The sequence below is a fragment of the Nocardia sp. CA-120079 genome, from assembly GCF_050955745.1.
Taxonomy (GTDB): domain Bacteria; phylum Actinomycetota; class Actinomycetes; order Mycobacteriales; family Mycobacteriaceae; genus Nocardia.
The window spans coordinates 4,341,605-4,796,550 of the sequence record NZ_CP192088.1; the positions used below are offsets into that span (position 1 = coordinate 4,341,605).

Sequence of the window (454,946 nt, forward strand, 5' to 3'; positions counted from 1 at the left end):
CGAGGCACAGCTCGAAACGCAATGCGGCGTAGTCGCGTAACACCTTGGCGACCGTCACCAGATGTTCGCGCCGCACGTGCAGGGTGAGTTCACCGCGGAAGACGATCACCTTTTCGATGACGGTCTCCCAGCTCGCGCGGACCGCGCCGAGCGCGGCCTGCAATTCGGCGACGACCTCGTCGAAGTAGCCGCCGTACGGGGCTGGGGTGCTACCGGGCAGTATCACCGGACGGACCAGGCGGCCGTAACCGGAGGTGTCGCCGGAGCCGGTGACACCGAACATGCCGCGACGCATGCCGATCACCTCGGCCGACGGCGAATCCGCTTCCGGCGGTGTGCCTTCCGGGCCCGCGGTGGCCGCGGCGTCGACGAACTCCTGCGGCGTCGTGGATTCGGTATTTTCGGGGGAGTCGAAGGTCATCGCAGCAGACCCTCCATCCGGATGGTCGGCGTGGAGGCCAGCGCCGCCGCTTCGGCGGCACGGATGGCCTCCTCGCGGTTGACGCCCAGTGGCATCTGCTGAATCTTCGCGTGCAGCGTCAGGATTGCGTTCAACAGCATCTCCGGCCGCGGCGGACAGCCGGGCAGATAGATATCGACCGGTACCACATGGTCCACACCCTGCACGATGGCGTAGTTGTTGAACATGCCGCCCGAGGACGCGCAAACGCCCATGGCCAGCACCCATTTCGGTTCGGTCATCTGGTCGTATACCTGACGCAGTACCGGTGCCATCTTCTGGCTGACCCGGCCCGCGACGATCATCAGATCGGCCTGCCGCGGTGAGGCGCGGAACGCCTCCATTCCGAAGCGGGCGATATCGAAACGTCCTGCGCCGGTGGCCATCATCTCGATGGCGCAGCAGGCCAACCCGAAGGTGGCCGGCCACAGCGAGCCCTTGCGCAGATATCCGGCGAAATCTTCTACCGTGCTCAGCAGAAAGCCGCTGGGCAGTTTTTCCTCGAGACCCATGTTCGACTAACTCTCACTTCCACTGTGCGTACGGCCCGACGCGGCGAAATGCCTTGTGGACCAGTGCGTATGGGCGATCAGTCCCAGCTGAGACCGCCGCGGCGCCATTCGTAGGCGTAGGCCACCGAGACGTTGAAGATGAACAGCGCCATCGCGGCGAGACCGAAGAGACCGAGCGCATCGAAGTGGACAGCCCACGGGTACAGGAACACGATCTCGATATCGAAGATGATGAACAGCATGGCGGTGAGGTAGTACTTCACCGGAAATCGTTGTCCGGTAACGTTTCCCGGCCCACCCGCGACGGCGTGCGGTGTCGGTTCGATGCCGCACTCGTAGGCCTCCTGTTTGGCCCGGTTGTAGCGCTTGGGGCCGACCAAGGCCGAGAGAATGACGGAGAACACCGCGAACGCGGCGGCGACCGCGCCGAGGACCAGAGTGGGCATCTCGATATTCACGACTGCACTTCCCCTCCTTGCGAGCTGTAGCTGGCGGTTGGGCGTCATGTCCCCCGACAGCGGCCCGGGGATGTGATGGTCGGCGTCGGAATCATGACGGCAGCTTCCGAGGCGGGCTGACGTCGTTGTCCGCCTCGGTCAGACTCGCCTCATGGCCTGCTCGCACCGCGCGGGGCTGTCATATCGAGGCCCGCGCTCATGTGAGCTACGGCACAGCCTACAACTGACGCGACGGTTCGACCGTTTATTCGATTGGGGTCTTTGATCGAAAACGGGACTGCTATTTATGACTGAATCGGGGGTAATCCGACCCGTCGGATCGCTAAGTGATTGCGCTGTCACGTGACATCGAAGTGCCCGCGTCCTGGGGGCGCGGGCACGATGTGACGGATGGGGAAGATGAGGTCAGGCTGCCGGTCGGTTGTGTAAAACCGCGACGACGGCCTCGGTGAGCCGGATCGGATCGATCGGATGGGCCACGGCGGCCTCGGCGCGCGACCAGTTCGCGAGCCAGGCATCGTCGGGGCGACCGGTGAGCACCAGAACCGGTGGGCACTGGTCGATCTCGTCTTTGAGCTGTTTGGCGATACCGAGCCCACCCGCCGGGGCGGATTCCCCGTCCAGGATGGCCAGATCGATACCGCCCGCATCCATCTGCTCGATGACCACGGGCGCGGTCGCCACCTCGAGGTATTCGAAAGCGGGCAGCTCCGGGTGCGGGTGTCTACCCAGTGCCAGCATTACTTGACGCCGGGTATCGGCGTCGTTGCTGTAGACCAGGACCCGCAGTGGGGTGGAACGAATCGCGTCGGCCACGCAGGGATGGTACGTCGGGGCGGGGGTGCGGCGTGGCAGGTTGGCGCAGATTGCTCAGCGCGTCGTGTTGTCGCCGGTCGGCGGCGTGGAATGCGTGCGGGGGCAAGGTAATCGAAAGCGGTTGCTAAGTTTCGGCCGGTAGCATCCCGAAAATGCGGGGAGATATCACGCGCGAACTCGTCGAAACCGACGTGTGGACCGACGAGATGGTGGGCCGGGCGGGCATTCCGGTGGTGGATGTTCCGTTCGTGACCATCGGCAGCGGGATCGGTTCCTTCGTCACCTACGACACCTTGCGGATCTACGGCGTTGCGGCGGCAGCGATGGCGGTGCTCGGGCCGCAGGAGGTGCCGTGGTCGTCCTATGAGTATCTGACGCGGGTGTCGCAGATTCCGCGCGGGGAGCGATTGCGCAGCGACTCGGCTTCGATGCCGGATAACATCTGGGGCTTTCCGTCCTATGCGGTGCGCGAGGCGGTCGCGGAGAAAACGATCCGACCGCTGTGGAATGTGTTCACCGAGCCGATCTTCAGCAATTACTACACGCCCAGGGCGGGGCAGGCGTTCGTCGCGATGGAACGGGAGTTCCATCGGATCGGATATGCGGGTTCGTTGCACAAAGGGCATGTGCGCATGGTGCGCAAACGCTATGGCGGTGGGTATTTCAGCGTCCTGACTCCGCCCGCCGGTGCGGCCCCGACCAAGCGGATCGCCTTTCGCAGTACATACGTCCATGTGGGCGTGGGTTATCCGGGTCTGAAGTTGTTGCCGGATCTGCAGGAATATCGGGAGAAGTACCGGGATCCGACGCGCGTGGTCAATGCGTATGAACCGCATGAGCACGTCTATCAGGCACTACAGCGCAGGCCGGGGAAGGTGATGATCCGCGGCAGCGGGATCGTGGCCAGTCGGGTGCTGCAACGGCTCATCGATGACCGGGACAAACTGCGGCTGAACACCGAGATCCTGCATTTGTTTCGGCACTATGTGGCCGCCGCGCACGGACCGAATATTTTCAGTCGACGCAAGGGCGGCCACGGATGGTCGTATCAGGGATTCAACTATCCGAAGTCGGTATGGGGCGGCCAGCTCAAGGCGAAAATGCGTACGCTGCAAGGGGAGCAACGCGCGCAGGCCTACCAGGAGATGGGCGGGACCAACACCCCGGTGCGCTCGAATTGGCAGGAGCAGCTGCGGCGCGGGCGTAAGGAGGGGTGGTACCAGGTGATGGCGGGCAGTGCGCGCGATCTGCGGCCTGTGCGGGGGCAGGGCGGGGTGATCACGACGATCGTGCCGGATCCCACTGCGGCGCTGCCGTTTCCGCCGCCTACCCAGCCCTTCGACATCTCGGCCGATTACATAATCGACTGCACCGGGCTGGAGGCCGATGTGCGCGAACATCGGTTGCTGGCGGATCTGCTGGATCATGCCGGTGCCGGTCGTAATCCGGTGGGGCGCATGGATGTGGCGACCACGTTCGAGTTGATCGGCACGCGAAGTGGCAGCGGACGCATCTATGCATCAGGTAGTGCGACGCTGGGTGGACCGTTTCCGGGAGTGGACACCTTCCTGGGATTGCAGATCGCGGCGCAGGAGATCGCGGACGATCTTGCGGCGCTGGGTTTCTGCCGGCGGATGGGGCCGCTGCGGTCGACTCGGCAATGGTGGTTGTGGGCGGCGAACAAGAAGATCTGATCGATGCTGCTTACCTTGAGCGGGCGGATTCAGACCCGCATACTCGTGCTCGGCGTTATCGGTTTGCTGGTCGCGGTGATCCTTACGCCGGTCTTGCCGACCGGATCGCTGTCACTCGGCAATGCCTATCGGGTGACGTTGTCGGTGCTGCTGGCGACCGTGCTCCTCGGCGTATTGTGGGAATTGCTCTACCACTTTCTGCAGCAATTCCGGTGGGAGAAGGACTGGCCCACGCTGCTCGGCTTCTGGACCGTGATCAACGAGGCGGCGCTGATGTGGGTCCTCGTAGACCATACGACCATTGTGCTGCCGCGCGCGTTGCATCCGTCACCGACAGCATTCCTCATCCAGTTCATCGTGACGTGGATCGTGTTCTGGCTCGTCGTGAACGGGCCGATGCGCGTGGTATTCCACCGCTGGCGGTTCCAGGGTGGGCGGTTCTTGTGAGTCCGCAGCTCGAGGTGCTGTCGGGCGGAACGCATCTGATCACGAACAGTGGCGGCGTCGTCTTGGTCGTCGCACACCGGTCGGATGCGGGGGCCGAAGCCGAATCGGCTGCGGCGCAGACGCTAGCCGCCCTGCTCGAGCTGGTGCGCGAGGCAGGCGCGCAGGAGCAACCACGCACTGGACGCAGATTTGCACGACTTGCCACTAACTGGTTGATGGGCCTGGACGAGGAGGACCAGGTCGAATTCGGGGTGATCACACCGAGCACGGCGGGAGTGGCGTTATTTCTGCACGGCGGTGTGACGGCAGTGCTGGAGACCTCGGGTCGCGCGGAAGTACTGCATGGCAGGGATGCGGGATTCACGGTCGACCGTGTGGTGATTCCGGCACCCGCTATCGGCATCGGGCTGTTCGTGGACGAGGACGCGGCGACGGTGTCCGAGTTACCGAGCCGCGGTATCGCCCGACTCGGCGAGGGAACGGTGCCCGGGTCCGGGGCAGTGCTGTGGTTCGGGGCGCACGCGTCAGCTCCTCGTGTATCGGCCGCGCTGCAGCCCGCTGGCATCCGGCCGGCGGGATCAGACATCGGCGGAGTCGGGGTCGGGTCGCCGCAGGACGCGTCATGGACGGAAGCAGTGAGAGTGGTGTCGACGGTCCGGGTCGAGGATGCGGAACAGGGCGAACTCCTGGGGCCGCCGGTTGACCTGGTCGGTCCGGTAGCGAATCGGTCCGAAGGTGAGGTCGCGCCGCAGCCGGACAGTGGTGCGGTGCAGCCGCCGATCGGGGGCGGATCGGCGGGGAAGGCGGCACCCTGGGAGCGTGCGTCCGCGATGGGCGTGGGAAATCTACCGCCGAGGGGGCCGGTTTCGGCTGCCGGGGAGCGGCGGCGAGTCGGGCTCCAGAAAAGATCCGAGATCGGTGTACCGGAGCCCGTTGCACCACTGGAAAATGGGATGGCATCTGGGCCGGGCAGTGGTAGGGCCGTTGTTCGGGGGTTCATGTGTTCGCGGCAGCATTTGAACGATCCGCGGGTGTCGTTCTGCGCGGTGTGTGGGATTCGGATGGATCAGTTGACCTGCGTGTTGACCGAAGGAGTGCGGCCACCGCTTGGGTTGCTCATGCTCGATGACGGTACGTCGTTCGTACTCGACAACGACATCGTCCTCGGGCGGGAACCCGAACTTGCCGAGGCGGTGCGGCGCGGTGCGCGGCCGATCCGGTTGCCGGACAGCTCGGGCGCGATGTCGCGGGCGCATATGGAGGTTCGGCTGGTCGAATGGGATGTAGCCGTAGTCGACCAGGGCTCGGCCAACGGCACCTACATTCGCATGCCCGGCCACCAGGAATGGCTCCGCGCCATGCCGAACCAGCTGACCACCCTGGCCGCCGGTGCCCAGATCCTGCTCGGGGGCCGCATCCTCACTTTCGACTCCCTGCACAGCCAGTTCTGAAACCGCGCGAAACCCTGTGTGTGCTTCGCAGTGCGGCTGCGGGGTCAGCTCCGCCCGTAGTTGTCGGCGGCGATGGTTCGGTGGTGCCGCTGACGATGTCGAGCAGGCGGCTACGCGCATCTCGTCGAACAGATGCACGGTATGCGGTCCCCGCGCGGTCCCCTTCGCGCGCACCACTGCGATGTCGACGCTGCCCTGTGTGACGGCGACCTGTGCTGGATTCCCTGCCCGCGCTGGACAATTCGACGTGCCGCGAACTGCGGTCCAGGAGCTGCACCTGTAACAGGGTTTCCAACTGCGCGACCGTGCGGCTTTGGCCGAGTTGGTCCCAACGTCTTGTACCGGCGTTGCTTCTCCTCTGTGCTGCTTCTGTCTCGCGTGGCCGCCTGCGGTGACCTGTGTCCCTACTGCGGGTTCGTTGGTTGGACCGGGTAGTTCGTTGTGCGAACCGATTGCTTCCTTCGTCGGTCGCCCGGCTGCACGATCGGTCATATCGAATCGCAGCCGATCGGGGTCCACAAGGCGATCACGGTTACCGGTTCGAGGAGCAATGCCTACGGAACTGGGAGGTGATGCGTGGGTAATCCAGTCGACACTATTCTGCTTCGCCTCGCGAATGGTGCAGGGATTCGCGATGTTGTATTCCCGGCGAGTGATACGGGGCGCACTCGAATCAGAACCCTGTTCGCCGCGGTTTATCAATTGCCGTACGCGGTGATTCACGATGTGACGGCAGTAGACGTCGCAACCTTCGAATGCGCGCGTCCGATTTTCCCCGTCGTGCGTCGGACCGGTAATTGGACCCAGACCATGCCCGGCCACATTCGTACCGATGTCGACATCGTCGGCAGCGACGGCGCCGCGCCGAGGTGGATCGACGTCGTCGCGGATCTGTCCGTCACAGTCGTGCTCGAGATCGACCCCGGCGAGCTTGCTTCGTTCCGGATCGGCGAGGTGGGCGAGTTCGCCACGCTCGACGAGTTCAAGGCGAAGTTCCGTTATCTGGATCTGGATGCCTTCATGCGGGAAAACGGCATGACCACTGTCGACGAGCTACGCCGCGCCTTCCACCACCTGCTCGCCGAGGCCGAGCTCGCGCCTGCGCCGGTGTTCGATCCGGCTGATCCGGCGAGCTCGCGACGGTTGCCACTGCGGATCGGCGTCTTGATTCGCGACAGCATCGACCTCACTGCCGCGCTGCGTGAGGTGCGCCAGATGGCGGCCGCGCAGGGACCCGTGGTCGACGAGCGCCACGACCGAGACTTCGCCGAGATCACCTCGGCCATCGCCCCGCTGGTGATCTTCCCCGTGGAAGCCATTGCGGGCAGCGGATTTACGACGGAACAGGTCATCGCATTCTTTGCGAGCCAGCAGGTACTTGCCGTCTTCGCCTGAATGAACGGTCGAAAACATGAAGGAGCAAAAATGACACAAAAGCAAACTCGGGCGGCAGACCTGGAGGACGAGCTGACCGAGCAGCCGCCGGCCGGGCCGTTTCCGCGAATCAGTATGTCGCGCGAGGAAATCGAAGCGTACCGCGAAAAGTTGCGGACCAAATACCACCAGCCGTGACTATCAGCGGACCGTCTGATCCATTCACCTCCCCAACTAGGAGAAGTTCTCCATGGCACTTCACTATGTGCGGGTCTTTCCCGCATTCGACAGTTTTTCACCAGCGGTCCGACCGACCGGGAACATGGTCGTGGTCGGCGACGGGACGGCGGGTACGGCGAATGTCCCGGTCGAGGTGACCTCGCCGGCCCAGGTGAGAAAGGAGTTCAGTGCCGACGCCGCGGCGCCGTCGGCACTGACCAAGTCGCTGATCACCGCGATGGCACAGAGTCCGAGCCCGAGCCGGCTGTGGGGCATCAAGCAGGGGACCGTCGCCGATGCGCTCACCGCTGCCGAAGCGCTCGATGTTCAGTTCGTGGTGCTTGCCAATACGCCACTGACCGCCGATTCCGCCAAGCCCGGCGGAGCCATTGCCGCACTGCGCGACCACGTGGTCACCACATCCGCGTCGGGCGACGGCAAGGCGCGGATGGGGGTCGCGATGCTGACGAAGGGTGTGGCCGCGCCGACGTTGGTGGCAGGAACCTTGGTCGATGACCGCATGGTCTACGTGGCGCACCAGAGCGATGAGGACGCGGCGAGCGCGGTGGCGGGCACCATCGCGGGCTATCCGCCCTACACCTCGATGATTCTCAAACAGGTTGCGATCAACAATGTTCCGTTCAGCAGCGCGCAGATCGACGCGATCAACGGCGGCGAGGACGAGACGAATCCGGCGGTCCCCTCCGGTATCGCGGGCAACGGCGTCGTCTGGTTGACCTCACCTGTGCTGCTCCCTGGCGGGGGCACCTACCTCGGCGAGGGCTACACCGGCAATCGCAACAAACTGAAGTTCATCGATGTGCAGCGCACGCTCGACGACGTCACCTTCCGGCTCGAGGCCCGGCTGATCGGCTCGATCGGCAATCTGCGGATCAGCCGCTCGGGTTTGCGAGCGTTGATCGTCCAGATGGAGGCGGTGCTGAACCCGTTGGTCGCCGGTGGGGTGCTGGAGGGCTACCAGCTCACCGTTCCGGTGTTGCGTCTGCTCGACGCGGACCCGGCGACGCTGACCCCGGCTCAGGTGCAGGCGGTCCACGACGCCCACACCAACCGCGTCGCGCAGGTTCTCGCGAGCGTCGAATACGCGGGCGCGATGCACCGCATCCACATCAACCTGAAATTCAACTAGCGGCTGATCCGCGGATCCGAGGACAGAGCAATGGCCAATTGGAATACCCGACTCGAAGTTCGTCTGGGCAGCACGGTGATCAGTCCGATCTCCCAGTTCACGCCCACCTTCAATGTGCCGCACACGGTGGTGCACAGCGTCGAGGCGGACAACCTCGGCTACGTGCGGCAACCACAGACCTTCACTTTCACGATGACTGTGCAGGCGTTCGCCGCGGTGGTCGCAGAGTTGACCCAGCTTGCTGTGACCGGCAAGGAGTTCGAGGTCGTCGTTGCCGAAAAGACCGGCACCGACTGGTCTTTCAAGGCGTTGAAGTTCGGCAGGTGCATCATCACCTCGGCCAACCCGAGCAATGTCGTCATCGACGGCGTCCCGCAGGCGACCTTCACCTGCATGTGCCTGCAGCCGGGAATCGAGTAACCGTGACCGCCGAACCCGCCGAATGGGCGGATGAGCTGGACGAGCCCGCCTACCACTTTCCGGTCGAGGTGGAGGTCGTCGGTGAATTGGGCGAGCAGCATCTGCGCCAAGTGGCGAAGTACGTGTTCGACCAATTGCACACGACGCTACGCAGCCGCGGCTGAGTCTCGAACAGCTGCCCGGGTCCACGAAAAGGAAAGGAGAACGGTACATGCCACCGAACGAGGAACCATCGAACGCACGGCCGCGACATCAGCTGCCGGTCAAGGTTCGCACCTCGGGTCGGATCGAGATACCGGTCAAGGTACGGATAGTCGGCACTCCTTCCGGTGCGGACCTGGACCAGCTGACCGAGTCGGTCGCCGGGGCGGTCGACAAGCAATTGCGAGCCTCAGCGTCGAGTCGCACTGCCCGCACCCACGACCCGCGGCCGGTCGCGACGTCGCCGATTCACGACCCGAAGTTCGCGCCGCCGAGCGCCGCGCGGATGCGGAAGTTGCTGCCGGACGTCATTGCCAACGAAGCCGACGAACAGCAGCGCACCAAGGGTGACTGGAAACTGTCGCCGCCGCGCAGTACCGCGGAGGTAGGCGAACATGCGGAATGGCTCGCGCAGGACAGGCTGCGTGTTGAAGGGCCGGACACCGTGGTTAATACCAACCCGCGTCACCGGTGGCACGGGTTGGCCGAGGTGATGCGGCAGGTGGCCGCGCATCTCGAGGCGGATCCGGCGACCTTCTCGGCGATGGTCGACGCGGTGGCGAAGCTGTATGTCCTTACACCGGGCGGTAACGGTGCGATCGACGCCCGAATCGACAAGAAGACGTTGCTCGCTTCCGGTTTGGCCGCCGATGACATCGCCGAACTCGATCGGATCTTCACCTCGACCGGCCTGGCCCCGGAGGGAATCGCGGTGCGGGACTGGTACATCCGTGACGACACCGGTCGCGGATTGCACGTCAGGGACAAGACGAGAAGCGAAATCGAGGACATCGAGCAGCGGTTCGCCGCACAGCGGCGCGCGGCTATTCGCGCGCAAGCCGAAGAACTGCTCTGGGGGTTGCTGTTCGCGCTGGGCGGAGCCCGAAAGGGCAGCGCCTCACAAGGTCTCGTCGTGCCGCGGGCAGGTGCCGCGGACGGTCCCGCACGCATCTACACACCCCGGGCGGAGATCGAGGAGGAGGCTGCACCATTCGCGGGTCTGCTGCCGACTCCGCCCGGCGAAGTAGCGAGCAACCGCGGCTTCCAGCGGGAGTACGTGGTCGCGCGGCTCGTCTACGGAACGCTGGCGCGCACTTGGCGGATCGCCGACAACGGTGCGCTGGAGGACCTGAAGCTGCGGTTCCACCGCGGTAACGGTCAATCGGGTGCGGTGGACGTCGATGTCATCGGCGAGCACGGCGAACTGATCCTGGTCGGCGGACCGGCCAAGGGCGGCCCGGGCAAGCAGGGGAGGGACAGGATGGCAAATACGATCCAGCGAGTCGCAGATCTCAAATTGGCGGCTGCCGAGCGCGGGGTCGGTGCGCTCGCCTATTTCACCAGGGATACGCCGAAAGACGTGGTGGACAAGGCCATCAAGCACCTCGGTCCGGCCAATGTCGTGCTCTTCGACGACCCGGTCTACCGCGAGCCGCCCCGATGAGCCCCGATTCGCCTACCCCGCAGGCGATTCCGATCACCTTCACCGGACCGCTGACCCTGGAGAACCAGCGCGGGGTGGAAACGGCGATCTGCCGCGGCGTGCAAGAAGGCGAGCAGCGGTTCCGGCGGGCGCAGGTGCGTCGCGACACCTCGGCGTCCGGCGAGGCACACATCTCACCGCGGCGGCAAGAATTGCGCATCGGCGACGACATCGTCCGGGTCGGACCGACCCCGGTCAGCCCGGTTTTCAGCCTCAGCAGGGACCTACCGCAGTGGGTGCGGGCGGGCGGCCATCTCGAAATCGAGACCGGCAATCCGGTACGCGCGGTGTACTGGGGTCGATACCTGTTCGGCGAGCGCGGTTTCGTCGTACTCGCCAAGCCACACGAGCCGGGGCGCCTGCTCGTCCGGGCCCTCACGACAACGCTGCACGCCAAGGACTTCGGCGATTTCGCTCCCGCGATCAGTCATGAGCCCGGGGGCGAAGGGCGATCGGTGAGCGCACCGGCCTACGGCGCGACCTTCGTCACCGATCCGGAGAACCAGCCCCTCATCATCTCGACGGCCGAGGGTGTCCGGCTCTACCGCAGGAACGTCGCTGCCTCACCGACGGCGTGGGCCGGTGACAATGTCGAGCGTTGGCTCGCCGATCCGAAGGACCAGGGCGCCCTCGACGAATCAACGGCACGAAAGGTGCTGCAGCAGCTGACGTTCGACAATCGGGATGATCTCAGCATCGCGCATTTCCTTGTTGCCCTGGATCGTTCGATGTTCGCGTCGATGAGCGTCTGGGAACGCCGCCGCTACCTGCTGGCCCTGATCAATGTCGCCGAGGCGGTGGGCACCGGCATCGACACCGACCAACTCGACGCGGCGATGGTCGAATTGCTGGCATCGTGTGAATCCAAGTCCGAGCTGGACGATTTGCTCGCACCACTTGCTGTCGACGGCAAGCTGCTGAGGTTGTTCAGCCAGTTCGACAAACCGACCTTCCGCTTGCTGCTCGCTGTCGGTTCGCACCTCGCTGTGACTCCGCTGGAACCGGCGCAGCTGCTGGATATCGTTGTCTACCAACTGAAGAACCCGTTGTCGATGTTCGACATCGGCGAGTTCATCGGAACCACCTACGACTGGTTGCGCAGTACCGTCAGCGGCCTCGCCGATCTGCCGCTGCTGCCGGTCGAGCTGGGCGGAAGTGTGGCGAAGCTGGTCGAGCTCTACGTGCTGGTGGCCAAGGCGCTCGGTGTGCTGCCGATTCCGATTCCCGTCCTTGCGCCGGTGCCGCTGCCGCCCGACCCGGAAGCGATGGCGAAGCTGCGCGCGTTGCTGGCCAGTGCCGGCTCTACCGGACGCATGGCGATGCTCGGCCTGAACCACATCGAAGAACTCGCGGGTGCGGGCGGTGCAGTCACCAGCGCGCTGATGCGGCGCGTGCTGCGCGTGGTGTTGCTGGAGATCCTCGCGGCATTCCTGACCGGTCTGCCGGAGGCCCGGGCCGCCAAGATTGCCGAAAGGGTTGCCGCACAGACTCGATTGTTCGAGGCGCTGGCGACCGCTGTGAAGCTGGCCGACGCGGGCGAGGTCGGCAGGCTGATGTGGCTGCTGCCCAAGTCCTACTCCGACGACGTCGTCCGGCTGCTGAAGAATGCGCCTGTTCGATCGAAGAAGCTGACGCGGTTCATGGCGGTGAGTCCGGAAGCCAAGCAATCAGGTCAGCGGGTCGTGTCCGCGCTGCGGATCGCCGAGGAGGTCGAGCGAGCAGTCGGACTCGCCACCGGACTCGCCGAGGATGTGGTTGCCGGCGTGCACCGGATCCTCGAACTCGTCGGCACCGCACCGAACTGGACCGGCGACGTGGCGCGCGCGTTGTTGAAGGGCATGCCCGGCACCGAGATGTCGGCGCTACTGCGGGTCGCGGGTCGCCTGACGGCCCAGCAGTTGCGCGAGCTCGGACCGGTGACATTCACCAGGGTGGCGCGCGGACGCGGTGCGCTGGAATTCGTCGTGGATGCGGGTGCGCACGCACTCGCGCCGACCGCGCGCGAGTTCGGCTCGACCACGGCAAGGTTCGAGCACTTTCTCGGCCGGGTGGCCGAAGCGAGGAAAACCCTTGGGCCGCAGCAGTATCACGAGCTGCTGATGCAGCTGGCGGCCGGCGAGCTGGCGGGCTTCGCGGACGGTGAACGGTTGTCCGAGGCCGCCGCCGCGGCCGAGCACGCACTGCAGATGAACCCGCGCCAGATCGTCGCGGCCGAATCTCTCGGCAAGCTCGGGATCGCGTCCACCAGGGAGGCTTTCCGCAGCGCGGTGGAGCGAAAGCTGGCCAAGGAGCCGGGCCATCCGCTGCGCTTCCTGCTCGACGAAAACGGCAAGCTCCATTCGAAATACGGAGATTACTTGTACTGGTTCGAACATCCGGAGCAGATCGAAGCCTGGCACACGACGAGCGCGAAGGCGCTCACCGAGACGGGTACTGATCGGTTCGCCGTGTCGTCCACGCATGTGAATCGGTGGGACGCCGGCACGATCGAACACCCGAGCATCGGCGGGTACATGAGTTCGAACCGGGTATTGGAGATCGGCGGCATACCAGTCGAGCCGCGGACGGCGGTCGACTGGGTTTCCAAAGGCTTGCTCGATCCGGACGTGCTCGCGCGGGCTCGGTGGGTCGAGTTCCGGATGGTCGGCGAAGAGATCGTCAGCACTCCGGTGACGAGCGCCGTCACCAGCGTGGCAGGCCCGTCGGAGGCGGCCGAGGACCTCGGACAAGTCACTGAATCGCTACTCCGACAATTGTGGAAGGAGCCGGACGAATGACGGCGCAACCGGTATTGATCGGCCCGGTCCCACTGCTCTACGTGCAGAGCATCTCGATGACCGAGGGCTATCAGATCCAGCGGATCGCGGACAGCACCTTCTCGCAGGCGATCGCGCCGACCAGGAAGGCCATCGCCATCGAAGCGATGCTGCTCGGCCCGGACCGACTGGTGTTGAAGAAGGAGCTGGAGACGCTCGCGCTGACTTCGCGCCTGCTCGTCGCCGCAACCTCACGGCTGCTCGCGGTGACCGGCATCCCGGTCGTGTGCGGGCTGGCGATCAGCCTCGATATGCAGATCACCGATCTGCGCTTCACCCAGAGCGTGCAGAAGCGCGACGCGATCGACGTGTCCATCAGCCTCGAACATGTCCCGCGCAGCAGCGCGACGGCGTTGGCGGGCGAAATCGCCGATCTCGCGCTCGCCGCGGGCTCCGCCCTGTTCGCCGGCGCCGCCGCGCCATCGGCGGTGCCCGCCATTCCCTCGGTGCCGCTGTGAACCGCCGCGCCACGAACCCCATTGTGAGGCAACAGCTATGAGCACAGTGCTGAAGTATCCGTACCTGAGACTGCCGATCGACGCCGACCGGGGGTTTCCGCAAGCCGTGCGCATATCGCTCGGCGAGCGCATCTATGTGCTGTCGATCTATGCCAACGTGACCGACGAAGACCTGCTGGAACAGGATGCGGTGCTGACGCTTCCACAGCAGGGGGCGTTCCTCGTCATGGAGATATCCACCGACGAGGTGGACGGTACTCGAATCCTGTTTCGGCGCAAGCTGGTTCCCGATGTGGAGTACGAGGCGCACGAATTGGCCATGGTGTTCACCGAACTGGCGATACATCCACTGAATCTGAACGCGCCCGGCGCGTACCGCTCGTCCGTGGTGGGAGGGGCGGCGCTGCGATGGGCTTCGTGATCTGGTACCGACTCGAGTTCCGCACCAGCATCGACGCGCCTGGTCTTCTGCGGCTGTCCAACGATGTGTTGCACGGCGATCTGGTGCTCGACGCCGCAGTGCACACCACGGCGACTTTGGGGCCGCATCCGTCGACGTTCGAGATCACCCTGTGGGACCTGCCTCTGGACCATGCCAAGGGCCTGGCCGAACAATCGCGGGCACGCGCCGGGTCGGCGAATCCGCTGCTCGTCGACATCCACCTCGGCTACTTCGACCAGCCATCGACACAGCAGGCGTCGGTGATGGTCGGTGCGGTCACCGAGATCTCCACAGAAGTCGCCGCCGACGGCAGTCTGCTGACTCGGATCAAGGGCATGGAGCGGGCCGGTTATCTGTTGCGGCGGGAACGCTTTCCGTACGACAAGCCGGGTGAGTCGACCTACGCCCAGATCTTCGCCGCCGTCGAGAAACAGACGACGGTGCCCATCCAGCACAGCGGCGTGTCCGGGACCGACAGCGATCTCACCATCGCGGCGGGCACGGCGCTCAGCGTGCTCGGTCAACTCGCGGTCAAGGCAGGCACACTGCTCGCTATCCGCGCGGGCGAGGCGGTGCTCGGCACCGCGACAGCCGCCGCGCCGCCGGTGCGGTTCCGCGCCGCGGACAACATCGTCAGCAAGCGCCGCTGGGACAGTGGGTCCCCGGATCTGCAGGCCGCACCCGGCGCGACAACCCGATTCGAGCTGACGGTGCTCGGCGACCCGGCCTTGCACATCGGGGCGGAAGTCGATCTGGAGGACAGCGGAACCGACGACCTGCGCGTCGAGGCGGTGCAGCATCTGTTCAGCCTGCGCGGCGGATACACCTGTGAGGTCACGGTGCTCGGCGCGAGCGCGGCCAAGCGACCGGAGGCCGTCGACGGCGTGCACGCCGTGGCCGACGACTTCCATGCGCTGACACGTTCGCTGCTGGCCGACCATCCCACCGTCGACGTCGGTGATGTCACCTCCTACAACAAGGCAGGAACGGGCGATAACGGTGGGCACCGCGCGACGCTCGACTACGGACAGCGGCGGGCGGCATCCAGCGTCGACGACCCGGTGAACAACCAACTGCGGCTGCACGACAAACCGGTGTCCTCGGTATTCGCCTGGGACCGAACCGGATTGATGGTTCCGGTATATCCGGGGATGCGAGCGGTGCTGTTGCACAACGGCGGTGAGGTGAACGACGCGATCGCCGCCGGGTTCCTGTGGTCGCGCAACGCGGATCACCAACCACCCCAGAACGAACCGGGCGACTACTGGCTCTGCCTGCCGACCGAGCTATCGGGCGGCCGGCCAGCCGGTAAGGGGGTCAACGACCTCACCGATGCCAATGGCCACCGGGTCATCCAGGCGGTCGGACTCGATATCCAGGTCGGCACGGACATGCTGCCCGACGTCGGCGCGCGCCCGCAGCCGCCGACGGGTCAGGCACTGACAATCAAGCACGGCAAGGGCACAACGATCACGGTCGCCGAGGACGGCTCGGTGGACATCACCACCGATGACAAGAACGTGACGCTCGGCAATGGCAAGGCGTCGATCACCATCAGCGGCGGCGAGATCACCCTGACCGCGGACACCATCAAGCTCGCGGCGTCCGCTGTGGAGGTGGGGTGATGGCGAAAGTGCTTGTCACCAGCGCGCAACTCAGCTGCGGACCGATGCCACCACACAACGTGCTCACGATGAACTCCAGCGCGATCCTCACCGTGCGCGGCGTCGCGGTCTTGCTTGCGCCCGGCTACCGAGACGCGCAGTTGACCTGTGCGATTCCACCCGAGGGCGGCGGGCCGTGCACGAAATTGCTGGCGTTCAGCGCGGGCGTTTCGACGGTGCTGAAAGTCGGCGGACAGCCGGTGGTGCTCGAAACCGCCGCAGCCTCGACCGACGCGACGGCGACCAACGGAGGCAAGTTCACGGTCATCACCCCTGGCCAGACAATCCTCGATGCGAAGTGAAGCAGGGACAACCATGACAACAGCGAACAGTGTCGGAATTCGGCTCGACGACGGCGATCTCGTGCTGGACAAGGGCGGGATCGAGCTCGTTTCCGGCCTGCCGAACCTGGCCCAGGCGTTGCAGATACGTGTGCTGACAGCACTGGGCGAGGACGGCTACGACACCAGGTACGGCTTCGACTACCGCGCCGTTTTCACCGCGCCGGCGAGTGCCCACGAGATGCGAGATCTGCTGCGGCTGAACATCGTTCGGACCCTCGGCACCGACCATCGGGTGCAGGAGATCCGCGACGTCCAGGTCATCGATCCACAACTCGACGCGCACCACCGGCAGTGGGCCGTCGTTGTGTCGATCATCACCAGCGACGGCACTCCCGCGGTACTGAAAGCGAATATAGGAGCGCAGGCATGACGCAATACGGCGTGACGGCAGACGGATTCGTCCTCAAGGGACTCGCCGAAATACTGAAATCCGCCGAGCAGCGAGCGGTCGACGTCTTCGGACCCGATATCGACCTGTCCGCAACCAGCGTGTTGACGAAGCTGCTGCAAGCGACGTCCGACGAGGACGCCATGCTGTGGAAGCGGCTGGAGGACGTCTACTACAGCCAATTCGCCTCCACCGCATCCGGTGCCGACCTGGACCTGCTCGGCAAGGACATCGGGCTCGAACGCAACTACCTGTTCGCGCAGGGGCAGGCGAAGCTGACGATCACCGGTGCGCAGCCGGGCAGGCGCTACGTGCTTCCGGAAGGCACTGTGCTGCTGGACAATCTGCCCGCGCCGCACACGAACACCTTCTACACGACAGCGCCGGTCACGCTCACCGACAACGCGCCGAGCGCGACCGTGCTGGTCCGCGCTTTCGAAGCCGGTGCGCAGGCCGACATCGGTCCTGAGCAACTTACTCGGGTAGACCGCGACTATCTGCTGACGCAACTGCACTTCCCGGAAACCGTTTCGGTCGCCGCGATCAACCCGGCCGCGTTCACCGGCGGCGGCGACACCGAGGACGACACCGCCTATCGGGCAAGGCAACTCGGCTTCCCGCGGGACATGTGGACGCTGCAGAGTGTGCGGGCCGCCGTGCTCCGGGTGCGCGGCGCACTGGATGTGCTGCTTTCGGACGCGCTCGGTGGCGCCGACGTCACCAAGAGCATCTTCGACGAATTCGACTTCGGCGAGCGCACTTTCAGTTCGGAGCGCAAGTTCGGAGAGCCCTACTTCTTCGATGTGGTGGTCGCGCACGAATTCGCGCGGCCGTGGCGCACGACCGGCGCGGTGACCGGCATCTACGAGCAGGTCAAGGCGCAGGTGGACCGGGTGCGGCCGGTCGGCATCTATCCGAACATCATCGAGGCCGACCACATCGAGATCGGACTGCGCGCCACCGTCATCATCGATCCCGGCCAGGACCCGAATTCGCTGCGTGCCGCGCTGCTCGACCGGCTCTCGCGCAGCCTCGGCGTCTTGCGACTCGGCAGTGACGTGCTGTTCTCGCAGGTGATGAGTCTGCTGGTAGAGCAACCCGGCGTCCTCGATATCCGCGATCTGCGGCTGCGCCGCTACCCGCCGACCCTCGGCCGAATCAGTTTCGGAACCGAGCTTTTCCAGGCCGAGCCCATCGAGGTCGGCTTCGGCGAGAACCTCACGCTCGGTCCGACCGAGATCGCGCAGTTCCGGCAGGACAGCCGTCTGATCGACATCCAGGTGGAGGCCCGATGACACACTATCCCGCCGCCGTCGACCGGATGGCAGGCACGCTCACCACACCGTTCGCCGCCGGCGCCGACCACGTCGACTTGGTCTTCGCCAGTGGCGAACCGTCCCGGGACGCGTCCTTCGAGGAGTACGACTTCCGCGAGCACCTGGCACGGTTCGGTACCGACCCGCGAACCAGGTACATCGTCGCTATGCGGCAGGATCTCGCCGACGACATCTCCATGACGGTGCGCTATCAAGCGCGCGGGTCCGGGCGGACCAGCGTGACGTTCGTCATTGCGGCGGGCACCCCGGCAGGTACCTCGGTGTTGGTTCCGCTCGGGTCCGACGCGGTGACCGCGGTGTTGAAGAGCGTTTCAGTCCGTGCACCGCAGGGTGCGCCCGACCTCCGGGTACAGGCGGCGTTCCGATTCACGGCGTTGCTCGGCGATCTCGCCGCGTTGCTGTGGGTGCTCGGCGGTGAACGAGATCACCTCGGCGCCCACCTGAATCGGGTGCGGACCCAGCACACAGCCGAGCACGCCGTCGGGCTTTCGCTCGATCTGATCGGATCGGACCTGAGCATCCCGCGGTTCCCGCCACGGCCGTATGGCTTCTCCCCGAACACGATTGCGCTCTATCACCTGGAGGACAAGGCCGATACCGCGACGGTCGCGGACGCGATGGCGCTCTACACGGGTGCCGGACATCCTGGTACCCGATCCAATGCCACGCCGAGGGTGGACGGCAGGTTCGGCTTCGGCATGGGATTCAGGTACGGCCAGTCCGAGATCACCGTGGCCGACCACGCCGACTTCGCGCTGCCGGCGACGGCGAGCTTCACCGCGGAATGCTTCCTGCGGCCTGCGTCCGGAGATTGGCAGGGCGCGGTGTTGTCCAAGCACACCAACATGATCGAGCAGGCCAAGCCCGGCTGGGGCCTGCACATCGGTCACTTCCGCGGACTCGACCGCAATCTGCGGTTGTTGCTCTCCGACGGCACGACCAAGGTCGAGCTCGCTGCCGATGTCTCGCTCGGCACCGATCGCTTCCATCACGTCGCCGCGGTGCTCGACCGTGATCGCGGGGTGGCCCGGCTGTTCGTCGACGGTGCCCTCGTCGCGAGCACGGTGACGAATATCGGTGCGCTGACCAATAGTTCGCCGCTGCGAATCGGCTTCGCCGACCTGACGGGCGGCGGGTTCAGCAGCGGTTTCTACGGCACAGTCGACGAGGTCAGGATCTCGCGCGGCCCGATAGTGTCGTTCGCTCCGGTGCTCGGCGAAGACGACGAGAGCTATCGGCGACGCCTCACCCTGTTCCGGCGGTGGAACCTCCCGACGCCGACCGATATCGCGGACGCACTGAACGAAATCGTCGGCAAGATCAACGATGTCGCCAACCCGATCACCGTGTCGGACTCGTTCGTTCGGACACCGGTCGGGACGCACACCGTAACGATCCGACCCGCCGCACTGCGACCCGGCGAATCAATCGACGCGCGCGGGCGCAGGCAGACAACAGAAGTCGAGGTCTGCGGCACGGTCGCCGAAGATCTGTTCGATCCGCAGTGGCTGGTCCGGTTCGACAGCCCGACCGTCGCGTTCCCCGCGGGCGACCGTCGGATGCGGATCACGACCCTGCGTCACTTCGAAGCGTTGCTCGATCTGCTCGGCTACGAGATCAACCAAAGACTATCGGTGACCGCCGGATACGACCCCGCCGCAACCGATCTCCGCGCCACCGGCCGCGCCCTCGTGCTGCGCCATCCAACCGAACCCGCCGGTCGAATCGCCGCGCTCGCACATAAGGCCGGCTTCGACTGGGTGCGGTACCGCGCGGCGAGCGGTGATGTCTACGTATCCGTCGCCGACACCTCGGTCATGACGATCCGGGGTTCGGGCTATTGGTTCGGCAAGGACCTCGGTGTCGGCAATCCCGCGACCGATCTGTCCATATATCCGGAACCACCGGCGGACAGCACCTTTCGCTGGTCGCTGTTGGAGTCCGGGCCCGGCCGTGCCGAATTCGTCGGCTCGACCACCGATGCGCACAGTGCGGTACGCGCGCTGCAACCTGGTGAAGTCACCGTGAAACTGGAGGTACGCCGCGGTGGCAAGGGCTTCTCGACGACCCGGCGGTTCACCATCGGGCCGCAGGGCCTGAACGCGGGGACCTCGATCGGCGCGGACGGCACGCTCGGGGTCGCCGAGTCCGTCGCGGGCACGGCCGAAGACGGCGCGTATTCGCCGAACGACCTTGTTACCGTTACCGATCCACTGCTTCGGGTCGAGGTTCCCGGCTCGAACAGGATGCAGGCCGATGTCGCGGTCCGCCTCGGACGGTTGCTCGTCAGCGGTGCCCTCAATACCTACGATCGGCCGCAGCAAGTCCGCATCGTTTCGGGATGGCAGCCGAACGGGACCGGGCTCGACCGGGTCGGCAGAGCACTGACGCTGGCCCCCGCGGACCCGGCGCTCAGCCTGGCGGCGCTCGGCCGCAACGCCCACAGCGCCGGGTTCGACTACGTACTGAACACCGGCACGGTTATCCGCGTCGCGCAGCGCGCCGGTGAGCACCTCGCGGTCACCGGATCGTCGGAAGTGGACGAGGGCGACTCGGTCTCGATCGCGTTGCCATGTCATGAAAGTCCGGTCGGCGCAGTGCTCGCGGGCACCGTACTGTGCACGGCCAATAAGGGCAGTTCGACAGTGTCGTTCCTGGACAGCACGACAGGCACCCTGATCGGCAGCACGAAGGTGGGAGACTCGCCGGTCGCCATCGCGGCCGGCCCGGACGGCAAGACCGTCTACACGGCGAGCTCGACAGAGCGGACGGTCACCGCGATCACGGTGGCGACCATGGCCGTCGCTGCCACCATGTCCGCACTGCCGGAGACGCCGCTCGCTGTTGCCTGCCACCCCGCCAAAGCGCAACTGCTGGTACTTGTTCCGACGAAAGTGGTAGTCGTCGACGCGACCACTATGACCATCGTCGATCAGTGGCCGGTGCCCGACGGCAGCATCGCGAAGTTGCTGGCGCTGAACCCGACCGGCGCCATCGCGTGGGTTGCCTGCGCGGACAAGACGCTGCGTGCGGTCGATATCGGCACCGGTGCGTGGGTGCAAGCGCCCACGCTCCCCGGTATCCCGAGGGCACTAGCGGTGAGTAGGACCAACGTCTACGTAACCACGTCCGCAGAGCAGAAGCTGTGGGTGCTCGACGCGACCACTCGCACGGTGACCGGCACGTTCGACGATATCGACCTCATCCCGTCGCGACTGCACGTCGACGAAACGGCGGGCGTTGTCTACCTGGGGGCGTGGTACTCCAAATACGTCCAGCGCCGAACCCTCTCGGGCGTTGCCGAATACGGCAACTCTGTCGAGGTACCGGGAGTGCCCATAGCCATCGTTCCCGCGGGTGCGGCGGTACTCACTGTCGTACAGGGGGAAATCGGTCTCGGCCAATCCGACGCCGTCGCCGTACTCCGTCCTGACCTGTGGCGTTCGGTCACCGCGCTGTGGCCGTTCGCTTCGGCAGCGGCGATACCGCCGGATCGACCGCTGTCCTGGTCGGTGCGGCCCTTCGATCAGGCCGCCGCGCATCTCGACGGCTCCACCGGCGGGCTGGCGAAGCTGACCGCCGATGGAGCAGGCACCGTACAGGTCCGGGTGCGGGCCAAAGCGATCGGCAATCCGCCGTACACGGTGCAGATCGGACTGGACCAGAGCCTGCTCGACGGCGAGTCGACAGGCACGCCGGTGGTGATCCGGCGGGACCAATACGAGCGAATCATGAACGTGATCAACGAATTACATCCGATCGGCGTCGAATTCGAGACCCGGGTGATCCGCGAGCACGTACTCGAGTTGAAGGCTGGGCAACTCGAGATCTTCCCCGCCTACACCTACCCCACCTACCGCCTGCGCGGGCAGCAGTTCGCGCGGCCGACCCGAAAGGACTGAACCATGGGCCTGTTCACCCGCACCTTCACCCACAAGAAGTGGGTCGATGCCGTCGATCGCGTCACCGCGGGGGGCGACAACGGTTTCAACGTCAGGTTCCAAGCACTCGAGGTCGATCTCGATGCCATCGGCGCCGCACTCGACTCGCTCGCCTCCGGCGTACCGAAGGACCGCACGATCAACCTCGCGCCGCAGCTGACCCAGTCCGGCGTCGACGGTTGGGTGCACGCACTCGGCAGCGCGAGCAAAGGGGCGCAGAAGGGCGGCGCCTACGGCGTCATGGCGGTGGCACTGCCGACCACCGGCACCATCAAGAAGTTTCGTGTCCTCGGCTCCAATACCGGCCAGGGCAGCTTGCAGTTGGAGCTGTTTCGCCAGGAGCTCGGCGGCGCGAATCGGGTTGCGGTGGCACAAATCGCGGGTGTGCACACCGATCCCGGCCGAACGTTCGATCTGTCGATCGGTCCGGCGACCGGCACCGAGGGGCTCGACCCTGCCTATTCCTATTTCATTTCCGCACGTTTGGACGGCGCCGCACCGAGTGACGCCGTCTCGATCACCGGTTTCCAGATCGTCTGCGTTACCGGCTGACCCATCCGGCGCAAGCCTTTCGAGAAAGAAGAAACAATGCCGAATCTCAATCCCAACGGCAGACTCGTTGTGCCCTACCTGGCGGGCGATCAAGGGACGGGCCGTCCCCTTCCGGAGGGCTCGGTAATTTGGGAAAGCCCGAACATTCGCTTGCTCACCTACGAAGAGTCGAAACCGTTCATGACCTCCTCGCACTGGGACACCTCAGAGGCCGGGACCTGGAACGGCAAGGTCTTCGTGGGCGAGCCGTACTACCTGTTGGTTCGCGTGTTCAACCGTGGTGACTTCGCCACCGAGCCGCATGGCCCGCAGGTTCCGTTGGGCCGGATCCGCATGGAAGGGTGGGTTTCCAATTTCGCTGCGGGCGCCATCGGGCCGAGCACGGTCATCAAGACGAGCGCGGACCCGGACAACGATGGCACGCCGGCATTCCAGGGGTTCAATGCAGGAGTAGTCCAGCCGGGCGAGTCGATCGTCGTGCGCAGCAACGGCTTCTGGAAGCCACAGGCCGGTGATATCGGGGATTACAACGATGGCCACGTGTGCGTCGGGGTCAACGTCTATTCCGAAGGCGGCACCATCGGCGGTGCCGGCCTCGACGTCCAGGTGCTCGACGCGGACGCGACCTACGAGGCGGACGGTAAGGCGCTGTTGGATCCGCCGATGAGCGATCGCCTCGACCTGCTCGCCAACACCCACCATGGGCAGCGCAACATCATGATCACGCCGAAACCGCTGCGCGAGACCCTTGTTCGCAAGGTGCTTGTCGAGGTACCGGCGTACGACCGCTGCCCGCTCGAAGCGGAGGTGGCGCTGCGGGCAGTCGAGCTTGCGCAGGGCTCCGCCGAGCTGGCCGGGATCGCTGCCACCGCAGGGCTTTCCCACCACCACTGCCCAACCGATTCGTTGGAGAACGTCAGCATCGACGACTGCGGCGACCCGAGCCACGAGGTCGGCATCTTCCTGAAGCCGGGTGAGCAGAAGTGGCTCACGATCACCGTCGAACCGGGCGAGGACGAAATGCCCGGTGACATCTACGCGTTCGACATCATCACCACCGAAGAGGCGAACAACAAGGTGTACGGTGCTGCCCGGATGTACGTAGTGGTGACCGCGTAGCACTTTCTGTCCTCCCATGCAGATAAAGCAACGAACCGAGCACGTGCGTCTTATCGCTCGTGGTCGGGCAAATGGCACGCCCGGTTCGCTCATCCGACCGATGACTACCGCGGGCGACGGACCGGCTCCACCGATTGGTCCATCGCGCCGAACGGGCGCCGGGCGGTTCCGAATACAGGAGAGAGATCAGATGGTCGACAGCCTTTTTGCCGACGTATCATATTTTCAAGCGCCGGTGGACGATTCCTATCCGTACGGAATTCTGAGTTTCCGGTCGAACGACGGCACTTTCCGTGATCCCAACTTCGCGGTGAACTACGAATGGGCTTGCCGGGCAGTGGATTCGGGTCGGTTGGCGTGTTTCGTCGTCTACTTCTACTGGCGGCCGAACTGGCTCGAGACCGTGTGCACCCACCGGGAGATGGTCGAGCAGGCGCACGGTCCGCATCCGCGGATGATCACTATGATCGACGTCGAATCCGGTGGCAATCCCGACGGCGACCAGTCCGACGGAATCAACCGCGCCTATTGGAATGTCGCCGACTGGCTGGGGGACCGGCGGCGAGTGATCGGTTACGCCAATCACGGCGACTTCCACGGCATGTGGTCCGACCGACCCGACGGGTTGCGGGTGATCGGCGCGGGTTACGGCCGCAACCCGAATCTGCCCGGTCAGATCGCGCATCAATACACCGACGGCCAGGGCTTCGGTGGCGGCCTGCCCGAGGGCTGTCCACCGTTCGGGGACTGCGACATGAACGCCGCCAACGGCATGTCGCCACAGGATTTCGCCGCGGCTTGCGGCGTGGGAATAGAGGAGGAATTCATGTCCGCATTGAACGAGGCCGAGCAGCGGGAGCTACTGGATAAGACTCGCGACATTTGGATCCAGTTGCGCGGGCCGGAGGGCAAGGGCTGGGCCCAGCTCGGCAAGGACGCGCACGGCGCGAACCGCACACCCGTCGACGCGCTGGCCGCGGTCGAGGAGGCGCTCCAGCACCGGCGCGAGTGACCGCTCCCGCTGCTGTGCGTGTCGGCACCAGGCCGTCACCGGCACCTAGTGATATTTCACGGGTTCGTAACAGCGAAACGTGCTGCTGAGCGGCTGTTCGGTCCACAATCAACCCGATGGCGAATTCATCGCCGACAACCTGCGCGATCATTTCGATCGCCAGTCGGGTGGAGTCCGGGTGTCGTGCCCCCCGGGCTCCACCGCCCGGGGTGTGCTAGCCGGGGTGGAAGGCGTGGGCGCCCACTTCGGCTGGATCGAGGATGTGGGCGAGGAAGAGGCGGGTTGTGGGGGTGGGGGTGCGTGTGGTGACGGCGTGCCATGGACGGTCCATGGGCGTGCCGTCGACCGGAAGTACTTGCAGCAGACCTGATTCCAGGTCTTGGGCCAGCGCGTCGGTGTGGATGAGGGTCACGCCCAAACCTTCGCGGGCGGCGGCCAGTACCGCACCGTGGCTGCCCAGGGTGAGGGTGGGCGGGGAGATTTCGAGGCGGTCGATAAGGCTGAGAGTGGCGTCGCGGGTTCCGGAGCCGCGACCGCGTAGCAGCCAGGTGCTGCGCAGCGGATCGGGACAATCGGGCCCCCCGACGACCACGAGCTGACTGGGGCGACGGGCTCGGATCACCAGCCCGGTGTCGCGTGGTGGGCGGCCCGCGATGACGAGATCCGTTTCGTGGTGGTGCAATTCGAGGAACAGCACATCGCGCGGATGCACCGACAGGCTCAGTTCGATATCCGGATAGCGGTTCCGGAATGACGCCAGCGGCCCCAGCAGCACATACTCACCCGCGGTGGCGACCACACCGATCCGCAGCTTGCCGGTTTCGGCCCGGCGCACCGCGGCATTGGCCTCCTTCATCAGGCCGAGGATGGTGCGGCAGTATTCGGAGTAGATGCGCCCGGCCTCGGTGAGCGCGATACCGCGCCCGGCCTTCGCGATGAGCTTCGCCCCGAGCTGCTTTTCGATGTGCGCGACCGCCGCGGAGACGGCGGCCTCGGTGATGTGCAGCTGGGTGGCGGCGCGCCGAATGCTGCCCTGGCGAGCCACGGCCAGGAATGTTTCCATCCTTGCCGCACTCACCATGCCCACAATTCGACGGTATCAAACTCAATGAATCCGTTGACTATTCCGAGGAACAATCAAATTGTTTGTCATCGGCAACGCCGTCATCCTTGAACTCAGTAGGCGTTCACCCCACGTCTCAGGCGCAGCATCCCGCACACCACCCGAGCCGAGGTGTCCTGCTCGATATCCGGGCGCGGGTGCCTCGTGCAACAGTTCCCGAGCGCGGATCACCCGCAAAACCGAGCGGAGCAATGATGACCGACGAAACCGAACCCAACCGCTGGGATCCGGGTGTCCACTCCTACGCCTCGATGGGTTACTACGCCCCGGATTATGTACCCAAAGATACCGATGTCCTCGCCGTCTTCCGGGTGACCCCGCAGAAGGGCGTGGATCCGATCGAAGCCGCGGCCGCCGTGGCGGGCGAATCATCGACTGCCACATGGACTGTCGTATGGACCGACCGTCTCACCGCGCACGACCGCTACCAGGCCAAGTGCTACCGCATCGATGAGGTTCCCGGCCGCCCCGGCGAGTACTTCGCCTATATCGCCTACGATCTCGACCTCTTCGAAGAGGGGTCGATCACCAACCTGACCTCCTCGATCATCGGCAATGTCTTCGGCTTCAAGCCGCTGCTGGCACTGCGCCTGGAGGATATGCGGATTCCGGTGGCCTACGTCAAAACCTTCCAGGGCCCGCCGCACGGCACCGTGATGGAGCGCGAGTACCTGAACAAATACGGCAGGCCGCTGCTCGGTGCGACGGTGAAGCCGAAACTCGGCCTGTCCGCGCGAAATTACGGTCGGGTGATCTACGAGGCGTGCAAGGGTGGCCTGGATTTCACCAAGGACGACGAGAACATCAACTCCCAGCCGTTCATGCGTTGGCGCGACAGGTATCTGTTCGCCATGGAGGGCGTCAACCGCGCCACGGCCGAAACCGGTGAGATCAAAGGCCACTACCTCAATGTCACCGCCGCGACCATGGAGGAGATGTACGAGCGCGCCGAGTTCGCCAAGCAACTGGGCAGTGTCGTGATCATGATGGACCTGACGGTGGGATTCACCGCCATGCAGTCGATGTCGCACTGGGCGCGGCGCAACGGGGTATTGCTGCACCTGCATCGGGCCGGGCACTCCACCTACACGCGGCAGAAGACGCACGGCGTGAGCTTCCGGGTTCTGGCCAAATGGTGCCGGCTGATCGGCGTCGATCACCTGCACGCGGGCACCGTGGTCGGCAAGCTCGAGGGCGATCCGGCGACCACCAGGGGCTTCTACGACACGCTGCGGGAGAACCACATTCCCACCAACCCGGGCAACGGCATCTTCTTCGACCAGTATTGGGCCAGCCTCGGCGGTGTCATGCCGGTCGCCTCCGGCGGCATCCATGCCGGCCAGATGCACCAGTTGCTCGACCTTTTCGGCGATGACGTGGTTTTGCAATTCGGGGGCGGCACCATCGGCCATCCGCTCGGCATCGCCGCTGGGGCGGAGGCGAATCGGGTGGCGTTGGAGGCAGTGGTGAAGGCCCGCAACGAGGGTCGCGATTTGCTGAAGGAAGGTCCGGATGTGCTGCGCAAGGCCGCCGAGATCTGCCGCCCGCTCGATGTCGCGCTCTCGACCTGGGGCGATGTCACCTTCGACTACACCTCCACCGACGCGCCGGATGCCGTGCCGACGGCCAGCCACTGAACGACAGGACTCCGCACATGTATCTGCGCCACGGAACCTTCTCGTATCTGCCCGAACTCACCGACGCCGAGATCGCGGCTCAGGTGCGTTACGCCCTGCTCAACAACTGGCCGGTGTCCATCGAATACACCGATGATCCGCACCCCCGCAACGCCTATTGGGAGATGTGGGGGCTGCCGCTGTTCGATCTCGACGAACCCGACGGTGTGCTCGCCGAGATCGACGCATGCCGCAATACCTTCCCACGACACTACATTCGGGTTCTCGCCTACGACGCCCGCTACGGCAGGCAGACCACCGCATTGAGCTTTCTGGTACAGCGTCCCGTCGACGAGCCCGGATTCGTGTTGACCCGCACCGAGGGACCGGACCGGCGCCAGACCTACGGTCTGCACTCGTATGCCACCGACGAAAGGCCGGGTTCCCGGTATGGCGGCTGAAAGGTCGAGCGCGGCAAACGGTTTCCGATTGCACCGGCCCGGTGTGGACGACAGTAGGCCGGTGCGGGCGGTGCCGGCGGACACACCGCCGGCGGAGCTGCTGGCTGAGGATGCGGTGCTGGATCTGTCCAGCGATATCGCGGGCAATGACGTCGCCGACGTATTGACCAGGCTCGATGCCGAACTCGTCGGTTTGGCGAATGTCAAGCGGCGGGTGCGTGAGATCGCGGCGCTGCTGCTGATCGATCGGGCCAGGCAGCGCTTCGGCCTGCAAGCGTCTCGGCCGACCATGCATATGAGTTTCACCGGCGGCCCCGGCACCGGCAAAACCACCGTCGCCCTGCGGATGGCCGAGATGCTGCATGCGCTCGGCTATATCCGTAAACCCAAGGTGCACACGGTAACTCGTGACGATCTGGTCGGCCAGTTCATCGGACACACCGCACCCAAAACCAAGGAGGCCCTGGCCAAGGCGGCCGGGGGAGTGCTGTTCATCGACGAGGCCTACTACCTGTTCCGCCCGGAGAACGAACGCGATTACGGACAGGAAGTCATCGAAATCCTGCTGCAGGAGATGGAGAGCGAGCGCACCAGCCTGGTGGTGATCTTCGCGGGCTATCCGGACCGGATGGACAAGTTCTTCTCGGCGAATCCGGGACTGTCCTCGCGGGTGGCTCATCATCTGGAATTCAGCGACTACACCCACGACGAGTTGGTGCGCATCGCCGAAATCATGGTGGCACGGGACAACTTCCGGCTCGACGACACCGGATACGCCGCCTTCGGTGAATATCTCACGCTTCGAATGAGCCGCCCCCGATTCTCCAATGCGCGCAGCGTGCGCAATGCCCTGGACCGCTGCCGGTTACGGCAAGCCAAACGGCTGGTCGAGCTGCGGCGACCGCTCACCAAGACCGACCTGATCACACTGACCGACCGAGATGTCTACGGCAGCAGTGTCTTCGGGACAGGACAGCAGCCGGATGGGCCGACCGCGAGGGCGCCCGCGTGACGAGATCGAGAACTCATGCCAGAAGGACTGAAGACCCTCACCCGATACACGATCGAGGAGGAGCACCGGCATCCCGGATCGTCCGGTGAATTCTCCGCTCTGGTGAATGTCGTCGCGACCGCGACGAAAATCATCGCCAACCAGGTGACCAGGGGTGCCATCGTCGGCTCGCTGGGCGCCTCCGAACCCGACAACCTGCCGCCGACGGTGCACCGCAAACTCGACGCCATCGCCAATGACATCATGGTGGCCGAGACCCAATGGACGGGGCATCTGTCGGCGCTGTTGTCGGAGCAGATGACCGATATCCATCCGGTGCCCGACGTGCACCGGCGCGGCAAATATCTGCTCGCCTTCGACCCGTTGGACGGATCCTCGAACATCGATGTAAATCTGCCCGTCGGAACGATTTTCAGTGTGCTGCGAGCACCGGACAACAGTGCGCCGACGACGGCGGACTTCCTGCAGCCGGGGGTGCGGCAGGTGTGCGCGGGATTCACGCTGTACGGGCCGGCGACCATGCTGGTGCTCACCACCGGCAGTGGCGTCGACGGATTCACCCTCGATCGGGAGATCGGTGCTTTCGTATTGACCCACCCGCGGATGCGAATCCCGGAGGATACTTCGGGATTCGCGATCAATGCCGCCAATGAGCGGTTCTGGGAACGGCCGGTGCGGCGGTATGTCCACGAATGTCTCGACGGTGTGGACGGGCCACGGGGGCGTGACTTCAATATGCGCTGGGTCGCGTCATTGGTCGCCGACACCTTCCACATCCTCACCCGCGGCGGGGTCTACCTCTATCCATACGACACCCGGCGGCCGGGGCGGGTGTCGTTGCTGTACGGCGCGAATCCGATCGCCTACATCGTCGAACAGGCAGGGGGCTGGGCGACCACCGGCGGTGATCGAGTGCTGGAGGCCGTGCCGGAGCAGGTGCATCAGCAGGTGCCGCTGATCTTCGGTTCGCGCAATGAGGTCGCGCGGATCGAGCGCTATCACAGCGAGCCCGAGGAAGGGCCCAGCTTCGACAGTTCACTGTTCGGGTCGCGGTCGCTGTTCCGTCCGGCCGGGCGCTGACAATCGAGGAGATGTCATGTCGGTCAAACATCCCGTCGTCGCCATTACCGGCTCATCCGGTGCGGGCACGACCAGTGTCACGCGGACCTTTCAGGAGGTATTCCGCCGCGAAGGCATCAATGCGGCGATCGTGGAGGGGGATTCGTTCCATCGCTACGACCGCAACGAGATGAAGCTCGCGATGGCCGAGGCGGAGCAGAGCCACAATCGCACCTTCTCGCATTTCGGTGAGGACGCGAATCTGTTGAAAGAGCTGGAGACGCTGTTCCGTGACTACGGTGAGACCGGCGTCGGTTCGGTGCGGAAATATCTGCACGACGAGTTGGAAGCCAAACCCTATGGGCAACCCGCAGGCACATTTACGCCATGGGAGGATCTGACGCCGGGCAGCGATCTGCTGTTCTACGAGGGATTACACGGCGCCGCCGTCACCGATTCGGTGAATGTCGCGCAGTACGCCGATCTGCTGGTCGGGGTCGTGCCGATTGTCAACCTCGAATGGATCCAGAAGGTGATCCGGGACAAGACCGAACGCGGCTATTCCAGTGAGGCCGTCATCGATACGATCCTGCGCCGCATGCCCGACTATGTGAAATACATCTGCCCCCAGTTCTCCCACACCTACGTCAACTTCCAGCGCGTCCCGACGGTGGACACCTCGAACCCCTTCATCGCCCGCACCATCCCCACCGCGGACGAAAGTTTCGTCGTCATCCGCTTCGCCGACCCCAAGGTCATCGACTTCCCCTACCTGCTGTCCATGCTGCACGACTCCTTCATGTCCCGCCCCAACTGCATCGTCGTCCCCGGCGGGAAGATGGATCTGGCCATGCAACTCATCTTCACCCCGCTGATCCTGCGGTTGATGGACAAGCGCCCCAAGCGTTCTCGCTGATCGGTGTAGCCGTTCGCGGGTGCGCCCACCGCTTTCCGGAAGGACTTATCGGACAGGGCGTTTCGGCCGAAATCATCACCCAGCGCTGGAAACTGGACCGCGAGACGCTCGACGCCTTCGCCGCCCGCTCGCACCGGTTGGCCGCCGAACGATGGCGGTCCAGCTCACGTTGGCGCTCTTCCTCTTTGGTCACCCCGCCGAACCGGCCTGCATGGAGGATGTACATCAGTCCGGCAGCAGCGGAACCGAGAGGCCTTCGCCGCGACCGATGAGGGCGGCGCGGGTGACGGCGGCCGAACCGAAGCGGCGGCGCAGGTCGTCGAGAGTGGCGTCGAGAGTATTGGTGGCGCGGGGTTCCAACGGCAGGGTGAGTTGGACGGCATCGGCGTTGTCGAGGTTGGTCAGTGCCAGACCGATGAGGGTGAGGCCTCGCTCCTGGATCATGGGCATCGCGGTGCTGAGCAAGGTGCGCGCGGCGTAGAGGATGGTTTCGGTACGATCGGTCGCCTCGGGCAGGGTGTGCGAGCGGGTGGCACGGGTGAAATCGTCGAAACGCATGCGCAGCACCACGGTTCGGGTCACGCGGTCGGCTGCGCGCAATCGGCGGCCGAGGCGGTCGGTGAGGCCGTGCAGGTAGGCCTCGATCTCGTCGGGTGGTCGGTGCCGACGACCGAGTGCGCGTTGCGCGCCGATGGAGCGGCGGCGCACGCCGGTTTCGACGCGACGCGGGTCGCGCGCCCAGGACAATGCGAACAGGTGCCGGGCCGCGGCGGGTCCGAGGATGGCACGCAACGGTGATTCACCGAGTTCGGCGAGCTGTCCGATCCGGGTGATGCCGTGTTCGCGCAGGGTGCGGGAGGTGACCTCGCCGACGCCCCACAGTCGTTCGATCGGCAGCGGATGCAGGAAATCGAGTTCGAGTTCCGGCGGCACCAGGCGCAAACCATCGGGTTTGGCGACCGCGCTGGCCACCTTCGCCAGGAATTTCGTCCGCGCGATACCGACCGAAATCGGCAGCCCGACCTGCTCGCGCACCGCTTCCCGCAACCGCCGCCCGATCTCGACCGGCTCACCCGCGATCCGGCGCAGCCCACCCACATCGAGAAACGCCTCATCGATCGAAATGCCCTCGACCACCGGCGTCGTGTTGTGGAAGACCTCGAAGACGGCCCTGCTCGCTTCGGCGTAGGCCGACATGCGCGGCGGCACCACGATCGCATGCGGGCAAAGCCGCAGCGCCGCGCCACCATTCATCGGGGTACGCACCCCGAACGCCTTCGCCTCATAGCTCGCCGCGAGCACAACGCCGCCCCCGACGATCACCGGCCGCCCCCGCAGCCGCGGACTATCGCGCTGTTCCACCGAGGCATAGAACGAGTCGAGATCCGCGTGCAGGATCGACGCCTCGGCCCGCGCCTCGATCCGCGGCCGTCGAGAACGCGGCGCAATCGTCGGGTGGGCGGACTCGGACACGAACATATGTTCGCATAGATTGCCCTGTAGTGCGTCAAGGTTGCAGCCACCCCGACGACGCGGCGATGCTTGACTCGTTCCAGAAAGCGGACGAGACTCTGGGCGTGTCCACGGCCACGGAATTCCAGCAGATGCTGCGGGGGGTTTCGCTTCGCGTGACCGCTCCGCGTATCGCGGTATTGAGTGCGGTGCACGACCATCCACACGCCGACACGGATTCGATCATCCGCGCCGTGCGATCTCGCCTGTCAGCGGTGTCGCACCAGGCGGTGTACGACTCGTTGCGCGTGCTCACCGCCGCGGGCCTGCTTCGATGCATTCAGCCGTCCGGCTCGGTCGCGCGGTACGAAACACGGGTCGGTGACAATCACCATCACCTGGTATGCCGGGGGTGCGGATCGATCGCCGATGTCGACTGCGCGGTCGGCGAGGCCCCGTGCTTGAGCGCGTCCGACGACCGCGGCTTCGCGATCGACGAGGCCGAGGTCATTTATTGGGGCATGTGTCCCGATTGCGCCGCATCCCACGCCGATTGATCACGCAGCCCGCTTGCCTATTCAGGAAGGAATGTCATGACATCAGACAGCCGCCCAGCCACTCCTGAGACCGGAACTCGAAGCGTAAGCGAGAGCGAAAACCCGGCCATCCCGTCCCCGACTCCGAAGACCGACCATCGTCCTCGCACCAACAAGGACTGGTGGCCCGAGCAGATCGATGTCTCGATGCTGCACGCACATTCGTCCAAGTCCAACCCGCTGGGCGAGGATTTCAATTACGCCGAAGAGTTCGGGAAGCTCGATGTCGACGCGCTGAAGGCCGATGTCGCCGCGGTCATGACCGACTCGCAGGACTGGTGGCCCGCGGACTACGGCAACTACGGTGGCCTGTTCATCCGGATGAGCTGGCATGCGGCGGGCACGTACCGGATAGCCGACGGGCGCGGCGGCGGCGGCCAGGGCGCACAGCGCTTCGCGCCGCTGAACAGCTGGCCGGACAACGCCAGTCTGGACAAGGCACGTCGGCTGCTGTGGCCGGTCAAGCAGAAGTACGGCAACAAGATCTCCTGGGCCGACCTGTTGGTTTTCGCCGGCAATGTCGCTCTGGAATCGATGGGATTCCAGACCTTCGGCTTCGGCTTCGGCCGCCCTGATATCTGGGAGCCGGAAGAGGTGTACTGGGGCCCGGAGGACACCTGGCTCGGCGATGAGCGCTACAGCGGTGACCGAGATCTGGCGAAACCGTTCGGGGCTGTCCAGATGGGTCTGATCTATGTGAATCCGGAAGGGCCCAACGGCCGCCCGGATCCGGTGGCCGCCGCGCGGGACATCCGAGAAACGTTCGGTCGGATGGCGATGAACGACGAGGAGACCGCCGCGCTGATCGTCGGCGGCCACAGTTTCGGCAAGACCCATGGTGCGGGCGATGCCGACCTGGTCGGTCCCGAACCCGAAGCGGCCCCGCTCGAACAGCAGGGCCTGGGCTGGAAGAGTGCGTACGGTTCCGGTAAAGGTAAGGACGCCATCACCAGCGGTCTCGAGGTTGTCTGGACCGCCACTCCGACCAAGTGGGACAACGGCTTCCTACAGAACCTGTACGGCTACGAGTGGGAGCTGACGAAGAGCCCGGCCGGGGCGTGGCAGTACAAGCCGAAGGGTGGTGCGGGCGAGGGTGCCATTCCGGATCCGTTCGGCGGGCCCGCCCGAACCCCGACCATGCTGACTACGGACCTGTCGCTGCGGGAAGATCCGATCTATCGGGAGATCACCCGCCGCTGGCTGGATCACCCGGAGGAACTGGCCGAGGCGTTCGCCAAAGCGTGGTACAAGCTGCTGCACCGTGACATGGGGCCGGTCAGCCGCTACCTCGGGCCATGGGTTCCCGAGCCACAGCTCTGGCAGGATCCGGTTCCGGCCGTCGACCACGAACTGATCGATGACCAGGACATCGCGGCGCTCGAGCGCAACGTCCTCGACTCCGGCCTCTCGGTCGCGCAGCTGGTAAAGACCGCGTGGGCGGCGGCGGCGAACTTCCGCAGCACCGACAAGCGCGGCGGCGCCAACGGCGCCCGGATTCGGCTCGAGCCCCAAAAGGATTGGGAGGTCAACGAACCCGCCGAGTTGGCGAAGGTACTGCCCGTGCTCGAGCAGATCCGGCAGGAGTTCAACGGTTCGGCCGCCGGCGGCAAGAAGGTCTCGCTGGCCGACCTGATCATCCTCGCCGGGTCAGCGGCGGTCGAGAAGGCGGCCAAGGACGCCGGCCACGACATCACGGTGCCGTTCACGCCCGGCCGGACCGACGCCACACAGGAGAACACCGATGTGGAATCGTTCGCGGTGCTCGAACCGCGAGCGGACGGGTTCCGCAACTACGTGCGGTCCGGCGAGAAGGCCCCGCTGGAGCGTCTGCTGCTCGACCGCGCCTACATGCTCGACGTGACCGCTCCGGAGATGACCGTACTGGTCGGCGGCCTGCGCGCCCTGGGCGCGAATTACAGCGGCAGCAAGCACGGTGTGCTCACCGAGCGTCCGGGCCGGTTGACGAATGACTTCTTCGTCAACCTGCTCGACATGCGGACGGAATGGAAGGCGTCGGAGTCCGCGGAGAACGTCTACGAAGGTTTCGACCGGTCCTCCGGTCAGCCCAAGTGGACGGCCACCGCGAACGACCTGATCTTCGGCTCGCACTCGGTGTTGCGCGCGATAGCCGAGGTTTATGCGCAGCAGGACGCCGCGGAGAGGTTCGTGAACGACTTCGTCGCCGCGTGGGTGAAGGTGGTCGAAAACGATCGGTTCGACCTCGCCTGATTTCGACGGAGTCGGCGCGGGCATGGCAGCACCGTGGCGCGTCAGGCCTGTTTCGATGCCAGCTCGATCACGGTGATATCGGAGGGGGCCCCGACGCGCACCGGGGGTCCCCACGCGCCCGCGCCACGGGTGACGTAGAGCTGGGTGTCACCGTAGCGTTCCAGGCTGGCGACGGTCGGATTGGCAAGTGCCGCAAGGAAATTGCCGGGCCATAGCTGACCGCCGTGGGTGTGGCCGGACAGTTGCAGGTCGACGCCGAACTCGACCGCATCGTGGATCTGCACCGGCTGATGCGCCAGCAGTACAGCCGTACGCGCGAGGTCGCGGTCGCCGAGCGCGGCGGCGAAATCCGGGCCCTGCCCGATACGTCCACCCTGAATATCGTTGACACCGGCGAGGTCGAAATACGGCAGCTCGGTGCGGCCGACTGTGGACACTGCCGCCAGCGTCGCCGCAGCGCCCACCGAACGAGATACGAAGAGCCGCCGCGAAACCGGCGTGGGACGGCCTTGCAATTGGGAGCGCGAATACTACGGCGCCAACTGCGAACGGTTACGTCAGGTGAAGGCCCGATACGACCCGCATGAGGTGTTCAGCTTTGAGCAGAGCGTGTCGCTATCGAGGGAATCTACGGTATGACTACGTAGCAATCGGCCGAGCCAGCTACCCTGAGACGTCAGAGATGTCCAGTAGTTGATGAGGGAGACGGCATCGTGCGTGGATTCGGGGATTTGGAGGCGGTGATCATGGACCGCATTTGGGATCGGGACGCGGAGACCACAACGGTCCGCGAAATCTTCGACGAACTGGCCGCCGAGCGCGGTATTGCCTACACCACGGTCATGTCGACCATGGACAATCTGCACCGCAAGGGCTGGTTGGCGCGCGAACGCGCGGGCAAGGCATATCGATATTGGCCGACGCTGACCCGCGAGGAACACAGCGCGCGGCTCATGCTCGAGGCGCTCGGCTCCGGTGGGCGCTCGGATCTGGTGCTCAGCCATTTCGTCGATCGGATCAGTGCGGAGGAGTCGGCCGGACTGCGTGCCGCGCTGCGTCGGCTTACCTCGCGTAAAACCCCAGAGGCGCCGTGAACGTAGCCGTCAGCCTGATGATCTACGGCAGCTTGGTGGCCACCTTCGGCCCGACCGTGCTGCGCAGACTGACCCGGCGCGGTGTCGCGCCCCGGCTCGGGGTGCTCGCCTGGCTGGTCGCCATCGCGGGTGCACTGGGTGCGTGGGTCATCGCGGCCGCCATGCTGATCGTCGAATTCGCCACCTACTGGCATCCCTGCGATACGCTGCGCGACTGCTATAACGCGCTGGCCGCACCGATGCGCCTGCACGGTGGCCTGCTGGTCCAATTGGGCACCCTGACCTGCGCGGCGCTGGTCGCCGTCGCGCTCCTCGGAATCCTGGCACACGCCGCACACGCGATGCTGTACATGCGACGCAAAACCATCGCACACGGACGCGCCGTTCGCATGGTCGGTCGTCGCGTGCCCGGCGTCGGTGCGGTCGTGCTGGATTCGCCGGAGCGCCAAGCCTATTGCGTTGCCGGACGGCCCGACACCATCGTCGTCACCAGCGCGGCCGTCGACGCGCTGACCCAGAAGCAGCTCGCCGCGGTGCTCGCCCACGAGCACGCACATCTGAGCGAGCGGCATGCCGGACTGCTCCGATTCCTGCGCGGCATCGCGATCACGCTGCCCGGAATGCGTCTGGTGACCGACGGGGTGCACGAAATCGGCCGACTACTCGAGATGTGCGCCGACGATACTGCGGCACGCACGCACGGCCGGGAGCCGCTGCTCGGAGGCCTGCTCGCGATCGTCGGCGCGACCGAACCGCTGCCGGTGGGGGCGTTGAGCGCCGCGGCCACCGCCGTGCTGGACCGGGCCGAGCGCTTGGTCGCACCGGTCGGCGCGGTGCGTCGCGCGACGAACCGGACCGCATTGCTTGCCGTCATGGCGGCGACCGTAGTGGGTCTTCTCGAGATCGCGGTCGGAGTACTGTTCTGCAGCACAGTGCTGGGATGAATCCGGTACTGCACCGGACCCGGTAAGGGGTTGGGTCTGGTCGGTCGGCTGAACAGAGGAGGGGCATAGGTGCACGTCACCTGGGATCAGGTTTTCACTTGGCGGCTGCGCAGGCAATTCGTCGCGTCACCCGAGGACGTCGGGGTCGCCCAGGTCGTCGAGCGGCTGTGCGGTGTGCAGGCTCAGGTGACCGCGGCCGCGGATCTCGCGGTGGCGCTGCGGCGCAGTAAACCCGATCCTGGTGCGCTACTACCGGAATTGGCGGCGGGCACGCTGATGAAGACCTGGGCCATGCGCGGGACATTGCACACGCTCGCCCCCGATATGGCGGCCGCAATCCTGTCCTTGATCGGCTCCGCACGGACCTGGGAAAAGCCCGCCTGGCAGCGCACCTTCGGGGCGTCGCCGGCGGAGGTCGCGGCGCTGGCCGATGCGGTGGCGCAGGTGCTCGACGGCGTGGTGCTCAGCCGAGACGAACTGGTCGAAGCGCTGGTCGCCGAACCCGCATTCCATCGGCTCGGCGAGGAATTGCGCTCCGGCTGGGGTGCGCTGCTCAAGCCGCTGGCCTGGCAGGGGGCGCTGTGTCATGGTCCGGCACAAGGTAATCGAGTCACCTTCACCAGCCCAGGCCATCTGATCAACGGTTGGCGCGGCCTACCCGAACCCGATGCCGCCGCGCCCTTGGCCATTGCCGGCTACCTCGGCGCGTACGGCCCGGCGACCCCGGAAACCTTCGACGCCTGGCTCAGCCGCAACAGCCTGAAGAAAACGACGGTGCGCCGGTGGTTCTCCGAACTCGGGGACGCACTCACCGAGGTCGATATCGCGGGCCGACGCGCTTACATACTCACCGAACACGCCGACGAACTTGCCGCCACGCAACCGAACGGCACCTCGGTACACCTGCTGGGTGCCTTCGACCAATACGTCCTCGGACCGGGCACCGGCGACACCGAACTGCTCCGCACCGAACATCGCGCCCGGGTGAGTCGGGCAGCGGGCTGGATCTCTCCCATCCTGGTCATCGACGGCCGCATCGCGGGCACCTGGGAGACCATCGCCGACGATCTGTCGGTCACAACCTTCGACGGCACATTGCCCCCGACTCGCGACCTCAAAGCCGCCGCAGACCATGTCGCCGCAGCCATGGGCCACACCGGATTCAGCGTCCGCGTGGCGTAGAGCGACCACCAGCCCGGCCACCTCACCGACGATGGCGAAGAACTGGAACCGACCTATCTCCTGCGCCGTGACTCCTGGGGTGCGGGTCAATGGGGTGACGAGTGGGCCGCGCCCGACGGGCCACCCATGCAGGCCGTGCACGAACCCTGCGGTAAGACCACGGTGATCGAACCGGTCTGTGCCGAATGCGGCGAGCGGGTACGCGGGCGGGACCTGCGCCCCCGTCGACGGCCCCGGAGCGGCGGGCGCTCCATCCTGCCCGCCGACCTCCAGCACGCCCACTGATCGATACGTCCATTAGGCTGCGGCGGTGGCGGATGGGCGAGTGCGGAAGCTGATCGACACGGTCGCGTGGGTACGCATCGAAGACGGCCGCATCTTGTGCGCGCGCCCGAAGGGCAAGGACATCTTCTACATTCCGGGCGGCAAACGCGAAGGCGCGGAGTCGGATCTGCAGACGCTGCTGCGTGAGATCGAAGAGGAACTGACCGTCGTGCTGCTTCCGGAAACCGTCGCCCACGTCGGCACCTACGAGGCCGCACTGCACGGACCGGCCAGCGATGTGGTCGTCCGGATGAGCTGCTACACCGCCGACTACCGCGGCACCCTCGCGGCAAGCAGTGAGATCGAAGAGGTCGCCTGGTTCTCCTATGCGGATCGCGCGCTGGTACCGCCGGTCGATCAATTGCTGTTCGACGACCTGGTCGATGCGGGCCGATTGGCCTGAGGTGCCCGCGCATGCGCCGCGCGGGATACGGTCGATGGCATGACCACGGTTCGCTCACTGCTGCGTTGGGCCGCATACGCGTTGGTTGCGCCGGTGATCGGTCTCGGCCCCATAGCGAGCCGGTTTCGGGTCCCGCGCCGGTTGCTGGGCATTTTCATCGCGCCGCGAGATTCCCTGGCGGTGCGTGCGGTCGTGCATTCGGTGCTGGCCGGCGTGGTCGGCCTGCTGACCTGGTTTCTCGCCTTCCTGGCAACAATCGCGGCGGTGCGCGGAATCTGCTATCCGCTCATCGCGGACAACGATCTCGAGCACTCGTGGGGCGGTCCGACGCTGGCCGGGGCCTGGGCGGTACACGCACTGCTCGGGGTCGGGCTACTACCCGTGTGGGGCCTCGCGCTGGCCGGACTCGGTGCGGTGCAGGTGCGCCTGACTCGCCGGTTGCTCGGCCGGCACGGTCCCTGGTGGCCGATTCCGGTATCGCTGCTGCTGGCCATCGGTGGCGCGCTGCTCTTCGTCTCGTGGTTGGATCAAGCCTGAATGCGGCACAACTTTAAAACCCTGGAAGGAATGCGCGGGCACCGTAAATCATGTCCGGATCGTGGCGGGGCCGGTGGAGCGTGCGGGGACTTTGCTCGCCACCACTCGAGCTGGCGCTCGGTGAACACACCGAGCGCCAGCTCGTCGGCTGCCTCGATCACTGGAAGGTCGACGGCATCACCAGGCACCACATCAGCACCCGGCTGGAACGGTAGCCGTGATCAGGTGGCGACCGGTGCCCGCCCGGCCCGTTCGATGAGGTGCTGTACCAGGTTCAGCAGCACGTCTTTACAGGAGGCGCGGTCGCGGGCGTCGCACAGCATGACCGGGATGTGGTCGTCGAGATCGAGCGCGTCGCGGACTTCGTCGACGGTGTAGACCGGCGCACCTTCGAAGCAGTTGACCGCGACCAGGAATGCGAGTCCGCGTCGTTCGAAGAAGTCCACGGCGGCAAAGGAATTGCCGAGTCGTCGGGTGTCGGCGATGACGACGGCCCCGAGTGCGCCGCGTGAGAGTTCGTCCCAGAGGAACCAGAATCGGTCTTGGCCGGGGGTGCCGAACAGGTAGAGCACCAGATCGCGGTCGATGGTGATCCGTCCGAAGTCCAGCGCCACTGTCGTGGTGGTCTTTTGTTCGACGCCGGATAGGTCGTCGACCCCGGTACTGACTTCGGTGATCAGCTCCTCGGTGCGCAGCGGCGCGACCTCGCTGATCGACGAAACCATGGTCGTTTTGCCGACGCCGAATCCACCGGCGATGAGAATTTTGACCGAAGCCGCCAGCTGCGGTGTCGCAGCCGACCGGGTCGGATCAAAGCTTTCGGATGCCATCCAGTACCGCTCGCAATATGTTGAGATCGCCGGGACCCGCGTCCGGCTGCACCGGCGCCCGGAAGATCAAGTGGCCCTCGCCGATCAGATCGCCGACGAGAATCTTGGTCACCGCCAAGGGAAGTTTCAGATACGCCGCCACCTCGGCGACCGACTGCGGTGCACGGCACAGTCGTACGATATCCGCGTATTCGGGATCTGTCCGCCGCAGGGTGGGCGGCGGATCGGCCATGACGACCACGGTGAGCATGTCCAGGTCATGGCCTGCCCCCATCACCCGCCCGCGGGTGACCGCATAGGGCCGGACCAGCGGACCGGCCTCGTCGTCGAACCATTGCCCACCGCTGTGTGTCATGGCAAACGCGCTGGGGTGGATAGGTAGGTGCCGACACGTTGGACGGTGACGTTCATTTCGTAGGCCACCATCCCGAGATTGGCCGATTCGGCGGCTTGTAGTGCCAGGCAGGCGTTGTCGCCCGCGGAGGTCACGAACAGCACCGCTCGGTCGAGTTCGATCACGGCCTGGCGGACGCCGCCGCCGTCGAAGCGGCTGCCTGCGCTGCGGGCCAAGCCGTAGAGGGTCGAGGACATCGCGGCGAAATGTTCGGCGTCCTCGCGGCTCATCGTCGTCGAGCGGCCGAGGAGCAGGCCGTCGGTGGAAAGCACCACCGCGTACCGCACGCCGGCCAGTCGGTCGACGAGATCGTCGAGGAGCCAGTTGAGATCACCGGGGCTGGAAGAAGTCACCGTTGCCTTCCTTTTCATCGGAGTGTTTACCGCTCGGTCCCTGATAGGTGCCGAATTGCTCGGCGGCCGCCGCCTCGGGCAGCACGGCATCGGGGACGGTGCGGCGGCCCTGCCTGGTCCCGTTTTCAATGGCGGACATGAGATCTCGGGCCTGCTCCGCCGAGCGCTCCCGCTCCGGCGGCTGCTCCGCTTCGGGCTCGGCCTGGGTCGGCTGCGCCAATTGCGGTGCGATGCTGGCCTGCCGGTTCCGGCGCGGCAGCGCGGGCCTGGTATCCGCGGCCGTCGGCTGCGGCGCATCGAATGAGGGCGGCGGCGCCGGTGCCTCGATGGCAGGTGGTGCCACCGGCGGCGCGGTGAGCACGGCGGATTCGTTTTCCGCACCACCGTAGGGGGAGGAATCGACGAAGGGGACCGGATGCCGTCGCCGGCGCGCAGACTCCAGCGGTTCGGAATCCGTTGTCAGAGCGGGTGCTTCATTGGCCAGCAGGGCCGACGGGATGAGCACTATGGCGCGAATGCCGCCGTAATCGGACTCCGAGAGCCGAATCGAAACCCCGTGCCGTGCGGCCAGCTGCGCGACCACGAACAGTCCGAGCCGGGAGTCCGAGGACAATGCCGCGACACCGAAATCCGGTGGATTGCGCAACATCTCGTTGACCCGGGCGATCTCGGACTCGGTCATGCCCATGCCCTGATCGCTGATCTCGGCGACCACGCCCTTGCCGACCACATTGCCGCTCACCTCCACCCGCGACTGCGGCGGCGAGAACGAGGTCGCATTGTCCACCAGTTCGGCGAGCAGGTGGATCAGGTCGGCCACGACCGCGCCGAGCACATGGGTCTCGGGCAGTCGCGACACGCGCACCCTGGCATAGTCCAGGGTTTCGCCGACCGCACTGCGCACCAGATCGATCAGCGGCACCGGATTGCGCCACTGCCGGCCCGGCTGACCACCGCCGAGAATGATCAGATTCTCGGCGTTGCGGCGTTCACGGGTGGCGAGGTGATCGAGCCGGAACAGGGTGTCCAGCAGGGCTGGATCCTCCTGGCGGTCCTCGGCCTTGTCGAGAATTTCCAACTGCCGGTGCACCACGATCTGGCTGCGGTGCGCGATATTCAAGAAGACCGCCTTCACACCCTCACGGGTGCGGGCTTCGGTCACCGCGCCCGCCACGGCCGCGGCGTGCGCGTGCTGGAATGCCTTGGCCACCTGGCCGATCTCATCGTCACCGTAATTCAGTTCTGCGGATTCGGCCTCCGGATCGATGAGCTCACCCTCGCCGAGCCTGCGCATCAGCTCGGGCAGCCGCTCGTCGGCCAAGGCGAGGGTTTCACCGCGAAGTCGCTTGAGCCGGTTGATGACTCGGTTGGCCAGCACGATCGCGATCAAGAACGCCAGCAGGCTGACCACGACGACACCGCCACCGGCCCACGCGGATCGCGCGGTGGCATCGGCGGCCTTGTCCTCGGCCAACTTCTGTGAGTACTTGTTCTGCGCGATCCACACATCGATCAGCCCGCGGCTCACCTCGGCGGCCGCGCTGTGCCACTCCTGGGTGCTCAACGGCAGGGCGGGCGGCGTCGCCTGTTTGGTGCTGCTGCTCGACGAGCTGGATGAACTCGACGAGCCGGAGGTGGTGCTCGTCGCGGTCGTAGCGCGTTGGGCCAGCGCGTTTTCCATGGCGCTGAGCTGCTGCCAGGCCTGGCTCGCCATCAGCGTGTGCAGGCTCTCCTGCTGCTTCGGGTCAAGTTCGCCGCCCAGATTGGCGGCCTCGGCGTGATAGAAGCCGATCTGGCGCAGGAACTCCTCCATCGGAATGGGGGTCGGCCCGTTCGCATTGACGATCATGCCCGCGAGTGCGGTGCTGCGCGACATCGCTTCGGCCACCAGGAAAATCCGCATACCGTCGGCGATATGCACACCGATCTCGGCGTCCGGCGCGGACTGTTCGGCGAGCTCGGTGCCGAAGGTGATGATGTCGAGCAGTCGGTTGTAGAAGTTGTAGGCGTCGGCGACCGGCAGCGTCCCGGCATCGGTGAGCGTGCGGACCTGGCTCATCGATGTCGACAGTGTCATGAAGTTCGCGGCGTTGTCGCCGATCTTCGAATCGTCCACCGCCCGTAGTCCTGCGGAGGCATCGATTAGGCCCTTCAGTGCGCCGTCGAGGCGCATCCGTGCCACACCGAGCGCGGGGGTGGCCGTATCGTCGCCGGTCAGCGCTGCCACCGTAAGCTGACGTTCGCCCTGGACCGCCTCGAGCAATTCGCGGGTCGAGGGTATCGCCTGCTGATTCTGCGACGCCCAGTTCTTGGCTTTATTTCCCTCGGCAACCAGATATCCCGCCGCGCCCACGCCGACCACGAGCAGAGTCAGGCTCGGCACGAGCGCGATCGCCAGAATCCGCGTTCGGACCCCGAGCCTCGCTCTGAACATCGCCATAACCTAAACCAGTTGTGACCATTTCGTTGCTCTTGTCCCGCTGAGCGGGACTCGAGTTGACAGATCCGTGGCAGTTGCGCTGGCGCGTTGGATGAGCTGCTGAACCAGCGTCAGCAGGGTGTGCTTGCAGGACTCGCGGTCAGAGGCGGAGCGGACGAAAGCCACCGGCTGGCGTCGTCGTCGCGCCGATTCGATGAGCTCGGAAGAAGACATTGTCAACGTGGGGCCGCGCTCTGAACATCGGCGCACAGTAATACATACTGTGACACTCTCGTAATGCCTTCGGTATACCGGACTGGACTGGCAGTTCCTGGTGTACCGAACCGCGGTCACAGCCCCGCGAAGCGGCCGATGGCGACCAGTACGGCGATGATCAGGATCGTCGTGGTGATCGCGATATTGCGCGGTTCGCGCAGCCGGATGTGGGAGCTGATCGCACCGATCATCACCACGGCGAAACCGACCGCCGCCAATGGGGTGAGCACCGGTGCGATCCCGGTCCACCACGGCACGATAATCCCGATGGCACCGAGCAATTCGGCGTAGGCGGTCAGGCGCACGACCGGCTTCGGGAACACCGCGACGCCCGTCTGGCCCATCTCGACCAACTTGTCCTTGGATTGCGTGGCCTTCGCGATCCCGGATGCGGTGAACACGACGGCCAGCACGATCTGTCCGATCCACAGCGCGATATTCATGATTCCTCCCTCGATTGGGTTCAGGTGCCCATGAGACAAATCAGCTCTCGCGAACGTGACAGTTTCGGCCGAAAAGGCATTGTCATCCGCCAAACCCGGGTAGCGGCTGCTATGGCTACCGCAGGCGGCGTATGTTGTGTGTATCCCGGGGTTACTCACAAGTAGGAGGCACCGATGCCCGCGCCGAATGCCGAAGTCTTCGACCGCCTGAGTGCGCTCGCCGCGATCGCTGATCCGGCCGCTGGCGATCGCTTGCGGGTCGCTGGAAAGGGTCAGCCCCGTGCGCGCAAAACCATCGCCGAAACCTTCACCGGCACCGCACTCGGCAGCGTACCCGTGGGCACCGCCGATGATGTGGCCGCCGCACTCGACAAGGCCAAGGCCGCGCAGGCCCGATGGGCCGCGCGCTCGGCCAAGGACCGTGCCGCGGTACTCGAGCGATACCGCGAATTGGTCGTCGAACAGCGCGAATTCCTGATGGACGTGATCCAGGCCGAAACCGGTAAAGCGCGCTGGGCCGCCCAGGAAGAGATCATGGGCCTGATGTTCGCGGCCCGCTACTTCGCCAGGGTCGCACCCGATCTGCTCGACGCGCACCGCGTACCCGGCGCCTTCCCGGTGCTCAACCGGGCGACCGTGCGCCACCACCCGAAGGGCGTCGTCGGTGTGGTCGCGCCGTGGAACTATCCGATGCTGCTGTCCATCGGCGATTCGATCCCGGCGCTGCTCGCGGGCAATGCGGTGATCGTCAAACCCGACAGCCAGACCCCGTTCTCCGCGTTGGCCAGCGCCGAATTGCTCTACCAGGCCGGACTGCCCCGCGACCTGCTCGCCGTCGTTCCCGGACCGGGCACTGTGGTCGGTACCGCGATCGTGGACAACTGCGACTACCTGATGTTCACCGGCTCCTCGGCGACGGGGCGCACCCTGGCCGAACGGTGCGGGCGCAGGCTCATCGGCTTCTCCGCCGAACTCGGCGGCAAGAACCCGATGATCGTCACCCGCGGCGCGAAGCTCGACAAGGCGGCCAAGGCCGCGGTGCGCGCCTGCTTTTCCAATGCGGGTCAGCTGTGTATTTCGATCGAACGGCTGTATGTGGAGAAGGCGGTCGCCGCGGAGTTCACCGAAAAGTTCGTCGCCGCCGTGCAGGCCGCGAAACTCGGTGCGGCCTATGACTATTCGGCCGATATCGGCAGCCTCATCTCCGAAGCGCAGTTGGAGACCGTCGCCAAGCACGTCGCCGACGCGACCTCCAAGGGCGCCCAGGTGCTCGCGGGCGGCAAGGCGCGCCCGGATCTGGGACCGCTGTTCTTCGAACCCACCGTGCTCGCCGATGTCACCGACGAGATGGAATGCGGTCGCAACGAAACCTTCGGCCCGTTGGTCTCGATCTACCCGGTCGACAGCGTCGAGGAGGCGATCGGGCTGGCCAACGACACCGAATACGGCCTGAACGCGAGCGTCTGGGCGGCGAGCAAGGACGCGGGGGAGCGGATCGCCGAGCGGCTGCACGCGGGCACCGTCTGCGTCGACGAGGGTTACGCCCCGGCCTGGGGCACCACCGCCGCCCCGATGGGCGGTATGGGCATCTCCGGTGTCGGGCGCAGGCACGGCCCGGACGGGCTGCTGAAGTTCACCGAACCGCAGACCGTGGTGGTCACGCGCTTCATGAATCTCGATGCGCCGCCGGTGATTTCGCAGGACAAATGGCAGCGGCTGCTGATGACGCTCACCCGCGGCTTCCGTTTCCTGCCCGGCCGGTAGGACACCGGCCCCGCCGTCCCGGTCTGCAGCGGGACGGCGGGGCTTCGTGGTGTCGGCCCAGGGCTGCGGACCCCCGGGCCGATCACCCGATGGCCGCCCGCGGACGCACCCGCGGGCGTGAATCAGGCACCGGCGACAGCTTTTTCGGCAGTCAACTCATCCGATCGGCTCCCGTCCGCGGTGGCGGTCCCGCCGCCAACGCCGTCGTCTCCTCATCGGTCAGCAGTCGCGATCTGATGATGAACCGCACGCCCTCGGGCGCCTCCAGGGAGAATCCGCTGCCGCGCCCGGTCACCACATCCACGGTGAGGTGGGTGTGCTTCCACAGTTCGAATTGGTCGCCGCTGATCCAGAATTCGGTATGCCACGGCAGCCGGCCGAGCAGCACATCCGCGCCGCCGACCCGGAATTCGCGCACCCCGAAACACATCGGTGAACTGCCGTCGCAGCAGCCACCGGATTGGTGGAACAGCACCGGTCCGTGCTGTTCTATCAACCGGCGCAACACTTCTCGCGCCCGCTCGGTGATCGCGACGCGGGCTACTCTGCCATGCATCAGAAAAATCCGAGTTTTGTCGGTGAATAGCTGACCAGCAGATTCTTGGTCTGCTGGTAGTGCTCGAGCATCATTTTGTGGTTTTCCCGGCCGATGCCGGACTTCTTGTACCCGCCGAAGGCGGCGTGTGCGGGGTAGGCGTGGAAACAGTTGGTCCATACTCGCCCTGCCTTGATTGCTCGGCCCATCCGGTACGCCGTGGTGATATCCCTGGTCCACACCCCGGCGCCGAGACCGTAGAGGGTGTCGTTGGCGATCATGGTCGCCTCTTCGACGGTGTCGAACCTGGTGACCGCCACGACGGGGCCGAAGATCTCCTCCTGGAAGATCCGCATCGTATTGGCGCCCTCGAAAATCGTCGGCTGGATGTAGTAGCCGCCCGGCAGTCCGTCCACCTTTCGTGCTTCCCCTCCGGTGAGCACACGGGCTCCCTCCCGCCTGCCGATGTCGATGTAGGACAGGATCTTTTCGAATTGGTCGTTACTGGCTTGGGCTCCGATCATGGTGGTGTCGTCGAGCGGATTACCGCCCCTGATGGCTCGGGTCCGCTCGATGCAGCGGGCCAGGAATTCGTCGTAGATCGACGAATGGATCAGTGCGCGCGAAGGACAGGTGCACACCTCGCCCTGGTTGAGCGCGAACATCACGAAGCCCTCGACGGCCTTGTCCAGGAATTCGTCGTCGGCGGCCATGACATCGGGCAGGAAGATATTGGGGCTCTTACCGCCCAACTCCAGACTGACCGGGATGATGTTCTCGCTCGCGTACTGCATGATGAGCCGTCCGGTGGTGGTCTCACCGGTGAAAGCGACCTTGGCCACGCGCGGACTCGCCGCCAGCGGCTTACCCGCCTCGACGCCGAAACCGTTGACCACGTTGAGGACTCCGGGCGGCAGGAGATCGGCGATGAGCTCGATCACCAGCAGAATCGATGCCGGGGTCTGCTCGGCGGGTTTGAGCACCACACAGTTACCCGCCGCCAAGGCCGGGGCCAGCTTCCACGCGGCCATCAGAATCGGGAAGTTCCACGGGATGATCTGGCCGACCACCCCGAGCGGTTCGTGGAAGTGGTAGGCGATGGTATCGACATCGATTTCAGCGATGCTGCCCTCCTGGGCGCGGATGGCGCCGGCGAAGTAGCGGAAGTGATCGACTGCCAAAGGCAGGTCGGCGGCGAGGGTTTCGCGAACGGGTTTGCCGTTGTCCCAGGTTTCGGCGATAGCGAGGGGTTCGAGGCTGTGCTCGATCCGGTCGGCGATCTTGTTGAGGATATTCGCGCGCTCGGCGGGCGAGGTGGCGGCCCATTTCCCGGCGGCGAGGTGCGCGGCTTCGAGGGCCATATCGATATCGGCCGCCGAGGAGCGCGCCACCGAGCAGAAGGTTTCGCCGTCGACCGGGGATGGGTTCTCGAAGTACCTGCCCTCGATCGGAGCCGCCCAGTCACCACCGATGAAGTTGTCGTAACGACTGGCGTAGGTCACGATGCCGGTGGCGGACCCCGGTTTGGCGTAGATCATCTGTGGGCGCTCCTCGCGAATCTTGCCTGCCGGGCCACTATGTCCGGCGAAGGTTGGTGCGAGGTTGGTGCCGTTGTGACGGGGGTGACTCAGGAGCGCAGCGCGGTATACAACCGGGCGACGACCACGGACCGGCGCACATCGTCGGCGGGCAGCAATCGCAGCGCGTGTTCGTGGACCTCGATATCACCGGGGGCGCGCTCGCCGAAGGCCACGGCGTGATCGGCGCGGTCGCTGGCCAGTACCGCGGTGCGCACCCCGACATCGAGATGGTTACGCCACTGCAGCACACCTGGGGTGTCCGAACCGGGCAGCAGCGGTCCGCGGTAGAGCCAGACCGCCGAGGTGGTGTCGCCGGCCTGGATGGCGGCGAGTAGATCGACCGCATCGCAGGAGACCGGGCCGGTGAGCATGTAGCGGCGGTTGCTGATCTCACCGCCGGTGGTGCGTCGCAGATGTGAGACATCGGCCTTGAGCGTGCTCGACGACACCGGACGATCGCCGTAGACCGCGGCCTGCAGTTGTTCGGGGGTGAACCCGTCGGGCTCCAGCGCGAGCAGCGCCAGGATTTCCAGATGACGCGGCGGCAATGGCACCGGCCTGCCGTCGCGGACCAGCCGTGCGCCGCCCAGACATTCGAGCCGCACACCGCGCGCCGGTGTCGGTGCGGCCGCCCGCAACATCGTTTCGACCGCGGTGACCAGCGCGCGGACCGAGGTCAGCACCATCGGATGCGAACGCTCCCAGGAACTGGACAGATCGAGCACACCGATCTGGCGGCCGTCGGGTGCGTGGATCGGCGCGGAATAGCAGACCCAGCTGTGCAGCGCGGCGACCAGATGTTCGGCGGAGAACACGGTGGTCGGGCGGTCGCTGTGCAGGGCGAGTGACAAACCGTTGGTGCCCATATGGCTTTCGTCCCAGCAGCCGCCCGGCGCGAAGTTCACCGCCTCGGCTTGGCGGCGCAGCGCGCGATCGCCGCACGACCAGAGGATGGTGCCCGCGGCATCGGTGACGACCGCGAGATAGCCGGCGTCCTCGGAGATGTCGCGCAGATCACCGGCCAGCTCGGTAATCGGTTGGCGCAGTGGCGATTCGGTCCAGCGATCGCGGATGTTGTCCAGGCCGGGCGCTTCGGTACAACTCGGATCGACGGTCGTCAGCGACCGCTGCCAGGATTGGAAGACCTCATTACGTAGCGAGGTCGAACCCGCGGGTATGCCGAGAGTGCTACTCGGAGCCGTCGCCCAACGCGCCCATTCTTTTTCCAGTGCGGCCCGTTGTCGGGTGAGGGTGCGGAATTGTGCCACCTCGTCAACCCCATCGTCAGTGTGAGCTCACATTCGCTATCTCATGATGGCGTACGCATTAGCTCGAGTCGAGGGTCCGACGGCAAACCGACCGTCCTCCATTGCAGGTTCGACTCCGATCTGCGATCGCGGTCTACGCTGCTGATATGGCGAGAGTTTCGGGACGAGCCGAGGTGTCCGACGTGCACGAACTGGCCACCGGCATGCCGTTCGTCAACCGGGTGGACGGACCGCACGGCAATGCGGTGTACCAGGTCGGCGGCAAATCCTTCGTCTTCTTCCGCAATCCGCGCCCCGACGCTTTCGACCCGGACACCGGTGAGCGCTATGCCGATGTGATCGTCATCTGGGTGCCCTCGGAGTCGGACAAACTCGCGCTGGTGCAGGATCCGGATTCACCGTTCTTCACCACCCCGCATTTCGACGGGCATCTTTCGGTCCTGGTGCGCGGCAGCCGCATCGGTGAACTCGGTAAGCAGGAGTTGGCCGAGGTCATCCAGGACGCGTGGCTGAGCCGGGCCTCCCGGAAACGGGCGGCCGACTGGCTGGCCGCGCACAATGTCGCGGACTGACCTGCCGTGGCGTGTCCCCGCATTCAGCGCAGCAGTTCGATTACCGGGCCCATCGGTTCCATGCTGCTCTCGAGCACCGTGACGTAGCTGAATCCGAACCGTTCCCGGCGCTGTTCCAACTGCCGCGCCATTTTCTTCGGCGTGCCGATCAGCAATGCGGGCAACTCCTCTGGTCGGTCGGCGACATCGGTGGGCAGATGCGGCCCATACAGTTCCAATGCGGCCGACCGTTCCTCGGGTGGAATTACGCGCTGCAGCAGGATATTCAACTCGACATCCTCGGCCCGTGACCCGAGCAACTCCCGCAGGTACACCATCCGCGCATCGGTGGCGGCGGGTCCGACGAACTGCAGCGGTTCGCCGTTGTACGCCGGAGCCGCACCCGGCAGCGCGACGATATCGGCATATTCGGCCGCGACCCGCAGCAGCCGATCGCCCCAACCTGCGATGACCAGCGGCGGTTGCGCAGCCGTCACCCTTTGTGTCTACCAGGCCGAACCGATCAGCACGGCGCGAGCGCCAGTCCCACCCAAATCATCCCGGCCAAGGTCACCACCGCCGCCAATACCGGACCCGGTCGCCGCAACCTGGCCGACCCGATGATCCGTCGCACCACATTTCGCCATTGCGGCGCATCGGATTTCGTCTCCGGTGTCCGCCTGCCCAACCAGCGTCGCACCAACCCGATGGTGCCGATGATGAGTGTCGCGATCAGCATGGCCCCGCCCTACGCATTCACCGCTGCCCGATGCGACGACACACCGTCAGCCCGAGGCACGACGCCGAATTCGATCAAACTCTCCGCGGTATCCAGAACAGTTTCCCGCACCGGCCGCATCGACCATCCGAGCTCACGCCGCGCCTTCTCGGAGCTGAGCTGCTCGGTACGGCCCAACGTCGGCACCGTCAATCGAATCCCCTTGTCGAACAAGGCAATCGTTCGCACGAGAATATTCGGGATAACCCGCGTCGGTACCCGGTATCCACGAGGCCCGAACTCCTCGGCCAACGTCCGCGCCATATCCGCCATCCAGACATGTTCGCCCGCGCAGATATACCGATTTCCGACCGCTCCGGGAGCCTCCAGCGCCAGTCGATGCGCCACCGCGAGATCGCGCACATCCACCACTGCCCATCCCACGCGCGGTGAACCGGGCGCATCACGAGCGAGCAGGCGGCGCACCGGTTCGTGCGACGTGCTCGTCGCCGCGGATTCCAACGGCCCCAACACCATTCCGGGATTCACCACCACCAGCTCGAGATCCGACTTCGCGGCGAAATCCCATGCCGCCCGTTCGGCCAGCGTCTTGCTCTTCTGATAGGCCGCACTGCGTTCGACCACCGACCAATCGGCCTCGGTGCGCACCGCATCGGTCTCGTGACCATAGGTGATCGCGGCGATCGAGGAGGTGAGCACGACCCGCTCGATGCCGCCGTCGGCACACGCCCGCAAGACCCGCAATGTCCCGTCGACCGCGGTATCGATCAATTCTCGTTCGTCGTCCGGTGGCGTCGCCGGAAACGGTGAGGCCACGTGTAGGACGGAGGTGCAGCTCGAAACGGCCGCCGCCCACCCCGCATCGTCGTCGAGATCCGCCGCGACGAACTCCAACTCGCCGCCGAGCCGATCCGCAAGCGCTACCAGATGTGCGCGTTTATCCGCTTTTCCGAGGTCGCGAACCGTGCCGCGCACGGCATATCCGTGCTCGAGCAGTTCGGCGATGACGTGTCCGGCGACGAATCCTGTTGCGCCGGTGACGAGTACCCGTGAGCTCATATGCTTACCCGCTTCGAAGGAGGGAATGCGGCCAGCCCATCTGAGCGCCGCTCAGATTATCTAAGCACTGCATAGTTAGGCTGTCCAGCAGGCGTCGAATACGCTCGACTGGTGACGCGGACCAGTTACCACCACGGCGCGCTGCGCGACACGCTCCTCGCCGCCTGCCTCCGGCTGATCGAGACCGAGGGCCTCGCCGCGGTGAGCTTGCGACGGGTGGCCCGCGAGGCGGGCGTGAGCACCGGCGCCCCGTACCACCATTTCGCTGATCGCTCGGCCCTGCTCGCCGCCCTGTCGACCCAGGGATTCCGTCAGCTCGGCAGTGACTTGGCCGCCGCGCGCGCCGCCGCCCGGACACCGCTACAAGCGTTGACCGCGCTGGCCGAAACCTATGTGCGGTTCTCTCAGGAAAATCCCGGCTACTTCCGTCTCATGTTCCGCCCGGAACTCTCGCAACCCGATAAGCATCCGGACGCGGGAGCGGCGGGCGACGCGGCCTTCGATGTCCTCGCCGACACCATTGCCGAAGCCGTCGCCGCCGGATTGCTGCCCGCCGATAAGGCCGACACCCTGGCCGTCATGTGGTGGAGCCTGGCGCACGGCATGGCCTCGCTGTGGCTGGATGGTCAGCTCGAAAAGCGCAGCATCCAACTCGGCACCACCGCGCCCACACTGGTCGAGGACATCATGCGCACCTTCACCGCGCTGGTCGGCCCCGGCGCGTGACACGCGCACGAGCGCACCCGACACTAGAGTGAAGCCGAACATTTGCTGTTCGATGCACCCGCACTCTTCGAGAGGGATGTTCCGATGACACAGCAGCTCGATCCAACGGTCCAGGAATTCGTCACCGCGCTCAACGACAGCGATCAGGACCGCTTCTACGCCATCCTCACCGACGACGCGACCATGTCCGATGACGGTGTGGAGCGCAACCTCGTCCAGTGGACCGACTCCGAGATCTTCGGCAGCAATGGGCGCATGAATGTCGAATCGGTCGGCGACAACGGCACCGAACTGGTTGCCGACTACACGAATTCCCGCTGGGGTTCGATGCGCACCGCGTGGCGCTTCATCGTCCGTGACGGCAAAATCAGTCGATTCGAGACCGGCCAAGCCTGAGTAGCCTGAGTTCGTGTTCATCACGCCCCAGTACGGCACGGGCTCCCTGGCTGATCTGTTCCCCTCCATCCTCGCCGGGTTCGGCGTGCCCAGCGAGGTCGACCGGCTCGGCCTCGAGCTCGCCGCCGACCGGATCTGTGTGCTGCTGATCGACGGTCTCGGCGCGGATGCACTCGCCGCGAATTCCGATGCGGCACCGTTCCTGTCGGCGCTGGCGCAGCGCACGCTGACCGCGGGCTTCCCGAGCACGACGACGGTCAGTCTGAGCTCACTCGGCGTCGGTGTCCCGCCCGGCGAACACGGGTTTACCGGATACCTGATACACGTGCCCGGCTACGACCGGCTGGTGAATGCGCTGACCTGGCGACTACACGGCGCGGGACCGAAGATCGACCTGCTGCGAGATCTGGTGCCGGAGCAATTCCAGCCCACCGCCACGGTTTTCGAGCGCGCCGCGGCCGACGGTATCGCGGTGGCCCAGGTCGCGCCGCGACTGCAGGCGGGTTCCGGGCTGACCAGGGCGGTGCTGCGCGGCTGCGAATTCCGCCCCTATGTTTCCGTCGGCGATTTCGTCGACGGCATCGCCACCGCATTGCGCGCGGGCCCGCGCTCGCTGGTCTACGCCTACCACGGCAACCTCGACACTACCGGTCACGTGCGCGGACCATCCTCGGACGCTTGGCTTTTGGAGCTCGCGCACGTCGACCGGCTGGCCGCCACCATCGCCGGACATCTGCCCCCCGATGCCGCGCTCGTCGTAACCGCCGACCACGGCATGGTGGAACTCACTGACCGCGTCGACTTCGACAAGACCGAGATACTGCGCGAGGGTGTACGCCTACTCGGCGGCGAGCCGCGCGCCCGCCATGTCTTCACCGTCGACGGCGCGACCGCCGATGTGGCGGCGACCTGGCAGGAATACCTCGGCGCCGACTTCGATGTCATCTCTCGCGCCGAGGCAATCGACCGCGCCTGGTTCGGCCCCACGGTGGCACTGCATATCGCCGAGCGCATCGGCGATCTCGTGGTCGCGGCCAGTGGTCTGCGCGGCGTCGTACGCACCGGCGCCGAACCGCTGGAATCCATGCTGATCGGCCACCACGGTTCGCTCACGCCCGCGGAGATGAATGTGCCGCTGTGCACGTTCCGACCGTAACCCTCCGTTGCCCTAGGCTGTTGGCGTCGTCGCGGGCACGGTCGCCCGCCGAAGCGCCAGGAGGATCTCTATGAACGCCACGCTCTTACGGACCGGACTCGGGGTCGCGGCCGTCGCGGCACTGCTGGCCGGTTGCAGCGATATCGAGCGTGCGCTCAACCAAGGGGGCGACACCACCTGCCGCGATTACGTCAAACAGGATCAGGACACCAAGCGCACGACGATCACCAAATTCATCAAGCAGCAGACCAACAATGATCACGAGCCCGCGGGCACGGCGGTCGATGCCACGATGATTCAGGTGGACTTGCTGTGCGGTGCGCAGGTCAATCAGGACACCCCGATCAAAAAAGCCGATATCGCAGGCATTTTCCTGAACAAGTAGTCCGAAGACGCGGTACGCGAACGCCGTCCATTCGGAACCTGGTCTGCCGGATACGCAAAGCGGCCCCCAGGATTCTGTGGGCCGCTTTGCTACCTCGTCCTACGTCCGGTCGAACTCGCCGTGGTTCACGCCTGCGGTGAAGGCATCCCACTCGGACGGAGTGAACACCAGCGTTGGACCGGTAGGGTTCTTCGAATCCCGCATACCGACGTAGCTGCCGTCGAGGAAGGCTACCTCGACGCAGTCTTTTCCGGCTTCACTGCGCCGGGACTTGAACCACTGCGCGCCAGTTAGGTCGACGTTCACGGTCGTAACTCCTTGCGGGATGGACACTCCGGGCATGCAGACGGTTCCAGAGAACGAGGGACCGATCTAATACCACGGCCTACGTCAAGTCGAACTCGCCGTCGTTGACGCCAGCGGTGAAGGCGTCCCACGCGGACGGAGTGAACACCAGTGCCGGACCGGTCAGGTTCTTGGAGTCTCGCATGCCGACATGTCCTTCTGCGAGGAACGCAACCTCTACACAGTCGGCCCCTCCCTGGCTGCGGCTCGATTTGAACCACTGCGCGTCGGTTAGGTCGACGTTCACGGTCGTAACTCCTTGCGGGATGGACATTCCGATCTAATACTTCGGCCTATATCCGATCGAACTCCCCGTGGTTCACGCCTGCGGTGAAGGCGTCCCACTCGCTAGGCGTAAAGACCAACGCCGGGCCGGTCGGGCTCTTGGAGTCCCGCACGCCGACCATGCCCCCGTCCAGGTGCGCTACCTCCACGCATTCGCCGCTGGTCCCCGAACTGCGGCTTGATTTGAACCACTTCGCCCCCGTCAGGTCGACTTCAGCGTTCACTGTTATAACTCCTAGCCATCTCTCTCAATAGCGTGCGGCTCGACCGAGCATCCATCGTCGCCCCGATCAGCGTACGGAACGTGTGCCGACAACGTTGCACGTCGTCGCGCTTCTCGAGATACGCATCCCCCGTGTAGCTCTCGGCGTAGATGACCGACGGTTCTACCGGCTTTCCTTGTGCGTCTTTCGGGAAGGTCATCACAATGAACGGGGTGACCAGCCTGCCAATCGGTAAGCCAGCTTCTTGCCTGAGTATGCGTACCTCGATGTTCTCGAGCGTACTCATGTCCGCTGCATGCCTGCATTGATCAGCCATCACCTGTGCGCCACCGATGATGGTCCGCAGCGCGTTCTCGTGGATCACGGCCGTGAGCTTGCACGGGTTCCGGGGCCGCGTGAGCAGATGCTGACGCCGCGCCAGAACCGCTGCCACCCGTTCCAACCCCTCGTCCGGGATTCGCGGCTGCTTGGCTCGGTTCATCGCCTGCGCGTAGTCGTGAGTTTGGAGCAGACCGGGGATGATGAGCGGCTGAAATATAGCCAATTCGCTTGCGGCGGATTCGAGTTCGATGTAGGTGTTGAACTTCGGTTCCAGTAGGTCACTGTAAGTGCGCAGCCAGGACCGGACCGGGGGATGTCCCGCAAGTTCCTTCCATGCCACAAGGTCTTCCGCGTCAACCCCGTACAGCCCGCCCAGGGCATCAAGATCTGTCGCCCTGACCGTTTTGTTGCGGCCGTTCTCCAGTCTGCTAATGGTTGCGTTACCCCAACCGAGTGTCCGCGCGGCCACCTCCAAGCTCATGCCCGCTCCTGTCCGTGCCTCTCGCAGTGAACGGCCCAATTGCCTACGGGGCAGGGTGGTTCCGTCATCTTCTCGCCCCTCGTTGTCTTCGGTCACCCTTGCGATCCCCTTCCGTTTTGTGATGCAGCTTCCTTTCTTGGCGGAAGGAGCATAACTACGTCATCGGAAGAATCGCTGGGCTTTCACGCGAGTTCCGCGAGTTCCGCGTCTGGGCCGCTTGAACATTGGCACTTGACACACCCTTGCCTGATGTCCACGCCGAAACGAGAGCTTCCACAACGAGATCCGTTCATCGGACCACCAGCCGCGTACACCGGCGCACCACCCGATCTGGTCGAGCAGGTCGCACACGCAGTCCGGGAGTGGGCAGGCCCGGCGATAGCTCCATCCGTGCGTCGCCTGCTCGACGACTTCCACAGGGACACACAGCAGAAACTCGACCGCGCTCCCATCGACAGCCGTCCGATCTTCGAGGGTGCGGACGGTTCGCTGATGCCGGTCGACGAGGATGGATGGATCTGCGATTCGGACGCCGATCTCGACCGGGCCGACGCAATCACCATCCAGCCCACCGATGTTCGCGACATCGAGGGATCGTGAGCCCGAAACGGCGAGACCCCGAAGGCGTTTCGCCTCGCCCTTACGAACCGGATGTACACCTCAGCGTGTTCCTGCACGGCGTTCGCCTCGACTACGCCGCCTGCCTTACCGCCGCGTTGACATTCACGCGTGAGCACCAGAGGCGGCACTACACCGATGCGGTCACCATCGATCTCGGCGACACAAGTCGCTATCCGCGCCTTCCGTGCGAACGTCTCTTCCTCGGCTCATGAGATGAGACAGGGGGCGAAATTCAAGAGCGTCAACGGAATCCACCGAGATGTTGGACCTTCACGGCGGAACCGAAGAAAGCGCTGGTCACGGCACATACGGCACGATATGCGCATTTTGCATCAATGTGATCTGCATCACATTCCGCCGGGCATTTTGTCGGTCGCGCATGGCATGGTGGGCGACATGCCTTTTGCCGATTCCGTCGTCGCCACGGATGTCATCCGTGTGCTCGGTGCCCGTGAGCACAATCTGCGCAATGTGTCGTTGGAAATCCCCAAGAACAAGATCACCGTCTTTACCGGCGTCTCCGGGTCGGGCAAATCGTCGATCGTCTTCGACACGATCGCCGTCGAGTCGCAGCGTCAGCTATATGCGACGTTCCCCGCGTTCATTCTCAACTTCCTGCCACGCTATGAGCGGCCGCACGCCGAGGCGATCGAGAACCTGACGGCTCCGGTCATCATCGACCAGCAGCCTGTCGGCGGCGGGCCGCGCTCGACCGTCGGGACGATGACCGATATCTACTCGATGGTGCGGGCGATGTTCGCCCGATTCGGTTCGCCCTCAGCCGGATTCGTCTACAACTACTCGTTCAACGTGCCGCAGGGTATGTGCCCGGACTGCGATGGTCTCGGAGTCACGGTGCGGGCCGATCCGGATCGGTTGGTCGACCGGAGCAAATCGCTGAACGAAGGCGCGATTCTGCTGCCCGGTTACGCGGTGGACAGCGGCGAGTGGCAGATGTACGGCAAATCCGGGCGCTTCGATCCGGATAAGAAACTGGCCGACTACACCGAGGACGAGTTCACCGACCTGCTCTACGGCACCGGCGGCAAGGTGGAACTGACGTTCGCCAAGGGCACCTGGAAGGCGAATTACGAAGGGCTGGCGGCGAAATTCACTCGCACCCGGTTACAACGCGACACCTCCACGCTCAGCGAGAAGACGCGCGAACAGATGCAGAAATTCCTCACCGAAGGTGTCTGTGCTACCTGTCGTGGTGCTCGGCTCAACGAAGCGGCATTGGCGACGAAGATCGGTGGCCGCAATATCGCCGACTGGTCCGGACTGCAGATCACCGATCTGATGGTGGTGCTCGATGAGATCAGCGATCCGGCCGCGCTCGGACTGGCCGCCGCGATCCGGACCGCGCTGCGGCGGGTGATCGATATCGGACTGGGTTATCTGAGCCTGGATCGGCCGACCTCGACGCTGTCCGGCGGTGAGGGGCAGCGGCTCAAGATGATCAAACATCTGTCGAGCACGCTGATCGGGATGACCTATGTTTTCGACGAACCGAGCGTCGGATTGCATCCGCGTGACGTCGGCCGGTTGAACAACCTGCTGAAGGCATTGCGGGACAAAGGCAATACGGTGCTGGTGGTCGAGCACGATCCGGACGTCATCCAGATCGCCGACCATATCGTCGATGTCGGGCCGCGCGCCGGTCTGCACGGCGGGCAGGTGGTGTTCGAGGGCAGCTTCGCCGAACTGCGGACCGCGGATACGCCGACGGGTGCGGGACTGCGCAGGCCGTTCACGGTGAAGGAAACCTTCCGTAAGTCGAACGGAGCGTTGCTGATCGAGCATGCGAATGTGCACAACCTCAAAGATGTGACCGTCGCGGTGCCGACCGGCATTCTCACCTCGATCACCGGCGTCGCCGGTTCCGGTAAGAGCAGCCTCATCCGCGACGTGTTCGTCCGAGAACATCCGGACGCGATCTTCGTCGACCAATCGGCGATCGGGGCATCGTCGCGGTCAACGCCCGCAACGTATCTGGGGCTGATGGATCCGATCAGGAAGCTGTTCGCCAAGGCGACGGGGGAGTCACCCGGCCTGTTCAGTTTCAACTCGACCGGAGCCTGCAAACAGTGTGAGGGTCGCGGCGTGATCATCACCGAAGTCGCCTACATGGACCCGGTGACCACCCACTGCGATGCGTGTGACGGACGACGGTTCTCCGACGAAGTGCTGGCACTGACCTTGCGCGACAAGTCGATTGCCGATGTGCTGGCGATGTCGGCCGAAGAAGCCCTCGGTTTCTTCACCGAAAAGGCACTGTTCACAAAGCTGCGCACGATGAACGAAGTGGGCCTGGACTATCTCAGCCTCGGCCAAGCCATGAGCACCCTGTCCGGCGGTGAACGCCAACGCATCAAACTGGCGACCCAACTCCAGAACACCGGCACCGTCTACGTCCTCGACGAACCCACCACCGGTTTGCACATGTCGGATGTGGACACCCTGCTCGCCCTGATGGACGGCTTGGTCGACCGCGGCAACACGGTGGTGGTGATCGAACACAACCTCGACGTGGTGGCCCACTCCGACTGGGTGATCGATCTCGGCCCCGATGGCGGCAAGGACGGCGGCGAAATCGTCTTCACCGGAACCCCCGCCGAATTACTGACCCACCCCACCTCCCTCACCGGCGAATACCTGCGCGAGTACAAGGCCGCCGGGTAGGACAACGAGCCGGTCAGGGCTGTTTCGTCTGAGAGGTGTAGGCGGGGAGGGCGGCGAGGCTGAAGCGGACGGCTTCGGCGCCGTAGTCGAGCATTTCGCGTTCGTAGTCGTCGACTGCGTCGAGGAGGGTGGGGGTCTGGGTGAGGGTGCGGCGGAGGAGGTCGGCGTCGCGCAGGGCGGTGTTGGCGCCGTTGCCGCCGGTCGGTGAGGTGGCGTGGATGGCGTCGCCGAGCAGGGTGACCGGACCGGGGGTCCAGCGTTGGCCGGGTTCGACTACTCGGATGGAGAGCAGGGTGCTGTTGTCGGGGTCGGACTGCTCGATCAGTGCGCGCAGGTCCGGGTGCCAGCCGGGCATTCTGGACAGCACGGCCTCCTGCGGGGTTTCGGTGCGGACTGAGCCATTCGGGGGCAGGATCATGGCCCAGCGCACGTAGTCGTGGATGTCGGGCAGGGTCACTTCGGGGGCCAGCGCTTCGGCGGCCTCCTTCGGTGGGGTGCGGAAACGCATCGCGCCGAGCAGGAGACTCACTCCGTCTCCGGCGATCTTCGAGCCGAAGGCTCGGGACAGGCTGGTGAACTGGGCGGTCAGCGGAGTGCGGCCGATGACGAACCGGACGCCGGTGTCGGTCGGGGTGGTCTGCGGAGACAGGACGGATCGGACCGCGGAGTTGACGCCGTCGGCGCCGACGAGCAGGTTCGCGGTGGCCGGGTCTCGATCGGCGAACTGGGCTTCGACCTGGCCGTCCGCCAGCAGGTCGTAGCCGGTCAGTGCGGCGCCGGTGTGCACGGTCAGGCCGGTGAGCAGCAGGTGGCGGAGTACGTCGCGGTCGACCACGGTGGCGTGGCGGCCGGGTTCGAGCGCACCGATCTGGTTGAGTTGCGGGTCCAGGATCAGGCGCTCGCCGTAGGCGTCGCCGACGACGGCGTCCAGCAATGGGTGCCAGCGCGGCGGCAGGCAGCCGCGCAGCGCGTCGAAGCCCTCCGGGTTCAGCACCAGCCGGTAGCCCTGGAACCGTGCGGTGATCGCCGGGTCGCGCTCGAACACCTGGGTTTCGATCCCGGCTCCGCGCAGGCCTTGTGCCAGGCACAGGCCGCCGAGACCGGCTCCGATGACGGAAACTCGCATCACGCACCTCCGTACGAACTAAGTTCTATATTCACGAACATTGTTCTACTTGGCGAACTAAGTTCGTGTCAAGCTATAGTGACCGGCATGCCCGCAGCTCCCCGACAGCGCCGAGCCGCTCGTCACGCCCAATCCACCGACGACACCGCGGCATCCTCGCCCCGCAAGGAACCCATCACGGTCACTCGGATCACCGATGCGGCACTGGAGGTCGTCGCCACCGAGGGGTACGACGCGCTGACCATCCGCCGGGTCGCCGCGGTGCTCGGCACCGGGCCTTCATCGCTGTATGCGCACATCGTCAACAAGGACGATATCGACGATCTACTGGTCGGCAGGCTCAGCGCCGAAATCGTGCTGCCCGAACCGGCTCCGGCCGAATGGCGCGGTCAGCTCCTGAACGTGTTCAGCCAGATCCGCGACCAATACCTGAAATACCCCGGGGTCTCGCGCGCCGCACTGGCCATGGTCCCCACCAATCTCGAGGCACTGCGGGTCCGGGAGGGATTGTTCGCGATCGCGCTCGCGGGCGGAATCGAACCCCGCACCGCCGCATGGGCATTGGACGCGATCTCCCTCTATGTCAGCGCCTACGCCCTGGAGCAGTCGCTGGTCCAGCAGCGGCGCAAACACCCGGATCAGGAGTGGGTCGTCAGCCGCGAGGAGCTGGTGCGCCGGTTCACCTCCCTCCCCGCCGACACCTTCCCGCAGACCCGGCGCTATGCCGCCGAGCTCACCTCCGGCACCGGGCGCGACCGCTTCGCATTCACCCTCGCGCTGATCCTGGACAACCTCTGCCCGTCGGCCTGATCGGCCTACTAGTACGGATCCCGAATCAGGCGGAATCGATGAGGGGCCGGACGTGTGCGGCGGCGGTGGCGTCGTCGTGCCATGTGCAGGCCAGGCCGAAGGCGGCTACTCGGCCGGTGCCGAGAACGGCTCGTACGGCGGCCGAGACCTCGGCCATGGTGGGCCCGTCGGGCGCGGGGAAGAGCAGGCCCGGGAGTTCGTCCGGGGTGACCACGTCGAAATCGACATGAAGGTAGAGCGGGCCGTCCGGAAGGTCGCCGATGTCATCGACCGGCCGGTGCCGGATCTGCGCGGTACGCAGGTATTCGACCTCCGGTGGGTCGAGGTCTCGGCCGCCGACCAGGACGGCGCGGTCTTCGGGGATGTCGCGCAAGCCGATTCGGTCGGCTATGAGGTGGCGGCCGTAGCCGACGAGCATGCGCAACGGGAAGCCGCCGAGGTAGCCGGACGCGGAGGTCTCGAGGGTTTGCACGTCACCGTGCCCGTCGAACCAGACGAGCGCGGGATCGAGTCCGGCCCTTTGCAATCCGGCCACCGTGCCGAGCGCGGTCGTGCAATCCCCGGACGCGACGATCGCGCGTTCACCGCGAATCGCGGATCCGGCAACTCGATCCGCCACCGCGTCATAGAGCACGGCCATCCGCGCCCAGGGATCATCGACATCCGGGAGCTCGGCCGTGACCACCGCATCCGGGGTGATCGGAGCATCGATCTCCGGCCGGTATTCATCGAGGTGGTACGGCACGAGCAAGCGCATCTACCGAGCCTATTCGGGGCCGAAGCGCGCAGCCACCGAATTCGGAGTCACTAGCGCCGCGGGACCCCGCGCCCGCCCGGCGCGCAGGGTCCGCTTTCGGTGCCACCCAAAGTGTTCTGACGAACCGGTCAGGCGATGGTCCGCACGTCGCGCGTGTAGCGGCCTGGACGGTCGGGAACGACATTCCAGCCCGTGATCCTGCGCGGATGGATGCGAATCACACCGCCGCGGCTTGCTCAGCCCGCGGTGTTCACCGATACCGACTGATACCCGCCCGACTGCACCGCGCTGGTGATGAGGGCCCGGACATCGCGCGGTGCATTCGGCAGCAGCTCGAGCAAGTCGGTGCCCGATGCTTCGAGGAGTCCGGCACCGAGATTGGCGAACAACGAGAGTGTGTGCGCGATCTGATACGGCTCCAATCCACTGTCCTGCAACATATTCCGCATTTCACCGAGCGAGACGGGCGCGTATCGCACTGGGCGACCGAGGGATTCGCTCAAGATCTCGGCGATATCGGCACCGCCGACCGCGGTGACACCCTCCAGCTCGTACACCTTGCCCGCATGCCTGCTCCGCCGACCCGCGGCCAGATCACGCTCGGTCTCCGCGGCCACCCGCACGGCCACCTCGGCCAGATCCTCGCGCGCCACCACCGAGATCCGGCCGGCGCCGAATGCCGCGGCGAATACCCCTGATTCGGCCGAGGAGACGGCACCGGCGACGGCGAGCCCGACCGGCACCTGCGCATAGAGGCCGTTGCGCAGGACGGTCACGTCGAATGGTGCTGCAGCCAGCCGCTTTTCGGTCCATCGATGCGGCAGGGCAATGGTCATCAGATCGCCGGAACCCGCGAGGCTGGTGTAGATCACGTGCCGGACCCCGGCGGCCGCGGCGGCGTCGAGCACCGCACCGTGTCGGGCCAAGACCACATCGTCTTCGGCGTATCCGGCCGAAATCAGTACCAGGACATCGACATCCCGCAGTCCCGCGAACAGCGTTGCCGGATCGTCGAAATCGATTCGACGCGTGGTGGTGTCGTCACCGGAGCGGCTGCCCGCCGCTACTGTCAGGCCGTCGAGGGTGGACAGGCCGCGGTGGACGAGGCCGCCGAGGGATCCGGAGATGCCGGTTACCAGGATCATCGCAACGCTCCCGATTGTTGTAGTTGCTGAATTCGTCACCAGCATCGGCGGCCGCGGCGCGCGGCATAAGGAGGCACTTTCATGTCGGTCACGAACACGGCGATCACCGCCCAGGTCACGGGCACTATTCCCGATGGGCCCTGTGGCGACGACGACTGCGGCATCCGCGATGTGCTCGACCGGCTGGGGGATCGGTGGACGGTACTGGTGATCGTCGAACTGAGTAAAGGAGTGCGGCGTTTCCGTGAATTGGAGCGGGCGATTCCCGGGATCTCACAGCGGATGCTGACACTGACCACCAAGCGGCTGTGCCGCGACGGCATGGTCGAGCGCATCGCGTATCCGACGATTCCACCGCAGGTCGAATACCAGCTCACCGAGACCGGCCAGAGCCTGGCCGAGGCGATCGGCGCACTCGCCGACTGGTCGCGCGATCACAAGGACCGCATCGCCGACGCTCGCCGACACTGGGATGCCGAGCACGGCGACTGAACACCTGTCGCGCGCGGGCGAACCGCGCTTGAATGGAGGCATTCCCACAGGGAGGCTCCGATGACCCTTACCGCTCGTGACCTGGTCGACGGGATCCAAGCCGAACTGGCCCCGCACGACGCCGACAACCGCATGGTTCCGCTCATCTCGACGGGCAAAGCGCCACGCGCGGTCTTCGCCGCGATCGCCGCCGAGGAACAGCGCATCGTCAGCAGCGACTGGCGCAGCTTCCACACCTTGGCCGCGAAGACGGACGAACCGCATGTCAGAGCGTTCCTCGACGGCCTCCCTCCCGGCGAGCGGCAGGCACTCGCGCTGTTGGACGCGCTCGTGGCGGCGGCGGGACCCGACCAGGGCATGGAGCTACCCAGAGCGGGTTGCCAGGCCTACCCGGCCTATGTCGCGTGGTTGGCGCTGAACGCCGAGCCTTCCGCCGCCGCGGCCGGTATCTACGCGAATGTCGCCGCATTCGGCCGCTACTGCCGGGCCGTCGCCGAAGGCATGCGCGCGCACTACGAGTTCGACGACCCCGCCTGCGCATTCTTCGACTTCTTCGCCGCCGACACCCCCGAAGCCGAACAGCGGGCCCACGCCGCGATCCAGGCCGGAATCGACAGCGGAGGCTTGAATCCGAACGACGCCCACTTGTACGCCAGACTCTTCCAGAACTACGAACTCATGTTCTGGAACACCCTCGCCGACGAGTTCTCCGGATAGCACCGCGACCGGATCAGGCGGGCTGCCATAGTTCGACCCGATCGCCCTCAGGATCGGTGACCCAGCCGAATCGACCGACACCCGCCATGCCCTGCGTCTCGTCGGCCACATCCGCTCCCCAGGCGCGCAATTGCGTGAGCATCGCATCCAGGTCGCGGACCCGGAAGTCGAGCATCGTTTGCTGAGCGCGGGACCCGCAATAGTCGGTCTCGGACTCGAACGTCGCGGACACAGTCGGCCAGTGACTACTTCGTAGCGCTTATCCCTGGTGCGCGATCCTCAAAAACTATGCGGACGAAGGCATTCGGCCGCCTGGACCAACATCGCGCGATCGGCCGCCGGGCGCTATCGCCGCTCGCTCAGCTGCTGCGTCCCCGTAATGCGGAGCAGTTCGAGTGCCGAGGCGGCGGGAGTGTCGGGTGCCGCGGAGTACACGACCACGGCCTGGTCGCTGTCGGGGACGAACAGAGCGTCGCAATCCAGGACCAACCGTCCGACCTCGGGATGATCGATGGTCTTGGTGGCGCTGCGCCAGTTGCCGGTACTCCCTTCGCGCCACATTCGGTCGAATCGCATACTGCGCGAACGTAGTTCGGCGATGAGCCGAGCCAGGTCCGGATCGTCGGGATAGGCCGCCTTCGCACTGCGCAGCGAGCTGACCCAGGATTCGGCGGCCGCCTCGGCCTCGGCGAGGGTGAAGACCACGCGGGAGGGTTCGGTCCCGAGGAAGGACTGCCAGATGATGTTGCGCCGGGCGGGCGACCACGCGGAGAAGTCCCCGAGCAATGCCGCCGCCATCGGATTCCAGGCCAGCACATCGGCTTTCGCGGAGATCACCAGCGCGGGCAGATCCGCCATCCGGTCGAGCAGCCGCAGCACGCTCGGTCGCACCACCATGTTGATGCGGCCTTCCTGCGGTGGCGCGGAACCGGCCAGCCGGAACAGCAGATCGCGTTCGGGATCGGCGAGGCGCAGGGCGCGGGCGAGCGCGCCGAGCACCGCCACCGACGGTCGCGGTCCGCGTCCCTGTTCGAGCCGGACCACATAGTCGACGCTGACACCGGCCAGTTGCGCGACCTCCTCACGCCGCAGTCCGGGCACCTGGCGGCGCGAACCGGTGGGCAGCCCGACATCGCGCGGCCGCACCCGGGCCCGGGCCTGCCGCAGCAGCTTGGCGAGTTCGGCGCGATCCATGCCTCGATGATGCCGCAGGGCACGGACCCCGGGGTGGTACTGCCGGTCCCAGGAGTTGTCAGCCCTGGAGCGAGATTCGGGTGGCGGGCCAAGGTCGAGTCATGACCAACACGACAACAGCCCTGGTGACCGGGGCGAACAAGGGAATCGGCCGCGAAACGGTCCGCCGGCTGGGCGAACTCGGCTGGCGGGTATTCCTCGGTGCCCGCGATGCGGAGCGGGGTAAGACGGCCGCGTTCGAACTCGCCGAACAGGGTTTGGATGTCGAGTTCGTCCAGTTGGATGTGACGTCCGTCGAATCGATCGCGGCCGCCGCTCAGACCATCGCGGGCCGGACGCCGCACCTGGATGTTCTGATCAACAATGCGGGTATCGGCGGTACGCGCGCCACACCCGCCGATACCGTGGCCGCCGATTTCCGAAATGTCTTCGAGACCAACGTTTTCGGGCCCGTGCAGGTGACCCACGCCTTCCTGCCGCTACTGCGCCCGGCCACCAACCCGCGCATCGTGATGGTGTCCAGCGGTATCGGATCGATTGCCATCACCTCCGATCCGAGCCGGATCGAATCGCAGATCCTGGGACTGGTCTACCCCGCCTCCAAGACCGCACTGAACATGATCACCACGCAGTACTCCCGCGAACTGCCGCAGATGCGGGTCAATGCCGCCGATCCCGGTTACACCGCAACGGATTTGAACGGGAATTCGGGGCATCAAACGGTCACCGAGGGCGCCGATGCCATCGTGCACTTGGCGACGATCGGACCCGACGGACCCACCGGCGGATTCTTCAACCGTTTCGGCGCGGTTGCCTGGTGAACGCTGGGCCGGGACCCAGGCGCCTAAGCCTTCAGCGGGCCCCACCATTGACGTACAGCGTCTGGCCGCTGACATAGGACGCCTCATCACTGGCCAGAAACGCGATCACCGCCGCAACCTCTTCGGGCTGTCCCACGCGGCCCAGGGGAGTCCGCTCGGCCACAGCCTTCTGATGGTCTTCGGCTGTGACCCCGACCCGGTTCGCGGTCGCGGCCGTCATCGCGGTGGCGATGTAGCCGGGCGCGACGGCATTGACATTGATGTTGTAGGGCCCGAGCTCGATGGCCAATGTCGCGGTCAGGCCCTGGATGCCGGCCTTCGCGGCGGCATAATTCGCCTGACCACGATTGCCGAGCGCCGAGCGGCTGGACAGCGAGACGATCTTGCCGTACCGCTGGGCGACCATGTACTCCTGGGCCGCCTGGGTGCAGTGGAAAACGCCGGTCAGATTGACCGAGAGCACCGCATTCCAGTCGTCCTCGGAGAGCCGGAAGAACAGATCGTCGCGGGTGATGCCCGCATTGTTGACCAGAATGTGCGGACCGCCGAGATCGGTTGCGATATCGGCGAATACGGATTCCACCGAGGCGCGGTCGGTGACATCGCAGACATAACTGCGGGCCGCGCCGCCCGCCGCGACGATTTGCTCGGCGGTGTCCTCGGGTGCATTGCGGTCGAGCACCGCGACCTGTGCGCCCTGGGCGGCGAGCAGCTGCGCGGTGGCCGCGCCGATACCCTGCGCCGCGCCGGTGACAACGGCGACCCGATCGGTGAATCTGGTCATCGAACGTTCTCCTCGGGAGTTTGATACGGCGGTCATCCGAATGCGCTGACTCCGGTCAGCGCACGACCGATCAGTAGCTTCTGGATCTGGCTCGTGCCTTCGTACAGGGTCATCACCTTGGCATCGCGCAGATATTTGCCGACCGGGAATTCGTCGATATAGCCATAACCGCCGAAGACCTGCAGCGCCCGATCGGCGGCCCGCACCGCGGCCTCACTCGCGAACAATTTGGCCTTCGACGACTCGACGGCGAATTCGGCACCCCGGTCGATCAGATCGGCCACCCGCCACACCAGCAGCCGGGCCGCATCGACATCGAGGGCGATATCGGCGAGCAACTCCTGCACCAGCTGATGCCCGGCGATCGGTTTGCCGAATTGTTCGCGCTCGGTGGCATATCCGACGGCGGCGTCCAAGCAGGCCTGCGCGATGCCGACACAACCGGCGGCCACCGACATCCTGCCCTTGGCGAGCGCCGCCATGGCGACGGTGAAACCCTTGCCCTCATTGTGCAATCGGGCGCAGTCGGGGACCCGGACACCGTCGAGTACGAGTTCCGCGGTGGCCTGACCGCGCAGTCCCAGCTTGCCGTGGATGGTGCGGGCGGTGAAGCCGGGGGAGTCGGTCGGGACCAGGAATGCGGTGATGCCGCGATGCCCTTCGCCGCCGGTGCGGGCAAAAATGAGGGCTACATCGGCCCAGGTGCCGTTGGTGATGAACATCTTGGTCCCGGACAACACCCAGTCGTCGCCGTCGCGGACCGCACGGGTGCGCAATCGCGCCGCATCGGAACCGGTCCCGGGTTCGGTGAGGCCGAAGCAACCGAGCGCGCCACCCGAGGTCAGGCGCGGCAGCCAGGTGCGTTTCTGCTCCTCGGTGCCGTAGTGGTTGATCGACTTGGCGACCAAACCCAAAGAGACCGAGACGATTCCGCGCACTGCGGAGTCGCCGCGCCCGAGTTCCTCGAGTACCAGACAGTAGGTGAGATGATCACCGCCGCTGCCGCCGTATTCCTCGGGAATGGTCAGACCCAGGAAACCGACTTCACCCAGTTCGGCCACGATCGCGGTATCGACGGATTCGGTCCGGTCCCACTCCGTCGCATGCGGCGCAATCTCGCGGTCGACGAATTCGGCGGCGAGGCGCTTGGCGGCGGCCTGTTCATCGGACAGTTCCAGGTTCATCGCGACTCCGGGCAAGAAAACTAACGGCGGAAGTTTCTCGTATGCTAACCACCGATAAACTAGCGATGCAAGTTTGATGTTGTGGGTACCCGCCGGTGTGACACTGGATCGATCGACCAGGAGGTTTTCGTGGGAAGGCCGCGCCACCCCTTGCTCAGCCGCGATCGCATCGTGTCGGCCGCGCTGGATCTGGTGGATGCCGAAGGACTGGAAGCGGTTTCGATGCGTCGACTCGCCGCCGAACTCGGCGTACAGGGCCCATCGCTCTACAACCATGTGGCGACCAAGGACGATCTGCTGGACGCGATGGTCGATGCCGTACTCGGCAAGATCGATCTGTCCATGTTCACCGATATCTCGGATTGGCGGGTGGCACTGCGCGATTGGGCCAGGTCGTATCGGGCGGCCCTGGCGGCGCATCCGAGGGTGGTGCCCGCGTTGCATCAGGGCATGGGCCGACGGCCGAATGCGTTGCGGCAGGCCGATGCGGTCTTCGGTGGTCTGGTGGCGGCGGGCTGGCCGCGCCGCGAGGCCACCCAGGTGGGTGCGCTCATGCGGTTCTTCGTCACCGGGTCGACGCTGGGATCGTTCGCCGGCGGGTTCCCGGAGGACGCGGCGGTCTATCGCGGAAATTATCCGCATCTGGACGAGGCGCATCTGCTGTCGGGGCGGCAACGCGCTATCGATGACGCAGCCTTCGAGACCGGGTTGCGCGCGTTGCTGGACGGGTTGTCGTTGCGGTTCGCGACAGTCGAGGGTGCGGCGGGCGGACGCTAGCGCGCGGCCAGCCAGTCCGGGAACTCGGTCAGCTCGTCGAGGACGAAATCCGCGCCCGCCGTGCGCAATTCGTCGGCATCGCAGGGTCCGGTGGTGACCCCGAGCGCAAAGACGTCCGCCGCCCGCGCCCCGCGCATATCGCCCTCGTGATCGCCGACGAACAGATCCGCGCCGTGCTCGCGCAATGCCGCCGCCTTCCCGTCCGACCACAGATCGCCGACCACCTCATCGATCTGCCAGCCGAGTTCGGCGACGTGCAGCCGGGCCAGCGGTTCGTGCTTACCGGTCACGATGAGCACCCGTCCGCCGCGCGCACGGACGGCATCCAATGCGGCATCGGCACCGGGCATGGCCGGAATGTAGGGCACGATCGACGGATAGATCTCGCGGTAGCGGGTCACGAGTGCCGGAATGAGTTCCTCGGGCGCACCGGCGTCTGCCAGCAGCATCGCCAGTGGCGGCCCGAGCCGGTCGGCCAGTTCGGCAGCACGCAACGGCAGACCGAACTCGGTGGTCAACTGCTCGATCGCCTTGCAAACACCCGGCCGGGAATCGATCAGCGTCATGTCGAGGTCGAAACCGACGGTCCAGGTCATCCCAGGACTCTATCGTCGGCACTCGATCGGCCGCGCGACAGCACCTGTGGCCGATGCAGTTCACCCGCGCCGTACGCGAGGCCACCATGGCGGCGCGGCGAGTGCGGAAACCGGTTGTGAGAGCTACTCGTGGTGAGGTGGGTGCGGTGGCGGGGAGGGGAGGGTGTCGATGCCGGGTGTCGTTGCGGGCCACACCAGCAACACCGGACAGGGGGCGTGGTCCACGACGAAGCGACTGGCGGGGCCGAGGCTGCGCGGCCCCAGGTGGGTGCGGTCGCCGTCGCGGGCAACGATGAGCAGGTCCGCCCCGTCGGCGGCAGCGACAACCTCACGCTCGATGCGCCCGGTCCGCGCGAGCTGGACGCAGGGTCGCCCCAGCCGGTCGGCGGCGGCGGCGAGGAGCCGACGAGCGGAGGCCGCGGCCAGGTTCGCCATACGGGCGCCGGGGTCGCGTTCGGGGTGGCCGCGTCCGAGCAGCCCGGCGAACGCGGCGTGCGCTGTGGCTGCGACTTCGTGGTCGGTGACGTGCAGCAGGACGATCTCGGCGTCGGCGGGGGTGTGGGCGCGGGCGGCATCGACGCAGGCGGGCCAGGTGCCCTCGGCGATCCAGACTACGACGGCCACGACCTCACCCTTCGAAGATGTGTAGCGATGCCCACAGTGCTATCACGGCCAGCGTCATCGCGGCGGGCACAACAAGTAATCCCAGCCGGGTGAATTCGCCCAGACTCACGTCGGTGTCGTGGTCGTGGACGATGCGCCGCCACAGCAGGGTGGCCAGCGATCCGGCGTAGGTGAGGTTGGGGCCGATGTTCACCCCGATCAACACCGCCAGCACCGCACCCGGTCCGGCCGCGGTGGTGAGCGGAAGCAGGACCAGGGTGGCGGGCAGGTTGTTGATGACGTTCGCCAGGACCGCGGCGACCGCCGCGATACCGAACAGGGTCGGCAGTGTCGTGCCGTGCGGGACGAGGTGCGCGAGCGCGGCGGCGAGCCCGTTGTCGACCACCGCGCGCACCACGATGCCCAGCGCCAGCACGAACACCAGAAAGCCCGGTGAGGCCGAGCGCACGATCCCGGCCGGGGTGGTTCGGTGCTGGATCATGGCTCGGACGGCGAGCACCGCGGCCCCGGCCAGTGCCGCCCAAGCCGGGTTCACCCCGAGCGCCGAGGTCGCCACGAACCCGGCGAGCGTGCCGGCGACGGTGGCCACTGCGAACAGCGCCACCCCATCCGGCGCCCCCTCGTCCGGCGCGGCCTGGGCGCCCGCGGCCAGGTCGGTGGCGAAGAACCGGCGCAGCACTACATATTCGACGACGATGGCCGCGAGCCAGGGCAGCGCCATCAGCGTGGCGAACCGGGTGAAGCTCAGCCCGCTGGCCGCGAAGGCGAGCAGGTTGGTGAGGTTGGACACCGGCAGCAGCAGCGAGGCGGTGTTCGACAGGTGGGTGCAGGCGTAGACGTGCGGTTTCGGGCGGGCACCGAGTCGGGCGGCAGTGGCGAACACCACCGGGGTCAGCAGGACCACCGTGGCGTCCAGGCTCAGGACCGCCGTGACCACCGACGCGATCGCGAACACCTGCACCAGCAGCCGCCGCGAGCGTCCCACCGCGCTGCGGGCCATCCAGGCCCCGCACGCCTGGAACAGGCCCTCGTCGGCACACAGCTGAGCCAGCACAAGCACCGCCGCCAGGAAACCGATCACCGGGCCCAGCCGTGCGGCCTCGGCCACCGCGTGACCGGGTGCGATCGCGCCGGTGACGATCACGATGACGGCGGCCGGGACCGCGAGCACCGCTTCCGGCCACCCCCATGGGCGGATCACCGCGCAGGCCAGCACCACCAGCAGCAGACCAGCCGACAGGGCCTCGGCCAACGACGTGTTCAGGGTCCACTCCTCGACGAGAACATCGACAACCGCTTCATCGAATCAGACCAGCGCGGCGGCAGCCCACGGCGGCACATCAACGGTGGCCGCCCAGGGGCGGGTCGGACGGCTGAGCGTGACTTTTCACGTCACTGGAGCTCACGTGCCGTTAACCAAACAGGGCACGGCGAAGATCAAACAGGGGGAACATTTCCGCAGGCGGCGCGAAAGGCAGGTCGCCGAGCTTACAGTTGACCGACAGCGAAGGGCTCCGGTCTGCATCGCGGAGGACGAGATGACGAGCCAGCGCCAGCCACCGACCGTGGGCTCGATATTCGGGCACTACCGGTTGGATCGGCTACTCGGGCGCGGAGGCATGGGCGAGGTCTTCGAGGCCTACGACATGCGCAAGCGCCGCAGTGTGGCGATCAAGGTGCTCCTCGAACGGCTTGCGCAGGACCAGGGGTACCGCGAGCGGTTCCAGCGCGAGGCCGACGCCGCCGCGCGACTGCGCGAACCGCACGTCATCCCGATTCATGATTACGGCGAGATCGACGGCCACCTTTACATCGATATGCGCCTGGTGGACGGTGTCAGCCTGCCGTCGGTGTTGCAGAGCAACGGGCCGATGCCTGCGCAGCAGGCGGTGGCGGTGATCCGCCAGATAGCGTCGGCATTGGATGCCGCGCACGCCGAAGGACTGGTCCATCGTGACGTGAAACCGGACAACATCCTGCTCACGCCGGAGGGTTTCGCCTATCTGGTCGACTTCGGTATCGCGCATTCCGATGCCGATCAGGGGCTGACGACCCACGGTGCGGTGATCGGTTCGTTCAGCTATATGGCGCCGGAACGGTTCCGTGCCGAGCACACCACGCCCGCGGTCGATGTCTACTCGCTGGCGTGCGTGCTCTACGAATGCCTCACCGGCGCACGGCCGTACGCCGGCACCACCGACGCCGAGATCATCAGCGCGCATCTGTTCGGGCCGGTGCCGCGACCGAGCACGAACCGGCCGGACGTGTCGCCGGCACTCGATACCGTCATCGAGCGCGGTATGGCCAAAAACGTGCGCGAGCGTTACCGGGCGGCGGGGGACCTCGCGCATGCGGCGGAGGCGGCGCTGAAGAGTGCAGGTGCGGTCACCGAGGGGCGCACGGCGGTGTCCGCGATCGGGATGCACGAGGAACGGACCTCGAAACATGGAGCCCGACAAGGCGGCTCGCCTGATTCCGCGACCAGTGACGAGCTGTTATCCGTTGCTCGGAAACCCGATACCGAGCAGCCCGGAGCCGAGACACGCGACACGCAGGGTGTCCCGGTGGCCGAACCGGGCCGCCGACGCCGCAGGCTGACCGCGCTCGTCCTGGCACTTGCCGCCGTGATCGCCGCCGGGGCCGGATTCGGAGCCTGGACCTTGCTCGGCGATCGCAAGGGCACCGCGGTCGCCGACGCCACCGCACTGCGCGACGCCGACATCGATCTGCTGAAGATCGTCGCCCAGACCGGCCGCAAACGATCCACCTGCCAGCACGAGCAGGCCGATACCTCCACCACCGTCGCGGTCATCTTCTGCCCGGACCACCCCGCGGCCAGTGAGTCGGCGGCCCGATACATGCGGTTCCGCAATCTCGACGCACTGCGCGACTACTACAACCTTCTGATCCGCACCTTCCAGGCCACCAACTGCCCGGGCGATCCCGCCGGGCCGGACGGCCCGGTGATGTACGAGGGCAAGGAGATCGGCCGCAAGGCGTGCCTCGCCAACCGCGCCGATGACCCCAACGCGCCGAAGCCATCCCTGCTGCTGACCGACGAGCCCCAGCTCGCACTGGCCTTCTTCATCTGGCCGTCGCCCAGCGACCAGCCGCTGCGCGACTACCTGTCCAAGTTCGCCGCCAGCCAGATCCTGACCGCCGAAGCCGCCCGTGACCCGGACTTTTTCACTCCCGAGGACCGCGTCGTCCTCGGGCATCTCGGCGATGCTTTCGGTCCGGCGAACTGTCGGCACTTGCCGCCGCCCGGCGGCACGGTGAACGCCGCCATCGCATGCAGTACCCCGTCCGACTATCCGTCCGCACAGTTCTTCGGATTACCGGACGCCCAGTCGGCAGACGCCTTGTACCGGGCCGACGTCGGGGTGCTCCGTGGACACGCCTGCGGTGGCGGGGGCGCCGACGAGGTATTGCGCAGTGGGGGCAAGGACATCGGCCGATTCTTCTGCTTCCTGGACGACGATCCGGATATCGGCACCCGGACCTGCCTGATCGCTGTGCACTCCGACGCCCACCTGATCGCCCAGTTCTGCACACTGGTGCCGGAAAACCCGCTCCCCGGACCGAAAACCGAAGCCCAACTGCGGGACTGGTTCGACAAGCACATCACCTAGTTGTGCGGCCGGACGCCGAAAGTGAATTCGGTATCGCCGATGCGGATCGTCACACCATCGGTGAGCGCGGCGCCGTCGATGACCCGAACCCCACCGACGAACACACCGTTGGAGGACAACAGATCCTTCAGCACGCACGTCACCCCATTGCTGACGATCACCGCGTGATGGCGGCTGACCTTGCCGTCGTCGAGCACGATGTCGTTATCGGGCAGTCGGCCGATGCGGGTGAACGGACCGGTGATCGGGAACGTCTGTCCGGTCGAATCCCGCAGGTACGCTTGGGATCCGGGCGCTATCAGGTCGACGACGGTGGTAGCGCGCAGTGCCGATGCGACGGCATCGGCGGGCGGGGTGAGCGGTTCCTGGCGCAGCATCTTGGCTTCGAGTTCGCGTATCGAGGCCACTGGATCGATGCCGAGTTCATCGGCGAGGGTCGCCCGCAATCGGCGCAGCGCCTCGAGTGCGTCGCTCTGTCGACCGCTCACGTACAGCGCGGTGATCAGCTGCTCCCACAGCGGTTCGCGCAGCGGATACCTGTCGGCCAGTTCGGCGAGCTCGGCGATCACGCCGTCGGCCCGGCCCTGCGCGATCTCGGCCTGGGCGCGGGCTTCGATGACGCCGATCCGTTCGTCGTCCAGGGCAGTGGCGAAGGCATCTGCGAATCCGAGGCCCTGCAGGTCCGCCAACGCGGTGCCGCGCCACTGAGCGAGGGCGCTGGAAAGTACCTCACCGGCCACCGAGAACCGGCCCGCGGCCATGGCCCGCAATCCGGATTCCTTGCGCGTACGGAACCGCTGGACATCGCAGCTGTCCGCGGGCACGGTGATCCGGTAGCCCGTGCCGGCGCGCGAAAGGATCGTGCGCGCGTCGAGTCCGGCATCCCGCAACGGCTTTCGCAGATTCGACACGATGGTGTGCAGGCTGATCCGGACATCCGGCGGCGGATTCTCCTCCCATACCGCCTGTGCCAGCGCCTCCGTCGACACCGGCCGGTTCGCATTGACCACCAGATACGCCAACACCGCACGCTGTTTGACACCGCCGAGAGGTTGCGCGACTCCATCGATCGTCAACTGCACCGGCCCGAGCACACCGAAACCCGCCCGCATTTCCGACATCCCCCAGTCCTCCCGTTCTCGAAACATCTATCGAGCGCCGCGACCCCGCCGTTTCCATCGTGGCAGCGGGTGCCGCGTTCGGGGACCGTGGAAGAAGTATCAGACGATCACGCATCTCGCGCATCCGACACCGGTAGCGTTGAAGCGGCGCACGGGGAGAGAGGTCGCCAGATGTCAGTCGATCCGGATCAGCACATTCTCGACTCGGTCGCGCGGACCGCGGCCACCGTGCCCGCGTATCGGGCATTTCTGGCCGCGCATGGCATCGACCCGGAGAAGATCACAGACGCCGCGGCCTTCCGACAGCTGCCGTTGACGACCAAGACGAATTACCACCACCGTTATCCGCTACCCGAGCGCTGCCGTGGCGGCGATCTCACCAACTGCGATCTGATCGCGGTGTCATCGGGATCGACCGGTACGCCGACCTTCTGGCCGCGCACCGCCGCGGACGAGGCGGCCTCCACCCGCCGGTTCGCGCAGGTGCTCGTCGACGGCTTCGGTGCCGCGACGACGCGCACCCTCGCGGTGGTGTGCTTCCCGCTGGGTACCTGGGTCGGCGGGCTGTACACGCTCTCCTGCCTGCGGGCATTGGCGGCGCAACTGCCGTTGACGATCGTCGCGCCGGGCAACAACAAGGCCGAGATCCTGCGGGTGATCCCGGAACTGGGCTCGCACGTCGATCAGGTTGTGCTGCTGGGATATCCGCCGTTCCTCAAAGACGTCATCGATACCGGACTGCGCGCGGGAGTCGAGTGGTCGGGTTACTCGGTGAAGCTCGTACTGGCCGGTGAGGTGATCAGTGAGCAGTGGCGCGATCTGATGGCACTGCGGACCGGGCTGGATCCGGTGCGGGATGTGGCCTCGCTGTACGGAACCGCAGACGGGGGAGTGCTCGGCAACGAGACGCCGTTGAGCGTGCGGATCCGGCGGTTTCTCGGCGAACATCGCGCCGGAGAAGAACTGTTCGGGAGTCGGCGATTGCCCACGCTGCTGCAATACGATCCGGCGGATCGGTATTTCGAATCCATCGACGGCACACTGGCATTCACCGCCGATTCCGGGGTACCGCTGATCCGCTATCACATCGCCGACGACGGTGGCGTGGTCGCGCACGCGGATATGCTCGCGTTCTGTGCCGCCCACGGCCTCGATCTCGGTGCTGAAACCGGACCCGAACTGCCATTCGTCTACGTCTTCGGGCGGTCGCTGCACGCGGTATCGATATTCGGGGCGAACGTCATTGCGGAGACGGTGACGGTCGGGCTGGAACAGCCCGGTGTCAGCGAATGGGTGACCGGGAAATTCGTCCTGGAGGTGTGGGAGACCGCCGATCAAGACCGGACACTGCGCGTCACCGTGGAACTGGTCCCCGACGAACCCAATACCCCCGAACGCACCCGACGCGTCGCAGAATCGATTCGTGACGAATTGCTGCGCCGCAATAGCGAATACGCGCATTACGTTCCGCCCGAACGTCAGCTGCCGCACGTCGAGCTGCGCCCCACCGGTGATCCGGACTACTTCCCGATCGGGGTGAAGCACCGCTATACACGCTGAGCGCTATTCCTCGGCGCGGAACTGGGCGCGCTTGTAGTCGCCATACGGTTCGTCGCGTTCGCGGACGGCCGCACGGAAACCGACGGTGGCCGAACGCAGTTGGAAGGCGTAACCCTCGCGCGTGTGCCGGGAGATCCCGTCGAATACCGTGCTGATCATCGCGGAATTCGTCACGCCCTGCGAATGCAGCGCCGAATTCAGCGCCAGTTTGGCCATCATCAGCTGGTTGACCGGCATGCGCGCGATACGTGCCACCAATGCCTCGGCGCGCTCGTCGAGCTCATCGGCCGGACACGATTCGACCGCGAGCCCCCACTCCTCGGCTTGCTTCCCGCTGATGCAGTCACCGGTGAACAGCAGCCGCTTGGCGCGCTGATCGCCCAGGCGATGCGCCCACATGCCCGCCGCCGGAATACCCCATACGCGGGTGGGCGGATAGCCGATTTTGGTGTCGTCGGCGCAGATGATCTGGTCGGAGTAGAGTGCGATATCGGTGCCGCCCGCGATGGCGAAGCCGTGCAGTTTCGCCACGGTCGGCTTATTCGCATTCATCAGGCTGGCGAAACCGCGGTTGAACCGGCTCATCATCGCGTAGTCGATCATCGGATCCCAAGTCCCCCAGGGATTGTGATTGACCGCCTGCACCACCGGATCGGCCACGGTGCCGGTGGTGTCGATAGACCCGTCGACACCGTGGCTGCCCTGTTCGGCGAACATATCCAGGTCGTAGCCGCCGCAGAAACCCTTGCCGCGCCCGGATACCAGGATGACGTGCACCCGCGGATCCAGATCGGCCCGCTCGACCGCGTGCGCGAGATCGATCGGGGTGTCCGGGGTGATCGTATTGCCCTTCTCCGGGCGGTTGAAGGTAATGCGCGCGATACGCCCGTCGCGCTCGTAGCTGAGCGTGCGGTACTCGCGTTCGCCGGCGGGCTCGGGCCGATCCCGCCACGGCGAATCGGGTACCTCCGTCCAGTTCTCGTACCAGGCCGCGGGGCGGGTGCCCGCATGGTTCGAAAAGGCTTCGCTATCAGGCTGATTCACGTGGAACTCCCGGTGCACTCGATGCCGTATTCGCGGCAACGGTGCACCACGCCACCGGCGGTCGCTGCATCGTTGCGCTCGATGCCACCGTAGCGAACCGGCTCGAGCTCAGGCCTCGGGTGCCGCGGTGTCGTCGGGGAAGGAGTGGTGTTCGTGCACCACGACCCAGCGTCCGTACTGCTTGCGCAGGCCGAAGGTGATCCGCAGGCGCTTGGCCGGATCGCGGGCGAACTCCTCCGCGGTGCCGCACAGCAGCAGCGCATGCGCGAATGCCACGTCTGCGCCCGCCTCTACCTCCAGCGAAACGATGTCGAAGGTCGCACCCGATGCCTGCCATTCGAAGAAACCGGGCCAGGTATCCCGATAGGCGTCGATGCCGCGCACACCTTCATTCGGCGGGGGCACATCGAACATCACGATATCGTCGGCATGATCGGTGACGACACCGGCCAGGTCGCCGGTATGCACCGCCGCTGCCCATCGCTCGATCAGTATTCGGATCTGCTTCTCGTCATCGGACATATCGGGTCGTCGTCCTCTCCGGCCCGGCCGCCGGGGTGTGCGCCGTGGCTCTTACCCAGAGAGCGTGCCGAATTCGCCTCTGAGACGCAATGACTCGGAATGCATTCGTGCAAGATCCCAATGGCGAATTTCGCGCCGGTTACCGCTCGGCAGAAACCGTTGAGTTAGTTATGGTCGGCGCGGCGATGGTAGAGCGTTTACGGCCGTAGCCCAGGTAGACCGCACTGCCGCCGAGCACCCAAACCGCGAAACACACCCAGGTCAGCCCGTCCAAAGTGGTTGCCAGCAGTACGCAGCCGATCAACGCGAGAATCGGCACCAGCGGCACCAACGGGGTGCGGAACGGCCGTTCCCGGTTCGGCTCGAGCTTTCGCAGCACCAGCACTCCGACACAAACAACCGCGAAAGCCGACAGCGCGCCGATATTCACCAATTCCACGACGATATCGATCGGCAGCAGACCGGCAATGGTCGAGCAGCGTCAGCCGGACCGGAGTGGCGCGCTTACCGGTTTCGGCGAGACCCCGCGGTAGCAGGCGGTCGCGGCACATCGCGAACATCAGCCGGACCATTGGGCAAGCGACACTTGGACGGTTGATCATCATGCAACGGTCGCGGCAGACGTCGAGAGAGGCCCACCGCCGGCGCATTCTCGAAGGCGGGCGGCTAGACGTTACTTGGGATAACAGGTAATGTGGGGGGGACGGTCGGGCAAGGGTGCTCGGGTGAGAGCAGAACGAAACGGATTACCTCAATGACGCGGCATGTCGACGTACTGATCATCGGCGCGGGCCTGTCCGGCATCGGGATGGCGTGCCATCTCACCCGCGAGCAGACCGGACGCAGCTATACGATCCTGGAACGCCGTACCGCCATCGGCGGGACCTGGGATCTGTTCCGGTACCCGGGCATCCGCTCCGACTCCGATATGTTGACCTTCGGCTTCGGCTTCCGTCCGTGGATCGGCACCAAGGTGCTCGCCGACGGACCGCACATCCGCCAGTACATCGAGGACACGGCCGCGGAATACGGCGTCACCGAGCACATTCGGTTCGGGCGCAAGATGACAAAGGCCAGCTGGTCGAGCGAAGCCGAGCTGTGGACCGTCGAGGCACTCGACGAGCAGACCGGCGAGACCGAGATCTACACCAGCAACTTCCTCGTCGGCTGCACCGGCTACTACGACTACGACAACGGGTACCGCCCGAACTTCCCGGGCGAGGCGGACTTCGGCGGGCAGATCGTGCACCCACAGCACTGGCCGGAAGATCTGGACTACCGCGGCAAACGCGTCGTGGTGATCGGCAGCGGCGCCACCGCGATCACGCTGGTTCCGGCGATGGCCGACGACACCGCGCACATCACCATGCTGCAGCGCTCGCCCACCTACATCACCGCACTGCCCGCCGATGACCCGGTCGCGGTCGGCATGAAGTACGCGCGGGTGCCGGAGAAGATCGCCTATCGGACCGGGAGGGCACGCAATATCGCCTTGCAGCGGGCCAGCTTCCAGCTCTCGCGCACCAATCCCGAGTTGTCGAAGAAGCTGCTGCTCGCCGCGGTGCGGATGCAACTCGGCAAGCAGATCGATATGCGGCATTTCACGCCGTCGTACAACCCGTGGGACCAGCGACTCTGCGTCGTCCCGAACGGTGACCTGTTCAAGGTGCTGCGCAGCGGTAAGGCATCGATCGTCACCGATCACATCGACCGCTTCACCGAAACCGGCGTTCGGCTCGCATCCGGGGAAGAACTACCCGCCGATATCGTCATCAGCGCAACCGGTCTCACCGTGCAGATCCTCGGCGGCGCGGCACTCGATGTGGACGGCGAGCCGGTGTCGACCCGCGAACATGTGGTCTACAAGGGCACCCTGCTCGACGGCATCCCCAACGCAATGCTGGTCCTCGGCTACACGAACGCATCGTGGACGCTGAAGGCGGATCTGGCCGCCGAATACTTCTGCCGCCTCCTCAACCACATGAAGGCCAACGGCTATACCAAGGTCGTCGCCATCGCCGAAGACGCCGACCGCTCCGATCAATCACTGATGGGCGGCGCCCTGACCTCCGGCTACATCCAACGCGGCGACGGCGTCATGCCCCGCCAAGGCGCCCGCGGGCCCTGGCAGGTCATCAACAACTACTTCCGCGATCGCGCGCTACTACGCAAGGCGCCGTTGGAGGACGGGGTACTCACCTTCGACGGCGCAGCAGGTGCCGCCCGGCCCGGCCGCAAGCCGAGAGGCCAGGCGCGCAAGCGGATCGCCTAGGCGCGGCCGGCCGAGGGCCGGTCAGGGGATCAGCACGAGCTTGCCGGGTGCGTGTCCGGCAATGCCGACCTCGTGGGCCTTCGCCGCCTCGGCGAGCGGGAACGTGGTATCGACGATGACGCGTAGCGCGCTGGACCCGGCGCGCTCGACGAGCCCACCGCGCGCGGCGTCGCGGACTTCGGTGCCCGCGTCCTGCCCCGGCCCGTAGCCGAGCAGCTTTATGCCGGCTTCGGCGCGTCGTGGCGACCCGGCGATCGAGGCGATCCGGGTGCGGTCGGCCACCAGCTCCAGCGAGACGTCGAGGGCCTCGTCGGTACCGGCGAAGTCGACTGCGGCGGTGATGCCCTGCGGTGCGGCGGCGCGCACCCGGTCGGCGAGTCCGGGGCCGTAGACAACGGGGATGGCGCCGAGCTCGCGCAACAGTGCGTGGTTGCGCTCGGCGGCGGTGGCGATCACCGTCGCACCCTGAGCGGTGGCCAGCTGCACGCCCAGCAGACCGACCCCGCCGGCTCCGCCGTGGACGAGTACCGTGTCGCCGCCACCCACGCCGGCCGCATGCAGTGCGTGGACGGCGGTGGTGCCGGTCAGCATCAGCGACCCTGCCTGGGCCCACCCGATCTCGGTGGGCTTGGCGAAGATCGAGGTGGCCGGGGCCGTGACGTAGTCGGCGTAGGCGGCCGTCACGGGGTACACGATGACCTCGTCGCCGACCTGCACACCGGTCACATCCGCACCTACCTCGGTGACGACGCCCGCGCACTCCAGGCCGATCGAGGGCATCGAGGCGGCGACCCCGGCGGCATCCTTGTGGTCGTCGTCGACGGCGTGGAAAGCCCCGCTGTAGAGCTTCCAGTCGATCGGGTTGACCCCCGCTGCCCGCACCTCGACGACCACGCCGTCGGCGGCCGCGCACGGAGTAGGCACCTCGGTCACGGCGAGCACATCGGGTGTGCCGTAGGCGGTCGGACGCACGATTCTGGGCATGACTGAGCTCCTGTCCTGGTGGGGTGGTAGTCGGCACTGCCCGGCGAAGGGGCGGCGCGACCGATCGGTCGTCTCGTCGTGAGCGGCACATCCGCTGCCGAGAACTCCTGAGATCAGTATTGATCCGCCAAGGCATGATTTCCAGTGCAATATCAGTAAGGAGTACTTGCGTTGCACGCAAGTGTGGCCATGGCTACGACGGCTTACAAGGAGAGTTCACAAGGACTCTTTGCACCTATCGACACGAGCGGGCGATGACTCGAATCCGGCCGTCGAGCGTTCGGACCGCCGTCCTCGCTGCACCTCGAACCGAACTCGGGCGCGTGGCCGCACTCCGTCAGCCGCGGCGGACGCCGGGTGCGGCCCCCGTGAGCCGACCTGCGCCAGTGAGTTGACCAGCGGCGCCGCCGCACTTGTTGGATTTTCGGCGATTACTACCGGGACCCCATTGCCGTCTAACCTGGTGGCGCGAGTCGATCCATGTGGACCAGGTTGAGCTCCAACGCGTTTCGGTAGCAATTCTCGCAGGGATCGCCGCGAAAGCTGTGGATCCGGCCGGCGGCGACGGCGCATCCGGGTGAATCAGGTTGGGGACAAGAGCGTTTCGGCGACGGTCCGCATGTGGGCCAGGTAGGTGGCGCGGGCGCGTGGGGTGTCATCCGCGCGGGTGAGGGTGCCGCGAGTCAGGGCGTAGCCGATGGTTTCGGCGACGATTCGCGGCGGGACGGTGGGGCAGATGCGGCCTGCGGTGTGCAGGCGTTCGAGGTAGCGGGTAAAGCGGCGGATGGGGCGTTCGGCGATTTCCTGGGCGAGTATGGCGACTCGGTCGTCGACGGCACCGCGTTCATCGATGAGCCGCAGCATGGGTCCGGCATTGCGGACCGCGGCGGCGAAGGAATCGATGGTGGCGGCCAGCATCACTCGGGGATCGCCGGGATCGATATCGGGTTCCTGGGCGTCGAGGAAATCGTCGCGGACCCGGGCGGCGAGGGCGAGGAAGATTTCGTCCTTGGAAGCGAAGTAGACATACATCGTCGCGCGGGAAACGCCTGCGGCGGTGGTGATATCGGCGACGGTGGTCTTGTCGTAGCCGCGCTCGGCGAAGACGTGGGCGGCGGCATCGAGCAGCGCGCGATGGCGGCCGGTATCGGATCGTTCCCGCGCCGCACGCACCGACCAGCCTGCCTGTGTCATGGATTCATCGTCGTTGACATTGACGTCAATGTCAACGCAGACTGTCGGCATGCATGTGGTGGTGGCGAACAGGGGTGAGGTGGCGGTCCGGGTGATCCGGACGGCGCGCGAGCGGAATCACTCCACCCTTGCGCTCTATACCGGTGCAGAGGCGACGGCCCTGCCGGTGCGTTTGGCTGATGACGCGGTCCAACTGCCTGGCATCGGCGCCGCCGCCTATCTCGACATCGCCGCTGTAGTCGCCGCGGCCAAGGGGGCAGGTGCCGATACACTGGTGCATCCCGGCTACGGGTTCCTCAGTGAGAGTGCCGATTTCGCGGCAGCATGCGCGGCCGCCGGTTTGGTATTCGTCGGGCCTTCACCCGAGGTGCTGCGCATTTTCGGCAATAAGCTGTCGGCACGCGAGGCCGCGCGACAGATCGGAGTCGCGGTCCTGCCCGCAACGTCCGTCGGTGCGGACCTGGCCGAAATTTCCGCGTTCTTCGCCGACCACCCGGGCGGTGTGATGCTGAAGGCCACAGCCGGTGGCGGCGGACGTGGCATGCGTGCGGTCCACACTGCGGACACACTCGCCGAATCACTCGAGCGCTGCCGAGCCGAAGCCCGCGCCGGTTTCGGCGATGACACCGTATATGCCGAAGCACTGGCCGCCGACGCGCGCCATATCGAGGTCCAGGTCATCGCGGACGGACGCCGAGCCATCACCCTCGGCGACCGCGACTGCAGCATCCAACGCCGCCACCAGAAACTGGTCGAAATCGCTCCGGCCCCGAATCTGCCTGCCGCCCTTCGAGAACGGCTCCACCGCGACGCCGTCCGCATAGCCGAATCGGTCTCCTGTCGCGGCGTGATCACCGTCGAATTCCTGGTCACCGCGACCGACGCCTGGTTCCTCGAGGTCAACCCGCGCCTCCAGGTCGAACACACCGTCACCGAGGCGGTAACCGGTGTGGACCTGGTAGCAGTCCAACTCGATCTCGCCCGCGGCGCTGCCCTGCACGACCTCGCTCTCGGCGACCTTGTGCCGGACATGACAGGTGGTGAGGTACGAGGGAATGGCATCGTGCGGGGGTTCGCGGTGCAGGCGCGCGTCAATGCCGAGCTGGTCACGGCGGGTGGGGAGGTTCTGCCGAGTACCGGTGTGCTGACGGAATTCGCCGCGCCGACCGGGGTGGGTGTTCGGGTGGATACCGCGGCGTTCACGGGTATGCGGCAGGGGGCCCAGTTCGATTCGTTGCTGGCGAAGGTTGTCGCACAGGGGCCAACGTATTCGGCTGCGGTGCGGCGGTGTTCGGATGCGTTGGCGGAAACCGTGGTTGCCGGTGTCGACACCAATACGAGTTTGCTGCGTGCGGTGTTGGATCAGCTCGCCGATGGGACCAGTGTTTCCACTTCCTGGTTCGAGGACCGTATCGGCGAATTTGCCCGTCGGGCAGGCGATTACACGCCTATTGCGGCCCGGCGCGCGGTCGACTCGGCGACAGCAGATCCTGCCCAGGTGTTCGCCGAGCACCGAAACCCCGCGGCCGCAGCCGATCTCCGGATAGCGCTCGAAGACGATGAGCAGGGTATGCGATCGCCGATGGGCGGTACCGTCGTGAGCTTGGCGGAGGCGGGCAGCATTGTTCCAGCGGGTGCGCAAGTCGTTGTGCTCGAGGCAATGAAGATGCAGCATGTGCTGCGGGCCGAGCAGCCGCTGCGGGTATCGCGCCACCTCGTGACACCGGGTGCGACGGTCGATCCGCATGCACTGCTATTGACCTGGTTCGCGACCGATCATGACGGTCCGGCCGCCGATATCGAGGCGATCGACCTGGATGCCGTGCGAGCCGATCTGGCTGAAGTGCGCGAGCGGCATCGAATCGGACTGGATCCGGGCCGTCCGGCCGCCGTCGGGAAAAGGCATAAGCTGGGCCGCCGTACCGCCCGGGAGAACATCGCCGACCTCGTCGACGAGGAAAGCTTCCTCGAATACGGTGCGCTCGCCGTCGCCGCACAGCGACTGCGCCGCAGCCCCGAAGATCTGATCGCCAACACGCCCGCGGACGGGCTGATCGGCGGCATCGCAACCATCAACGCCGACCGATTCGGCGCGCAAGTGGCGCGCGCACTGGTCATGTCCTACGACTACACCGTGCTGGCCGGCACCCAGGGCATGCGCAATCACGCCAAAACCGATCGCATGCTCGAACTGGCCCACGAACATCGCATACCCGTGGTGTTCTTCACCGAGGGCGGCGGCGGGCGACCGGGGGATACCGACTATTCGGGCATCTCGGGCCTCGACGTGACCACCTTTCGTGCAATGGGCGCACTGTCGGGTCGAGTCCCGTTGGTAGGCATCGCCTCCGGACGCTGCTTCGCGGGCAACGCGGCGCTGCTCGGCATGTGCGATGTGGTCATCGCGACCCCGGATGCCAATATCGGCATGGGCGGGCCGGCAATGATCGAGGGCGGCGGACTCGGGGTCTACGCACCCGAGGACATCGGCCCCATCGACGTCCAACGTCGTAACGGTGTCGTGCACATCGTTACCGCCGACGAGGCCGAGGCGGTCGCTGTGGCCCGTCGTTATCTCTCGTATTTCCAAGGGCCACTAGATGATTGGACCGCACCGGATCCGCGCATCGCCCGTCACGTGGTGCCCGAGAATCGGCTGCGCGCTTTCGATATCCGCGAAGTCATCGCCGCGGTAGCCGACGTCGACTCGGTCCTGGAACTGCGCAGGGACTGGGGCGTCGGTGTGGTCACCGCACTCATTCGCGTCGAAGGCCGTCCCTTCGGTCTCATCGCCAACGACTGCCACCACCTCGGCGGTGCGATCGATGCCTCCGCCGCCGACAAGCTCAGCGCATTCCTGCAACTCTGCGATGCCCACGGCCTGCCGATCGTATCCCTCTGCGACACACCGGGTTTCATGGTCGGTCCGGAGGCGGAGAAGGAAGCGACCGTCACCAAGTTCAGCAAGCTGTTCATCGACTCCGCCGCGCTCACCGTTGCATTGGGCACCGTCGTCATCCGCAAGGGCTATGGTCTCGGCGCACAGGCGATGGCCGCGGGCTCCTTCCGCGCCCCGCGTTTCGTAATCGCCTGGCCCACCGGCGAAATCGGCGGCATGGGCCTGGAGGGTGCGGTCCGCCTCGGCTTCGCCAAGGAACTCGCGGCCATCGAAGACCCCGATAAGCGCCAGGAAGCCTTCGACAACCTCGTACAGCTCGCCTATGCCAACGGCAAGGCTCTGACCGCCGCCACCGTCCTGGAACTCGACGACGTCATCGACCCGGCCGACACCCGGCGTTGGATCCGCACCCTGCGCTGAAGCCCGCGTCGGTCCAGTGCTAGGCGATGGCGTTGGTCACCGCGTCGACCAGACTGCGGGCACGCAGGTCCGGAGCACCTTCGATGATGTAGTTGGTGACGAAGGCGAAAGCGATGCCGGTGTCCGGATCGGCGAAGGCGAGGGAGCCGCCACGGCCCGGATGCCCGAAGGACTGGGGGCCTCCCAGTGCGAAACCTTCAGTGGGGAGCATGTATCCGGAGGCGTAGCGGTCGGGCAACATCATGACGCGGTCGATGCCTGCGGCTTGTTCGCTGGTTGCGGCGGCCAGAGTTTCGGGAGTCAGCAGGCGGGCGCCGTCGACCTCCCCGATGGTTGCCGCGTAGAGCCGGGCGAGGCCGCGCGCGGTTCCGATGCCGTTGCTCGACGGAATCTCGGCGGCATGCACCGCGGGATCGTTGAAATCGATATCGGCCGGATCGGTGACCTCGAAGGCGCGGTTGACCAACGCCTCCGGATCGCGCATCGCGACGACCATCGGCCGGAACTCCTCCGGGACCAACTCGTCCGGAACCGCCGCCAGATCGATCTTGGGCGCGAACACAAGTCGGCTGACGCGATGCCGTTCGGGCTCGGGCAAACCGATGAAGAAGTCGATACCGAACGGTCCGGCGACATCCTCGGCCAGAATCCGCCCGACGGTTCGCCCCGTCGCGCGTCGGATGACCTCACCGACCAGCCAGGCGAAAGTCCGCCCGTGGTATCCGTGCGCGGTGCCGGGCGGCCAGTTCGGGGTCTGCGCGGCGAGCGCCTCCACCATCGGCCCCCAGGCCAGCGCATCCGCCAGGGGTACCGGCTTATCCAGCGCCGCCAGCCCCGCCTGATGGGTCAGCAACCAGCGCACCGGGATATCGCCCTTACCCGCCGCGGCGAATTCCGGCCAGTATTGCGCGACCGGCGCGTCCAGGTCGAGCTCGCCACGCTGGGCGAGCAGATGCGCGACGGTCGCGGTGACGCCCTTGGTCGCCGAGTAGACCAGCTGCAGCGTGTCGCGCTCCCACGCCCGTTCACCCTCCGGATCGGCGAGCCCACCCCACAAATCCACCACCGGCTGCCCGTCCCGATACACCGCGACCGCCGCTCCGACATCCCCCTGCTCGGCGAAATTCGCCGCGAATACCTCGCGCACCGCCTCGAACCCGGATGCGACAACTCCATCGATCACCATGTCCCCCAGCATGTCACGCGCCGCGCTCGCTACGGCGGCCCTAGACCTACCCCCGGCCCCCGCACACCCAACTGCTGCTGTCGGAAGTTTTTTCCGCGGACATGTCCGAGAATGGACAGCGGCTGCGACGTATCTGATGAGCGGCGCCACCAGGAGCCGCCGGAGCGGAGGAGTTGTCGTGAAATACATGATCCTGAGCTACGGCTCGCAACAGGACTACGACGGCATGGTCGGCAAGGACACCGGCAAACCCATGTGGAGTCCCGAGGATTTCGCGGCCATGGCCGAGTTCATGGGCAACCTCAACAAGAAGCTGGCGGAATCCGGGGAACTGGTCGAGACGCGCGGTCTGGTCGAACCGGTGCACACCCGCCGCATCACCACCAAGAACGGCGCGCCGTTCGTGACCGACGGTCCCTACGCCGAGACGCAGGAGGTGCTCGCCGGATACTGGATCGTCGAATGCGAGAGCTTCGACCGCGCCACCGAAATCGCGGCCGAACTCAGCAAATGCCCGGCTCCGCCGCATATCGCCGATACGGCCTACGCCGACGTCCGGCCCATCGCGGAGTCCGCCCCCGAATTCGGCTGAGCCCCTTCCGATGTCGGATTCCGAGGTCGAGGACCTGCTGCGCGCCTGCGCACCGCAGGTCCTCGGCGCGCTGGTTCGGCGCTACGGTCATTTCGACACCGCGGAGGACTCGGTGCAGGAGGCACTGCTCGCCGCCGCGACCCAGTGGCCCGAAGCCGGCATTCCGGACAACCCGCGCGCCTGGCTGATCACCGTCGCCTCACGCCGTCTGACCGACCTGCTCCGCAACGAACAGGCCCGCCGCAGGCGCGAGGACACCGTGGCCCGCTGGGCACTGCCTGAGGACTGGCTCACCCCGCCCGCCGACCGCGACCCCACCGACTTCGACGACACCCTCGTCCTGCTGTTCCTGTGCTGTCACCCGTCGCTCTCACCCACCGCGCAGGTGGCGCTGACGCTGCGCGCGATCGGCGGCTTGACCACCACCGAAATAGCCCGCGCCTTCCTGGTGTCCGAGGCGACCATGACCAAACGCATCGGCCGCGCCAAGAAGATGATCAAGGACAGTGGTATCGGCTTCGCCCCACCCGTCGGCGCCCACCGCGACGCGCGCCTGGCCGCCGTGCTGCACGTGCTGTATCTGATCTTCACCGAGGGCTATGCCAGCACCTCGGGACCGAGCCTGCACCGCGTCGAACTCGCCGCCGAGGCCATCCGCCTGACCCGTCTGGTGCATCGCCTGCTGCCCGACGATGCCGAGGTCACCGGACTGCTCGCGCTGATGCTGCTCACCGATGCCCGCCGACCCGCCCGCACCGGACCCACCGGCGAGCTCGTTCCGATGGAAGACCAGAACCGCGCACTCTGGCACACCGAAGCGATCACCGAGGGCATCGCGCTGATCACCGAGGCGCTCCCCAACGGCGTACCCGGTCCGTATCAGCTGCAAGCCGCCATTGCGGCGCTGCACGATGAGGCGCAGACATACGAGGCCACCGATTGGCCGCAGATCATGTTGCTCTATGAACGACTGCTGGCCTTGGTCGACAATCCGATCATTGCCCTCAACCGCGCCGTGGCCGCAGCCATGGCTCGCGGACCGCTGGCCGGTTTGCGGCTCGTCGACGAGCTGGCCGATGGCGGCAAGTTGGCGGGGGATCACCGCCTGGCAGCGGTCCGTGCCCATCTGTTGGAATCGATGGGGGACCGGGCCGGTGCCCGCGAGGCATATCTGCTTGCCGCACAACAGACGATGAGCATCCCGCAACAGCGCTACCTGCACACCCGCGCCGCCCGCCTCAGCACCGATGAGTAGAAAGGAAGCGATGCTGATCGTCGTCGATGCCGCGAATGTCGTGGGCTCGCGTCCCGATGGCTGGTGGCGCGATCGTGCGGGTGCGGCTCGGCAACTGCTCATGCGGTTGAGCACGCTGGACCTCACACCACCCGCCCAAGTGGTCGTCGTACTCGAGGGTGCGGCGAAGGCCGCGGGATCGGAGGAATTCGAAGGCGTGCGCGTGGTGCTCGCGGACGGTTCGGGAGACGACGCGATCGTCGACGTCGTAGCCGCGGCCACCGCGGAGAACAGGATCACCGTCGTAACCGCCGATCGTGGACTCCGCGAGCGAATCCAAGCCCTCGGCGCCGAGGCGGTCGGCCCGCGCTGGCTGCTGGACCGCATCGACCCCTGACCTGTCGGATCCGACTGGTAGACAAGCAGGACCGTCGCCGAACCCGGAGGTCAACTGTGCCCAATGAACTCGAGGAATTGCCCTACGCGCGCTATCTCACGCCGCTGGAGAGCGATCTCGAACCCGAGGGCGACTACGACTGTGTGCACATCACCGGCGACGACCTCGATGACATCGAGGCAGGCAACTCGCGGTTCTCCGAAACCGTCTTCACCTCGCTCGCGATCAACCGCGGCAGCCTGCGGTTCTCCCGCTTCACCGATGTCTGGCAGCGCAACGTGCGCTGGGTCGGCACCGACCTGTCCGATACCTCCTGGCAGGACGTCGAATTGATCGCCGGTGCGCTATCGGGCGTCGATGCGGGCGGTGCCAACTTGCGTCGAGTGCGCTTCGAGGGCTGCAAATTCGACTCCGTGAACTTCCGCAAGACCAAATTGCGCGAGGTGCAATTCGTCGATTGCGTGCTGCGCCACACCGACTTCGGTGATGCCGAGCTGACCAAGGTCACCTTTCCCGGCACCACCGTGGAAGGCCTGCTGATCAACCGTGCCCGACTGCAACAGGTCGACCTGCGCGGTGCCGCGCACCTCGATGTCGCCGAGGGCCTCGATGCATTGCGCGGGGCAACCATCACCCCGCTGCAACTGATCGATCTGGCCCCCGAATTCGCCAAGGCGATCGGCATTACCGTCCGCGACTAGTGCTGCTTGCGGTGCGGCACGAACTCCAAGGTGAGCAGGGCCGCGGCCGCCAGCAGTACCTCGCGCCAGCGGATCAGCACGAAGCGCTGATCCGACATCGCTTGGAATTTGCGCAGGAATCGGTACAGCGATTCCAGCCGGATCAACGGATCGCCCAGGTGCACGAGCGCATAGATCAGCTTCCCGGTGCGCGTCCGCTCCTTCTCGGCGAACAATTCCGGGAAAGGGGCGAATGCCAGCGAGATCCGTTCGATCCCCTGGGTGCGGGCGTGGTCGACGAGATCGATGATCATCCGCTCGTCCAGCCCGTTCGGGGCATCCTTGCGCCGCCACGGCACATCCAGGCTGAGCTCGCGGCCCCGCCCGGAGACGCCATAGCGCTGGAAGCCCGCCACGCGCCCCTCCTCATCGCGGGCCAGCACCAGCAGCATGCCCGGATTCCGCCCGTCCAGCAGGTGGTCGAGGATCATCGAGAAGCCGCGATTCTGCCGACCGGTACGCCACTCGTCGACGATATCCAGCAGTTCTGCCCGCAACGGTTCGGTCAGGTCGGTCTCGTTGATGACCTCGGTGGTCACCCCGAAATTCCGGGTGCGGCTCACGCCCTGGCGCAGATTGCGGAAGGAACGCCCGACCATGGCGAATGTCGCGACATCGATGATCACATCGCGGCCGACCGGAATCGCACGCAACCCCCGATGCTCGATCGCCCGATGCCGCCACATCTCGGCCATATCCGGACTGGCACCGAGCACTGCGACCCGCCAGCCGTGATTCGCCGCGAATTCGGAGAAGTCCGTGAGCAGTGCCGGATAGTCGAGGCGATCGCCGATCGGATCACCGGCTACCACCGCGATCCCGAAGCGGGCCCGATAGCCGATCGCCGCGGTCGAATTCGCGTTGAAGTAGTAGGACTTCGACGAATGCAGCGCGAAGGCGGCGAGTGGATCGCGGTGGGTTCGGCCGACGAGTTCGGCGACCCGGTACAACTGCTCGGGCTGGGGCCGACTCGACTGCGGCAGCATCAGGATGAATCCGGTCGCGGCCAGGAAGACGAAGCCGAAGCCCGGATGCGAGGCGCGATAGGCGGCATTGGCCGCCGCAAGCACGAAAACCGCGATGGTGAAATGCGGCAGGGTGATCGGGCGGCGCAGATGCAAGCCACGCACCACGAAGAGTCCGGCGATCGACACGGCGACGAACCAGCCGTGGTCTTGCCCGGGGGCGGCGCGCCCGGCCTCGTAGACCAGCGCGACACTCATCAGCAACAGGGCGATGGAGATCACCGGGCGGACGGCCGGTGTGGTGGTGATCGAGGCATCGCGATACCCGGCGAGCGTGGAATTCCGTGCCGTCGTTTCGCGTCCCTCAGCCACGTCTGCCCCCCACTGGGCCGGTGGGTCCGAACAGGTTCCCCATGTGGTCCTCCCGATAATCCTGTACACGCAACAATATTGGGAACATGGGATGAGTGCTCGAACATTCCTGGCGCACCAAGATCGTTGGAGTCCACGAGTGTTCGCCCGGCAACCGCGCAAGGCTGAAGCTGGTGCGTCGGCCTCGATCGGACCGGGGCGAACGCGCCGCTGGCCGCTCCCATCGAGTATGCCACCGCAGTTCACCCGGACAAGGGCCTGTCCGTGGCCACATTCCGGACCATCGGCCCGGGTATCGCCGCCATGACACCGGCTTCATCGCTTGTATCTTCATCGCTTGTGTATCGCCTCCGTGCCGGTCTGTGTGAACGGCAGCGGGTCGCCACGAGCAGGATTCCCGGTCGACAGCTATCGTCCAGCGAGCGGGGTATCAATCGCATCTCGGTATCGGCCGACCAGTGGGTGAAGATGACGTCTGAGACGGACGTCGAGATCTATAGACAACAGTGTTCGTAATTGTCTATCGTTTGGTTCATGACAAAGTTCCACGGTAAGAGCTGCCTGATCACCGGAGCGGCGAGTGGATTGGGGCGCAGTACCGCCCTGGCGGTTGTCGCCAAGGGTGCATCGGTCATCCTGACCGATATCGATGATGCCGGACTGCGGAACACCGCCGATGACGTGCGCGCGCGGGGTGGCGTTGTGCACTTGGCCGCGCCCGCCGATGTCAGCGACTACGACGCTGTGGTGGCGTTGGCCGCGAAGGCGCACGCCGAGGTGGACAGTGTCGACATCGTGATGAATGTGGCAGGCATTGCCACCTGGGGCACCGTCGATCGGCTCACGCACACGCAGTGGCGGCGCACCATCGATATCGATCTGATGGGCCCGATCCATGTGATCGAGGAGTTCGTGCCGCGCATGATCGAGGCCGGGCGAGGTGGACATCTGGTCAATGTGGCCTCGGCCGCGGGCCTCTTCGGACTTCCCTGGCATGCGCCCTACAGTGCGGGCAAGTTCGGATTGCGTGGCGTTTCGGAGGTGCTGCGCTTCGATCTGCGCCGGCACCGGATCGGTGTCAGCCTGGTCTGCCCCGGCGCGATGGCGACGCCGATGGTGGACAGCGTCGATATCGCCGGCGTCGACCGGCAGGGCGCGGCGGTGCAGCAGGCGGTTTCGCTGTTCATGCGGCATGCGGTCACGCCGGAGCAGGCGGCCCGGTCGATCGTGCGCGGGGTCGAGCGCGATAAGTACATGGTCTTCACCTCCCCGGATATCCGAGTCGGCTATCTCGCGCAGCGCTACTTCCCGCCGTCGTACAACCTCGCGATGCGCGGGCTGAACTGGGCGATGAGCCGCTATATCGACAAGGCACCCGGGCCGACCGAGGTGTAAGCGGATACGACCGAGGATTCGGTGAACTGGAACGCTGCATCGTCACGATCGCGCCCAAGGTGCGACCTCGGACGCAGCCTGGGACCGCTGTTCGCGTCGCTCGCCGAATGGTCGGTCGACCTGGACAAGGTCGAACAGGCACGGCTGGACTACGACGCGAAGCAGCGGTAGGGCGATCATTTGCACGACGCGAAGTGCTGTACGTACAGACCTGCCTGGTCGGGGGCGGTGCCGGGTTGGGCGAGGCCATAGACCGCGCCTGGGCCGAGCAACGTCGAGTCTTTGTCGAGGATGTTGGTTCGGTGGGTGTCGGAGTGCATCCAGGCGTCCACGATGGCGCGGGCGGTGGATCGGTTGCCGGTGCCCCAGGCGGTGTTCTCCGCCCAGTGCGCCAAAGTCTTACCGGGGGCGCAGGGTTGGGCGGCAGCGATGCGCTTGCCGATCTGCACCGTGGCCTCCTGATTGTCGTCGGCGGTGGTGCGTGGGGTCTCGGGGTGGATGTGCCATTTCACCGTTTCCTGCTTGGTGCTGCCGACCCACCAGTTGAGGCGGTCGGCTTCGGTGCCGTACTTCTCCGCCGAGTCGACGAGCAGCATGTTCCATTCGAGGGCGGGGATGCCGCGTTGGGTGCGTTCGGCATTGGTCAGGCACAGGACCGCCTTTTCGATCTCGTGGCGGTAGGCGAGGTCGGGGAACAGATCCCGCAGGCGGCTGCGTGAGCCGGAGTTGCCGGATGGTGCCTTGTCCGGTGGGATTACCGGATCATCGGCGTGCGCGCAGTCGGGAGCCGCTGCGGCCGTAGGTAGCTCGGTGAGGGGGAATACTGCGATCGTCAGACCCGCGATGGCGGCCAGCAAGGCTGCGGCGGGGCGGCGGATCGGGTGTTTCGAAGGGCTCATACCCATGAGATTCGCGGCGGCGACCAATGAAACACCAACGGGGAACCAATGTGGTCGGACAATAGCCTCGGACAGTGCTAAACTCCGAAAACTACGACAGCTCAGCGTAATCGGCGAGGGAGAATGCTGAGACCATTGTTGCCGGATGATCCGACGGCTATCGGTACTTTCGTGTTACACGGCCGCCTCGGCGAGGGTGGAATGGGTGTCGTATTCCAGGGATTCGGCCCGGACGGCACTGTGGTCGCGATAAAGATGCCGCATACCCAATTGGCGCGGGATCCCGAGTTCCGGGCCAGATTTCGGCAGGAGGTCACCGCGGCCCAGCGGGTGCACGGACGGCGCATCGCGGAGGTGGTGGACGCCGATATCGAAGCGGAGCGGCCGTGGCTGGCGAATTCCTTCGTATCCGGTGAGTCGATGGCAGAGGCCATTCGGGAACGCGGCGCGATGTCGTCGGCACAGCTCTACGATTTCGCGAGCGGGCTCGCCGAAGCGCTCGAGTGCATACACAGCGCGGATGTCATTCATCGGGATTTGAAGCCGGACAACATCATTCTGACGTGGGACGGCCCGCAGGTCATCGATTTCGGTATCGCCCGGATTGTCGATGCCACCCGCCTCACCGAACCGGGACGCATCATCGGGACACTGGCGTGGATGCCGCCGGAAATGCTCGGCAATCAGGAAGTAGGTCCGCCCGCGGATATCTTCGCCTGGGGCGCGCTGGTCGCCTTCGCGGCGACCGGTCGGCCACCGTTCCACGCCGATACCCAGGCGGCGGTGATAGCGCGGATCATTCGGGACGATCCGGATCTCACCGACGTACCCGGCCGATACCGGCGCATGGTCCTCGCGGCGATGACCAAGGATCCCGATGCCAGGCCGACGGCCCGTGAATTGGTGAATTTCCTTGCGGCACAAGCCAAGGACGAGCGGAGCAACCGGCGCAAACAAACTGTTGCGGAACCGGCCGACGAGGTCACCGCACCGAACGAAGAGGCGCACGCGAGCACCGCGGCCGACGAAGTCACCGCGCGCAGGCATGACAGTGTGCCCGCATCGAATGAGGTCACAGAACTCGTCGCGGCCGAGGAAGGGCTGATGCGGTCCACCGAGCCGCAACGTAGACGCTCCACGTCGCCGCGCAACATTGTGGTTACCCCAGCCGATCGGCCTGTCGTCAACCAGGTGCCGCCGGGTCCGCCGGTCCCCAAACGCGATCCGGATCCCCGAACACCGATGGTCGTGGTCATAACTATTTTGTCGCTCTCAGGATTCGGCCTCGTACTGGGGCCGGTCGCGATTACGCGCGGACTCAGAGAACGAATTCATGCCCGCCGCGCATTCGTCGCACCACCCGCATCGGCCGCACGCTGGATCCGGCTCGGCTGGATCTCCCTCGTGATATCAGCCGTGGCGGTTGTGATCGCATTCCGGCTCAGCACACTACAGTGATGATTCGCCGCACGCGGATCAGTTGTGTAATTCGGTCTCCGAATTGAAGGTGATACTGATCAGCTCGCCGGGCATATATCGCTGGCTCAGATTCGCCACGAAGAATTCACAGACCGAAGACATGCGGCCGGAGCCGGGTTGCACATTCGCGGCACCAGGAAAGATCTGGGTGCCACCGCCTTTCGCGGGCAAAGGCCGGTAAGTCACCGACAACTCCGCACCCTCCTGCGTACCGAATTCCAGGGATGAGATTCCGCTCAGCCATACGGTTTCTCCGGTGCGCAACTCGAATCCGGCCCCATCGGTCGTGCAGTACCGCAGCGAATTCGGTTCGAAGATCACCCGTTGATTCGATCGCAATGTAATGGTCCCGCCCGGAATCCGTCCGGTACGCACCGTCGGCGGACGCGTTCCGCCCGACTCCGGCGACTGCTGGACCTGACGCGGTGCGGCGGACGAGCATCCGGCCACACCGAGACTCACCAGAGCAAACACGCTCAGTAGCAGGCGGATTCGTGATGTCATGCCCAACTCCTATCTCAGGGCCATCAGCTGCTGCCGCAGCACCCGAATGGTCGATGCGGTGGCGACGATCGCGATCATGACCAGCACCGCCGCGGCCGTCGCGACATGATGCAGATCGTGTGTCCAGATCAAATCGGCGAACGGCTTCGGCTGCCCCTGTGGCGGATCGGTCCCATCGGTGAGTCCGATATCGGCACCGATCCCCGCCGCCGCCCACCGCGACGGGGCTGCATAGGCGAAGGTCCGCAATACCGCACCGGGCGTGCCCTCGAACGGCGGTGCGAGCCCGGTCATCACCACTTGTAGCGCCAGCACGCCCATCAGCACGAAAACCGCCTGGCGCAAGGATTTCGAACATGCCGACACCAGCAGTCCGAGTGCCATCGCGGCCAGTGGCAGCGTAATCGCGAACAGCAGCAGTCCGTAGGGCTGCGGCAGCACCGGATTTGCGGGTCCGGACTTGATGCGCAGATATCCGATGGTCGATGCCACACCCAGCAGCACTGCGAGCGGTGTACAGGTGATCGCGCGCGCCAACACCACCGAGGCCGCCGAAATGCCCCAGCGCGCTTCGCGTTCGATGACCACGCGATCGTCGACAATGGCGGCGAAGGATTGCGCCATCGAGAAGAATGTGAGACAGACGATCAAGGCGATCATGACCGAACTGATCGCACGCGGATCACCACCCAGCCCTTTGTCCGAGGCAGCCGCACCTAGCAAGGCGGTCAAGCCGATGCCCGCCGCCGAACCCAGCGCGAGCGTTCGGAATCCATTGCGCTGACGGGCCCATTCCCGGCCGATCAGGCGTGGCAGATGCCGATGCAGGGAACCACGCATCGGTGCGGGCACCGCCCGCTCGGCCGGTTGCGGGGTCGAGGGTGCGGCGGGCTGCCCAGCCTGCCGGTCGGCGCGCAACTGATCCATCACCTCCGCGTAGCTGTCGACGCCGAAGGCGCGCAGCAACTCGCGGGGTGGTCCGAAGAATCCGAGTCGCCCGTGACCGGTCACCGCGAGCACCTTGTCGGCGCAGTCGACGTTGACCATCGAGTGGGTGACGACAACGACCGCGCAACCGGTTTCGGCGACCACCCGCAACCGCTGCATCATGGCGCGGTCCAAACCCTCGTCCAAGCCGGAGGTCGGCTCGTCCAGGACCAGCAACTGTGGATCACTCAGCAATTCCATGGCGGTCGAGACGCGCTTGCGCTGACCGCCCGAGAGCGTGTCGATCCGCTTGCCTACCTCACCCGCCAGCTCCATCTCGGCGATCACGGTGTCGACCCGGGCCGCCCGCTCGGTTCGGGTGGTATCGCTGGCCGTGCGCAGACCCGCAACCCACAGCAGTGCATCGCGCACCGCGAGGTCACCGAACATGGCGGGCTGTTGCGGCACAAAGGAAACCAGATGACTGGCTTGCATGCGGGAGGCGACCAGGTCGACTTGCCCCAGCCGCAACGAGCCCGCTGCCAGTGCGACCTCACCGAGCAGCCCCGCACACATGGTGGACTTCCCGGCCCCGGACGGTCCGATCACGGCCAGGACCTCACCGCGTGAGAGTTCGAAGGTCAGATCGCGCAAGGTGGGTTCGGTGCGACCCCGATACCGCAGGCTCACCCCGTCGAACCGCAGCAGCGGCTCCCGCGCGATCACGGCGGCGGGCACCAGTGTCAGCTGCGCAGGTCCCGATACTTCGAAGATGTGGTGCGCCAACATGAATTGCTCGCCCACCCGCAGCCGAGCGTGTAGCACGGGCTTGCCGTCGACGAACGGACGCGCATTGGTGGCGAGTCCGCGCAACTCCACAGCGCGCCCGGTCCAGCGCACTGTCGCATGCCGATGCGCCAGATCCAGTCCGGGCAGGGCGATTTCCGCGTCACCGCCCTCGCGGCCGATCGCGAGGACCCGCTCACTCGGCACCGACCAGGATCCAGGGCGTCCCGGGGATGGTGGGACGGTTTGTCGCGGGGGAGTCCGATCGACAGCCGGCGGTGATTGCGGCGGCGCATCGATGATCGTCCGGTCGGCGCCATTGACGACGCGCGCTCGCCGAGCAGGCGGCTGCGGTGGCGTGCGTTTCGATTGTGGTGGTCTCGCCGGGGCCGATGGCCGCGGTTCCTGCCCCGCCCGACCGACAACGGTCGGCGGCGTGACTTTCGCAATATCGTCCGCATTCGCCACTACGAGGCGAAATATCCGACCGCGCACCACGATCCGCAGTTCGTGTACCCCAGCACCCTCGATCGCCGTCCAGTTCCGTGGGCCGATCGGCACATCGTCGAGCGTCGCCTCGATCGTCGGATCCACGGCGCGGATGGCCCATCCGTTGATATGCCGGAACCGAAGCCACTGGCCTGCCGGACCGTCATCGCTGACCGAAATATCGGCGCCGGATCCGGAGCCGAGGGAATGGGTACGCCCGGAGATCCGGTGACGGATCGCACCGGTGGTGAGCAGGAGTGCGGGTTCGGACATCGGTTCGTTCCTGATCAGGCGAGCGCGATAACGATGGTGAGCAGCACGATGAACAGCGCGATCCACGCGACGACCACAATGGGTGAAATACCTTGGGACGGTGCACTACCCGTCGGCGCGGGTACGGCGACCCCGGCGAAGTGCGCGGCGCGAGTTTGCTCGTTCCAGGGTTCGCGCAGCGCGAAGTCGGTCCGCCGATACACCCGGCCGTCCGGCCGCACCACCGATTGCCAAGCCAGCGCAAGCGCCCGCAGGTCGGAGGAGGTCAGATCCGGGTGCGGGGTGGTCAGCAGCCGGTCGACCTTCTGGAAATCCCCGCTGGGCAAAAGTTGGGCGTACTGGCGGTAGTCGAGCTGATTCGCGGCCAGATCCTCGGCGAGGCAACGAATCGTCAGCAGTGCGAATTTGAAGAGATCGGTGGTCGCGGTGAACTGCTGCACCGGATACGGCGGCCGCCACGGCAGCGGATCCAGGCGTGGGGTCGCGCCGCGGCCGCCGATGAGGAAGGAATCGCAGTCCAGGAAGTAGTTGTGCGCCGAAACGATACCGTCGACCGGGCGTGCGTCGGTGGTCAGAATGTTGTTGGGCTGTAGATCCCCGACAACGATGTCGTTATCGTGCAGGAACTGCAGATCCACCAGCAACTGCCCGAGCCGTGCGATCTTGTGCGGGAAGTCGAAATAGGTGTGCCGACGCTTCTGCGCATCCGATACCCGCACCGCGACCCGGGTGAAGGCGCGCGGCTGCGGCCCGCTGTGCGATTCGAAGAAGAATTCGCGCGGTGCCAGCGGCATGAGAATGCCTACCACCGTTCGGTCTTCGACGACCACGGCATGTGGCCACGCACACAGCTCCAGCATCCGCTTCCGGTCGTCCTGATCCAGCCGGTGCGGCCAGCCGACCAACTCGCGCAGCACCTCCGGCTCCAACTGGCGCACCGTATCCCGGTCATAGCGCTTGAAGGCGACCGACACCTCATCCGGTGTCGTACACCGCCACACCTGCGCGGAACCGCCCTCACCCAACGGAAAGTCGCCCACGATGCGCAGTTCTTCCACGCGGTACTCGGTACGACCAGCTGCCGACCACCCCGGCATTGTCATTGCCCCCACCTACCGTCTTTCCCGGGCGGGCCCGCGCCCACGTGTCGGCCAGGCCGCGACGATGGTGCGGTCATCGTGCAGGCCGGGCAGGTCGAAGCCGACGAGCTGACCGAAAACATGCTCGGCGGGCCGCGGCCCGGCGACCTGCGGCAGCAGCGTGGCGAATTGTTCGGGCACCAGCCGGATCGCATCGGCCATACCGTCACTGGCCAGCACCACCATCAGATTCGACGGCACGAACGTGAATCCGGTGATCACGCGATCGGCATCGCGCGGCAGCGACGGCGTGACATTGCTGATCATTCCGCGCTTGGTCGCGTGCTGGGTAAGCCATTTGGTGGCGCCGGAATTCAGATCCACCAGCAGCAGATCGCAATCACCGACGGTCGCCCAGGCCAGCGGATAGCCGTCCGCCGAAACCGGACCGAGAGCGGCGAAGGCCAAGGTGCAGGCCGGGATCGAGGTCCGCTTGTTATCGCCTGCGCGGTGCGGGCTGCGGTAATCGAGCTCGGCGGCCAGCCCGTCGACCGATCCCGCGTCCAGTTGGGCGGCCACATTCGCGGTGATCTCCGCGGCGAGCGGCTCCCACGTGGACGGATAGCCGATGCGATCGAGCGAACTCGCGTTCCGGTGTAGCAGCGTCAGGCAGGCGCGGGTGGCGCGCTGGGCGGCAGCATGGGAATTGGCGGCCGAACCGAGCCCGTCGGCGACCGCGAGGTATACCCAGCCGCGATCCGGATCACCGCCGATGGCGTAGGCGTCCTCGCGGGTGTTGCCGTCCTTTGCGTGCGAAAGTCCCACCTGCGTGGCGGCATACACGTCGTAGCGGCCGCTGCGGCCGCGATCGACCGTGAGTCCGCTCACGCCCGAGGTGGTCAGGGCGGGCAGTTCCACCGGACGGGCGGACTCGGTGTGCTCGACATGCTCTCGGCGCATGGTCTCCTCGCCGCGTTCGGAGGCGGGAACATCAGCTCGGGGACCCACCAACAGGACCGCCGCGCCGGTGGACGTGGCGGCAAGGAAACAGATGAGGGCCGCAGGTAGCCACCACCATCCTGACCGCTCGTGCGCGGGTTCGGCGATCGAAACCATCAGCAGATCACCCGCCTTGTCGAGGGGGCGGACGCTGACTTCGTTACCGTCGACATCTCGCACCATCTGCCGTGTCGACGGCGCCTTGAACTCCGGTGGGAATTTGATGGGAGTACCCGAGATCAACGCGCAGGTATCGCCCGATTTGTTTTCCATTTGCGCCCGCACCGGGGAATTCCGCACGGCCACAGCGGTTTGCGGCTCAGCGGCGGCCGGTGGGCAGCCGCCGGTGACTTCGGCTAGGACCCGATCGGCGACCCGATCCGTCGTCCAGCTGTCGCTCCCGCTGTCACCCAGCAGTTGCACAACGATCGACAGCAGCGCACCCAGCAGTGCGATCCCGACCACCAACAGAATGGGTCGGCGGCGAAACGTATCCAGCGTCATGGCTATTCAGTCCAGTTCCCGCATACCGAGGGGCGTGCGGAACAGGAACCTGCCCTGCCCGACACTGCTGCTGATCGAGAACTTGATGCTGTTGATGATGGCGCGCAACAGATCGCCCGGCGCCACACTGCCCTCGGCGACACAGGCGACGCCGACCGGATTGCGGGAGCGCAACTGTCGCACCGTGTCCTCGCGCACATCACCGATGCCGAGGGCGACTACCACCGGGCGGAACGGGTGACTGGGCGCCTCCAGTCCGGCCCGCACCGGCACCCAGACCTCGTCGGGCTGGAACTTGCCGCGCACCTGTGGATTTCCGTCCGTGAGGAAAAAGATCACCGGCGTGTAGGTGTCCAATCGGGCGCTGGCGAAACGCTTGTGGTCGCCGCGCAATTGCCGGTCCAGGTAGCGGAATACGTCCGCGTAGTCGGTCGCGCCCTGGCGTGGCAGCGCGGGAATGGACGGATCGATGCGCAGCGGAGTCAGCGGCAGCACCGCGACGGCGGAATCACCGAAAGCGACGACCGAAAGATGCGCGGTGTCATAGGTGGTCGGATCTTCCTCGAGCACGTTGAGCATATCCGGCAGCGCCTGCTCCACCGTCTCGAGCGGCGTGATCTTCTGGTTGGTCCACGCGGGATCCCACATCGACCGGGAGACATCGCAGACGACATAGAACGGGAACACCCGGCTGGCGCTCACTCCGGCCTGGGTGAGTTGGAAACGAGTATCCTCACGCATTCCTGGCTCCGATTAGTTGGAAATTTCTGCGCGGCAATACACTCCGCGAGCGGTGGCCTGTTGGTCGGCGACGACCTTGCCGTCGACGGTGATCTTGCAGTGGGCCGCGCCGGCGGGATCGGGTGTGCCCTCGACGAAGACGACGAATCCACCGGTCCGGTTGCTGACCAGGGTGTGCGAATAGGGCAGTGTCGTGGCGCCCGCACCGAGATAGCTGCTGGCGCCGTCACTCCAGCTCAGATCGCGGACCTTGCCGTTGCCGGTCAGGTCGAAGACGACGGTGTGCTTCTTGGTCTTGTCCGACGTTCCGGTGGGACCGGTCGGACCCGTGGGACCGGTGGAACCGGAATTGTTGTTTCCGTTCGAATCACCGTTTCCGCCAGCGGATCCGGTGCCTTTGCCGGTGGGCTGATCCTGAATCGAAGTCTGATCCGCCTGCGGTAGGTGAATATCGAGATTCGACCTGCCGACCGCGAAGAAAACCGCGGCCGCCGCGACCACCGCGAGAACGGCGGTGAGTAGGTACTTCACTGGGTTCACTTTCCTGCTCGCCAAGCCCGGTGGACGGGACCTGGAATCAGCGTCCGGCAAATCCGGTGCGGAAACATCCCCGCCGTATCACTGAGTGACACGTTCATCGAAATCGGCTGTGCGTGCATTGATTACGGTCGCCTCGGGCTGCGACGCTTTAGGGTTGGTCAGGGGTGCGTTAGGGGTCGGTACCGAACACGGGTCGGTACGTTTCGGGCCCCCTCAGATTCGCGGCACCGACCAACGAATAACCAACGGCCGTCCAACGAGATGTCGGTTTGACACCCGTGGCGATGCGGTCGCACACTCATCGCGACCGCGCATTTCTCGCGCGGCCGGTTCCCACTTCCCGAGAAGGTCGACATGATGTGTCGCCGCTGTGCTCCGGTCGCCTCGGCGGTGCGATATGCCCGATGACAAAACCGTGGTGGGGCGCGCCGTCGCGATTATCGAGGCGGTCGCCGATGCCCGGGATCCGGTCACGCTGGCCACTTTGACCAAGCGCACCGGCATTCCGAAACCCACCGTCCGCCGCATCGCCAACGATCTGGCCCGGCGCGGCATGCTCGAACTGACCCCGGACGGCTACCGCGCGGGCACGCTGCTGATCTACCACGGTCTGCGCGCGGCCCAGCAGCACGGTTTCGTGCTCACCGCACAGCCCTACATCCAGGACCTGTATCTGCGCACACGCGGCGAAATCGTCTGGTGCGCAAGCCTGTACGGCGGGGAGCTGACCCTCAACGGTTCGGCGTTCGGCCGCAACTACGCCGCGGTGATGAAGCGACAGAACTGGCCGAGCCTGGCATCGTTCGGGCCGAGTATGGTCCTCACCGCGGCGGGACGACTGCAGATCGCCGCACACGACGAACAGGCCGAACAGATCTTCGCGAAGGGCTGGGCACCGCTGACCCAGTATTCGGTCACCGATGCGCGCAAACTGCGGGCATTGCTCGACGAGGCCCGCGATACCGGATTCGTGCACGAGCGCGAGCAAACCCTGGTCGGATGGAGCTGTGTGGCATCGGCCGTGCGCGACGGCTCGGGTGCGTTGATCGGTGCGATCGGGATCACCGGCCGCAGTGCCGTTATCGAACAGCGCAGTCTGCACACCGGTTTGATGCGCTCGGTGGAGTCGCTGCAGCACGAACTGCGCGAGGACAGCTCGGCCGGCGTGCCGCTCGGCAAACCGATGAAGTCCTTCGGGGAGATCTTCACCCAGTACCCGCGCTGGACGCCGAACCTCGCACCGCTGCTCGATGTGACCTCGGATTGACCTCGGATTTCGATGCCCCCGAGGCGATGGGCAGCAAACCCGAATTCCCTCCCGTACTATCGCGATCGGGAACACCGGCCGGGTAGATGAAGGGGGACGGTGTTGGAGATTCGCCTACCGGCGACCATGCGCAACGGGGGTGCGTGGTTACGGCGCTTCGCCGGGACGACTCCGGGTGCCATCGGCGTGGTCGCTGTCGTCACCGTGGTGTTGTGTCTGCTCGCCGCGTTGACCTCGGCCGACCAATTGAGCGGCAAGATCGCTCGGCGCGATACCGTGCTGGAGCACACCGAACCGCTGGCCTACGCCGCCCAGACCCTCTACGTCGCACTGTCGGCCGCAGACGCGTCCGCGGCCACGGCCTTCCTGTCCGGCGGCATCGAATCACCAGAGGTGCGGGGGCAGTATCAGCAGGCGCTCGCCGAAGCGGCGTCCGCACTCGCGGAGGCGACCGCCGGGGCCGCCGATCAGCAGACCAGGAATATCGTCGCCAAGATCGCCGCCGACCTGCCCGCTTACACCGGCCTGGTCGAAACCGCACGGGCGAACAACCGACAGGGCTTCCCCGTCGGTTCGTCGTATCTGCGCGAGGCCTCACTGCTGATGCAGAATTCCTTGCTGCCCAACGCCGAAATGCTGAGCAAGGACCGCATGGCCGCGGTGCGCCAGGATCAGCACGATATCGGCACGCTGCCGTGGACGACCATCGTGCTGCTGATGCTGGTGCTCATCGGTTGTGGCGGTGGCACTTTCGTCCTGCTGCGTCGCACCAATCGCCGGATGAATCTGGGTCTCGCGGTCGCCGCGGGCGCAACCGCCCTCGCGTTGTTCTGGGTGGTCGCCGCGACGATCATCGCCGCGGCCGCACTCGATACCGGCAGATCCGGGGCGACCAGTCGCTTCGAAACCCTGACCCAGGCCAGAATCCTGGCCCAGCAAGCGCGCACCGACGAAACCCTGGAGTTGATCACCCGCGGCGATATCACCACGAGCGAAACCGATTACCGCAAGCACACCACCGAACTTGCGGATCGGTTGGCAACGGTAACCGGAGCCGATTCGGCGGCCTCGCGGGGCGTGCTCGGCTGGACCGCCGGACATGCCAAACAGCGTGAGGCCTACGAGGCGGCGAACTATCCCACCGCCGTGGCGCAGGCCATCGGCACCGGTCCGGACACCTCGGCGACGTTGTTCGCGCATCTCGATCAGCTGTTGCGCGGCAACCTCATCCAGGAACGCGGTGCGTTGCGCGACGGCGTCGACTCGGCGGGTGCGACATTGACGCTCAGCCCCGCGGGGACACTGGTGCTGCTTTTCGGCGCTGCGGCCTCGACCGTCGCCGGCCTGTGGCCACGGCTGAAGGAGTTCCTGTGAGACAGCGAAACCACCTGCGGCAGTATGGCTTCGGATGGATGGCGCTGATCGCGGTGAGTACGCTGGTGACCGCATGCGGGTCCGGCATCCATGCCCCCGCCGCCACGAATGTGGCCGCGGTCAACCCCAAGCCCGATCTCGTCGAGATCACCACGCCACCGCAGACCGAATCCGGCGGCAGTTGCGATCCGGAGGCCACCCTGCGTTCCGGGCCGTTGCCGAGTCCAGGTGCGATGCCGTCGGGTTCGGCCATGGCGGCCATCGTCGCCAATGGCAAACTGCGGGTCGGGGTGGATCAGAACACCTACCTGTTCGGCTTCCGCAATCCCAGCACCGGACAGCTCGAGGGCTTCGACATCGATATCGCTCGCGAGATCGCCCGATCCCTCTTCGGTGATCCGGACCGGATCGAATTGCGTTCGGTCACCGCGGCCGAGCGGATACCCGCCCTGCAGAACAAACAGGTCGACCTGATCGTGCGCACCTTCTCGGCGACCTGTGAGCGGCGCCGCGATGTCGACTTCTCGGGCGTGTATTACCGTGCGACCCAACGCCTTCTGGCCACCCGCAACTCCGGCATCCGGACGGGCGCGGATCTGGGTGGTAAGCGGGTGTGCGTCACCCGTGGCACCACCTCACCGGGCCCGCTGTTCAGCCTGCCGAAGCGGCCCGTCGTCTTGGGCGCCTCGAACTGGACCGACTGTCTGGCCGCGCTGCAACAGGGGCACGTGGACGCGATCAGTGGTGACGATCCGATCCTGGTCGGCCTGGTGGCCCAGGACCGGAATCTGGAGATCGTCGGCGAGGTGATCGGCACCGGGGCGTACGCGGTCGGCATCGCGCAGGGGCATCCGGATCTGGTCCGCTTCGTCAACGGCGTGCTGGAACGCATCCGCAGCGACGGCACCTGGCAGCAGCTCTACAACGCCAGACTCAGCGCCCTCGGCCCGTCGCCGGGTCCACCAGATCTCCGCTACAAAGAGTGAACCATGCAGCTACTCACTCTCGCCGAAATCGACGCTGAATTGACCACCCGCACAATCGAATTCGATGCCATCACGGCCACCCTGCTGGAACTGGACAAACATCCGGGCCACACACTGCTGCAGCGGTATCCGCCGACCGGGGTGACCGAACAGCGCTGGCTGCCGGTCCGCGCCGCACTCGCACTGATGTGGGAGGACTACAGCCGTCTGCAGATCATCCTGGAATCGGCGCGCAAGGTGCGCGGCACTCGGGCTCGCCTCGACGACGCTGAGCGCACCGAACTCACCCGGCTGCTGCGTGGGCGTCCCTACGAGGCCGCGCGCACGCCGATACCGATGGCGCAACGTTCGCTCACCGGACCCGCCGAAGAGGTTCTGTTCGTCGGACTCGCCGATACCGTTGATCGCATGCGGGCCACCTTCCCGGAAATCGCCGAATTCCTCGACGCGATCGATGCGGTGAACACGAGGGTGATGTCGGGCCTTGCGCCACTGCAGGACACCCTGGACAAAGCGGGTGCGGCCGGGGGTGAGACGACACAGTTGCGCGCGATCGGCGACGGCATCGCCGCATTGCTGAGCCGGTCGGCGACGGATCCGCTCGCGTTGACGGTGCCGGAGATCGATGCGCGCATCGCGGAGTTGTCGGGGGAGTTGCGGCAGGTGGCCACCATCCTCGCCGAACTCGATGCGGTCGCTGCGGATTGGGCCGAGGCGGTCGCCGAAACGCGCAGGCGCTTGACGCTGCTGCGAGCCACTCGAGCCCGCGCGGCGCAGGCACGGACGCAGGTCGAGGCGAAGATCCTGGCCGGCCCGCTGCCAGTGTACGAGGACAACACCGCCGCGCTCGAAGCCGCACTCGATGCGTTATCCGCGAAATCGGGTACGGCGGCGGAGTTGGTTCGGTTGCGCACGCGGATCGCGGAAGCGGCCGCGGGAGCGGCCACCGTGGAGGAATTGGCTCAGGGCCTGCTCGATCGGCGGGGCGAATTGCGTGGACGACTGGCCGCCTATCAGGCGAAGGCGGCTCGTCTCGGCGTCAGCGAGGACCGAGATGTCCTGGCCTCCAATCAGATCGCGGCAGGTCTGCTCGCGCGGCGACCGTGCGATCTGGCGGCCGTCACCCGGGCGGTCGCCGACTTCCAGCAGATCATCGGGGAGAAATCGGGGCGGGGCAGATGACCTGTAATGAGCCGGGATGCGACGGCACGATCGAAGACGGATACTGCGTGGTGTGCGGCACCGCACCCGCCGAGGCGACTACGGTCGCCGCGGAAATTCCCATCCCGCATGGGGGTTCGACTGAGAGTCGCGCCTGCGCCGAACCCGGCTGCACCGGAACCGTTGTCGGTGGATATTGCGACACATGCGGTACGGCTCCAGCTGAATCGCAGCAGGCTACCTGTGCCGAGCCGGGCTGTCGCGGAACAGTCGTCGACGGCTACTGCGCTGCTTGCGGCACAGCTCCGGCCGGAAACTCCGGAACTTCCGCACTGTCGGCGCGCTCCGGAAGCACCCGCGCCTCGGGACGTTCGGTTCGCACCGGCCGGTCCTCGTCGAAATCCAGCGCGCGCGGCCGCCTCGGCGCGGGCATGGTGGAAGTGCCGCGGATGCCGCGCATCGACCCGGCCACCGCGGTCCTGGCCGATCCACAGGTCGCCGAGGGAAAGCGCTTCTGCGGCAAATGCGAACGACCGGTCGGCCGCGGCCGTGACGGTACGCCCGGCCGCACCGACGGCTTCTGCCCCAACTGCGGCACCCGGTTCTCGTTCACGCCCAAGCTGCGCAAGGGCGATCTGGTCGGCGGACAGTACGACGTGGTCGGCTGTTTGGCGCACGGCGGGCTCGGCTGGATCTATCTGGCCACCGACCGCAATGTCGCCAACCGCTGGGTGGTGCTGAAAGGTCTGCTCAATTCCGGGGATCTGGACGCGATGGCCGCAGCGGTCGCCGAAAAGCGATTCCTCGCCGAAGTCGAACATCCCAGCATCGTCAAGATCTACAACTTCGTCGAGCACCGCGGCGCCGACGGTGTCGCGGTCGGCTACATCGTCATGGAGTACGTCGGCGGGACGTCGCTCAAACAGATTTTGCGCGCCCGCCGCGATGCCGACGGCAGCTATCTGCCGCCACCGCAGGCCATCGCCTACATTCTGGAGATGCTGCCCGCGCTCGGATATCTGCATTCGCTCGGTCTGGCCTACTGCGATTTCAAACCCGACAATGTGATGCAGACCGATGAACAGCTCAAGCTCATCGATATGGGCGCGGTGATCGCGATGGACGATCAGGACAGCCCCATCTACGGCACCATCGGCTATCAGGCGCCCGAAATCTCCGAAACCGGACCGACCGTCGCCACCGAGGTCTACACCGTCGGCCGCACCCTGGCCGTGTTGCTGATGAATGTGCCGCAGGAGGGCGGACACTTCGGCGCGCTGCCCGATCCGGATGCCGAACCGCTACTGGCGAAATACGATTCGCTGCACCGATTCATCCTGCGCGCCACCGACGCCGATCCGGAGGCACGCTTCTCTTCGATGGAGGAGATGGCCGATCAGCTGACCGGCGTGCTGCGCGAGGTGTTGAGCATCGATGACGGTGTGCCGCGTCCCGGAATGTCGGCCTACTTCGGGCCGGCGCGTGGCGTATTCGGCATACAGGAGGCACCCATGCCGACGAGTATCGTTGCGACACTACCGGTTCCGCTGGTCGATCCGAACGACAGTGGTGCCGCTCTGCTCGCCACCACCGGCGGAACGTCACCCGCCGAACTGGAACCGGCCTTCGAGGCGGGACTGCGCTCGGTGCTCACGACCCGCGGCGCGTCCGTGGAGATTCCATTGCGGCTGGTGCGCGCCGCGTTGGAGGTCGGCGATCCAGCCGACGCGCTGCGCCGACTCGACGAACTCGCCGACACCATGCCCGGTGACTGGCGGCTGGCCTGGTATCGCGGTCAAGCCGAGCTGCTCGCGGGCAATACGGATGCGGCATATGGCGAATTCGATGCGGTGTACGCCGCTTTGCCCGGTGAGGCCGCGCCGAAGGTCGCACAGGCGGCCGTCGCCGAACTCGCGGGCGCGCAGTCGGATCGGCAACAGGCCGCGCGCTACTACGACACGGTCTGGCGCACCGACCACGGCTTCGTCAGCGCCGCCTTCGGACTGGCCCGGCTGCGCAATGCGGACGGCGATCGCGACGGCGCGGTGGCCGTACTCGACCAGGTGGACTCGGCCTCGGCGCTCTACACCGAGGCGCGGCTGACGGCCGTGGAGACCATGCTGGCCGACCGTAGAGCCGACGAACTGTCGGAAACACTGCTGCGCGATGCGGCCGGACGGGTCGAAGCATTGCGGATCGAGTCGAAAAGCCTTGGCGCACAGGTGCGGATGCGCGTGCTGAATGCCGCATTGAACTGGCTGCGCGCGGGTAAAGCACCGACGACACATGGGGCGCTGCTCGGCGCCAACCTCGATCAGGACGGAGTACGAACCGGTTTGGAGCGCTGCTATCGCGACCTCGCCCGCGAAACCGAAGATATGTGGGCTCGATTCGAGCTGGTGGATCGTGCCAATGCGATCCGGCCGAGGACGAACCTATGACCGGACCTGATACCACGGTGCAGCCGCGGTGCCCGGAATGCTCGGCGCGGGTCGGGGTGGCCGACCGGTTCTGTGAGGCCTGTGGCCGCGAACTCGGCGCGCGCAGAATCGCGCTGCCGCGGCCGGATCCGGATGCGGCATCGACGTGTGAGGGCTGTGGCGGCACACGCTACGACGCCGACGGTTACTGCGACGGCTGCGGTCAATTGCGGCCGCAGCCGGATCGATTCGAGGCCGATCTCGGCGCAGTCTATGTCATGACCGATCGCGGTATCGCGCACGCGCGCAACGAGGATGCGGTCGCTGCCGCGGTACTGGAAGACGGGGCCAAGCGCCCGGTCGTCACCGTGATCGCGGTCAGCGACGGCGTTTCCACCTCCGACGATCCGCAGGCGGCCTCGGGCGCGGCGGCGCGTGCGGGCGTCGATGCCTGCCTCACCGCATTGGCCGAAGCCCGCTCGGGCACGGCCGTGGTCATGGCCGGTCTCACGGCCGCGTCGCAGGCCGTCCGCGATATCGCGACGCACGAGGGTCACGCGCCCTCGTGCACCTATGTTTCGGCCATCGTGCGCGGATACGGCGGCGACGGCGTGGAGATCACCGTCGCGAATGTCGGTGACAGCCGGGCATATTGGTTGCAGGGCGTCGGCGTCGAGCCGATCGCGGGCGGGAATCTGCCGTCGACGCGGCTGACCGTGGACGACTCGTGGGCGCAGGCGCTCGTCGATGCCGGCGCCATGGACGAACAGTCCGCGATGCAGGATCCGCGGGCGCATACCTTGCTGCGCTGGCTCGGTGCCGACAGCGAGGACAAAGCGTGGTCGGACCGCTGTGTGAAGACCTTTCACACGACGGGTCCCGGGGTGCTGTTGCTGTGTAGCGACGGACTCTGGAACTACGTGTCGGATCCGACGGCGCTGGCGCGGATGGTCAGCGGGTTACCGCGCGAGGAGGCGGCGCGGGCACTTGTCGAATTTGCACTACGGTCCGGGGGGAGCGACAACATCACCGTTGCGCTGGTGCCGATCGGGCCATCGGTCGACGCAGGAGTAGCACAGTGAGTTCCATTGCGAATAACGGAATTTCGGTAGCGATAGATCAGAACGAATACCTGGCCGAGGGCGCGGACACGGTCGACGCGGTAGTGACCGTGGAGACCGGCGCGGATTTCGTGGCGGCCGGACCGGAGCCGGACCGACTGGAGGTGTTGATCATCGACTGCTCCGGATCAATGGCCACCGGTAAGAAGTTCGAGGGGGCGCGCCGAGCCACCCTTGCCGCACTCGATGTACTGAAGGACGGCACCCGGTTCGCGATCATCGAGGGCACATCGATGGCGCGGCTGACCTATCCGAGCGATAAACCGTCGGTGCCCGTCAACCGCGACACCAGGGCCGCGGCACGGCGTGCCCTGGACAAGTTGCGTCCCAACGGCGGCACCGCGATGGGCACCTGGCTCGGGCTCACCCGGCAACTGGCCAAGAAACATCCGGATGCCATGGTGCACGCCATTCTGCTCACCGACGGCAAGAACGAACACGAGGAACCCGCGGCGCTGGCGGCCGAGATCGAACAGTCCGAGGGGGTCTTCACCTGCGACTGCCGCGGGGTCGGAACCGACTGGCAGGTGGACGAATTGCGCACCATCGCCTCGGCGCTGCACGGCACGGTGGATATCGTCGCGGATCCGGCGAATCTGGCCGCGGACTTCGCCGCCATGACGCAGACGTCGATGGCCAAGGCGATCCCGGAACTGACCCTGCGGGTGTGGACACCGGCGGGCGCCACCGCTCAGTTCGTCAAGCAGGTCGCGCCGACCATCGAGGACCTCACGACGCGACGCACCGATGCCGGACCGCAGCTGGGGGAGTACCCGCTCGGTGCCTGGGGCGCGGAGGACCGCGACTATCACGTGCAGGTGCGGGTCGAGCCGGCCGCACCGGGACGGGAGAAGCTCGCGGCCCGTATCAGTGTGGTCGCGGGCGACGAGGTGGTCGGGCAGGGATTGGTGCGCGCGGTGTGGACCACCGAGACCGAGCTCTCGGCCCGGATCAGCAGGCGGGTTGCGCATTACACCGGACAGGCCGAACTCGCCCAGGTCGTGCAGGAGGGGTTGAGCGCGCGTAAAAACGGTGATGTGGAGACCGCGACGGCGAAACTGCGGCGTGCGGTCGAGCTCGCCGCCGAATCCGGGAACGAGGGCACCGCGAAGCTGTTGCGCGGTGTGGTCGAGGTGGACGAGCGCAATGGCACGGTGCGGTTGCGCGCCAGGGTCGAGGCCGCGGACGAAATGGCTTTGGACGCACGCTCGACCAAGACGGCGCGGGTACGCAAGGAGGGGTGATGGCTATTGCCACCTGTCCGGACGGGCATCAGTCCGTCGCGACAGATTACTGCGATGTCTGCGGTTCACCGATCGGCGCGCCCGCACCGACGATCGCGGCCGCGCTGTGCCCGTCGTGTGGGTCGCCGAGCACCGGCCGCTTCTGTGAAGTCTGCGGCGCTGATTCGGCACTGCCGACGCCGGAGCCGCGTGCGGCCGCGCCGACCGAAATCGTCACCGCCACTGCGGTTTCCGCCGCCGAGGTCGCGAGCGCGGCCGGTGCGGTGACATGGGTCGCCACGATCACCGCCGATCGCGAGTTCTACGACCGCGTGCAGGCCCGCAAGGGCCCCGACGCAGATCAGGTCGAGTTCCCGGCGTTCTATCCCGAGCGCCGAATCACCCTGCGCGGCACCGACATCCTGATCGGCAAACACAGCGTCTCCCAGGGCCTGCAACCCGAGATCGATCTGGGCATCGCCCCCGCCGACGCGGGGGTCTCCCGCGCTCACGCGATCCTCCGGCTCACCGAAAACGGCATAACCATCACCGATCTCGGCTCCACCAACGGCACGAGCCTCAATGGCGGCGAAGACCTGATCCCCGGCAAGGTGCCCGTCCCGCTCCAGAGCGGTGACCGCATTCACCTCGGCGGCTGGACCACAATCATCGTGACCGCGGAAAACCTCTGAGCGAATACTGCACCCCCCATTACAAGCTCACACCCGATAGGGGGTTTTCCGCAGTCATCTCGTCCATCGCGGCGATGACGTGGAACAGGAACCGCCCGGCCGGGGGAGTGGTGTCGATGCCAGCTCGAGCAGTGCACCGATAGCCAGTCGAGTCGGTTGGCGAAAAAGAGTTGGGCAACATGATGTTCGAGCTGATAGCCTCCGGGACACCGTGGCATCAAGCGAGGAGGTGAGACCCATGAACACTGTATCGATGTGGGGGCTCCCTCTCGTCGTCACGGTCGGGCGAACGATGTAGGTGTCGCCGGGAGCGCCTGAGCAACAAGGCAATCCCGAAAGGCGACAACCAATGAATTCTATGAATTTCACTTCGGGTGTAGGTGAGCCCACCGCAGTGATCACACAGGTTGCGGAGACGCAATGGCACGCGGTAGCCGACGACCGAGTGGTCGGCCGCGGCGACGCTCCGCGGCGGCCCGACGGTCGGATCTTCCTCAGCATCGACTCGTGGCACGACACGGTCTTCGAGCAACTCGCTGGTGCGATGCTGCCAGAGCTTTCGAGGCCGCTTTACACGGTGGTCGATGAGGTCGACATGGACCTGAGATCTGCTTGGGAGCGGGCTGGTTTCGCGACCCGCCGCCGTGAGTGGGAATACCTCGTATCCACCGACCCGCACTACACCGGGCTCGATTCGGTGCCGTCGGTCGAGGGCATGACAATACTGCCGGTCGGCGCGGCACAAGAAGTGCCGCTCCTCGAGGCCTACACCAGGATCCGTGCCGAGATCGACGCTACCGTCGGCTGGAACTCCATGCCCGCTGAGATAATTACTTGCCCGGACGGGATCGTCCCGGTCGATCCGGCACAGTATGCGGTCGCAGCCCGGTCCGACGAGTATGTCGGACTGCTCCGAGTCGCATCGCGACGTCGGCACGCACGTATCGAACTCATCGTCGTTCGAGCCGACCAACGCCGCCAAGGTGTCGCCCGAGCCCTGCTCGCCCCGGTACTTGGCTCGCTGCACCAGTCCGGGATCGAAACGGTATCGGCGTATGTGAACGACACCAACACCGCCGCCCTGAAGTTGTTCGACGGCGTCGGCAGCAGCCGCCGCGTGGGCAGCAACCTGGAGTTGGTGCTGCGATGACGACCACGGCGAACAAGGGCAGGGGCATCGAAATCGAAGGTACCGTCGTCGAGTGTCTGCGCAACGCCACTTTCACAGTGGAACTCGCGAACGGGCACAAGGTGCTCGCACATATCAGCGGGAAGATACGGAAGAAATACATCAAGATCTTGCCGCAGGATCGGGTGCTGGTGGAGCTCAGCCCGTATGACCTCACCCGCGGTCGAATCCTGTTCCGGTACAGGACGTAACGGACGACCGCGACACGAGTCGCTGTGGTGACGGCCATGGTATCGGCAACCGGTTCGAAGACGGTCGCCGATACCATCTCAGCCGTTGTCACAGGGGCAGACACCGAACGGGCATCGGCTGCGTGTCAGCCCGAGATGCGGGCTTGGATGCCGTCGAGGAGGAAGTCGAGGCCGGTGCGGAAGGTTTGGTCGGCGTCCAGGTGGGCGCCATCGCGTATGACCGTGGACAGCGCGGGGAATCGGCTAGTTGCGAACGCCCGCTCCAGATAGGGCCCGAAGGCGGCCTGCCACTGCCTCTTGTCCATCCCGGTGGCCCGCTCGGCGCGCTGCTCGGTGATCTCCCGGCGCACCGCGCCGATCACGTACGCATTGACCGCGTCGACCACCGGCATGACGGCGTCCACGTCGACGCCGCCCATCGCGGCCACCACAGCCTCTCCTCTGGCCAGTGCGTTCGGCCCGAGCTGGGGCCGCCCACCGATCAGATCGGCAAGCCATTCGTGCTGGTGAGCGGCCTGCCGGGTGGTTTCGGCAAGGGACCGTAGCACCTCGCGCCAACCGTCTCCGGCCGGCCGGATCTCGGCGTAGACCGCATCGACCATCAGGTCGAGCAACTCCTCCTTGGTGGCGATGTATCCGTACAGCCGCATCGGCCCGACGTCCAGTGCGGCGGCAACCTTACGTAGCGACACCGCCGCCAGCCCGTCCGCGTCCGCCAGCCGGATCGCCGCTCCTACGATCCGCTCCCGGCTCAATGGGGCCGGCACCGGTCGATCCGGCGGCTCCGGCCTCTCCCACACCAACATGCCGCTGACGATACATCGCATGCTGCGATACAGTGTATTGGATCATTCAGTGTATCGAAGGGGCGACTATGACCATCGCGATCATCGGAGCCGGATTGGGCGGCCTGACCCTCGCCAGGGTGTTGCATGTGAACGGTATCGACACCGTCGTGTACGAACGTGAACTCTCGCGCGACGCGCGTGGGCAGGGCGGCATGCTCGACATCCATTCCGGGCAGCGAGCGCTGCGCGAGGCCGGCCTGATCGACCAGTTCCACGCGATCGCCCGCGGCGAAGGACAGGACATGCGCCTTCTGGAGCCGGACGGCACCTTGCTGCTCCAGGAGGACACGCCCGACGACGCCCCGCTCGAACGACCCGAGGTCGACCGCGCCGATCTGCGCAACCTGCTGCTGGATTCCCTGCCCGCAGGCGCGGTGCGCTGGGGGCACGCGTTCAAATCCGCCGACAACGGACTGCTGCACTTCGCCGACGGCAGCGGTGCGGCGTATGACCTGCTGGTCGGCGCGGACGGCGCGCAGTCCCGGGTCCGCGCGCTGCTCACCGACGCCCGCCCGGTGCATATCGGCCAGAACATCGTCGAGGTCGGCATTCCCGACATCGACCGCACGCACCCCGACCTCGCGGCGATGGTCGGGCGCGGCAACTATTGGGTGCTCGGCAACGGACTTTCCCTGGCGGCGCAGCGCAACGGCGACGGCCGCGTTCGCATCGGCCTCAGCTTCTACAACACCGCCGAGGACTGGTTCGCTACCAGCGGGATCCCCTTCGACGACCCGGCCGCCGCCCGGGCGCGGCTGATCGACCTGCTCCCCGGCTGGGACTCACGGTTCACCGCGCTGATCGCGGCCTGCGACGACACGGTCGTGCCGCGGTCGATCAGCACTCTCCCAATCGGCCTGACCTGGCCGTCGACGCCAGGCGTCACGCTGCTCGGCGATGCCGCGCACCTGATGCCGCCGGTGGGAGAGGGCGCCAACATGGCGCTGCTCGACGGCGCCGTGCTCGGTCTCGCGCTGGCCGCGCACCCGGACGACTTTCCCACCGCCGTCAAAGAATACGAGCGCGAGATGTTCGAACGCACCAGCGCTGCCGCCCGGATGTCCGCGGACATGCAGGAAATCCTGACGTCGCCCGACGCCAGCCGGAGGCTGCTCGCATTCTTCCAACCTGGCTGAACCGGACCGAGAAGTTCGAAATATCCGAAAAATGGTCACCACGGCACCGAATGCGGCGTGACTCAGCGCCTGAGGTTCGGCGATGACTCCAACTCCCGCAACACCGCATCGATGCGCCGCATGACATGGGAGCGCCAGCCTGCGTCCATGATCGTGCGGGCCTTCTGCTGGAGCGGATGATCTGGATCGAATCCGGCGTGTTCCAAGAACAATCGGGTGCCCTTGCCCTCGGGCTCGAGCGTCCAGGTGAGCGTCCAGTCGGCGCCGTGTTCGGCATTCGGGTCGACGTCGCGCCAGCCGACGCGCAGCATCCGCTCCGATTCGAAGGCCAGCACCTCGGCCGCGATTACACCGGAAAAGCCGGTCGCCGGAACGGCTTTCGCATCGATGGTGTAACGATGCCCGACCTCGAGCCGGAAGTCGGACGGCATGAACCACCGCGCGAGCAACTCCGGTTCAGTCAACGCGCGCCATACCTTCGCCGGTGGGTGCGCCAGGAATTCGTCCACGTGAATGGTGGTCGGATCATCGGTCATCGTTACTCCTCTTCCATGGTGTCCAGCAGTTCGCGCAGCCCGGCCAACTTCTCGCGCCAGAACTGCTCGAACGGGTGCAACCATTCCTGGATCTCGTACAGCGGGGCCGCCTCGAGCCGATAAAGCCGTTGCCGCCCCACCTTGTTCTCACTGACCAACTCGGCCTCCCGCAGCACCCGCAGATGTTCGGAGAAGCTCGGCCGTGCCATCTCGAAATGCGCGGCCAGATCGGTCACCGGCTGCGGTCCGTCCTCGCGCAGCAGCCGCAATACCTCGCGCCGAACCGGACTGGCCAATGCCGCGAAGACCCGCCCTTCGGTGACGTTCACGATCCCGACTATAGGTAGGAAAAATCCTACGCGTCAAGCCGCAAGCTGCGACCGATCGGTCGGTTACTATGCGCGTAGTATGTGGTCATGGGGTACGAGTGGCCGGACTGGGCGTTCGCGCGCCTGATCGGCATCGGACCCCGGGAGGTACGCCAAGTCCTCGAAGGCGCACGGCGCTGGCCGCGGATCGCCGATGACGGGCACGTGACGGTGTTGTCGGTCTGGGGTCGCACGGGTACCGGGCGGCCGCTGATCGTGGCGACGCGCCAACAGGACCAGTGGACGTGGCTGATCATCGGCGCCCGGGAAATGCGCGCCGACGAACTGAAAATGTTCGAGGAGTGGGAACAGGAGAACCGGTGATGGGTGAAAAGGATTTCCCGTCCACCCCGGACGAAGTGGCGTCGTTCATGGATCGGCTGACCTTCAGCGACGAACCGGTCCCGCCGGAAAAGGCGCCGCCGCCACTCGCCCCCGGTGACGACATCATGGTTACCAGCTCCATTCGCATGCCGCTGGAGCTGCACACCCGGGTCAAGCAACTCGCCGACAGCCGCGGTATCGGCCTGTCGACGCTGATCCGGGAATGGATGGAGGCGGCCATCGCCGAACTCGATGGCGACCAGCTCATTTCGCGCGCCGATGCGGTGCGCGCGCTGTCGCGACTGCATCCGATCCATCGCGCGAGCTGACTCGGGCGAACGGCGGCGGAAATGAGTGGCGCTCGGCTGCGATCATGGCGGATATGGAATCCGCCGTCTATCTGATCACCGGTATCCAGGCCGCCGGAAAGTCCACGGTCGCGCAGGCGTTGGCGGAGCGGTTGCCGCGCTCGGCGCATGTGCGCGGAGATGCGTTCCGGCGCTTCATCATCGGTGGCCGGGCGGACATGAGTCCGGAACCGTCGACCGAGGCACTCGACCAATTGCGGCTGCGACACGCGCTGGCCGCGCATTCCGCCGATACGTACGCCTCGGCCGGATTCACCGCGATCATCCAGGATGTCGTGCTCGGGGAGTTCCTGCCCTACACCCTCGACCGCATCCGGACGCGGCCGCGGTATGTGGTGGTGCTCGCGCCCAAACCGGCCGCGGTCGCCGCACGCGAGGCGGCCCGGGACAAGGTCGCCTACGACGGCTTCACCGTCGACAGTCTGGACGAAGTGCTGCGGGCGCAGACCCCGCGCATCGGATTGTGGTTGGACACTTCCGATCTCACCGTGGAGCAGACCGTCGACGAGATTCTCGAGCAGGCGCGGCCACTCGACAGCGACGTCACTGCGCGGTGAACCGCATCCGATCCAGCGCGTGAGCTGACTCCAGCGCCGTCGCTGCCTGCGGCGCATCGTCGGACGCCGTGGCAATCGCGTGCCGAGTTGCGGCCAGCCGTGCCAGCGCGGACTCGGTGAAGACCGACAACCCGAGGTCGGGGTTGTATCCGTGAATTTCCTTGACATCGAGCTCGGCCAGGAAATACAGGATTTCGGTCGAGATCACCTGACCCGGTACCAACACCGGGAAGCCGGGCGGGTAGGGGACGACGAAGGTGGTGGACACCAGGGTCTTTCCCTTGGCGATCCGTCGCCCGGCGTCGCCGAGCAGGATGTGTTCGCGGTCGGACTCCTCATATCCGGCGTAGAAGGCCGATCGCATGTCGCCGAACACGCTGGTGCCATCGGGACGAAACACGCTGTCGAACTCGCTGAAGTCGGGCAGTGCCGGCAGATCCTTGGTGATCTCGTCGACCCGGCGCTGTTGCAGGGCGTGATCGGCCCTGCCGCCCGCGCCCCGGCTGCGCTCGAAGTCGGTAGCCACCCGACGCAGCACGTCGAGCAGATAGTGCACGCTCGACCAGGTCACGCCGATCGTGAAGATCAAGAGCACACTGTTGATCGAGGTCTTGTTGATCTGGATACCGAACCGGTCCATCAGGATCTTCTCGCGGAAATCGAAGCCGTTCATGCCGGTCTTGCCGATGAACAGGGTGACCCGAGTCGGGTCGAGCACGAACTGATCGGACCGCCACGCCTCGTTCCACTCTGCCAATCCACCCTGCCTGACCTGCCGGTACGAGCTGACTTCAGAGGGCCGGAACTCGTCGGGCACCAGGTCGTCCTCGTCGAGGATGCGGAACCACTTGCCGATCAGCCGGTCTTTGCGAACGCGGTGACGGAAGACCAGCGCCATGTCGTAGACGTTGCGGACCAACTGGAAGCCCTCGATGTCGACCTGCCGACGCGCCAAGTCCAACGACGCCAGCAGTTGCTGATTCGGCGATGTCGAGGTGTGGGTCAAAAACGCCTCACCGAACGACTCTCGGACGAGAGCTTTGAAATCCTGGTCGCGGACATGGATCATCGACGCCTGCCGAAGCGCCGACAGCGACTTGTGCGTGGAATGCGTCGCGTACACGCGTACACGCGCGCGCCCGGGGTCCGGAAGCAGCCGGTGGTTGCGCCACTCGGCGCGATCGACTCCCTGCATGGACGCACGCCACGTGCGGTACTCCGCGGCGTACCCGGGCGAGGACAATATCGATTCGAGTTGCTCGGCGGCAACCATGGCGGTCCGCTGCCGTGCCCAGGGCACCGCGGTGGCGAACGCATACCACGCCTCGTCCCACAGGAAGCAAATGTCCGGCTTGATCGCCAGGACCTCCTCCATCACGCGCCGTGGGTTGTAGACGACACCGTCGAAAGTGCAGTTGGTGAGCAGCAGCATGCGCACTCGGTCCAATTGTCCGGCCGCCTCGAGGTCCAGCAGGGCCTTCTTGATGGTGTGCAGCGACACGGCTCCATAGATCGCGAACGGCTCGAGCGGGTAGGCGTCCAGGTACCTCGGGTACGCCCCGGCGAGCACCAGGCCATAGTGGTGCGACTTATGGCAATTGCGGTCGATCAGAACGATGTCGCCCGGCCGGGTCAGGGCCTGCACGACAATCTTGTTCGCGGTGGAAGTTCCGTTGGTGACGAAGTACGTCTGATTGGCACACCATGTCTTGGCGGCTTTGTCCATCGCCACCCTGATCGTGCCGTGCGGGTCCAGCAGCGAATCCAGGCCGCCGGAGGTGGACGACGTCTCGGCCATGAAGATGTTGCGGCCGTAGAACTCGCCCATATCCTGCAGCGACTTGGAGTTGAAGATGCTGGCGCCACGCGCGACGGGAAGGGCGTGGAATTGGCCGACCGGTGCGGCCGCATAGGCACGCAGGGCGTCGAAAAACGGTGTGGCGAACCGGCTCCGGAAGCCGGCGAGCACCGTGCTGTACAGGTCGGTGACATCGTTGAGCCGATAGAACGTGCGGTCGTAGACGTTCGGCTCGTCTTCGCTCTCCGCGGCGATCGATTCGTCGGTGAGCAGGTACAGATCGATATGAGGCCGCAACTGCCTGATCCACTCGCCACATTCGACCCAGTTCTGGGTGCGCTCGGTCACGACCACGTCGTCGTTGACACCGAGCAATGTGGTCATCAACGGCACCCGGTCGTGTGAACGAAGCGGCAGGTCATGCCGGATGATCGCCGCCTGAATCTCGCCGTTCAACGCGACCGCGGTGATGGCGTCCTCGATGCTCGACACGACAAGCAGCTCGAACTGCACATCGTCGGACGGGTCGCGAAGCGCGCGCACGCTCTGCGCCAGGCTCTCGGGAGCTTCGGGCGGAGAATCGTCGCCGAGTAGGACAGTGAAGAACTGCCGCTGTCTGGCCCGCGCCACGAGTTCCTGATCGGCCAGCGGCACGGACGTGTCGAACACAGTTGCACCGTCGCCGTACTCGGAGAGCAGACGCACCGCCAGCGACACCTCGTCGGTGAGCCGCACAGTCGCGAGATCGGCGAGATATCCGCGAAACGCCGCCAGTCTCGCCGCGCCCGGGTACAGCCAGTACCGCTCGTAGGCACCGAGACGATCGAGGAGGCGCCGCACCCGGGCGGCTTCGTGGGTGGTGTCCAGCCCGGCACGGTTGACATCGGCGAGCCGACGGCACGCGTCGTCGAGCAGATTCCATGTGTCGATTCGCGAGTACGACGGGTTCGCTACCGCCGCCAGCGCGGAGACACTGAGCCCTTTCGGGCGCTCACCGTTTCGGTGCATATCGTCAGTTGTCGCCCCTCAATCGGTAGGCGAAGCGATTTGCCGAAGACCAAAGGCCACCCTGCAACATCCCTGCAAATATTGTGCCCCGCCGTAGATCGAATTCCTAGCCAACCTTCGGGATGCCGTGGCGTAGACCCCAATGGCACGCCATGAAACCGCCGGTCCCGCGATACGGACGGCGGATCGTGACCGCCGGACCAGTCGACGACCCCGGCCTGAATACGGTCACTTTCCGCCGTCCATCACATCTCAGCTATCGAGAGCCGGCTTCGACTCCGTCACACGACCGCGGGACGCCGGGCCGCGTTTTCGGCGATTGCCGTGACGATCTGATCGAACAGCGGCTCGGGCAAGTCGTGGCCCATCGCGTCGAACGGCAGGTAGGTCGAGTTGGGGATCGCTGCGTGGGTGGCCTGGCCGCCGGCGATCTTGATGAGCGTGTCCTCGGCACCGTGAATGACCAGTGCCGGCAACTGCAGCTGCTGGAGGCGATGCCTGCGGTCGGGAGCGATCGTGGCAGCGGTCACCTGCCGGGCCGGGCCGTCGGGGTGCCGTGCGCGGTCGTAGGCCTGGGTCGCGAGCGCGCGGCGGCGCTCACGGTCGGGGTAGGTCTTCGAGCCGATGAGCGTGTACAGGTCGGTGATCTGCTCGATCGCGGCCGCACGATCCGATGGCATCGGTTTCACCAGTTCCTCGAGCACGTTCCCGTCGGCCATGCCGATGAGAAAGTGCGGCGTGCTCATGATCGAGCACAGCGACAGCACCCGCGGGCTGTGCTCGATCGCGAGTAGCTGGGCGACCATCCCGCCCATCGAGGCGCCGACGACGTGCGCCCGCTCGATGCCGAGATGGTCGAGCAGTTCGACAGCGTCTCGGGCGATCGCCCGCAGGTAGTACTGGCTCGGGGTGGTCTTCCACTCGGTCAGACCGCTGTCGCGGTTGTCCGGACGGATCACCCGGTAGCCGCGCTCGCCGAGGAGGTCGACGATTTCCTGGGGCCAGTGGATCAGCTGGGAGCTGAGCCCCATGATCATCAGCAGCGGTTCCCCCGTCGGATCACCCTCGTCGCGGAAGCACATTTTGACCTCGGACAGATCAGCGAACTGGTCGCGCTCATCGTGCATGAGAACCTCCCGAAGTTGTGACCGGATACTGGCAAACGGACAGCAAGCAATGCGGGTCGATGTGAAATCGTCAGTCGATCAGATTGTTCGCCCTCACAGGCTAGATCCGACGGTCCGAATGGCGACAAGAGGCAATCATAGGGCAACACAGAACGCCCACGTCACAACTCACGGGATTCGGGACCGGGGAACGGACCGGAAATCGGCGTCAGCGAGTCGGTTGCCGGACCCTCCAGCAGCGTGCCGTCGGCGGCGAATCGGGAGCCGTGTAGCGGGCAGTCCCAGGATCGCTCTGCATCGTTCCAGCACACGATGCCGTCCAGATGCGGACAAACCGCGGATACCTCGGTGGTGGCGCCGTCGACAGTGCATACGGCGGTCGGTCGCAGCCCGTGGCGTTCGACGCGGCCGCTGCCCTCGGCAGGCGCTGCACTGAGACCGGTGCCGAGCATGCGCAGCCAACCGAAGGAAAGTTGTTGGGCCACAGAGCTATTGGCGAATACGGCGGCAGGTATGGACTTCAGTTCGCTCGGGCGCCAGCTGGCGAAGGTATCGGCCCACCGGGGTGGTTTCCCATTGACCCGGCCGACGAGCGCCAAGGCCGCGGCGATGCCGTTGGTCAAGCCCCATTTAGCGTAGCCGGTGGCGAGCAGGATGCGATTCTGCCCGGGCAGCAGCGGACCGACGTAGGGCAGTTCGTCGACGGGGTGGTAGTCCTGCGCGGACCAGCTCTGCAGCGGTTCGGCGGTGGGGAAACACCGCCGTGTCCAGGCGATCAACTCCTCGACCCGGCGGCTCGCGGAATTCGTACGTCCGACCACGTGGCCGTTGCCGCCGACCAGCAGTAGCTCCGTGCCATCGGGTCCCGGTGTATACCGCAGCGACCGAGTCGGCTCGCCCGCGCTGATGAACATTTCGTGCGGGATCGGCTCGGCGACCCGGAAGGCACTCAGATAGGAGCGCTCGGCGGTGAGCCGGGCGAAGAAGCCGCCGCGGTCGAGTATCGGTGTGCCGGTTGCCAGGATGATCGTGCGCGCGACCAGATCGCCGTGCTCGGTCTCGATGACCAACTGGTCGTGTTCGCCACCGTGCACGCCCTTGGCCCGCGTGGATTCGAAGATCGACGCGCCGCGCGATTCGATATCGGCGGCCAAACTGGCAAGCAGTGCCATCGGATCGAGTTGAGCCTGGTTATCGAGCCGGACCGCACCGTGCGCCGGGAACGGCACGTCCAGGTCCTCGACGAGCGTGGTGGCCAGCCCTGCGGCCCGTGTCGCCTCGTATTCCCTTCGCACAGTGGATATTTCAGATTCGGACTGAGCGTAAGTGAGCGCCGGGACGCGCTGAACGGGCACCGAATGCTCCGCGCAGTAGCGCAACAGCCACTGCTGCCCCTCGCGATTGGCCTCGACATAGTCGTTCACCGCTCGATCGCCGTGGCGACCGCGGATCCGCTGCGCTCGAATCCCTTGCAGCAGACTGACCTTCGCCGTACTGGCACCGGTGGTACCCGCCCCGACTCGCCTACTCTCCAGCACGGCCACGTCGACACCGCTCTCGGCCAGCAGCAGGGCGGTCACCAGGCCGGTGAGCCCGGCGCCGATCACAACGGTGTCGAACCGCAGCCCCGGCATGAGCCGTAGTCGCGCCGGCACCTCGGCATCGTTCAACCACAGGGACCTCATGCTCCGGCGATAACCGCTGCCGCACCACCGAAACATCCCGATATGCGGCAGGAATTCACGGAATCCACGACGAAATTTCGGAATTCGGGTTCAACGGGCAGATCCCGGGTATGCGGCGAATGTCCACCTGAAAACCGATAATTCGGAGGTAGATATCGTGTCCGAGCACAAGAGTGGTCCCCGCGAAGGAGTCGAAGGCGTCGTCGAAGACGCCAAGGGCAAGATCAAGGAGGCCGCCGGCGCAGTCTTCGGAAACGACGACCTGCGGGATGAAGGCAAAGCCCAGCAGGACAAGGCGGAATCACAGCGTGAAGCAGCCAGCAAGGAAGCGGCCGCCGAGAAGCAGCGTGCCGAAGCCAAGCTCGACGAACAGCGCCAGCGCGCTTACCAGCAGGGGCAGTGATTATCGATAATCGCTGTGTATGACAGGTAATGGGTTGCCGGACAATATGTCCGGCAACCCATTACTTTCGGTACCGTGATTACTTCGGCACCAGGATGCCGGTCAAGTCGGCTTTGCGGATAGGGGTGTCCGGATTGGCCTGTGCCCGGCACATCAATTCGATTGCGGCTATCGAGGCGTCGACGGTCTGATCATTGGTCGCCGGCGCATTGCCGTTACGTTCCTGCTCGAGGAATTTGGTCACCGTGATGCGCTGTTTATCCTTGTCCTGCGCGACGAATTCGCTACAGGGCGTGTCACCGCCCTTGTTCACCGCCTTCTGGGCCTCCGCGCAGCCGCTCGCCAAGACCGCCAGCGCGGCCGCGGCAGCCACCGCGGCGATGCGACCTCGGCAGGTTCCGGTATTTCTCATGATGGCTCGCTCCTCCTCGAAACGATGCCGCCGAGCGCATCGGCGTCATCACCGGCATACCCGCCCGTCGAACACCGAATCAGCGGCGCTGCGATCAACGATCGCGGGGTGTATGCCGGCCCGGCGCGGGTACGCCGCCAACACGGAGCGCGAACCCAGGAGCAACCATGGCGACGACATCGAAAGGCGATGACCCAGCCGTGACCAAAGATGATCAGGAATGGGATCGCAAGGCCAGGCACGAGACCGAAACCCAACGGCTGGACCGCAATTGGTCCAATCTTGTGCAGGAACTGCGGGTCGTGCAGACCGGCGTGCAGTTCTTGATCAGCGCGCTGCTGATCCTCCCGTTCCAGGCCGGATTCACCACCTTGTCGCAGCCGATGCGGGTGCTGTATCTGGGTACCGTCTCCGCGGCGATGGGTGCCACGGTGTTCCTGGTCGCGCCGGTGTCGTGGCATCGGATCCTGTTCCGGCGCCATCGGTTGGGCAGTGTCGTGGCGGCGGCCCATCGCTGCGCGATGGCAGGGATCGCGCTGCTCGGCCTCGCGCTGACCGGTGCGACGACGCTGGTGATGGCTGCCGTCGCGGGGACAATCGCCGGTGCGGTGGCGGGTGTGGTGGTCGCGCTGCTATTCGCGGCGGCCTGGGTGGTGGCGCCGTGGCGGTGGCGCGACGGCCGTGACGGTTCCGACAGTTGAATCGGACCGAGCCCACGTGCCAGACTAGGAGCAGGTTGAGACTACAGCCGACCCTGGGTCCGACGTGGCGACAGACTACGCAGGACTCGGCCAGCGGGAGCGCGTAGCGACACCTGACCCAGCGTGGCGACAACCTAAGTGTCCTACCTACTGCCGATACCGCCGCCCTCCCGCCGATCCGATCCTGCCCGTGCAGGACCGGAATCCCCTCTGGGAGGTTTAAATGTCTGCCGTTCTTCAGCACCGTTCAAACGGGCAGCACCCGGCCGGTGAACGACCACGCAACCGGTTCTGGGCGCAACGCGTCGATCGCCGTAAACATTGTGTGGTGGTGCGCGCCGAAGGTGAACTCGATGCGGCCGCACTCTCCGAGTTCCGGGCGATGCTCGAACACGCCGTCACGACCCGATGCCATGCGGTCGTCCTCGATCTGCGCGCCACCAAATTCCTGAGTATTCGGGTCGCGGCCACCATCGGAGCGATCACCCAGCGGGCCGCGCACGGCGGCCCCGATGTGCGCATCGTCTCGGGTCGCCGCGAGATCGACCGGGTGCTCGCCATTACCGGAGTACGCGCCGTGTGTTGTGATTTCCCGACGATGCGCGCCGCGCTCGACACATAATGAGGCCTTAAGTCCCTGGTCGAGCTGATATCCCGGCACCGAGCATGATCGCGCCCCATACTTGCGCTGTGACGGAGAGTGGATCTGTTTCGCCCGAGCAGGCGCAGGTGTTGGGCCGGGTCATCGGCATGGGTAAGGCGCAGAACGTCGGCACGTTCTACTTCTGGTTTGCCGACCAGCGGTGGGAGTGGTCCGACGAGGTCGCGCTGTTGCACGGATACGAGCCGGGAACAGTGACACCGACCACCGAACTGCTGTTATCGCATAAGCACCCCGAGGATCGCGCGCAGGTTGCCGACACCCTGGCCAACACCATCGAAAACTCGCAGCCGTTCTCCAGCCGGCACCGGATCATCGATACGACCGGTCGTGTGCACCACGTGATCGTGGTGGCCGATCAGATGCTCGACGAGGCGGAAACGGTGATCGGGACGTCGGGCTACTACATAGATGTCACCGACGCACTCGAGGAACGCCAGCAGGAGACCCTCGACGACGCACTGCCCGAACTGTATGCGGCCCGCGCGGTGATCGAGCAGGCGAAGGGCGCGTTGATGCTGGTCTACGGCGTCAATGCCGAACAGGCGTTCCGGGTGCTGAGCTGGCGCTCGCAGGAGACCAATATCAAATTGCGGGCGCTGGCCGCCCGGTTGATCGCCGATCTCGGCGAGCTGACCGATTCGATGGCCGAATTGCGCACGCGGTTCGACCATCTGCTGTTGACTGCGCATGAACGGATCGAGGCCGACTGAGTCGAATCCACACCGGTTGCGATGTTTCGATGATGACCGGCCGGGTAAGTCGCGAATGGCCCCCGACTCGAAGGCAGGTTCCGGTCGGCTCGGAGGAAAAGAGGTGGTGATGGGCATGGGGGAGTGGAGTTCCCAGTCCGCGGCGGAGACGACGACGACGATAGGGGTTCGCATCCCCGCCGAGTTGGAGCAGCTGACCATGCTGCGCGCGCTCGCCGAAACAGTCGCGCTCATCGCGGATTTCGCGATCGATGAAGTAGTCGACATCCGGCTCGCGCTCGATGAGGTAGCGACCTCGTTGATCCTGGAGGCGACACCGGGCTCGACCTTGGACTGTGATTTCACCTACAACGATCACGAGATGTTCGTGCGCGTGGCCGCGGTCGCGGTATCGGAGAAGGTGGTCGGCCAAGCCGGATTCGGCTGGCATATCGTCCGCACGCTGACACAGTCGATCTCGGCGGCGCAAGAGCCGTTCGACAGCGTGGTTTCCGGATATCCGACTGTCGTCGACTTCAGCTGGGCACGGAGCGGTGATGGCGGCTGATTCGAGAGCGCACCGCGACAGTTACGACAATATCGAGCCGCTCTTCGAAAAGATCGCCGCCATCGACCCGGCCGATCACCGTCGAGAACTGTTGCGCGAGGAGCTGATCGGCCGGTGCCTGCCACTGGCCGAACACATTGCGCGCAAATTCTCCGGGCGCGGCGAGAACTTCGACGATCTTTTGCAGGTGGCCCGATTGGGTCTGGTGCAGGCCGTCGACCGCTTCGATGTGTCGCGCGGTTCCTCGTTCCTGTCGTTCGCGGTGCCGACGATCATGGGCGAGGTGCGAAGGCATTTCCGGGACAACACCTGGGCGGTGCGGGTGCCCCGGCGCACCAAGGAGATCCAGCTCAGCATCGGTCCGACCATCGAGGCGCTATCGCAGCGGCTGGGCCGGTTGCCCAAGGCGCGCGAGATCGCCGCCGAGTTGGATGTCGATCTGGTCGAGGTCACCCAGGCACTCATCGCGGGCAATGCATATCAGTCGAGTTCGATCGACGCGGTGGCCGGCGACGACATCGAGAATGCGCCGCAACCGCTGCTGGACAGTCTCGGTGAAGACGAGCCCAGCTACCAGTATGTAGAGGACTATCTGGCGGTCCGGCCGCTGATCGAGGAGCTGCCCGACCGGGAACGCGAGGTGCTGGTCATGCGCTTCTTCGAGTCCATGACCCAGTCCCAGATCGCCGAACAGCTCGGCGTTTCGCAGATGCATGTCTCTCGCATACTGTCCAGAACGCTCGGCAAGTTGCGCGACGCCGCGCTACGCGACTGATCGGCGGGTTGAATACATTGTGGCGCAATGGGTTTCATAGTGATCGGATCCACTGTTTGCCCGGCGTCGCACGCGGGTACGCGAAGAGGAACCGGACCATTGATGCCGACGCGCAAGGAGGTCGTCATGAACGATCAGCGACGACCGGCCACCCGAGATCCGTACGCCGGACCGGGGGCTTTCAGGTCGCTGAAAAAACCGCCGGAATCAGTCGTTCGCGGCGAGGGCCCGCAGCAGCCCGGCCGCTTCCTCGTCACCCGCAATCACGAAGTGATCCGGCGGTGGGCCGAGCAGCGCGGTGCGCGCCCGGCCACCATGCCCGGCAGTGAATACGACGGTCGCCTCGGCGTCCTGCGCTTCGATTTCCCGGGGTACGGCGGCGCGGTGCTGCGCGCGGTGGGCTGGGACGAATGGTTCGCCACCTTCGACGCGCGGCGGTTGATGTTCCGCTATCAGGAGCGTAGGGCCGACGGCGGACCGAGCAACTTCAACCGGCTGGAACAGTCCCATCGGGACGAATGGTGACACTGGCCGAAATGTGTCGCATGTCACGTGCAATTTGCACAAATCGGGTCTTCATGCGCAGGGTGGAGTAGCCGGACGCTAACCGACTGCCCGTGACCTGCCGTTTACAAATTGGTCGGTCCGGGTATTCAAGCAGTTGGCAAAGGTGCTCGATGTGCGGACTTTCGCGTCGGTTCTGGGTACGCGAGTCCCCGCGTCGCGTCGCGTCCGCGTGGCTGCAAGGGATGAGGGCTTGACCGCAAACCTGATGATCGTTGACGACGACGAAGTGGTCCGTGGCGCACTGCGCACGGCCATGGAAGACGAGGGTTACGACGTTGCCGAGGCGCATGAGGCCGAGGACGCGCTGACGTATCTGCGCAGCAATGGCGCTCCGGATGTGATGATCGTCGAGCTGATGCTCGGCGATATGGACGGTTTCGATTGCATCAGGGAGATCCGCCGCGAGCACGATGTGCCGATTATCGTGGTCAGCTCGCGCGATGACACCCATGATGTGGTGGCCGCGCTGGAGGCTGGCGCCGACGACTATGTAACCAAGCCGTTCGAGATCAAGGAGATCTCCGCGCGCATGCGGGCGTTGCGTCGTCGCGCGCGCCTGACCATGGAGCGCGAAGCGCCGCGCGAGGCCGTGCTCGACGCCCATCCCGACGGACAACTGGTGCTGGATCGCGACGGTGGGGCGGTACGCCGCGGCGAAGACGAAATCCGGCTCACCATCACCGAATTCAAATTGCTCTGCGAACTCGCGGAATCGCCGGGACGAGTGCTCAGCCGCACCGTTCTGCTCGAAAGAGTATGGGACGACGGCTTTTTCGGCGATGAGCGGATCGTCGATGTCCATATGCGCCGCCTGCGCACCAAAATCGAGCTGGACGCCTCCGAGCCGCGCATCGTGGTCACCGTGCGAGGTCTCGGCTACCGACTCGATCTGCAGCGCTGAGCCTGTGACCAATGCCGCAGTGGCACCGAAGTATGACGCTGCCTGCGGTTGTGATCTTTTCGTAATACAACCGCAAAGAGTTCGACAGGTTCACCTCAAAGTTGCTTCGTAAGCCTGGATAAGTACTGCAGACCCGACCAGGGAGACGTATGTCACTGCACACCTTGTCCACCAAGACGATCGAACCGTCGGTCACCGAATACCCTTCGGCCGTACCGATTTCCGGACCGCACACGCAGCCGGTGCTGCGCCCGCCGAGAGTCGGTGACGCGGCCCAGATCTGGCGTATCGCCAGGGATTCGCAGGTTCTCGACACCAACTCCAGCTACGCCTACCTGCTGTGGTGTCGTGATTTCGCGAGCACCTCGGTGGTTGCCGAAGTCGGTGGCCGGGTTGTCGGATTCGTGATCGGCTACCTGCGTCCGCAGGCGCCGGAGACGGTGTTCGTGTGGCAGGTCGCGGTCGAGCACGAACAGCGGGGGCGAGGCCTCGGCGCGGCGTTGCTGGACACGTTGCTCGACACCGTCGCCGGCGCCGGTGTTTCGGCACTGGAGACCACGATCGCCCCGGACAACCCGGCCTCGATCGCGATGTTCGCCTCGGTGGCGCGTCGCCGGTCGGCCGAGCTGAGCAAACACCCCTTGTTCGATTCCGAACTCTTCCCGGACAGCCACGCTGCCGAAGACCTCTATTTGATCGCCCCCACCGCCCGAAAGCAGGAGGATCGACGATGATTACCGCCGAGACGACCATTTTCGAGGAGCTCGAATCCAATGTCCGTGGCTATTGCCGCGCCTGGCCGACGGTGTTCACCACCGCGTCCGGGAGCTGGTTGCGCGCCGAGGACGGGAAGGACTACCTCGACTTCTTCGCCGGAGCAGGGGCGTTGAATTACGGCCACAACAATCCGGTGCTCAAGCAGCCGCTGCTGGACTACATCGCCGGTGACGGGATCACCCACGGCCTCGATATGTCGACCGTGGCCAAGCGCGGACTGCTGGAAACCTTGCGCGACACCGTCTTCACACCGCGCGGCCTGGATTACAAGGTCCAGTTCCCCGGCCCGACCGGCGCGAATGCCGTCGAGGCCGCGCTGAAGTTGGCCCGCAAGGTCACCGGACGCGAGACGATCATCAGCTTCACCAACGCCTTCCACGGCATGTCGCTGGGTGCGCTGTCGGTGACCGGCAACGCCGCCAAGCGGGCCGGCGCCGGTGTGCCGCTGGTGCATGCCGCGCATATGCCCTATGACGGCTATTTCGACAACACGACTGCCGACTTCCAGTGGATGGAGCGGGTGCTCGACGACACTTCGTCCGGTTTCGACCGGCCCGCGGCGGTGATCGTGGAGACGGTGCAGGGTGAGGGTGGGGTGAATATCGCGCGGCCGGAGTGGTTGCGGCATCTGTCCGAATTGTGCACCGCGCGCGGCATTCTGCTGATCGTCGACGATGTGCAGATGGGCTGTGGCCGGACCGGACCGTTCTTCTCCTTCGAGATCGCCGGTATCACCCCCGATATCGTGACGCTCTCGAAATCCATCGGCGGCTACGGTTTGCCGCTGGCGCTGGTGCTGTTCAAGCCGGAGCACGACGTGTGGGCCCCGGGTGAGCACAACGGCACCTTCCGCGGTAACAACCCGGCCTTCATCACCGCACAGGCCGCGCTCGAGCACTTCTGGTCCGACGGCACCCTGCAGGCCTCGACCGAGGCCAAGGGACAGCGCATCGGTGCGGCCCTGGCCCAAGCGGCCGAGTACTTCCCTGGCATTTCGACGCGCGGTCGCGGACTGGTGCACGGTGTGGTCTTCGACGATCCCTCCCAGGCCGGCAAGGTCTGCCAGGTCGCCTTCGAGCGTGGCCTGCTGGTCGAGACCTCCGGTTCGCTGGACGAAGTGGTGAAGTTGCTGCCGCCATTGACGGTCACCGACGACGAGGTCGAGCATGGTCTGCGAGTGCTGACCGGCGCGATCGGCACCGTTTGCGGACAGGAGCGTTGAGATGATCGTGCGCAGCACCGCGGAGATCACCGGCACCGAACGCGATGTCGCGGGGCAGGGCTGGCGTAGTAAGCGCATCGTGCTCGGTGGCGACGACGTCGGATTCTCCTTCCACGAGACCAGCATCGAAGCCGGCACCGTGCACGAGTTCCACTACCGCCACCACGTGGAGGCGGTGTGGCTCATCGAAGGTGCGGGCACACTGACGGATCTGGACCACGGCGTCAGCTACGAATTGGCGCCGGGCTCGATGTATCTGCTCGACGGACACGAGCGCCACCGTCTCGAGGTACGCACCGATATGCGGATGATGTGCGTGTTCAATCCGCCGGTCACCGGGCAGGAGGTCCACGACAGCGACGGCGTCTACCCGCTCGTCGCGGCCCAGGTAAGCGGATAGGAGGCGCAATGACGTTGGTGCAGACCGACGATCGCTACCCGACTCGACTCGTCACGGCAGGCGAGCACCGGGACCGGACCGATCCCACCGTGTGGGGCACGGTCGATTCCGAAGACCTGGCCTCCTTCGATGCCAATGGTTTCGGGATCGTCGAAGAGCTGTTGACACCCGCCGAGGTCGCGGAGTTCAGTGCCGAGATCGACCGTCTCGCCGGTGATCCGGCGCTGCAGGGCGACGACCGGGTGATCGTGGAGAAGTCCTCGAACCGGGTGCGCTCGGTCTTCGAGGTGCACCGGCTCAGCGGCGCGATCGCCGATCTGGTGCGCGAATCCCGGGTAGCCGGATTGGCCAGGCAGGTGCTCGGCTCGGATGTTTACATCCATCAGAGCCGGGTGAACTACATGCCCGGCTTCCGTGGCACCGGCTTCTACTGGCATTCGGATTTCGAGACCTGGCATGCCGAGGACGGCATGCCAGCACCGCGTGCGGTGAGCCTGTCCATCGCGCTGACCAACAACTATCCGATCAACGGCAGCCTGATGGTGATGCCCGGCTCGCACCGCACCTTCGTGCCGTGCACCGGCAGCACGCCGGCCGAGCACTATCGGGAGTCGTTGCAGGAGCAGGAGATCGGCGTACCGACGCACGCGGATATCAATGCGCTGGCGAACCGGTACGGCATTACCCAGTTCACCGGCAGCGCCGGATCGGCCCTGCTGTTCGATTCGAATATCATGCACGGTTCGTCGAACAACATCACGCCGTTCCCGCGGTCGAATATCTTCCTGGTGTTCAACAGCGTGGAGAACACGCTGGTGGAGCCGTTCGCCGCCCCGGCCCCGCGACCGACGTATATCGCGAGCCGGGACTTCACGCCGGTGTAATCCGCCTGCGATGCAGCCGGTCTCGGATCACCTCACCCGAGACCGGCTGCGCACGTATGCATTTGGCTGCACTGACCGCGAATGTGCACCGGGTGTCAGCCGTAGATGTCCAGTGTGACTGTCAGTGTCGCCAGGCGCGTCGCGAGTCCGAGATCGCGGGCCCTTCCCTGGATATCCGTGCGATCGTCAGCGGCCAACTTGGCCCATAGCTCGCCGAGGCGGGCCTGAGTATCGGCATCAGCCTCGGAGAGGACTCTCAGCAGTGTCGACCACAACCGGCCCTTTGTCGCGATGCCGGGTATCGAGGTCACGGTTGATTCGGGCAATTCCAGTAGCCGGGTACCGACTCGGCGTTGGATCTCGGCATCGGTGCGCTCGACCAGGTCGAGTAGGCCGCGCCAGAGTATCGGATCGCGCTGCCCCGCGAGCGCGGCGACCAGTGCCGCCATCGCCGCCGGATCCGCGGTGATCGGATTGGCCGCCAAGGTGTCCAGCGCCGATGGGCTCAGGTATGCGGCGAACCGGAGCATGTCGTTGATCGCGCCGTGCTCGATGAAGGTGGCGGCGAGTTCGGTAATGGCTTCGGGCGGGCCGATATCGAGCAGGATGTCGCCGAGGGCCTCGATCACGTCCTCGTCGCAGCGGGCGAAGACCGATACCGCCGCCAGACGCAGCTCGGTGGAACCGGCGAGGACGGTGTCGAGGATATGCGGTATCCGGTCCAGCGGCCCGGACAGCAGTTGGCGCACGATCGCGCTGATATTCGGGCCGGAGTAGGCGTAGGCGGCCGAGAGGATCAGGCCCTCGTCGTCAGGGACGCCCGCCTCGATGGCACGGACCAATTGCGTCGTTGCGAAGCCGAGGAACGGACCGGCGGTGACATAGTCCTTGCGGCGCATCAACTCGTTGGCCACCCGCACGACCGGTTCCGGCGGCGCGACCTCGGCGAGTCGGCCGACGGTACGCGGGTCGATATACGGCGCGCAATCGGCGGCATATTTCGGATCCAGCATCCCGAGAGCTTCCGCCGCCTTCTTGGGATGTTCGATGCCGACCGCTCCCGCGGCGCGACCGCCCATCATCGGCGGCACGACTCGCTGCACCAGCGGTATCGAAATGCTCAGCGGAATTATCGGCACCAGCTTGCTGAGCCGTCCGAAGGTCGCGGCGTGGTTGTCGAAAAGGGTGCGCGCCATGCGTTGTTGCAGTTCGTGCAGTTGCTCGGCGCCGAGTTTCTCCAAGTGGGCCAGGCGTTCGGCGGGGACATGCAGAGTGCGGGCCAGCAGAACCAGCTGCGCCCTGGTCACTAGATCGGCCATCAGCCGAGCCGATTCCCGAACATGACCTTCTTCGCCGCGGTGCTCAGCGGCCAGGGCAGTGCACCGAGCAGTCCGTCGACGGCCTGGGTGAGTCCGGCCGTCTCGGCCCTGCGCGCGTCGCGGAACAGGGTCAGCAGTTCGGCGGTTTCCGCCTCGGAGAGTTGATCGAGGGCCGCGACGGCGCCGCCCAGTTCTTGTTCGAGATCTGTTCTGGCGGTCATATTCGCTCCCGGTTCCCCAGTCCTCGCGCAATGACAGGGCACGAAGCACCTCTAGATCACATTGTGCAGCGCCACCTGGCCTGCGGGACTCGGTTCGCTGGTGACGCGCCGCACGACAATCGTCTGGCAATCGCCGGGCTCTTGACCTAACTGTTACCTCTGCGTACCAATGCCTTACAGAGCCGTCTCGCATGCTCATCCAGCCCGGCTGATCAGCGGGTGACAATACGTTCCAGAGCTGCGAGGTCTTGTTCGAGCATCCGGAACAACCAGTAGATGGCGACGAAAGCCAGCGCGCTGCCCACGCACAGCACACGCAGCGGCACGATGACCGCCGGAATATCCTCGGCGGGAATGAACGTCGCGCCCGCGACGCCGAGCAGCGGTACCGCCGCGGCGATGGCGAGGAAGTAGGTGCTGCTGCGGTCGAGCCGGCGCAGTTGGCCGCCGTCGGCGGCGCCGAGTCCGCCGTGCGGCAGGAACATCGGGTAGATGCTGCGCACCGCATAGAAGCTGACCAGGAAATACGGGTAGGCCATGGCGATCGCGCCGCAAACGATCTGGGTGATGAAGAAGTGCACATAGGCCTGGGCGGTGAGGTGGTTGCCCGAGACCTGCACCGACACCGGGACGACGACACCGGCCGATACCCATAATGCGAAGCAGGTCAACACATTTCGGCGACCCAGTTGCAGGGTCTCGCTGCGGGCGCGCGCCAGGGCCTGCGCGTCGTAGGACTTGCCCTTGCGTAGCCCGCGCGAAATGGACCACAGATCGACCACCAGCACATTGGTGACGACGATCCCGATCAGGAAGCAGATGCCGTAGGTGGCCAGCGCGATCTGGTCGAAGCGGAGCTGCGCCTGCTCGTCCAGTTTGGCGATGATGAGCGTGCGATTGTGGTTGTAGCTGTACAGGATTGCCAGCGCATTCGGACCGCCGATGGCCAGCGCCATGATGAGGTGCATGAGCACTCGGGCCCGCAACCGCCAACTGTGCGGCGGCGGGTCGACCAGGTCGCGGGCGCGCGCGTCCAGGCAGACATCGAACTGCTGGGCCATATCCGCCCCGCGTGCCCACCGCTTATCCGGATCCGGGTCGAGGGCGCGGACCAGTGCGCGGCGCAGCGCGGCCGGGCAATCGGCCGGAAGATCCTGATAGGGCAGCGATTGCGGACTGCCCGAGCGGCGCTCCAACATGCCATCGAGTGCGGTGCGATCGCCGCCGTTCGCCTTGTCGTCATCGAAAGGCTTACGGCCGGTGAGCAATTCCCACAGCATGACGGCCAACGCGTAGAGATCGCTGCGGGTATCGAGATCGGCGGCTGTCGTCGTTCTGTCCGGGTGCACAGCGGCCAGCTGCTCCGGTGACATGTAGGCCAGCGAGCCACCGAAGTAGGCGACGGGGCTGTCCCCGGAGACATTGCCGCTGAAACTTATATTGAAATCGGCGAGTTTCGGAATGCCCTCGGCGGTCAGCAGCACATTGGCCGGTTTGATATCGCGGTGCAGCACTCCGCAGCGTCCGGCGTAGTCCAGTGCCTGGGCCAGTCTGCGCCCGAGCCAGGCAATGGTCTCCGGCCAGGACAGTTCGACCAGTTCGGCGCGCACGGGGGATTCGCTCGGGCGGATCTCACCCTTGTCGGCGAGTACGGAGTCGATGACATCGACCAGCAGTGCGCCCGAGCGTTCGGCCGCCGGTGTGTTGCGCACCCGCTCGAGCACCGTGAACAGCGTCCCGCCCGGCACGTACTGCATGTACAGCAGGCGCAGGCGGCGACTCTCCAGCACCCGCTGGTCGAAGACCCGCACGATGTAGTCGTGATCGAGCTGAGCTAAGGTCTGCGGTTCTGCGCTCTTGTCCTGGGAGATCTTCACCGCGACGAGCCGTTGCATGGAGCGCTGTCTGGCCAGGAACACTCGCGCGAACGCGCCACGCCCCAGCCCGGTCATCAGATCGAAGTCGTCGATCTTCTGGCCGACATCGATCTCGTCGAGGTTCACCGGATCGGCGTAAACGGCCAGCAGAGTGCTGCGGTAATCGTCGGTGGCCAACATCTCCGAGAGTTGCTCGGCCTGTTCGGGATAGGCCGCGGTGTATTCCTCGACATCTACCGAACCGCCCGCGCGCCTGCGGACGTGGAACTCCTCGTAGATGAGATCCGGCGGAAGCGGCCAAGTGCGCAATTCCGGCAGGTCCTCGACGTATTCGGCGAGACGCTTCGGCTCGGTGCCGCGCATCCACCGGTTCGCCAAGTCGACCTTGATCAGCTCGATCAGCGACACGCGGCGGATGGCTGGGGAGTCCGGTAGGTAGGCAGGCAGATCCGGGGGCCTATCGGCCACCCGCCAGGCCTGCGCGAATTGCTCGACGACCTCGGCGACCCCGGTGCCGCGCGGACCGCCCGGCGACCGGTCCGGAGCGACCGTCGCCCCCGGAACCGGCGGAGCGGGGTGCGCCATCTGCGCATCGTAGCTCCGCCGATACCCCGATGGCGGCCGAGTTGGGCAACTGATTCGCTAGCTCAATGCCTGGTAGAGGGTGAGCCAGCGGTCCGGGGAGACGAGGGGCGCAGCCCATCGCAGTTCGGTCAGAACTGGAGAAATCGATCAGATCGATCGAGGAACGGGAGCAGCGCAGTGCGTTGGCAGAGGCCGGGCTGCCGCGCGGGGCCGGATGTAGTACGCGGGGACCACGCACGCTCCGTTCAAGCCAGGACTACCTGCCATACGGGCAAACCTAGAGCACGCAGGAGTTGTCCGCGATCGGACCGGCGGCGAAACCTGCTGCCACTCAGGCTGAATTCACCGATTGATCGTGTTCGTCGGTCTTTTCCTCGGCAATGCAGGCGCGCCAGATCTCGGCTTCGGCGTGATTGCCCTGGCGTTCGAGGAGCTCGGCGAGCCCGGTCATAGCGCGTGATTCGCGGCGCTCGGCCGCGGTGCGCCACCAGCGCTCGGCATCGCCGAGCTCACCACGATTGAACAGAACGACGCCGAGGTCATAGGCCGCGCCGGCGTGCCCGGCCGCTGCAGCCTGTGCCCACAGACCGCAGGCTTGTTCCTCCTCGCCGCGGCCGAACATGGCGACGCCGAGGTCGTAGAGGGCGGCGCGATAGCCGCGTTCACCATCCTTCGCGCGCTCCTGCGATTTGGATTGCGCGGGCTGCGGTGGTTCCGGGAGCCCGGCGTGGTCGGTATCCGCTGCCCGTTCCTGCATCACCGGAACCTGCTCGGCTACTGACGGTTCCGGCAACCGGGCGGGCGTCGTTCGCAACGGTGTGGTCTGCTCGGCCGCCGGGAGCTCGGGGCGTGCGGATGTCGTTTGCAGTGGTTCCGGGAACCGCACCAATTCGAGGTCAGGGGGTGTCGGCTGCCGCTCATGGAACCGAGGCTGCTCAGGGGAGACAGAGGCGGCGCGCTGCGGCTGAGTCGGTGGCGTCGGCTGGACGGATCCGTCTGGTGGGAGTTGCGCGGGCTGTGGCGCCTGGGGCGCGGCGGCAGGCGCCGAGGCGGAGACGGCGGGCAGATTCGCGGTTTCCACCTCGACCACCAGGTTGGCGAAATTCGGCGGGCCCTCGCCGACACTGCACCAGAGGATGATGCGGCCGGTCGGTGGTTGTTCGATGAGGATGCCGTAGTTGCCCGACCAGGATTTCTGTGCGCCGAATCCGTCGACCCAGACCGGGGTCAGCGAGAACAGTGCGCCCGGATCGGTCGGGACCAGCTCGAAGGTGACGCCGTCGGCGAGGGCATCACTCCATACGTCGACCCCGGCCAGCCGTCTGCCATCGATGCCGATGTGCCCGTCGACCACCGACAGCCCGATTCCGTGTCCGCGCAGACCCGCCGGCGGTGCCGCGGACAGCAGCTTCATGGTGACCAGGATCGGCGCGGATCCGACCTGTTCGGTGTACATCGGGTAGATCAGGCTGCCGTTCCAGGTGATCGGGTCGGCGGAGTGGTAGCGGGCGGCCAGCGGTAGGTTCTCCGGCGAATTCTGGGCATACCAGTGCGAATACGGTTGATTCATATCGCGCCCCGACCTTTCACCGATGCTTCCTCGCCCCTGTCTACGCGGTCCGGCCGGTAATACCGTACCCGCCCCTGATGTGGTGGCTGCTTCAGTCCCGAGCGGACCGCATGCGATCCACCGCGACCGTGACGCCGAGAAGTTCCTCGCCCGTCCTGTTACCCATTTCGAGTTCGTCGAAAGCCTGCACGAGCCTGCGTTCCTCCCAGTGGAAGTGCGATTCCAGGATGGCGGCCAATCCATCGAGTTCCCGCCGTACGGTATCGGCATTGTCCGGCCCGATCGAGTCGAGCAGTTCGGTCAGTCTGCGCAGGATTTCGGCGACCAGTTGGTGGTCGGTGCGCAGTTCGGCCAATACCTGGGCCAGTTCGGGGAATTGGCCGGCAAGTGCCGGGAACCCTGCGATGTCCTCGCCGGTGTGGTGCCGGGTCAGCGCGGCGCAGAATGCCGTGCAGTGCGCGCGAAGTTGCGTCGGCCGCAGTTCGGAACCTGCCGCATACGCGGTGACATCCGCGCGGATTCGCGTGAGTTCGGTTCGCAGCCAGTCGTGTATCGCCACCAGTTCCTGTCCGAGGGCGCGCGCCCGGCTTGCGTCGAGGTCGGTTGATGCCATGGATCGTCTCTCGTTCGAGAGGAAGACGCACGGGCCGTGCGGCTCCGCGAAGGGGGCTGGAATGCGTGGGGCCTCGATGCCCCGCTCGACCTCAGTGCGAGCGCGAATGTGGACGCACGGCGGACTCCTCGATCATGGTGCCTCCATGCCGATCGCCGTCCACCCGGCGCCGCCACGCGACACGTCCACGATCTTGCACCCGACAGGGCGGCCGATCAACTCGGTGTGTTCGAAGACGTTGCACGCCATGCGAAATTGCAGTTCATGCCCGATCCTGCGATGGTCACACATTTATATGTAACTCACGGTTACATATAAATCAGGTTCTGCGGAATTCGAATGCCAGAGCGGCGATGCGATCATCGTACCCGGTCCCGGACCGCGATGCGACGCGACCGGGAAAGCGGAGGTGTCAGACGCCGACCGCCTCTTCCATTTCCTCCTCGGCCGCGGCGGGCCGCTGTGCACGCACGGCAGCGGCGGGAGCGGGGGAGTTGCGGCGTTCGTGTCGCGCGGCCACCACCAGCAGTACCGCGCCGACGGCCAGCCACACGAACAGGCTAGCGATGCGGCCGGCGAATCCCGCACCTGCGTCGAAGTACAGCAGGCTGCGCGCACCCTCCACGAAACCCGCACCGTTCCAGAAGGCGTGCAGCGAACCGAAGAAGCCGTTCTGCAGTTCGGGGCGGTAGATGCCGCCGGAGGTGGTGAAGTTGAGCATGACGAACAGCACCATCAGCGCCAGCGTGGTCCAGCGCTTCAGGAAGGTATGCAGTCCGATACCGACGGTGATGATGCCCGCCGAGTACAGCAAGCCCATCGCCCAGATCGCCGCGTAATCGTGGTCGACGATATGGAAGACCGGCGCGGCCACCACGATCCCGATGATGCTGACCACCAGCGAGGTCACCAGGCCGATCACCGCGCGCACCCGCATGGACAGTCCGGCACCCGCCGCACCTATCGCGGCGACGCTGCCGTAGGAGCCGATACTCAGGGCGACCAGCAGGAAGAACAGACCCTGTCCGGTGGGGTCACCACTGGCCGTCCGGGTGATATCGGTGACCGTCATCGGCACGCCCTGCGTCCCGGCGACCTGTCGGAACACCAACTCGACCGCCATCGCCGTGGTGTCGGAATTGGCTTTGGCCACAAGCAGTTCGGGATGTTGCGTGTTGGGAATGTACGCCCCGGAGAGCGTGCGATCGCGCAATTGTGCGATGGCGTCGTCGCGGGTGGGCAGCGTGACGACCTCGAGTGCGTCACCGGCCTTGTCCTTCATGGTCTGCGCCAGCACCATGTCCCGCGCAGATGTGCCGACCACGGCCACCTTCAGATGGTTCGGCTCGGGCTGATGAAATGCGCCCAGATATGCCAGTGCCATGCCCAGACACATCAGCATCGGGGTCAGCAGATGTCCGGCGACATGCCGTAGCTGGTGCGAACGCATGAAGGTCAACTCCTAATAGTTGGTAAATACAACCATCATCGTTGTATCATACAACTGATGTATAGTGCAATCATGCCCACCGAACCGCGCACCGCGGCGATCCACGTCATCCAGCGTGAACTGACCGCCTTCGCTCGGCGCGCCCGCGGCCGCGCCTCGGAGTTGCATCCGGAGTTGTCGCTGGTGGCGTCGAGCATTCTGGATCTGGTCATCGAGCGCGACGGCTGTCAGGCGACCGATCTCGCGGACCACTTCGTGCTCGACAAGTCCACGGTCAGTCGGCAGGTTGGCGCACTGGAACGCTTGGGCTACCTGACTCGGGAGATCGATCCGGAGAACCGCCGCAACCACATCCTGCGGCCGACACCGGAGGGTCGGCGGGTCGCGGGGGTGGCCGAGCGGCGTCGCCATCAGGAATTCGCCGAGCGCTTGACGGCGTGGGATGACGCCGACATCGGGCGGTTCGCCGACTATCTGGTCCGCTACAACACCGCGAAATAGCCGTGCGAATTCCCTAGCCCCACTGCGTAATTCCCATAGTCCCAGTCGCCGAACCAAGCGCTTGCTACGCTCACTCGATGATCCCCACGATCGTCTGGGGCACCGGCAATGTCGGCCGCGCGGCCATCCGCGCCGTCGGCGCACACCCGGCGCTGGAACTCACGGGCGTGCTCGTCCACAATCCGGACAAGGTCGGCCGCGATGCGGGGCGGCTCGCGGGACTCGACTACGACCTCGGCGTCCCGGCGACCGCCGATGTCGACGCGGCCCTGGCCGCCGGACCGCGGGCTGTGGTGTACGCGGCCTCCGGTGATATCCGCCCCGACGACGCGCTCGCCGACATCGTCCAGGCCATCGAGTCCGGCGCGGTCGTCGTCACCCCGGCGCTGTACGCGCTCTACGATCCGCGCAGCGCCCCACCCGAAATGCGCGATCCGGTGCTGGCGGCGATCGCGCGGGGCGGCGGGTCATTGTTCGTCTCCGGTGTCGATCCCGGCTGGGGCAATGATGTGCTGCCGTTGCTGATGAGCGGACTCGGCAGCACCGTTGATGTGATCCGCTGTCAGGAGATCTTCGACTACACCACCTACGACCAGCCCGATTCGGTGCGCTATCTGGTCGGTATGGGCCAGCCGATGGACTATCTGCCGCCGATGGTGGCGCCGGGCATCCCGACCATGGTGTGGGGCGGGCAGATTCGGTTGATGGCGCGGGCGCTCGCCGTCGAGCTCGAGGAGATCCGCGAAACCCTGGACCGCCGCGCGCTCGACGCCACCGTGACCACCGAGCGCATGGGTGAGTTCGCGTCGGGTACGCAGGGCGCGTTGCGATTCGAGGTGCAGGGGATCGTCGAGGGCGAGCCGCGCATCGTCATCGAGCACGTCACCCGGATCCACCCGTCCTGCGCCCCCGACTGGCCGACGCCGCCGGACGGCGAGGGCGCGCACCGTGTGCTCATCGAGGGCCACCCGCGCATCGAAATCACCATCGAGGCCGCCGACGAGGACGGAAACCGTTCCGCGGGCGGCAATGCCACCGCGGTCGGCCGATTGGTGAATGCCATCGACTGGCTCGTTGCCGCCGAACCCGGACTCTATGACGCACTCGATATCCCACTGCGTCCCGCAGTCGGCAAGCTCGGAAGGAAGCATCCATGATCATCGACATCCCCGAGGGCAAGGACCCGATCGGTTACGTGTGGGGCGAGATGGTGCCCGGCATCGGCGTGGCCGCCTCGAACTTCTCGCTGTCGGTGTATTCGCATTCGACCCTCGGACTGCGCGAATTCGAGGCGGCACGACTGAAGATCGCCCAGGTCAACGGCTGCATCTTCTGCCTGGATTGGCGCACCGAACGCGACGGTCAGAAGGTGGAGCCGGAGTTCGCGGACGCGGTGACCAACTGGCGCACCACCGAGTTGTTCGACGAACGCACCCGGCTGGCCGCCGAATACGCCGAACGCTACGCCACCGATCACCACAATCTCGATGACGAGTTCTGGGATCGGATGCGCGCGCAGTACAGCCAGTCCGAAATCGTCGAATTGAGTATGAGCATCGGATCGTGGCTGGCCTTCGGTCGGCTCAACCATGTGCTCGGGCTGGACACGGTATGTGTCCTGCCGGGGCATTCGTCGTAGGCGAATGTCTTGTCCCAGAGATAAATAGCTTTCCGGCGTGGCCGCGGTGACCGAATTGCGCCACTACCTTGCGCTCGGGTCGCGATCTCGACCGGACTCTCACGCGCGTGCTGCCGCTCGCGGGCCAACACTGAGCAGACGGCTTGCTCGACGATGTGCTCGAAGTAGCCGATGACACGCAGCTGACCCGCGCGCCCGGTTGGACCATGATCTGTGTGGGTCCCTGTGGCTCGAGTGGCGGCAGGCATGTCCGCGTATCGAATGGATCGTCCGGCAAGCGGCCTTTAGCGCGAATTACCCAGTGGTGCTGCCGGATTCAGTCCAACGCTGCCCAATCGATGCCGTCCAGCCGGCTCCACTCGTCGCAGGCCCAGTCCCAGATGAGTTGGGCGACGGTAGCGCCGTCGGTCATTGTGGCGCGGAGGCGTTGGTCGCGGATCGGGTGGTGGATTTCGAGGGTGTAGTCGATCGGAAAGTTGCGGTGGGCCCGGATGAAACTCTTTGCGTCGTTTCGCTTTTCGGCGATCAGGTACGGGGTGGCGGCCAGCAGATGAAGTTGGCGGATCCAGTCGAAAACCTCGCGCTGGGTGAGTGAGGAAAACTTGCGTTCACCGCCGATATCGATCGAGGCGTAGCGGCGAATTTCGGAGCTGGTCAAGGTGTTGGTCCGCGCATCGTAGATTTCATATGCGAAACCCGCGATGAGGGCTTCGATGAGTTCGCGTACCCGCGGCGCGGCGTAGTCCATCGCGGAGCCGCGAGTCCTGCGGCGATCCACACTGTCGGCGGCGGTCACCCGCACCGAGTCTCCGGCGGCCTCGATCCGCAGCCTGGCATGCCGGGCGGCGGCCGGAATTCGGCTGTTCCAGCCGTGCAGTCCGGCGATGACGGTCTGGTAGAGGTGGTCATCGGCGGGTTGCCCGCGTCTGGATCGAAAATAAGGAAGTACGTCCCCCGGCGATGCCGCCGCGCCCGCGGGCAGCACCACGAACTCATAGCTCATCAACCCAATCTAACTCGGGCCCCGACACATTCGCCCGCCCTGTTTTCCGATCTGAACTCCACTTGATAGGCAAGTGGCTACTTGCCTATAGTGAGGAGTGTGAGCGGCGATGTCTTCAAGGCGCTGGCCGACCCCACACGTCGGGCGATCCTCGACGAACTGGCCGATCGCGACGGCCAGACCTTGTTCGAGCTCTGCACCCGGCTCACCATGGGCCACCAGCTCACATCGAGCAGGCAGGCGATTTCGCAGCATCTGGATGTGCTGGCGGCCGCCGGTCTGGTGACCACGCGCCGGGACGGCCGGTACAAATTCCACCATCTGAACCGAGAACCACTGCGGCGGCTCACCCACCGCTGGCTCCAGGAGGACCGATGATCCGCATCAATATCACCAGCGTTCTGGTCGATGATCAGGACAAAGCATTGCGCTTCTACACCGAGGTGCTCGGCTTCGTGAAGAAGACCGAGATTCCGCTCGGCGAGGCGCGCTGGCTGACGGTCGTGTCGCAACAGGAACCGGACGGCGTCGAACTGCTGTTGGAGCCCGATGGGCATCCGGCGGTCCGGCCGTTCAAGGAGGCGCTGGTCGAGGACGGAATTCCGTTCACGTCGTTCGCGGTGGACGATCTGTACGCCGAGTACGAGCGGTTGCGCGGGCTCGGCGTGCGATTCACTCAGGAACCGCTCGATCAGGGGCCTGTTGTCACCGCGGTACTCGACGACACCTGCGGCAACCTGATTCAGATCGCCCAGATGAAGAGCTGAGGTCAAGCCGTTTGGAGTAGGGCGTCGGCCAGCAGATCCAGCTGGCGGCGGGCCTGCAGTGAGCCGATGCGCAGCACCAGATGCTGCGCACCCGCATCGATGTACCGTCCGAGCCAATGGACGCATTCCTCGGCAGAACCGCCGAAATAGGCTTGGATCGTGGACATTTCGTCCAGGGAGCGGCGGTAGTACCGGCGGACGTAGCCGTCGAGTTCGGTGCGCGCGGCGACGGTGTCCGGGTTGATATTGATGGTGGCGTAGAGGGCGGGGGTGACGCTGCGGGTGGTCTTTTCGCGCAGGGTGTGCAATGCGCGGGCGTAGGCGTCCGGGTCCGGCAGGAACGGCAGCCAGCCGTCGTAGTGCCGGGCCACCCGTTCGAGCACCCGAGGTGTGTCACTGCCCGCCAGCCATAGCGGGGGACCGGCCGGGCTCGCGGCGGGGAGGGTGCGGGTCAGATCGTCGAGTTGCCAGTAGCGGCCGTCGAATTCGGTTCCGCCGGACCAACTCCGACGCCAGATGGCGACCGTTTCGTCGAGACGGCCGACGCGCTGGTCGAAAGGCACCCCGACGGAGACGAATTCGTCCCGACTCTCGGGTAGTGGGAATCCGGCACCCAGGCCGAGAATCAAACGACCGTTGCTGAGTTGGTCGACGGTGGCGGCGGTGTGGGCGCCGAGCAGTGGATGACGCAATGTCGCAGTGAGCGCGGCCGTTCCTAGTTGGACGCGCGTAGTAGTCGCGGCGACGGCGGCGAGCAGTGGCAGCGGATCGACTCGGGTTCGCGCCAGCGGGGAATCACCGATCCACACCGAATCGAACCCGGCATCCTCGGCGGCCCGCGCGAACCGGACCAAGCCGGCGGCATCGTGTTCACCGGTCATCGAGGTTTCGCGGCTGGGGAGCAGCAGGCCGATCTGTGTCATACCGGCGATCTTCGCCCCGGTCGCCGATGCTGGGCAATTACCTCGCGGGTAAGTGACCTACCGCGGTTCGAGTTCTGATTGGACCAGATCGTCAGGGAAGGCGTACCGCCGAAATGCCCAGTACCGGAAAGCCATCGCGAGCAGGACGCCCAGAATCTGGCCGGTGATGAAGTTCGAGACGGCCTGGGTGACCGGACTGACGTCCGGCACCCGGATATCGAGCACATACAGCGCGACCGCCTGCGGCAACAGCGTGACACCGATCCCGAGCGCACTGATCGCGAAGAACAGCGCGGCCTCGTGGTGCCGCTCCCGGCCGCCTCTGGTCCGGAACGACCACTCCCGATTGAGCACATACGACACGATCGTCGCGATCAACACACCGAGCACACGCGCGGTGAGCGGCTTCTCGCCGAGCACCGTCAACTTCAGCGCATAGACGATCCCGGTATCGATGAACCAGGTGATCCCACCTACGACGGCGAACTTGAGCAGCTCACGCCGCTGGATCAGATACGACCGGTACGGCTCCGGAATCCGGTCGAGCGCAAGCTGGACGAAGGACACGCCCCGCACTATATCCAGCAAATCCGTCACCTCACGTTTCCGACCGCCGATGCCGCCCTAACCCAAGCATGCCCTCGCCCGTCACGCCAGGTAAGTCACCCTCCGGTATTTCGGGCGCGCCGCGTCGGTCGGCATGCTCGGGCTGGTCATGGCACTGTGTCTTACCGGACCCATAGTCGCAGGAGGAGCGCTCATGACCGATGCAGGCAATTCCAGTGTTGTGCTGAGCGCCGGGAACGCGCAGGTGAGCATCGCACCGGAGAATGGCGGGCGGCTGACCAGTTTGCGGATCGGTGAGCTGGAACTGTTGCGGCAGGGCGCACGGTACGGCGCGTTTCCGATGGCGCCCTGGTGTGGTCGGATGGGATCGGGTCAGTTCCGGTATGGCGGGGCGTTGCATCAGATGCCGCTCAACGCCGATCCACACGCTATTCACGGCACCGCGCGCGATAGGGCTTGGCACGTCCTCAGCACCACGGCATCCACTGCCGCGCTGAGCTGCGAGCTCACCGACCCGTGGCCGTATCGCGGGCGAGTCACTCAGGAGTTCCAGCTCTCCGAGCACTCGATAACTCTGACCATGCGGGTCGAAACAGCGGGCGAGCCGTTTCCCGCGCAGGTCGGTTGGCATCCGTGGTTCATGCGAAATCTGGGCTCCGGCAAGGACATCGAGCTCGACTTCACCCCGGCCTGGCAGGAGGAACGCGGCCCAGACTACCTCCCGACCGGACACCGCATTGCCCCGCAACCCGGACCCTGGGACGACTGTTTCGGCATGCCCGATGGCTCCACTGTCACACTGACCTGGCCTCACGCCCTGCAGCTGACCATCACCAGTCCCGCCGAATGGGTCGTCGTCTTCGATCAGCAACCCGAAGCCGCCTGTGTAGAGCCGCAATCCGGTCCGCCCAACGGCATCAACACCCACCCGCGGCCGGTCACCGCGAGTGATCCGTTGGAACTGTCCACCACCTGGGCCTGGCGTCTGCTCGACTGAGTTCTATGCGCCGTCTATCGCGGCGGCCACGCCGTCGAGGATCAACTCCAGCGCGAATACGAAGTCCTGGTCGGCGGCATCGGTATCCCCGTCCGGCGGTGATTCGAACAGCGGGCTGGCGAATAGTGCGGCCGCCTCGGGGAAGCGGTCCGGATCGACGAGGACGGCGAGAGTGCGGCGGTAGTTCCGATTGGCCTGCACCTCGTCGAGACCGGTGCTGTGCCGTGCCTCGGTGAGCTGCTGGGTTAGCAGACTCGATTGCCGCACGTGCCCGCTCACCAGCATCAGGATGCCGACCTTGGTGGCCCAGTCGAGTCCGGTGCCGGCGAGTGCGCGCAGCGCGGCATCCACCCAGCCGATCGTGTTCGGACCACGCGGCGGCCCAGAGATCGGTAACTGCGGCATCCACGGATGCTCGGCGAAGACCGCGCGCATCGCATGTGCCCACTGCCGTAGCCCGGCCCGCCACTCGGGGGGCCCGGTGCCGAGATCGGGTGCCGGGCCGGTGGCGAAATCGTCCATCAGCTCGAAGAGTTCGTCCTTGGAACCGACGTGGCGGTACAGCGCCATTTTCGTGAAACCCAGTGTCTGCGCGACCTTCAGCAGCGTGACCGCGCCCAGCCCGGAGTGATCGGCGAGATCCACCGCTGCGCGCACGACCTTGTCGACGTCCAGTTCCGCCGGTCGGCCCAGCCGCGCGGGTGTCGGGAGCCGCCAGAGCCTGCCCAAGTCGGCGGGCACCGCCTCGTTGGCCATGGCCTTACCTCCTCAGAATTGCCGATGCTTTCGGCGGATATTAGCCCGAGAGATAGTTTATCTTGGATAGTATCCCCCAGATACTAAAGATTTGCGGAGAATATGATGACCGATCAGCTGGTCGCCTCCAGATCACGAGTGCACGACGTCGACGCCCTGCGCGGCTTCGCCCTGTTGGGTATCTTCGTCGTCAATATCACCTTCATGGCCTCGGGTTATCCCGGCAACCTGGTGATCGACCCCGACTACACCTCCACGCTCGACGATGTTGTGCGCGGACTGTCCAAGGTGTTCGTCGATATGAAGTTCTATCTGCTGTTCTCATTCCTGTTCGGCTACAGCTTCACCCTGCAGATGGAATCGGCGGCCGCCGCGCGAGCCACCTTCGAACCGCGGATGCTGCGTCGCATCGGAGGTCTGTTCGCCCTCGGTGTGCTGCACATCGTGTTCCTGTACGCGGGCGACGTACTCACCACCTACGCGGTGGCGTGCTTGGTGTTGTTCTGGATGCGGCGGGTCAGCGACCGAACCGCATTGCGCGTCGCGGCGATTCTGTACGGCTTGGTCGTGGCGAGCCTGCTACTCGGCACTGTGTTCGTGAATGCGTCGGCGCTGCTGCCCTCGACTGCGCAGGCGCAGGCCAATGCCGAGCACGCAACCCAGGCCATGCTCGGCGGCTGGGGCGACATTATCGGCGAACACCTCGACGGCCTCGGACTTCTTGTCCTGCAAGCTCTTACACTGCAGGGACCGACCGCACTGGCCATGTTCCTACTCGGCTTGGTCGCGGGCCGCCGCAAACTGCTCGCCCACGTACACGGCGACGAACCCGTTCTGCGCCGAATCCAACTCATCGGCTTCCCCATCGGCCTCGCAGGCAGCATTTTGTTCACCATCGGCGGCGGCACCGGCCACATCCTCGCGGTAGCGATCAGCGTCGCCACCGCCCCATTCCTCACCGCCGCCTATGTCGCAACCCTGCTCCGAGCGATGCACAGCCCCCGCACGTCCTTCATCCGCACAGCCCTGGCCCCCGCCGGCCGCATAGCCCTCACCAACTACCTCGCTCAGTCAGCCATCGGCCTACTGATCTTCACCGGCATAGGGCTGGCCGCCGCCGGCACCTTCTCCCCGCTCGCCACCATGTCCACCGCCCTGCTCGTCTTCACCCTCCAACTAGCCCTGAGCGCACTCTGGCTGCACTGGTTCCGCTACGGCCCCGCCGAATGGACCCTCCGCTGGATCACCAACGCCCACCGTCCGAACTGGCGCAAATCCCCGTCCGAGCCCGCGCCGAACCAACCATGAGGCCAGCAAGAATGTCGGGGTGACGCAACGAGCGAAGGATAAACTCCTGGTGCTGGTCAACGGGCTGCCCGGCTCGGGTAAGTCGACCTTGGCGGCGCCGCTGGCGGGACTATCTCGCTAACGGTGTTTCCGGCGGTTTCTCTCAGTAGGTTTGGGCGTCGGGCCAGCGGTCGGCGAAGGTGATCGCGAACGCGTTGACCGCGGGCTTCCAGCGCATGGTCCATCGTGCCCGACCGGCGCCGGTCGGGTCCAGGGACCGGGTGACCAGATACAGGCATTTCAGGGCGGCTTGCTCGGTGGGGAAATGCCCGCGGGCTTTGATCGCGCGCCGGTAGCGGGCGTTCAACGACTCGATCGCGTTCGTCGAGCAGATCACCCGTCGTATCTCGACGTCATAGTCGAGGAACGGAATGAATTCCTCCCACGCATTCTCCCAAAGCCGCACTATCGCAGCGTATTTCGTGCCCCACTTCTCGGTGAGTTCATCGAGCGCTGCCCGTGCCGCGGCGGCGTTGACGGCGGTGTAGATCGGTTTCACATCACGACGCAACGCGTCCCAATGCTGACGGCCGGCCAGCCGGAAAGTGTTGCGGATCAAATGGATGACACAGGTCTGGACCGTAGCCAGCGGCCACACGTTGCCCACCGCGTCCGGCAAACCTTTCAACCCGTCACAGACCAGGAAGAACACATCTTTGCAGCCGCGGTTACGGATATCGGTCAACACACTCAGCCAGAACTTCGCGCCCTCACCACCGGTGCCGGCCCACAAACCCAGGATGTCCTTCTCACCGTTGACCGTGACACCGATCGCGGCATAGATCGGACGGTTGGCGACCTGACCATCCCGGACCTTCACCACGATCGCGTCGATGAAGATAGCGGCATACACCGCGTCCAAGGGCCGGTTGGCCCAATCGGCCATCTCGGCGATCACCTTGTCGGTGATCCGAGACACCGTCTCCTTCGACACCGACGCCCCATAGATCTCAGCGAAATGCGCCGAAATCTCCCCAGTGGTAAGCCCTTTCGCATACAGCGACAGCACGATCTCATCCACCCCGGTCAACCGGCGCTGGCGTTTCTTGACGATCTGCGGCTCGAAACTACCCTCCCGATCGCGGGGCACCTCGATCTGCACCTGACCCGTCGCCTCGGTCAACACCGTCTTGGCGCGAGTCCCGTTGCGCACGTTGGCCGATTCGCGCTCGGTCGGGGCTTGGCCCTTGTCGAAACCGAGATGCTCGGTCATCTCCTCGTTCAACGCCGTTTCCAGGACGGTCTTAGTGAACTGTTTGAGCAACCCGTTCGGCCCGGTCAGCGATAACCCTTGCTCCTTGGCCATCCGGACCAGCTCCTGGGCGGCGAGCTCCTCGGCCGAAGCCTCCACCGGCTTCTTCTTCCTCGTCACGGCATCAAGTGTCGTCATCACGGCACCTTCCCGCTGAACATCGCTCAGCGAATCAGGCCGGAAACACCCTTAAATCCACAGTCCCCCGCTGGCCCGCGAACTGGATGCGCAACTGCTGTCCAAGGACACGGTGAAAGAAGCCCTGGCGGAATGTATTTCCTGCGCTGGAGAATCAGGCGGTCATGCGGCGGCAGTCGCCGAAAGTTGGTTCAGAGCTTTGAGGGCGGCGGAGGTTGTATCGGGAGTGGCAGCGAGGAGGGGGAGGCGAACGGTGGGGGTGGGGATGCGACCTTGGGCGGCGAGGACGGATTTGATGACCACCGGGTTGGGTTCGGCGAACAGAGCTGCGGAGAGAAGGGTGAGGCGGTGGGTGAGGGTGCGGGCTTCTTGGATGGGGCCGTTGCGCCAGAGGTGGATCAGGCTGGCGAAGGCGGAGGTGGCCAGGTGGGCGCTGGCGAGGATCGCGCCGGGAGCGCCGAGGGCCAGCAGCGGGGCGGCGTGCAGGTCGTCACCGGCCAGTACAGTGACGTCGGGCGGGAGGGTGGCCATGAAAGTGGTTGTGGTGTCGTCGATGCCGCCGACGGCGTGTTTGAAGCCGATGATGTTCGGGATGCGGGCGAGTTCGTGGAGGGTGTCGGGCCCGAGAGTGCGGCCGGTGCGGTACGGGATGTTGTAGACGACGAGGGGGACCGGGCTGGTGTCGGCCAAGTGCCGGAAGTGGGCGAGCACGCCTGCTTCGGAGGGCCGCGTGTAGTAGGGGACAACGGTGAGTGCGGCAGTAACGGTGGGGCCGAGGGCGGCGAGCGCTCGGGCCGAATCCGTCGTGGAGTTCGTGCCCGCCCCGGCGATCAAAGGGGCATTGCGTGCTCGGCAGACGGAGCCGCAGATATCGAGGACGCGGTGGCGTTCTTCGCGGCTCAGCGTGGCGGTTTCGGCGGTGGTTCCTAAAGCGACGATGCCGGTTGCGCCGTCGTCGAGTACCTCGTGGGCCAAGCCCGCCAGTGCGTCGGCGGCCAGTTCACCATTGGCGGCGAATGGCGTGATCAGGGGGACGAAGAGGCCGGTGAGCGTCATGGTTTCCAGACTGACCCGCGGCGATACTTCAGGTCCAGTTCACATTTCTTCCGTTGAGCATAAGCTGAACTGATGCTCGATGTTCGAAAGTTGCGTCTGCTGCGCGAACTGGCCCATCGCAAGACGATCGCGGCGGTCGCCGAAGCGATGCGTTACACGCCGTCGGCGATCTCCCAGCAGTTGACCGCATTGGAGCGGGAGGCAGGCGTACCGCTGCTCGAACGGACCGGGCGACGCGTCACTCTCACCCCCGCCGCACTCACCCTGGTCGAACACGCGGAGACGATCCTCGCGGCCCTCGAGCAGGCCACCGCCGACCTCGCCGCCTCCCGCGCCGCACTCACCGGAACGCTGCGCATCGGCGCGTTCCCGACGGCGGTCGCCACCATCCTGTCCCCGGCATCGGTCGCACTGAGCCGCGACCATCCGCTACTGGAATTGCTTGTGACAGAACTGGATCCGGCCACCGTCCCGGACGCACTGCGCACGGACACCCTGGACATCGCGCTGGTCCAGGAGTACGACTATGTACCCGCCGAACCCGATCCCGCCCTGGACACCGAGCCTCTCCTCGAGGAGACCATCTACCTGGCCGCCCCGAACGCCACACCGCTCGAAGACCACCGCGACGCCGCCTGGATCGTCGGCACCCCAGGCACGCTCTGTCACATCATGGCGATCCGGGCCTGCCAGGCGGCCGGATTCACCCCGCGGGTCCGCCATCACGTCGACGATTTCAGCACCGTCCTCGCACTGGTCGCGGCAGGCCAGGGTGTCGCCCTCGTCCCCGGACTCGGGGCACTCACCCCACCACCCAACGTGGTTCTCACTGCCTTACCCACCCGCCGCAAAACCCACTTGGCCTACCGGCGCGGCACCGGCCGACACCCAGCCGTGGTCGCGGCCCGCGCGGCCCTACGCGCCTCCGCCACAACGATTTCCAGCGCACTCGACAAGTAGGAGCCAGTGGCCGCCTCGCTTCGAGCCCGCCACCAACTCCAACTGATATCCGCTAAGCGACGGACTTGCGAAGCGCCGCCAATTCGTCCCCGTGCGGATCACTCACGACACCTGACTCCGGACTGTCGAAGATCTGCACCCGCCGCGAATCCTCCTCGAAGCGCGCCCACCCCGGATCACCGGACTCGGCGAAAGCCACCCACGCCGAATGGATCTCGTCGGCGAGCGGCTGCGGCGGATTGGGCCCGGTCAAGGTGTGCGCGCCCGCGAGTGCGTCGAAGACGAACGGCACCTCCAGGACGTGACAGGCACCGAGTCCCTCGATGCCGGATGACCACGCGAACTCATAGGCGTAGCTCGGCGCACCCGCGGCGGCGTTCGACTGCGCGATCCGCAGGGTGTCCGAGCGGAAGGCCCGATCGGTAATGATCGCGGCGAAGACATCCGCCGCCGTGGCCCCCGGACGATTCGCGCCATAGATATCCCCGAGCCCGGGATCGAGTCCGTACCGGGTAAGAACGAAAGGCAAAGTGTCCGCTGTGATTCCGGCGGCAATACCAGTCGGAACCGTGAAGAAACGGAACTCCTCGGCGGTGCACCCCGCAATGAGCGGTACCGCCCGCTCCGGTTGCGCGGCGAGCACTTTGACGGGCTGACCTTCGACAACCTCCCCATCGATCACCGGGAGCAGACTCATGATCCCCATCCCGTTGGCGATGATCGACGATCCCCATCGCGCCGGATCCGGATCGTTCATCAGCGCGAGCGCGAGTGCGTCCTGCGCCGCGCGCAACTGATCCGGCCCGAGTTCACCGAAATCCGCCGCAGTGGGGCTGACTCCGATACTCGTGGCCAGTTCTCCGGCGAGTTTGCGCGCATCCTCGACGGCCACCGCGGCGGATCCATTGCCGCTCTGCATGATCGCCTGCCGGAACAACCCGCGCGAAAGCGGCGAGGCCATCAGCGTCGCCACGCTCATTCCGCCCGCCGACTCACCGAATACGGTGACCCGGTTCGGATCCCCACCGAAGGCCGCGATGTTCTCCTGCACCCACCGCAGCGCGAACAGTTGATCGTGTAATCCACGGTTGAGCGGTGCATCCGGCACTGCCGCGAAGCCGGATATGCCGAGCCGGTAGTTGATCGAGACCAGCACGACCCCATCGCGCGCGAACGCCGCACCGTCGTAGATCGCCCTGGCATTGGATCCCCGGGTGAATGCGCCGCCATGAATCCACACCATGACCGGCAGTCCGGAACCGCCCGCATCCGGTGTCCACACATTGACATTCAGGTATTCCTCGCCCGGTATCCCGTCACTGCCGATGAGCGCGTGGATCGGCGGGGGATAGGGGGTCTGCACGCAGGTCGGGCCGTGCGTGAGCGCATCACGAACCCCCTGCCAGTCCGGCACCCGCGTCGGCAGCCGGAAGCGCGCGGGCCCGACCGGCGCCGCCGCGTACGGCACTCCGAGAAATGCGCTGACCCCGGCAGCCGTCCGGCCGCGAATCTTGCCGCCGGTGACGGAAACAATCGGTTCCATGAGTCTCCTTCGCTCGTCTCGATTCTCTACGCAGCACCCGGCCTCGGACCACGGTTTCGAGCACCTCGCAGAACTTCCGGAATAGCCGCGGGTATGCCCTGCGCAGACCGACCACCAGATCGGTGTGGCCGCCAGCAATCAGCTCGACTGACATCGGTGAGTTCCGGCGCGACGCAAGGCGCGTGCAAGGCGACGTAAGTCCGCCGCAATCGCCCATCGGCAGAGTCGAGTTCATGAACGAGACATTCGATGTGATCGTCGCCGGTGCCGGACCGGTCGGGCTCATGCTGGCCTGCGAACTTCGCCTCGGCGGCGCCGAGGTGCTGGTAGTCGAGCGGTTGACCGAACCCGATATGACCATCAAGGCCGGTGGGATCAATGTGCCGACCGCACAGGCGTTCTACCGTCGCGGCATGCTGCCCGACCTGCGCGAACAGCAGAATGCGACGTTGCAGCGCATTCGCGCGGCGGGTCTATTCCCGAATGCCGGAAACCAGCGCCTGCCGATGGCCGGTCATTTCGCGGGCATCGTGCTCCGCACGGACGAAATCGATTTCGGCGATCCGGTTTTCGCCGACCTCGGGCCCAGCGCCGACGTGGTGCTGGTGCCGCAGCAGGCCATCGAGGCGATCCTGGCTCAACGCGCCACTGGCCTCGGCATCGAGGTCCGCCGCGGTGTGGAATTGACCGAATTCGACGATGACGACACCGGTGTCACCGTCCAGCTCGGTGACAACAGCGTCCGCACGGACTGGCTCGTCGGCTGCGACGGCGGCCGCAGCACCGTTCGCAAGCTGGCCGAATTCGATTTTCCGGGGCTGGATCCGGAGATCACCGGCCATCAGGCAGTTGTCGACATGACCGGTGCGGAGGGTTTACGGCCGGGCTGGAACACCACTGAGTCCGGGATCTACACCAATGGCCCGACACCGGGCCGAATCGTCACGATGGAACTCGACGGCCCGCCTTCGGACCGGACAACGCCGGTCACTGCGGCCGAATTGCAGGCCAGCCTGCGCGCGGTGTCGGGTGTGCCGGTCGAGATCACCGCCGTGCACTCGGCAACAAGGTTCACCGATAACACCCGTCAGGTCACCGAATATCGCAAGGGCCGGGTGCTGCTGGCCGGCGACGCCGCCCATGTGCATTCACCGCTCGGCGGGCAGGGCCTCAATCTGGGCATCGGCGATGCGGTCAACCTGGGCTGGAAATTGGCCGCCGTCGTGCGCGGGAATGCAAGCCAAGCGCTGCTCGACACCTACACCGCAGAACGTCATCCGGTCGGCGCATGGGTACTGGAGTGGACCCGCGCACAGGTCGCGCTGATGCGACTCGACCAGCGCAGCAAGGCATTACGCGAAGTTATGACCGATCTGCTCGCCACTCGCGACGGTAGCACCGCGATCTTCAAGAGGATCTCCGGTGTGCTGCATCGCTACGACCTCGGCGGTGGCCACGACCTGATCGGCGCGGTCGCGCCGGATCTCGAACTGTCCGATGGCAGTCGCCTCGGTGCGCACTTCGCCGATGGTCGGGCAATCCTGCTGGATCTGGCCGATTCCGCTGAGCTGAGGACGATCGCCGCACCGTGGTCGGATCAGGTGCGCGTAGTAACCGCGAAACCCGTTGCGCCACGCGATCTTTCCGCGATGCTGATCCGGCCGGACGGCTACGTGGCCTGGGCCGCGGATTCCGGCGAGCGCGATGGACTTGCCGAGGCTCTGCGGCGCTGGTTCGGCGATAAATCCTGATCGGCTGGTGCCGGCCCGGCCACCATCGACCGGGCCGGCGGCATCAGGCCTCTCGGCGATACACCGCGACAACCGGAATCACCCGTGAAGTCTTGGCTTGGTACTCACCGAATCCCGGCATGATCTCGACCATCCGCGCATACAGTTCGTCGCGTTCGGCGCCCGTCACCACCTCGGCCTTCGCCGGAAAGGTCTCGGTGCCCAGTTCCACGGTGAATTCCGGATTCGCGCGCAGGTTGTGGTACCAGGCCGGATGCTTATCGGCACCACCGTTCGAGGCGATGAGCACGATCCGCTCGCCGTCCGGGAGGTAGACTAGCGGGCTGGTGACCTGACGGCCGGATTTGGCGCCCGTCGTCGTGATCAGCACCATCGCCGCACCGTCGAACATCCCGCCGACCTTGCCCGCATTGGCGCGGAACTCATTGATCACCTGCGCATTGAAGTCGTTCACTGCACTCCCATCGGTTGTTTTCCGCACCAACCCACGCGGCGCGCCGGAAATTCCGGCCGCTGCTTGCCGGACCAGCCGATGCGTAATACAGTACGTATGTACGGTTTGGTTAGTCGGCTTGGAGCGGCCGATGTGGGATCCCAAGAAGTATCTGGCCTTCGATGACCACCGCTCGCGTCCATTCTTCGAACTACTCGGTCGAATCGGAGCCGAGGATCCGCGTCGCGTCGTCGATCTCGGCTGCGGCCCAGGACATCTCACCGCGTCGCTGGCCGAGCGGTGGCCGGGAGCGGTTATCGAGGCCTCGGATTCATCGCCTGAAATGGTCGCCGCGGCAAGGAGTCTCGGCATCGACGCTCAGCTCGGCACGGTGCAGGACTGGCAACCGGCGCCGGATACCGATGTCGTGATCAGCAACGCGGTACTGCACTGGGTGCCGACACACACGACGCTGCTGCCTCAATGGGTACATGCGCTACCCGCGGGCGCCTGGCTCGCATTCCAGGTACCCGGCAATTTCGACGCACCGTCACATCTCGCGATTCGCGAACTCGCGGGCCGCGCCGAATGGCGCGACCAGCTCGCACCCGCTGGCATATTGCAGCCGCGCGATGTCCTCGACCCCAGCGGGTATGCCCAGGTGCTCACCCTCGCGGGGTGTGCGGTCGACGCATGGGAAACGACTTACCTGCAACGGCTCTCGGGGGAGGATCCGGTACTCGAATGGGTCACCGGAACCGCGCTGCGTCCTGTCCGCAACACACTCGACGACACCGCCTGGCACGAGTTCACCGCACAGTTGGCGCCACTGTTGCGTGCGGCCTACCCGCGCCAACTCGACGGCACCACCTGGCTGCCGTTCCGACGAGTCTTCGCCGTGGCACACAAGACCGGCTGAGCGCCTGGTTATACTTCCCGGCTATAGCTCAGGCGGCAATCCCTACTTCGGAGAGGTTTGCGATGGTTCCCAGCGTCCTTCCCTGTGCTTGCGGTCCGGACTGTCGGTGCGGTTGTCAGGAGGGCGGCACGTGCTCGTGCGGAGACAAATGCCAGCACGAATGACAATCGAGGCTCCCGAATCCGGGAGCCTCGATTCGTCTTCAGGCGGTGCCCGGCGCGACGAACATGAAGCTCTTCTCCTCTACACGCTGCTTGATGCGCCATCGGCCGTCGACGCGGACGAATGTGTCGTGATACCAGAGCCCGCACAGCATCAGACTCTGCTGACCTTCGCCGGTCGAGACCAGCATCGGGTTGTGACACATGGTGCGCCCGGTGGCGCTGTCACCGTCGACGGTGATGGACGAATTGCTGATCAGATGTTGGAATGCAAGGAAGTTCGGCATCACGGTGGCCAGGAACTTCTTCGTGGATTCGAGATCACCGATCGCGCCGCCCATGGCCGAATAGTCGATATGCGCATCCGCGGTGAAAATCTCGTCGAGCAGATCCCACTGTCGGGTGTCGACCGCATGTGAGTACCGGACCATGAGGTCCTCGATCTCCAGGCGGTCGGAAATCTCCTGCAGGGACAGCATGGCGCCTCCGAATTGCCGACACAGCGTTCCGCCGGGGCGCGGAACTGTGGATCAGGGTAGCGGTTGGCCGCGCGCGGATTCGGCGAACGGAATATCAGTGACGCACGGCGTCGCGCACCCGTCCGTCCGCATCGTGGAGCAGTGCGCGGGCCGCCGACGCGTCTACTCCGGCCAGGCGCATGACGATCGCGGTTTTCACGTGACCATCTGCCGCGTCCAGTAGTGCCGCGGCGGTGGCGGGGTCGGCACCGGTCACCTCGGCGATGATGCGGCATGCGCGGTCGACGAGTTTGGCATTGGTGGGTTTCACATCCACCATCAGATTGCCGTAGACCTTGCCCGACCGCACCATGGCGGCGGTGGAGAGCATATTGCACACCATCTTCTGCGCGGTACCCGCCTTCAACCGGGTGGAGCCGGTCAAAACCTCTGGGCCCGTGTCGATTTCGATGCCGACGTCGGCGTGTGCGCTGGCTTCGGGATTGCGGTTGCACGAAATCGCGACCGTCGCGGCACCGACCGAGCGGCCATACCGCAGCGCACTGACGGCGTACGGGGTTCGGCCACTGGCGGCCAGCGCGACCACCACATCGTCGCCGGTGAGCGCGATGGCGGACAGGTCGGCGACGGCCAGCACGGGATCGTCCTCGGCACCTTCTACAGCCCGCAGGAAGGCGTCCGGTCCGCCCGCGATTATGCCGAGAACCTCGCCGGGATCGGTGCCGAAGGTCGGTGGGCATTCGACCGCGTCGAGCATGCCGAGGCGGCCGCTGGTGCCGGCGCCGATGTAGATCAGTCGACCGCCGCGCCGCCGTGCCGCGACGATCAGCTCGACCGCCCGCGCGATCTCTGGAATCGCCTGTGCCACAGCGGAAGCCACACCCATATCCTCCGCGTTCATGGTGCGAAGCAGCTCGTCGATCGGCATCGAATCCAGGGTGGTGGTGCGTGGATTCGACGCTTCGGTAGTCAGCGAACCGATTTCGGTCACCGCGGCACCGGGTGATTCATTCGGTCTCCTTGGTTCGGCGATCGGCAACGGCCTCGTATGTTCGCCGCAGAGCCCTGGCCGCCGACGGCGTGCGCTGCAGGACGCCGACATACAGTGCGTCGACGATGAGGAGCTGACTCATGCGACTCGCCATGGCCGCAGAACGGAATCCGTCCTCACGTCCGGCCACGAGCACCGTGTGCGCGGCGGCATTCGCGAGTCCGGATCGCGCTCCCGCCGTCACGGCGACCGTGGTCACGCCCGCGTCTGCCGCACGGCGCACGGCCTCGACGACCGCGGCGGTTTCGCCCGAATGCGAGAACGCGACGGTTACATCACCGGCCTGGAGCAGGCTGGCCTGAACCAGCGCGTCATCCTCGGATGTGCATGCGCCGCACCACATTCCGATGCGGGTCAACTTCTGCGCCATATCCATCGCGACGAGTCCGGACGCGCCGATACCCACCAGGTGCACCCGTCGCGCGTCCACCAATGCGTCGACGACGGCCTCCATGGTCGCCGGATCGGCGAGTTCGGCGGTCGCCATCATGCCCTCGGTTTCGAAGGCGGTGAGTTTGTGCAGCACCTTCGACAACGCGTCGTCGGCGTCGATATCGGTGGCGAATACCGGCGAGCCGTCATCACCTCCGACCGCGGCCATTGCGAGTCGCAGCTGCGGATACCCTTCGTAGCCGAGGGTTTTGGCCAGCCGGACGACGGCGGAGGTGCTGGTCGCCGACCGGTCGGCGAGTTGGCTCACGGTGAGCTGTGCGGCGGCGGCCGGGTCGTGCCGGATCACCTGCGCGACGCGCAGTCCGGTCGGGGTGAGTCGTGGCAGTGCCGCCAGCAGGCGAGTGCGTACGTCATCAGCCTCGGGCATGGTTCACCTCGTCACCGTGAGTCGTCGGGGCATGGAAGTCGGCACATTGGGCAGCGCGAATCCGGCCGCACCCGGGGTGATCGAACCGAGCACCGCCGCACGACTCGCTCCAGTACAGGCGGGATGGCTACCCGCCAGAGCATGTGCGGTGAGGAAGCCGAGCACCGCGAATGCGGTTGCCTCCTTCGCCGCCGACGGTAGGCCGAGTTCATCGGACGTGCGCAACTTCGTGACACCGAGATGTGCACCGAGCATTGCCATCAGGGTGGGATTGTGTGTCCCGCCGCCCGACGCGATGACCTCGGTCGGGCACAGTGGTGCGAGGGCATCGGCAATGGTACGGGCGGTCAGCGCGGTCACAGTGGCGACAATATCGTCGGGGGAGGCCGAACGGCCGTCCAACACGCGCTCCAAGTAGGTGCGGTTGAACAGCTCCTTCCCGGTGCTCTTGGGTGCCGGAGCGCGGTAATAAGGTTCCGAGAGAAGGGTTTCCAGCAGATCGGTGTCGATGTCGCCACGGGCGGCCCGCACTCCGGCGCGGTCGAAATGCTCGGCACCGCCGGTGCACAGTTCGACAGCCGCATCGATGAGGGCGTTGCCGGGTCCGGTATCGAAGGCGGCCGGCTTGTCACCGGTGACCGTGACATTCGCGATTCCGCCGATGTTCAGCGCGGCCGCGCGTTCCCGACGTCCCGCCAGCCACAGCAGGTCGAACAGTCCCACCAGCGGTGCACCCTGTCCGCCCGCGGCGATATCGCGCGAACGAAAGTCGCTGACGACCGGCAACCCGGTGCGCTCGGCGATCCACGCAGGCTGCCCCAGCTGCAGCGTGCCTTTCACCGCGCCGTCACTCACCCAGTGGTAGACGGTCTGTCCATGTGAGGCGACGAGATCAGCTGTGCCACCGAAGAACTCGTGGTGTGCCGCATCGGCGGCATCGGCGAAGGCTTGCCCGATCGCGGTATCCAGACCGCACACGGTGGCCATATCCATGGCGCCGGGCGGCAAGGCCGCAATGAGTTCCGAACGCAGTTCATCCGAATACGGTCGGCTGAGCTGTCCGACGAGATGCACCTGAATCGTCGCGTCCTGCAGTGCGATGTCCGCGCCGACGACATCGATCGCATCGTGCGAGGTCCCCGACATCAACCCGATGACGCGCACTACGCCACCGCCGCAACGGGTTCCGGCTCATCCGGTGCGGACGCGGGATGGAACAGGCTTGCGATACCGCCGACGATCAAGGTGACGAGCACGCCGATCGGCACCAACCACTGTGCCGCGATACCCTTTTCCGCCACCTTCCCCGCGACGGTCACATCGATCTTGACCACCCGCACCACAAACGTCATCACGATCACCGTGGTGATGAAGGCGACGATCGCGTCGAACTGGTTGGCGCGCGCGACCAGTCGCCCGAGCAGGAAAGCGCCGAGCAGCGCACCATAGGTGTACCCCGCGATAGTGAGTGCCGTCAGGTACACATTGCCCGTCGTCGCGCTGAAACCCATTGCGAACACCGCCATCAGTGCCGCCCACACCAGTGTCATCACGCGCGCCAGGCGCAGCAGCGTGCGGTCGGCGAGCGTGCGCCGGGAGAAGCTGCGAATGATATCGGCGACCGTCGAATTGGCCATGGAATTCAACGCCGAGGACAGTGAACCCATTGCCGCGCCGAGGATTCCGGCGACCAGCAGTCCGGAGACCACCACCGGCAACCCGTGCAGAATGAAGTTGGGATACAGGCTGTCCGCGCTGGCCAAGCCGAGTTCCTTGGCCGTCTTGCCGCCGTTGTAGGACCACAGCAGCACACCGACCAGGGAGAATGCGGCGAACTGGATGGCCACGAAGATACCCGAACCGATCATCGCCTTCTGGCTGTCGCGCAGCGATCGCGTCGCCAGGATGCGCTGCACGATCAGTTGATCCGAGCCGTGCGAGGCCATCGCGAAGATCGCCCCACCGATAATCGCGGTCGGGAGGGCGAAGGTGCTGGTGAGAACGTGCGCGAGACCGAAATCGGTATCGAAGACACCGAACTTGCCCGCATGCAACGCATCCGACCAGCCGGACGCGCCGACGTGGCCGGTGAGCACGCAGATCGCGATGAGCGCGCCGGTGAGGTAGAGGCCCATCTGTAGTGCATCGGTCCAGATCACCGCCTTGATGCCACCCAGGTAGGTGTACACGACGGTGAGCAGCGTCAGCGCCACGATGATCGCGTCGTAGCCGAAGTCGAGTCCCAATTCGCTGAGCAACAACTTGATCGGAATGGCAGAGGCGAACAGTCGCACGCCCTCGGCGAGCAGCCGGGTGAACACGAAGGTCACCGCGGCCACACCCTGCAGATAGCGACCGAAGCGCAGCTCGAGGTACTGATATGCGCTCACGAACCCACCGCGCTTGTACAGCGGGATCAGCACGATCGCCACGACCGTGCGTCCGATGATGTACCCGATGGCCAGTTCGACATTTCCGAAGGCCTGATCGGTGTACGCTCCGCCCGGAATCGAGATGACGGTGAGCACACTGGTTTCGGTGGCCACCACCGAGAAACACACTGTCCACCACGGCATTCGGCCCTCACCGACGAAATAGTCGCTGCTGGACTTCTGTTTTCCGGACAGCCGCAGGCCGATCCACGCGACGGTGACGAGATAGACGACGATGACGGCGAGATCGAGTGCGTTCAACGCAGCTCCCCGGTGACGCGATGGAGTGAATGCAACTAAGTGTCAGATGCAACGACGACTCTGTCAATAAGTGTCAGAGATTCGAGTGACCAGCACTTCGAGCGCGGTAGTCGGGTCGAGGGCGAGTAGCGCGGCACCGTCGATCGGGTCGCCGAGCGGATCGCGACGGTCGATCGCGTGCACGATCTGGTTGTCGAGCGGCTCGAGAAGTGGTGCGCCGAGCTTGGCCAAGCCGCCGGTGATGACACAGGGGACCGGTGGGCGAATTCCGGATCGTTCGATCACTGCGAGGACGGTGCGGGCGAGCGCACGTGCGGCGGCCACCATGATCGCGGCCGCGGTATCGTCGACGGCAGCGGCAACAATGGGCGCGAATTCGGCGGCGATAAGAGCTGGATTATCGTGTTCGCCAAGGTATTTCGGTAGCGCGTCCAGTTCGATGCCGTAGTGTTCGCGGACCTTCTCGGTCAGGATGGTGCGTGGCCCGCGGCCGTCATGGGCACGCAGTGCGGCACGAAGACCTTCGAGGCCGATCCAGCCACCACTGCCCTCATCGCCGAGTTGCGGCCCCCAGCCGTCGACCCGAGTGAACCGGCCCGCTTCGTCGACGGCCGTCGCAACGGCTCCGGTCCCGATGGCCAGCACCACTCCCGGCGATCCTCCCAGCGCCCCGGCGTGTGCGGTGACGGCGTCGGAAGTCACCGCGACCGCGACCGCGCCGGGGATCTCGGCCAGCCTCCGGGCGAGTGCCGCAGTCGCGTCCGGTGCCGATGCGGCGCCCGCCGCGCCCACCGAGAGCGTGAACGTTGTCGGTAGCGCCGCGATCTGCTCGATCACCGCGTGGATCGCTCGCTCAGCCGCATCGACACCCGCGCTGTCCGCCAGCCCCGGCGCGCCCGGCGCTTTCGCGTATCCCACCTGTCCTCCATCGATACGCAGCGAACCGCGACAGCCGGTCTTGCCGAGATCGATCGCGAGGACATGGCTGGTCATGGGAATATCTTTACCGTCCGTAGACTGGAGTTATGGACGTTCCGTCGAAGCTGTTGCCATGACCGAGCGCAAACCGCTCGGTGTCACCTTCGAATCGTGGATCGACAAACAGGTCCGCGAGGCCACCGAACGCGGCGAATTCGAGAACCTTCGTGGCAGGGGCAAACCGATCCCGAACTCCGTCGACGACGAGAACTGGTGGTTGCAGAACTACTTGCGCCGGGAGGGCGTGCGTGGCGACGGCCTGCTGCCCCCGTCCCTCATATTGCGCCGCGATATCGAGGAACTTCCGGAAACGGTGCGGGATATGACCTCCGAACGCGAGGTCCGCAAAACGGTATCGGAGCTGAACGAGCGCATCGTCGAGTGGTTGCGAATGCCGCATGGGCCGTTTGTGCCGGTCGGACCGGTGAATACCGAGGAGGTCCTCACGCAGTGGCGCGCCGACCACGCAGCCACACGTCGAGTGACTCAGCCCGAGTCGAGCGTGTCGAGTCCTCGGCCCGCGCCTGCCGAACCCCATTGGTGGCACCGGATCATGCGCCGCGGTCAACGCTGAACCTACCTGCAGTGCAAGGTGTTTCAGGATCGGGACAGAAACCGCAAGGTCGAGGGTTCACCGCGATTCAGGGCTGCGGTGTGCTCGGTGAGGTTGAGACCTTCGCTGAGTGTCGACCCGGCATCGAGCAGAGCGACCAGTTCGGCCTCCGCGTCTTTGACCGCTGCCGCCGCATCGAGGAGCCAGTCGATGCGGTCGGGTTCGACAACGATGACGCCCTCCTCGTCGGCGAGGATCAGGTCACCCGGAGATACCTCGACACCACCGCAGGTCACCGGTATCTGCAGCTCGCCGAGCTGTGCGGTGGTGCCCGCCATGGGCGTGACGAAGCGGCTGTACACCGGCAGCGCACACCCTCGGACATAGGCGATATCGCGATACCCGCCGTCGACGATGATGCCGCCGAGCTGGCGCACCAGCGCGCCGCGGGCGAATAGTTCTCCGGCGAGCGCGATTTCGGCACCACCACCATCGACGACAATGACGTCGCCAGGCGCGGCGGTCTCGACGGCGCGCAGCACGGCGAGGAAGTCGCCCCGACAGCGCACGGTGAAGGCGGGGCCGAGGATCCGCAGTTCGGCCGAACGCGGGCGAATGGCGCTGTCCAGCACCCGAATCGACTTATCGGCATCGCAGATCGCCGTCGTATCGACGGCCCGGAATTTCTGGACGAGCTGGTCGGTCGGCATCGATGACGCCCCTTCGTAACTCGAATGACGGGATCAATTCGCATCGTACGGTCGAACAGCGTGCGGACCAATCGCAGCCCATGCGATGAGCGAGGCGGTCGAGGTTGATCTTGCCGGATATCCAGCAAATGATCGGCACACCATCGTATGATGCGTCAAGAATTCGGTTTGCCCTGCTGCGATGGCGTCCAGGAGGTCATGCGCGTGGAAGACAACCGATACCTGGTCGATGACGAAGACGAAACGACGCGCGAAATGCGCCGCAGAATCGCGCTGGCGCTACCCGCACTGGGGCTGGCGCTGCCCGTGGTCTGGAAGGGCTCGAACGGTGCGGCGGCGGAGCCGTCGACCGTCGAATTCCCGGCCGTCCAAGACCGGTCCCCGGGTCCGGGCACAACCATTCACGGCATGGCCGACTTGAACTGGCAGCCCGCTCCCGGCGCACCACCGCAGAGCTTCGAAACCGCCGACGTGCTCGGTTCACATCGAGCCCCCGGCTTCTACGCGAGCTATGCCCGCTGGTACCCCGGCTGGATGAGCGCCCCGCATGCCTACACCTTCGACCGCCACGCGGTCATGCTCTCCGGCATCTGGACCGTCGGCGCGGGACCCACCATCGACCTGACTACCACCCTGCCCATGTACCCGGGCGAATTCGCCACGCGCACAGCGGGTACGCCACACTACGACGGCACTTTGCGCGACAGTCCGGAGCCCGCGGTCTTCATCCTGTTCGGAATCGGCCCTGCCATACCGATACCCGTGGACCCCGCGCGGCCGTTGTTCGTCCGCGTCTAGTCACCGATCAGACGAGAATGGGGCCGTTGCCGATCGTAATGCGGAGGTGCGGTGCGACTGAATGCGAAAGTGGCGCGGGAACGGTTCCTGGCAGAACCGGTAGCCCGACTCGCCACCGTGTCCAACGAACTGCGTCCACACATCGTGCCGATCGTATTCGCGGTCACCGATGACACCATCTACACCGCTGTAGATGCGAAGCCCAAGACGACAACCGCCTTACGCCGCTTGGCGAATATCGCCGCGAACCCCACCGTAGCCGTACTCGCTGACCGCTACAGCGACGACTGGACGCACCTGTGGTGGGCCAGAGCCGACGGCGCCGCACGAATCCTCGACGACTCCGAAGCCCAGCAGGCCCTCGACCTGCTGACCGCACGTTATCCCGTGTACCGCACCCAGCCGCCACCCGGTCCGGTGCTCGCCATCGATGTCACCCGCTGGTCGGGGTGGTCCGCGAGCTGACCCTCGCGGTGTGGCGCGTGGCTGTTGCAACTCCCATTTCGAATGCACGGATGGTACGGATCGTGACAGCATGGGCCGACCAGTCGAAAGGGGATGCGCGTGGGTCAGTTGGAGGGCAGGGTCGCGGTGATCACCGGCGGCGCTCGCGGTCAAGGGCGTTCGCATGCGGTCACTTTGGCGGCCGAAGGCGCCGATATCGTGCTGTGCGATATCAGCGAACCTATCGGCAGCGTGCCGTACCCGCTGAGTTCCGAAGACGATCTCGCCGAGACCGTCAAGCTCGTCGAGGAGACCGGGCGGCGTTGCGTCGCGGTGCAGGCCGATGTGCGCAGCCGCTCGGCGATGGACGGGTTGGCCGAACGAGCCGTCGCCGAGTTCGGACGGATCGACATCCTGCTCGCCAACGCGGGTATCGCCTCGGGCGCGGCGGTCGCCGAGATGGACGAGCAGATGTGGCAGGACATGATCGATGTCAACCTCACCGGCGTCTTCCACAGTTTCCGCGCGGTCTTGCCGCATATGATCGAACGCCGGTGGGGCAGAATCGTTGCCACCTCGTCCATTGTCGGCCGCATGGGAGCGATGAACTCCGGCCACTATGCAGCGGCGAAATGGGGTGTCATCGGTTTGGTGAAATCACTTGCCCACGAAGTAATTCCGCACGGCATCACCGTCAACGCGGTACTACCGGCCGGTGTGCGCACCGATATGATCATGAACCCGGCAATGTATTCGGCGATGGTGCCCGATATCGAGAATCCCACCCTCGAGGATGTCGAGGCGATGTTCGCCGCCGGTCCGCCGAATGGCGATCTGATTGTGCCACAAGAGGTTTCCCAAGCCATCCTGCTTCTGGTCGGCGAATCCGGACGCCACTTCAACGGCGAAGCGATCACCATCTCCGGCGGCATGAGCGCGGGCACCACCTGAGGCTAGAACCCGACGGTGTTGAGAATCGCCAGCACGAAGGGTGCGGCGACAATGAGCACTCCGAATACCACCAGCGCCGCAATCACATTCGCGATACGCCAACCACGCGCGGCGGAATAGCGGCGCGACAGCCGATGTGCATCCGCCGTGGACTGGCGCGCCCAATCCATATGTCGGGCCACGTTCCGATTCGCATTCTGACTCGCCTGCCAAGACGAGAATCCGGGATTTGTCATCGTTGCTGTCCTTCCGACACTTCGAGAACCGATGCCAGCAACACTATTTCCGCACCGCCACAGCCGAATCCGCCGAAGTACTCATCCACCTACTCATCCGCCCACGCGAGTCCAGACGTCGCCGACGCACTCGATCGTGACCCTATGCGGCTTCCCAGTAGGTTGTCCGCATGATGTCCACCATTCGAACCACCGCCGCCACCGATAGCTGGCTGACTGGGGATGAGGACCCGTCGGATGCCACCTCGGCGCAGAATGCGCATCGGCACGACCAGTGGCGTTTGCGCGGGCAAAACCAACCCCTTGCGACGTGGAAGAACATCCGATGAATCGGCGCCCGCACTGCGTAGGATCATTGACATGCGACTATCCACACGTAACCAACTCGATGGAACGGTCGTCTCGGTCACCCGCGGCGAAGCGATGGCCGTCGTGCGCGTCCGGCTGGCCGGCGGCGACGAAATCACGTCCTCCATCACCCGCGACGCCGCCGACGACCTCGAGCTCGGCGACGGCTCCCGAGTCACCGTCCTCATCAAATCAACCGAAGTCGCCCTCGGCGTCGACTGAACCTCACCCCAGTGATACCCGCACTGCGCTGGCCGAGTCAGCGCAGCGACGCCACCAGTCGATCCAGTCCGTAGGCAAACTGGATGTCGCGTGGCGTTTTTCGCGAGGTCTGCAATCCCGCCGCAACCACCACCTGGGTTGGTATCAAGCGCATTTCACGACCGACAACTTTCTCGACCTCGATTACTCGGGACTTCTGCTCAATCGCCCCGGCCGCACAGTCGGCTGCTACAGCGTGCACCAGAACCGCGAGATCGTTGTCGGCCTGTTCCTCGACTCGCCTCCCGTCACCTACGATCGTGCGGACACCGTCGCTCAGCAACAGTGGATGACGCGGGTTTTCGCCGATATGGGCTGGCGAGCCGTGAACGCCGCAAGATCCGCGTTTCAGAAGAGCCCTAGATCCGGGCGACATGCCCCCGCGTGCATCGCGCACCTCGCCACACCCCAGGCCGCGCTCGCCCGCACCTGGCCGCGCCGCTAGCGCTACGGGCTTGCGGTCATCGGCTGGACTCCGCTGGTGATTACGCACGAACGCGACCGCTTCCGAACTCGGCCGCCCTGCCGCCGAACTCGTGACACATCGCGGTCGGCCGCCGTACTCTCTGTACGGAAGGCGTTGATCAGCGAACTTCCCGACATCATGTCCGGGAGAGCACGACCAGTACACGTCGAATCGAATATCCGAGCCCGTCTCCGCGGTATCGCCGGAGCTGGGAGGGCACATCCCAACACGACAGCCGCACCGATCGGCGTTCGCGCGTGAACTCGGCATGAGGTCCGCAGCCCGGAAAACAGGACGAATGGCAAACCGACAGCTCTCGCACCGGAGGTGGATGATGGCCAGGAAGTTCGAGGGGGAGGTCGCGCTGGATATCCGTGATTCAGTCCCCGATTGGGGCCCTTACGCGGAGCCGACGGCCCCACGGGGCGCGCCGAATGTGCTGTACCTGGTGTGGGACGACATCGGGATCGGAACCTGGGACTGCTACGGCGGTCTGGTCGAGATGCCGAACATGAAGCGCATCGCAGATCTCGGTGTGCAGTTCACACAGTTCCACACCACCGCCCTGTGCTCGCCAACTCGTGCCTCCTTGATGACCGGCCGGAATGCGACCTCGGTCGGTATGGCGACCATCGAAGAGTTCACCGATGGTTTCCCGAGTATGTGTGGTCGGATCCCGGCCGAAACCGCGCTGTGCTCGGAGGTTCTCGCCGAGCGCGGGTGGAACACCTACGCGGTCGGCAAATGGCATATGACACCACTGGAAGAGGAGAATCTGGCCGCGTCCAAGCGGCATTGGCCGCTGGGGCGTGGGTTCGAGCGGTTCTACGGCTTCCTCGGCGGCGAGGCCGACCAGTGGTATCCGAATCTGGTGTACGACAATCACCCGATCTCGCAGCCGTACCCACCGGAAGACGGATATCACCTGTCGAAGGATCTGGCCGACAAGGCGATCGAGTTCATCCGTGACTCGAAGGTGGTCGCCCCCGACAAGCCGTGGTTCACCTACCTGTGCCCAGGGGCCGGGCATGCGCCGCACCACGTGCCACGGGAATGGGCCGACAAGTACCGCGGCCGGTTCGACATGGGCTATGAGAAGTATCGCGAGATCGTGCTGGAGAACCAGAAGCGCATGGGGCTGGTGCCGGAGAACACCGAGCTGTCGCCGATGAACCCGTATGCGAATGTCACCAGTGCCGACGGCAAGCCGTGGCCGATGCTGGACACGGTGCGAGCGTGGGATTCGCTGTCGGAGGACGAGAAGCGGCTGTTCCGACGACAGGCGGAGGTTTTCGCCGGGTTCCTGTCCTATACCGACGCCCAGATCGGCCGACTGCTGGACTATCTCGAAGAAAGCGGCCAACTGGACAACACCATCATCGTCGCCTTTTCGGATAACGGTGCCAGCGGCGAGGGTGGCCCGAACGGCACCGCCAACGAGATGAAGTTCTTCAACGGCTACATCGACACGGTCGAGGACAGTCTGGCCAAGCTCGACGAGCTGGGTTCGCCCACCACCTACAGCCACTACAGCATCGGGTGGGCGATGGCGTTCAACACCCCGTACAAGCTGTACAAGCGATATGCCTCGCACGAAGGCGGCATCGCCGACCCGTGCCTCATGGCGTGGCCCGTTGGGGTGGCCGCGCGCGGCGAGGTGCGCCACCAGTACCTCAACGTCTGCGATATCACCCCGACCGTCTACGACCTGCTCGGCATAACACCTCCGGACACGGTCAAAAACGTGCAGCAGCGTCCATTGGAAGGGATCAGTTTCCGTGCGCTGTTCGATGACGCGAACGCGGACGTCGGCAAGCACACGCAGTTCTACTCGATGCTCGGCACGCGCGGAATCTGGCATCGCGGGTGGTTCGCCGACACCATTCACGCGGCATGCCCGTCCGGCTGGGGGCATTTCGACCAAGACCGTTGGGAGCTGTTCCATATCGAGCAGGACCGCAGCCAGATGCACGACCTGGCCGAGGTCCATCCCGAGAAGCTGGAGGAGATGAAGGCGCTGTGGTTCTCGGAGGCCGAGAAGTACAACGGCATGCCGCTCAATGATCTCGACGTCATCTCCATGATGACCCGCCAACGCCCGACGTACGGCTCGCGGCGAGACAGTGCCGTCTACTATCCGGACGTCGCGGAGGTGGGACCCGGTGCGGCGCTGGAGATTCAGGGACGCTCGTTCGCGCTGCTCGCGGAGGCGACGATCGACAGTGCCGATGCCGAGGGGGTGCTGTTCGCCCACGGCGGGCGACTCGGTGGACACACCCTGTACGTCAAGGACGGCCACCTCTGTTACACCTACAACTTCCTCGGTGAGGAAGAGCAGACCATCGTCTCGGATCGGAGGGTACCGCTGGGCGACCACATCCTCGGGATCCGGTACGAACGCCGCGGCACCCGCCCCGACAACTTCACACCCACCGGTGAGGCCGTCCTGTACATCGATGAGAACCCGGTCGGCGCACTGGAGGACATGCGGACCCAGCCCATCGTCTTCTCCGGCGTCGGAGAAGGAATCCGCGTCGGCCGCGACAGCGGCCAGTCCGTATCCGCGAGCTACCGCTCACCGTTCCCGTTCACCGGGGGAACCATGCACCAGGTCATCGAGGACGTGAGCGGAAAGCCCTACCAGGACCTGGAAATGGCGGCGGCTGCGGCATTTTCGCGCGATTGAGGCGGGGGCGGTGACCCCGATCGGTGACGATATCCGGCGAGGCATGGTCCGGATATCCGGCGGCAGCTTCGCGATGGGATCGCCGGACTTCTTCCCCGAGGAGCGTCCAGTGCACCGGGTGCAGGTCGATGGGTTCTGGATCGACCCGCACCCGGTGACCAACGCCGCGTTCCGACGCTTCGTGAACCAGACCGGATACGTCACCGTCGCCGAACGTAGTCCCGCAGCCGAGGACTATCCGGATGCGGAGCCGGCGAACCTGATTCCGGGCGCCCTGGTATTCCGGCCCACCGGGGGACCGGTGCCATTGGACAACTGGCGCCGATGGTGGCGGTATGTGCCGGGCGCGTGCTGGCGCCATCCGCGCGGACCCGGCAGCACACTCGACCGACTCGACCGCCACCCGGTCACCCAGGTCGCTTACGAGGATGCGGCGGCATACGCGGCCTGGGTCGGCAAACAGCTACCGACCGAGGCCGAATGGGAGTACGCCGCCCGCGGCGGACTGGATGGGGCCCCCTACGCCTGGGGAAACGAGTTCGAACCCACCGGCCGTCGTATGGCCAACATCTGGGTCGGCGCGTTTCCGTGGCAATTCCACCCCGGGCGAGGGCAGGCCGGGACACCCGGCACCACAAAGGTCGGCACCTATTCACCGAACGGCTACGGTCTGCACGATATGACCGGCAACGTGTGGGAGTGGACCGTGGACTACTTCCGCGCTCAGCATCCCACACCGACCTGCTGTGCCCCACGCAACCCACGCGTGGCCACCCCCGAACCAACAGCGCCGCAACGTTTTCCACGCCGCGTCATCAAGGGCGGATCATATCTGTGCGCGGCCGACTACTGCCTGAGATACCGGCCCGCTGCCCGACAGGGTCAGACCGAGGACACCGCTACCTGCCACATCGGCTTCCGGTGCGTCGTGCGCGACGCACCGGAAGCCTGAAGCGGTCTCAGATGCACCAGACGACACTACCCAGAGGGAAACATATTGCGACAGATCCGCCTCCGGCCGGAGTGGCCGCGGAAGTCGAGTCGGCAGAAGCTGCGGGAGCTGCGAGGACGAGCAGAGGCAAGGCCATAACAGTCGCGGCAGCGGTCTTTATTTTCTTGGACATTTTGCATCCTTCAACTAAATACTGAATCGAGGAATTGTTCTCGACATCTCCGTAATAGCCCTGTTGGGCTGATGCGTGCCCGCGGTCTGTTAGACGTGGCCACTGGATTCGGTGATGTCGGCCAGGACCGAGCTTTGTGACGTCCGCGTCCTCGGCCACGCTGCCGAGCCGCTGGATTCGCTTGTGAATGTGTCACCTGCCGAATCGGTTGCTGTGACCCGATTCGTTGCTCGGTGAAGCGCGCACGATTTACCCCCGACCGGAGTGCGTATTCCGACTGGCCGACAGCTGCGCCATCGACCGAACCGGACAGGACACCTCCTGGTACCGCTGAAAGGCGTCGAAGACAGCTTACCGCTGGCTATCCGGCAAATCAGTAGGAACGAGAACATTTAGAAGATAACTATCCTGTTAATGGCCGGTCAGGCGAAGCTTCTCACGCCCTCGGCTGTCTCCGGTTCAGCGATCGGCGTTCACGGACACCGCCGGTTCAGCATGTGCGCGCGGTCCGCGACTGGCTGGCGACACGGCAGACAACAGTTCAGCCTTTTTGTGAATACATCAGAATCTGTATCGTCTGCTGCATCGTGAGGCGCTGGCCCGCTTCGGTCATGCGCTGTCCGATCCGACCCGCACCCAGATCCTGTTGAGTCTGCGCACCGGTCCGGCCTATCCGTCGGAGTTGGCTGAGCGGATCGGGGTTTCGCGGCAGATCCTGTCCAACCATCTGGCCTGCCTGCGCGGCTGCGGCCTGGTCGTGGCGGTCCCCGAAGGGCGGCGCAGCCGCTACGAACTTGGCTGATCGCCGCATAGGACACGCCCTCGACGATCTCCTCGGCCTGGCTGCGGATGCTGCTAGGGGAGCACGGGTCGCGCCTGCGGCATCCGTAGTGGTTCCCGCAAGCCCGACAGGCGGTTTCGATCGGGGGATCGAACCGGGTCGGTCGCCGGTTTGACCGCGGTCAGGCACGGGAAGATTGCCCCATTCGAGCGAATTGCCCCGATTCGGGCGTTATCTGGAGGCCGCTAAGTGCTCCCTGAAGTTTTGGACCTCTCCCGCCGCGAACTCGCGGCAAGCAACGCGGATGACTATATCCGCGCCCTCATGCATTGGCATTTCAGCGAAGATACGGGCAGCCCGTTCTGGCTGCGGCGTACGAAGACACTCGATTTCGATCCGCTCTCCGATGTGCGGACATTCACCGATCTGAGCCTCTTTCCCAACGTCGTCAACGAATTCCGCGAGGTGCCCGTCGAGGATATGATTCCGCGCGGGCTGACCGGCGCGGATCGCGTCATCGCCGGGATTTACGAAAGTGGCGGCACCACCGGCGATCCGAAGCGTTTCGTGATGTTCGACCGGTGGATGGACTTCGCGCTGGCCTGGGACGAGCACCACTACACCGGAATCGGCGACGCGAATGTGCTGGCGGTGACGCCGAGTGGGCCGCATATGTTCGGAGAGTTCGCCGAGCGCCGGGCACGCAGGCACAACGGTGTGAAGTTCACTGTCGATCTCGACCCACGGTGGATCAAGCAGATGATCGGCCGGGGCGACACGGCCGGCACCGAACGCTACGCCGATCACATCGTCGACCAGGCAGCCCACCTGCTGGCGACACAATCGATCGGCATCCTCATCACCACACCTCCGATCCTCGAATTCATCGCGCAGCGCGATGAATTGGTCGACCTCGTACGCGAGAAGATCCGGTTCATCTGCTGGAGCGGTGCCCACATGGACGCGGATTCACGGAATATGTTCCGCCACGACATCTTTCCCGGCATTCCACTCAAAGGTCTCTATGGCAGTACCACAATCCTGGGCATGTCGCGCGAACGTGACGAGGAGCGGCCGGACGGGCTGGCGGTATTCGACACACCCAGCCCCTATATCGCGTTCCGTGTCGTCGACGCGGCAACCGGCGCCGAAGTGAACTACGGCGAGCGCGGACAGGTCGTGATGAACCATCTCACCAAATACGCACTACTGCCGAACAACCTGGAACGCGACATCGCATTGAAGGTCGAGCCGCCCGCGGACACACTCGGTTGTTCGGTCGCCGACGTCGGACCGGTACGAACTTTCGACGACGTCGAGGTCATCGAGGGGGTGTACTGATGAGCGAGTTCATCCAGATCGACGCGCTCGGCCCGGACGGCCCCTACCGCGCACACGCCCGCAAGCCGCTGACCACCGTGTCCGGCGACCAGATCGGTGAGATCAGTCAGGTCCCGCCCCTCTACGTGCGGCGCACCATGGCGGCAATGCGCAGAGCATCGATCATGCCCCCAACCGAGCGCTCCCGGGCACTGCTGCGCGCCGCCGACCTCTTCCTGCACGGCGTCATCGACGGTCTGGACCCTGTCGATTACACACGCCTGGTCTCGGTCACCTCCGGTGTGCCGCTGGCCGTGGTGCATCAGGCGGTGCACTGGGTCGCCGACGTGCTGCGCGAGCAGCCCGCAACCGTCGAACTCGCCATGCCCAGAGGAGCCGTGCGCGACTGGCACGATGAACAGACCAATGCGGGCTCGGCCGTCTGGACTCGCAAAGGAGACCTGTTCGCCGTGCACGCTGCGGGCAATACGCCTGCGGTACACGGACTTTGGCCCGAGGCGCTCACGCTCGGATACAAGGTCGCGGTACGACCATCCACGCGTGAACCGTTCACGGCCTTTCGTTTGGTCAGCGCCTTACGTGCGGCCGGGTTCCCGCCGGACGTCGTCACGTTGCTTCCGACCGACTATGCGGCCGCCGACGTCATCTTGGCCGAAGCGGACTTCTCTATCGTCTACGGCGGGGACGATGTGGTCGACAAGTACGGCACCAACCCGCGAGTGCTGACTCAGGGCCCCGGACGATCCAAGATCCTGGTCACCTCGGACGTGGATTGGCGCGACCATGTCGAGTTGATCGCCGACTCGGTGAGCCACCTCGGCGGTACCGCATGCACGTGCACGACCGCGGTGCTCGTCGAAGGCGACCCGGCACCCCTGGCTCGAGCGCTGGCCGAAGTGCTCGACCGGATTCCGAGCTTGCCCGCCGACGATCCGGCCGCGATCCTGACCGTGCAGCCCACCGATGCCGTGATAGCGATCGACGCCTACCTGCACAAGGTGGCGGGCGACGCGCACCCGACCCTCGGCGGTGACACCATCGTCGACGAACTCGATACCGGTGGTGCGGTCCTGCGCCCGTCCGTCCACCTCGTCGCGGACAGCACCGCGCCGCAACTCAATGTCGAACTGCCGTTCCCCTGCGTCTGGGTCGGCCCGTGGTCGGCGTCGGATGGCGTTGCGCCGCTGAAGAACTCACTGGTATTAACCGCGATGACCCAGCGACGGCAGTTGATCGAAGCGCTCCTCGACGAGCCGACGATCACCAACCTGTACCTCGGCGACAATCCGACCACCTGGCTGCGCCCGGGCGTACCCCACGACAGCTACCTCGCCGAATTCCTGATGCGCACGAAAGGAATGATCCGTTCCGGAGTCTGACTGCCGCATCGACCCCGAGCGTTCGGGCTATGTGGGGCTGTTGTTCGGTTGACACCGGTAGGTTTGCGGATAACCTTCGCAGCCGATGATGTATCGATAGGGGCCCAACGCGTGACATCGACCCAGACCGACCCGCGTGTCGAGCCCGACCGGATAGCGGACCGGGGCAGCGACTACGCCAGGCTGTCTCGCCGAGTGCGACAAGCGGGACTACTGAACCGGCGGCTGCGGTACTACGGCTGGCGGATCGCGGTCACGGTGGCGGCGCTGGCTGCGGGATGGACGGCGTTCGTTCTCATCGGCGACTCGTGGTGGCAGCTGGGCACTGCGGTGTTTCTGGCAGTGATCTTCGCTCAGTTCGCTTTCCTCGGCCACGATGCCGGGCATCAGCAGATCTTTCGCACCCGGCGGGCCAACCAGCTGTTCGGCATGATCTGCGGAAATCTCGGCATCGGGTTGAGCATCGGCTGGTGGGTCGGCAATCACAATCGGCACCACGCGAACCCCAACACCGAGGGCGCCGACCCCGACATCATGGGTGTGCTCGCGCATTCCAGTGTGCGGGCGCGGGCCGGCCGTGGTATCCGGCGGTTGATATTCCGATACCAGGGATGGCTGTTTTTCCCGATGCTGTTCCTGGAGGCGGGCAGCCTGCACACCGCTAGTGTTCGAGCCCTTGTGCGGCGGTCGACGCCGTACTGGGGCCGGGAAGCCGCGCTGCTGGGCGCCCACGTGGCCTGGTATCTGCCCGCGGTGTTCCTCGTGTTGTCTCCGGGCAAGGCAATTGTCTTCATCGCGGTGCAGCAAGGCCTGTTCGGGTTCTACATGGGGTGCACCTTCGCACCCAACCACAAGGGGATGGCGGTACTGCCGACGCCCGGTTCAACCGACTTCCTGCGCCGTCAAGTGCTCACGTCCCGCAATGTCCGTGGCGGGTGGCTGACCGATGCCGCCCTCGGTGGCCTGAACTACCAGATCGAGCACCATCTTTTCCCGTCCATGCCCCGGCCCAACCTGCGCCGGGCCCAACCGATGGTCGCCGCATTCTGCGCTGAAATCGGTGTTCCCTATTGCCAGACCAGCCTTCTGGGCTCATACAGCCAAGCGCTGCGTCACCTGCACACGGTCGGTCGGTCCGCAGGCGCGGCCTAATCCTCGTGGTGTTCGACGAACTGACCGGTTCCGGACAGCACAGCAGTCAGCACCCGAACCAGTTCGGCCTGTCGATGCGTGCCGGTCTTCTCGAAGACGCGTTGCAGATGCGTGCGCACGGTATTCGCCGAAACCGCCAGTTCTTCCGCGATCGACCGCAGGCCCTCGCCGCGTAATGCCGCCGCCGCAACGCGCGCTTCGGCTCCGGTCAACCCGTACAGTTGCCGCAAGGCCTTCGGTCCACCCGGAATTTCGTGATCCGGGTCGACGATGACGACGAGGGCCGCCGACGTGTACTCCTCCGGGCACCCGATCTTCGGATCCAGCGGCAACACGAGCAGCGCGTACGAGCTGCGACCGCTGTCCCGGGGAATGAGGGTGCGCCCGCCGACGTAGGGCCCATGCTTGCGGACTGCCGAGTCGATCATCGCACGCATCCCGACTGCTGTTCGGCTGTCCGATGATTCGAGGTGCCCGCGCCGTCCTATACCGAGACCGTCTCGCGACTCCAGGATCGACAGTGCCGCCGGGTTCGCGTAGCTGATTGCGCCGCAACTGGACACGATCACCAGCCCGTTCCGATGCGCGTCGAGCACGGCGATTGCCAAGCCGTATTCGTTGCGCGCGTCTGTCAAACAGGACTGCACGTTCAGCGCGTTCCGCAGATGCGGGAGCAGTAGGCGCATTGTCGATGTCGCCTGTGATCGGTCGAGGTTGCGGCTGCCATCGGGATACACCCCGATCCAGGATGTGCTTGCGCCACTGGTGAGGAGCGTGAGTATCCCGTTGCCCAGCCGGTGCGGCGCCATCCAGTCGCAGAAGAACGGATGTCGGTGCAGGTACTCCGGCCTCAGCAGCTCCTCGCACGTCGTAATCACACCGGCCGGTTGCTGTTCGAGCGCATTCGCGATCGGATCGATACGCCAGTATCGGGTGTTGTAGCTGTGGCGCAGATCGTCTGCGCCGAGTGAACAGGCGGTCATCCGCCGGCTACCCGATGCCGAGACGACCAAGCCGCCGCGGTGCGCGCCCAGTGCCGTGACGATATCGTGCACCGCCTGCGGCCAGTCAGCCGGATGCAGCGCCGCACGGTTGATTCGCGCGACGATCGCGGAGAACCTCTCGACTGTCATCGGCATATGAAATGACCTGCGACACAAGAGAAACGGCAATCATCCTGGGGTGGATCATAGGTCTTCGGGAGGTGCTTCACACGAGTAGTCCGACACTCGATTCTATTGTCTCGGATGTCGTCGACGGGGATCGCTTTTTCATCGGTTTGGATGACGAACCGCGCCACGACCCCTGCTCTACTCGTTTGGGCAACTGCTTCGCAGCCGGTCGGCTACGACTTCTCGGAGGGGAACGACATGACCAGGTACTGGCCCTTGGCGCGTGGCCGCATCATCACTTCCCGATTCGGTCCCCGCGACGACGGCTTCCACTGGGGTGTGGATCTCGGCTGGCCGGGCGGCAGCGGCGGATTACCCGTCTACGCGGTCCAAGCCGGCACGGTGGTATTCGCGGGTCCGGCCTCCGGGTTCGGCGGACCCGACCCGGCGGGCTGGGTCGTCCTGGACCATCCCGCCGAAGACGGCGGCGGCACGACCGTGTACGGACACGTGATTCGCGAAGTCGCGGTCGGTGACCGGGTCGAATCCGGGCAGCGGATCGCCCGTATCAACCCCGACTCCGCATTCAACGGCGGCGTCGCTCCGCACCTGCACCTCGAGTGGCATCGGCATGTCTGGGTGCCACCCGGATCGGACCGGCTCGACCCGCTCCCGCTGCTGGCCGACGCCGCAGATCCGCCACCCTCGACCAATGGAGTTCCTCGCATGTCCACCGCAGTTGATTTCGCCGCGCGTTTCATCGACCCCGACGCCATCAAGGCAGCCGGACACAGTGCCGTCCTGGTTTACGTGTCGCCGAGCAGACCCGGATCCAGTTTCGGCGCCAAGCCGGTGACCAGGGAATATGCCGACAGTGTGCAAGCAGCCGGGCTCGACATCGTTTCGATTTGGCAGTACGGAAAGCCCGGTAATCCGCAGGCGCCTTCGGACTGGACCACCGGCTACGAAGGCGGGCATCGGATGGGCCTTCAGGCCAGGGAAATCCATACCGCCGTCGGCGGGCACGACCGGTGTCCGATCTTCTTCGCAGTGGACGAGGACATTTCGCTGGACCAATGGAACGACGAGGCGGTCAACTTTTTCCGTGGCGTCAACGACGCGATCGGGCGGGAGTGGACCGGAGTCTACGGTTCGTCCAAGGTATGCGCCTGGGCCGTCCAGGACGGTGTACTCGGCCGAACTTCCGAAGGCCGGTTCTGGGCCTGGCAGACGCGCGCGTGGTCCGGCAATCGGCTCGACACACCCGAGGCCGTCCTCTATCAGCGCGTCATCGATACCGCGTCCAATCCCGGCCCCGTCATCGACGGTAGCTCGGTCGACGTCAACGACATCTTGGCCACCGACTTCGGGCAGTGGTCCATCCAACGCACTCAGGCACAAGGAGAACACGCCGTGAACGCCCCCGTATTCACCGAACTAGACAGAATGGGAAACTCCCGGTCGGAGCGCTGGGGGGCTCGCATCACGAACTTCTTGCTGCATACCCAGGAAGGCAACGGCACGGCCGAATCGCTGGCGGCGTATCTCAACAACGCGGCCAACGGCGCCTCGTATCACTACACGCTGCGCAATGGAATCGTCTGCGATGTCGTCGATACGAACTACGCCTCGTGGTCGGTCCTGGATGCCAACGCGCAGACGATCAATCTCTGCTTCGCGGGCAGCCGGGCGGCATGGTCGAGGGACGAATGGCTGGCCATCGACGAAGACCTGCGGATAGCCGCCTGGCTGGCTGTTCAGGACGCGAAGAAGTACGGCTTCGCCACCGATGTAATAGCTCCGCCGTATACGCGACGCGACGGCATCTCCGACCACAAATATGTGACGGAGTGCCTGGGGATCGGCACCCATACCGATGTCGGCCCAAACTTCCCGTGGGACGTCTTCGAAAGCCACGTCCGAGAGTTCTCCGGTGCCGCGCCGGCCGGAGAAATCGATGCGAAGGCGGCGGCTTCACCATGGCTTGGCCCGCGGCTCGGCACCAACGGCGAAACGAAGACAGCGGACGGCATCGGTCGATTCTCTCAATACAAGAATGGATACATCTACTGGCATCCCTCCACGGGAGCACATCCGATCCCGTCGTCATTATTCGACAAGTTTGCCGAAACCGGTTGGGAAGCAGGGCCTTTGGGGTATCCGATCACCGACAACACAGTGCTGCGCGATCCGAAGGACGTGGAATGGGGCGAGGTGGAGGGTTTCCAGAACGGGGCGCTCTACCACCGCAACGGCCGACCGGTGTACTGGGTGCACGGCGAAATCCGTGACCGATGGAATCGGAGCGGATTCGAAAACGGGCCCCTCGGCTGGCCGACATCCGACGAAATCCCCTTCGACACCGGGAGCTACCAGGAATTCGAAAACGGCCGGATCTATTGGACACCGAAACAGACCCTCGCTCTGCGGTCGGTCAACGGAAATGAAGAGCCGTTGCCCGATGGCCCCTGAGACGTCCGGATTCCATCCATCGACCGGACCGGTCATCGCCGAAAGCGATGACCGGTCCGGCCGGGCTCAAAGGGCCGTGAACTTACCGAACCCCGAGGAAATGGTGATGGCGAGGCCGCCTGCGGTGGCGAGTGCGACGATCTGGCCTGCCCCGGTGAACACCGGCACCGGCGCGGGGGCGCAGGCGCAGGGCTGCCGCGCCGTTTCCCGATCCGCCACGTCGACCACACCGACTGCTCCGGTCGTCAGGTTCGACCACTGGATCCGGGCGTGGGAGTCGAGCATGGCGCTACCGCCGAAGGGGCCGGGATTGGCGACACCGAAGCTGGTGACTCCTGGTTGGTCGCCGACGGTTGCCGTCAAGTAGATGCTGAATTGCGTTGGAATACCCCATGATTGGGAAATTTTCACGAGCGGGAGCTGGAACGTGCTCGTCTCCGCGGCGCTGGCGACGGTGTGCTGCCCCAGCACCAGCGCACTCACCATTGCACCGATGAAACCCAGTTCGGCACTTATGCCGGTAGCCCGGCCGTTGTTCGTCACTAGCTCTCCTCACAGTCGATTCCGGCCTGCATCGATGTCTGAGACGCGAGGACATGATCGCATGGCATCACCTCGCCCGGAGTCTGGGATGACCGTGACCGGCGGGTCGACAGAACTGTTTCCCATCGCACGGCAGTTGCCGCACTGACCGCATCACTGCGAGTGGCGCCCCAGCCGGATGACCACATCGAGCAGCAAGACTGCCGCGGCCACCGCGAGCATCACCGCCACGCCCGAATGGCCGTCGGCGCGGCCGTACTCGATCGCGAGCCCGACGATCAGCACTGCGGCCGTGAATATCAGGCTCCGCTTCACGGATGCCAGTGTGACGGACTACGGCGGTATCGAGTAGGGCGGTACTCGCGTGCGGCGGTTTGTTCGAGCGCAGGATTTTCGTATGACGCTTGCGGTATACGACGCGCGCTTCCATCGGGGTCCATACACGGTGGTTTAGGGCGATGTCCAAGGTCTTTCTGAGTCACTCCAGCCGGGACGATCGTGCAGCGATCGCACTCGAGGCATGGTTGACCGAGGCCGATCCCGGCCTCGTCGGCGAGATATTTCTCGATCTGGACCGGCAGACCGGAATTCCGGTGGGCGTGCGGTGGAAAGACGCGCTGCGCCGCGCGAGCGATCGGTGCGAAGCGGTTATCTGTCTGGTCTCCGATAATTGGGACGCATCGCACGAATGCAAGGTCGAATACCGCCACGCCGAGGATCTGAACAAGCCGATCTTTGCGGCTCGGTTGCAGCCTTTGACCGGCCGAGATATCACCAGCGAATGGCAACGCTGCGACCTGTTCGGTGACGGTCCGCAAACGGAGATCGCCGTGGACGCTGAGTCGCCGCCGGTGCAATTCCGCACCGATGGCCTCTTGCGACTCCGGGACGGCTTGCGTGCGGCCGGAATCGGGGCAGACACCTTTGCCTGGCCGCCGGCCGACGAACCAGACCGCGCACCATATCGTGGCTGGCAGCCGCTGGAACAGGTAGACGCCGCAGTCTATTTCGGGCGCGACACACAGATCGGCCGCGCACTGAATGCGATACGGGGAATGCGTAATTCCGGTGATGGTCGAATGTTCGTCATACTCGGGCCTTCGGGCGTCGGTAAATCGTCGTTCCTGCGGGCAGGGCTGCTGCCGCGCCTGCATCGCGATGACCGGCATTTCCTGCCGATGGGCATCGTCCGACCACAACGAAACGCGCTCACCGGCGGTGGCGGATTCGCCCACTCGATTCACGACCTACGCGACAGCGTGGGGCTGCATACGCCGAGTCTCGGTGCGATCAAGGACGAAATTCGTGATGTCACACGGGTCCGCGCGTGGCTGACCGAGGCCCAGCAGGCCGCCAAGGATCGCATTATCGATCCGACCGACGACGCACCACCCACGCTCATACTGCCGATCGACCAGACCGAGGAACTGTTCGGCGTCGACGCCAGTGCGCAGGCGGGCGCCTTCCTCGATGTGCTGGCCGACCTGCTCGGCGCGGACAATGCTGCGCCGATGATCGCGATCGCGACAATTCGCTCCGACCGGTACGAGCCACTGCAGACCGCGCCGCAGTTGGCCGCCCTGGAGGTTCGCCCGTTCGACGATCTGAAACCCATGCCGCAGGCGCAGTTCAAAGAGGTGATCTGTGGGCCCGCTCGACGCGCGCGGGAAGACGGGAGCAAACTGTCGTTCGCGCCCGACTTGGTCGACCGATTGCTGGACGACTGGTCGCGCGGCGCGGATACGCTGCCACTGCTTTCGCTTACTCTGGCCCGGCTCTATCAGGACTACGGCGACGCAGAGATCACGCTCGCGGAGTACGACGCGATGGGAGGGTTGCGCCGCGTCGTGCAGTGCGAGATCGACGAGCTGCTCGCCGTGGATTCCCAAGTCAGGCAACGGCAATCGGCGGTGCTGCGGACGGCGTTCGTACCGTGGTTGGCGACGATCAATCCGGATAACGACCAGCCGATGCGACGCGCGGCGCGCTGGTTCGACCTGCCGTCGGACAGCCACCCCCTGCTGGAGGCGTTCATCGCCAGGCGCCTGCTGGTCCGCGATGAACGCGACGGCGAGATCGTCGTCGAGGTCGCGTTGGAAAGCCTACTGCGCCAATGGGATACGCTTGCCGTGTGGTTGCGCGAGCAGGCCACCGACCTGAAGGGCGCCGACGAGTTGGAACGGGCGGCGCATGCCTGGGAGACCAACGCGCTCAGCGACGAATGGCTGCTCACCGGCACACGACTCAATGGTGCCGAATCCCTCGCCGCCGAACCGGGTTTCCGGGAACGGCTCAACCCGACGCGAGCGTTCCTGCTCGCCTCGCGGCGGCGCGAGGATGAGCGCACCGAAGCCGACCTGCGGGCGGCGCGGGAGCGTCAGGAATCCGCGGAAGCGTTGGTGGCGGCGGAAACTCAGGCCAAGGAGAAGGCGCAGGAGTACGCCCGGGTGCTGCGGCGGCGGTCGCGAATCCTGCGGATGGCGTTGGCTATCGCGGTTGTCGCGGCGTTGGCTGCAGGGTTTTTGTTCCTCAAAGCGTCGAGAGCGGAGCAGGAGGCGTCCGAGCGCAGCAGGGATGCGACCGCGTCTGCGCTGAACGCGAATTCGCAACTGATGCTGTCCGGTTCGTATCCGGGCGTCAACGACGACGTACTCGCCATGCAGAGTGTGCTGGCCGCGCGCAGTTTCGCGAACCGCCGCGACGGCGATTTCTCGTTGCTCAATGCCGTGAATCAGTTACGCAACCTGCGCAAGATCATCCCCTCCGGCGGCGGCGACCCCCGCAGCCTCGCGTTCAGCCCCGATGGCACGCGAATCGTGTCCAGTCATGGTTCCAGCATCCAGCTGTGGGACGTCGAGACCTGGAAGCCCACGGGGGAGTCCATGACCGGGCACAAGCTCGAGGTATCGCAGGTCGCGTTCAGTCCGGACGGCAAACGGATCGTGACTGCCAGCTTCGACAAAACATTGCGACTGTGGGATGCCGAGTCCCGCCAACCGATCGGCGAACCGATACGCGGACACGAAGCACAGGTCACCAGCGTCGCATTCAGCCGTGATGGCCGCCGAATCGTATCGGGCAGCTCGGATAAGACACTGCGAGTGTGGGATGCCGAGTCCCACCAGCAGATCGGTGAGCCAATGCGCGGACACGAGAAAGAGGTGACGAGCGTCGCGGTCGGCGCCGATGACATAGTCGCGTCAGCAAGCCTCGATGGCACGGTTCGGCTGTGGGATCCCGGATCCCGCCAGCAAATCGGGGAACTGATGCGCGTACCCGGACAGCAGGTCTTCAGTGTCGCATTCAGCGAGGATGGCACCCGAATCGCAGCGGGTGCCGACGAGAGCACGATTCGATTGTGGGATGCCCGTACCAGCCAGCAGATCGGCGAGCCGCTACGCGGCCACACCGCCAGCATCGAGCGAGTGGTGTTCAGCCGCGACGGCACCCGGCTCGCCTCGGCAAGCGACGACAAGACGGTGCGACTCTGGGATGTCGCGACCGGACAGCCGGTCGGCGAACCGTTGGCGGGACACGAATTCGCGGTCAGCGCGCTCGCCTTCTACCCCGACGGGCAGCGTCTCGTTTCCAGCAGTTTCGACGAAACGCTGCGCGAATGGGATGCCAGTGGCGGACAGGTCTTCCGCGGGCACGACGGAGGAGTTTACGGCGCAGCATTCACCCCGGACGGTACTCGGATCGTGTCCAGCGGTGTCGACGCGACGATCCGGCGGTGGGATGCCCGTACCGGTACAGGCACGGCTCCGGTGATTCCCCTCGACGGTGTGCCCGCCTGGGACTTCAGCTCCGACGGCACGCAGATCGTCACAGCTACCACGACCACGCTGCGACACTGGGACTCGGCCAGCGGCGCTCCGGTGGGGCAATCGATCGCCATGCCGCCGAATACCAGGTACGTGGCACTCGACGTCGCCGACCGAAAGCTCGCGACGGAAAACGGTACCGAGATCCAGATACGCGACATCGACACGATGCAGCCGATCGGTGTTCCCTTTCGAGACCCATTGTTGTTGACGTTCAAGTTCGGCCCCGACGGTCGACAATTCGCCACCGGCGGCCGGGACTGGAGTGTTCGCCTCTGGGACACGAACTCGGGCCAACAGATCGGCAAAGTCCTGACGGGCCAACAGTTGGTCATCGACATCGAATTCAGTCGCGACGGCCATACTCTCGCCGTCGCATACCAGGACAAGACCGTACGGCTGTGGAATTCGCAGACCGGAGATCCGATCGGCAAGCCTATGCGGACCGACGGCTGGGTATACAGCCTCGCGTTCAGCCCTGATGGCCGAACCATCGTCACCGGTGGCGGGGACGGGACCGTGCGTTTGTGGGATGTACGGGAGAACCGCCAGATCGGTTCCGCCCTCGTGGGCCATACCCAAGCGATAACGGATGTGGATTTCAGCCGTGACGGCAAAAATGTCGTGTCGACGAGCTACGACGGAACCATCCGCGTTTGGCCCATCCCGACCGCATCAGAAGAAATCTTGTGCGACAAGATGATCTACAACATGAGCCGGGAAACCTGGAAGTCCTGGGTCTCCCCGAACATCGACTACGTCAAGTTGTGCCCGAATCTGCCGATCGCCGGTGAGGAGGGCAAATGACAGTCGCTTCCGACGACGAGCTGGTGAATACGCTGTGGGAGAAGCGGATTCGCTGGTCTCATGCGGCCACCCGGATGAAACTGCGGATCGACCGGCTCCGGCTGACGGTGCTGTACCTGAGCTGTTGGGGCGCGATCGCGGCCGCATTGACGGCCACGGTGCTACGGCAGTCCGGGCTGCCCTCGCGCATCGTCGCGGCCACCGGTGCGGCGGCGCTGGCAGGTGCCACCTTCGTTGGAGCCCAATTCCTGACCTCCGAAACGGTCCGGCGGTGGACTCGCGCCCGGGCGGTATCGGAGGGAATGCGGCAGCAGATCTTAAGGTTTCGCGCGATCCCGGGCACAGTCGCGCAGCTTCGGGCCGAAGTCGAAGAGCTCGAACAGGCCGCCGAGGATCTCCTGTGCTTCCTCGACGAGGCGCCGACCGCAGGACCCGCACCCGGGCCACTGACAGCAGAGCAGTATGCGAGCAAACGCGTGGAAGGCCAGATCACCAACTACTACCGTCCGTCCGCGCTACGGTATTGCGCGCGAGCACAATTCCTGCGCCGGGTCGCCCTCGCGCTGGGCCTTGTCGCCACGATCGCGGCATCGGTCAATACCGCGGTAAGTGCCGACGCCGCCACCCGAATCGCACCATGGATCGCCGTCCTGACCACACTCAGCGGTTCGCTGGTCGCCTTCCTCGCAAGCAAGCGATACGACTTCTTGGTCGTCAGCTATCTCGCGACCGCAAACCGCCTGCAGCGACTGCTCGACCATTGGCGAACGGCGGGATCTCCGACCGATCCACCGCGATGGTCGCAATTCGTCGACGACTGTGAGAACGCCATCGCCATCGAAAACGAAAGCTGGCTGGCAAAGTGGGCTGACGCCCGCTGACCGTTCGATCGTGGCTCACCCATTGTCGTCAGCATTGGAGTCCGGACCGACACCGACGCTGCATATGAGCCAAATGACAAGCCCGATCACGGTTATTCTGTCGGGCGCTACCCGACCCGGTTCGTCGCTTCGACAGCAAATAAGGAGTAGTTGCTTACCCGTGCCCGGGACTATGCGCTGCCGGAGAATTTAATGCGCAGGTCGATGCTGGTCGAGGTGGTAAGGCACAAGCCACTCATCTGTTCCGCTGAACCGTGCGGCAACGACATAAATCGACAGCGCCACAAGCGTTTTCGACGGATATCGACACCCGAATAACGTAGTGCCGCCAAACGGTCCTCGCGAACCTCGACTCCGAGCGAGCCATTGCCGCGCTCCAACCGGCCCGGCCCGCATCCATAATCAGCCACCGCTCAGCACCCGAACGGAGCAGAAAATGCGATATCCAGCAGCGTGCATACTCCCACCCGACCTACTGCAGTCGGTCGCACGTGAACTCCCGCCGAAACAGCGAGCAGAACTGCTTGCATCCATGGATCTGGACAACAGCATCCGAATGCTGCGGGCCGAAGCCGTCGGCCGACAGGGACCACAACCGCAACAAGCGGTCGGCGCGGTATCGAACGGGGTACCGCAGCGATCGATCTTCGACCAGCGCCATTCCACTGCGACGGTGCCGGGCACTCTTGTTCGAGCCGAAGGTCAGCCGCCGGTTGCCGACCCGTCGATCAACGCCGCCTATGACAACTTCGGCGAAACCTATGATTTCTACTGGAACGTCTTCCAACGCGACTCCATCGACGACCAGGGCATGCCGATCGCCGCGATGGTCCATTTCGGTACGAAGTACGACAACGCGTTCTGGGATGGACAGGGACACATGTTCTTCGGTGACGGAGGTAGCCAGGTATTCACCGACACCACCCGCAGCCTCGACGTGGTCGCGCACGAGTTGACCCATGGCGTCACCCAGTTCGAGGCGAATCTCACCTATTCCAACCAGTCCGGCGCACTGAACGAATCCATCTCCGACGTGTTCGGATCATTGGTGAAGCAGTACCACCTGGCCCAAACCGCCGATCAAGCCGACTGGTTGATCGGCGCGGACATCGTGGGACCGCTGTTGTCACCTGCGTTGCGATCGCTGAAGGCCCCCGGCACAGCCAACCCTCACGACAACCAACCCGCCGATATGTCCAAATACGTACAGACCACCAGGGACAACGGCGGCGTCCACATCAATTCGGGCATCCCGAACCACGCCTTTTATGTGCTAGCCACCACGCTGGGCGGGGAAGCGTGGAAGACGCCGGGAACAATTTGGTACGACGCGCTCGTCGACCCTGGGCTCAAGCCCAACGCCACTTTCAGCAACTTCGCCGCATTGACGTTGAAACAGGCCCGCTACCGTTTCGGAACGGTCAGCAACGAAGCACACGCGGTGGAATCTGCATGGGATGCTGTGAAAGTTCCGCTGCGTTGAACCGCACGGCCACGAATACCATCGTGTCTATGGCCACATCCGACGTACATCTCGAATTCCGGCGAAGCGGCGGCCTCGCCGGAATAGAGATGACAACCTCGGTCGACGCGCGCGACCTGCCCGCCGAGCAGGCACCGGTCATCACAGACCTGCTCAACGACACATTGCTCGAGCAGGACACGCCGACACATCGTTCGCCGATACCGGATCAGTTCGACTACGAACTCACCGTCACCGACGGCCATCGGACCAGCACCTATCACTGGACTGATACGCAGATCCCCGACGCAGCACAGCCGCTGATCGCCGAACTCGCCGAACGCTCCGAACCGGATCCGGCTGCCTGAAGCAGACCGCTCGAGAAGAAGGCAACCCGTGTGGATGGCCTAACCGGTGTCGGCCGCACGCAGTTTCGCCAGTAGCGGTTCGGCGGCCTCGGCGAGGAACCGGTCCTGCTGTTCGTCGCCGATCTCGACGACAGCGACGTCGGTGAAGCCGGCATCCTGGTAGGGCCGCACCGCCGCCACGATGGCGTCGAGATCGGGGCCGCACTGGATCGTCTCGGCGACATCTTGCGGACGCACGAACTGCGTCGCGGCCGCGAAACTCGCCGGTGTCGGCAGGTTCGAGTTGACATCCCAGCCGCCCGCCGACCACCGGAACTGTTCATGGGCGCGCTGAATTGCTTTGTCGCGGTTGGTATCCCAGCTGATCGGCAGTTGCCCGGTGACGCGGGACGGCGCCGCGGCGGAGGCGTTCGCGCGGATGCGATGCCATGACCGAACGAGTTCGGCGTCGGGACTGGTGCTGACCATTTCGTCGGCCAGCGGGGCCAATCGCTGCACCGATCGTGGTCCGGATACCGCGACCGCGATCGGTACCGGCTGATCCGGCAGGTCCCAGACCTTTGCGGCGTCGACTCGATACCACCGGCCGAGTCGGCTGACCGTCCCGCCCGCGTGCAGGTCACCAATGATGCCGATGGCCTCCGCGAGTCGCTCCAGCCGTTCCTCGAGCCCGGGCCAGCCCGCACCGATGACGTGCTCGTTCAGGCTCTCGCCGCTTCCGAGCCCGAGAGTGAACCGTCCTTCTGCCAGGATCTGCAACGTCGCCGCCTGCTGCGCCACAATCGCCGGGTGGTAGCGCATGGTCGGGCACGTCACGTAGGTCATCAACGGGATGCGCCGTGTCGCCTGTGCGACGGCCCCGAGAGTGGTCCAGGCGTTCGGTGCGTGTCCCTGCTCCTCGAGCCACGGCGCGTAGTGGTCGCTGCTGACCAGGAAGTCGAATCCTGCCCTCTCGGCGGCGACCGCATAGCGGACGAGTTCGCGCGGGCCGCTCTGCTCGGTCATCAGTGTGTATCCGAATCGGGTCACTGTCGCTCCTTCGCTCGGCGGTGGATATCGGAGGGCTACCCGTCTGCCGCGTAGATATCGGTAGCGGTCAGCTCGGGGTTTCGCCTATCGCCTCGCACACCATGTCGAGCGCGACTTCAACCGTTTGCCCCAGCACGTCTTCGGGGTCGCCATCGAAGAGCTCATGCCGAGCCCGGGTCCCATCCTCGGCGTGGACTGCCAGCCAGACCGATCCAGCCGGTTCACCGTCCTGGGGATCGGGGCCGCCCACTCCGGTCACCGCCACAGCCACGTCCGCGCCGAGCAATCTCCGCACGCCGACCGCCATGGCTCGGGCCGCGGTCTCCGACACCACAGGAACCTCGGGAACGCCCAGCACCTGCCGTTTGACATCCGCACTGTAGGCAACCACCGCACCCCGCAACCACTGTGCCGAGTCCGGGGCAGCACCCAACGCCGACGACAACTGCCCGCAGGTCAACGACTCCGCGACCGCCACTGTCCGTCCCGACCGCAGGGCGGCTGCGGCGACTCGGCTCGCACACTCGTCGATTCTGGACATCGAACCAACCCTATCGACTCCGGCAGCCCCTCCCGCGGCTAATCGCGCCAGACGGGCGGGCGCTTGGCCAGGAAGGCCGCCATCCCTTCGCGGGCGCCGGGAAGTTGGGCGGCGGCGGCCATGACTTCCAGCGCGAGGGCATAGGCATCTGCTTCGGGGCGGTCGAGTTGGCTGTAGAGAGTGCGTTTGCCGAGCGCCTTGCTGGCCCGGCTGCCCCGGGTGGCGCGGGCGAGCAACTCTTCGACGGCGGTGTCCAGTTCGGCGTCTGGCACCGCGCGGTTGATCAAGCCCCATTGTTCGGCGGTGCGGGCATCGATCGGGTCGCCGGTGAGAGCCAGTTCCATCAGGCGTTTACGGCCGACGGCGCGCGCCACCGGCACCGCGGGGGTATGGCAGAACCAGCCGCCCTTGCCGCCGGGGAGCGCGAACCCGGCCGATTCGGCGGCGACGGCCAGATCGCATGAGGCCACCAGCTGGCAGCCGGCGGCCGTGGCCAGACCGTGCACCCGGGCGATCACCACCTGCGGCACCGACTCGATGGTCGACATGAGCTCGGTGCACAGTGTGAGCAGTTCGCGCACGCCGAGCAGGTCGCGTCCGGCCACGTCGGCGAAATCATGTCCCGCGGAGAACACCGGACCGTGCGCTCCGAGCACTATCCCGGTGGCGTCGGTCTCACCGGCGGCCCGGAAGCAGGCGAGCAGTTCGGCCAGATGCTCGCCGGACAGCGCATTGCGTCGCTCGGGCCGGTTCATGGTGATGCGCACCGTGTCGCCATCCCGCGCGACCAGCAAATGCTGATACTCCAAGGCGGTCATAACTCCACCGTAGATCCTGATTTCTGCTGAGCAGCGTGTTGCAGCAAGTTGTCTCGTTCTGATCTATAGCCTCGTTCACGATTGTGACGGTGTCGGACCGGATGATGTGGACCGCCATCGAGCAGTTCGTGGCCGCATTCGATCCGACCCGGCCATCGGTAACCCGTGAGTCCACCCTCTTCCTGATGGTCCCACCGAGGCCGGGACCATCGGTGCCGATCGGCCCACGAGAGTGGGACCAGTGGCCCTGTCCCCGCCACGATCGAAGCAAATACTGTCAGCCGACAAAGTCATCCACGAACGAGCCGGTACGAAAGGTACGAGATGACATCGGTGAGATCGGATAGAGCCACACACGACGTCGTTGTCGCCGATGCGATCGAGCACCTCCGACACGACTTTCCCGCTGTCGCCGCCGACGTTCTGCACGCCGCGGCTGCCCGCGCACGACACGATCTCTGCGATGCGCCGGCCAGTTGGTTGCCCGAACTCGCCGAGCGGTTGGCGTGGTGGCGGCTCGAATCGGCTTCGGGTGGGTTCCACCGATGGAGTCCGGTCCAACCCGCGGCAACGGCCCTGTAAAGGTCACGACAGGTCCGCGGGGGACAGCCCCCCTTTCTCGTTCGTGTCAAGTGTGGGCGCTGCCGAGAAGCCAGTCGGACCAGGGCATGCTCCAGTCGCCGTTCTGCCAGATGTCGAGGGGGTCGCCGCCGGTGTTGCGGACCTCGACTACGTCGCCGGGGATGACGAAGTCGTAGAACCATGCGGCGTCGTTAGGGGAGATGTTGAGGCAGCCGTGTGAGACGTTGGTGTTGCCTTGGGCCCACATGGTTGCGGCCAATTCGTGCACGAAGATTCCGTCGTGGCTGATGCGCACCGCATGGTTGATGCTGGTGCGGTAGCCGCCGGAGCCGGCGGGTAGGCCGTAACTGGCGGAATCCATGATCACCGGGTCATTTCGGTCCAGCACGGTGTAGATGCCCGGGCGGGTCCAGAACGACATGGCTCTACCACCGACAACGGTGGTGCCGCCCTTGCCCATCGATGTGGGCATGGTGCGCACCAGGTTTCCGTTGTCGAAGACCTCGATCTGTTTGGTGTCATCGTCGGCGATCGCGACGTGCGCGGGCCCGATGATCACCGAAGCCCGTTGGTTGCGCAGGCCGTAGCGGCCCTCGCCGAGCGCGACGCCGAACAGTTCGGCCGCGATCGTGATCCTGGTTCCCGGTGCGTGATAGTGCTCCGGCCGCCAGTGTGCGTTCTGATCGTCGAGCCAGTACCAGGCGCCGGCGACGGCCGGCTCTGTGGTGACCTTCAGGTGACGTTCCACGGCTGCCCGATCGACGGGTTCGTCGAAATGGGCGACGAGCACGAAACCTACTCCGTAGGTGTCGTTTTCGGCCAGATCGACGAGATTGGCGGAGCGCAGAGACACGTCGACGAGCTGTTGCGGTCGCACCGTGGCGCAGGTTGTCGTCGCGGTGATGTCGCCGGATTCGCCGTGAGCCATGGCTTTCACCGTGTAGGTGTGTCCGTAGCCGAGTGGCTCGGCACTGGTCCAGGTTCGAAGATCGGGTGCCGATGCGCCCGGCAGTGATCTGCCTGTTTCATCGATCCATTCGACCGACCGCAGCGTTCCGTCCGTGACGGTGATCGTGCCGAGGCTGCGCGCATCGACATCGTTGGTGCCAGGTGGGGGATCGAATCCGATTGTGGCGGCTTTGGGTGGCGGCGCGGGTTCGCGCACCCACCCGCATCCGGCCAGGGCGAGGCCACCCGCACCGCCGAAACCGATCAGCAACCGACGACGTCCCAATGCCACCGTGCATCTCCCTTCTCCGGGGTGCTGGGCCGACCTCTGTCCGTCAGCATGCGGCAGTTACGCGCCGGCCGTGACACTGACGACCAGGATCTCCACCGATCCGTCGCTCAACCGATACCGTTCCTCGATCGGATCCGGGTTCTCGTGACTCGGTCGCCTGCGGTCTGTGAAACCCGGACGGGTCACGGTCCGGTGGCGCGCAACGGTCAGCAGAAAGGCCAGCTCAGGGCCGTACGGCGGTGACCAGGCTGATCGATGACCGGTCGGCGGCGGGTGTGCGGCCGATGCCGCGGATGTAGTCGGTGAGGTAGACACGCTCGCCGGTCCAACCGCGGTCGGTGAACCACTCGGTGACCTCACCGCGGGGCTCGTTGTAGATCAACCGCACCCAGTCCGAGCCCGCGTCGTCGTGCTCGGCCATCTCGGCGACGACCTCCGCGGGCAGCGGATCCATCTGCTCGATCGCGACCCGGCTGCCGGGCGCGCTGAGCGAGACGATGGCGTCGAACAGCTGATCCTGCGCGGCCGACGACAGATAGATCAGCAGACCCTCCACCAGCCACGCAGTCGGCAGGGCAGGATCGAAGCCGCTGTCGCACAACGCTTTCGGCCAATCTTCACGCAGGTCCACCGGCACCTCGTGGCGCTCGGCGATCGGTTCTCGACCAGCGTGCTCGAGAGTTTCGCGCTTGAACTCCAGTACCTGCGGCCGGTCCAGCTCGTAGACGACCGTGCCGTCGGGCCACGGCAGCCGGTACGCGCGGGCGTCGAGGCCGGCCGCGAGGATGACCACCTGCCGGATGCCCGCGGCCGCGGCCGCGTGTGCGTAGTCGTCGAAGTATCGGGTGCGGGCGACCTGGTGCTGCCGGAACTGAATGCCGAACTCAGGGGTCAGCAACGGATGGGCAGGCACTCGACCGTCGAGCAGCTCGGCCCACTCGCCGCCCGCGGCCCGCACGAAAAGCTCGGCGAACGGGTCTTCCACCAGCGCGTCGGCCGCGCGGCCGCCAAGCGCGCGAGCCGCCGCGACGAACAACGCCGTAGATCCCACGCTGGTATTGATGTCCCAGGAGTCTCCATCGGTGCGCATGCTCGCCAACGTAGCGATCATGGCGAGCTCGGTCATTCCAGCGCACCGTTACAGCGGAAATCCTCCATGAATCGACTACCGCAGCAGGATTAACTCCATCAGAGACTGACGGTGGGGTGAAATCCTCCGGCGGAGGGGTTCGAGAGTCCGGCTCGGAGATCGCGATCGAAGCAAACGAAGCACGCGCGGCACTGAAGCCGATGTTCGACTCGGCAGAGCCTGCGGCCGACAGCTCGGCTTTGTGTCCGGTCCGGCACTCGTCGCATTCGCCAAAGTGCTGGAAACCGAGATGGCGGAGACGATAACTGTCGGATGCCGATCGAAATCACCGTGGTATCGAAATCGGGCGCCTGCATGGGCAAAGCCGGTCAACGAGCCGCAATACGGCGGTTCCGGCGGCGGGTCATGAAGACCGCACGAACTGGAAAGGCAAGGGCCCAAAGCGAATTGGAGCAGCTCGGGGAGAAGGTCACGCTGACAGCCGTCCAGATCGAGAAGATGATCGATTCACTCGGCGGCATCGGTGCTGTGCTCGACGCCGATGCTACAGCCGCACTATATGAAGTTCACCGAGCTCACCTGTTTGGCGCCGGCGAGATCGACAGGCTGCTGCGCGGGGGCGGGCGGATGATGTGGTCGCGGATCTCGACGAGGTGATCACCACTGACGCCGATCAATCCGCCTCGCCACGCCCCTGGCGGCTACCCGCGTAGGCGAACTCGCGCAGTTGCCGCACTGCCTTCGGGACCATCTCTACCTCGGCGGGGTGGTTGAGCATCGGGTCGAAGTAGTCGGTCCGATGTTCGGCACCCTGAGCCGAGCGCAGGGTGATCCCGGCGAGTTTGCGGGTCGGGCCGGTGATGGGGCTGCCGACCAGGTCGAAGTGCACTTCGTGTGCGAGCAGGTAATCCTCGAGTGCATCGATGGACGCCGTTTTCGGTTGCGCCGCATCGGGTTCGGCGAACACCCAGGTCGGCATCGAATCGCCGAAGCGGTACGGCATGAGACCGCCGTACCTGGCGCGCGACCAGCCGGTCGCGACGGTGAACACGAACCGGCCGAGGGTGCTGCGGCCCGTGGTCGCGAGCGCGAAGTCCCACGGGTTGTCGTCGCGGTCGAGCACGCGGAACGCGAAGCCGAGCACGTCCGGCACCGGTCCGGGCAGGCCGGTGCCCTTGGACAGGCGAGCGATGACGGCTCGTTCACCGCTGCCGAACAGGTGCTCGAATTCGTATTCGGCGTGCAACCGGCCCGACAGGTACACCCCGTTGGGATGGAAGACCCGCGCGTGCCGGAGCCGGGCGCCGGCCGCGAATGCGCTTCGCACGACGGTGGCAGGTACATCAACCATGGCGACTCCTCCGGGGTAGACGACGTGTCGTCTCCCGGTTGCCCCGAGCATGGCCGGATAAACGGCAGGTAACCCTGTGACCAGAGGCCCGTCCGGAAATCGGGGCCCTGCGTTCGGTGCCCGGCGGAGTTCGGAGAATGGCTTACTCACCGGTGCTGCCGGTGTTTACTGAGAGGAGCGCTTCGGTTCACCCACCCTTCGATCCTGGTTGGAAGTGTGTATGCCGGTATGGCGACTGCGCGAATTTCGTGACGCTGATCTGGATCAGGCGATTCAGATCTGGGAGCAGAGCCGTATGACGACCGCGGATGAGCCGGTGGTCGCGTTGGCGGAGGTGTTGGCGTCGGCGCGGGCGGGTCAGCCGACGGTGGTGGCCGAGGTGGGCGATGAGCTCGTCGGCATGGCGGTCGCGCAGATCCAGGGCGAGCGTGCGTGGGTTCTGCTGGTGGCGCTGGGGGCGCATTGGCGGCGGCGTGGTATCGGTAGTGCGTTGCTGACCGAACTGGAGCGGCGGCTGCGCGCGGACGGCGTGCGGCGGATCTGCGCGCTCGTTCCCGAGGGCGCCACCGGGTCGGTCGCGTTCGAGAATTCCGGATACGCACGCAGGACCGGTCTCGTCTACTACGAACTGGTCGAGCCACTGGCGCCCGCGCAGGCTAGTTTGCTGTCCGAACTGGGCGGGCGGCTGCTGCCACCCGGGTTGTGGCAGTCGATGGCGGGGATGGATCGGGAGAAAGAGATCATCGAACGGCGGATCGTGTTGCCGTTGTCGAACCCGGATGTCGCCGAGCGCTATCGGGTTCGGCCGCCCAAGAGCGTGATTTTGTTCGGGCCACCGGGCACCGGTAAGACCAGCTTTGCGAAAGCGGTCGCCTCACGGCTCGGGTGGCCGTTCATCGAGTTGTTCCCGTCTCGACTGGCCGCGACGGCGAGCGGCGGGCTCGCGGCGTCACTGCGTGAGGTGTTCGCGGATTTGGGTGAACTCGACGAACTGCTGTTGTTCATCGATGAGGTGGAGGAGATCGCCGGTGTGCGTGAGGGGACCGCGACCAGTCCGGCGCATGGTGTGACGAACGAACTGCTCAAGCTGATTCCGGTTTTCCGGGAGGACTACAGCCGATTGCTGATCTGCGCCACCAACTCGGTCCGATCGCTGGATTCGGCGTTCCTGAGGCCCGGCCGCTTCGACTACGTGATACCGGTCGGGCCGCCCGATGAGCCCGCGCGCAAAGCGATCTGGGAGCGCTACCTCGGCCCTGCAGCCGAATCCATCGACGTCGACCACCTGGTGCGCGCCACAGCTCATTTCACCCCTGCGGACATCGAGTACGCCGCTCGTGCCGGGGCCCAGTCGGCGTTCGAACGCGCGATGCGTGAAGAAACGAGCGAACCCGCCGACGTCGAGGACTACCTGGTCGCCGTCGCCAACACTCGCCTGACACTGACACCGGAGATTCTGACGGCGTTCGAGCAGGACCAGGCGAACTACACCCGGCTGTGAGATCCAGCCCCGACATTCGCTTCACTAACGATCCATCCCGAAATGATGGTTCAGGTTACAGCCGAATCAGGCCTGGAACCGATCGCGGCGGAGGCCGCCACCGAACTCCGGGCCGCCGTAGATGTCTTGGGCGACCGCTGCGGAGCAAACCGGTTTGCCTTCAACTCATTTCGGAGATCCCCGTCGCCACCGAGATCGTTGGTAGTCAATGGGTGGACTCGGGTCCGCGCTCGGGCGCGGCCTGCAGTTCGGGCGCGGCGGCGGCCAGCAATGCGTCGCGGTCGCGGCTCAACGGAGGATAGATGCGCCGGGTGTTGATGGCACGCTTGGTGTCTTTAGCCTCCTCGCCGGACGCGACCACGTGGCGATCCCAGCCCTCGGTGTACACCGCGCCTGCCGGTCCCAGATCGAGAACCGTTACATACCACGGGATCCGCAACGGCTTCACGGGCTTGCCCAGAAGATCGCCGATGACGTTGTATCCGGCCCATCGGCCCATCGGGCGGCTGTGCTGGCAGGACATCACCGACATATGCTCGTCGTCCATTCTCGCCGCGGCGACGTCACCGGCGGCGAATACCCCGGGCACACCGCGGACCCGCAGATAATCGTCGACGGGGAGTCGACCCAGCCGGTCACGGTCGACCCCGAAGTCCGCGGTCAGCGGGTTGGCCCGCATGCCGGCACACCAGACGACGGTGGCGGCGGGCACCACTTCACCCGAGGACAGCGTCAGCCCGCGCTCATCGATGGCGACGACCCCGACACCCAACTTGGTCTCGATCCCGCTGTAGGCCAGCGCCGCCTCGATGACCGGTCGCGCGGATGCACCCATGTCCGAGCCGACTAGCGGGTTGCGGTCGATCAGGATGACCCGCGGTGCGACAGCACGCGTCGCAAAGGCGGCGGCGAGCATCGCGGGCAGCCCAGTCGCCTCTTCGATTCCCGTCAAACCTGCCCCGACGACGACTACTGTCGCGGCCGCCGGGTCAGCGGGGCCCTCGGCAAGCCGGCACAGGTGGGCTTGCAGTCTGGTCGCCGCGTCATGGGTGTCGATGTCGAAACCGAACTCCCGCAGGCCAGGGATATCGGGCTTGACCACCTGGCTGCCCACCGCGAGCACGAGCCGGTCGTAGCGGTGAGCGCCCGCGGTGGATTCCACGACCCGCGCCGACGCGTCGATCGCCGTCACTTCGCCGAGGATATGCTCGATTCCGACCGGATCGAGCAGATCGCTCAGTGGGATGCGGGACGTGCTCAGATCGGTCTCATAGTCGCGCACGCGGATGTCGTGGTACGGCGTGGAACTGATCATCGTGATATCGACGGTTCCGACCGCCACACCGAGTTCGTCGAGCCGCCGGGCTGCCGCGAGCGCCGCCCACAGACCCGCGAACCCGGACCCGAGAACCACGACACGCGAAGGATCGGTCACCGCAGCGCGCTGCACATCGTGATTCTAATAGTCGGACAGCCGCACTCTCGCGGCATCGACCCGGCAACAACTCGAAACCGGCTGAATGCCGAACCCGTGGGACCAGCCAGGTCGGCATCGCGCCGTCATCGAAAAGCGAAGGTAGAGAACACAATCCTCGGATGACCGGGCCGACCGTTGCGTCAACCGCGTGAGCAACCAAATCCTGGCGAGAGGTTGACGCACGACATCTACTTGTGCGTGTCGTGTTGACCGACGCGCGCCCGGTTCTGAGGATGGGCGGCGTGACCTGGATCGGGAGCGCCGTGCGGGCGCGGGGTGGGTGGCTGTGGATGGTGTTGGTCGTACTGGCCGGTGTGGTAGTCCCGGTGACGCTGGTGCCCGGTACGGGAGGCGCGAACGACGGCGCGGATGCGGAGTGGTCGGCCACTTCGGATACGTTCGCGCCGAACGATTTTCGAGCCGCCCCATATCTGGGCAATGGGCGGATCGGCACGATGCTACCTCCCAGCGGCGGCGGGTATCACGATTACGGTGACACGGCACGTACCGCGTTTCCGTTGCAGCAGCCTCGGTATACCGGCACGTATCTGGCGGGTTTCTATGCCCAAGGGGGTCCCTCGCCGCAGTACACGCAGGTGATCGCGGCGTTACCGGCCTGGTCAGGGCTCACCGTCGGGGTCGCCGGTCAGCAATATCGAGCCGATGTGGATCCGGCGGACGTACACGACTACAGGCAGACGCTGGATTACCGGACCGCCACGGCGACAACGCAAGTCACCTGGGCCCCGGACCCCGAGCATCGGGTACGGCTGCGTTACGACACCTTCGTGTCCCGCTCGCGACCCGATCTGGCGGTGCAGCGGTTGACGGTGGCCCCGGACTTCTCGGGAGATCTCGATGTCACCGATCTGATCGACACCGCTGCCACGCGGCGGGCGTACCCGGTGACCGCCTTCGCCGATCCGGCCCGCAAGCAGAGTGTCGCAGGGGTGCGCGCGGACGGCTCGCCGGACACCGCGTTCGTGGTTTCGGCCGTCGATACACCACCGCACACCGCGGCTGCAGCGCTGCCCGCCACCAGCGGGATCCGCTACACCACGCCGGTGACCGAGGGGGGCAGTTACACCTTCACCAAGTATGTGGGGATCTCGTCGACCAACTACGGTCCCGATCCGCAGGCCGCTGCCACAACCGCGGCCGAGTCCGGCCGTGCTGAGGGTTACAACACCGCACATGGCGCGCATGCTGCCGCGTGGGACCAGTTGTGGCAGAAGGGGGTCGAGATCGCCGGGCGCGACGACTACACCCGGTGGATTCACGCGGCCATGTATTCGGTGCTGGCCAGCGTCCGTGCAGGCGACCGGTGGGCCGTGCAGCCCGCGGGACTGTCTTCCGACGACTACGGCGGCATAACGTTCTGGGATGCCGACACCTGGATCTTCCCGACACTGCTGGCGCTGTACCCGGACCTGGCGCGCACGATAGTCGACTTCCGTAGCCAGGCCCTGCCTGCGGCGCGGGCCAACGCGCGCGGTTACGGGCTCCCGGGTGCGTTGTATCCGTGGAACGACGGCCCTGCCCAGCGGTGCGCCTCACCGTGGGTGTGCGGGCTCACGGAAGAACACCTGCACAACGAAATCGCGCTGGCTCAGTGGCAGTACTACACCGCCACCGGCGATCGGGAATGGCTGCACGGCAGTGGTGCCCCGGTGATCACCGCGATCGCCGATTATCTCACCGCCCGAGTAGGCCCGAAAATGCCCGACGGCAAATACCATTACGTGCCCGCGGCCGGCGCCGACGAGTACGTCTCCGTCACTATCGACAATGCTCTCACCAACGGCGGCGTGATGAACACGATGCGCATCGCTGCCCAGGCCGCCGGGTCGGCGGGGCTGCCGGTCGACCCACGCTGGGCCGACATCGCTGCCAACATGGCCATGCCACCCGACCTCGCTCCCGGCGTCCCCGCCGAATACCTCGGGTATGCGGGCGCACCGATCAAGCAGGCGGATACCGTCCTGCTCAGCTACCCGTTCTCCTACGCCACACCTGGGTACTCGCCGGTCGACACCCTGCACTACTACTTCGAGCGGACCGACCCCGACGGCCCGAACATGAGTAATGCCGTCGGCGCGATCCTCAGCGCCGAATACGACCCCTGCCGTACCCAGTACTACCTGGACCAATCGGTGCAGCCATACGTACGCGGTCCCTACAACTTCCAGTCCGAGGCCCGCGGTGACCGTTCCGGCGCCAACGTACTCGGCCAGGCGGCCTGGATCTTCGTTACCGGCGCGGCGGGTTTCCTGCAGGGACTGCTTTACGCCACGACCGGTCTGCGCTGGACCGATACGAATCCGCGACTGAATCCCGTGCTGCCCAACGGATTCCCACACGGCATAACCATCCGTGGGCTCTCGGTGGGCGCCGGCACCGTCACCGTCCGCATCACCCCGGACACCACGACGCTCACCCTCACCTCCGGCGACCCGATAACCGTCGACACCCCCGCAGGCTTGAAAACCGTCACCTCGACACGACCACTGCGAATACCCACCCGATCAGCCTGCTGACCGTTGAGATGCCAGTGACCCGGGCCGACCAGGGGGCACGATCCACTGCGCCGCCATCGGTCGCATGCTGGCCCGCGACGAAGGGCAACCCGGGTTCTCGGACTAGCTCAGATGCACCAGACGACACTGCCGAGGGGGAAACACCACGTAGCCGATCCGAACGATCCGTCGACCGGAGCGACGGAGGACGCCGGAGGCGCCGGGGCAATCGAATCGGCAGTGGCTGCCGGTGCCGCGAGGACGAGCAGGGGCGCGGCAATAATGGTCGCGGCTAGAGTTTTCACGATCTTGCTGGACATTTTGCTTCCTTACAACGAACTTTATGAGTCCGCGTAGTGGGGCCGCGCTGCCGAGCTACCGGACTGGGGCTGCTGCGAATGCGTTACGTGCCGAACCGACTGTGCGACACGTAATTCGTTACTTGGTGAAGTTCATGATGCGTCCCGATTGGAACGCGCATTCGGGCCGGCCGACAGCTGTAGCAGCGACCGGACCGGACAGGACGTCATTCGGTACTGCGGAATGCGTCAACAACAGCTTACCGCTGGCTACCAGCACCGTGTCCTCGATGTCGTGGTGATGGTGGATGCTGTCGCAGAGCAGCAGCAGGTATTCGGTGACGGCTGCGGCCCGGGTAGGTGGGCAGGCGGTGTGCCCGACCGCGATGTCGGCGGTGAGGCTGGGCAGGCGGGCGGTGTCGGCGAGCATGGCGCGATGAGCCAGGCGCATACCCAGCAGGTCGGGCACAGTGGTGCGTATCGGCATCCTGGAGACAGTGCGCGGAGTGGCTTGCACCCTGGACGCCAGCAGGGCTGCGATATCGGATTCCTCCGAATCGAGAGCCTGCCGCAGCTCAGTAGTCGACTGGGCCACTGCGGAACCAGGACGATCAAATCCTTTGAATGCGCATCGAGCGATACAGGCTTCGAGGAAGCTGGAGACGTAGGTGTCGGCATACTCGCGCGGAGAGGATCTGGACCTTGAGCGATCTTTCTCGCCGTGACCTGCTCAGGACGTCGGCGGCCGCCGGCGTCGGAGCAGTCGTCGTCGCGGGCCTGACGGCCGCAGACACGGCGGATATTGCGGACGCAAGCACCCCGGGAAGTGTGGCCGCGGGCCACCCGAGTAAAAGCCGAGGAAGCCCGCCCGCCACGCTGACCGGCCACATCGTCCGCCCCGGTGACGAGTCGTACACGGATGCGCGACTCGGCTGGGACCAGCTCTTTTCTCACTATCCACTGGTCATCGCCTTCGCACAGGAAGCCAAGGACGTGGTGAACGCCCTCACGTGGGCGCGGCAGCACGACATCGCGCTGCGGGTGCGCAGCGGCCGCCACGCCCTCGAAGGCTGGTCGAACGTCGACAACGGCATCGTCATCGACGTCAGCCAGCTGAAATCGGTCCAGATCGACCCTGGTGCTCGTATCGCGACGGTCGGTGCCGGGCTGAACCAACTGGAAGCGGTAACGACGCTCGCGAAGCAGAACCTTGCGGTCACAACCGGAAGCGAGGGCAGCGTAAGCCTGTGCGGCGCGACGCTCGGCGGTGGCCTCGGGCCCCTCAACCGCTGGCTCGGTATGGCCTGCGACAGCCTGATGGCGGCCGAGGTCGTCGTCGCGTCGGGTCACGACTGCGCCGAGGTGATCAACGCGGACATGCAGCATCACCCGGACCTGCTCTGGGCGCTGCGCGGGGCGGGAAACGGCAACTTCGGGATCGTCACACAACTCACCTACAAGGTGTATCCGCTCGAGCATCTCGCCTATGTGCAGGCGACATGGGATGGACTCGGGGACCTGTACGGGGTCTTCGAAGCATGGCAGCGTACGGTACCGTCCGCCGACGACCGTCTGGGATCCGAACTCGAGATCCACAAGTCCCAGATCCTGCTGTCCGCGTGGCTTGCGGACGGGGCAGCGGCACAGGCCACAGAGATGCTGGCTCCGATCCTGTCGATCGGCACGCCCGATGTCACGGTGCAGGTCGGTAACTGGGGCGACTTCTTTGCCGGAGCCCAGGTCCCGCTCGCGCAAGAGCCCGCGAACTGGAAGTTCTTCTCGCAGTTCGTCAAAGAGCCGTTCCCGAAGCAGGCGATCGACATCATCGGCGACTTCATGCGAAACGCTCCCACAGAGGACAGCAACTACTTCGTCGATGCCTTCGGTGGGGCGATCACGCGGGAGCCCGCCGGCGGCACGGCGTTCGCGCATCGCGACGCGCTTTTCTACGGCGAGATCGGCGCAGCCTGGGGGAATCGTTCAACACAACCAGGCGTCGGCGACCCGCTGACCTCGCAGGCCCAGGCCTGGACCGCTGAGTTCAGCCAGGCGCTGCGGCCCTACGTGGCCGGCGCCTACGTCAACGTGCCGAACGTCGGAATGCAAGAGTGGGTGACCGCCTACTGGGGGAGCAAGCGCTTCGAGCGGCTGCGCAGGATCAAGGCGAAGTACGACCCCCACAACGTCTTCCAGTACGAGCAGAGCATCCCGCCCGCGTCACACTGATCGACAGTTCGCTGTTGCTCGCGACCCACGGGTGGCCGTCGATGGCCCGGAGGGTTCCGGCACGTCATCGCCAAGCCTCTGGCCGAACGGCCTTGTCGCGATGGCCATTCAGTATGGGCATCCTCGCTGATATCACTGTTGGGCGCGACCGGATTGGTTGCCGGCGGCGCCTACGTCAATACCCTCAATGGCGAGAGACGTCGAACTCGTGTTCATCCCGTCCAAGCGACACTTCGCCCCTGAATCCAAGGTCCGAAAACCGGATTACCTAACAACGTTGCCTGACGAGGAAGTAGCGTCGTTGTCCTGAACGTGAGTAAGTCAGGGGGTAGCGATGAAGCCTTCGCGCAGTGGTCACCTGCCGATCAACGGTCTGAGCCTCTATCACGAGGTGTATGGAGAGCTCGGCACGTCGAAAACGGCTCCGCTGCTGCTGATCCCCGGCGCGCACATGGCCACCGACTCGATGGAGCCGTGGGTGTCGGCTTTCGCGGGCACGCGCACCGTGATCGTCTTCGATCAGCAGGGGCACGGTCGCACGCCGGACACGTCGCGCGAGCTGTCCTACCCGCGGTTCGCCGACGATGCCGCGGCGTTGCTGCGCGCGTTGACGATCGAACGCGCGGACGTGATGGGCTACTCACAAGGCGGCGGGGTCGCGCTGCAGCTCGCGCTCCGGCACCCCACACTGGTCAACAAACTGGTCACGCTGTCGGCCGCATACCGCAGGGACGGCTGGTCTCCGTCTGTGGTGGCGGACGTCGAGGATTCAGGAGGCGCCACACAGTGGGCCGGTACGTCCGTCGAGAATGCGTTCATGGCGCACACGCCGGACGCCACGGCGTTCGAGGCCTACCTCCAAAAGATGAGGGTCTTTGGTCACGATGAACAGAACATCAGCGACGCGGATATGCGTTCGATCTCTGCGAAGACGATGGTCATCGCTGGTGATACGGATGACGTGAAGCCGGAGCATACGCTGGCGATGTTCAAGCTGCGCAGTGGCGGCGATGCGGACGCGGCAATGTCGAGGGTGGGGGTTCCGGCCGCCCGCTTGGTGATTTTGCCGACGACGCACGTTGGCATCTTTTGGGAGTCAGCGATATTGGTGCCGATGGTGAGCGCGTTTCTCGATGATGTGACGCAGACGGTGCCGGATTTCTTTTAAGCGTGGCTCGCCGCAGCACGGATCGGTCGTAGCCGCTGCCCGCGACCTCGGCGCACTGCTGCCGGTTGCACCAGTTCCGGCAATCACGAACCAACACCGACTAGTGCTGTGACCGGAACGATCAGCGAGGCGGGCGGAATCCTGCGGTGGTCGGCGCCGTCCTGGTCGAGCATGCTGCGTCGCAGTTCGTGTGGCAGCTTGGGCCGACGTTCGATGTGCACCAGGGCTGGGGCCAGCATTCAGGGAATCTTGCCGATGTGTTCTGGCGGCAGCGGGAACGAAGTCGAGAAGAGGCGAAAGTGTAGTAGTCCCGTCGAGGAATTCATTTGTCGTGGTGCAGGTTTCAGTGAGAGTCGCAGGTACCGATGCTCGGCAGGACATGGGCATCCGGAAAACGGCTGGTCATCGTGGGTACCTACCCGGTCTGATGTTCCTACGATCCTGGTCGGGACGGTTGCGGTACAACGACTTCGGTGCAGCTGGAGCTGGCAGCGGTGGCTCTCCTGTCTTGGCGTCTCGCCGGTTTCGCTTCGGAGGTAAGCCAGCAGTTGCACGTTTCACCTTGGTGGATTGTTGTGCCGGATACTCGGCGGGCGTCGTTTTGGATGAACGACGCGTGTCGGTAGGTCCTCTCAAATGCAGTCAGCCATGGAGCCCAGCCGGTCTGCACTACCGACGAACTGCGTGCAGCTGCTCGAGGTCTGACGCGAAGAACAGCCGCGGTGTGAGTCAGGGACGGCGAACACGGTCTGCTCTGCCGAAGGTGGCGATCTCGATCCACGGCTGTCGGGTCGCCATGGGCGCAGGATGGGGTCACGCCGCTGAGGTCCGCCAAGAGGAATCTTGGAATATTCGATGTCGAGCGGCACGCCTGGTTTGCATTCGGCTGAACCGTATTCAGCCTGTCGTCCGCTCCGGCACTATCGGGCGCGATAGCCTCGAGCTATGGGTCGCATCTACAGATTACTAGCCGGAACTGCGGCGGTATCGATGGTCGCGGGGAGCGTTTTTACCGGGGGTGCGCAGGCGACGCCGACCGAGCAGCTGTCATGTGAGGTGTCGTCCGGGCGGGACCCGGAACGGGCGGCGCCGGAACAGGTTGGACTGGATTCGGGACTGCTCGTGGACGCCTTGACGTTCGCCGGCGGGCGTAATCGGTTGAATGTGCAGGTGTTCCGGCATAACTGCCTGATCGGCGAGGGGCCGACGAACGACCAGACCGGGAATGTCGCCTGGAATATCTGGAGTGCGACGAAGAGCGTGGTTTCCCTGCTCGCCGGAATAGCGTGGGATCAGGGGAAACTCGATATCGAAGCGCCGATCGATCGGTACCTGCCGCCCGGACTCGGTGATGCGCAGCATCGGTCGATCACCGTGGAGAATCTGCTGACCGAATCGTCCGGCCTGGCGGCGGGTCTACTTACCGAGGGTATCACCGGGGTAATTCCACTCGATCCGAATAGTGCCGTGCAGGCGCTCGGAGTGCCGTTGACCAATCCGCCGGGCGCGGTATTCAGCTACAGCCAGCGCAATGTCGATCTGCTCGCCTATGTCATCGAGTTGGCCGTCGGGGAGCCATTGCAGCAGTTCGCGCAGCGTGAGCTTTTCGATCCGCTCGGCATCGAACGCGGTGATTATTACTGGGCGCGCGACCGCGCCGGGCACACTTACGGATACGCCCATCTGATGATCCCACCGAACGATTTCGCCAAGCTCGGCCTGCTGGTGAGCAATAACGGGCGCTGGGGCTCACAGCAACTCGTCTCCGAGACCTATCTGCGCATGGCACGCCAGCCGTCACCAGCGAACAAGTGCTTCGGCTACCTGTTCTGGATCGGCCTCGGATGCGGAGAGTCCCACGACTTCCAGCCCACCGACGTGTATGTCATGGTCGGACTCGGCATGCAGAACATCTTCATCGTGCCGAGTCTGGATTTGACGGTGGTGTGGACCGGAGTCTTCGGAAGTGTCAGCAACCAGGGCATTGAGGTGGCCCTGGAGGACACCACGGAGCTGCCGCACGAATTCTTCCGCCGATTGTTCGCGGCATTCCAAGACCATCCGGTGCCCGATCCCGGTCCGTATGTCGAACCGCCGCTGCGCGCGGATCCGAGCCGGTACGTGGATACGAATCTGCTGCTCGCGGTCTTCGGCATCGGGCCCGCGGCATATCCGGGCTGCAATGTCTTCAGCTGCCTGAACTACCCGCTGGCACCGCCGTTCGCGGATACCGCGCCGGGCTGCGTCATTCAAGCCTGCCTCGGTCCGGACCCGCGCACGCCCGGGATCCGCTGAATCACATGCCGAAGAAAGGGGATGTCGCCTTCCTTCGCGCCGATCGAAGCTGGCGGTCACGCTCATCGGTGCAGGGCGCGCATAGTTCACCGCCAGCCTGGCGGTGACCGCTGGGACGCACACGGTGGTCGGCACGGTACCGGATGCCTCGTCGAGTATCGCGGCGATGCCCCCGCTGCGCGATACTCCCGACGCGCCCTGGTGTCGTTCGTCGAGGGGTGAAATGGCCAATGATGCGGTCGTTTTCGAGATTCAGGGCGACGCCGACGGCCCCGGATTCCGCGGATGGGTTTGTTAAATAGATTCGGCTGGCACACAACGCTTTCCGCACTGCTGATCACGCCGGCGGCTTCGCGAAATCAGTTGGTGGGCTTGCCGAACCAGCGGGAGAGGTGGACGTCAGGTACTACTGGTGCTGGCCGATCCTCGCGACGTGGCCGTCGGGGCGTAGCAGGATGGCCGGAACATCCAGTGCCGCAGAGGGATCGGCGATGAGGCTACTCGGTCCGACCAGTCCGCGACGGTCAGATCTTCGGTGCGGTCGAGCACCAGGCCGCGGCCCCAAGGTAGTCGGTCGTAGAGGCCGCCCTGTTTCAGGTCGATGTCGCGGTTGACCTCGTCGAAGTCCATCAATTCGGTGAGCAGCCTGCGGGCCCGGTCCGGTGGACAGCAGTTCCATCTGGGCGCGGGTGTTATCCAGTACGTCCTCGGCGACCGGATGACCTTCGGTCTGGTAGGCGTCCAGCAATGTTTCCGGCGCCCAGCCGTGGATCTGTGCGGCCAGTTTCCAGCCGAGATTGAATATCCGGCTGGCGGAGTTCGTGCGGGGCCGGTGGGCGCACCTGATATGAAGGTGTGGGTGGGACGTAGGAAGTTGCTGGAACCGATACTGACGACCTTGCCGCACGGGCCGCACGGTCTTGCTCGTGATCTGGTGACGGGATCGCAGCGTCAGCGGCTGTTGTTCGGGGTGACGGTCGTCGTGGCGGACCGTGGCTACCTCAATGCGACAGTCGCGGATATCGCTGCGGCAGCGAAGGTTTCGCGGCGGACGTTCTACCAGCATTTCCTGGACAAGGAAGCGTGCTTCCTCGCCGCGGCCGAGACGGGTCGCGATCTGATGATCGATCATCTCGAGCACGTGATGGCGCAGGTATTGTCCGAACCGGTGCAGCCTCTCGGGGCTCTCCGGCGCGGTATTCGGGAGTATCTCACCCTGTTGCGTGACGAACCATCGTTCGCCCGCTCGTTCTATCTCGAGACGGCCGTGGCCGGCCCGCGCGCGATCGAGTCGTTCGAACGCTGTCAACGCTGGTTTGCCGGATTCATCCGATCGTGGCGCGAAACGGCAGGCCCCGTCGATCAATCGGTCCCCGATTACGCCTATCTGGCGGTGACCGATGCGACCAACGAGGCCGTGCGCCGAACCCTCCGTGCCGGAGGTGATCTGCTCGAGCTCGAGGACAGTGTGATGTACATCCACCATGCGCTGCTCGGGCTGGTGATTCCTGCCGACTAGGACAGGACTCTGTCGCCTGCGGCGGTGAGGTCGCAGGAATCATCGTCGCTGGTGTTGCCGCCTTCGGAGACGATCCGCGCGAATACCTTCGTGCAGCTGGCCGGAGGGTTCGCCGTGATAGTGGAGTTCCGCAAGATGACGGCGCCCAATGGAGCGTCGACCCGATCCGTCACCTGGTGCGGGAGAGTGTCGAGGTAGGCCGGCGCCACGTTGATGCCGCTGCCGCCGTCGGGGGCGGTGTTTCCGGTGATTATGGCGTGATCGAAAGTCACCACGCCCCGGCCCCGGACATCAACACCGCCGCCGCGACCGGCGAATCCACCAGGGCGGTACCACTCTCCGGGATTGACCACCCGGTTCTCGGAGATGGTGGAGTCAGTGAAGGTGCAGGTGTTGTCGCACCGCACACCGCCCGCCTCGCCGGAGGTATTGCCGGTGATAGTCGTATTCTTCGTCTGCAAGTCCGACCCCGGCACGTTGAAGATGCCGCCACCGTACCCGGCGCTGTTACCCCGGACCACGACGTCGTCGAGTACGAGGTTCGACGAATTGGCTATGCCGCCCCCGCCGGTGTCGTAGAACGGGATCTCGTGTTGGGCGGTGACTCCGCCGGTCACGGTCAATCCCGTCAAAGTCACGGGCGCAGCAGTGCTGAGCACTCTGTCGATCCCGTTGGCGTCCAGCACTGTCCGATCGCGGCCGGCGCCGCGCAGCACCGTCGGCGCCGTGAGGTTCAGGTCACCTGTGGTCGCATCAGGGTTGCGGCCCTGCACCTTCAGCCGGTCGGGCGGAATCGTCAAGACGTACCGTCCGGCCGGCACCACGATCGTGCTTCCTGGACGGTCATTGGCCGTTTGCACCGCGGCGCGCAGGGTGCAGGTGCCAGAAGCCGTGCGGCACAGCCCACTTCGAGGGTCGGCCGCAGTCTCGTCCGCGGTCGTATTCACCGTGATCACCCCTGGCGAGTCGGGTGCGTTGTCGGCGTAGGACACGCTGGGGAATCCGACTGCGGTGCCAACGATCAGGGCTGTGATAGCGACGGCGGAGGCCGCCCCAGCAGAGGTGTTTGTCGTCATGAAGTCTCTGATCCAATCATGGACGTGGAGTGGGGTACGCACGCGTATGAGTGAGGTACGCGAATGTTTACAACTTTTAGCAGAGTGACGCCCCATCGGTGGTGTTTCCGGGAATCTCCTTGGCAGTTGACAATTCGCTTAGCCCGGCGTTCCAGAGCGACAGAGTGGCCACTGCTGAGAAGCCGCCAAGCGGCAAACGGCGATGTCCTAGGACATCGCCGTTCCTGTCGGGATCGGTCAAAGTTGCACGGCGACGCAGGCGCTCTCGCCGGCCGTCGCGGACTGCTTGGGTGCAACCGTATCCGAGCACCCATCTGCGGACGTGCACAGCGCCGTGATCATACCGAAGATAGAGACCGCCCTGGTCGATCCGGTCGCTGCGAGCAGCGCGGTCATTAATTAGGAAGGGAGTGCCGCTGCTGACCAGGTGGCGGATGCTGCCGCCCCTTGTTCGGGGTCGCCGTGCCGATGGCGCGCCGCCGGTTCAGCGTGTGGACCGAGGCCGAACTCTGGCGGCATTACACAACGCCGTCCTGGACGAGCTGGGTGGCGCAGGCTCGATCGACCTATCGATATGCAAAGCAGCAGACCAGCTGGACCTTGATTAGCGAAACGAACCTTCGATTGATCGCATTCAGCGACCGCCATTGTGAACTATCACTATCGCTTGCTGACCGCTCTTGCCGAGATATCACGTTACTCGGAGTAAACCGTTCTCTCGAACCTTGTTCTGGTTACGCTGGTGCAATAGTGCAGTTAACGGGGATGGAAGGAAGTTCGACCATGTCTGTCACCTTCGCCGGACGGCAAGGACTTACTGTATCCGGCCGGCTCATGTCGTTGCCGTTGAAAGACGTGCGGGCCTTGTCCCGGCAGATGGTCGGGCATTTCGTCGAAACCGTCGCCCCCTGCGGCACCTTGCCTGGTGACGCGATCCATGGCGACATCACCATCATCACCCGCGTGTGCTTGGAACTGGCAGTCAGCATGTTGGACGGCAGCAACATTCCGGAGAAGACCGGGCAGCTAGAGGATGCCGCGGCCCAATGGGCTCGCGAAGGCGTGCCGATTGGGACCATTCACCACGCTATCCACGAGGGCTTCAAGATCGGCTTCGACCTGGTGATGTCCACCGCCTTGGCCGAGCAGCGTACCTCCGGCTCAGCCGACACCGAGCCGATGCTCACCGTCAGCTTGGCCGACTACCAAAGTATCCTCGACGCCGCCAAACTCGTTGTCGAAATGCTCGACACCATGACCACGACGGTTTCGGTGGCCTATGTGCGCGAACTGCGCGCGGTCGTGTCGGAGCACCACACCGCGGTGCACACGCTCACCTCGGCGTTGCTCGGGGGACACCCCACCTCCACCATGGCCCGCGAGTGCGGCATCGATATCTCCGACCGCTATCGCGTAATAGCCCTTGCCATTCCGTCTCACCCGGACGAGTCCAACCCGATGCTGGACGCGAAAGTCGTTGCCCGCCGCAAACTCCGGCGCGTGCAGGCGGAACTGGCCACCCGCTGCGACGACACCGTGCTGTCCCTGCTTTCGGTCGATGGCGGCACTCTGCTCATCCCCGCCGATCACATCACCAAGGGCACCCTGAAGGAACTGATCGCGCATCTTTCGCGGGCGGCCCGCGTGCACATCACCGCCACCGCGGTCACCGCCCCCACCGACACCGTGCCCACCGCCGCGGATCAAGCCCACGAACTACTCGACATGGTCACCCGGCTGGGGTCGGTGCCTGGCCTGTATCACTTCGACGATCTGGCTCTGGAATACCAGCTCACTCGCCCCGGCCCCGCCCGCGAACATCTCGGGTCGCTGCTCGATCCACTGGACGAGTATCCGGAACTGCTGGAGACCCTGCAGGTCCATATCGCGCACAACCTGAACCGCCAGCGCACTGCGCGGCTACTGCACGTACACACCAACACCGTGGACTACCGGCTCAAGCGGATCGGTCAGCTCACAGGGTTCGATCCCACCCAGGCGAGTGGGTTGTGGCACCTGCGTTCGGCGTTGGTTGCCCACACTTACCGCAGGTGATCGGAGTGCGGTCGAGCGGATGCGGAATTACTCCAGTCGATCAGCAGGAGGTCGACATTGACAGCGGTCGAAACGCTCTGGAACGAAGTCGACGAGTTGGAAACAAACATGGATGATTTGCGACGAACCGAAGTCGAAGGAATGCGCGCGACATGGCGGCTGTTTCAGGACCACCTGATCTCCATCATCGCCGTCCACGAGGCGTCCGGCGCCACGCCGATCGTATCCTTCGGCCCCGAGGACTTTCCGGATCTCGCACAAGCACGAGAACTCCTTCCGGAAATGAACAAGTTGTGGGACGCTGTGCGCCACGACTTCTGGACCAAACTCATTCCGCCGCAACCACGGTGTCGACAGTGGCGATGGACGTGATCGTGAAACCCCGCTCCCACTGCTGCATGCTTATCGGGCTGTCAACAAAAGACCACCACAATATGGTTCAACGCGACGCAGCTGGAAAACCCAGGGCTCTCAGCAAAACGGAGCTGAATATCTAGTCAGCAACCCCGCTGATTCCGCCGCAGATATCAGAGTATGTTTCAGCGCTGCCCGCTCCGGGACTCGTTCGCCTGGCACAACGAACTAGCACCTGCAGCCTTGCCGCTGCATTCGGCCTCACCTCGGTGCATTGATCATGTCGCGCCCGCGACATACCGATCAGAACTGCACGCCGATCCAGTCCTTCCCGACCGCCCGTTTCAGGTGTGGGTGCTCGACACCCCGCCGTCCGGCAACGACGCCGATGACGGTCCACAATGACGTGGACCTCGAAACGGGCCCTAACCATAGTTTCCCTGGCTCGACGTCAAAGGCCCGCAATATCGACAACCTTTGCGCATCCGCACTCGGGAGCCTGACCAGATGAAACCGGTTCACCTAATGGATTACATTCATTGCCGTCTACGCGGGTCAGAGTTGCTATCGACAATGGAGCTGTGTCAACGTCTGCACACCTCCTCCTGCACCCAGGAGGGCGCACGTGCCGGAATGACTTCTGCTGATTGGAAAGCTGTGGGTTGTTGGCTCAACCCAGGCAGGGATCATCCGATAGGGCAGATGGGATCAGAATAGTGCGCAGCGCACTAAATAAAGATCTGATTGCTGAGGCATGTTGAACGAAATTAGCGCCTGTGTCAGATGGGCATTCGTACGGATGCGTACGCCCGATGGCTCAGAGCGCCAAGCCGGTGCTTTGACCTGCTGGCGACGGACGCCTCCCGATCGCCGACACCAACGGCGACATGGGCGGAACGACACCGCCGCTTTCGATCCCATCGTCTGCTTTCACTACTGCGCCATCGATTACGTGTTCTGGGTGTCGCACAAGCGGCGCGGCTTTTCTGATTGTCTCGACATCGTCATCAACGGCTTCCCCGCCACCAACTCGTCACATGACGTCCGCCTACTGGCAATCAACACCGCGACCACCATCGTGACCTTCCTCTTGGTCGCACTGCTGCAGAACACCCAATCCCGCTCCGAGGAAGCCCTCCAACAGAAACTGAACGCCATCTCCGACGCACTCGCCGACCTCATGAACGAACTCAGCACCGACTACCCCGAACTCGGCGATCACCGCACCGAACTCATCGACGCGGTCGGACTCGAGAACCGCGAATCGGCGTAGGACGAACACATCCGCCGAAGCTGTTTTCGCACAAACTTTTTCATAGGGAGGCGGGCGACCATGTCCGTGTCGACCGCAGTCGCGTTGGTATGCACTCTGAAGAAAGAGCCGAGGCCGTCGAGTAGCGAGATCATTGCCCGCCGAGTTCTCGACCAGCTCGCCGAGCATCAGGTCACGGGAAATATGCTGCGGGTGGTGGATTTCGACGTCCGCCCCGGCGTCACCGCGGATGAGGGTCGGGTGATCAATGGCCCGTGCTGCGAGAACATGTCGCGGCCGCCGATATCCTCGTCCTGGCCAGCCCGACGTGGCTGGGGCACATGTCATCGGTCGCCCAGGGGGTGCTCGAACGATTGGACGCCGAGCTGTCGAATACCGACTTCGAGGGCCCGTCCCGCCATGTTCGGCAAAGGTCGCCGTCGCCGCGGTAGTCGGCAACGAGGACGGCGCACACAAGGTCATCGCCGACCTGTTCCAGGGGGACGACATCGGCTTCACCATCCCCCGGGGCTGTACCTACTGGCACGGAGAAGCCATGGGCAGCACCGACTTCCGAGACCTCGATACCATCCCCGAGGTCGTCGCGACCACGACTGGCACGCTGGCCCGCAACGCGGTTCACCTGGCGCGTCTGGTCCAAGACGATCCCTACCCGGCGTGAGCACGAGCAATTCAGACCGATCCGCGGACCGTCACCGCCGCGTGGCCGTGGTCACCGCTGGCTGATGTCATTCGCGGGGTTTGTCCGCGGTTTCGGTGCGGTGGCGCATTGAACGGCTTGTTCACAGGATCGGTCTGCCGCCGGTGACGGCCAGTCGAGCGCCGGAGATGTAGCTGCCTTCGTCGGAGGCGAGTAGCACATAGGAGCTGGCGAGTTCGACTGGTTGTCCGGCACGGCCCAGTGGGGTGTTCTCGCCGAAGTTGGCGACCTTCTCGGCGGGCATTGTCGACGGGATCAATGGTGTCCAGATCGGGCCGGGCGCCACGCTGTTGACCCGAATTCCCTTCTCGCCCAACAATTGCGCGAGGCTCGCGGAGAGGTTCGCGATGGCCGCCTTGGTCGCCGCGTACGGCGCCAGTGTCGGGTTGGGCATATCGGAATTGACCGACGAACTTCCGATGATCGATGATCCCGGCGGCATGTGTGGCAGTGCCGCGCGCACGAGGTGGAAATACGCACCGACATTGAGCCGGAAGGTGTAATCCCATTCCTCGTCGGTGATTTCGGCGAGCGTGTGATGGGTCATCTGGTAGGCGGCGTTGCTGACCAGGATGTCGATCTTGCCGAATTCGCCCACGGCGCGATCGATGACGGATCGGCAGTGGGCTGGCTCGGACAGATCCCCACTGACGAGCACACACCGCTGACCGGCCTGTTCGATCAGTTCGGCGACCTGTTTGGCGTCGTCGTGTTCATCCAGATACGAGATCAGCACGTCGGCGCCCTCGCGGGCGTAGGCGATCGCGACGGCCCGCCCGATACCGCTGTCACCGCCGGTGATCACCGCCGCCTTACCGGTCAACCGGCCGGACCCGCGGTAGCTGCGCTCACCGCAATCGGGCACCGGCGTCATCTGGTCCTGGCGCCCTGGAGGTTTCTGTTGCTGTTCGGGAAATCCCATGACCATCATTCCTTTCCACGCACTGCGAAGCGCCGGTCCACCTGCCGATGCTGATCACCATCCGGTCGCCACCACGGCGACGACCGTGACGAGCCGCGCACCGAATGCCGGTCGGTTCCGCATGTCGCCGAGGTCGTGATCTTGACGAGGGCATCGGTGCGTTCTTCGATTTTCGGGTGGGCGACCTCGCCCAGACGGATACCGCCCACGCCGTGCCACACGCTCGCTTTCATGGTCGAAACCCCTACTTTGTCGGGCCGTGCACAGGTCAGCAGCTGGGATGCGGCGTCATCGTGTTCGCCTGCGCCGCAGGATGGTCCAGGTGAACACGGCGGCGGAACCGGCGGCTATCGCCGCGACGGGCACGCGGTTCCTACGTGCCGAATCCGCGACCTGCTTGCCTAGGTCCTGGAGTGGTTCCGATACCGACGGCGTCGGGTTCTCGACCGGCCGTCCTGCGCGAGTCGAGTCGTCGTGCGCGACATCGTTCACCAGGTGTCCGGTCACAATCCCGCGGTGCTGCGGGCCGCGCACGGGCTCGTGGCTCGCGGTCGCCGCGCTGGCCGGGATATCAGCTCTGTCGCTGAGCCCGGAAATGCGCTGATCCAGTCCCGGTCCCGCTCGTTCAAAGTCTTCGTGGCTGGATTCCGGAGTATTGGGGAGGTCTTCGGTCATCGCGGGCTCCGATCTGCTCCAGTGGGCCGATCCGGCAAGCGAAATCGCCGCGTTTCGGCATGCACACGGTGCGTCGACCGCGTGGTCGCATCGGCGACTGGTCTCGCAGTCGGACGTGTTTCGGTGTCCGGTCGGTGCCGCGTGTGGTGAACCATGGATACCTCACCTCCTGTGCGCCGCCTACCCGTCGATGCCCGGATGAAACGGGGGCGACGCCATGCGAGCCTCGCGACGTGATGCGACCGCCCTCGGACATGCCGAGCGCGTACGGATTCATTCCCGATGCTTGGGGTGAACGGGAACAGTCAGCTGATTGCCCGCGCAGCGATCAGCCGGCGCGATGGCGTCGCTGGGCGCGGGAGCATTGTTTCGTTCGTGTGCGGGTGTCGCTGGGTCAGCGGCGCAGCATGGCTAAGACGAGGGCCAAGGCTACGGGTGAGGTCTTGCGGCGGTTTGTGGAGACTGCCAGCGCTGAAGTCAGCCAACACACAAACGCGCCGAGGACGCGGCGATGCGCGGTCGGGGTATCGCAGAACCTTCCATGACCTGGTTCCACCACCGCTGCAGCGGGCTGGGATCGGGCCAATACACATCCGGTTGACCGATCCGGTTGGTCTCGCTGTTGTCGGCGTCTGCGAGGGTGTCCTGATCGGCGTGATCGAGACCGGTGCCGGTCGGGCGCATGGTCATGGGCAACGTCCTTACTCGAAGATCGTCTTGCAGGGAAAGCTTCCGGAAAGGCCGGATGAGCCCGCAACGGCCAGGCTGGCGGGCAGGACCAGCACATGGCACTGATGCCCTCCGATTCATCGGGCGCGAGCGAAGGTCGGGCATCGGCTGCGGCGTGTCGGTGTCGACGCGGTGCGTGTGTAGGGGCGCACGCGGTCGGTTTCGGGACCTCGGGGGTGATTATTGGTGGTGAATACGACCGGTTGGCCGCTGGTCAGGGTCTTGTAGCCCGACGTTTCGATGCTGGAGTATTCGACGAAGACCGGGCCGCTGCGGTCGTCGGGTTCGATGAATCCGAACCCTTTTTCGGCGTTGAACCAGGCCACCACGCCGTGGCGCCAACCAGTGTGCGCTACGGCCGGGACGGTGGTGTCAGTAGGCGAAGGGGTAGTCGTCATCGGGTAGCGGGGTCATCAGGGATTGTTCGTGGCGATCGGTGGTGTCGACGCCATCGAAGGCGGTGCGGATTCGTTCGACCGGCGGGTTCACTGTCCAAGTGTCCCAGCAGGTTTCGCGGTCGGTTTCGTGGGCGAGGGTGAGTTGCTCCGCGTAGTCGGCGTCGTCGCGAGTGGGAATAGTGGTCATGGCAGCCTCCAATTCGTCCTGGCCGCTCCAGTCGGCAGCTGCGATGGGGAAGAGGGGCGGGGTGGGTCCGGATGCTGGTTCCGGCCCACCCCGCGGCAAGGAAGAGCGACGTGACATTCGACAGATTCCGCGATGGCGGTCAGGTGCCCCGCTGGTGCCACATGTGTGGCGGTGCGTAGAAACCCGGATAGGCCGGGTTCGCGAACGCGGGAGGTTGATGGGCATCGCCGCCACCGCTGTTCATTCCGCTGTTTCGGATACGGGCATCACCTCGCTTCGATTGGTTGATTCTGCTGTGCGGATCGCGCCAGAGCCGTCCCAGCGCTGCGGAGGCCCGCGCTGAGTGGCTCGCCCTGTCGCGGGCCGGCGCCCGGTCATCTGGGCGAGGTTCGCCGACGCGACGGCCCTCGCTGGTGCCCGCTGCCCGGGTACCGGCGTTGGCGTACCCGGGCGGACCAGCAGCGCTGTGCGGGCTTCGCACAGGATCTGTTCCACCTCGGCGAACAACGGCTCTACGTCGGGATCGAGGATCAGCAGCTGCGCATCGAGGGTGTCGAACGGACCTACGCCAGCGGTATTCGTGGTCATGACGCTGCCTCCTGGGAGAAGCGCCGGGACGAGTGGGTCAGGCGTTGATGGCCTGCTGCCTGCTGTGATCGCTGTGTTCGATTTCGATCTTGCGGGGCTTTGCTTTCTCCGCGACCGGGATCGCCAGGCGCAGCACACCATCGGTGTAGTCGGCGCGGATGTGGTCGGTGTCCAGGCCCTCGCCCAGGAACAACTGGCGGCTGAACACGCCGCGGGAACGTTCCGCGGCAATCATCGACCGGCCCTGATCCAGCTCCGGGCGGGATGCTCGCACGGTCACCACGTTGCGCTCGATATCCAGATCCAGGGACTTCGGATCGATGCCAGGCAGATCGAATTCGACCACAAACTCATCGCCATCGCGCCAGGCGTCCATCGGCATTACCGCGGGACGGGCCGCCGTGCCGAACACCTGCTGCGTGAGACGGTCCAGATCACGGAACGGATCGGTACGCATCAGCATGGTCGCCACCTCCAACACACTCCATTCTTTCTAGGTCGGATCAGATAACCTCTGTCATCTGACATAGATTTGTTTTAGCACTCTCGACAGATGAGTGCAAGCACCTAGAATAGAAAACCTGTAAGTAATGCAGAGATGAGGACGAGGATGCAGCAGGAGCCACTCTCGGGATCGCATCTGCCTGATCCGGGGCAGGCGGTGTACTCGATCTCGGTCACCGCGGATCTGGCCGGGATCGGAGTGCAGACGCTGCGGCTCTACGAGCGTCACGGACTGATCACCCCCGCCCGCAGCGACGGCGGCACCCGCCGCTACAGCAGCGACGACCTCGTCCGGCTGCACCGTATCGTCGCGCTGACCGGGACGGGAGTAAACCTCGCCGGCATCGCGCGCATCCTCGACCTCGAAGACGCCAATGCCGACCTGCACACCGAAAACGACCGACTACGCCGCGACGCCGACCATGGACATCGCATTGACGTGCCAGGCGATGTAAGGCGCATCTGAATTCGCAACCACACGGCCACTCGATCCGGGAGCGCTGGCGCGACTGCTGCCCGACGACTGCGGCCCTGAGACCGAAGCGGTGGGCGGCACCGGAACCGGCAGCACGACCGGGGATCGACCTGATCGGTGCGGAACGAGTACCTGTCGTGGGCGCAGTGCCGGACCATCGGCCGTCGTTTAGGCGTGATCGAAGAAGTAGCGGCGGCTCGTCTGGTCGAGCTCGCGGATCTCCGACGCGCGTTGCCCGGCACTCTGATTGGCTAGCCGGGCAACGTCTTGGACCTGGCCGACTTCACCATCGATGACGCCGGGCGGCCGTCGCTCGAGCAGTTCCGGGCGGCGCCGCCCACGCCGTCGGCGCAAGCCCTGGCCCTGGTGGTGCGGGTCGGCCTTGCCGCCGCCGACGTCCGTCTCGCGTGACTTGCTGCGCGTCAGTCCGGCAGCCAGTGCAGCTCGTGTGCCAGGGTTTTGGCGACGGTACGGATGCGGCGGTGTAGTGGTGACTGCATGCGAGGGAGGACCAGGTGGATCGTCAAGGTGGGTGCGCCCTGCAGCGGTCGCCACGTGAGACCGGCCGGTGTTGTCGTGACCGCGGCTTCACCGGCCGGGGCGAGGGTGAGCCCGTCGCGTAGGTCGCGCTGAGACATGTCGAAAGAGACTGCGGGCGTATGGAATCGGGGGTTCGGCCGGGTGCCGCGGAACAGTGCGGACAGCTGATCATGGATCACGGGGTTGGCCGTACGGTCGGGGAGTCGCAGCGGATACGCGGCCGCATCGGCGATCTCGATCTCCGGATGTTCGGCCAGCGGATGATGCTGTGCCAGTTGGACCCCGACGCGCATGCGCCGCAGCAGGAACCGGCGCACGCCACGACCCGGCTGTTCACCGCGGGTGATCCCCGCATCGATGCGGCCGTCGGCGACCGCGGGGGAGATCTCCGGTGTCGCCATCGGGACCGCGCCGACCTCGAGTCCCGGGCTGCTGCGAATGAGCCTGTCCACCAGGGCCGGTGCCGTCTCGGCCCCCGCGCTGAGGCTGTATCCGATGCGCAGCGTGCCCAGTTCACCGGCCCCCGCATTCCGGGCGGTGTCCCATGCCCGGTCCAGCGCCGCCAGCGCGGGCGGCGCGGACTCCGCCAAAGCCGCACCGGCCGTGGTCAATACGACGCTTCGCGTGTTACGAACCAGCAGGCTCGTACCGAGTTCCGCCTCCAATCGGCGCATCCGGGCACTGAGTGCGGGCTGCGCGATGCCGATCCGTGCGGCCGCGCGGGTGAAGTTCAACTCCTGCGCCAGCACCAGAAAGTACCGCAGGCTCACCGTATCCGGCGCCATGTGCCCTCCCTGTCGATTGATAACGATCCGTTCTGAGCTTATCCCGTCCCGGTCTTTCCCCCGACCACACATCAGGCCCTAACCTGCGCATATGACGATTCACCTGACCGCGGTAGCGGACATCGCACTCACACACACCGCCGACCCTGATGTGGACGGAGGTCGCCATGCATAAGTTGGTGGTCCTATATTGCGAGCCCGCTGACCCTGACCACTTCCGCGACTACTACGTGACCAAGCACCTTCCACTGGTCAAGAATTGGCCCGGCCTGCTTGCGTGGCGATACAGCTTCGACGTAGCGGCGACCAAGGGAGAAGCGCCGTATTTCGCGGTCTTCGAAGGCGACTTTGCCGACGCCGCCGCCATGGCCACGGCGCGGGCGTCGCAGCACGGCCAGCGGCTGGCCGCCGATGTCGCCAACTACGCCACCGGCGGTGCTGTCATCATCCACTATCCGGTGCAGGGCGGCACCGGCTGAGGCAGGACGGTACGCTCCCCGATGCCCTGGCCGGATGTCACTGTGGTTGATGCGTGTGTGCGGCGCGACGGCCGGGGCGGCAGCCCCAACCTGCGCGGCGGCAAACCCGACGGCGCGGGGAATGACAAGCAGCCGACCGCAGCAGCGACCGCACGCCGGTCCGCGTCCGTCGCCGCCGGGCGTGCTGCTTCGGCGTGGCCTCGTGTTTCCGCAGCGTGGCCGCCGTGGCGGTTTCGGTTCTGATATTGCGGGCACGCCTGGCATAGGTCCATTCCGTGAGTATTCGAGCCCGAGGAGTTGCGGTGTCCAGTGATGCGATCGTCCTATTGCGTGAAGACCACAAGGAGATTCGGAAACTGTTCCGTGAGTTCGAGAAGGCGGGCGATAGGGCGCACGCCACGAAGGGACGGCTGGTCGACAAGATCATCGAGGCGTTGACCGTGCACACCTATCTCGAAAACGAGTGCATGTATCCGACAGTGCGCAAGCTGGTGCCCGACCTGGAAGACGACATCCTCGAATCCTATGAAGAGCATCACGTCGCCGATGTGCTGGTGATGGAGTTGGCGATGATGAAGCCCGAGGACGAACGCTTCACTGCCAAGGCCACGGTGCTGATCGAGAGTGTCGATCATCATATCGACGAGGAAGAGGGAACCTGGTTCCCGAAGGTGCGAGAGCAATTGGGGCGCAAGCAGCTTCAGGAGATCGGTGCGCAGATGATCGAGTTGCGCAAGAAGGCACCGCGATCGCCCGCGCAACCGTCAGCCCTGAAGAAGGCGCTCGATTCGGTAATCGCGTAACGGCGCGTAGTTTTAATCCACCGAAAGGCCGTTTGTCAGCTGGAAGGATTCGACGAGTTCTTTGAGCCCGAGCCTTGCCACTGTTCGTTGTCGTGCGGCACCGGTTCCGTGGTGTTCCAGGGCGGCCAACAATCGCTTGGCCACAGCGGTGTCACCGGCTTCTTCGAGTTCGTCGGCGATCCACTCGACCAGATTGCCCAACATTTTCAAAGCGGGAACCTGTACCTCGTTGACCGTATCGATCGCGGGCCCGGTGAGACCATGCCGGGCCGCCGTCCATATCGCGGCCGCCCCGACCTGCTGGTCGATATGCGGGCCCTCGATTCCGGCTTCCAGTTTGTCGATGGCGGTTTGCACCAGCCCGCGGGTCAGTACGGCCTGGAGGACGGCATCGTCGACGGTCGCGGCGGTGTCGGCGGCGCGAACTTCGACGGTTGGGTATACGTCCGAGGGGCGAGCCAGCCAGAACGACATGTGGCCATCGATGAGGACACCGGATTCCACGAGGGTTGCCACTCGAGCCTCGTAGTCGTCGGCCGACCGTGCATAGGGTGGCAATCCTGAACCGGGGAACCGCGATAGCTCGGCGATCCGCCATGAGCTGTAGCCGGAGTCGTGACCGTCATGGAAAGGCGAGTTCGCGCCGACCGCGATCAGGGTCGGTAACCATGGACGTAGATGATTCACCACGGCGACGGCCTGGTCGTCCCCGTCGACACCGATATGCACGCGCGCGCCGCAGGCGGTATAGGTTTGCGCCATTTCTCGGTATCGGTTGTGGATACGCGCGTAGCGGCTGTCCTCGGTGCCACCACAGGTCGGGGTGCTGCAGATAGGCGCGTAGCCGATCGGGAGAACTACCAGTTTGCAGTCGTGCCCGGCGGTGGCCAGCTTTCCGCGAGCTGCGCACAGATCTGCCCGCAGGGCTTCCATCGTCGTATGTACGCGGCTGACCGACTCGATCTGAACTCGTTGCAGCTCCGGTTTGAATCTGTTCGATTCATCGGATTCGAGGTTCGTGCGCATCCAGTCGAGAACCGCGTCCACCCCTGCGACCGGAACTCCGCCGACGTCGAGCAGGAGAAACTGTTCCTCGAATCCCACTGTGCGCCGTCGCCGCATCGGATCTACCTTCGTCGCGAAAAATCCTGCCACGCCGACATACCCGCGAAAAATTGCGGCAAACACCTGGCAGCCGTGAGCTGTGGGTACCTGGCGGCAGGATCGCCGCAAGTTTTCGGGCGGTGGTTCAACCGGGCGGAGCAGGGTAAGCGGGCGGTGTCAGCCGATTAGGCGAATAAGGGAGGTAAATACCATGGCCGAGCACAAGAGTGGTCCCCGCGAAGCCGCCGAGGGCGTCGTCGAGGACATCAAAGGAAAGGTCAAGGAAGCCACCGGAGCTGTCACCGGCCACGATGATCTGCGGGATGAGGGCCGCGCGCAGCAGGACAAGGCCGAATCCCAGCGTGATGCCGCACGTAAGGAAGCCGAGGCCGAGAAGGAGCGGGGCGAAGCAGCCGCGCACGAAGCACGCGAGCGCGCCCATCAACACGGCCGGTAACGGCGATCGTAACGGCTATCCAACGGGCCGCCGAGAACCGAGTCAGTCGGTAGCTTTTGGGCACCCTCGCACTCCAATGCGACTGGGTGGCAACCGAAGTCCCTCGATACCCATGATCAGGATTTCCAGCTCGGTGAAACGACCGAGTGGGGAGTAGCTCAGTTCGTGCCGCAGGACCGACGCGAGCTGGTCATCGAGATGGATGGTGGGGTTTCCGGTTGGAACGACTGGCAGCTCCCCGCGCGGCGCGACAGTGCCGAGCAGCTAGAGCTGCTCGGCACTGTGGATCGACCGCGTCGCCTACGTGCGCGGCATGGGCGAAGTCGAGAATTTCAGGTGTGCGGTGGGTCCGGTGGTTGATGCGATCTTCTACCAGTGAGCAGGTCGCGGGCTCTGTCGGCGAGGGCTGCTGCCAAGCCGCTGGTTTTCTGTGCGCTGGGACTCGACGGTGTGTGCGGATGTGGTCGGGTCGGAGCCATCTTGCCAAGTCTTCCTGCTGGATGGCAGTGTCGGCGAGCTTGTCGCCCTCGGCGAGGGTCCGGCGCACCGCAGGCCAGAAGAATTGCTCCTCGACTGCTTCATGCTGTGAGGCCGCGATCACCAGGCTCGTTGCAAGATCCGAGCGCGTGCGAGTCTCGATCTCGCCGTCGCCGCTCCCGCGTTCCAGCAATTCGATCATTCCCAGCACGCTCTCGTGATCGTTGCGTAGGAAAGTCAAGGCATCCATCGGTTCACCCTCCGGTGTGGCTGCCGACCGGTCAGCCCGGCATGTGTTGTTCGTGGGTGAACGGCTTGGTGCCATGCACCGCGGGTTCGCCCTGCGGATTGTCTTCGGCGCCGTGATTGGAGCGGTCGTCGGAGCCGAGCCATTCGGTGACCGGGTTGTCGACGTAACGCCACTGCATGCCCTGCGGCCACGGGCCCTGTCCCTCGTTCCACGGACCACGAGCGCTCTGCGCACCGTTGGACATGTTGAACGCGACATTCTGGAAACGATCGTCACCGGGCAGTGCACCGGGAGGGAAGTTCACCGGCAACTCGTTCAACGCGGCGGTGAACTGCTGGAAATGCGCCACCTCTCGCGTCATCAGGAACGACAACGTGTCCTGCACACCCGGATCATCGGTGAACTGCTTCAGGTATTCGTAGATGATTTTCGCCCGGGATTCCGCGGCGAGGTTGCTGCGCAGATCCACCGATGGTTCCCCGTTGGAATTGACATAGGAACCCTGCCATGGCACGCCCGCGGAATTGCTGACATCGGGCCCACCACCGGTCAGCGCGAAATACAAGGGGTTCGCCGCGACTTGGTGGATGGCCTGCTCGCGCCCGGCCGAATCGGCGATCACCGGCATCCAGTCGCACCGCTCGTTCGCCTGCTTCAGATCGTCGTTGAGCCCGTCCAGCAGCATCGTGATCATGGAACCGACGATCTCGAGATGGCTGAACTCCTCGGTGGCGATGTCCATGAACAAGTCGTACATCTTCGGATTTTTGCGACGCAGCACGAATGCCTGACTGAAATACTGCATCGCCGCCTTGAGCTCACCATTGGCGCCACCGAACTGCTCCTGCAGCAACGTCGCGAACCGCGGATCCGGCCGATCCACCCGCACCTCGAACTGCAGATCCTTGTTATGAATGAACATCGCGCTCCTTGATGGTCGACGTCACACTCGGACGATCGGCGGCTACCCCGGCAGGCCAGCCAAAAACATTGCCGACGAAAATCGCACCTGTGGGCGGGGCAACAGCGCATGCTCGCCGGGATGTCCTTCAGCGCATGTGAGCGCGGATGATCGCAGCGTGGGCGTGCAGCATGGCGGGCAGCCTGCCGACAAGAACGGCGGTCGAGGCTCGATCGATGACCGTGGCATCAGCGCGGCATATCGTGAGGTCGCAGCCGATCAGGGGCCGCTCCAGCACAGACAAGGCGCGGGTCCAATGGTCGACGTCGATGCGGTGGGCCAGCTCATCGAGAGCGGAGGCGACCTGCGCACCGCTGCCGACGTGATACACGCTCCACCACACGCCCCGACCAGCGGGCCAGGTGAGGTACACCGAGCAATCCAGCTGCTCGGCGGGGCTCACCATCGACTGTGTGGCCACCCGATCATTGTGCTCCTCATGGTCAAAGGGCGGTGCCGGCCCGACTACCGCTGTGGTCCCGACCCTCCGTGTCGTCGCCGGTTACCGAACCGGCTGGATTGCTGCTCGCCGTCGCCCGGCCAGGCGTACTCGAACCTCGCCGATGACCGCCGCACACCTCGCCGGTCTACGGTCAGTTGCTCGTCGTGTGATCCATGAATGGTTGACCTCCGTGCTCAAAGGACCGGGACCAGTGTGGGGTGGACGGCGAAGTCGATCCCGAAGTTGTTGAACGTCAAGGGGAGTGCTGTGTCGGGGTCCGGTCGTGGGGTCGACAGCATTCGGAAGTCCGTGGTGCTGAGCAGGTGGGCGAGCAGGGTGATGGTGATGAAGAGCACGAGGTTGCGGCCGGGGCATTCGGCGGGGCCCGCGCTGAACGGCACGAGCTGCGGATACTGCTGGGCGCGCCCGTCGAGCCAGATGTCGGGGACGAATTCATCGGCGAACGGCAGCAGGTCCGGGTCGCGATGGAAGGCTGGCACGGGAGGGCGTGCGGCAGCTGTACTCGGCGGCGACCGAGGGTGAACGGCCACTCGATGCGGTCGCCCTCAACGCCGGAGTCGGGCGTGGTGGTTCGTTCGCCGACACCGATTTCTTCCACCGGGCCAAAATGCTCGGTACCGCGATCGGTCGCGGCCCCAAGGATGACCCTGCCGATGTGGCCCGCCAGGGTATCGACGCCCTGCTGGGCGACAAACGGGACGAGGAGAAGTTCGACCGGGTCCTGGATCTGGCCACGCGGCTCCCGGAACTGCGTGAACGGATCCGGGTCGAACTCGATCGGTCGGGTCTGCGGCGGCACCGGGTCGAAGCAGTCGCGGTCGGTCTACTCGACCGCGGTGTTTTCCGAATCGGGGGCGAGGAGTACGCCGAAGAGAACGGCACGCGTGGTGTCTCGACCCTGCTGCGCGATCAGGTCGAGGTGGACGGTGATGAGATGTTGTTCGATTTTGTCGCCAAAGGCGGAGTTCGGCGGCGCGTCCGTATCCGCGACGCCCGACTCGCACGCGCGGTTCGATCGCTGCGGCGCAGCCGCGCCGACTCCGAGCGGCTTCTGGTCTACCGCGCCGGCGGCCGATACCGGGAACTGCACGCCGATGACATCAATACTCGTTTCAAAGAGCTGACCGAAACCGATTGCAGTGCAAAGGACCTTCGCACGTGGCAAGCCACCGTGCTCGCTGCGGCCGGATTCGGGCACATCGATCCGCCCACCTCGCAACGTGCACGCAAAAGTGCCGAACGCGAGGTAGTGGCCGAAGTGGCAGCCGGCAGCCGCACTGGGCAATACCCCAGCCGTGGCCCGTGCTTCTTACATCGATCCGCGCGTGGTCGAGTCGTTCGCCGATGGTGTCACGATTTCCAAGGCGTTGGCCCGCGCCGCCCGCGCCGATTCCGAAGATGGACGTCAGTTGATGGTCGAACGCGCGGTGATCCGGTTGCTGCGGCGCGCGGCACGGTGACGAATCGGCCCGTTCAAAGGGATCTTCTTGTCCAGCTGTGGTTTTCGCGTCGGCTAGTGGTGGTTGAAGCCCGGTAGATTTTCCGGGCTTCACCACTTGGATCCAGCCATGTCGGCCGCGTCGGGCTTCGCGGGGTCTGCTCGGCGCCGCGGTTTTTGGTTACCGCGCGGGAGGCTCTGGCGGAAGCCCGGATGGCCGCTGGGTTCGAGTCGCAGTTGCGAGCGGTGCCTCGCTGGTGAGTCGTCCCGTCCGGCTCATCCCGAGGAACATCGAGCCCAAACCGAGCAGCACAGCGATTGCGCCGGCGACCACGTTGTTCCAGATCGTCGATGCGGTATCGACGTTGCCGCTGACGATCCACGGAGCCAGGATGGTCCAGAGGCCGATCAGCGGAGCAGCCCATACGATGCCGTGGGTCCGGCCGTACACCGAGGCGAACCCGAGAGCCAGCATCGCGAGGGCGATACCGACGATGAGATTGTTGCCGGTCAAGGTCGAAAGCCCGTTGAACCCGACAACCCACGGGGAAATCGCGATGTAGAGACCGGTCAGAAACAGCAGGCCGGTGACCGCCTGGGCGTCCGGCGCCTCAGAAGCGCGCTCGTACTTCTCCCGCAACTCCACGATGTCGGGATGCCGACTCATCATGGTTTCACTACTCATGCTCTCCACCACCCTTCAGACGTAGTGGCGAATCAAAGCCTTCTCGAGCCGGGGAGCGTCCCACGATCAGCCGCGACACGCGGCTCGTTCTGATCGCCACCTACTCATATATCATGTCATGATATTATCACTCTATGACACAATGGTCTACGTCATCGGCTGAAACCCTCACCGACCAGGAATATTCGAGACTGCTGACGTTTCGAGCCGGGCTTCGCCAGCTCCTGCGCTGGAGTGAGCGCCGGGCGGCCGAAGTGGGACTCACCGACACTCAGCACCAACTGCTGCTGGCTATCCGAGGGCACTGCGATCCCGGCGGGCCGAGCATCGCGGAACTCGCCGGATACTTGTGCACCCGTCACCACAGCGTGGTGCAACTAATCGATCGCACCGAGCAGCTCGGCCTCGTCGCCCGCAAACGGGAGCAGGGCAACGACCGCCGCATCGTGCGCCTCATGCTGACCGAGGCGGGCGAGGAGACCCTGGCCTCGCTCAGCGCCACACATTTGGAAGAACTGCGGCGATTGACCCCCGTCCTCAGCGCCCTGGACGACGCAACCGTAATACCGCAAGCGGGATGAGACTGGCCGGTCCAGGCATTACGTGGGACGCAGCAGTAGCGTCACCGTCCGGGCCCGGCGAAGCGACCGTCGCGCTGATCGGCGCCGGCCAGTCCGAGCCAGGAGCCGCCCGACTCCTGTCCTGATATCGCGACCGTGTGGCCGACAACCGAGCTCGACACCGCGAGACGGCAGCGGTCACCGCCGGGGCCGACATCGATCTCGGCTAACTTGGCAATACGGGCAGATTCGTCCGAACCGGCACATATCCGGTCGCTGCGCTCATCTCAGCGGTCTGACGCCCAACGCGAGATGTGCGTCCTGAGCTCTTCTCAGGAAACTTCGGTTTGTTCGTTGGTGAGCTGCTGCTGATCAGTGCTCGGCAGCGAGTGTGTCCCCGTATAGCTTGGCAACCCGGAGCCTAATCACAAGCCGGTTGTCCTCGACCATGTTCTCGAGAAAGGTCGGGGCGTCGTCGGGGTTGTCGAATTCGGGGAACATGGCGAGCATTTCGCGGCCCGTCGCGTCGCCGGGAACCGTGCTGACCGAAGAGATCTCCACAGTGCCCTCGGCCACCGCGAAGCTGAGATGGTCTGAGCTGCTCACGTAGAGCGCGGCGCGTGGATCTCGGGTGAGGTGGCGGACTTTGACGCGATCGGCGGTCGAGCCGATCGAAATCACGCCTGCGCCCGAATCCCATTGGTAGGCAACGGTCGACAGGTGTGGATGCCCGTCGCGCTTGATGGTTGCCAGCGCTCCCATCCGGTTCTCGGCGAGAAAGCGGTCCAGCCGCTCGGTCGGCAGCCGGGTCGGAGCCGCTCCCCGACCCGGTTCGTACATCGATTCCTGAACGTCGGACATGGCGACCCTTCCGCTGTCATGGTGCACTATTTGTTACTGAGTGCATGATCTGTCACGGTCGTGTCGGGCGGAAGGAGGCACTTTCATGTTCCAGGGTGACAGCGATGTTCCGGTGCAGGTAGACGCGGTCGCCGAGGGCGATTCGTCACTCGATCACGCGTGTTCGGTGCTGGAAGTCCTCAATCGGGTCAGCGGCAAATGGGCCATCGGTGTCCTGCTACTGACCACTCGGCGGCCGATGCGTTTCACCGAACTCGAACGCGAAATCGACGGTGTCAGTAGGCGAATGCTCACACTGACCCTGCGCAATCTCGAACGTGACGGCCTGCTGACCCGCACGGTCTATCCTGTGGTGCCTCCCAAGACCGAATACGAAGCAACACCGATGGCCCGAGATCTCTATTTGACCCTTCTAGCGCTGACCGGATGGGCCGACCGCCACCGGAACACGATCGCCGCGGCACGCAGAACTTACGACGAGCAGGCCACACCCTCGGTCACATCGACCGAATCAGCATGATCCGCTGGGTATCCCCTGCGCCGGTTCCTCGGTTGCGGCACGACCCTGCGACTTCAACGCTCATCGGCAATTGAGTGCGTTCGGCCGGACGCACCCAGGCGCGTCGGACCCGCTCGCCGATGACGCCGGAGGAAAGCGACCTGCGCAACCGCCTCCAGACCCAGGTGCTCGGGCAGCCAGAAGACCGGTAGCGAGCTGAACTCAACCCGGCACCCATCCTGACCAGGGACTTACGCCATATCCGTTGTTTTTTCGGCGATTACTACCAGAACCCCGCGACTCAGCCTCAATACCATTCAGATCAAATGGCGCCCCAAGGAACCGTTGCGCTCGAGCCGATTCTGTGCGGCTGGAATCAAGCCATTTCTCCGATGGACGGTCAGCGGCGGCGGCCTGGTTCGTTGCCCCGGAACACGCAACAGCCCCGCACCCTGAGGGGGCGGGGCTGTACCGAGCTGCGTCGATCAGATGGCGCGGACGTCCTGGGCCTGCGGGCCCTTCTGTCCTTGTCCGACCTCGAACTCCACGCGCTGTCCTTCTTCGAGGGACTTGAATCCCGAGCCGGATACGGCGGAGTAGTGCACGAAGACGTCAGGGCCGCCACCGTCCTGCGCGATAAAACCGAAGCCCTTTTCGGCGTTGAACCACTTCACACTGCCTTGAGTCATTGCTTAATTCATTCTTTTCTGTAGATGAGCCAAGCGGATCACGTCGATAAGCTTGATCTCACCGGATAACCATCCCATGGATGTACGGCAGAAAACGCAAAATGTGAGCCAACCGACCCTCAGCGCCCGGTACGGACACTGACTGCCGTGTCCTGTCGGGTGACTGATCTGACGCCACTGCCGATCTGAGCGCGCAGACCGCCGGTGGTCGAGCGCTCATCCGCGTGGGTGATACCGCGGCCGAAGTCTACGGATCGCGGGCGACCATGCGGGCCTGCCGATGCCAAATCCGTGCAACCTCATTACGTCCCCCCGGTCCATCTCCGGCCTCGGCAAAAGCTGCCGGGCAGGTCTCCTACCGCCGCCGGGGCGTCACCGGCCGGATTTCGAAGAGCGTCGACAATGGCCGAGGGGTGTCATTCGCTGGTCTGGTCGGCGGCGAAGCGGGCGGCGATCTCGGCGGCGGTCACTTTTGCCAGTTCGACGAGGAACGGAAGGCGCTCGGGAATCATGAGGGTGGTGGGGCCGCGTAGGCCGAGGGCGAAGCGGGCGTCGCCGGTGGGGGTGAGGATGGGCAGGCCGATGGTGCGGAAGCCGGGGTCGAGTTCTTCGTCGTTGTAGGCGTAGCCGCGGGATCGGGTGCGGGTGAGTTCTTCTCGCAGTTCGGCGGGGGTGGAGACCGAGCGGGCGGTGCCTTCGTCGTAGGGCAGGGTGGCCAGGAAGTCATCGGAGGTGGCGGACCAGGCGAGCAAGGCTTTGCCCAGGGCGCTGGCGTGCAGGGGAAGTCGAACGCCCATGAGGCGGTGGCCGTCGCTGTCGCGCCAGCGGCTGGTGCCGAGCAGCACGGCGTGGATGCTGTGGCGGATGGCGACCGAGGCGCTGGCGCTGGTGGTGGCGGCGAGCTGTTCGAGGCTGGGTTCGGCGAGGTAGATGCGGTGCTGGCGGTAGGCGATCTGGCCGTATTCGGCCAGGGCGCCGCCCATGCGGTAGCGGCTCGAGGTTTCGTTCTTGTCGAGGAATCCGGCCTGCACGAGGGCGCTCAGCAGCCGGTGGGTGGTGCTGACCGCCAGGCCCTGCTGGCGGGCGATCTCTGATACGCCGCGTTCCTCGCCGCCGCGGAAGCAGTCCAGCACAGACAGGGCACGGGCGACGGTCTGCACTCCGGAAGCTTCCACGCCGGGGACGGTAACACGGTGCGGTGGGGCCGCTGGGCGACAGTGCTTTCCGATATGTGGAAACCGTGGCGTGATTCGGGTTCTGCTCACGGTGAGCGAAAAGCGGTATTTCAGCTGAGCTTTCACCCGGACGGCCAAAAATAGGTGTCCAATAACGCTTCCACTGTGCGCGTGTCAATCCTTCCGATCCTCGGAAAGCATTACCTCGCAACGCCGCGGCTGCCGCACCTACTGTCGCTGCTCATGGATCGGCTTCGATCCCTGATTCGGAAGAGGTGCTCCACGATGTTCCGCACGCGCAGGCCAAACCGTTGGCGTCTCGCGCTCGCGCTCGCCCCCGTCGTTGCTCTGGTGGCGGCGTGTGGCTCGGGAACCGCCATCGAGGCGGGCCCGCAGGCGGAGCTGGTGCTGAAGGTGGCCGACCCCGGCAATTCCGGTCCGCTGGCGGTGGCCAAGCGCGACGGCACCTTCGACAAGGCGCTCGCGCCGCTGGGCGCGAAGGTCGAATGGGTCACCACCACACCGGGATTCAGCTCCATGCTGAAACTGTTCAATACCAAGGAACTCGACGTCTCCGGTGCCGCGTTCAGCCCCGTGGTCGGCGCACTGTCCAAGGACGTGGCCGTGCGCATCGTCGCGGTGCAGGACCCGGCGGGCAAGGATCAGAGCGGCATCATCGCAGGCAAGGATTCCGGCATTCACTCCGTCGCGGATCTGGTCGGCAAGAGGGTCGCTGTCAATCCGGCGGGCAAGGGCGAATACATCGTGCTCGAGGCGCTGGCTCAGGCCGGTATCCCGGCCGACAAGGTGACGCGAGTGCCGTTGCAGCAGAAGGACGCGGCCTCGGCGTTCGCGACCGGCAAGGTCGATGCGTGGGCGTCGTTCCTGGTGCCGTATCAGGAGGCCAAGGCCAATGGTGGCGTGGAGATCGCGACCGAACAAAGCATCGGCTCCAAGGACAACTCGGTGGTGGTCTTCCGCACCGAGATCCTCGACAAGCGGCCCGAGGTCGCGGCCAAGTACCTCGAAGTGCTGCAGAGCCTGACCGCTCAGCAGCACAGCAATCCCGCCGGGTTCGAGAACGTCTTCGAGCAGACCGGTCCGCGCGCCCTCAGTGGTGCGCGCCTGTCCGACGCGTTGCGGGTCGGGGCGGAGGCGACCGTGCCGCGGCTACCGGTCGAATCCGATGCCGCCGATCTGGCCGATGTGGTGAATCTGTTCGCCGACAACGGTGTGATCAGCCGCCGGATCACTGCCTCCGACATCTTCTACGACCTGAAGGCCAAACTCACTCCTGAGCAATTGGCCGCGCTGAAGACGGACCGCTGACATGGCTGTGCTCGCCGTCCCTGCCGCCGAAGAAGACCTCGGCACGCTCGCTGCGCCGCGGACCCGAATCGAGAAGTCCAGGCCCGTATGGCTGTCGGTACCGCTGCGTTTCCTGTTGCCCGCGTTGATCGTCGCCGCCTGGTGGATCGGCTCGGCCACCGGTGCGCTCTCGCCGCAGGTGCTGGCCGGACCGCCCAAGGTCTGGTCGGCATTCACCGAACTGCTGGGCAGTGGCCAGCTGCTCGACTTCGCGGTGGCCTCCTTCACCCGCGCCGCGCTCGGTGTCGGACTGGGCGTCGGTGTCGGGCTGCTACTCGGACTGATCGCCGGATTGTCCAGCCTCGGTGAGGAATTGGTGGACTCCACCATGCAGATCGTGCGCGCGGTGCCGTTCCTGGCGCTGGTGCCCTTGTTCATCGCCTGGTTCGGCATCGACGAGCTGTACAAGGTGGCACTCATCGCGGTGGCCACCGTCGCGCCCATGTACGCGTACACCTATCTCGGCGTGCGCAATGTGGACCGCAAAGTGGTCGAGGCTGCGCGCGGATTCGGTTTGCGCGGAGCGCGGCTGGTGCTCGAGGTGATCCTGCCTTCGGCGCTGCCGGGCATCCTCATGGCGCTGCGGGTGTGCTTGTCCATCAGCATCACCGGCCTCATCGCCGCCGAACAGGTCGGTACCAGCGAGGGGGTGGGCTATCTGGTCACGTTGGCGCAGGAATACAACCGCACCGACTACATGGTGCTGTGCGTGGTGCTGTATGCGGTGCTGGGCTTGATCTTCGATGTCGTGGTGCGGCTGGCCGAACGGTATGCGATGCCCTGGCGGCGGCAGGTGGCGATCCGATGATCGCCGTCGAAGAGTCGCCGCGTGCCACCGCGCCGGTCGCCGTGCGGATCACCGGACTGCGCAAGGCCTTCGGTGACAAGATCGTCCTCGACGGGGTTGATCTGACTATTCGCCGCGGCGAGTTCGTGGTTCTGCTCGGTCCGAGCGGCACCGGCAAGACGACCCTGTTGCGCCTGCTCACCGGCCTGGAAACTCCGGACGCAGGGCAGGTGCTGGTGCCCGCGGTGCGCACCACCGTCTATCAGGAGCCGCGGCTGATCCCGTCCAAGCGGGTACTGGCCAATGTGACGGTCGGGCAACGCCGTTCGAAGCAGACCCGGGAGGCGGGCCTGCGCGCGCTGGCCGAGGTGCATCTGGACGGCAAGGCCCGGCAGTGGCCGGCGACCCTGTCCGGTGGTGAAGCCCAGCGTGCGGCGCTGGCGCGGGCGCTGGTGCGCGAACCCGAACTGCTGTTGCTGGACGAGCCGTTCGCCGCGCTGGACGCGCTGACCCGGCTGCAGATGCAGGACCTGGTGGGGGAGTTGGTGACCCGCCATCACCCGGCGGTGCTCATGGTGACCCATGACGTCGACGAGGCGGTGCGCCTGGCCGACCGGGTGCTCATTCTCGATCGCGGCCGCTTCGCGGTGGACACCGAGATCGACCTGGCCCATCCGCGCGACGGCAACGACCCCGCCGCGCTGCGCTATCGCGCGGCCTTCCTCGCCGAACTCGGCGTCGGCGCCGCGCCCTCGAAGAATTCAGGAGCATAGATGACCACCACAGCACAGCCCGATCCGGCCGGCACCCTCTGGTACACCCGCTGCCCGGTGCCGACCGCCAGCGGGCTGGCGCACAGTCTGGGCTGGCTGGGCGAGACCGCCCGTACCCACGGCCTGGACTTCGGGGTACTACAGGACGCAGGCCCAGAGTTGGCCGCCCGCCACTTCGACCACACTCTCGAGGGTTTGGTGCGAGAAGGCGGCAACGTGCCCGCGCTGGCCGCGCGCGCTCAGGGCTCACCGACCCGGCTGATCGGGCTGACCTGGATCGATGAAGCGCAGGCCATTCTGGTCGGCCCCGAGTCGCCGGTGAGTTCACCGGCCGAACTGGCGGGACTGCGGATCGGCGTCCCGGCCTGGGCGCAGGATCAGGCGCGCAGCTTCCCGCGAGCGATGGCCCTGCACGGGTTCACCAGCGCCCTGCGCTTGGGTGGTCTCACCCTCGCCGACGTGCAGGTAGTGGAACTGGGCGTGGAGCGGGATCCGCAGGTGCGCACCGAGGTTCAGCAGCGTGCCCGATCCATCACCTGGGGCGCGGACGAGCTGTTGCGCGGTGCGGTGGACGCCATCTACGTCAAAGGTGCTCGCGCTCAGGAAGTCGCCGCGCAGCACGGGTTGCGGGTGGCGGTGGACTTGGACGCCACCGACACCCAGCGTCTGCGCGTCAACAATGGCACCCCGCGTCCGATTACGGTCCATCAGGATCTGCTCGACACCAACCCGGACGCGGTGATCGGGTTCCTGGCTCAGAGTCTGCGGGCCGCGGACTGGGCGACCGACAATCTCGACGGTGTGCGGGAGGTGCTGCAACGCGAAACCCTGTCCGGGCCAGCGGGAGTCGTGGCCGCCTACGGCACCGAGTTCCACCGTGGTCTACATCCGTCGCTGGATCCCGAACGCCTGGAGCTGCTCGGGGTGCAGAAACAGTTCCTCTACACCCACGGTTTCCTGGCCGCCGATTTCGACTTCGACTCCTGGGTCGCCCACGAGCCGCTGGCGCGGGCGCGGGAGCTGGTCGCCGCCGGGCAGGTCGCCGCATGACCGAGTCAGGGCCCGGAGGAGGCAGCCGGCGTAACCACGGAGGGCCCCTCGGGCATGCAAGAAAGGACACCGCATGACCGAGTATCTGTGGCGGCTGCCCAGCCATGGTGATGGTCGCCGGGCTCGCCCGCAGTTGCGGCACCGCGGTGGTTTCGGTGACCCCGTCCCGACACCGGCCAGCGGGCGCTTCGGTGCGCGCCCGGACGACCGGGAGCCGACCGATGTACGCCCCGGCCACTACGGGCCTTTCGACGATCTGCATCAGGTGATCGACGCCGCCGAACTGGCGGGCCTCGACGGTGTGCTCGCGCCGTACGACCCGCTGGGCGAGGAATCATGGATCGTGGCGGGCGGCGCGTTGCGCGCCACCCGCCATGCGCGCGTGATCGTCGAATTCCAGCCTGCGTTCGGCACTCCGGTGTACGCGGCGAAGGTCTCGGCCACCCTGCAACGGCTGTCCGCGGGACGGCTGGGCTGGCGGCTGGCCGTCGACACCGACGCCGAGGAAGCGCGTACTCGCGGCGACCGGGTCAGCGGGGACGACCGGTATGCGCGGGCAGCAGAGTTCCTGACCGTGGCGCGCGGGGTGTGGAATGCCGATCCGGTGCCCGGCGCCGGATTCCAAGGCACCGGGTTCGATTTCGCGGGCGAATACTACGACGTGATCGACGGCGGCTTCCGCGGCATCCTGTCCGGGTTGCCGTTCCCGACGGTGTACCTGTCGGGCACTTCCGAACCGGCACTGGATCTTTCGGCCCGTTACGGTGACGTCCACTTTTTCACCGAATCCACCGACGGTCCGGCCGGGGCGCTGGCGCGCCTGCGAGAGCGCACCGCCGAGACCGGTCGCCGGGTGCGCGCGGGACTGGAGCTGCCGGTGATCGCCCGGGAAACCGAGGACCAGGCGTGGGCGCGCGCGGAACGCCAATGGCGCGAAGTTCATCCCGACGGTCCCGGCGCGCGATCGCTGAGTCTCGACGGTGCGCGCTGGGCCGGGTTCGCCGAGCTCGGCTACCCGCAGCCGGTCGGCCTGGTCGGCAGCTATGAGCAGGTCGCCCAGCAGTTGCAGGTCTACGAGGCCGCCGGCTTCGACAGCATCGTGTTGTCCGGGCACCCGCACATCGAGGAAGTGCACCGCGCCGGTGAGCATTTGCTGTTCCTGGCCGATCCGGCCGGCCGCACCCTGCAGGAGACCACGGCATGAGCATCGACATCTATTGGCGCATCGGCATGGAAGGCGACCATGCTTCCCTGCGTACCCCGCGCCGCTACAACCGCGGCCACGCCAACGGCTACGGCCCCGGCAATATCGCCCCGGCCGTGCGCGGGGGCGCACTCGATGGCTACAGCTACATCGACCACGTCGCCGCCGTCGCCAAAGCCAGTGAATCGGCCGGGTTCCTGGGTGGTCTGCTGCCCTCGTTCCCCGTGACCGAGGACCCGTGGGCCTTTGCCGCTGCACTGGCCCGCGAGACCACCACCTATCGGTTCATGGTCGCCTTCCAGCCCGGGTTCCTGCATCCGGTGCAGGCCGCGCGCATGTCGGCCAGCCTGCAACGCGCCACCGGCGGACGGCTGGTCTACAACATCATCAGCGGAGGCGGTGGCCCGGCCCAATTGTGGTGGGGTGACAAGGTATCCCACGACGACCGCTACGCACGCACCAGCGAATTCCTCGACGTGCTGCGCGGAGTGTGGGACGGACAGCCCTTCACCCACGACGGCCGGTTCTTCCGCACCGACGCCGCCGCCCTGCCGCCGGGGCTGGCCGGGCAACCGTTCCCGGAGGTCTACTTCTCCGGGTCCTCGGGGGCGGCAGTGCAGGCCGCCGGCCGTCACGCCGACTACTACCTGTCCTGGCTCGAGCCCTACGCCGATCTGCGCGCCAAGTTCGACGGGGTGCGCGCACACGCCGAAACGATCGGGCGCACCCCGAAATTCGCGGTCCGCATCGACATCGTGGCCCGTCACACCGAGGAAGCGGCCTGGGCCGAGATCCGCAAAGGCTGGGCCTTCGTCGATCGCGACGCCGCCAACCGTGCCGCTCGAGGTGATTCGGTCGGTGCGGCCCGCATCAAAGGCTGGGTGCCCGAAACCATCACCGGCTACCGCGATCTGGAAGTGCAGCCCAACGTCTGGTGCGGGTTCAGCCTGATTCGCGGCGGACCCGCGTTCGGTCTGGTCGGCAGCTACGAACAGGTCGCCCAACGCCTCGACGAATTGATCGATCTCGGTGTCGACGCCTTCATTCTGGCCGGTAACCCGCATCTGGAAGAGGCCTACCGGGTCGGTGAGGAAGTTCTGCCGCTGCTGGGACGCACCCGTCTGACCACCCCGACCACTCCCGTGCTCACCCACGCCTGACCAGGAGAAGCCATGACCACCACCGAGATTCGGCTCGACGAGGACGTGCAGACCTTTGTCGTGGCCGCGACCCGCGACGCGGAGAAGGCCTTCTGAGTGCTGCGTGAGACCGGCACCGTCACCGGCAACGGCACCGTCAATTTCGTCGAACGCGTACCGGGCACCGAGATCGCCGTCGCCCTCAACGAACCGGGCCCGTGGGCCGACGACCGCACTGTCGTGCCGGTCGTGGCCGGCTTCGACGGTGACGTGCTGTCGGGCACCGGATCCGCCGGGTTCGTCACCGGCTACGCCAAGGTGTTTCGCGCGCACCCGGAGATCACCTCCGTGGTGCACGTGCACAGCCCGTGGTTGGGCGGCTGGGCCCAGACCCACCGCGTATTTCCCATCCGCTATGCCGCGGTGCAGCGGCTGACCCTGTCGCGGCAGATCCCGCCGCATATCGACCGCAGCATCGGCGCCGGGGATTTCATCCTCGACCAGCTCACCCGGGACCCCGACCTGATCGCCATCTTCGAAGCCAACGGCGGCGCCAACGTCATCGGCCGCGCCGGACTGCTGGAGCTGGCCAAGCTGGTGGTGCTGCTCGAGGAAGGCGCCCAGTATCAGGCCATCGCCGAAACACTCGGCGGCTCGGTCGATTTCGACAAATCCAACCTGGCCGTCCAATGGGGCCGCACCGGCCTCGCCGACGAAGCTCGCCGCCGCGGCCTGATCTGACCACCAATTCCCAGCATCCCCAGGAGCCTTTCCATGACCGTTCGTGTCGGCTACTTCCCGCACAACAACTCCCTGTTCGTCCTGCGCCACCTCGGCATCCTCGAGCGCACCCTGCCCGAGGTGGAATGGGTGGACCTGCGCGCCCTGCCACAGCCGGAGCGCGTGGATGTGAAAACCGCACTGCCGTCGCTGCATTCGGACTTCTTGTTCACCGATCCCGGCTACGACTTCATCGGCACCGGTTTCACCCCGCCGGTCACCGCCTTGGCCCACGGCCGCGACATCGTCTACGTCGGCATCTCCGCTCCGCGCAGCGAGAACGGGCGCCTGGTCACCAAGGCCGACAGTGGCATCGAATCGGTTGCCGATTTGAAGGGCAAGCGCGTCGGCATCGCCCACGGCTCCTGGCAGACCACCCTGCTGCTGTTCGCGCTGGAGCAGGCCGGACTGGGCTGGGCCGACATCGAACCGGTCGACACCGACGTGCACGACGGTGGCGCCGCGCTGCTAGCCGGCGACCTCGATGCCTGGGTCGGCGCCTACCCGGGGTTGACCGCCGTGGAGGCAGTCACCGAACTGCGGACGCTGATCGACACCGAGTCGCTGTTCAGCCACCCTTCGCTGTGGTTCACCCGCCGCGACTTCGCCGAGAACAATCGCGAAGCCCTCCAGGCGATCATTGCCGCGCTGCAGGAATCCGATGCGTGGATCGTGCAGAACCCGCGCGCGGCCGCCCGGTACTTCGTCGACGACATCGTCGCCCGGGGTGGCAGCGCCGATCTGGACGCCTGGGAGGCGGCGCTGCGCGGGCGGCCCTTCGGCATCGGCCCGGTGACCGAGGAATTCCTCGACGAACAGCAGCACGCCGCAGACCTGCTCGCCGTGAACGGGCTACTGCCCCAGACGATTCGCGTGCGCGAAGCGGTCGACGCATCGATCGGCGAATTCGTCGTCGCGAGCCGCGAACCGGCGACCGCCAAATGACAAACGCTGTCCGGCCGCTCGGGGTGAGCGGCCGGACAGCATCGGCGCGACCACAGGCAGTTGGTTGATCACGGGGTCGCCGTAGTATCGGCCGAATTTCGGGCGGATATGGCGTAGCTGCTGGTCAGTGGATGCGGGAAGCGCCAGGGCCGATGAGGCTGGTCAGTTCGCGCATGGCCTGGGGGCGGGGGCTTGAAGTAGCGGCGCAGGTTCTCGGCCTTGCGGTGTCGTGATTTGGCCATCAGCTCGAGCAGGCTCGCGCCGGATTCCCCGAGGTGCATGAGGCCCGAATGCCGGAGTTCGTGTAGATCCCAGCCGGTTCCGGGTCCGTCGGGCGCGGTCGCGGCGTCGAGTAGATCGCGGGCCTGGTCGTTGGACAGCCGCGCCAGCCCGGTGTCGGGGCACATGTCGCGGTCGGCGAGGTACTTCCCGGGGCCGGGCCGGCGGTGGGTAACGAACACCGGCCCACGGGTGCGGCCCTTGATCAATCTCGGGAGCAGCCGCGCGGTGCCCGCGTCCCAGTACACGGTTTCCAGGACGTGCTCGTGGTGGGCAGCGCCGCGGCGGCGGGTGCGGGGCTTGGTGCCCTTTGGACTTCACCCGCGCGCACCGGCCCGCCAGGTCGAGGTCCTCGATGTTGAGCTGGAGCAGTTCCTCTGCGCGAGAGCAGGTCTCATACAGCATCCGCCACAGTGTCTGCTCCCGCAGACGCACCTCTCGGTGGGCGATGAGCCGGTCCATCGCGGTGCGCGAGCGTACCGGTGTCTCGGAGTCCGGTGGCGTCGAGCGCCCTGCCGAGGACGGCAGTGTCGGTGCGGTCCAGCCTTGCTCGCGGCACCAGCTCAGCCACTTGGCCACGGCCGCGCGCCGGGAGTTCCAGGTGTTGACCGCCGCGATGCCCCACAGGGATTCGAGGGCCGCGCCGATCTCGGCGTCGGTGACCGAGCCCAATGCGCAGCTGGGGCCGAGGAGTCCGTCGGAACCGCGGCTGTCGAGCTGGTCGACGGTCTTGACGACCGCGATGGTGCACGCGCGGCGGGTGTTGCCGGGGCCGAGAGTGTCCAGGAACGCCTCGGCTGATCCGCGCAGGGAGCGGGTCGGGGCGGTGTGGATCCGGGTCACGGTCGCCGCCATCGGACCGCCGCTCCTGGCTTGCCCCGGATAACGGGGTCGCTTCGTGTCGTCGCCGCGGCGGGATCGCCGCAGGCCGGATCCGAGGTTACCCCGGATAACAGACCGTTATCCGGGGCAGTGGCAAAGTCGGTGGCCGGGGACCGTGGAGGTCAGATGTTGAAGCGGCCGGCGAAGCCGCGGAGGGGAAGGTCGGCGCTGGTGATGATGCCGGGTCGGGCGGCGACGACGGATTTGATGGCGTTGAGGGCGGGCAGGCCGGTGACGGTCATGCCGATGGAGGCGAAGTTCTCCGGGTTCGACAGGTCGAAGCCCTTACGCGGCAAGATCATGTGCTTGCTGTAGATGTTGGGGTCGCCGGTGACCTGGGTGATGTAGCAGCCCTTGATGTTCCATGCGGGGTCGGTGTGCGGGGTCATCTGCCATTCGAGGTGGGTCTCCACCCGCGCGACGCCGTCGACCATGCCTTGGTATTTGATGTAGTTCGCACCCAGTGAGCCCTTGGGCATGAAGTACCAGCCGAGGTCGACGTCCTTGGTACAGGCGCCGAGTTCGTAGCTGAATTTCACCTCGTCGAGTTCCAGGCCGAAGGCGTCGGCCATGAGGTAGACCGAATCGGCGAACACGGCGGTGTATTGGTAGAGCGAATCGGGGATGGTCGGATCGTCGATCGGGCGGCCGTAGCCGACGGCCTTCCAGGTGTCCACGGAGTGATGGCAGGACACATCCACGGATTCGGTGACGGTGACGTTCTCGATGTCGGCGACGTCGGCGGTGTGCACGATGCCCAGGATCTGGCACAGGCCCGGATTCATGCCGGTGCCGTAGAACGTGGAATTACCGCGCTCGCAGGCCGCTTGGATGACCTCGCTGACCTTGCGGCCCGAGGGATGCGAGTGGTTGCGGTCGCGGTGGAAGCCGGTGATCCAGTCCGCGGTGGTCACCACGTCGATGCCGGCCTCGAGCACTTTTTCGTAGAGGTCCTCGTCGGGGAACACGCCGTGGAAGGTGAGCACGTCGGGGCGGGCGGCGATGATCTCCTCGACCGTGCCGGTGGCGATCACACCGATCGGGTCCAGACCGACGATCTCCCCCGCGTCGCGTCCGATCTTGTCCGGCGAATAGCAGTGCAGCCCGACCAGCTCGAGATCGCGGTGGTTGCGGATGCGTCCGATCATCTCGGTGCCGAGGTTGCCGGTGGCGACCTGGAATACCCGGATCTTGTCGGAGGTGCTCATGAGCAGTGCCTTTCTGGCTGTTACGTTTTCGCGTCGGTACTGGGTCGGGGACGGGTCAGGCGGTGGTGGCCGCCGGGCGCACGGCGCCGCTGTCGGGGTGACGTGGGTCGGTGCCTGCGGGTCCGCCGTCGGGGTAGAACTGCACGGCCCATTCGCGCAGCGCCTTGAAGCCCTTGAATTCCTTCTGCGACAGGGCGGGCGGGTCGGAGTAGCGCTGATGCGCCCAGATGTCGACGTCGGCTTCGAACTGCTCGATCACGAATCCGGCCATGGTCGTGCCGTAGCGGCCGATCTCGGGGCGTTGGTCGCCGGGCTTGCGGCCGATCCACACGGTGAAGCGCACATCGGAGGTGTATTCGTCGACCGGTGTCACCGCGGGCATGGTGCGGTTGTCGACCATGCCCCAGCTCTTGGTGATCGAACAGCCCAATCCGGCGTTGATCGATTCCACACCACTGTTGACCTGGTCCTCGGCGATATCCTCGTCGAAGGCGATGGTGAAATCGACGTAGGACACCGGGCCGGAGAAATCGTGACGGGTGAACTCCGGCACGAACGGCGTCTTGTGCACCACCTTGAAGTGCGCGAAGTCGACGCCGTTCTCCATCACATATTGCGGATGCAGTTCCAGGCCGGGCCGGAACAATGTCGCGGCAGGCACCGGCGGGTAGTAGTCCGCGGCGGTCTTGCCGTCACCGAACGCTTCGAACATGTCCGGCACCTCGAAATACGGTGCGCGGCCGGCGGTGTCGTACCAGATCCACACCGCCTCGTTACGTTCGACGACGGGGTAGCTGCGGATGCGGCGGCCCTTGTTCGGGCGGGACTCGTAGGGGATGCACACATTGCGGCCCTCGCGGTTCCATTCCCAGCCGTGGAACGGGCACACCAGGTTCTCGCCCTGAACCTGCCCGCCATAGCCCAGGTGCGCGCCGAGGTGTTCGCAGTAGGCGTCGAAGACCGCGAGTTCGCCGGCAGCCGATCGCCACGCCACCATCTCACGCCCGAAGTACTTCATCCTGTGCACCGCACCGACCTCGATCTCGGTGCACCACGCGACTTGGAACCATCCCGTCGGCTCCATCGACAGCGGTGGTTTGGCCATCTCGATCCTCCACGTCTTCGCGGGCTGTCCGTGTCGGCGCGGATCGTCGGTTCCACGCCCGGCGAACACGACAATAGAACCCTCTTTGAAAGAATACAAGAGGGTTCGTTGAAACTGGATTCCCCAGGTCGCTCGGGGTAGCATCGGCCCTCGTGACGGAGGCAGCGGCGGGCATGAGGCGGGCGAACAAGCGCGGGATCCAATCGCGGGAAGCCATGCTCGAGGCGGCGATCGCCTCGCTGTCGACCGGGGACCCCGCCGCGGTTTCCGGCAACCGGATCGCCCGCGACATCGGCGCGACCTGGGGAGTCGTCAAATATCAGTTCGGCGACATCGACGGCCTGTGGGCCGCGGTCCTGCGCTACACCGCCGACAAGCGCGGGGACCTGCCCGCAACAGCCAAACCGGACGGCACCCTGCGCGAACGCGTCGCCGCGCTCATCCACGCGATGGCCATCGGATTGCGCCGCCCCGAGTCTTTGGCCATCGAGACGCTGCGCGCGGCGCTGCCCCGCGACCACGCCGAACTCGAACGCGACTACCCGCTCACCGCCGCTGAGCTGGCGTCCTGGAAACCGCACTGGGACGACGCATGCCAGCGGGCCTTCGCTGATCTGGAACTCGATCCGGTCAAGGTGCGCCGGGTCGCGGCGCTGATCCCGGCCGCCATGCGCGGCATCACCTCCGAGCGAACTCTCGGCACATACGGCGACCTCGACGACGCTATCGAAGCGCTCATCGGCGGCATGGTCGCCTACCTCGAAAACTGAACCGGTTCTCGACCGCACTCACCAGCCGCGGTCCCTACTGCGGACAAGCCAGCCGGTGCCCGGCTGCGATGAGCAGGCTCAGAACAACATGTCGCGCACTCGCAGCGGCCGGTAGCCGTCGGCCCAACCGGGCGAGCTCGGCGTCGATGTCGACCTCGATCGCGCCGATTAGTTGATGTTCTCGCTGTGCGCCGGACTGATATGTGCAAGCACGTCGTCATCGATCCGACGGCCCGCTCGGCGCATCTGCTCGACAGCGAGCCCGTAAATATTCTGTGGTCCAGACCGTTATCCGGGGTAGTGGCCGATGGGCCGGAGGCTCAATCGGTGCGGTCCGCCGCCCCGGAGCGCAGCAGCGGTGCGTCAGCCGGTACTGAGCTAGGGGCGGCAGTTCGGGGGTGTGGTGAAGAGCAGGTGTGCCGCACGGGCGATGGTATGGCGGATGTCGGTGATACTGGCGGGATTGGTCGTCAGGTCGAGCAGGCATGTGGTCAGGACGTGCCCGAGGACCAGGGCTCGGTCGTGGTCGTCGGTCCAGCCGGGGTCGGCGAGGGCGGCGCGGACGAGTTCGGTGAACAGCGGCCGCCAGACCCTGATTCCGGGGCCGTCGCCGGAGTGCACGGAGTTCATTCCGGCTTGCAGCAGGTTGCGGTCCTCGGCGGCCCAGTCGATGAACTGGGAGAACGCGGCGGCGATCCGGTCGGCGGGTTCGGCGCCGGGGTCGGCCGGTAGCCGGGTGAGGCGGTCGAGGGTGTCGAGGGCCCAGTCGGCCATGAGGTGCTGGATCAGACCGTCTTTGGACCCGAAGTAGCGGTACACGGTGACCGGGGTGGTGCCGGCCTCGGCGGCGACCGCGCGGATCGTGACGCCCTTGTAGCCGTGCCGGGAGGCCATCGCGCGGGCGACCGCGGCGATCTCGGCGCGGCGCGCGCGTTCGGCGGGACCGAATTCGCGGATCACGCGCAGGGAATCGCGGGACTCGCGCAGCAGGGCAGCAGTGTCGTCGATCACCGTTCGAGGGTACCGCAGAACGAGAACACGTTGTATAACGTGTTATACAACGTGTGAGAGGCTGGTTGCGATGACTGTTCCCGATCTGTTCTGCGCCGAGGCACTGCAGGACCCGTATCCGCTGCTCGAGCAACTGCGTGGCGCCGGGGACGTGCATTATCTGCCTGATCAGCAGGTGTATGTGGTGCTCGGGTTCGATGCGATCCGCACCGTGCTGGCCGATCCGCAAACCTATTCGAGCAATCTGGTCGCGGTGCTGTCGGCGGCGTCGGGGTCGGCGTCGGTGTCGGTGGCCCACGCCGGGGCTGGGGTGGATGTGCTGGCGACCGCGGATCCGCCCGCACACACCGCGCAGCGGGCACTGGTGATGTCGCGGTTCAGCCCGCGTGCGGTGGTCGAGACGACCGAGCTGATCGACGCCGCTGTCGCCCCGGCGATAGCCGGGCTGGTCGCCTCCGGCGGCGGTGACTGGATGGCCACGGTCGCCCACCGGGTCCCGGTGCAGGTGATCGGCGAGCTGATCGGGCTGCCGCGCGAAGACCATCAGCGCCTCGCCGACTGGTCGGACGCCGCGATCGATCTGGTGTCGGGGGTCGCAAGTCCCGAACGCGCCGGGCAGGCCGCGCTCGCGGTGCTCGAGTTCGCCCGGTATCTGGGCGATCGCCTCGACCAGGCCCGCCCGGGGCAGGACACGGGGGTGCTGGGCAGTGTCGCCGTGGCGGTCGCGTCGGGAACTCTGACCCGTGATCAGGGGGCGATGCTGCTGGTGCAGCTGGTCACCGCGGGTGCGGAGTCGACCGCGAGCCTTCTGGGCACCGCGGTGCGGCTGGTGGCCTGCGATGAGCACCTGCAAGCCACGCTGCGCGCCGAGCCCGACCGGATCGCCGCGCTGGTGGAGGAAGCGGTGCGGATCGAGAGCCCGTTCCGGGGCCACTTCCGTGTCACCACCGCACCGACTCGCCTGGCCGGGGTGCAACTGGAACAGGGCGCGCGACTGATGCTGATGTGGGGCGCGTCCAACCGCGACCCGCGCATCTTCGAACACCCCGAGCGGGTCGACCTCGACCGTGCCCAGCCGAAACTGCATCACAGCTTCGGCCGCGGCATCCACTTCTGCGTCGGCGCCCACCTCGCCCGCAAAGAAGCCCACCAGGCCGTGCGGGCACTGCTGGACGCGACCGCCACCGTCACACTGCGCGACCGCGAACCGACCTACGTCCCCAGCCTGATCGTGCGCCGCCTGGCGCATCTGCACCTGTCGGTCACCCCCGCATGACCGCCGCACCGAACCAACAGACCCTCCGCTCGGACCGGGCATCGGGACCGATCACTCGACTTCGCGACCACCGCCACTACCACCCCGACCTGCGCCCCTACGCGCTGGTCCTACCCCGCGAGACCATCAGCCTCCGCACGCTGCCGATCATGCGCCGCATCGCCGCACACATCCGGCCCCATCCCGGCGCTACGGTCATCGATCTCGACCAAGGTGTGCGGGTCCGCGTGTTCGGCACGACCGATCACCAGGCACCGGGGCCGGCATTGCTATGGATCCACGGCGGCGGCTACGTCTTCGGCACCGCCGCCCAGGACGACCGCTGGTGTCACCAGATCGCCACCCGCACAGGAGTTCTCGTCGCCTCCGTCGACTACCGGCTCGCCCCCGAACACCCCTACCCGGCAGCACTACACGACTGCCACCTCGCCCTGAAATGGCTTGGCCTCCCGGCCCGGCGTCGATCCCGGCCGCATCATCCTCGCCGGAGCCAGCGCCGGCGGCGGCCTCGCCGCCGCACTCGCCGCGCACACCCGCGACCACGGACCCGTGATCCCGGTACAACAACTGCTGCTCTATCCCATGCTCGACCACACCCCACTGCCGGACACCAGCACCTGGCATCGACTGTGGGGGCCGCGCAGCAACGCCTGCGCCTGGCACAGCTATCTCACAGGCGCCGATCCCGCCGACGCGGTGCCCGCTCATCGCCGCGATCTCACCGGACTACCCCCGGCGTGGATCGCCGTCGGCGATCTCGACCTGCTCCACGACCAGAATGTTCGCTACCACCGGGCCCTGACCGGCGCAGGGGTCGACAGCCAGTTCACTGTCATCCCCGGTGCATTCCACGGCTTCGACACCGTCGCACCTGGCACCGCGATCACCCGACACCTGCACCGCGACGCCCTGCACGCAATCCACATCGCCGCGACGACACCGCCGTGACGATGAATCCGGACCCGGCCCACCCACACGCCGGGCTGGGTCCACCCCAGGGACGGGCTCCGTAGGGACGGCTCAGAACAGGGTGTCGCGTACTCGCAGGGGCAGGTAACCGGTCGGCCCCAACTGGGCGAGTTCGGCATCGATGTCGACCTCGATGGCGCCGAAGAAATTGATGTTCTCGCTGTGCGCCGGGCTGATGTGCGCGAGCACTTCGTCATCGATCCGGTGCCCGGCTCTGCGCATCTGGTCCACGGCGAGCCCGTAATACTCTGTGGTCCAAGCGATTACGGCGTTGGTGGCCAGGGTCAGGCACCAACCACCCGGCCGCGCACCCCGAGCGCAAAAACCCTGCTCTACCAGACCACTACGCCATATCCGCCCGAAATTCGGCCGATAGTACAGCGACCACATCACCGGCTCGGCCAACCGGGATCCGGAGGTATTCGGCGATCTCGACACCTTCGATGTGGACCCCGACACCGGAGCGTCCCTGATCTTCGGCAGCGGTCGCCATCATTGTCTCGGCTCGAGTCCTGGGCAACTCGAGCTGTGCGTCGCACTGGAGAAACAGTCGGCTTGGTCGCCGACTGCGACATCGATGCCGAGCGCACAGAGCGGATCCGCTCGTCAGACAACCGCGGCTTCGCCTCGCAACCCACCGTCGAATCGGAGGAAGTGCCCCAATCGATCTATACGCCAATACCTTTCACATCACGCGGTGACATTGACATCATCGGGCAGGACGAACAACCCCGGCATCTCCTCGCTCAGCCAGTTCCGCGCCACCAGGCGTTTCAACTTCGACCGCAACAACTCCACCGTCGACCGGTCCTCGCCGTCGAGGCCAACGCGGCCGCGACATGCCCGCACCGCAACCCGCCCGGCATCGGCGAGCACCTCCAGAATGTCGCGATAGTCGGTCGGCAGACCCGACACCGTGATCTCCGCGGCACCAACATCACACCGATCGGCGACCCAGATGAACCCGCTCCGGCTCAGCATCGGTCGCTTCTGCACCCGCCGCCTCGGACACTCCCACACCGACATCGGCCTCGCCACCGAGGATCTCGAGCATCGTCTCCCGCGTGACCTGCAACCGCGCTGAGCTCGCAATTCTGCAGGCGAAACACACTGAGCAGCAGGATATCTCACAGTTCCAAGGGGGTCAGGATATCGGTTCAGGTTTCGAGATCGGTAGTGACTGTGGATGGGGGTGTTGCCGCGGTCTTGTCGGTGGGGACGTTGTAGGTGCGGGCGACGAGGGCGGCGCGCAAGGCCCCATAGGCCGGCGAGTTCGGCAGGGTCGCGGCCGGTCAGTTTGGCGATGCGTTTGAGCCGGTAGTCGACGGTGTTGGAGTGTATGTGCAGCGTGAACCATCTCGGCGCCCTCCACCAGAGGCCCCGCTCCCCATATCTCATCAGCTCGACCGCTACGACAAGGCGAGCGCCGCAATCCCGCGAAGCGCCATGGTGCAACTCGGTGACGGGTTTACAAGGGGTTGCTCACCCGGCCGAGCCCGGCTCGCCAGCGCGCTATCGCTTGCCCGATATCGGTTGTCGGCGGCTCGCCGTAGAGCCACTCGCGCGCGATTCGATGCCAATTGTTGGTCGTCACCAGTTGACCGAGCGTGGTGAAGGTGAAAAGGTCCGCGCGCCGTGAGAAGACATGCTCGGGAGGAAGGAGTTGATGCCGCATATTCCGAAATTCGGCGGCCCTCGGGTTGACGGCGAGCACCACGGCTCCGGTGGCGAGTTCGGGAGTTATCGTGATCTGCTCATCGAGAAGATGCCAACCCGCAGCGGCCCAGACGTATTCGAGGGCTTCCTGCGGGGTGACCCCCGCGTCCGAGTCGATGATGCCGCGTCCGGCCCATAGTTGGTACAGGTCTCGAGCGCGTTGCTCACCGGCAGCCCGAAGGGCCGCCCGCTCGAACTCGACGTCTGCCGGGTTCATCCGGTTGTAGAGCCCGAAATCCACGAATGCGAGACGACCGCTCCCGTCGAGCAGGATGTTGCCCGGATGCGGGTCACCGCAGAATTCGTAGTCGGAGAATAGCGAAGTGATATAGAAGCGGTAGATCAGCTCACCGATCCGATCACGCTCGTCATCGGGCAGAGCTTGGATCTGCGCGAACGACTTTCCCTCGACGAACTCCGTCACGAGAACGTGGTGCCCGCAGTGTTCTTCGATGCTGTCGGGGACGGTGATGAAGGGATGATCACGATAGCGCGAGGCAACCCGATGCTGGGTCCGAGCTTCGCGCACGTAGTCGAGTTCGCTGCCGATGTTGCGGGCGATCTCGTCCAGCACGGTGGCGTCTGCCGCGCTGGGCAGCACGGATTTCCAGAGCTTGCTGAATATTTCGAGGTTGCGCATGTCCGCTTGGACGGCCTCGTCCACCCCGGGGTACTTCACCTTCACCGCGACCGTGCGCCCGTCGCGCAACCGCGCCCGATACACCTGGCCGATCGAGGCCGCGGCGACCGGTGTCTCATCGAAGTCGGCGAAGACCCGAGACAACGGCCCGAGATCGTCCTCGATCACTTTCCGCATTCCCGCAAACGGAACCGCGGGCGCACGATCCTGCAATTCGGCAAGCTTGACCCGGAACAGTTCGCGATGTGCTTCCGGGATGAGGCCGACGTCGAGAACCGACAGCATCTGCCCCAGCTTCATCGCCGCACCCTTCATGCCGCCGAACACGGTGACCAATTGCTGCGCGGCCTGCAGAGCGGATCGTTCGGCGAGAATCTGCCGGGCTTCCTCGGGCCGCCCGATCATCGAGAGTCGAGCCCCGACCCCGCGAACGGCCTGCCCCGCGGCCAGTCGGCCCAGTCGGCTCCCCCGCGCCAGTCGACCCGTGGGCACGCGATCGGCCGCCATACGCACCTCCCTAGGCCTGCGCGCGATGTCTGGTGCGCGCCGCGGTTGTCGCCGTACCCGACTACATCGGCCAATGATCCTGCGGCAAAACAACTTACCGCAACCGTTGGGCACATTCGACACCATAAGATGAGCAAAGCTCGATTTTCACCAGAGAGAGGCAATGATGCCACCGAAAGCTGCCCGACAGCGCCGTCCGACCCAAGAGCGCGCGAGGGCGACAAGGGAGCACATCTTGGACACCGCCGCGCGGTTGTTCGGTGAGCGCGGCATCGCCGACACCTCGACGAACCGGATCGCGGCAGAGGCCGAAGTGAGCATCGGCACGGTCTATCGGTACTTCTCCGATCGCGCCGTCATTGTCGACGAGCTGGGCGAGCGGCTGCTCGCCCGCGCCGAACGGCGCTTCACGGACTGGGTGTCCGGCTTCTCTCAGCAACCGATTCCGCAACTGCTCACCTCACTTCCACAGCTGATCACCGAGCTTCTGGAGGTGTTCACCGAGGAATTGGTCGCCAACGCGAAGCTGATGCGTGCACTGATGGCGGGCGTGCCTTTCTACAGCAGCAGCATCCCGCAGTTCGAACCGCGCGTGCGTCTGCTGCTCAAGGTGTTGTTGATCCAGATCATCGGCCCCGGTAACGATCACAAATACGACGTGATGACATTCGTCCTGATCAATACCGGCTTTGCCGGAGTACTGCGCGCGACGGACCCGGAAGTCGACCCCCATGAACGCCAAGAGGCAGTGGTCATGACCGCACAGATGATCGCCGCATGGATCGAGGCCGAGGTTCGAGCCGCTCAGCTGTCGGCGGATACGGAGGCTCTCGCCGCGAGTGCCGGCCAGGACCGTCTCAGTGGGGCCCGACAGTAACCCCGATCCGTGGGTGCGCGTATCGAGGCGACCGGCCGACACCGACAATGCCGCGAAGGCGTTGCGCCACATCAGCTGAATGTGCGGGCGATGAGTGCCGAACGCAGCCGCCACAGACCCGACGTCACGGTTGGATCGAGGCCGGTGAGCAGCCCGACGCGCCGCAACCGGTAGTCGACGGTGTTGGTGTGAATGTGCAGGAGGCGTGCGGTGCGCTGGCGATTGAGATTGTTGCTGATGTGCAGCTTCAGGGTTTCCAGCAGTTCGGGGTACGCATCGACGGGATCGAGCAGCGACCCCAGGAATTCCCGGCCCGGCCCCGGCCGGGTCAGTTGGTATTCCAGCGCCATATCCTCGAACCGGTACAGTCCGGGGACGCACTTCAAGCGCGATACCATGTCGAGCACTTCGTGGGCGCGGTCGGCCGCGCCGGGCACTTCGGCCACCGACGCGGTCACAACGGCCGCGGTCACCGGTACCCGCGCAGCCACCGACAGCTGGACGACCAGTTCGGCAAGGGTCTCGCCGGCCGGCGTCGTAGCCGGGAGAAGAATCGTCCCACCGTCCACACTGAGCAACGCGAGCGCTTGCTCACCCCGGCGCGTTGCGAGTTCGGCCTGCAGACGGCGGAGTTTGCGGCGGGCGACGACCTTGCCGTCGAGCATCGGGAGTTGCTCGTCCGGGTGCTTCGGAATGTGCAGGGCCAGAACGGAATACTGGTCGGCGATGGTGATGCCGCATTCGCGGGCCATGGTCGAGGTGGGATGTCCGCCGAGCAGCGCGGAGGTGAGGGTATGTACGGCGGTGTGGTGCTCGCCGACCACCGCCTTGTGCTCTCGGACGTAGGCGCGGGCGATTGTCGCGGTCATGATGTCGAGCATCTCCACCACCCGTTTCGCGGCGTCCACCACATTGTGGTAGTCGTGCACCGTCGCATTCACGACCACGAGATCTATCCCGACCTTGAATCCCTCATGGATGGAATGCAAGATCGTGTCGATCGGCACGCCCTCCCGAGCCCACCCAGCGGCAGCATCGGCGAGCCGGTCGGTCTTCGCCGGAATGTCCTTCCCGTCGAGCATGCTGACCGACAGTTCCAGACAGAGGCGCGTGACGGCGGTGACATTTCCGCCGATGATGTCACCGGGCAGCGTGGCGCACGGGATCACGTTGTCCACGAAGTGCCCGACCATTCGCCTGGCCACCGCCCGGACGTCGCGCAAAGGTGCAGACATCGGCTTGCCCGATATGGTCAGTCCCGCCCGAACGGCCCCACTGGTTGTCATCGTCGACTCCCTTTCGCCCCAGTTGCTTCGGTACTTCCGACCCATGGTGCGGTCCGCGGCAGCGCCGGAACCGGCGGTTACCGACACGATCGGTGCGACCTGGCGCGCTTCATCGGTGGTATTCGAACTCTAAAGTGACCGGGTGCTCAGCTTCTACTTCTCTTACGCCGCAACTAGGCGCTGGCAAATCACCGTTCTGACCAGCGAAGAAGTCCGCTGAAGCATCATTCCTATAACTGGAGAGCGGATCTCCCACCGGGCTCACTCATCTTTTCGGCAGTGGATTATCCGGCGCGGAGTTGGTGATGGAATACCTTCAGCGGCAATGCGATTCGCCACGGAGCGATCCGCAGGCGAGACGACGCCAGCGGTGATCGAGTGGCGGGTAGCCCGGCCAGTCCTGTACATCGCGAGTTCCCTTGCGCACCACCGCAATCCGCAGAGCCGGAAAGACTTCCGTTATGTCACGGTCCACGATTCACCGGGCCGACGCGCCGGTTTCTCAGGATTCTCTCAGCTGAACCCGAATTGAACCCCACAGGGCTCCCAGCTTTTCGACGAGCAAGCCGTACTGATTCGCCGAGCCCTGGGCGGCCAGGCCCTGACGATCGAGCATGTCGGCAGTACCGCGGTTGCGGGTCTGGCTGCCAAAGCGATCATCGACATCGACCTCATCGTGGCGGACTCCGCAGACGAGGCCACTTACCTACCTGGGCTGGAAGAGGCAGGTTTTCGTCTGGTGTTGCGAGAGCCGCACTGGCATCAGCACCGAATGTTGACCCGTGCCGACCCGGCGGTGAATCTGCACGTATTCAGCCCGAACGCCCCCGAACACATCCGGCACTTGGTGTTTCGTGACTGGCTGCGCGGCCACGCCGAGGACAGAAATCTCTACGACCACACCAAGCGCGAACTCGCCGCGAAGACAGCCGACAACCCTGCCGCTTACAACCTGACCAAGAACCCGATCATCGACGAGATCTACCAACGAGCCTTTGGCCAGGACACATAGGCAAGCATCGGCGCCTGGAACTGCGTGGCGTGACCGTGGGCAAACCACCGCATTGCACGCGCTGGCCGGGCTCCGCCACAACGGACGTATCGCTGTCGCCGAGCGGATATCGGGCGAGCGCAGGATTACCTTCTGTCCCAACACCTCTCGGCGCTCGAGAACATCGCCTTCGCATTGAGCGCCTGCGTCATAGGCCGAGTTCGAGCCCGCACACACGCCGCGGGTCGGCTCGACCGTGTCGGCATCTGAAACCGCATCGAAACCGTCATGGTCAGCACACACCGCGTGCGGCCGCAGACCGGTCCCGCGTTGCGCGGACAGGCTTTGTCCGACTTCGTTCGTGCCCTGTGGGACATCGCGATGAGCGTCCATCCCTGGGGTGTGATCGTCGGACCGAGTGGGCAGCCCGGCCTGCTGGGGTGGCGACTCGTATCGGCGCGCCGTGACAGTGACAGCACCGGAAGCGGACGCTGTGCCCATCGCCGAGAACCCGTGCGCCACAAGGTTTTCACCGATCTCTCGAGCGCAGGGGCAGAGAAGTTACGACGCCGCGGCCGTCACCGAGGCCGACGCCGTGGCACGCACCCAGCGCAGGAACGGTTCAAGTTCGCGCGCCGCCTCGGCGCCGAGATCGGTCAGCTCGTACATCACCGACGGCGGCGCCGTGGGCAGCACGGTGCGTTCGACCAGTCCGTCGTCGGCGAAGGTGCGCAAGGTCTGGGTGAGCATCTTGTCGCTGACCCCTTGGATGCGCGCGCGCAATTGGTGAAAGCGCAGCGGCCCCTCGCTCAGGGAGGTCAGCACCAGCACACGGGCTGTGTCCCTGGTCAAGCGCCCCTGACTATCAGCGGAAGTCGGTGTGCCTGCCGGGCCAGCGATGGTTGCGAGAATAGACGGCTCGGCGCCCGGTCGCACTTCGAGATCGGCCGACAACGCGTGCAGTCGAGTCGAGATCGTGGCGAGGTCCGGATGGACGGGCTGCCAGTGACCGCCCTCGCTATCCGTGCCGCCCAAGCGGCGATCGTCTCGACCGATGGCATCGGATTGTGAACCGACCACATCGCTCAGGTCCATTCCCGATCAGGTCGATCCCAATTCTGTTGGCGGCATCGGACTTTCGATGAACTTCATACAGCGCGGTGAGGAGATCGAGATGAGTCGAAACGGTACGGGCGCTTTCCGCCAGGTGTGGTCGAGGATTGCCGCATGGTTCGCTGCGATGGGGCCCTGCAGTTCGCCCTGGGTATTTCTGGATCTGCCGCCGGAGGACATTTTGCTGGTCAATCGAATGTATTCGACGACAACGTCCATCTTGTGACTCAGTAATAGACCGGGCCGGGGACTCCGCCGCCCACCGCGATGGCGTCGCCGGTGATGGCGATGCTGCGTGGTGATGCGAGAAAGGTCACCACGTCGGCGACCTCTCGAGCGTCGATGACCCGGCGCACCGAGTTCCGCGCGAGTCCGGCTTCGACTTCGGTGACCGTGCCGCCGGATTCCTCGGCTTGCGCGGTCAAACGGTCGGTGAGGCGTTCGGTTCTGGTCAGGCCCGGGTGCACGACCGTCACATTGACACCCTTCGGGCCGAGTTCGTCGGCCAAGTTCTTGGTCAATGCGGAAACGCTGATGTTGCGAATGGTTTGGGCGATGGAATTGGCCTGTCGTGCACCGAGTCCGCTGATATTGATGATCCGGCCCCAGCCTTGCGCGACGAAGTGTGGTGCGACCGCACGTGCGGTGCGCAGGTAACCGAGCACTTTGATCTCGATCTCGCGACGGACGATATCGTCGGTCGTCGCGGTCAGATCGGTGGGGGATCCGGCGCTCCACGGCGTCGCGGCGGAATTCACCAGAATGTCGACCCCGCCCAATTCGGCGACCGTGCGCTGGACGAGTTGTTGGACCTGGTCGTCGTCTCCCGTATCGGTAGGTATCGCGATTACTCGTCGGCCGGTCTCCTCGACCAACGTCCGCGCGGTGGCCTCGAGTCGTTCGGCCGAGCGCGCCGCGATCACCACATCGACACCTTCGGCCGCGAGTCCACGAGCAATGGCGAGTCCGATACCTCGGCTGCCGCCGGTCACGATCGCGCGCTTTCCGTCCAGATTCAGATCCACCCGGCCGACGCTAGCAAGCTTGCTGACGCTGGAAACCGATCCCGCTCGGGATGATGCGAACTCCGTGCGGTTTACGACGGTTTCTGCCAGATCGAGACGTGCTGACTGCTCTCGCTCGTGAAAGGCTCCCGCGCCCACCCGCCCCATCGCTCGCGCAGGCGTAGGCCGGCGAGTTGGGCCATGAGGTCCAATTCGGCGGGCCACACGTAGCGGAAGGGAATAGATCTGTACTCCCCACGCCCATTGATGACTTCGACATAGTTCGAGCTCATCGACTGCGTCGCGACATCATAGGTGTCGAAGGCCCACCGGGTCGGGCTCGCTTCGGAGGGCACGACGTGCTGCCCCGCGGGGAGCCTTCGCAGCTCGGGGACCATGACCTCGATGACGAAACACCCTCCGCGTTCGAGATGTTCCGCAACATTGCGGAAGCAGGCGACCTGCGCCTCCTGGGTCGTCAGATTCATGATCGTGTTGTAGACCAGATACGCGACCGAGAATGTGCCGTCCATCCGGGTTGTCGCGAAGTCGCCGATCGTCACGCCGATGGCGTCGCCGCCCGGCTTGCCCCGCAGCCGGGCGACCATCGCTCGGGACAGATCGATGCCGTGAACCGCAACGCCGCGAGCAGCCAACGGCAATGCGATGCGTCCCGTCCCGATGCCCAGCTCCAGTGCCGGGCCACTTCCGGCCAGCCCAGCGAGAACCTCGACCGCAGCGTTCACCACACCCGGTTCGAATCGATCTGCCGACGACTCGTCATATCTTGCCGCGATACGTTCCCTGAAGTAGTCGTCCGGATCGTCCATCGCCGAACCGTACTGCGCGGAATCAATACGCTGCCAGCGAATTTCGCGGCACCGTGACCGCGCAGCGGACCGTCAGCTCGCCGACTTCGCAGCGCGTGGCGAGACCGTCGCTGGCTTGCGGGCCACGCAGGGCGGGATCTACAAGCGTTTCGGCTACCCGGTGGCGAGTTCGTCTGCCCGCGTGGACCTCGACCGCCGACAGGCCTGGTCGCGTGACACGGTTCCAGCCTCCGACCGGTGCGCTTCATCGAGCCGCACGAGCTGTGGGAGTTGTCGGCGAAAATCGCGGAGTCGAAATCTTTCTTTCCGTGGCAATAATAATGCGCAGTCCCGCCCCAGTACAGCGATCTCGGTCGGCGAGGTAAGTCAACGGTTGCGATCTGCTCGAGCCAGGGGAAATACCCTGTGGGCGACGGGAATTGAACGCTGCGTGCGAAACAACCGGCCTTCGAACGCGGGGGACCCACACTGACCGCCGTCCTGCCGAGCCCGCCGTCTACACCCATGCGTGCGCGGCTGGAAGTTCTCGTGTGTGTTTGCGCCGGTTTCGCCACGCTGCTGGACTCGTCGGTGCTCGGTATCACGGTGCCCGCGCTTCGGACGGGATTGCGCGCCGACGCGGGCCAGGTCCAATGGCTGCTGGCGAGCTATTCATTGACGTTCGGCCTCGCACTGGTACCCGCGGGACGGCTCGGCGACGTCCTGGGTCGGCGACGGCTGTTCCTGACCGGAATCGCGGTCTTCGCCGTATCGGCGGTCTGCGCGGCGCTGGCGAACGGGCCGTGGCCGGTGGTGGCGGCGCGGCTGTGTCAGGGTGCGGGCGCGGGCGTGATCAGCTCGCAGGTGCTTGGCATCATCGCCGACCGATACACCGGTGTCGGTCGGGCAAAGGCATTGGCGGCCTATGGTGTCGCGGCCGGGCTCGCGGGAATGGTCGGGCCGATCACGGCGGGGGCGATCCTGGGCGCCACCGGGCCGGACCTCGGCTGGCGGTTGGTGCTGCTGCTGAACGTGCCGTTCGCGCTGCTCACCTTTGTCGGCGGCGCGGTGCTGCTGCGGCGGGACCGCACGGTTCGCGGCTCGGCGCGGTTCGATGGCGTGGGCCTGGTGATCCTCGCGGCGGCGACCCTGCTGTTGTTGCTGCCGATGGTGTCCTCGGCGGGGCGGGGCCGTGCGGGTGTCTGCGTCGCGGGATCGCTGGCCATGCTGGCGGTGTTCTGGTGGTGGGAGCGCCGGTACGCGCGATCCGGGGGTGCCCCGGTGCTGCTGCCCGCGCTGGCGGCCGCGCGTGGTTACACCCTCGGCACGGCCGTCGCGATGTTCTGGTTCGGCGCGATCGTCTCGCTCAATACGGTGATGACGCTGTACCTGGTCGAAAGGCTGGGGCTCGAGGCCGTCCAGGCCGCGCTGGTGATGGTCGGCGGTTCGGTGATGATGGCGCTGGCATCGGGTTTCGGCTGGCGGATCGTCGCGAAGTTCGGGCGAATGACCGTGGTCTGCGCGCTGGTACTGCAGTGCGGTGTGGTGACCGGATACATCGTTGCGGTCGAGGTGATCCCGCGTCCCGCGGTGTTCTTTGTGGTGGCGTTGTTGGCTGCTGCCTCGGGGACCGCCGGAGGGTTCGTCGACGCGCCGAACCGGGCGATGACGCTCGAATACGCGCCGAACGGCGCGAACGGAGTGGCGGCCGGATTCCTGCAGTTGGCGCAACGCCTTTCGGCGACCGTCGCGCTGACCGGCGTCTCGGGACTGTATCTGGCGGCCTCCGATTCGCGCATAGGCGGTGCGGGACATGCGATTTCCCCCGCGCTCGCGGTCTGCCTCGCGATGGTCGGGCTGTCACTGGTCTGCGCTGTCGCCGACCTCCGACGCCGGAGTACCGATACTGAATCGCGATGATCACGCTGCTGTATCGCCCTATTCGCTAGCGCGCGGCGGTCGTCCCAGGTGTAGTGACCGCGGGATCGGTCGTGGCGATCCACCCGGCACGACCACGCGAGGCGTAATCGCGGGTGGCCAGTTGTGACGAGCTTGTCCGGCGCCGCCATGATTTGCGTCGCGATGACCCGACCCCGCTTTCGATCGCGGTGACGTGAACTCTGTCGCGTCGCAGGCAGGCTTGCGACGCTCAGGGGAGCGCCGCATCGAGCCGCCGAATTCCGCTGCGGCACGCGAGAACCTCGGCCCAGCGAGGCGCATCGGACCGCACCCGCTCTGAGGACAGGGAACGAACTATGGCAAGCGAAGGCGAACGATCGGATCGACGAGGATCAGCCGGACTCGGTCGAGCCGTCACCGCCTGTCGATGACGAATCCGAGGATCTGGACGCCCCGGCCGAACTCGACGCTTCGGAAGGCACTACGGCTCGCGGACCGAGCCGTGGTGATGTGGCCGCGCCCAGGCAAGGTACTGCGTGACGTGGCCGTCGATCTGCCGCGCCCGCGCGGCCACGACGACCCGGAATATCTGCGGCTGCGCCGGGTGATCCTGCGGCTGCTCGGCGAAACCGAAAGGTCCACGGCATGACCTACCTCGAGCGACAGACGGTTGCGGGTGTCTACGATTCCGTCGTCGACGCGATCGGCGGCACACCGCTGGTTCGGCTGAACCGCGTGGCCGATGGCATCACCGCCGCCGTCTACGTCAAACTCGAATATCTGAATCCCGGTGCGAGCGTGAAGGATCGGGCCGCACGCGCCATGTTGCTCGCGGCCGAGGCGGTCGGGGATCTGGCACCAGGCGGCACGGTGGTCGAGGCCACCTCGGGCAATACCGGTGTCGGACTCGCGGCCATCGCGGCGGCGCGCGGCTACCGGAGTGTAGTCGTGGTGCCGGACAAATCGAGTGCAGAGAAGATCGCGCTGCTGCGTGCATATGGGGCCGAGGTGCATGTGACGGCGGGCGGACGACCGGCCGAGCATCCCGAGCATATCCGCAATGTGGCATTGCGTTTGGCGGCGCAGATTCCGGGCGGGTGGTTCGCGGGCCAGTACGACAACCCGGCCAATCCGGAGGCGCACCGCACGACGACCGGTCCGGAGATCTGGACCCAGACCGGTGGCAGAGTCACGCATTTCGTCGCCGGTGTCGGGACCGGCGGCACCATTACCGGCACCGGTGAATACCTGAAGGAAGTCTCCGGTGGCGCCGTTCAGGTGATCGGTGCGGATCCGGATACCTCCGTCTACAGCGGCGGCGATGGTCGCGCGTGGTACATCGAATCGGTCGGACACTATCTACATCCCGAGACGGCCGAGGACCACTGGCCGGATTCGTACCACACCGAGGTCGTCGACCGGCTCGAACGCGTCACCGACGCCGAGGCATTGGTGCTGCTGCACCGGCTCGCCCGCGAGGAGGGCCTGCTGCTCGGCGGATCGTCGGGCACCGCTATCGCGGCGGCGCTGCGGGTCGCTCGCACACTCGATGCGAGTGACATCGTAGTCGTCATCGCCCCGGACTCCGGACGGTCGTATCTGTCGAAGTATTTCGACGATGCTTGGCTGGGGCGCTTGGGTTTTCCGCTGGTTTCGGGGTCGTCCGAGCAGACGCTCGGCGATGTGCTCGGCGATCTGTCGGATGCGTCGAGTCCGCGCACGGTGCCATCACAGGCGACGGTGGCCGAGGCCCGTATTCATCTCGGCACTGCGGCGGCGCTTCCAGTGTTGTTGCAGCGGAAAGTATCCGAGCCGGCGGTGGTCGCCGAAATTCTGGGGACGGCGACGGCGGCGACTCTGGCTCATGCACCGGACGACGAGCCAGTGACCGCGCACCTCGACCCGCCCTTACCGGTCGTCGGTACCACCGAGACGGTCGCGGACGCCGCCGCGCGTATTGCGGATCAGTCCGGGCCGGTGCTGGTTTCGGAACTCGGTCGTGCGGTCACGTTGATCGACGCCGCCGTGATCGTGGAGTTGGCAGCGCGCCGATGAAACGCATGGCGAGCTTCATCGGGTTCCTCGTCAGGGCGGTGCTGCCGAGCATGGGGGTCACGTCCGCACATGTCACCGCCACCGCTCCGGAAGCGACAGCGGGCGGATATTCGGTGGGTCTGGTGATCCCGGATTCGCCACCGCACGAATCCGGGATCGTTTGCGCTTGCCGAGCGGCGCACAGACAGCGCCGCGGCAGCAATACAGTGACACCCTCCGCCAGGAGGAACACCGACACACCCGAGCTGAATCCCGCAGTCGCGCAGGTGTTGTTGCGGAGGTAATGGATGCCGCAGACCGGGAGTATGGTCCGATCGGAAGTTCCAGCTCTAGGCTCGGAAGAATATCAACTTCCGTGCGGCGAAACAGAATCCGACGATATGTGAATCGTGCATCGCCGGGCTGATCTGAACAACCCAGCGCAACTACGCGAATCGTTAAGTTTTTCTGGATGAATGGCCCCGGTGGTTACGGATTCACTGAGAATTTCGATCACGGTGAGCTGACCGGTCGCAACGGAGTGAACGAAAGTGTTCCACTCTCGGTACAACGCACGACCCACGGGTTCGGCGCTCGATCCGGATGAAAGACCACCGCATGAGGAACATTCGATTCCGCGCATTCTCGGCCTCGGCGGCCATTGTTCTTGTCACGTCGACCGCACCGTAGGAGGATTCTCATGACCACGACTGCTCAGCCGACGTCGCTCGACGAGGCGCTGATCCGCATCCGGTCGGTGTTGGTCGAACTCGTCAAGGGTGTCGGCGAGCGCGATCTGGCCTTCGAGCATCCGGACGAGTTGGTCCGGGAGTTGGCGAACGCCGGTTTCGGTCGGCTGCGGGTGCCTGCCGAATTCGGCGGCTTCGATGTCGATTTGCCCACCCTGTTCGCACTGCTGGCCGAGGCGGGCCAGGCAGATTCCAATATCCCGCAGATCTGGCGCGGGCACTTCACCGCCACCGAGATCCTGCGCGCCGAGACCGACCAGCGCGTCCGGGAGTACTGGCTGCGAAAGATCGGGCTGGGCGCGGTATTCGGTAATGCTCAGTCGGAGCCTTCGGCCATCGTCGCCGAGGCGATCGCCGCGGGGGCGCTCGCTGCCGAATGGGGTGCGACCACCACTCGGGTGCGCACGGACGCGAACGGCGACCGCTTCGTCTCGGGCACAAAGTTCTACTCGACGGGCTCGCGGTTCGCGGACTTCATCCGCGCGGCCGTGGTCGACGATGTGGGCAATCGCGGCTTCGTCGTGATCCCGGCGCGGCATCCCGGCGTCACCCACGTCGATGACTGGGACGGTATCGGGCAGCGGCAGACCGGCAGCGGCACAACACTCTTCGACGATGTTCCGGTCGACGAACACGGTGATATCGGCCGGTTCAAAGAATCGTTGCGCGGTTTGGACTCGTTCGTGCAGATCGTGCATCTGGCCAACCTCACCGGGATCGCGCGCAGCATCGTCACCGAGACCGTGGATATCGTCCGCGCCAGGACTCGCACGAGCCTGCATGCGGTGACGCAGCAGGCCGCGGAGGATCCCGAGGTCCTCGGCGTTATCGGGATGCTCGAGACCCGGCGGCTCACCGCGGAAACCCTGCTGCGCCTTGCCGCCGAGCGACTGGAGGCAGCGCACGCCACCGGGACGGAAGCCGATTTCGCCCGAGCTTATCTCGACACTTCCGCGGCACAGGTCGCGATGATCGATGCCGTGCTCGACGCCGCGACAAGGGCTTTCGATGCGGGCGGGTCGTCGGCGGTGCGCAACAGCGCGCACCTGGACCGGCATTGGCGTAATGCCAGAACGCTGGCGTCACATAATCCGGTGGTCTACAAGCCACGGGTCATCGGTGATTTCCTGGTCAACGGCGTCATGCCGGTGCCCGGCTACTACCGCAATCGCCCGTCGGTCACCGAAGTGGTTTCGGAGACCGAAGCATGACCGCGCCGCAGGCCGAACGTGAGTCGCTCTCCGCCGCACCGGATTCCGGTCTCACGGTGCCCGGTATTCGGGCCGAGATCGACCCGATCCTGCGGCGTCTCGGCGATACCGCTGGGGCGCGGGAGGCGACGCGCGACTACGCGTTCGCCGATGTGCGCGCTATCGCGGAGGCGGGGATCGCATTGGCTGGCATCGCGAAACGCGACGGCGGCGCGGGTGGTTCATTGCGCGAGGTGATCGCGGTGGTCATCGAGGTGGCCCGCGCCGATTCCAGCGTCGCGCAGGCGCTGCGCAGCACCTTCCTGATCGCCCATCAGGTGGCGAGCCGAGCCGATCTGCCGCACCGGGCGCGCATCCTGACACGGCTGCGAAACCGGGACCTGTTCGCGGGCACCGTGAATGAGCGCACCGGCGGCGCGAGCGGACGGATCACCGCCACAGCCCGGCGCGAAGGTGCCCATTGGGTGGTAAACGGTGCGAAGTACTACTCGACCGGTGGTCTGTACGCGCGCTGGTTCTCGACGCAGGCGCTGACCGAGGACGGTACGGTGGTCCGCTTCATCGTGCCCGTCGACCGTGCGGGCGTCGAACGGCTCGACGACTTCGATGCGGTCGGTCAGCGGCTCACCGCCAGCGGCACGACCAGGCTCACCGAGGTGCAGGTTTTCGACGACGAGGTGACCGGCCTGGGGGAGAGTCAGCCGGATAATCCGTGGGCCGGGTCGTTCGCGCAGCTGTATCTCGCGGCTGTGCAGGCGGGCGTGGCAGCGCGGGCACTGGACGACGCGGTTCGGTTTGTCCGCGAGAAGGCTCGCCCGATCAAGCACAGTTCCGCGGATAGCAGTGTCGAGGATCCGTATGTGCGGCAAACGGTCGGTGAGATCGCTGCGCGGGCACACTCGGCCAGAGCCGTTGTTCTGGTTGCAGCCGAAAAACTGGAGGACGTCCGGGGGCTCACCGGACCCGCCGCGCGCACCGCGGGCGCCGCCGCCGCGGTCGAGGTCGCACAGGCGAGTGCGATCGCCATCGAATCGGCGCTGAAGGCGGCGGAGTTGCTCTTCGATGTGGGTGGTGGCTCCATCACCGACCGGGCTCTCGGATTCGACCGGCACTGGCGCAATGCGCGCACCGCCGCCAATCACAATCCGCGGCAATGGAAGTTGGCCGTCGCCGGGGCATACCACCTGACCGGCGAGGAACCACCAACCAGCGGCCTTTTCTGAGTTTCGATCCACGACAACCGAATGGAAGAGATATCACCGATGACCCACAGCCCCTACGAACTGACCTACGCGGCCGCGGCCGACCGTTACGAGAAGCTCCCGTATCGCCGTACCGGAAACTCGGGCCTGGATCTCCCGGCATTCTCCTTCGGGCTGTGGCAGAAGTTCGGGACCGACTACCCCTTCGCGACGCAGCGCGAGATCATCCTGCACGCATTCGACTTGGGCATAACACATTTCGACAATGCCGACCGTTACGGGCCACCGCACCGCGCCGCGCAGAAGAACTTCGGCGCGGTGCTCGCCAAGGATCTCGCTCCCTATCGTGACGAACTCGTCCTTTCGACCAAGGCGGGCAACCCGATCGGTCCGAGCCCCTACCTGCGCGGCGGATCACGCAAATCCATCCTCAACTCGCTCGAACACAGCCTGCGCGACCTCGGCACCGATTACGTCGACATCTTTTACCACCACCGCCCAGACCTGGACACACCGCTGGAGGAGTCGGTCGGCGCACTGGTCAGCGCGGTGGAGCAGGGCAAGGCGCTGTATATCGGCATCTCCAACTACCTGCCCGATCGCACCCATGAGGCCGCCGAGTTGCTCCGTCAGGCGGGCGTCCCGCTGCTCATCCACCAGGCCCGGTACTCGATCTACGACCGCGCACCCGAACGGAACGGCCTGCTGGAGACCGCCCGCCAGGACGGCTTCGGCACTATCGTCTATTCGCCGCTCGCACAGGGCCTGCTGACCGATAAATACCTGGAGACGATTCCCGAGGGTGCTCGGGCACGCAACAGCGCGTTCCTGTCGCCTGATGTGATCGACGAGACCTACCGGCAGCGCACCGCGGAACTGAACAAGATCGCCGCCGCCCGTGGTCAGTCACTCGCCCAGCTGGCGTTGCAGTGGGTCCTGCGCCGACCCGAGGTCACCTCGGCGCTGATCGGTGCGAGTTCCACCGCGCAACTCGACCACAACGTCGCCGCGCTGGACTTCCCGGCGTTCTCCGACGAAGAACTCGCACTCATCGAGGAGTATGGCGTGCACGGGACCGGACTGAAGCTCTGACGAGCGGCGGCCGGTGGCGTCCGCGCGTCGCCGGCCGCGCTCATTCCCCCAGCAGTGGCAGCAATTGGTTGCCCTGGCGCTCGATCTCGCGCAGGTACGGCGTGTCGGACAGGACGAAGTGCGTGATCCCGAGGTCGCGGTATTTGCGCAGCGATTTGGCGACATCCTCGGGAGAACCGACGAGCCACGTGGTGCCCGCACCCCCGCCGCCGAACCTGCCCGGTGCGGTATAGAGGTTGTCGTCGAGTACCTCGCCGCGGGCGGCCAGGTCGAGCAGTCTTTGCTGCCCGACGGCGGTCTGACGGTGCGGGTTCTGCGGCGGCGCACCCTGATTGTCCGCCATCTCCGCGACTTTGGCCTCGGCGTCGGCCCACGCCTGTTCGGTGGTGTCCCGGACGAATGTGGTGACGCGCAGGCCGAATTCGAGTGGCGCGTGCGCGCGGCCGAGTTGCGTGCTCAGCGCACGCAGGCGCTCGATGCGCTCCCGCACGCCCTCGAGCGGCTCCCCCCAGAACAGCTGGACATCGGCCTCGGTCGCCGCGACCCGCTCGGCGGCTTCGGACGCGCCGCCGAAATACAGCTTGGGGTGCGGCCGGCCCGCGCGTCGGATAATCCGAGGCGCCACAGTGGAATCCGTGACCTGGTAGTACTCACCGCGGTAGGTGACGTTCTCCTCGGTCCACAACTTGCGCACGAGTTGCAGGAATTCCTTGGTGCGGGCATAGCGATCGGCCTGGTCACCCTCGGTTTCGCCGTACGCGCCGAGATTGTCCTTCCCGGAGACGATATTGACGCGAACCCGGCCGCCGGAGAGATGATCGAGCGTCGCCGCGGCGGAGGCGAAGTTGGCCGGACGCCAGTATCCGGGGCGGATCGCGATGAGCGGCTCGAAGCTCGTCGTCGCGGCGGCCAGCGCGGTGGCGACGGTGAGCGTGTCCGGGCGTCCCCAACCGGTGCCGATCAGTGCCCCCTTCCAGCCGTATTTCTCCAGCGTCTGCGCCTGCGTGCGCAGTGTCTCCAAGCTGTTGTGGTCGGCCGTAACGGGTTCGCCGCGGTGTCCGGGCGTGACCTGATTGGGGATGTACCAGAGGAATTCGAGACTCACGTGGTATTCCTGTTCTGCACGGTATCCGGACATCGCGATTATCAATGGCGGTGCCGGTCGAAAGGCGTTGACGGCGTGGGTCGTCCAGCGCGATAACGCCGTCTGAACTGGGACGATTCAACGCATTCGGAAATAAATTCGTCGAGATTCGAGGATCGGAGCCGACCCGGGTGCCGTTTCACGAAAACTGAACGATTCTCTAAGCACAGCTTGGTTGTTCGTGTCGGCGCGCATGTGCAGACTTCACAGGGGATCGCCGCTGCGTTCCGTTTCGCGTCGAGCACTGAAGGGAGTGACGCATGAGCATTCGATACCTGCCCCGCGTCGGCTCGGTGCATCGGCGTGTCATTGCGGCCTATCTCGGCTGTTGTCGCTGAGCGCTCTCGCTCGCCCCGGCTCCCCGGTCGCATAAGTCCGGCGGAGATCGACCCTCAGGTTTCCGCCGTCGCCTGCTGTGTGCAACAGGCTCGGTCACTCATCAGGAGCTCCTTCAGATGTCACCACGCAGAATTTCGAAGGCGGCGCTATTCGTCGTCGCAGCCCTCGTCGCCGCCGTGCTCACCGGATGCGCGGCATCGGGTAACCGGGTCGCGGCGGGCGATGACAATGCGGCGCCGGTCGCCGGTGGCACACTGCGGTTCGCGGTGCTCGACGCCCCGGCGAATCTCGATCCGCATTCGGGCAGTTCCTATCCGGAGTCGCTGATCACCAGCAATATCACCGATAAATTGACCTATCAGAATCCCGCGACGGGCGCCATCGAACCCTGGCTGGCGAAGTCGTGGGATATCAATCCGGGTCTGACCGAGTTCACCTTTCATCTGCGTGACGACGTCACCTTCAGTGATGGCAGTAAATTCACCGCCGACTCGGTGAAGGAGAATTTCGACCTGCTCGGCCTGGGCAATAAGCAGCTCGGCATCGTGCCGGTCTCCGCGTATTGGGTCGGCTATGTCGGCACCGCGGTGCTCGATCCGACGACCGTCAAGGTCACCTTCGATCGCCCGAATGCCGGTTTCCCGCAGGCGCTTTCGCTGTATTTCTCGGGCATCCTCGGCCACAGCACATTGCAGCTGCCGAAGGAACAGCGCAGTCTCGCGCAGAATCTGGTGACCACCGGACCGTTCACCATCGCCGAGCACGTCTACCAGCAGAAGACGGTGCTGAAGAAGCGACCGGACTACAACTGGGCCCCGGCCAGCCGCAAACACAGCGGTGCCGCATATCTCGACACCGTCGAGATCTCGGTGATCCCGGAGGCCGGTGTGCGCACCGGTGCGCTGCGGGCGGGTCAGGTGGACGCGATCCTGGATGTGAACAACACCGATGAGAAGCCATTGGCGGCAGAGGGCTATCGGATTGTGCCGCAGCTGATTCCGGGCCGCGATATCGCACTCGATCTGAAGACGGACCTGTTCCCCACCAATGACAAAGCGGTACGGGAAGCGGTGAAATTGGGCTGGAACCGGGACGCACTGGCCAAAACGGTGCTGACGCCGAGCTACAAGGTATCCACCTCGGTGCTTTCGGAGCGGGTGCCGGGATACGTCGACTTCTCCCAGGATCTGAAGCAGGATCAGCAGCGCGCCGAGCAGATTCTGGAGTCGGCGGGTTGGCGCAAAGGCGGGGATGGCATCCGGGTCGACAAGGACGGTCGCCGACTCGAACTCGCGCTGCTCGGCATCAACAATCTGGTCAACAATAAGCCCGCCTACGAGCTGATCCAGCAGGATCTGCGCAAGATCGGCATCGACCTGAAGTTGAATGTGCTGCCGATCCCGGACTATACGGCGGCCTCGACCCAGCAGCAGCGCTGGAATATCCAGGTGGCCAACCAGAGTCGCGCCGATGTGGCGGTGCTGGAGCAGGTGTATTCACCGCAGTTCACCAATATGTCGAAGCTGGCCCAGGGGGATCCGATCTATCAGCAGGCGATCGACCGGCTCAGCGCGGTCAGCAAGACCCTCGACAAGGACGAGCGCGCGAAGGCCGCAGAGTCCGCCCAGCGCTTCCTGCTCGACGAACAGGTGCTGACCGTGCCGGTCTACAACCCGGCGCAGGTCACGGCGGCCAGCCCCAAGGTGCACAACGTCGGGTATGAGGCGCAGTCGCGGAATGTCTTCTACGACACCTGGATCGAGCCGAGGTAAGTGATGGTGCGCTATGTGTTCGCCAAGTTCGGGCAGGCGGTCTTCGTGGTCTGGGGCGCGTACACGGTGACCTTCGTGCTGCTCTACGTGCTGCCCTATGACGCGGTCGACCTGCTGTTCGATCCGAATCAGGGTGATCTGGTCACCGAACAGGACAAGCAGCACGCGCGGGTCTATTACGGCCTGGACCACAATCTGATCGGCCAGTATCTGCACCGGTTGTTCGATGCCGCGCACGGAGATTTCGGTGCGTCCACCCGTACCGGGCAGCAGGTGTGGCCGCTGATTCTATCGGTTTTGCCGCAGACCGCGCTGCTGGCCGGGTTCGCGCTGATCCTCGCCGTGCTCATCGCCTTGGCGGTGGCGCTGACGGCCGGTTACACCCGGACCAGATGGCTGGCGAACCTGGTCGCGACCCTGCCCGCCGCCGGTGTATCGGTACCGGTCTTCCTGGTGGGACTCGCTGTGCTGCAGGTGTTCTCGTTTCAGCTGGGTTGGTTCCCGCCGATCGGCAATGATGGATTCGCCGCACTGGTACTGCCCGCGGTCACCCTGGCGATCCCGGTGTCGGCACCCATCGCACAACTGCTGATCAAGAACTTCGACGCGGGCCTGCGTGCGGGTTATGTGACGGTGTCGATCGCCAAAGGTGCGACGCGGCTGTGGGTGCTGGTGCGCGACGTGCTGAAGAACGCGGGCCTGCCCGCCCTCACCATCGCCGGTGTGACCTTCGGAAATCTGCTCGCGGGTGCGGTGATCGTCGAGACCGTCTTCTCCCGTTCGGGATTGGGGCGGCTCACCGAAACCGCCGTGCGCACCCAGGACGTGCCCCTGGTGCAGGCGGTGGTCGTCTTCGCCGCGATCGTCTTCGTGACGGTGAACTTCGTGGTCGATCTCATCTATCCGCTGTTGGATCCCCGGCTGCGAACCCGTTTACGGACAAGGACTTCGGTATGACAGTGCTCGAGCACACCACACCACCGAGTGCGCTGGTGGTGCCGACGAAGCAACGCAGGCTGACGCTCGCGCCCGGGATCGCGGTGTCCTGGCTGGTGATCGGCACCACCATCGCCTGGGCACTGGCGCCGTCCTGGTTCACGAGTTACTCACCGCTCGAGGGTGATTCGGATGCGAGCTTCGAGCCGCCGAGCTCGGATCATCTATTCGGCACCGACCGACTCGGTCGGGATCTGCTGGCGCGCACCATCTATGGGACAGCGACGACGGTGAGTGCCACGCTGCTCGCGGTGGCGCTCGGATTCGTGATCGGTTCGGCCATCGGGCTGTTCAGCGGTTTCATCGGCGGGCGAACCGATTCGGTGATCATGCGGTTCGTCGATGTGCTGTTGGCCATCCCGGGACTGTTGCTGGCCATGACCGTGGTCACCGCACTGGGCTATGGAACGGTGAATATCGCTGTTGCCGTCGGTATTTCGGCGGTAGCCGCGTTCGCGCGGGTGATGCGCTCAGAGGTGCTCAAGGTGGCGGGTACCGACTATGTCGAAGCCGCCTACGGGTCAGGGGCCGGATTCCGGCGGGTACTGCTGCGCCATGTCCTGCCGAACTCGGTCGCGGCCGTGGTGTCGCTGGCCGCGCTGGAATGCGGTTCGGCGGTGCTTGCCGTCGCCGCGCTCGGCTTTCTCGGCTACGGCGCGCCACCGCCGCAACCGGAATGGGGTCTCGCGGTCGCCGAGGGACGCGACTATCTGGCCACCTATCCGTGGATCTCGATCCTGCCCGGTGTGCTGATCGCCGTGGTCGTGTTGGCCACCAACCGGATCGGCCGATCGATAGGAGAGTCCTGATGGTCGACGACGCGGTCCTACTGCGGATCGACGATCTCAGCGTGCGCTACCGCACCCGTGGCGGCATTTCCGACCACGATGCGGTCGAGGGAGTCGGACTGACCGTGCGGCGCGGCGAATTCGTCTCGATCGTCGGCGAATCCGGTTCCGGCAAGAGCACGACCATCCACGCCGCACTGCATCTATTGCCGGCATCGGCGCGGGTGCGAGCGCGTGCGCTGGAGTTGAACGGCCAAGACACCACATCGTGGGGCGATCGCAGGCTGGCGCGGCTGCGCGGCCCCTTCGTCGGTTTCGTGCCCCAGGACCCGGGCACCTCACTGAATCCGGTGAAGCGGGTCGGCACCCAGGTGTTGGAGGCCTTGCGGCTGCACCGGCGCATCGAATCCGGACCGGCACGCGAACTCTCGCTGGCCAAACTCGAGCTGGCGGGGCTGCGCGAACCCGAGCGCGTCTATGCGCAATACCCGCACGAACTGTCCGGCGGCATGAAACAGCGGGTGCTCATCGCGATCGCGCTAGCCAACGATCCCGCCCTGCTGGTCGCCGATGAGCCGACATCGGCGCTGGATGTGACGGTACAGAAGGTCATCCTGGACCACCTCGCGGAACTGCGAGCCACCCTGGGCCTGGGTATTCTGCTGGTCACCCATGATCTGGGTGTGGCGGCGGAACGCTCCGATCGGCTGATCGTGATGCAGCGGGGACAGATCGTCGAAACCGGTGACGCCGCGCGGATTCTGGCCGAGCCACAGGACGAATATACCCGACGGCTCGTTGCGGCGGCACCGTCCCGGCACAGCACGCGGCTGGCACCGTCGAGTGCCGTCGCTGGTGAGAATGTCGGGGCAGCAACGGATCCACTGCTGCGGTTGCGGGGTCTGTCGAAGACGTTCGGCGGTGTCCGTGCCGTCGACGATGTCTCGATCGACGTGGGCGTGGGCACCACGCACGCCATTGTCGGTGAATCCGGCGCGGGCAAGTCCACTGTCGCGCGGATCGCGGTCGGTCTCACGAAACCGGACGCCGGTGCCGTGTGGTTCGACGGCAACCAGGTCAGTGGGCTGTCGCGCAGGCAATTGCGCGCGGTGCGCAGGGAAATCCAATTCGTCTACCAGAACCCGTATTCCTCCTTGGACCCGAAGTTCGATGTGCAGCAGATCATCGCGGAGCCATTGGTGGCATTCGGCTTGCTGAGCGGGCGCGAGCAGCGGCGCAAGCGGGTACTCGAATTGCTGGACGCGGTGGCCTTGGACCGTAGCCAGTTGCAGCGCAAACCCGCCGAGCTGTCCGGCGGCCAGCGGCAGCGAGTGGCCATCGCCCGCGCGCTGGCGGCAGGGCCACGCGTGCTCGTACTGGACGAGGCGGTTTCCGCACTCGATGTTTCGGTGCAGGCACAGATCCTGCAATTGCTCGTCGATCTGCAATACGAGCAGGGCCTTACCTACCTGTTCGTCACGCACGACCTCGCGGTGGTGCGGCTGATCGCCGACGACGTCACCGTGATGCGCGCCGGGCGGGTCGTCGAATCCTGGTCGGTGGCAGCGGTTTTCGCCGATCCCAGCGACGAGTACACCCGGCGGCTGCTGGCCGCGGTACCCGGCACGCCAGAGCTGATCCGGATCTGATCCGATGCGGGAATTCCGAAGCCACGCTGCACAGAATCGCCCTGATCGTAAGGATTTTCTCGATCGTTGCCGGTGCCGATGATGAGTACGGATGCCAGCAGTCGAAGCGAGGGATTCATGTACGACATTCGCCGCCTGATCCTGTTGCGCGACCTCGCGGAGCGCACCACCATGACGGCGGTCTCGGAACTGCACGGCATCACCACATCGGCCGTATCCCAGCAGTTGCGGATTCTGGAAGACGAAGTGGGAACCGTGCTCACCCGACGCGAAGGGCGAGTGCTGCGGCTGACCCACGCGGGTCGCGTGCTCGTCGACTACACCTCGCGGATCATCGCCGCACTGGAGGAGGCCGAGAGCGCGGTGGCCGCGACCGCCGAGGCGGTCACCGGGGTGCTCACGCTGGCCACCTTCCGCACCGCGCAATCGCGGCTCGCGCTGCCCGTCGCGGCACGGTTGATGGCCGAGAATCCGGGCCTGCGGGTCCGGGTGGTCGACCTCGTGCCGGTCGATTCGGTGCCTGCGGTGCGGCAGCAGGAGGTCGATCTCGCGATCACCTACTCCTACTCCTTCCGCACCAGGGACCTACCGCTCGGCCTGTCCTCGGAGTTCCTGTTCAGTGATCCGCTGGTGCTGCTCGCCCCGCCCGGCCTGCGCGAGCGGGCCCAACAGCACGGTCTGGCCGCGATGCGTGATGCGGATTGGATAACCGCCCGCGACGGCGCACCGTCGATCGTCTCGGTCATGTACGCCTGCGGGGAAGCGGGTTTCGCGCCGCGGATCGAACACCGCAGCGGCAGCTTCGCCGCGATGGCCGAAATCGTCGAGCACGGCCTCGGCGTCACCATCGTGCCGGAGATGTCGGTCGGCGCCGAACACCGGCATCTGATCGCATGCACCATCGCGAACGGCTCACGTCAGGTCGGTGTGACCTACCGGCAGGCCTCACTCGAGCGTCCCGCCATCGCCGCGGCCATCCGTGCGCTGCGCAGCATCGCTCGACCGGCCCAATTGGCATCGTAAGAGCTTGGCCCGCAAGGCATTTGCCGTGGGCCGTCGAACCCGAGGAGTAACCGATATGACGCGCCGACAGGTGCACCTGAACGTCAATATCCTGAATGCGGGTGTGTTCGGCGGATCCTGGCGATTTCCCGGCACCGACCCCGTCGCGAGTTTGACCCTCGACCATTACATCCGCATCGCGAAGCGGGCGGAGGAAGCGAAATTCGACGCGATCTTCCTGGCCGACGGGCCGGCGATTCGGGAGGATCTGCGTTTCCGTCCGTTCAATAGCCTGGAGCCGACGGTGATCCTGGCCGCGGTGGCCGCCGCGACCCGGCACATCGGATTGATCGCGACACTGTCGTCGAGCTACAACCATCCCTACGATGTCGCCCGCCGATTCGCCTCGCTCGATCTGCTCAGCGGCGGGCGCACCGGCTGGAATGTGGTCACCACCGCCGGAGTCGAGGCCGCCCGCAACTTCGGCTACGACGCCGAACCCGAGCACGGTTCGCGCTATGCGCGCGCGGCGGAGTTCGTCGAGGTGGTGCGCAAACTCTGGAACAGTTGGGAGCCCGACGCATTGGTCGGCGACAAATCCGCACACCGCTTCGCGGATCCGGAGAAAATTCATCCGGTCCATCATCACGGGGCTCGTTTCGATGTCGCCGGTCCACTGAATGTGCCGCGCTCGCCGCAGGGCGAACCGGTGGTGGTGCAGGCGGGCGCGTCCGCGGACGGTCGGGCGCTCGCGGCCCGCATCGGTGAGGTGATTTTCACCGCCGCGCAGACCGAGGACGAGGCGGGGGAGTACTACCGCGACGTGAAGGCGCGCGCCGTGGCCCACGGTCGCCGCGCGGACGATGTGCTCGTCCTGCCTGGTCTGTCCACCGTGATCGGGTCGACCGAGGCGCAGGCCGCCGAACGCCGGGAACTGCTCGCCGAACTGGTTCCGACCGAGTACGCATTGGACCGGCTCGCGGGTCAGCTCGGCGTCGATCGGGACGCGCTCGCCCTGGATGCGCCGCTGCCGTGGCGGCTGCTGCCCGATCCCGACGTGGCTGGTGGATCACAGACCTTCTACAAGATCGCGTTGGGGCTGGCGCGGCGTGAGAACCTGACCGTGCGGCAGTTGCTGCGCAGGCTCGGTGGCGGGGCGGGCCACCGGATCGTGACCGGTACACCCGAGCAGATCGCCGATTCGATCATCGACTGGGTGGATAAGGGCATCGCCGACGGCTTCAATCTCATGCCCGATGTCTTGCCCGGTGGCTTCGACGATTTCGTCGACGGTGTGCTGCCGATCCTGCGGCGGCGCGGCGTATTCCGCACCGACTACGACACGACCACCCTGCGCGGCCACCTCGGCCTGCCGGTGCCCACATACGCCCGACACCAGGAAGAGGGAGCGGCCTGATGACGCGCACTCTGCATTTCTTCGTCAATGTCGGCAGCGCCGGCTATCACCCCGCCGCCTGGCTGGAACCGGAACTGCCCGCGGATGCCTTCATCCGGCTCGAGCACTATCAGCGCGTCGCCGCCGTCGCCGAACGCGGCGCCCTCGACGGGTTGCTGTTTCCGGATATTCCGGTGCAGCAGCCGAGCATTGCCAGGGCGCCCGCGGCCACCCTCGATCCGATCCTGCTCACCTCGGCACTCGCGGTGTCGACCGAGCGGATCGGGCTGATCCCCACGGCCACGACCTCATTGAATCTGCCCTATAACCTGGCGCGTCGAATTCTGTCGCTGGATCACGTCAGCGCCGGGCGAGCGGGCTGGAATGTGGTCACCACGTTCGAACCGAATGCGGCCCGCAACTTCGGGATCACCGAACTGCCCGAGCGCGACGAGCGATACCGGCGTGCCGCCGAGTACGTCGAATTGACCGAAAAGCTCTGGGACAGTTGGGAAGACGATGCGGTCATCGGTGACCAGCAGGCCGGACTCTTCGCTGATCCGGCGAAGGTGCACTCGGTCGAGCATCGCGGTGAGTTCTACGCGGTGGCCGGTCCGCTGAATGTGACCCGCTCGCCGCAGGGGCGGCCGGTGCTCGTGCAGGCCGGTTCCTCGCCGCAGGGGCGCGCGTTCGCGGCGAACCATGCCGAGGCGATCTACACCACCCAGTTGAGCCTGGCCGGTGCGCGCGAATTCGCCGCCGAAATACGCGCTACCGCAACGGCATCGGGACGTGCGGAGGAGAATATCCGGATTCTGCCGGGCCTCGTTCCGATCATCGGAGCCACGGCGGCGCAGGCGCGTGCCAGATTCGAGGAGTTGCAGGGCCGGTTGCATCCCGACAGTGCGCCGGTCCGGTCGCTGGCGCGCTGGCTGGGGTACCCGGAGGTCGAACTCGACCTGGACGCACCCCTGCCGCAACACCTCACGCAACTGCCGGAAGGCCGGATCGGTCCGCAGGGCTTCTTCGAATCGGTGACCCGCTATGCCGTCGAAACCGGCCACACCGTGCGGGAACTGCTGACCGAATTCCTCGGTGGCCATCGCGTGGTGATCGGTACTCCGGAGACGGTGGCCGACCACATCGAACTGTGGTTCCGCACCGCGGATATCGACGGATTCACCATCATTCCCGCCGTGCTGCCCGACTATCTCACCGACTTCGTCGACCAGGTGGTGCCGGAACTGCGTCGGCGCGGATTGTTCCGCGACGAATACCGCACCACCACGCTGCGCGGCCATCTCGGTTTGCCGCATCCGGTGAATTCCTTTGCCCACGAGCCTGTTTCGTCGATCAGAAGGTGACTACCCCGCAATGACATTCCGCCATCTCGGCCGCACCGGTGTGCTGGTCAGTCCGCTCACCCTGGGGGCGATGAACTTCGGCGCCTGGGCCAATCGCGACCACGACGACGCCGCGCGGATCATCCACCGAGCCCTGGACGCGGGCATCAACGTCGTCGACACCGCCGATGTGTATTCGCAGGGCGAGAACGAGCAGATCGTCGGCAAGGCCTTGGCCGGCCGTCGCGACGAGGTGGTGCTGGCCAGCAAGTTCCACGGCCAGATCGGCACCGACCCGAACAGTCGCGGCAACTCGCGTCGCTGGATCATTCCCGCGGTCGAGGACAGCCTGCGTCGGTTGAACACCGATCATCTCGACCTCTACCAGGTGCACCGGCCGGATCCGGAGGTGCCGCTGGAGGAGACGCTGCGCGCACTGCACGATCTGGTCGCCGCAGGCAAGATCCGCTACTACGGAACCACGACCTTCGAACCGCATCAACTGGTCGAGGCGCAGTGGGTGGCCGAGGACCGCAACCTGCACCGCCCGGTCACCGAGCAGCCGCCGTATTCGATTCTGGCGCGCGCCGCCGAGCGGGCGACCCTGCCGATCGCCCAGAAGTATCGCCTGGGCGTGCTGACGTGGAGTCCTCTTGCGGGCGGCTGGCTTTCGGGTCGGTACCGGGCGGGTGCGACGGCGCCGGAATCCAGCAGACTGACCAGGCAGCCGCAGCGGCACGACCCGGAACTGGCGGTCAATCAGCGCAAGCGCGCGGCCGCGGAGGAACTCGCGAAGCTCGCCGCCGACGCGGGTTTGTCGCTGGTGCATCTGGCGCTGGCGTTCGTTCTGCAGCATCCCGCGGTGAGCAGTGTGATCATCGGGCCGCGCACGCTCGAACAGTTGGATGGTCAACTCGGTGCCGTGGACGTGCGGCTCGATGCCGAATTGCTCGATCGGATCGATGAAATCGTCGCACCCGGTGTGACCATCAGCCCGGCCGACGAGGGCTATCTCCCGCCTTCGCTCACCGATTCCGCCACCCGCCGTCGCATCACCGTTGGAGCCGACCGATGAGCCTGACCGATCTGCGCACCCTCGGCCGCACCGGGGTGCGGATCAGCCCATTCGTCTTGGGCACCATGAATTTCGGCGGCGGTCGCACCGCACCCGACGAGTCGATCGCACTGATTCATCGAGCCCTCGACGCCGGTATCAATGCCATCGATACCGCCGACACCTATTCGCGCGGTGAATCGGAGACGATTGTCGGCCGGGCGCTGCACGGCCGCCGCGACCAGGTGATCCTGGCCAGCAAATTCCACAATCCCGTCGACGACGACCCCACGCACCGAGGGAACTCGCGGCGCTGGCTCACCCGAGCGGTCGAGGATTCGCTGCGCCGACTGAATACCGATCATCTGGACCTCTACCAGGTGCACCGGCCCGAGGCGGTGACCGATATCGACGAAACCGTCGGCGCGCTCGACGATCTGGTGCGCGCGGGCAAAATCCGCTACTACGGCACCTCGGTGTTCGCGCCGGGCGAACTCATCGAAGTGCAATGGGCCGCGGACAAGCGCAAGCTGAATCGTCCTGCCACCGAGCAGGTTCCGTACTCGCCGCTGGTGCGTGGCATCGAACGCGAGACGCTGCCGATTGCCCGCAGGTACGGCCTCGGCGTACTCACCTACGGTCCGCTGGCGGCGGGCTGGTTGTCCGGGCGGTATCGGATCGGGGCCGCCCAGCCGCCGTCGCATCGGGCCGAGCTGATTCCGGGCCGCTTCGATATCGACGCACCCGCAAATGCCGCCAAACTCGCCGCCGCCGATGCGCTGGCCGCACTCGCCGCGGCGTCCGGTTTGACCGTGATCGACCTGGCGGTCGGCTTCGTGCTGGCGCATCCGGATGTGACCGCGGCGATCATCGGCCCGCGCACCCAGGCACACCTGGACGCCTACTTGCGCGCCGCCGAAGTCGTGCTGGGCCCCGATGTGCTCGACCGCATCGACGAGATCGTGCCCCCGGGAACGGTTTTCGGCGACCGCGACACCGGCAAAATCCCCGACGCGATCGCCGATTCCGCGCTGCGCCGGACCGTCGCATGACCTGAGGGCACGAATCTCGATACTGCTCAAAAGAGTCCGCCGCTCGCGTGCAGGGATTGACCAGTGATCCAGCGGGCGTCGGGGGAGGCGAGGAAGGCGACGATATCGGCGATGTCGCCGGGCTCACCGATGCGGCCGAGCGGGGTCTGATCGATGATCTGGTCGGTGAGTGCCGGACTGCGCGCCGCGGCGAGTGCTTCGGTGCGGACGGCACCGGGCAGCACGTTGTTGACGGTGATGCCACGCGGACCTAGTTCCTTGGCCAACACCCGAGCGAGTGCTTCGCTCGCGGCCTTGGTGGCGGCGTAGATTCCCGAACCCGGTCGATGGGTCGCAGTCACCCCAGAGGATACGACCACGATCCGTCCGCCGTCGCGCAGTCGGTTGGCGGCCGCGCGCAATGCGATGAAAGTGGCCTTTGTATTGGTGGTGAACATCAGGTCGAACTCGTCGTCGGTCGCCTCGGCGATCGGACCGAAGGTGGCGGTACCGACATTGTTCACCAGGATGTCGAGTCCGCCGAAGTGCTGTTCGGCCGTCTCGAAAAGGCCGGTCAGTTGGCCCGGATCCGCCACATCGGCCCGCGCGGCGACCGCCTGCCCGCCACTGGCCTCGATACTGGCCACGACCTTTTCGGCCGCGGACCGATCGGAGTGGTAGTTCACGACAACGGCCGCGCCGCCGGCGCCGAGCCGCTCGGCAATGGCGCGGCCGATCCCGCGAGAGCTTCCGGTGACGAGCGCGACCGGCATGACTGCCTCCAATAGGTGAGAATATGGATAGTTGATAGCATCGACTAATTTGCGGGATGTTGTCAACTGTCGATCATCTAAACTATTCGACATGACCACCTCGCAGGATCAGGATCTCGCCGCCGCCTTCGCTGCGCTGTACCGCGAAGTGGGCGTGCTGTACGGCGTCATATCGCGCAGGTTCGGGCTCACTGTGCAACAGGTCGAACTGCTGTGCCTGCTATACGACCGCCGACCGTCGTTCGGCGAGCTGGCGGGATTGCTCGGATGCGACAAGACGAATGTCACCGGCATGGTGGATCGCTTGGCGCGGCGCGGTCTCGTCGCCCGAGCGACCGATCCCGATGATCGCCGGATCACCCGAGCCGTCCTGACCGATCAGGGCGCCGCCATGCGCGAGAACTTCCGGTCCGCCCTGGCAGCGGAGCTGGAGGCTCGGGTGCCGCGCGCTAACCGCTCCAGGCTCGTCGCACTCATCACGGATTCGGTGACCGCTCTCGCCGAGACCCGCTGAATCCGCCGGAGCGCTACCGCCTCGCGTGGTGGCGGCACGACAAGGTCACGGCCCATCGGTGATCAGCGCCGCGAGCTGCGCGGTTCGCTCCGAGCGCGGTCGCTCGCGCGTGACACTCTTCACCCACCACAGCATCGCCAACGCGGGCCACTGCGTCGAACTCTCGATAAGTTAGGCGAGGCTGGTCGTGAGCGGCGCGCCGTGAGGCCATGTGGGTGCGCGGAATGCATTGTCGGGCTGTGGTTGTCGCCGGTCAATGCTCGGGCGTCCGGGGTATCGCGGCCTCGGACGCGACACTGTGGATGAGGCGCAGCAGGGCGCGAAATGGTGTGCGCGACGGCCCGATCTGGATGGCGGGCAGCGCATTCGCCCATATCGACCTGATGCTGGCGTTGATGCGACACCTCGGTGGCGCGGCGCTGACCGACGAGCTGGCCAGCCGACTCGTCATCGATCAACGCAGCTCGCAGGCTGGATTTCTCATTCCGTCACATCTGGCCGCGCGCGACGAGACCGTCGCGGCACTCGAATCCTTCGTGCGGTCCCGTTTGGACCAGGTCCACACCCTGGAATCGCTGGCGCACCGGTGCAACATCAGCCCGCGGACGTTGGCGCGGCGCACCGGCCAGGCAGTCGGCCTCAGTCCGATGCAACTCGTGCAGCGGATCCGTCTCAATCACGCACTTGATCTGCTCCGCACCACCCACCTACCACTGGGGGAGATCGCCGCGGCCGTCGGCGGCCGATCCGGCGACGCTGCACCGGCTCGTCAAACGCCACACCGGGCGATCGCCAGGGTCGCTGCGCCCCGGAACGACACGACAACGGGTGCAGTGGAAGGCATAACCGGCGTATTCGGCATCCGTCGGGCAGTGCGGTCAGGATGAATTCGGCGAGGTTATGTCGTTCCGGTGCCGGCGCAACCGTTGAGTTGAGCCAAGACGGCCGCGGTGTCGAGGAAGACGCGTTCGCCGATGACGTAGCCGTCGTCGTCAAAGGTGACGACGGCGACCATCTCGATGGCAATCGTGTTCCCGCTCGGCGCTATTCCCGCGTAGTGCCCGTCGTGGGTACCGTCGAAACGAACCAGCGCGGCACCAGTGAAACCCTCTTGCCCGAGGGGCTCGATAGTGGCGGTGAGATCGCTGAAACCGTCGAATAGCGCCGACTCTCGGGCGGCCAGCGCCGCAAGCCCCTGCTGTGGACCCGTCAGGGGCGAGTCGTAGGCGGCGGGCTCTCGCCACAGGCCAACGACCTCATCGACGTTGTGATTGTTCACTGCGGCCGCGGCCGCTCTGGCGAACTGCTGAATGAGCATGTCGTACTCTTTCCTGATCGATCAATTGGTTTGGGATACAGGCGATTCCGGCCGGACGGAACGCTCGGCGAGCGCGATTGCCCACTTGGCCGGAATGCGGCCGGCGATGCGCGCCAGCAATGCGTTCGCCGTGCCGTCGACGGTGTCCGGGCAGTTGGACCCGAGCGCGCGCAAGGCCGCGTCGACGACCTGTTCGGGAGCACGCCGGCTGCCGACTGCGGCGTCCTCGCCGGCGATCTCGAAAAATGCGGTGTCGGTGGCACCTGGGCTTACGGCGAGCACCCGGACCCCGGTGCCGCGGGTCTCGGCCCACAGCGCGCGAGTGAAGGACAGCACGTACGCCTTGGTCGCCGCGTACACCGCCATGTGCGGAACCGGCTGAAACGCGGCCGTGCTGGCCACATTGACGACGGCTCCACGTCCGCGAGCGATCATGCCGGGCAACAGGATTGCGGTGAGTTCGGTCAACGCGGTGATATTCACCGCGATCTGACTCGAGACCGCGCCGAGGTCGGCATCGGCGAGGTCGCCATGGATTCCGAGTCCCGCGTTGTTGACGAGCGCGTCGACGGTGATCGCACGCTGGGCGAGCAGTTCGGCCACCCCCACTGCGGCGCCCGGGGCGCTGAGGTCCGCGGCGATGACCTCCACGCTCGAACCGTATTGCGCGCGCAATTCGTCGGCCTGTGCTCGCAATACCGCCTCCCTGCGGGCGACCAGCACGAGGTCACCACCGTCGGCGGCGACGCGCGCGGCGAACGCGCGTCCGATACCCGATGACGCCCCGGTCACGAGCACTCGCTGTCGGTCGAAGTATCCAGCCATCACTGCCTCCTTAATTAAACCTTCACGACGGTCTAATTAATACCGCTATGATGAGCCCATGGCAAGCCCCCACCGCAGCACGCCGGCCCAGCGACGCGTCGGCCGCCCGCCCGGCCCGACCGAACACGGAGCGGCATCCCGCGAGCGGATCCTCGATGCTGCCGCCGCGGTGTTCGCACAGGTCGGTTACGACCGGGCACGCATGGCCGACGTGGTCGAAGCAAGCGGAATGACCAAGGGATCGGTCTACTTTCATTTCGAGAGCAAAGAAGCCCTAGCCGTCGCCGTGCTCACCGAGAAGCACGCACAATGGCTCGATCGGGTGCAAGCACGACTGGCCACGACGCCCCCCGGGCTGCGGCGGTTGGAAGCGCTGCTGCCCGCCATGCTGGACCTGCACCGTGACGACCCCGACGCCTGGGTCATCTCGCGCCTTGCCCAGAACCTCGCCGAGGTGCCGGCGACCCGCCCCCTGGCCATGGAACTGACCCGCCGATGGATCGACGGCGTCGCCGACCTCATCCGCGACGCCCAGCACACCGCTGAGATCTCAGGCGGAGTCGACCCAGACCTGCTCGCCACCGTCCTCGTCGGCGCCTTCGATGGCCTGAAGATGACCGTCGAAACAGTAAGCGACGACCCCCACACCGCCGATCAACGGCTCGAGGCCGGCGGCGCCCTCCTGCTGGCAATGATGCGGTCGGCCGTTCTATCACGCTGATCGTCTTCGACAGTCCGCTGGAAATCCGCCGACCTCGACGCCCTCCACGATGACCGTGACGGTGACACCAAGTCTCCAACTTCCCTGGGTAGACCGGATCCTCGAAAGCCTGACGGCCGTGTCGTTGTCCGGAATTCCGTTGCCGCGGCCGACGCCTGATCAGTGCTACAAGGCCAGCGTGCGGCCGGGTCCGAGGATGTGGACGGTCGTATCGGGGGCGACATCGGCGGTGGCGTCGCGGTAGAGGTCGGGGCGGTTGCGGGTGGATTTGGTCATCAGGCGGTCGCCGAGTGGGCCGCTGCTGAACGCATAGTGGATCGGGACGGCGAGGCGGGGACGCAGGGCGCGCGTCAGGTCCGCGGCTTCGGTTGCGTCCATGACGACCTGGCGATCGAAGGCCGGGCGGATGCGCAGGCCATTGATGGGGAGCAGGGCCAGGTCCAGTTGCTCGAAGCGGTCCGCGATTTCGTCGAGTTCGGCGATGCGGAGCGTATCGGCGCCGAAGAAGACGCTGTGGCCGTCGGCGCGCAGTACGAAGGTGACCTCGGGTATGCCGTGACTGGCCGGTGTTGCGGTCACCTCGACCGGGCCGAGATGTGTGCTCTGCCAGGGATCCAACTCGACGACATTGCGAAATCCGGCCGCTCGCACCCGTGTGCGAGGCTACGGACGACGGCGAACGGCACATTCTTGTCCGGGTAACTCTGTAGCGCGGCCAGGTCGCAGTGGTCGTAGTGGGCGTGGCTGATCACGATGCCGGCCAGTTCCGGGAGATCGGCGGCGGTGGCGATGCTGCGCGGCTCGCCCTGGTAGTAGAAGCGGCGTTCGGACAGCCACGGATCGGTGAGGATGCGGGCGCCGCCGAAATCGAGCAACACGCTGGCGTGGACGACACGAGTCGCGGTGACGGACATGGCGTTTCCTAACAAGACGGGTGTCTACTGATGATTGTCAGTTGACACCCGTCTTGTTAACCTGTCAAGGTGACGGCGAAGAACAGCACCACACGGGACCGCAACCGGCGCGGCGAAGGCGCGCGTCTGCGGGCGGAACTGGTGGCGGCGGCGAGTCGCCTGCTGGAAACATTGGACGGCCAGGAGTCGCTATCGCTGCGGGCGGTCGCGCGGGCAGCGGGTATCGCGCCGCAGAGTGTGTACCTGCACTTCGCCGATCGCAGGGAACTGCTGACCGCGGTATACGAGGTCCGCTTCGCCGAACTGCGCGCCGCCCTATCGGCCGCGTCGTCGGCGGATGGCCCCACCCGCCTCGCCGAAATATGTCGCGCCTATTGCGAATACGGCCTGCGGAATCCGGGCCACTATCGAGTGCTGTTCGGCACGGCGGGCACTCCGGGGTGGGAACCCACCGATGCCCAGATGCCGGGCCTACCGCTGTTCCGACTCCTGACCGATACCGCCGAGGCCTGCGGCAGCGCCGATCCGACCGCCACCGCCAGCTGCCTCTGGGCCGCGATGCACGGCCTGATCACCCTGCGTCAAGACCGGCCCAGCTTTCCCTGGCTCGACCCGGATGTTCTCATCGACACGCTGGTGGCGGCGCATCTGGCTGCCGCCCGGAAGTAGCCGTCGAACCAGCTGGGCCATAACAGCTCTGGCAGTGCGTGCCCGCCACGATTCCGTGGCGGGCACGCCTGTCATCGGTCCTGATTCTATTCGACGGCAACCGAATTCAGGACGGAAGTTGAGTGCACTTGGTGGCGGCCAACTTCGCGATCTTCTCCATCTCGTCGATGGCGACCGCGACATAGGCGCGCAGTTGGCCGTCGTCATCGCGGCGCAGCAGGTATTCGTAATCGCTATCGGTCAGCAGATCGCCTTCGACGTCGTAGAAGTGCCAGCGGATGTGTAGGCGGGTGATGCGGTCGGTGAGATCGACGCTGGCCAGGCCGAGCGCCTGATCGAGCGGATACGACTGCTCGAGGGCCTTCGCCATTCCAGCGGTGGTGGCGATGGATCCCGCCGAGGATATCGACTTGAGGACTACTAATCCGATCGAGTCGACTTTCGCGTCCGTGCGGCTCCGGACCAAGGTCACGAAGGGGCCAGAATCGCGCGCGGCCGGAATCGCCATGGCCTACAAGCTGATCGAAGCAGCACAATCCCGCTGGCGCAAGGTCAACGCGCCCGAACTCGTTGCGCTCGTCCGCGCCGGTGCCCTGTTCCACAAGGGCAAACTGCTCGAACGTCCCCGCGAGATCACACCCACATCGTCAACTGGCGCGGCCGACATCATCGGAACGGAGGTCGACTGACACATACCGATACAGGTTTTGGCGATTCCTCCAGAACATGCACCGACCCGCTCCACCGAACGTGTGACTAACCTCCACACTGCAAGGAGTGCAACCCCATTCTGGAGTGCTGATGCTCATTGTTGTCCGCGGCCGGGCAATGGGGCGACGTCACTGGGCGCGACGTTCACGAATCTTCCCAGCAGTCGTTTGAATTGCGCGCGCTCAGCGGCATCGAATCCCTCGAGCAGGTCGTCGGCGGCGGCCCTGGCGATCGTTTCCGCCTGTTTGAACGCCTTCGTGCCGGACTCAGTCAGTGTGACGGCGACCGCTCGCCGGTCGGCAGGGTCGTCGCAACGTTTGACGAATCCTCTGGACTCGAGATCATCGATCATTCGGACCATAGCGGACTTGTCCGCGCCGAGATGTTCTACCAGCCGTGTCTGATTCATCGGGCCGAGGCGCTGCAGGGTCATCAGTACTCCGAAATGCCTGCCCTGTATGTCCAGTGCCGTGAGCGCCGAGTTGAACGCATCAGCCGCATGCCGGTGCGCTCGCTGCAGGAGAGGGCCGATGGCGTAGTCCGGTGTCGCGTCACGGATAGGCATGGCGGGAGGCTACCTCTCTGGTCGATCACTCGACCAGATATATCTCACTTGATACTATCTCGATTGAGATAATATTCTGTCATGAACTCGGAGGATCCCGATGTCCGATCACACCACCACCGAACGAGCCCCGATCCGCTCGGATCAACCGAGACACAACCAGGTACCCCACGTCGGGCGGGTGCTGCTGGTTGTCGTCGGCATCGCTACGATCGTCGTCCCCGTCCTGCTCGACGGAGTGATCCTGGCAAGCAGACATATGAACAATCCCGCTTGGCTGCCACACGCCAAGCTGCATACCGCGATGGGTTTCTTCGCCGCCATCGGCCTGGGCGTAGGTGCGCTGATATGCCTGCTCGGCCGCCCGGTGACCGATCGCTTCAGCATGGCAACCGGCGCCTACCTCGCCGGCGCCTTCTGGATCGCGGTGCTCGCCGCGGGTTGCTGGCCCGGCACCTCGTATTTCTTCGTCGACGACCCCTTCTACAGCCATCCCCTCTATCGCCCCGAATTCCTCGGAATGCCCGACAACGTCGCCACCGCGGTTCTCATGATTGTGCTGGTCGTCATCGGGCTCGCACTGGTCCTGAGGCGTCAGAAGACATCCACCGACTGAGCGCGCTGGCACAAGGTCGACGCGCCCGAACTCGGCGCGCTCGTCCGCGCCGGTGCCCTGTGCCACAAGGGCAAACTGCTCGAACGTCCCCGCGAGACCATGTCGAAGGGACTGGGCGCCAAACAGCGCATGATGCTCATCGCGTTGGCAGAGTGGGACTACGAGGGCCGGAGATGGATCGCGTGGACGGATCTGGAACTGTTTTCAAGCCCAGAACGCCGCGATCGGGCGACTTCGAAAGCCGAACGCGCCAGCTGGCGCCGCGCGGTCCGAAGCCTCGAACAACGCCGATTCGTCGAATGCCACACCGCGGTGCGGGAAGACGGCCCACACGAAAGCGGGCACGACAACGTTGCCCAGATCCTGCACATCCGGATCACCCCCACGTAGTCGGGCCACCGAGGACACCGTCTCCTCCGACCTGGTCAGATCACCCGAGCGTGCCTGATCTGCTCGTCGGTCATCGCTGGTGGCCGACCGAGGCGCTGCCCGCGGGCGCGGGCAGCGGCCAGGCCCTCGTCGGTGCCCTGCACGATCAACTCCCGGATGAACTCGGCCAGCGCGGCGAAGATGTGGAACACCAGGCGCCCGCCGGGGCTGGTGTTGTCGATCGCCTTGTGCAGGGCCCGGAACCCTATGCCGCGCTTGCGAAGACCCACCACGATCGAGATCAAGTCCTGCAGTGCTCGGAGTCGTGTTCAGTAAGGGGCGTCACCCAGATGTCGAAGTCTGGACCTGCGCAAATCGCAGGTAGTCGAGAGTTCTCAGCACACTTGGTGTCGAGTTCGCCGGGAAAATCGTTCCCTAGGGCCCACAGTGTCTATCAGCCGATACGTATCGCGGCTTCGGGGGACCAGGCCGAACTGCTGACAACCTTGCACGCGCTCGGTCGCAACAACGTCACGGATCAGGGACGGCGGACAGGAACTGCCACGCGCGCGTTGCGGCTTGGAGATTGAATCGGATATTCACATCACGTAGGTCGAAGCCGGTGAGTTCGCGGATGCGGCCGAGGCGATAGCGCAGGGTGCTGCGATGGATGTGTAACGCGGCGGCGGAATCGTTATAGTTGCCGCCGCATTCGAGATACTGGGCCAGGGTGTACACGAGGTCCGAGTTCCGGGTGGCGTCGTAATCCAGGAGGGCACCGAGCCATTCGCGCATGAAGCCGTCGACCTGACCATCGGCATGCGCCGCGTCGACCAGACGATAGAAGCCGAGTTCTTCGAATGCCGTCGCGCCGTCCGGTATCCGCGACCGCAGCCGGATATGGACGGCACGGAGTGCGTCGGCGAACGATCGCGCGAAATCGCTCGGCTGCTCGCACCGGCCGCTGATGCCGATGGTTATCGGCGTCGCGTCGACGCGTTCGCGGATCGCGTGGTGGAAGGCGCCCGGATCCGGTCTGTGGTCGGTGATCAGCACGACCATGCCGCCGTGGCGGCCCAGGATATATTGCAGACTCAGGGCCGACGCGGCGTGGCTCGCGGCCGCTGCGATCGTATCGTCGGCGCGGCCCGCGCTGTGCACCAGGACGACGTAGTGCGGTCCGCGCAGGTCGTGTCCCAATGCTTCTGCGCGGGCGTAGGCGCTGTCATTGTCGGTGCCGCAGGCGAGATCATCGACGAGCTCGCGACGTAGCCGCAGTTCGATCTCGGCGAGATTGCGTTGATGTGCGAGTTCGAGGGCGAGCATGGTGCTTCCGTACACCAGCGCGAACAGTTGAGCCTCGACCACGCTATGGTCCGGGTCGATCAGTGCGAGCGTGCCGAGGACCTCGGTACGTGGTTTCACCAGCATGATCACCCGATCTTGGACCCGCAGCGGCGCATTGTGGGTCGCGAGACGATGCAGCAGTTGATCACGCTGCTCCGGTGCGGCTTTGGGATAGGGTTCCGGTCGGCCGGGTCCAGACCAGGCCCGCAGATTGCCAAAGGGGTCCTCGACCGCGACGGGCAAATCGGTCAGCTGAGCGAGGGCGTCGGCGATACCCTGTTCGCCCTGTCCGTACGCGGCGGCTCCGGCGAGCACCTCATGCACCCGCGTCTGTCGTTCGAGGCGTCGCACCGTGGCGGCCAAGCGCTCGTTGATCTGGGTGAGCTCGGTCGCATGGGCGGAAGCACGTTCGTGCGTGGTCGCATTGGCCAGCGCCGCACCGGTGAGCTGCGCCAGCACTTCCAGCAGGAATATCTCGTGTGGCCGCGGCGCGCGGTCGGAGCCGACAATGAGTGAACCGACCGCTCCGGACGAGCTTTGCAGGACGAACGCCCATCCCCACTTCTCGTCAGCCAAGTTCACGCTGCCCTCGCCGTCCTGGGCACTGACCTGTGCGTCCAGGCCGGGCCGTGCGGGTCGCGTCTGCGGGTACTGCAGGAATTCGCCGTCCACCCGGTGATAGCTCGCCCGCGTGCGACACGAGCCGAGGGACGGGACAGCCGCACCGGCCATTCGAAGTATTTCGACTTCTTCGTGCTCGCCCGACAGCGCCGCCGACAGCGTGCACAGCCCGTGCAGCGACACCAGTTGTCCGCGCACCAAGCTGTCGGCGATTGGATAACTCAACAATTGCTGATTCATGGCGGATTCCGGCCCGTGGCAGCAGGTTTCGAGGTGGGACCCGGCGCTGCGGCGTCCTCGGCCGCGCCCACCCCGAAATTTTCGGCCGATCCACTCGCCGCCATGCGCACCGATCCACTTCGAACGACAATCTCCAGGTGCGGATTAATTCTGCGGGCGTTGATCATCGACGGTACACCGATCAACCCCGGCGTTCGCAGCCCATGCCGAATATGCCGTTGCCGCATTCAAAGCAGCAGATGAAATATCTCGAATACCACGGACCACTCGCCGGTTCCTGGATTCTTGACCTTCGGTGCGATCGCGACGAACGTCTGCGCAAGGGCCACGCTCAGACCACCGGCAATCAGCGGCAGCCGACGCTCGGTGTCGTCCGAGAGGGCGAGGTCGAGCGGCGGGCGCGCGGCGAGTTGGTCGAGCAGCGGTTGCAGCTCGATCTCCTCATCCAGCTTCTCGAACCGGTGGATGCTCTGCTGCAGTCCCGCGGTGATCGGCAGGTCCCACGATTCGATCACATCGCGTGAGTTCGCCTTCGCCGATGCCTTGGCAACGACGAACAGGTCATAGATCTTGTCGTCGATGAATTCGGTGTAGCGCTTGAGATCATTGCGGTCCACCTGCAGCCCGGCCGCGGCACGGAAGAAACGCTGAAATTTGACAACGCCCATTACCGGCATTTCGGTCAGCTCCTCTCGAAGTATTCGTGAATATGGCGCACCGCCATCGCGCCTTCACCGACGGCGGACGCGACTCGTTTGACCGAGCCACTACGGACATCGCCCACCGCGAAGACGCCGGGCCTGCTTGTTTCGAGCGGTAGCGGTCGACGGCCGGAATCGCGCTGATCCTCGGCCGGGTACACCGCGTCCGGGCCGGTCCGGACGAAGCCGTGCGCGTCTAGCGCGACGGTGTCCGCCAACCACACGGTGCACGGTACGGCCCCGATGAAAACGAACAGGGCGGCCACCGCGAGCTTCTCCCGCTCCCCGGTGCGATTGTTCTCGACCACGATTGCTTCGAGTTCGCTGACACCGGCTACCTCACGCACCTCGGTGTTGCGGTGCACCGTCACACGCGGGTGCTGCTCGATCTGCTCGACCAGATACCGGGACATACTCTTGCCGAGATCGCCATCCCGGATGAGTAGGTGCACGTGCTCGACGTGACCGGCGAGAAACACTGTTGCCTGCCCTGCGGAGTTACCGCCGCCGACGATCGCCACCGGGTTCACGCCGCACATCGACGCCTCCTGATGGGTCGCGGCGTAGTACACGCCGGTGCCTTCGAAGCGCTCGATCCCGGTCACGGCGAGTCTGCGATAGCGGGCGCCGGTGGCTAGGACGACGGTGCGGCCGAGCAGCGCGCCGCCACCGGCCAGCCGCAGCAGATGGTGTCCATCCTCGGCTTCCAGCCCGACTACCTCCGCGGACACCAGCAATCGAGCACCGAACTTTCCGGCCTGGATGACCGCTCGCTCGGCCAGCTCGGTGCCGGAGATGCCCGCGGGAAAGCCCAGATAATTCTCGATGCGCGAGGACGTGCCCGCCTGCCCACCCGCCGCAATCGCCTCCAGCATCGAGGTGTCGAGCCCGTCCGAGGCGCCGTACACCGAGGCGGCCAGGCCGGCCGGGCCAGCACCCACCACGATTAGGTCGCACACCTCGCGCAGCGTGTCCGGCACCGGTAGGCCGATGAGGCGCCCCAATTCGGCATTCGTCGGATTGCGCAGCACCCGCTCGCCGCGCCAGATGACGACCGGAGTGTCCTCGGGTGTGACCCCGAGATCACGCAGGAGTTTTTCGGCCCGACTGTCGCGCTCGAGGTCGATCCAGGTGTGCGGCAATCGGTTTCGCATCGCGAACTCGCGTAGCCGCCGGATGTCGGGCGAGTAGCAGGAACCGATGATTCGGAACCCGGAGACGATACCGAGCAGCTGGCAGCGGCGGATCAGATACGCGCGCAGAATGAGGTCGCTGAGCACCGGATCGTGTTCGACCAGCGCGCGTATCCGCTGGATCGGGACGACCAGCACCTCGCCGTCTTCGATCATCTCCGCGGTGTAGAACGCGACCTGACCTTCCAGCAGGCCGAGCTCGCCGAGGAATCGGCCGGGCCCGTGGATGCGCAGCACCCGGCGTTCCCCCGCATCGTCGTCGACGATCGCGACGGTGCCGGACAGGATCACGAAGAACTCGTCGCTCGGCGCGCCGGCGCGCACCAACGTCTCACCGGCGCGCACCGCTCGCCGGGCGCCGCCGACGGCGAGCGTCGCCACCTGCGCGTCCGACAATCGCGGAAACGCGCCGACATCGTCCGGGGTTTCGATGTTCATCAGACGAAGTTCTGATGGACGTAGCACCAGCGCCAATTCTCGCCGGGTTCCATCGATTCGACGATGGGGTGGCCGGTCCCGGTGGCGTGCGCTCGCGCGTGCCGCATCGGGGACGAGTCACAGCAGCCGACGTGCCCGCAGGTCAGGCACAGCCGCAGATGCAGCCATGGCGTGCTGAGCCGAAGACACTCTTCGCAGCCCTGCGGTGTCCGCGGCGCCACCGGCTGGATCGCCGCGACGTGGGGATCGGTATAGATGGAGGTCATGCGGTCACCCCCTTATCCGCTCGATCGGAGAGGCCCTGGTCCAGCCACCTCCGCAGTTCCGGTACCGGAGCGGCGCCCGCCTGCCGGGCAAGCACCTCGCCGTGGTCGAGCACGAGCAAGGTTGGCACCGCCCGCACGACGAACCGCTCGGCGGTGCGGGGTGCGGCGTCGACGTCGACCTTGACCAGCTTCAGCCGACCGGCACGTTCGGTCGCGAGCTGTTCGAGCGCCGGGCTGACCATCAGACAGGGCCGACACCAGGTTGCCCACAGGTCGACAAGGACTGGCACCGAGGACTTTTCGGTCACCTCGGTGAAGTCGTCGTCCCCCGCCGCGACGATCCATGGCAGCGGTTTGTGGCAGTTACCGCAGCGCGGTGTGCCCTCCGCCGCGGCCGGAACCCGGTTGAACTTCCCACAGTTGGGGCATTTGATCTTCGCGGTTTCCATGGTCGTACCTCGTTTTCATGCCGCGATCGCGGGCGCGGTGTACGCGACCGCGAGATCGGCACCGTCCACGGTGACCGTGACGGCGCCGCCCTGCCCGATATCGCCGCGCATGAGCGCCCGGCCGATCTTCGTCTCGACTTCGTGCGCGATGTAGCGGCGCAACGGCCGCGCACCGTAGACCGGATCGAATCCGTGCTGGGCGATGAGCCTGCGCGCCTCCGGGGTGATGTCGAGCCTGATCTGCCGTTCCGCCAGGCGATGTCGGAGTTCTTCGAGTTGCAGCTCGACGATGTGCTCGATCTGCGGCAGCGTCAGCGGCGTGAACAGCACGATGTCGTCGACGCGGTTGAGAAACTCGGGGCGGAAGTGTCCCCGCAGCTCGGCGAGCACGCGATCCCGCGCGTCCGGCTTGATTTCGCCGTGGGCGGTGACACCCTCGAGTAGATGGTGGGAGCCGATATTCGAGGTCATGATGATCACGGTGTTGCGGAAATCGACCTGTCGGCCTTGCGAATCGGTGATTCGACCGTCGTCGAGCACCTGCAACAGAGTATTGAACACGTCGGCGTGCGCTTTCTCGATCTCGTCGAACAGCACCACCGAGTACGGCTTGCGGCGCACTGCCTCGGTGAGCTGTCCGCCCTCGTCATAACCGACGTAGCCGGGAGGGGCACCGATCAACCTGCTGACCGTGTGCCGCTCCTGGTACTCGCTCATGTCCAGGCGCACCATATTGTCTTCGCTGTCGAAAAGCGCCGCGGCCAAGGTCTTCGCGAGTTCCGTCTTGCCGACGCCGGTGGGTCCGAGGAAGATGAACGATCCGATCGGCCTGCGTGGATCGCGGATTCCCGACCGGGCCCGAATCACCGCGTCCGCGACAAGTTGCACCGCCTCCTCCTGCCCGACCACCCGCTCGTGCAGGATTTCATCGAGCCGTAGCAACTTCTCCCGCTCGCCCTCTTTTAACCGGGCTACCGGGATTCCGGTCCACGCGGCGACGATTTCGGCGATCTCGTCCTCGGTGACAACCTCTTGCAGCAGCGGCTGTTTGCCCTGCTTGGTTCGCAATTGTTCCTCCGCCGCTTGCAGATTGCGTTCCAGCTTGGTGATCTCGCCGTAGCGCAACTCGGCCGCGCGATTGAGGTCGTAATTGCGTTCGGCCTCTTCGGCTTCGTGGCGCAACTGCTCGAGTTGTCCACGCAATTCCTGCACCCGCCGGATCGCCTGCCGTTCGGCCTCCCATTGGGCGTGTCTCGAGTCGGCCTCGGCCCGCAGATCGGCAAGTTCCTTTCGGAGCTCCTCGAGACGAGCCTTGCTTGCCGCGTCGGTCTCCTTGGACAGTGCCGCCTCTTCGATCTCCAGCCGGGTCACCTTCCTGGTGAGTTCATCGAGTTCCGCTGGCATCGAGTCGATTTCGGTGCGCAGCCGAGCACATGCCTCGTCGACCAGGTCGATGGCTTTGTCCGGCAGGAAGCGGTCGGTGATGTAGCGATGCGACAGGGTCACGGCCGCCACCAGCGCGCCGTCCTGGATCTTCACGCCGTGGAAGACCTCGAGGCGTTCGCGCAGGCCGCGCAAGATGGACACCGCGTCCTCCATGCTGGGCTCGTCCACCAGCACAGTCTGGAACCGACGTTCCAGTGCCGCATCGGATTCGACGTGCTTGCGGTACTCGTCCAGGGTGGTGGCGCCGATCATGTGCAGCTCGCCGCGGGCGAGCATCGGCTTGAGCATATTGCCCGCGTCGAGGGATCCTTCACCGCCGACCGATCCCGCGCCGACCACGGTATGTAGCTCGTCGACGAAGAGCAGAATGCGGCCCTCGGCCGCCTTCACCTCCGACAGCACGGCTTGCAGGCGCTCCTCGAACTCGCCTCGATATTTCGCCCCCGCGACCAGCGAACCCATATCGAGGGAGAAGATCGTCTTGTCGCGCAGGCCTTCTGGCACATCGCCACGGACGATGCGCTGGGCCAGGCCCTCCACGATCGCGGTCTTGCCGACGCCGGGATCACCGATCAATACCGGATTGTTCTTGGTCTTCCTGCTCAAAATCTGTGTCACTCTGCGGATCTCGGCGTCTCGGCCGATGACCGGGTCCAGCTTGCCCGCGCTGGCTTCGGCGACGAGGTCGCGGCCGTATTTCTCCAGTGCCTCGTAAGCGCCCTCCGGGGTCGCCGAGGTCACCCGCTGATTACCACGAACCGCGGTGAGCGCCTGCAAGAACGACTCTCCGGTGATGCCCTGACCCGCGAGGAGCCGGCCCGCCACAGTGCCCGATCCCTCTTCGGTCAGCGCCATTACCAGGTGCTCCACCGAAACATAGGAGTCCTTGAGCCGCTTGGCTTCTCGTTCGGCCGATTCGAGCAGCGCCGCCAATCGCCGGGTGACCATCACCTGCCCCGGCGCGGCGCCCGGGCCGCTGACCTTGGGTCGGCGGACCAACTCGCGATTCAGGTCGGCGCGCAACGCGTCGAGATCCGCGCCCGCCTGGTCGAGCAGCCGGGGCACCAGCCCGTCCTGCTGGTCGATCAAGGCGAGCAGCAGATGTTCGCCGTCGACCTCGCTGTGCCCCAATCGCGTCGCCGCGTTCTGCGCTTCGCTCAAGGCTTCCCGAGACTTCTCCGTCAACTTGCTGGTGTCCATCGGGACGTCCTCCTTCGACGAGGATCGGCTTCGAGTTCTTCGATTCGGTCCAGCAGATCGAGCACCAACCCGATTGCCGCATAGTTCAATCCGAGCCCGGACCGCAAGCGCTGGATTCGGGCGACAAGGGCCACCGCGGACGGTTCGAAGCGAAGTTCGGTACCTTCGCGGGCACCGTCGAGCAGTCCGAGCGCGACCAATCTGCGCACCATGTCCGGATGCAGACCGGACCGCTGTGCGAAATCGTCGAGCCGCAGCCCCGGTTGCCGCACGATCACGTATTGCGGTGTGGGCGTGCTCATTGCTCTCTCCTCGGATCGAAGGTCGATTCGGCGGCCAACTGCTCGAACAACTCCCGTTCCCGCGCGGTCGGTTTCGACGGCACCATGACCTTGACCTCGGCGTACAGGTTGCCGTTGGCGCCGCGGGCATTGGGCATGCCCGCGCCACGCAATCGCAGCTTGCGCCCGGTCGAGGAGCCCGGCGCCACTTTGACTTTCGCCTCGCCGCTCGGAGTCGGGACCGCGACGGTGGCGCCGAGCACCGCCTCCCACGGGGACACGGGCAGGTCGACGTAGATGTCGCGGCCGACCAACCGGAAGCGCGGATGCGCCTTGATGTGCACGACCAGGTAGAGATCCCCGGCAGGCGCGTCGCCACTGCCCATGCCGCCCTGCCCGGCCAGCCGGATCCGCTGGCCGTCGATCACCCCGGCCGGGATATCAACGTCGTAGCTGCGCCCGTCGAGCCCGAGCTTGCGCTTGCCGCCGCGGTAAGCCTCCTCGACGGTCAGCTCCAGGACCGCCTGCTGATCGGCACCCGGAATCGGTCCGTATCCGCCGCCACGGCCACCGAAGATATCGCCGAATATGTCGCCGAAGTCGACGTTGCCGTCGAAACCGCGACCGAAGTGCACGCGGGTCCCGCCACCGAAACCACCGCTGCCGCCACCGAAACCACCGGTGGCCGCGCCGACCCGTTCGTCGTAGTCCTCCGGCACCCGCCGGAAGTCCTCACCGAAGCGGTCGTAGCGACTCCTCGTCGACGGATCGGACAGGACCTCGTACGCCTCGCTGACCTCCTTGAACCGATCCTCCGCCGCCGGATCGGAATTCACATCCGGGTGATATCGCCGCGCCAACTTGCGATATGCCTGCTGAATCTGGTCCTTGTCGGCGTCGCGGGGAACCCCGAGGACCTCGTAGTAGTCGCGCGCCATCGACGCTCACTCCTCGCGTCTGCTGACGATCACGGCCGCCGGACGCAGCTGCCGTCCGTTCTCGCCGTATCCGGGGCGCAGCACCTCGACCACGGTTCCCGGCGGGAAATCGGTCCGGTCGACCACGCTGACCACCTCGTGCATTTCCGGGGAGAACGGCACCCCCACCTCCGAATGCCTCGGGTAACCGAGCTGTTCGAGTACCTGCACCGCCTGGTCCCGGATCGCGCGAACGCCCGCGACCAGTGGGTCCGCATCGCCGTTCGCGTGCGCCAGCGCCAGTTCCAAGTTGTCCAGCATCGGTAGCCAGGCACCCGCCACCTTCGATCGTTCGGCCGCGCGCTCTCGATCGAGATCCCTGGCGTAGCGCTTGCGTAGGTTGTCCAGATCGGCGGCGGCGCGGCGCCAGCGGTCTTCCAACTGGGCGATCTGGGCTGCAGGTTGTTCGGACGCCGCGTCCGGATCGGGGGTGTCGGTGGTCGACTGGTCTGCGGAGGTTTCCATCGGAAATCCCTCAGCTCCGGTCGAATTCGGCGTCGATCACGTCGTCGTCACCGGGTGAGCCCGCGCCGGCACCCGCGCCCGCGTAGCTCGACTGTCCGTCGCCGCCGCCGGTTTGCGCGGGCTGCAACCCGTACTGCAATTGCTGCAGTTCCGAGGTGAGCGACTGCACCCGATCCAGCGGCGCTTCTTCTTTGACGGCCTGTCTGGCGTCGGCGATCAGCATCTCGGCGCGTGCCCTCTCGTGTGGCGGCGCGCTGTCACCGAGTTCGGCCAGGCGCCGTTCCACCTGGTACGCGGCCGAATCCAACGCGTTGCGGGCATCGACGGCCTTGCGCAGTTCCTCGTCCTCGCGGCGGTGCTGCTCGGCCTCGGCGAGCATCCGGTCGACCTCGCTCTGGTCCAAATTGGACTGCTCGCTGATCGTGATGCTCTGCTCTTTACCGGTGTCCTTGTCGCGCGCGGTGACATTGAGGATGCCGTTGGCGTCGATGTCGAAGGTGACCTCGACGTGCGCCTGGCCGCGTGGTGCCGGCCGGATGTCCTCCAGTCGGAACCGGCCGAGCACGCGGTTGTCGGAGGCGCGCTCGCGTTCGCCCTGGAGCACCACCACATCGACCGCGGGCTGGTTGTCCTCCGCGGTCGAGAACACCTCGCTGCGCCGGGCCGGGATGGTGGTATTGCGCTCGATGATCTTCGTCATCACGCCGCCCTGGGTCTCCACACCGAGCGACAGCGGCGTTACGTCGAGCAGCAGCACATCGGAGACCTCGCCCTTGAGCACGCCGGCCTGAACGGCCGCGCCGAGCGCGACGACCTCATCCGGGTTGACGCTCATGTTCGGGTCCTTGCCGCCGGTCAGCCTGCGCACCAGCGCCTGTACCGCCGGGATGCGGGTAGAACCGCCGACCAGGATCACCTCGTCGATGTCATTGGCGGTGACCTTGGCGTCCTTCATGGCCTGCTCCACCGGGCCGAGGCAGCGCTGCACCAGATCCGCGGTCAGGTCCTCGAACTTCGAGCGCATGATCGTTGTGGTGAGGTGCTTGGGTCCGTTCGCGTCGGCGGTGACGAAGGGCAGATTCACCTGTGTCTGTGTCACCGAGGACAGCTCGACCTTGGCCTTCTCTGCCGCCTCGAAAAGTCGTTGCAGCGCTTGCGGATCGGCACGTAGGTCGATGTGCTCTTCGCGCTGGAATTCGTCGGCGAGATAGTCGACGATGCGCCGGTCGAAGTCGTCGCCGCCCAAATGGGAATCGCCCGCGGTGGAGCGGACCTCGACCACACCGTCACCGACGTCGAGCAGACTGACATCGAAAGTGCCACCGCCGAGATCGAATACGAGCACCGTCTCGTGGGTCTGCTTGTCCAATCCGTACGCCAATGCGGCGGCGGTCGGCTCATTGATGATGCGCAGGACGTCGAGTCCCGCGATCCGGCCCGCGTCCTTGGTGGCATTGCGCTGTGCGTCGTTGAAGTAGGCGGGCACGGTGATCACCGCTTCTTTGACCCGCTCCCCGAGATATTTGCTCGCGTCATCGACCAGCTTGCGCAGCACCAGCGCGCTGATCTCCTCGGGCGCATACTTCTTGCCCCGCACATCGAATCGGGCAACGCCGCCCTCGCCCTCGACGACGTCGAAGCTCACCGCCTTGGCTTCCTCCGATATTTCGTCGAAGTGGCGGCCGATGAATCGCTTCGCCGAATAGATCGTGCCCTTCGGATTCAAAATCGACTGTCTGCGGGCAAGCTGACCGACAAGTCGCTCACCGCTTTCGGTGAAGGCAACCACCGACGGTGTGGTGCGCGCGCCCTCGGCATTGGCGATCACCACCGGCTCCCCGCTCTGCCAGCTCGCGATGACAGAATTCGTAGTTCCGAGATCGATTCCTACAGCAGTGGCCATATCAATTCCTTCGGATCGGCGCGACCGGCCGGCCGCCGGGTATTCGACACCGCCAATCCTGCCGACCGCGCCAAAGGCATGAAACGGTCCGACAAGGCGAAAAACGGAAACCGATTGGTCCCGCCGGAACAGGGGCGATAGGCGATCAGCTATGGATCGCGACGGTGTTGTCGCGGCGTTCGACCACGCCGTCGAGCAGTGGGATCGGGGCCGACCCGCAACCCTCCGGTAGAGCTGCGGCTCGGCACTGCGGGCACTGTGACGCCGAGCGCGCGGCCGTTCTGATGGGAGCCGCGGCGGAACTATCACGGTTCGTGGGTAGCGTTGCGAGTTTCGTCCCGGGCTCATCGCAAACCGAGGTCATCGATCGACCATCCGCTAGGAATTCGGAAGCCCTATTCGGCCGGCATGGGTTTCGTGCAGGCGTCGGGGCCGTTGAGCAGTCCGGCTCGGTAGGCATCGACGCGCGTGCAGCCTGGCGCGTCAGGGTTCTTGTCACCGAAGCCGCGGAAGACCAATAGCGCGGCGACGGCGCTATCGAGATCGCCAGGGGACATGCGGAACTTGCTTGGTCGGCCGGTTTTCCCGGAGGACGCTTGCGCTCCATGCGCCGGCGAAACAGTCGCCGCGCAGTGCCGCGGTTTTGTCGTCGGAGTGGTCACCGTCTCGGGCGTTCACGGCCTGGCCGTATTCGTTGGCAAAGGGTGTCGCCACGCCGAAGTCGCCACCCTGGTAGTAGAAACGCGGGAGGTTTGCGGCGTCGTAGCCGATGTAATCCTCTGGGGCGCAATAGAACAGGACGTAATCACCGGGCGGGGAGCCGCCGCAGGTCGGTGGTTCCCCCGGGTCGAAGCCGACGACGTTCACCGGTGTCCACGGCTTGTGGGTCAGCGCCGGAAATGTCTGCGCCCAAAAGTCTTCCAGGTCCGCGGGCACCAAGTTGAGGACCTGGTCGTAGGGCACGTTGCCGCCTGTTGCCAGCTCTCGCAGCGATCGGAAGGCAGTTCGATCACCCCAAAAGGAGGGATGCGACCCGGTGTACGAAGCGCGGCTGTTGCGGCGGTTCATCTCTCACGAAGTCGAGACACGCATTTGGGCGGGCGCTGTTGTCCGGCGACATCGACGACGGTGCCACCCTCACCCTCGATGCCGACAACGGTGAACTCGTTGCACGCTTCGGACTGACGGATTGCACAGATCTCGACCGAAAGGGCGGCCGGCCCAGCGCCCCGGCGATAGGGTGGACTATGCGGTCATGGTCGAGCTGACCAGCTTTTTTCGATCCGCGACGGGCCCCACGCTTCGGAAGCCGCAGAAAGTGAGGAACGAGAATCATGGGTGAGCCGACAACGATAATCGGGAATCCGTCGGGGGAACAGTACGACAATCCCTGGCCGTTCGGGCGTCCGGCCAAGGAGAACGCGTTGCCATCTTCGCGTTCGAAGTGACGAGCTTCGACGGAGAAGCCGAAGCTATCCGGACGTACCACGTGGGTCCCGCAGATCTGGCCGAAGTAAGGAAGAATCGCGCCCCGAGCCGCAGGGGGTCACGGTGCAGTGGACCGGAGTGCGGCGGAACCGTCGTTCGACCACCAGCCAGTCTCGATATCGAGGCCGCGATGATGGATCTCGACCGCTCCGCCGAGGCGATGTTCTAGTACGAAGTTATGCCGGACGTCACGCAGCTTGTCCGGATGTCGCGCGATCGAGGAGCATGTGATGAACCAGCGACTGTTCGATTTCATCGACGAGGCTCTGCGGCAATGCTTCGATTCCGGCGCCGGGCCGTATCCGTGGTTGTGCCGAGACGACGTCGAAAGGGTGCTGTCCGACGACGCCCGATGGCGTGTGATGCACGGCCGGCTTGCGGCGATGGAATGGGGCAGCGGCGAATCCACCGGCAACGTCGCTATTACCTCGGAGCGTTTGCTGATAACACCCGACGGTCTGCTCTATGCCGCCGGATTGAGCGCGCCATTGCGGCGAGCGGCCACTCTCCGAGTAGCGGCGGGGACAATGCGGCGGCCACTGTATTACCTGGCGACGCCGCCACCGTTGTTCGAATCGATCGTCGACCGGGTCGGTACCACGTCAATGCTGCGGGGAGCGGTGTCTGCGGTGGACAATCGGCTCGGCCACGACCTGCTGTTTCCTTGGCCCCTCGATGCTGCGCTGCGCCGAATGCTTGATGCCCAGCCGGTTATGCGCATGGAACCCAGCGGATGGCGGTAGGCACACCGCGGAAATGGATTCTCGGCCGCGCGCTATCGACGACTTCATCCGGGCAAGGACCTGGGAGGACAAGGCCGCCGCGCTGGCGAGCGGAAGCTACACCGACACCGCAAGGGAAGTGCGAGAAACTTTGGGAAAGTAGCACATTCTCACAAGCGTTGATGCGCAGCGGTGGCGACCTCGACGACCCGCAGAACGGCTTTGTCGACGACGCGCCCGTTGGTGTCGACCGGGCGATGCCAATGCCGCACTGCACATGATCGCTGTTGTCCGGATGCGCCATGATCCGGCCACCCGCGCCTACGTCACCAGACGCACCACCGAGGGCTTGTCCAAGCGCGAAATTATCCGCTGTCTCGAGCGCTACATCACCCGCCAAGCCTATCGAGCCATCATGACCGACTTAGCCCAGCCACGGGCGCAACTGGACAGCCCTCAGCAACCTGACAGACGTACTCGATAGGGCGCATGAGCGGATATCGATCGAGGTGCGACGGAGAAAAGTGATGCGTCACCGCCTGTTGGATCGATCACCTCGGCGTGCTGCTGACCGCAGTGGCAGGTTGGAACAGTTCAATCAGGTTGCCGGTGGGGTCGGCGAGCAGAATTTGGCGGCCGCCCGGGCCGCTGACCAATTCGCTGCGGAATTCGATGTCGGTTGCGCGGAGGCGTTCGATCTCGGCATCGAGGTCGGCGACGACGAGGTGGATGCGATTGGCCCCTGGTCCGGCGATGTCGGCGGGGGTGGCGCGCGCACCGGAACTGGCTGGGCCCGACAGCAATAGGCGCAGCGGGCCGCGGACCACGTCGGCGAAGGCGGGGATGGCGTTGGTGTGCAGGGTGAAGCCGAGGTGGCCCGTGTAGAAGTCGGCCGCTGCCTGAACGTCATCGACGAGGTAGCGGACGCTGGCGTAGTCGGTCGTGGATGTTGTCATCGGGCACTCCTGTTCGTGAGAGTCGGCAGCAGATAGTGGATGCGGGTGTCGATTTCGGCGGCCGTGGCCTGAAACCTCGGGTAAATGTCCTCGTCGCTGCCGTGTGAGGCCGCCGGGTCGGGGATGCTCCAGTGGATCCATCGAGGATCGTCACCGAAGTCGGGACAGACCTCACGTGCCTTGTCGCACAGGGTGATCACCGCATCGAAGCGATGATCGGCGAGGGTGTCCAAGCGGCGGGGGCGGCGGCCGGACAGGTCGATGCCGAATTCCTCCCGAAGCACACGCACCGTGTCGGCATGCATGGCCGGCTTCGGATTACTGCCGGCGCTGAGTACGTCGACTCGGCCGCCGGTGCGCAAGCGCAACAGCTCTTCGGCGATCGCGGAGCGGGCGCTGTTGCCGGTGCAGACGAATAGCACCGCGAGCGGTACCGAGGGTTCGAATGCGGTTGGCGCGGGCGTCATTCGCAGGGCGGGGTGCAGTACTGTCCCGGCTCCGGCGAACATCTCGGCGCTGCGGTCGAGATCCAGGTGGTAGTAGCTGTCTCGGCCGTCGTGACTGCTGCGCGTGTTGGTGACGAGGCCACCGTCACGCAGTAGCCGCAGATGGTAGGAGACCAGATTCTGCGGCTCACCCACGCGGGCCACCAGCTCGCGCACGCGATAGTCACTGTCCGACAGTTCGGTCAACAGCTGCCAGCGCAAAGGATGCGCGGCGAGATGAACAAATGGTGGGACGGCTTGACGAGTCGACGTCATGAGCTGAGGATAGCATCAAATACATCAAGTGTGTTTGATGTAGTTTCCGAATCGGTCTGCGTCAGGAGCATGGTGTCCAGGAAATCGGTGTCGGTCGCGGCGGACGAGCTGCGTCGGAGCTTGGGACTGAGCGATGCTGTCGTGATCGGACTCGGCTCCATGATCGGGGCGGGGATCTTCGCGGCCCTGGCTCCGGCGGCGCGGGCGGCGGGCTCGGGACTATTGCTCGGGCTCGCGGTCGCGGCGGTGGTGGCCTACTGCAATGCGACCTCCTCGGCGCGATTGGCCGCACGCTATCCGGCCTCGGGTGGCACGTATGTGTATGGGCGCGAACGGCTCGGCGAGTTCTGGGGATATCTGGCCGGATGGTGTTTCGTGGTCGGCAAGACCGCGTCCTGCGCGGCAATGGCACTGACAGTCGGCGCGTACGCGTGGCCGGCACAGGCGCACGCCGTCGCCGCCGCGGCGGTCATCGCGCTGACCGCGGTGAACTATCGCGGCGTACAGAAGTCGGTCCTGGTGACCCGGGTGATCGTGGCGATCGTGCTGGCCGTGCTCGCCGCGGTGGTGGTCGCGGCGTTCGACTCCGGCACCGCCGACGCCGCACGGCTGGAATTGGGTTCGGACATCACCGTTGTCGGGGTTCTACAGGCAGCTGGACTGCTGTTCTTCGCCTTCGCCGGATACGCGCGGATCGCCACCCTCGGTGAGGAAGTCCGCGATTCCGCCCGCACGATTCCCCGCGCGATTCCGCTCGCACTGGGGATCACCCTGCTCGTGTACACGATCGTGCTGATCGCGGCGCTGAGTGTGCTTGGGCCACAAGGATTGTCCGAAACAACCGCTCCGCTGTCGAGCGTGGTGGGTGCCGCCGGGGCCGGCTGGCTCGAACCGGTGGTGCGCACCGGAGCCGTCATCGCCGCGCTCGGTTCGCTTCTCGCCCTGATCCTCGGAGTCTCACGCACGACGCTGGCGATGGCCCGCGACCGGCATCTGCCGCACGCCTTGGCGGCGGTGCATCCCCGATTCGCGGTGCCGCATCGCGCCGAACTGGCCGTCGGCGCGATTGTCGCGGTCGCCGCCGCGACCACCGATGTCCGTGCCGCGATCGGGTTCTCGTCCTTCGGCGTACTGCTCTACTACGCGATCGCCAACGCAGCCGCGTGGACACTGACCCCGTACGAGGGCCGACCGGCGCGACTGATCCCCGTAGTCGGGTTGCTCGGCTGCCTGATGCTCGCGTGCACGCTGCCGGCGCTGTCGGTACTGACCGGCAGCGTGGTCGTCGTTCTCGGCGCCGCGATCTACCTTGTCCGCCGCAGGTCCATCACGACCACGTGATCCCGATGAAGTCCCACCACCCACAGCTCGACAGCTCTGGAGAAGATCCGATGACCGATCGCTGTGCCTACTGTGCCCTGGCAGGAGAGGACGCTGCCGAACCGTTCGGCGGCTGGATCCATCGCGACGAACAGTGGTTGGTGGCCCCCGGCGAACCGGCCACGACCATGCCCGGCGCGCTGCGAATCACCTCGCGACGGCATTACGTCGACTTCGCCGACATGGCCGCCGCCGAAGCCGCGACCTTCGGTCCGCTGTGTTCCGTTCTCGATCGGGCGCTACGGGCAACCACCGACACCGAATGCGTGCACCTCGTCTCGACCCGCGACCGCATCGCGCACTTCCACGCCTGGCTCTACCCGAGACCGGCCGCCCATCCGCTGCGCGGCACCGAATTTCTCAACGCCCCCCAACGCGGCACCCCCGACATCGTCGAGAGCACGGCACGCGCCCTGCGCACCCATCTCTCCGAATACCTGCTGGGCTCGACCCACTAGCACCGGTCTTCAGCTGACCCGCTACGCCCGTCCCGTCAGCGATTGCCGAGGCCACCGATGCGACGGGAGCGGTTCACACCCAACCCGCCGAGGACCAAGGCGATCAGACCGAATGCCATGGCCACCCAAGCCCCGACTATCCCGTTGCCGGTGCCGGGACCACCATCGGCGGTGGCCGCGAACACGCTACCGAGGACCAGACTGAGCAGCCCTGAGACCAAGGCCAGCACCGCGCCTCGCCGCTCATTGCCCGTGCCGAAACGACTGACGCGGGCCAGGACGAGAACGCCGACCACTACACCGACCAGCCCCACCAGCGCGGTCAGGCTCGGTCCGAGCCGCCCGGACGTCATGCCGGTGACGGCGGCAGTCTGCTGGACCGAGGCGGTCGCTGGGGCGGCGAGGACGATACCTGCGAGCAGGCCGGGTGCTAGGACAGCGGGCAGATGACGGATAGACATGAGACTCCCTGTGTCGAATGGCTCGATGTCGCTTCATCATGTGCGCCGACCGACCGCCGAACATCCTGCAGACGTGGACAATTCGCGCTGCCACCGCTGCGGTAGACAACTGCTCCGGACGCGGTAGAAACCGCGAAACTACCGCGTTCGCAGTAGCGGACTCATCGTCCGTACGCGGGAGTTGCCCAGGCGAGATTCCAGTTAGGGTGCACACATGAGCAGGGCACCGATCCGGATCGGAGACTGGGCGGTCGCCGTCGGAGCGGCGGCCATCCTGTTGGGCGCCGGTCTGTCCGGGCAACGCTCTCCCACAAGTCTCGACCTGCTGGGCTATGCGTTGCTGATAGTCGGCGGCCTGGGGTTGGCCGCGCACCGCTGGGTTCCGGTCACCGTGCTGACTGTGAGCGGGTTGTGCGTATTGGGTTACCAGGCAATCGGTTTCGATGTGGCCGCCATCGCTTTCCTGATCGCGGTGTACGCGACGGTCCGGGCCGGACATCACCTCATCGCGGTGGCGGGTTCGGTGCTCATGGTGGTCACTTTGCCGTTCGCGATGCTCCTCGCGCATCACGACTGGTCCGTGGGTGAGGCGTTCACGCAGGCCCGCGATGCCCTCCAACTCGCCTGGCTCATCGCGGCCGGTGCGGCGGGAGAGGCGCTGCGGCAGGCAGAGCGGCGAGCCGACGAGGCCGAGCGCACCCGCGAGGAGACCGCGCGGCGCCGCGCCGATGAAGAGCGCTTGCATATCGCGCGAGAACTGCACGATTCACTAACGCACCAGATCTCGGTCATCAAGGTGCAATCCGAGGCCGCCGTCCATGTGGCGCTCAAGCGGGGCGAAGCGGCGCCGGAGGCGCTACTCGCGATTCGGGAGGCCGGTCGCGAGGCCGCGCGGGAACTGCGAGCGACACTGGAGGCGCTGCGCGACGACAGCACCGCCCCACGACAAGGGCTCGACCACGTCCCGGACCTCGTGGAACGCGCCCGCACAACGGGTTTGGACGCGACGCTGACGATCGAAGGACCACGCGTGGATATGCCCGCCGCAGTGGACCGGACTGTTTACCGAATCATTCAGGAGTCGTTGACAAACATCTCCAGGCACGCCGCCGCCACGACGGCATCGGTCCGGATCTGTTACCGCCCCGACGCGTTGATCATTCGGGTCGACGACGACGGCAAGGCCGGACCGCATAACTCGCCCGTCCACGGTGTCGGACTGCTCGGGATGCGCGAACGCGTCAACGCGCTCGGTGGCCAACTCCGGGCGGCACCACGAAGCGACGGCGGGTTCTCCGTACAGGCCGAACTCCCCGTGGAACCAACATGATTCGCGTCCTACTGGTTGACGACCAACCACTCATCCGCAGCGGATTCCGCGCGCTCCTGGACCTCGAAGACGATATCGAGGTGGTGGCCGAGGCTGCCGACGGGCGCGAGGGTCTGACGCTGGCCAGGCGACACCTGCCCGACATCGCGCTCATCGACATTCAGATGCCCGGGATGAACGGCATCGAAGCAACCCGGCACATCGCGGCAGACCCGGCCCTGACCGGTGTGCACGTGGTCATCCTGACCAACTACGGCCTGGACGAATACGTCTACCACGCACTACGCGCGGGCGCGGCCGGCTTCCTCGTCAAAGACATTCGCCCGGAAGACTTTCTGCATTCGGTTCGCGTCGCCGCTCGTGGTGACGCTCTGCTCGCCCCGTCGATCACCCGCCGCCTGATCCACCGGTATCTCTCCCAACCACCCAACACCAGCGCCGGACTGAAGGAACTGACCACCCGCGAACGCGAGGCCGTCACACTCGTCGCGCAGGGCCTGTCCAACGACGAGATCGCAAACCACATGGTCATCAGCCCACTAACGGCAAAAACCCACATCAACCGGGCCATGATCAAGCTCCATGCCCGCGACCGCGCGCAACTCGTAGTCCTGGCTTACGAATCCGGTCTGGTCATCCCGCACAACTCCTGACAATCCCGCTCGGAAGTCCGGCGAGCCATCTCGCAGCGGCCAAGGACCAGACGATCACACCGTAATCGGCTAGATGGCGCGCACTCGAGTCCACTGGAGTCAGCAGCTACAACGACCGCTGATGAACCCGCTGGGCGTGGTATCGCAGAACCATCCGATCTTGACGGTGGCACCCACCACCCGCCGTGCCCGAATAGGACGGTTACAGTGCATACACCAGGCATGGCACACCCGGCGACCGAGCATGGGCGCGGCCGCAATCGCCATGGCCTACAAGCTGATCGAGGCCGCCCGAGCCCGCTGGCGCAAGTTCAACGCCCTCCGAGCTTGTCGCACTCGTCGGTAACGGCGCCCTGTTCCACAAGGGCAAACTCCCCGAACGACCGCGTGTATCACCCCGCCGCCGTCAACCGACCCGGCCGACACCACCCGAACGGAGGTCGCCTGAAACTTGCCGATCTACAGGTCTGGACAATATCCCCAACAATCCCTTCCCGGCCTCGCTGAAGCTCGGCAGTGGCGGCATGACCCAACTGACAGATCAGGGCCTTGTGCGCTTCTCGTTCGCGCGCCCACGGCAATGCTGACACTTATATTTGGCTGACTCTGCACGAACGGGCACAGGATCTCATATGGCCTTGTGCAATAAGCCCTTTGCCATTTTTGATGGAGCTTAGCGAGGTAGCGACCGACAGGAGCGAGTATGACGAGCGCGGGCCGAGACTCCTATTCTCGTCGGATGAACGACGCAGGCAGCGGCCGAAAATCCGCTCGCGTTGGGAGTATCAACACCGCGCGGGCGGACACCGCCACGGAGCTACTCCTCTATCTCCAACGTGCGGCGGGCAATCGGGTCGCTGTGGAGTTGCTGTCGCTACAGCGGCAGAACGCGCCGCGTGCGCGGCCGACCGCGCCTACCAGCAGACTCGCGCAAGCCATCGAAGCGATGCGGCAACACCGCGAGCCCGGGGTTAGGAACACCGCACGGGCGATCGACAGCGGTGAGGTACACCTGATGTACTTGGAGGATTGCCCAATCGCGGAAACCGGGGAGGGCTACATCGTCCGCGTCAACCCGCGTACCGGCGAGAGAATAGTATTGGGAGGTGAAATCACTTCTGCCATTGCCGGTCAACGCGGCCAGTACATTCTCGTTTCGCGGCTGGTGCATCCCAGCGCATTGATTCCGGCGATTGTCCACGAAGTGAACCATCTCATGCGGATCGACGGCGGTCGGTCCATGGCGGACGAGTCCGGATTCCCACGATATCGCGACGAATTTCAAGCCTACTGGGTCGAGGCGTCGATTACGGGAGCGCCCGATCCCGATGCGATCCGGCGGACGATTCTGCACGACTACCCGGCGCTGCATCGTTCGTACGTCGCCCGACCTGATTTCCGAGCCCAGGTCGATCAATGGCGTCGCCCGGACACGAATATTCTCAATTCACCCGCGTGGGCTCGGGTCGAACGCGCCGTGTACCTCGGCACGGTCGATCATTCCGACGAAACCATTCGCCGCCTCATCCTCTCGCTGACCCCGAGTGATCGAGCGGAATTACGGGGTCAGGACAATTTCATGCGCATGCTGCGAAGTCGTCTTCCCGGACCGTTGGGTGACTTGGCACTCCGGCTGATGTCACAATGATCGCTCGGCTGGCTGGGATTGGCCTGTCTTGTGGTGATCATGGTCGGTTCGGCCCTGCTGGGGGAACCGATCAACTCGAAATTCCGCCGCCTCGCGGAGGGCACGCCGCCCGAAGGTGCCGAAACGCTACGCGCGTTTTGGCGCCGGTTCCACTTCGTTCGCACCGGTGTCGCGGTCGCGGCGCTGGTTTTCCTGATTGCCGCGGTCATCGCCGCTCTGTGAATGGAGATCACGATGGACCTGACCCACTACGGTCACGCATGCGTGCTGGCCGACATCCCCGGGCCCGAAGGCCCAGTTCGCGTGCTGTTCGATCCCGGTGCCTACTCGCGCGATTTCGAACACCTGCGTGACTTGGATCTGATCCTGATCACGCATTCTCACCCTGACCACCTAGACGCCGAGCGCCTCACGACTCTGCTGGACGACAACCTCGACGCCGAGTTGGTACTCGGCCAAGACAGCGTCGCCGCACTGGCTGATCCAGACCGACTGGACATACCGAGGCATCCTCGAAGTCATGCGGTCGCGCCCGGGGACAAACTGTCGCTGCGCGGTATCGAGATCGAGGTCGTCGGCGGTGAACATGCCTGTATCCACTCCGACCTTCCGGTCTCGGCGAATGTCGGATACGTCCTCAATGGAAGCCTCTTCCACCCGGGTGATGCTTTCGACGTCCCGTCGGGCTCGATCGATGTGCTTTTGCTGCCAGCGGGTGGCCCCTGGATGAAGATCGGTGAGGGCATCGACTACTTGCGGGCGGTGGCGCCGCGTATTGCGGTGCCGATTCATCAAGCAGGGCTGGCTCCGGTGCACCAGAACTTGCATCACGGCCTGCTGAAGAGTCTGGCTCCCGCAGATACCGAGATTGTGGTTCTCGACCACGCTGCGGTTCGGAGTTTCCAGCCCACCGATGGCACGGATTCGAACTGAATCCGAGCTACCGGCAACGGTATCGGGCTGTCAGGAGACGTAATGCATTTACGCATCAAGAGCTGGCCGCTGTGGCGGCACTTCGCGGCTGGATTCGTCGCACTCGGCATGGTCCAGGGCGGGACGCAGGCTTACACCGAATACATGCGAAGCAAATCCGCTGCGGCGCAATGGGATTGGTCCGTTCCGCAGCAGTGGTACGACGCCATACACTGAACTGGTGTGGAGCCGGCCGGAATGGCGGTCCCACCCAGCATGGCACCCACAAGCACTTACGATCTATCGAGGAAGAATTCGGCGTTCTGGCGGCTGTAGTCGACCATGCCTCGGGCACGTCGTTCTGGTTGAAATGGCCTCAACCGGACAAACGGGTTCGCATGCGCCGCAATCGACGCAATCGTCGGAGTTGATGTAGAGCATGCGGTCGCGCTCGTAGATGCAGTCGACAGGGCACTCTCCAACACGTGCTCGCTGGGCCGACGTGCCGGTTTCTCAGGATTTTCTCAGCTGGACCCCAATTGAACCCACAGGACTCCTACCTGCGGTTCTGAACTGGTTCAGCTCGACGCCGTCAACCACCGGCGCACTGCGACAGCTGATCGACTCCGCCCTGCGCGGCGCGCCACTCGCCACCAACTGCTCGTAGGCGCCAAGTTCCGCACCATCACGATATTGGTCAGGGTCTGACGAAAACGGCCATCCGACTGACCCTTCCGGCCTTCGGTATCGGCCGCGCCGATTTCCCGGCGTTCAATTCCAGCAGGTCGCAGTCGCGGCCACCGGTTGATTCCGCTGGAAGGAAACGACAATGACCGAATATGTGACGCTCGAACACGGACAGCTCGCCTGCGATGTGGTCGGCGACGGACCGCTCGTGGTGCTGTCGCATGGCATGGGCACCGTCCGGCAGGACTTCCGCCATCTTGTCGGCCCCCTGACAGCCGCGGGCTACCGGGTGGTCAACGTGGACATGCGCGGGCACGGCGAATCCAGCCTCGACTGGCCGTCGGTGACCGGAAAAGCCGCCATCAGCCGCACCGATGTAGCGGAGGACCTGCTGGGCGTCATCCGGCACTTCGGCGGCCCGGCGGTGATCGTCGGGCACTCGCTGTCGGGCGGCTCGGCGACGATCGCCGCGGCGCAGGCCCCGGAGCTGGTGACCGCGATCGTCGAGATCGGCCCGTTCACCCTCACCCAAAGCCTGAATGTCGCAGCCTTGTTCACCAACCGTCGCTACCGTCGTGGAGGGGTGCGGCTGGCGCTCACCACGATCATGAAATCGTTTGCCTGGTGGCGGCGGTATCTGGATGTGGCCTATCCGACCAAGCCCGCCGACTACGACCGATACCTCGCCGGCCTCGAGAACATCCTGCGGCAGCCCGAGCGCTGGGCGGAATTCATGAAAACCGGACAGACCACCCCTGCGGACGCGCACGCCCGGCTGGCGGACGTCCGCTGCCCCGCGCTGGTGATCATGGGTTCGGCGGAGCCGGACTTCGTAGATCCCGAGGCCGAGGCGAATGCGATCGTGGCCGCCATTCCGGGCGGTTTCGGCCGGGTCGCGATGGTCGACAACGGTGGACACTATCCACACGCCCAGTTCCCGGATCGTGTTGCCGCAGTGATCATCCCTTTCCTCGATCAGCACGTGGTGCGCGGCACGGGCGCGGAGGGCAAGCGCGTCGGGTGATGTGGCTGCCTGGGCGAGCCTCCCGATCGCCATTGTGCGCGGCGATATCGCGGCCATGGGGGAGCCCGATTGCCGTCACGGTCACACACTGATCGTGGCGGCCACCTGTCCGGACTGCGATGATAGCGCAATGCCCGCACCGCGCTCCATCGTTTTCGTCGCCTACCAGGGCATGCAGTTGGTCGAATTGGCCGGGCCGATGGATGTTTTCGGGTTCGTCAACGCGGTCGCCGAGAAGACGATGTACCGGCTCGTAACGGCCTCGCCGCAGGGCCGGCCGATCAAGGCCGACGGCGGTCTGACCATCGCGGTCGAACACTCGCTGCATGACCTGGCCGCCTCCGCCGACGAGATCGACACCCTGATGGTCGTCGGCGGCTGGATCTCCGGGCCGGTGTCCGCGGAAGTGGTCCGCGAATTACCCGCCCTGGCCCGCAAATCCCGCCGAGTGACCTCGGTGTGCTCGGGCGCGCTGCTGCTCGCCGCTGCCGGCCTGCTCGACGGCTACCGAGCCACCACCCACTGGGGTACGACCGATCGACTGGCCCGCACCTACCCTCGCGTCACCGTCGAGGCCGACCGCATCTACGTCCACGATCGCAACCGCTGGACCTCCGCGGGTGTCGCGGCCGGGATCGACCTCGCCCTGGCCCTGGTCGAGGACGATCACGGCCGCGAAATGGCCCAGCAGATCGCCCGCGCCTTCGTCGTCTTCACCCGCCGCTCCGGCGGCCAAGCCCAATTCAGCGCCCAGCTGCGCACCCAGCCCGCTCGTACCCCTGCCATCCGCGCCGTCCAACGGTGGCTCCCCGACCACCTCGACGACGACCTGGCAGTCTCCGCTCTGGCTCAGCGCGCCGACATGAGCGAACGACATTTCGCCCGCGCCTTCCGCGCCGAAACCGGAACCACCCCGGCCGCATTCGTAGAAGACCTCCGCATCGAAGCGGCCCGCCGCCTCCTGGAATCCACCGAACTCACCATCACCGCCATCGCCCGCGCGGTCGGCTACCGCCACGGCGAAACCCTCCACAGAGTCTTCATCCGCCGACTCTCCACCACCCCCGAACGCTACCGCCAGCACTTCGCCACCGGCGCGAGCCTGCACTGAGCACAGTGTTCGTCCGGCGGCGGAGGCCGGGCAGCGGTTGCACTTCACCGTCAAGATCGTCGACGTCCGTAATGCGAGCGACGAAGAACTCGCGCACGGTCACCCGCACGGCCCGGACGACCACGAGCACTGACGTCGGTCCTGCCGCCGATCACATTACGCCGCATCGATGAAGTTGGTATGCCCGAGAGGAATCGAACCTCCAGCGGGTCGTCGGGATGGTAGCGGCACGAATTCGGTTGGAAGCCTGAATTGTTGGTATGCGATTACCCGATGATGTCGCGGCCGATGAGGTGGCGGGCGATGACCCATTGGAGGACTTCGTTGGCCCCTTCGAAGATTTCGAGGACTTTGGCGTCGCGGTAGATTTCTTGGAGGCGGTAGGTTTCGCCGGTGGCGCTGACCTGGCGGGCGAAGCCGTAGCCGCCGTGGATTTGCAGGGCGTCGCGGGCGAGGTCGTTGGCCAGGCGCGGGTGGCGTAGGACTTGGCCATGGAGGCTTCGGGTTCCCCGGAGCGTCGCCGCGGTCCAACCGTACGGCCGCCTTCTGATACATGGCGCGGGCGGCCTCGAGTTCGGTGGCGTGTTCGGCGAGTTTGTACTGCCAGTACTGCATTTCGCCGAGCTTGCGGCCGAACAGCACCCGTGAGCGCAGCCGCTGCACGGCCAGGTCCAGGGCCGCCTGTGCGACACCAACCCCGGGCGGCGGCGATGCCGACCCTGCCTGCCGCGAGCGAGGCCAGCGCGGTGGCCAGCCCGCGGCCGGGCTCACCGAGTGCGTGGTCGGCGGGCACCGCGACGTTCTCGAACCCGATGTCGGCGGGGATCTGCCTGCGGTGGCCCATCTTCAGGTCGGGGTCGCCGACGGTGACGCCGGGTCTGCGCATCTCGACCAGCAGCATGGTGGCGTCGTCGGTGCCGCTGTCGCGGCAGAGCAGGCAGACCCATTCGGCCACAATCGAATTGGTGATCCAACGCTTGCGGCCGTTGACCCACGAATCCATCGGCGGTGCGGGTGGCGACGGTTTTCCGGGCCTCGGGATCGGCGAGGAATACGGCGGCGGAGGAGGTGATTTCGGCCACGAGGCATCGTCGCTGAGGAAGCCCCGCCGGCCCGCGACACGTCGTTCGCGACCGGTTTCGGCATCCACTCCACCATCTGCGCGCACGACCTGGCCGCTTACGCCACCGAGGGAGCAGAAGCAGCGCTGGCTGCCGAAGGCCACCACCAGCGAACTGGTGATGGCCATCGCCATGACCGAACCGGGTACCGGATCGGACCTGCGGGCGTGCGCGCCACAGCGATCCGCGACGTCGACCACTACGGTATCAACAGGTCGAAGACGCTCATCTCCAACGGAACTCCCTGCGATCTGCTGATCATCGTGGCGAGAACCGATCCGGGCCGTATCCCAGATTGTGTGAAGGACCTCGACCGATATCCGCAGAGTTGGAAAGACTTCCGTGATCTGACTGTCCATAATCGCTGGGCCGACGTGCCGGTTTCTCAGGATTCTCTGAGCTGAACCCGAATTGAACCCCCGCAGGGCTCCCACCTGCGGTTATGCACTGATTCGGTTCGACGCCGTCACCCGCCCCTCCTGCATAACCGCAGGTAGAGCGGGTGATGTGTGCCTACTATCTGTGTCCGGAGGGGGATCTGACCCATATCCCCAACCTGATGTACGCCGCAGACCTGCAACTTCCTTGAATACACGTGGATCGTATTCCCAGGACAGTGCATTCATCCGCGTCACCATGCCGAGGATGTTGGTCGCCGGTGTTGCGAGCTGCCGGAGCAATTGCTTCGCGCTCCACGATGCCGGTGACTCGTCGCCGGGCCGCAGACAGCCCGCGCTCGACACCGCCACCTACGCGACCCAATTCCATCGAGTGCGGCATCAACTTGCACAATCAAAACCGTGCCGTAGCAAACAGGTTGAACCGCCCCGACTTTCTGCCGACTTCATGGTTGAGTCATCTGCGCCGAGCACCGTCGGGAGTGCCGGTCGCGGCGCTCAGGCGGCCTGGCTCCACTCGACGGCGAATCGCCGCGGGTGCGATCGGTTGCCGCGGAGTTCGGCCGCTGTGGCGGGCCCGGTGGAAGGAGCTCGCGACCCCGTCGCACTGGTGGTGCAGGCGAAGCAATGGCGGATCCACTCCACCTCGCCATCCAGCCGCCCAGCGATATCGAGGACGACATCGAGCCCAGTGATTCGGTTTCGTTTCGATTCCCCGTCAATCCGGGAGACCCAGCAAACTTCCCGCGTACGCTGAGCGCTGGCTCGATGACGAACGAAGGCGTGGCTGTTAGGCGGTAACCAACCCAACTCTCAGAGGAGAGGGCATGGTCGGGCCGCGGCGGGCTCCCGATGCCCGGCACCCGTTTCACGGACCGCTCCATCGGCCGCATCGTCACCGCCCGGGCCGACGCGGCAGGAGTCGGCCCCATGCGTGGGCACTCCCCATGCGCGGGAACGGCCACCCAAATGCGGTACATGCGACGCAGGCAAAGACCGGACACAGGGAGGTGCCGGATGAAGGCGATTGTGGTGACGGATCAGGCTGCGGGAACGGCCGGGATGACGCTGGTCGAGCGTCCCGAGCCGGAGGCTGCGGGCAACGATGTGCTCGTTGAAGTTCATGCGTCGGGTTTCACTCCTGGAGAGTTGACGTGGCCCTCGAACTGGACCGATCGTCTCGGCCGGGACCGGACGCCGTCGATTCCTGGGCACGAGCTGGCTGGTGTGGTCAGTGCCCTCGGCTATGGAACGACGGGGCTGTCGGTGGGACAGCGGGTCTTCGGCCTCACCGACTGGACTCGCGACGGCACACTGGCGGAGTACGCGGCCGTCGAGGCGCGTAACCTCGCGCCGCTGCCGGGGGACGTCGACTTCACGGTGGGCGCGAGCCTGCCGATCTCGGGTCTGACCGCGTGGCAGGGACTGTTCGAGCATGGCCGCCTTCAGGCGGGGCAGACCGTGCTTGCGCACGGTGCGGCCGGCGGCGTCGGATCGATGGTTACCCAGCTTGCGTGTGAGGCGGGCGCTTACGTCATCGGTACCGGACGAGCTGCCGGCCGTCAGACGGCACTCGATTTCGGCGCGAAGGAGTTTGTCGACCTCGACAACGACTCACTGGAAGACGTCGGCGGAGTCGATCTGGTGTTCGATGTGATCGGCGGTGACATCGGGAAGCGGTCGGCAAGGCTGATTCGAGCCGGAGGAACGCTGGTGACGATCGCCGGCCCGCCGGAGGCGCGTCCCACGGACGGCCTGGCGATCGACTTCGTTGTCGTGTCCGATCGCGCCCAACTGAGTGAGGTTGTCCAGCGTGTGCGGGACGGACGTCTGCGGACGGTCATCGGCAACGTCGCGACCCTCGATGATGCGGTTGCGGCGTTCAATCCGACCGAGCGGGTCAAGGGAAAGACGATCATCCGGGTTCGTCCGTAAGGGCGCGGAGACAACGGAGACCCCCGTTACCTCATAACGGGTAGGCGAGGACTGGATACTGAGAGAGGTCGGATGAAAGCGATCGTGGTGACGGACCCGGCCGCGGGAACGGCGGGGATGACGCTGGTGGAGCGGCCCGAGCCGGACGCGGGGCGGCTGGCCAGTCTCGAGGGCGCGAACTACGGTGATGTCATCGTTGAGGTTCATGCGTCGGGATTCACCGGGAATGAGCTGGAGTGGCCCTCGACCTGGATCGATCGCCTCGGCCGTGACCGAACGCCGTCGATCCCCGGCCACGAGGTGGCCGGGGTGGTCACCGCGCTCAGCTATGGAGCAACGGGGCTGTCGGTGGGACAGCGGGTATTCGGCATTACGGACTGGACTCGCGACGGCACCCTGGCGGAGTATGTCGTCGTCGAAACGCGCAACCTTGCGCCACTGCCGGGTGACGTTGAGTTCACGGTGGGCGCGAGCGTCGCGATGACGGGCCTGACCGCGTGGCAGGGGCTGTTCGAGCACGGCCACCTCCGGGCGGGGCAGAGCGTCCTCGTACACGGCGCGGCCGGCGCAGTCGGTTCAATGGCGACACAGCTCGCACGTGAGGCCGGCGGCTACGTCATCGGTACCGGACGCGCTGCCCACCGTCAGACGGCGCTCGACTTCGGCGCGCAAGAGTTTGTCGACCTCGGGAACGACGCGATGGAAGATGTCGGCGGAGTCGACCTGGTGTTCGATGTCTTCGGCGGCGACATCGGAAGACGGTCCGCGGGTCTAGTTCGAGCCGGAGGAAAACTCGTGACCGTCGCCGGTCCGCCCGAGGCACGGCCGGCCGACGGACTTGCGGTCGACTTCGTTGTCATGTCCGATCGCGCGCAACTGGGTGAGATCACCCGGCGGGTGCGGGACGGACGCCTGCGGACGCACATCGGCCAAATCGCGCCCCTCGACGATGCTGTCGCTGCCTTCAACCCGACCAAGCGCATCAAAGGGAAGACGATCATCCGCGTTCGTCCGTGAGAGATGAGGGACTGGGTATGCCGGAACGGGCGTTGGTCAATAGATGGCTTCCTGCCCGACGGTGAACATGTGCACCTCGAAGGCACGGCATGCGAAGTCGTGCGCCGCGGCGCCGATGGTCTGGGGCGGTACCTGATCGACAATCATCTTGCGACGGCAGTGCGGTGCCGCCGGGGAGCTGCCGCCGGTCGAGGTCGGGCGGTTTGTCCCGTTCGCCCCGGTCAGCAAGCGCACCGAGGTGACCGTCCGCGACACCGAGGGCCACCGGTTCTGGGTCAGCAAGGGCGCCCCGCAGGTCATGGTCATCGCCGCTCTCTCCGGCGACAACCCCCATGACCGAGATTGATGGCGCAGCCGCTTGAGTTCGACGCTGTGTGTTCTTCCGATCCGTCCGGTGTATGAGCTGATGTGACCCGTGACACAGCCGCGGGGGTATACTCACCATGGCAGTCTGAGCACGGTTGCGCGTCTTAAACTGAGGCGCCGGTTTTTCTGCTCATTGCAGTGGCCGCCGATCAATGCGTGGAACCGGCGTTGTCGGTGGCAGCGGGCGAGTCCTCACTACATAGCTCCGTCACCCTGGTCTCGAGGAGATTTCGCACGCACGCGGATTATCCCAAATTGTGCGATCACATTGGCTAATCGTCAAGACATCCGAGGGGGAAGGAGGCTAAAAAATGGTCCTAAAAATACCACTCGCCACACTGTCTATTGCGGTGATGCTCGGTAGTTCCCATGCCGAGTCAGCGCCACAGAAGTCTGGTCAAAACCCGGATGTCCGCACAGTTTTCAATCAACCTAGCAATATTCCGGGCAAATCAGTTGAAGCAGTGGTCGTCAGCTATCCGCCCGGAGCTGAAAGCACAGCTCACCACCACGCGAAATCAGCGTTCATCATGGTCTACGTGATATCCGGAGCGATCCGCAGCCAAGTCGAAGGTGAACCTGCACGTGTCTATCACGCCGGTGAGACGTGGAGTGAAGCCCCCGGCGCGCACCACACGGTCAGTGAAAATGCCAGCGCCACCGAACCCGCTGAATTACTCGCAGTCTTCCTGGTCGATACCGGAGACAGCCCGCTCACCACCGACGACACCGCCGAAAAATGAGCCGGCGCGATAGCGATGCAAGATGTTCGCACAGTTCGGCACCAACAATTTGAAAGCATTATGTATGTCCGCAATACAACACAGCAGGAGGAGCCGATGCACACGGCAAGCGCTATCCGGGTTGTCCGGATCGCACTACGCTTGTCAGTCGAGGCGACTTTTCTGTCCGCTGTTGCCGACCGATTCAGCTGGTGGAAGCAGTTTGGTCAGGTAGCTCAGGGAGCATGGGTGCCTTCGCCGACTATGCCCACCAGCTTGTTCCGGCTGCCACCGCCGCCACCGATGCGACCCTAGGAGTCTTGCTCCTGACCGGCTGGCGGCCAAAACTCTTGGCGCAGCGACTTTTGATGCTCATAGTATTTGGAACCGCGATGCGGAATTTTTCAAGGTGGATGAGTCCAGCGGGTGTTAAGCGGCTGTTGTTTCGACCTCCTGGGCTGGTGGGTTGATCCAGACGGTGTCGGGTAGGTCGAGGATCTTCGGCGGTGTGGTGGTGGCGAAGCGGTGCGGGGGCTGTGCTCGGGCCGCGGCGAGTACTGCTTCGCGGTCGGCGGCTTTGCCGGCGGCCAGCCCGTAATGGACATCGGCGGGTGTATGTAAACCGAGGCCGGTATGGCGGTGTTCGTGGTTGTACCACTCGGCGAAGGAATCCATGAATTGTCTTGCCTCGATGAGTGATCCGAAGCGCTCGGGGAATTCCGGACCGTATTTCAAGGTCTTGAACAGTGATTCGGAGTAGGGGTTGTCGTTGGACACCCGTGGCCGCGAATGTGAGCGGGTGACCTCGAGATCTGCCAGTAGTGTGGCGACGGTCTTGGACGTCATCGACGTGCCCCGATCGGCGTGCACAACCTGCGGGATGCCGTGGACACCGAAGATCTCTTTCATTAATTCCGTTGCCAGGACACCGGATTCGTGAGTATGGACATGAACGCCGACGAGGTAGCGGGAGTAAATGTCGATCATCACGTAGGCGTCGAAATACTGACCTTTCACCGGACCGGCGAGTTTGGTGATGTCCCACGAATACACCTGCCGCGCTGCGGTCGCGACCAGTTCCGGACACACCTTTGCCGGATGCCGCGCCAACCGCCGCCGCTCGCTGACCTGCTTGTTCTCCCGCAATACTCGATACATCGTGGACACCGAACACAGGTAGGTGCCCTCGTCGAGTAGTTGGGCGTAGATCTGCAACGGCGCCAGGTCGACGAACCGAGAACTGTTGAGGACCTCCAGGATTCGGCGTCGTTCCAGCGCGGTGAGCTTGTTGGCCGGATCAGGGGCCGGTCGCGGCGACACCGGCGGGGTCGGTGCTGCCGCGGTTGCGCGGCGCCGGATCGCGGTGGAGCGCACCAGCCCCGTCAACACCGCTGCCACCCTGGTGACCACCCCGCACGCGGTCAACGCGGCATACGCGGCGGTCAACGCTTCTTGCGCGGCTCGTCCGAATCCGCGCTCTCGGACAGAGTTTGCAAGAGCGCGTGTGCTTTTCCCATGATGTCCAGGGCGGTTTCGGTGGTCGACAGTCGCTTGTTCAACCGCTCGTTCTCCCGGCGCAGCCGCGCGATCTCGGCCTGCTCGGCGGTGGGTTTGCCGATCTTCTCACCCGGCTTCTTCCCGGCCAGCAGCCCCGCGTCGCGCTGCTTGCGCCACTCGCTGATCAACGACGAATACAAGCCCTCCCGACGCAGATACCCACCGCCCTCGCCGTGCTCGACCGCGCGCTCATATGCCTCCAGATGCGCGAGCTTGTCCGAGGCGCTGAACGCGCGCCGCCGCTTCGGCTCGCCACCACGCGGACCCTGTGAACCCATCCGCCCATTCTCGTCGGCGACCCTCGAGGCCCTCGTACTGGTCATGAAATGCAGATCCGTCTCTCGCCCCGCGTCAGGCTGATTGGCTGTGAGCCGGTGGACTCATCTCACCCTGACACGCAGGGATGGCCGTATTCCTCGGTATGGAGTCACCACTTAGTTACAGTGTCTTCTCCACAGCGAGCGCAGCCGCGGCCTACGCGATACTTGCCATATCGCCGCCACATGCCACTGAATCCACACGCCCTGGCGCCTCATCCAGTCCGGACACTCGAAACTGGGAAGGACTCCGTATATGCATTTTGAGGCCAAGAAAGTCATTGTTGTCGGCGGCAGTGCTGGCATGGGTCGGCAGGCCGCGATCGACGTCGTCGATCACGGGGGAGTGCGGTGATCGTCGGACGCTCGAACGCCCGTGTCGACGACACCGTCGCTGAGCTGACGAGCCATCGTCGCCAACCCTGGGGCATCGGCGCCGAGCTGACGGATCGCGCTGCGGTCGCCGATGTGCAGTGTGCGCTTTCTGGGCAACACGGCGATGCGACGCCGTTGGACAGCAGTGACAGCGCATGCACCCCGACGGCACCCCAGCAGACAGCGACGTCCGCGTGAACCGCATAGTTCACGTCCTGATCGGTCATCCGCCGGTTCTACTGGACGCGGCGATCAAAACGTCGGCATTGTTCGTGACGGCGGCGATTCTGTTTCGGTTCACCGAACGACGCACCCTCGCCGAATTCGCGCCCTTCGACTGGATCGCCGCAGTCGCCGCTGGTGCCATTGTCGGTCGTGCGGCCACCGCCTCCGACACCTCATGGCTGGAGGCGACCGTCGCGCTGGTGTGCCTTCTGGCCACCCATGCGGTCCTGGCGCGACTGCGCTTAATTCCCGCCTTGTGTCAGTTCATCGATCCGCCACTGATGGTCTTGATCAGCGACGGAAAAGTGAACCTACGCAACCTCCGTCGTTGCGGGCTGACCGCCCGTGATTTGGAGGCAGTGCTCCGCCAGCACGGGCATCCCAATGCTGACCGTGTTCATCTGGCCATCTTCGAAGCCAAAGGGGCAATCTCTGTCCTGCCCACTGGAACAGTGCCAGCGGCGGCGACCGGCTGCCGCAGTCCGTGAGGGCTGGCCAGGTACTGCGCTTGCCTGTGAACCTATGGAACCCCGAACGAGCCAGGGCTGCTGGATTGATGACTACAACCACGCGGGAGCACGAATGAGTGTCATCACCAAAGGCTTTCACGGACCGCGCACCGAACTGCGCATCAGTCTGCCACCCGGTCAGCACGTGACCGTGGACTTACCTGTGGTGCAGGCAGGAGAGACTCCGCCCATCGACCTCGACAAGTGGCGATTCACGATCCGCACGGAGTCCGGCGCCGAACAGAGCTGGACCTGGGCCCGGCTGCACCTGCTGCCCAAAGAGTGATGCAGTCGCCCCACCAGCTTCCTTGGCCGGGGCGCCTTCAGCGCCGACGGGACACTCGGCGTTGAGCGCGTCACCGGTGTGGTTGCTGGTGGTGATCTTCCTGGGTGCGGCCGGGGCGATCTGGGTTGCGGGTATCCAGCTGGCGGATCAAACGGACGTGCTGACGATACGGCTGGGCCTGGGCGCTGCGCTGGGCGGCCTGATCCTGCTCGCGATCGCCACCAACCTGCCCGAGTTCGCAATCGTGGTCAGTGCATCGGTGTCGGGCAACGTCGGTGTCGCGGTGGGCAATATCCTCGGCGGCATCGCCATCCAAACGGTGGTGCTGGTGGCCCTGGATGCCTTCGGCGTCCGCGGCGTCAGACCGCTGACGTATCGGGCCGCATCGCTGGTGCTGGTGCTGGAGGCCGCACTCGTGGTCGCGGTGCTGGCCATCGCCATCGGCGGCACGCAGATGCCCGGCACACTGATCACGGCTCGGATCACGCCCGCACCAGTGCTGATCCTGATCGTGTGGGTGCTCGGCCTGCTGCTGTTGCAGCGAGCCGAACGCTCATTGCCCTGGCACGAGTCGGGCCAGCCCCCCGACGGTCAAGAGCGGCCACGCGGACACTGCACCGACATGACCGAGCAGCTGGCCACCGCCCGAGGGATCAGTACGAGGAGGTCGGCGGTGATCTTCGGCGTCGCCGCCGCCGTCACACTGATCGCTGGTGTCCTGCTCGAACGCGCCGGTGATGCGATCGCCGATCACATCGGTTGGTCCGGAGTGCTGTTCGGCGCCACCGTGTTGGCCGCGGCGACCTCGCTGCCCGAACTGTCAACGGGCCTGCGGTCGGTGCGCCACGGCGACTATCAGCTTGCCGTGTCGGATATCTTCGGAGGAAACGCCTTCCTGCCCGTTCTCTTCCTGCCGGCGACGCTGCTGTCTGGGCATGCCGTCCTGCCAGCGGCCCAACGCACCGACATCTATCTCACGGCGTTAGGGATCGTGTTGACCCTCATCTATGCGGCTGGTCTGCTGTTTCGGCCGCGCCGCCGCATTGCCCGGCTGGGGGTCGACTCGCTGACCGTGCTGATCGTGTATGGATTGGGCATGATCGGACTGTTCACCGTCTCGAACATGGGGTGAGCAGGCCGTTCATCCTCGACGATGGTGTGCCCATCGTCAGACGCACTTCGGCGCGCAAGAGTTTGTCGACCTCGAGAACGACGCGATGGAAGATGTCGGCGGAGTCGATCTGGTGTTCGATGTCTTCGGCGGCGACATCGGAAGGCGGTCCGCAGGTCTGGTTCGAGCCGGAGGAACGGCTCGAACGCGTCGGCACGAACTATGATTTGTGCTTCAACTTCCTCGACCACACCGGGCTTCTTCTTTGACAGCAACCGACTCTTACCAAAGATCTTGAATTTGACGCGCGGCACGCTAGCCCAACGATGAATGATTTCCGCTCACGTCTCCTATGATGGATGTGTCGCTCCCTGAGGTGTCGGTGTCGTGTTCCTCTGAGGAATGGGGCAGGTTCATGGGAATCATTTCGCGAGGCTTTCACGGCCGGACGCGTCCTGCGGATGTGAAGCTGCCTCCCGGGCAATATCTCACCGATGACTTTCCGGTGCTGTCAGCCGGTCCCACGCCGAGCATCGCACCGGAAGAGTGGGAGTTCACCATCACAACCGAGAGCGGGACACGTCACCGCTGGACGTGGCAGGACCTGTTGGCGCTGCCGAGCGAGCGGCCGACGGTGGACCTGCACTGCGTGACCAAATGGTCGAAGCTGGGCACCGACTGGCAAGGGGTGTCGCTGGACACGCTGTTCGCCGCAGTGGAGACGGCGGCCGATTTCGCGCTGGTCCACTCCTACGGCGACTACACGACGAATCTGCCGCTGGAGGACCTGCTGAACGGCGGCGCGTGGATCGCCTACCAGTACGAGGGCGAGGACCTGGCTCCGGTGCACGGCGGCCCGGCCCGGCTGCTGGTGCCGCATCTGTACCTGTGGAAGTCGGCCAAGTGGGTGCACGGGATGCAGCTGCTGACCGAGGACGAGCCGGGGTTCTGGGAGAGCGCCGGCTACCACGACTATGGTGATCCGTGGCGCGAGCAGCGGTATCAGGGCGACTGAAGGCTCCCCTGATCTGGCAGGCCGCCCGGTTGGTCGGTCTGCGCGATGAGACGCTTTCGGCCCGAACGTTGGTCTTCGATGTGCTCGGCTGGTCCGGGCACCTGGCCGGTCAGCACGTGGATGTACGGCTGACCGCCGAGGATGGCTACAGCACCCAGCGCAGCTACTCACTGGCTTCGGCGCCCGACGGCGACCGGATCGAGCTGACGGTGCAGCGTGTGGCCGACGGGGAGGTCTCGCCGTATCTGGCCGGTGCGATGGAGATCGGTGACCTGGTGGAGATCCGGGGGCCGGTGGGCGGCTGGTTCGTCTGGCGCCCGGCCGACATCCGCCCGGTGCTGCTGGTGGGCGGCGGATCGGGGATCGTCCCGTTGATGGCAATGATCCGCATGCGCCGCAGCCTCGGCAGCCGCACCCCCTTCCGGCTGATCTACTCGGTCCGCACGCCCGAGGACCGGTACTACACCTCCGAACTGCGCACCCCGCAGCCCGGTGACGGCGGCCTGGAGGTCACCCACCTCTACACCCGGCACACGCCTGAGGGATGGCCGAGACCCGCCAAGCGGTTGCAACTCGCGGACCTGCAGACCTATGGCTGGCCACCGGAATTCGAGCCGGTCTGTTTAGTCTGCGGGCCAACTGGCTTCGTCGAGACCGCCGCGGCCCAGCTGGTGGCCCTGGGCCACAACCCCCGCCAGATCAGAACCGAACGCTTCGGCCCCACAGGAGGCTGACATGGACCCACAGGACATCGCAGAGTACGAGGACGGAAACGCTCTCGCCGGCCCCTTCGGTGAACTGTTCACCGCGGACGTCACCACGGCCTCCGGGCGCTGCGCCGAATGCGGGCACACGGCCCTCGTCGCCGATCTGCGCGTGTACGCGCACGCCCCGGGCCTGGTTGCCCGCTGCCCGAACTGCGACGCGGTGATCCTCCGGTTCGTACGGGCCCCCGACGCCGCATGGCTGGACCTGCGCGGCACGGTCCACCTGCGCGTCCCGCTGCCACCCACATAAAGCCGCCACCCCGCGGCACGGGTTCTCGAACGCCCTGGTCGACTCCTCGCATCTTCGGGCTCTGAAAGGGGGGACCATACCGGACCAAGCCCGGTCGACCGCGGCAAGCTCGGCTCCAAGCACCATCTGATCACCTATGCTGCCGGAACACCCCTGGCGGTCATACTCACTGGTGGCAACCGCAACGACGTCACCAGCTGATCCCGCTGCTAGATGCCTTGCCCGTCATCGGTGGCCGCGTCGGCCGCCCTGGTGGCGTCCCCGCTGGCTCTACGCCGACCGCGGCTACGACCACGACAAGTACCGCAAGCTGGTCCGCGTTCGCGGCATCACACCGGTCATCGCCCGCCGCAGCACCGCCCATGGCTCCGGTCTGGGTACCGTCCGTTGGCCGGTTGAACGGACCTTCGCGTGGTTGCGCGCGTTCAAACACCTCAGGACCCGCTACGAACGCCGCGCCGACTCCAGCGGTCGGTCGCCTCGGCTGCGCAGCCGTGGCCGGGTCCAATCGAGTGTCTGTTTGAACATCGGGAATGTGTGCTCGATGTCGAAGCGGCGCAAGAACATTCGCCAGCAGCGGTTGATGTCGTCGGTGGCGGCGTCGACGCCCGACCACCACAGCCACACCGGCTTGTTCACCCCGCCGCTGGGCAGGCGATAGACGCGAGTAGGTCGACTGGGCGGTCTCGGCCGAGGAATCGAGCGGGTAAGCGTTGTGCATGAAGTCATCTTCCAATTGGTGCGGCGAGCGGGTGGCTCCAGGAAGGGGCTTGACGATATCGGTAGGGCTGGCACAACATTCGCGATCCGGCAGGCTATAAGCCATCGGGTCGACTGCCAGTTTCTCAGGATTCTTTCAGCTGAACCCGTATTGAACCCCTACGGGCCACTACCTGGGGTTCTGTGTGCAGTGGGCGCAAAAGAGCTACCCGAAATCCTGCATAACCGCAGGTAGGGCGGATGGCGTGTCGTTACTGTCTGTGTCCGGAGGGGGACCAGGACACTCGAAATGCGGTATTTATGCACACTTTTCGTGTACATGCCATCACCATACCCCTTTTTCGTGTCCCTTCTCTTCGTGGGTCTGCGGCGCTGTCGAAGTGCGTTCGCTACGGGCAAGTGGATGCGGTTGCCCGGTGACCGCGACCAACGCCTGCGCGCATTCGACCAGGGATGCTTTCGTGTAGATCGGTGTCGCAGTCGTGCCCGGGTCTCGGTGGGCCGCGTATCGGCGTGCAACCGCTTCCCCGAACTCTCGCTCGACGAAAGTCAAGGTGGTATGCCGAAGCCAGTGCACGGTCACACCTTTCGCGTCAGCCCAGGGCAGATACCGGTGGAACCGGCCGTGGAGGTTGTCGTAGCGTCGACCGGTGATCGGGTTCCCACTGCGGGTTCGCAGCACTCGGTGCTTGGCTTTCGCGGAACTTCCGCCCCGGTTCTCGACATGCTCGACGAGTCTGCGCATGAGCAGGGGAGTCACCGGATGCCACGCGTCCACGCCGCCTTTGTGATGCAGCAGGACGGTGCAATCGCCTGCGCTCAACTCGTCCAGACGCAGTTTGAGCGCGGCTTCACGGCGGCACGCCGTCTCGATGTGCAGGCGCACGATCAGAGCGTCCAACTCGACATCGTTGCCGGTTTCAGACGCAACGCGCCCCAGCTCGGAAACCTGCTCGGGAGTCAAAGCGTGACGGCTGCTTTCTAGCTTCCGCGGCATCGGGACCTTGGCCGCGGGGTTGTCCGCCGGAGCGATCAAGCTGTCCATCTCGGCGTAGCGGTACAAACATCGCACCGCGTGCAGGAAGTTCCTGGCCGCGCCCGTACCTCCCCGCCAATTCGACCTGACCACGGCGTTGGCCTTGTGCCGATTCATCAGATGAAGGATCTCGGTGGGCGTCGGCTCGCTCAACCGCCGATGCCCCCACTCGACCACGAGAATTCGCCAGTACGTTGTGTAGCTCTCCCGCTGCAACACCGCGGCAGCGCACGACACTCGAGGGACGAACTCACCGAATGTCGGCACCTCGACACCCGCCGCTGTGAGATTCTTTCCCACGACCGTCAAGCCCAGCCGCGAGATCGCCTGCAGCAGTTCGGCTACCTCGGCGTCTTTCATCGCCCTTGCTGCCACGGGTCCGGGAAGTATGCCCATAGCGCCGTCGTCAACATCCGGGGCGGGTACACCACGAGTACCTCATCGGCGAGGGAGACCGCTATCAACACCCGATCACCGGCATACAGCCGACACTTGTTGCGGATATCGGATGGAAGTATCAGAAACTTGTGTTGTTGGAGCGGCTGGCCATCCCGCGACCGCCGAACCTTTACCACGCCGCGCTCTACGTCCATTGAAAGCGGTTGCCCTGGAGCCCAACCCAGCACTTTTACTGCAGATCTGGCAGCGAGTCGGCCTCGGTTGTCGATGGTCGTGACCGAACAGTAGAGGGTTGGGATCGGTGCCTGGTCCAGGGCCGCCGGGAACGCGAAGTCCGCCAGCGCTTTCGACGGTGCCGGACGGGCAGCAACGGTTTGGTACAACCCTTCGAACAACCCGGTGATCGGCTCGCGTTGCAGACCGCTCGGGGACCAGCTTGGACCCGGCATGTCTTGCGGGCCATCGTTACTCGCAGATAGCCGCTCGGTCACTGATCGGCTCCAGCCATGACCGCGGTGATCACACCGCTGAAGATCGAGAGATTCAACCTTTGCCCCGGCTGCCAACCCACCCGCGGGAAGCTGTCAGGTCTCGGCACTCGTAGTCTGCCGTTTCTCACTGAATCCGAAGCACATCGTCCCGTAGTCGGCGGGGTTTGGCTGTCACGGAGCAGAGGACTTACCCGCAATCCGCACCTGGGTTGAATCTCTGGGAGGACGGCGGCGAAAAGCCAGAAGTCAAACATCGAAGACATGGGGCACTTCTTTCGCACCCTGTCCACTGATTCTCCCAACATCCATAAAAGCCGATCCTGGCCGTTTGCGCCACAACTGCGGGTGTGCGCGGTCCCTGCCAGCGTCGGTTGTGCGACACTGCCACCGACGGTCGGAGGTGCGCCCCCGGGATTGAGTTGCGGGATCGCGGCCAACCATGACCCGGTCGCGGTGGCGGTGCACGAGCTGAACTTCCCTGGCGCGGAGCATCTTCCGCCCGGTGATGTGGCGAGGATGGTGCTGGCGGATCTGCAGATCGTCGACCGCTGGGCCGACAACGCTCTCCAATGAATCGGTCTTCGACCGATGGGGGGCGAGTAAATCCGCCCGATCCGGCGCTAAGGAGTTGCCCGATGACCGGGAAACGAACCCGTGCGCGCTGGAACGCACCCGACCAACTCGCTTGCCCCGGGTGGGGCCCACCTTGCCCGATAACGGTAGTCATCAGGCAACAAAACCTCTCAAGAACTCGCAGCCCCGAATAAAGGCTCTGAAGACCAAAAAACGGTGCTGACCAGTGCTAAATAGCTGTGCTGCAATGGCTTTCGGTGAATCGAACGAAAGGGAGCGCAAAGGCATGTGGCGCGAGATCGGGAAGACGGTTCGCAAGGCGATCGAGGACGGGGACATGACCGTGCGGTTCCTGCTGTGCGTTGTAGTTCTCACCGCCGCGGCGGTGGTGCTGCTGCTGGTCGGCGCCGCGGCCGTATAGGCCTGGCGCTTTTGGGCGCGCGCTCGGGCAAGATGTTGTCGATGAACGAGGACGCCAAGGCCGAGATCGCAAGGTTCGCTGGGGATCTCGGCCTTCTTCGTGAGGCTGTCGGCACCCCCAGCTTCAAGCGCATGTACGAGGCGCTGCCGAAGGTTGGGCGTGCGCCGGCTAGCGAAGGGACGCTGCGCAACGCCGAAAAAAGCGGCGCCTTCCCGAAATTGGCGACCGTGGTGCAGTTCGTCGAGTCCTGTCGGCTGATAGCGCTAGCCGATCGTCTCGACGTCGATAAGTCTCGATTCCGCACCCAAATCTGGCAGGACAGCTGGTACACGGTCAACGCCGTGGTCAACGGTGCGCGCAAGGCGGAAGCCGCACTCAGCATCACGTTCGAGTCGACCGCGACCGCCGAGGTGGAACGAGCCGGTGTCGACCGGATCCCAGTACCTGGCCAGGTCGGCCGGTCGTTCGATCCGGACGCGCCGAACTGGTTGTGGGTGCCGAAGATGACGAACTCCTCCTACCTCTTGATCGGCTCCGGCGCGCCTTCGGAGTGGAAGTTGTCCGATCCCGGCATTCATGAATTCGCAGCCATGCAGGGGCAACTCGCTGCCGCCGCGCCCGGCTTGAAGGTGACCTCGCTGTACAACCCAGAGCGTTCGGTGTTCACCACCGCGGTGACAGCGGCCGCACGGGAAGACGTCGACCTGCTGATCGTGCACCTGCTCGTCTACAGCTACCTCGGCCCGGACCTTCGTCTCTACAGTCCCTGCGCCGATTCGGTCGTCGACGACCTATTGGGGTCGTACGCACCAGTGACGTCGATGATCGACGAGCTGCTCGGCACCGCGGTTGCGAAAGCGCTGGTGCTGATAATCGACACCAGCCTGGCCGGGTACGCCCTGAACCGTGCACGCGTCGCCACGCTGCCGACACCGTGTGCGATCGTGACGGCCAGCGGCGAGAACCAAGCCCTCGCGGGCCCGGACGGACTGACCAGCGCCCTCACGGAAGCCCTGAGGTCCGGCGTAGCCAACTGTGCTTTCCCGGTACTGCCTGTGTACGAGTTGACGATGGCCGCCAGAGAGGTACTCGTCGCCCGGCGCCGCGCAATCCTCAACGAAGACCCACGCCAGCATTCGATGCTGCCACCGCTGGACATCACCATCGCGACCAACCACGGCGGCGACCGGATCGCCTGGGCACGGAACCACGCTTTCCGAGCACACGGCAGTGAGTTATCAGGCGGATGTGCACCGCACCGTCGTGGCGGGTTAGGTTGGGGTGATGCTGCAGATGACATTCAAAGTCGGTGAGATGCTGGAGTTTTCGTGGCGGCAGGACAGGCCCGTAGTTGTCAACGAACGGATGTTCTCGGCAGCGGTTCTGGCGCGTGCTGCACTGATCGCCGTCGCGCACACGGGGCAGACGATCACGTACGGCGGATTGTCGAAGGCGATTGATGGTTTGTATCACTATCAACAACTCGGCCGACTGCTAGACGTTGTGTCCTACGACTGTTTTCGACGCGGCGAGAAGAGGTCACTGGCCGCACTCGTCGTCTTGTCGACGTCCACCGAGCCCAGCTACGGCTTCGTCCACGATGACAGCGTGCAGATGGCTGATTACCAGCGATTGGTTCAGCTCGACTGGCAATGACGAGCCGTACCAGATTGACCTGCAACAGTTTTCGACGCGATTGATCGGCACTCGAAGTGCCGAATGACCAGGTGTTTCGACGAGCCGGGGCTCAATGTCGGCAAAGCGATCGATTCTCAACACCTTCGCTCAGGACACCACTACGGCCTGACCTGCCCAGAGACCGATCCTTCCGGGACCCAGGTCCTGACAACTGTAGAAAGCGCAGATGAATATCGCGCCGTGTCAAGGTACGACTGGCGCACGTCGCCGAGCCGAGCTACCAGTCCTTGTACTGCGGACACAGATCGGATTGTGCAACGACGACCCAGTTGGCGGCAGAATCCATGGGCTTACCGTTCCGGTGCAGATGGAGCACGACATCGGCAGGGCTACTCCCTTCTCCTAGCTCCTGACATATGGCGTAGCCGAGGTTGATAGTGGAGTCCGCGACCCTCGGTGCCGCTACATTCGGCTTCTCACCGAGGGACACAAGATCCTGCAGGAACGAGTCCTCCGCAGGCGTGCGCGCGGACGCGACCCCGGCGAACACCCCGGCAGCGAGCATGGTCGAAGTGGCGGTGGCAGCGACAACAGCCAGCCGCCGGTGAATTTCCCTCATCAAAATCCCTCTCGAAAAAGCGTGCGTCTGGAGCGGCGCCGATGCTATGGCGACCCCTTCGAGGCGGGGCTTCAACTACGCTCAAAGTTCTGCGACGGCAACCCCTTTAGGGGCAGGGCTACAAACAGCGCGCGACACCGCCGTGGTGTGAGCAGGTGCCCCTGCGGTGTCGGTGACTCCCTACGACCGTTGAACTCTCAGCCGGAGGAAGCTCCAGCACACGAGCTGAAATTAGCCATAACCCATCCCGGTCGTCCACATTCCGTTGTCGATTAGGGGCCGTGCGTAACAAACAGACCGGTATCGGATCTACCACCCCGCCGGGGCGGCGCAGGCGGTCATCTACGCCGGATTGCGGGAACGAATTGGGCCGCAACGTGTCTCGTGAACGATCTGTATCGAGACAGCTCTGCTCTGGCGGATGTAGGGGCTTCGGCGAGCGGTACAAGGTGGCGGGATGCTGCTCCAGTCCCAGGCACCGTGGTGAGGGGCAGCCGTCGCGTCAGCCGCACCGCCAGTCGCCGGTGATATGAATCGTCGGAATCTCCTGAAACCTTGACCTACCGCTGCCGCTGTCGACCCAACATCAATGGTGCCTGACTGGCGATCGGCGTTCATCGACACCGAGTACTCCGTGCCGATCCCACCGTTTCCGTCATCGGGGAAACGGTGGTTATACGAGGAACTCGATGCCCACGGCAAACGCCGCTACACCGTCGCTCAGATCGCTGCTGAATTCGGAGTTACACGCCCCACCGTCCAAGCCATACCGTCGCAAGCGGTAGACGCGGCCATGGCGGCGTGCCGAGGACAGGCTCACCGTATCCAGACCATCAGCGCCGCGAGAAGGTCGGTCGCGCGAGAACTTCAGTGTGGTCGGGACTGACGACCCGTTTCCGGGCGGTAAGGGTTTGGGAGTGCTTCGGTGAGTTATCGGGCTGCTCGGTAGGCACCTGAGACAGGTATTGTGACGCTCGGCCGCCGACGGGCAGCTTGCTGCCAGTCCGATGCAACCTGGGGCACGCCGATGGCGGTGACGCGGCTGAGTGCCATCTTGTGTGGCACCCTGAAACAAGGGGTTGGCTACTCTGTGACGCGTGGTGTAGACCGGACGAACGCGAATATGTTGCTGTGTACTCGGGTGCGGCGGTTATTCCGTCGCTGGCGGATCTCGCGGCAGGTAGTCGGCACTGTGATCGCTCAGGTTCTTGAGGCAGGGGTTTGTGGTGGCGCCGGTAGTGTTGGTACACGGGATCGGTGCGCAGGTTTCGGGCGAGCAGGTGTTGATCCATCAGTGGCTGCCTGCGTTGAACAGCGGCCTGATACGTTGCGAGGCATCAGTGTTGGAGCCTGCCGAGGTGGTGGCAGGTTTCTACGGCGATCTGTTCCGTCCACGCGGGCAGTTCTTGTCGGGGGGTGAGCCGTTCTACAGTCCGGCTGACGTCCAGGCGGGGTGGGAGCAAGAGTTGTTGGTGGCGTGGTGGCGCGCCGCAGCCGAGACCGATCCGGTGGTGCGGCTGCCGGGGAATCAGAGTCTGGCCTCGACACCGGTGCCGGTGCAGATGATCCTGCATCAGCTGTCCCAGTCGCGGTTCTTCGCCGGGGCCGTACCGCGAGTGATGATCGGGAATCTCAAGCAGGTGCGCCGTTATCTGTTCGAGCCGGACCTGCGTGAGCAGATCCGGGACCGGGTGCGGGCGGTGATCGGGTCGGATACGCGGGTGGTGGTGGCGCATTCGTTGGGATCGGTGGTGGCCTATGAGGCGTTGTGTGCGATGCCGGGACATGGGGTGCGGGCGTTGGTGACGTTGGGTTCGCCGTTGGGGATTCCGAACCTGATCTTCGACCGCCTCCAGCCCGCAGCCGTCGATGGTGTCGGGACGTGGCCCGGCGCAGGTGAGTTGGTGTGGACGAATATCGCCGATCGTGGCGATGTGGTCGCCTTGGTGAAGAAGCTGGATCCGGTGTTCGGTCGAGAGTTTACCCATCGGGTGTGGGATGCGGTGGTGGACAACGGCGCCAAGGCGCACGATGCGAGCCCGTATCTGACCGACGGGCTGACCGGGCAAGCAATCACCGACGGCCTGCATGCCCACTGAAACGTTCTCGTTTGAGCAGCCGCGGAGGTTTCTGATCGCGACAGCGGTTGCTGAACTCACGCACGCACCGGCTTGGGATCGCCCCGGGCTGGTATCGGCGCACGCGCAATTGATTGAGTTGTTCACCGGCACTTTCGGTTACACACTCGTTCCGACTCTCGGGTTGAATCCAACTGCCGACCAGTTGAGAGACGCCTTGGCAGAGTTCTGTTCATCGGCGGACCGGCGACCCACCGATATTGTTGCGGTGTATTTCACCGGCCACGGTGAACGGCTGGAGCACATCGACGAGCACGCGCTCTACACCGCTGACACCGACCCGACCGATCCCCGTCTAGCTGTCACCACTGCATCGATAGCGCGCATCATCCTCTACCAGACCCCAGTGCGGCGATTGCTGTTGATGCTCGACACCTGCTTCTCCGGTAAGGGCGGGGCCGACTTCACCAGCGCCGCCTTGGACAAGTTCACCCACCACTGGGACGAGGTCACTGGCAACGAGATCGTGGTCATAACCTCCGCGCAACCGCGCCAGTTCGCCGAAGCTGGGCAGTTCCCGCATCTATTCGCCGACGCGGTCCAGTCGTTGTCGGCGGAGGGATACGAGGCATCGACATTCGCGGTGCAGGATTTGGTTGCGAAAATCAATGATCTCGCTCCGAAACCGGCGTGGCAGGTTGTCGAAGCCAATATCGTCCGGTCCGCAGGTCACGCGCTGGCGTTCTTGCCTAATCCTCATCGCGTCACCCAGCGCCGTTCTACGTCGCGTGTAGCGCCCGCAGATCTGGGCCGGGCGTCTCTCGCCGCCTTGCGCCCACCTCACGCTCCCGATGATGCTTATGCGCCTGCGGAATCTTCCGGCGGGGGAGGTTGGCTTGAGGCTGAATTCGCCGTTGGATATGAGAGCTACTGGACTGTACTGCGCGGTGTCCTACCAGTTCTGGACGGCACCTATTCAAAGCTGCAAGTAGCCACGCATCCAGAGGGATCGATCGAGTTTCGACTATACGGAAAGCCGGCAGGGCGAATTGTCGAGGCGCATCAATGCGTGCAGTCCCAGGGAATAACGTGGCCTCTTACAGAACCGCGGAATATCGGCCTTCTGGATGGGCTTCGAAATATGACCAGCCGGGGATGGCGCACCGTTTTCGTCTCTGAGCAGGTGCCAGTTCTGAAGAGTCTGGCGGACAAGGCCAAGCGGTTCAGTGCGGAGGGGTTGCGCCACGAACTCGACAAGCAAACGGAGGAGCCAGCATTCGACAAGCTGCGACTTGAATGGGGCATCGACGAGTGCACGCTGCACAAACGCCTCGCCCTGATGTCGTTCAACGTCGTCAGGCACGAAGCGCTGAAGCGATTCGCATTGGCTCGCTTGTCCTACGTGATGGACGGAGACCCAGCAGCTGCCGTGTCCGTGCTCTGGCAGAGTCTGAAGACGGCACCGGCCGAACTGGATTCAGTCGACCTGTGGAGTCTTCTGAAGGCTGCCGGGCATAGGCCACGGGAGGCGGATCGGATAGATCTCGCCGGACGGCTGTCCCGTCTTGCCGATTCCTACATTCATCATGCGGCCGCTATCTGTCGCCACCTCGAGCTGGATCGCGGACCCCCGCGTGCGCGGACTCCCCGCCGGCGCCACCCCCGGATGGGCATGGGGATCAGTGGTGGCGCGGGTCGTCGCCGACGGCGGCGACGAACAGCGTGTCCATGCTCTCAGTCTCGTGACCGCGGCGTACGGCATCCACGGCGAACCCTGTCATGCGGCGGGCGTGGAATCAGTAACTGCGCTGATGCGCGAAGAGCACATCGTCTTGTCGCTACTGCGACGGTATGCGGGTGGATATCTGCCCGAGACGTTCAGTCGTCGCGTGGATGGGCTCGATGCTGTGTTGGGGCAAGCCGCGAGCGAGCCTGCACCACTATTCTGGATCAACTCTTCATGGGAGCGGGACGAAGACTCCGTGCCTGCCGACCTCGACGACTCAGAGTGGCTTGCCGAGGTAGCGGCCTGGCCGGATTTCGATACAGACGAAGATCGAGCGTACGCGCTGAAGAAGGCGGCGCGTGCGGCTGCAGAACGTGATCCCGCCCGCTTCGCGCGCCTGTTGACCGACTTCCCGAACTCCGCGCCGGCAACTGGAGTAATCGCAGTCCTCGAAGGTATTTCAGCGGCACTGCAAGCTCGACCAGAATCCGAAGAGATCCGGCGCGGGACGATGGTCGCTCGAATCTACGACGCGATTCGCAACGCTTTCGGCAGGCCGCACGATCCGGATCTCGACATTGCGATAGCGAGGTGTATTCATCATCTCGCAGGACAACCCGACCTCCCTGAGGACATCGTCTTGCTACCCACCCAGATCTGCGATGTCGGCCGGAACCCCATCGGCGGCGAGGTCTGGCACGACCACCTTGTCGGTAGCGCCCATAGCCAGCCGCGAGGTGTCGCACTCAACACAGTCGCCGCGCTGCTAGCTCAACCAGCGACCCGCTCCGAGCGTCTGCCTCTCTTCAAGCCGCTTCTGGAACAGGTGACAACAGACCTATCCGAAGCCGTTCGCGTCCTCGTACCGCAAGCGCTGGTACTGACATGGTCGGAAGCTCCCGAGTTCGTGATCACCTTGGCCCGAGAATGGCTTGCCAGTGCGCCGCCCAGAGTTCTCGAAGCTCCTAGACTGCCGGAACTGATGTGGCTGATGAGAAACCGATCCCCGGCTTCGACGGCGGCCTTCCTTCGCGCGATGGCATCGTCGCCGAGCACACATGCTCGTACTGCCGCAGCTTGGATGGCCACGATGCTCGCTGTCGACAACGTCGAACTGCCGGGCTTCGATCGTCCCCTGCTCGAACTATTCCTGGCCGATACCGACGTCAGGGCGGCCGTCGCGGACTGCCTGACCCAATTGGTCAGCAGTCTCCCGCCGAGCGACCCCGGCGAACCGGAAGCATCTCCCACCTTGGGGCTGCTGCTCAGGCTAATGAACGACGAAGCCGGGGAAGTTCGAGAGCAGACAACTGCCGTGGTCCGATATATGGAAGGGCCTCTGTCTACCTACGCCGACCTACTCAAGGCAATTCGAGACACACGAATGTTCAGCGAGACACCGGCGTACGTACTCGACGGACTGCACCGCCGACTCGGAGAACTGCCTGACATTGTCGTCGCACTGTGCGAGGACTGGCTGCAACGATGGAGCGCCGAGTCGGGAGACATCAGCACACACGCCGCGGCCGAGGCCTACGAAGTCACCGACATCGTCCTCGCGACCTACCACGCGACATCATCCGAGGCGATGATCGATCGGTGCCTCGACATCCTCGACCGCCTCATCGAGAACGGTGCTGGCGGAGCCAACCTCAGAGCAGACGACGCAGCCTAGGTGTAGGAGGCGTAGGGCCGATAATGCCAATGGAACAGGGGGCCGCTCAGGTGCAGCGCTCACCGTGACTGTTTTCGTGAAACCGGGCCGCGCAGCTTCTCGCTAGTGCGTTGTGCCTGTCGGTGACCGGCGCGTTGCCACCAGGTGGTGGCCTCGGAGAGTTGTCCGCGGTAGCGCAGGCGGATCGCGAGGTTGTGCATCGCGTCGGTGTGGTCGGCTTCTGCGGCTCGCCGGTACCAGGTGAGGGCTTCGTCGAGGTGTCGGGATTTGTCGAGCATGATGGCGAGGTTGTACATGGCGTCGGTGTTGCCGGACTCCGCGGCTCGGCGCCACCAGAGTTCGGCGTCGCTGACCCGTTTTACCTGGTGTAGCAGGATTGCCAGGTTTCCCATGGCATCGACGTTGCCCCGCTCGGCGGCCTCGCGGTACCACTCGTGCGCTTCGCGGACTTTACCTTGCGTATCGAGCAGGGTGGCGAGGTTGTTCATCGCGCCGGTATGTCCTTGCGACGCGGCCAGCCGCCAAGAGTTCTCTGCCTGGATGAGGTCGCCTTCGTCGGCGAAGCGCCGACCGCTTTCGAAAAGCGTGTCGGCGTCGGTACTAGAGCTGGTGGGGTGGTTGATGATCGGCGCGGTCGAGGCGTCGCCACCAGATACCGGTCTGAGGGCGGGTGGGGTGAACAGACGCAGTTCACCGGCGATGTTGATGGTTCGTCGTTGGGGGCGGGGGTAGCCATCGCGGTGCAGGGTCTGGTCGACCTTCTGGTAGAGCTGATCGAGCGTGAGCCCAGTATTGGTGGCGGTGCTGAGCAGGGCTGCGGTGAAGGCGGTGTGGCGGTGGCCCTCGGGCGCGATCGAAGGTTCGTTTCTGGCCGAGGATGCGATGGTGTAGGTGCCCTGGATGTCGATTTGACCGTCGATGAGCGAAGAGGACGCACCCATGGCCTCGAACGCTCGTCCCGAGAAGCAGCAATCCAGGATCAGGATGCGTGCGCGGGCTGGACTCGCGATGAGTTCATCGCGCAGCGTCGCGAACGGCACTGAGCTCCACTCGGGGTGGTCTCGGCTGGTGCCGGATAGCGCCAAGTACAGTCGCCCACGCCGATCCACCACACCATGTCCGGCGAAATACACCAACAGCACGTCATCGGCTTCGCGCGCAGCGGAAGCGACCGCTTTGCCGACCTGCGCGTTGTGCTCAGGATCGGTCAGGACATCGCATTGGTGCTCGGCAAGCGCGCTGCCGGTGGGTGCGGTCAGCAGCCGGGCTAGGTCCGCGACGTTGTTGAGAGCAGCCGGAATGTCGGGGAATTCGGGATCGACGTACCGGCTGACCCCGATCAGGGCGGCACGCCAGCCGCTGCGACTCGGTGCCGGTGTCACTGTGGGTTGTGGGGCCGATCGAGCATGCTCTGCAATGCTTGAGTGATCTGCGGTGTCTTGATTCGCTTGGCGTCCAGGGTGATCTCGGTGTGATCGTCGATCTTGAGGGTGACGGCGATATCGGATCGGCGCACGGTGAACCACGCTGTCAGCGACCGGGCCAGGGCTGGGGCGATTCCGCCCGCGCCGACGGCGACGACAAGTACATCGTAGAGGTCACCCATCTGGCCCGGACGAATCCGATTCGGGGGCAAGCTCACTCGGCCCCTCAGCTCATCGTCGTCGTTGAGCCATTCGAGGAGCTGGAATAGGTCATCGGCGCTGCCGTGGGTGCGGATTGTCAACTGGCCCTTAGCTTCCGGCATGGCAACCATCCTGCCGCGCCCAGCCCCTCCAAGCACAGGAAACCGGTGAGATCGCATCGTTGCCTCACATGGATCTCAGACCGCATAACCGTGGGGACGGCGACAGGGCGGAGAACCGAGCTCCGATCGACATATCTGACTACTGGACGCTGGTGTCTCGAAGCATGGTGTTGCACAGGATCATTGCTGGCCGGTATTTCGAAGGCTGGTGCGGCTTTGACGGTATTCCACGGCTTCGGCGAGTTCGTTGAACTCGAGGAGCTGTCCTGTCAGTGCCTGTAGGTGCTCACGTACTTCTGCGGGAGTGGCGTAGAAGAATTCGCGGCGTTGGTTGACCTGGTTGACGCGTTTGTGTGCCAGGCGCCGGTGCAGCTCGGCTTCGATTCCGGCCGCGTCGTCGGCGTAGAAAAGGGCGTGGATGTCGTATCGGAACGGCACTGATGCGTTGCTCAGGTCACGGATGCGTTCTGACGGGTCGTGGCGGCGGGTCATACCGATCTGGACTACCCCCTCGCCGAACGCGCCGATGTTGGAGATAACGTAGACGTGGCCGATGCGAATGTCGTTCTCCTGGTTGGTGATCGTGGTGAGCGCAAGCTCCCGTGCCTCCAACCGTGCGCGCAGGTCTTCGGCGTCCGCGGTGTCGTTTTTGCCTGCGGCCACGAGCGCGGCAAGGGCATCGCGGTCCTGCTGTTGCAGTTGTTCGAGTTTCGCTCGCTCGCGGGCCAGTTCCTCGTGCGCTTTGCGCTCCTCACGCAGGCGGTCGCGTTCGTCGCGCTCGCGCTGTTTCTGACAGGCGATCTTCTCGAGGTGATCGGCTGTCCACTCCAGCTCGCGTCGGCGGAGCTGGTGATAGTGCGGGGCGACGCGCAGCTGCATCGTCTTGCCCAGCCGTTCGATGGTGATAGCGATCTTGTCGAGGCGTTCGAGCGCCGACGCTAGCTTGTACGGCTTGAGGCTTCGGACGAGGTTGTCGGCCTCCGCGTTGTAGGCGCGCAGCATCAGCATCGAGTATTCGCGGATCATCTTGCGGCCCTCGGTGACCGACCCGTTGACGGACCAGGTAGTCGATGCCTCGATCGCGCCGCCGTCGCGGCGCGCCAGTTCCTTGATTTCGCCTTGTAGATGTTTGAGGTCGTCGCGGTAAGCGACCGCGTCCGACAAGGGATGACGGTATTCGTAGATGCCGATCTCTTGAAGCACTTGCTCTTCTCGAGTGCTGATTACTTGCGTTCGCAGGCTGTCCAGCAGCGTCTGCTGGTCGGTGATCTGCGCTGCGAGCTGGTCGCGCAGGCGTTGTAGTTCGGCGACTTCCAATCCTCCGAAGCTCGCCAAATGCGCTCGGAGTCTTTGATTTTCAGTGAGGGCGTCGGCCAGCTCCTGTGATTGTCGTTTCGCATAGGCGCGGGTGCCGAACAGTGGAACCTTCGGGGCCTGCGCGACGCCCTGCTGGGTATGTCCGGTGACATCGATGGCAGAGGCAGGTTTGCGGTCGCCGGTCCAGTCCGTGCCGTTCCAATACCTCAGAAAACCCTGGTCCTCAGGGTCGGGATACCAGTTCGGTGGTGTGGTAGTCATGATCCCCCTTGTCGCAGTTGCTGTTTCGAGGATGCCAGCACGCACCAACGTTTGGAGATCCAACGCACGATTGGGTCCGGGCTGGCCGGTCTCGAACCGGGACGCTCCGAAGGGTGTGGGTGCAGTGATAAGTCAGTGACATCCTGCGCTGCGGCGGGCATCTGGTTACAGACTCGGGCAGTAGACGCCGATGGTCGACACCACCGTTCAACGTTGTCGATTATTACGGAAAGTGCTCCGTCGGCGATTCCGAGCCAGAGGTAGTCTCGGGCGCGGGTGACGGCGACTAGTTGTCGGCGGGCGGCGAGTTCGTCGGTGTCCTGTTGTGACGCGGTCCGGCGGCGGGGCCGTTCGCCGGGCAGTACCGGGCGGAAGACCGCTGGAAATTCCAGCCCTTTGGCGCGTTGGACGGTGCCGACCTTCAGTACGTCAACATAGGTGCCGTCGTAGTCTTCGAGCAGCTGGATCGGGATGCTGGCCGCTTTCAGTACCCGCAGGAAGCGATTGGCCTCGGTGTTGGTGCGGGTGATCACGGCGAGGTGGCCGTTGGGTGCGTCGAGTGCGTGGATCGCCGTGATGAGTGCGGTATCGAGCTGGTCGTCGGGTCCCGCCCATTCGTCGACGTGCCCGCCATCGAGGACGCCGCGCGCGTCGCGCAGCGTCACGCCGGGCGCCGTCAAGGTCGTCGACGGTGTTGCGGGCGGCGATGCCCTTGGCGTAAGCGAGAATTGCGGCCCGGTTGCGATAGTTGACGGCCAGGGCTTCGCTGCGGTTGCGAACGTCGAACCCGACGTGCGACAGCCGCCAGCCACCGGGATCTACCTGCTGTTGACCGTCACCGACGAACAGCAGGGAATTGGGGGTGTCGGCGGCAATCTCCCCGACCAGTCGCAAGCTCATCAACGTTACGTCTTGCACTCATCGACGACCAGCATCGAATACGGCGGGTCGAGCGGTCGCGCGCGGAGCTCCGCCAACGCTGCGGTGATCAGGGTGTTGGCGTCGAAGACTTCGCGCTCGCAGCGGATTCGCTCGTACGCGGTGCGGACCAGCGCTTTATCACCTGCAGGCACAATGTGGAGGTTGATGGGCTATCGGGAGGTCGGCCCGCCCGCGAGCGTGCCAGCAGCGCGGCGAACCCCAGAGCCGATTTGGGTTCGTATGCCACGCGCCAGAGTTCACCGTGCAGGGCCTGATTCGATTCGGGTTCGCAATGCCGAATGGTCAATTCCTTTGCGTTACAGAGGTATTGACGCATTCAATGCGTCCGGAGGGCACTCGGCGCCCACGTACTTCGGCGGCGGAAGGTCCTGGCCCTGGCCTGAATACGGTTCGTTCGGCGCGGTTCACCATCTTGGATGCCACCAAAATGCCAAGGGACTTCGTTGATTTCGACGGTCAACTGCCGGTCGTGATCGACCAACGTTTTCGCCAGCTCGGCGACCGAGAACGGGCCGAGTGGGCTGCGACTTTGCCGTAGGTGCTGACGCGTTCGGGTTTGCTCGGTGGTGCCTAGGAGGATGCGAACTCGAGTAGATGCCACCCTGGTCGCGTGCGCGGCTGAAGCCTCCGCACACCGACGTTTGCGCGGCCGGTCGAGGTCGCGGTCGCGTTCGTGCAGGCCGATAAGACGTGGATGCCTCAGTCCTCGCGTTCTGAGTGTTCGGATACAGTTCCCACTGCGGCGTAAATGAGGCGCTGACGAGTCTCGCCCTGAATCCTTGTGACGCTGATCGTATTTGCAGCGTCGGAATTTCGGTATCGCCGGAGCAATATCCGGATCAACCATTGTTCCTATTGAGAGCGGCGGCCGACTATGCCGTTCGAGACAAGTGGGTGCGTGCGACAGCCTGCGAGGCCGCCGAGGAGATTTGGCGGAGGGTGATCTCGAGGCGGCGTGTATCCAGTCGTTCGTGCTGCCCGGCGATCGAGAGGGCGGCAATGGCTCGGCCACGGTGGTCGAATATCGGTGCTGCGATGCAGGACAGGCCGATTCGGCTTTCCTGGTTGTCGTGGGCAACCCCGTGGCGTCGGATAGTTATCAGTTCGTCGGTGAGGCGAACGGCGTCGGTGACGGTGTGTGGGGTGAGGGTCGCCAGCGGGGAGCTCAAAGCTTGAGCGGCGATGTGGGAATGGTAGGCCAGCAGCACTTTGCCGACCGCTGTGGCGTGCGCGGGTAGCCGACCGCCGATACGTGAGGGAGCTTGCACTGTGCGATGGCCGTAGAGTTTGGCGAGGTACACGACATCGGTTCCGTATAGCGCTGCCAGGTGCACGGTGTGGTGCGTGATTTCGTACAGCTCGGTGAGGTGCGGCATCATCAGGTCACGGAGGTGTTCGTGCTCAGGGGAGTACACGGCCTGGCCGAGTTTATGCAGCCTGGCCCCGAGTCGGTAACCGGTGCCGACACGTTCCACGACTCCATTGCGCTCGAGCATCCCCAGTACGCGAAACGCAGTGGATTTGCTCAGTTGTGCGCGGCGTGCAAGCTCGCTGACGCCCACACCGGTGCTGGCCTTATCGCCGAAGGCGACCAGCAGACTGATGGCCTTGTCGACGGCGGCACGGTCGTCGCGAAGCGGTTCGGCGATGGGCGTGGTCATCGTGGCTACCCCTTGGTCAGAGCTGTGGTGTCAACTTGCGTATACCGGATCGGCACTTCTACTTGACAATGATGCAAACCCGACCCCGGTTCGTCAAGAATGACAATGCGTCTATTAAAAGTGACGGAATGACCAGGCGAGATTCTTTTTCGGGCCGACCACAGTGACACCGTGGGTCGGCCAGCTGCCCGGGTGCGGTTGGGCACTCGCCGCGATCGGTCGGCGGACGAGGTCGGCGGACGAGAGCAAGGACGGTCAATGTTAGGGGCCGACAGTCGGCCGTCTTCGGCCGCCCAGATGGCGGTGGGCGCAGCAGGGGCTCCCCAATAGCACCTGTGCCTGTCACTGCCGCAGCTGTCGCGGCCCTGGCCCGTGTCCGGCCTGCATTCGAATACCGTCAGGCGCGGGACCAACGCGCTGCCGGATCCTCGAGGGGGCACTCTGGGAGGGAAGCATGCACATGCTCGTCGACCGGCGCTCCGCGACCGAGGTTTCACGCCATTGCCGTCCAGCCACCTTGACTCTGGGGCGTGCACCGACTGCGAGGATGGAAGCTTCTTACCGCTTTCAGCCGACCACCGCCTTCCGCGCCACGGTCTTCAGGCGACGGTTGGCATTGCGGAAGCACCCGCGCCGCTCCGAACGCTTGGGCACTGGGCGCCGGACCGGTCGCAACATACATAACCTGAGCGGCTTTAACCAGCCTGGCAGCTGTTCAGCCTCGGTGAAGCAATGCGGCCGCAAGTTCTGTCAATGTGACGAGTTCTGCGGCTTTTCCGGTACGGAGCTGCCGCTGAGTCTCCTCGTGCTCGGCAATCGGCCGCTCGCAGTCATCGTCATAGGTGCCCCGCTCGGGCCGACCAGACATCGGAGACTCAACCGCCGTTGCTTGTCCGCGCCATGCGATCAGCTTTCGTCAGGGCGTCCATCCTGACGTCTCGACAAACGAAAGTGCCGCATGGCGCCGGCAGTCACGTCTTGTCCGAATTCGGCTAGGTACCGGGCACCCGGTCGAGGTCCATGTCGACTGCCGTTACCCAGTTGGGCTCGGCCACGAACAGTGAGACCTCAGCGTCGGGGAGGTCGACGTCCACGACATATCGAAAGCCAGCCGCCTCGGCTGTGGCGGGTGCGTTTATATCGCCCACGACGGTCGCGAACACTATCTTGCGGCACTGTGGATCCGCCTTTTCGAGGGCGGACACCAGACTGGCGAGAAGTTCGACAAGCAGTGCCTGCGGTATGCGGCCGGTGATGCGGGCCTCGATGTCGTGGGTGCTGACCGGGTAGGCCTCGCGCAGGCGGCCGCTGGCGCAGCGCTCCAGTTCGACCGTGACGCTGCAGTCGGCGGGGCGTCGAACATCGAGGAGAACGGTTGTGTGCTTGCGCATTCGGATCGTTGTGATCCAGGGGTGGGGGAGTTCGGGAACGGGAATCGGCTCGATGGACATGGTCAACGGTCCTCGTGCAGTAAGCCGCGGATGGCGATCTTGTCGAGTTTGCCGGACGCGTTGCGCGGTACCGATTTCACGAGCTTCAGCTCCCGGGGCAGCTTGTAGCGCGCCAGTGTGGCCGACGCATGCGCGCGGATCTCCTCGATGCTCGGTTGAGTGCCCTCGGCGCAGGCGACGACGGCGACGACGGTTTCGCCCCATTTATCATCGGGCGCGCCGACGACCGCTACATCGACCAGGCCGGGTAGGTCGGCAAGGGCGCGTTCGACTTCCGCGGGGTAGATGTTCTCGCCGCCGCTGATGATCATGTCTTTCAGTCTGTCGACGATGAACAGGTACCCGTCGTTGTCGAGGTAGCCGATATCGCCGGAGTGGAACCAGCCGTTCTCGTCGAAAGCGGCGGCGGTGGCGGCATCGTTGTTCCAGTATCCCGGTGTCACGTTCGGGCCCCGCACAACGACTTCGCCGCTCACGCCGCACTCCACGGGCGTATTGGTGGCGGGGTCGACGACACGAACCTCTGTGTACGGCATGGGAATTCCGGCAGATCCTATTTTTGTCAGGGTGTGCTCGGCTGGCAGATGTGTTGCGAATGGAGCGGTTTCGGTAAGGCCCCATGCCTGCTGCAATGTGATGCGATGCGCGGCATACGACTCGATCAGCGACGGCGGTACCGGCGCACCGGCCACAACGATGCTTCGCAACCAGGGCAGCTCGGTTCGGAATAGGCCAGGAACCCGGGCCAACGCGGTGAGCATGGCAGGCACGGCGAAGAACGAGTTCACCTGGTAGTCGATGAGGTCCCGCAGGGCGGCATTCGGTTCGAAGCTACGGTGGATCACCGCGGTTCCGCCGCGGAGGATGGTGCGCAGGGCTAGGGCGTTGAGACCGCCGATGTGGAACAGCGGGGCGACGGCGAGAGTGACGTCACCGCGTCGGGTATCGAGTCGCGCATCGACGTTCACGCCATTCCACCAGATATTGCCGTGGGTGAGTACTACACCCTTCGGCAAGCCGGTGGTGCCTGATGTGAACATGAGTATCGCCGGGTCATCGAACCCTCGCCGTACCGGTGGGGCGGCTGGTTCCACAGCGGTGCACAGCGGGCTCGATAGTTCCCAGGGGTCGGTTGCGTCCGTAGAAATGGGCGCTTCGGGATCATCGTCCACCAGCAGGAAATGCCGGAGCGAGGTTTGTACGCGAACCCTGTCGAGCGTTTCGCGATGACCGTCTTCGCAGATGATCGCCGTTGCTCCACTGCTGTGCAGGACTGCCTGCAATTCCGGTCCCGTGAGCCGGAAATTGACCGGCACGAAGATCGCACCGAGCCGGAATGTCGCGAACATGGTGGTGAGGAAGGACGGGCTGTTGAGTCCGAGGTAGGCCACTCGGTCTCCGTCGGTGATACCGCGCGTGGCGAGTACGGCGGCGAGTCTTGCGGCGCGTTCTTCCAATTGCGCGTAAGTCAGATCGCCGCCGTCATACCGGATCACGACGCCGTCGGGTTGGTAGGCGGCGTTTCCGCGGATTGCCGTCGCGGGATTGATATCCACCGTGGTACCGGAATTCACCGACGGTGTCGTGATCATGAATGCTCCTCGTGCTCGTCGTCGAGCGGGTTAGAGATGGTCGCCGCCGGCGGCGGTGGCGAAGCCTCGCACTCCGATGCCACCGTCGACCGAGATCGCCTGTCCGGTAACGGGGCCGCTCTGCTCCCGAGAGGCGAGTAGCACATATGAGCCGGTGAAGTCGCGGGGATCGGTGCTGGAATCGTGCAACGGAATCGGCGGCGGGGGAGCGTCCGATGTCTTCTTCGCGAAAGAGCTGGCGAGTGAACGCTCGTGCAGGGAAAGCGATTCCGGCCCGCGCAGGTCGGTGTTCATCCCTCCGCACGCGACGCCGTTCACCCGCACCTTCGGGGCGAGTTCGTAGGCGAGTTCGCGCATCAGGCCGAGGCAAGCGTGTTTGCTCGCGGTGTAGACCGGGCCGCCTCCGTTGACGAAGAAGGAGGCATTGGACAGCGTCATGACGATGCTGCCGCGGGTTTTCACCAGTTCGCGCCAAGCAGCTTCCGCCGCAAGGAAATAGCCCTTCACATTGATCGAGAACAGTTCGTCGAACGTGTCGGACAGTTCCTTGGCGCTCAAGCGCGTGAGCTGGCGCTGGTAATCCCAGATACCGGCATTGGCGACGAGGGTGTCGAGTTTGCCGAAGCGCTCAACGGTTTCGGCGACGGCAGCGTGCAGTTGATCGGAATTCCGGACGTCGGCCTCGACGGCATGGATGCGCGACGGGTCGGGTGACTGCTCGACGACTTCTTCCAGGCGGTCGTTATGGCGTCCGAGTATCGTGACGGATGCGCCTTCGGCGATGAAGCGTTCGGCGACGGCCCGTCCGATGCCGGTGCCGCCTCCGGTTACCAAGGCGACGTAACCGTCGAGCCAGCCACTCATGCCAGCTCCGCCAGGAAATCGCCGACCAGACGCTCGAATTCGCGTGCCCGCTCCAATTGCACCCAGTGACCGCACTTTCCGAAGATGTGCATCTGCACATCGCGGATCTGCTTGAGCATGAGCTGTGCGCCGTCGAGGGTGATAGTGCGGTCGTCACGTCCCCACAGCAGCAGCGTGGGCGCCTTGATCTTGTGCAGGTCCCGCCACAGCGGGTCCATTCCGTGGCGCTTGGCGAACGCCGCGTTGTAGTGGTGGTAGAACTCGACGTGGCTTTCGTCGAGTGATGCCTCGTAGCGTGCCTTGACGACGTCTTCGCCGAACTGCTTGTGGTCGAAGACCATGGTGCGGATGAAGTCGGCCATCTTCTTTTGACTCGGGCCGCCGCCGTTGTAGTAGCGGAACATCTCCTTCTGACCCTCGGTCGGCGTGGGCCCGAACGGTAGCCAGCCGCCGCCAGGAGCCATCAGGACGAGTCCGGAGATTCGCTCGGGCCGCGCCTGGGCCATGGCGATCGCCGCCGCACCGCCGAGGCTGTTGCCGAGCAGATGAAAGCGTTCGATGTCGAGTGCATCCAAGGCCGGAAACAGTGCGTCGACAGTGATCTCGGTAATGGATCGCGCGTCGAGATCGGATTCGCTTGGCCGGTAGCTGTCGCCGAACCCCGGCTGGTCGGGCAGGACGACTCGGAAGCGTCGAGTCAGCGCGGCCAGGTTCTGGTGGTAGTTGCTGACTCCGGATGCGCCGGGGCCGCCGCCGTGCAACATGACGAGTACGGGACCCGAGCCTGCTTCGGCGACCGCGATCGTGCCGAGGCTGGTCGCAACGGTGTGGTGGGTCAGTTCGATGTCGCGCTGCCGGAGTGCGAGGTCGAGTTCGGAAATGGACACGGTTGATTCCCCTCGATGTCAGAAGAAGGTCGAGATGTTCTTCGCCTGCAGGATGTTCTGGTCCAGCAGGATCGTGCGGCGGGCCACACGCAGTCCGGCGGCGGTTCGTCGCAGCAGGTCGGTGCGTTGCCCGGCGAAGACGTTCTCTTCGCGTTCGAGCCGGTTGCGGTATACGAGGAAGGCCGAACGGACCAGGAGGTCGTCGGAGGTGAATTCGGGGCTTTCCTCCGGATCCACGTGGTGGACGACCACATTGGTGACGAGATGCCGCGTGCGTGAGGGCGGGTCCTCTGCCCAGGCCATGCCGGAATCGAAGCGGCGGATGCGCCACGCGAGACTTTCCTTCGTCTCGTCGTAGTAGCCGGCCTCGCCGCGCGCGGCGATCGAGAGGGCCTGTTGGCGTCGCAACCTGTTGGTGCGCGTTGGCATCCAATAGTCCAGGTCGTCGTCGAGCAGCTCCAGCCAGTCGGTGAACCGGCCCTCGTCGAGCAAATCGGCTTCGAGGTAGTAGAACTGTTCTACTTCGAAGTGGGTCTCGCGGTCGGCTCGTCGGCCGGCGGCGGACTGCGCTGTCGTGGTGCTCACGGTGTCATTCCATCCCTTCTGCAGGAGCTCGCCGAAGCGGTTGTGCCGCAGAGCGGCACATCAGCCGCGCAGCAGTTTGCGGAGGTCGGTTGCGGTGTCGGCGAGCCGGTCGGAGTCCACGGCGATGCCTCGGTCGATCATTCGACGTGCGGCACGCACGGCGGTTGGTGCGTCGACGGCGACTGCGCCGACCACAAGACCACCAGCCAGACCGAATGCGGAGAACGACGAGTCGCCGAGTGCGCCGCGCAGCACGATGTGCTCGGCGGTGGACATTTCACCGACCGCCTCCACATGCCGGTGGTGGCGGTCGGTCCAGAACCAGGGTGCGGTGTCGGCCGGAGGGGCGATACCGAGGATGGTCGCGGCGGCGCGCTGCCCGTCGTGTTGGGCAGCCTCCCAATGCTCGGTGCGTGGCAGCAACGCTCCGTTGTGGCTGACGCGCGCTGGATCTCCGACAGCGAGAATCGCCGGGTTGGAGGTGGACTGAGTCCGGTCCACAACGATGCCACGGTCCACTTCGAGTCCGGCCGCCTCCGCGAGCGAGGTTTCCGGAACCATGCCGACACCGAGGATGACGACGTCGAAAAGCAAGGGCACGTCGTGCCCGGTCAGCCGAGCCTCGATGCCGGATCCGGTGTCGCGCAGTGTTTCTATGCTCGCACGCATGCTGCGGATGCCGCGCTCGCCGTGCAGGCGGTGGAGCCAGGTGGCGATCTCCGGGCCTATCGCCTGTGCCAGGGGCGGATCGGCGGGGTCTACGAGTACCACTTCACACCCGAGATCGACTGCGGTAGAGGCGACTTCGGCTCCAATGAGCCCTGCTCCCACCACCAGTGCTCGAGCTCCGGCCCGGAGCGTATCGCGCAGTCGATCGGCATCTTCGGCGCTACGCAGAACGTGAACACGTACATTTTCGCTACCCGGAATGGGCGGGCGGGCTGCGCGACCACCGGTCGCGAGGACGACGCGGTCTGCCGAAACCGTTGTGCCGTCGGTCAATTCGACTGCACCAAAGTCGGGGCGCAGCGCGGTTACCCGGCTTTTGGTCAGGAGTCGTATTTTCTGATCGTCATACCACTGCGGCGGTTGCAGGGCGATCTCGGAGAGCTGTTTGGTGCCCGCGAGATAGTCCTTCGACAGCGGTGGCCGGTCGTAAGGGAACTCGCCGGCATCCACGAGGGTGAGGTCACCGACGAAACCGGCCGAGCGCAGCGCCGCGGCGGTGCTCACGCCGGCGATCCCACCACCGACCACGACAACGCCGCCGGTCATGGCGCCTCGTTCGGGAACAGCCAGACGTCGCCGTCACGAACCTCGACTCGATGCGGGCACGCGTTCACCGTCGCCGGAAGGCCCTGCACCTCACCGCTTTTCAGGCAGAATTTGCTCGAATGCATCGGGCACTCGACATATCCGCCCTCCACCCACCCCTCGGCGAGGGAAGCGGTCTCATGTGTACAGGTGTCGTCGAGCGCGTAGACGCTGCCGTCATCGTCGCGCAGCAAGGCGATATCGTCGCCCGTGCCTGTGACGGATTTGTTGATCGCGATTCCCTCGCCGACGGGGATGTCGTCGAGAGCCGCGACACGAATTCCCTTGCCGGTCATCGCTTCTCCTTCTCGTGCCAGGCGGGGGTGTTCATCAGGTCACGCCAGTGGCCGTAGAAGGCGCGCCCGGCGGCGTCGCTGTAGAGTTCGCTGGTCTTGCCCGGAAAGCGACCGTCTTCCTGCTCGGAGCCAATGCCCATCTGGTAGTTGAGCGGCACTCGGTTGGTGATGAAACCGTTCGAGATGGCCTGCACCTCGCTCCAGTTCTCACCGTCGTCCTGCTCGAAGATGCCGCTGGGGCCGAAGGTGCGCAGGTTGTAGAGCCGTTGAGCCTCACGGACTTCCGGGGGCATCGACTTGTCGACGACGGTCCACGACCACACTTCCATGCGATCGGGGCCCTTCGGATGCCAGACCCGGATGGTGCCGATCACCGGCAGGTAGGAGAAATTGGGGAAGACCGTGGCATGGCCGTCGGTGAGTGGGCCCTCGACGCGGGCATCACCGAGTCGCTCACGCAGGGCGTCGTAATCGGTCCAGTCGTGCACCTGCTGTGCGTTGAACCTGTTGCGCGGGTGTACGGGAAACCCTGCGCCATGGCCGTTGGGATCGACGTACTGTCGCCCGGTGCGGTGGACGATCTCGGTCTTGGGTTTCTTTTCCGGCGAGAGCACCATGAGTGCCGACGCGTGGCTCATATTGACGTGGTACCAATCGGTGGCGAACTGCTCGGCCGCCAATTTCCAATTGCCCTCGAGTACCCACTTGTGCACTCCGCCCACGACCGTGGTGCCCGCGTCGTCATGGTCGAGCATGGCGTCCATGTACCAGGCCATATCGCCGAGGTATTCGCGCAATGAGGCGGGTTGCGGATTCCAGGTGCCGAAGATCAGACCGTGATACGACTCCACGTGCGGCACCTCGACCAGTCCCCAATCCCCGGTGTCGAAGGATTGCGGGTAGCCGTCCTGGTTCGGGATGGAGACGAGCTTGCCGTCCAGGTCATAGGCCCAACCGTGATATGTACAGGTGAAGTTGCGAGTCGCGCCGAAATCGGCGCGGCAGACGCGGGCGCCGCGGTGGCGGCAGGAGTTGAGATAGGCACGGATCCGGCGGTTCTTGTCCATGGTGACGATGACCGGGTCTTCGCCCATGTAGGTGGTGAAGAAGTCGCCCGGCTTCTGGAACTGGTCGGTGTGTGCCAGGAACAGCCAGCTGGGGGCGAAGACCCGGCGGAGTTCCTGCTTGTAGAGCTGGTGGTCGGTGAAGATGGCCCGGTCCAGCAGGCCGCCCTCGGAATCGACCAGCCCTGAGACGTCGATATTGCGAGCCAGCTCGGCCGGGCGTCGCAGCGCACCGCAGGGGGTGGCGGTGGCACTCTCGCAACCGGTTGCGGGGTCGAGGGTGGAGGTCATGTCATCAGGAAAGCGGTCGCTGCGCCCCGAACACCAATGCCTGTTCCGTAGGACGGCACACGAGCTATGGCCGGGCAGCTCCGGCGGGTGATCGTTGAGCCCATGCTTGCAGCACAGGCCATCTCCCAGAGCGCAGAGGACCCGTTGTCGGGTCTGGTGGTGCGTGATATTCCGGCTCCGTCGCCCAAACCGGGCTGGACGCTTGTGCGTGTCATGGCGACCTCGCTGAACATGCACGACCTGTGGACGTTGCGCGGTGTCGGCCATCCGCCGGAGCGGCTGCCGATTGTGCTGGGTTGTGACGCCGCCGGGTATGACGCGGACGGCAACGAGGTGATCGTCCACCCGGTGATCGCCGACCCGGACGCGGGTGGGGGAGACGAGACCTTGGATCCGAATCGGGCATTGATGTCCGAGCACTTCGATGGCACGTTTGCCGAGTATCTGTCGGTGCCGACTCGCAATGTGGTTCCCAAGCCCTCCTGGCTGTCGTTCGATGAGGCCGCGTGTCTGCCCGTCGCCTGGACGACCGCGTATCGAATGTTGTTCACCAAGGCCGGAATTCGGCCGGGTGATCGGGTCTTGGTGCAAGGCGCCGGTGGCGGGGTCGCCTCGGCGGCGATCAAACTCGCTGCCGCCGCAGGCGCTGTCGTCTACGCAACCAGCCGCAGCGTGGAAAAACGCGCGGAGGCGCTTGCCTGGGGCGCCGACATCGCGCTGCCCACGGGTAACCGGCTTCCGGAGAAGGTGGACGTTGTGATCGAGACAGTGGGGGCGGCAACATGGGAGCACTCACTGAAATCGTTGCGCCCCGGGGGAGCGATCGTCGTCGCGGGCGCGACAACGGGCGCGCAACCGCCCGCAGACCTGACTCGCATTTTCTACCTGCAACAGCGCATCCTCGGCTCTACGGGCAACACGCGCAGTGAACTCGTCGCGATGCTGCGGATGATGGAGTCCACAGGTGTGCGGCCGGTGATCGATAGAACGTTGCCGCTCAGCGATATTCACAAAGGCTTCCAACTCATGATCGACGGCGCACTGACAGGCAAGGTCGTCATTCACCCGCCCGCCGCGACGCGCTGAAATCACCCGCTCACCAATTCCGAGGAATCGCTCATGACCGCAGCAGCCGTTGGTCTGTCCCACTCACCCCTGATCGGCCAAAACGACCCCGCTCTGGACGTACTGGACCGAGTCGGCGAAGCCATCACTACCGCGAAGAAATTCATCGCCGAATTCGACCCCGAGCTGGTGGTTCTGTACGCCCCCGATCACTACAACGGCTTCTTCTACAAGGAGATGCCGCCCTTCTGTCTGGCAACAGAAGCGAACGCGGTGGGCGACTTCGGTAGCGCGGCTGGCAAAGTGTCGGTCGATACCGGCGCCGCCAAGCTGATCGCCCAGGGTGTGCTCGATCGAGGGATCGATCTGACCATTTCAGCGCGGATGACCGTCGATCATGGGTTCGCGCAGCCCCTCGAGATGCTGTTCGGCGGGATCGATGCGGTTCCTGTGGTGCCGGTGTTCGTCAACGGGGTCGCTACGCCCCTCGGTCCAGTGAGCCGCATTCGAGCACTCGGCACTGCGATAGGCCAAGCCGCCGACGAATTGGATCTTCGCGTGTTGTATTTGGCCTCCGGCGGGTTGTCGCACGATCCGCCGGTACCGGTGCTCGAGGGTGCGCCGCCGCGGGTCGCGGATGCGCTGATCGAGGGTCACCCGCCGACACCGGAACAGCGTGCCAAGGGCGAACAGCGGGTAGTACAGGCCGGTCGCGATTATGTCGCGGGGACCAGCACGATCCTGCCGATCAACCCGAGCTGGGACAATCAGCTGCTCGACCTGCTGCAGGACGGTGACCTCGCGGCATTCGACGACTGGACCGTCGAATGGATGGGGCAGCAGGGCGGCGGCTCCGCGCATGAGGTGCGGACCTGGATCGCGGCCTACTCCTCTCTGCAGGCGAGTGGAGGCTACGAGATGAATTACCGCTTCTACGAGTCGATTCCGGCCTGGATCGCTGGGTTCGCCGTGACGACCGCGCGACAGCGATGAGCTACCCGCACTTCATCGATAACGGCCTGACCGACGCTCCCGTCGTCGTGTTCATCGGGGCGCTCGGCACCACGATTTCCATGTGGGACGACCAGCTGCGCGAGTTCTCGGGCCGGTATCGCACCATCGCGGTGGATCTGCCGGGACACGGTGGTACCCCGGTACCAGATGAGCGGTGCACGGTGGCGGGATTCGCCGCTGATGTGATCGCTCTGATGAACGCGCTGGGGGTGGACCGGTTCGTCGTGGTCGGCCTCAGCTTCGGCGGGGCAGTCGCCCAAGCCATTGCCGCGAGATATGCGGATCGTGTCCTGTCGGTCGTGATCGCTTGTGCTGCAACGGAGTACGACTCGGACTTCTGGCATACGCGGGCTTTGACCGTGCGAACGCGGGGACTGTCGGAGATTGTGCAGCGCACCGCTGTGCGGCGTTTCGCACCCGGATTCGCGGAACGGGAGCCGGAGACCTATGCCCAGTCGCTGCTGATGTTGTCGACGATGAACCCGAAGGGCTACGCCGCCTGCTGCGAGGCCCTCGCAACTCATAACGCCCGCCCTTTGCTGCCGCACATCACCGCGCCCGCACTGATTCTCGCCGGTGAGTTCGACGAGGTGACCCCTCCGGCTTTGGTACGGGAGATGACGAAACTGATCCCGGACTCGACCCTGCGCGTGATCCACCGCGCCGCTCACTTGGTCAACGTCGAGAAGCCTCTCGTATTCAACGCCCTTGTCACTGACCATTTCGCGAGCTCGCGTCAGCAGCAGTGACTGTCGTGCTGTACAGCGGAACGCCCAGCTGGGCTCGGCCCCGCTGCCGGGGCATGATCGCCACAGCAGCTACCGGAAGGATGTGGATTCACCCATGAGCACAACCGACGTCGATGCGAACACCGTCGTGCTTGCTGCCGACCGTGTGACAAGCGCTATCCGTGCAATGCAGCCGGTGGAACCGCTGCGTGATCTGCTCGGTGTAGACGACATCGCTCTCGCTTACGCCGTGCAGGAGGAACTGACCCGCCGTCGCATCGCCGACGGTGCGGTGGTCGTCGGCCGCAAGATCGGTCTCACCTCGCCCGCGGTGCAGCAGCAGCTCGGGGTCGACCAGCCCGACTTCGGCGTGCTGTTCGCCGATATGGATTTGTCGGGCGCTGCCGAGGTTCCGTCGCGCAGGCTGCTGCAGCCGAAGGCCGAGGCGGAGATCGCCTTCGTCCTGCGGACCGATCTTGCCGACGGCGATCTCGACGACGAACAGATCCGCGCCGCGGTCGGCCATGCGGTCGCCGCCCTCGAGATCGTCGACTCCCGAATCGCCAACTGGGACATCACGATTACCGACACGGTCGCCGACAATGCCTCGAGCGGTTTGTTCGTTCTGGCCGAGCAAAAGCTCAGCCTGGACGAGTTCGAACCCCGCGAGGTCGAAATGCGAATGTACGCCGATGACGTGCTGGTGTCGGAAGGCACCGGCGCCGCCTGCCTCGGCGATCCGCTGAATGCTCTGGCATGGCTGGCGCGCACGGCCAAGGAATACGGAAACCCGTTGCGTGCTGGGCAGATCGTTCTCTCCGGCGCGCTCGGTCCTATGGTGCCCACACCGCCGGGCACTCGAATCCGTGCCGAGATCGGCCCGCTCGGGTCGGTTTCCGCCACGTTCTCCCGGAAGGAAGGCTGATGAGTAAGACCGCTGTGGCCATCATCGGGTCGGGCAATATCGGCACCGATCTGATGATCAAGGTGCTTCGACTGTCCGAAACGCTCGCAGTGGGTGCGATGGTCGGCATCGACCCCGAATCCGACGGACTCGCGCGCGCCAAGCGCCTGAAGGTGCCCACCACACACGAGGGCGTCGACGGTCTGATCGCACTGCCGAACTTCGACGAGATCGAGATAGTCTTCGACGCCACCTCCGCCAAGGCGCACATCGCGAATGCTGAGAAACTCGCACCGTACGGGAAGCAGCTCGTCGATCTCACCCCGGCCGCCATCGGCCCGTTCGTGGTGCCGCCGGTGAATCTGGACCAGCATCTCGAGGCTGGGGTGGACAACGTGAACATGGTGACGTGCGGTGGGCAGGCAACCATCCCGATGGTTGCGGCAGTCTCGGCGGTCACCCCTGTGCATTACGCGGAAATCGTGGCGTCCATCGCCTCCAAGTCGGCAGGCCCGGGCACACGCGCCAATATCGACGAGTTCACCGAAACCACCTCACACGCGATCGAATCCGTCGGAGGTGCGGCGCGTGGCAAGGCCATTATCATTCTCAACCCGGCTGAACCACCGCTGATCATGCGTGACACGGTGTTCTGCCTCATCGGCGACGCCGACCACGAGGCCATCCGCGCTTCGATCGCCGAAATGGCCGAGCGGGTCTCGCAGTACGTGCCGGGTTACCGCTTGAAGCAAGAAGTTCAATTCACCCCGATTGCCGAGGGCGAGCCGGTGTACACGCTTGTGCCGGAAGGTGCCGGACCGGTGACCACTCGCGTGTCGGTCTTCCTCGAAGTCGAAGGTGCGGCGCACTATCTGCCCGCATATGCGGGCAATCTCGACATCATGACATCCGCGGCTTTGCGGGTCGCGGAATCCATTGCTCGACGGAAAGCCGTTGCCGCAGTAGCTGATTCTGTCACGGAGGCGGTTCGATGACCCACGAACTCTACATCCAGGATGTCACCCTGCGTGACGGGATGCATGCGATCCGGCATCGCATCGATCCGGCCGATGTCGGCCGCATCGTCGCTGCCCTCGACGCGGCTGGTGTCGACGCCATCGAGGTCGCTCACGGCGACGGCCTTGCGGGCGGCTCGGTGAATTATGGGCCGGGCAGTCACACCGACTGGGAATGGCTCGAGGCCGCGGCGGCGAACATCCGCAATGCGGTGCTCACCACGCTACTGCTGCCGGGCATCGGCACCATCGTCGAGCTCGAGCGCGCCTACGAGCTCGGCGTGCGGTCCGTGCGGATTGCCACGCACTGCACCGAAGCCGATATTTCCGCTCAGCACATCGGCAAGGCTCGCGAACTCGGCATGGATGTCTCCGGGTTTCTGATGATGAGCCATATGGCCGAGCCCACGGAGCTGGCGGCCCAGGCCAAGCTCATGGAATCCTATGGCGCCCACTGCGTCTACGTCACCGACTCCGGCGGGCGGCTGACCATGGCGGCCGCGCGCGATCGCATCCGCGCCTACCGCGACGTGCTCGATCCCGGCACTCAGATCGGCATTCACGCCCACGAGAACCTGTCGTTGTCGGTCGCCAACAGTGTGGTCGCGGTGGAAGAAGGCGTCACGCGCGTCGACGCCTCATTGGCGGGTCAGGGCGCAGGTGCGGGTAACTGCCCGATCGAGCCGTTCATCGCGGTCGCGAATATCGAAGGCTGGAAACACAATTGCGATCTGTTCGCGCTGCAGGACGCCGCAGATGACCTGGTGCGTCCGCTGCGTGATCGTCCAGTGCAGGTCGACCGGGAAACCCTCACGCTCGGCTATGGCGGCGTGTATTCGTCCTTCCTGCGGCACGCCGAAATCGCGGCCGAACGCTACGGTGTCGATGCCCGCACCCTGCTGCTCGAGGTCGGCCGCCGCCGCCTCGTCGGCGGTCAGGAGGACATGATCGTCGATATCGCCCTCGACCTCGTCGGGAAAACGGCCGCGGTGCCCGCCGGCTGATTCCTCGATGATGCTGACCCGGCCTGCCCCGCGACCCTATTTCGTCAGTCGCAGCGGGGCAGGCCGTCGGCGTTTCCAGACCCTGAATATCAATGCATTACAGGAGGTTGCGATCGAAACGCGGATCGAGATCCGTGGCATTGCGCACGTATACGGCAACGGCGACTACGAATTGCTCAAACTGATTACGGCAGCTCCGAAATCCAGCGCTGGTGGCCCGGCGCTCAGGAGTTCCGGGTCAACCCAGCGTCACCGGCAAGCACGCTACTCGGCGTGACACCGAAGGCCTGTTTGAAGCTTCTGCTGAAGTGGGCGGCGTCGCTGAAGCCCCACCGATACGCCACATCGGTGACGGTTCGGTATCCACCGGCGCGGGAAAGTTCGCGGTAGCACTCCTTCAGTCGCCGGTCGCGGATCCAACGGCCCACTGTGGTTCCCGTATCGGCGAACACGAGATGCAGCGTGCGAACCGAAATGTCATGCGCGGCCGCGATGGAGCCTGCACAGAGAGCCGGATCGTCGAGGTGGTCCCCAATGTAGCGGCGAATACGGACCAGCATCGCGGAGCGAGTCGTTGAGGGCGGGCGTGCGTCCAGTGGGGCCAGTGCGGAATCGAGGGTATCGAAGAAGCTCTGGCACGCGATCGATAGAGCGGCATCGCTGAGATTCTCCAATTCTCTTGCGATAGCGCGTAATTGATCGGCGGCAATGGCCAGCAGTCCGGTCCCGGCCGCGGCTGACACAGCGCCGGCGGTACGTGAGGCGAGGGTGGCCAGACCATCTGGGACCCGATCTCGGGGAAGCAACAGCGTGAGTTCGCGGTGTGGGTCGACCGCGTCGAAACCTTGTGCCAGCTCCCCGTCCCACACCAGCAGTTGATCAGGTGCGAGCAGTACTTCCTCGCCCGCGTAGCGGCATACCACGCGGCCGCTGAGATTCATGGAAACCCCGACCAGCTGATCGCGGTCCACAGATTGTCCGGTAACTGCCCGGCGCCCGGCGAACCGGCCGCCGTCGAAGTCGGCGACCGTGAGGCCATCCAGCCTGCGGTAGCGGATGGCGGCGTTGAATTGTTCGTCCTTGGGAAACGTCAGCGACCACGTCAGGTGCAATTCGGACATCTTGCTGTTCCAGGCGTCGAACGCGCCAGTACGCGGCAACCCCTCAGTTGACCAGAACGTCGCTGCGGTCAATTCGGACCCACCTTCGTCGGCGAGCACGTGCGGAAACGTGCCAAAACTCTTTTTCCAGTCAATTCGCATCTGTGCGCGATGGCAACCGATTCGTGCCACCACGCGGAACGGGCCGGTTGCTACTGCAAGCGGCGGGAGTCTGCAGCGGCTGTGCGCGAAAGCGCAACCGATCGTGCACTCACGTACAAGCGTAAGCCTTGGCTGCTGGGGAGAGTTGTCTAGGTCACAGGGCGGTGGCGTACCGGAAGCCGGAAGCCACCTGCCGTCGAAACGTCAGGCCGAGTCCCGCGGTGTTGGGATCTCGGCGCTTATCGGAAGGAGCAGCCGTGACTGATCGGCGTCCGGTTGTGGTGTACGGGGCCAGCGGGTCCACTGGCCGTCTGGTGGCCGAGTACCTGCGTGAATACAGCATTCCGTTCGTGGCCGCGGGCCGCGACAAGGCCAGGATCCAGGCCGTCATGGACAAGGTTCCCGGCATCGAGACCGCCGACTACGAAATCGCCGAGACAGACGGATCGGTGGAGTCGCTGACCGAGCTCTTCGATGGCCGTGAGGTGGTGTGCAACGTCGTCGGTCCGTTCCTGCGCTACGCACCGCCGGCGCTGGAGGCCGCGGTGCAGGCCGGGGTGCACTATGTCGACACAGCGGGCGAACAGTTGCACATGCTGCGCGTACAGGACGAGTTCGGGCCGAGGTTCGCGGCTAAAGGTCGCGCGGTGTCCACCGCGATGTCGATCCAGTACGCGCTGCACGACATCGCCGCCCGCATCTGCCTGGAGACTCCGGGTGTCGACAGCCTGGAGCTGGGTTCCTACGCGTGTGCGATTCCCACGGTGGGTTCTACACAGTCGATCTTCGACGTCATCCGCGCGCAAGCGCACTACCTGGAGGACGGCCAGCTCAAGAAGTACGACGGCGTGGAGCTCAAGGACCTGGTCGTGCCGGGCACCGGCTTCGTGCTCAAGGGCACCAACTGGGGTGGCACCGCCATGCCGGTGTTCTTCAAGAACGATCGCCGTGTCCGCAATTGCAAGATGTACGTCGCGATGCAGAACCAGGACATCTGGCGGCGAGTCCTCGATGTCGAACGGCTGTTCAAGGTGTCGCTGCAGTGGCTGCCGGACGAGGCCCTGTACCCGTTGCTGGATCGGATGGCCGCCATGATGACCCCCGGCAGCCCGCCGCGGGAGAACCGTCAGATTCAGCGCTCCGTCGACTGGTGTACCGCACGCGGCAATATCGCGACGTCTCGGGTGGTAATTCATTCGAGCACCGGTTATCAGATGACAGGCCTCATGCAGGCCTACGCTGCTATGCGACTGCTCGGCAACACCTACAACGGTGTCGGATTCCGCTCTCCGGCTGAACTTCTCGGACACCGAGAGCTCATGGGCGCCCTCGAGTCCTACGGATTCGCGCGGATCACCGAAGAAAGCGCGTCGTGACGACGGGCAGTGCCGCCGAGCCAGTGTGGATCATCGGAGTGGGCATGACCCCCTTCGGTGTGCGGCGTGACGCTTCGGTCAAGGATCTGACCCGCGACGCAGTGGTAGAGGCGCTGTCCGACGCGGGCATGGAGCTCGGTGAGGTCGATGCCGCATACTTCGGCAACACCTGCCAGGGCTTGCTCGAAGGTCAGGCCGTCGTGCCCGGCCAGATTGCTCTGCGTTCCATGGGGTTCGAGCGCCTTCCGATCGTCAACGTCGAGAACGCTTGCGCCACAGCGGCTACCGCGCTGCATCAAGCAGTGATGCATGTGCGTTCCGGTGCCGGCGACGTTGTGCTCGCCGTCGGTGTGGAGAAGCTGAACATCGGTGACAAGCGCAGGTCTCTTGCGGTCTTCGACGGCGGCGTGGATGTCCACGATCCAGACGGGCTGCGCGCGATTCTTCGCGAACTCGGCGGCGAGGTCGAGATCGACGAAGCCGCTCCCCGCAGCACCTTCATGGACATCTACGGCGCTCTCGCGCGCTCGCACATGAAGACGTTCGGCACGACGAAAGAGCAGCTGGCACTGATCGCCGCTAAGAATCACAGCCACGCCGAGCACAACGATCTGGCGCATTTTCAGGATCCGATGACGGTTGAGCAGGTCCTCGCGGCGCGGATGGTGACCGAACCATTGACCGTGCCGATGTGCGCACCGTTGACCGATGGAGCAGCAGCGGCGGTCGTCGTGAACGCCGCGGGGTTGCGTCGCATCGGCATCAGCCGCGGTGTCCGGGTGCTGGCTACCGCGATGGCGTCGGGAACCGTTCGGCCGCTATCGGATTGGGAACGTTCGATCAGCCGAAATGCCGCACTGGCGGCCTACGAGCAGGCAGGCCTAGGACCTGACGACATCGATGTAGCGGAAGTACACGACGCTTCGGCGTTCGGCGAACTGTTGCAGACCGAGCTGCTCGGCTTCTGTGAGATCGGCACCGGTGGCAAGTTCGCCGAATCGGGTGCCACCACTCTCGGCGGGGGGCTTCCGGTCAACCCTTCGGGCGGCCTCGAGTCCAAGGGCCATCCCATGGGCGCCACCGGGCTTGCCCAGATCTACGAACTCGTCCAGCAGTTGCGCGGAGAAGTTCGTGACCGCCAGGTCCCCGGTGCACGAATCGCACTCGCGGAGAACGGCGGCGGTATGTACAGCGGTGAGGAAGCCGTCGCCGCGATCACCATCCTCGGTGCCTGAGACGCACCCGAAAATTACGGAGTCACCATGGAATACAAGACATTGAAGGTACGCCGCGACGGCCGCGTCCTCTACGTCGATTTCGACAACGCGCCGCTGAACCTGATGACCATCGAGATGGTCGGCGAACTGTTCGATCTGGCGGGCAAGCTGGTGTTCGATCAGGAAACCGGTGTTGTCGTGTTCGGTAGCGCGAATCCCGAATTCTTCATCGCGCATTTCGATCTGCAAGACATGTTCCGGGCGATGAACGACCCGTCGGTGCCGCAGAGCAAGTACGACGACATCAACGTGCTGCAGGCGCTGACCACCATGTGGGAGGCACTGCCGCAGGTGACGATCAGCCTCGTCGACGGCATTGTGCGTGGCGGCGGGTTGGAGTTCCTGCTGGCAACCCATATCCGCTTCGCGACGCCGGAGAGCAAGTTCTGTTTCCCGGAGGCCAGTGGGGGATTCCTGCCGACCGGCGGCGGCACCACGCGGCTCGCGCTTCAGATCGGCCCGGCCCGCACTCGGGAAATCGTGTTGTCGGCAAGGGATTTCGACGGCACCGAGGCTGCGGCGTACGGCATCGTCAACAAGGCTTTGGACGCGAAGGAAATTCGTTCGTATGTCGATGATCTGGCGCAGCGCATCGCGGCGCGCCCGGCTGCGTCGGTCGCCGCGGTGGGTGAGGTGCTGAAGACGGTCTACACGAGCGCGGTCGATGCGCAGTTTGCCGGATTCGCCGTCGAGAACACCGCCATGAAAACCCTGCTGGCGATCCCCGCGGTGCAGGAATACCTGCAGGGACTGGCCAAGCTGCAGGACGTCGAGCACGAGCGTGATCTGCCCGGCACTATCGCCGAATCACTTTCCGCAACGGCGAAATAAGGGAGACGTGCCATGACACAGCAACTCGACAACGATGTGCGTGCGTCCGTGCGGCCGGTTATCCCGCACACGGAATTGTCCGGATTCGAAGTGCTCGGTGAGGACGAACGCGCCGTGCAGCAGGCATTGCACGGATTCGCCAGGGACGTGATCCGTCCCGCCGGTATCGCGCTCGACAAGCTCACCGCGGAAGAGGTTGTCGCGCCGGGTTCGCCGTTCTGGGAATTCCTGCATACGGTCGTCACCTCCGGCATCGAATTCGACAACGCGATGGAGGGCGTGCCCCCGGCCGCAATGGCTCGTCTGCAGGCTATTGCTGTCGAGGAGCTCGGCTGGGGTGACGCCGGCTTGGCCGTCACGCTCGGCGCTGGGGCCTTTCCGAAGATGATGGCGGCGCGGGCCGGCAACCAGGAACTGGTCGAGCTGTGCACGGGCAAACTCGGTGCGTGGGTCGGCACTCAGCCCGACCGCGGTTCCGACGGGCTGAGCCTGTATCCGAGCGAACGACACGCCGCCGCCACACAAGGCAACAAGGGCAACCTCACCGCGCGGGTATCCGGCGGTGAGATCGTCATCAACGGCCAGAGCTCGGCATGGGTTACCAACGGGCCGGTCGCTCAGGTCGGCCTGCTGACCATCGCAGCGGACTATGGTGAGGGCTTCTTCGACAACGAGGGACATCCCCGCGGCGTAGAAGTGATTGTGCCGCTGGATCTTCCGGGCGTCAGCCGCGGCCGTCCGCTGGAGAAGCTGGGCAAGCGGGCGCAGCCGCAGGGGGAGATCTTCTTCGACAATGTGAAAGTCCCTGTGCGATTCGCGCTCTCGCTCGGCGATGACTACTGGCGTGGCCACGCAGGTACCTGGTCCACCGCGGGTGTCGCAATGAGCCAGATCATGACCGGCCTGGCGCGCGCCGCGTTCGAGTACGCGGTGGAGTACACCCACGAGCGTAAGCAGGGTGGTGCGTTGCTGGCGGACCACCAGTTGACGCAATATCGGCTCGGCAACCTCGCCCGTAAGGTCGAAACCATGCGATCGGTAGCTCGCCGCGCCACCGATTACACATTCCTCTCACCCCAGAAGCACCCGTACTACACCGCGTCGGCCAAGGTGACCTGCACCGAGCTGGCCTTCGAGGTGGCCGACGAAGCCCTGCAGCTGTTCGGTGGCTACGGCCTCACCCGGGAATACCCGATGGAAAAGCTGTTCCGTGACGCCCGTGCCTCGCGCATCGAAGACGGCGAAAACAACCTGCTGGCAATGAAGTTCGGTGTTTTGAACTCGATGCTGCATCGCGCCGGCAAGCTGCACCCCTGAGGTCGGCGCTCGAAAAGGAAAGATCTTCATGGCAATTACCGACTTCTTCGATCGCGGCTGGCGAGCCGATCCTGAGGGCATCGCCTTCGTCGCCGGCGATCGTGAGTACACATACGCCGAAATCGGCGAACTGTCCTGCCGAGTAGCAAATGCGCTTCTCCAGCAGGGACTTGCGCCCGAGACAAAGGGCGCCGTGCTGGCGGGCAACGACCCATTGGCCTGGGCGTGCGTGCTCGGCCTCTGGCGGGCAGGGCTGGCATGGGTACCGGTCAACCCGGCCAATCCACCGGAGGAAATCCAGCGGCTGCTGTCAGGGTTCGACTGCGAGGTGCTGTTCTGCCATGAACAGTTCCTGCCGGTGGTCGCCAAACTCCGGACCGAGCTGGAGCAAATGCGCACCGTGGTCTCGCTGGGCAGCGACACCGCAGCGGCCGAGACGGCCGATGCTCGAGTGCTGGACGAATTCCTGGCCGGAGCGGCAGGCGATGTGCCGGACTATATTCCGGCCGCCGACGGTGTCGCTGGAATCATGCCGACCGGTGGTACGACCGGAGCGCCGAAGGGGGTGATGAACACCCACCGAAGCTTGACCGTCAGTGCCGTGCACCAGATGCTCGCCGCCCCCTACCCGGCGAATAAGAAGATCGTGAATCTCGTCGCCGCCCCGATGACGCACACGGCGGGCACGCTCACCCTGCCGTGCACCGCCCGGGGCGGAACCGTTGTCGTCATGACGCGTCCGGATCCGGTCGCGTTGCTCGACCTGATCGAAAAGCACCGTGTCACAGAGCTTTTCCTGCCGCCGACGGTGATCTACCGACTGCTGGAGATCCCCGGTATCGAACAGCGGGACTTCTCCTCGCTCGAATACCTGATGTACGGGTCCGCTCCCATGTCGACGGAGAAGCTGCGCCGCGCCATCGAGGTGTTCGGTCCGGTGCTGCACCAGGGCTATGGGCAGACCGAGGCGCCGTCGGGCATTGCCTTCCTGCGACCGGAAGATCACTTCCGCGATGGGGAGATCGCCGATGACACCAGGCTTTCGGCTGCCGGTCGGCCGGGGCCGATGGTGCGTGTGGAGGTCATGGACTACGACGGAAAGATCCTGCCGACCGGCCAGCCGGGTGAAATCTGTGTGCGCGGTGATCTGGTCATGAAGGGCTACTACAAAGCTCCCGACAAGACCGCCGAGACGATCGTCGATGGCTGGTTGCACACCGGTGATATCGGCTACCTCGACGCCGAGGGCTTCCTGCACATCACCGACCGCAAGAAAGACATGATCATTTCGGGCGGTTTCAACGTCTATCCGAGTGAGGTCGAACAGGTCTTCTGGTCGCACCCCGCCGTGCAGGACTGCGCGGTAATCGGTACCCCGCATCAGGACTGGGGCGAGGCCGTCACCGCGGTGGTCGAACTGAACGAGGGTGCGCAGGTCTCCGAGGAAGAGCTGATCGCCTACTGCCGTCCCACGCTGGGCGGCATCCGCACCCCCAAGAAGGTCGTGTTCGTCGCCGAACTGCCGCGCAGTGCAAACGGCAAGGTCTTGAAAAAGGATGTCCGCGAATCGTTCTGGCGCGGACACGAACGGCAGATCTGACACCACCGGCGGGCTGGTCCCGCCTGGCGACGAATCGAGAATTCATTGACCACCATGATGGCCGCGCGGTATCACGCGGACACCCGGACCTTCGCCCTGGAACAGGTCGCCATCCCGGAACCCGGACGCGGCGAGGTGCTCGTACGGGTCGAGGCATGTGGCATCTGTATGTCCGATGTCCACCTGATAGAGGGACTGCTGCCGCCACCGATCCCGGACGTGACACCCGGACATGAGGCCGCGGGCATCATCGCGGCCGTCGGCGCGGCGGTACCCGATCGTTGGAAGGAGGGCGGGCGGGTCGCGCTGACGCCAGGCCGCGCCTGTGGCCGGTGCGCGAATTGTGTGCGCGGCCGGGGTGCCGATGTGTGCCTCGACGTGCAGGTGATGGGCGCGTACTACGACGGGGCCTGGGCTCAGTACGTCGTCGTCGGGTACGAACAGCTCGTGGCGGTGCCCGACCACATTCCGCTCGAACAGGCGGCCATTCTCGCCGACGCGGTGACCACACCCTATGCGGCGCTGGTCGATACGGCGGCGCTGCGTACGGGCCAATCGATCGGGATCTGGGGGCTCGGTGGTCTGGGAACGCACGCTGTCCAGATCGCACGGCTCGCCGGTGCGGCACCGATCATCGCCCTCGATCCCTCCGAGCCCGCCCGGGACCGTGCATTGCGGCTCGGCGCCGATGTCGCACTGGATCCGTCGGATCCGGGGCACCTCGACGAAATCAGGAGGCTGACGAAGGGGAGCGGGCTCGATGCCGCCGTCGAGTTCGTCGGCTTCAATGCTGTTCGGGCGCAGGCGGCGGCCGCGCTGGGGCAAGCCGGTAAGGCAGTGCTCGTCGGTCTGACTCCCGAACCCATCAATTTGCCGGATCCCTTGACGATCCAGCTGCGGATGCAGGAGATCCGCGGTCACCTGGGCGGCGGCCTGCGCCATCTGGAGCAGCTCGTATCGCTCGTCGAACTCGAGCGGCTCGACGTTTCCGCATCGGTGACCGCCACGATGCCGCTGACCGAAATCGACAAGGGCATCGCACAGCTCAACGGCCGCGTGGGCAACCCCGTCCGTCTCGTCGTCCTGCCGCAGGCCTGAGGGGAATTATGCGACGCACCATCTACGAACCCGAACACGAGCTGTTTCGCGACTCCGTGCGCGGTTTCGTCGACCGGGTATTGAAGCCTCGCCACGAGCAGATGTTGGCGGACAAGACCGTGCCGCGGGATATCTGGAAGGAGGCCGGTGCCCAGGGACTGCTGGGGCTGGCGATTCCGGAAAGGTTCGGCGGCGCGGGAACAGACGACTTCAGGTTCAACGCGATTGTCGCCGAGGAGGTCGCGGCACTGAGCCTCGGCGTCTCGTCGTGCTTTGGCATCCACTCTGATGTATGCCCGCCCTATATCGTCGAACTGGGCAGCGAAGAACAGCAGCAGCGCTGGCTGCCCGGAATCGCGGCGGGAGAGCTGATCTGCGGGATCGGCATGACCGAGCCGTCGGGCGGCACAGATCTGGCCGCGCTGAAGACGACCGCGGTCCGTGACGCGGACGACTGGGTGATCAACGGTGCGAAGACGTTCATCACCAACGGTTTCCAAGCCGATCTGGTGATCGTCGCGGCTCGCACCACAGCAGGTGCGGGCGCCAAAGGGATCACATTGTTCGTAGTCGAGGACGGCATGGCGGGCTTCAGCCGCGGCCGCAAACTCGACAAGGTCGGCCAGGACGAAGCCGATACCGCCGAGTTGTTCTTCGACGACGTGCGGGTGCCCGACCGTAACCGGCTCGGCGAAGTAGACCGCGGCTTCATCGCGATGATGCGACTATTGGCCCAAGAACGCCTGGCGACTTCGGTCACCAGCGTTGGCCACGCCGCCCAGATTCTGCGCGAGACCATCGAATACGTGAAGCAGCGGAAGGCCTTCGGCCAACCGGTCGGATCGTTTCAGTACAACAAGTTCACTCTCGCTGAACTGGTCACAACCATGGACGTCACGACAACCTTTCTCGACCAGTGCGTGATCGCCCATACGCGCGCGGAACTTTCGGCGACTGATGCCGCGAAGATCAAATGGTGGGCAGCTGAGGTACAGAACCAGGTTCTCGACCGCTGCGTACAGCTGCACGGCGGGTACGGCTTCATGAACGAGTACCGCGTCGCCCGTGCGTGGCGCGATGCGCGGATCACCAAGATCTGGGCCGGAACCAACGAAATCATGAAAGAACTCATCGGCCGTGATCTCGGCCTTTAGGAGAGAAGATATGTCGCAAGCCACCGACCCAGCCGCGGTCAACCGTCAATGGTTGCTCGCGGAACGCCCGACGGCCGCGGTCACACCGGAGCACTTCCGCTATCACGAGGCGGCGATCCCGGAGCCCGCAGAGGGCGAAGTACTCGTCCGCACATTGTATTTCGGCTTCGATGCCAGCCAGCGCATCTGGCTCACCGACGATGGCGGCTATATGCCATCGATCCAGATCGGTGAACCGATGCGCACCATGGGCATCGGCCAAGTTGTCGCCACCCGCGATCCCGCATACTCTGTCGGCGACCTCGTCGAGGGCTTTATGAGCTGGCAGGACTACGTTCTCGCCCGAAGCGACGGTCCCATGCCGCTGCGCGTGCTGCCAAAGGCGGATTATCCGCTGTCCTGGAATCTCGGCGTATTCGGTGTCGGCGGCCTGACCGCGTACTTCGGCGTAGTGGACGGGCTGAAGGTCAAGCCGGGCGATACCGTCGTGATTTCAGCGGCGACCGGGGCCACCGGCTCTCTGGCCGGGGGCATTGCCAAGGCGCTCGGCGCGAAGACGGTTATCGGTATCGCCGGCGGCCCGGACAAGAGCCGCTGGGTCCTCGAGCAGCCCGGCTACGACGCGGTCATCGACTACAAGAACGACGACATCGCGGAGCGCTTGAAAGAGCTGTGCCCCAATGGTGTCGACGCCTACTTCGACAATGTCGGCGGCGATATGCTGGACACCTTGCTGGTCCATATGGCGCCGCTCGGACGGGTCCTGATCTGTGGCGCCATGTCCTCGGGCTACACCGAGGTGCAGGTACCAGGACCGAAGAACTATATGCAGATCTGCACCAAGCAACTGACGATGCAAGGCATTCTGCTGTTCTTCTATCGCGACCAACTGGCCGACGGAGCGGCGCAGCTCGCGGAATGGGTTGCCGAAGGCCGTCTGCACGTAGCAGAACGCATCATCGACGGTTTCGAAAACGCGCCAGCATTGCTGCCGACCATGTTCTCTGGGAAGGAACCCGGCAAACTGCTGCTGCGAGTGGCGGATCAGGATTAGGACAACGAACTGACATGGCTAATCCAGTAGCAGTGATCACCGGCGGTGCAAGTGGAATCGGCTTGGAAGTCGCGCGCCGTCTGGCCAACTCTCACCGGGTAGCGATCCTGGACATCGATGGTGACGCTGCCGGTCGCGCAGCAGAGCTGATCGGAGATGCCGCGATCGCTGTGGAGTGCGACATCGTCAAGCCGAAGTCGGTGAGCGCCGCGATCGAAACCGTTCTCGAAAAGTTCGGTCGGATCGATGTGGCGATATCGAACGCGGGTATCGGAACCGTTGGTGTGGCAAGGCATTTGGATCCCGAGGTGCTGGCCGTCCAGCTGGACGTCAACCTCACAGGCAACTGGCGTTTCATCCATACCTGCCTGCCGCATCTGATCTCCAGTCGCGGTTACATCCTCGGTGTGGCTTCGGCGGCCGCGATCATGAGTCCGCCGGGGGAGTCCTTCTATGGCGCGAGCAAGGCGGGACTGGAAGCGCTGTTGAACACACTCCGGACCGAGGTCGCGCACCTCGGGGTCGGGGTGGGCATCGCGTATCTCATGTTCATCGACACGCCGATGGTGCGCGACGGCGACCGAGAGCATGCCGACCTCGCCCGGATGCGTAGCAAGCTTCCCGGTGCCGCGCACAAGACCTTCCGGGTCGAAGTGGCTGCCGACTTACTGGTGCGAGGAATCCGACGGAGAGCGCGCCGCATCTTCGTCCCGCGCTCTCTGCGGATCCAGCACATCATCCGCGGCCTCTTGTGGTCGGTCATCGACCGGCAGTTCGGCCGCATCGCGCCCGAAGTGGATGGTTTGACCGAAGCGAAGGTTCTCGAAAAGGGAAGCTTCGCAGCGGCTTTCAGCCGTGGTCCACTTGCGGCACATCAACAGCGGAGTCAAGACTCCGGTGGTAGTTCGAGCTGATCGCTCCGAACGCCGTTGTTATGGCAGGTTTGCGCAGTTGGCCGGTGCTTCCGCACCGGCCAACAGTCGCATCAGCCAGTCTCGTGCCTCGGCGACGGCGGGGAGATACGCGAGACCGTGGTCGGTGCCGGTGCTCGGCAATAACGTGGGAATCGAATCAACCTGAGAAAGAAGGACTTTCGCACCCCGTGCGCACCAGGCCGCAGCGAGCTGACGAACCGGGACATACGGCATAACGTCATCGGTGGTCGAGTTCGCCAGTAGCACCGGTGCGATCGGCGTGAAGTTTCCGAGACGTTGTTCGTCGATGACTCGGGCCAACGCGGCCGAAGTGGCTATCCACTCGCTGAAAGGTCGTCCATCAGAAGTGAATTCACTTGAAGGGTGCCAGCCGTAACGCAGTAGTGCTTCTGGAATGCAAGTCTGGGCAGTGTCCCGAAGCATGGCTTGGCCCTTGGGGTTCAGCATCCGATCGATCTCGGGTCGGCTCTCGGGGTAGTCGGCATACGCGCCGTTGAGAAAGTAGCCGATCAGCGCAGTTCCGCCGCCCGCGCCGAAAATGGGTCCACCATCCACGGCGAGGCTGGCAAAGTTGGCCCGTAAGTCTGCGGGGACGCCACCGGCCTAGGTGCCGACGACGTTCAGTTCGGGTGCGTAGGTCCCCTGCAGCTCAGCGGCCGCGGCAGCTGCCTGCCCGCCTTGGGAATACCCGAACAGAACAATCGGAGTGTCGTCGTTCACCGTCGTATCGGGCAGATGTTTTGTCGCCCGAGCGGAGTCGAGCACAGCATGAGCCTCGGCGGCCCGGTTGACGTAATCATGGATTCCGCCAGTGCCCAATCCGTGATAGTCGGTCATCACTACCGCGGCTCCGAGCGCGAGCAGTGGGTATACGGTTGCGACCTCGTAGTTCACCATGAAATCCAGTGGCGGGTCGAAGTGGATAAGCTCACCGAACAATTTCGACGGGGCACACTGCTGGCCTTGGCCGATCGTCCCTGACGCGACCGCGATAAGCGGCCGCGGTCCAGGTCCGGTCCACCGCATGGTGGGCGGGAAATAGGTCCCGGTGACCGGTGTGGGCTGGTCGTGAGTGTCATTGCTCCGGTACATGATCCGCAGCGCGGTCCCTTGAATAAGGGCGCTGCCACCAGGTTCGGGCAGAATCGGATTGAACTGTTCAGTGCGGATGACATCGCCAGGCTCGGCCGGGAGCTCGACGGGGGGATCGTAGAAACCGGTGTCCGCTGTCGCTGCGGCTCCTCCCATCGTCGAGGTCGTCAATACAATGGTCAAAAGCGCTGCGCGCCAACGAATTCTCATGCGGTTTCCTCTCGCCCCGTGGTGCTGTGAGCCGAGTAAGGCCGGTGACGCCGATGGTGTGACGCCCGTCACTCGGTTTGCCTAATACTCGAGCACAGCGGATCCGCATCGGCCGAGTTCGCGTGCCGTAGAGCGGAACATGGGGCCGAGGTGATCGCCGTGACCCACCGACTCGCCGGACCGCCACTGTTGCGGATGTCGATGGAGACCGCAGGACCGGACGTAACCGCGGCGCCGAGGTGCAATCTCGGCAGGTGCGATAAACAGGACCGATCAACCCAAGATCAGAGGATGTGCGCAGTCGGCATCAAGTGCCCGTGCGCAATCCGTGCAGGTCGATCACTTTGAGTTGACGAGGGCCAGGCGGCCCGGGATATGACAATGCAACTGATATCAGGCCAATCTGTTCCAGTGATCGGAATTTCATACTGCCATCATTGTCGTGTGGATCTAGTCTCCGAATACCATTCGACGATTGGACCATTATGGGGCAGCTGGATAACAAGGTTGCGTTGATTACCGGCGGAGCGCGAGGATTGGGTGCGGAGCATGTGAGAAAGTTCGTTTCGGAGGGGGCGCAAGTCGTTTTTGGCGATGTCCGCGATTCGGAGGGGAAGGCACTTGCTGCTGAGCTGGGTGCGGCCGTGCACTACCTGCATCACGACGTAACCAGTGAAACGGACTGGACCGAAGCCGTAAAGGTCGCTGTTCTGCGGTATGGCAAACTTGATATCCTCGTCAATAATGCGGGAATAGTTCGATTCGCTAAAATAATTGAGCAAACGCCGGACGAGTTCCGCGAGATATTGAATGTCAATCTGACAGGCTGCTGGCTAGGCATCAGGGCGGCGGCACCCGCGATGTCCGACGGCGGCGCGATCGTCAACATCTCGTCCGTCGAGGGTTATGCTGGGGCTGCTGGCTTATCGGCGTACGCTGCAAGCAAGTTCGGTATTCGTGGTGTAACGAAAGTTGCTGCCCGCGAGCTCGGTTCGCGTAACATCAGGGTGAACTCCGTTCATCCGGGCGGCATCTTCACGCCCATGAACACGGAGATCGCATCTGATATCGATCCGGACTCTCCGTTCGTCCCGTCACTGCCTATCGCGCGTTGGGGCCGTCCCGCAGAAGTCACCAATACTGTGGTGTTTCTCGCCTCGGATGCAGCCAGCTACTGTACAGGGACTGAAGTGCTCGTCGATGGTGGGTTGCTCTCCGGTCCGGGTTACTAACCGGGATTCATAGTTGGCCATAGGCATCGACTGAGAATGCCTGTCGGACGGTTATCAGAATGAACGAATTAAGCGAGGTTCAACCATGTCCGTATGTGCAGATCGGGCTGCGATAATCGAAATTATCAACCGCTATGCTTACGCGCTGGATAGCCGGGAATGGGGAATGCTGGACCAGATATTTTCCGGCGACGCGGTAGCGCGCTACGGCAGCCACGAAAGTGCACAGCTGATTGGTCGCGAAGCGATTGTGAAGTCGATCCGGAGTTTCCTCGGAGGATGTGGCCCTTCGCAGCATCTTTTGGGAAATCATATTGTTGAGATCGACGGTGATTCCGCGATCTCTGTTTGCAAAGCGCGCGTTTATCACTATGGGTCCGGTTCGCGGTCGGAGTTGGAGCCGTATGAGTGTTTCGGTATCTACCGCGATCAATTGCGACGACTTGCGGAAGGCTGGCGAATCAGTAGCCGGACCTTTGAGGTGCAGCTGACAGTCGGCGATCCTGAGATATTGCAGCCCAACTGAAGTTCTCCGTCGCGGGTAGTCGGCAAATCTACAGTCCTTCACTAGGACGTCTCGTCCTGCCTGGTGTCGGATCGCCCCGCTGCGTTGATCATTACGCTAGTGATTGCGACACCGTCGTACCTGCCACGGGTGTCGCAGTGCACTGATCCCTCATACACCGAGGGGTGCGGCGCCGGGCTCCCGCGATCGAACCCACGTGGCGGCTATCGAGTCGGCATCGCAGCATACCGCTCGTTCGCTCCCTCCGGGTCGCCTTCGGCCGAGTCATCGGCAAAGCATCACCCGCCTCGATGGCGAGGAGAACGCCTGTACAGCCACTTTGCGGTGTTCAACTGTGTGCAGGCCGGCTCCGCTGGGTGACCCAGGCGGCGATCTGGGCGCGTGAGGTGAATCCGAGTTTGGTCAGGATGTGTTCGACGTGTCCTTCGGCTGTGCGCTGGGAGATGTGCAGGCGGGTGGCGATGGACTTGTTGGTCAGACCGGCGGCGATGAGGTCGGCTACCTCCCGCTCCCGTCTGGTCAGCTCCGCTAAGTGGCCTGCATCACGGGCTGCGGGTCGCCGCTGGTCGCCTAGGGCGTATTCGGTCGCGGCGTCGAGATCGAGCGCGGCGCCGTCGCGATGCGCGGTCTCGAATGCTGGTCGGCCGAGGGCATGCCGGGCGGCCCGCTCGCAGTCCTCATGGTGGACGGCCAGATTCGGGAACAGCACTGGGGAGGTGCCCGCCGCCTGCGACAGCGCTGCCGCGGCACCCAGCAACACGGTGGCGCGGTGCGCATCGCCTTGGGCTCCGATAATCCATGCCAATGTTTCCAGGGCTATAGCGGCCATGAGTGGGTCTCTCAGCTGCCTGGTCAGCTGCAGTTCCTGCCGCAACAGCCGCCGCGCACGGTCGCTTTCATCGTGGCGCCACGCGGCAACGGCCGTGGCCCACAACGCATATGAACGTTGGACGGAATCGCCATGGGATTCGGTGATCGCCAGGGCTCGCTCATGGTAGAAGAGAGCTGCTGCGCTGTTCTCCTGCAGCGCGTGCGTCCAGCCGAGCCCGAGCAGGGCAAAGATCTGCCCGTAGACGTCGTCTTGCGCGACGAACGATTCGATGGCGGCTTCCAGCGGAGCGCGTGCATCGGCAGGGCGGCCGCAGCGGGCTGCGTGGAGGGCTTGGGTGAGATCGGCGAACGCGTGCACGGTCGGGTGGGCGGTGGCGTCGGCGAGTGTTCGAGCCTGCACGACCAGTGCGGCCGCAGCGGGGGCATCCTCTTGTGCTTCGGCTACCAGGCTGGCGCGCCACAGTGCTTTTGCGCGCACCGCGGTGGCGGTCGCGGTCCCATGGGCGAGGGCACGGTCGAGCCAGTGCCGCGCCTCGCTGATCTGACCCCGGGAGAACCAGAACGGCTGCAGTGCGGACGCGAACGATAACGCGGCGTCGGATTCTGCTCCGATGTCGCTCAGGCAGAAGTCCAGTGCCTCACGCAGGTTCGGTTGTTCGCGGTCGAGGCGGGCGATCCAGTCGAGCTGGCGGGGGCTGATCCAGTCGGCGTCGGCGGTTTCGGCGAGCTGCCGGCACCAACCTCCGTGTCGGCGTCGCAATTGCGTGTATTGGCCGGCTTCGCGCAGTTTGTCGCGTCCGTAGTCGCGAATCGTCTCGAGCAGCCGGAACCGCACCACCGAGCCCGACTCCTCTCGGATCAGGATGGACTTGTCGACCAGGGCGATCAGTACGTCGAGCAGATCCTCTCCCGCGAGGTCGTCTAGGCACACCTGTTCGGCCGCGTCGAGTTCGAAGCTGCCTGCGAACACCGACAGCTGTGCCCAGAGCGCTTGTTCGGCTGCAGTGCACAGCGAGTAACTCCAGTCGATGGACCAGCGCAGGGTCTGCTGGCGGCTCGGTGCGCTGCGGCTTCCGTGGGTCAGCAGCGCGTACCGGTCGGTTAGTCGCTGCAGGATCTGCTCGGGCGACAGCGCCCGCAACCGGGCAGCGGCCAACTCGATCGCCAACGGTAGCCCGTCGAGGTGGCGACAGATAGCGGCCACCGTTGCCACGTTGTTCTCGGTGAGGGCAAAGCCGGGAACCGCGGCGGCGGCCCGTTCGACGAATAGCGTGAGCGCTTCGTAGCGCGGTGCACCCCGCAGCGATGGCCGTCGATCCGCCTCGGGAACCGCCAGCGGCCGCACCCGCAGCACCGCTTCCCCGCCGACCCCTAGGGGTTCGCGGCTAGTGGCAAGGATTCGCAGGTGCGGGCATGCCCGCAGCAAGGTCTCGCCAGCTTTCGCTGCCGCGTCCACGATTTGTTCGCAATTGTCGAGCACCAGTAACAGCTGCCGCGGCGCCAGGTAGTCGATCAGCGCGTCGAGCACAGGTCTGCTTTGCGGGCGCAACCCCACAGCGGCGGCGATCACCCCGCACAGCAAACCACCGTCGTGCAGCTCCCCGAGCTCGACAAGGCATACCCCACCCTGCGAGTCCCGTTGCGCGCTGGTCGCAACCCGCGATGCCAGCCGTGTCTTGCCCACCCCGCCGATCCCGGTCAACGTCACCAGCCGACAGCTCGCCAGCAGGTTTTTGGCCTCGGTCACTTCCGTGCGGCGTCCGATGAAGCTCGTCAGTTCGAGCGGGACCGACGCTCTGCCGCTACCTCCCGAGGCGAACTGTGGGCGCTCCAGCGCCGGTGAGCCGACGGCGGTCGCCGGAATCAGCGGAACCGGGGTGCTTTCCGGTCGATCGTCACTTGGGTCGGCCCGTACCGCCATATCGTCGATCGGCCCCCCACGCCCGGCCTGCAGCTGCTGCAATTGCTCACCCAACATCGCCGCGGCAGGCCGTTGGCCGGGAGTACGTGCCATGGCGTGCTCGATCACCCGCGAGAGGTCCTCGTCGATGCCGTGCTCGCGTAGATTCGGCGTCGGCTGCGTGGTGATCCGCACGAACTGAGCCACTACTTGCTCGCCACTGCGGCGCTCGAATGCCGCGTGCCCCGTCAGCGCGGCGAACAACGTCGCGGCGAGTCCGTAGACGTCCGCCGCGGGGGTGGGCGCTTCGCCCGCCAGCACTTCCGGTGCAGTGAACGCCGGCGAACCCGTCACCGTGCCGGTGGCGGTATGGAAACCATCGGGGATGCGCGCGATTCCGAAATCGGTCAATGCTGGCTCACCGTAATCGGTGATCAGGATGTTGCCCGGTTTGACGTCCCGGTGCAGGATGCCGAGCCGGTGCGCGGTCTCGAGCGCCCCAGCCAGCTTTACCCCCAGCCGTAGTGTCTCCTCCGCCGATAGCGGACCATGCCGGCGGATCCGGGCGTCGAGGGAATCCTCGGGATAGTAGGGCATCACCAGGTACGGGCGACCGGAGGTGGGAGCAGTGCCGACCTGCAATACGCCCACGATGTTCGGATGGCCGGTCAGGCGTCCCATCGCCCGCTGCTCCCGGACGAACCGATCCGAGTTCCCCTCGTCCAAGTCGGCGGTGAGCACTTTTACCGCCACCGTCCGGTCCAAGGCCGTCTGAATACACCGATACACCACGCCGAATCCGCCGCGCCCGATTTCGTGTGCGTCGGTGAATCCGCATGCCGCCAGCTCCGCCGTGACCTCAGGGATCACGGTGCGCTGAGTGCTCAACGGGTCGATATCGCCCATACGCCGGTCCTGCTTCGTGACGACCTCAGGATATAGCCTGCACCAGTCCGTCGCCTTGCTCTTTACCGTCCGACTTCTGGCCTGGCATACATTCTGCGGAAGCTGGGCTCGTCCGTCCGACAACGACGAGCCATGAACTTGGCCAGGGTCGACTGTTCCGCAACAATGACGATATGCAAATCAAAAGTGACGGCCGCGAGAACGAGCTCGTCGCACGTAATGTCCGGCGCTACCGGCTGGAACGGGCGATGTCGTTGGGTGAGCTGGCTCGGCGCTCCGGGCTATCGAAGCAGACGCTGTCGAAGATCGAGCAGGGGGTCGGCAACCCGACGGTGGAGACACTGTCACAGCTGGGCGCGGCGCTCGATGTCACTGCGCGGCGGCTACTGACCGAGTGGGGAACACCTGTGTATGTGCAGCGAGCTACGGGCGGTGCGTGGGTCGACGGCGGTCATTGGTCCGAACGCATGCTCGACGAGACCTATGGCTCCGGCTATGTCCGCACGCTGCTCCTGCGACTCGAGCGTGCCGGGGGCCACCCGGAGCCAATCGAACCGCACGCGCCGGGAACGCTGCATCATATTTACGTCATCACGGGCAAACTACGTACCGGTCCGCTCAACGACCCTGTGGACCTCGCCGCAGGCGATTTCGTTCGATTCCCAGGTGATGTCCCGCATCGCCACATCTGTATGAGCGAGCGAGTTGTGGCGCACATGGTGACGACCATCCCGCAAGTTCGCCAGTTCGGTCCGACCGTCACCCCGGCGACAGCTTCGTCCCTCCAAGCATCAGTGCCCTGACGATTACATACCGAGGCAAGATCGGTGCTCACGACGGCGAGAGGTTTGGAGGGGTGTCACCCGTGGCCGCGGACCGCGTCGCCGACACTTCGCCGAACTTCGAACGCCGCTGCATGCGTGGTGTGCCGCGGTGCGGCACAACATCTTTGGTGAACTCCCGCAGCAGGGATGGAATGACACCGTGAGCACCACGAGAGCGAGCCGCTCGCCGGCCACCGCACCGCCCGCGCAACTCATTTCGAGATCGAGCAGTTCTAACTCCGCGAGGCCGAACCGCTCGACAGCGGACGCCTCAACGATTGACTGGACATTCGCGACATCGCTCTCCCCGATGCGGGGCTGAACCCCTGGCCTCGAGCAGAACTAGGTCACCGCTGCCGACCTGACTTGGATGTCCACAGCCCGCGACAGGGGGTCAGACCATGGGAAGAGTTTGGTGGATAACGGCGATCGTCAGCGTGCTTCTGATGATATTGACGTTGGCTATCCTCATGATTGTGCTGCGCTCCGCGCAGCCGACCCATCAGCTGGGCGGCGTCATCATCGGGTTCGGTCCGTGGCTGCCGTCATTGACGAAGAACGCCGCCTACTGGCCACGGTGACAGCGCGCGCGGTTCTGATCCTCCAGCGTCAGCCCGGCAGTTCTTAGTGGACCCGCCTGGGCTTGCATCCCATCGAACAGCAGCGAAGTTGCCGCTCCGGCAGGTGGGTTGACCGGCTTGGATGTCGGGCAGAGTGGTCAGCAATGTGCCGAACAGGGCCCGTAACTGCATCCTGGCGAGATGGGTACCGCGGCAGGAGCTCCGGGTGCTCGAACACCTCGGTGGGGGGGTAGTTGTACCCCACTGGCCTGACGTGCGAATTGTCGAATGGTAATTGGAATCGTGCAGGTCGGGTGATGTCGACTTTTGTCCGGAGGGAAATAACTACTACGCCCACGCCTTCCACCAGCGGAAACTGCTGATAATAGATCAGACCTAGAACACCCAGAGCGATCGTCGCTCGTCTTGCCGTTGCTCCGACTGTGGACGGGTCGCAGAACTTGCGTCGGGCTAGGAGTACTTGAGTGCAAGTTGCGAGCAGGCCATGAGGGCGACCTCGAGTTCGAGCCGGTTTTCTGCGATGGGGCGGCCCAGAATTTCTTCTGCCTTTCGGACCCGGTAGTGGATGGTGTTCTTGTGGACGTGCATGCGGGCGGCAGCATCGGTGAAGCTGCCACTCACGTCGAGGAAGGTCTGCACGGTTTCGCGTAGGCGCGCGGTAGGTTCGTCGTCGCGCATCAGGTCGCCGAGCACTCGCTGGGCCCAGGCTTGGACGTCAGGAAGTTGATCGATGAGCAAACTGGATAGCGCGACATGGGCATACAAGGTGAGTTGGCGATCCGGGTGTGCGACAGCGATCGCGACTCCGCGTGCGCGTTGCGCGTCCCGGAAGGTTTGACGAAACCCGTTGAGTCCCGAGCCGGGTTCGCCGATGGCCATATGCAATCCCGGACGCGTGGACAAGTCGAGTTCGAGCCGGTCGGAATCGAAGGCGGGTTTGCCAGTCGAAGAGATCCAGGCCCAGCAGTTCTGTTCGTCGACGGTGACTGTCAGGGGAGCCTTGCCAGTGACTGCCTGGAGCATCGCCGTACCGGCGCGCAGTTGACCTGCCGGGTCGGGAACACCCGGTGGTGTCCAGATGGCAGCAGCCAGGTGCCAACCGCGCAGCGAGGTGGCCAGCATCTGTTCGGCCGAGGACAGATCGAGTTCGTCGGTGTCGAGTACCGCATGGAGCTGGGCCGCGCGCGTGGCGTCCGAGCGTGTGTCCCAGCGTCGCCGTTCACTCTCGTAGATGTCGATGATGCCCTCGACCACCTGATCTACGTACCTGTTGACCAGCAACGCGATCCGACCCACGGTCGCCAGCGCCTCGTCGGTGGAGTGGTCTGTGCCGCGCAGTACTGCCACGGCCCATTGCACGACCGTGTGCTCGCCGAGGCGGTAGGCGCGTAGCAGCGCTTCCAGTGATAGGTCGTGCTGTGCGAAGCGGCGAGCGTATTCAGCGGCGGCCGGCGGGACGGTGATGTCGTCGATGGCGATGCTCAACGTGAGCATGTCGAGGATAACTATCAGATTCGAGGAGGTGCTGGCGACCATAAGCCGGCGCACCTCGTCATCGTGCCGGAACTCGGGGATCACATCGACGAACATGGACGTCAGGTCGCCGGTAAGGCGATCCAGGTCGGCCTTTATGCGGCCTGCCACATCCCGCACGATGGGGTCCACGTCGACGCTCATGGGCGGCACAGTACTCGACGGGGCGGTCCGGTCATATCGCGATGCTTTGTACCGACGGCACAACACCGCAGAAATCTTCTGGCGCGCTGGCCCATAGTCGGCCATTAAATACATGTCTACCTTGTTCATGTAATGCCGATCACAGCGGGACAGGATGATGAGTAATCGTGCGACACTTCGCAGAATTGCCAGATATTCGGGCCGAATTGAATCCAACCGACCCCTGCATTGCAGATGACCTTGAATACCTTGACAACAATGCGTTCGCGCAGCGGGTCCGCCAGGCTGCCGCTGTATTGCAGGCGAATGGCGTTGGGTCTGGCGACGTGGTCGCTGTGGTGCTGCCAAATCGGCTGGAATTGGTGATCATCCTGTTTGCCGCCTGGCGGCTGGGCGCTGCCATAACGCCGATCAACCCAGCATTGACCGATGACGAGGCCCGGTATCAAATCGAGGATTCCGCCGCCAAGATTGTGATCACCGAGGGTGAGCAGGGCGTCGGCACGCTGGATGTCGCTCAAGTGGCCGGTGCCGCTGCGATAGCGAATACGGCTGTGGCCGAACCGTTCTCGGTGATCTCGGAGACGCTCGCATTGATCATCTACACCAGTGGAACCACCGGGCGGCCGAAGGGCGTGCTGTTGGATCACGGCAATATCACCGCGATGTGCGGAATGCTGACCGAGCGACTCGAGCTCGACGATACCGATCACAGCCTGTTGATCCTGCCTTTGTTCCACGTGAACGGCATCATCGTGAGCATCCTTTCACCGTTGCTCGCCGGTGGTCGGGCGACGATCGTCGGAAAGTTCTCCAAGCAGACATTCTTCGACGTGGTCGAAAGGGTACGGCCGACGTACTTTTCCGCTGTGCCGGCGATCTACGCAATGCTGGTGGCTCTGCCTGAGGAACTTCGCCCGGACATCTCCTCACTGCGACGGGTGATCTGCGGTGCCGCGCCTATGCCCGCAGAACTGATCGCCCGGTTCGAAACCCGATTCGACGTGCCGATAATGGAGGGTTACGGCCTCTCTGAAGGCACGTGTGGATCAACGCTGAATCCGCCTGCGGGACGGAAACCGGGCACAGTCGGGCTACCGATGTCGGGGCAGACGGTGGCGATCATGGATCCCGACGGCAACCTGCTCACCGACGGCTCACCCGGCGAGGTGGTCGTGCGCGGCCCGAATGTCATGCGCGGCTACCTCGGGCGCCCTGAGGCGACAGCATCGACGATCATCGACGGCTGGCTACACACCGGCGATGTCGGCCGCTTCGATTCCGATGGCTATCTGGTGCTGGTGGACCGGATCAAAGACGTGATCATCCGCGGCGGAGAGAACCTGTACCCCAAGGAAATCGAGAACGTTCTGCATAGCCACCAGGCGGTGCTCGAGGCGGCCGTCGTTGGCGCGCCCGATGCGGTGCTCGGCGAGGTGCCGGTAGCCCACGTGGTGCTCGCACCCGGCTCGATCGCCGCCGATGGGGAATTGCTGGAGCATTGCCGAAAGACGCTGTCCCGCACGAAGGTGCCGGTGTCGATCTTCCTCACAGAAGCGCTTCCGCGAAATCCCGTAGGAAAGATCGACAAGCGAAAGCTCCGGACCATGACCATCAGTTCGTAACAGATTGCCTATCCAAGAGCTGTCCGAAATACCGTGCGGTGCTCCGACTATTTCGGCGCGCCCTCGCATTCCCTGAAAAACTTCGTACGGAAGGTTCGAACAATGGGGTTCAAGGAGCCGGATTTTCCACCGGTCGACCTGGAGACATTTCTCGATAAACCGCTCATGGAGCGCATGCGGACGCTCGCATTGCATTGGGTGGAGTACGGCTTCGGCACACCGAAGGTGATCCACACCATCTACACCGCCAAAGTGGTGCTGCTGTACATGCTCGGAGGTGCCGCGCTGGCTACCTGGACCTCGGGCGTCGGCCCGTTCTGGGAGGTAGCAGCTTGGTGGAATCAGCCTATCGTCTACCAGAAGCTGATCCTGTGGACGGTGTTGCTGGAGGCGATCGGCGTCGCGGGCTCCTGGGGCCCACTTGCCGGCAAGTTCAAGCCGATGATCGGCGGCATCATCTTCTATGCCCGCCCCGGCACTATCCGGCTGCGACCGTGGAGGCGAGTGCCGTTCACCAACGGTGACCGCCGCACGGTGTTCGACGTCGTGCTCTACCTGGCTTTCCTGACGACCCTGCTGATCGCGATCGTGCTTCCTGGCAAGCCGAGCGCCTCTCTCAGTGCCGTACTTCCCGAAAACACGTCCGGACTGATCGCGCCGGTTTTGCTGATCGCACCGATCGTGCTGTACGTGCTGTGTGGGCTGCGGGACAAGGCCATCTTCCTCGCTGCGCGCGGCGAGCAGTACTTCCCTGCTCTGGTGTTCTTCGCGGTGCTTCCGTTCACCGACATGATCATCGCGGCCAAGCTGCTGATCTGTGTGGTGTGGATGGGCGCCGGGTTCTCGAAGTTCGGCTACCACTTCACCAACGTGATCGCGCCGATGACGTCCAATAGCCCGTGCATTCCATCCAAGTGGTTCAAGCGAGCCCAGTATCGCGACTTCCCGCGCGACATCCGCCCGTCAAAAGTTGCGTCGCTCGTCGGGCATATAGGTGGTTCGACGGTGGAACTGGCCGGTCCGCTGGTGCTGCTGTTCTCCACGAACCGCTGGCTCACACTTGCCGCGGTGGCGGTCATGCTGCTGCTGCACATCACCATCATCTCGATGGTTGCTCTCGCGGTGCCGCAGGAATGGAACGTCATCTTCGGGTACCTGGCGGTGTTCCTCTTCCTCGGCTTCCCCACCTGGGACGGCTACGCGGTGACCGACATGTCGTCGCCGCTGTTGCTGGCAGCCGTTGCCGCGGCGCTGCTGTTCTTCCCGATCCTGGGCAACCTGCGCCCAGACCTGGTGTCGTTCCTGCCGTCGATGCGTCAGTATGCGGGCAACTGGGCCTCCGGACTGTGGGCCTTCGCTCCAGGCGCAGAGGAGAAGCTGAACTCGCTGCCGCACCGACCAACCAAGAATCAGATCGACCAGCTGGATGCCATGGGCTACCCACCGGCGGTCGCCGAGATAACCATGCAGCAGACCATCGCGTGGCGGTCCATGCACAGCCAGGGCCGCGGCCTGTTCTCACTGCTGCTGAAGCACATTCCCGACATCGACCGGTGGACGGTGCGAGAGGCGGAATTCGGCTGTAACTCGGTGATCGGCTTCAACTTCGGCGACGGACATCTGCACGGTGTCGACCTGGTCAACGCCGTTCAGGCTCGGGTCGGATTCAACCCGGGGGAGTGGATCGTGGTCTGGGTCGAATCCCAGCCGATCCACCGGGAAACCCAGCAGTACCTGGTCATCGACGCCGCCCTCGGTGTCATCGAACGCGGCACCTGGCGAGTCCGCGATGCAGTCGAGGCGCTGCCGTGGCTGCCCGACGGACCTATCCCCCTGCAGGTCATCTCGCGGCGGGAGGACGCCTTCCAGATGCTGTTCAGCGGGCGCGCGCCGGAAGTCGAGATGGCTCGATAACCGGTTGCGCCCCACCAGTCCAGCAACAGTAAGGACATCCGATGAGCAATGCGATCGTGGTCGGCAGCGGCCCGAACGGCTTGGCAGCGGCCATCACTCTGGCCCAAGCTGGTCTGCAGGTCACCGTCCTGGAGGCTGCTGATCAGATCGGCGGCGGCACCCGCTCCGGCGAGGCGATCCTGCCCGGGCTGATCCACGACCACTGCTCGGCCATCCACCCGATGGCCGTCGGATCGCCTTTCCTGCGGAACCTGAACCTGGAACGCTACGGGCTGCAGTGGGCGTGGCCGGAGATAGATTGCGTCCACCCACTCGACGACGGAACCGCCGGTGTTCTGCACCGGTCGGTAGCCGACACGGCTGCCGGGTTGGGGGCCGACAGTCAGGCCTGGCGGTTGCTATTCGCACGGCCGGTCGCTACCTATGATCGGTTCGGTGCGGACGTCATGCGTCCCCTCCTGCGCATGCCCCGCCATCCGGTCAGCCTGGCCCGCTTCGGAATTCCGGCACTGGCTCCCGCGGCGCTGGTCGCGGAGATCTTCCGCACAGAACATGCGCGGGCCTTGTTCGGAGGCGTCGCCGCCCACGCATTCGAGCCGCTGCACCGGCCGTTGAGCGCAAGTATCGGCCTCGGCATACTCACCGCTGGGCACCGGTACGGGTGGGCGGTCGCTGCAGGCGGTTCGGGCCGCATCACCGAGGCTATGGCCGCGCTCCTGCTCGACCTCGGCGGCAAGATCGAAACCGGGATGCGAATTCGGTCGCGGTCCCAACTGCCACCGTCGGACATCACCCTCTGGGACATCGCGCCCACCGCGGTGGCCGATATCCTCGAGGACCGGCTGCCATCGCGAATCGCCAGAGCGTACCGGCGATTCCGATACGGTCCTGGTGCATTCAAGGTGGACTTCGCGGTCCATGACGGCGTTCCGTGGGCAGCCGAGCCGGCGAGACGCGCCGGAACCGTCCATCTAGGCGGCACTTTCGCCGAAATCGCCGCCACCGAACGCCTCACCCACGTCGGGCGCATGCCCGACCGCCCGTTCGTCCTGGTTGGGCAGCAATACCTGGCCGACCCTGGCCGGTCGGTCGGAGATGTTCACCCGGTGTGGGCTTACGCCCACGTCCCGAAGGGCTATACGGGCGATGCCACCGAGGCCATCATCACCCAGATAGAACGATTTGCTCCCGGCTTCCGCGACCGCATTGTCGGCCAAACAATCTGTAGCACAACACAATTTGCCAGCTACAACGCCAACTATGTGGGCGGCAACATCATGACCGGCGCCAAAGACGTCACTCAACTGGTCTTCGGCCCGCGAAAGACTCTGCACCCCTACGACATCGGCATACCCGGCCACTATCTCTGCTCGGCGGCTACGCCCCCAGGCCCCGGCGCCCATGGCATGTGCGGTGCCAATGCCGCCGCCCGAGCTCTGCGGAAACTGCGCACAAAGACCTCCTACACACGACAAAAGAGAAACGCGATCCCATGACACTCCCACTCGACGGCAAGATCGCGATTATCACCGGAGCCGGAGCCGGACTCGGCGCCGCCATGGCCCGCCGTTTCGCGGCCGACGGCGCCAGTGTCGTCGTCTCCGACATCAACCCCGATCCCGCCAAAGCCACTGCCGACTCCATCGACGGTGCGATCCCGGTCCCCGCCGACGTCACCCACGAACAACAGGTCCAGGAACTGGTCGAACAGACCGTGACCGAATTCGGGAGCCTGCACATCATGGTCGCCAATGCCCGCGTCGGCACGCCCGTGCCCCATCGTGGAAACCTCTCTAGCCGACGGACGCTCCACCATGTCGGTCAATCTTGACGGTGTCTCTGTGTGAGAACGGGTTCTGAGATGGAATTCGGCTCTCTCTGCTCCGGCGGGTAGCTCGCCGGACCCATCTCAGAATGGACCGTTTCTGAGATCGCCGACGGGGTCCGGCAGGTCGGGCTTGCGCCCGAAGCAAGCGCCGGGTTTGGTGACGGGAGTAAGTGCCGCCCTATTCGGTTTCAAGGGGCTTGACACGCCCGCTGGACTGGGGCATCTGCTCGATGAGCTTGTGCAGTTCGTAGGCAACGTGGAAGTCGGGCGTGGTGTGTGTACCGTCGCGGAGATCCGTCGCGAGATGCTGATACACGCGTGCGATGTTGGCCGCTTCGCTCGGCAGTGTGCTGGCGCCGCCCGCACCCAGTGAGACGGGTGTCCACTCTGGTCGCTCAGGCCGGGATTCGTAGAGATCGAGTTGGCCGATCTGTAGTTGCGCGGCCCACGGGTTGGTTTCGGGTGCCGAGGTCAGTGCGAGGTTCGATTCAGTGCCCGCGATCTCGATGCGTGTCCTGGGCGTGGCTATGTCGCCGTCATGCAGGTGGATAGAAGCGATGGTGCCACTGGCGAGTTCGGCGTGGGCGAGGAAATGGTCGGGCGCGGTGACGGTGATCGGTTCCCCGGTTTCGGATACCCGGTGCTCGCCGGTTCGGATGGCCGTTCGGATAGCGAGGTCGCGGATCGGTCCGAGCAGGTGCTGCATGAGGTCGAGGGTGTGTCCGCCGAGAACCTCGACCAGTCCGGCGCCGTTTCGGTGGTCGTAGGTGTAGGCCGTCCAGGCGGGAACGTTGCGCGCATTTCCCTTGCTGCGGGAGCTGTAGACGGTCGCGGACTGCACAGTGCCGAGGCGACCGTCCGCGATCATCGCTCGCGCTCGACGGACGGCTGGCGAGAACCGTGACTGTAAGCCGACAGTGCCATGAACACCCGCCCTATCTGCGTCGGCGGCCAGCGCTGTGGCTTCGGCCGCCGTCGTGGCCAGCGGCCATTCGCAGTACACGTGTTTGCCGGCGTCGAGGGCGGTGGTGACCAACTCAGCGTGCATCGGCACCTTCACGGCCACGACCACGAGGTCGACGTCGGGATGCGTGGCAAGGCTGCGGGCGTCGGTGAACGCATGTCGTGCACCGAATCGTGTACGTGCGGCTTCCGCGCTGTCTTTGCGGGTGGTAGCCACCGCGGTAAGCGTGAACTGGGGCAGCGCGGCGATCGCAGGAATGTGCGCACGCGCTGCCCATCCCCGGTCCGGGTTCGCTCCGAGGATGCCGACGCCGATCGGCCTGATCATTCCCACACCTCCATAAGCGGGTCAAGCTGTTCCGTTTTCAGACAATATCAGAACCGGAACCGATTGACCCGCTTGACTAGACTCTGGTGATGCACGACTCAGCGGTGGATGCGCTGCTCACACAAAGCGGAACCCGTCCGCGCGCGGACGCGCGGCGCAACGTCGATCGGCTGGTGACGGCGACACGCCAAGCGATCAACGAACAGGGGCTTGCCATCACAACCCGCGACATCGCGCAACGCGCGGGGGTGGGCCTGGGCACGCTGTATCGGCGGATTCCGTCGCTGGACGCCCTTCTCGCCGCCATTCTCACAGACACCATCGATGAGATGACCGATCGAGCACAACGTGCGCTCGACGCCCCCGACGCGTGGCAGGGTTTCGTCGAGTTCGCCGAGGCGTATGTACAGCTACGGGCGTCGAGTTGTGGTCTGCATGAGGCGCTGTCTGGTCATGGAGGTCGTCTCGATCTGGAGCTGCACATCACCCGTCTTCAGCAGGCGGTGCATCAGCTCGTCCAGCGGGCGCAACATACCCATGTCATTCGCGATGACCTCGACTGGTGTGATATCCCCTTCGTGCTCGCCACCGCGATACCCGCCGACCACACCATCGGTCTGGAACCGAGATCCGACCAATGGCGCCGAAGCCTGCGGATCATCCTCGATGGCCTGCGCCCGGCAACAGAGAGTTCCCGTTCACCCGTCGTCGCTGGCGGGTTGCCTCAGAAGAGCGTGTCGGCCGAGCACAGCGGCCGGTAGCCGGTGGGCCCGCGCGAGCTCGCCCTCGATACCCACGTCGATGGAGCCGAAGAAGTTGATGTTCTCGCTGTGCGCCGGGGAAATGTGGGCCAGCGCCTCGTCGTCGATCCGGCCTTCAGACCGGCGCATCGACTCCACCGCCAGCCCGTAGTACTCGGTCGTCCACGTGACCACGGCGTTGGTGACCGCCGTGAGGCAGCAAGCTTGCTCTGTCTGCGGCTCCACTGTCGGGCCCGCGCCGTGCCTTCGCGTGCAGCGATTCGCCCGTGTTCAGCTGACGGGCGATGCGGCGTCGGTAGTCCGGGTCGGACAGGTAGCGGGCGGCGTAGATCGTCCTGCGTAGTGCCCCGTATTCCTTCAGCGCCGCAGCGAGCGCATTCTGCAGACCCGACGCCGACAGCTTGCCCACCCGCAACGACGCAGTGGCGTGCCCAAATGTCGGCGACCCGGCCAACCGCAGCAGGTCGTCCCAGTGCCCGGCAACCAGATCTAGGTTGGCCCGGCGTGTCAGCAGTGGCCCGGCCAGCGGGAATGCCGCACGTAGGGAACCGCGCTGACTGTCCGAAGAATCATCCAGCGGCCGGTATGAGTGACATGACCGCGATCGCGAGGATCACCTGCAGCGAACTATGTCGGTAACCAGCGGCCGCAGCGGTCGCGATGGAATCGCGATCGTCGACTGCGGTGGCGAAAACAGTTCGGCGGCAATGCGGTTCGGCGGCTTGTACTCCAGTGGTCAGTGCGCCGAGCAGCTCCTACAACAGCGGTCCGGGGAGATTTCCGGTGATACGGGCGTCGACATCATGGGTGCTGACCTGGTAAGCGTGGCGCGGTCGGCCGGTGCGATCGAGTTCGATGATCGCGGCACCGTCGACAGGGCGGCGTACCTCGAGCAGAACCGTTGTCCGGGAGTTGGTTCGGGGTGCGCAGATCCAGGGCACCGTGAATTCCGCGATTGGAATCGACCGATACGCACGGTGTCACACCGGTCAACTCGGGGCTGTTCGACCTGCTCGGATTGCAAGTCTCGCCGGGCATCCGGGACCTCGGCAAGATCACCCTGTACCGGGCCGGGCCGAAATCTGAGATGACCAGGTGTCGGCACGGTCGACAACGACGACGCTGCGCAGCGCGGATAGGTCGGCGTGGAACAGCTCGGTAACCCGGGTTCGGTTCGTGGCTGCCGTCATTGACGAAAATGCCGTCTACTTGCCACGGTGGCAGCGCGTGCGGTTCTGATCTGCTCCAGCGTCAGCCCGGGAGTCGGTAGTGGGCCCGCCTGGGCTTGCATCCCATCCAATAGCAGCGCGAGGTACCGGCGCCAGATATCCGGCTGCACCGAATCCGCGAACGCCGCGACCGCATGCACCATGGGGATCAGCGCAAGGACATCCGACGGCACCACGTCCGGTCGCACGTCGCCACGCACTCGTGCCCGGTCGAGCAAGATTTCCACTACAGGCGCGACCGCAGCCTCGAATTGATCGAAGAATGTTGTGCCATCCTCCAGTTCCGTCATGGCGATGGCGACTCCGCGATTGCCCGCGACGAGTTCGCAGATCCGTTCGAGCAGTCGGGTCAGCCCGACCCACGGATCGTCCTCGAGCACGGCCGCCCCTGCTCGGGCCTCGAGTTCCGCGACATACTCCTGCAAAATCGCAGCGAGCAATTCGGACTTGTTCGCAAACCGTCGATACACAGTCCCGACGCCGACCCCCGCCGCATGCGCCACATCGTCGAGAGTCACGTCGACTCCACGCTCTGCGAGCAGCCGATCGGCAGTGGACAGGATCCGCGTCAGATTTCGTGCGGCGTCTGATCGCATGCGGCGGGTTCCATTCGGGCGATGTTCATTCCGCGAGGAAGGCAAGAACGAGCTGGTTGAACCGCTCCGCTTGCTCCCACTGCGGCCAGTGCCCTGCGCCGGTGATCAACTCGAATCGGCCAGCGGGGATCTTGTCGGCCATGTCGAGTCCCGCCTTGGCTGGTCCTGACGGATCGTCGCTGGTCCACACAACGAGTGCTGGACCGGGGACGGCCGCCAATTCTTCGTCGGTGATGCGGTTGCGCATGCGGACCTGCGAGTCCTGGAGACACAGGATGTGCCGCATCGAATCCGCGAACCCGGGTTGCGCGTAGATCCTGCGGCGAATCTCAACGAGCTCATCGGTCACCGACGAGTTGTCGGCCATCAACCATTCGAGTCGGGCACGGATGCGGTCGGGAGTGGGATCGTCGGCGGCAGCTTGTGATAGCGATCGGATCGTTTCCATCGTCTCGGGTCGGGACATGGTGCCGCCCGGGGTGTTCAGGACAAGCTTTTCGACCCGGTTGGGGTGGCGGGCAGCGAATTTCACGGCGATCCAGCCACCGAGCGACTCACCGTTGAGATGGGCCCGATCGATATCGAGGGTATCGAGTAGGCCGAGTAAGTGTTCAACGTAGTGGTCCAGTTCCAGGTCATGGTCGGAGAAGGTGGTGTACCCATGCCCCGGGTAGTCGTAAGCGAGTACTCGGTATTGCTTCGCGAAAGCAGCGAAGTTGCGGGCGTAGGCCTCCAGATGTCCACCGGTGCCAGGCATCAGCACGACGGTTTCGGGTCCGGTGCCGGTTTCGAGCAATCGAGTCCGCCACGGGCCGACTTGGACATATCGCACGGCGAAATCCAAGCTGGGGAATGAGGTCCACACAGATGACCAATGGGGCACGTCAGTTCTCCTGACTCGAAGAGGTGGCAGGGACAGCGGTGGTGATCGCGAAACCGGCGATCCATTCGGGAATCGGGCGGTAATACGTGGATCGGACGGCGTAAGGACCAGTGGCGGCGAGTGCGGCATATCCCGCAATCCAGGTGCGCACCTCATGCGATGAATGCCCGGCCTGTTCCACGAACCAGTCGACCGACCAGCCGTCGACGCGCTCGAGGTCGCCGGAGGCCAGCAGATCCAGGAACTGGCGATCCCAGTCCGGGTTCAGCGCCTGCATTTCAGTGAAAGCGCCTGCGGCAAAGGCACGTCCGGCATTGATCACCCGATCTTCGCGCGCGGCCCGCTCAGCTGGAGTCGGGTTTCGGCCGTCGATGAGCCGGGCTTTGACATCAGCCTCGGCGGTTTCGATTCTCGGGACCGGCGGATCGTGGGACAGTCCGCCGGAAGCCAGGAACAACACCTTTCGATCCATCCCTGAAACCGCGTGACCAACCGCATTGCCCAGCAACCGGATCCGGCTTACCGGTCCGAGCGGCTCGCCGACAGAATTGATGAATATCGGCACCGTAGGTTTCGCGGTAATCGAGCCGAGCAGTAGTTGCATGGGCTGAGCAAAACCGTGATCGACAACCATCCTGTCCGAGAGAGCCGCATCAATTCCGCTGGCCAAAACTGACCGTAGGATGGCGTCGGCGGCCGCGGAGTCGACGTCCAGGGAGCCGCCCTGGGTTCCGTAGTCGCCGACGGAAGTGGCGGCGCGGCCGATGCAGAATGGTGGGAGCATGTCGTAGAAAACGCCGTTGTAGTGGTCCGGGGCAAAGACGATGACGAGGTCCGGGTCGAAGTCGGTCACAAAAGATCGGGCGTGCGCGAGGGCGCTGTCGACTTCAGTAATGACCGATTGTTCGGGGTCGTTGCGGCCCATCAACGGCGAGTGCGACAGTGCGCATAAGGCGACTGGCATCGGTATCTTCTCCTGGCTGCCAACTGGAAATTAAAGGGCGACCGTGTCGGTCACGCGATTCGGAGTCGCGGCGTCCGCGACGTTATTGCCGAGAACCGAATCGATTGCCACCCGGAGTTCTCTCATTGCCGTGTCCGCGTGCCAGATTGGGGCGGTGTGGCGCCATGCGACGTACCCGTCGGGGCGGACAAGAATCGCACCGGCTTCGTGAACTTCTCGTAGTCGTGCCCAGTCGAAGTAGACGTCTGCGGTGTCCGACGCGCCGGTGATGACGGTGGTGAGATATGGCCGGTCGAGTAGTTCGACGGCGCGCACCCACGCTTGGCCAGCGACGCCGGTGATGAGGGTGAACCGTCCGCGGCCGGTCACGTCGAGAGTGGAAATCCGCCGCCCATTACGATCGACAAGCCACGCGTGTGGAATCTTGGCACCGGGCCGCGTTGTGGCTTTGAGGTAAAGCTGGCGATCCTTCTCGAACGTCTCGGGTCCTGCTTCGGTGTCGGCGATTACGGCACCGGATTCGTATCGCTGGTTGAGTTCGATTCCCTGTGCGTTGAACTCGAAATTCTTCAGCTCCAATGCCTTTCGAAGCTTTTCGCGGGCCTCCGCACCAGCGGGACCTGAGTCGTGAAATCTGGTCAAACCCGCGGACAGCGGATCGGTGTGATCACTGACGCGCAGGCAGGCATTGATGGGTGCGTAGTCCAGACGAGATTGGTTGGCGCGTGCCACAACCTGCGCGCCAACTGGTTGGCGCTCGCGACTGTAGGAGTCGAGCAAAGACTCGTCGGCGTTGCCGCGAATGACGTAGGCCAGCTTCCAGGCCAGGTTGAACCCGTCCTGGATCGAGGTGTTGGAGCCCAAGCCGCTGCTCGGAGGGTGCCTGTGCACGGCGTCCCCGCCGCAGAACACACGACCCTTCGAATAACTACGAGCCACAGCCTGATTGACAAACCAGGTCGAGGTCGACCGCACCTCGATCTCGAGTCCGGGATCGCCGACCAAGGCACGAACCTTCGCCAGCACGGTGGCCTCGGAGCGATCCGGCTCACCGGCGGCCAGGTCGTAACCCCAACCGGCGATCCAGGTATGCCACGGACGCACCGCACGCAGCAGACCCATCCCGATTTCGCCGAAGTCGGCGCTCGAGGTGACGATCCAGTTCAGGATGCTGGGTCGGTGCTGGACATACTGCGCCAGATCGGCTTCGAACAGGACATATACCGTGCCGGCTCGGGCGTGGTGACCATCGAGTTCGAGTCCGAGCTCACCGACGATCTTGGAACGTGCACCATCCCCGCCGACGAGGTAGCGGGCTCGCATCGAATACGAGCGCCCGGTGAGCAGGTCCTGTAGGTGCGCGGTTACTCCATCGGCGTCCTGGGTGTGTGAAAGGTACTCGGTATTGAACGATGCGGTGGCTCCGCGATCGGCGGCGTTTTTGAACAGCACTGGTTCCAGATACATCTGGGGGACGTCCAGCAGCGGGCATGGACTTCCCTTGATGTAATCGCCGATCCGGTCATCGCCTGTGCCCCATGTCCTCAGCCTTGCGATCTCCGCCCCGGCCAAGCTCGTCGTGAATAGGGTGTCTCCCATCAGCTCCCATGGCGTCGCATACTGGGCAGCTTCCTGTTCCACCCCGAGATCGCGCAGTACCTCGACAGTGCGCTGATTGGTGATATGTGCGCGCGGCGTATCGGATAGCCAGTTCCACCTGTTGACCAGGTGGACGCGAATTCCATAGGTGGCCAACGCGAGAGCGGTGGCCGAACCCATCGGTCCGGTCCCAACCACGAGTACATCGGTATCGAATGCATTACCGCTCAAAGCAATTCACTCCTGGGCATCGGCAGGCGCGCTCGACGGCAAGGCATCGAGTACGTCCTGGACAGTCACGATCTCGGCGAGAAGTCCCAGTGAGGCCAGCGAGGCGGCGTGGGCATCAGGGCTGGCGGCCGCGCAGGCATCGTCGACGACTACGACCCGATAGCCGAGGTCGCTGGCGACCCGTGCGGTTCCCTCGACGGAGAAGTTCGTCGCAACCCCGCAGAACACGAGAGTGTCCAGCTCCCGCTCACGCAGCGTCGCGTCCAGATCCGACTCCGCGAAACCACCAACCCGCTGATGTGTGATCACGATGTCACCGTCATGCGGTGCTACGTCGGCAACGATCCCGGCGAGCTCACTGCCGTCTTTGAGGCATCCGGACTGGGCAACGATTCCGAGTATCGGGGAGTTCGCCTGCAGATCGGAGAAGTCCGGCCGCCAGGCAACACGGGTGTAGACGATCATGCCGCCCGCGGCGCGCATCGCGTCCGTCAACGTGGCAATGCGAGCCAGGACTCGGCGTTCGACTACTTGCTGATGGAAGAAGGATGCAAACGCGCCATCCGGTCCGACGATGTCTCCTTGGCAATGAACCGCCACAACGGCTGTGGTGCGCGGGTCGAGCTCCATGTCATGTTCTCCTGAGCTGGAATGCTAGCGTGCTACGACGCTAGCTTGGCGGCCCTTGAAACTCAAGTGCTAGCATGCAAGCACTCTTGGTTCGGAAGGGCGCCCAGTGATCGAAAACGGCTATCGACTGCATGAGCAATCTGCTGGCAGAGGGACCCCGGCTGGATCCGTGGGCGCTGGGTTCGGTTCGACTTCCGCACGTCTTTCGGGTACGCGGTTGTCGACGGCCCTCTATGAAGCGGTGAAAGAACGTCTCCTCGCGGGACGGTATGCGGCGGGGGAGAAGATCGTGGTGGAGGCGCTGCGAGAGGAATTCGGCGTCAGCAAGCAACCCGTCATGGAGGCGCTACGGCGGCTTTCCAGCGACCACCTCGTACGGATCATTCCGCAAGTCGGCTGCGAGGTTGCTCGTTATAGTGCCCAGGAGGTCGACGACTTCTTCCTGCTCTTCGGTGGGACCGAAGGTGCTATCGCAGCCGTCGCTGCCGCACGCCGCACGGAGGCTCAGCTCCATCAACTTCGGCAGATGACCGACTCCGCTGATCACTTGGTCGAGTCGGTGGATCCGCGCGATCGCGCGCACGGCTATCTCGTCCATAACCGTGAATTTCATGCGGCCATTCATGCCATGGCGCACTCCCGGATCATGGCCGAAACCAGTCAGCGGCTGTGGGACATGTCCGATTTCCTCATAAGCACTGCGGGCGTGGAGAATCCGCTGGCAGACGCTATACCGCACCGGCAGCGTGATCATCATCAAATCCTCGACGCGATCGCCGATCAGGACGCCCTTGCTGCTCGCCAAGCGATGGAGGAGCACATCACCGGGACGATTCGAATTATTCGTGATGGTGGCGGCGATTGAGCTCCGAATTCAGCCGAGATGTCGTAGCGAGAGGTATCCAGGATGACTGCCTCAGCTACTGGACATGATCGTGACGACCGTGCTGCTGTAGAAAAGGCGATCAGTTTGTTGGCCGCATTCGGCCAGGAGGCGAATAGTGGCGTTGGTGTCAGCGAGCTTGCTCGTCGCGCGCAGCTGAGTAAGTCGACCGCGTTCCGTGTGCTTGGGACGTTGGAGCGAATCGGAGTCGTCGAACGTGTTGGTACCGGCTATCGACATGGAGCTCGGTTGCATGAGCTCGGCTCGGTCGTGAACTCGCCTGAGCACGAGTGGGTACGCGATTTGCTGCTGCCGTATCTGACGGACCTGTACGAATCAACCCACCACACTGTTCATTTGGCGAGCCTCGTCGGCACCGATGTGGTGTACCTCGCGAAGATCTACGGCCACCGTAGTGCGGTTGCGCCGTCACGAATCGGTGGCACACTACCTGCCCACGCCACAGCGGTGGGCAAGGTTCTGCTGGCTTATCGATCCCTCGCTGCGGCAAGGACTTTGAGCGCTCCACTGAACGCACTTACGGCACACACCATCACCGACGTGGCAGAGCTGAGTGCGGAATTGGGTGCGATTCGGCTCCGCGGCGTCGCCTACGACCATCAAGAAAGCCGAGTTGGCTTGTGCTGTGTCGCCGCACCGGTGTTGGGCAGGCGCGGCCGGGCCCTCGCCGCACTCTCCGTCTCTGGAGTGCACGGACAGCTCGACATCCATCGTTGCGAGGCCAGCCTTCGCCGTGTCTGCGCCCGTGCCTCCAGTGCGCTGTCACGTGTCCAGTTGCCCCGGAGTATGTGATCACAGCGCTTATGTCTGGGCCCGTAAATAGTTCAGATCTCTTTGGTGGGAAACGTGCGCTGAGGCGGCGACGCAAGCAGCGAGGATCGGACGCATGACACGACATGTCACGGGGGTATCGCAGCGTCGGATCGAAAGATGGTTCGTCCGCCAGGGTGTCCCGACGATGATAGAGAACTACGGGTTCGTCGACGACGTGCTACCACGGATGCTGCCGAACATGCTATTCGTCGCGATTGCCAGCCTTGTCTGGCTGGTTCCTTTGAAAAGCGCGGGGTCCGGGCGCTGGGTCTGGCTGGGCGTGGTCGTCGCGGTCACCGTCGCTGTTCGAGCAGCCATGGCGTTGTTCGTGAGACGGATGCCGCAGCTATCACCGCGTGTGACGGCCGCGAGCATCGCGGCCTACAGTGCAATGCCGGTGGTGGTTCCGCTGTTGCAGCTGGCTGTCGACGGCACGGTGACACCACCCGGGGGAGCCTTCATCGGTTTTCTCGGCTTCGCGGCCTTCTTTGCGCTCGGATTCGCCGCGACATTCGTGGCAACGGTTTACAGTCTCGGGGCGTTGCTGCGACGGGCGATTCGCGGCACCCTGTTCGACCTGCGGAACAGTGTTCAACTACTGGGTCGGGCGCTTCCGATGTTGTTGTTCGCCACATTGTTTCTGTTCTTCACCGGTGAGCTGTGGCAGGCGATGAACCGGCTCCACTGGTGGCGCCTATCAGCGGTCGTAGCCCTGTTCGGCGTGGTGACCGTGCTTGCTTCGGCTGCCCGGTTACGTGACGAAATCGACCGAGTCGAACAGGACCTGAGCGCGGAAAGACTCAGTGCCGCAGCATCGGGTACGCCGCTGGCGGATGCGCCTGTCGATGAGTTGGTACCCGATGGCCACCTGCCTACGATTCCCTTGAACGGGCGCCAGGAACGAAATCTATTGCTGATGCTCGCGACGCGGCAGTTGATGCAGGCCGCGGTAGTCGGGCTTGCGTTATTCCTGTTCTTCATTGCTTTGGGCCTGCTTGTGGTAACGCCGGATACCGCCGAGCAATGGATTGGTGTTATTCCTACCCCGTCGGGTCTATTCCCCAGTATTCCGGCTGCGCTGTTCAAGAACGCGACTCTCTTCGGCGGCTTCGGCTGCATGTATTTCGCCGTGATCTCGATGAGCGATGCGGATCACCGTCATCGATTCTTCGCCCCAGTTGTCGACGAGATCGAGCGCGTGCTGGCAGTCCGGGCCTTATATCTGGCCTCGGCCGATATGGTCTGGCCCAGCGCGTCTCGCTGAGAGCTCCCTCCGGCAGTCAGGACGTTGCCAGGTCTATCGATGTTGCTTCCCAGCTGAATTCGTGTGTACCAGAACTGATTCGGTGGTCTTCTCCGCAGGGGTGACTCGAACGATCGCCTGAGCTCCCGCGGGCACCGCAATCGTCAGCGTGACAAAGCCATCGGAGATCTGCCAGCCGCTGGCCACGCGACCGAATGGGGTCTGTACCGATTTCGCGACCCGTGTCAGGCCTCGTCGAACTGACCACCGCGTGGCGGTCGGCGCTTCCGACGCTTATCGGCGTAGTGCGATTGCCCCGCAGATCGGTGCGGTCCAGTCCAATTCGGTGGATCGGGAGATATGGCGGTCGAACCCCGCGGAGATGTTCTCGGGCAATGCGGTTGCCCTGCGTGCCTCGAGATCGACGTGTACCAGCATGATTTCGAGTGTGTTGGACAGACGCTGCCGGGATCGGTCGAAGAGGAACGTCATCATATGCACTGCTTTGTCGGTGCGGCCGAGAACGCGTGCGTGCACCGAGAACTTGTCGCCTTCACGCAGCTCGCTGTAATACACGAGGTGATGTTCGGTGGTGAACAGCCCCAGCCTCCGCTCGGAGCGATAGGCCTCGTCGACCCCGACGTTCCGCACCAGGGCGTCCGCACCCTCCGAGTTCTGGTTCAGGTAGTGCACAACATTCATGTGGCCGTTCGAATCGATGAGGTCTGCAGTGACGATCCCCTCGATCGGATCGGGTAGAGGCAAGACTTGCTCGAGAGTTGGGAGTTGAGGCGCCATGGTTTTCCATACTCGCGGAACGAGTCGAGCTGCAGGGCACCGGGTTCCGCTCAGTGGTCGCATCGCTCCAGCGAGGTTAGAGCTGTTTTACGGAGGTGGCATATTGTGACCGCGGCTTCCAGTTATTCGAGGTGTTATCGAGGTTGGCGAGGATGCGGCGTTTGATGTCCTGCCCGGCGCGGCGCAGTTCCTCCCAGTCGGGGGCTCGGGGAGCAGGAGTGGCGGGTAGGCGCCCGGTTGGTGGGGATATCGCCGGTGCTTGCTCCCGAATATTCGAGCACAGGCGATTTCGCATGACTTGGCGGTTCTAGGCCTTCCGTCGCCCTGCGGCAGCTGGAGACTTCTTTTGTGGCGTAACGGCTTTCAAACCCGAGATCAGTCGGGTGATGCCCGCCCGCTGCAGCGCCTCCACCTCCGCGAAGTCTTCGGTATTGCCGGCGCTGACCCAGTGTGTGTAGGCCTGGCGGATAGTGTGCAGAACGAGCTTCGCCGGCAGCGTGCGCAAGAACGGATCATCGCCTAGATCCATTCGTACGGAAAGGAATTCGGTCACCGGGTCCCACAATCCCTCGCCCCAGTCCAGCCACCGCAGCCGATACTGCGGGTCGGCGTTGATCAGGGCTAGGAAGTCGCGATCGAATTCCGGCACCTGGCGGCGACGGATCTCGGCGGTGAAGGCGTCGACGAGGGTTTCGACCGGGTCGGCATCCGGGGCGGCCTGCTCGAGCACCTCGTAGATGATCGCCTCGGTGCGGCGGAACAGCGGCATCACCAAGTCTTCCTTCACCGGGAAGTGGCGGTGGAACGTGCGGGGGGCGATTCCGACAATTTCGCAGATGCGTTCGACCGTCGCGGAGGTGTTCCCATCGGCGATGAACAGATCGCGAGCGGTGAGCGCGATGGTGAGCCGCAGCTCTTCCGCGCGGCGTTCGGTCAGCGTCTGCTTGGCCGGCTTGCTCACTGGCAGCCTCCCCTCGGTTCTGTTCTCGTCGCCAACAGTAGTGCGGCCGGGTGGGCACCGTGGTCACCCGCCCGGCCAGCGGACTTTTCCCGCGGTGCGATGTGACCTGCTTTACATCTCGCTAACCTCATGCTTACACTCACACCTGTCAGATTATGACATGCAGTCATAATCTGACATATTGCTGAGCGGTCGGAGGTAGACGTGGCAACGATGCAGATCGAAGAGGCCCCCACCGCGATGATCGATCGAGTGACATCGCTGCTGGAGACATTCGTCGGCCAGCGGCCCCTCACGCTGGCGGAGATCGCCCGGCGTGCGCATCTGCCTCGCTCGTCGACCCATCGCATCCTGCAGCGGCTGGTGGAACTCGGATGGGTGGAACGGCATGGGTTCAAATACGCCTTGGGCATAAGGATGTTCGAACTCGGTTCCCAGGTGGTGCGCCAGCGCAGCGTGCACGAGGCGGCGGTACCAGTGATGACCGAACTCAACCGGCGCACCGGCCTCACCGCCCATCTGAGCATTCTTGCCGGGTCGGAAATCCTGCATCTCGAGCGAGTCGGGCTGTGGCCCAACAATGGTCGCGGCTGGACGATCGGCGCGCGGCAGCCGGTCGAACTCAGTGCCGCGGGCCATGCGCTGCTGGCGTCGATGGATACCGAGGCGTGGCCGGAGCTGGAATTCGCCTCCACCCCGACCTGTTACAGCGTCCGGACGCGGCTGCAACTGGAACGCGAACTGCGCAAGGTCCGAGATCGAGGCGGTGTGGCGGTAGACGCGCAGGGGTGCGCGCTAGGCGTGACCGTGGTCGCCGCCCCGATCGGCATCGATGTCGATCGCGGCCGCGTCGCTCTGTCGCTGTGCGGTCCGACGCGTGGCGTGAAGACCGACGCCGTGGTCGCGATGGTGCGCAGTGCGGCCGTGGACATCTGGCACGCCGCATCCGGTGTGCCGCGCCTGCGCCCACGTGCGGTGCCTCCGGCTTATTCGCCGCCGGTAGGCCCGGTCGCGGACCATGCGCAGCTTCCCGAGTCGACCGGTGCGGTCTCGCTGGTCGAGAACGCACGGGTAGCCTCCGAACGAAAGAACCGGTGAGAATTCCATGACCGTGATAACTCCGGACCGACCCACCTATGTCGTTGCGCCGGTACCCGAAGTCGAAACCGACGCCCTGGCCCGAGCGGTGGCCATGGTCGAGCCGGGCGCACTGCTGATGGCGCTCGTACATATGACAGGCGACCGCGCCTTGCTCGACGAATTCCGGGACAAGCTCGCCGCTGCTGGGCAGCGCGTGAAAGACATCGGGGAACAGCTGGATCCAGGTGCATATCCGGACGAGGTCGCCGTCGAGGTGCGGGCTCGGGCGCTGGAGTTCTTTGCCGACGGCATGACGCCGCGCATCACGGTGCCTGATGACGAACTTTTCCGGCGCATGACCGAAGTGTGTGTTAACCAACCGGTGGGCGTGGAATTCGTGGCGCATCTGCGTGAGCAGGGCGGGTTCGAGCCGTCGCGGCGGATCGTCCCGGTCACGCGCAAGCCGCCCGCGGACTTCCGAGTGGCCGTCATCGGCGCTGGCATGGTGGGGTTGAATGCCGCGATCAAACTGGGCGAGGCCGGATTCAGCTACCACGTGTTCGAGAAGAGCGGCGACATCGGCGGCACTTGGTCGCGCAATACCTATCCCGGCGCGGCCGTAGACACGCCGAGTCACTTCTACTCTTACTCGTTCGAGCTCAATCCGCGGTGGTCGAAGTACTACCCGGTCGGACCGGAATACCTCGAGTACATGCACCGGGTAGCGCATAAATATGGCGTTTACGAGCATATTTCGCTGAAGACGTCGGTCATCTCCTGCTCCTGGTCGAACGAGGACCGGCTGTGGTCGGTCACCGTGCGCGACGCGGAGGGTGTTGAACGCACTGAGCGTTTCACTGCCGTGATCACCGCGACCGGCGTTCTGAATTCCCCTCAGATTCCCGATATTCCCGGTCTGGACTCCTTCCGCGGCGAAACCATGCATACCGCCGAGTGGCGGCACGGAGTCGATCTGGTCGGAAAGCGCGTGGTCATGCTGGGCACCGGCTGCACAGCCGTCCAGGTGGCGGTGAGCGTGGTCGATCAGGCGCGGTCACTCGATGTCGTAGTGCGCCAACCACATTGGATCAGTGCGGAAAGGGCGACGCGGCTGGATGTGCCGGAGTCGGTGCAATGGGGTTTCGAGCACATCCCCTACCTACATCAGTGGTACCGGTTGAAGTCTTTCTGGCTGGCCGGTGACAATTTGTACTCGATCCCACGCATCGATCCGGAGTGGTTCGCCACCCATGTATCCGCATCGCCGGCGAATGATCAGACGATGCAGGCGTGCCTTCAGCACATGGACAACGTGCTCGGCGATCGACCGGATCTGAAAGCCAAACTGACACCGGACTTCCCGCCTTTCGCGAAGCGGATCGTCAAGGATCCGGGATTCCTCGCCGCGCTCAAGCGCCAGCACGTCTCGCTGCACCGAGCATCGTTCCGGGAGGTCACGCCGGACGGCGTGATCACTACCGAGGGTGAGTTCATCCCGGCCGACGTCATCATCTTCGCGACCGGATTCAAGATCGAGTTCCTGAGCTTCCTGGACATAACCGGTCGTGATGGCCTGAAACTATCGCAGGCATGGGCCGATCAGGATCCCCGGGCGTATCTCGGGGTCACCGTGCCGGGGTTTCCGAACTTGTTCACTACCGCCGGGCCCAATTCCGCGCCCAACCACGGTGGCGGGCACAACGTGCTCAGCGAGGAGCAGGTGCATTACGTGGTCGAGTGCCTGCAATACCTGGTGGAGAATGATCTACACGCCATGGAACCGACCCGCGAGGCGACCGACGAGTACAACGAACGCGTCGACGCCGAATTGGACAAAACGGTATGGCAGCAAGCGAAATCGGCGACCGGCTACTACCGCAACAAGCACGGCCGAGCGTGGCTTGCGTGCCCGTGGCGCATTGTCGACTACTGGACCATGCTGCGCGAGCCGAACCCGGAGCACTTCCTGACCACGCCCGCGCGAAAGACCCGATGAGACGTGGAACGCGGGCATTACCAGGCCGATCACCGGGCCTTCGCGGAGTTGGCACGCGGGTTCGTGCAGAAAGAAGTCGCGCCGCGCTATCTCGAATGGGAGGACGCCGGCATCGTTCCGCGTGAGATCTTCGCTCGGGCAGGCGAACTCGGGCTGCTCGGATTCGCCGCACCGCAGGACTACGGCGGCATCGGGGTCAAGGACTTCAGGTTCAATCAGATTCTGATCGAAGAGTTCATGGACGCCGACTGCGGCGGGGTCGGCCTGAACTTCGCTGTGCACAACGACATCTGCACTCCGTACCTCGTGGAGTTGGCCAATGACGAGCAGCGACAGCGCTGGCTGCCCGGCTTCGTGTCCGGTGCGCTGATCGCGGCGATCGGCATGACCGAGCCAGTAGCGGGGTCAGATGTCGCCGGAATCCGCACCGCCGCAGTCGATATGGCCGATCATTTTCTTGTCAACGGTGCGAAGACCTTCATCACCAACGGCACCAATGCCGACCTCGTGATCACTGCGGTGCGCACCTCGCCCGACCCGCATCATGGGATCACGCTGCTGGTCGTCGAGCGCGGTATGGCCGGCTTCGAACGCGGCCGCAATCTCGATAAACTGGGTCTGCACTGCCAGGACACCTCCGAGCTCAGCTTCATCGATGCGGAGGTACCCAAGGCGAACGTATTGGGCGAGGTCGGGCGCGGATTCGAATACCTGATGCGAAATCTGGCGCAGGAGCGCATGCAGATTGCCGTCGGCAGCCTCGGCCGGGCACGCGCGGCCTTGCGAACCACGGTCGACTATGTACGTGCCAGAACGGCTTTCGGCCAGCAGATCGGAGGCTTCCAGAACACCCGGTTCGCATTGGCCGACGTGGCCACCGAGGTGACGGTCGCCGAGGCGTTCATCGACAAGTGCGTGCTCGAGCTGAATGCCGGGCGGCTCAACCCCGCAGACGCGGCCAAGGCCAAACTCTGGGCGACCGAGATGGAGTTCCGCTGCCTCGATAGCTGCCAGCAGCTCTTCGGCGGGTACGGCTACATGCGCGAATATCCGATCGCGCGTGCCGCCGCGGACGCCCGGGTCACCCGGGTGTACGGCGGGACCTCGGAGATCATGCGCGAAATCATCGGCCGCGACTTGCGATTGGCGGATCGATCCGCTGCGAAAGGGGTCTGAAATGATCGAATACACCACCCTGCGAGTGGAACGGCCGAAGCCGCAGATTGCCGTCGCCTACCTCGACCGGCCCGACCGGCTGAACGCCATCACCTTCCGCATGTTCGATGAGTTCGCCGCGCTGCAAACGGAAATCGAATCCGATCCGGACACCCGCGTATTGATTCTCACCGGCAGCGGCCGGGGTTTCTGCGCGGGGCTGGACCTGGATCAAGCCGCGACACTGCCGGCAATGTCTGCGGCGGAGATGCTGACCGCGCAAGAGTCATGGGCACGTTCGGTGTCCGGGTTCCAGCGGATGACCACACCGGTAATCGCGGCTGTCAACGGTCCGGCGGCCGGCGCGGGCTTGAGCCTGGCTCTCGCCGCGGACATCCGGATCGCCTCGGCCGCAGCAAAATTCAATGCCGCGTTCGTGCGCATCGGGCTTTCCGGCGGTGATCTCGGCACCTCGTGGGCGCTGCCGCGCCTGCTGGGGCTCGGCCGGGCCACCGAGATCCTGCTGACCGGACGGTTCGTCGACGCGTCCGAGGCGCTGCGCATCGGATTGGTCACCGACGTGTGCGAGCCCGACGATCTGCTGGATCGGGCGCTCGAGATCGCGGAGCGGATCCGCGGCAACAGCCCGGTCGGCATGGCGCTCACCAAACAGGTAATTCAGACCAATGTCGACGCCTCCTCCCTGGAGGCCGCGCTGTCGATCGAGAACCGCAACCAGGTGCTGGCGACGCGGACAGCAGACATGCGCGAAGCGCTCGCGGCCTTCCGCGAGAAGCGGACGCCGCGATTCGCTGGGGAATGAGCGGCCCGGCATCCGTACAGACGAGGACACGGCATGACCGAAACAAACTTCAACGTAGGGGAATTGGTGCGGAGCACACGCTCTCATGCCCTCGGTGAAATTCCCCGCCGGACGGCCAGACGGGTGCCCACCAAGCTCGCCTTGATAGACGGCGACGTCCGCCTCACCTTCGCCGAGTTGGACGAGCGGATCGACCGTGTCGCCGCAGCCCTGCTGGCCGCCGGGCTCACAGGCGGTGAGCGACTGGCTGTGATCGCACGCAACTGCTGGCAGTATCCGGTGCTGGTGTTCGCTGCCGCGCGTATCGGCGTCGTGATGGTGCCCATCAACTTCATGCTCGGTGCGGCCGAGATTGCCTACATTCTCGAACACAGCCGGGCGTCCGCCCTGGTGGTCGAGGACGCACTGGTGGTCACCGCGGAAGAGGCACAGCGGCAGGCGGATTCCCCCATCAGGCTGCGCGCGGTGATCGGCTCTGCCTACCCGGGCTGGACCGACATCGCCGAATGGCTGAATCATGCACGAACCCCCTTGCCGGATCTGGTGATCGATGACGACGAGGTGGTGCGGCTGATGTACACCAGCGGCACCGAGTCGCGGCCGAAGGGTGCGATGCTGTCGAGCCGCAGCCTGATGTGGCAGTACGTCAGCGTGCTCGCCGACGGCGGGATGACCGGTGACGACATCGAATTGCATTCGCTGCCGCTGTATCACTGCGCGCAGTTGGACTGCTTCCTGGTTCCGGACATCTATCTGGGATCGACGAGCATCATCGTCCAGCGACCCGAGCCTGAAGTACTGCTGGCGACGATCGAGCAGGAGGACGTGACCAAGCTGTTCGCCCCGCCCACGGTGTGGATCTCGCTGCTGCGCTCACCATCGTTCGATACCCGAGATCTGGGCAGCTTGCGGAAGGGCTACTACGGAGCGTCCGCGATGCCGCGGGAAGTCCTGCTGGAGTTGCAGCAGCGGTTGCCCGGCATCCGGTTGTGGAACTTCTACGGTCAGACCGAAATGGCGCCGACCGCCACCATACTGCCGCCTGAAGACCAGTTGCGGCGTCCCGGATCGGCGGGGCGGGCTGTCCTCAACAACGAGACCACGGTCGTCGATGAGGAGGACCGGTCGCTGCCGACCGGCCAGATCGGCGAGATAGTGCATCGCGGCCCGCACGCCATGTCGGGCTACCTCGACGATGCGGCGCGCACGGCAGAGGCATTCCGCAACGGCTGGTTCCACTCCGGCGATCTCGGCTATGTCGACGCCGACGGCTACCTGTACGTGGTCGACCGCAAGAAGGACATGATCAAGACCGGCGGCGAGAACGTGGCCAGCCGCGAGGTGGAGGAAACGCTCTACGCCCACGAAGGCATAGCCGAGACAGCGGTCTTCGGCGTCCCGCATCCCACCTGGATCGAGGCGGTCGTCGCGGCCGTAGTGCCGAAAGACGGTGCCCGGCTGGACCCCGACGACATCATCGCGCACTGCCGTGCGCGGCTGGCAGGGTACAAGACCCCCAAATATGTCGTCATCGTGGATGAGCTGCCGAAAAACCCCAGCGGCAAGCTGCTCAAGCGGCAGTTGCGCGAACGATTTTCGTCGCTACCCGGAACGCAGGCGGGGTGACAGGCACCGGAAAATCGGGCGTCTACCCACCGGAACACCGACGACCGTGCCGTTGGTCACGCTCCTAGCCTGGCTGGATCGCGACCGGATTCATTGGACGCGATGCGCACCAAGCCGCGGCGCGCTGCGGCGCCCAACGACGGGAGATCCATTGTGAGCAACGACATCTCGCTGGCCGAACTGTACGAATTGCTCGGCGCGTGGTGGCTGCACTACGACGCGGCAAACTACGACGAGCTGGCCGCCATGCTGGCCCCCGAGGTGAAATACACGGTTCGCAGCGACACCGGGCAGACCGAGTACGAGGAATTCATCCGGGCCGATCTCCAGGGCCGCGATGCGACTATGGAATGGCTGAAGCCGCACCGGCTGGGCAGCCCGGCCCCGCTACGGCACATGGGCATGAACCTGCACCGCACCGGCACCGACGGCGAGTCGACCACCTTCGCCTCCTACCTGCTCACCACTCAGGTGACCAACGGCCTGCCCCAGGCCGTGGCGTCGGCCGTCGTCACCGGTGCGGTCGCGCGCGGCCCGGAAGGTCTGTGGTTCACCGCCCAGCATGTCGTGCTCGACACCCAGAACTCGGTGTCGCTGGCCGAACGTGAGGCTGCCCAGGCCGCCAACTAGGCGCATTGCCGAAGCAAATCCGGGTGTGGGCGTCCGCGTCGAGGCGGGCGCTCACACCCCGACCATGGAGTGGACCATGACTGCGCTACACGACGACATACGGATTCGTCGGGCCCCGCGGAATTCGATAAACATGGGTGAGACGCGGTGAGCACACCTCTAGAGGCATTCGGCGGCGGAGTCGCCGTGATAACGGGCGCAGGTGCCGGGATCGGTGCGGGCCTGTCCCGTTATGCCGCAACCGAACTCGGCATGACCGTCGTGCTCGCCGACGTCGATGGTACTGCGATCGCGACGCTGCGCTCCGAGCTGGAGCACGCCGATGGACAGGCCATCGATGTGATCTGCGACGTGCGCGATCCGGACGCGGTTCAGCGCTTGGCCGATCGCACCGTTGCCGAGGCGGGACCCGTACGGCTGCTGGTGAACAACGCCGGCGTGGAACAATTCGGGTATCTATGGGATACGCCGGTCGCAAATTGGAATCGGCTGGTGGATATCAATATCAACGGTATTTTCCACGGGATTCGGGCGTTCCTCCCGCACTTGCTGACGAACCCGGGCCCGTCGTGGGTGTGGAATCTGTCCTCGGTCGGGGGAGTTGTGCCGTGGCCGCTGCAGGCGCCCTACATCATGAGTAAGCATGCGGTGCTCGCACTTACCGAATGCCTGCACCAGGAAGTCGAAATGGCCGGGCACGCGGACCATGTGCACGTGCAGGCAGTGCTGCCCGGTGCGGTGACCTCGAACATCTTCGACGCCGCGCATGGCGTCGAAGCGGGAGATGTCGACGCGGCCGAAGCGCAGCGCGCCGCGATGCTTGCGGTCAAGGCCGCCGCGATGGACCCGATCGAGGCCGCAGAGGTGATCTTTACCCAGGCGGCCGCGGGCACGTTCTACCTGATGACACAACCGGATTCAGTCGGCGCAGCCATGGAAGAACGGGCCGAGACGCTGCGTAGTCGCCGCGCACCCGTGCTGCCACAGGGCAGTCGCTATGCCCGCTCGGAGGCGGAAACCGCCTCCACTACATGATCATTCGACGACAGGAGCAGCATCGATGCCGATCCCACCACTGGATCCCGATGTCGCGGAGCGTATCGCCCGCATCGGCGAGATCCCGCCCATGCGAAAACGCGGGTTGATGGCGGTCCGGGAAGGTCTGGAATCGATGCCGCTTCCGGACAACCTGCCCCAGATGGCCGACATCGAAGAACGGGCGGTGCCGGGTCCCTACGGTGACATTCCGCTGCGGATCTATCGTCCTCGGACCGACGACAAACGTCCGCCGGTGCTGGTCCACCTGCACGGCGGTGGCCTGGTGATGGGCTCCAATGCCTCGTTCGAGCCACTTGCTCGGAATCTCGCGGCCGCCACTGGCGCGACCGTTGTTGGCGTCGACTACCGTCTCGCGCCGGAATCCGCGCCACCTGTTCAGTTCGATGAATCCTATGCCGCGACGGCGTGGGTCTGCGATCGTGCCGAAGAATTGCGGGTCGACGCAGAGCGATTGGCGGTAGTCGGCGACAGCGCGGGCGGTGCGCTGGCCGCAGGTGTCGCACTCGCCGCCCGGGATCGTGGCGGCCCCGATATCTTCTGCCAGGTACTGCTGTACCCGGGCCTGGACCGCGATATGGCCGCGCCATCAGTGCTTGCGATGGCCGACGCGCCGATGCTGGTCGTGGACGATATCCATTTCATGCACACACTGGCGGACACCCGAGTCGGCGCGCCAGAGGATGCGTATCGGCTGCCTGCGTATGCCGCGGATCTGACCGGCCTGCCACCGGCCATCGTCGTGACCGGAGAATGCGACCCGATCCGGGACTGGGGCGAACGGTATGCACAACGGTTGCGCGATGCTCGCGTCCAAACCACCCACACCCGCTATCCCGGTGTGCTGCACGGGTTCCTGATGCGCGGGGAAAGCGCCCGTGCCGCCCTCGCGATCGCCGAGACCGGCGCGCTGCTGCGGGCGAAGTTCGCTCATCCGCTGCCGTTCGGACCCCGGGCGGATGCATGATGCCGAAGTCGGTGCCCGCCGAACAGGACGATATCGATCTGGACGCAGTCGCACAACTGCTCGTCGACGAGGCGGGCGTCGACCTCGTCGGGCCGCTGCACCTGGATCTGCTGTCCGGTGGACGCAGCAATCTGACCTACGTGCTGACCGATGGCATGACGGAGTGGGTGCTGCGCCGCCCGCCCCTTGGGCATGTGCTGGCAACCGCCCACGATATGGGTCGGGAGGTACGCGTCCAGCTGGCGCTGGGCAGGGCAGGATTTCCGGTGCCGCGCATCCTGCTGTCGGTCGCGGGGCCGCCGGTCAATTTCTATGTGATGGAACGGATTCGCGGTTGCGTGCTCCGTTCGGACGCCGATTTGATCGCGGTTCCCTTCGACTGCCGCGGCGTCATCGGCGAAGCGTTCATTGATACCCTGTCCGATCTGCATCGGCTCGCCCCGGACCGGGTCGGCCTCACCGATTTCGGCCGTCCGATCGGATTCCTGGAGCGGCAGCTCGCCCGCTGGTCGAAGCAGCTCGCGGCCTCCCGATCTCGCACCGTCCCCGGGTTCGACGAGCTCGTCACCAAGCTCGCGACCGGATTGCCCACCGACGCGCCGGTGTCGGTCGTGCACGGAGATTATCGCCTGGACAATACGATTCTCGACGTCGGTGTCGCGCCGCGTGTACGAGCGGTGCTGGACTGGGAGATGTCCACACTCGGCGACCCTTTGAGCGACGTAGGCATGGTCCACATGTTCTGGGAGGGCTGGCGTGGTATCGACAACCCGATAGCCGGCACACCAGGTGCGCATCCCGGCTATCCGTCGTGGGATGTGCTGGCCGCCCGATACGAGGAACGCAGCGGTCGCCGTCTGGCGAACTTCTCCTGGTACCAGGCATACGCCTGCTTCAAATTGGCAGTGATCCTGGAGGGAATCCACTACCGCCACTCCCAGGGAGTCACCGTCGGTACCGGTTTCGAGGACATCGGCGGCATGGTCGAGCCGCTGGTCGACCGCGGACTCGCGACATACCGCGAGCACTGACGTACCGCTGAGTGGACGAACGGAATTTTGCTCGAAATCGCACGGCGAGAATGACTTTCGTCACTTTGCCTGGCGAGTTAAGGAGAACGCGATGCTCACTGCCGAGCAGAAGGCAAGACTATCGGATGTACTGCGGCCGGCTGCGCCCCCGCAGGAACTGACCGGCGTCTACACCGACGACCAGCGCGACCGGCTGCTCGGTGTGGTACGCGACCACGGGCCGTGGAAATTGATCATCGCCCAGCATTTCGCCTCCGGCGAGGAGCTGATCGCGACGATGAGCGGCAATATGCCCGACGGCGTGACGCCCACGCTGGACATGTATCTCACCCCGACCTTCCGCGGCTATCTCGCCAACTACGGGACCAGCCTGTACCCGGAGATCAACGACTGCTTCTACAACGATCGGTTCATCGATCTGGCCAAGCAGTACTGGAAGGCCGAGTACGCCAAGCCCGAGATGATGCTGTTCAACATCAACGGTCCCTGCGGGAACATGGACCCCGGCCATCTGGACTCGCCCAGTTTCCGGGGGCTGCGCATCGGTAACACGCCCACCTGGCTGTTGAGCGTCATGGGGAAGTCCGGCCTGTTCCAGGACTATCTGATCAAGATGGCCCAGGTCATCACCTGGTTCTGTCACGACGAAGCGTCCGGCTTCACCTACTGGCCCGAGGGACCGCTCGAGCAGCCGCAGCGACTGCTGCCACCCACGTACAACAAGGGTGTACTCGTGCAGAACGAGATGATGGTGCACCGCGGCGAGGCCAATGGCCCACTCGCACAACGCAAGCCGCAGGGCCTGGGCTTCGACACGGTGTTCGCCGGTGATCCGGATGATCGGGACCACTGGGTGCTGAAAACCGGCAACGAGGTGATCGCTCGCCACCGCACTGACGACCTGCGATTTCTGGTGCACTGGTCGGCCGAGGTCTTCGCCGACTACGACGAGCTGAAGAAGAACATGGACGGCACCGCCGATCTGACACTGGACCAGGTCTTCGACACCTTCGCCAAGGACCTGCAGGCGGGCGGCATCGCACTCGACATTCCCAGCGAGCCCCTACACGATGGGGACTTCATCCGAACCCTCAGCAACGCCTACGATCTCGGCATGCCCGCGATCTACCCCGACGAGGCCAAACCCGACTGGATGCTCGTCGCGTAACGGCGCGCGACGAATTCGGCCCCACCCTCGCGAGGGTGGGGCCGAATTGCTATGCCGTTGGGTACTTCAGCATTTGGGAATTTCAGCGTCCGGGGATGGGATGGTCCACCCATGCGAGGGCCCGCCGAGCGAGGTGTTTGCAAACAACCTCTCGGCGGGCCCTGTGCCCCGGGCTCGATCGTCTCAATACGTGCCGAGTCGCGGGATGCCCTCGGTGAAGGTCAGGTTACCGACGGCAGCGATGTCTCCGCTCAGCTCGGGGGAGGCTCCAGGATCGGTAGCGCGCCGGATTCGGCTGCCTGCCACAAGGATTCGCGCAGTTGTGAGCAGTGAGGCAGGGGCTTGCCCGATGGCAGCGCACTAGCGGTGTGGCGCTCCATGCAGGCGGCGGAGGCGGCGGCGTCCCACTGGACACTGGTTTGCGCCCAACTGCTCTTGCGCGCAAGCACTTTCGCACCGCATTGGCGACACTGCACCGGCACCATCGGTGCTTCGCGCAACCGCTCGTCCACGCGGACACTCATGACGTTGCCTTCTCGGTCTCGGCCTGACGGGCGATGTTCTCGTCGATCTGCCGCTGCCACGCCTCGACTGGGCGGGTGGTGTCGAGCTCGAATTCGAAGCGGTCCACCATCTCCGGCTTCACGTCGGCGGCGTCGACGTAGAACTGCTCGTACCATCGGCGCAGCTGGTAGACCGGGCCGTCCTCCTCGCACAGCAGCGGGTTGTCGATGCGGGTCTTGGACCTCCAGATCGCCACGTCCTGCTCGAAGCCGACCTTGACCCAGTCGCCGAGGCCGATCGCGAGCTTCATCGCCTCGTCGGCGGGTAGCTGATCCGACTTCTTGACGATAATCCCGTACATGAGGACGAAGGAATTCTCGTCGATCGGATAGTGGCAGTTGATGAGCACGGTCTGCTGATCGCCACCGCGATCGTAGTGGTAGATGAGGTCATCGATCATGAACGACGGTCCGTGGTAGGAGGCGACCGAAGTGGTGCCGAGTGACTTCGGCTTGTCCGGGCTGCCTTTGAGATCCGCGCGGGCGGCGCTCTTGAAGTACTGGGTCGCGACGGGGCCTTCGAATACATTCTTGAAGTAGGTCGGTAGGGACCCATGGATGTAGAAGAAGTGGGCCATATCGACGACGTTGTCGATGATCTCGCGGCAGTTGGTGTTCACGACGGTCGTGTACCAGTGCCAATCGGTCCACTCGTCGCTGTCCGCGCCCTCGATGCGGGGAATGGTGACATCGGCGGGCGGCGCATTGCCCTCCGGGTCGTTCCAGACGAACAGCATGCCGTCTTGTTCCAGGGTCTTCCACGCCTGGGTGCGGGCCAGCAACGGAACGCGCTTGCTATAGGGAATCTGCTTGCAGCGGCCGTCGCCACCCCAGCGCCAGTCGTGGAACGGGCAGGCGATTTCATTGCCTTTGACCGCGCCCTCGGACAGATCGCCACCCATGTGCCGACAGTAGGCGTCCAGCACATTGAGCTTGCCGCCCGAGCCGCGGAAGACGACGAGTTTGGTCCCGAACGCTCGGATCGAATGCGGTTTGCCATCGGAGAAGTCCCGGATCAGGCCCAGGCAGTGCCAGCCGCGGGCGAAACGGGTAGGCGCCGCATCTGCTTCGATCCGACGCACCTCGTTCTGCACCGTTGTCATGTCCACCGTCCTCGGATTTTCGCGTGCGGAAGCAGGCTGTTGTGGCCGCGAGCGCGGCGGATTTCCGCATCATCTCGGTTCTAACACCGGCGATTACCTCGGCGGACAAGGGATTTCACTGGCCGGAATCGTCATTCGGCGAGATGTTCGCGCTGCCTAGCATCGGTCGGTATGACCTCCATATCAGAGGACCGGATCGCCATCCCGGATTTCAAGGCCGTACTTGCCCGCTTCTGCAGCGGAGTCACCGCCATCACCGCGATGAACGAGGCCGAACCGGTCGGCTTCAGCTGCCAATCCTTTTCGTCGCTGTCACTCGATCCGCCCTACATCTGCTTCTGCCCGGCGCGCACCTCGTCGACTTGGCCGCGAATCCGGTCCGCAGCGGCGTTCTGTGTGAACATCCTGGCGGAAGACCAGGACGAGCTGTGCCTGCAATTCGCCCGCAGCGGCACCGACAAGTTCGCCGGAATCGACTGGGCTCCTTCGGAAAACGGCGCGCCACTGCTGGACGGATCCATCGCGTCGCTCGACTGCGTACTCGAACGCGAATTGGACGGCGGTGACCACATCATCGTGATTGCCCGCGTCACCGGTCTGGCCGTGCATCGCGACGCATCCCCCCTACTGTTCTTCCGCTCGGCCTTCGCGACCCTGGGCTTGCCGATGCCCCAGCATCCCATGTCCTTCAGCCCCGCCGACTGGTTCTGACCGGCCGGAATCGCCACACGCGAGGGTCGTTCCGCTGGTTGAAATTTCGCGCTGATTGGTGGGCACGTTGCACATACCGTCGTCGCATCAGCGGCTCTGGCCTCCGATGCCGCGAGCGAGCTACTGCACCGGAGCCGAAGTGGCCTGCGGCCTGCTGGCCGGTCCGGGCTATTGATGCGAGGGAGAGGGTTTCATGGGCAACAGAGTGCTGGCGAAGGTCGACGGTCTACTGCCAGGGATCCGTGCGCGGGCGGTACGCGCCGACCAGCAGCGCCGGGTGCCCGAAGACACGATCGGCGAACTCACCGCGGCGGGCGTCTTTCGCATGCTGCAGCCCAAACGCTATGGCGGGTACGAATCCGGCCTCGCCGAGGCGTATGAGGTGGTGCGCGCTATCGCGGGCGCCTGCCCATCGACCGGCTGGGTATCCGCGGTGCTGGGCATACATCCTTGGCAGATCGCGCTTTTCGACGAGCAGGCGCAGGACGAGGTGTGGAAGGACGACCCCGACATCCTGGTGTCGTCGTCCTACGCGCCGACCGGGAAGCTCATGGAAGTCGACGGCGGTTATCGGCTCAGCGGCCGGTGGAGCTTCTCATCCGGCAGCGACTACTGCCGATGGGCGCTGCTGGGCGCGCTGTGCCCGAGCGAAGATGGTAAAGCGCCGGAGTACCTGACCGTCCTGGTGCCGCGGACCGACTATGTCGTCGAGGACGTCTGGAACGTGGTCGGCCTGTCCGGCACCGGCAGCAACGACATCGTCATCGACCGGACGTTCGTGCCATGGCATCGCGCCTTCAGCGCCTTGGATCAGAACCTGCTGCGCGGTCCAGGCCACAAGGTCAATACCGCGCCGCTGTATAAACTTCCGTTCGGGATGGTGTTCTCCTATGCCATCACCAGCGCGATCCTCGGTGCGACGCAAGGCGCTTACGACGCCCATATCGAGCGTATGCAGGCGCGGGTACGCCTGTCCTACGGCGGTCAGAAGGTGGCCGACGATCCATTCGCCCACGTCCGCGTGGCTCGTGCCGCCGGCGAGATAGACGCCGCGCTGCTCGCACTGGACTACAACGTCGCCGAGCAGACCCGCTACGTCGAAGCCGGAGAAGAGCTTCCGGAGCGCTTACGGCTGCGCGCCCGACGTGATCAGGTCCTCGGCATCGAGCGCGCATTGCGGGCGGTCGAGATGCTGTTCGACAACTCTGGCGGTCACTCCCTCGAACTGGGTAACCCGATCGAACGGCATTGGCGCGATGTGCACGCCGGCAGCGTCCACGTGATCAACGATGTCGAACGCGCCCTGGCGATGTATGGTCGCGGCGAATTCGGGGTGACGATCAACGAAGGAATGTACTGAGGTGCACGCCCTTCGGGCACCGTATGCCAGCTGATCGTGCACCCCAGTAGTTACACCGACCGAGCGACTGCTTCGGCGCGCTACGGCAGAGTAGCGAGGTCCTCGTCGGTGAGGGTCCAGCCGATCGCGGAGACATTGGTCCTGACCTGCTCCGGAGTCGTCGCGCCGGCGATGATGGACGCGACGCCCTGCTGCCCGGCCAGCCACGCCATGGCCAATTCCAGGATGGAGTGGCCGCGTTCTTGCGCGAAGGCGGTCAGTGCATCGAGCCGCGCGAAATTCTCCTTTTTGTCGACTGTCCGAAAGTAGGCCATGGTGTCCAGTCGCGAACCGCTCGGGTAAGGCTCGCCGCGCTGGTATTTGCCGGTGAGGAGACCCGAGGCCAGTGGGAAGTAGGGCACGATTCCGACATTGGCGGCGCGGGCCGCGGGTACCAGTTCCTGCTCGACGGTGCGGGAGAGCAGATTCCACTCGACCTGCGTGCCGCAATACCGTGGGAGCGATTTCGCCGCAGCGACTTTCGCCGCCGTATCCACTTGCTCGCCGGTCACGTTCGATGAAGCGATGTACAGCACTTTGCCCGCCTGAACCAGTCCGTCGAGCGTTTCGAGAGCCTCGTCCACCGGGCCTTCGGCATCGGGGTAGTGCTGGTAGTAGAGGTCGATCCGGTCGGTGCGCAAGCGCCGCAGACTGGTTTCGCAGCCCTCGAGAATTCGGCGGCGCAGCGCACCGGGCGTGTAGGGCTCGTCCTTGGGCCGCGGCAGGAACTTGGTGGCGATCACGACCTGATCCCGGCGGCTGCCGAGGGTGGCACCGATGAACTCCTCCGACTTGCCTCCGCCGTACATTTCGGCGGTGTCGAAATGCGTGATGCCTGCGTCGATGGCCGCGTCGATCACCGCGGCGCTGTCCGCGAGGTCCAGCTTCATGCCGAAGTTGTTGCAGCCCAAGCCGACAACCGACAGTGGCGGACCGTCCTCGCCGAGCTTTCGTGTTTCCATATCAGTCCTCTCGACATACGTGGATGAGTTCAAGAGATGAGCGAATTGAAGGCATTGCGCTCGCGGCCCGGGCCGGTGAAGACATAGTCGAGTTCGACCACCGAGCCGAAAAGGCTCAGACCCGTTGCGAACAAATCGGTCCGGAGGTGCACCTGCACGCCGTGCCGGCCGTAGGCGAAGTCCTCGACTTGGGAGAACACCGGCGACGCGGCCATGCGCTCGTCGATTTCGGTGTCGCCGTCCTCCCCGCGTGCCTTTAGGACCTGCATGCTCTGGATGCGCGCCGCGAACTCCGGATTCGCCGCCATCTCGGCCTGCAGTCGCAGCACCGCCGCCTCCAGCTGATCAAGCTCGCTGAAGTGGAGGCCGAAATGCAGGTACGACTCCGGCCACTGGGCACGCTGCTCCAGGAACCTGCGCAGCACCGGGTGCGGCTCGTCGGTATTGGCACCGAGGCTCTCCGCGATGACGGCTTCCAACTCCATCTGCGCGGGTTTGAGCGCGAACAGATAGATGATGTTGTTCGCGCGGTCGGGCTCCGCGCTGTCCATGGCGATGATGTACAGCGGCTCGTCGGAGAACTTGTTGGGGAACTCCTGGATTCGACCGCCGAGCAGTTCGAAGAAGCGGACGGCGAGCGCTCGCTCGCCCGGCCGGAAGTGCAGGGCGAGGTGGCCCAGGCTCGTCGTGGTTGAAGTCAACGCGGCCGGTGCGTCCGCTCGGGTAGTGCCTGTCGACCCCATCGTGGTCTCCTCGGTTGGCTTCCGTGCCCGATGCATCGGGCAAATGATCGGCCGTCCCGGGCCGCGGATCGCGGTGCGCGGGACCGGGACGGCATCTCGGGTATGGCCGGTCGTGGATGAGGTGAACAGCGCCGACCGGCCGAATGTCGCTGTGCGGGTTCAGTTCCTGGATACGTGGCGTGCCGCGAATTCGTGGATGCTCTTGACGACGTGGTTCAATTCTTCGTCGCTCATGCCGTGGCTCATACCCAGCGACATGCCGCGCTCGAAGACCTCGTCGGCATTGGGCAATCCGCTTGCGGGAATACGGTATTCGACATTGCGCATCATCGGATGCCGGGTGACGTTGCCGCTCCACACCGTGCGGGTGTCGATGCCGACGCCCTCGAGGTGCTCTTGCAGGTCCGAACGGGTGAAACCGGCGTCTTCGCGGACGGTGACCGGGTAGCAGAGCCATGCGGTGTGGAATCCGGGGAGCTGCTTGGGCAACCGGAACAGCGTGGGGTAGCTGCCGAAGGCGCCGGTGAACGCCTCGAAGATCTCGGCACGGCGGGCGTAATTCTTCTCCAACTTCGAAAGCTGTACCAGGCCGAAGGCGGCGCCGAGCTCGGACGGCTCGAAATTCCAGGGCAGCACGTCGAAGATGAAGTCATTGTCGTAGGCCACGCCGTCGAGGTCCTCGCGGAATACCCGGCCGGTCTTGGCGGCCTGCGAGCCGAACAGGTGCGGCTCCGAGCGTCGGCCCCAGCGGCGCAGCATGAGACCGCGGTCGCGCAGGCGCTCGTCGTCCACGCACACCATGCCGCCATTGCCGGCGCAGGTGATGATGTGCGCCATGGCGAAACTGGTGACTGTGATGTCGCTGCGGCTGCCGGTCTTGATGCCGCGCAGGGTGGTTCCGATGCAGTCGCAGGAATCCTCGATCACCTTCAGGCCGTGCCGATCGGCGATTTCGCGGATGGCGTCCCAGTCCGGCGCATTGCCCGCGAGATTCGGGACCAGGATCGCCTTGGTTTTGTCGGTGATCAGCTCCTCGATCTTGGCGGCGTCGACGTTGTAGGTGTCGGGCTCGACGTCGACGAAGACCGGGATCCAGCCGCCGCGCACGATGGGGGAGACGTCGGTGGAGAAGGTGAGTGGGGAGGTGATGACCTCCGACCCCTTGGGCAGGTCCAGCAATTCGAGCGCGAGGTATAGCGCGGAGGAGCCGGAATTGCACATCAGGCCGAGCTTCTTGCCGTAGAGGTCGGCGACCCGCTGTTCCATTTCGGCGACGTTCTTGCCGATCTTGAGTGCGTAGGGGCCGCCGCGCAGCACCTCTAGGCAGGCGTTGATCTCGGCTTCGTCGTGCACGCTGCGCGCGTAGATGACCCGGGTCACGGTATTACTCCTTGTTGTCGTGGCGAAAAGGTCTGGGGTGCGGAAGATTTCCGGCGGGCCGAGGTGATCAGCCCTTCGACCAGGACCACTCGTGGCCCCAGTAGCTGTCGGCAGTGATTTCCTCTGCCGTGTAGTGGTTTTCGTCGACCAGCATCCCCTCGGTGCCGAACTCGAGATCCCAGCCGCCCGGGGTGCGAACGTAGAAGGAGATCATCTTGTCGTTGGTGTGCCGACCGAGAGTGGATGACAGGTGGTAGCCGCCCTTGACAACCCGATCGAGGGCGCGCCCGACATCGTCGAGCTGGTCGACCTCCACCATGATGTGGATCAATCGGGGCGCGCCCGGCTCCGACAGCGGCATCAGTGCGAGCGTATGGTGGCGCCGGTTGGTGCTGAGGAAGCGGATTCGCAACGGCCCGAGTTCGGGTGGCGTGGGCATCCGAAAAGCGCCGCGAGCGCTGAACCCGAGTACCTCGGTGTAGAAGCGGTTGGCCGTGTCGATATCGCCTACCGGGATCACGATGTGGCCGAGACCCAATGCGCCGGTGACGAATCGGTTGCCGTGTGGGGAGATCGACGGACTGTGATCGAGTTTCGGGCCGTGGAACATCTCCACCGGTGTGCCGCAGGGGTCGTCGAATGCGATGACGTCCTCGACGCCCCGCTCTTCGGCCTCGGCCTGCGAGAGGGCCTTCACCGAGATACCGGCCGCCGACACCGCCTCGCCCACGCGGGCCAGCGCCGCGCTGTCACGTGCCTGCCAGCCGACAGCCAGCACCTGGTCGACGCTGCCGGGGATCAGCGCGAGCCGGTGCTGATGCTCGTCCGTGCGCAGGTAAACCCCGTCGGGGTCCGGTCCGGTGCCCCGCGCGAAGCCTACGGTGTCGAACGCGAATTGCCGCCAGGCGTCGGCATCGGTGACCTCGATCTTGACGTAGCCCAACGAATGGATGTCGCTCAAGGGATTTCCTCTCTCACGAATAGCTGACTTTCACGCTGTCGGTCACGGGAACGGCCTGGCAGGACAGCACGTATCCCTCGGCCAAGTCCGCTTCCTCCAAGACCTCGTTGCGCAGCATCTTGACCTCGCCGTCGAGGACTCGGCAGGCGCAGGCACTGCATGCGCCCTCCCTACAGGAATAGGGAGCCGCGAGACCGGCATCGAGTAGCACGTCGAGCAGTCGGCGCGCACGCGGCCACGGATGCGTGGTCACCGCACCGTCGAGCTCGACTTCGACCTGTGCGGCATCACTCTGCGCGTCGGCGATCTGATCCTCGGCGCTTGTGGTGAACGGATCTCCGGACAGGGACAGGAATCGTTCGGTGTGCACGTGGTCGCGCGTGAAGCCCAACTGGCGCAAGGCCTCCGCCGCCGCATCCATGAACGGCTCCGGTCCGCACAGAAATGCGTCGTGTCCGCCATATGGCCGGGTCAGCTCCCGCAGCGTGGCCACATCGGGCAGTCCTTGCACGCTGACCAGCCAGTGCACCGTCACCAGTCGTTTCGGATTGTCGCGAGCCAGTTCGGCGAGTTCGGCGGCAAAGATTACCGAGTTCTCGTCCTGGTTGGCGTAGATCAGCACCACGCGGCCGTTTCCGGCGTGCAGCACCGATTTCACGATCGACATGATCGGCGTGATGCCGCTACCTCCTGCGAACAGCAGTAGGTCGTCGTCCAGTGAGCGGGGCGTGAAAATTCCTGCCGGAACGAGTGTTTCGATGATCGTCCCGGCCCTGACATGATCGCAGATCCAGTTCGAAGCCAGTCCGCCCGCCACTCGCTTGACCGTCACCTTCGGTGGCTCGCCCCGGTGCGGTGACGACGCCAGCGAGTAGCATCGCGCCACTGATCCGTCTGCCACGGGTATCCGCATGGTCAGGAATTGCCCAGGGGCATAGTGGAATTCGTTCGCTGCCTGGAATACCAGCGAACAACTTTCCGCTGTCTCGGCGATGACCGCGGTCACCCGGAGACGATGCACAACGGGATCCGGCATATCTGCTTCCTGTGATCTCCGCCGAGACGGCGGGGCTGGGGCGCTTCCTGCGGACAGAAGACCGATTGGCGCCAGTCTGCTTCGCCGGGCAAGGGGCCGGGCCGCGTAATTTCACTGACTGGACGACGAACTGCCGGGCGGAAGCGGCTGTTCAGCGAGTCAGGAAGGCGAGTACCGCGCTTTCCCAGGCGGCTTTCTGCTCGATCATCACCCAGTGGCCACAGTTGGGGAACACATGGAGTTCGCTGTTCGGAATGGTGCGCATGGGCAGCAGGGCCATGTCCAGCGGGCTCACGCGGTCGTCGCGACCCCAGGTGATGAGGGTAGGAGCCGTGATCTTGTGCAGCATCGCCCAATACGGTGGCTTGTCACCTGCGGCCGCGGCGGCGATGCCCGCTGTCATGGCTGCGCGGCCGTACATGCGCCGCGCGGCTTCGAGGGTCTTCGGTTCGGTGGCCAGCTCCCAGCGTTCCTCGATCATCTGCTCGGTGACGATCGAGCGGTCATAGACCATCGAGTGCAGCCAGTCCAGGAGGCGTTCCCGGGTTGGGTCGTCGGTGAAATCCATGAGCAGGTTGATGCCTTCGCCTGGGCCGGGGCTGAACAGATTGCGGCCCACGCCGCCGATGGTGACGATGCGGCCGAACACATCGGGATTCGCGATGGCCAGATTGGCGCCGACGATCCCGCCCATGGAGTTGCCGATCACGTCGACGCGTTGGAGCCCGAGTCCGGATAGGAAGCGCAGCACCGCCTTCGGTGCGGCAGTCATCGGATGCTCGTCGGTCGGGTCGCTCACGCCGAAGCCGGGGAATTCCAGGACCAGGCACCGGAAGTGTTCGGCGAGCACCGCGAGGTTGCCGCGATAGTTGCGCCATCCGGTCACCCCCGGACCAGAGCCGTGCAGTAGCAGGAGTGGGGGACCGTCACCGGCCTCGTGGTAGCGCAGCACGCCGTTGTCGGTCGGCAGCTCGCGCAGGGTGTTCTCGTAAGTCAGCTCGGACATAGGAGATATCCGCCCTCTCTTTGCGTGGAACAGGGTCAGGGCGGACGCTAGAGCGCCGGCGAGGTCGTCCACGGCGATGGTTCCGCCCACTGGGAGTTACGAACAACTCACTCCCACTTGTGTTTTCCTTCCAGAAGTGCGGTGAGCAGCGGTCGCTGCATGATGTAGTCGTCGGGATCCTGTGGCGCGACGTCCTCGCCGAAGCCGATCATCCGGACCTTGCCGCGCGCCATGGCGATGGCGTGCCGGATACCGGCGTAGACCAGGTAGAAATCCAGATTCCGCAGCGTGCTCTCGCTGGCCTCCTCGTAGCGCGCCACCACGTCGTCGCGGCGCAGGAAATCGGGCAGGCCGGGCGCTCCGTGCATGGTGGCGAGGAACTGGAAGAATGCGTGCATGTAGATGATCCATGCGACGTCGATCTCGCGCGGCCCGAGAGCGGCCATCTCCCAGTCGATGACGGCCGCGGGCTCTACGCCGTCGTAGATGATGTTGGCGGGACGGGAATCGCCCCAGCTGAGCACATCCGGCCCCGGATCGGCGGGCCAGTTGGCCTCGAGCCAGTCGAAGCCGCGCTCGATCAACGGAACCGGGTGGCCCTCGTCCGCCAGACCCCAGCGGTACCAGGCTCGGGTTTCCTCGACGTGGCAGCGCAGGCCGGAACCGTCCGCGCAGAGCATCGGAAACCGTTGCTGCGCATCGGCTATCGCATGTAGCTTCGCCAATACGTCGACCGTGTTGTGCATCAGGCTCAGGCGTTCGTCCGGGGCGGATTCGAGGATCCAGCCCATGAATACGTACGGCGGATTGTCCGAGGGGATACGGCCGTCCACCTTGCGCATGATGAAGAACGGTGTGCCCAGGGCGGTTTCGTCGGTCTCTTGCCAGCACAGCTCGGGCACGGGCACCGCACCGGAATCGGCGACCGCCCGCATCACCTCGTACTGCTTTTCCAGATCATAGGTACGCATCAAGGGAATGCTCGCGGGTGGCATCCGCATGACGTAGGACCCCGACCGCAGCGCGCCCGCATCGGTCCACTCGGCATCGAAAAGCACAGTGGCCCCGGACATTCCGGCGTCCGGCCGTTCGATATGAGAGATCCGCACGGGTGCGTCCGCACCGAGCCGAGGGCTGATCCACTCGATCAGCCGGTTGGACAGATCATCCAGTCCGAGTTCGCTGACCGTGATCTTCCATTGAGTCTGCTGCGGATCGTTGACAGCCATTGTCATCCTCCTGTGGCGTCGAAGTGCGCAGCAATGCTGCACCGTGGTGAGCTGCTTCACAGTGGATGCGTCCGGCCAGTGGAACGTATGTGCGGACACATCATTCGAGCAGGACGTATCGCAGTCGACGACGGTCCGTGTCGTCGAATTCCAAGCCTTCGGATAGGAATCGGTCGAAGCTGCCGTACCGCTTCGATGCTTCTTCGAAGGCGGCGTCGATATAGCTCGGATGTTGGCGCAGCAGTTCCCGGATCGGCTGCGGGTCTGCGATGACGCCTGATTCGGTGGAGCGGGTCAGCCAGGCCTCGTAGGTGGGCCAGACATAGTCGTTGGTGGCCAGATAGTCGGCGGTGACCTCGTCACGCGGTACGCCAAGGGCGGTCAATACGATCGCGGTCATCCAGCCGGTGCGGTCCTTGCCCGCGCTGCAATGGAACAGAGATGCGCCGCCGCTGCTTTCGGAAATGAGGCGCAGCGCTCGTCCGAAGGCCGCACGGTATTCGGGATCGTTCACGAACTGTCGGTTGATTTCGCGCATCAGTTCGGCCGCGCGTCCACCGCCCAAATCCTCGTCCGCGGTGGTCTCGCCGCGAATGGCCTTCAGCGTCTGACCGAGGTTACCGCCTGCGATCGGCAGCGCGATCGCTGTGGCGCCATCCGGCAGTCGATCCGGCCCCGCGTGCTCGATCTCTTCGGCGCTACGGAAGTCGATGGCCGTACGCAGCCCGAGTTCTGCGAGCGTGGCGACGTCACCGTCGGTGAGCTTGTGCAGTCCGTCACCGCGCAACAGTCTGCCGCGGGCAGTGCGGCGGCCGTCGGCAGTGCGGAAGCCGCCCAAGTCGCGAACGTTAATTGCACCTTGAAGGTCGATGAGGCCCATCGGGCCACCGTAACGGCGGCCCAGGTTGCGGCCGGTCCGAGTGACCGCTTGGCGAAACACGGTATTTCGCGGGTGGCGCTCGTGGTCGGCGTCGCTGCGATCAGTCGGCAAGTCTCGCGATGATCCGTCGGGTGGGGCGCCCATGCGTGCACGGCGTTCACGACAGTGGTGATCGATCGCTGTAAGGCATCGAAATCCGCCTGTGTGGATTCCTTTGTGCTGGTGACGTTCTCGCACACACCCGGTACTGTGCCGAGGAATTCGGCGCAGGTACTCGCTGCGATCGTCGATCCGACCAAGTTCAGGTCGTTGCCGACGATCGTGATGGTCACCAGGCGGCATCAGCGGTGACGGCGTCGATCTGAACGGGTGCGACCGCGCCGCCAGAGGAGGTGTGCTGCGGTGTATCGAGGAATTGGACGTTGTCGCCCCGCCGCAGGTCACGTCCACCAGGTCCAGTCCGATGGCGGCGGCGACCTGGTGCGGGTAGTTGCGCTCCGAGCGCGAACAGCACGGGTGTCGTGCAGGCCGGGGCCGGACGCGTACGAACTGCCCAGCGCCACGTAGCGCGCACCCGCGGGAATCGTCTGCGCGGAAGCATTTCCGGTGCACAGGGCAAGCACGGTGGCGAGTGCCGTGTCCCTGCGCAGCCAGCACCTGCCCGGCGAATATCCCGACAGGTGCCGGCCACAGTGATCAATTCAGATCATCGCACGCAATGGCCCCTGCGGGTCGACGCCCATGCTGGTGAGAGCGGTCGAATGATACTGGGAACCCGGCGTGTGGATGGCGTGCTGCAGGCCCACGTGGGCGTCGCGCCAGAAGCGCTGCATGGCATTCTGCCTCCGCACCGCATTGCCGCCCGAGCGCGCGAAGATTTCATCGACGGCCGCCACGGCGCGCCACGCGCTGCGAACCTGGTTGCGGCGCACCAACGAGCGGTCCTCGAAGGTGATCGGTTTGCCCGCGTCGGCCAGATCGTAGAGTCGGCTGATGCCGTCGAGCAGTTGGGTGCGCGAGGCTGCGATTTCCGACGCCGCCTCCGAAATGGCGTACAGGACATAGGGATCGTCCTTGATGCGAGTGCCCATGGCGCTCACCCGCTCGCGCTGATAGTCCAAGTGCGCCGCGAGCGCGCCTTCGGCGATGCCGATCACCGCGGACGTGATGCCGAGGGGGAACATCGTCCAGAATGGCAATCGGTACACGGTATCCGTTCGGCCCGCTCGTTCTGCCGTCAGTTCGCCCTCCGCGACCTGATCCGCCTCGATGGTGCGGTAGGACGGAATGAAGGCGCCGTCGACGATGACGTCCTTGCTGCCGGTGCCGGACAGTCCGATCACGTCCCAGGAGTCGTCGACGATCGTGTAGTCCTTGCGCGGCAATACGACATGCAGCACCTTCGACGGCTGCACGGGCTTACCGTCTGCGTCGCCGACCAACGCGCCGAGAAAGATCCAGTCGCAGTGATCGGTGCCGGAGGAGAAGTTCCAGTGGCCCGTCAAGATGTAGCCGCCGTCCGCCGGTGTCGCGACACCCTGTGGCGCATAGGGCGAGGCGATCCAAGTGTCGGGATTCTCGCCCCACACCTCGTTCTGCAGCCTGCGGTCCATGAGCGCCATCTCCCACGGGTGCACGCCGCCGACGCCGCACACCCAGCCCGTCGAACCGCAGTGCTGTGCGACCGCCATGACCGCCTCGGCGAAATCGCGCGGGTGCGCGGCGTAGCCACCGAATTCGGTGGGCTGGAGCAGTCGCATGACGCCCGCCTGTCGGATCAGCTTCACGCTCTCGTCCGAGAGCTTGCCCAGACGTTCGGTCTCCTCGGCGGTCGTCGCCAACCGCTCGGCGACCTCCTCGACGCGGCGAACAACCTCGTGCGACATCAACGCACCTCCAACTGCTGACAGGGACTCCACCCGCTGGTGGGGGACATCGGCGACGCTATCGGGAACAGCGTTGCGCGCCAGGGGGAGTGTCCAGTGGTCGGAACGGTAGTGTGCGATCACGTCCGGTGCCGCATCGGCTGTGTGGCTGCGCGCAGCAGTTCGTCGGAGATTGCCCGGGCCGCCCGCCTGACCAGCGGTGCTACTCGATTCAGGGCCGTCTGCGTGTTCGCGGCCACCGAGATGGCGCCGATCGGGCCATCGGGGTTGCGTAGAGCGACGGCCACGCAGCCCACCGTGGCGATGTACTCGCCGAATTCGTATGCGGGGCTGCCGTTTCGGCTGCGGCCGAGTTCACGATGCAACTGGTCGAGCGTGCCGACGCTCTGCGACGTGTACTGTTTCACGCCCGACCCATATGCGACATCGATCCGCTCTGGAGCCATGCAGGCCAGCATGGCCTTGCCCAACGCAGTGCAGTGCGCCGGCGCCCGGCCGCCCACGCGGGAAGTCACCCCAGTGGCGTGCGGTCCGGCGACCTTGTCCAGGTAGTGGATCTCCGTACCATCGAGAATCGCCAGGTGCCCAACGAGTTTGGTATGAACCGCGAGCTCGTGCAGGATAGGGGCGGCCGCACTACGCAGCGAGCCGTACCCCAGCTCGTGCCCACCGAGCGCGAGAGAACGCTGACCGAGCCGGTACCCGGCGGGGGTCCGAAACAGCCAGTGCAGCCGAGTCAGGTGTTCCAGGATCCGATAGGACGTCGACCGAGGCAGACCGGTCTCGCTTGCCACCTGCTCCAAAGTCCGCACGGTGTCCGGGCGCTCGAACTGGTCCATGATCAAAGTGACGCGTTCAAGCAAAGCCGGTGGCGGTCTCCGCCGCTCGGCAGCGAAACCGGAACCCTTGTCCAACATCGAGGTCATGACACCACCTTCGAGAAACCGACGCGACTGTCGCTTCGACGCTAGGAGCCGGAAGCTGGTCGAGCGGCGGGTGTTCCAGCCGATGGAAGGCTTCCGTCGGTCACATCCGGACAGCGCGAATGGATTCGCCCGACCCGCCGCCGCCTGATTGCGAGTCGAAGGTCCGGCCGCGCGGCCGAGTCGGTCAGTTCGGTTCCCGATTCGGTGGAGGTGCTCGAGTGCGGGCTCGCCCCAGTGCGCAGAGTTTGTGGAGCGTGGAAGGCTGGCAGTTGTCGGATGGATGCACGGTCGAGTAATCCGATTGGTTATCTCCGTCGTGGGCAGGGGATTTCACTCAGCGAAACATCCGGCGTGGGAGACCAGGCGCAGTTTCGCTGACCGGCTGTTTCGCTGACCGGAATATCCGGACTTGGGGCGGCTATCCGCATGCCTACGATCTGCGCTCCGGCGTATTCGTGCCGGCGAGAAGGGAGCACGCTCGGTGTCCGAATCAACAACGAAGAGCTGGGTCGACAGCGCCGTCGAATGGGACGTCGACTGCGATGTCCTCGTGGTGGGTTCCGGCGGCGGGGCGCTGACCGGCGCGTACACCGCCGCCCGAGAGGGTTTGCGGGTGATCGTGGTGGAGGCCACCGGTCATGTGGGCGGGACAACGGCGTATTCCGGTGGTGGCATGTGGTTTCCGTGCAATCCGGTACTGCGGCGAGCGGGCGACGATGACACCATCGAGGACGCGCTGGCCTACTTCCGCGCGGTGGTCGGCGATCGGACGCCCGCCGAACTGCAGGACGCGTTCGTCACCGGTGGCGCTCCGCTGGTGGAATACCTCGAATCCGATCGGGCTTTCGAATTCCAGGTGCTCCCCTGGCCGGACTATTTCGGAATGGCACCCCATGCGCGCGCCGGTGGGCGGCACATCGTGCCGTCGCCGATGCCTGCCGAACGTCTGGGGGAGCAGCGCGACATTCTGCGTCCGCCATTGGCCACTGACCGAGGCGGCTTGGAGCCGCCGACGGAACTCGGCGGCGGTCAGGCATTGATCGGCCGCCTGCTGCTGGCACTACAACAGTTTCCGCACGCGGAAATGCGGGTCAAAACGGTGTGCCGGGAACTGATCCGACTCAACGGTAGAGCGGTAGGGGCAGTGGTTGCGACCCCGCAGGGGCTGCGCCGCATCCGTGCCAAACGCGGAATCCTTATCGCAGCAGGAGGATTCGAGCGCAATGATGCGATGCGCAAGGCGCATGGGGTTCCCGGGTCGGAGCGCGACTCCATGTCACCGCCCGGAAACTGCGGTGCCGCAATCGAAGCCGCCATGGCAATCGGCGCCGATGTCGATCTGATGAACGAGGCGTGGTGGTCGCCCGGCCTGACCCACCCGGATGGCACCTCCACCTTTTCGCTGTGGTTCACCGGCGGCATCTTCGTCAATGACGAAGGGGCGCGATTCACCGACGAATCCGCTCCCTACGACCGCTCTGGTCGGGATGTGCTCGGGGAGTTGGAAGCAGGCCGAATCACCTTGCCTTACTGGCTGGTCTACGACAACCGCACCGGTGGGCAGCCGCCGTTGCTGTTCGCGGGTGTGCCGTTGGCGGATCGGCAGGAGTACGTCGACGCGGGGTTGTGGCTTTCCGCTGACACGCTGGAGGAGTTGGCAGAGCGGATCGGGGTACCGGTCGCAGCGTTATCTGCGACCGTCGACCGGTTCAACGGTTTCGCCGAGGCCGGTTCCGACGACGATTTTCACCGTGGCGGTGAGGCTTTCGATAACTCTGTCCCGGGCAGCCCGAGTCCGATTGTTCCGATCACACAACCCCCGTTTCACGCGGCGGCCTTCGGCATCTCCGATCTGGGCACCAAGGGCGGTCTGCGCACCGACGCCCGCGCCCGGGTCCTAGATGCGAACGGCACGGTGATTCCCGGTCTCTACGCGGCGGGCAATTCCATGGCCGCTGTGAGCGGGACGGTCTACCCGGGCGGCGGTAATCCCATTGGTGCGGCTATGGTTTTCGCGCACCTTGCGGCCCGTGACATGAAATCGGACGAATCTTGACGATCGAGGGTCGGCGGCAACCGCGGTCGTCGCCGACTCTCGTGCATCACAGGTCGTGACCGCGCCTCACATGTGCGAGCCGCCGTCGATCCGGACCTCGGTGCCGGTGACGAAGTACGCGTCGGCTGATCCGAGCATGGCGACCACCGCGGCCACCGCATCGGGCTTGGCGAAGATCGCGCCATTATCCAGCGGCAGCATCGGAGCGGTCTTGCCGAACAGTGCGAAGTCGGTATCGGCGGGCAGTCCGGGACCGATGCTCTGCTTTGCCTCGCCGCTGCCGTCGGTCATGCCGGACGAGATCGAGCCGGGCTGAACCGAATTGAACCGGATGCCAGCCTTGCTGAACTCCATGGCCAGCGCATGCGTCATGGCCTGGATACCACCCTTGGAGGCGGCGTACGCGGACATATACGGATGCGCGAAGCCCGCGGAGGTCGAGCTGAAATTCACCACCGCCGGGCCGTTGCCCTTCCTCAACGCGGGAATCGCTTCGCGTGTGACGAGGAAGGTGCCGATCAGGTTGATCCGGATTACCTGCTCGAAGTCGGCAAGGCTGGCCTGCTCGAAGTGACCTGATCGCAGGATTCCCGCGGCATTCACGAGTGTGTCGAGGCCGCCGAGCGCTCGAATTGCCTCGGCCACAGCCGATTGTACCGACCCTTCGTCGGCGACATCGATCACGACGGTGGTAAGGCGCTCGGCGCGGACGCCTGCCTTGTCGATGGTGTCCTTCAGCCCGGACTCGCTGATGTCGGCGGCGGCAACCCGGCCGCCCTCCTCCAGAATGCGCAGCACGGTTGCCTGGCCAATACCGGAACCCGCTCCGGTGACCAGGGCTCGGCGGTCCGCGTAACGCTGCAGTGCGGTCATAGTGGTGAAGCTCCTTTGCTTTGGGGAAGTCGGCCTTGCGGAGGTCTTACGGTGTGAGGATGCCGAGGTAGCGTCCTGCGCGGCGCACGATTGTTCGGTGAGCGGAACTCTGCCTGCGCGTAGGTCAACAGGTCCTTCGACTGGCCCGGCGGCCGTTGTGCCGTTTGTCCATTTCGTTGATGTCCCGGAAAAGGCGAAAACGTTCGCAAAAGCAATGTTTCGCTGAGTGAAATCGTTGGATAGCCGCCTTCTCTCACTGTGACATGGTTCACGCGTTTCTTATCTGTTGAAGATCCCGAAAGGGGTTGGCATGTCCACAACTCCCACCGTCGATTCAGCCGGGGTGCCCGACATCCCGGACTCGCCGGATGTCACCGGTCGGCTCGATGGCGCATCCCGGGCACGGCTGTTCTCACTGCTGGCAATCATCGTGCTGTTCAGTGAGATCGCGCCGATTCAGTACACGATGGTCGCCGCTGCTCTGCAGAAGATCGCACCCTCCTTTCCCCAGGCGGGGGCGAACATCACTTGGGCGATGATCGTTTTCGGCCTCATCGGGGCGTCCGCGTCGCCGCTGATCGGCAAGATGAGCGATGTGTGGGGGAAGAAGCGGATGTTCGTCGCGTGCGGCGTGCTGTTCGCGGTCGGCTGTCTGGTCAGTGCGGTCACCAGTAGCTGGGCGCTGTTCCTGGTGGGTCGCTGCCTGCAATCCTTTGCCATTGCGAGTGTGATCGTGGCGTACGGCCTCATCCGGGACCTGATGCCGCGCAAGTACGTGACGATCGGGCTCGGTGTGACCTCCACTGGATTCGGGTTCTCGGCCGCTCTCGCACCGCTGCTGGCGGGCTGGCTGGTCGACAATTACAGCTGGCGCGCGATGTTCTGGTTCCTGTTCGCGTTCACCGTGGTCATGCTGCCACTTGTGCTCGTGTTCGTGCCGGAGTCGAAACTCCGTGTGCGCGAACGGATCGACTTCGTCGGCGCGACGCTGATCTCGGGCGGTGCGGCGCTCGTGCTGATCTACGTGGACAAAGGTCAAGATTGGGGCTGGGGCAAACCGGCCACACTGGCTTGGTTGATCGGTGGGCTCGCACTGGTGCTGGCCTTCGTGGTGGTGGAACGAGGGGCGTCCGCCCCGATCATGGACATGCGACTGCTGCTGCACCCGCGGGTCAGCCTCGTGATTCTGGTGGCATTGCTGGCGTCCTGCATTATCGGCGTCCAGGGCTATGCCATCGCTTATATGGTGCAGACGCCGAGCCAGGACGTCATCCAGGGCGGCGTGCTCGCGGGCACTCTGGCGAAGGTGGCGCAACTGACCGGAATGCAGCTGCCACCTGAGGCGGTTCAGGTGAGCCTGGACCCTGGCTACACCTACGGCAACGGGTTCAGCCTGCTCGATTTCGCCGTGCGCATCGCACTGCTGCAGGGTCTGCTCACCATGGTGTTCGGCATCGTCGGCGGCATCGTCGCGCGCAAGTTCGGGGCACGACTCCCGCTACTGGTGGCAGTCGCGGTTTTCGCGGTCGTCGCCATCGCGCAGGCTCTCGCACCACACACCTGGAACGTCTTCCTGTTCACCAACGCGGTCTTCGGCCTGGCCCTGGGCCTCTACTATGCGGCGGCGCCGAACCTCATTGTCGAGGCTGTCCCGCAGGAACAGCAGGGCATCAGCGTCGGCATGCTGGGCGTCACGCAGAGCATGGGTGTGGCCATCGGTGTCGCGGTCGTCACCGCCTTCGTCAACGCGCACCCGTTGCAGGCCAGCGTCACTGTCGCGGGACAGCCTCCCCAAACCAGCCTCATTCCACAGGTATTCGGTGACCGCGGCTACGAGCTGGGGTTCTGGTTCGGCGCCGTGACCGTCATCGCCGCGCTCATCCTCACACTTGTCATGCGGCACGGCCGGACACCGGCGACGGGTGGTGCGGTGCACTGATCGCGCGAGGCGACAGCCTGCGGCAAGTCGAGGCCCCGTGCCGTTTTCGAGTGACGAACAGCCACTCGAGAGCGGGCGGGGCCTTGATTGTTTCAGTGATTGAAACAATGATTGAAGAACTGATTGACGTGTGGTTAGCTGCGTTCATGGCAGAGAAGCTTTCGACGGGTACGCGCGTTCGTTTGCTCGCGGCGGCCGAACGGTTGTTGCTGACCGAGCGCTACGACGACGTATCGGTGCGGGCGATCTGCGCGGAGGCCGGGGCGAATCCGGCTGCGGTGCACTATCACTTCGGGTCCAAGGATGCTCTGGTCGCGGCGCTGCTCGAGGACCGGCTGGGGCCGCTGTGGGCTGACCGGCTTTCCGCAGTGACCGCCGGACGCGTTCCGGTGGCCGATGTGGTGGACGCGGTGCTCGAACCCTTCGTTGCCTTGGTCGATGACCCGGTGGGCCGCTTGCATTTACGGCTGCTGGCGCAGTTCGTGCTCGGCCGGCACCCGGCGCTGTGGAGCCAGCGATGGTTCCAGATGACGTCCTGGGTTGGGTTGCTGCCGGAGCTGAGCGAGGGCGACAGTCGCCGTCGCTGGGAACTTGCTTTCGATCTGATCATCATGCGCTTCGGTGGTGCCGGGGCACAGGAGCGGGAGATGTCGCGGGCGGCGGTCGCCGCGCTGCGGGAGTTCGTGGTGGCCGGTTTGACCGCCCCGTCGAAAGAGAAGAAATGACGAACACGGAGATGAACACAGTCTTCGCACCGGCCAAGCTCGGCCCGGTGACGTTGCGCAACAGGGTGATCAAAGCGGCGACGTTCGAGGGCCGCACCCCTGAGGCGCTGGTGACCGATGAGCTGATCGCCTTTCACCGCGAAGTCGCGGCGGGTGGTGTCGGTATGACCACCGTCGCCTATTGCGCGGTCGCACCCGGCGGCCGCACCGACCGGCATCAGATCTGGATGCGCCCGGAGGCTGTCGCGGGTCTGCGGCGGCTCACCGATGCCGTGCACGCCGAAGGCGCGGCGGCCAGCGCACAGATCGGGCATGCGGGTCCGGTGGCCAATGCGGCCTCCAACCGTTACCCGGCCCTCGCACCGAGCGCGATGTTCAGTCCGCTGGGCATGAAGCCGATGAAGGTGCCCACCGAGCATGAGATCGGGGAACTGGTCGCCGCGCATGCCAATGCGGCGGGCTTGGCCGCGGAGTCCGGATTCGACGCGGTCGAAATCCATTTCGGCCATAACTATCTGACGAGTGCGTTTCTGAGTCCGCGGCTCAACCGACGCAAGGACCGCTACGGTGGTTGCGCCGAGAACCGGGCGCGGCTGGCACGCGAAATCGCCTTGGCGGTCAAGGAAGCCGTGGGCGATCGGCTGGCGGTGACGGCGAAGCTGAATATGGAGGACGGCGTTCGCGGCGGGTTGACGGTCCCGGAGTCAGTGCAGGTGGCGGCTTGGCTGGAAGCCGACGGCGCGCTGGATGCTCTGGAATTGACGGCGGGCAGTTCCCTGCTGAATCCGATGCTGCTGTTCCATGGTGACGCGCCCCGTCGGTCGTTCGCGAAAGTGCTTCCGGTACCGGCTCGTTGGGGTTTCCGTGTCGCGGGCCGCGCGTTCCTGAAGGAGTATCCGTATCAGGAGGCGTACCTATTGGAGCGGGCCCGCCACTTTCGGCGTGAGCTTTCCATGCCGCTGATCCTGCTGGGCGGCATCACCAATCTGGACACTATGCGGCTGGCCATGACCGAAGGCTTCGACTTCGTTGCCATGGGCCGGGCCCTGCTGCGCGAGCCGAATCTGTTGCACCGCATCCAATCCGAGGCCTCCACCCGGTCGGCGTGCATCCACTGCAATGAGTGCATGCCCACCATCTACACCGGAACCGAATGCCTTTACCGGCTCGGCAGCCCGGTCATCGCCGACACGCTGCCGGTGGTCACCACCGATTCCGGGGCACGGGCGTGAGCGGGCGGGTAACGGACAAGGTGACGCTCGTCAGCGGCGGCTCGCGCGGAATGGGGACGACGCATGCGCGAGCCCTGCTGCAGAACGGTGCTCGGGTGAGCACGTTTCGGTGGTGGCCTGATCGTGGGCGTCCCGCACAAGACGTTCGGATGACTCAGCGCTCGAATTACCGGTAACCGCGACGGAGGTAATGGATTATGACGGGACGGTTGGCCGGACGGGTCGCCCTGATCAGTGGCGGGGCGTCGGGTATGGGCGCTGCCCATGCGCGAGCCTTCGCCGAGGAAGGCGCGTCGGTGGTGATCGGCGATATCGCCGACGAGGCCGGGGCCCGGCTGGCGGACGAACTCGGCGATCGGGTTGCCTATGTTCATCTCGACGTCACGCGGTCCGAGGATTGGGATACTGCGGTCGCGGAGGCGACGCGGCGGTTCGGCGAGCTGAACGTGCTGGTGAACAACGCTGGCGTCCTGGATGGTGGTCCGCTGGGCGCCTACACCGAGAAGCAGTGGCAGCAGGTGCTGTCGGTCAATTTGACCGGCCCGTTCCTCGGCCTGACCGCGGCACGTGATGCCCTGGTCACGGCCCGGCCGTCGTCGGTGGTGAATATTTCCTCGGCCGCCGGAATACAGGGCGTGGCCGGTATGCACGCCTACACCGCGTCCAAGTTCGGCGTACGCGGGCTCACGAAATCCGCTGCCCTGGAACTGGCTCCGCACGGTGTGCGCGTCAACTCCGTCCACCCAGGCGGCATCCTCACCCCGATGATCGGCGCGATGGCCGGTGATGCCACCGTGGATCGGGACGCGAACACGCTGGCTCGTTTGGGGCTGCCCGAAGAGGTGACCAGTGTCGTTGTCTTTCTGGCCAGTACGGAATCCAGCTATTGCAATGGCGGCGAGTACGTCGTGGACGGCGGCATGACGGCAGGCTCCACCTTCGGCTGAATCGGACGGACTGTTCCGTTGGTCGGAAGTCTCCGGTGCGCGGTAACGCGCCGGGGCTAGCTTGTTGGCACGTGCGGCGCTGTGGCGAATTCGGCGTCCGGACAGGAGGTTTCCCATGTTCTCCGAACGGGCGTTCTTCTCGTTCGTCGACCTCGCAGAGGCGAGTCTGCATCGTGAGTACAACGAGTGGCACCAGTTTGATCATCGGCCGGAGAACCTGCTATTGCCCGGAGTGGCGTGGGGCGACCGCTGGGCGCGTCCGGCCGAGTACACCCCACTCGGGGAATCCTGTCCGGACCTGTCTGGGACCGACTATGTCGCGATGTACTGGTTCCGACCACCCTACGAGCAGAGCATCGCCGAATGGCGGAAATTGGGCGAGGATTCGTTCCAATGGGGACGCGGGCCGCTGATTCCCGGTGTACGTCGGCCGTTCACCGCATTCTTCACCCCGGTGAAAGGATATGCGGCAGAGCGCGTTACGGTTTCCGCAGATGCGTTGCCCTTCCGCCCGAATCGTGGCTTGCACATCATGGTGAGCCGGCTCGCGGAGCCGCACGGACCTCGGACACATGAGCAGTACAGCTGGTACGACCGGGTGCGCCTGCCCGCCATGGTGAACTGTCCGGGTGTGGCAGGCGCATGGACCTTCGCACTGCACTCGCCACGCAAGCATCCTGCGCCGCCGCTGGATGGCATGGCCGAGTATCCGCCCAACTCGGTGCGGATCCGGCTGCTGTACCTGGACGCGGATCCGGCGGAGGTCACCCATGAACTGGCCGATCGCGAAAAGGAGTGGGATGCCTCCGGATTCGGGCCACCGTGCCCGGATGCCGAGACGATACTGCTGACGGGGCCGCTGCGAACGATCGACCCTTGGGAGAGCTTGTGAAGGTGCGGATGGGCATCAGCACACCGGTGGTGCTGGATATTCCGGGACGCTCCGCCGAATGGGAGCGGGACGCCGGGATCGAGGAGATCGCCCGGATCGCGGAAGAGGGCGATCGACTGGGCTTCGATCATGTCACGTGCAGTGAGCACATCGCGGTCGCCGAAGACTCCGAGTCCGCCATGCTGAAGGGGGCGCGCGGGACCCGCTACTGGGATCCGCTGGCCACGCTGTCGTATCTGGCCGCTCGGACGACGTGGATCCGGTTGTGCACCAGTGTGCTGGTGCTGGGGTATCACCACCCGCTCGCCATTGCCAAGCGATACGGGACCTTGGACCGCATCAGTGGTGGCCGTGTGGTGCTCGGCGTCGGTGTCGGCACCGCGCGTGAAGAATTCGAACTGCTGGGTGCATCGTTCGCTGATCGCGGGCGACGCGCCGATGAGGCGATCCCGGCATTGCGTGCGGCCCTGGGCCGATCAGTGCCCGAGTTCGCCGGGCAGTACTACCGATTCGGCGGCTTGGTGGTCGATCCGCATGCCGTGCAGCGGCACATGCCCATCTGGGTCGGCGGTGTCAGCGATGCCGCACTGCGGCGAGCCACGACGCTCGGTGACGGCTGGCTGCCAGCTGCCGTCACGCCTGATCAGCTGCACGCACGGTTGAAGGAACGTGAGCCTGCCGCACCAGGTTTCGAAGTGGTGGTGGGAACCACGGAGACTCTCGCGCCGGACTCCGCGCCTGATCGTGCCGAACAGGTGATCGGCGAACTCGGCGCGGCGGGAGCCACCATCGTGCAGCCCCGACTGCGACATCGATCGCTCGAGCACTATCTCGAACAGCTGGACGCACTTTCACGCCTCAGCTGCTTCGCGTCCGCCTCAGGTGCCCACACGCAGTGAGGCCGCCGGGTGTCCCGCCACGCCGCGGCCGCCCGGTTCAAGTATCATCGCTTGCGAGCAGCGCTCGCGCCTCGGCGCTGCCGTTCAGGGGCCGCGTCACTCGCTGCACGATTCGCCAGCCCTCGGAAAACCGGCGCAGCCGGATGCGATGAGCACCGGCCCGCAGGATATGGAAACCGGCGGCGCTGTGTCGCACGAGAATCGACTCGCATACGGCCAGGGCTTCGTCCTCATCGACGGTGATGGTGGGCGGACCGAAGAAATGTGCGCTGCCACCGCCGATGAGTGCTCGATGACGGTCGGACTTGATCATTGCCCGCACCTCGTCACGGCTTCGCATATGCCAGCCTTCGACGTCGTATTCGCCGTTCTCGGACCATAATTCGGCCGCTCTGTCGGCGTCTCCAGCATCCGCGAGCGGACCATAGGAGGTGAGCAGCCGCATAACCGCGAGCTCGTCTTCGAGACGTTTCACACGTCGTTCCAGGCGAGCAAGTGCGTTATCCATGGAGTGCCTCGCCGTTCGGGGTCGCTGCTGCGGTGGAGTCGGCGGACGGGTCCAGATTCATCAAACGGGCCATGGCCCGATGCGCCCCCAGTACCACGTTCGCCCGGTCGAGATCGGCGCGCCTGGCGACTGATTCCGTATTGCCGCTGACGATCCATACCGGTCCATCGGCCAAGTGCGCGAGTCCTTCTCGCGCCACATCGGCAGGCTCGGACACGGTCAGACCAGGCGCGTCGAAGTTCAGCCCGACCCGCGCCATAGCCGGGGTGCGCGTGACACCCAAGACCAGTTCGAGGACGTGCACTCCGTAATCGCGCAACTCCAGCCACAGACCTTCGGTGAAGATCCGCAGAAAAGCCTTGGCGCCACCGTAGACGGTGTGACGCACCGATCCGGCATACTCCGACAACGATCCGACAATAACGATCCCACCGCGCCGCCGGATTCGCAGAGCCCCGCCGAAATGCTGCACGAGCCGCAATGTCGCGGTGATGTTGAGATCGATCACACGTTGGAATTCGAGCAGGTCACCATCGAGGAACTCCATGCTGTGAGTGTTGGCCCCGGCATTGCAGATGAGCAGCCCGACCTCGATATCGTCAGTGGCCCGGATGATCTCCGTAACGCCGTCGTCGATCAGATCGACAGCCAACGCGCGCACTTCTACGCCCAGCGTCCGGCACGTCGCGGCGGTCTCGGCCAAGGGACCGGGCTTGCGTGCCACCAACACCAGGTTGATCCCGGCCTCCGCAAGCTGCCGCGCGAACTCGGCGCCTACACCCTCCGAGCCACCGGCGATCACCGCCCACGGGCCGTACGTCGACAGATCGGGATTCGTTGCGGCCGCTGCAAGCTCAGTCATGATCGCCAGTGTGGTCTCGGGAACCTGTCGGGAAGGAACAGAGTTCCATTGTGCGGAAGCAGTTCTCACGCCTCGAGAATCGAAGCAACCGGGCGAGTGTCCAATCAGCGGAACGCTCGAAGAACTCTCCACTCCGGCGAACGTAACTTCGGAAAGCCCACGCAGAAGCGATCACTGTAGTCATCGGAGGAAGTCGTGAGCGGCCTCGCCGCGCTCCTGAGCTGATGCCAACAACCGTGATCCCACACCCGACGCAGGAGACATCGTTGCCCAGGAGACCATTACTCCCACCTCGAACCGCCAGTGACACGATCGTCGACCTGGTCGTAATCGGCTCCGGCACCGGTATGGCCGCCGCACTTGCAGCGCATGAGCTGGGCCTGGACACTCTGATCATCGAGAAGACCGACTACGTCGGCGGCTCCACAGCCCGATCTGGCGGAGCGTTCTGGATTCCGGCGAGTTCCTTGCTTATCGAGGAAGGTGCCGTCGACACGGCGGAACGCGCGCGCGAATACTTGCGTGCGGTTGTCGGTGGCAGTGCTCCTGACGAGCGTTGGGAGAGCTTTCAACAGCATGGCGATGAAACCGTTCGGATGCTGAAACGGACCACGCCCATGCGTTTCATGTGGAGTGAGGGCTATTCCGACTATCACCCGGAGCTCCCCGGCGGCGCCGCGTCAGGTCGGACCTGCGAATGCAGGCCGTTCGATGTTTCGATTCTCGGGTCGGAGCGCGCTCGGCTACGGCCGCCGGTTCTGGAATCGCCGGTGCCGATGCCGATTACCGGTGCGGATTACAAGTGGATGAACCTCATGGCACGAGTGCCCCGCCGCGGTATTCCGCTTATTGCGCGACGGGCGGCGAAAGGTATCGGGGGAAAGCTGATCGGCCGCGAGTACGTTGCTGGCGGACAAGCTCTCGCCGCCGGGATGTATGCCGGGGTACTGGCGGCGGGGATCCCGGTATGGACCCGAACCACGTTGCAGCAGTTGGTAACCGAGGACGACCGGGTGGTGGGGGTGGTGGTCGAGCAGGACGGCCGCGAGGTGACGGCACGGGCCAGACGGGGCGTGGTTCTCGCTGCGGGCGGATTCGACCACGACATCGCGATGCGCCACAAATTCCAGTCCGAAGCGCTCGAGGCGGGGTGGAGCCTGGGCAGCGACGGGAACACAGGTGACGCCATTCGGATCGGCCAAGATGTCGGTGCGGATATTGATTTGATGGACCAGGCATGGTGGTTCCCCGCTGTCGCACCGTTGCCTGGCGGAGCACCCATGGTCCTGCTGGCGGAACGTTCTCTGCCCGGTTCGTTCGTCGTCGATCAGAACGGCCGGCGGTTCGTCAATGAATCCACCGACTACATGAGCTTCGGACAGCGGATCCTTGAACGGGAACGCACCGGCGACGCAATCGAATCCATGTGGCTGGTCTTCGACCAGGAATACCGCAACAGTTACGTATTCGCGGGCGGCCTATTTCCCCGTATGCGGATACCGCAGAGCTGGTACGACGCTGGCATCGCCGTTAAAGCCGACTCGGCGGGCGATCTGGCACAGGGAATCGGTTTGCCCGCAGAGGAGTTCACCGCATCGCTCCATCGATTCAACGAACTCGCCGTTGCCGGAAATGATGACGATTTCGGCCGCGGCGGGACTGCCTACGACCGCTACTACGGAGACCCGACAGTCACGCCGAATCCCAACCTGCGCCCACTACGCGGCTGGCTCTATGCGGTGCGGATGGTGCTCAGCGACCTCGGGACATGCGGCGGCCTTCGAGCCGACGGCAACGGTCGCGCCCTGCGTCGCGATGGTGCGCCGATCGACGGCCTGTACGCGATCGGCAATAACGCGGCGAACGCATTCGGCGCCACATACCCGGGTGCTGGAGCCACCATTGGACAGGGGCTCGTCTACGGCACCATCGTGGCCCATCATGCTGCGGGGCTGAAGTCATAAGGGAACGGTCCCGTCTTCGTCGCTGAGCATCACATGACGGTATGCCGGAGGGCGTCCGAGCTGGGGCAGTTCAAGATTCGCGTGGCCGCAGTCGCGCCGGGCCCCATCGAGTCGCCCATGATGGACCCGCATCGAGACCGGCGCCGCTCCGGTCTTGGGTCCGGGGAGCATGAAGGAGGCACACACCGCGATGGCCGCTGACAAGCGCTATGGGACACCCAAGGAGGTCGCGGCCGGCTCCTCGCCAGCGACGACGCCAGCGATATGCACGGGACCAACCTGCGGCTGGACGGGGGGATGGCCGCGTTATTCTCCTGAGCTCAATGCCCACGTCTCAGGACGACTGCTAGATGCGGGTGGCCTGCCCCCACATCGAGCAAGCTCGTCGCACCCGAGACCCGAGACAAAGCGGTCTTCCGGGTGCCAGCACATCAACAAGGCCCTCTGGCGACGAACAAGGTCCTCCTCTGAACTGGCCCGGCCATCGCTGCCCGAAGCTTTCGTCGATCCCACTGCCCAGATCGGCATCCACGCGCACGAGAACCCTCTCGCTGCGGTGGCTGGCACCATCGTCGAAGCAGCGTGCCGGAACGGGCAGCTGCCCGATCGAGCCGTTCATCCCAACGCGAATCTGCAAGGCCAGCAACGTAAGTGCGATTCACTCGTACCCCAGCTCGCCGCCGAACTTGGGGTATCGACCCCCGCACATTGCTGCTCCGGGTCGGTCGCCATCGTTTGGTGGGCGGGCAGGAGGACATGATCGTCGATATCGCCTGGACTACCACTTTCAGCGGGTAGAGCCGCTACGGCATCGGTGCACCGAGGATCTGCGCCGTGCAGTGCGATGCCCGGGCACCGGCCGGAGATCACGTTCAGCCGGACGGCCAACACCGTCGTATCCGTTGTCGGCAGACCGGATCGAAGGTCGCTGACGAAGATTGCACGAACTGGCAACCGACCGTGCACTCCAGCGCAAGCGGTCCGCCGAGCCAAGCGCGACAGTTTCGAGCAGGAGGTTGAAATGGACAAAGGTGTCGTTATTCATATTCCCGTCGGGGGATCGGAATTGCACGCGTGGTGGTATCCCCCGGAGGGGGTGACCGGACGTGCGCCGTGTGTTGTGCTGGCGCACGGCTTTGGTGCCGTAAAGACCATGCGATTGTGGGCATACGCCAAGCGATTCGCGGCGGCCGGGATCGGCGCGCTTGTCTTCGACTATCGACATTTCGGAGAGTCGAGCGGTGAGCTGCGGAATCTGGTTGATCTGCGCAAGCAGTTCGCGGATTGGAATGCCGCGATCGCCGCTGCTCGTTCACTGCCCGAGGTGGACCCTGATCGTGTCGCTGTCTGGGGCAGCTCGATGTCAGGCGGCATGGTCGTGGTGGTGGCCGCGCATGATCCGAGGATCGCAGCCGTCGTCGCGCAGGCACCCTTCGCCGACGGGCGCGTCTCACTGGCGCATATGCCGTTTTCTCACTCGTTGTGGCTGTTCGCCGCAGGACTGCGGGACGCGGCCGGAGCTCTCGTCGGTGCCACTCCGTACAAGGTGCGGGCGGCTGGTCGGCCCGGGGACCGCCAAGCGGTGTTGGCCAGTGCTGATGCCTACGACGGCATGCTCCGCATGATCCCGGAGGGGGAGACCTTCGAGAACGAGGTGGCTGCACGAGTAGCGCTGCGGCTTGGATGGTTCCGGCCCATTAAGTTCGCGTCGCGGGTGCGTTGCCCCCTGCTGGTTCAAGTAATGGACCACGATGTCGTTACGCCGCCAGGACCCGCCGCAGCAATGGCAGCGACGGCGCCCCAAGGCAAACTACTCGGTTATTCCGGAGGGCATTTCGACCCATATGTCGGCGCCACTTTCGAGCAGGTGGTACCCGATCAGATCGCTTTCCTCGCCGATGCGTTGCAGTCAACCACCGGCGATGGCAACGGACCTCGTTAGAGGTTCTCCTGTTGATATCGGCGAACCACGTTCCTGCGGACCGCCCGACGACGCGGAAACCTGACGCTTTCGGCGGGTTCAATAGGTTTCGACGAGTTCGAATCTTGATTCGGGTATCCGTGCAGCTCACGGAGTGGCATTGAGAACTCTCGAGACACAAACCGCATGACCTGTCCGCTACGGCAGATTTCTGGTTCGAGTCCAGATCGGAGCTTCGGAAAAGCCTCCGACCAGCAGAGATGGTATTTGCGGTCGGAGGCTTTTCTGCTTTTCTGGTCGAGAAGGCCCTTGCTGGGTCCACGATCAGGTGTTTTCCCCCAGTTCGGAGCTGGACGTTTACATGCTGGTTTCTTCGAGGGTTGTCCGGTTGTCCACGTGTTGGTTGCGTGCGGTGACCAGGCGCAAGTCGCCGAGTTGACTGCTGCTTCTATTCCGTTGATGTAGTGGACGGCGGTTGTGGATCTGGGCATTAGGAAGCGAATTTCTCAGCTCGCGCGGTGTGCCAGAGTCGGCCGAAGTGGTTGGGGCTCCATCCTTTCCGTTTCGGGAGAGGCGGAGGAAGTTGTCTTCGGAGGGATGTCGTAGGCGAGGAGCTGGCGGGTTGGCTTGCGCGTCTTGTGAGGACAGGGCGAGTCGGCGGATGGTTGCCAGCGCCATCCGTTGCCGCTACCGCGGTATTCGAGTTTGCCGCGGATCCGCATGGCAGGGACTGGGCTGTCTAGCCAGCGCAATCCTGATGATGCTGGGGCAATTGCGAATGCTCGCCGATGCAGGGACCGGCGCATCGGTTGACGCGGCCATCGAACTCGCCATGCTCGGACTGGGCGTACCAGCCACTGATCGACCTCAGCGTCGGCGTTCGGTCGAGTTTCAGTATCTATTGCGAGGTCTGTGTCGCCGGGGACGCGTCACCCCGATGCGAGCCGCTCGAGCCGGAACCGTCGCCCGGACCTTCCTGCCGCCAGAGCACCTACAACGCCGGTGACCAGCGCTGATCTGTTGCCCTTCGCGACGGTCGATGATGCAGGGGTATCCGGTCTGGCAGACCGGATCGGCAGTTTCACACAGGAAAACAAGCCGCTCTTCATCCTATCGATCTGACTTCTCCGAATCTGGCGTCTGCGGTGGACCCAATGGGCGTCATCGTCGGAGCGGGGCGACCTTCCGATGTGGAGATGGTCCTGGTGAAGGGCCGGAGCATGAAGCACCAAGGGCGAGCTGCGCGGCTGGGTAGCGGAGCTGCACAGGCGTGCGCGCAGGACGCTGACGCGACTCCAATAGGTGAATCTGTATACAAGATTGATTCGCCCCTACTTGTCCGGGCCTGGTTATTCTTGCGCAGTCCGGCAGAGTTATGAGGTTGCGCTCAGGTAATGGCGGAGGAAGCTCGCATGAGACCTTGACCACACGTAGAGTTCTGTATACAGTTATGTCCTGTTATCAAGACAGATGAAGGTGAGTATTCGATGGCCGACGTAGGCACGCGGACCGACGGTTCTGAAGCCGGAGACATGCTGTGGGAACCGGACCTCCGGCGGCGTGACAGTGGCCTCGCCGACTACCTGGAATGGTTGGAGATCAACGGCGGGCTTCGATTCACCGGTTACCAGGATCTGTGGAAGTGGTCGACTCGGGATCTCGAGGGGTTCTGGCGTTCGATAGACAGCTTCGAAGGGGTGGGGCTGGCCGACGTGGATCGGCCGGTGCTGTCGGATGCGGCTATGCCGGGTGCGCGCTGGTTCCCCGGCGCAACCGTCAACTACGCCGATCAGATCTTTCGCCGCGCCGGCGCTGATGAAGATTCAGCGCTGATCTGTGTGGGTGAAGACGCCGGGCCGGTCCATATCTCCTGGGGTGAGCTCCGATTTCGCGTGGCCGCGCTGGCGCAGAGGTTGCGTTCGTGGGGTGTGGAAAAGGGTGATCGTGTGGTCGGATATCTGCCTAATGGCGCCGAGGCGGTAATCGGACTGATCGCATGCGCCAGCATCGGAGCGATCTGGTCGGTCTGCGCTCCCGAATTCGGCACCGGCGCCGTGATCTCGCGATTTCGGCAACTCGAGCCCAAGGTCTTGATTGCGAGCGTCGGCTACCGCAACAACGGCCGGATCTATGACCGCCGCGGTGAGCTCGCGAAGATTGTCGGCAGCCTGACAGAGCTGCGCCACTTCGTCTTGGTGGGCACTTTGGGCGTCGAGGTGGCGCCGGAGGTCGCCGTGCCGATCACGCCGTGGCGCGACGTTATCGCCGAGCAGGCTGAGTTGCACTGCATACCAGTCGAATTCGACCACCCGCTGTGGATTCTGTTCTCCTCGGGAACGACCGGCCTGCCCAAGGGCATCGTCCATGGTCACGGCGGCATCGTGCTCGAGCACCTGAAAGTTCTACGGCTGCACACCGATCTGCGACAGGGTGACCGATTCCTGCTGCTGGGCTCCACCAGTTGGATGGTGTGGAACCTGATGGTTTCAGGTCTGTTGGTCGGGGCGACCCTGGTCGTCGTCGACGGGAGCCCGGGCTATCCCGACTTGAATCGGATTTGGGAAATTGCCGCGCGGCACAAGGTTACGGCTCTGGGACTGGGGGCCGGCTTTGTCCAGGCATGTATGGGCGCCGATTTGCATCCGGGCGAGAAGTTCGACCTGTCGGCACTGCGTCATGTGATGGTCACCGGCTCGCCGCTGCCTCCAGCGGGATTCCAGTGGATACACGACAAGGTGGCACAGGTCTGGCTGGCGTCGTGCAGTGGTGGCACCGACATCTGCTCGGCATTCGTCGGAGGGGTTCCCACTCTCCCGGTGCGGGTCGGCCGAATTCAGGCGCCCTATCTGGGGGTTGCCGTTGCGGCCTGGGATGAGGACGGTGCCGAGATCGTCGGTCGTCCCGGCGAACTTGTCGTGACCAAGCCGATGCCGTCGATGCCGGTGGAGTTCTGGGGCGATACCGACGGAAGGCGCTACCGCGAAAGCTATTTCGACGCGTATCCGGGAGTGTGGCGGCATGGCGACTTCATCGAGTTCGACGTCGATGGAAGTTCGCAGATCCTTGGTCGCTCCGACTCGACGCTCAACCGGCGCGGCATCCGAATGGGTTCGGCCGAGATTTACGCGGCCGTCGAAGAACTTCCGGAGGTTGTCGAAGCACTCGTCGTGGGTGCTGAACTGGACGACCGCTACTACATGCCGCTGTTCGTAAAACTTGCACCAGGGGCTGATCCGGCAACGGCGCAGAGCCGCATCGTCGATGCGATCCGAACCGCGCTGTCTCCTCGACATGTTCCCGACGACATCGTGGTCATGCCAGGCATCCCGCACAGTCGTACTGGAAAGAAGCTCGAGGTCCCGGTCAAGCGCCTCATTCAGGGCGCGGCACTGGCCGACGTCGTCGATCCAGGAGCGGTCGATGCTCCGGAACTACTTGTTCGTTACCAGGAATTCGCTCGCCGAATCAGCACCCGCCTCGAGGTGCGCGCGGGATCGCGATCCCGCGCATCCGAATCTGAAAGGTAACCACAACAATGCGTTTACTCACTTTTGACGTCGGTACGGGCCCCCGTGCCGCGCTTCAGGAGAGTGCGGACGGCGTCCTGATAGATGTCGCCGCGGTGGCGCGACTAGCGGGAATCGATCAACTCAGTTCGCCATTCGGCTACGACGCGGGTGCGGTACTCGCTGCGGGCGAGGCGGCGTTGTCTCGCCTCAGCGAAGTCGCTTCCACCGAAATCGCTCGGCTGTCCGACCAGGGCGCCGTACATCGGCAGTCCGAGGTGCGGCTGCATGCCCCCGTGCTGAAGCCCGAGAAGTTCATCTGCGTCGGCTTGAACTATCACGATCATGCCGCCGAGGCGGGTAAGGAAATCCCGATCGAGCCAATGTTTTTCGGCAAGTTCGCTAATTCGCTCATCGGCCATGGAGCCACCATCGTGCCGCCGAGCATTACCGAGCAGGTCGATTACGAAGCCGAACTCGCGGTCGTTATCGGGAAGGCCGGCAAGAATATTCCCGAAGGCCGCGCACTGGAGCATGTTGCCGGTGTCATGTCGCTGAACGATGTCAGCGCGCGGGATCTGCAGTTGGCGAACCCGCTGTGGACCGGTGGAAAGGCGATCGACACCTTCGCCCCAGCCGGCCCGGCTCTGGTCCTGCTCGACGAGATCCCGGACGTGCAGGCACTGTCGGTGATAGGGCGGGTGAACAGCACCGTCGTGCAGAACGCGAGTACCGCGTCGATGATCTTCTCGGTTGCTGAGCTGATCGCCTACCTCTCTCGGATCATGACCCTGATTCCGGGGGACATCATCGCCACCGGAACTCCCGCGGGTGTCGCTCATGCCCATGGCCCGATGACGTTCCTGCGGGCCGGAGATGTCGTCGAGATCGAGATCGGTGGTGTCGGATTGCTGTCGAATCCTGTCGGCTCTGCCGAGGACACCACGAGCTACGGTCCGGCCGTCGCGGAGGCAGTGTCATGACCGCGACCGGTATCACACTGCAGGACAACGATATTCGTCAGATCAACGAGTTGATCATCGAGCATTCCTGGTTGCTCGACCACGGACGCTGGCACGACGCTGTCGAGCTTTACACCGACGATGCCCGGATGGAGATCGGCGGCAATGTGCTCGAGGGTCGATCGGCCCTGCTGACATGGGCGGATCGGCGTGCGACCGATAAGGGGCGACGCACCCACCACCAATGCACCAATGTTCGCCTTGTTCCGATAGCCGAAGGCACGGTCGAGGGCAGCGTAATGCTGGTCCTGCACGTCTCCATCGACGGTGCTCCTGCCACGGTCGAGTTCGTCGGTGAATATCGCGACCGATATCGCCGAAATCCTCAGGGACACTGGCGCTTCGAGCGTCGATCAGTGCTTTCCATATCAGATCCGACCTAACAGGTCACATAGGCAAACGAGGCAATGATGCCGAATCGAGTTATACACGCTGTGCTGGACCAGCTTCCGACTGAAACGTTGGGCAACGGAGCCCTGGTCCGGACCGCAGTGCGGGGCGACAAGTCGCTGACTACAGTGAATTGGTTCCATCCGGGTATTGGTGAACAAGCCGCCCCGCCGCACTCCCACCCTTTCGACCAAGTCAGCTTCGTCTTCCAAGGGCGTCTCGAGTTCGAGGTGGATGGACAGAAGTACCTGGTCTCTGCCGGTGAGGTTCTGCTCATCCCGGCGGATGTACCGCACACTGCTCGCCTGATCGGCGATGAAATCGCTCTGAACGTCGACGTCTACGCCCCGGTCCGGGCCGACTATCGCTATCTCGTGGCACACCATGCCGACGCCTTCGACGACGAGGCGCAGGAGGTACCGCAGTGAATAATTCGACGCAAACCGATGCGGCACAGCCTGTTCCGGTGGTACCGGCAGCGGCCGAGCACGTCTACGATGTGGCAATCGTGGGGTTCGGCCCGGCCGGCGCGGCCGCGGCAAACCTGGCCGGGCAGCTGGGACTGAACACAGTTGTCCTCGAGCGCGATCTTGATGTGTTCCCCCGTCAACGGGCCATCTCGGTCGACGCGGAGGCCATGCGGATCTTCCGCAACATTGGCCTGTACGACGAGGTCACCTCTCGTATGCATCGCGGTGTGGGGGTCAACTTCACCGGCCTGAACGGCAAGCCCTTCTTGCGAGTTCTGCCCATTCCGACTGAGCACTGTGACGAGGCACAGGCGAACTTCTTCCACCAGCCCTGGTTGGAGGAAGCTCTGCGAGAGGGTGCGAAGCGTTGGCCGACAGTCCAGATTCGGTGCGGCTGGGAGCACCAGTCCATCAGCCAGGATTCAGACGGTGTCACACTGCGTATTGCCGATGTCGCATCGGATCGCACCGACTCGATCAGGGCCCGTTACGTGCTGGCATGCGACGGTGGAAGCAGTTCTGTGCGCAAAGATCTCGGGATTACCTTCGCGGGCAAGTCCTACTCCGAGCAATGGATGGACGTACAGGCAAAGATCAAGCGTCCATTGCATTCGACGCCATACTTCGAATTTCTTTGCTCGCCGGAGCGACCGGGCGTCAAATGCCCGTGCCCGGGCGGCCACTATCGCTGGGAGTGGCGGATCAATCCGGGCGAAGATGCCGATCAGATGCTGCAGGAGTACCGGCTGTGGGAATTGCTCGGCGAACACGGGGTCACTCCTGACGATGTCGAGATCACTCGCACTTGGTCCTACACCTTCCACGTGCGCAAATGCGCACAGTGGCGCGTCGGACGCGTTCTGATGATCGGCGATGCCGCGCATGTCATGCCACCGTTCGCAGGTCAGGGCGTCTCGGGGGCCTTCCGCGATGCTGCCAATGTGGTGTGGAAGATCGCCGCGGTGCTGCGCAGGCAAGCCGACGAGTCGCTGCTGGACACCTATCAGGCAGAGCGGGAGCCACACCACGATGCGATGACGGCCGCAGCAATACGGATCGGTCGTCTGGTGATGCCGCCCAATCGGGCGGTGGCATGGATCCGTGACGTCAGCTTCCGATTGCTGCGCAAGCTTCCGGGTGTGGAGGTCGCCCTGAGCAAGAAGGTTCTCGAGCCCGCTCCGCTTACTACCGGCTATCTCGATTTGCCTGCCGGTCGAGGTAAGCGCGGTCCGGTCGGACAACTCATCAAAGCGGTGCCGATGGCGGCCCCTGGGGTGCGCATCGAGCACATCGATCAGGTGATCGGCGACGGCTGGGCAATTCTCGGCATGGATGCCGATCCACGCGCCGAGATGGCTCCGGAACTTGTCTCTGCGTGGGATGCGTACCGGCCGAACTACTTCACCGTGCGACCGGGGAACTCGGTTGTGGGTGAAGGCGAAATCGGCGACCCGCTCGGTCGGCTGTGGGAGTGGATGCAGCAGTACGACATTCGCTTCGTCATCGTGCGGCCTGACCGGTATGTGTACGCCGCAGCGAGGTCGGCTCAGCAGCTACCAGTGCCGGCACTCACCCAGATCGCCGCCGTGAGCGAACCGAGCCGCAAATGAGGGCTGATATCAACGACGATGTCGACGTCGCCATCGTGGGCTACGGGCCGGTCGGTCAGGCGTTGAGCGCCTTGCTCGGACGCGCGGGCCATCGCGTCGCGACGTTCGAACGACACGCGGAATGCTATCCCTTGCCCCGCGCAGTCCGTTTCGACGGCGAAGTGATGCGGATGCTTCAGCGACTCGGTATCGCGGAAGACATTGCAGCCGAAGCGCAACCGGTCCTCAACTACCAGTGGTTCGGTGTCGACCGCGAGTTGATTCTCGACATAGACATGTCGGTGCCGCATCCTTCCGGGTCGGCACAGTCGTACGTGTTCTATCAACCGATTCTCGAGCAGGCATTGGACCAGGCTGGTCGAGCACAGGACTCGGTAACCGTAGAACGCGGCTGGACTGTGGAACACGTACAGCAGCACGATGATTACGCGCAACTCTCGCTCCGCCGAGCCGACACCACGGGAGCGGGCCTAGCCGAAAGCTCGACCCGTACAGTGCGTGCACGCTACGTCATCGGGGCGGACGGCGCGAATTCCATTGTGCGCCAATGCGCTGGAATCGAGCGCACGGATCTCGGGTTCGCTGAGCACTGGCTCGTTGTGGACATTCGTCCGCATGACATCACCGCCTTCGAACATTTACCGAAAGCGGCCCAGCACTGCGATCCGCGACGTCCGTTCTCCGTGGTCGCCAATGGCCGGAGCTATCGCCGATGGGAATTCATGCTTCTGCCCGGCGAGCAGCCCGAAGCGTTCGCCAACGATCCCAACCTGGTGTGGAAGCTGCTCGAAAAGCACATCACACCGGACGAAGGAGTGCTGGTCCGTCATGCGGTCTACGAGTTCCGTTCACTGACCGCGAAGACGATGCGGCACGGTAGGATTCTGCTCGCAGGCGATGCAGCGCACCTTATGCCACCGTTCATGGGCGAGGGCATGTGCTCGGGCCTGCGCGATGCAATGAACCTCTCGTGGAAGCTCGATCTGGTGCTGAGGAGCGCGGCCACCGACGATCTTCTCGATTCCTACACCGTCGAACGCGCGCCGCAGAATGAGGCCGCGATCGCCATGTCCATCCAAATGGGGCGTGTTTCGTGTGAACTCGACCCTGCTTTGGCACTTGAGCGCGACGCTGCCCTGCGATCCGGCGCAGCGATGCCGCCGCCCCCACTTCCGGACCTGCCGGAGGGCGTCCGTCACCAGTCCGATACCGACACTGTCGCGGGCACATACGGGGTACAGGGCCGGTTCGACGGGCCGCACGGAACAGGGTGGGGCGATGACGTTCTGGGCACCGGATTCGCAGTTCTCACTGCCCGCGGCGATCCGTCGGCGGTCCTCGGCGCCGATCGCACCGATTTCCTGAGATCGATCGGTGCCGGAGTCGGAACACTCGATGCGCGGCAGCCGGGCTGTCTACGCGATTCCGACGGCAGGTTCTCGGACTGGCTGGTGGACCACAACCTCGAAGCAGTAGTCATCCGGCCGGACGGTTATACCTTCGGCGGGGTGGCGCAGGCTGGGGAATTGCCCGCCCTCATCGACGATCTGCGGCGGCGGCTCTCCGCTTTCGCGACGAGCCGGTAAAGAACTTCTCGAATACAAATCATGCGTGGAAGATATGACACGGTGCACGCAAGGAGAAAATCAATGGATCAGTCGATGGAACTAGGCTATCTGGGAGTGGAAGTAAGTAGTCCTGATGAATTCGGGAAATATGTGAATTCGATTCTCGGCCTGCAACCCGGTGATCGAACGGTTGACGGTGCACCGACATGGCGAATGGACACCAAGGCGCATCGGCTGATCGTGCACCAAGGCGACGCAGACGACGCTGCATACGTGGGTTTCGTCGCCGTCGACAATGCCGCGTTCGACCTGGCATGCGATCGATTGCGTGCCAGCGGCGCGGAAGTGGTCGAGGGCGCCGAGGCGGAGAAGGCGGTGCGCAGAGTCGACCGGCTCGTGCATACGACCGCTCCATGGGGCACTCGCGTCGAGCTCGCCTCGGGTCTCGCAGATGCCGCGACGCCGTTCGAATCGTCTTTGGTTCCCGGTGGTTTCGTGACCGCCAGCATGGGGGTCGGGCATGTCGTGTTCTTGGTTCCCGGCGGCCACGAGGAATTCGAGGCGGCCGACAGGTTCGTGATCGATGCCTTGGGCATGGTGCTCAGCGATGTAATGGAGACGGATATTCAGGGCATGGCGGTAGTCGGAAACTTTTATCACTGCAACAGCCGACATCATTCGCTTGCTTTGGTGCAGTTGCCGTTCCCGGTGCCGAAGAAGCTGGATCACATCATGATCGAGACGGTGTCGGAGGACAATGTCGGGCATGCGTATGACCGTGCACTGGCGGCCAAGGTACCGATTTCTCGGCATTTAGGTAAGCATCCGAATGATCGGATGTTCAGTTTCTACAGCGTTACGCCAGCGGGGTTCCAGATGGAATTCGGTGCGGGTGCGGTGCAGGTGGATGACAATTGGGAGGTTGTCACCTACGACCGGGTCAGCGCGTGGGGACACCACTCGTCCTGACCCAGTTGGCGACGGATCCGCGCTGCGGCCCATCTAGATAGGGCGCAGCCAATGCTCTGATCGAGCAATTCCGCCAGTCGCGCTGGCTGTCCTCCGCATTGTTCTGATCGACCTGGGACTTACCCGTCACATGAAGCCGATCGTCGAATCGGGACAGCAGCCAGCGGACCGCTCAACTGGCACCGCACTTCGTCGCAACTCGGAGCTCCTCGCCGCCTGCCGCACGCCGGGGCTCTTCAGGTGCCGCTTGCATACAGTTTGGTTTTGCTTTAGCGGGCCACGATGCAGGCGTGGCCCGCAGAATCCGTATCCTTGTATACAGAAGTTCGCGGGAACAGGAACGGACGGTTGACATGAGCGTTGTGGACGCAATATCCACCGATGAGGTGGTAGGTCGGGCGGAGCCGGTCAATAGCAAGGCCCATGCCTATGCGGAGGTGCGCAAGGCGATTATGGAGGGGCGCCTTGCGCCGGGTGAAGTGGTGTCGCAGGTCCAGCTCGCTGCCGAGCTCGACATCAGTCGGACACCGCTGCGTGAAGCCCTGCGGCAATTGCAGAGTGAAGGTCTGCTCGATGGCGACTTCAACAGGCGTATCCGAGTCGCTCCGCTAACTGTAGAGGACCTTGAACAGATCGCGGCCATGCGTATCGCGCTCGAAACGTTCGGTGTCCAATCGACGGTTCCGCTGCTGACGAAGCACGATCTCGAGGCGCTCCGCAATGCCTTCGCGCGGATGGACGACGCCCTGAAGCCTGGGGACTTAGCTCTCGACGAACACCGGATCCACCACCGTATCTTCCACACGACACTGTTCAGCCGGGTCGGCGGTCGAATGCGAACCCAGCTGACAGACCTGTGGGACAACGCCGAGCGCTACCGGGTTTTCTATCGGCAATCCGCGCAGAACCAGTTCGCGGTTGCCTGCACCGCGCAGGACGAGCACGCGAACATTCTCGAGGCCGCCGAACAAGGCCAGGCTCAGCGATGTGGACACCTCATCGCCGAGCACCTCGGGCGTACCGCATTGACATCGCTGGCGAAACTCGCACCTGCCCACGACCCGTGGATTGTGCGCGACGCAATTCGTTTTGCGACGGGCGTCGGAGTCCCCGACTCCAGACGGAAGTGAATTACTGAATACTGATTTAGGGGAGGAGGCGGCAACCCTGGACGTCGAAGTCGGGACGAATGGCTCCCCTCCTCGATTCCCGCTATGACAGCGGAACATCGGGATCGGCCAGGCTGTCCGGGTCCGGCGTGGCTCCTGCTGTGATTGCGCGGCGTGCATGGGCGAGTTCTTTGGGGCGATCGACGGTCAAGGCCCCGACGAGTCGACCGTCATCGGCCAGCCAAGCGGCGGTAGGCAGGCCAGAGGGATGCTCGCGCCAGATCAGTCTGTCCTGCGGGCGGTGCCAGCCGACGTACTGATAGCGGTGTCCGAACTGGTCGCTCCAGAAGTATGGAATCGGATCATGGACGGCGAGCGTGTCGCCTCCGCGGCTCAGTAGCACCTGCGCCGCCACGACCGCGCCCGTCGCAGCCTCATCCCAATGACCGGCGTGCACCCGCTGCTGTCTGCGTGGGGACCAACGCACCGCTACATCCCCCACGGCCAGTACGCCCGGGACCGAAGTGCGCAAATGCTCGTCGACCAGGACTCCGCGGTCGATGCGCACACCGCTGCTTTCCAACCATGCGGTCTCCGGTCGTGCGCCGACGCCGGTGACGACGACGTCGGCCGGAATATCCGTACCGTCGAGCAGCCGTACACCTCGCTCGTGCACTTCTTCGACGGCGGTGTTCAGGCGCAGGTCTGCCTCGGACCACAACGGCAGCAGCAGTCGTGTCGCGGCCTCGGTCCCGAGTACCTGGGAGCTGGGCGCCGGACCGGCCTCCACGCATGTGACGTGCGCGCCCCGGGCCAGTGCGGCGGTCGCGACCTCGGCGCCGATCCAGCTGGCTCCGATCAGAATGACGCGGCTCCCACGGGTCAGGCGGCCGCGCAAGGCTTGAGCGTCGTCCAGGGTGCGTAGGGTCAATTGCGGACCATTGCCGGGCAGCCGAATCGGTGTCGCCCCGGTGGCGATGACGAGTGCGTCGTAGCGGATTTCGGATCGATTCGTGGTGACCGATCGGCGCTCGGTATCCAACCCCACGGCAGACTCCGCCAGTCGGAGATGCACACCGAGGGCTGCTGCACTGAACGGCAAGGTCGGATCGTGATCGCGGTTCAACGTGTTCTTCGATAGCGGCGGACGATCATACGGCGCGTGCGGTTCATCGGAAAGCATTGTGATGTCGCCGGCAAAGCCGCGCTTGCGGACCTCCTCGCAGGTACGAGCGGCCGCGAGGCCGCCGCCTACGACGATCAGGCGACCTCGGTCCGGGATGAGGGCTGCGTTGTCCACTTCAGCAGAAAAGCAGCTCGGGCCCAGCGGACGCTTGTCGCACTCCGACAAGAACGGGACCGCCTTTGTGGTGTTCAGCCATCCTCTGTGGCCGTCGGAGCCGACAGGGTGTCAATGCACAAGCAAGGAGGCTTCCCATATGTCAACGAGTTTCGAGCTCGACCCGGCGACCACAGAGCTGGCCGCGCGGATGTCGGAGTTCATCAGCACGGTGGTCGTCCCCGAGGAGGCTCGCAGCGGTATGTCGCTGCACCACGCGGATGAACAATTACGGCAGCGATTGGTGGCGTCGGCCAAGCAGTTCGGGGTCTACGGGCCGCATGTGCCCAAGGAGTTCGGTGGACACGAGCTGTCGCTGCGACAGCTCGCGGTTGTGTTCGAGGAAGCTGGCCGATCCCTGCTCGGCCCACTGGCCATCCAGGCGCAGGCGCCCGACGAGGGCAATATCAATTTGCTCGACAAGGTCGCGAATTCCGAACAGCGGCAGCGATTTCTGGCTCCGCTCGCGTCCGGAGATATTCGCTCCTGCATCGTGATGACTGAGCCGGGCGGTGCGGGCTCGGACCCGAGCGCGCTGACCACGACTGCGAGCAAGACCGATCGCGGGTGGGTGGTCAACGGCCGCAAATGGTTCATCAGCGGGGCGCACGGCGCGACCTTCGGTATCGTGCTGGCCCGCACGAGCGGTAAGCCCGGCGACCGCGGCGGTGCCACGATGTTCCTCGTCGATATGGACACCCCTGGGCTGGAGGAGCTCCGGGTGATCGACAGCCTTGATGAGGGCTACTTCGGCGGGCACAGCGAGTTGGTATTCACCGATGTCGAGGTAGACGCCGACCGGGTGCTCGGCGAGGTCGATCTCGGATTGAAATACGCGCAGGTACGCCTGGGGCCGGCCCGCATGACGCACTGTATGCGGTGGCTCGGCATCGCCCAGCGATCGCAGGAGATCGCGCTCGAGCGTGCCGTCGCACGAGAAGTGTTCGGCTCCAAGTTGGCCGACCTGGGCATGGTGCAGCAGATGATCGCGGACAACGAGATCGATCTCGAGGCCAGCCGTGCGCTGCTCTACCGTACCTGCGCGGAACTGGACAGCGGCGCGACCGCGACCCGCTCCACCTCCATCACCAAGACCTTCGTGTCCGAAGCGCTCGGCCGGGTGGTGGACCGGTCGATCCAGATCTGCGGGGCCCTCGGGATTTCGCACGATACTCCGCTGTCGCGGTTCTACCGTGAGCTGCGGCCGTTTCGCATCTATGACGGCCCCTCGGAGGTCCATCGCTGGGCGATCGCGCGGCGCGCTGTCGGCCGCTTCGAGGCGAGCAGGACGAAATGACACCGGCGGCGACAGATTCGAAGCTGCTGCTCGAGCGGTTGCTGCGCCCTCGCAGTATCGCGTTGATCGGTGCGTCGGACGATCCAGTGAAGCTGACCGGACGTCCCATCGAGTACCTCAAGCGGTTCGGCTATCAGGGCAGAATCCTGCCGATCAACCCGAATCGCCAAGTCGTACAGGGTCTTCCGGCGTATCCGAATATCGGCGCGGTGGACGGAGAAATCGATCTGGCACTGATCGGAGTCTCTGCGGAGCGGACCGCGGATGCATTGCGTGAATGCGTGGCGAAGGGTGTCCCAGTCGCCATTGCCTATGCGTCCGGGTTCGCCGAAACCGGCGCGGACGGTGCCGCGCTGCAAGCGGAACTGGCCGGGATCTGCCGCGAATCGGGAATCCGATTGCTCGGGCCGAACTGTCTTGGACTTGTGGCAGCGCGCGATGCGGTGACGGTCACTTTTTCTTCGTCGCTGGACTCCGGTGACGCCTTACCGTCGGGTCCGGTCGGATTCGTCAGTCAGAGTGGAGCCTTCGGCACCTCGATCGCGAGTCGGCTGCGCGACGCGGGCGTCGGTGTCGGCTACTACGTCAACACGGGCAACGAAGTCGATCTCGATGCGGCCGAGCTACTCAGTGCGCTGACTGCGGCCGACGACGTGTCGGTGTTGCTGTGCTATCTCGAAGGCGTCCGAGACGGTCGTCGGTTCATCGAGATGGCACGCCAGGCAAGCGAGCTGAACAAGCCCGTCCTTGCGGTCAAGGTGGGCAGTTCGGCCGCCGGGGCCCGAGCGGTGAGTTCGCACACCGGCTCACTTGCGGGCGAAGATGCGATATTCGACACTGTCGCAAGGCAATTCGGTGTGGTGCGGGTGCCCGGAGTCGAGGCCATGCTGGATGCCGCGCAGTTGTTCGCCACCGGTCGTCGGATGTCTGGGCCTCGGCTGTCGATACTGAGTGTCTCCGGGGGAGCCGGTGTGCTCACCACCGATGCGGCCGAGGCTGCTGGTTTGATAGTCGGCGCATGGGATGAATCGTGGCAGGCCCGGATGGCGGAGGTGATTCCGCCGTTCGGTTCACCGGTCAATCCGATCGATGTCACCGCTGCCCTGATCAGCAAGCCCGAAATGCTCGGACGTGCACTCGATGTGGCCGTCGGACATCCCGACACCGATGCCATCGTGGTCGTGCTCACCAATGTCGAACGTGGTTCGGACGCCGTCGTTTCCGCATTGCTTGCGGCGGCGGACAGCACCGACAAGCCGCTCGTGGTGGTATGGATCGGCGGTAGCGGGCGGCCCGCGCAGGCACTCGGCGAAGCCGGAGTACCGACCTACCGGGACCCGCACCGCGCGGTCGCAGCGCTGTCGGCGATGGCTTGCCACGGGACACGCCCTGCGCTACCGGAAGTCCCGGAGTACGACGACATCGACCGGGCGGGGGCCGCGGCGGTGATCAACAAGGTCCGTGCTGAGGGCCGACGACAACTCGACGAACTGGAAGCCGCGAAAGTTCTGGCGGCATACGGCATTCCGACCGCAGCAGCGTATGCGGCGCAAACACCTTCGGAAGCGGCCCAGATATCGGGCCGACTCAGGTTCCCGGTAGCGGTGAAGATCTTGTCTGCCGAAATTGGGCACAAGAGTGAATTGGGTGGCGTGAAGCTCGGTCTGGCCAATGCGGAGATGGTCGAGGCAGCGGCACACGAGGTGCTGGCCGCCGCTGCCGCGGCCGGATATTCCGATGTCGGAGTGCTGGTTCAAGAGATGTCCCTGCCTGGACAGGAGATGGCGCTAGGGATCATGAACGATGCGGTGTTCGGACCGATCGTGCTCGCCGGTTCGGGTGGTGTCCTCATCGAGTTGATCGGCGACCGGGTTCTTCAGGTGCCTCCGGTGGATCGCGCGACGGCGGATCGCTGCATCGACGAGCTGCGAGCGGCCCGACTTCTGGCCGGGTATCGTGGCGGGCGCCCCAGGGACAGAGCGGCTTTCGCCGATGCGTTGAGTCGACTTTCTGTGCTGGCTGCCGACCTCGCGGAGGAGATCGCGGAGGTCGACGTGAATCCCGTCTTCGTCCACAACGAAGGCGAGGGTGTGACCGCCACGGACGCCCTCATCACGCTGACGGATGCAGCGCTGCGATGAATTCGTTGCGCGCCTGGGAGATTCACCGCCTCTCGGATGACCCCGAGCAGGCGCTGCGCATCGCGAGCTGCCCACCATCTCCTCCGCCGAGGAGTGGGGAGGTAGTGGTCGATGTTCGGGCAGTGGCGCTGGGATTTCCGGATCTGCTCGTAAGTCAGGGCAATTATCACGAGAAACCTAGGTTGCCCTGTATCCCCGGCGGTGAAGGTGTCGGAACCGTAGTCGCTGTGGGGGATTCGGTACCGCGAGAAATGATCGGCGGACGGTATCTGCTCACTCGCGACGGCCCAGCGCGTGGATTGCTCCGACAGCAGGTCACGCTGCACGTCGGCGAAGTTCTCCCGATATCAGATGTCATGCCGGACGCGGTGGCGGCATCGCTGTTTATCGCGTACCAGACCGCGTTCATGGCGCTGACTCGCCGACGCAAGGGAGACCTGCGGGCAGGTGAGACGCTGCTCGTGCACGGCGCCGCGGGCGGCGTCGGAAGTGCGGCTGTCGAACTGGGAAAGGCATTCGGCGCCCGAGTGATCGCTGTTGTCCGCGGTGCGGAGAAGATGGCCGCGGCGCTGCGCTCCGGTGCGGATGCCGTGGTCGACAGTGCGTCCGGGTCGATTGTCGATCGGGTCCTTGCCGAGACCGATGGGCGTGGAGCCGATGTCGTGTTCGATCCGGTCGGGGGCCCGGCTCTACAAGCATCAATGCGCTGCATCGCGGTGGAAGGGCGGATCCTGGTGGTCGGGTTCGCGAGCGGCGAGCGCCTTCCGGTGCCCACCAATCATGCGCTGGTAAAGAACTATTCAGTGATCGGATTCCGTACGCGGCCTTTCCGGCTCGATGAGGCGTACCGCCGCCAGGTGCACGATCAGCTCGTGGCGCTCTATGCCCAGGGGTTGATCCGGCCGTCGTGCCAACTGATCGGGTTCAACGATGTCCCGAAGGGCTTGCGGCAACTTCAGGACCGCGCCGTGACGGGGCGTCTCGTGGTCGACATGACCGAAGGGAGATTCGCGGGTGATGCCTGAGCACAACGCCAAGGAAGTCGATTATGTACCGAGATTGCCGAAGTTGGAGGGCGCCTTCAATTTCCGTGATGTCGGTGGTTTGCCGGTGCGTGGCGGCGGGCGGACTCGCGAGGGTCGGCTCTTCCGGAGCGACACGCTACAGGCTCTGACCGACGAGGATGTGCGCACCCTCGTAGCGGAATTAGGCATCGGGACAGTGGTCGATCTGCGTGCTGCTCACGAGGCCATCACGGAAGGACGAGGGCCACTGGCGAAACAGTCCACGGTCTATCTCAACGTGTCCCTTCCGGTAGCTCGAAACCCGATTCCGGCGGCAGCTCCGGGCCAGATGACCACGGAAATCTACCTGCGCAATCTGGAACCGGCTTCATCACTGTCGCGAGCGATTGCGCTGATCGCTGCGGCGATCGATCGGCCACTGGTTGTGCATTGTGCAGCCGGCAAAGATCGGACCGGAGTCACTGTTGCGGTCCTGCTCGACATCATTGGCGTCGAGCAGGAGGCGATCGTTGCCGACTACCTCGCGACGGCTCCCAATCTCGATCGGATGAACGAGCGATTCGAGACATGGACGCAATACCGCCTGCATCGCGCATCGATGCCGACGGAAATCTACCGAATCGAAGAGGCGGCTATACGGCTGTTCCTCGACGGGCTGTATTCGCGCTACGGGGGTGGCCGACAGTGGGCGTTGGACAGCGGCGTCGATCCTGTGCTGCTGGACCTGTTGACCAGAGCCCTCGTCGAGCGCTAGCGCCCGGCGGTTGTCGGTGAGCCCGGTCTCGCGGCCGGGCTCATCGTGCTCCGGTGGCCTCGAGTAATTCCAGTGTGCGTACAGCCAATTCGATGGGAAATCGGCTGTCGGCGTTCTGCAGATCCACATCGAGCACGCGGGCGATCCGCTTGAGCCGGTAGCGAACGGTGTTTTCGTGGATGAACAATGCCGCCGCCGTCCGCCCGCGGTGGCGGTCATTTGCCAGCCAGGCTCGCAGGGTGGCTAGGTCATCATCTCGGTTGTTGCGCTGATCGGCGTCGAGCAAGGGCCGCAGAATCCATTCCGCGCGTTCGGAAAGAGTGTCGGCATCTGAGGCCGGGGCCAGCAACTGCCAGGTCTTCAGTTCATCCGACGCCATGGTCCGACGCTGTCGGGCACGTGCGATCTGAATGGCGAGTTCAGCATCGGCGCGGCCTCTGCGGTAGTCGGAGGGCGTGGTGCAGACACGGCCGATACCAGCGACGAGTTGTGCGTCGCCGAAGGGTTCGGCCGCCTCGTCGAGCAGCGCGACGATCGCGTTGGTGGAGCCGAGGGCGGCCGGCAGAAGAACCCACACGTCGGTCTTGACCGGAATCACCGGACCGGCGCCAGGACGACGATGCACCGCCGCATCCAAGGTGCGCACCAAGTCGACCGAGATCGCCTCCGGCGGTCGACCCGGCTCCTTGGGCGGCAGGCCGATCCGCAGAACCATTCGTGGAGCCCGCAGATCGAAGCCAAGCAGCCCGGCTCGCTGCGCGAGTTCGGACGGATGCGCGGTATCCGACAGTAGTTCCACCACAAAATCTGCCTGCAACTGCAGCGCCGTAATCTCCCGCTCCCGGCGTCGTGCCAGATCCAGGGCCACCGTCTGCGCGAGCAACTGCGCTGCCTCGTCGCCGAACCCTTCACCTCGCAGTTCGAGACGGCCCAGATCCGTCTGTTCGACACGAAGGTCGAACCCGCGCAGTGGGGCGTCCCCACGCGCTGTGTGCGCGGCCAGTTCGACACCGTTCTCACCACACAGGCGAACAGCGCCGTCGAGACGCCGAGCCAGCCACGATATAACGGGCCGAGTGGGCTCTCCAGCCAAAAGCCGTTGTGCCAGTTGCGCAATCGTGTCGAAGGTGAAATCGACCTGCCGCACCCGGTCTCGCGCGCTCGCGCCGGCGATCACTGCGGCCGCCGTGGCTGCGAATGCCTCTGCCACCGGAAGATCCTGCTCGGTGAAGCTGTGTGGACGTCGCGAGCCCCAGTACAGGACGCCCGGGTGTTCCATCGGAAGTTGCACCGCGATACCCGAGACCAACTTCTCGATGTCCACGATGTTCTTGAACGCGGGATTGCGGCGCGGATCGCGTCGGTAATCGCGGATGATCGTGCTCTGCCCGGTGGCCGCGACCACACCGCCGATTCCGGTGCCCAGCTCCTGATGCCATCCCGTCGACAGTTGCGGTACGGCCAGACCGGTCCACCCCGCCATCTGCAGTACCTCGGGGCTGGCTTCGCTGGTCAATCCGACCCACGAGATCGGAACTCCGAACAGCGTGCACGCCGCCGACGTGACGTGACGCACGACCTCGGCCGGAGTGCCTCCACGTGCGCCGAGCTGGCGCAATACACCTTCAAGGAGCTGCAGGGTTTCCGGGCCTGTCGCTGCGGAGCGACCTGGTAAATCGGACATTGTCATCACCTCGATCTGGATTGTTCGTGGCATATGCCCGGAGCTGATTGTCTAACACCTACATTTCACCGGACCTAATTGTCTGTCTGCGACATACATCAGCTGCCTTCGGACGTGCAGTGTTACAGATCACAACGACGTGAGGTTGTGACGGGGCACACGCCCCGTAGCTGGTGAAGGAGGTGACAGGGTGGGTTGGCTGCATGGGCAGGTGGCGATCATTACCGGTGGCGGATCCGGTCTCGGACGGGCACTGGTGGAACGGTTCCTGGACGAGGGGGCACGAGTTGCCGTACTCCAGCTTTCGGCGCAGAAGGCGCAGGCGCTGCGCTCCGAGTTTCCCGATGTCCTGGTTGTCGACGGAGATGTCCGGTCGATCGAGGACAATCGCAACGTAGTCGCGCAGACCGTCGAGACCTTCGGCCACTTGGACTGCTTTATCGCCAATGCCGGGCTCTGGGATTTCAAGCAGGAGTTGCGAGAGCTCCCACTGTCGGACCTGGATCGAGCATTCGATGAGGTTTTCGGAGTCAATGTCAAGGGCGCGCTGGTGGGAGCGCGAGCAGCGGTCGAGGAGCTCACCCGCTCGCAGGGCAGCATCATCGTCTCCGCTTCGAACGCCAGTTTCTATCCTGGCGGCGGCGGGCCCATCTACACCGCATCCAAACACGCGCTGATCGGATTGGCCCGGCAGCTCGCGTACGAGCTTGCCCCCGATATTCGGGTCAACGCCGTCGCACCCGGCTACCTCCCCTCGGACCTGCGCGGCCCGGCCGCGCTCGGACAGGACGGCCGCACCCTGCGCGACCTCTACCCCACGGGTGAGTCCTATGCCGATCGCGCGGTGCTGGGTCGCCCGATTCACGCAGAGGACTACACGGGCGCATACGTTCTGCTCGCCTCGCGGCGCAATTCACCCACGGCAACCGGCACGGTCATCGACCTGTCCGGCGTCGGCGTTCGCGGGCGACGTGATCGTGGCGTTGCCTCGGCCACTACGAGAGAGAGTTCGGCATGACCGCGACGACCGACACGGATCGCGACTTGCAATACGAGATCGAGCAGTTCCTCTATCGCGAGGCGCGCCTGCTCGACAGCTGGCAGTGGCCGCAGTGGCTCGCACTGTTCGAGGACGATATTCGCTACTGGTGCCCGCTGCGCACGAACCGGCCGCGCCGCGAAATTGCCAAAGAGACAAGCAGTTACGGCGAATTGAGTCACTTCGACGACGATCGGCACTCGCTCGGTGTCCGTGTGGATCGCCTCGGCACCGGCATGGCTTGGGCGGAAGAACCGCCCTCGCGGACGCGGCATCTGATCACAAACGTATTGATCGACGAGGTTGGCGTCGCGGACCCGTTCGAGGTCGATGTCACTTCGAATTTCCTGCTCTACCGCACGAATTCCGAAACCAGCACCGATATATGGGCCGGATGTCGGCACGATCGGTTGCGCCGCCGCGACAACGAGTCGTTCGGCATCGCGCGACGCACCATCCTGCTCGACCAAGCGGTGCTCACGAGCAAGAACTTGAGCGTGATGTTCTGATGAAACCGACAGTTCGATCCCTGGCCTACTTCGTGATCGCATCGCCGCATCTCGACGAGTGGGCTGAGTTCGCGAAAAACGTTGTGGGCGCGGAAGTCTCGCGTACCCCCAATGGTGGAGTCCGGGCTCGTTTCGATGCCCGGTCCTGGCGGTGGGCAATCGAGCCGGGCCCCGACGACCGGCTCACCGCCCTCGGCTGGGAACTTGCCACCGTCGACGAACTGGACCGGCTCGCGACAATTATCGGCGCAGAGCGCGCCAGCGACGAGTTCGCGGTCGAACGTGCCGCGACGGCTTTGGCAAGTGTCGCCGACACGGCCGGCACCGTTCACGAACTAGTGGCCGGTTCGGTGTTGGATCCGCGGCCGGTACCCGCCCCGTACGGCGCACGGTTCGTTGCCGACGAACTGGGACTCGGTCATTCAGTTGTCGTGTCACCGGATTTCGCGGCGAGCCTATCGTTCGCTACCGAACAGCTGGGGCTGCGGGTGACGGACACGATCACCCGACCCAAGGGCGTGGTGGCCTTCCTGCATTGCAATCCAAGGCATCACAGCTTGGCGCTCGTACAAGGCCCGGCCGACGCCCCACCTTCGCTGAACCACGTTATGGCGCAGGTGGATTCGGTCGACGCAGTAGGCGCGGTGCTGGAACGGGCCGAGGAGTCCAACACACTCAGCCGCACCTTGGGTCGCCACACCAACGACCGCATGCTCAGTTTCTACTGCTGGACGCCGTCGGGATTCGAACTCGAATTCGGCACCGGCGCCCGCATCATCGACCCCTCGAATTGGGTCGTCTCCGACTACGCCGCCACCAGCACGTGGGGGCATCGCAAGCTCGACAAGGAGGACGCCAGATGAGCTGGATCCGTGCCTGCGCCGTCACGGAGGTGCCTGAAGGTGAGGCCGTCTGCCTCGCGGCCGGGTCGTGTCCGATCGCGGTCTGGAACTCTGGCGGTGAGTACATCGCGACGGCGGACATCTGCACCCATGAGGAAGCTTCGCTCGCCGAGAACGGCTACCTCGACGACGGTGTTATCGAATGCGGTCTGCACATGGCGCGCTACGACGTGCGCACCGGCAAGGCGCTGCAGTTTCCAGCCGAGATCGACTTAGCCGTCTACCCCACGAAAGTCCAGGACGGCCAGGTGTTTGTGGAGGTGTCGTCATGACCGTCGACCTGAGTACGTTGGTCGATACGGAGAACGGGTTGATCAACCGGACGGTTTTCACCGACCCGGTGATCTATGAGCAGGAGTTGCAGCGCATCTTCGCCCGCTGCTGGACCTTTTTGTGTCACGAGTCCCAGCTCGGCCGACCAGGCGACTTCTTCACCACCTATATGGGTGAAGATCCCGTGATCGTGGTGCGCCGCCGTGATGGCTCGCTCGGTTGTTTCCTGAACAGTTGCCGCCACCGCGGCATGAGAGTCTGCCGGGCGGACACGGGCAATACCAAGGTTTTCACCTGCACGTATCACGGCTGGTCCTACGACACCGACGGGAAGCTGAAAAACGTTCCGTATGAGCGCGAGGCATACTACGACGAGATCGACAAGTCGAAGTGGGGTCTGACCGAGGTCGCGCGGCTCGATACGTACAAGGGCTTGGTATTCGCCACCTGGGATCCCACCGCGCCATCACTGCTGGAGTATCTCGGCGACTTCTGCTGGTATCTGGACGGCCTGGTCGACCGGCGCGCCGGCGGCACCGAGGTGGTCGGCGGTGTGCAGCGGTGGCGGTTCAAAGGCAATTGGAAGCTGGCCGCCGAGCAGTTCGCCTCCGACAACTACCATGCGCCATCCAGCCACGCCTCCGCCATCGCGGCGCTGACGAAGGACGTGGACAAGCAGGTTGCCCGGCTCGGCCGTAACGACGGCGCGCAGTTCTCCTCGGACCTCGGCCATGCCACGGGGTTCTCCCTCGGCAAGAACCTCGAGCACAAGCTGCTCGGCCGTGGGTTCCCACGGATCCTGGTGGACTATCAGCTTTCGATTTGGGACGAGGTCGTCGAAAGGCTGGGGGAGGACCGGTTCCTGGGGCCGGCGACCAGCGGGCACGCCAATGTCTTCCCGAACTTCGCGTACCTGCCCGGCTTCCAAACCCTTCGCGTGTGGCATCCCAAGGGGCCCGACGAAATGGAAATCTACGCATGGGTTCTCGTCGATAAGGACGCGCCGGCCGAGGTCAAGGAGGCGCAGCGCCGTTTCGCGCAGCTGACCTTCGGCGCCTC

At 65.0% G+C, this 454,946-nt stretch carries 443 protein-coding genes and 28 pseudogenes (2 of these 471 running past the window's edge); 271 read left to right on the forward strand and 200 right to left on the reverse strand.

Annotated elements, in window-relative coordinates; all coding sequences use genetic code 11:
• From ACQPYR_RS19705 to ACQPYR_RS19720, 4 genes are all read right to left on the reverse strand, one after another.
• Positions 1–421, reverse strand: the 5' portion of a protein-coding gene (locus tag ACQPYR_RS19705) for an NADH-quinone oxidoreductase subunit C (RefSeq protein ID WP_433634269.1). It extends 350 nt beyond the left edge of the window; only the first 421 of its 771 coding nucleotides appear in the window; it begins with the start codon at positions 419–421; its stop codon lies beyond the left edge, outside the window.
• On the reverse strand, positions 418–972 hold the full coding sequence (locus ACQPYR_RS19710; RefSeq protein WP_040690435.1) for a NuoB/complex I 20 kDa subunit family protein: 555 nt from the start codon (positions 970–972) through the stop codon (positions 418–420). Before ACQPYR_RS19710 ends, ACQPYR_RS19705 begins: the two co-directional genes overlap by 4 nt.
• Positions 973–1,049: 77 nt before the next feature.
• Positions 1,050–1,418 carry an NADH-quinone oxidoreductase subunit A gene (locus ACQPYR_RS19715; RefSeq protein WP_371856371.1) on the reverse strand — a complete coding sequence of 123 codons (369 nt, stop codon included), beginning with the start codon at positions 1,416–1,418 and terminating at the stop codon, positions 1,050–1,052.
• Between the two features lie 417 nt (positions 1,419–1,835).
• Positions 1,836–2,246: an Rv3143 family two-component system response regulator gene (locus ACQPYR_RS19720; RefSeq protein ID WP_433603209.1), complete on the reverse strand. Its 411-nt coding sequence runs from the start codon at positions 2,244–2,246 to the stop codon at positions 1,836–1,838.
• A 152-nt stretch (positions 2,247–2,398) separates the two neighbouring features.
• Between ACQPYR_RS19720 and ACQPYR_RS19725 the strand changes: the two genes are divergently transcribed.
• The 20 genes from ACQPYR_RS19725 to ACQPYR_RS19820 all read left to right on the forward strand — a co-directional run bounded on the left by ACQPYR_RS19725 (position 2,399) and on the right by ACQPYR_RS19820 (position 24,758).
• On the forward strand, positions 2,399–3,940 hold the full coding sequence (locus ACQPYR_RS19725; RefSeq protein ID WP_433634271.1) for a hypothetical protein: 1,542 nt from the start codon (positions 2,399–2,401) through the stop codon (positions 3,938–3,940).
• Positions 3,941–3,943: 3 nt separating this feature from the next.
• A complete protein-coding gene (locus ACQPYR_RS19730) occupies positions 3,944–4,387 on the forward strand; it encodes a hypothetical protein (protein ID WP_433634273.1) in 444 nt (147 codons plus the stop codon).
• The gene (locus tag ACQPYR_RS19735; protein ID WP_433634275.1) at positions 4,384–5,838 is read left to right on the forward strand and encodes a hypothetical protein; all 1,455 of its coding nucleotides are present in this window, start codon (positions 4,384–4,386) and stop codon (positions 5,836–5,838) included. The genes ACQPYR_RS19730 and ACQPYR_RS19735 overlap by 4 nt, the downstream gene beginning before the upstream one ends.
• A 726-nt stretch (positions 5,839–6,564) precedes the next feature.
• Positions 6,565–7,233, forward strand: coding sequence for a hypothetical protein (locus tag ACQPYR_RS19740; protein ID WP_433634277.1), 669 nt, complete (start codon positions 6,565–6,567; stop codon positions 7,231–7,233).
• A gap of 30 nt (positions 7,234–7,263) precedes the next feature.
• Positions 7,264–7,410 (forward strand): hypothetical protein, encoded by a 147-nt coding sequence (locus ACQPYR_RS19745; RefSeq protein WP_433634279.1) that lies wholly within the window; start codon positions 7,264–7,266, stop codon positions 7,408–7,410.
• A gap of 52 nt (positions 7,411–7,462) precedes the next feature.
• The gene (locus ACQPYR_RS19750; RefSeq protein WP_433634281.1) at positions 7,463–8,581 is read left to right on the forward strand and encodes a hypothetical protein; all 1,119 of its coding nucleotides are present in this window, start codon (positions 7,463–7,465) and stop codon (positions 8,579–8,581) included.
• 30 nt (positions 8,582–8,611) lie between these two features.
• Positions 8,612–9,001: a hypothetical protein gene (locus ACQPYR_RS19755; RefSeq protein ID WP_433634283.1), complete on the forward strand. Its 390-nt coding sequence runs from the start codon at positions 8,612–8,614 to the stop codon at positions 8,999–9,001.
• Positions 9,002–9,003: 2 nt separating this feature from the next.
• Positions 9,004–9,165: a hypothetical protein gene (locus tag ACQPYR_RS19760; RefSeq protein ID WP_433634285.1), complete on the forward strand. Its 162-nt coding sequence runs from the start codon at positions 9,004–9,006 to the stop codon at positions 9,163–9,165.
• A 47-nt stretch (positions 9,166–9,212) separates the two neighbouring features.
• On the forward strand, positions 9,213–10,646 hold the full coding sequence (locus ACQPYR_RS19765; protein ID WP_433634287.1) for a hypothetical protein: 1,434 nt from the start codon (positions 9,213–9,215) through the stop codon (positions 10,644–10,646).
• Positions 10,643–13,462 carry a hypothetical protein gene (locus tag ACQPYR_RS19770; RefSeq protein ID WP_433634289.1) on the forward strand — a complete coding sequence of 940 codons (2,820 nt, stop codon included), beginning with the start codon at positions 10,643–10,645 and terminating at the stop codon, positions 13,460–13,462. Before ACQPYR_RS19765 ends, ACQPYR_RS19770 begins: the two co-directional genes overlap by 4 nt.
• A complete protein-coding gene (locus ACQPYR_RS19775; protein WP_433634291.1) occupies positions 13,459–13,959 on the forward strand; it encodes a hypothetical protein in 501 nt (166 codons plus the stop codon). The genes ACQPYR_RS19770 and ACQPYR_RS19775 overlap by 4 nt, the downstream gene beginning before the upstream one ends.
• Positions 13,960–13,996: 37 nt before the next feature.
• Positions 13,997–14,380, forward strand: a complete 384-nt coding sequence (locus ACQPYR_RS19780) for a hypothetical protein (RefSeq protein ID WP_433634293.1) — start codon at positions 13,997–13,999, stop codon at positions 14,378–14,380.
• Positions 14,377–16,026 carry a hypothetical protein gene (locus ACQPYR_RS19785; RefSeq protein ID WP_433634295.1) on the forward strand — a complete coding sequence of 550 codons (1,650 nt, stop codon included), beginning with the start codon at positions 14,377–14,379 and terminating at the stop codon, positions 16,024–16,026. Before ACQPYR_RS19780 ends, ACQPYR_RS19785 begins: the two co-directional genes overlap by 4 nt.
• Positions 16,026–16,367, forward strand: coding sequence for a hypothetical protein (locus ACQPYR_RS19790; RefSeq protein ID WP_433634297.1), 342 nt, complete (start codon positions 16,026–16,028; stop codon positions 16,365–16,367). The genes ACQPYR_RS19785 and ACQPYR_RS19790 overlap by 1 nt, the downstream gene beginning before the upstream one ends.
• Positions 16,368–16,380: 13 nt before the next feature.
• On the forward strand, positions 16,381–16,779 hold the full coding sequence (locus ACQPYR_RS19795) for a hypothetical protein (RefSeq protein ID WP_433634299.1): 399 nt from the start codon (positions 16,381–16,383) through the stop codon (positions 16,777–16,779).
• Entirely contained in the window at positions 16,776–18,092 is a 1,317-nt protein-coding gene (locus tag ACQPYR_RS19800) for a baseplate J/gp47 family protein (protein ID WP_433634301.1), read from the forward strand. The genes ACQPYR_RS19795 and ACQPYR_RS19800 overlap by 4 nt, the downstream gene beginning before the upstream one ends.
• Positions 18,089–22,036: a LamG-like jellyroll fold domain-containing protein gene (locus ACQPYR_RS19805; protein ID WP_433634303.1), complete on the forward strand. Its 3,948-nt coding sequence runs from the start codon at positions 18,089–18,091 to the stop codon at positions 22,034–22,036. The genes ACQPYR_RS19800 and ACQPYR_RS19805 overlap by 4 nt, the downstream gene beginning before the upstream one ends.
• Positions 22,037–22,039: 3 nt before the next feature.
• Positions 22,040–22,627, forward strand: a complete 588-nt coding sequence (locus ACQPYR_RS19810) for a hypothetical protein (RefSeq protein WP_433634305.1) — start codon at positions 22,040–22,042, stop codon at positions 22,625–22,627.
• Positions 22,628–22,663: 36 nt separating this feature from the next.
• Positions 22,664–23,746, forward strand: coding sequence for a hypothetical protein (locus tag ACQPYR_RS19815; RefSeq protein ID WP_433634307.1), 1,083 nt, complete (start codon positions 22,664–22,666; stop codon positions 23,744–23,746).
• 190 nt (positions 23,747–23,936) lie between these two features.
• Positions 23,937–24,758: a hypothetical protein gene (locus tag ACQPYR_RS19820; protein ID WP_433634309.1), complete on the forward strand. Its 822-nt coding sequence runs from the start codon at positions 23,937–23,939 to the stop codon at positions 24,756–24,758.
• A 214-nt stretch (positions 24,759–24,972) separates the two neighbouring features.
• Here ACQPYR_RS19820 and ACQPYR_RS19825 read toward each other — a convergent pair whose 3' ends face one another.
• A complete protein-coding gene (locus tag ACQPYR_RS19825; RefSeq protein ID WP_433635189.1) occupies positions 24,973–25,839 on the reverse strand; it encodes a LysR family transcriptional regulator in 867 nt (288 codons plus the stop codon).
• Between the two features lie 233 nt (positions 25,840–26,072).
• Here ACQPYR_RS19825 and ACQPYR_RS19830 point away from each other — a divergent pair, with 233 nt between their 5' ends.
• The 6 genes and pseudogenes from ACQPYR_RS19830 to ACQPYR_RS19855 form a co-directional block, all read left to right on the forward strand.
• Entirely contained in the window at positions 26,073–27,518 is a 1,446-nt protein-coding gene (locus tag ACQPYR_RS19830; protein ID WP_433634311.1) for a form I ribulose bisphosphate carboxylase large subunit, read from the forward strand.
• Between the two features lie 17 nt (positions 27,519–27,535).
• Positions 27,536–27,958 (forward strand): ribulose bisphosphate carboxylase small subunit, encoded by a 423-nt coding sequence (locus ACQPYR_RS19835; RefSeq protein WP_433634313.1) that lies wholly within the window; start codon positions 27,536–27,538, stop codon positions 27,956–27,958.
• A 61-nt stretch (positions 27,959–28,019) separates the two neighbouring features.
• Complete coding sequence (locus ACQPYR_RS19840; RefSeq protein WP_433634315.1) at positions 28,020–28,970, forward strand: AAA family ATPase; 951 nt, start codon at positions 28,020–28,022, stop codon at positions 28,968–28,970.
• 15 nt (positions 28,971–28,985) lie between these two features.
• On the forward strand, positions 28,986–30,050 hold the full coding sequence (locus tag ACQPYR_RS19845) for a class 1 fructose-bisphosphatase (RefSeq protein ID WP_433634317.1): 1,065 nt from the start codon (positions 28,986–28,988) through the stop codon (positions 30,048–30,050).
• 16 nt (positions 30,051–30,066) lie between these two features.
• A complete protein-coding gene (locus ACQPYR_RS19850) occupies positions 30,067–30,945 on the forward strand; it encodes a phosphoribulokinase (protein ID WP_433527080.1) in 879 nt (292 codons plus the stop codon).
• 17 nt (positions 30,946–30,962) lie between these two features.
• A pseudogene (locus ACQPYR_RS19855) lies at positions 30,963–31,094 on the forward strand (steroid 3-ketoacyl-CoA thiolase); the annotation flags it as partial.
• 76 nt (positions 31,095–31,170) lie between these two features.
• Here the strand turns inward: ACQPYR_RS19855 and dinB are convergent.
• Positions 31,171–32,424, reverse strand: coding sequence for a DNA polymerase IV (dinB, locus tag ACQPYR_RS19860; RefSeq protein WP_433634319.1), 1,254 nt, complete (start codon positions 32,422–32,424; stop codon positions 31,171–31,173).
• A 125-nt stretch (positions 32,425–32,549) separates the two neighbouring features.
• On the opposite strand from dinB, the gene ACQPYR_RS19865 reads away from it, so the two are divergent.
• Both ACQPYR_RS19865 and katG read left to right on the forward strand, forming a co-directional pair.
• On the forward strand, positions 32,550–32,954 hold the full coding sequence (locus ACQPYR_RS19865; protein WP_433635190.1) for a Fur family transcriptional regulator: 405 nt from the start codon (positions 32,550–32,552) through the stop codon (positions 32,952–32,954).
• A gap of 36 nt (positions 32,955–32,990) precedes the next feature.
• A complete protein-coding gene (gene katG / locus ACQPYR_RS19870; RefSeq protein ID WP_433634321.1) occupies positions 32,991–35,222 on the forward strand; it encodes a catalase/peroxidase HPI in 2,232 nt (743 codons plus the stop codon).
• Positions 35,223–35,263: 41 nt separating this feature from the next.
• Here the strand turns inward: katG and ACQPYR_RS19875 are convergent, their stop codons facing one another.
• Positions 35,264–35,659 (reverse strand): metallophosphoesterase, encoded by a 396-nt coding sequence (locus ACQPYR_RS19875; RefSeq protein WP_433634323.1) that lies wholly within the window; start codon positions 35,657–35,659, stop codon positions 35,264–35,266.
• A 61-nt stretch (positions 35,660–35,720) separates the two neighbouring features.
• Here ACQPYR_RS19875 and ACQPYR_RS19880 point away from each other — a divergent pair, with 61 nt between their 5' ends.
• The 6 genes from ACQPYR_RS19880 (at position 35,721) to ACQPYR_RS19905 (ending at position 39,706) form a co-directional block, all read left to right on the forward strand.
• Positions 35,721–35,861, forward strand: a complete 141-nt coding sequence (locus ACQPYR_RS19880) for a BBE domain-containing protein (protein WP_433635191.1) — start codon at positions 35,721–35,723, stop codon at positions 35,859–35,861.
• Between the two features lie 74 nt (positions 35,862–35,935).
• Complete coding sequence (locus tag ACQPYR_RS19885) at positions 35,936–36,316, forward strand: BlaI/MecI/CopY family transcriptional regulator (RefSeq protein WP_433634326.1); 381 nt, start codon at positions 35,936–35,938, stop codon at positions 36,314–36,316.
• A complete protein-coding gene (locus tag ACQPYR_RS19890; RefSeq protein WP_433634328.1) occupies positions 36,313–37,260 on the forward strand; it encodes a M56 family metallopeptidase in 948 nt (315 codons plus the stop codon). The genes ACQPYR_RS19885 and ACQPYR_RS19890 overlap by 4 nt, the downstream gene beginning before the upstream one ends.
• Positions 37,261–37,329: 69 nt before the next feature.
• The gene (locus tag ACQPYR_RS19895) at positions 37,330–38,442 is read left to right on the forward strand and encodes a winged helix DNA-binding domain-containing protein (RefSeq protein ID WP_433634330.1); all 1,113 of its coding nucleotides are present in this window, start codon (positions 37,330–37,332) and stop codon (positions 38,440–38,442) included.
• A 310-nt stretch (positions 38,443–38,752) separates the two neighbouring features.
• Positions 38,753–39,169 carry an NUDIX hydrolase gene (locus ACQPYR_RS19900; RefSeq protein ID WP_433634332.1) on the forward strand — a complete coding sequence of 139 codons (417 nt, stop codon included), beginning with the start codon at positions 38,753–38,755 and terminating at the stop codon, positions 39,167–39,169.
• A gap of 39 nt (positions 39,170–39,208) precedes the next feature.
• Entirely contained in the window at positions 39,209–39,706 is a 498-nt protein-coding gene (locus ACQPYR_RS19905; protein ID WP_433634334.1) for a sensor domain-containing protein, read from the forward strand.
• A 221-nt stretch (positions 39,707–39,927) separates the two neighbouring features.
• Here ACQPYR_RS19905 and ACQPYR_RS19910 read toward each other — a convergent pair whose 3' ends face one another.
• From ACQPYR_RS19910 to ACQPYR_RS19930, 5 genes are all read right to left on the reverse strand, one after another.
• Positions 39,928–40,536: a GTP-binding protein gene (locus ACQPYR_RS19910; RefSeq protein ID WP_433634336.1), complete on the reverse strand. Its 609-nt coding sequence runs from the start codon at positions 40,534–40,536 to the stop codon at positions 39,928–39,930.
• Positions 40,517–40,891 carry a DUF742 domain-containing protein gene (locus ACQPYR_RS19915; protein ID WP_063046087.1) on the reverse strand — a complete coding sequence of 125 codons (375 nt, stop codon included), beginning with the start codon at positions 40,889–40,891 and terminating at the stop codon, positions 40,517–40,519. Before ACQPYR_RS19915 ends, ACQPYR_RS19910 begins: the two co-directional genes overlap by 20 nt.
• Entirely contained in the window at positions 40,888–41,283 is a 396-nt protein-coding gene (locus tag ACQPYR_RS19920; RefSeq protein WP_433634338.1) for a roadblock/LC7 domain-containing protein, read from the reverse strand. The genes ACQPYR_RS19915 and ACQPYR_RS19920 overlap by 4 nt, the downstream gene beginning before the upstream one ends.
• Positions 41,261–43,717, reverse strand: coding sequence for a sensor histidine kinase (locus tag ACQPYR_RS19925; RefSeq protein WP_433634340.1), 2,457 nt, complete (start codon positions 43,715–43,717; stop codon positions 41,261–41,263). The genes ACQPYR_RS19920 and ACQPYR_RS19925 overlap by 23 nt, the downstream gene beginning before the upstream one ends.
• A gap of 335 nt (positions 43,718–44,052) precedes the next feature.
• Entirely contained in the window at positions 44,053–44,421 is a 369-nt protein-coding gene (locus ACQPYR_RS19930; RefSeq protein WP_433634342.1) for a DoxX family protein, read from the reverse strand.
• Between the two features lie 174 nt (positions 44,422–44,595).
• Between ACQPYR_RS19930 and ACQPYR_RS19935 the strand changes: the two genes are divergently transcribed.
• Positions 44,596–46,185, forward strand: coding sequence for a succinic semialdehyde dehydrogenase (locus ACQPYR_RS19935; protein ID WP_433634344.1), 1,590 nt, complete (start codon positions 44,596–44,598; stop codon positions 46,183–46,185).
• A gap of 151 nt (positions 46,186–46,336) precedes the next feature.
• On the opposite strand, the gene ACQPYR_RS19940 is transcribed toward ACQPYR_RS19935, so the two are convergent.
• From ACQPYR_RS19940 to ACQPYR_RS19950, 3 genes are all read right to left on the reverse strand, one after another.
• Positions 46,337–46,741 (reverse strand): DUF779 domain-containing protein, encoded by a 405-nt coding sequence (locus ACQPYR_RS19940; protein ID WP_433634346.1) that lies wholly within the window; start codon positions 46,739–46,741, stop codon positions 46,337–46,339.
• A complete protein-coding gene (exaC, locus tag ACQPYR_RS19945) occupies positions 46,741–48,258 on the reverse strand; it encodes an acetaldehyde dehydrogenase ExaC (RefSeq protein ID WP_433634348.1) in 1,518 nt (505 codons plus the stop codon). The genes ACQPYR_RS19940 and exaC overlap by 1 nt, the downstream gene beginning before the upstream one ends.
• Before the next feature lie 89 nt (positions 48,259–48,347).
• Positions 48,348–49,568 (reverse strand): transcriptional regulator, encoded by a 1,221-nt coding sequence (locus tag ACQPYR_RS19950; protein ID WP_433634350.1) that lies wholly within the window; start codon positions 49,566–49,568, stop codon positions 48,348–48,350.
• A gap of 146 nt (positions 49,569–49,714) precedes the next feature.
• Between ACQPYR_RS19950 and ACQPYR_RS19955 the strand changes: the two genes are divergently transcribed.
• Positions 49,715–50,140 (forward strand): MmcQ/YjbR family DNA-binding protein, encoded by a 426-nt coding sequence (locus ACQPYR_RS19955; protein WP_433634352.1) that lies wholly within the window; start codon positions 49,715–49,717, stop codon positions 50,138–50,140.
• Positions 50,141–50,163: 23 nt separating this feature from the next.
• Here ACQPYR_RS19955 and ACQPYR_RS19960 read toward each other — a convergent pair whose 3' ends face one another.
• Genes ACQPYR_RS19960 through ACQPYR_RS19970 form a run of 3 tightly spaced genes read right to left on the reverse strand, consistent with a single transcriptional unit; the run spans position 50,164 to position 51,917 of the window.
• Positions 50,164–50,616, reverse strand: a complete 453-nt coding sequence (locus ACQPYR_RS19960; RefSeq protein WP_433634354.1) for a hypothetical protein — start codon at positions 50,614–50,616, stop codon at positions 50,164–50,166.
• A 26-nt stretch (positions 50,617–50,642) separates the two neighbouring features.
• Positions 50,643–50,858: a hypothetical protein gene (locus tag ACQPYR_RS19965; protein ID WP_433634356.1), complete on the reverse strand. Its 216-nt coding sequence runs from the start codon at positions 50,856–50,858 to the stop codon at positions 50,643–50,645.
• A gap of 9 nt (positions 50,859–50,867) precedes the next feature.
• Positions 50,868–51,917, reverse strand: a complete 1,050-nt coding sequence (locus ACQPYR_RS19970) for an NAD-dependent epimerase/dehydratase family protein (RefSeq protein WP_433634358.1) — start codon at positions 51,915–51,917, stop codon at positions 50,868–50,870.
• A gap of 111 nt (positions 51,918–52,028) precedes the next feature.
• Between ACQPYR_RS19970 and ACQPYR_RS19975 the strand changes: the two genes are divergently transcribed.
• The 4 genes from ACQPYR_RS19975 to ACQPYR_RS19990 all read left to right on the forward strand — a co-directional run bounded on the left by ACQPYR_RS19975 (position 52,029) and on the right by ACQPYR_RS19990 (position 54,580).
• A complete protein-coding gene (locus tag ACQPYR_RS19975) occupies positions 52,029–52,643 on the forward strand; it encodes a TetR/AcrR family transcriptional regulator (protein WP_433634361.1) in 615 nt (204 codons plus the stop codon).
• An 84-nt stretch (positions 52,644–52,727) separates the two neighbouring features.
• Positions 52,728–53,039 carry a nuclear transport factor 2 family protein gene (locus ACQPYR_RS19980; protein WP_433603178.1) on the forward strand — a complete coding sequence of 104 codons (312 nt, stop codon included), beginning with the start codon at positions 52,728–52,730 and terminating at the stop codon, positions 53,037–53,039.
• Between the two features lie 13 nt (positions 53,040–53,052).
• On the forward strand, positions 53,053–54,195 hold the full coding sequence (locus ACQPYR_RS19985) for an alkaline phosphatase family protein (RefSeq protein WP_433634363.1): 1,143 nt from the start codon (positions 53,053–53,055) through the stop codon (positions 54,193–54,195).
• 70 nt (positions 54,196–54,265) lie between these two features.
• Entirely contained in the window at positions 54,266–54,580 is a 315-nt protein-coding gene (locus tag ACQPYR_RS19990; RefSeq protein WP_433634365.1) for a hypothetical protein, read from the forward strand.
• 99 nt (positions 54,581–54,679) lie between these two features.
• On the opposite strand, the gene ACQPYR_RS19995 is transcribed toward ACQPYR_RS19990, so the two are convergent.
• The 4 genes from ACQPYR_RS19995 to ACQPYR_RS20010 form a co-directional block, all read right to left on the reverse strand.
• Complete coding sequence (locus ACQPYR_RS19995; protein ID WP_433634367.1) at positions 54,680–54,886, reverse strand: DUF397 domain-containing protein; 207 nt, start codon at positions 54,884–54,886, stop codon at positions 54,680–54,682.
• A gap of 79 nt (positions 54,887–54,965) precedes the next feature.
• Positions 54,966–55,172: a DUF397 domain-containing protein gene (locus tag ACQPYR_RS20000; protein WP_433634369.1), complete on the reverse strand. Its 207-nt coding sequence runs from the start codon at positions 55,170–55,172 to the stop codon at positions 54,966–54,968.
• 46 nt (positions 55,173–55,218) lie between these two features.
• Entirely contained in the window at positions 55,219–55,434 is a 216-nt protein-coding gene (locus ACQPYR_RS20005; RefSeq protein WP_433634371.1) for a DUF397 domain-containing protein, read from the reverse strand.
• Positions 55,424–56,332, reverse strand: coding sequence for a helix-turn-helix domain-containing protein (locus ACQPYR_RS20010; protein ID WP_433634373.1), 909 nt, complete (start codon positions 56,330–56,332; stop codon positions 55,424–55,426). Before ACQPYR_RS20010 ends, ACQPYR_RS20005 begins: the two co-directional genes overlap by 11 nt.
• Positions 56,333–56,485: 153 nt before the next feature.
• On the opposite strand from ACQPYR_RS20010, the gene ACQPYR_RS20015 reads away from it, so the two are divergent.
• Positions 56,486–56,836 (forward strand): hypothetical protein, encoded by a 351-nt coding sequence (locus ACQPYR_RS20015; protein WP_433634375.1) that lies wholly within the window; start codon positions 56,486–56,488, stop codon positions 56,834–56,836.
• Between the two features lie 417 nt (positions 56,837–57,253).
• Positions 57,254–59,539 carry an ATP-binding cassette domain-containing protein gene (locus ACQPYR_RS20020; protein ID WP_433634377.1) on the forward strand — a complete coding sequence of 762 codons (2,286 nt, stop codon included), beginning with the start codon at positions 57,254–57,256 and terminating at the stop codon, positions 59,537–59,539.
• 13 nt (positions 59,540–59,552) lie between these two features.
• Here ACQPYR_RS20020 and ACQPYR_RS20025 read toward each other — a convergent pair whose 3' ends face one another.
• Positions 59,553–60,665, reverse strand: coding sequence for an FAD-dependent oxidoreductase (locus ACQPYR_RS20025; protein ID WP_433634379.1), 1,113 nt, complete (start codon positions 60,663–60,665; stop codon positions 59,553–59,555).
• An 87-nt stretch (positions 60,666–60,752) separates the two neighbouring features.
• Between ACQPYR_RS20025 and ACQPYR_RS20030 the strand changes: the two genes are divergently transcribed.
• On the forward strand, positions 60,753–61,475 hold the full coding sequence (locus ACQPYR_RS20030; RefSeq protein WP_433634381.1) for a TetR/AcrR family transcriptional regulator: 723 nt from the start codon (positions 60,753–60,755) through the stop codon (positions 61,473–61,475).
• A 25-nt stretch (positions 61,476–61,500) separates the two neighbouring features.
• On the opposite strand, the gene ACQPYR_RS20035 is transcribed toward ACQPYR_RS20030, so the two are convergent.
• The gene (locus ACQPYR_RS20035; RefSeq protein WP_433634383.1) at positions 61,501–62,232 is read right to left on the reverse strand and encodes an arginase family protein; all 732 of its coding nucleotides are present in this window, start codon (positions 62,230–62,232) and stop codon (positions 61,501–61,503) included.
• A gap of 236 nt (positions 62,233–62,468) precedes the next feature.
• A complete protein-coding gene (locus tag ACQPYR_RS20040; protein WP_433634385.1) occupies positions 62,469–63,377 on the reverse strand; it encodes an NmrA family NAD(P)-binding protein in 909 nt (302 codons plus the stop codon).
• 81 nt (positions 63,378–63,458) lie between these two features.
• On the opposite strand from ACQPYR_RS20040, the gene ACQPYR_RS20045 reads away from it, so the two are divergent.
• Positions 63,459–63,869, forward strand: coding sequence for a winged helix-turn-helix transcriptional regulator (locus ACQPYR_RS20045; protein ID WP_433634387.1), 411 nt, complete (start codon positions 63,459–63,461; stop codon positions 63,867–63,869).
• Positions 63,870–63,929: 60 nt separating this feature from the next.
• Complete coding sequence (locus ACQPYR_RS20050; RefSeq protein ID WP_433634389.1) at positions 63,930–64,586, forward strand: hypothetical protein; 657 nt, start codon at positions 63,930–63,932, stop codon at positions 64,584–64,586.
• A 13-nt stretch (positions 64,587–64,599) separates the two neighbouring features.
• On the opposite strand, the gene ACQPYR_RS20055 is transcribed toward ACQPYR_RS20050, so the two are convergent.
• The gene (locus tag ACQPYR_RS20055; protein ID WP_433634391.1) at positions 64,600–64,818 is read right to left on the reverse strand and encodes a VOC family protein; all 219 of its coding nucleotides are present in this window, start codon (positions 64,816–64,818) and stop codon (positions 64,600–64,602) included.
• A 113-nt stretch (positions 64,819–64,931) separates the two neighbouring features.
• The gene (locus ACQPYR_RS20060; RefSeq protein WP_433634393.1) at positions 64,932–65,780 is read right to left on the reverse strand and encodes a helix-turn-helix transcriptional regulator; all 849 of its coding nucleotides are present in this window, start codon (positions 65,778–65,780) and stop codon (positions 64,932–64,934) included.
• Between the two features lie 101 nt (positions 65,781–65,881).
• On the opposite strand from ACQPYR_RS20060, the gene ACQPYR_RS20065 reads away from it, so the two are divergent.
• Entirely contained in the window at positions 65,882–66,601 is a 720-nt protein-coding gene (locus ACQPYR_RS20065; RefSeq protein WP_433634395.1) for an SDR family oxidoreductase, read from the forward strand.
• Positions 66,602–66,632: 31 nt separating this feature from the next.
• Here ACQPYR_RS20065 and fabG read toward each other — a convergent pair whose 3' ends face one another.
• Together fabG and ACQPYR_RS20075 are read right to left on the reverse strand one after the other, a co-directional pair.
• The gene (gene fabG / locus ACQPYR_RS20070; protein WP_433634397.1) at positions 66,633–67,385 is read right to left on the reverse strand and encodes a 3-oxoacyl-ACP reductase FabG; all 753 of its coding nucleotides are present in this window, start codon (positions 67,383–67,385) and stop codon (positions 66,633–66,635) included.
• Between the two features lie 32 nt (positions 67,386–67,417).
• Positions 67,418–68,569 carry an acyl-CoA dehydrogenase family protein gene (locus ACQPYR_RS20075; RefSeq protein ID WP_433634399.1) on the reverse strand — a complete coding sequence of 384 codons (1,152 nt, stop codon included), beginning with the start codon at positions 68,567–68,569 and terminating at the stop codon, positions 67,418–67,420.
• Between the two features lie 129 nt (positions 68,570–68,698).
• Here ACQPYR_RS20075 and ACQPYR_RS20080 point away from each other — a divergent pair, with 129 nt between their 5' ends.
• Entirely contained in the window at positions 68,699–69,346 is a 648-nt protein-coding gene (locus ACQPYR_RS20080; protein ID WP_433634401.1) for a TetR/AcrR family transcriptional regulator, read from the forward strand.
• Here the strand turns inward: ACQPYR_RS20080 and ACQPYR_RS20085 are convergent.
• From ACQPYR_RS20085 to ACQPYR_RS20095, 3 genes are all read right to left on the reverse strand, one after another.
• Positions 69,343–69,942: an HAD family hydrolase gene (locus tag ACQPYR_RS20085; protein ID WP_433634403.1), complete on the reverse strand. Its 600-nt coding sequence runs from the start codon at positions 69,940–69,942 to the stop codon at positions 69,343–69,345. The two genes, ACQPYR_RS20080 and ACQPYR_RS20085, sit on opposite strands and share 4 nt — an antisense overlap.
• Positions 69,943–70,065: 123 nt before the next feature.
• Positions 70,066–70,566, reverse strand: coding sequence for a universal stress protein (locus tag ACQPYR_RS20090; protein WP_433634405.1), 501 nt, complete (start codon positions 70,564–70,566; stop codon positions 70,066–70,068).
• Between the two features lie 4 nt (positions 70,567–70,570).
• A complete protein-coding gene (locus ACQPYR_RS20095) occupies positions 70,571–71,818 on the reverse strand; it encodes an arsenic transporter (protein WP_433634407.1) in 1,248 nt (415 codons plus the stop codon).
• 286 nt (positions 71,819–72,104) lie between these two features.
• Between ACQPYR_RS20095 and ACQPYR_RS20100 the strand changes: the two genes are divergently transcribed.
• On the forward strand, positions 72,105–74,198 hold the full coding sequence (locus ACQPYR_RS20100) for a serine/threonine-protein kinase (protein ID WP_433634409.1): 2,094 nt from the start codon (positions 72,105–72,107) through the stop codon (positions 74,196–74,198).
• Here ACQPYR_RS20100 and ACQPYR_RS20105 read toward each other — a convergent pair.
• Complete coding sequence (locus ACQPYR_RS20105; protein ID WP_433634411.1) at positions 74,195–75,319, reverse strand: BTAD domain-containing putative transcriptional regulator; 1,125 nt, start codon at positions 75,317–75,319, stop codon at positions 74,195–74,197. The two genes, ACQPYR_RS20100 and ACQPYR_RS20105, sit on opposite strands and share 4 nt — an antisense overlap.
• 171 nt (positions 75,320–75,490) lie before the next feature.
• Between ACQPYR_RS20105 and ACQPYR_RS20110 the strand changes: the two genes are divergently transcribed.
• Complete coding sequence (locus ACQPYR_RS20110; protein ID WP_433634413.1) at positions 75,491–76,879, forward strand: phenylacetate--CoA ligase family protein; 1,389 nt, start codon at positions 75,491–75,493, stop codon at positions 76,877–76,879.
• Between the two features lie 3 nt (positions 76,880–76,882).
• On the opposite strand, the gene ACQPYR_RS20115 is transcribed toward ACQPYR_RS20110, so the two are convergent.
• The 3 genes from ACQPYR_RS20115 to ACQPYR_RS20125 form a co-directional block, all read right to left on the reverse strand.
• Positions 76,883–77,923, reverse strand: coding sequence for a crotonase/enoyl-CoA hydratase family protein (locus ACQPYR_RS20115; RefSeq protein WP_433634415.1), 1,041 nt, complete (start codon positions 77,921–77,923; stop codon positions 76,883–76,885).
• A gap of 108 nt (positions 77,924–78,031) precedes the next feature.
• Positions 78,032–78,445, reverse strand: a complete 414-nt coding sequence (locus ACQPYR_RS20120; RefSeq protein ID WP_433634417.1) for a YybH family protein — start codon at positions 78,443–78,445, stop codon at positions 78,032–78,034.
• Between the two features lie 139 nt (positions 78,446–78,584).
• Complete coding sequence (locus ACQPYR_RS20125; RefSeq protein ID WP_433635192.1) at positions 78,585–78,875, reverse strand: amino acid permease C-terminal domain-containing protein; 291 nt, start codon at positions 78,873–78,875, stop codon at positions 78,585–78,587.
• A gap of 324 nt (positions 78,876–79,199) precedes the next feature.
• Here ACQPYR_RS20125 and ACQPYR_RS20130 point away from each other — a divergent pair, with 324 nt between their 5' ends.
• The gene (locus tag ACQPYR_RS20130) at positions 79,200–80,717 is read left to right on the forward strand and encodes a flavin-containing monooxygenase (protein ID WP_433634419.1); all 1,518 of its coding nucleotides are present in this window, start codon (positions 79,200–79,202) and stop codon (positions 80,715–80,717) included.
• A gap of 21 nt (positions 80,718–80,738) precedes the next feature.
• Here the strand turns inward: ACQPYR_RS20130 and ACQPYR_RS20135 are convergent, their stop codons facing one another.
• Positions 80,739–81,701: an NADP-dependent oxidoreductase gene (locus tag ACQPYR_RS20135; protein WP_433634421.1), complete on the reverse strand. Its 963-nt coding sequence runs from the start codon at positions 81,699–81,701 to the stop codon at positions 80,739–80,741.
• Positions 81,702–82,283: 582 nt separating this feature from the next.
• A complete protein-coding gene (locus ACQPYR_RS20140; protein ID WP_433634423.1) occupies positions 82,284–82,895 on the reverse strand; it encodes a TetR/AcrR family transcriptional regulator in 612 nt (203 codons plus the stop codon).
• A 49-nt stretch (positions 82,896–82,944) separates the two neighbouring features.
• On the opposite strand from ACQPYR_RS20140, the gene ACQPYR_RS20145 reads away from it, so the two are divergent.
• On the forward strand, positions 82,945–86,214 hold the full coding sequence (locus tag ACQPYR_RS20145) for a carboxyl transferase domain-containing protein (protein ID WP_433635193.1): 3,270 nt from the start codon (positions 82,945–82,947) through the stop codon (positions 86,212–86,214).
• A gap of 19 nt (positions 86,215–86,233) precedes the next feature.
• Here ACQPYR_RS20145 and ACQPYR_RS20150 read toward each other — a convergent pair whose 3' ends face one another.
• On the reverse strand, positions 86,234–87,400 hold the full coding sequence (locus ACQPYR_RS20150; RefSeq protein WP_433634425.1) for a serine hydrolase domain-containing protein: 1,167 nt from the start codon (positions 87,398–87,400) through the stop codon (positions 86,234–86,236).
• A gap of 187 nt (positions 87,401–87,587) precedes the next feature.
• Between ACQPYR_RS20150 and ACQPYR_RS20155 the strand changes: the two genes are divergently transcribed.
• The 4 genes from ACQPYR_RS20155 to ACQPYR_RS20170 are packed head-to-tail and all read left to right on the forward strand — an operon-like array spanning position 87,588 to position 90,324.
• Entirely contained in the window at positions 87,588–87,992 is a 405-nt protein-coding gene (locus ACQPYR_RS20155; RefSeq protein WP_433635194.1) for a YciI family protein, read from the forward strand.
• Positions 87,993–88,002: 10 nt separating this feature from the next.
• Positions 88,003–89,247 carry an RNA polymerase sigma factor gene (locus ACQPYR_RS20160; protein WP_433634427.1) on the forward strand — a complete coding sequence of 415 codons (1,245 nt, stop codon included), beginning with the start codon at positions 88,003–88,005 and terminating at the stop codon, positions 89,245–89,247.
• Positions 89,240–89,623: an NYN domain-containing protein gene (locus ACQPYR_RS20165; protein ID WP_433634429.1), complete on the forward strand. Its 384-nt coding sequence runs from the start codon at positions 89,240–89,242 to the stop codon at positions 89,621–89,623. The genes ACQPYR_RS20160 and ACQPYR_RS20165 overlap by 8 nt, the downstream gene beginning before the upstream one ends.
• A 56-nt stretch (positions 89,624–89,679) precedes the next feature.
• Entirely contained in the window at positions 89,680–90,324 is a 645-nt protein-coding gene (locus ACQPYR_RS20170) for a pentapeptide repeat-containing protein (RefSeq protein ID WP_433634431.1), read from the forward strand.
• Here ACQPYR_RS20170 and ACQPYR_RS20175 read toward each other — a convergent pair.
• Positions 90,321–91,700, reverse strand: a complete 1,380-nt coding sequence (locus tag ACQPYR_RS20175; protein WP_433634433.1) for a bifunctional lysylphosphatidylglycerol flippase/synthetase MprF — start codon at positions 91,698–91,700, stop codon at positions 90,321–90,323. The genes ACQPYR_RS20170 and ACQPYR_RS20175 overlap by 4 nt on opposite strands.
• Positions 91,701–92,234: 534 nt before the next feature.
• Here ACQPYR_RS20175 and ACQPYR_RS20180 point away from each other — a divergent pair.
• Both ACQPYR_RS20180 and ACQPYR_RS20185 read left to right on the forward strand, forming a co-directional pair.
• Positions 92,235–93,095 (forward strand): SDR family oxidoreductase, encoded by an 861-nt coding sequence (locus ACQPYR_RS20180; protein ID WP_433634435.1) that lies wholly within the window; start codon positions 92,235–92,237, stop codon positions 93,093–93,095.
• A 21-nt stretch (positions 93,096–93,116) separates the two neighbouring features.
• Positions 93,117–93,266, forward strand: a complete 150-nt coding sequence (locus tag ACQPYR_RS20185; RefSeq protein ID WP_433634437.1) for a hypothetical protein — start codon at positions 93,117–93,119, stop codon at positions 93,264–93,266.
• Between the two features lie 5 nt (positions 93,267–93,271).
• Here the strand turns inward: ACQPYR_RS20185 and ACQPYR_RS20190 are convergent, their stop codons facing one another.
• Positions 93,272–93,994, reverse strand: a complete 723-nt coding sequence (locus tag ACQPYR_RS20190; RefSeq protein ID WP_433634439.1) for a CAP domain-containing protein — start codon at positions 93,992–93,994, stop codon at positions 93,272–93,274.
• Between the two features lie 123 nt (positions 93,995–94,117).
• On the opposite strand from ACQPYR_RS20190, the gene ACQPYR_RS20195 reads away from it, so the two are divergent.
• Complete coding sequence (locus ACQPYR_RS20195; RefSeq protein ID WP_433634441.1) at positions 94,118–95,452, forward strand: serine/threonine-protein kinase; 1,335 nt, start codon at positions 94,118–94,120, stop codon at positions 95,450–95,452.
• 18 nt (positions 95,453–95,470) lie between these two features.
• On the opposite strand, the gene ACQPYR_RS20200 is transcribed toward ACQPYR_RS20195, so the two are convergent.
• From ACQPYR_RS20200 to ACQPYR_RS20225, 6 genes are read right to left on the reverse strand one after another with little or no spacing between them, the layout of a single operon-like run.
• Positions 95,471–95,977 (reverse strand): hypothetical protein, encoded by a 507-nt coding sequence (locus ACQPYR_RS20200; protein WP_433634443.1) that lies wholly within the window; start codon positions 95,975–95,977, stop codon positions 95,471–95,473.
• Positions 95,978–95,986: 9 nt separating this feature from the next.
• The gene (locus ACQPYR_RS20205) at positions 95,987–98,452 is read right to left on the reverse strand and encodes an ATP-binding cassette domain-containing protein (protein ID WP_433634445.1); all 2,466 of its coding nucleotides are present in this window, start codon (positions 98,450–98,452) and stop codon (positions 95,987–95,989) included.
• Positions 98,453–98,466: 14 nt separating this feature from the next.
• Positions 98,467–99,555 carry a hypothetical protein gene (locus ACQPYR_RS20210; RefSeq protein ID WP_433634447.1) on the reverse strand — a complete coding sequence of 363 codons (1,089 nt, stop codon included), beginning with the start codon at positions 99,553–99,555 and terminating at the stop codon, positions 98,467–98,469.
• Between the two features lie 9 nt (positions 99,556–99,564).
• Positions 99,565–101,034: a protein phosphatase 2C domain-containing protein gene (locus ACQPYR_RS20215; RefSeq protein WP_433634449.1), complete on the reverse strand. Its 1,470-nt coding sequence runs from the start codon at positions 101,032–101,034 to the stop codon at positions 99,565–99,567.
• Between the two features lie 6 nt (positions 101,035–101,040).
• Positions 101,041–101,775, reverse strand: a complete 735-nt coding sequence (locus tag ACQPYR_RS20220; protein WP_433634451.1) for a vWA domain-containing protein — start codon at positions 101,773–101,775, stop codon at positions 101,041–101,043.
• Positions 101,776–101,787: 12 nt separating this feature from the next.
• On the reverse strand, positions 101,788–102,306 hold the full coding sequence (locus ACQPYR_RS20225; RefSeq protein WP_433634453.1) for a hypothetical protein: 519 nt from the start codon (positions 102,304–102,306) through the stop codon (positions 101,788–101,790).
• A gap of 406 nt (positions 102,307–102,712) precedes the next feature.
• Here ACQPYR_RS20225 and ACQPYR_RS20230 point away from each other — a divergent pair, with 406 nt between their 5' ends.
• The 4 genes from ACQPYR_RS20230 (at position 102,713) to ACQPYR_RS20245 (ending at position 107,124) form a co-directional block, all read left to right on the forward strand.
• A complete protein-coding gene (locus ACQPYR_RS20230; protein ID WP_433634455.1) occupies positions 102,713–103,582 on the forward strand; it encodes an IclR family transcriptional regulator in 870 nt (289 codons plus the stop codon).
• Positions 103,583–103,681: 99 nt separating this feature from the next.
• Complete coding sequence (locus ACQPYR_RS20235) at positions 103,682–104,956, forward strand: hypothetical protein (protein WP_433634457.1); 1,275 nt, start codon at positions 103,682–103,684, stop codon at positions 104,954–104,956.
• Entirely contained in the window at positions 104,953–105,942 is a 990-nt protein-coding gene (locus ACQPYR_RS20240) for a glutamate ABC transporter substrate-binding protein (RefSeq protein WP_433634459.1), read from the forward strand. The genes ACQPYR_RS20235 and ACQPYR_RS20240 overlap by 4 nt, the downstream gene beginning before the upstream one ends.
• A gap of 3 nt (positions 105,943–105,945) precedes the next feature.
• Entirely contained in the window at positions 105,946–107,124 is a 1,179-nt protein-coding gene (locus tag ACQPYR_RS20245) for a hypothetical protein (protein ID WP_433634461.1), read from the forward strand.
• Positions 107,125–107,383: 259 nt separating this feature from the next.
• On the opposite strand, the gene ACQPYR_RS20250 is transcribed toward ACQPYR_RS20245, so the two are convergent.
• The gene (locus tag ACQPYR_RS20250) at positions 107,384–107,536 is read right to left on the reverse strand and encodes a hypothetical protein (RefSeq protein ID WP_433634463.1); all 153 of its coding nucleotides are present in this window, start codon (positions 107,534–107,536) and stop codon (positions 107,384–107,386) included.
• On the opposite strand from ACQPYR_RS20250, the gene ACQPYR_RS20255 reads away from it, so the two are divergent.
• The 6 genes from ACQPYR_RS20255 (at position 107,535) to infA (ending at position 113,939) form a co-directional block, all read left to right on the forward strand.
• Positions 107,535–109,544, forward strand: coding sequence for a tetratricopeptide repeat protein (locus ACQPYR_RS20255; protein ID WP_433634465.1), 2,010 nt, complete (start codon positions 107,535–107,537; stop codon positions 109,542–109,544). The genes ACQPYR_RS20250 and ACQPYR_RS20255 overlap by 2 nt on opposite strands.
• Positions 109,541–110,605 carry a PP2C family protein-serine/threonine phosphatase gene (locus ACQPYR_RS20260; RefSeq protein WP_433634467.1) on the forward strand — a complete coding sequence of 355 codons (1,065 nt, stop codon included), beginning with the start codon at positions 109,541–109,543 and terminating at the stop codon, positions 110,603–110,605. Before ACQPYR_RS20255 ends, ACQPYR_RS20260 begins: the two co-directional genes overlap by 4 nt.
• Complete coding sequence (locus ACQPYR_RS20265) at positions 110,602–111,888, forward strand: vWA domain-containing protein (protein WP_433634469.1); 1,287 nt, start codon at positions 110,602–110,604, stop codon at positions 111,886–111,888. The genes ACQPYR_RS20260 and ACQPYR_RS20265 overlap by 4 nt, the downstream gene beginning before the upstream one ends.
• Positions 111,888–112,559, forward strand: a complete 672-nt coding sequence (locus ACQPYR_RS20270) for an FHA domain-containing protein (protein ID WP_433634471.1) — start codon at positions 111,888–111,890, stop codon at positions 112,557–112,559. Before ACQPYR_RS20265 ends, ACQPYR_RS20270 begins: the two co-directional genes overlap by 1 nt.
• 394 nt (positions 112,560–112,953) lie before the next feature.
• The gene (locus ACQPYR_RS20275) at positions 112,954–113,709 is read left to right on the forward strand and encodes a GNAT family N-acetyltransferase (RefSeq protein WP_433634473.1); all 756 of its coding nucleotides are present in this window, start codon (positions 112,954–112,956) and stop codon (positions 113,707–113,709) included.
• Entirely contained in the window at positions 113,706–113,939 is a 234-nt protein-coding gene (gene infA / locus ACQPYR_RS20280) for a translation initiation factor IF-1 (protein WP_433634475.1), read from the forward strand. Before ACQPYR_RS20275 ends, infA begins: the two co-directional genes overlap by 4 nt.
• A 125-nt stretch (positions 113,940–114,064) precedes the next feature.
• Here the strand turns inward: infA and ACQPYR_RS20285 are convergent, their stop codons facing one another.
• Complete coding sequence (locus tag ACQPYR_RS20285) at positions 114,065–114,745, reverse strand: TetR/AcrR family transcriptional regulator (RefSeq protein ID WP_433634477.1); 681 nt, start codon at positions 114,743–114,745, stop codon at positions 114,065–114,067.
• A gap of 68 nt (positions 114,746–114,813) precedes the next feature.
• Between ACQPYR_RS20285 and ACQPYR_RS20290 the strand changes: the two genes are divergently transcribed.
• Positions 114,814–115,923, forward strand: a complete 1,110-nt coding sequence (locus tag ACQPYR_RS20290) for an FAD-dependent oxidoreductase (protein ID WP_433634479.1) — start codon at positions 114,814–114,816, stop codon at positions 115,921–115,923.
• A gap of 62 nt (positions 115,924–115,985) precedes the next feature.
• On the opposite strand, the gene ACQPYR_RS20295 is transcribed toward ACQPYR_RS20290, so the two are convergent.
• A complete protein-coding gene (locus ACQPYR_RS20295) occupies positions 115,986–116,459 on the reverse strand; it encodes an SRPBCC family protein (RefSeq protein ID WP_433634481.1) in 474 nt (157 codons plus the stop codon).
• Between the two features lie 2 nt (positions 116,460–116,461).
• On the reverse strand, positions 116,462–116,788 hold the full coding sequence (locus tag ACQPYR_RS20300) for an ArsR/SmtB family transcription factor (protein ID WP_433634483.1): 327 nt from the start codon (positions 116,786–116,788) through the stop codon (positions 116,462–116,464).
• A gap of 87 nt (positions 116,789–116,875) precedes the next feature.
• On the opposite strand from ACQPYR_RS20300, the gene ACQPYR_RS20305 reads away from it, so the two are divergent.
• From ACQPYR_RS20305 to ACQPYR_RS20315, 3 genes are read left to right on the forward strand one after another with little or no spacing between them, the layout of a single operon-like run.
• On the forward strand, positions 116,876–117,151 hold the full coding sequence (locus tag ACQPYR_RS20305) for a hypothetical protein (RefSeq protein WP_433634485.1): 276 nt from the start codon (positions 116,876–116,878) through the stop codon (positions 117,149–117,151).
• On the forward strand, positions 117,151–117,480 hold the full coding sequence (locus ACQPYR_RS20310; protein ID WP_433634487.1) for a hypothetical protein: 330 nt from the start codon (positions 117,151–117,153) through the stop codon (positions 117,478–117,480). The genes ACQPYR_RS20305 and ACQPYR_RS20310 overlap by 1 nt, the downstream gene beginning before the upstream one ends.
• Before the next feature lie 53 nt (positions 117,481–117,533).
• On the forward strand, positions 117,534–118,076 hold the full coding sequence (locus ACQPYR_RS20315) for an AAA family ATPase (RefSeq protein ID WP_433634489.1): 543 nt from the start codon (positions 117,534–117,536) through the stop codon (positions 118,074–118,076).
• On the opposite strand, the gene ACQPYR_RS20320 is transcribed toward ACQPYR_RS20315, so the two are convergent.
• The 3 genes from ACQPYR_RS20320 to ACQPYR_RS20330 all read right to left on the reverse strand — a co-directional run bounded on the left by ACQPYR_RS20320 (position 118,063) and on the right by ACQPYR_RS20330 (position 123,694).
• Positions 118,063–120,882, reverse strand: a complete 2,820-nt coding sequence (locus ACQPYR_RS20320) for an aminotransferase class I/II-fold pyridoxal phosphate-dependent enzyme (RefSeq protein ID WP_433634491.1) — start codon at positions 120,880–120,882, stop codon at positions 118,063–118,065. The two genes, ACQPYR_RS20315 and ACQPYR_RS20320, sit on opposite strands and share 14 nt — an antisense overlap.
• Before the next feature lie 281 nt (positions 120,883–121,163).
• The gene (locus ACQPYR_RS20325; RefSeq protein ID WP_433634493.1) at positions 121,164–122,009 is read right to left on the reverse strand and encodes an alpha/beta fold hydrolase; all 846 of its coding nucleotides are present in this window, start codon (positions 122,007–122,009) and stop codon (positions 121,164–121,166) included.
• Between the two features lie 161 nt (positions 122,010–122,170).
• Positions 122,171–123,694 (reverse strand): FAD-dependent oxidoreductase, encoded by a 1,524-nt coding sequence (locus ACQPYR_RS20330; protein ID WP_433634495.1) that lies wholly within the window; start codon positions 123,692–123,694, stop codon positions 122,171–122,173.
• Between the two features lie 157 nt (positions 123,695–123,851).
• On the opposite strand from ACQPYR_RS20330, the gene mbp1 (ACQPYR_RS20335) reads away from it, so the two are divergent.
• The gene (mbp1, locus tag ACQPYR_RS20335; protein WP_433603138.1) at positions 123,852–124,097 is read left to right on the forward strand and encodes a microaggregate-binding protein 1; all 246 of its coding nucleotides are present in this window, start codon (positions 123,852–123,854) and stop codon (positions 124,095–124,097) included.
• Between the two features lie 79 nt (positions 124,098–124,176).
• Here mbp1 (ACQPYR_RS20335) and ACQPYR_RS20340 read toward each other — a convergent pair whose 3' ends face one another.
• The gene (locus tag ACQPYR_RS20340) at positions 124,177–124,509 is read right to left on the reverse strand and encodes a hypothetical protein (protein WP_433634497.1); all 333 of its coding nucleotides are present in this window, start codon (positions 124,507–124,509) and stop codon (positions 124,177–124,179) included.
• Between the two features lie 167 nt (positions 124,510–124,676).
• On the opposite strand from ACQPYR_RS20340, the gene ACQPYR_RS20345 reads away from it, so the two are divergent.
• The 11 genes from ACQPYR_RS20345 (at position 124,677) to thpD (ending at position 132,657) form a co-directional block, all read left to right on the forward strand.
• Entirely contained in the window at positions 124,677–125,210 is a 534-nt protein-coding gene (locus tag ACQPYR_RS20345; protein WP_433634499.1) for a DUF6328 family protein, read from the forward strand.
• 223 nt (positions 125,211–125,433) lie between these two features.
• On the forward strand, positions 125,434–125,832 hold the full coding sequence (locus ACQPYR_RS20350) for an STAS domain-containing protein (protein WP_433634501.1): 399 nt from the start codon (positions 125,434–125,436) through the stop codon (positions 125,830–125,832).
• A 128-nt stretch (positions 125,833–125,960) separates the two neighbouring features.
• The gene (locus ACQPYR_RS20355) at positions 125,961–126,584 is read left to right on the forward strand and encodes a PAS and ANTAR domain-containing protein (protein WP_433635195.1); all 624 of its coding nucleotides are present in this window, start codon (positions 125,961–125,963) and stop codon (positions 126,582–126,584) included.
• Between the two features lie 55 nt (positions 126,585–126,639).
• Positions 126,640–127,131, forward strand: coding sequence for an ATP-binding protein (locus tag ACQPYR_RS20360; protein ID WP_387283209.1), 492 nt, complete (start codon positions 126,640–126,642; stop codon positions 127,129–127,131).
• Complete coding sequence (locus ACQPYR_RS20365) at positions 127,121–127,906, forward strand: RNA polymerase sigma factor SigF (RefSeq protein WP_327099227.1); 786 nt, start codon at positions 127,121–127,123, stop codon at positions 127,904–127,906. Before ACQPYR_RS20360 ends, ACQPYR_RS20365 begins: the two co-directional genes overlap by 11 nt.
• A gap of 126 nt (positions 127,907–128,032) precedes the next feature.
• Entirely contained in the window at positions 128,033–128,431 is a 399-nt protein-coding gene (locus ACQPYR_RS20370) for a hypothetical protein (protein ID WP_433634503.1), read from the forward strand.
• Positions 128,432–128,663: 232 nt separating this feature from the next.
• Positions 128,664–129,374 (forward strand): response regulator, encoded by a 711-nt coding sequence (locus ACQPYR_RS20375; RefSeq protein WP_433527195.1) that lies wholly within the window; start codon positions 128,664–128,666, stop codon positions 129,372–129,374.
• 149 nt (positions 129,375–129,523) lie between these two features.
• On the forward strand, positions 129,524–130,108 hold the full coding sequence (gene ectA, locus ACQPYR_RS20380; RefSeq protein WP_433634505.1) for a diaminobutyrate acetyltransferase: 585 nt from the start codon (positions 129,524–129,526) through the stop codon (positions 130,106–130,108).
• On the forward strand, positions 130,105–131,373 hold the full coding sequence (gene ectB / locus ACQPYR_RS20385; protein WP_433634507.1) for a diaminobutyrate--2-oxoglutarate transaminase: 1,269 nt from the start codon (positions 130,105–130,107) through the stop codon (positions 131,371–131,373). Before ectA ends, ectB begins: the two co-directional genes overlap by 4 nt.
• Position 131,374: 1 nt before the next feature.
• Positions 131,375–131,773 (forward strand): ectoine synthase, encoded by a 399-nt coding sequence (locus tag ACQPYR_RS20390; RefSeq protein ID WP_433634509.1) that lies wholly within the window; start codon positions 131,375–131,377, stop codon positions 131,771–131,773.
• A gap of 8 nt (positions 131,774–131,781) precedes the next feature.
• Positions 131,782–132,657 carry an ectoine hydroxylase gene (thpD, locus tag ACQPYR_RS20395; protein ID WP_433634511.1) on the forward strand — a complete coding sequence of 292 codons (876 nt, stop codon included), beginning with the start codon at positions 131,782–131,784 and terminating at the stop codon, positions 132,655–132,657.
• Between the two features lie 95 nt (positions 132,658–132,752).
• On the opposite strand, the gene ACQPYR_RS20400 is transcribed toward thpD, so the two are convergent.
• From ACQPYR_RS20400 to ACQPYR_RS20425, 6 genes are all read right to left on the reverse strand, one after another.
• On the reverse strand, positions 132,753–133,976 hold the full coding sequence (locus ACQPYR_RS20400) for a hypothetical protein (protein ID WP_433634513.1): 1,224 nt from the start codon (positions 133,974–133,976) through the stop codon (positions 132,753–132,755).
• Entirely contained in the window at positions 133,976–134,197 is a 222-nt protein-coding gene (locus ACQPYR_RS20405) for a hypothetical protein (RefSeq protein ID WP_433634515.1), read from the reverse strand. The genes ACQPYR_RS20400 and ACQPYR_RS20405 overlap by 1 nt, the downstream gene beginning before the upstream one ends.
• A 212-nt stretch (positions 134,198–134,409) precedes the next feature.
• A complete protein-coding gene (locus ACQPYR_RS20410; protein ID WP_433634517.1) occupies positions 134,410–136,659 on the reverse strand; it encodes a serine/threonine-protein kinase in 2,250 nt (749 codons plus the stop codon).
• Positions 136,660–136,990: 331 nt separating this feature from the next.
• The gene (locus ACQPYR_RS20415; RefSeq protein ID WP_433634519.1) at positions 136,991–138,229 is read right to left on the reverse strand and encodes a hypothetical protein; all 1,239 of its coding nucleotides are present in this window, start codon (positions 138,227–138,229) and stop codon (positions 136,991–136,993) included.
• Between the two features lie 91 nt (positions 138,230–138,320).
• Positions 138,321–138,842 (reverse strand): hemerythrin domain-containing protein, encoded by a 522-nt coding sequence (locus tag ACQPYR_RS20420; protein WP_433634521.1) that lies wholly within the window; start codon positions 138,840–138,842, stop codon positions 138,321–138,323.
• A gap of 412 nt (positions 138,843–139,254) precedes the next feature.
• On the reverse strand, positions 139,255–140,292 hold the full coding sequence (locus ACQPYR_RS20425) for a hypothetical protein (protein ID WP_433634523.1): 1,038 nt from the start codon (positions 140,290–140,292) through the stop codon (positions 139,255–139,257).
• Positions 140,293–140,364: 72 nt separating this feature from the next.
• Here ACQPYR_RS20425 and ACQPYR_RS20430 point away from each other — a divergent pair, with 72 nt between their 5' ends.
• From ACQPYR_RS20430 to ACQPYR_RS20440, 3 genes are all read left to right on the forward strand, one after another.
• A complete protein-coding gene (locus tag ACQPYR_RS20430; RefSeq protein ID WP_433634525.1) occupies positions 140,365–140,793 on the forward strand; it encodes a MarR family winged helix-turn-helix transcriptional regulator in 429 nt (142 codons plus the stop codon).
• A gap of 77 nt (positions 140,794–140,870) precedes the next feature.
• The gene (locus tag ACQPYR_RS20435; RefSeq protein ID WP_433634527.1) at positions 140,871–141,950 is read left to right on the forward strand and encodes an NAD(P)H-dependent amine dehydrogenase family protein; all 1,080 of its coding nucleotides are present in this window, start codon (positions 140,871–140,873) and stop codon (positions 141,948–141,950) included.
• Positions 141,947–142,432, forward strand: coding sequence for a carboxymuconolactone decarboxylase family protein (locus tag ACQPYR_RS20440; protein ID WP_433634529.1), 486 nt, complete (start codon positions 141,947–141,949; stop codon positions 142,430–142,432). The genes ACQPYR_RS20435 and ACQPYR_RS20440 overlap by 4 nt, the downstream gene beginning before the upstream one ends.
• A gap of 316 nt (positions 142,433–142,748) precedes the next feature.
• Here the strand turns inward: ACQPYR_RS20440 and ACQPYR_RS20445 are convergent, their stop codons facing one another.
• On the reverse strand, positions 142,749–143,435 hold the full coding sequence (locus ACQPYR_RS20445; RefSeq protein ID WP_433634531.1) for a hypothetical protein: 687 nt from the start codon (positions 143,433–143,435) through the stop codon (positions 142,749–142,751).
• Between the two features lie 99 nt (positions 143,436–143,534).
• Here ACQPYR_RS20445 and ACQPYR_RS20450 point away from each other — a divergent pair, with 99 nt between their 5' ends.
• Positions 143,535–143,813 (forward strand): ArsR/SmtB family transcription factor, encoded by a 279-nt coding sequence (locus ACQPYR_RS20450; protein WP_433634533.1) that lies wholly within the window; start codon positions 143,535–143,537, stop codon positions 143,811–143,813.
• Complete coding sequence (locus ACQPYR_RS20455; protein ID WP_433635196.1) at positions 143,813–144,202, forward strand: VOC family protein; 390 nt, start codon at positions 143,813–143,815, stop codon at positions 144,200–144,202. The genes ACQPYR_RS20450 and ACQPYR_RS20455 overlap by 1 nt, the downstream gene beginning before the upstream one ends.
• A 2-nt stretch (positions 144,203–144,204) precedes the next feature.
• Here the strand turns inward: ACQPYR_RS20455 and ACQPYR_RS20460 are convergent, their stop codons facing one another.
• A complete protein-coding gene (locus ACQPYR_RS20460) occupies positions 144,205–145,125 on the reverse strand; it encodes an LLM class flavin-dependent oxidoreductase (protein WP_433634535.1) in 921 nt (306 codons plus the stop codon).
• Positions 145,126–145,182: 57 nt separating this feature from the next.
• Positions 145,183–145,692 carry a GtrA family protein gene (locus ACQPYR_RS20465; protein ID WP_433634537.1) on the reverse strand — a complete coding sequence of 170 codons (510 nt, stop codon included), beginning with the start codon at positions 145,690–145,692 and terminating at the stop codon, positions 145,183–145,185.
• Positions 145,693–145,885: 193 nt separating this feature from the next.
• Here ACQPYR_RS20465 and ACQPYR_RS20470 point away from each other — a divergent pair, with 193 nt between their 5' ends.
• Positions 145,886–146,689 carry an aldose 1-epimerase gene (locus ACQPYR_RS20470; protein ID WP_433634539.1) on the forward strand — a complete coding sequence of 268 codons (804 nt, stop codon included), beginning with the start codon at positions 145,886–145,888 and terminating at the stop codon, positions 146,687–146,689.
• A gap of 3 nt (positions 146,690–146,692) precedes the next feature.
• Here ACQPYR_RS20470 and ACQPYR_RS20475 read toward each other — a convergent pair whose 3' ends face one another.
• Positions 146,693–147,445, reverse strand: a complete 753-nt coding sequence (locus ACQPYR_RS20475) for a TetR/AcrR family transcriptional regulator (protein ID WP_433634541.1) — start codon at positions 147,443–147,445, stop codon at positions 146,693–146,695.
• Between the two features lie 102 nt (positions 147,446–147,547).
• Between ACQPYR_RS20475 and ACQPYR_RS20480 the strand changes: the two genes are divergently transcribed.
• The gene (locus ACQPYR_RS20480) at positions 147,548–148,753 is read left to right on the forward strand and encodes a DUF418 domain-containing protein (protein WP_433634543.1); all 1,206 of its coding nucleotides are present in this window, start codon (positions 147,548–147,550) and stop codon (positions 148,751–148,753) included.
• A gap of 142 nt (positions 148,754–148,895) precedes the next feature.
• Here ACQPYR_RS20480 and ACQPYR_RS20485 read toward each other — a convergent pair whose 3' ends face one another.
• Entirely contained in the window at positions 148,896–150,185 is a 1,290-nt protein-coding gene (locus ACQPYR_RS20485) for an IS256 family transposase (RefSeq protein ID WP_433624106.1), read from the reverse strand.
• A gap of 159 nt (positions 150,186–150,344) precedes the next feature.
• A complete protein-coding gene (dapA, locus tag ACQPYR_RS20490) occupies positions 150,345–151,238 on the reverse strand; it encodes a 4-hydroxy-tetrahydrodipicolinate synthase (RefSeq protein ID WP_433634545.1) in 894 nt (297 codons plus the stop codon).
• Between the two features lie 72 nt (positions 151,239–151,310).
• Between dapA and ACQPYR_RS20495 the strand changes: the two genes are divergently transcribed.
• Positions 151,311–152,198, forward strand: coding sequence for a LysR family transcriptional regulator (locus ACQPYR_RS20495; protein WP_433634547.1), 888 nt, complete (start codon positions 151,311–151,313; stop codon positions 152,196–152,198).
• Positions 152,199–152,250: 52 nt separating this feature from the next.
• Here the strand turns inward: ACQPYR_RS20495 and ACQPYR_RS20500 are convergent, their stop codons facing one another.
• A complete protein-coding gene (locus tag ACQPYR_RS20500; protein WP_433634549.1) occupies positions 152,251–153,741 on the reverse strand; it encodes a carboxylesterase/lipase family protein in 1,491 nt (496 codons plus the stop codon).
• A 233-nt stretch (positions 153,742–153,974) separates the two neighbouring features.
• Between ACQPYR_RS20500 and ACQPYR_RS20505 the strand changes: the two genes are divergently transcribed.
• Positions 153,975–155,492, forward strand: a complete 1,518-nt coding sequence (locus tag ACQPYR_RS20505; RefSeq protein WP_433634551.1) for an FAD-dependent monooxygenase — start codon at positions 153,975–153,977, stop codon at positions 155,490–155,492.
• 43 nt (positions 155,493–155,535) lie between these two features.
• On the opposite strand, the gene ACQPYR_RS20510 is transcribed toward ACQPYR_RS20505, so the two are convergent.
• A complete protein-coding gene (locus ACQPYR_RS20510; RefSeq protein ID WP_433634553.1) occupies positions 155,536–155,946 on the reverse strand; it encodes a nitroreductase family deazaflavin-dependent oxidoreductase in 411 nt (136 codons plus the stop codon).
• 130 nt (positions 155,947–156,076) lie between these two features.
• Here ACQPYR_RS20510 and ACQPYR_RS20515 point away from each other — a divergent pair, with 130 nt between their 5' ends.
• Positions 156,077–156,844 (forward strand): trans-aconitate 2-methyltransferase, encoded by a 768-nt coding sequence (locus ACQPYR_RS20515; protein WP_433634555.1) that lies wholly within the window; start codon positions 156,077–156,079, stop codon positions 156,842–156,844.
• A gap of 202 nt (positions 156,845–157,046) precedes the next feature.
• Here the strand turns inward: ACQPYR_RS20515 and ACQPYR_RS20520 are convergent, their stop codons facing one another.
• From ACQPYR_RS20520 to ACQPYR_RS20545, 6 genes are all read right to left on the reverse strand, one after another.
• On the reverse strand, positions 157,047–157,484 hold the full coding sequence (locus ACQPYR_RS20520) for a nuclear transport factor 2 family protein (protein ID WP_433634557.1): 438 nt from the start codon (positions 157,482–157,484) through the stop codon (positions 157,047–157,049).
• Between the two features lie 94 nt (positions 157,485–157,578).
• A complete protein-coding gene (murQ, locus tag ACQPYR_RS20525; RefSeq protein WP_433634559.1) occupies positions 157,579–158,475 on the reverse strand; it encodes an N-acetylmuramic acid 6-phosphate etherase in 897 nt (298 codons plus the stop codon).
• A 16-nt stretch (positions 158,476–158,491) separates the two neighbouring features.
• Entirely contained in the window at positions 158,492–159,355 is an 864-nt protein-coding gene (locus ACQPYR_RS20530; protein ID WP_433634561.1) for a MurR/RpiR family transcriptional regulator, read from the reverse strand.
• A 3-nt stretch (positions 159,356–159,358) separates the two neighbouring features.
• On the reverse strand, positions 159,359–160,519 hold the full coding sequence (locus ACQPYR_RS20535) for an anhydro-N-acetylmuramic acid kinase (RefSeq protein ID WP_433634563.1): 1,161 nt from the start codon (positions 160,517–160,519) through the stop codon (positions 159,359–159,361).
• Positions 160,519–162,048, reverse strand: coding sequence for a sodium:solute symporter (locus tag ACQPYR_RS20540; protein ID WP_433634565.1), 1,530 nt, complete (start codon positions 162,046–162,048; stop codon positions 160,519–160,521). Before ACQPYR_RS20540 ends, ACQPYR_RS20535 begins: the two co-directional genes overlap by 1 nt.
• 63 nt (positions 162,049–162,111) lie before the next feature.
• Positions 162,112–163,041, reverse strand: coding sequence for an N-acetylglucosamine kinase (locus tag ACQPYR_RS20545; RefSeq protein ID WP_433634567.1), 930 nt, complete (start codon positions 163,039–163,041; stop codon positions 162,112–162,114).
• 58 nt (positions 163,042–163,099) lie between these two features.
• Between ACQPYR_RS20545 and ACQPYR_RS20550 the strand changes: the two genes are divergently transcribed.
• Complete coding sequence (locus tag ACQPYR_RS20550; RefSeq protein ID WP_433634569.1) at positions 163,100–163,600, forward strand: DUF1992 domain-containing protein; 501 nt, start codon at positions 163,100–163,102, stop codon at positions 163,598–163,600.
• 23 nt (positions 163,601–163,623) lie between these two features.
• Here the strand turns inward: ACQPYR_RS20550 and ACQPYR_RS20555 are convergent, their stop codons facing one another.
• The gene (locus ACQPYR_RS20555; RefSeq protein ID WP_433634571.1) at positions 163,624–164,289 is read right to left on the reverse strand and encodes an RraA family protein; all 666 of its coding nucleotides are present in this window, start codon (positions 164,287–164,289) and stop codon (positions 163,624–163,626) included.
• A gap of 204 nt (positions 164,290–164,493) precedes the next feature.
• On the opposite strand from ACQPYR_RS20555, the gene ACQPYR_RS20560 reads away from it, so the two are divergent.
• The 3 genes from ACQPYR_RS20560 to ACQPYR_RS20570 all read left to right on the forward strand — a co-directional run bounded on the left by ACQPYR_RS20560 (position 164,494) and on the right by ACQPYR_RS20570 (position 166,482).
• Positions 164,494–165,087 (forward strand): hypothetical protein, encoded by a 594-nt coding sequence (locus tag ACQPYR_RS20560; protein WP_433634573.1) that lies wholly within the window; start codon positions 164,494–164,496, stop codon positions 165,085–165,087.
• A 57-nt stretch (positions 165,088–165,144) separates the two neighbouring features.
• Positions 165,145–165,552, forward strand: coding sequence for a TIGR03668 family PPOX class F420-dependent oxidoreductase (locus tag ACQPYR_RS20565; protein WP_433635197.1), 408 nt, complete (start codon positions 165,145–165,147; stop codon positions 165,550–165,552).
• Positions 165,553–165,651: 99 nt separating this feature from the next.
• Positions 165,652–166,482, forward strand: coding sequence for a mycofactocin-coupled SDR family oxidoreductase (locus tag ACQPYR_RS20570; RefSeq protein ID WP_433634575.1), 831 nt, complete (start codon positions 165,652–165,654; stop codon positions 166,480–166,482).
• Between the two features lie 2 nt (positions 166,483–166,484).
• Here ACQPYR_RS20570 and ACQPYR_RS20575 read toward each other — a convergent pair whose 3' ends face one another.
• Positions 166,485–166,718 carry a hypothetical protein gene (locus ACQPYR_RS20575; protein WP_433634577.1) on the reverse strand — a complete coding sequence of 78 codons (234 nt, stop codon included), beginning with the start codon at positions 166,716–166,718 and terminating at the stop codon, positions 166,485–166,487.
• A 360-nt stretch (positions 166,719–167,078) separates the two neighbouring features.
• On the opposite strand from ACQPYR_RS20575, the gene ACQPYR_RS20580 reads away from it, so the two are divergent.
• The 8 genes and pseudogenes from ACQPYR_RS20580 (at position 167,079) to ACQPYR_RS20615 (ending at position 176,256) form a co-directional block, all read left to right on the forward strand.
• Entirely contained in the window at positions 167,079–167,288 is a 210-nt protein-coding gene (locus ACQPYR_RS20580; RefSeq protein WP_433634579.1) for a TOBE domain-containing protein, read from the forward strand.
• A gap of 124 nt (positions 167,289–167,412) precedes the next feature.
• Positions 167,413–167,649, forward strand: a pseudogene (locus ACQPYR_RS20585) (FAD-dependent monooxygenase); the annotation flags it as partial.
• 478 nt (positions 167,650–168,127) lie between these two features.
• The gene (locus tag ACQPYR_RS20590; protein ID WP_433635198.1) at positions 168,128–170,479 is read left to right on the forward strand and encodes a sulfatase-like hydrolase/transferase; all 2,352 of its coding nucleotides are present in this window, start codon (positions 168,128–168,130) and stop codon (positions 170,477–170,479) included.
• Positions 170,480–170,522: 43 nt separating this feature from the next.
• On the forward strand, positions 170,523–171,431 hold the full coding sequence (locus tag ACQPYR_RS20595) for a formylglycine-generating enzyme family protein (RefSeq protein ID WP_433635199.1): 909 nt from the start codon (positions 170,523–170,525) through the stop codon (positions 171,429–171,431).
• Positions 171,432–172,171: 740 nt separating this feature from the next.
• Positions 172,172–172,559: pseudogene (locus ACQPYR_RS20600) on the forward strand (ArsR/SmtB family transcription factor).
• A gap of 74 nt (positions 172,560–172,633) precedes the next feature.
• Positions 172,634–173,725, forward strand: a complete 1,092-nt coding sequence (locus ACQPYR_RS20605; protein ID WP_433634581.1) for a phenazine antibiotic biosynthesis protein — start codon at positions 172,634–172,636, stop codon at positions 173,723–173,725.
• Positions 173,725–175,104, forward strand: a complete 1,380-nt coding sequence (locus ACQPYR_RS20610; RefSeq protein WP_433634583.1) for an aldehyde dehydrogenase family protein — start codon at positions 173,725–173,727, stop codon at positions 175,102–175,104. Before ACQPYR_RS20605 ends, ACQPYR_RS20610 begins: the two co-directional genes overlap by 1 nt.
• A gap of 111 nt (positions 175,105–175,215) precedes the next feature.
• Positions 175,216–176,256, forward strand: a complete 1,041-nt coding sequence (locus tag ACQPYR_RS20615) for a fatty acid desaturase family protein (RefSeq protein ID WP_433634585.1) — start codon at positions 175,216–175,218, stop codon at positions 176,254–176,256.
• Here the strand turns inward: ACQPYR_RS20615 and ACQPYR_RS20620 are convergent.
• Entirely contained in the window at positions 176,253–177,389 is a 1,137-nt protein-coding gene (locus ACQPYR_RS20620; protein WP_433634587.1) for a helix-turn-helix transcriptional regulator, read from the reverse strand. The genes ACQPYR_RS20615 and ACQPYR_RS20620 overlap by 4 nt on opposite strands.
• Positions 177,390–177,626: 237 nt before the next feature.
• Here ACQPYR_RS20620 and ACQPYR_RS20625 point away from each other — a divergent pair, with 237 nt between their 5' ends.
• Positions 177,627–179,840 (forward strand): glycoside hydrolase domain-containing protein, encoded by a 2,214-nt coding sequence (locus ACQPYR_RS20625; protein ID WP_433634589.1) that lies wholly within the window; start codon positions 177,627–177,629, stop codon positions 179,838–179,840.
• Positions 179,841–179,906: 66 nt separating this feature from the next.
• Here the strand turns inward: ACQPYR_RS20625 and ACQPYR_RS20630 are convergent, their stop codons facing one another.
• Positions 179,907–180,383, reverse strand: a complete 477-nt coding sequence (locus tag ACQPYR_RS20630) for a hypothetical protein (protein WP_433634591.1) — start codon at positions 180,381–180,383, stop codon at positions 179,907–179,909.
• Between the two features lie 153 nt (positions 180,384–180,536).
• Positions 180,537–180,698, reverse strand: coding sequence for a hypothetical protein (locus ACQPYR_RS20635; RefSeq protein WP_433634593.1), 162 nt, complete (start codon positions 180,696–180,698; stop codon positions 180,537–180,539).
• 89 nt (positions 180,699–180,787) lie between these two features.
• Between ACQPYR_RS20635 and ACQPYR_RS20640 the strand changes: the two genes are divergently transcribed.
• The 4 genes from ACQPYR_RS20640 to ACQPYR_RS20655 all read left to right on the forward strand — a co-directional run bounded on the left by ACQPYR_RS20640 (position 180,788) and on the right by ACQPYR_RS20655 (position 187,725).
• Positions 180,788–185,014 carry a TIR domain-containing protein gene (locus ACQPYR_RS20640; protein ID WP_433634595.1) on the forward strand — a complete coding sequence of 1,409 codons (4,227 nt, stop codon included), beginning with the start codon at positions 180,788–180,790 and terminating at the stop codon, positions 185,012–185,014.
• Positions 185,011–185,895 (forward strand): DUF4231 domain-containing protein, encoded by an 885-nt coding sequence (locus tag ACQPYR_RS20645; RefSeq protein WP_433634597.1) that lies wholly within the window; start codon positions 185,011–185,013, stop codon positions 185,893–185,895. The genes ACQPYR_RS20640 and ACQPYR_RS20645 overlap by 4 nt, the downstream gene beginning before the upstream one ends.
• A gap of 436 nt (positions 185,896–186,331) precedes the next feature.
• Entirely contained in the window at positions 186,332–187,378 is a 1,047-nt protein-coding gene (locus ACQPYR_RS20650; protein WP_433634599.1) for a M4 family metallopeptidase, read from the forward strand.
• A 29-nt stretch (positions 187,379–187,407) separates the two neighbouring features.
• A complete protein-coding gene (locus ACQPYR_RS20655; RefSeq protein WP_433634601.1) occupies positions 187,408–187,725 on the forward strand; it encodes a protealysin inhibitor emfourin in 318 nt (105 codons plus the stop codon).
• A 39-nt stretch (positions 187,726–187,764) separates the two neighbouring features.
• Here the strand turns inward: ACQPYR_RS20655 and ACQPYR_RS20660 are convergent, their stop codons facing one another.
• The 3 genes from ACQPYR_RS20660 to ACQPYR_RS20670 all read right to left on the reverse strand — a co-directional run bounded on the left by ACQPYR_RS20660 (position 187,765) and on the right by ACQPYR_RS20670 (position 190,113).
• On the reverse strand, positions 187,765–188,754 hold the full coding sequence (locus ACQPYR_RS20660; protein ID WP_433634603.1) for a TIGR03557 family F420-dependent LLM class oxidoreductase: 990 nt from the start codon (positions 188,752–188,754) through the stop codon (positions 187,765–187,767).
• Between the two features lie 67 nt (positions 188,755–188,821).
• Positions 188,822–189,295: a CinA family protein gene (locus ACQPYR_RS20665; RefSeq protein WP_433634605.1), complete on the reverse strand. Its 474-nt coding sequence runs from the start codon at positions 189,293–189,295 to the stop codon at positions 188,822–188,824.
• Positions 189,296–189,333: 38 nt separating this feature from the next.
• Positions 189,334–190,113, reverse strand: coding sequence for an enoyl-CoA hydratase-related protein (locus ACQPYR_RS20670; RefSeq protein ID WP_433603096.1), 780 nt, complete (start codon positions 190,111–190,113; stop codon positions 189,334–189,336).
• Positions 190,114–190,437: 324 nt separating this feature from the next.
• Between ACQPYR_RS20670 and ACQPYR_RS20675 the strand changes: the two genes are divergently transcribed.
• A complete protein-coding gene (locus ACQPYR_RS20675; protein ID WP_433634607.1) occupies positions 190,438–190,695 on the forward strand; it encodes a hypothetical protein in 258 nt (85 codons plus the stop codon).
• Positions 190,696–190,741: 46 nt separating this feature from the next.
• On the opposite strand, the gene ACQPYR_RS20680 is transcribed toward ACQPYR_RS20675, so the two are convergent.
• Both ACQPYR_RS20680 and ACQPYR_RS20685 read right to left on the reverse strand, forming a co-directional pair.
• A complete protein-coding gene (locus ACQPYR_RS20680) occupies positions 190,742–191,935 on the reverse strand; it encodes an Ig-like domain-containing protein (protein ID WP_433634609.1) in 1,194 nt (397 codons plus the stop codon).
• Positions 191,936–192,158: 223 nt separating this feature from the next.
• Entirely contained in the window at positions 192,159–193,025 is an 867-nt protein-coding gene (locus tag ACQPYR_RS20685; protein ID WP_433635200.1) for an SAM-dependent methyltransferase, read from the reverse strand.
• Between the two features lie 312 nt (positions 193,026–193,337).
• On the opposite strand from ACQPYR_RS20685, the gene ACQPYR_RS20690 reads away from it, so the two are divergent.
• Positions 193,338–193,682, forward strand: coding sequence for a hypothetical protein (locus ACQPYR_RS20690; RefSeq protein WP_433634611.1), 345 nt, complete (start codon positions 193,338–193,340; stop codon positions 193,680–193,682).
• A 16-nt stretch (positions 193,683–193,698) separates the two neighbouring features.
• On the opposite strand, the gene ACQPYR_RS20695 is transcribed toward ACQPYR_RS20690, so the two are convergent.
• Complete coding sequence (locus ACQPYR_RS20695) at positions 193,699–194,376, reverse strand: phosphodiesterase (RefSeq protein WP_433634613.1); 678 nt, start codon at positions 194,374–194,376, stop codon at positions 193,699–193,701.
• A 220-nt stretch (positions 194,377–194,596) separates the two neighbouring features.
• On the opposite strand from ACQPYR_RS20695, the gene ACQPYR_RS20700 reads away from it, so the two are divergent.
• Positions 194,597–195,877 (forward strand): ATP-binding protein, encoded by a 1,281-nt coding sequence (locus ACQPYR_RS20700; protein ID WP_433634615.1) that lies wholly within the window; start codon positions 194,597–194,599, stop codon positions 195,875–195,877.
• Positions 195,878–196,082: 205 nt separating this feature from the next.
• Here the strand turns inward: ACQPYR_RS20700 and ACQPYR_RS20705 are convergent, their stop codons facing one another.
• On the reverse strand, positions 196,083–197,312 hold the full coding sequence (locus ACQPYR_RS20705; RefSeq protein WP_433635201.1) for an NAD(P)/FAD-dependent oxidoreductase: 1,230 nt from the start codon (positions 197,310–197,312) through the stop codon (positions 196,083–196,085).
• A 284-nt stretch (positions 197,313–197,596) separates the two neighbouring features.
• Between ACQPYR_RS20705 and ACQPYR_RS20710 the strand changes: the two genes are divergently transcribed.
• A complete protein-coding gene (locus ACQPYR_RS20710; protein ID WP_433634617.1) occupies positions 197,597–199,891 on the forward strand; it encodes a hypothetical protein in 2,295 nt (764 codons plus the stop codon).
• Between the two features lie 417 nt (positions 199,892–200,308).
• Here the strand turns inward: ACQPYR_RS20710 and ACQPYR_RS20715 are convergent, their stop codons facing one another.
• Positions 200,309–200,656 (reverse strand): hypothetical protein, encoded by a 348-nt coding sequence (locus ACQPYR_RS20715; protein ID WP_433634619.1) that lies wholly within the window; start codon positions 200,654–200,656, stop codon positions 200,309–200,311.
• A gap of 215 nt (positions 200,657–200,871) precedes the next feature.
• On the opposite strand from ACQPYR_RS20715, the gene ACQPYR_RS20720 reads away from it, so the two are divergent.
• Entirely contained in the window at positions 200,872–202,395 is a 1,524-nt protein-coding gene (locus ACQPYR_RS20720; protein WP_433634621.1) for an FAD-binding oxidoreductase, read from the forward strand.
• Between the two features lie 334 nt (positions 202,396–202,729).
• A complete protein-coding gene (locus ACQPYR_RS20725) occupies positions 202,730–203,563 on the forward strand; it encodes an alpha/beta fold hydrolase (RefSeq protein WP_433634623.1) in 834 nt (277 codons plus the stop codon).
• A gap of 83 nt (positions 203,564–203,646) precedes the next feature.
• Here ACQPYR_RS20725 and ACQPYR_RS20730 read toward each other — a convergent pair whose 3' ends face one another.
• Positions 203,647–203,802 (reverse strand): hypothetical protein, encoded by a 156-nt coding sequence (locus ACQPYR_RS20730; RefSeq protein ID WP_433634625.1) that lies wholly within the window; start codon positions 203,800–203,802, stop codon positions 203,647–203,649.
• 706 nt (positions 203,803–204,508) lie between these two features.
• Here ACQPYR_RS20730 and ACQPYR_RS20735 point away from each other — a divergent pair.
• Positions 204,509–205,858, forward strand: a complete 1,350-nt coding sequence (locus tag ACQPYR_RS20735; protein ID WP_433634627.1) for a serine hydrolase domain-containing protein — start codon at positions 204,509–204,511, stop codon at positions 205,856–205,858.
• Positions 205,859–206,257: 399 nt separating this feature from the next.
• Here ACQPYR_RS20735 and ACQPYR_RS20740 read toward each other — a convergent pair whose 3' ends face one another.
• Positions 206,258–206,488 carry a hypothetical protein gene (locus ACQPYR_RS20740; RefSeq protein ID WP_433635451.1) on the reverse strand — a complete coding sequence of 77 codons (231 nt, stop codon included), beginning with the start codon at positions 206,486–206,488 and terminating at the stop codon, positions 206,258–206,260.
• A 115-nt stretch (positions 206,489–206,603) separates the two neighbouring features.
• Positions 206,604–206,924 (reverse strand): annotated as a pseudogene (locus ACQPYR_RS20745) (hypothetical protein); the annotation flags it as partial.
• Between ACQPYR_RS20745 and ACQPYR_RS20750 the strand changes: the two are divergent.
• A complete protein-coding gene (locus ACQPYR_RS20750) occupies positions 206,841–207,377 on the forward strand; it encodes a TetR/AcrR family transcriptional regulator (protein ID WP_433634629.1) in 537 nt (178 codons plus the stop codon). The pseudogene ACQPYR_RS20745 and the gene ACQPYR_RS20750 overlap by 84 nt on opposite strands.
• Here the strand turns inward: ACQPYR_RS20750 and ACQPYR_RS20755 are convergent.
• Positions 207,374–208,453: a CSLREA domain-containing protein gene (locus ACQPYR_RS20755; protein WP_433634631.1), complete on the reverse strand. Its 1,080-nt coding sequence runs from the start codon at positions 208,451–208,453 to the stop codon at positions 207,374–207,376. The two genes, ACQPYR_RS20750 and ACQPYR_RS20755, sit on opposite strands and share 4 nt — an antisense overlap.
• Before the next feature lie 783 nt (positions 208,454–209,236).
• On the opposite strand from ACQPYR_RS20755, the gene ACQPYR_RS20760 reads away from it, so the two are divergent.
• The 4 genes and pseudogenes from ACQPYR_RS20760 to ACQPYR_RS20775 all read left to right on the forward strand — a co-directional run bounded on the left by ACQPYR_RS20760 (position 209,237) and on the right by ACQPYR_RS20775 (position 212,796).
• Positions 209,237–210,508 carry a PucR family transcriptional regulator gene (locus tag ACQPYR_RS20760; RefSeq protein WP_433634633.1) on the forward strand — a complete coding sequence of 424 codons (1,272 nt, stop codon included), beginning with the start codon at positions 209,237–209,239 and terminating at the stop codon, positions 210,506–210,508.
• Between the two features lie 57 nt (positions 210,509–210,565).
• On the forward strand, positions 210,566–210,880 hold the full coding sequence (locus ACQPYR_RS20765; protein WP_433634635.1) for a hypothetical protein: 315 nt from the start codon (positions 210,566–210,568) through the stop codon (positions 210,878–210,880).
• A 1,021-nt stretch (positions 210,881–211,901) separates the two neighbouring features.
• Positions 211,902–212,135 (forward strand): annotated as a pseudogene (locus tag ACQPYR_RS20770) (low affinity iron permease family protein); the annotation flags it as partial.
• Positions 212,136–212,195: 60 nt separating this feature from the next.
• Positions 212,196–212,796: pseudogene (locus tag ACQPYR_RS20775) on the forward strand (flavodoxin family protein).
• Between the two features lie 121 nt (positions 212,797–212,917).
• Here ACQPYR_RS20775 and ACQPYR_RS20780 read toward each other — a convergent pair.
• From ACQPYR_RS20780 to ACQPYR_RS20815, 8 genes and pseudogenes are all read right to left on the reverse strand, one after another.
• On the reverse strand, positions 212,918–213,757 hold the full coding sequence (locus ACQPYR_RS20780; protein ID WP_433634637.1) for an SDR family oxidoreductase: 840 nt from the start codon (positions 213,755–213,757) through the stop codon (positions 212,918–212,920).
• Positions 213,758–213,762: 5 nt separating this feature from the next.
• Entirely contained in the window at positions 213,763–213,990 is a 228-nt protein-coding gene (locus ACQPYR_RS20785; protein ID WP_433634639.1) for a hypothetical protein, read from the reverse strand.
• 55 nt (positions 213,991–214,045) lie between these two features.
• Positions 214,046–214,432: a hypothetical protein gene (locus tag ACQPYR_RS20790; RefSeq protein ID WP_433634641.1), complete on the reverse strand. Its 387-nt coding sequence runs from the start codon at positions 214,430–214,432 to the stop codon at positions 214,046–214,048.
• 477 nt (positions 214,433–214,909) lie between these two features.
• Complete coding sequence (locus ACQPYR_RS20795; protein ID WP_433634643.1) at positions 214,910–215,122, reverse strand: hypothetical protein; 213 nt, start codon at positions 215,120–215,122, stop codon at positions 214,910–214,912.
• 185 nt (positions 215,123–215,307) lie between these two features.
• A pseudogene (locus ACQPYR_RS20800) lies at positions 215,308–215,490 on the reverse strand (cold-shock protein); the annotation flags it as partial.
• Between the two features lie 43 nt (positions 215,491–215,533).
• Positions 215,534–215,746: a hypothetical protein gene (locus ACQPYR_RS20805; protein WP_433634645.1), complete on the reverse strand. Its 213-nt coding sequence runs from the start codon at positions 215,744–215,746 to the stop codon at positions 215,534–215,536.
• A gap of 240 nt (positions 215,747–215,986) precedes the next feature.
• Positions 215,987–216,334: a hypothetical protein gene (locus ACQPYR_RS20810; protein WP_433634647.1), complete on the reverse strand. Its 348-nt coding sequence runs from the start codon at positions 216,332–216,334 to the stop codon at positions 215,987–215,989.
• Between the two features lie 37 nt (positions 216,335–216,371).
• Complete coding sequence (locus ACQPYR_RS20815) at positions 216,372–216,797, reverse strand: Hsp20/alpha crystallin family protein (RefSeq protein WP_433634649.1); 426 nt, start codon at positions 216,795–216,797, stop codon at positions 216,372–216,374.
• A gap of 147 nt (positions 216,798–216,944) precedes the next feature.
• Here ACQPYR_RS20815 and ACQPYR_RS20820 point away from each other — a divergent pair, with 147 nt between their 5' ends.
• Both ACQPYR_RS20820 and ACQPYR_RS20825 read left to right on the forward strand, forming a co-directional pair.
• The gene (locus tag ACQPYR_RS20820) at positions 216,945–217,304 is read left to right on the forward strand and encodes a MerR family transcriptional regulator (protein ID WP_433634651.1); all 360 of its coding nucleotides are present in this window, start codon (positions 216,945–216,947) and stop codon (positions 217,302–217,304) included.
• A 276-nt stretch (positions 217,305–217,580) separates the two neighbouring features.
• A complete protein-coding gene (locus tag ACQPYR_RS20825; protein WP_433634653.1) occupies positions 217,581–217,724 on the forward strand; it encodes a hypothetical protein in 144 nt (47 codons plus the stop codon).
• Between the two features lie 11 nt (positions 217,725–217,735).
• On the opposite strand, the gene ACQPYR_RS20830 is transcribed toward ACQPYR_RS20825, so the two are convergent.
• Entirely contained in the window at positions 217,736–218,638 is a 903-nt protein-coding gene (locus tag ACQPYR_RS20830; RefSeq protein ID WP_433634655.1) for a LysR family transcriptional regulator, read from the reverse strand.
• Between the two features lie 167 nt (positions 218,639–218,805).
• Between ACQPYR_RS20830 and ACQPYR_RS20835 the strand changes: the two genes are divergently transcribed.
• A complete protein-coding gene (locus tag ACQPYR_RS20835; RefSeq protein ID WP_433634657.1) occupies positions 218,806–219,117 on the forward strand; it encodes an EthD family reductase in 312 nt (103 codons plus the stop codon).
• A gap of 302 nt (positions 219,118–219,419) precedes the next feature.
• Positions 219,420–219,920, forward strand: coding sequence for a hemerythrin domain-containing protein (locus tag ACQPYR_RS20840; protein ID WP_433634659.1), 501 nt, complete (start codon positions 219,420–219,422; stop codon positions 219,918–219,920).
• A gap of 12 nt (positions 219,921–219,932) precedes the next feature.
• On the opposite strand, the gene ACQPYR_RS20845 is transcribed toward ACQPYR_RS20840, so the two are convergent.
• Positions 219,933–221,042 carry a carboxylate-amine ligase gene (locus ACQPYR_RS20845; RefSeq protein WP_433634661.1) on the reverse strand — a complete coding sequence of 370 codons (1,110 nt, stop codon included), beginning with the start codon at positions 221,040–221,042 and terminating at the stop codon, positions 219,933–219,935.
• Positions 221,043–221,235: 193 nt separating this feature from the next.
• Between ACQPYR_RS20845 and mbp1 (ACQPYR_RS20850) the strand changes: the two genes are divergently transcribed.
• Positions 221,236–221,481 carry a microaggregate-binding protein 1 gene (mbp1, locus tag ACQPYR_RS20850; RefSeq protein ID WP_433634663.1) on the forward strand — a complete coding sequence of 82 codons (246 nt, stop codon included), beginning with the start codon at positions 221,236–221,238 and terminating at the stop codon, positions 221,479–221,481.
• Positions 221,482–221,671: 190 nt separating this feature from the next.
• Here mbp1 (ACQPYR_RS20850) and ACQPYR_RS20855 read toward each other — a convergent pair whose 3' ends face one another.
• The 4 genes and pseudogenes from ACQPYR_RS20855 to ACQPYR_RS20870 form a co-directional block, all read right to left on the reverse strand.
• On the reverse strand, positions 221,672–222,208 hold the full coding sequence (locus tag ACQPYR_RS20855) for a hemerythrin domain-containing protein (RefSeq protein ID WP_433634665.1): 537 nt from the start codon (positions 222,206–222,208) through the stop codon (positions 221,672–221,674).
• A gap of 31 nt (positions 222,209–222,239) precedes the next feature.
• Positions 222,240–223,130, reverse strand: coding sequence for a manganese catalase family protein (locus ACQPYR_RS20860; RefSeq protein ID WP_433634667.1), 891 nt, complete (start codon positions 223,128–223,130; stop codon positions 222,240–222,242).
• 127 nt (positions 223,131–223,257) lie between these two features.
• On the reverse strand, positions 223,258–223,590 hold the full coding sequence (locus ACQPYR_RS20865; protein WP_433634669.1) for a hypothetical protein: 333 nt from the start codon (positions 223,588–223,590) through the stop codon (positions 223,258–223,260).
• 215 nt (positions 223,591–223,805) lie between these two features.
• A pseudogene (locus ACQPYR_RS20870) lies at positions 223,806–224,108 on the reverse strand (cytochrome P450); the annotation flags it as partial.
• Positions 224,109–224,239: 131 nt separating this feature from the next.
• Here ACQPYR_RS20870 and ACQPYR_RS20875 point away from each other — a divergent pair.
• Positions 224,240–224,836 (forward strand): annotated as a pseudogene (locus tag ACQPYR_RS20875) (hypothetical protein); the annotation flags it as partial.
• A 91-nt stretch (positions 224,837–224,927) separates the two neighbouring features.
• The gene (locus ACQPYR_RS20880; protein WP_433635452.1) at positions 224,928–225,092 is read left to right on the forward strand and encodes a hypothetical protein; all 165 of its coding nucleotides are present in this window, start codon (positions 224,928–224,930) and stop codon (positions 225,090–225,092) included.
• Positions 225,093–225,251: 159 nt separating this feature from the next.
• Here ACQPYR_RS20880 and ACQPYR_RS20885 read toward each other — a convergent pair whose 3' ends face one another.
• Complete coding sequence (locus ACQPYR_RS20885; RefSeq protein ID WP_433634671.1) at positions 225,252–225,755, reverse strand: SPW repeat protein; 504 nt, start codon at positions 225,753–225,755, stop codon at positions 225,252–225,254.
• Between the two features lie 134 nt (positions 225,756–225,889).
• Between ACQPYR_RS20885 and ACQPYR_RS20890 the strand changes: the two genes are divergently transcribed.
• Positions 225,890–226,336 (forward strand): MarR family winged helix-turn-helix transcriptional regulator, encoded by a 447-nt coding sequence (locus tag ACQPYR_RS20890; protein ID WP_433634673.1) that lies wholly within the window; start codon positions 225,890–225,892, stop codon positions 226,334–226,336.
• 351 nt (positions 226,337–226,687) lie between these two features.
• On the opposite strand, the gene ACQPYR_RS20895 is transcribed toward ACQPYR_RS20890, so the two are convergent.
• Entirely contained in the window at positions 226,688–227,176 is a 489-nt protein-coding gene (locus ACQPYR_RS20895; protein ID WP_433634675.1) for a pyridoxamine 5'-phosphate oxidase family protein, read from the reverse strand.
• Positions 227,177–227,261: 85 nt separating this feature from the next.
• Between ACQPYR_RS20895 and ACQPYR_RS20900 the strand changes: the two genes are divergently transcribed.
• Complete coding sequence (locus ACQPYR_RS20900; protein WP_433634677.1) at positions 227,262–227,696, forward strand: winged helix-turn-helix transcriptional regulator; 435 nt, start codon at positions 227,262–227,264, stop codon at positions 227,694–227,696.
• Between the two features lie 464 nt (positions 227,697–228,160).
• On the opposite strand, the gene ACQPYR_RS20905 is transcribed toward ACQPYR_RS20900, so the two are convergent.
• Together ACQPYR_RS20905 and ACQPYR_RS20910 are read right to left on the reverse strand one after the other, a co-directional pair.
• The gene (locus ACQPYR_RS20905) at positions 228,161–228,364 is read right to left on the reverse strand and encodes a cold-shock protein (RefSeq protein ID WP_327099590.1); all 204 of its coding nucleotides are present in this window, start codon (positions 228,362–228,364) and stop codon (positions 228,161–228,163) included.
• Between the two features lie 416 nt (positions 228,365–228,780).
• Positions 228,781–229,539 (reverse strand): IclR family transcriptional regulator, encoded by a 759-nt coding sequence (locus tag ACQPYR_RS20910; RefSeq protein WP_433634679.1) that lies wholly within the window; start codon positions 229,537–229,539, stop codon positions 228,781–228,783.
• Positions 229,540–229,824: 285 nt separating this feature from the next.
• Between ACQPYR_RS20910 and ACQPYR_RS20915 the strand changes: the two genes are divergently transcribed.
• The 8 genes and pseudogenes from ACQPYR_RS20915 to ACQPYR_RS20950 all read left to right on the forward strand — a co-directional run bounded on the left by ACQPYR_RS20915 (position 229,825) and on the right by ACQPYR_RS20950 (position 237,585).
• Positions 229,825–230,868, forward strand: coding sequence for an NrtA/SsuA/CpmA family ABC transporter substrate-binding protein (locus ACQPYR_RS20915; protein WP_433634681.1), 1,044 nt, complete (start codon positions 229,825–229,827; stop codon positions 230,866–230,868).
• Position 230,869: 1 nt separating this feature from the next.
• On the forward strand, positions 230,870–231,715 hold the full coding sequence (locus ACQPYR_RS20920) for an ABC transporter permease (protein ID WP_433634683.1): 846 nt from the start codon (positions 230,870–230,872) through the stop codon (positions 231,713–231,715).
• On the forward strand, positions 231,712–232,467 hold the full coding sequence (locus ACQPYR_RS20925; RefSeq protein ID WP_433634685.1) for an ABC transporter ATP-binding protein: 756 nt from the start codon (positions 231,712–231,714) through the stop codon (positions 232,465–232,467). Before ACQPYR_RS20920 ends, ACQPYR_RS20925 begins: the two co-directional genes overlap by 4 nt.
• Positions 232,468–233,517 (forward strand): ABC transporter substrate-binding protein, encoded by a 1,050-nt coding sequence (locus ACQPYR_RS20930; RefSeq protein ID WP_433634687.1) that lies wholly within the window; start codon positions 232,468–232,470, stop codon positions 233,515–233,517.
• 73 nt (positions 233,518–233,590) lie between these two features.
• The gene (locus ACQPYR_RS20935) at positions 233,591–234,721 is read left to right on the forward strand and encodes an LLM class flavin-dependent oxidoreductase (RefSeq protein ID WP_433634689.1); all 1,131 of its coding nucleotides are present in this window, start codon (positions 233,591–233,593) and stop codon (positions 234,719–234,721) included.
• A complete protein-coding gene (locus ACQPYR_RS20940; protein WP_433634691.1) occupies positions 234,718–235,881 on the forward strand; it encodes an LLM class flavin-dependent oxidoreductase in 1,164 nt (387 codons plus the stop codon). The genes ACQPYR_RS20935 and ACQPYR_RS20940 overlap by 4 nt, the downstream gene beginning before the upstream one ends.
• 12 nt (positions 235,882–235,893) lie before the next feature.
• Positions 235,894–236,601: pseudogene (locus ACQPYR_RS20945) on the forward strand (class II aldolase/adducin family protein).
• 33 nt (positions 236,602–236,634) lie between these two features.
• A complete protein-coding gene (locus ACQPYR_RS20950) occupies positions 236,635–237,585 on the forward strand; it encodes an ABC transporter substrate-binding protein (protein ID WP_433634693.1) in 951 nt (316 codons plus the stop codon).
• Between the two features lie 68 nt (positions 237,586–237,653).
• Here ACQPYR_RS20950 and ACQPYR_RS20955 read toward each other — a convergent pair whose 3' ends face one another.
• The gene (locus ACQPYR_RS20955) at positions 237,654–238,112 is read right to left on the reverse strand and encodes a hypothetical protein (RefSeq protein WP_433634695.1); all 459 of its coding nucleotides are present in this window, start codon (positions 238,110–238,112) and stop codon (positions 237,654–237,656) included.
• 200 nt (positions 238,113–238,312) lie between these two features.
• Between ACQPYR_RS20955 and ACQPYR_RS20960 the strand changes: the two genes are divergently transcribed.
• On the forward strand, positions 238,313–238,750 hold the full coding sequence (locus tag ACQPYR_RS20960; protein ID WP_433634697.1) for a hypothetical protein: 438 nt from the start codon (positions 238,313–238,315) through the stop codon (positions 238,748–238,750).
• 118 nt (positions 238,751–238,868) lie between these two features.
• On the opposite strand, the gene ACQPYR_RS20965 is transcribed toward ACQPYR_RS20960, so the two are convergent.
• Together ACQPYR_RS20965 and ACQPYR_RS20970 are read right to left on the reverse strand one after the other, a co-directional pair.
• A complete protein-coding gene (locus ACQPYR_RS20965; RefSeq protein WP_433634699.1) occupies positions 238,869–239,954 on the reverse strand; it encodes an NAD(P)H-dependent amine dehydrogenase family protein in 1,086 nt (361 codons plus the stop codon).
• Between the two features lie 55 nt (positions 239,955–240,009).
• Positions 240,010–241,059: a Rieske 2Fe-2S domain-containing protein gene (locus tag ACQPYR_RS20970; RefSeq protein ID WP_433634701.1), complete on the reverse strand. Its 1,050-nt coding sequence runs from the start codon at positions 241,057–241,059 to the stop codon at positions 240,010–240,012.
• A gap of 152 nt (positions 241,060–241,211) precedes the next feature.
• Between ACQPYR_RS20970 and ACQPYR_RS20975 the strand changes: the two genes are divergently transcribed.
• The gene (locus ACQPYR_RS20975) at positions 241,212–241,829 is read left to right on the forward strand and encodes a TetR/AcrR family transcriptional regulator (protein ID WP_433634703.1); all 618 of its coding nucleotides are present in this window, start codon (positions 241,212–241,214) and stop codon (positions 241,827–241,829) included.
• Between the two features lie 78 nt (positions 241,830–241,907).
• Here the strand turns inward: ACQPYR_RS20975 and ACQPYR_RS20980 are convergent.
• Together ACQPYR_RS20980 and ACQPYR_RS20985 are read right to left on the reverse strand one after the other, a co-directional pair.
• A pseudogene (locus tag ACQPYR_RS20980) lies at positions 241,908–242,121 on the reverse strand (Tn3 family transposase); the annotation flags it as partial.
• A gap of 86 nt (positions 242,122–242,207) precedes the next feature.
• Positions 242,208–242,840, reverse strand: coding sequence for a TetR/AcrR family transcriptional regulator (locus ACQPYR_RS20985; RefSeq protein ID WP_433634705.1), 633 nt, complete (start codon positions 242,838–242,840; stop codon positions 242,208–242,210).
• Positions 242,841–242,910: 70 nt separating this feature from the next.
• Between ACQPYR_RS20985 and ACQPYR_RS20990 the strand changes: the two genes are divergently transcribed.
• A complete protein-coding gene (locus ACQPYR_RS20990) occupies positions 242,911–244,116 on the forward strand; it encodes a cytochrome P450 (protein WP_433634707.1) in 1,206 nt (401 codons plus the stop codon).
• A pseudogene (locus ACQPYR_RS20995) lies at positions 244,113–245,064 on the forward strand (alpha/beta hydrolase). Before ACQPYR_RS20990 ends, ACQPYR_RS20995 begins: the two are co-directional and overlap by 4 nt.
• Positions 245,065–245,136: 72 nt before the next feature.
• Here ACQPYR_RS20995 and ACQPYR_RS21000 read toward each other — a convergent pair.
• The 4 genes and pseudogenes from ACQPYR_RS21000 to ACQPYR_RS21015 all read right to left on the reverse strand — a co-directional run.
• Positions 245,137–245,379: pseudogene (locus tag ACQPYR_RS21000) on the reverse strand (Tn3 family transposase); the annotation flags it as partial.
• Positions 245,380–245,775: 396 nt separating this feature from the next.
• The gene (locus tag ACQPYR_RS21005) at positions 245,776–246,066 is read right to left on the reverse strand and encodes a hypothetical protein (protein ID WP_433634709.1); all 291 of its coding nucleotides are present in this window, start codon (positions 246,064–246,066) and stop codon (positions 245,776–245,778) included.
• A gap of 176 nt (positions 246,067–246,242) precedes the next feature.
• Positions 246,243–246,432 (reverse strand): annotated as a pseudogene (locus tag ACQPYR_RS21010) (helix-turn-helix domain-containing protein); the annotation flags it as partial.
• Between the two features lie 121 nt (positions 246,433–246,553).
• Positions 246,554–247,948: an ABC1 kinase family protein gene (locus tag ACQPYR_RS21015; RefSeq protein ID WP_433634711.1), complete on the reverse strand. Its 1,395-nt coding sequence runs from the start codon at positions 247,946–247,948 to the stop codon at positions 246,554–246,556.
• Positions 247,949–248,183: 235 nt separating this feature from the next.
• Here ACQPYR_RS21015 and ACQPYR_RS21020 point away from each other — a divergent pair, with 235 nt between their 5' ends.
• The gene (locus ACQPYR_RS21020) at positions 248,184–248,825 is read left to right on the forward strand and encodes a TetR/AcrR family transcriptional regulator (protein ID WP_433634713.1); all 642 of its coding nucleotides are present in this window, start codon (positions 248,184–248,186) and stop codon (positions 248,823–248,825) included.
• Positions 248,826–248,896: 71 nt separating this feature from the next.
• Here ACQPYR_RS21020 and ACQPYR_RS21025 read toward each other — a convergent pair whose 3' ends face one another.
• The gene (locus ACQPYR_RS21025; RefSeq protein WP_433634715.1) at positions 248,897–250,111 is read right to left on the reverse strand and encodes a PucR family transcriptional regulator; all 1,215 of its coding nucleotides are present in this window, start codon (positions 250,109–250,111) and stop codon (positions 248,897–248,899) included.
• A gap of 556 nt (positions 250,112–250,667) precedes the next feature.
• On the opposite strand from ACQPYR_RS21025, the pseudogene ACQPYR_RS21030 reads away from it, so the two are divergent.
• Positions 250,668–251,123: pseudogene (locus ACQPYR_RS21030) on the forward strand (GrpB family protein); the annotation flags it as partial.
• A 540-nt stretch (positions 251,124–251,663) separates the two neighbouring features.
• Here ACQPYR_RS21030 and ACQPYR_RS21035 read toward each other — a convergent pair.
• Positions 251,664–252,137, reverse strand: coding sequence for a winged helix-turn-helix transcriptional regulator (locus ACQPYR_RS21035; protein ID WP_433634717.1), 474 nt, complete (start codon positions 252,135–252,137; stop codon positions 251,664–251,666).
• A 19-nt stretch (positions 252,138–252,156) separates the two neighbouring features.
• Here ACQPYR_RS21035 and ACQPYR_RS21040 point away from each other — a divergent pair, with 19 nt between their 5' ends.
• Positions 252,157–252,441 (forward strand): hypothetical protein, encoded by a 285-nt coding sequence (locus tag ACQPYR_RS21040; RefSeq protein ID WP_433634719.1) that lies wholly within the window; start codon positions 252,157–252,159, stop codon positions 252,439–252,441.
• Position 252,442: 1 nt separating this feature from the next.
• On the opposite strand, the gene ACQPYR_RS21045 is transcribed toward ACQPYR_RS21040, so the two are convergent.
• On the reverse strand, positions 252,443–253,240 hold the full coding sequence (locus tag ACQPYR_RS21045) for an SDR family NAD(P)-dependent oxidoreductase (protein WP_433634721.1): 798 nt from the start codon (positions 253,238–253,240) through the stop codon (positions 252,443–252,445).
• A 71-nt stretch (positions 253,241–253,311) separates the two neighbouring features.
• Positions 253,312–254,049: a class I SAM-dependent DNA methyltransferase gene (locus ACQPYR_RS21050; RefSeq protein WP_433634723.1), complete on the reverse strand. Its 738-nt coding sequence runs from the start codon at positions 254,047–254,049 to the stop codon at positions 253,312–253,314.
• A 504-nt stretch (positions 254,050–254,553) separates the two neighbouring features.
• On the opposite strand from ACQPYR_RS21050, the gene ACQPYR_RS21055 reads away from it, so the two are divergent.
• The 6 genes from ACQPYR_RS21055 to ACQPYR_RS21080 all read left to right on the forward strand — a co-directional run bounded on the left by ACQPYR_RS21055 (position 254,554) and on the right by ACQPYR_RS21080 (position 262,215).
• Positions 254,554–255,948, forward strand: a complete 1,395-nt coding sequence (locus ACQPYR_RS21055; RefSeq protein WP_433634725.1) for an MFS transporter — start codon at positions 254,554–254,556, stop codon at positions 255,946–255,948.
• A gap of 406 nt (positions 255,949–256,354) precedes the next feature.
• Entirely contained in the window at positions 256,355–256,576 is a 222-nt protein-coding gene (locus ACQPYR_RS21060; protein WP_433634727.1) for a hypothetical protein, read from the forward strand.
• Entirely contained in the window at positions 256,573–257,982 is a 1,410-nt protein-coding gene (locus ACQPYR_RS21065) for a PLP-dependent cysteine synthase family protein (protein ID WP_433634729.1), read from the forward strand. Before ACQPYR_RS21060 ends, ACQPYR_RS21065 begins: the two co-directional genes overlap by 4 nt.
• A 679-nt stretch (positions 257,983–258,661) precedes the next feature.
• Positions 258,662–259,921: an acyl-CoA dehydrogenase family protein gene (locus tag ACQPYR_RS21070; RefSeq protein WP_433634731.1), complete on the forward strand. Its 1,260-nt coding sequence runs from the start codon at positions 258,662–258,664 to the stop codon at positions 259,919–259,921.
• Positions 259,918–261,144 (forward strand): acyl-CoA dehydrogenase family protein, encoded by a 1,227-nt coding sequence (locus tag ACQPYR_RS21075; protein WP_433634733.1) that lies wholly within the window; start codon positions 259,918–259,920, stop codon positions 261,142–261,144. The genes ACQPYR_RS21070 and ACQPYR_RS21075 overlap by 4 nt, the downstream gene beginning before the upstream one ends.
• 39 nt (positions 261,145–261,183) lie before the next feature.
• The gene (locus ACQPYR_RS21080; RefSeq protein ID WP_433634735.1) at positions 261,184–262,215 is read left to right on the forward strand and encodes an aldo/keto reductase; all 1,032 of its coding nucleotides are present in this window, start codon (positions 261,184–261,186) and stop codon (positions 262,213–262,215) included.
• A 40-nt stretch (positions 262,216–262,255) separates the two neighbouring features.
• Here ACQPYR_RS21080 and ACQPYR_RS21085 read toward each other — a convergent pair whose 3' ends face one another.
• Positions 262,256–263,320, reverse strand: a complete 1,065-nt coding sequence (locus ACQPYR_RS21085) for an LLM class flavin-dependent oxidoreductase (protein ID WP_433634737.1) — start codon at positions 263,318–263,320, stop codon at positions 262,256–262,258.
• Positions 263,321–263,814: 494 nt separating this feature from the next.
• On the opposite strand from ACQPYR_RS21085, the gene ACQPYR_RS21090 reads away from it, so the two are divergent.
• The 9 genes from ACQPYR_RS21090 to ACQPYR_RS21130 all read left to right on the forward strand — a co-directional run bounded on the left by ACQPYR_RS21090 (position 263,815) and on the right by ACQPYR_RS21130 (position 274,750).
• Positions 263,815–265,470, forward strand: a complete 1,656-nt coding sequence (locus tag ACQPYR_RS21090; RefSeq protein ID WP_433634739.1) for an ABC transporter substrate-binding protein — start codon at positions 263,815–263,817, stop codon at positions 265,468–265,470.
• A gap of 3 nt (positions 265,471–265,473) precedes the next feature.
• Positions 265,474–266,427: an ABC transporter permease gene (locus ACQPYR_RS21095; protein WP_433634741.1), complete on the forward strand. Its 954-nt coding sequence runs from the start codon at positions 265,474–265,476 to the stop codon at positions 266,425–266,427.
• Positions 266,424–267,275 (forward strand): ABC transporter permease, encoded by an 852-nt coding sequence (locus ACQPYR_RS21100; RefSeq protein ID WP_433634743.1) that lies wholly within the window; start codon positions 266,424–266,426, stop codon positions 267,273–267,275. The genes ACQPYR_RS21095 and ACQPYR_RS21100 overlap by 4 nt, the downstream gene beginning before the upstream one ends.
• Positions 267,275–268,903, forward strand: a complete 1,629-nt coding sequence (locus ACQPYR_RS21105; protein WP_433634745.1) for a dipeptide ABC transporter ATP-binding protein — start codon at positions 267,275–267,277, stop codon at positions 268,901–268,903. Before ACQPYR_RS21100 ends, ACQPYR_RS21105 begins: the two co-directional genes overlap by 1 nt.
• A 117-nt stretch (positions 268,904–269,020) precedes the next feature.
• Entirely contained in the window at positions 269,021–269,926 is a 906-nt protein-coding gene (locus ACQPYR_RS21110) for a LysR family transcriptional regulator (protein ID WP_433634747.1), read from the forward strand.
• 55 nt (positions 269,927–269,981) lie between these two features.
• On the forward strand, positions 269,982–271,322 hold the full coding sequence (locus tag ACQPYR_RS21115; RefSeq protein WP_433634749.1) for an LLM class flavin-dependent oxidoreductase: 1,341 nt from the start codon (positions 269,982–269,984) through the stop codon (positions 271,320–271,322).
• Positions 271,322–272,665 (forward strand): LLM class flavin-dependent oxidoreductase, encoded by a 1,344-nt coding sequence (locus ACQPYR_RS21120; protein WP_433634751.1) that lies wholly within the window; start codon positions 271,322–271,324, stop codon positions 272,663–272,665. Before ACQPYR_RS21115 ends, ACQPYR_RS21120 begins: the two co-directional genes overlap by 1 nt.
• Before the next feature lie 10 nt (positions 272,666–272,675).
• Positions 272,676–273,719 carry an aldo/keto reductase gene (locus tag ACQPYR_RS21125; protein WP_433634753.1) on the forward strand — a complete coding sequence of 348 codons (1,044 nt, stop codon included), beginning with the start codon at positions 272,676–272,678 and terminating at the stop codon, positions 273,717–273,719.
• Positions 273,716–274,750 carry an aldo/keto reductase gene (locus ACQPYR_RS21130; RefSeq protein WP_433634755.1) on the forward strand — a complete coding sequence of 345 codons (1,035 nt, stop codon included), beginning with the start codon at positions 273,716–273,718 and terminating at the stop codon, positions 274,748–274,750. The genes ACQPYR_RS21125 and ACQPYR_RS21130 overlap by 4 nt, the downstream gene beginning before the upstream one ends.
• Positions 274,751–274,776: 26 nt before the next feature.
• Here ACQPYR_RS21130 and ACQPYR_RS21135 read toward each other — a convergent pair whose 3' ends face one another.
• Positions 274,777–275,502, reverse strand: a complete 726-nt coding sequence (locus ACQPYR_RS21135) for an SDR family oxidoreductase (protein WP_433634757.1) — start codon at positions 275,500–275,502, stop codon at positions 274,777–274,779.
• A gap of 91 nt (positions 275,503–275,593) precedes the next feature.
• Between ACQPYR_RS21135 and ACQPYR_RS21140 the strand changes: the two genes are divergently transcribed.
• Entirely contained in the window at positions 275,594–276,016 is a 423-nt protein-coding gene (locus ACQPYR_RS21140) for a MarR family winged helix-turn-helix transcriptional regulator (protein ID WP_433634759.1), read from the forward strand.
• Between the two features lie 239 nt (positions 276,017–276,255).
• Entirely contained in the window at positions 276,256–276,903 is a 648-nt protein-coding gene (locus ACQPYR_RS21145; RefSeq protein WP_433634761.1) for a helix-turn-helix domain-containing protein, read from the forward strand.
• 11 nt (positions 276,904–276,914) lie between these two features.
• Here ACQPYR_RS21145 and ACQPYR_RS21150 read toward each other — a convergent pair whose 3' ends face one another.
• Both ACQPYR_RS21150 and ACQPYR_RS21155 read right to left on the reverse strand, forming a co-directional pair.
• The gene (locus ACQPYR_RS21150; RefSeq protein ID WP_433634763.1) at positions 276,915–277,334 is read right to left on the reverse strand and encodes an ester cyclase; all 420 of its coding nucleotides are present in this window, start codon (positions 277,332–277,334) and stop codon (positions 276,915–276,917) included.
• Between the two features lie 21 nt (positions 277,335–277,355).
• Positions 277,356–278,159: an SDR family NAD(P)-dependent oxidoreductase gene (locus tag ACQPYR_RS21155; protein ID WP_433634765.1), complete on the reverse strand. Its 804-nt coding sequence runs from the start codon at positions 278,157–278,159 to the stop codon at positions 277,356–277,358.
• A gap of 58 nt (positions 278,160–278,217) precedes the next feature.
• Here ACQPYR_RS21155 and ACQPYR_RS21160 point away from each other — a divergent pair, with 58 nt between their 5' ends.
• Positions 278,218–278,880 carry a TetR family transcriptional regulator gene (locus tag ACQPYR_RS21160; protein ID WP_433634767.1) on the forward strand — a complete coding sequence of 221 codons (663 nt, stop codon included), beginning with the start codon at positions 278,218–278,220 and terminating at the stop codon, positions 278,878–278,880.
• Positions 278,881–279,045: 165 nt separating this feature from the next.
• On the opposite strand, the gene ACQPYR_RS21165 is transcribed toward ACQPYR_RS21160, so the two are convergent.
• Positions 279,046–279,498 carry an MBL fold metallo-hydrolase gene (locus tag ACQPYR_RS21165; protein ID WP_433634769.1) on the reverse strand — a complete coding sequence of 151 codons (453 nt, stop codon included), beginning with the start codon at positions 279,496–279,498 and terminating at the stop codon, positions 279,046–279,048.
• Positions 279,456–279,794, reverse strand: coding sequence for an MBL fold metallo-hydrolase (locus tag ACQPYR_RS21170; protein WP_433634771.1), 339 nt, complete (start codon positions 279,792–279,794; stop codon positions 279,456–279,458). The genes ACQPYR_RS21165 and ACQPYR_RS21170 overlap by 43 nt, the downstream gene beginning before the upstream one ends.
• Positions 279,795–279,863: 69 nt before the next feature.
• Here ACQPYR_RS21170 and ACQPYR_RS21175 point away from each other — a divergent pair, with 69 nt between their 5' ends.
• Positions 279,864–280,463, forward strand: coding sequence for a TetR/AcrR family transcriptional regulator (locus ACQPYR_RS21175; RefSeq protein WP_433634773.1), 600 nt, complete (start codon positions 279,864–279,866; stop codon positions 280,461–280,463).
• A gap of 106 nt (positions 280,464–280,569) precedes the next feature.
• Here the strand turns inward: ACQPYR_RS21175 and ACQPYR_RS21180 are convergent, their stop codons facing one another.
• Positions 280,570–280,833: a hypothetical protein gene (locus ACQPYR_RS21180; protein WP_433634775.1), complete on the reverse strand. Its 264-nt coding sequence runs from the start codon at positions 280,831–280,833 to the stop codon at positions 280,570–280,572.
• Positions 280,834–280,855: 22 nt separating this feature from the next.
• On the opposite strand from ACQPYR_RS21180, the pseudogene ACQPYR_RS21185 reads away from it, so the two are divergent.
• A pseudogene (locus ACQPYR_RS21185) lies at positions 280,856–281,152 on the forward strand (IS256 family transposase); the annotation flags it as partial.
• A gap of 116 nt (positions 281,153–281,268) precedes the next feature.
• Here ACQPYR_RS21185 and ACQPYR_RS21190 read toward each other — a convergent pair.
• Positions 281,269–281,739, reverse strand: coding sequence for a MarR family winged helix-turn-helix transcriptional regulator (locus tag ACQPYR_RS21190; RefSeq protein WP_433634777.1), 471 nt, complete (start codon positions 281,737–281,739; stop codon positions 281,269–281,271).
• Between the two features lie 100 nt (positions 281,740–281,839).
• Between ACQPYR_RS21190 and ACQPYR_RS21195 the strand changes: the two genes are divergently transcribed.
• The gene (locus tag ACQPYR_RS21195; protein WP_433634779.1) at positions 281,840–282,355 is read left to right on the forward strand and encodes a hypothetical protein; all 516 of its coding nucleotides are present in this window, start codon (positions 281,840–281,842) and stop codon (positions 282,353–282,355) included.
• A gap of 99 nt (positions 282,356–282,454) precedes the next feature.
• Entirely contained in the window at positions 282,455–282,745 is a 291-nt protein-coding gene (locus ACQPYR_RS21200) for a hypothetical protein (protein WP_433634781.1), read from the forward strand.
• A gap of 35 nt (positions 282,746–282,780) precedes the next feature.
• Here the strand turns inward: ACQPYR_RS21200 and ACQPYR_RS21205 are convergent, their stop codons facing one another.
• The 13 genes from ACQPYR_RS21205 to ACQPYR_RS21265 all read right to left on the reverse strand — a co-directional run bounded on the left by ACQPYR_RS21205 (position 282,781) and on the right by ACQPYR_RS21265 (position 295,214).
• Complete coding sequence (locus ACQPYR_RS21205) at positions 282,781–283,038, reverse strand: recombinase family protein (RefSeq protein ID WP_433635202.1); 258 nt, start codon at positions 283,036–283,038, stop codon at positions 282,781–282,783.
• A gap of 217 nt (positions 283,039–283,255) precedes the next feature.
• Positions 283,256–284,932 carry a PucR family transcriptional regulator gene (locus ACQPYR_RS21210; RefSeq protein WP_433634783.1) on the reverse strand — a complete coding sequence of 559 codons (1,677 nt, stop codon included), beginning with the start codon at positions 284,930–284,932 and terminating at the stop codon, positions 283,256–283,258.
• A gap of 227 nt (positions 284,933–285,159) precedes the next feature.
• Positions 285,160–285,600 (reverse strand): DUF1931 family protein, encoded by a 441-nt coding sequence (locus tag ACQPYR_RS21215; protein WP_433635203.1) that lies wholly within the window; start codon positions 285,598–285,600, stop codon positions 285,160–285,162.
• A gap of 14 nt (positions 285,601–285,614) precedes the next feature.
• Entirely contained in the window at positions 285,615–287,264 is a 1,650-nt protein-coding gene (locus ACQPYR_RS21220; protein ID WP_433634785.1) for an FAD-dependent oxidoreductase, read from the reverse strand.
• Positions 287,264–287,530 (reverse strand): UBP-type zinc finger domain-containing protein, encoded by a 267-nt coding sequence (locus tag ACQPYR_RS21225; RefSeq protein ID WP_433634787.1) that lies wholly within the window; start codon positions 287,528–287,530, stop codon positions 287,264–287,266. Before ACQPYR_RS21225 ends, ACQPYR_RS21220 begins: the two co-directional genes overlap by 1 nt.
• Complete coding sequence (locus ACQPYR_RS21230; RefSeq protein ID WP_364339361.1) at positions 287,527–287,979, reverse strand: thioredoxin family protein; 453 nt, start codon at positions 287,977–287,979, stop codon at positions 287,527–287,529. Before ACQPYR_RS21230 ends, ACQPYR_RS21225 begins: the two co-directional genes overlap by 4 nt.
• Before the next feature lie 15 nt (positions 287,980–287,994).
• On the reverse strand, positions 287,995–290,625 hold the full coding sequence (clpB, locus tag ACQPYR_RS21235; protein WP_433634789.1) for an ATP-dependent chaperone ClpB: 2,631 nt from the start codon (positions 290,623–290,625) through the stop codon (positions 287,995–287,997).
• Positions 290,607–290,927 carry a chaperone modulator CbpM gene (locus tag ACQPYR_RS21240; RefSeq protein ID WP_433634791.1) on the reverse strand — a complete coding sequence of 107 codons (321 nt, stop codon included), beginning with the start codon at positions 290,925–290,927 and terminating at the stop codon, positions 290,607–290,609. The genes clpB and ACQPYR_RS21240 overlap by 19 nt, the downstream gene beginning before the upstream one ends.
• Complete coding sequence (locus ACQPYR_RS21245) at positions 290,924–291,844, reverse strand: DnaJ C-terminal domain-containing protein (protein WP_433634793.1); 921 nt, start codon at positions 291,842–291,844, stop codon at positions 290,924–290,926. The genes ACQPYR_RS21240 and ACQPYR_RS21245 overlap by 4 nt, the downstream gene beginning before the upstream one ends.
• 6 nt (positions 291,845–291,850) lie before the next feature.
• Positions 291,851–292,348, reverse strand: coding sequence for a nucleotide exchange factor GrpE (locus tag ACQPYR_RS21250; protein ID WP_433634795.1), 498 nt, complete (start codon positions 292,346–292,348; stop codon positions 291,851–291,853).
• Positions 292,349–292,358: 10 nt separating this feature from the next.
• Complete coding sequence (gene dnaK, locus ACQPYR_RS21255) at positions 292,359–294,251, reverse strand: molecular chaperone DnaK (RefSeq protein WP_433634797.1); 1,893 nt, start codon at positions 294,249–294,251, stop codon at positions 292,359–292,361.
• A gap of 395 nt (positions 294,252–294,646) precedes the next feature.
• Positions 294,647–294,808: a hypothetical protein gene (locus tag ACQPYR_RS21260; protein WP_433634799.1), complete on the reverse strand. Its 162-nt coding sequence runs from the start codon at positions 294,806–294,808 to the stop codon at positions 294,647–294,649.
• On the reverse strand, positions 294,786–295,214 hold the full coding sequence (locus ACQPYR_RS21265; protein ID WP_433634801.1) for a hypothetical protein: 429 nt from the start codon (positions 295,212–295,214) through the stop codon (positions 294,786–294,788). The genes ACQPYR_RS21260 and ACQPYR_RS21265 overlap by 23 nt, the downstream gene beginning before the upstream one ends.
• A 755-nt stretch (positions 295,215–295,969) precedes the next feature.
• On the opposite strand from ACQPYR_RS21265, the gene ACQPYR_RS21270 reads away from it, so the two are divergent.
• Together ACQPYR_RS21270 and ACQPYR_RS21275 are read left to right on the forward strand one after the other, a co-directional pair.
• Entirely contained in the window at positions 295,970–296,482 is a 513-nt protein-coding gene (locus ACQPYR_RS21270) for a hypothetical protein (protein WP_433634803.1), read from the forward strand.
• A 13-nt stretch (positions 296,483–296,495) separates the two neighbouring features.
• On the forward strand, positions 296,496–296,624 hold the full coding sequence (locus tag ACQPYR_RS21275; protein WP_433634805.1) for a hypothetical protein: 129 nt from the start codon (positions 296,496–296,498) through the stop codon (positions 296,622–296,624).
• A 388-nt stretch (positions 296,625–297,012) separates the two neighbouring features.
• Here ACQPYR_RS21275 and ACQPYR_RS21280 read toward each other — a convergent pair whose 3' ends face one another.
• Together ACQPYR_RS21280 and ACQPYR_RS21285 are read right to left on the reverse strand one after the other, a co-directional pair.
• Entirely contained in the window at positions 297,013–297,417 is a 405-nt protein-coding gene (locus tag ACQPYR_RS21280) for a VOC family protein (protein WP_433634807.1), read from the reverse strand.
• Complete coding sequence (locus ACQPYR_RS21285; protein ID WP_433634809.1) at positions 297,414–298,178, reverse strand: ArsR family transcriptional regulator; 765 nt, start codon at positions 298,176–298,178, stop codon at positions 297,414–297,416. Before ACQPYR_RS21285 ends, ACQPYR_RS21280 begins: the two co-directional genes overlap by 4 nt.
• Before the next feature lie 69 nt (positions 298,179–298,247).
• Here ACQPYR_RS21285 and ACQPYR_RS21290 point away from each other — a divergent pair, with 69 nt between their 5' ends.
• Positions 298,248–299,519, forward strand: a complete 1,272-nt coding sequence (locus tag ACQPYR_RS21290) for an APC family permease (protein ID WP_433634811.1) — start codon at positions 298,248–298,250, stop codon at positions 299,517–299,519.
• A gap of 50 nt (positions 299,520–299,569) precedes the next feature.
• Positions 299,570–300,016 carry a hypothetical protein gene (locus tag ACQPYR_RS21295; RefSeq protein WP_433634813.1) on the forward strand — a complete coding sequence of 149 codons (447 nt, stop codon included), beginning with the start codon at positions 299,570–299,572 and terminating at the stop codon, positions 300,014–300,016.
• A 35-nt stretch (positions 300,017–300,051) separates the two neighbouring features.
• On the opposite strand, the gene ACQPYR_RS21300 is transcribed toward ACQPYR_RS21295, so the two are convergent.
• Positions 300,052–300,477, reverse strand: a complete 426-nt coding sequence (locus ACQPYR_RS21300) for a DUF6223 family protein (protein WP_433634815.1) — start codon at positions 300,475–300,477, stop codon at positions 300,052–300,054.
• Between the two features lie 214 nt (positions 300,478–300,691).
• Between ACQPYR_RS21300 and ACQPYR_RS21305 the strand changes: the two genes are divergently transcribed.
• The 7 genes and pseudogenes from ACQPYR_RS21305 to ACQPYR_RS21335 all read left to right on the forward strand — a co-directional run bounded on the left by ACQPYR_RS21305 (position 300,692) and on the right by ACQPYR_RS21335 (position 305,257).
• The gene (locus ACQPYR_RS21305; protein ID WP_433634817.1) at positions 300,692–301,807 is read left to right on the forward strand and encodes a sensor histidine kinase; all 1,116 of its coding nucleotides are present in this window, start codon (positions 300,692–300,694) and stop codon (positions 301,805–301,807) included.
• Positions 301,804–302,460, forward strand: coding sequence for a response regulator (locus ACQPYR_RS21310; RefSeq protein ID WP_433634819.1), 657 nt, complete (start codon positions 301,804–301,806; stop codon positions 302,458–302,460). Before ACQPYR_RS21305 ends, ACQPYR_RS21310 begins: the two co-directional genes overlap by 4 nt.
• 244 nt (positions 302,461–302,704) lie before the next feature.
• Positions 302,705–302,846 (forward strand): annotated as a pseudogene (locus ACQPYR_RS21315) (IS256 family transposase); the annotation flags it as partial.
• Between the two features lie 473 nt (positions 302,847–303,319).
• Positions 303,320–304,108: a hypothetical protein gene (locus tag ACQPYR_RS21320; RefSeq protein ID WP_433634821.1), complete on the forward strand. Its 789-nt coding sequence runs from the start codon at positions 303,320–303,322 to the stop codon at positions 304,106–304,108.
• Positions 304,109–304,126: 18 nt separating this feature from the next.
• Positions 304,127–304,330, forward strand: coding sequence for a hypothetical protein (locus ACQPYR_RS21325; RefSeq protein ID WP_433634823.1), 204 nt, complete (start codon positions 304,127–304,129; stop codon positions 304,328–304,330).
• A gap of 12 nt (positions 304,331–304,342) precedes the next feature.
• Positions 304,343–305,041, forward strand: coding sequence for an MBL fold metallo-hydrolase (locus ACQPYR_RS21330; RefSeq protein ID WP_433634825.1), 699 nt, complete (start codon positions 304,343–304,345; stop codon positions 305,039–305,041).
• A gap of 42 nt (positions 305,042–305,083) precedes the next feature.
• Positions 305,084–305,257, forward strand: coding sequence for a hypothetical protein (locus ACQPYR_RS21335; RefSeq protein WP_433634827.1), 174 nt, complete (start codon positions 305,084–305,086; stop codon positions 305,255–305,257).
• A gap of 65 nt (positions 305,258–305,322) precedes the next feature.
• Here the strand turns inward: ACQPYR_RS21335 and ACQPYR_RS21340 are convergent.
• Positions 305,323–305,512 (reverse strand): annotated as a pseudogene (locus ACQPYR_RS21340) (indolepyruvate ferredoxin oxidoreductase subunit alpha); the annotation flags it as partial.
• Between the two features lie 337 nt (positions 305,513–305,849).
• On the opposite strand from ACQPYR_RS21340, the gene ACQPYR_RS21345 reads away from it, so the two are divergent.
• Both ACQPYR_RS21345 and ACQPYR_RS21350 read left to right on the forward strand, forming a co-directional pair.
• On the forward strand, positions 305,850–306,731 hold the full coding sequence (locus ACQPYR_RS21345) for an alpha/beta fold hydrolase (RefSeq protein ID WP_433634829.1): 882 nt from the start codon (positions 305,850–305,852) through the stop codon (positions 306,729–306,731).
• 130 nt (positions 306,732–306,861) lie between these two features.
• A complete protein-coding gene (locus tag ACQPYR_RS21350; protein ID WP_433634830.1) occupies positions 306,862–307,842 on the forward strand; it encodes a GlxA family transcriptional regulator in 981 nt (326 codons plus the stop codon).
• 266 nt (positions 307,843–308,108) lie between these two features.
• Here the strand turns inward: ACQPYR_RS21350 and ACQPYR_RS21355 are convergent, their stop codons facing one another.
• The 3 genes and pseudogenes from ACQPYR_RS21355 to ACQPYR_RS21365 all read right to left on the reverse strand — a co-directional run.
• Positions 308,109–308,393, reverse strand: a complete 285-nt coding sequence (locus tag ACQPYR_RS21355) for an acyl-CoA dehydrogenase family protein (RefSeq protein WP_433635204.1) — start codon at positions 308,391–308,393, stop codon at positions 308,109–308,111.
• Between the two features lie 19 nt (positions 308,394–308,412).
• Positions 308,413–308,613 (reverse strand): annotated as a pseudogene (locus ACQPYR_RS21360) (acyl-CoA dehydrogenase family protein); the annotation flags it as partial.
• Between the two features lie 85 nt (positions 308,614–308,698).
• Positions 308,699–308,845: pseudogene (locus ACQPYR_RS21365) on the reverse strand (acyl-CoA dehydrogenase family protein); the annotation flags it as partial.
• Between the two features lie 10 nt (positions 308,846–308,855).
• Here ACQPYR_RS21365 and ACQPYR_RS21370 point away from each other — a divergent pair.
• The 5 genes and pseudogenes from ACQPYR_RS21370 to ACQPYR_RS21390 all read left to right on the forward strand — a co-directional run.
• A pseudogene (locus tag ACQPYR_RS21370) lies at positions 308,856–309,250 on the forward strand (acyl-CoA dehydrogenase family protein); the annotation flags it as partial.
• A 1,128-nt stretch (positions 309,251–310,378) separates the two neighbouring features.
• On the forward strand, positions 310,379–311,296 hold the full coding sequence (locus ACQPYR_RS21375) for an NADP-dependent oxidoreductase (protein WP_433634831.1): 918 nt from the start codon (positions 310,379–310,381) through the stop codon (positions 311,294–311,296).
• Between the two features lie 72 nt (positions 311,297–311,368).
• Positions 311,369–312,313, forward strand: coding sequence for an NADP-dependent oxidoreductase (locus ACQPYR_RS21380; protein WP_433634832.1), 945 nt, complete (start codon positions 311,369–311,371; stop codon positions 312,311–312,313).
• A gap of 148 nt (positions 312,314–312,461) precedes the next feature.
• Positions 312,462–312,659 carry a hypothetical protein gene (locus ACQPYR_RS21385; protein ID WP_433634833.1) on the forward strand — a complete coding sequence of 66 codons (198 nt, stop codon included), beginning with the start codon at positions 312,462–312,464 and terminating at the stop codon, positions 312,657–312,659.
• Between the two features lie 331 nt (positions 312,660–312,990).
• A complete protein-coding gene (locus tag ACQPYR_RS21390; RefSeq protein ID WP_433634834.1) occupies positions 312,991–313,422 on the forward strand; it encodes a cupin domain-containing protein in 432 nt (143 codons plus the stop codon).
• 408 nt (positions 313,423–313,830) lie between these two features.
• Here ACQPYR_RS21390 and ACQPYR_RS21395 read toward each other — a convergent pair.
• A protein-coding gene (locus ACQPYR_RS21395; protein WP_433634835.1) for an IS3 family transposase occupies positions 313,831–315,236 on the reverse strand; the annotation gives its coding sequence in 2 pieces (ribosomal slippage) (positions 313,831–314,909 and positions 314,909–315,236; 1,407 coding nt in all).
• A 295-nt stretch (positions 315,237–315,531) separates the two neighbouring features.
• Between ACQPYR_RS21395 and ACQPYR_RS21400 the strand changes: the two are divergent.
• From ACQPYR_RS21400 to ACQPYR_RS21440, 9 genes and pseudogenes are all read left to right on the forward strand, one after another.
• Positions 315,532–315,788 (forward strand): annotated as a pseudogene (locus tag ACQPYR_RS21400) (SDR family NAD(P)-dependent oxidoreductase); the annotation flags it as partial.
• A 17-nt stretch (positions 315,789–315,805) separates the two neighbouring features.
• Positions 315,806–316,363, forward strand: a complete 558-nt coding sequence (locus ACQPYR_RS21405; protein WP_433634836.1) for a DUF421 domain-containing protein — start codon at positions 315,806–315,808, stop codon at positions 316,361–316,363.
• A 94-nt stretch (positions 316,364–316,457) separates the two neighbouring features.
• Positions 316,458–316,670: a hypothetical protein gene (locus ACQPYR_RS21410; RefSeq protein WP_433634837.1), complete on the forward strand. Its 213-nt coding sequence runs from the start codon at positions 316,458–316,460 to the stop codon at positions 316,668–316,670.
• Positions 316,671–316,731: 61 nt separating this feature from the next.
• Positions 316,732–317,802: a sodium:calcium antiporter gene (locus ACQPYR_RS21415; protein ID WP_433634838.1), complete on the forward strand. Its 1,071-nt coding sequence runs from the start codon at positions 316,732–316,734 to the stop codon at positions 317,800–317,802.
• Entirely contained in the window at positions 317,799–318,050 is a 252-nt protein-coding gene (locus tag ACQPYR_RS21420; RefSeq protein ID WP_433634839.1) for a hypothetical protein, read from the forward strand. The genes ACQPYR_RS21415 and ACQPYR_RS21420 overlap by 4 nt, the downstream gene beginning before the upstream one ends.
• A 146-nt stretch (positions 318,051–318,196) precedes the next feature.
• Complete coding sequence (locus ACQPYR_RS21425) at positions 318,197–318,796, forward strand: molybdopterin-dependent oxidoreductase (protein ID WP_433634840.1); 600 nt, start codon at positions 318,197–318,199, stop codon at positions 318,794–318,796.
• Complete coding sequence (locus ACQPYR_RS21430) at positions 318,766–319,530, forward strand: ferredoxin reductase (protein WP_433634841.1); 765 nt, start codon at positions 318,766–318,768, stop codon at positions 319,528–319,530. Before ACQPYR_RS21425 ends, ACQPYR_RS21430 begins: the two co-directional genes overlap by 31 nt.
• Position 319,531: 1 nt before the next feature.
• The gene (locus tag ACQPYR_RS21435) at positions 319,532–319,813 is read left to right on the forward strand and encodes a DUF6510 family protein (RefSeq protein WP_433634842.1); all 282 of its coding nucleotides are present in this window, start codon (positions 319,532–319,534) and stop codon (positions 319,811–319,813) included.
• Positions 319,814–319,850: 37 nt separating this feature from the next.
• Positions 319,851–320,276 (forward strand): annotated as a pseudogene (locus ACQPYR_RS21440) (IS5 family transposase); the annotation flags it as partial.
• A 582-nt stretch (positions 320,277–320,858) separates the two neighbouring features.
• Here the strand turns inward: ACQPYR_RS21440 and ACQPYR_RS21445 are convergent.
• Positions 320,859–321,929 (reverse strand): tyrosine-type recombinase/integrase, encoded by a 1,071-nt coding sequence (locus ACQPYR_RS21445; RefSeq protein WP_433634843.1) that lies wholly within the window; start codon positions 321,927–321,929, stop codon positions 320,859–320,861.
• A gap of 944 nt (positions 321,930–322,873) precedes the next feature.
• Here ACQPYR_RS21445 and ACQPYR_RS21450 point away from each other — a divergent pair.
• The 4 genes from ACQPYR_RS21450 to ACQPYR_RS21465 all read left to right on the forward strand — a co-directional run bounded on the left by ACQPYR_RS21450 (position 322,874) and on the right by ACQPYR_RS21465 (position 325,109).
• Positions 322,874–323,032: a hypothetical protein gene (locus ACQPYR_RS21450; RefSeq protein WP_433634844.1), complete on the forward strand. Its 159-nt coding sequence runs from the start codon at positions 322,874–322,876 to the stop codon at positions 323,030–323,032.
• Between the two features lie 247 nt (positions 323,033–323,279).
• Positions 323,280–323,453, forward strand: a complete 174-nt coding sequence (locus ACQPYR_RS21455; protein ID WP_433634845.1) for a hypothetical protein — start codon at positions 323,280–323,282, stop codon at positions 323,451–323,453.
• A 41-nt stretch (positions 323,454–323,494) separates the two neighbouring features.
• A complete protein-coding gene (locus ACQPYR_RS21460; RefSeq protein ID WP_433634846.1) occupies positions 323,495–324,766 on the forward strand; it encodes a hypothetical protein in 1,272 nt (423 codons plus the stop codon).
• Positions 324,738–325,109: a hypothetical protein gene (locus tag ACQPYR_RS21465; RefSeq protein WP_433634847.1), complete on the forward strand. Its 372-nt coding sequence runs from the start codon at positions 324,738–324,740 to the stop codon at positions 325,107–325,109. Before ACQPYR_RS21460 ends, ACQPYR_RS21465 begins: the two co-directional genes overlap by 29 nt.
• A 259-nt stretch (positions 325,110–325,368) precedes the next feature.
• On the opposite strand, the gene ACQPYR_RS21470 is transcribed toward ACQPYR_RS21465, so the two are convergent.
• Positions 325,369–325,710, reverse strand: a complete 342-nt coding sequence (locus tag ACQPYR_RS21470) for a DUF732 domain-containing protein (protein WP_433634848.1) — start codon at positions 325,708–325,710, stop codon at positions 325,369–325,371.
• Between the two features lie 1,226 nt (positions 325,711–326,936).
• On the opposite strand from ACQPYR_RS21470, the gene ACQPYR_RS21475 reads away from it, so the two are divergent.
• The 3 genes and pseudogenes from ACQPYR_RS21475 (at position 326,937) to ACQPYR_RS21485 (ending at position 331,189) form a co-directional block, all read left to right on the forward strand.
• Positions 326,937–327,809, forward strand: coding sequence for a hypothetical protein (locus ACQPYR_RS21475; protein ID WP_433634849.1), 873 nt, complete (start codon positions 326,937–326,939; stop codon positions 327,807–327,809).
• Positions 327,799–328,299, forward strand: a pseudogene (locus ACQPYR_RS21480) (caspase family protein); the annotation flags it as partial. The gene ACQPYR_RS21475 and the pseudogene ACQPYR_RS21480, both read left to right, overlap by 11 nt.
• 1,174 nt (positions 328,300–329,473) lie before the next feature.
• Positions 329,474–331,189: a hypothetical protein gene (locus tag ACQPYR_RS21485; RefSeq protein ID WP_433635453.1), complete on the forward strand. Its 1,716-nt coding sequence runs from the start codon at positions 329,474–329,476 to the stop codon at positions 331,187–331,189.
• Between the two features lie 59 nt (positions 331,190–331,248).
• Here the strand turns inward: ACQPYR_RS21485 and ACQPYR_RS21490 are convergent, their stop codons facing one another.
• The 14 genes from ACQPYR_RS21490 to ACQPYR_RS21555 all read right to left on the reverse strand — a co-directional run bounded on the left by ACQPYR_RS21490 (position 331,249) and on the right by ACQPYR_RS21555 (position 345,461).
• Positions 331,249–332,571, reverse strand: coding sequence for a caspase, EACC1-associated type (locus tag ACQPYR_RS21490; RefSeq protein ID WP_433634850.1), 1,323 nt, complete (start codon positions 332,569–332,571; stop codon positions 331,249–331,251).
• Entirely contained in the window at positions 332,568–332,936 is a 369-nt protein-coding gene (locus ACQPYR_RS21495) for an effector-associated constant component EACC1 (protein WP_433634851.1), read from the reverse strand. The genes ACQPYR_RS21490 and ACQPYR_RS21495 overlap by 4 nt, the downstream gene beginning before the upstream one ends.
• 180 nt (positions 332,937–333,116) lie before the next feature.
• Entirely contained in the window at positions 333,117–334,577 is a 1,461-nt protein-coding gene (locus tag ACQPYR_RS21500; protein WP_433634852.1) for a DUF4041 domain-containing protein, read from the reverse strand.
• On the reverse strand, positions 334,511–335,194 hold the full coding sequence (locus tag ACQPYR_RS21505; RefSeq protein WP_433634853.1) for a hypothetical protein: 684 nt from the start codon (positions 335,192–335,194) through the stop codon (positions 334,511–334,513). Before ACQPYR_RS21505 ends, ACQPYR_RS21500 begins: the two co-directional genes overlap by 67 nt.
• A 225-nt stretch (positions 335,195–335,419) precedes the next feature.
• Positions 335,420–335,587, reverse strand: coding sequence for a hypothetical protein (locus ACQPYR_RS21510; RefSeq protein ID WP_433634854.1), 168 nt, complete (start codon positions 335,585–335,587; stop codon positions 335,420–335,422).
• Between the two features lie 741 nt (positions 335,588–336,328).
• Positions 336,329–337,117, reverse strand: a complete 789-nt coding sequence (locus ACQPYR_RS21515; protein WP_433634855.1) for an IclR family transcriptional regulator — start codon at positions 337,115–337,117, stop codon at positions 336,329–336,331.
• Positions 337,118–338,109: 992 nt separating this feature from the next.
• Entirely contained in the window at positions 338,110–338,568 is a 459-nt protein-coding gene (locus ACQPYR_RS21520) for a hypothetical protein (RefSeq protein ID WP_433634856.1), read from the reverse strand.
• Between the two features lie 2 nt (positions 338,569–338,570).
• Positions 338,571–340,160: an acyl-CoA synthetase gene (locus ACQPYR_RS21525; RefSeq protein WP_433634857.1), complete on the reverse strand. Its 1,590-nt coding sequence runs from the start codon at positions 340,158–340,160 to the stop codon at positions 338,571–338,573.
• A gap of 30 nt (positions 340,161–340,190) precedes the next feature.
• Entirely contained in the window at positions 340,191–341,024 is an 834-nt protein-coding gene (hcaB, locus tag ACQPYR_RS21530) for a 3-(cis-5,6-dihydroxycyclohexa-1,3-dien-1-yl)propanoate dehydrogenase (RefSeq protein WP_433634858.1), read from the reverse strand.
• Entirely contained in the window at positions 341,021–341,869 is an 849-nt protein-coding gene (locus tag ACQPYR_RS21535; RefSeq protein ID WP_433635205.1) for an alpha/beta fold hydrolase, read from the reverse strand. The genes hcaB (ACQPYR_RS21530) and ACQPYR_RS21535 overlap by 4 nt, the downstream gene beginning before the upstream one ends.
• 60 nt (positions 341,870–341,929) lie before the next feature.
• The gene (locus ACQPYR_RS21540) at positions 341,930–342,496 is read right to left on the reverse strand and encodes a 3-phenylpropionate/cinnamic acid dioxygenase subunit beta (RefSeq protein ID WP_433634859.1); all 567 of its coding nucleotides are present in this window, start codon (positions 342,494–342,496) and stop codon (positions 341,930–341,932) included.
• 60 nt (positions 342,497–342,556) lie between these two features.
• Positions 342,557–343,771: an NAD(P)/FAD-dependent oxidoreductase gene (locus tag ACQPYR_RS21545; RefSeq protein ID WP_433634860.1), complete on the reverse strand. Its 1,215-nt coding sequence runs from the start codon at positions 343,769–343,771 to the stop codon at positions 342,557–342,559.
• The gene (locus tag ACQPYR_RS21550) at positions 343,768–344,106 is read right to left on the reverse strand and encodes a non-heme iron oxygenase ferredoxin subunit (protein ID WP_433634861.1); all 339 of its coding nucleotides are present in this window, start codon (positions 344,104–344,106) and stop codon (positions 343,768–343,770) included. Before ACQPYR_RS21550 ends, ACQPYR_RS21545 begins: the two co-directional genes overlap by 4 nt.
• Complete coding sequence (locus tag ACQPYR_RS21555) at positions 344,103–345,461, reverse strand: aromatic ring-hydroxylating dioxygenase subunit alpha (protein ID WP_433634862.1); 1,359 nt, start codon at positions 345,459–345,461, stop codon at positions 344,103–344,105. Before ACQPYR_RS21555 ends, ACQPYR_RS21550 begins: the two co-directional genes overlap by 4 nt.
• Positions 345,462–345,563: 102 nt before the next feature.
• Between ACQPYR_RS21555 and ACQPYR_RS21560 the strand changes: the two genes are divergently transcribed.
• From ACQPYR_RS21560 to dmpG, 6 genes are all read left to right on the forward strand, one after another.
• On the forward strand, positions 345,564–346,547 hold the full coding sequence (locus ACQPYR_RS21560) for a zinc-binding dehydrogenase (RefSeq protein ID WP_433634863.1): 984 nt from the start codon (positions 345,564–345,566) through the stop codon (positions 346,545–346,547).
• 33 nt (positions 346,548–346,580) lie between these two features.
• Positions 346,581–347,519 carry a 3-carboxyethylcatechol 2,3-dioxygenase gene (locus ACQPYR_RS21565; RefSeq protein WP_433634864.1) on the forward strand — a complete coding sequence of 313 codons (939 nt, stop codon included), beginning with the start codon at positions 346,581–346,583 and terminating at the stop codon, positions 347,517–347,519.
• Positions 347,516–348,289 carry an alpha/beta fold hydrolase gene (locus ACQPYR_RS21570; RefSeq protein WP_433634865.1) on the forward strand — a complete coding sequence of 258 codons (774 nt, stop codon included), beginning with the start codon at positions 347,516–347,518 and terminating at the stop codon, positions 348,287–348,289. Before ACQPYR_RS21565 ends, ACQPYR_RS21570 begins: the two co-directional genes overlap by 4 nt.
• A gap of 94 nt (positions 348,290–348,383) precedes the next feature.
• Entirely contained in the window at positions 348,384–349,193 is an 810-nt protein-coding gene (locus ACQPYR_RS21575) for a 2-keto-4-pentenoate hydratase (RefSeq protein WP_433634866.1), read from the forward strand.
• Entirely contained in the window at positions 349,193–350,167 is a 975-nt protein-coding gene (locus ACQPYR_RS21580; RefSeq protein WP_433634867.1) for an acetaldehyde dehydrogenase (acetylating), read from the forward strand. The genes ACQPYR_RS21575 and ACQPYR_RS21580 overlap by 1 nt, the downstream gene beginning before the upstream one ends.
• A complete protein-coding gene (gene dmpG, locus ACQPYR_RS21585; RefSeq protein ID WP_433634868.1) occupies positions 350,164–351,192 on the forward strand; it encodes a 4-hydroxy-2-oxovalerate aldolase in 1,029 nt (342 codons plus the stop codon). Before ACQPYR_RS21580 ends, dmpG begins: the two co-directional genes overlap by 4 nt.
• A gap of 224 nt (positions 351,193–351,416) precedes the next feature.
• Here the strand turns inward: dmpG and ACQPYR_RS21590 are convergent, their stop codons facing one another.
• The gene (locus ACQPYR_RS21590) at positions 351,417–352,385 is read right to left on the reverse strand and encodes a helix-turn-helix domain-containing protein (protein ID WP_433634869.1); all 969 of its coding nucleotides are present in this window, start codon (positions 352,383–352,385) and stop codon (positions 351,417–351,419) included.
• A gap of 326 nt (positions 352,386–352,711) precedes the next feature.
• Here ACQPYR_RS21590 and ACQPYR_RS21595 point away from each other — a divergent pair, with 326 nt between their 5' ends.
• From ACQPYR_RS21595 to ACQPYR_RS21635, 9 genes are read left to right on the forward strand one after another with little or no spacing between them, the layout of a single operon-like run.
• On the forward strand, positions 352,712–353,830 hold the full coding sequence (locus ACQPYR_RS21595) for a saccharopine dehydrogenase family protein (protein ID WP_433634870.1): 1,119 nt from the start codon (positions 352,712–352,714) through the stop codon (positions 353,828–353,830).
• A complete protein-coding gene (locus ACQPYR_RS21600) occupies positions 353,827–355,065 on the forward strand; it encodes a thiolase family protein (protein WP_433634871.1) in 1,239 nt (412 codons plus the stop codon). Before ACQPYR_RS21595 ends, ACQPYR_RS21600 begins: the two co-directional genes overlap by 4 nt.
• Positions 355,066–355,092: 27 nt before the next feature.
• Positions 355,093–355,938, forward strand: a complete 846-nt coding sequence (locus ACQPYR_RS21605; protein ID WP_433634872.1) for an enoyl-CoA hydratase/isomerase family protein — start codon at positions 355,093–355,095, stop codon at positions 355,936–355,938.
• 12 nt (positions 355,939–355,950) lie between these two features.
• The gene (locus ACQPYR_RS21610; RefSeq protein ID WP_433634873.1) at positions 355,951–357,255 is read left to right on the forward strand and encodes an acyl-CoA dehydrogenase family protein; all 1,305 of its coding nucleotides are present in this window, start codon (positions 355,951–355,953) and stop codon (positions 357,253–357,255) included.
• Positions 357,256–357,283: 28 nt separating this feature from the next.
• The gene (locus ACQPYR_RS21615; protein ID WP_433634874.1) at positions 357,284–358,855 is read left to right on the forward strand and encodes a class I adenylate-forming enzyme family protein; all 1,572 of its coding nucleotides are present in this window, start codon (positions 357,284–357,286) and stop codon (positions 358,853–358,855) included.
• Positions 358,856–358,909: 54 nt separating this feature from the next.
• Positions 358,910–359,953: an alcohol dehydrogenase catalytic domain-containing protein gene (locus tag ACQPYR_RS21620; RefSeq protein ID WP_433635206.1), complete on the forward strand. Its 1,044-nt coding sequence runs from the start codon at positions 358,910–358,912 to the stop codon at positions 359,951–359,953.
• An 8-nt stretch (positions 359,954–359,961) separates the two neighbouring features.
• Positions 359,962–361,107, forward strand: a complete 1,146-nt coding sequence (locus ACQPYR_RS21625; RefSeq protein ID WP_433634875.1) for an acyl-CoA dehydrogenase family protein — start codon at positions 359,962–359,964, stop codon at positions 361,105–361,107.
• 10 nt (positions 361,108–361,117) lie between these two features.
• A complete protein-coding gene (locus tag ACQPYR_RS21630; protein WP_433634876.1) occupies positions 361,118–362,161 on the forward strand; it encodes an NADP-dependent oxidoreductase in 1,044 nt (347 codons plus the stop codon).
• 14 nt (positions 362,162–362,175) lie between these two features.
• Positions 362,176–363,075: an SDR family NAD(P)-dependent oxidoreductase gene (locus tag ACQPYR_RS21635; RefSeq protein ID WP_433634877.1), complete on the forward strand. Its 900-nt coding sequence runs from the start codon at positions 362,176–362,178 to the stop codon at positions 363,073–363,075.
• Between the two features lie 18 nt (positions 363,076–363,093).
• Here the strand turns inward: ACQPYR_RS21635 and ACQPYR_RS21640 are convergent.
• Positions 363,094–364,398, reverse strand: a pseudogene (locus ACQPYR_RS21640) (alpha/beta fold hydrolase).
• Between the two features lie 482 nt (positions 364,399–364,880).
• On the opposite strand from ACQPYR_RS21640, the gene ACQPYR_RS21645 reads away from it, so the two are divergent.
• Positions 364,881–365,630, forward strand: a complete 750-nt coding sequence (locus tag ACQPYR_RS21645; RefSeq protein ID WP_433635207.1) for an SDR family NAD(P)-dependent oxidoreductase — start codon at positions 364,881–364,883, stop codon at positions 365,628–365,630.
• A gap of 85 nt (positions 365,631–365,715) precedes the next feature.
• Positions 365,716–366,156, forward strand: coding sequence for a nuclear transport factor 2 family protein (locus ACQPYR_RS21650; protein ID WP_433634878.1), 441 nt, complete (start codon positions 365,716–365,718; stop codon positions 366,154–366,156).
• Positions 366,157–366,484: 328 nt separating this feature from the next.
• Here ACQPYR_RS21650 and ACQPYR_RS21655 read toward each other — a convergent pair whose 3' ends face one another.
• Positions 366,485–369,793, reverse strand: coding sequence for a protein kinase domain-containing protein (locus ACQPYR_RS21655; protein ID WP_433634879.1), 3,309 nt, complete (start codon positions 369,791–369,793; stop codon positions 366,485–366,487).
• Between the two features lie 173 nt (positions 369,794–369,966).
• Between ACQPYR_RS21655 and ACQPYR_RS21660 the strand changes: the two genes are divergently transcribed.
• Entirely contained in the window at positions 369,967–370,596 is a 630-nt protein-coding gene (locus ACQPYR_RS21660) for a helix-turn-helix domain-containing protein (protein WP_433634880.1), read from the forward strand.
• Positions 370,597–371,075: 479 nt separating this feature from the next.
• Entirely contained in the window at positions 371,076–371,198 is a 123-nt protein-coding gene (locus ACQPYR_RS21665; protein WP_433634881.1) for a hypothetical protein, read from the forward strand.
• A 450-nt stretch (positions 371,199–371,648) separates the two neighbouring features.
• Here ACQPYR_RS21665 and ACQPYR_RS21670 read toward each other — a convergent pair whose 3' ends face one another.
• A complete protein-coding gene (locus tag ACQPYR_RS21670; RefSeq protein WP_433634882.1) occupies positions 371,649–373,004 on the reverse strand; it encodes a PucR family transcriptional regulator in 1,356 nt (451 codons plus the stop codon).
• Between the two features lie 38 nt (positions 373,005–373,042).
• On the opposite strand from ACQPYR_RS21670, the gene ACQPYR_RS21675 reads away from it, so the two are divergent.
• From ACQPYR_RS21675 to ACQPYR_RS21690, 4 genes are all read left to right on the forward strand, one after another.
• A complete protein-coding gene (locus ACQPYR_RS21675; RefSeq protein ID WP_433634883.1) occupies positions 373,043–374,500 on the forward strand; it encodes a class I adenylate-forming enzyme family protein in 1,458 nt (485 codons plus the stop codon).
• A 102-nt stretch (positions 374,501–374,602) separates the two neighbouring features.
• Positions 374,603–376,414 (forward strand): DUF3556 domain-containing protein, encoded by a 1,812-nt coding sequence (locus tag ACQPYR_RS21680; RefSeq protein WP_433634884.1) that lies wholly within the window; start codon positions 374,603–374,605, stop codon positions 376,412–376,414.
• A 41-nt stretch (positions 376,415–376,455) separates the two neighbouring features.
• Positions 376,456–377,910, forward strand: a complete 1,455-nt coding sequence (locus ACQPYR_RS21685) for a phytoene desaturase family protein (protein WP_433634885.1) — start codon at positions 376,456–376,458, stop codon at positions 377,908–377,910.
• Positions 377,907–378,245: an SDR family NAD(P)-dependent oxidoreductase gene (locus tag ACQPYR_RS21690; RefSeq protein WP_433634886.1), complete on the forward strand. Its 339-nt coding sequence runs from the start codon at positions 377,907–377,909 to the stop codon at positions 378,243–378,245. Before ACQPYR_RS21685 ends, ACQPYR_RS21690 begins: the two co-directional genes overlap by 4 nt.
• A gap of 175 nt (positions 378,246–378,420) precedes the next feature.
• Here the strand turns inward: ACQPYR_RS21690 and ACQPYR_RS21695 are convergent, their stop codons facing one another.
• Positions 378,421–379,533, reverse strand: coding sequence for a Gfo/Idh/MocA family protein (locus ACQPYR_RS21695; RefSeq protein ID WP_433634887.1), 1,113 nt, complete (start codon positions 379,531–379,533; stop codon positions 378,421–378,423).
• 104 nt (positions 379,534–379,637) lie between these two features.
• Between ACQPYR_RS21695 and ACQPYR_RS21700 the strand changes: the two genes are divergently transcribed.
• Positions 379,638–380,294 (forward strand): TetR/AcrR family transcriptional regulator, encoded by a 657-nt coding sequence (locus ACQPYR_RS21700; protein WP_433634888.1) that lies wholly within the window; start codon positions 379,638–379,640, stop codon positions 380,292–380,294.
• Here the strand turns inward: ACQPYR_RS21700 and ACQPYR_RS21705 are convergent.
• Both ACQPYR_RS21705 and ACQPYR_RS21710 read right to left on the reverse strand, forming a co-directional pair.
• A pseudogene (locus tag ACQPYR_RS21705) lies at positions 380,258–380,832 on the reverse strand (Tn3 family transposase); the annotation flags it as partial. The gene ACQPYR_RS21700 and the pseudogene ACQPYR_RS21705 sit on opposite strands and share 37 nt — an antisense overlap.
• Positions 380,833–381,049: 217 nt before the next feature.
• Positions 381,050–381,235 carry a hypothetical protein gene (locus ACQPYR_RS21710; RefSeq protein ID WP_433634889.1) on the reverse strand — a complete coding sequence of 62 codons (186 nt, stop codon included), beginning with the start codon at positions 381,233–381,235 and terminating at the stop codon, positions 381,050–381,052.
• A gap of 20 nt (positions 381,236–381,255) precedes the next feature.
• Here ACQPYR_RS21710 and ACQPYR_RS21715 point away from each other — a divergent pair.
• Positions 381,256–381,381: pseudogene (locus ACQPYR_RS21715) on the forward strand (Tn3 family transposase); the annotation flags it as partial.
• Positions 381,382–381,480: 99 nt separating this feature from the next.
• Here the strand turns inward: ACQPYR_RS21715 and ACQPYR_RS21720 are convergent.
• The 5 genes from ACQPYR_RS21720 to ACQPYR_RS21740 are packed head-to-tail and all read right to left on the reverse strand — an operon-like array spanning position 381,481 to position 386,426.
• Entirely contained in the window at positions 381,481–382,119 is a 639-nt protein-coding gene (locus ACQPYR_RS21720) for a TetR/AcrR family transcriptional regulator (RefSeq protein WP_433634890.1), read from the reverse strand.
• Positions 382,120–382,144: 25 nt separating this feature from the next.
• Positions 382,145–382,951 carry an alpha/beta fold hydrolase gene (locus ACQPYR_RS21725; protein WP_433634891.1) on the reverse strand — a complete coding sequence of 269 codons (807 nt, stop codon included), beginning with the start codon at positions 382,949–382,951 and terminating at the stop codon, positions 382,145–382,147.
• A gap of 52 nt (positions 382,952–383,003) precedes the next feature.
• On the reverse strand, positions 383,004–383,966 hold the full coding sequence (locus ACQPYR_RS21730) for a 3-carboxyethylcatechol 2,3-dioxygenase (protein WP_433634892.1): 963 nt from the start codon (positions 383,964–383,966) through the stop codon (positions 383,004–383,006).
• 30 nt (positions 383,967–383,996) lie between these two features.
• Entirely contained in the window at positions 383,997–385,796 is a 1,800-nt protein-coding gene (locus ACQPYR_RS21735; protein WP_433634893.1) for an FAD-dependent oxidoreductase, read from the reverse strand.
• A gap of 6 nt (positions 385,797–385,802) precedes the next feature.
• Entirely contained in the window at positions 385,803–386,426 is a 624-nt protein-coding gene (locus ACQPYR_RS21740) for a cysteine hydrolase family protein (RefSeq protein WP_433634894.1), read from the reverse strand.
• A gap of 217 nt (positions 386,427–386,643) precedes the next feature.
• On the opposite strand from ACQPYR_RS21740, the gene ACQPYR_RS21745 reads away from it, so the two are divergent.
• From ACQPYR_RS21745 to ACQPYR_RS21760, 4 genes and pseudogenes are all read left to right on the forward strand, one after another.
• A complete protein-coding gene (locus ACQPYR_RS21745) occupies positions 386,644–387,291 on the forward strand; it encodes a GntR family transcriptional regulator (RefSeq protein ID WP_433634895.1) in 648 nt (215 codons plus the stop codon).
• A gap of 42 nt (positions 387,292–387,333) precedes the next feature.
• A pseudogene (locus ACQPYR_RS21750) lies at positions 387,334–387,519 on the forward strand (helix-turn-helix domain-containing protein); the annotation flags it as partial.
• Positions 387,520–387,558: 39 nt separating this feature from the next.
• On the forward strand, positions 387,559–388,122 hold the full coding sequence (locus tag ACQPYR_RS21755) for an IclR family transcriptional regulator (protein ID WP_433635208.1): 564 nt from the start codon (positions 387,559–387,561) through the stop codon (positions 388,120–388,122).
• A gap of 94 nt (positions 388,123–388,216) precedes the next feature.
• On the forward strand, positions 388,217–389,407 hold the full coding sequence (locus ACQPYR_RS21760; RefSeq protein WP_433634896.1) for a hypothetical protein: 1,191 nt from the start codon (positions 388,217–388,219) through the stop codon (positions 389,405–389,407).
• A 33-nt stretch (positions 389,408–389,440) separates the two neighbouring features.
• Here the strand turns inward: ACQPYR_RS21760 and ACQPYR_RS21765 are convergent, their stop codons facing one another.
• From ACQPYR_RS21765 to ACQPYR_RS21775, 3 genes are all read right to left on the reverse strand, one after another.
• Positions 389,441–389,635: an alpha-L-rhamnosidase C-terminal domain-containing protein gene (locus ACQPYR_RS21765; RefSeq protein WP_433635209.1), complete on the reverse strand. Its 195-nt coding sequence runs from the start codon at positions 389,633–389,635 to the stop codon at positions 389,441–389,443.
• Positions 389,636–389,680: 45 nt separating this feature from the next.
• Entirely contained in the window at positions 389,681–390,184 is a 504-nt protein-coding gene (locus tag ACQPYR_RS21770; RefSeq protein ID WP_433634897.1) for a thioesterase family protein, read from the reverse strand.
• Positions 390,185–390,491: 307 nt separating this feature from the next.
• Complete coding sequence (locus tag ACQPYR_RS21775) at positions 390,492–391,145, reverse strand: TetR/AcrR family transcriptional regulator (RefSeq protein WP_433634898.1); 654 nt, start codon at positions 391,143–391,145, stop codon at positions 390,492–390,494.
• 213 nt (positions 391,146–391,358) lie between these two features.
• On the opposite strand from ACQPYR_RS21775, the gene ACQPYR_RS21780 reads away from it, so the two are divergent.
• From ACQPYR_RS21780 to ACQPYR_RS21825, 10 genes are all read left to right on the forward strand, one after another.
• The gene (locus ACQPYR_RS21780; RefSeq protein ID WP_433635210.1) at positions 391,359–392,243 is read left to right on the forward strand and encodes an IclR family transcriptional regulator; all 885 of its coding nucleotides are present in this window, start codon (positions 391,359–391,361) and stop codon (positions 392,241–392,243) included.
• Between the two features lie 7 nt (positions 392,244–392,250).
• Positions 392,251–394,221 carry a flavin-containing monooxygenase gene (locus tag ACQPYR_RS21785; protein WP_433634899.1) on the forward strand — a complete coding sequence of 657 codons (1,971 nt, stop codon included), beginning with the start codon at positions 392,251–392,253 and terminating at the stop codon, positions 394,219–394,221.
• A gap of 3 nt (positions 394,222–394,224) precedes the next feature.
• Positions 394,225–395,397 (forward strand): acyl-CoA dehydrogenase family protein, encoded by a 1,173-nt coding sequence (locus tag ACQPYR_RS21790; RefSeq protein ID WP_433634900.1) that lies wholly within the window; start codon positions 394,225–394,227, stop codon positions 395,395–395,397.
• A gap of 1 nt (position 395,398) precedes the next feature.
• Positions 395,399–396,199 carry an enoyl-CoA hydratase/isomerase family protein gene (locus ACQPYR_RS21795; protein ID WP_433634901.1) on the forward strand — a complete coding sequence of 267 codons (801 nt, stop codon included), beginning with the start codon at positions 395,399–395,401 and terminating at the stop codon, positions 396,197–396,199.
• Positions 396,200–396,232: 33 nt separating this feature from the next.
• A complete protein-coding gene (locus tag ACQPYR_RS21800; RefSeq protein WP_433634902.1) occupies positions 396,233–397,825 on the forward strand; it encodes an acyl-CoA synthetase in 1,593 nt (530 codons plus the stop codon).
• A 153-nt stretch (positions 397,826–397,978) separates the two neighbouring features.
• Positions 397,979–398,455, forward strand: coding sequence for a nuclear transport factor 2 family protein (locus ACQPYR_RS21805; protein ID WP_433634903.1), 477 nt, complete (start codon positions 397,979–397,981; stop codon positions 398,453–398,455).
• Positions 398,456–398,602: 147 nt separating this feature from the next.
• Entirely contained in the window at positions 398,603–399,490 is an 888-nt protein-coding gene (locus ACQPYR_RS21810; protein ID WP_433634904.1) for an SDR family oxidoreductase, read from the forward strand.
• Positions 399,491–399,515: 25 nt separating this feature from the next.
• Positions 399,516–400,478: an alpha/beta hydrolase gene (locus tag ACQPYR_RS21815; protein ID WP_433634905.1), complete on the forward strand. Its 963-nt coding sequence runs from the start codon at positions 399,516–399,518 to the stop codon at positions 400,476–400,478.
• A complete protein-coding gene (locus ACQPYR_RS21820) occupies positions 400,475–401,509 on the forward strand; it encodes a phosphotransferase family protein (protein WP_433634906.1) in 1,035 nt (344 codons plus the stop codon). Before ACQPYR_RS21815 ends, ACQPYR_RS21820 begins: the two co-directional genes overlap by 4 nt.
• Before the next feature lie 91 nt (positions 401,510–401,600).
• Positions 401,601–402,677, forward strand: coding sequence for a hypothetical protein (locus ACQPYR_RS21825; RefSeq protein ID WP_433634907.1), 1,077 nt, complete (start codon positions 401,601–401,603; stop codon positions 402,675–402,677).
• Between the two features lie 251 nt (positions 402,678–402,928).
• Here ACQPYR_RS21825 and ACQPYR_RS21830 read toward each other — a convergent pair whose 3' ends face one another.
• A complete protein-coding gene (locus tag ACQPYR_RS21830) occupies positions 402,929–403,201 on the reverse strand; it encodes a ferredoxin (RefSeq protein ID WP_433634908.1) in 273 nt (90 codons plus the stop codon).
• A complete protein-coding gene (locus ACQPYR_RS21835) occupies positions 403,198–404,343 on the reverse strand; it encodes a Rieske 2Fe-2S domain-containing protein (RefSeq protein ID WP_433634909.1) in 1,146 nt (381 codons plus the stop codon). The genes ACQPYR_RS21830 and ACQPYR_RS21835 overlap by 4 nt, the downstream gene beginning before the upstream one ends.
• A gap of 171 nt (positions 404,344–404,514) precedes the next feature.
• On the opposite strand from ACQPYR_RS21835, the gene ACQPYR_RS21840 reads away from it, so the two are divergent.
• Both ACQPYR_RS21840 and hsaA read left to right on the forward strand, forming a co-directional pair.
• Entirely contained in the window at positions 404,515–405,054 is a 540-nt protein-coding gene (locus ACQPYR_RS21840; RefSeq protein WP_433634910.1) for a flavin reductase family protein, read from the forward strand.
• A gap of 193 nt (positions 405,055–405,247) precedes the next feature.
• The gene (gene hsaA, locus ACQPYR_RS21845) at positions 405,248–406,414 is read left to right on the forward strand and encodes a 3-hydroxy-9,10-secoandrosta-1,3,5(10)-triene-9,17-dione monooxygenase oxygenase subunit (protein WP_433634911.1); all 1,167 of its coding nucleotides are present in this window, start codon (positions 405,248–405,250) and stop codon (positions 406,412–406,414) included.
• 80 nt (positions 406,415–406,494) lie between these two features.
• On the opposite strand, the gene ACQPYR_RS21850 is transcribed toward hsaA, so the two are convergent.
• From ACQPYR_RS21850 to ACQPYR_RS21895, 10 genes are all read right to left on the reverse strand, one after another.
• Positions 406,495–407,415: an aldo/keto reductase gene (locus ACQPYR_RS21850; RefSeq protein WP_433634912.1), complete on the reverse strand. Its 921-nt coding sequence runs from the start codon at positions 407,413–407,415 to the stop codon at positions 406,495–406,497.
• A gap of 29 nt (positions 407,416–407,444) precedes the next feature.
• A complete protein-coding gene (locus tag ACQPYR_RS21855) occupies positions 407,445–408,158 on the reverse strand; it encodes a hypothetical protein (protein ID WP_433634913.1) in 714 nt (237 codons plus the stop codon).
• Positions 408,159–408,317: 159 nt separating this feature from the next.
• A complete protein-coding gene (locus ACQPYR_RS21860; RefSeq protein ID WP_433634914.1) occupies positions 408,318–409,538 on the reverse strand; it encodes a DegT/DnrJ/EryC1/StrS family aminotransferase in 1,221 nt (406 codons plus the stop codon).
• 67 nt (positions 409,539–409,605) lie between these two features.
• A complete protein-coding gene (locus ACQPYR_RS21865) occupies positions 409,606–410,499 on the reverse strand; it encodes a VOC family protein (RefSeq protein WP_433634915.1) in 894 nt (297 codons plus the stop codon).
• A gap of 13 nt (positions 410,500–410,512) precedes the next feature.
• Positions 410,513–411,535, reverse strand: a complete 1,023-nt coding sequence (locus ACQPYR_RS21870; RefSeq protein ID WP_433634916.1) for a 2Fe-2S iron-sulfur cluster-binding protein — start codon at positions 411,533–411,535, stop codon at positions 410,513–410,515.
• A gap of 151 nt (positions 411,536–411,686) precedes the next feature.
• Entirely contained in the window at positions 411,687–412,541 is an 855-nt protein-coding gene (locus ACQPYR_RS21875; protein ID WP_433634917.1) for an alpha/beta fold hydrolase, read from the reverse strand.
• Between the two features lie 107 nt (positions 412,542–412,648).
• Complete coding sequence (locus ACQPYR_RS21880) at positions 412,649–413,770, reverse strand: phosphotransferase family protein (RefSeq protein ID WP_433634918.1); 1,122 nt, start codon at positions 413,768–413,770, stop codon at positions 412,649–412,651.
• Between the two features lie 100 nt (positions 413,771–413,870).
• On the reverse strand, positions 413,871–414,992 hold the full coding sequence (locus ACQPYR_RS21885; protein WP_433634919.1) for a tyrosine-protein phosphatase: 1,122 nt from the start codon (positions 414,990–414,992) through the stop codon (positions 413,871–413,873).
• Positions 414,993–415,351: 359 nt separating this feature from the next.
• Entirely contained in the window at positions 415,352–416,536 is a 1,185-nt protein-coding gene (locus ACQPYR_RS21890; protein WP_433634920.1) for a hydroxylase, read from the reverse strand.
• A gap of 119 nt (positions 416,537–416,655) precedes the next feature.
• Positions 416,656–417,462, reverse strand: a complete 807-nt coding sequence (locus tag ACQPYR_RS21895; RefSeq protein WP_433634921.1) for an IclR family transcriptional regulator — start codon at positions 417,460–417,462, stop codon at positions 416,656–416,658.
• Between the two features lie 481 nt (positions 417,463–417,943).
• Here ACQPYR_RS21895 and ACQPYR_RS21900 point away from each other — a divergent pair, with 481 nt between their 5' ends.
• Positions 417,944–419,518: an FAD-binding protein gene (locus ACQPYR_RS21900; RefSeq protein WP_433634922.1), complete on the forward strand. Its 1,575-nt coding sequence runs from the start codon at positions 417,944–417,946 to the stop codon at positions 419,516–419,518.
• Positions 419,519–419,584: 66 nt separating this feature from the next.
• Here the strand turns inward: ACQPYR_RS21900 and ACQPYR_RS21905 are convergent, their stop codons facing one another.
• Positions 419,585–420,391: an SDR family NAD(P)-dependent oxidoreductase gene (locus ACQPYR_RS21905; protein ID WP_433634923.1), complete on the reverse strand. Its 807-nt coding sequence runs from the start codon at positions 420,389–420,391 to the stop codon at positions 419,585–419,587.
• Positions 420,392–420,701: 310 nt separating this feature from the next.
• On the opposite strand from ACQPYR_RS21905, the gene ACQPYR_RS21910 reads away from it, so the two are divergent.
• The 6 genes from ACQPYR_RS21910 to ACQPYR_RS21935 all read left to right on the forward strand — a co-directional run bounded on the left by ACQPYR_RS21910 (position 420,702) and on the right by ACQPYR_RS21935 (position 427,025).
• Positions 420,702–422,330, forward strand: a complete 1,629-nt coding sequence (locus tag ACQPYR_RS21910) for an MFS transporter (protein ID WP_433634924.1) — start codon at positions 420,702–420,704, stop codon at positions 422,328–422,330.
• Between the two features lie 146 nt (positions 422,331–422,476).
• Complete coding sequence (locus tag ACQPYR_RS21915; protein WP_433635211.1) at positions 422,477–423,055, forward strand: TetR family transcriptional regulator; 579 nt, start codon at positions 422,477–422,479, stop codon at positions 423,053–423,055.
• An 11-nt stretch (positions 423,056–423,066) separates the two neighbouring features.
• Positions 423,067–424,287, forward strand: coding sequence for an NADH:flavin oxidoreductase (locus tag ACQPYR_RS21920; RefSeq protein ID WP_433635212.1), 1,221 nt, complete (start codon positions 423,067–423,069; stop codon positions 424,285–424,287).
• 197 nt (positions 424,288–424,484) lie between these two features.
• A complete protein-coding gene (locus tag ACQPYR_RS21925; RefSeq protein WP_433634925.1) occupies positions 424,485–425,234 on the forward strand; it encodes an SDR family oxidoreductase in 750 nt (249 codons plus the stop codon).
• 115 nt (positions 425,235–425,349) lie between these two features.
• Entirely contained in the window at positions 425,350–426,126 is a 777-nt protein-coding gene (locus tag ACQPYR_RS21930) for a hypothetical protein (protein ID WP_433634926.1), read from the forward strand.
• 8 nt (positions 426,127–426,134) lie between these two features.
• Positions 426,135–427,025 (forward strand): TIGR03619 family F420-dependent LLM class oxidoreductase, encoded by an 891-nt coding sequence (locus tag ACQPYR_RS21935; protein ID WP_433635213.1) that lies wholly within the window; start codon positions 426,135–426,137, stop codon positions 427,023–427,025.
• Positions 427,026–427,062: 37 nt separating this feature from the next.
• Here the strand turns inward: ACQPYR_RS21935 and ACQPYR_RS21940 are convergent, their stop codons facing one another.
• Both ACQPYR_RS21940 and ACQPYR_RS21945 read right to left on the reverse strand, forming a co-directional pair.
• Positions 427,063–427,500 (reverse strand): nuclear transport factor 2 family protein, encoded by a 438-nt coding sequence (locus ACQPYR_RS21940; protein WP_433634927.1) that lies wholly within the window; start codon positions 427,498–427,500, stop codon positions 427,063–427,065.
• 25 nt (positions 427,501–427,525) lie between these two features.
• Complete coding sequence (locus ACQPYR_RS21945) at positions 427,526–428,395, reverse strand: SDR family NAD(P)-dependent oxidoreductase (protein WP_433634928.1); 870 nt, start codon at positions 428,393–428,395, stop codon at positions 427,526–427,528.
• A 347-nt stretch (positions 428,396–428,742) separates the two neighbouring features.
• On the opposite strand from ACQPYR_RS21945, the gene ACQPYR_RS21950 reads away from it, so the two are divergent.
• The 11 genes from ACQPYR_RS21950 to ACQPYR_RS22000 all read left to right on the forward strand — a co-directional run bounded on the left by ACQPYR_RS21950 (position 428,743) and on the right by ACQPYR_RS22000 (position 442,945).
• Entirely contained in the window at positions 428,743–430,359 is a 1,617-nt protein-coding gene (locus ACQPYR_RS21950) for a 3-ketosteroid-delta-1-dehydrogenase (protein WP_433635214.1), read from the forward strand.
• Between the two features lie 651 nt (positions 430,360–431,010).
• The gene (locus tag ACQPYR_RS21955; RefSeq protein ID WP_433634929.1) at positions 431,011–431,157 is read left to right on the forward strand and encodes a hypothetical protein; all 147 of its coding nucleotides are present in this window, start codon (positions 431,011–431,013) and stop codon (positions 431,155–431,157) included.
• A 223-nt stretch (positions 431,158–431,380) separates the two neighbouring features.
• Positions 431,381–432,301: an alpha/beta hydrolase gene (locus tag ACQPYR_RS21960; RefSeq protein ID WP_433634930.1), complete on the forward strand. Its 921-nt coding sequence runs from the start codon at positions 431,381–431,383 to the stop codon at positions 432,299–432,301.
• A 1,466-nt stretch (positions 432,302–433,767) separates the two neighbouring features.
• Positions 433,768–435,807 carry an acetoacetate--CoA ligase gene (locus ACQPYR_RS21965; protein ID WP_433634931.1) on the forward strand — a complete coding sequence of 680 codons (2,040 nt, stop codon included), beginning with the start codon at positions 433,768–433,770 and terminating at the stop codon, positions 435,805–435,807.
• 8 nt (positions 435,808–435,815) lie between these two features.
• Positions 435,816–436,769: a fumarylacetoacetate hydrolase family protein gene (locus ACQPYR_RS21970; RefSeq protein WP_433634932.1), complete on the forward strand. Its 954-nt coding sequence runs from the start codon at positions 435,816–435,818 to the stop codon at positions 436,767–436,769.
• Complete coding sequence (locus ACQPYR_RS21975) at positions 436,766–437,191, forward strand: nuclear transport factor 2 family protein (protein WP_433634933.1); 426 nt, start codon at positions 436,766–436,768, stop codon at positions 437,189–437,191. The genes ACQPYR_RS21970 and ACQPYR_RS21975 overlap by 4 nt, the downstream gene beginning before the upstream one ends.
• A gap of 78 nt (positions 437,192–437,269) precedes the next feature.
• Positions 437,270–437,626, forward strand: a complete 357-nt coding sequence (locus ACQPYR_RS21980) for a cupin domain-containing protein (protein WP_433634935.1) — start codon at positions 437,270–437,272, stop codon at positions 437,624–437,626.
• Positions 437,623–439,278, forward strand: a complete 1,656-nt coding sequence (locus ACQPYR_RS21985) for a bifunctional 3-(3-hydroxy-phenyl)propionate/3-hydroxycinnamic acid hydroxylase (RefSeq protein WP_433634937.1) — start codon at positions 437,623–437,625, stop codon at positions 439,276–439,278. Before ACQPYR_RS21980 ends, ACQPYR_RS21985 begins: the two co-directional genes overlap by 4 nt.
• Positions 439,275–440,864, forward strand: coding sequence for a bifunctional 3-(3-hydroxy-phenyl)propionate/3-hydroxycinnamic acid hydroxylase (locus ACQPYR_RS21990; RefSeq protein WP_433634939.1), 1,590 nt, complete (start codon positions 439,275–439,277; stop codon positions 440,862–440,864). The genes ACQPYR_RS21985 and ACQPYR_RS21990 overlap by 4 nt, the downstream gene beginning before the upstream one ends.
• 63 nt (positions 440,865–440,927) lie before the next feature.
• Positions 440,928–441,815 carry a VOC family protein gene (locus tag ACQPYR_RS21995; RefSeq protein ID WP_433634941.1) on the forward strand — a complete coding sequence of 296 codons (888 nt, stop codon included), beginning with the start codon at positions 440,928–440,930 and terminating at the stop codon, positions 441,813–441,815.
• Positions 441,816–442,168: 353 nt separating this feature from the next.
• Positions 442,169–442,945: a GntR family transcriptional regulator gene (locus ACQPYR_RS22000; RefSeq protein ID WP_433634943.1), complete on the forward strand. Its 777-nt coding sequence runs from the start codon at positions 442,169–442,171 to the stop codon at positions 442,943–442,945.
• 82 nt (positions 442,946–443,027) lie between these two features.
• Here the strand turns inward: ACQPYR_RS22000 and ACQPYR_RS22005 are convergent, their stop codons facing one another.
• Positions 443,028–444,224: an NAD(P)/FAD-dependent oxidoreductase gene (locus ACQPYR_RS22005; RefSeq protein WP_433634945.1), complete on the reverse strand. Its 1,197-nt coding sequence runs from the start codon at positions 444,222–444,224 to the stop codon at positions 443,028–443,030.
• A gap of 139 nt (positions 444,225–444,363) precedes the next feature.
• Between ACQPYR_RS22005 and ACQPYR_RS22010 the strand changes: the two genes are divergently transcribed.
• The 4 genes from ACQPYR_RS22010 to ACQPYR_RS22025 are packed head-to-tail and all read left to right on the forward strand — an operon-like array spanning position 444,364 to position 449,480.
• Positions 444,364–445,560, forward strand: a complete 1,197-nt coding sequence (locus ACQPYR_RS22010; RefSeq protein WP_433634947.1) for an acyl-CoA dehydrogenase family protein — start codon at positions 444,364–444,366, stop codon at positions 445,558–445,560.
• Positions 445,557–447,701, forward strand: coding sequence for an acetate--CoA ligase family protein (locus ACQPYR_RS22015; RefSeq protein WP_433634949.1), 2,145 nt, complete (start codon positions 445,557–445,559; stop codon positions 447,699–447,701). The genes ACQPYR_RS22010 and ACQPYR_RS22015 overlap by 4 nt, the downstream gene beginning before the upstream one ends.
• Positions 447,698–448,726: an NADPH:quinone oxidoreductase family protein gene (locus tag ACQPYR_RS22020; RefSeq protein ID WP_433634951.1), complete on the forward strand. Its 1,029-nt coding sequence runs from the start codon at positions 447,698–447,700 to the stop codon at positions 448,724–448,726. The genes ACQPYR_RS22015 and ACQPYR_RS22020 overlap by 4 nt, the downstream gene beginning before the upstream one ends.
• On the forward strand, positions 448,719–449,480 hold the full coding sequence (locus ACQPYR_RS22025; RefSeq protein ID WP_433634953.1) for a tyrosine-protein phosphatase: 762 nt from the start codon (positions 448,719–448,721) through the stop codon (positions 449,478–449,480). The genes ACQPYR_RS22020 and ACQPYR_RS22025 overlap by 8 nt, the downstream gene beginning before the upstream one ends.
• A 40-nt stretch (positions 449,481–449,520) precedes the next feature.
• On the opposite strand, the gene ACQPYR_RS22030 is transcribed toward ACQPYR_RS22025, so the two are convergent.
• Complete coding sequence (locus tag ACQPYR_RS22030; RefSeq protein ID WP_433634955.1) at positions 449,521–451,164, reverse strand: helix-turn-helix domain-containing protein; 1,644 nt, start codon at positions 451,162–451,164, stop codon at positions 449,521–449,523.
• A 190-nt stretch (positions 451,165–451,354) separates the two neighbouring features.
• On the opposite strand from ACQPYR_RS22030, the gene hcaB (ACQPYR_RS22035) reads away from it, so the two are divergent.
• The 5 genes in view from hcaB (ACQPYR_RS22035) to ACQPYR_RS22055 are tightly spaced (each overlapping or abutting the next) and all read left to right on the forward strand, a layout consistent with a single transcriptional unit that may run on beyond the window.
• Positions 451,355–452,182 (forward strand): 3-(cis-5,6-dihydroxycyclohexa-1,3-dien-1-yl)propanoate dehydrogenase, encoded by an 828-nt coding sequence (gene hcaB / locus ACQPYR_RS22035; protein WP_433634957.1) that lies wholly within the window; start codon positions 451,355–451,357, stop codon positions 452,180–452,182.
• Positions 452,179–452,712 (forward strand): aromatic-ring-hydroxylating dioxygenase subunit beta, encoded by a 534-nt coding sequence (locus tag ACQPYR_RS22040; protein WP_433634959.1) that lies wholly within the window; start codon positions 452,179–452,181, stop codon positions 452,710–452,712. The genes hcaB (ACQPYR_RS22035) and ACQPYR_RS22040 overlap by 4 nt, the downstream gene beginning before the upstream one ends.
• Positions 452,712–453,575 (forward strand): VOC family protein, encoded by an 864-nt coding sequence (locus ACQPYR_RS22045; protein ID WP_433634961.1) that lies wholly within the window; start codon positions 452,712–452,714, stop codon positions 453,573–453,575. Before ACQPYR_RS22040 ends, ACQPYR_RS22045 begins: the two co-directional genes overlap by 1 nt.
• Complete coding sequence (locus tag ACQPYR_RS22050; RefSeq protein ID WP_433634963.1) at positions 453,572–453,886, forward strand: non-heme iron oxygenase ferredoxin subunit; 315 nt, start codon at positions 453,572–453,574, stop codon at positions 453,884–453,886. Before ACQPYR_RS22045 ends, ACQPYR_RS22050 begins: the two co-directional genes overlap by 4 nt.
• Positions 453,883–454,946, forward strand: partial view of an aromatic ring-hydroxylating dioxygenase subunit alpha gene (locus ACQPYR_RS22055; protein ID WP_433634965.1) — the 5' portion only. 286 nt of this gene lie beyond the right edge of the window; the window shows 1,064 of its 1,350 coding nt (coding positions 1–1,064); the start codon lies at positions 453,883–453,885; its stop codon lies off the right edge, out of view. The genes ACQPYR_RS22050 and ACQPYR_RS22055 overlap by 4 nt, the downstream gene beginning before the upstream one ends.

Bases quoted from the DNA above. Each gene is read 5' to 3' on its own strand.
- ACQPYR_RS21195 (WP_433634779.1), top strand. From the start codon at position 281,840: ATGTCCGATCACACCACCACCGAACGAGCCCCGATCCGCTCGGATCAA.
- ACQPYR_RS19755 (WP_433634283.1), top strand. From the start codon at position 8,612: ATGGCCAATTGGAATACCCGACTCGAAGTTCGTCTGGGCAGCACGGTG.
- ACQPYR_RS20930 (WP_433634687.1), top strand. From the start codon at position 232,468: ATGACCACCACAGCACAGCCCGATCCGGCCGGCACCCTCTGGTACACC.
- ACQPYR_RS21470 (WP_433634848.1), bottom strand. From the start codon at position 325,710: ATGAGGGAAATTCACCGGCGGCTGGCTGTTGTCGCTGCCACCGCCACT.
- ACQPYR_RS21650 (WP_433634878.1), top strand. From the start codon at position 365,716: ATGTCCGTATGTGCAGATCGGGCTGCGATAATCGAAATTATCAACCGC.
- ACQPYR_RS19915 (WP_063046087.1), bottom strand. From the start codon at position 40,891: ATGACACACAGCGGTGGGCAATGGTTCGACGACGAGGCCGGTCCGCTG.
- ACQPYR_RS21695 (WP_433634887.1), bottom strand. From the start codon at position 379,533: ATGATCAGGCCGATCGGCGTCGGCATCCTCGGAGCGAACCCGGACCGG.
- ACQPYR_RS20595 (WP_433635199.1), top strand. From the start codon at position 170,523: ATGGTCCGGATATCCGGCGGCAGCTTCGCGATGGGATCGCCGGACTTC.
- ACQPYR_RS19955 (WP_433634352.1), top strand. From the start codon at position 49,715: ATGGCGAGAGTTTCGGGACGAGCCGAGGTGTCCGACGTGCACGAACTG.
- ACQPYR_RS19850 (WP_433527080.1), top strand. From the start codon at position 30,067: ATGTCGGTCAAACATCCCGTCGTCGCCATTACCGGCTCATCCGGTGCG.
- ACQPYR_RS20940 (WP_433634691.1), top strand. From the start codon at position 234,718: ATGAGCATCGACATCTATTGGCGCATCGGCATGGAAGGCGACCATGCT.
- ACQPYR_RS22015 (WP_433634949.1), top strand. From the start codon at position 445,557: ATGACACCGGCGGCGACAGATTCGAAGCTGCTGCTCGAGCGGTTGCTG.
- ACQPYR_RS20285 (WP_433634477.1), bottom strand. From the start codon at position 114,745: ATGTTGGTGTGGGAGAGGCCGGAGCCGCCGGATCGACCGGTGCCGGCC.
- ACQPYR_RS19925 (WP_433634340.1), bottom strand. From the start codon at position 43,717: ATGTTCAGAGCGAGGCTCGGGGTCCGAACGCGGATTCTGGCGATCGCG.
- mbp1 (WP_433634663.1), top strand. From the start codon at position 221,236: ATGGCCGAGCACAAGAGTGGTCCCCGCGAAGCCGCCGAGGGCGTCGTC.
- ACQPYR_RS22040 (WP_433634959.1), top strand. From the start codon at position 452,179: ATGACCGCGACGACCGACACGGATCGCGACTTGCAATACGAGATCGAG.
- ACQPYR_RS20805 (WP_433634645.1), bottom strand. From the start codon at position 215,746: ATGACCACTATTCCCACTCGCGACGACGCCGACTACGCGGAGCAACTC.
- ACQPYR_RS21290 (WP_433634811.1), top strand. From the start codon at position 298,248: ATGGTGTCCAGGAAATCGGTGTCGGTCGCGGCGGACGAGCTGCGTCGG.
- dinB (WP_433634319.1), bottom strand. From the start codon at position 32,424: ATGTTCGTGTCCGAGTCCGCCCACCCGACGATTGCGCCGCGTTCTCGA.
- ACQPYR_RS20205 (WP_433634445.1), bottom strand. From the start codon at position 98,452: ATGTCCGAACCCGCACTCCTGCTCACCACCGGTGCGATCCGTCACCGG.
- ACQPYR_RS19805 (WP_433634303.1), top strand. From the start codon at position 18,089: ATGACACACTATCCCGCCGCCGTCGACCGGATGGCAGGCACGCTCACC.
- ACQPYR_RS22020 (WP_433634951.1), top strand. From the start codon at position 447,698: ATGAATTCGTTGCGCGCCTGGGAGATTCACCGCCTCTCGGATGACCCC.
- ACQPYR_RS22050 (WP_433634963.1), top strand. From the start codon at position 453,572: ATGAGCTGGATCCGTGCCTGCGCCGTCACGGAGGTGCCTGAAGGTGAG.
- ACQPYR_RS20830 (WP_433634655.1), bottom strand. From the start codon at position 218,638: ATGGCGCCGGATACGGTGAGCCTGCGGTACTTTCTGGTGCTGGCGCAG.
- ACQPYR_RS21070 (WP_433634731.1), top strand. From the start codon at position 258,662: ATGACCACGACTGCTCAGCCGACGTCGCTCGACGAGGCGCTGATCCGC.
- ACQPYR_RS20165 (WP_433634429.1), top strand. From the start codon at position 89,240: ATGAGTAGAAAGGAAGCGATGCTGATCGTCGTCGATGCCGCGAATGTC.
- ACQPYR_RS21120 (WP_433634751.1), top strand. From the start codon at position 271,322: ATGACGCGCACTCTGCATTTCTTCGTCAATGTCGGCAGCGCCGGCTAT.
- ACQPYR_RS21920 (WP_433635212.1), top strand. From the start codon at position 423,067: ATGAACACAGTCTTCGCACCGGCCAAGCTCGGCCCGGTGACGTTGCGC.
- ACQPYR_RS19775 (WP_433634291.1), top strand. From the start codon at position 13,459: ATGACGGCGCAACCGGTATTGATCGGCCCGGTCCCACTGCTCTACGTG.
- ACQPYR_RS20305 (WP_433634485.1), top strand. From the start codon at position 116,876: ATGGGGTACGAGTGGCCGGACTGGGCGTTCGCGCGCCTGATCGGCATC.
- ACQPYR_RS20970 (WP_433634701.1), bottom strand. From the start codon at position 241,059: ATGGCCAAACCACCGCTGTCGATGGAGCCGACGGGATGGTTCCAAGTC.
- ACQPYR_RS21100 (WP_433634743.1), top strand. From the start codon at position 266,424: ATGACAGTGCTCGAGCACACCACACCACCGAGTGCGCTGGTGGTGCCG.
- ACQPYR_RS20845 (WP_433634661.1), bottom strand. From the start codon at position 221,042: ATGCGGCGACGGCGCACAGTGGGATTCGAGGAACAGTTTCTCCTGCTC.
- ACQPYR_RS21300 (WP_433634815.1), bottom strand. From the start codon at position 300,477: ATGTCTATCCGTCATCTGCCCGCTGTCCTAGCACCCGGCCTGCTCGCA.
- ACQPYR_RS21180 (WP_433634775.1), bottom strand. From the start codon at position 280,833: ATGGCGAAGGCCCTCGAGCAGTCGTATCCGCTCGATCAGGCGCTCGGC.
- ACQPYR_RS20245 (WP_433634461.1), top strand. From the start codon at position 105,946: ATGCAGCTACTCACTCTCGCCGAAATCGACGCTGAATTGACCACCCGC.
- ACQPYR_RS19750 (WP_433634281.1), top strand. From the start codon at position 7,463: ATGGCACTTCACTATGTGCGGGTCTTTCCCGCATTCGACAGTTTTTCA.
- ACQPYR_RS21335 (WP_433634827.1), top strand. From the start codon at position 305,084: ATGCATTTACGCATCAAGAGCTGGCCGCTGTGGCGGCACTTCGCGGCT.
- ACQPYR_RS21160 (WP_433634767.1), top strand. From the start codon at position 278,218: ATGGCAAGCCCCCACCGCAGCACGCCGGCCCAGCGACGCGTCGGCCGC.
- ACQPYR_RS21575 (WP_433634866.1), top strand. From the start codon at position 348,384: ATGAGCACAACCGACGTCGATGCGAACACCGTCGTGCTTGCTGCCGAC.
- ACQPYR_RS20325 (WP_433634493.1), bottom strand. From the start codon at position 122,009: ATGCACGATGAGCGCGACCAGTTCGCTGATCTGTCCGAGGTCAAAATG.
- ACQPYR_RS20295 (WP_433634481.1), bottom strand. From the start codon at position 116,459: ATGACCGATGATCCGACCACCATTCACGTGGACGAATTCCTGGCGCAC.
- ACQPYR_RS20350 (WP_433634501.1), top strand. From the start codon at position 125,434: ATGTCTGCCGTTCTTCAGCACCGTTCAAACGGGCAGCACCCGGCCGGT.
- ACQPYR_RS20130 (WP_433634419.1), top strand. From the start codon at position 79,200: ATGACGCGGCATGTCGACGTACTGATCATCGGCGCGGGCCTGTCCGGC.
- ACQPYR_RS20590 (WP_433635198.1), top strand. From the start codon at position 168,128: ATGGCCAGGAAGTTCGAGGGGGAGGTCGCGCTGGATATCCGTGATTCA.
- ACQPYR_RS21785 (WP_433634899.1), top strand. From the start codon at position 392,251: ATGACCGTGATAACTCCGGACCGACCCACCTATGTCGTTGCGCCGGTA.
- ACQPYR_RS21910 (WP_433634924.1), top strand. From the start codon at position 420,702: ATGTCCACAACTCCCACCGTCGATTCAGCCGGGGTGCCCGACATCCCG.
- ACQPYR_RS21740 (WP_433634894.1), bottom strand. From the start codon at position 386,426: ATGGAGCTCGACCCGCGCACCACAGCCGTTGTGGCGGTTCATTGCCAA.
- ACQPYR_RS21855 (WP_433634913.1), bottom strand. From the start codon at position 408,158: ATGGGGTCGACAGGCACTACCCGAGCGGACGCACCGGCCGCGTTGACT.
- ectB (WP_433634507.1), top strand. From the start codon at position 130,105: ATGATTACCGCCGAGACGACCATTTTCGAGGAGCTCGAATCCAATGTC.
- ACQPYR_RS19845 (WP_433634317.1), top strand. From the start codon at position 28,986: ATGCCAGAAGGACTGAAGACCCTCACCCGATACACGATCGAGGAGGAG.
- ACQPYR_RS21135 (WP_433634757.1), bottom strand. From the start codon at position 275,502: ATGCCGGTCGCGCTCGTCACCGGAAGCTCTCGCGGGATCGGCCGCGCC.
- ACQPYR_RS21630 (WP_433634876.1), top strand. From the start codon at position 361,118: ATGTCGCAAGCCACCGACCCAGCCGCGGTCAACCGTCAATGGTTGCTC.
- ACQPYR_RS20360 (WP_387283209.1), top strand. From the start codon at position 126,640: ATGGCCCCCGACTCGAAGGCAGGTTCCGGTCGGCTCGGAGGAAAAGAG.
- ACQPYR_RS21380 (WP_433634832.1), top strand. From the start codon at position 311,369: ATGAAAGCGATCGTGGTGACGGACCCGGCCGCGGGAACGGCGGGGATG.
- ACQPYR_RS20340 (WP_433634497.1), bottom strand. From the start codon at position 124,509: ATGAGAAATACCGGAACCTGCCGAGGTCGCATCGCCGCGGTGGCTGCC.
- ACQPYR_RS20675 (WP_433634607.1), top strand. From the start codon at position 190,438: ATGACATCGGTGAGATCGGATAGAGCCACACACGACGTCGTTGTCGCC.
- ACQPYR_RS19820 (WP_433634309.1), top strand. From the start codon at position 23,937: ATGGTCGACAGCCTTTTTGCCGACGTATCATATTTTCAAGCGCCGGTG.
- ACQPYR_RS20160 (WP_433634427.1), top strand. From the start codon at position 88,003: ATGTCGGATTCCGAGGTCGAGGACCTGCTGCGCGCCTGCGCACCGCAG.
- ACQPYR_RS20105 (WP_433634411.1), bottom strand. From the start codon at position 75,319: ATGTCGGAAATGCGGGCGGGTTTCGGTGTGCTCGGGCCGGTGCAGTTG.
- ACQPYR_RS20655 (WP_433634601.1), top strand. From the start codon at position 187,408: ATGGCCACATCCGACGTACATCTCGAATTCCGGCGAAGCGGCGGCCTC.
- ACQPYR_RS20150 (WP_433634425.1), bottom strand. From the start codon at position 87,400: ATGGTGATCGATGGAGTTGTCGCATCCGGGTTCGAGGCGGTGCGCGAG.
- ACQPYR_RS20405 (WP_433634515.1), bottom strand. From the start codon at position 134,197: ATGACCGCCAGAACAGATCTCGAACAAGAACTGGGCGGCGCCGTCGCG.
- ACQPYR_RS21110 (WP_433634747.1), top strand. From the start codon at position 269,021: ATGTACGACATTCGCCGCCTGATCCTGTTGCGCGACCTCGCGGAGCGC.
- ACQPYR_RS20030 (WP_433634381.1), top strand. From the start codon at position 60,753: ATGCCCGCAGCTCCCCGACAGCGCCGAGCCGCTCGTCACGCCCAATCC.
- ACQPYR_RS21015 (WP_433634711.1), bottom strand. From the start codon at position 247,948: ATGGCGGCCGATCGCGTGCCCACGGGTCGACTGGCGCGGGGGAGCCGA.
- ACQPYR_RS20365 (WP_327099227.1), top strand. From the start codon at position 127,121: ATGGCGGCTGATTCGAGAGCGCACCGCGACAGTTACGACAATATCGAG.
- ACQPYR_RS21610 (WP_433634873.1), top strand. From the start codon at position 355,951: ATGACACAGCAACTCGACAACGATGTGCGTGCGTCCGTGCGGCCGGTT.
- ACQPYR_RS20965 (WP_433634699.1), bottom strand. From the start codon at position 239,954: ATGAGCACCTCCGACAAGATCCGGGTATTCCAGGTCGCCACCGGCAAC.
- ACQPYR_RS21025 (WP_433634715.1), bottom strand. From the start codon at position 250,111: ATGACAACCAGTGGGGCCGTTCGGGCGGGACTGACCATATCGGGCAAG.
- ACQPYR_RS21515 (WP_433634855.1), bottom strand. From the start codon at position 337,117: ATGACCACGCCCATCGCCGAACCGCTTCGCGACGACCGTGCCGCCGTC.
- ACQPYR_RS20255 (WP_433634465.1), top strand. From the start codon at position 107,535: ATGGTGGAAGTGCCGCGGATGCCGCGCATCGACCCGGCCACCGCGGTC.
- ACQPYR_RS20900 (WP_433634677.1), top strand. From the start codon at position 227,262: ATGTTCCAGGGTGACAGCGATGTTCCGGTGCAGGTAGACGCGGTCGCC.
- ACQPYR_RS21820 (WP_433634906.1), top strand. From the start codon at position 400,475: ATGATGCCGAAGTCGGTGCCCGCCGAACAGGACGATATCGATCTGGAC.
- ACQPYR_RS20515 (WP_433634555.1), top strand. From the start codon at position 156,077: ATGTGGGATCCCAAGAAGTATCTGGCCTTCGATGACCACCGCTCGCGT.
- ACQPYR_RS21465 (WP_433634847.1), top strand. From the start codon at position 324,738: ATGCTGCAGATGACATTCAAAGTCGGTGAGATGCTGGAGTTTTCGTGG.
- clpB (WP_433634789.1), bottom strand. From the start codon at position 290,625: ATGGACACCAGCAAGTTGACGGAGAAGTCTCGGGAAGCCTTGAGCGAA.
- ACQPYR_RS21125 (WP_433634753.1), top strand. From the start codon at position 272,676: ATGACATTCCGCCATCTCGGCCGCACCGGTGTGCTGGTCAGTCCGCTC.
- ACQPYR_RS21150 (WP_433634763.1), bottom strand. From the start codon at position 277,334: ATGCTCATTCAGCAGTTCGCCAGAGCGGCCGCGGCCGCAGTGAACAAT.
- hcaB (WP_433634858.1), bottom strand. From the start codon at position 341,024: ATGAGTGGCTGGCTCGACGGTTACGTCGCCTTGGTAACCGGAGGCGGC.
- ACQPYR_RS20345 (WP_433634499.1), top strand. From the start codon at position 124,677: ATGGCGACGACATCGAAAGGCGATGACCCAGCCGTGACCAAAGATGAT.
- ACQPYR_RS21240 (WP_433634791.1), bottom strand. From the start codon at position 290,927: ATGAGCACGCCCACACCGCAATACGTGATCGTGCGGCAACCGGGGCTG.
- ACQPYR_RS21210 (WP_433634783.1), bottom strand. From the start codon at position 284,932: ATGAATCAGCAATTGTTGAGTTATCCAATCGCCGACAGCTTGGTGCGC.
- ACQPYR_RS19770 (WP_433634289.1), top strand. From the start codon at position 10,643: ATGAGCCCCGATTCGCCTACCCCGCAGGCGATTCCGATCACCTTCACC.
- ACQPYR_RS20860 (WP_433634667.1), bottom strand. From the start codon at position 223,130: ATGTTCATTCATAACAAGGATCTGCAGTTCGAGGTGCGGGTGGATCGG.
- ACQPYR_RS21055 (WP_433634725.1), top strand. From the start codon at position 254,554: ATGCGTGCGCGGCTGGAAGTTCTCGTGTGTGTTTGCGCCGGTTTCGCC.
- ACQPYR_RS21565 (WP_433634864.1), top strand. From the start codon at position 346,581: ATGACCGCAGCAGCCGTTGGTCTGTCCCACTCACCCCTGATCGGCCAA.
- ACQPYR_RS21170 (WP_433634771.1), bottom strand. From the start codon at position 279,794: ATGTCCGTCACCGCGACTCGTGTCGTCCACGCCAGCGTGTTGCTCGAT.
- ACQPYR_RS20425 (WP_433634523.1), bottom strand. From the start codon at position 140,292: ATGCGTTCGCACCAGCTACGGCATGTCGCCGGACATCTGCTGACCCCG.
- ACQPYR_RS19710 (WP_040690435.1), bottom strand. From the start codon at position 972: ATGGGTCTCGAGGAAAAACTGCCCAGCGGCTTTCTGCTGAGCACGGTA.
- ACQPYR_RS20780 (WP_433634637.1), bottom strand. From the start codon at position 213,757: ATGGGATTTCCCGAACAGCAACAGAAACCTCCAGGGCGCCAGGACCAG.
- ACQPYR_RS20855 (WP_433634665.1), bottom strand. From the start codon at position 222,208: ATGGATGCCTTGACTTTCCTACGCAACGATCACGAGAGCGTGCTGGGA.
- ACQPYR_RS21870 (WP_433634916.1), bottom strand. From the start codon at position 411,535: ATGCCGGATCCCGTTGTGCATCGTCTCCGGGTGACCGCGGTCATCGCC.
- ACQPYR_RS19795 (WP_433634299.1), top strand. From the start codon at position 16,381: ATGACAACAGCGAACAGTGTCGGAATTCGGCTCGACGACGGCGATCTC.
- ACQPYR_RS19970 (WP_433634358.1), bottom strand. From the start codon at position 51,917: ATGAGCTCACGGGTACTCGTCACCGGCGCAACAGGATTCGTCGCCGGA.
- ACQPYR_RS21460 (WP_433634846.1), top strand. From the start codon at position 323,495: ATGAACGAGGACGCCAAGGCCGAGATCGCAAGGTTCGCTGGGGATCTC.
- ACQPYR_RS20760 (WP_433634633.1), top strand. From the start codon at position 209,237: ATGTCTGTCACCTTCGCCGGACGGCAAGGACTTACTGTATCCGGCCGG.
- ACQPYR_RS21625 (WP_433634875.1), top strand. From the start codon at position 359,962: ATGCGACGCACCATCTACGAACCCGAACACGAGCTGTTTCGCGACTCC.
- ACQPYR_RS19965 (WP_433634356.1), bottom strand. From the start codon at position 50,858: ATGCTGATCGCGACACTCATCATCGGCACCATCGGGTTGGTGCGACGC.
- ACQPYR_RS20650 (WP_433634599.1), top strand. From the start codon at position 186,332: ATGCGATATCCAGCAGCGTGCATACTCCCACCCGACCTACTGCAGTCG.
- ACQPYR_RS20500 (WP_433634549.1), bottom strand. From the start codon at position 153,741: ATGGAACCGATTGTTTCCGTCACCGGCGGCAAGATTCGCGGCCGGACG.
- ACQPYR_RS21730 (WP_433634892.1), bottom strand. From the start codon at position 383,966: ATGCCAGTCGCCTTATGCGCACTGTCGCACTCGCCGTTGATGGGCCGC.
- ACQPYR_RS21190 (WP_433634777.1), bottom strand. From the start codon at position 281,739: ATGCCTATCCGTGACGCGACACCGGACTACGCCATCGGCCCTCTCCTG.
- dapA (WP_433634545.1), bottom strand. From the start codon at position 151,238: ATGACGCTCACCGGCCTCTTCGTCCCCCTGATCACGCCATTCGCCGCC.
- ACQPYR_RS21605 (WP_433634872.1), top strand. From the start codon at position 355,093: ATGGAATACAAGACATTGAAGGTACGCCGCGACGGCCGCGTCCTCTAC.
- ACQPYR_RS21670 (WP_433634882.1), bottom strand. From the start codon at position 373,004: ATGAACAAGGTAGACATGTATTTAATGGCCGACTATGGGCCAGCGCGC.
- ACQPYR_RS19810 (WP_433634305.1), top strand. From the start codon at position 22,040: ATGGGCCTGTTCACCCGCACCTTCACCCACAAGAAGTGGGTCGATGCC.
- ACQPYR_RS20430 (WP_433634525.1), top strand. From the start codon at position 140,365: ATGCCCACCGAACCGCGCACCGCGGCGATCCACGTCATCCAGCGTGAA.
- ACQPYR_RS20990 (WP_433634707.1), top strand. From the start codon at position 242,911: ATGACTGTTCCCGATCTGTTCTGCGCCGAGGCACTGCAGGACCCGTAT.
- ACQPYR_RS20190 (WP_433634439.1), bottom strand. From the start codon at position 93,994: ATGAGCCCTTCGAAACACCCGATCCGCCGCCCCGCCGCAGCCTTGCTG.
- ACQPYR_RS20390 (WP_433634509.1), top strand. From the start codon at position 131,375: ATGATCGTGCGCAGCACCGCGGAGATCACCGGCACCGAACGCGATGTC.
- ACQPYR_RS20715 (WP_433634619.1), bottom strand. From the start codon at position 200,656: ATGCCGATACGCACCACTGTGCCCGACCTGCTGGGTATGCGCCTGGCT.
- ACQPYR_RS21350 (WP_433634830.1), top strand. From the start codon at position 306,862: ATGCCCGCACCGCGCTCCATCGTTTTCGTCGCCTACCAGGGCATGCAG.
- ACQPYR_RS19930 (WP_433634342.1), bottom strand. From the start codon at position 44,421: ATGAATATCGCGCTGTGGATCGGACAGATCGTGCTGGCCGTCGTGTTC.
- ACQPYR_RS21580 (WP_433634867.1), top strand. From the start codon at position 349,193: ATGAGTAAGACCGCTGTGGCCATCATCGGGTCGGGCAATATCGGCACC.
- ACQPYR_RS20925 (WP_433634685.1), top strand. From the start codon at position 231,712: ATGATCGCCGTCGAAGAGTCGCCGCGTGCCACCGCGCCGGTCGCCGTG.
- ACQPYR_RS21305 (WP_433634817.1), top strand. From the start codon at position 300,692: ATGAGCAGGGCACCGATCCGGATCGGAGACTGGGCGGTCGCCGTCGGA.
- ACQPYR_RS20470 (WP_433634539.1), top strand. From the start codon at position 145,886: ATGACCGATGCAGGCAATTCCAGTGTTGTGCTGAGCGCCGGGAACGCG.
- ACQPYR_RS20445 (WP_433634531.1), bottom strand. From the start codon at position 143,435: ATGAGCTATGAGTTCGTGGTGCTGCCCGCGGGCGCGGCGGCATCGCCG.
- ACQPYR_RS20700 (WP_433634615.1), top strand. From the start codon at position 194,597: ATGCCGGTATGGCGACTGCGCGAATTTCGTGACGCTGATCTGGATCAG.
- ACQPYR_RS21405 (WP_433634836.1), top strand. From the start codon at position 315,806: ATGCACCCCGACGGCACCCCAGCAGACAGCGACGTCCGCGTGAACCGC.
- ACQPYR_RS22010 (WP_433634947.1), top strand. From the start codon at position 444,364: ATGTCAACGAGTTTCGAGCTCGACCCGGCGACCACAGAGCTGGCCGCG.
- ACQPYR_RS19730 (WP_433634273.1), top strand. From the start codon at position 3,944: ATGCTGCTTACCTTGAGCGGGCGGATTCAGACCCGCATACTCGTGCTC.
- ACQPYR_RS21760 (WP_433634896.1), top strand. From the start codon at position 388,217: ATGACACGACATGTCACGGGGGTATCGCAGCGTCGGATCGAAAGATGG.
- ACQPYR_RS20575 (WP_433634577.1), bottom strand. From the start codon at position 166,718: ATGACAAATCCCGGATTCTCGTCTTGGCAGGCGAGTCAGAATGCGAAT.
- ACQPYR_RS21525 (WP_433634857.1), bottom strand. From the start codon at position 340,160: ATGATCACGACACCGTCGGTGAATTCCGGTACCACGGTGGATATCAAT.
- ACQPYR_RS21220 (WP_433634785.1), bottom strand. From the start codon at position 287,264: ATGAACATCGAAACCCCGGACGATGTCGGCGCGTTTCCGCGATTGTCG.
- ACQPYR_RS21310 (WP_433634819.1), top strand. From the start codon at position 301,804: ATGATTCGCGTCCTACTGGTTGACGACCAACCACTCATCCGCAGCGGA.
- ACQPYR_RS20915 (WP_433634681.1), top strand. From the start codon at position 229,825: ATGTTCCGCACGCGCAGGCCAAACCGTTGGCGTCTCGCGCTCGCGCTC.
- ACQPYR_RS20020 (WP_433634377.1), top strand. From the start codon at position 57,254: ATGCCTTTTGCCGATTCCGTCGTCGCCACGGATGTCATCCGTGTGCTC.
- ACQPYR_RS20180 (WP_433634435.1), top strand. From the start codon at position 92,235: ATGACAAAGTTCCACGGTAAGAGCTGCCTGATCACCGGAGCGGCGAGT.
- ACQPYR_RS21570 (WP_433634865.1), top strand. From the start codon at position 347,516: ATGAGCTACCCGCACTTCATCGATAACGGCCTGACCGACGCTCCCGTC.
- ACQPYR_RS20230 (WP_433634455.1), top strand. From the start codon at position 102,713: ATGCCCGATGACAAAACCGTGGTGGGGCGCGCCGTCGCGATTATCGAG.
- ACQPYR_RS20060 (WP_433634393.1), bottom strand. From the start codon at position 65,780: ATGGATCGCGCCGAACTCGCCAAGCTGCTGCGGCAGGCCCGGGCCCGG.
- ACQPYR_RS20890 (WP_433634673.1), top strand. From the start codon at position 225,890: ATGACACAATGGTCTACGTCATCGGCTGAAACCCTCACCGACCAGGAA.
- ACQPYR_RS21550 (WP_433634861.1), bottom strand. From the start codon at position 344,106: ATGACCGGCAAGGGAATTCGTGTCGCGGCTCTCGACGACATCCCCGTC.
- ACQPYR_RS21130 (WP_433634755.1), top strand. From the start codon at position 273,716: ATGAGCCTGACCGATCTGCGCACCCTCGGCCGCACCGGGGTGCGGATC.
- ACQPYR_RS20950 (WP_433634693.1), top strand. From the start codon at position 236,635: ATGACCGTTCGTGTCGGCTACTTCCCGCACAACAACTCCCTGTTCGTC.
- ACQPYR_RS19905 (WP_433634334.1), top strand. From the start codon at position 39,209: ATGACCACGGTTCGCTCACTGCTGCGTTGGGCCGCATACGCGTTGGTT.
- exaC (WP_433634348.1), bottom strand. From the start codon at position 48,258: ATGATCTACGCCAAACCGGGGTCCGCCACCGGCATCGTGACCTACGCC.
- ACQPYR_RS20920 (WP_433634683.1), top strand. From the start codon at position 230,870: ATGGCTGTGCTCGCCGTCCCTGCCGCCGAAGAAGACCTCGGCACGCTC.
- ACQPYR_RS20645 (WP_433634597.1), top strand. From the start codon at position 185,011: ATGACAGTCGCTTCCGACGACGAGCTGGTGAATACGCTGTGGGAGAAG.
- ACQPYR_RS20695 (WP_433634613.1), bottom strand. From the start codon at position 194,376: ATGGTTGATGTACCTGCCACCGTCGTGCGAAGCGCATTCGCGGCCGGC.
- ACQPYR_RS20690 (WP_433634611.1), top strand. From the start codon at position 193,338: ATGCCGATCGAAATCACCGTGGTATCGAAATCGGGCGCCTGCATGGGC.
- ACQPYR_RS20480 (WP_433634543.1), top strand. From the start codon at position 147,548: ATGATGACCGATCAGCTGGTCGCCTCCAGATCACGAGTGCACGACGTC.
- ACQPYR_RS21850 (WP_433634912.1), bottom strand. From the start codon at position 407,415: ATGGAAACACGAAAGCTCGGCGAGGACGGTCCGCCACTGTCGGTTGTC.
- ACQPYR_RS20530 (WP_433634561.1), bottom strand. From the start codon at position 159,355: ATGCCCGAGGCTGATGACGTACGCACTCGCCTGCTGGCGGCACTGCCA.
- ACQPYR_RS20740 (WP_433635451.1), bottom strand. From the start codon at position 206,488: ATGGACTTCGACGAGGTCAACCGCGACATCGACCTGAAACAGGGCGGC.
- ACQPYR_RS20195 (WP_433634441.1), top strand. From the start codon at position 94,118: ATGCTGAGACCATTGTTGCCGGATGATCCGACGGCTATCGGTACTTTC.
- ACQPYR_RS20670 (WP_433603096.1), bottom strand. From the start codon at position 190,113: ATGACCGCCTTGGAGTATCAGCATTTGCTGGTCGCGCGGGATGGCGAC.
- ACQPYR_RS21945 (WP_433634928.1), bottom strand. From the start codon at position 428,395: ATGACTGAGCTTGCAGCGGCCGCAACGAATCCCGATCTGTCGACGTAC.
- ACQPYR_RS21225 (WP_433634787.1), bottom strand. From the start codon at position 287,530: ATGACCTCCATCTATACCGATCCCCACGTCGCGGCGATCCAGCCGGTG.
- ACQPYR_RS19910 (WP_433634336.1), bottom strand. From the start codon at position 40,536: ATGGCATCCGAAAGCTTTGATCCGACCCGGTCGGCTGCGACACCGCAG.
- ACQPYR_RS21280 (WP_433634807.1), bottom strand. From the start codon at position 297,417: ATGACAACATCCACGACCGACTACGCCAGCGTCCGCTACCTCGTCGAT.
- ACQPYR_RS20320 (WP_433634491.1), bottom strand. From the start codon at position 120,882: ATGCACCGAAACGGTGAGCGCCCGAAAGGGCTCAGTGTCTCCGCGCTG.
- infA (WP_433634475.1), top strand. From the start codon at position 113,706: ATGACGACCACGGCGAACAAGGGCAGGGGCATCGAAATCGAAGGTACC.
- ACQPYR_RS21060 (WP_433634727.1), top strand. From the start codon at position 256,355: ATGACGAATCCGAGGATCTGGACGCCCCGGCCGAACTCGACGCTTCGG.
- ACQPYR_RS21895 (WP_433634921.1), bottom strand. From the start codon at position 417,462: ATGACCTCGATGTTGGACAAGGGTTCCGGTTTCGCTGCCGAGCGGCGG.
- ACQPYR_RS20400 (WP_433634513.1), bottom strand. From the start codon at position 133,976: ATGGCCGATCTAGTGACCAGGGCGCAGCTGGTTCTGCTGGCCCGCACT.
- ACQPYR_RS20135 (WP_433634421.1), bottom strand. From the start codon at position 81,701: ATGCCCAGAATCGTGCGTCCGACCGCCTACGGCACACCCGATGTGCTC.
- ACQPYR_RS21065 (WP_433634729.1), top strand. From the start codon at position 256,573: ATGACCTACCTCGAGCGACAGACGGTTGCGGGTGTCTACGATTCCGTC.
- ACQPYR_RS20815 (WP_433634649.1), bottom strand. From the start codon at position 216,797: ATGCTGATGCGTACCGATCCGTTCCGTGATCTGGACCGTCTCACGCAG.
- ACQPYR_RS21105 (WP_433634745.1), top strand. From the start codon at position 267,275: ATGGTCGACGACGCGGTCCTACTGCGGATCGACGATCTCAGCGTGCGC.
- ACQPYR_RS20545 (WP_433634567.1), bottom strand. From the start codon at position 163,041: ATGACCAGCCATGTCCTCGCGATCGATCTCGGCAAGACCGGCTGTCGC.
- ACQPYR_RS20415 (WP_433634519.1), bottom strand. From the start codon at position 138,229: ATGAATCAACCGTATTCGCACTGGTATGCCCAGAATTCGCCGGAGAAC.
- ACQPYR_RS19865 (WP_433635190.1), top strand. From the start codon at position 32,550: ATGCTGCGGGGGGTTTCGCTTCGCGTGACCGCTCCGCGTATCGCGGTA.
- ACQPYR_RS21545 (WP_433634860.1), bottom strand. From the start codon at position 343,771: ATGACCGGCGGCGTTGTCGTGGTCGGTGGTGGGATCGCCGGCGTGAGC.
- ACQPYR_RS20790 (WP_433634641.1), bottom strand. From the start codon at position 214,432: ATGACCGAAGACCTCCCCAATACTCCGGAATCCAGCCACGAAGACTTT.
- ACQPYR_RS21635 (WP_433634877.1), top strand. From the start codon at position 362,176: ATGGCTAATCCAGTAGCAGTGATCACCGGCGGTGCAAGTGGAATCGGC.
- ACQPYR_RS22030 (WP_433634955.1), bottom strand. From the start codon at position 451,164: ATGTCCGATTTACCAGGTCGCTCCGCAGCGACAGGCCCGGAAACCCTG.
- ACQPYR_RS20040 (WP_433634385.1), bottom strand. From the start codon at position 63,377: ATGATCCTGGTAACCGGCATCTCCGGATCCCTCGGCGGCCTCGTCCAC.
- ACQPYR_RS21770 (WP_433634897.1), bottom strand. From the start codon at position 390,184: ATGGCGCCTCAACTCCCAACTCTCGAGCAAGTCTTGCCTCTACCCGAT.
- dmpG (WP_433634868.1), top strand. From the start codon at position 350,164: ATGACCCACGAACTCTACATCCAGGATGTCACCCTGCGTGACGGGATG.
- ACQPYR_RS21390 (WP_433634834.1), top strand. From the start codon at position 312,991: ATGGTCCTAAAAATACCACTCGCCACACTGTCTATTGCGGTGATGCTC.
- ACQPYR_RS20505 (WP_433634551.1), top strand. From the start codon at position 153,975: ATGAACGAGACATTCGATGTGATCGTCGCCGGTGCCGGACCGGTCGGG.
- ACQPYR_RS21830 (WP_433634908.1), bottom strand. From the start codon at position 403,201: ATGAGTGTCCGCGTGGACGAGCGGTTGCGCGAAGCACCGATGGTGCCG.
- ACQPYR_RS21795 (WP_433634901.1), top strand. From the start codon at position 395,399: ATGATCGAATACACCACCCTGCGAGTGGAACGGCCGAAGCCGCAGATT.
- ACQPYR_RS20145 (WP_433635193.1), top strand. From the start codon at position 82,945: ATGCATGTGGTGGTGGCGAACAGGGGTGAGGTGGCGGTCCGGGTGATC.
- hsaA (WP_433634911.1), top strand. From the start codon at position 405,248: ATGGGCAACAGAGTGCTGGCGAAGGTCGACGGTCTACTGCCAGGGATC.
- ACQPYR_RS20835 (WP_433634657.1), top strand. From the start codon at position 218,806: ATGCATAAGTTGGTGGTCCTATATTGCGAGCCCGCTGACCCTGACCAC.
- ACQPYR_RS21455 (WP_433634845.1), top strand. From the start codon at position 323,280: ATGGCTTTCGGTGAATCGAACGAAAGGGAGCGCAAAGGCATGTGGCGC.
- ACQPYR_RS21345 (WP_433634829.1), top strand. From the start codon at position 305,850: ATGACCGAATATGTGACGCTCGAACACGGACAGCTCGCCTGCGATGTG.
- ACQPYR_RS20610 (WP_433634583.1), top strand. From the start codon at position 173,725: ATGAGCGAGTTCATCCAGATCGACGCGCTCGGCCCGGACGGCCCCTAC.
- ACQPYR_RS21780 (WP_433635210.1), top strand. From the start codon at position 391,359: ATGCAGATCGAAGAGGCCCCCACCGCGATGATCGATCGAGTGACATCG.
- ACQPYR_RS21825 (WP_433634907.1), top strand. From the start codon at position 401,601: ATGCTCACTGCCGAGCAGAAGGCAAGACTATCGGATGTACTGCGGCCG.
- ACQPYR_RS20475 (WP_433634541.1), bottom strand. From the start codon at position 147,445: ATGGCCAACGAGGCGGTGCCCGCCGACTTGGGCAGGCTCTGGCGGCTC.
- ACQPYR_RS20290 (WP_433634479.1), top strand. From the start codon at position 114,814: ATGACCATCGCGATCATCGGAGCCGGATTGGGCGGCCTGACCCTCGCC.
- ACQPYR_RS19715 (WP_371856371.1), bottom strand. From the start codon at position 1,418: ATGCCCACTCTGGTCCTCGGCGCGGTCGCCGCCGCGTTCGCGGTGTTC.
- ACQPYR_RS21410 (WP_433634837.1), top strand. From the start codon at position 316,458: ATGAGTGTCATCACCAAAGGCTTTCACGGACCGCGCACCGAACTGCGC.
- ACQPYR_RS20935 (WP_433634689.1), top strand. From the start codon at position 233,591: ATGACCGAGTATCTGTGGCGGCTGCCCAGCCATGGTGATGGTCGCCGG.
- ACQPYR_RS20215 (WP_433634449.1), bottom strand. From the start codon at position 101,034: ATGACGCTGGATACGTTTCGCCGCCGACCCATTCTGTTGGTGGTCGGG.
- ACQPYR_RS20685 (WP_433635200.1), bottom strand. From the start codon at position 193,025: ATGCGCACCGATGGAGACTCCTGGGACATCAATACCAGCGTGGGATCT.
- ACQPYR_RS20725 (WP_433634623.1), top strand. From the start codon at position 202,730: ATGAAGCCTTCGCGCAGTGGTCACCTGCCGATCAACGGTCTGAGCCTC.
- ACQPYR_RS21050 (WP_433634723.1), bottom strand. From the start codon at position 254,049: ATGGACGATCCGGACGACTACTTCAGGGAACGTATCGCGGCAAGATAT.
- ACQPYR_RS21990 (WP_433634939.1), top strand. From the start codon at position 439,275: ATGAGGGCTGATATCAACGACGATGTCGACGTCGCCATCGTGGGCTAC.
- ACQPYR_RS21720 (WP_433634890.1), bottom strand. From the start codon at position 382,119: ATGCGATCAGACGCCGCACGAAATCTGACGCGGATCCTGTCCACTGCC.
- ACQPYR_RS21685 (WP_433634885.1), top strand. From the start codon at position 376,456: ATGAGCAATGCGATCGTGGTCGGCAGCGGCCCGAACGGCTTGGCAGCG.
- ACQPYR_RS21140 (WP_433634759.1), top strand. From the start codon at position 275,594: ATGACCACCTCGCAGGATCAGGATCTCGCCGCCGCCTTCGCTGCGCTG.
- ACQPYR_RS20310 (WP_433634487.1), top strand. From the start codon at position 117,151: ATGGGTGAAAAGGATTTCCCGTCCACCCCGGACGAAGTGGCGTCGTTC.
- ACQPYR_RS21935 (WP_433635213.1), top strand. From the start codon at position 426,135: ATGGGCATCAGCACACCGGTGGTGCTGGATATTCCGGGACGCTCCGCC.
- ACQPYR_RS21995 (WP_433634941.1), top strand. From the start codon at position 440,928: ATGGATCAGTCGATGGAACTAGGCTATCTGGGAGTGGAAGTAAGTAGT.
- ACQPYR_RS20100 (WP_433634409.1), top strand. From the start codon at position 72,105: ATGACGAGCCAGCGCCAGCCACCGACCGTGGGCTCGATATTCGGGCAC.
- ACQPYR_RS20200 (WP_433634443.1), bottom strand. From the start codon at position 95,977: ATGACATCACGAATCCGCCTGCTACTGAGCGTGTTTGCTCTGGTGAGT.
- ACQPYR_RS20210 (WP_433634447.1), bottom strand. From the start codon at position 99,555: ATGACAATGCCGGGGTGGTCGGCAGCTGGTCGTACCGAGTACCGCGTG.
- ACQPYR_RS20520 (WP_433634557.1), bottom strand. From the start codon at position 157,484: ATGCTGTCCCTGCAGGAGATTTCCGACCGCCTGGAGATCGAGGACCTC.
- ACQPYR_RS21095 (WP_433634741.1), top strand. From the start codon at position 265,474: ATGGTGCGCTATGTGTTCGCCAAGTTCGGGCAGGCGGTCTTCGTGGTC.
- ACQPYR_RS19780 (WP_433634293.1), top strand. From the start codon at position 13,997: ATGAGCACAGTGCTGAAGTATCCGTACCTGAGACTGCCGATCGACGCC.
- ACQPYR_RS21005 (WP_433634709.1), bottom strand. From the start codon at position 246,066: ATGCTGAGCCGGAGCGGGTTCATCTGGGTCGCCGATCGGTGTGATGTT.
- ACQPYR_RS21285 (WP_433634809.1), bottom strand. From the start codon at position 298,178: ATGACGTCGACTCGTCAAGCCGTCCCACCATTTGTTCATCTCGCCGCG.
- ACQPYR_RS21115 (WP_433634749.1), top strand. From the start codon at position 269,982: ATGACGCGCCGACAGGTGCACCTGAACGTCAATATCCTGAATGCGGGT.
- katG (WP_433634321.1), top strand. From the start codon at position 32,991: ATGACATCAGACAGCCGCCCAGCCACTCCTGAGACCGGAACTCGAAGC.
- fabG (WP_433634397.1), bottom strand. From the start codon at position 67,385: ATGACCAGATTCACCGATCGGGTCGCCGTTGTCACCGGCGCGGCGCAG.
- ACQPYR_RS20905 (WP_327099590.1), bottom strand. From the start codon at position 228,364: ATGACTCAAGGCAGTGTGAAGTGGTTCAACGCCGAAAAGGGCTTCGGT.
- thpD (WP_433634511.1), top strand. From the start codon at position 131,782: ATGACGTTGGTGCAGACCGACGATCGCTACCCGACTCGACTCGTCACG.
- ACQPYR_RS20960 (WP_433634697.1), top strand. From the start codon at position 238,313: ATGAGCCGGTCCATCGCGGTGCGCGAGCGTACCGGTGTCTCGGAGTCC.
- ACQPYR_RS20050 (WP_433634389.1), top strand. From the start codon at position 63,930: ATGACCCTTACCGCTCGTGACCTGGTCGACGGGATCCAAGCCGAACTG.
- ACQPYR_RS21375 (WP_433634831.1), top strand. From the start codon at position 310,379: ATGAAGGCGATTGTGGTGACGGATCAGGCTGCGGGAACGGCCGGGATG.
- ACQPYR_RS21960 (WP_433634930.1), top strand. From the start codon at position 431,381: ATGGACAAAGGTGTCGTTATTCATATTCCCGTCGGGGGATCGGAATTG.
- ACQPYR_RS20755 (WP_433634631.1), bottom strand. From the start codon at position 208,453: ATGACGACAAACACCTCTGCTGGGGCGGCCTCCGCCGTCGCTATCACA.
- ACQPYR_RS21075 (WP_433634733.1), top strand. From the start codon at position 259,918: ATGACCGCGCCGCAGGCCGAACGTGAGTCGCTCTCCGCCGCACCGGAT.
- ACQPYR_RS20025 (WP_433634379.1), bottom strand. From the start codon at position 60,665: ATGCGAGTTTCCGTCATCGGAGCCGGTCTCGGCGGCCTGTGCCTGGCA.
- ectA (WP_433634505.1), top strand. From the start codon at position 129,524: ATGTCACTGCACACCTTGTCCACCAAGACGATCGAACCGTCGGTCACC.
- ACQPYR_RS21080 (WP_433634735.1), top strand. From the start codon at position 261,184: ATGACCCACAGCCCCTACGAACTGACCTACGCGGCCGCGGCCGACCGT.
- ACQPYR_RS21620 (WP_433635206.1), top strand. From the start codon at position 358,910: ATGATGGCCGCGCGGTATCACGCGGACACCCGGACCTTCGCCCTGGAA.
- ACQPYR_RS21090 (WP_433634739.1), top strand. From the start codon at position 263,815: ATGTCACCACGCAGAATTTCGAAGGCGGCGCTATTCGTCGTCGCAGCC.
- ACQPYR_RS21660 (WP_433634880.1), top strand. From the start codon at position 369,967: ATGCAAATCAAAAGTGACGGCCGCGAGAACGAGCTCGTCGCACGTAAT.
- ACQPYR_RS20220 (WP_433634451.1), bottom strand. From the start codon at position 101,775: ATGCGTGAGGATACTCGTTTCCAACTCACCCAGGCCGGAGTGAGCGCC.
- ACQPYR_RS20555 (WP_433634571.1), bottom strand. From the start codon at position 164,289: ATGCCGACCGACCAGCTCGTCCAGAAATTCCGGGCCGTCGATACGACG.
- ACQPYR_RS21040 (WP_433634719.1), top strand. From the start codon at position 252,157: ATGGCATCGGATTGTGAACCGACCACATCGCTCAGGTCCATTCCCGAT.
- ACQPYR_RS19835 (WP_433634313.1), top strand. From the start codon at position 27,536: ATGTATCTGCGCCACGGAACCTTCTCGTATCTGCCCGAACTCACCGAC.
- ACQPYR_RS20370 (WP_433634503.1), top strand. From the start codon at position 128,033: ATGAACGATCAGCGACGACCGGCCACCCGAGATCCGTACGCCGGACCG.
- ACQPYR_RS21965 (WP_433634931.1), top strand. From the start codon at position 433,768: ATGGCCGACGTAGGCACGCGGACCGACGGTTCTGAAGCCGGAGACATG.
- ACQPYR_RS20625 (WP_433634589.1), top strand. From the start codon at position 177,627: ATGACCAGGTACTGGCCCTTGGCGCGTGGCCGCATCATCACTTCCCGA.
- ACQPYR_RS21520 (WP_433634856.1), bottom strand. From the start codon at position 338,568: ATGTCCATCGAGCCGATTCCCGTTCCCGAACTCCCCCACCCCTGGATC.
- ACQPYR_RS21815 (WP_433634905.1), top strand. From the start codon at position 399,516: ATGCCGATCCCACCACTGGATCCCGATGTCGCGGAGCGTATCGCCCGC.
- ACQPYR_RS20580 (WP_433634579.1), top strand. From the start codon at position 167,079: ATGCGACTATCCACACGTAACCAACTCGATGGAACGGTCGTCTCGGTC.
- ACQPYR_RS21970 (WP_433634932.1), top strand. From the start codon at position 435,816: ATGCGTTTACTCACTTTTGACGTCGGTACGGGCCCCCGTGCCGCGCTT.
- ACQPYR_RS20155 (WP_433635194.1), top strand. From the start codon at position 87,588: ATGATCCTGAGCTACGGCTCGCAACAGGACTACGACGGCATGGTCGGC.
- ACQPYR_RS21905 (WP_433634923.1), bottom strand. From the start codon at position 420,391: ATGACCGCACTGCAGCGTTACGCGGACCGCCGAGCCCTGGTCACCGGA.
- ACQPYR_RS21835 (WP_433634909.1), bottom strand. From the start codon at position 404,343: ATGACAACGGTGCAGAACGAGGTGCGTCGGATCGAAGCAGATGCGGCG.
- ACQPYR_RS21215 (WP_433635203.1), bottom strand. From the start codon at position 285,600: ATGGGCGTTGTCAAATTTCAGCGTTTCTTCCGTGCCGCGGCCGGGCTG.
- ACQPYR_RS21925 (WP_433634925.1), top strand. From the start codon at position 424,485: ATGACGGGACGGTTGGCCGGACGGGTCGCCCTGATCAGTGGCGGGGCG.
- ACQPYR_RS19990 (WP_433634365.1), top strand. From the start codon at position 54,266: ATGAACGCCACGCTCTTACGGACCGGACTCGGGGTCGCGGCCGTCGCG.
- ACQPYR_RS21555 (WP_433634862.1), bottom strand. From the start codon at position 345,461: ATGACCTCCACCCTCGACCCCGCAACCGGTTGCGAGAGTGCCACCGCC.
- ACQPYR_RS19830 (WP_433634311.1), top strand. From the start codon at position 26,073: ATGATGACCGACGAAACCGAACCCAACCGCTGGGATCCGGGTGTCCAC.
- ACQPYR_RS21915 (WP_433635211.1), top strand. From the start codon at position 422,477: ATGGCAGAGAAGCTTTCGACGGGTACGCGCGTTCGTTTGCTCGCGGCG.
- ACQPYR_RS19790 (WP_433634297.1), top strand. From the start codon at position 16,026: ATGGCGAAAGTGCTTGTCACCAGCGCGCAACTCAGCTGCGGACCGATG.
- ACQPYR_RS20330 (WP_433634495.1), bottom strand. From the start codon at position 123,694: ATGAGGTCCCTGTGGTTGAACGATGCCGAGGTGCCGGCGCGACTACGG.
- ACQPYR_RS21495 (WP_433634851.1), bottom strand. From the start codon at position 332,936: ATGCCGGAAGCTAAGGGCCAGTTGACAATCCGCACCCACGGCAGCGCC.
- ACQPYR_RS21800 (WP_433634902.1), top strand. From the start codon at position 396,233: ATGACCGAAACAAACTTCAACGTAGGGGAATTGGTGCGGAGCACACGC.
- ACQPYR_RS21690 (WP_433634886.1), top strand. From the start codon at position 377,907: ATGACACTCCCACTCGACGGCAAGATCGCGATTATCACCGGAGCCGGA.
- ACQPYR_RS20795 (WP_433634643.1), bottom strand. From the start codon at position 215,122: ATGACCATGCGCCCGACCGGCACCGGTCTCGATCACGCCGATCAGGAC.
- ACQPYR_RS21950 (WP_433635214.1), top strand. From the start codon at position 428,743: ATGGCCGCCGCACTTGCAGCGCATGAGCTGGGCCTGGACACTCTGATC.
- ACQPYR_RS20420 (WP_433634521.1), bottom strand. From the start codon at position 138,842: ATGGCATCAACCGACCTCGACGCAAGCCGGGCGCGCGCCCTCGGACAG.
- ACQPYR_RS20665 (WP_433634605.1), bottom strand. From the start codon at position 189,295: ATGTCCAGAATCGACGAGTGTGCGAGCCGAGTCGCCGCAGCCGCCCTG.
- ACQPYR_RS21295 (WP_433634813.1), top strand. From the start codon at position 299,570: ATGACCGATCGCTGTGCCTACTGTGCCCTGGCAGGAGAGGACGCTGCC.
- ACQPYR_RS20885 (WP_433634671.1), bottom strand. From the start codon at position 225,755: ATGAGTAGTGAAACCATGATGAGTCGGCATCCCGACATCGTGGAGTTG.
- ACQPYR_RS21885 (WP_433634919.1), bottom strand. From the start codon at position 414,992: ATGCCGCCTGGTGACCATCACGATCGTCGGCAACGACCTGAACTTGGT.
- ACQPYR_RS20120 (WP_433634417.1), bottom strand. From the start codon at position 78,445: ATGTCCGATGACGAGAAGCAGATCCGAATACTGATCGAGCGATGGGCA.
- ACQPYR_RS21930 (WP_433634926.1), top strand. From the start codon at position 425,350: ATGTTCTCCGAACGGGCGTTCTTCTCGTTCGTCGACCTCGCAGAGGCG.
- ACQPYR_RS21275 (WP_433634805.1), top strand. From the start codon at position 296,496: ATGGATTCTCGGCCGCGCGCTATCGACGACTTCATCCGGGCAAGGACC.
- ACQPYR_RS20550 (WP_433634569.1), top strand. From the start codon at position 163,100: ATGACCGAGCGCAAACCGCTCGGTGTCACCTTCGAATCGTGGATCGAC.
- ACQPYR_RS21425 (WP_433634840.1), top strand. From the start codon at position 318,197: ATGGGAATCATTTCGCGAGGCTTTCACGGCCGGACGCGTCCTGCGGAT.
- ACQPYR_RS20260 (WP_433634467.1), top strand. From the start codon at position 109,541: ATGACCGGACCTGATACCACGGTGCAGCCGCGGTGCCCGGAATGCTCG.
- ACQPYR_RS22025 (WP_433634953.1), top strand. From the start codon at position 448,719: ATGCCTGAGCACAACGCCAAGGAAGTCGATTATGTACCGAGATTGCCG.
- ACQPYR_RS20045 (WP_433634387.1), top strand. From the start codon at position 63,459: ATGTCGGTCACGAACACGGCGATCACCGCCCAGGTCACGGGCACTATT.
- ACQPYR_RS20140 (WP_433634423.1), bottom strand. From the start codon at position 82,895: ATGACACAGGCAGGCTGGTCGGTGCGTGCGGCGCGGGAACGATCCGAT.
- ACQPYR_RS21260 (WP_433634799.1), bottom strand. From the start codon at position 294,808: ATGTCCCCTGGCGATCTCGATAGCGCCGTCGCCGCGCTATTGGTCTTC.
- ACQPYR_RS19935 (WP_433634344.1), top strand. From the start codon at position 44,596: ATGCCCGCGCCGAATGCCGAAGTCTTCGACCGCCTGAGTGCGCTCGCC.
- ACQPYR_RS21680 (WP_433634884.1), top strand. From the start codon at position 374,603: ATGGGGTTCAAGGAGCCGGATTTTCCACCGGTCGACCTGGAGACATTT.
- ACQPYR_RS21655 (WP_433634879.1), bottom strand. From the start codon at position 369,793: ATGGGCGATATCGACCCGTTGAGCACTCAGCGCACCGTGATCCCTGAG.
- ACQPYR_RS21615 (WP_433634874.1), top strand. From the start codon at position 357,284: ATGGCAATTACCGACTTCTTCGATCGCGGCTGGCGAGCCGATCCTGAG.
- ACQPYR_RS20810 (WP_433634647.1), bottom strand. From the start codon at position 216,334: ATGACCACGAATACCGCTGGCGTAGGTCCGTTCGACACCCTCGATGCG.
- ACQPYR_RS20410 (WP_433634517.1), bottom strand. From the start codon at position 136,659: ATGGCGCACCCCGCTCCGCCGGTTCCGGGGGCGACGGTCGCTCCGGAC.
- ACQPYR_RS20435 (WP_433634527.1), top strand. From the start codon at position 140,871: ATGATCCCCACGATCGTCTGGGGCACCGGCAATGTCGGCCGCGCGGCC.
- ACQPYR_RS20460 (WP_433634535.1), bottom strand. From the start codon at position 145,125: ATGACACAGATCGGCCTGCTGCTCCCCAGCCGCGAAACCTCGATGACC.
- ACQPYR_RS19815 (WP_433634307.1), top strand. From the start codon at position 22,664: ATGCCGAATCTCAATCCCAACGGCAGACTCGTTGTGCCCTACCTGGCG.
- ACQPYR_RS20035 (WP_433634383.1), bottom strand. From the start codon at position 62,232: ATGCGCTTGCTCGTGCCGTACCACCTCGATGAATACCGGCCGGAGATC.
- ACQPYR_RS19980 (WP_433603178.1), top strand. From the start codon at position 52,728: ATGACACAGCAGCTCGATCCAACGGTCCAGGAATTCGTCACCGCGCTC.
- ACQPYR_RS19800 (WP_433634301.1), top strand. From the start codon at position 16,776: ATGACGCAATACGGCGTGACGGCAGACGGATTCGTCCTCAAGGGACTC.
- ACQPYR_RS22045 (WP_433634961.1), top strand. From the start codon at position 452,712: ATGAAACCGACAGTTCGATCCCTGGCCTACTTCGTGATCGCATCGCCG.
- ACQPYR_RS20015 (WP_433634375.1), top strand. From the start codon at position 56,486: ATGTCCACGCCGAAACGAGAGCTTCCACAACGAGATCCGTTCATCGGA.
- ACQPYR_RS21250 (WP_433634795.1), bottom strand. From the start codon at position 292,348: ATGGAAACCTCCGCAGACCAGTCGACCACCGACACCCCCGATCCGGAC.
- ACQPYR_RS22000 (WP_433634943.1), top strand. From the start codon at position 442,169: ATGAGCGTTGTGGACGCAATATCCACCGATGAGGTGGTAGGTCGGGCG.
- ACQPYR_RS19745 (WP_433634279.1), top strand. From the start codon at position 7,264: ATGACACAAAAGCAAACTCGGGCGGCAGACCTGGAGGACGAGCTGACC.
- ACQPYR_RS19825 (WP_433635189.1), bottom strand. From the start codon at position 25,839: ATGGTGAGTGCGGCAAGGATGGAAACATTCCTGGCCGTGGCTCGCCAG.
- ACQPYR_RS21880 (WP_433634918.1), bottom strand. From the start codon at position 413,770: ATGGCTGTCAACGATCCGCAGCAGACTCAATGGAAGATCACGGTCAGC.
- ACQPYR_RS20270 (WP_433634471.1), top strand. From the start codon at position 111,888: ATGGCTATTGCCACCTGTCCGGACGGGCATCAGTCCGTCGCGACAGAT.
- ACQPYR_RS21200 (WP_433634781.1), top strand. From the start codon at position 282,455: ATGTCGAAGGGACTGGGCGCCAAACAGCGCATGATGCTCATCGCGTTG.
- ACQPYR_RS19765 (WP_433634287.1), top strand. From the start codon at position 9,213: ATGCCACCGAACGAGGAACCATCGAACGCACGGCCGCGACATCAGCTG.
- ACQPYR_RS21445 (WP_433634843.1), bottom strand. From the start codon at position 321,929: ATGAAAGACGCCGAGGTAGCCGAACTGCTGCAGGCGATCTCGCGGCTG.
- ACQPYR_RS20495 (WP_433634547.1), top strand. From the start codon at position 151,311: ATGCTCGATGTTCGAAAGTTGCGTCTGCTGCGCGAACTGGCCCATCGC.
- ACQPYR_RS21560 (WP_433634863.1), top strand. From the start codon at position 345,564: ATGCTTGCAGCACAGGCCATCTCCCAGAGCGCAGAGGACCCGTTGTCG.
- ACQPYR_RS21890 (WP_433634920.1), bottom strand. From the start codon at position 416,536: ATGTCGCACGAGGTTGTTCGCCGCGTCGAGGAGGTCGCCGAGCGGTTG.
- ACQPYR_RS21975 (WP_433634933.1), top strand. From the start codon at position 436,766: ATGACCGCGACCGGTATCACACTGCAGGACAACGATATTCGTCAGATC.
- ACQPYR_RS20735 (WP_433634627.1), top strand. From the start codon at position 204,509: ATGGGTCGCATCTACAGATTACTAGCCGGAACTGCGGCGGTATCGATG.
- ACQPYR_RS21230 (WP_364339361.1), bottom strand. From the start codon at position 287,979: ATGGAAACCGCGAAGATCAAATGCCCCAACTGTGGGAAGTTCAACCGG.
- ACQPYR_RS21435 (WP_433634842.1), top strand. From the start codon at position 319,532: ATGGACCCACAGGACATCGCAGAGTACGAGGACGGAAACGCTCTCGCC.
- ACQPYR_RS20620 (WP_433634587.1), bottom strand. From the start codon at position 177,389: ATGACAGTCGAGAGGTTCTCCGCGATCGTCGCGCGAATCAACCGTGCG.
- ACQPYR_RS20785 (WP_433634639.1), bottom strand. From the start codon at position 213,990: ATGAAAGCGAGCGTGTGGCACGGCGTGGGCGGTATCCGTCTGGGCGAG.
- ACQPYR_RS20250 (WP_433634463.1), bottom strand. From the start codon at position 107,536: ATGCCCGCGCCGAGGCGGCCGCGCGCGCTGGATTTCGACGAGGACCGG.
- dnaK (WP_433634797.1), bottom strand. From the start codon at position 294,251: ATGGCCACTGCTGTAGGAATCGATCTCGGAACTACGAATTCTGTCATC.
- ACQPYR_RS20075 (WP_433634399.1), bottom strand. From the start codon at position 68,569: ATGAACCTGGAACTGTCCGATGAACAGGCCGCCGCCAAGCGCCTCGCC.
- ACQPYR_RS20440 (WP_433634529.1), top strand. From the start codon at position 141,947: ATGATCATCGACATCCCCGAGGGCAAGGACCCGATCGGTTACGTGTGG.
- ACQPYR_RS20315 (WP_433634489.1), top strand. From the start codon at position 117,534: ATGGAATCCGCCGTCTATCTGATCACCGGTATCCAGGCCGCCGGAAAG.
- ACQPYR_RS21875 (WP_433634917.1), bottom strand. From the start codon at position 412,541: ATGTCCGAGCTGACTTACGAGAACACCCTGCGCGAGCTGCCGACCGAC.
- ACQPYR_RS19725 (WP_433634271.1), top strand. From the start codon at position 2,399: ATGCGGGGAGATATCACGCGCGAACTCGTCGAAACCGACGTGTGGACC.
- ACQPYR_RS19940 (WP_433634346.1), bottom strand. From the start codon at position 46,741: ATGCATGGCAGAGTAGCCCGCGTCGCGATCACCGAGCGGGCGCGAGAA.
- ACQPYR_RS20085 (WP_433634403.1), bottom strand. From the start codon at position 69,942: ATGACCTGGACCGTCGGTTTCGACCTCGACATGACGCTGATCGATTCC.
- ACQPYR_RS20110 (WP_433634413.1), top strand. From the start codon at position 75,491: ATGTCAGTCGATCCGGATCAGCACATTCTCGACTCGGTCGCGCGGACC.
- ACQPYR_RS21155 (WP_433634765.1), bottom strand. From the start codon at position 278,159: ATGGCTGGATACTTCGACCGACAGCGAGTGCTCGTGACCGGGGCGTCA.
- ACQPYR_RS20355 (WP_433635195.1), top strand. From the start codon at position 125,961: ATGGGTAAGGCGCAGAACGTCGGCACGTTCTACTTCTGGTTTGCCGAC.
- ACQPYR_RS21330 (WP_433634825.1), top strand. From the start codon at position 304,343: ATGGACCTGACCCACTACGGTCACGCATGCGTGCTGGCCGACATCCCC.
- ACQPYR_RS21840 (WP_433634910.1), top strand. From the start codon at position 404,515: ATGACCTCCATATCAGAGGACCGGATCGCCATCCCGGATTTCAAGGCC.
- ACQPYR_RS20895 (WP_433634675.1), bottom strand. From the start codon at position 227,176: ATGTCCGACGTTCAGGAATCGATGTACGAACCGGGTCGGGGAGCGGCT.
- ACQPYR_RS21245 (WP_433634793.1), bottom strand. From the start codon at position 291,844: ATGGCGCGCGACTACTACGAGGTCCTCGGGGTTCCCCGCGACGCCGAC.
- ACQPYR_RS20820 (WP_433634651.1), top strand. From the start codon at position 216,945: ATGCAGCAGGAGCCACTCTCGGGATCGCATCTGCCTGATCCGGGGCAG.
- ACQPYR_RS20065 (WP_433634395.1), top strand. From the start codon at position 65,882: ATGACCAACACGACAACAGCCCTGGTGACCGGGGCGAACAAGGGAATC.
- ACQPYR_RS20730 (WP_433634625.1), bottom strand. From the start codon at position 203,802: ATGCTGGCCCCAGCCCTGGTGCACATCGAACGTCGGCCCAAGCTGCCA.
- ACQPYR_RS21270 (WP_433634803.1), top strand. From the start codon at position 295,970: ATGAACCAGCGACTGTTCGATTTCATCGACGAGGCTCTGCGGCAATGC.